The organism is Mesorhizobium vachelliae (assembly GCF_033977325.1).
Taxonomy (GTDB): domain Bacteria; phylum Pseudomonadota; class Alphaproteobacteria; order Rhizobiales; family Rhizobiaceae; genus Mesorhizobium; species Mesorhizobium vachelliae.
Genome location: NZ_JAVIIR010000003.1, coordinates 220,220 through 653,055 on the forward strand (window position 1 = coordinate 220,220; position 432,836 = coordinate 653,055).

A 432,836-nucleotide genomic window follows, 5' to 3' on the forward strand; every position below is an offset into this window, starting at 1 on the left:
AGCTGCCGGGCCGAATTGTAAAGCCAGTCGGCATCCGGGGTTTCCGGCAGGGCCGGATCGAGCCCGGCCTGCTGCCAGAGTTCGCTGTTGATGAAGGTTATCGGGGTCGACATCGCCCAGGGAAGGCCGATCAGGGCGCCATCGATGGTCACCAGCGGCAGGACCGAGGGATTGAAATTGGCCGCGATCGCATCCGCCTTGGCGGAATTGATCTCGCGCAGGTCGCGGGCGCCAAGCGTGCGCCTGGCGAAATAGCCGAACTTCCAGCCGGTGATCATCATAGCCGGCGGGCGGCCCGCCGCTATGCTGGCGACCGCCTTGGCGGTGGCGGCCTCATAGTCGCCGTCGAAGCGGTTGACGACCGTGACGCCCAGCTTCTTGTCGTTGAAGGCATCGACAACCTTCTGGAACGGCTTGTCGGCGCCCCATGTGCTCGAGATCTCGATCCTCGCATCGGCGGAAAACGCTGGCGCCACGCGCGCAAGACCGGCCCCTGCCAAGGCGGTCGCGCCTGCCATGAATTGACGTCGGCTTATCTGGTTCATATCAAATCGCCTTATTCATCCGAATGTTTCAATTTCATTCGGATGAATTCGTAACGCGACTTGATGACAGGCATGTGTAGGGGGAACCCGTCCGTGCCGATTCCGCCACGATCGTAAGCGCGGGGGATATCCCTTGTGTGACACGGGGTCGGATGCGCGCTGGCGTTGCCAAGACCCGCTGCGTCCAATAATTGTCATTCGAATGACATTGACTGAAGGCAGCGAATGAATGCGCCGCCGCTCAGGAAGGAACACGATGCAAAACAAGATGTTGCATGGCCAATGGCAGCATGTCGAAGAGGAACTGGCCGCCGAAATTGCCGCCGGTCGTTTCGGCGACGACATGCAACTGCCGAGAGAGGCAGAGCTGATGGAGCGTTTCGGGGTTGGCCGTCACAGCATCCGGCGGGCGATGGCGCAGCTTCAGAACCGCGGCCTGGTTCAGGTCGAGCAGGGAAAAGGTACTTTCGTGCGCGGCCCGCGGCTGGATTACCGCCTGTCGGAGCGGACGCGCTTTTCGCAGAATCTGCTCGAACAGGGCCGCGAGCCGCTGGGTCAGGCAATCAAGGAAGAAGAGATCGCGGCGCCCCGGCGGGTCAGCGAGGCGCTCAGGCTGCCGCCCGGCGAACCCGTCTATCACATCGTCCGGCTTGGTCTTGCCGACGGGGAGCCGATCGACTTTTCCAACGCCTACTATCCAGTGCGCCGCTTCCCCGGCTTCGACAAGGCCAGGCGCAACGGCCGCAATGTCAGCATCATCCTCGCCGAATACGGCGTCACCGACTACATCCGCTTGCGCACCGATATCATCGTACGGCTGCCGACCAGGGAAGAGGCGCGGCGGCTGGCGCAATCCGAGACGCAGCCCATCGTGCTGACGAAAAAAGTGGACGTGGACATGAAGGGCACGCCGATCGCCTATTCCGAAACGGCCTGGGCCAGCGAGCGCGTGCAATTCTCGATCGACAACACGAACCAGCTCCTGAATGTGCTGGCGCAGGCTGCGAACGCCAAGGACTGACCTTTGCGATAGCCTGAAAGCGCCGCCGGGCGCATGACTCCGGCCTCAAGCTGTGCTATGCGCCGCGCTTCCTTCTCCGGCAGATGCTGAAATCAGCCGCAAATCGCTTATATTGGCGCAACCATGACCATTTCGATCGACCTCAACGCCGAAGGCGCCCGTGACGCCTTGCGCCGCGCAACACCGACCGAGAAGCCGTCGCTGATCGGCCTGACTCGCGCCGAGCTCGGCGAAGCGCTTGTCGGCGCCGGCATCGTGCCGGAGCGCCAGGCCAAGATGCGCGCCCAGCAGCTCTGGCACTGGATGTATGTGCGCGGCGTCTCCGACTTCGCGCATATGTTCAACATTTCCAAGGACCTGCGCGCCGAGCTCGACAAGCACTTCACCGTCGCGCGCCCCGAGATCGTCGAGGAACAGATCTCGTCCGACGGCACGCGCAAATGGCTGTTTCGCTTCCCGCCGCGCGGCGCCGGTCGTCCCGTCGAGATCGAGACCGTCTACATCCCCGAGGAAGGCCGCGGCACGCTCTGCATCTCCTCGCAGGTCGGCTGCACACTGACCTGCTCCTTCTGCCACACCGGCACACAGAAGCTGGTGCGCAACCTGACGACGGAAGAGATCCTGGCGCAGCTCTTGACCGCGCGCGACCGGCTCGGAGACTTCCCCGACCGCGACACGCCGGACGGCGCCATCGTGCCGGCCGAGGGCAGAAAAGTTTCCAACATCGTCATGATGGGCATGGGCGAGCCGCTCTATAATTTCGAGGCGGTGAAGAAGGCATTGCTGATCGCGTCGGATGGCGACGGGCTTTCCCTGTCGAAGCGCCGCATCACGCTCTCCACCTCCGGCGTCGTGCCGGAGATCGCCCGCACCGGCGAGGAGATCGGCGTCATGCTGGCGATCTCGCTGCACGCCACCAATGACGATTTGCGCGACCTTTTGGTGCCGATCAACAAGAAGTTCCCGCTGAAGGACCTGATTGCCGCCTGCAAGGCCTATCCCGGCCTCTCCAACGCCAAGCGCATCACCTTCGAATATGTGATGCTGAAGGACGTCAACGATTCCCTCGACGACGCCAAGGCGCTGGTCAAGCTGCTCAAGGGCATTCCGGCCAAGATCAACCTGATCCCGTTCAACCCCTGGCCCGGCACCAACTACCAGTGCTCGGACTGGGAGACGATCGAGAAGTTTGCCGACTATATAAACAACGCCGGCTACGCCTCGCCGATCCGCACGCCCCGCGGCCGCGACATCCTCGCCGCCTGCGGCCAGCTGAAGTCGGAGTCCGAACGCATGCGCAAGGTCGACCGCCTGGCGTTGGAAGCCATGATGATCGCGGGGCACGGCGAGGCGTGAGGCGCCTCATCGCCTACCTCATCCGCTTTGCCGTCATCCTGATCGGCTATATCGTCGCCTCTCTGGCGGCGAGCGCCTTCCTCAACATCCTCGTCCTGGCGCATCTGGGCTACACGCCGGCCAACCCCGAGCCGACGGCCACTGCCTCGCTCTATTTCTCGGTGCCTTTCGTGGCGCTGTTCGTCGCCTATTTCGCCTTCATGCCGGCGGCTGTGGTGATCCTGATTGCCGAAGTGCTCACCCGCCGAGACTGGCTCTTTTATGCAATTGGCGGCGCCGTCATCGCCCTTGCCTTCCTCGGTTTCGTCCACCGCGTCGGCGATCCGAATTTCGATGTCACCGCGACCAACGCCAGATTGGCCGTGATCGGCTCCGGCATGGTCGGCGGCATCTTCTACTGGCTCTCCGCCGGCCGCTGGGCCGGAAGCTGGCGCCGCGAGGCGCTGGAGCCGTGAACGCTACTTCGCCTGTGCCGTCAGGATCCTGAGCGCGAAAGCCGAGAACACGCCGCCGAACAGATAGTCGACCACGCGCGTGATGCGCGGGCTGGCCTTCATCGCCGCCGAGAATTTCTCCGCGGCCAGCACCATCGGCGCCGTCACCGGGATCGACAGCGCGATGAACATCATGCCGAGGAAGAACAGTTTTCCGGACGCATGGGGATCGTGCGCGGAGACGAATTGCGGCAGGAAGGTCATGAAGAACAGGATGATCTTCGGGTTGAGCAGGTTGACGCCAAGCCCGGCCGCCCAGCTGCGGAACAACGAGACTTGCGGTCCCGTCCTCTTCTCCGGCGAGAAGGCCGACCCCTTGGCAATCGCCTGCCAGGCCAGGAACACCAGATAGCCCGCGCCGAAGATCTTCAAGGCGAAGAAGGCCATCGGCGAAGCGACGATCAGCGCCGAGATGCCGACCACCACCAGCGTGGTGTGGATCAGCGTGCCGCAGAGCGCGCCGGCCATCGAGGCGAAGCCGGTGGCGCGGCCCTGGCTCAGCGTGCGCGAGACGAACAGCGTCATATCCGGCCCAGGCGTGATCGCCAGGATGATTGTGGCGATGGCGAACTGGATGAGCGTCGAAGTGTCGGGGATGAAGGACATGGGTCGCCTCTGGGGTCGCCTCGGGTTGGATCGCACTGCCTATAGCGCGGCATTTTTTCCCTCGCCAGCTTCCGCCGGAGTAAACATCTGGCCCAGCCTATGCCATAGCCAGTCGTACCTTCGTCTCTTGCGCCGCCCGGAAGGGCCGTGATACCTCGCCCGCGAAGCTATTTTCGCGCGGAACCGCCCAAAATGTCCAAGATCAAGAACGTCAAGAAAGTCGTGCTCGCCTATTCCGGCGGCCTCGACACATCCATCATCCTGAAGTGGCTGCAGACCGAGCTCGGCGCCGAGGTCGTCACCTTCACCGCCGACCTCGGCCAGGGCGGCGAGCTGGAGCCGGCGCGCCGCAAGGCCGAGATGATGGGCATCAAGGATATCCGCATCGTCGACGTGCGCGAGGAATTCGTCGCCGACTTCGTCTTCCCGATGTTCCGCGCCAACGCCGTCTATGAAGGCACCTATCTGCTCGGCACCTCGATCGCCCGGCCGCTGATCTCCAAGCATCTGGTTGAGATCGCCAAGGAGACGGGCGCCGACGCCATCGCGCATGGCGCCACCGGCAAGGGCAACGACCAGGTTCGCTTCGAATTGTCCGCTTATGCGCTGAACCCGGACATCAAGGTCATCGCGCCCTGGCGCGACTGGTCGTTCAAGTCGCGCACCGACCTTCTCAACTTCGCCGAGCAGCACCAGATCCCGGTGCCGAAGGACAAGCGCGGCGACGCGCCTTTCTCGGTCGACGCCAACCTTTTGCACTCCTCTTCCGAGGGCAAGGTGCTGGAGGATCCGTGGAGCGAGCCGCCGGAATTCGTGCATCAGCGCACCGTCTCGCCGATGGACGCGCCCGATGTCGTCACCGAGATCGAGATCGAATTCCTCAAGGGCGACCCGGTCGCGCTCAACGGCAAGAAGCTGTCGCCGGCCACCATGCTGGCGGCGCTCAACGACCTTGGCCGCGACAACGGCATCGGCCGCCTCGACCTCGTCGAGAACCGTTTTGTCGGCATGAAGTCGCGCGGCGTCTACGAGACCCCCGGCGGCACCATCCTGCTCGCCGCCCACCGCGCGATCGAATCGATCACGCTCGACCGGGGCGCGGCGCACCTCAAGGACGAGTTCATGCCGCGCTATGCCGAGCTCATCTATAACGGCTTCTGGTTTGCGCCCGAGCGCGTCATGCTGCAGGCGATGATCGACAAGAGCCAGGAAGACGTCGAAGGCACGGTGCGGCTGAAGCTCTACAAGGGCAATGTCATCGTCACCGGCCGCAAGTCGAAGAAGACGCTTTATTCCGATGCGCTCGTCACCTTCGAGGACGACCGCGGCGCCTACGACCAGAAGGACGCCGAAGGCTTTATCCGGCTCAATGGATTGAGGCTGAGGACGCTCGCGGCGAGAAACCGCCGCTGAAGCTGCCGATCTCCCCCCTCGCGGGGGAGATGTCGCCGAAGGCGACAGAGAGGGTTGCCGCGCGTGGAGCGCCGGCGTCGTCTCTCAGGCTGCGAAGGCGTTGGCATTCTAAGCGAGGCGACCCCTTCTGGCCTGCCGGCCATCTCCCCCTCAAGGTGGGAGATTCGCGCTTCTTCGCCTTCGCCAACTTCCTGCGCGGCAAACGAAAAACCCGGCCTTTCAGCCGGGTTTGGTCTAATGAAGTCAGCGATTTTTTGATCAGTCCGCGTCGATCGCCTCGGCGATGCGGGCGATGGCCTGCTGGTAGACGCTGGCCGAATTCCAGCCCGCGATCGCGCCCATATTGGCCTCATAGCTCGCGCCGGCTTGCCAGCCATGCCCCTTGAGGAAGTTGGCGGTCGAGGCCAGCGCCGTGTTGCGGTCGCGCAGGTTTCCGCTGCCGACGCCGTATTTCAGCACGTTTCCGGGCAGGAACTGGGTGTGGCCGATCTCGCCATGCATGGCGCCGACGGAGGAGGCGCTCAGCGCGCCGCGATCGACCAGCTTCAGCGCCGCGATGGCATGTGGGGTGAAGTAGTCGGGACGGCGGCAGTCATAGGCGAGCGTCAGGATGGCCGACACCGTGTTCTGGTTGCCCATCGAGGCGCCGAAGCCGGTCTCCATGCCCCAGATGGCGAGCAGCACGCCCGGCGGCACGCCATAGGTCCGCTCGATATTGGCGAACATCGCCGCGTTGGCCTTCTTCAGCGCGCGGCCCCGCGAGATGATGGTGGAAGCGCCGCGGCGCTTCATGAAGGCCTCCACGGAGCCGCTGAACGCCTTGTGGATGGCGCGGTCGGCGGCGATCGTCCTTGTCGCGTAGGTCGCCCCTGCCAGCGCCGAAAGGCCCTTTTGGCCGACGCCATTGGCTTTCGCCTCGGCGGCAAAGTCCTGCTTCCAGGCGTCGAAGCCGGCGCCATTCTTGCCGCAGCTGGGCGCGGCTTGCGCGCCTGTCGCCAGCCCTATCATCGTCGCCACCGCCGCGGCGGCCACGAAAATCCTTCTTTTGGCAAAAAATGCCATGTCGTTCTCCTGGTTGCCTTGAATCACGTCCCGGTTGTGAATTTGCCAGCGAAAGGCCGGGTTGTCACCGCCTCGCGGGGGACGTGGCACCTGACACTGGCGAAAGAAGGGCAATTTGCTGACGATCAGGCGGCAGGTGTGGCGGGCTTGCCGCATGGACGACGCCGATGTCGTGATCCTCGGCGCCGGTTCGGCGGGCTGTAGTGGCAAAGCGGCTCGCGCGGCCGGCTTTTGCCGATTGTTCTCGGTATTGCGGCGTCGCCTGGAAGGCAAGTCGTCATCCAGCTCGCGGCGCGAAATGCCGCTGGGAACCTGGAATAGCCAGGCTTGCTCACGCCCTTTTGACCGGGATGCCGAAAAACCGTGGAACAATTCGTGAGCGGCCGAAAGGCGCTTTAGCCGGAACGCATAAGCTTTGGTTACGTTTCCGAGCCCGAGGGAGCGTTTTGAAAACGGAGTGATACCATGAAACGCGTCTTGTTTCCGGCGCTTGCCGGCGCGCTGCTCGCCATGTCGGGCACGGCCCTGGCCGACACCGCCGTCTCGGCGGTGGCCGATCTCAATGTGCGCGCCGGCCCCGGCCCGCAATATCCCGTTATCGGCGTGCTGGCCGCCGGCCAGTCCGCCACGCTCACTGGTTGCATCGAGAACAGCAAATGGTGCACGATCGCCGAAGCCGGCGGCAATGGCTGGGTCTATTCCGACTATGTGACGGGCGATTTCGGCGGCAGCCGCGTCGTCGTGACCCGCCGCCCGGCCAACGCCGAGATCGCCGTTGTGGCGCCGCCGGCCGATGATGTCTACACAACCGACAGCTACACTGGCTCTATCGTCTCTAATGATGACGCCATCGAGTCGATCGGCAGACCGCCGGCCGAGGTCGGCACCTATGTCACAACGCACCGGGTCGACCCGGTCTATCTCGACGGCGAGGTGGTGACCGGGGCCACGCTGCCCGACACGGTCGAGCTGCGCGAGATCCCCGATTACCGGTATCGCTATGTCTATGTGAACAACCAGCCGGCGCTGGTCGATCCGGGCACGCGGCGCATCGTCTATGTGATGCGCTGATCGGGTTTGATCGCCATGAGAAGAGCGGCCGCCAGCGATGGCGGCCGTTTTTTATGTCTGCACGCGGCAACTCCGCGGGGACGGTAATTGCGTGGTAACTGGCGATCTCCTAGACCCATGTGGCGAAAGCCTTCGGCAGGGGAGCCGCGTGACAACTGAGAATGCCGCCTTCGAGCGCTATCGCCGCTCGCCGAACGAAAAGACCAATTTGCCGCGCCTGTTCTTCGGAACGGCGATCGTCGTCGCCTTCTGGATGGCGATGACGGCCCTGGTGCTCTTTGCCGGCACCTATGCCTACATCGTCTGGCGCCTTCCCGGTCCCTCGACCGGGCAATACATGCAGGATTTCCTGGCATCGCCTGTCGGCATCCTGAGCGCGCTGACCTCCTTTGCCGGCATCTGGATCGGGCTGTGGGTGGCGATGCGCTTCGTGCATGGCGAGCCGCTGTCGGCCCTCTTCGGCGTCACCCGCCGCATTGCGGGCGGCGATTTCCTCAAGGGCCTGGTCGCGGTGCTGATCACCTCGCTGTTTTCCGAGGTCCTGCTCTATTGGCTGCAGCCGGAGGTCGCGCGCGGACCGATCGCGTTGTCGTCCTGGCTGCTCTTCCTCATCCCGATCGTGCTGCTCGCCTTCCTGCAGACCTCGTCGGAGGAAATGCTGTTTCGCGGCTATCTGCTGCGCGGGCTTGCCTGTCGCTTCAGGAGCCCGCTGATTTGGGCATTGCTGCCGGGCCTGCTGTTCACCTCGCTGCACTGGAATTCGACCTCGACCTTGGCCATCAACGCCTGCGTCCTGGTCTCGATCGGCATCTTTGCCCTGTTGCTCACGCTCCTGGTTTATATCACCGGCAATCTCGGAACCGGTCTCGGCGCCCATCTCGGCAACAACCTGACCGGCTTCCTGCTGATCTCGCATCAGGAGGGCTATAATGGCTTCGCCCTGCTCAACGCCAAGCCGCTCGAAGGCCCCGGCTGGACGAACTGGGACGCCGTGCTGATCGCCGCCATCGGCATCGTCAGCACGCTTTTGACGATGCTTTTGCTTTTGCATCGGCGCTCGCCGCTGCGGGTCGGGACAAGCAGCCAAAGCGCGCTTTAAGCCGCCTCAAATCGCGGCGTTTTAGCTGGATTTGAGCATGTTTTTTGACGCATGTCGTTGCCGCAAAACCGCTGCGCACTTTTGCGTGACATGCATAAGCCTTGACTCCACGGCCGATTTCCTGTCTAGACCCCTCGAATTCCGCGACGAGTTTTCTTTCGCGAAAGCCGACCAGGACGCCGAAGCCTCTTTGAGGCAAGAGCTGTAAAGAGATCCTGGAGGCCAACACCCGGCAGCGCGATGCGCCCCCGGGTGCTTTTTGGCTTTGCGCTTTTGCTTGGCGACCCGGCGCGAACGCACTACCTCTCGGGCATCATCCGGTGCCAGGGAAAAGGAAAAAGAATGTTTGAATCACTGCAGGAACGCCTTGGTTCGATCCTGAACGGCCTGACCGGCCGCGGCGCGCTTTCCGAGGCCGATGTCTCGGCGGCTTTGCGCGAGGTGCGCCGCGCGCTGCTCGAAGCCGACGTCGCGCTGGAAGTGGTTCGCTCCTTCACCGACAAGGTGCGCGAGAAGGCGGTCGGCGCCGCGGTGCTGAAGTCGATCAAGCCCGGGCAGATGGTCGTCAAGATCGTCCATGACGAGCTGGTCGACATGCTGGGCGCCGAAGGTGTGGCCATCGACCTCAACGCGCCGGCGCCCGTCGTCGTCATGATGGTCGGCCTGCAGGGCTCGGGCAAGACGACAACCTCGGCCAAGATCGCCAAGCGGCTGACCGAGCGCCAGAACAAGAAGGTCCTGATGGCCTCGCTCGACACGCGGCGTCCCGCCGCGCAGGAGCAGCTGCGTCAGCTCGGCGAGCAGACCAAGGTCGCCACCCTGCCGATCATCGCCGGCCAGAGCCCGGTCGACATCGCCAAGCGCGCCGTGCAGGCGGCAAAACTCGGCGGCCATGACGTCGTCATCCTCGACACCGCAGGCCGCACCCATATCGACGAGCCGCTGATGGTCGAGATGGCCGACATCAAGAAGGTGTCGAGCCCACACGAGATCCTGCTGGTCGCCGACTCGCTGACCGGCCAGGACGCCGTCAACCTGGCGAAAAGCTTTGACGAGCGCGTCGGTATCACCGGCCTCGTGCTCACCCGCATGGACGGCGACGGCCGGGGCGGCGCCGCGCTTTCGATGCGCGCCGTCACCGGCAAGCCGATCAAGCTCATCGGCACCGGCGAGAAGATGGACGGGCTGGAGGAATTCCACCCCAAGCGCATCGCCGACCGCATCCTCGGCATGGGCGACATCGTCAGCCTCGTCGAGAAGGCCGCCGAGACCATCGATGCCGAGCAGGCGGCCGCGATGGCCAAGAAGATGCAGTCGGGCAAGTTCGATCTGAACGACCTTGCCCAGCAGCTTCAGCAGATGTCGAAGATGGGCGGCATGGGCGGCATCATGGGCATGATGCCCGGCATGGGCAAGATGAAGGACCAGCTGGCCGCCGCCGGCCTCGACGACAAGATGTTCGGCCGCCAGCTCGCCATCATCTCCTCGATGACCAAGGCCGAGCGCGCCAACCCCGATATCCTGAAGCACTCGCGCAAGAAGCGCATCGCCGCCGGCTCCGGCACCGACGCGGCCGAGATCAACAAGCTCCTCAAGATGCATCGCGGCATGGCCGACATGATGAAGGCGATGGGCGGCAAGGGCAAAGGCGGCGGCCTGATGCGCGGCATGATGGGCGGCCTTGCCTCCAAGATGGGCCTTGGCGGCATGATGCCGGGCGGCGGCATGCCCGACCTTTCCAAGATGGATCCCAAGCAGCTCGAAGCCCTCCAGAAGCAGGCGCAGGCCGCCGGTCTCGGCAAGGGCATGCCGGGCGGCTTGCCCGGTGGACTTCCCGGCGGCGGCGGACTGCCGGGCCTGCCCGGCGGCATGAAGCTTCCGGGCCTCCCGGGCCTGGGTGGCGGCGGGCTTCCTGGCCTCGGGAAGAAGAAGTGAGGGGGCGATGAACGAGGAGAAAGACATGGCCGATGCACGCGCCATCCTGGCTGGCTACCGCGCTTCGATCGACAACATCGACGCCGCCCTCATCCATATGCTGGCCGAACGCTTCCGCTGCACCAAGGCGGTCGGCGTGCTCAAGGCCGAGCATGGCCTGCCGCCCGCGGACCCGTCGCGCGAGCAGCAGCAGATCGCCCGCCTTCGCCAACTGGCGAAGGATGCGAACCTCGATCCGGATTTCGCGGAGAAGTTCTTGAACTTCGTCGTCCGCGAAGTGATCCGGCATCACGAACAGATCGCCGCCAACAACGGCGCTGCAAAAGCCGGCTGACCCGTGCATGTCGCCCAAAAGTGCTTCGCGGTTTTGGGATAACGACATGCACAAACAAGGACTCAGCCGCAACCACATCAAACGAAATCAGAGCTTTTAGGAGATAAAGAATGGCACTGAAGATCAGACTGGCCCGTGCGGGCTCGAAGAAGCGTCCTTACTACCACGTCGTCGTCGCCGACGCCCGTTCGCCGCGTGACGGCCGTTTCATCGAGGCGCTGGGTTCCTGGAACCCGCTGCTGCCGAAGGACGGCGAGCGCGTCAAGGTCGACGCCGATCGCGTCAAGCACTGGCTCTCGCACGGCGCCCAGCCGACCGACCGCGTGCTGCGCTTCCTCGACGAGGCCGGCCTTGCCAAGCGCGAAGCCCGCTCGAACCCGAACAAGGCCCTGCCCGGCAAGAAGGCGCAGGAGCGCTCGGCCCTGCTGAAGAAGGCGCAGGAAGACGCGGCCGCTGCTGCCGCCGCGGCGACCGCCGCTCCGGCTGAAGCCGCCAGCGCCGAGTAATCACGGCCTACTTTCGCTTACACAAACGGCGGGCAATGCCCGCCGTTTTTTTGGATCAGCCCGACGTCTCAGTAGCCGGACGGGCAGCGCGCCACATAGACACGTCCGTGACGATCGCGATAGCGGCACTGGCCGGCCTCGCTGGCATGACCGATCAAGGCGCCGGCCACCGCGCCCACGGCGCCACCGACAATCGCGCCCTGCGTCGGATTGCCGGCCACCGCGGCGCCGACCGCCGCGCCGCCCAGGCCGCCGATCGCAGCACCCTTTTCCGTTTGCGAGCAGGCGCCCAAGGCCATCGTCAGCACCAGGATGGTAATTGCTTTCTTCATTGCTGTTCCTCTCTCAAGCGCCGTCCTCGCCGCCAAGCTCTAAACTCACAAACGGCTAATTTGATCCCTGAAACAACGAAGATTGGCCGGCGACGAGCCGGCCAAAGACGTCGCAACCGCTGTCAAGCGATTGAAATAAATAGGCTTTCACCGCTCGGTAGTGCGTTTGAGATTGTCGAGCCCAGCCTCGAAATCCTTGCCGATCAGCGCATCGAAATTCATGAACAGGCCCATCAGCTTGGCGATGAAGGGCCTCGCGCCGCGCATTGCCCAGGTGACGGTCGTGCCCTCGCCGGATGGCGAAAGCGAGAAGTCGACCATGTTGTTGGCCCTGAACGGCTTTTCGAAATCGAGCTTCAGCGCGACCTGCGACCACGGCACCGAATTCGTGATCTCCATGCGGCCCTTGCCGGCCTTGGAATTGCCTTCCCAGGCATAGGCCGCGCCCTTGCTGCTTTCCGCACCCGACAGCATGCGCTTCATCCCGGGGTCGAGTTTTTCGAAGGGCGACCATTCGGGCCAGCGCCGGAAATCGTTGATCAGCGGGAAGACCGCCTCGGCCGGTGCCTTGATGCTGGCCGAGCGGCTGACGACGAAATCGTTCGGGCGGGTCGCGGCATAGACCAGCACTGCGGCGATGACGGCGACGAGGATGATGAGGATGGTGGCAATCATCTTTTCCTCCTCCTCTCAGCGGCTGAACGGGATCAGCGCGCGCACCCTTGCATCGCGCAGATAAAGCCCGCCCCACAGGATAACGCCGAGATAGACGCCGAACAGCGTGTGCGAGAACAGCGGATTGCCGATCCGCACATGCGTCGAAATCGCACCGCCCATATAGGCGGTGAGCAGGATGGCGCCGAGCACCGAGGTACGCGGGATGGCATAGAGCGCGGTCGAGATCAGCCCGATGACCCCGAGCAACCGCGCGACATTGGCATCGGCTGGCCAGCCGAGTTCGGTCATCGTCTGGGTGACGATATCCAGCGGCGGCAGCTTGATGACGCCGTCGAAGATCATGAACAGGACGACGACGGCACTGAGCGCGCGCCCGGTCCACAAAGCGCCTTTTGAAGCAGGCGCGGCTTCGGAAATGCTCATGGATGTTCCCTCCTGATGGTTTCGAATGCCGGCTGTCTGCCGGGTTCGATCCAAGGACGAGGGAACATGCCGCGATCCTACACGCCATCGTCATGCTCGGGCTTAACCCGAGTATCCATGCCGTGACGTCGAACGAAGAATGCAGCGTTCTAGAATGACGCTCCAGCCAGACGATCCTAATTTCTGGCCCGACTGCGTCCGTAACCAACGTCACGGCACAGGACCCGGGTCTCCGCGCGTCGCTTCGCTCCTGCTCCGCCTTGGGGTGAAAGCGCCTGCGGCTATGAAAAATAGAACTTGTCGGCTGCGATCATCTTCGGCGGGGTCTCGTCCAGCGCCTCGAACACGGAAATTTCGCAGACGCGGCAGAGGCCGTCCAGCGCCAGGTCGTTGGCCTCGATACCGAATGGATCCTCGAGCTCTTCCGACAGCGCGTCGAGGCCGAAGAACGTGTAGGCGATCAGTGCCGTAAACAGCGGCGTCGCCCAGCCCGTCGTCGAGATCAGGCCGATCGGCAGGAGCAGGCAGACGACATAGGCCGTGCGATGCACCAGAAGCGTATAGGCGAAGGGCAAGGGCGTGCCGGCGATCCGCTCGCAGCCGGCCTGGATGGCGGCGATCGCGGCCAGCCTTTCATCGAGGATGCGGAAACCGATCGGGTCGAGCGCGTCCGCCTCGCGCTGCGCATTGGCACGCCGGCCCATGCGGCGGACCATGTCGTCGGCCGGGTTGCTGCGGGCGGCGGCCTTGTCGACCTCGTCGCCGATGAAGGCGCGGGCGTCCTTTGTGCTGTCAATCCGGCGCAATTGCCCGCGCAAGAGATGGCAGAAGGCAAGCGCTTCCATCAGAAGCGCGCGCTGCTCGGCGCGGTCGCCGACCAGGCTCGTGACGGCGCGCGCCAGGTTGCAGATCTCGAAAACCAGCGCGCCCCAGAGCTTGCGCGCCTCCCACCAGCGGTCATAGGCAGCGTTGTTGCGGAACGACAGGTAGATCGACAGCGTCACGCCGACGAGCCCGAAAGGCGCGATGCTGAAGGCGCTGAGATCGAGATGAAAATGGCGCGTCAGGAGCAGGACAACCGCGGAATAGATCGCGAAGCCGAAAATCTGCGGCAGGATGCGCGGAACCACCGAGCCGCGCATGATGAAGAACAGTTGCAGGAATGTCGGGCGCGGGCGGACGATCATCGGGTGAACCTTTGCGAGTCGTTATATCTTTACGGCGATAACGAACTTGCGGCTCAGCCGCCAGCGACATCGCCATGTCGTCCGCGCGGCTGCAGGCCAGGCTGTTGACGTTTCGGGCGGGACTGCGGAGAACCTCGCCCGGAGTAATTCCAGGAAAGGCGGTTAGGTCCGGCGACTTCACCGTAGCCACCCGTCCGGAGTTGCGTCAGAACAGAAGAACTTCGCCACGCGCATCCCGGGGAAAGAAACCATGAGCGGCGAGACGGACCTGCAAAAGCTGCTGGCATCGATGACGCCGCGGCTTCACCCGGAAGTCTATGTGTTCGCGACCTTGCCGGCCGGCGCACCCTTGCCGGAGGGCCCGGAGCCGGTCATGCGCTTCATGGAGTGTGAGGGCACGACGCTGATCCTGGCCGAAAGCCAGGCGAAAGCGGCCGACCTCGCCGGCACGTTCCGCTGCCGGATGATCACGCTCGACATCCACTCCTCGCTCGAAGCCGTCGGCTTCCTCGCCGCCATCACGACGCGGCTGGCAGGAGCCGGCATGGGCGTCAATCCGGTCTCGGCCTTCTATCACGACCATCTGTTCGTGCCGGCGGAGCGGTCGGAGGAAGCGCTGGCCATCTTGCGGAAGCTTGCGGCGGACAGCGGCGGCTGAACTCAGCGCCTGAGCACAAAGAGGATATCCGGCAGGCCTTCTTCATTGGCCGAGCCGTCGCCGAAGGCTTCGGCGCGAAAACCATGGCGTTCGTAGAAGCGGCGCGCGCCGGTATTGGCCTTGAAGCAATGGAGTTTGACCACCGGCATCCCGGCGGTCGCCTCGGCAAGCAGCCGGCTGCCGATGCGCTGACCGGTCCAGCCCGGATCGAGATAGAGCTGCTCGACCCATTCGCCGTTGACGGCGATGAAGCCAACGATGCAGCCGTTGGTTTCGGCAACCGTCACCTGCTGGTTGGGCAGGACGATGTCGCGGATGAAGAACAAATCCTCCTCCGGCGTATGCAGCACCGGCATCCACGGAAAGGCATTGAGCGACGCGCGCATCATGGCCGCGATGGCGGCGGCGTCCGGCGCGATGGCCGGGCGCAGGGTGGTGTCCATTGGCTGAGTGCTAGTCATGCAGGTAAACGCCGACGCCTCACTCCGCTGGAACACCCCTCATCCGTCTCGGCGCTTGCGCGCCGATCCACCTTCTCCCACAAGGGGAGAAGGGGAAGTCGCGCCCGGCCGAAGGCCGAGCCCGCGACCGCGGGCCGCCGGCTTTCCGGCGCCCCCCGCGGAGGGCCAGCCGCGATAGCGGCGGTGCGGCCCGTGAGCGAAAAACAAACGGCTCGAAGGCCGAGCCCGCGACCGCGGGCCGCCGGCTTTCCGGCGCCCCCGCGGAGGGCCCGCCGCGGCAGCGGCGGAACAGCCCGCGAGCGGAAACAAACAGCCGTCAGGCCGCTTTCTTCTTCGGCTGGATGAGGCCGCGCTCGACCAGGAGCTCGGCGATCTGCACGGCATTCAGCGCCGCGCCCTTGCGCAGATTGTCGGAAACGACCCACATCGACAGGCCGTTGTCGACCGTCGAATCCTCGCGGATGCGCGAGATGAAGGTGGCGTCCTCGCCGGCCGATTCGAGCGGCGTGATGTAGCCGCCGTTTTCGCGCTTATCGAGCACCTGGCATCCGGGCGCCTCGCGCAGGATCTCGCGCGCCTCGTCCGCGGTGATCGGCTTCTCGAACTCGATGTTGACGGCTTCCGAATGGCCGATGAACACCGGCACGCGCACGCAGGTCGCCGTCAGCTTGATCTTGGGATCGAGCATCTTCTTGGTCTCGGCCACCATCTTCCACTCTTCCTTGGTGAAGCCGTCGTCGAGGAAGACGTCGATATGCGGGATGACGTTGAAGGCGATGCGCTTGGTGAACTTCTTGACGTCGACCTGGTCGGCGACGAACACCGCGCGGGTCTGCGTGAACAGCTCGTCCATGCCTTCCTTGCCGGCACCGGAGACCGACTGGTAGGTGGCGACGACGACACGCTTGATGGTGGCGGCGTCATGCAGCGGCTTCAGCGCGACGACCAGCTGCGCGGTCGAGCAGTTCGGGTTGGCGATGATGTTCTTGCGCGAGAACAGCGAGATCGCGTCCGGATTCACTTCCGGCACGATCAGCGGCACATCCGGGTCGTAGCGGAAGGCGGACGAATTATCGATGACGACGCAGCCTTGCTTGCCGATCTTGGGCGACCATTCCTTGGAGACGTTGCCGCCAGCCGACATGACGCAGAGGTCGGTGTCGGAAAAGTCGTAGGTGTCGAGCGCCTTGACCTTCAGCGTGCGGTCGCCGAAGGACACTTCGGTGCCCTGGCTGCGCCGCGACGCCAGCGCCACGACCTCGCTCACCGGGAAGCCGCGCTCGTCCAGAATGTTGAGCATTTCGCGGCCCACATTGCCCGTGGCGCCGACTACCGCAACCTTGAAACTCATCTGATATCTCCTGTCCCTCTCCGCTTGGTTGTTGGAGAAAACCCGCTGGCCTAGTGCGGGTTTCGTCCCCCGGGCCGGACCCGGGAGAGGGTGGTTAGGCCAAGGGAATCACACCGTTTTGGTGGTGGTTTTGGCCGTAGTTTTGCTGGAACGGACGGACGCGCCGAAGCGCCCGGCCCGATGTTGTCCATCGTGGCTGGGGGCATCGAATGCAAGAAGAGCCATCAAAAGGCCGCGCATCGAGGATGATCCCGTTCGACGCGGGCTTTTACGCGGTTTGGTAAAAGAGTCAATCGGCGCCGCTTTCCCTTCTCCCACAAGGGGAGAAGAGAGAGGCGGTGCCGCCTGCTCTGTACAATGGCGGTCGCAAGAAGTACGAACGGCCCAAATTGTCTGGCCGACACAATGCCGGCCCGTGCTCGACCACGAGCCCAGAACCCCGAATTCCGAAAGAAGAAAATGTCCAGTTTCGAAACGATCGTTCCTGCGCTGGCGCAGGCGCTGGAAAAGCGCGGTTATGCCACGCTGACGCCGGTGCAGAAGGCAGTGCTGGGGCCCGAGCTCGGCGAGGCCGACGCGCTGGTTTCGGCGCAGACCGGCTCCGGCAAGACCGTCGCCTTCGGCCTTGCCGTGGCGCCGACGCTTCTCGGCGGCGCTCAGCGTTTCGCCGCTGCCGGCGCGCCTCTCGGGCTGGTCGTGGCGCCGACGCGCGAGCTGGCGCTGCAGGTGCGGCGCGAGCTGGAATGGCTCTATGAGCTGACGGGCGCTGGGATCGCCTCCTGCGTCGGCGGCATGGATATGCGCACCGAGCGGCGCGCGCTGGAGCGCGGCGCACACATCGTCGTCGGCACGCCCGGCCGGTTGCGCGACCACATCACGCGCGGCGCGCTCGACATGTCGGCGCTGAAGGCGGTGGTGCTGGACGAGGCCGACGAGATGCTCGACCTCGGTTTTCGCGAGGACCTCGAATTCATCCTCGACGCAGCACCGGCCGAGCGCCGCACGCTGATGTTTTCGGCTACCGTGCCGCGCTCCATCGCCACGCTGGCGCAGGGTTATCAGCGCGACGCCGTGCGCATTACGGCCGGCGGCGAGGAGAAGCAGCATCTCGACATCGAGTATCGGGCGCTTTCGGTCGCGCCGGCCGATCGCGAGAACGCCATCATCAACGTGTTGCGCTATTACGAGGCGGCCAATGCGATGGTGTTCTGCAACACCCGCGCCGCCGTCAACCATCTCACTGCGCGCTTCAACAACCGCAATTTCTCTGTTGTGGCGCTCTCCGGCGAGCTGAGCCAGAACGAGCGCAGCCACGCCCTGCAGGCGATGCGCGACGGCCGCGCCAGGGTCTGCATTGCCACGGATGTCGCAGCGCGCGGCATCGACCTGCCCAATCTCGAACTGGTCATCCATGCCGACCTGCCGACCAATCCGGAGACGCTGCTGCATCGCAGCGGCCGCACCGGCCGCGCCGGGCGCAAGGGTGTCAGCGCGCTGATCGTGCCGGGCAATGCCCGACGGCGCACCGAGCGGCTGCTCGCCAATGCCGGCCTGGCCGCGACCTGGGCGAGCCCGCCTTCCGCCGACGAGGTGCTGAGGCGCGACGACGAACGCATCCTGGCCGATCCGTCCTTCGGCGAGCCGGTGAAGGACGAGGAGCGCGACTTCGCCGCGGCACTTCTCGAGCGGCATGGCGCCGAGCTGGTGGCCGCCGCCTTCGTGCGACTCTGCCGCGGCAGCCGTTCTGCGCCCGAGGACCTGATCGACGTCGCGCCGTTTGCGCTGTCAAAGGAAAAGTTCGCCCGCAGGGAGGAAGCCCCCAGCCGCCGCGACGATTTCGGCGACAGCGTCTGGTTCTCGCTCTCGGTCGGCCGCCGGCAGAATGCCGAGCCGCGCTGGCTGATCCCGATGCTGTGCCGCACCGCCGGCATGTCCAAGCGCGAGATCGGCGCCATCAAGATGCAGCCGGAAGAGACTTTCGTGCAGATCGCCGCCGACTGGGCCGATCGCTTCGTCGCCGCGACCGGCCCCGACCGCAAGCTGCAGGGCAGCATCGCGGTCAGGCGCATCGACGGCACGCCGGACCTGTCGCGCGCCGGCCACCAGCCGCCGAAGCCTGAGAAGAAGCCGCATCGCGGCAAGGGCATCCACGGCGCGCCGCAAAACAAATTCGAAAAGCGTGCGCCGTCACAAGGCGACCAGCGACCGGCGGGCGCGTTCGAGCAGAAGCCCTGGGCGAAGAAACCCGGCAAGCCGAAGTTCGAAACCACCGGCGCGCCGAAGCCCAAGAAAGCCAAGAAGCGAAAGAGCTAAACGGCGCGGCAGGTCACGATCTGGCGATCTTCCCAAGCGCCGCTTTCGGCAGCCGCAGGAAGACCTTCTGGCCATGGCGCTCGGCGCCGAGCCGGTCGTAGAAGCGCAGCGCGCCCTCGTTCCAGTCTTCGGTCGTGAAGTCGATACGGCCGATGCCCTTGGCGAGGCACTGGCCGGCGAGGAAGCAGATCAGCGCGCGGCCAACGCCGTTGCCGCGCGCGCTGTCGCGTACGAACAAATCCTTCAGGAACATCAATCGTTCGAGATCGACGCCCGGATGCGCGATCGCCACCGACGCCAGGCCGGCGACGGCGCCACCGGCGAAGGCCAAGGCGAAATGCGGATAGGCCGGGCTTTCCTCCTCGAGCCACTGCCGCGCCGTGGCCGCCGCCTGATCGTGATCGAGCGGCGCCTGCCGGTAATGCTTCGCCATCTCGCAAAGCACGATGGCGAGCGCTTCGGCATCGTCGACCGTCGCCCAGCGAACGTCGACGGCCATCGGATCACCCCAGGAATTTCGCGATGATGGCGTCGCCCATCTCGGTGGTGCCGACTTCCTTCATACCGGCCGAGAAAATGTCCTTGGTGCGCAGGCCGTCGTCGAGCACGGCGGCGATGGCCGCCTCGAGCTTGTCGGCCTCGGCCACCATGCCGAAGGAATAGCGCTGGCACATGGCGAAGGAGGCGATCATGGCGATCGGGTTGGCGATGCCCTTGCTGGCGATGTCGGGCGCCGAGCCATGCACCGGCTCGTAGAGCGCCTTGCGCTTCTTGGTCTTGGCATCCGGTGCGCCGAGCGAGGCCGACGGCAGCATGCCGAGCGAGCCGGTCAGCATCGCGGCCACATCGGAGAGCATGTCGCCGAACAGATTGTCGGTGACGATGACGTCGAACTGTTTTGGCCAGCGCACCAGCTGCATGCCGCCGGCATCGGCCAGCATGTGGTCGAGCTTGACGTCGGAATAGCGCGCCTTGTGCGTCTGGCTGACCACCTCGTTCCACAGCACGCCCGACTTCATGACATTGCGCTTTTCCATGGATGTCACATGGTTGCGACGGGTCCGCGCGAGCTCGAAGGCGACACCCGAGATACGCTCGATCTCGAACGTGTCGTAGACCTGGGTGTCGATGCCGCGCTTTTGGCCGTTGCCGAGATCGATGATCTGCTTCGGCTCGCCGAAATAGACGCCGCCGGTGAGCTCGCGCACGATCAATATGTCGAGGCCTTCGACCACCTCCTGCTTGAGCGAGGAAGAGGCGGCGAGAGCCGGATAGCAGATCGCCGGCCTGAGATTGGCGAACAGCTCCATGTCCTTGCGTAGGCGCAAGAGTCCGGCCTCGGGGCGCACCTCGTAGGGCACGGCATCCCATTTCGGCCCGCCGACGGCGCCGAACAGCACGGCATCCGCCGCCATCGCCTTCGCCATGTCGGCGTCGGAGATCGCCGCGCCATGCGCATCATAGGCGCAGCCGCCGACCAACCCCTCGTCGGTGACAAAGCCGCTGCCGAGCTTGTCGTTCATGGCCTTGATCAGCTTCTTCACCTCGGCCATGGCCTCGGGGCCGATGCCGTCGCCGGCGAGCAGGAAGAGATTTTTCGAAGCCATGGAGAACCGTCCCGGGAGAGAAATTGAACCGGCGCCTTGCTAAACGCCAAGCGATTGCGGCGCAAGGGGGCGAGGAAACCCGGGCTGGAACAGCACGCCTACCGATGCGTCAGAATATTCACCAGCCTGCCAAACGGGTCGCGCACATAGAAGCGCCGCACGCCCCAGGGCTCGTCGGCCGGGCCGTATTCGACGGCGAAGTCGGCGACCTTCATGGCGTCGAGCACTGCGTCCACATCGTCGACCTCGATGGACAGGTCCGGCACGGGCGTGCCCGACCCGCCCTCGGTCATGAAGCTCACCTGCACCTGCATCCGGTCCTCGGACCCGTAGGTGGCGATCCAGCCCATATCCATGAGCAGATCGAGGCCGAGCACGTCATGATAGAAGCGCTTCGCCCCCGCGACATCCTTTGTGGCGATATTGGTTACGATGCGCCGGACCGTCATCGCTCCGATCCCTATGCCGTGCGCCTCAGCGCCGTCACCTCGATCTCGATCTTCATCTCCGGCTTGTTGAGCTGGGACACGATCATCGTCGCCGCCGGGCGGATATCGCCGAATGCCTCGCCGAGGATCGGGAAGACCACGTCAACATAAGCCTGGTCGGTGATGTAGTAATGCGCCCGCACCACATCGGCCATGTCGAAGCCGCCATCGGCCAGCGCCTTGGCGATGGTGGCGAGGCAATTGCGCGTCTGCGCCTCGACCGTGTCGGGCATGGTCATGGTGGCATAGTCGTAGCCGGTCGTGCCCGAGACGAAGCACCAGTCGCCCTGCACCACCGCGCGAGAATAACCTGCGGTCTTCTCGAAGGGGGAGCCGGTGGAGATGAGCTTGCGCATGGGGTGCCCTCGCTTTGGGTTGGTCCGCTTGCATCTAGCAAAAGAGGCACGGCTGGTCGTGGGCCAAGCAATGCGGAGCATTGTCACGAAGGCGAGCGTCGGCCTCGGAGAGTAGCGGCAGCCGTCCCTCCATCGTCATTGTAGGGTCTGCGCGCGTCGCTTCGCTCCTTGCTTCGCCCTGGAATGACGAACTCAACGACCGCCCTTACCGCCGCCAAAAGCGAGGCTGCTCGCCCTCAGCCGTAATACCGGTTCATCTTCTTCGCCAACTCGATGTCCAGCGCCGTCACGCCGCCGGCGTCATGGGTGTTCAGCGTCACGTCGACGGTCTTGTAGACATTCGACCAATCCGGGTGATGGTCCATCTTCTCGGCCGCCAGCGCCACGCGGGTCATGAAGGCGAAGGCCTCGGAGAAGTTCTTGAAGACGAAGCTGCGTTTGATGGAAGCGCCGTCGGCGGCGAGCGACCAGCCGCCGAGCTCGGCCAAAGCGGCGGCGATCGCGTCCTTGCTGAGTTTCTCTCTGGTCATGTCGGTTTCCTGTGCTATCCGGAGGTACTCCAACCATAGCGCCGGATCGATGAGCGCAAAGCCCATAAATTCCGTACTGTTCGTCTGCCTCGGCAATATCTGCCGTTCGCCGCTGGCCGAGGGCGTGTTTCGCGTGGTGCTCGCCGGGCAAGGCAAGGACTTCCTGATCGATTCGGCCGGGATCGGCGGCTGGCACACCGGCCAAGAGCCGGACCGGCGCTCGATCGCGGTGGCCGCAAAGCACGGCGTCGACATTTCGGGACAGAGGGCGCGCAAGGTGCTGCCGGAGGATTTCTCGCGCTTCGACCTGATCCTCGGCATGGACCGGGCGAATGTGCGCGACCTCAAGGCGCTGGCGCCGGCAGCGGCGCGCGACCGGGTCCATCTCTATCTGGACTTCGCGACGGGGAAGGCCGTGGACGTGCCCGATCCTTATTATGACGGCGCCGAGGCCTTCGCCTCGGTCTACCGCATGATCCGCGAGGCGTCGGAGGCGCTGGCGAAGCGGCTCGATGCCAGCGTTTCGCCGACCAGCGGCCAGGCCTCCTCGACGATGTAGGGGCCGCCGCCGACCGAATCGCGCGACGACATCAGGACGAAGCGGCCGACGCGGAAAGGCAATGCCGCGAAATTGCCGCGCGCCGAAAGATATTGCGCGACATCGAGCGGGCTCGCATTGCGCAGGCGCGCCAGCGTCACATGCGGCGAGAATTTGCGCGGATCGGACGGCAGGCCGAGCCGCTGGCAGATGCGGTCGATCTCGCCCTGCAGCGCCGTCAGGTCCGGCGAGGCCGACACGCCTGCCCATACCGCATGCGGCTTCTTGCCGCCGAAGGCACCGACGCCGGAGAGCGTCAACTGGAAGGAGGGACGGTCCACCTTGTCGAGGGCGTTGGCGATCTCGTCGGCGACATGGCCCTCGACATCGCCGATGAAACGCAGCGTCAGGTGGTAGTTTTCGACATCGATCCAACGCGCCCCGGGCAGCCCGCCCCGGAGCAGGGACAAGGAGAGAGCGGCGTCACGCGGAATTTCGAGGGCGGTGAAAAGACGTGGCATGTGAAGCCTCCTGTCCTCGAATCGAAACTCTCGGTCCTAGCGAATCATCGATATCGGCGCGGGGCAAGCAGTTTATTGTCCACATTGTTTCCCCAGCGGAAAGCGTGGCATTCCGGACTCACGGCGGGCCGCCCCTCATGACGGTCCGCCCCCTCACGACGGTCCACCATTGTCGGCGATCGCCTTTTCGACCACGGGAAGGATGCGCTCCACCATGACATCGACCCCCTTGGGATTGGGATGCAGGCCGTCTTCCAGCTGGAGGTCGGGGTGGCCGGCGACGCCGTCGAGAAAGAACGGGTAGAGCGGGACGCCGTATTTTTCGGCAAGCCGCGGATAGATGGCGTCGAAAGCCTTCTGGTAGTCGGCGCCGAGATTGGGCGCGGCGCGCATGCCGGCCAGAAGCACCGGAATGTTGCGCTGCTTCAGCTTGCCGAGCATGGCGTCGAGGTTCTTCTCGGCGATCTCGGGCGAAAGGCCGCGCAGCATGTCGTTGGCGCCGAGCTCGAGGATCACCAGCCTTGTCCCGTCCGGCACCGACCAGTCGAGTCGCGCCAGCCCGCCGCTCGACGTGTCGCCCGACACGCCGGCATTGGCGACGGCGACATCGAGGCCTTTCGCTTTCAAGGCCGCCTGCAGCCTGTCGGTAAAACCCTGGCCCGGTCCCAGGCTATAGCCCGCCATCAGGCTGTCGCCGAAGCCGACGATGGTGAAGGTGGCGGCGCGTGCCGGCGAAATGGCGCCGCAAAGGGCGAGGAAAAGGATGAGGGCTGCGGCAAAACGGTGTTTGAATGCCATGCGGCGAGCCCCATATGACCGAAACAACCCAAGGAAGGAGACATGGGCCGTCTCCTTTTTCCACATATAGGGCACTTTCATTGTGACAGAAGCCGCGATCGCGCTGAGGGATGTATCGCTGACGCTCGGCGAGGGCGCATCCTCCGTCCATGTGCTGAAGGGCGTGAGCCTCGACGTGGCGGCCGGGCAAGCCACCGGCATTGTCGGCCCCTCGGGCTCCGGCAAGTCGACTTTGCTGATGGTTCTTGCCGGCCTGGAAAGTGTCGATTCGGGCACGGTCCGGATCGCCGGCGAGCTGATCAACGGCAAAAGCGAGGATCAGATCGCTTCGTTTCGGGGGCGAAACATCGGCATCGTGTTCCAGTCCTTCCATCTCATCCCCAACATGACGGCGCTGGAGAATGTCGCGGTGCCGCTCGAGCTTGCCGGCCATGCCGATCCGTTCGGGGTGGCCGCGCGGGAACTGGCGGCGGTCGGCTTGAGCGACCGCGTGACGCATTATCCGGGCGAGCTTTCCGGCGGCGAGCAGCAGCGCGTGGCGATCGCGCGGGCGCTGGCGCCGTCGCCGCGCATCCTCATCGCCGACGAGCCGACCGGCAATCTCGACCAGGCGACGGGAAAGCAGATCGCCGACCTTCTCTTCGCCAAGGCGGCGGAACGCGGCATGACACTGGTTCTGGTCACGCATGATCCGGCGCTGGCCGCGCGTTGCGCGCGCCAGGTCTCGATGCGCTCGGGGCGGATCGAGGACGCGCCCGTGCTTAAGGCGACGGCATAATCGCATGGCGGAGACCCCCTCATCCGGCCCTTCGGGCCACCTTCTCCCCGAGGGGAGAAGAGGCAGTCAGCGCCGGCACCAATCTCTTCTTCGGTCGGACGACGGGGCCTGGCTTCGCACATTGAAGCTCGCCATCCGCTTCTCCCTGCGCGAGATGCGCGGCGGCCTGTCCGGCTTCATGATCTTCCTTGCCTGCATCGCGCTCGGCGTCGCGGCGATCGGCGGCGTCAATTCGGTGGCGCAGGCGATCTCGGCCGGCGTCGCCGACCAAGGCCAGACGCTGCTTGGCGGCGACTTGCGCTTCCAGATCAACCAGCGCAGCGCATCCGATGCCGAGTTCGGCTTCATCCGGAGCCTCGGCACGGTTTCGCTCAACTCCGGCATGCGTTCGATGGCGCGGCTGGCGGACGGGTCCGACCAGGCGCTGGTCGAGGCCAAGGCCGTGGACGACGCCTATCCGCTCTACGGCGCGCTGGAAACCGATCCGGCGCTGCCGAAGGAGCAATTGTTCGGCGAAAGGTCCGGCGTGCTCGGCGCCGCCGCGCCCGACCTTCTGTTCGACCGGCTCAAACTTCACATCGGCGACAGGCTTAAGCTCGGCAGCGCGACGTTCGAACTGCGCGCCAGGCTGATCAGCGAGCCGGATGCGGTGTCGGACGGTTTCGGCTTCGCGCCGCGGCTGATGATCTCCAGCCAAGGCCTTGCCGCGTCCGGCCTGGTGCAGCCGGGCAGCCTGGTCGAGAACGCCTATAAGGTGCGGCTGCCTGACGGCACGTCCGAGGCACGCATCAAGGATATCCAGGCTCAAGCCGCGAAGGATTTCCCACAGGCCGGCTGGTCGATCCGCACGCGCAGCAACGCGGCCCCCGCGCTCTCCGCCAACATCGAGCGCTTCTCGCAGTTCCTGACCCTCGTTGGGCTGACGGCGCTGGTGGTCGGCGGCGGCGGCGTCGCGAATGCCGTGCGCGCCTATCTCGACGGCAAGCGCGGCGTCATCGCCACATTCAAGAGCCTCGGCGCCTCCGGCGGCTTCGTCTTCACCGTCTATCTGGTGCAGATCCTCTTGATAGCGGGGCTCGGCATCGTGCTCGGGCTCATCCTAGGCGCCGCGATGCCCTTTGTCGCCAGCGCGCTCCTGCAATCGGTCATCCCGGTGCCGGCGCAAGGCGGCTTCTATCCAGGCGCGCTCGCCATGGCCGCGCTCTTCGGCCTGCTGGTGACGCTGGCCTTCGCGCTCCTGCCGCTCGGCCGCGCCCGCGACGTGCCGGCAACCGCGCTGTTCCGCGAAATGGGTTTCGAGAGCCGCGGCCTGCCGCGTCTGCCCTATGCCGGCGCGGCGCTGGCGATTGTCGTTGCGCTCGCGGCGCTGGCAATCCTTTCGGCCAACGACCACCGCCTCGCCTCGATCTTCGTCGGCGCCACGGTCTTTGCCTTCCTGGTGCTGCGGCTGGTGGCGATGTTGGTGCAATGGGCGGCGAAAAGGAGCCCCCGCGTGCGTTTTGTGTCGCTGCGGCTGGCGCTCGGCAACATCCATCGTCCGGGCGCGCTGACGCCCTCCGTGGTGCTGTCGCTCGGGCTCGGGTTGACGCTGCTGGTGACGCTGGCGCTGATCGACGGGAATCTCAGGCGGCAGATCTCCGGTAGCCTGCCGGAGCGGGCGCCGAATTTCTTCTTCGTCGACATCCAGAGCAGCGACGTCGATGCCTTCGCGAGCCTCGTCGGCAAGGAGTCGCCGCGGGGAACGCTGGTCAAGGTGCCGATGCTGCGTGGGCGCATCATGGCGCTGAACGGCGTCGACGTCGACAAGGTCAAGATCCCGGCCGACGGCGCCTGGGTGCTGCGCGGCGACCGCGGCCTGACCTATGACGCCAGGCAGCCGGAAAACGCGACGCTGACCGAAGGCGCGTGGTGGCCGCAGGATTATTCCGGCGATCCGCTGGTGTCGTTCTCGGATGAGGAAGGCAAGGCGATCGGGCTGAAGCTCGGCGACACGGTGACCGTGAACGTGCTCGGCCGCAACGTGACCGCGAAGATCGCCAATTTTCGCCAGGTGCAATGGGAGACGATGGGCATCAACTTCGTCATGGATTTCTCGCCCAACACCTTTGCCGGAGCGCCGCATGGCTGGCTGGCGACATTGACCGACAAGAGCGCTACCACGGCCGATGACGCGAGGCTGCTCAACGCCGTCACCCGGGCCTTTCCGGCGGTGACGACGGTGCGGGTGAAAGACGCGCTCGACATCGTCAACCGGCTGGTGGCGCAATTGGGCACGGCGATCCGCGCCGCCGCGGGCGTTGCGCTGATCGCCTCGGTGCTGGTGCTCTCCGGCGCCCTGGCCGCCGGCAACCGGGCGCGCATCCACGACGCGGTCGTGCTGAAGACGCTCGGCGCGACAAGGCAAACGCTGATCACCGCCTTCTCGCTGGAATATGTGCTGATCGGGCTTGCGACCGCGCTGTTCGCGCTGGCCGCCGGCGGCATCGCCGCGTGGTTCGTGGTCGCGCATATCATGACGCTGCCGTCGCATTTCATGCCGGAGGTCGCGGTGGCGACGATCCTGGTTTCGCTGGCGGTCACCGTCGGCATCGGCCTTGCCGGCACCTGGCGGGTGCTCGGCCACAAGGCGGCGCCGGTGCTGCGCAACCTTTGACCGAGGGGCCGGCAGCCGCCCGCCCGGTTAAATCTTCGTAAGAATGGCGGCTGGAAGGGCCGAAAACCGGCCTTTTGCCTTCTCACAAAGCGTTACCGCGCGTTACCGTCTTGTTCTTGACGTCGAGAACGCTCATATTTTGCGTCAGGCATGCTGGAGCTCCGCCAGCGGCGCCTGGTCTGAAAAGGACCTGTCACCGGACGGGGCAGAAGCAACAGAGGATTTCCAATGGCTGATCCCATTCGCAACTACCAGACGTCCGCCGCCCCCGGCGCGCGCGTCGATATCGATCAGGGCCTGCGCGCCTATATGATCAAAGTCTACAACCTCATGGGGCTTGGCCTGCTCATTACCGGCCTTGCCGCCTGGGGCGCGTTCCATCTCGCCGTCACGGGCGACGGCCAGCTGACCGCCTTCGGCCAGCTGATCTATGCAAGCGCGTTCCGCTGGGTCGTCATCCTGGCGCCGCTCGCCGCCGTGATGTTCCTGTCGTTCCGCATCCAGTCGATGAGCGTGGCGGCGGCGCAGACAACGTTCTGGGTCTATGCCGGCCTTGTCGGCCTGTCGCTGTCGACGATCTTCCTCGTCTACACCGGCACCAGCATCACCCAGACCTTCTTCGCCACGGCCGCGGCCTTCGGCGGTCTGTCGCTCTACGGCTACACGACCAGGCGCGACCTGTCGGCGTTCGGCTCGTTCCTGATCATGGGCGTGATCGGCCTGCTGATCGCGATGCTGATCAACATCTTCCTGCAGTCGTCGGCGCTCGCCTTCGCCATCTCGGCGATCGGCGTGCTGGTCTTCGCGGGCCTCACCGCCTATGACACGCAGAAGATCAAGGAGATGTATTTCGAGGGTGATGTCGCCGACGTCGCCGGCCGCAAGGCGATCATGGGCGCGCTGCGCCTCTATCTCGACTTCATCAACCTGTTCATGTTCCTGCTGCAGTTCATGGGCGACCGCCGCTAAAGGTGCTGCCCGGTCTCAGTGGACCATAGACTTTGCGAAGGGCGGCCCAACGGCCGCCCTTTCTTTTTGCGCGACCCTTTGCTTCTATCGAGGCAGGAAAAAGAGCTGCACAAATTATGAGCAACATCGCAATCAGAACCGCCACTGCGGCCGACCTCGACCGAATCACGGAAATCTATGCCGATGCGGTCGCGCACGGCACGGCGAGCTACGAGCTGGAACCGCCCAGCCGCGCCGAAATGGGCAACCGATTCGACAGCTTAACGGCCGGCGGCTTTCCCTATCTCGTGGCGGAGAAGGGCGGCGTCGTGCTCGGCTATGCCTATGCCGGGCCGTTCCGGCCGCGGGCCGCCTACCGATTCGTCATCGAGGATTCGGTCTATGTCGCGCCGGAGGCGAAGGGCCAGGGCGTGGGCTCGCTGCTGATGCGGGCGCTGATCGAGATGGCGCGCAAGGCGGGCTTCCGCCAGATCATCGCGGTCATCGGCGACGGCCATGCCGACAGCGCTTCGGTGCGGCTGCACGAGAAGCTCGGCTTCCACCATTCCGGTCGCCTGGAAGGATCCGGCTACAAGCACGGGCGCTGGCTGGACACGGTGTTCATGCAGCTGCCGCTGAATGGCGGCGCGGCGCTGCCGCCGGATCCGGATTCGCTGCCGGAGCGGAGGTTCAGGCTCGGAGGGAGGTAGTAGAATGGGAATTGAAGAACTGATGAATTGAAGAACTGAAGAAAAGAGATTTTATATCAGGCGCTTAGCGCCTCTTTTCTTCAATTCCCCAGTTCCTCTTCAGGCCTCAACCACCTTCAGCTTCGCATCGAAGACCCCAAGCACGCGGCCGAGTTCCTGGCCGCGCTTGAGGATGCGGCCGCCGGCGGCGATCACGGCGAAAGCGCCCTGCCGGCGCGCCAGCTTCGGGTCCTTGACGATCTGGAACAGCGGCACTTCGCTGGCCCGGCGGAAGACGGAAAAGACAGCGCGATCAGTAAGATGGTCGATGGCGTAGTCGCGCCATTCATTGGCCGCCACCATGCGTCCGTAAAGCCTCAGGATCTGGTCGAGCTCGCGCCGGTCGAATCGCACCGGCTGGTCGAGGCGTGCGTTGCGCGCCTCGTGCAACGGGATCAATATTCCGGATGCTTCCCCATCCTCCATCCCGCTGCTGTGATCGGTCATGCCTCGATCCTTCGATTGAATCATGCGCCGGCCAAGGTTCGCGCTTTCACGGCCGAATTGCAAGGGGCGGCTAAGCATGCGCAGGGTCGCGCGGTTTCCCAAACGTCCAGTCACGTTTGCGAAACACATGTTGGAATTGGTGATATTCCGCCACATTGTTGCCACAAATAATCCGCGCTCATGCCCCAATGTCCGACGAGTTTACCGGCGTTGCCTGAGACGGTTCGGTCCGGCACCGGCTCGTAAACCCCAAGCCCCCCGCCCACGGGTCAGCGTCGGATCGAACCAACCTCGGTTTTTCCTTGGAAAAATCAGGTGCGACGATCCCAAAACCTGAATGACCGGCGTCAGAAGCAAGCTGACGCCGGTTTTTTATTGCTTGGAGGAACGCCCCCCTCTCCCCTTGCGGGACAAGGGAGAAGGGAAGGAAGCGGCTAAAGCCGTTCCGGCTTGTGGATGAAGGCGGCGCCGAGGATCGGGCCGGGCATGCCGTCCTTGCCGACCGACTGCAGCAGCACCGCGCAGCCGCCCTTCTTGGCGATCTCGGTCATCGGCAATTCGTAGCGCTGCGCCTTGCCGTGCCACATGCCGGCGGTCTGGATGTCGGAAACGGCGTTCCAGTAGGTCAGGCTGCGGCCGCTGTTCTCGCCCTGGCCGATCTTCACAATCTGCGGCGGCTCGAAATAGACGATCACCACATGGGCGTCGCTCGGGCCGTCGCCGGCATCGCCTGCGTCGATCACGACGCGGTCGCTGGTGCGGCTCACCTTGATGGCGACACGCATGCCCTCGCCGGTCCTGTCCATGCGCGCCAAGGCGCCGTCGACGTCCTTGCGGCTGGCGCCGTTGACGTGGCTGCGGCCGTTGATGACGGCTTGCGGCGTGTAGACCGAGCGGCTGCCGAAGGCACGCATATAGTCATACTGGCGCTCGGTGTTCTCCTTGGTGCTCAGCGTGTCCTGCCAGCCGAGATAGTCCCAATAATTGACGTGGTAGGCGAGCGCGATGATGTCGTCCTTGCTGGCGAGCTCGGCGAAGAACTCATCGGCCGGCGGACAAGAACTGCAGCCCTGGCTGGTGAATAGTTCGACCACGCCCAAAGGCTTATCGGTCTGGAGCTTGCCGGTCGCGGCCTTCTCGGGCTCGGCTGCCAGGGCCACGCCGCCCAACGCCGTAAGGGCCAGCGCCGCTGCCGCAAGCCGCAATCGTCCTCGAAATGCCATGACTGTTCCAATTCCCACCGGTGACGCCGGCCTTATTCTGATTGCCAAAATATGTGGCAGAAGCGCCAGTCAACGGGAAGTCACGTTGCGGTGAAATTTTTGCTGTTGCAGCCGCAGGTCAGGGCGCAATAGGAGGGCGGTTGCATTTCACGGCGCGGTTCGATTCGGGAGCAGCATCCTCACCATGTGGCAAACTCTCCTGACCCCTGTCGATCTCTATTGCGAACGGACGGGGCCTGGACTTTGGGCGGAGCCGGCTAATGCTTTGACCAACCTGGCTTTCATTGCAGCGGGACTGTGGGGTGTCCAGCAGGTGCGACGATACAAGACCGGCACCTTCGCCGAAGTGCTGGCCTGGTGGGTGGTGGCGATCGGCATCGGCTCGACACTGTTCCACACCTTTGCCAGCAAGGGCACGATCTGGGCCGACATCCTGCCGATCGCAGGCTTCACGCTGGCCTACACGCTGTTCAACCTGCGGCGTTTCCTCGGCATGGACTGGGGCAAGGCGATCCTCGTCTTCGTCGCCTTCTATGTGGTCGCCGGCCTGATCACTTACGCGGTGCCGGACTGGCTGCGCCAGGCGACGAACGGCACGACGAGCTATCTGCCGCCATTCCTGGCGCTCGCCTTTTTCGGGGCATGGGTGGCAGCAACCGGCAACCGGGCCGGCTGGTACAATCTGACGGGATCGGCGATCTTCGTCGTCTCGGTCATCTGCCGCATGATCGACCCGCTGGTCTGCCCCAGCTTCCCGCTCGGCACGCATTTCCTCTGGCACGTCTTCAACGGGCTGATGCTGGCCGTGCTGCTGGCGGCGACGGCGCAGTTCGGGAAGCCGAAGGTAGGCCGTAGGCAGTAGGCCGTAGGCAGTAGGCAGTAGGCAGTAAGCAGTAAGTGTCCTGTTTCCCTACTGCCTATTGCCTAAGCCCTACTGCCTGGCCGCTACGCGGCCAGGTCGCGCAGCACGTACTGCAGGATGCCGCCGTTCTTGAAGTAGTCGAGCTCATCCAGCGTATCGATGCGGCAGACGATCGGCACGTTCTTCACCGTGCCGTCGCCATAGGTGACCTTGGCGACCATCTTCTGGCGCGGCTTGATCGAACCCAGCCCGTCGATCTCGACCAGCTCGTCGCCCTTCAGGTTGAGCGAGGCCCATGAGGTCCCCTCCTCGAAGACGAAGGGGATGACGCCCATGCCGACCAGGTTGGAGCGGTGGATGCGCTCGAAGGACTGGGCGATGACCGCGCGCACGCCGAGCAGGTTGGTGCCCTTGGCCGCCCAGTCGCGCGAGGAGCCGTTGCCATATTCGACGCCGGCGAAGATGACCAGCGGCACGCCTTCCTTCTTGTACTCCATCGCCGCGTCGTAGATCGACATCTCCTCCTTCGAGGGATAGTGGATCGTGTAGCCGCCCTCGCGGCCGTTCTCGCCCAGCATGTGGTTGCGGATGCGGATGTTGGCGAAGGTGCCGCGCATCATCACCTCATGATTGCCGCGCCGGGTGCCGTACTGGTTGAAGTCGGCGACGCCGACGCCATGCTCGGTGAGGTACTTGCCGGCCGGCGAGGCGGCCTTGATCGAACCCGCCGGCGAGATGTGGTCGGTGGTGATCTTGTCGCCGAAGAGGCCAAGCACGCGCGCGCCCTTGATGTCGCCGATCTTGCCGAAGGCGCGACCCATGCCGGCGAAATAGGGCGGATTCTGCACATAGGTCGAGTGATCGTCCCAGGCATAGGTCTGGCCTTCCGGCGCCTTGACCTTCTGCCAATAGGCGTCGCCCTTGAAGACGTCGGCATATTTGCGGGCGAACAGCTCGCGGGTGACGTTCTTCTCGATGAACTCCTGGATCTCGGCCGAGGTCGGCCAGATATCCTTGAGATAGACCGGCTTGCCGTCGCTGCCCTCGCCGAGCGGCTCGGTGGTCAGGTCCTTGGTCACCGTGCCGGCCAGCGCATGCGCCACCACCAGCGGCGGCGAGGCGAGGTAGTTCGCCTGCACGTCCGGCGAGACGCGGCCTTCGAAGTTGCGGTTGCCGGAGAGCACCGCGGCGGCGATCAGGCCCTTGTCATTGATCGTCTTGGAGATCGGCGCCGGCAGCGGGCCGGAATTGCCGATGCAGGTGGTGCAGCCGAAGCCGACCAGGTTGAAGCCGATCTGGTCGAGCTCCTTCTGCAGGCCGGACTTTTCGAGATATTCGGCCACCACCTGGCTGCCGGGGGCGAGCGAGGTTTTCACCCACGGCTTCTGCTTCAGGCCGCGGCGGTTGGCATTGCGGGCAAGCAGGCCGGCGCCGATCAGCACGCTCGGGTTCGAGGTGTTGGTGCAGGACGTGATGGCGGCGATGACGACGTCGCCATGGCCGAGATCGTAGCCGGTGCCTTCGACGGCGTAGCGCTTCGAGATCTCGGCGGCCTTCTTGTATTCGGTCTCCATCGCCTTGGCGAAGCCGGCGGGGATGTCCTGCAGGGCGACGCGGCCCTCGGGGCGCTTCGGACCGGCCATCGACGGCACGACGTCGCCGAGGTCGAGCTCGAGCAGGTCGGTGAAGACCGGGTCGGCGGAGCCCGCGTCACGCCACAGGCCTTGCGCCTTCGAATAGGCTTCGACCAGCGCGATGCGGTTCTCGTCGCGGCCGGACATGGTGAGATAGCGGAGGGTCTCCGAGTCGACCGGGAAGAAGCCGCAGGTGGCGCCATATTCCGGCGCCATGTTGCCGATGGTGGCGCGGTCGGCCAGAGTCATGTTGGAGAGGCCGGGGCCGAAGAACTCGACGAACTTGCCGACGACGCCCTTCTTGCGCAGCATCTGGGTGACGGTGAGCACCAGGTCGGTGGCGGTGACGCCTTCCTTGAGCTTGCCGGTGAGGCGGAAGCCGATGACCTCGGGCAAAAGCATGGAGACAGGCTGGCCCAGCATCGCGGCCTCAGCCTCGATGCCACCGACGCCCCAGCCGAGCACGCCCAGCCCGTTGATCATGGTGGTGTGCGAATCGGTGCCGACGCAGGTGTCCGGATAGGCGACAGTCTCGCCATCCTCGCTGTTGGTCCACACGACCTGGCCGAGATATTCGAGATTGACCTGGTGGCAGATGCCGGTGCCGGGCGGCACGACGCGGAAGTTGCGGAAGGCCTGCTGGCCCCATTTCAGGAACTTGTAGCGCTCCTCGTTGCGCTCATATTCCAGCTCGACATTGCGGGCGAAGGCCAGCGGCGTGCCGAACTCGTCGACGATGACGGAGTGGTCGATGACGAGGTCGACGGGCACTAGCGGGTTGATCTTTTCCGGGTCGCCGCCGAGCGCCTTGATGCCGTCGCGCATGGCGGCAAGGTCGACCACCGCCGGAACGCCGGTAAAATCCTGCATCAGCACGCGGGCCGGACGATAGGCGATCTCGACGCCTGCGGTGCCCTTGTCGGACAGCCAGGCGGCAACCGCCTGGATCGATTCCTTGGTGACCGAACGGCCATCCTCGTTGCGCAGCAGGTTCTCCAGCAGCACCTTCATCGAATAGGGCAGCTTGGCGATACCGGTGAGGCCGTTCTTCTCGGCCTCAACGAGGTCGAAATAAACATAGTCCGCGCCACCCACGGTCAGGGTGCGGCGGCAATTGAAACTATCGAGGGATTTCGTCATGGCGATCCGTCCTTGTCTGTTCAGCCTGAAAGGGAACGGACGCCGTTGGCATGCAATCACGCGCAAAGGTGCGGGTACGGCCATTTCCGCTGTCCGCTCCCAAGCAACCCGAGCCGTTCAAGGCGGCGCGTGCGCTGGTTCGGCGCTAATTCTGATCCCGCGCCGACCGCTGGCACGGATGCACCGCATATAGAGAATTTCCTGGAATAGTTCTAGACAGTCGGCAGACGAATTTGCGTGAGCCGGAGACGGCCGCGAAACAGTGCTTTCGGGACGGGCAAAGAATGCGGCTGATCGCCGAAAATCTGGGCGGCGAACGCGGCGGCGAGACGGTTTTCTCCAATATCGGCTTCGCGCTGGACAAGGGCGAGGCGCTCATCGTCACCGGTCCGAACGGGTCGGGCAAATCGACGCTGCTGAGGGTAGTCGCCGGCCTGCTGCCGGCCGCCGGGGGCAAAGTGCTCGTCGAAGGCGGCGGCGAGGCTTTCCCGACGGTCGCCTCGGCCTCGCATTATCTCGGCCATCTCAACGCGATGAAGATGGCGCTCAGCGTCGAGGAGAATCTGGGCTTCTGGCGCGCTTTCCAGGGCGAGGCGGGACTGAGCGTGGAGGAGGCGCTGGAGATGGTGGCGCTCGGCGGTCTCGGGCATCTGCCCTTCGGCTATCTGTCAACCGGGCAGAGGCGGCGGGCCTCGATCGCGAAGCTTCTGGTCAGCCGCCGGCCGGTCTGGTTGCTGGACGAGCCGACGGCGGGGCTGGACAAGGCCTCGGAGGAGCGATTCGCGGGGTTGATGCGGGGGCATCTGCGGGATGGGGGGATCGTGGTGGCGGCGACGCATTTGCCGCTGGGGCTGGACAGGGCGCGCGAGCTGCAAATGGCGGTGAGTCTTTGATGTCGGTGCTCTACGGCGCCCCCCTCTGGCCTGCCGGCCATCTCCCCCACGGGGGGGGAGATCAGCTGTCGCCGGCGATTTCGCCAACCACCAACGTCGCAAGATTCGGCGAGGCGCTGAAACAGCCAATCTCCCCCCTTGTGGGGGAGATGTCCGGCAGGCCAGAGGGGGGCGCGAAGGATCACGCCCTTCTACAAGGGGGCACCTCATAATGGGGTCCCTCTTCCTCCGCGACATCCGCCTCTCCATCCGCGCAGGCGGCGGCGCCTTGATCGGCGTCATCTTCTTCCTCGCCGTCATCGTCACCATTCCCTTCGGCGTCGGCCCCGATCTCAACCTTCTGTCGCGCATCGGCCCGGCGATCCTGTGGATCGCCGCCCTGCTCGCCTGCCTGCTCGGGCTCGATCGCCTCTTTCAGGCCGACCGCGAGGACGGCTCGCTCGATCTGCTGGTCCTCAACAACGACCGCCACATGCTGGCGCTGACGGTGTTGACGAAATGCCTGGCGCACTGGACGGGCAGCGTGCTGCCGCTGGTGGTCGCGGCGCCGCTGCTCGGCCTGTTCATGAACATGGCGCCGCTCGGCATCGGCGCCACCGCGCTGACGCTTCTCGTCGGCACGCCGGCCATCACCTTCATCGGCGCCGCGGGCGCGGCGGTCGCGGTGGCGCTGCCGCGCGGCGGGCTGCTGATCTCGGTGCTGGTGCTGCCTTTGACCATTCCGGTGCTGATCTTCGGCGTCTCGGCAAGCTATGGCGCGGTGGCCGATCCGGCGCCGTTCCTGCAGCCCTTTCTCATTCTTGCCGCGCTGACGCTGTTTCTTGCGGTGCTCGGTCCCTTGGCGGCGGCGCTGGCGCTGCGGCATGGGACGGATTGAGGCGAGGAAAACGTTCTTTCACTGCGGCACCGCGACAAATTGCGAACCGGCCGGTGCGAGGTTATGGAAGGCTATGATCGGAACGGTTGACATGGCCAAGAGCGGGGAGCGGTTGCTATGAGCGCGCACGCCCTGTTCGTCACCGCCGCCTATGCCATCACGGCCGTCGTGCTTGTAGGGCTGGTCTGCTGGATCCTGCTCGACCAGCGGGCGCGCAAGCGCGAGCTGGCGGCGCTGGAAGCGGCCGGGGTGCGGCGGCGTTCCGACAAGGCCGTCAAGTCAAAGGCCGCCAAGTCATGAGCATGGAAAGCGAAGCTCCGGCGCCGCGCCGCCGCCTGTTCGTGCTTCTGCCGCTCTTGGTGTTCCTGGGGCTGGCGGGGCTGTTCCTGTCGCAGTTGCTGTCCGGCCGCGACGTTTCGGAGATTCCCTCGGCGCTGATCGGCCTGCCGGCACCGCAGACCAATCTGCCGCCGCTCGAAGGCACGAACCTGCCAGGGCTCGAGTCAAAAGACTTTGCCGGCAAGGTGACGCTGGTCAACGTGTTCGCGTCCTGGTGCGCGCCGTGCCGCGAAGAGCACCCGGTGCTGCTCGGCCTGTCGCAGGACAAGCGCTTTACGCTCGCCGCGCTGAACTACAAGGACCAGCCGGAAAACGCCCGCCGGTTCCTTGGCGATCTCGGCAACCCGTACCGGGCGATCGGCGTCGATCCGGCCGGGCGGGCGGCGATCGACTGGGGCGTTTATGGTGTGCCGGAGACCTTCGTCATCGGCAAGGACGGCAAGATCGCCTACAAGCATGTCGGGCCGCTGACGCCCGACTCGGTGAGGGCGCTGCTGCTGCCGCAGGTCGAGAAGGCCCTGGCGGCGCCGGGCTGACGCCCCCTCATCCGGCCGCTTCGCGGCCACCTTCTCCCCGAGGGGAGAAGAGATTGGCGCCAGCGCATACCTGCTCCTCTCCCCCTGGGGAGAGGTCGGATTGGCCCGAATTGCTCTTCGCAATTCGGTTGGCAATCCGGGTGAGGGGGAATTCCTCCCGACCCGGAATGACTCAGCCGTAGATCTGCTTGTGGACCTGGTAGAGCATCTCGGAACGGTCGGCGCGCAGATCGGCGAGATCGCGGCTGGACAGGTTCTCGATTTCGGCGACGAGGCGGTTGTAGTGGCGGCGCTTGGCCATGCTGGCGCGGGCGCGGGAGACAAGATTGTCAAACATGACAGGGTTCCTTTTCTGCCGCACTCACGCGGCCAGTGTTCCTCCCTGACGATTGCGAGGATGACATAGGAATGGTGCATTGCAAAAGAAAGATGTTGCAATGCACCATTGCAACCAGCGCATAGCCGGTTAATCGCGGGCTAACGCGCCATGTGTCCGGCGCTGCCCGCTTCACGCAGTTCTCATTCGTTTTGTCATACAAATCCTGGCCTACCGTCTTGCCAGAACGGTCGCGGGCTGGCTTGATCCGCCCGTCACGTGAAATGCCGGGAGGAAATTGATGGCGGCCGCAGACTATTACGAAGTTCTCGATCCGCGCTTCGCGCGGCTGTTCAACGGCAGCGCCCAGGTGGAAAAGCTTTACACCGGATGCCGGTGGGCGGAAGGGCCGGCCTGGTTCGCCGCCGGCCGCTACGTCGTCTGGTCGGACATCCCGAACAACCGCATGCTGCGCTATGACGAGACCGACGGCAGCGTCAGCGTGTTCCGCCAGCCGTCCGGCAATTCCAACGGCAACACGGTCGATCGGCAGGGCCGGCTGGTGACCTGCGAGCATTCCGGCCGCCGCGTCAGCCGCACCGAATTCGACGGCTCCATCACCACCATCGCCGACAAATGGAAAGGCAAGCGGCTGAACTCGCCCAACGACGTGGTGGTGCGCTCCGACGGCTCGATCTGGTTCACCGATCCGAGCTACGGCATCGACACCGACTATGAGGGCGACAAGGCCGAAAGCGAGATCGGCGCCTGCAACGTCTATCGCATCGATCCGGAGACGGGCGATGTCGAGGCCGTCATCACCGACATGGTGCGGCCGAACGGGCTCGCCTTCTCGCTAGATGAAAGCCTGCTCTATGTCGTCGACACCGGCCGCACGCATGGCGAGAAGAACCCGGCGCATATGCGCGTCTTCAATGTCGGCAAGCACGGCAAGAAGGTTTCGGGCGGCAAGGTGTTCGCCGACTGCACCGCCGGCCTGTTCGACGGATTCAGGCTCGATTCGGACGGTCGCATCTGGACCAGCGCCTTCGACGGCATCCACTGCTACGACCCGGACGGCACGCTGATCGGCAAGGTCAAGGTGCCCGAAGTGACCGCCAACTGCGTGTTCGGCGGCAACAAGCTCAACTGCCTCTACATCGCCGGCACCACCTCGCTCTACATGGTGCGGCTGATGGTGAACGGAGCCAAGACCTATTGAAGCTGCTGCAGGCGCTTCTCTGGCCCTTGCTGGCCTTTCTGCGCATCCCCGCAGCGCCCGCCGCGCTGCGGTTCCCGCAACCACCGCCATCCGCGTCGCCGGAACGGATTGCCAAGCCGTCGCTCGACGCCAACCGGCAGAATTCCAAGGGAGGGCATCATGCCATTCGTCAACATCCGCATCGTCAAGGAAGTGATCGCCGCCGATCCGGCCGGCAAGAAGGCTGACATCGCCAAGAAGGTGACCGCTGCCATCATGGAGGCCACCGGGCTAAGCAACAACGATGTCTGGGTGGTGTTCGAGGAGGTCAACGCCCGCGACTGGTATGTCGGCAAGACCGATGTCGAGACGCTGAGAAAGGGGTAGGTCTTTTCCTTCTCCCCTTGTGGGGTGAGCAGCCGGTTCGTCGAAGACGAATTCATCGTGCCGGTGGCACGATGAAAGGCCGGCGAACGCCGGGACGCTGCGGAGCAGCGGGGACCCGGCCGGGGTTGGATCGGCCACCACCCGGCCCTTCGCAGGCTCGGGGCGTTCGAAGCTCGAAAAGCCAAGCAATATTGGCTTTTCGTCCGCTAACGCGGACCGCTTCTCACCCCACAAGGGGAGAAGGGAAGGGCCGCTTATTGCCCGCGTATAAATCCTGCGAAACCCCGCACAGCCTCACGCATCGCCTGCCGGTTCACACCCTCCGCCAGGATCGCTTCCATCTCCGCCGGCTTCTTGCCCAGCAGTGCGATCTCCAGCACCCTCTCCTCGTACATCGCGAACGACATCGTCGGCATGATCTCGGCCAACGCCGCCCGCGCATAGAGCGAGCGCGGCGAGGCATGCACGAGCATCGCCGGCTTGCCAACGGCGGCGTCGCGCGACACCAGCCAGTCCAGCGCGTTCTTCATGCCGCCCGGCACGCCATGCGCATATTCCGGGCAGGAGACGATGACGCCGTCCGCGAGTGATCATCTCGATCAGCCGAGCAGCTTCGGGTGGCGTGCGCTCGCCCTCGTCGTCGGGGTTGAAGATCGGCAAGCGGCCAAGGCCGTCATAGAGCTGGACACGGCAATCGGCAGGCGCGTTGGCGGCCAGGGCGGCAAGCAGGGCCGAGTTGGTCGAGGCGGCGCGCAGGCTGCCCGAAATGGCGACGATGTCGATCAAGGGAGATCCGGACGAAGGGTTGAGTCGTCCAGGAAGCCTACCACATGGTCTGCCGGTAATCGTCGTCCAGCTCGCGGTCGATCTCGCCGGCGCTTTCGGCCAGCGCCAACTGGTCGCGGATGATCTGGCCGAGCGTCGGCAAGGTCGCGCGGTCGTACCAGGTCTCGGGCTTCCACAGATCGGAGCGCATGAAGGCCTTGGCGCAGTGCATATAGGCAGCCTTCACCGTCACAACGATCACGCTCTGCGGCTCCTTGCCGTCGACCGCCAGGCGCGCGCGCAAGGCGGGGTCGACGGTGATGCGGGCGTCGCCATTAACGCGCAGCGTCTCGTTCATGCCGGGAATGAGGAAGAGCAGGCCGACCGAGGGGTTGCGAATAATGTTTTCCAGCGTGTCCAGCCGGTTGTTGCCCGGACGGTCGGGGATGGCGATGGTGGCGTTGTCGAGGATGGCGGTGAAGCCGGGCTTGTCGCCCTTGGGCGTCACGTCGGCATTGCCGGCGCCGTCGGAGGAGCCGATCAGCACGAAGGGGCTCTTGCCGATGAAGGAACGGCAATGGCCGTCGAGGGCTTTGAGCTCCTTGCGGATCGAGCCGTCGGTCGGCCGGGGCGTCTTGTAGATCGTCCTCAGCTCGACATGCGTGGTGACGAATTCCATGCTCCCCCTCTTTGTTCTGACGCAATTCCGGACGGACGTTACGGCGAAGTCGCCGAACCCAACCGCTGGGCACTTTTCCTGGAATTGCGTTAATTCCCGGCCTTCTCTTCCTTGGCTTTTTCCTCCAGCGAGTGGCGCATGATCAGCGGCATCTGGCTGAAGGTGAACAGCAAGGTGATCGGGATGGTGCCCCAGACCTTGAAATAAAGCCAGGTCGCCTCGGAAAAGTTGCGCCAGACAACCTCGTTGAGCACGGCCAGGAACAGGAAGAACAGGCCCCAGCGGAAGGTCAGCTTGCGCCAGCCCTCGGCATCGAGCTGGAAGGCGGAATCGAAGACGTAGCCGAGCAGCGAGCGGCCGAACAGCAACCCGCCGAGCAGGGTTACGCCGAACAGCGAGTTTATGATCGTCGGCTTCATGAAGGCGAAGGTCTTGTCCTGCAGGTAAAGCGCCAGCGCGCCGAAGACGAAGACGACGATCGCCGAGACCAGCGGCATCAGCGGCAGGCTGCGCGTGAGCAGCCACGAGGCGCTCAGCGAAAGCGCGGTCGCCACCATGAAGAAGGCGGTGGCGATCAGGATCGGCTCGCCAAGATGGGTGAGGATCGGGAATTTTTCGCCCAGCCACTCGCCGCGGATCGTGGCGAAGAAGAACACCAGGCCCGGGCCAAGCTCGAGCAGGAACTTCAAGCCGGGATTCATCGGCTTGCGGCGTGGATCGGACGGATCGCGTTCGAGGATGTTCATAAAAGTCCTTCTTGCGCATGATCTGGCCGAAAAGCAGGCCATTTCAAGAGATCGCGCCTTGTTCAAGCCACGCCGGCGATTGCTCTCGCGAATTCGCTGGCGGAAAACGGTTCGAGGTCGTCGACCTGCTCGCCGACGCCGATGAAATAGACCGGCAGCCGGTGCTTGGCTGCGATCGCCACCAGAATACCGCCGCGCGCCGTGCCGTCCAGCTTGGTCATCACCAGCCCGTTGACGCCGGCGACGTTGCGGAAGATCTCGACCTGGTTCAGGGCGTTCTGCCCGGTGGTGGCGTCGACCGTCTGCAGCACCGTGTGCGGCGCTTCCGGATCGAGCTTGCCCAGCACGCGCACGATCTTTTCCAGTTCCGCCATCAGCTCGGTCTTGTTCTGCAGGCGGCCGGCGGTGTCGATGATCAGCACGTCGGAGCCAGCCTCCTTGGCCTTCTCGAAGGCGTCATAGGCAAGGCCCGCGGCATCGGCGCCGAGCTTGGTGGCGATGACAGGCGATTTCGTGCGCTCGCCCCAGATCTTGAGCTGCTCGATCGCGGCGGCGCGGAACGTGTCGCCGGCGGCCAGCATCACCTTCAGGCCGCCATCGGTGAGCTTGGCGGCCAATTTGCCGATGGTGGTGGTCTTGCCGGTGCCGTTGACACCGACGACCAGGATGACATGCGGCTTGTGGCTGAGGTCGAGCTCGAGCGGTTTTGCCACCGGCGTCAGCACCTTCTCCACCTCGGCGGCCATCACGGCGCGGACTTCAGAGTCGGAAACGTCGCGGCCATAGCGGCTGGAGGCGAGCGAATCGGTGACGCGCAGCGCCGTCTCCACGCCAAGATCGGCGCGGATCAGCACGTCCTCCAGGTCCTGCAGGGTATCCTCGTCCAGCTTTCGCTTGGTGAAGACGCCGGCAATGTTGCCGGTGAGCTCGCGCGAGGAGCGGGCGAGCCCTTCGCGCATGCGCTGGAACCAGGAGCGCCGCGGCGCCGGCTCCGGCGCCTTCACCGGCTCCGCCTTCTGCTCGACCTTTTTTGAGACCGTCACCTTGCCGGCGGAAGGGGCCGGCTTTGGCGGCGATGGCACAGCCTCCGGTTCCGGTGCGATCTCGGCAAGGATCGGCTGCGGCTCGACCGGCGCGGGCTGCCGAATAGGAGGCGCGATTTCCGCGTCCGCTTCGGCGGATGGTTCTACTGAGGGCGCCTCCGCTGGCGGTACCTCGACGGGCGCCGGCGGGACTTCGGCGGGCGGCGTCGGCACCTCGACCGGTGCCGGCTCAGGCTGCGGTTCAGGGCGCGAAGGCTCGATGTCCGGCTGAGCCGGCGCAGGCGCGGGCACCTCCTGAGGTGCGGGTTCGGGTGCCGGCGCGTGCAAAGGCTCGGGTTGCGCCGGGGGCACTTCCTCGGGGGCCGGCGGTTCAGGTGTCTGAGGCGCCGGTTGCGGTTCCTCTTCCGGCTTGGGGCCGGGCAGCGGTTCCGGCTCGGGCGGAACGGTCGGCTCCGGCGCCGGCGGGATGGCCGGGGCGGGCTCGGGTTTTGGCTCTTCCGGAGCGGGCTGAGGCGTAGGTTCTACCTCCCCCTCGATGGGGGAGGTCCCGAGCGCAGCTCGGGGGTGGGGGTGACTGGCTCTGGCCTCGGCGTCGGCTCTGTCACCCCGCCCCGCCACTTCGTGGCGACCCTCCCCATCGAGGGGAGGGTGGGGCGCCGGCTCCGGCTCGCGCGCCGAAACCTCCGGCGCCGCCTGCTCGGCCTCAGGCTTCAGCGCCTCCAGCGCGTCCCATTTGATCGGCGGCAGTGGGGCCGTCTCGTCGACCCGCTCCTCGACGACCTCTTTCTTGCCGAACGAAAATATCTTCTTGAAGAAACCAGCCATGCGTCTCGCAGTCTCAGGCGGCTTGCGCGGCAAGCGGAGCCGCAATCAGTCGGGCACCGTCATGGCCGGCGATCACGGCGTCGACGATCTCGCCGGGCGCGCCGGTATCGATCGCGGCCAGCGTGAACCCTTCGGTGCGGCCGAGTCCGTCGCGCTCGATCAGGATCGACTGCCGGGTTCCGGCAAGCGACGACAAATGACGGCGATAGGCGGCCTCGCCGGCGGCACGCAGCCTCGCGGCGCGCGCCTTCACCACCTCGCGGCGGACCTGCGGCATGCGTGCGGCGGGCGTGCCTTCGCGTGGCGAGAACGGGAAGACGTGGAGATGCGTCAGGCCGCATTCCTCGACAATTTTCTCCGAATTCTCGAACATCGCCTCGGTCTCGGTCGGGAAGCCGGCGATGATGTCGGCGCCGAAGACGATTGCAGGGCGCAGCTTGCGCACGTCCTCGCAGAAGCGGATCGACTGGTCGCGCAGATGGCGGCGCTTCATGCGCTTCAGGATCATGTCGTCGCCCGACTGCAGCGACAGATGCAGATGCGGCATAAGCCTGGGTTCGGTGGCGATCGCGTCGAGCAGGTCGTCGTCGGCCTCGATGGAATCGATGGAGGACAATCTCAGCCGCTTCACATCCGGTACCTGGCGCAGGATCGTCTTCACCAGTTTTCCAAGTTTTGGCGCGCCCGGCAGGTCGGCGCCGAAGCTGGTCATGTCGACGCCGGAAAGCACGATCTCGGCATAGCCGTTGCCGGCCAGACGCTTCACCTGCTCCACCACCGCGCCCATCGGCACCGAGCGCGAATTGCCGCGGCCATAGGGGATGATGCAGAAGGTGCAGCGATGGTCGCAACCGTTCTGCACCTGCACGAAAGCGCGCGCCCGGCCTTCGATGGCGTCGACCATGTGGCCTGCCGTCTCGCGCACCGAAAAGATGTCGTTGACGCGCGCCTTCTCGGTGTCGTTGACGCCGAAATCGGGCAGCGCGCGGTAGGAATTGGCCTTGAGCTTCTCCTCATTGCCGAGCACGAGGTCGACTTCGTCCATGGCGGCGAAATTCTGCGGCTCGGTCTGCGCCGCGCAGCCGGTGACGATGATGCGGGCTGAAGGGTTTTCGCGGCGCGCCTTGCGGATCGCCTGCTTGGCCTGGCGCACCGCTTCAGCGGTGACGGCGCAGGTGTTGAAGATGACGGCGCCACCCTTGAGCGCGCCGAGGCCGGCGCTCTCCGCCTCGCGGCGCATCACTTCCGATTCATAGGTGTTGAGGCGGCAGCCGAAGGTGACGACGTCGATGCCCTTGCCGGCGGGGGCTTGGGGCGCGCCTTTTTGAAGGGCGGACATCAGGCGGCGCTTTCGGTGTCGCGGGCCCAGGCGCCGGTCGAGGGATCGAAGCTGCCGGAAAATTCCCATTCGGCGGCACCGGTCAGGATGACGTGATCGTCGTCGCGCCATTCGACATGCAGCTCGCCGCCGCCGGGTGTCAGCAACGAGACGCTGCGGCCGGTGCGCTTGGTGCGGGCCGCCGCCACCACGGCGGCGCAAGCCGCCGAGCCGCAGGCCTTGGTGAGGCCGGCGCCGCGCTCCCAGGTGCGGATGATCATCGTTTCGGGCGAGGTCACCTGGGCGATGGTGATGTTGGCGCGTTCCGGGAAGATCGGATGGTTTTCGAGCAGCGGACCGAATCGGTCGAGCTCGTAGGACCAGACGTCGTTGTCGACCCAGAAGATCGCGTGCGGGTTGCCCATCGACACGGCCGAGGGCGAATGCAGCACCGGCGCGTCGATCGGGCCGATCTGCAGTTCGATCATGCGGGTGTCGCGAAACTCTTCCGCGAGCGGAATCTCCTGCCAGCCGAAGCGCGGCTTGCCCATGTCGACCGAGATCGAACCGTCGGCATGCTCCTCAGCATTCAGGATGCCGGCGCGGGTCTCGAAGGTGAAGCTCTTCTGCCCGGTCTCGGCTGCCAGGGCCTGGACGACGCAGCGCGTGCCGTTGCCGCAGGCCTGCGCGCTGGTGCCGTCGGAGTTCAGGATGTCGATATAATAGGCGGTGCCCGGCGTCTTCGCGTCGTGGATCGCCATGATCTGGTCGAACTTCGTCGCCGCGTCGCCGTTGAGGGCGATCGCCGCTTCCGCCGTCACCTTGTCGGCACGGCCGCGCATATCGGCAACGATGATCTCGTTGCCGATGCCGTTCATCTTGGCGAAGGGGGCGGTGCCTGCCATCTAACCGGTCATTCCAGTTCCATTTGGCCGCTATATGGCGGAAATGGCCCGGAATTACCAGTCCGGCCGCGTCTTATGTGACGGCGAATACCCCAAGCACGATCAGCAGGAAGATGATCAGCACGATGCCGATGAGGACGCGCGCGCCCATGGCGGCCGCACCCGCCAGCGCCGGCATGCCGAGCAGGCTCGCGGCAGCGGCGACAATCAAAAGGATGATGATCCACTTGATCATGGAAAAACCTCGCAAATCGACAGTGTTTGCAGTGACTTAGGAACGCGTCCGCAGCACTCTGGTTCCGTCGTTGCGAGGCCGATCCGAAACGTCCTATCCGGTGATCTCGAAATCGGTCGTGAAAGGCGCCGTCTTCTGCGAGTTCTCGTCATGCATGAGGAAATCCGCGCGGTACTTGCCGGGTGGCAATCCATCCACGGAGACGTTCAGCTTGAAGAACATCTCGCGGTTGTGCGAGCGCGAGGCGAGCTGGACGCGGCCGAGCTTCTCGAAACTGCCCAGCTTCTCGCCGGACTGGGTCAGCACGGTGAGGTCGACATAAAGCGCGATCTGGTTGTTGCCCAATCCGTCCGCGCCGTAGCCATACCCGACCGGTTCCATATAGAGCACGATCTCCTCGCCCGGTTTGTAGATGTGGTTCGGGCGCTCGCTGTAGATGCCGAATCCGCTGGCCGAACTGATCTGCTTCACGTTCAGAACGGCAAGCGGCATTGCTTTCCACAGCGCTTCCTCCGCCTCGCGGAATTTTGTCAGCGCGACTGTCGCATCGTTCGACTGGAGGGCTTTCTCCGCTTCGGCGGCCTTGTCGGCGATTTCGCCCGCGGATGCGGCCGTAGCCGTCGTCAAGGCGAACGCAGCCAAGGCTATCGCAAAAGGCTTCATCGTGCTTCTCCCGGATGTTTGCTTCGGTAAAGGCCCGCCCGCGAACCGACAGCCTATTGCTACACGATGATGTCGGGCACGTCCCATACCTCTCCCGGTCGCATGGCGCGGAAACGCTCCGGCGGCAGGTCTTGAGCCTGCAACGCCTCGGCCAGCTTTTGCGCCGGCTCCTCGACCGGCTCGTCGGTGAGGTGGAATGTGCCCCAGTGGCAGCCGGCGGCGAAAGCGGCGTTGCACAGCTTCATGCCCTGCACGGCTTCTTGCGGGTTCTGGTGCTGCGGCGCCATGAACCAGCGCGGCTCATAGGCGCCGATCGGCAGGATGGCGAGGCGGAAGCCGCCATGCTTTTCCGCCATCAGCCGGTAGTTGATGCCGTCATGGAAGCCGGTGTCGCCGGCGAAATAGATGTTGCCGCCCGCCGTCTCGATGACGAAGCCTGCCCATAGCGCCATGCGGCGGTCACGTCCGCCGCGCGCCGACCAGTGATGCGCCGGTTCGACATGGATGGCGGCCGCGCCGACGTCGACCCGGTCGCCCCAGTCATGCACGCCGAGCCGCATGTCGGGCACGGCGCGGCCGATGACGGCGTCGTTGCCAAGCGGCGTCATCACCAGCGGGTCATGTCTCTCCTTCAGCCGCCTCAGCGTGGCGAGATCAAGATGGTCATAGTGATTGTGGCTAACCAGCACCAGGTCGATCGGCGGCAGGTCGGCAAAGCCAATGCCCGGCGCATTGACCCGTCTCGGACCAGCGAAGGCGAAGGGTGAGGCGCGCTCCGACCAGACCGGGTCGGTCAGGATGTTCAGGCCCGCCGTCTGGATGAGCAGGCTCGCATGGCCGACCATGGTGAGCCGAAGCGCATTGCCATCCACCCGATCGTCCGGGTTCGCCGGTGGATGGGGGCTTGGAAAGGCGGCCGGCCATTTCGCCCGCTTGCCGCCGAATTGCCATTTGAGAAGATCGGTGAAGCGTCCGGGCGGCTTGCCGCCAGGGTTGAAGAACAAGGCGCCGTCGAAATGATCGCTGGACGGGCCGCTGTAATAGCGGTTGGCGGTTCTTTTTCTCGCGGCCATTCACTCTCCCGCCGGCTCGGTCCCGTCCTGAGATAAGGGTGCACGTGCCTGGCGCAAGCATTTTGCTGGCGAATGCCAATGCGTGAAACCCGGCTCGATTAGGATCGGGAGAAAGGGGTGACCGTCATGGCGATGAAGCGGACCAAGACACCATGGATGAAAGCCGAGGATTTCGGCCGCTCGCTGCCGCATGGGGTCGGCGTCAACTTATTGGTCACCGACATGGCGGCGATGGAGGCCTTCTGCCGCGACGTTCTCGGCGCCCGCATCATCTATGCCGACGAGGATTTCGCGGCAGTCGAGCTTTTGGGCTCGATCTTCATGCTGCATGCCGACCATTCCTATCTCGACAATCCGATGACCGGTGTCACCGCGGGCGCCGAGACACGCGGCGCTGGCATAGAGCTGCGCCTCTACGGCGCCGATCCCGATGCGGCCGAGAAAAAGGCGGCGGCACTCGGCCACATCGTGCTGGCGGGCTCGATAGACAAGCCGCATGGCCTGCGCGAATGCTACATCGTCGGCCCGGACGGCTATGTATTCGTGCCGAGCGCCAGGATTTAATGTCTTTATTTCAATAATTTATCAGGTTCATCGCCGGCGTCTTTGCGACCCCGGCCCCTCGCTGCGATAAATTTACAACAGCCGGCCCGAAAACCCTATTTTAACCATATCGGGTTGAAATTCTGCCACCTTCGCCGTCTTGGTGAAGCGAAGATTACGCGGATGGCTCCCCCCGGCCGGATCCGACGGAGGTTTTGATGAATTTTTCGATGACCCGCCCCTTTTCGCGGAGCGGCCTTGTGGCTGTATCGTTGGCCGCGTTGGTTGCGAGCGGCTGCTCGACTTCGCGCTTCTCGTCGATGGACGACCAGCAGCCGGCGCCGCTGACGCCGGCGCCGTCCGGCACGGTGACGCAGAATCAGTTGCCGCCGCCGGCTTCCCCCGGCACCACCGATCCGTCGCAATTCCCGACCGCGCCGAAGAACACCCAGGTCGCCTCGCTGCCGCCGGACGGCGCAGCGCCCGCCGGCGCCACCGATCTCACCGCGGCCAGCGTCGCCGGCGTGTGGAACGTCAATGTCTCCGGGCAGAGCTGCAAGGTGGCGACGCCGCAGACCAAGTTCGGCGCCGGTTACCGCGCCGGTCCGCTGCACTGCCCCGCGCCGATCGACGGCATCAAGTCATGGAACGTCGCCGGAAAGCAGCTGACGCTCTACGACGAAAATGGCGGCACGCTGGCCAGGCTCTATTCGTCCGGCGGCGAAAAGTTCGACGGCCAGACTTCCAACGGGCAGCCTATCTCGCTTACAAGGTAGGGTATGCTGATATTCAGGTGATGCCGGCCTGCGAACGGCGGCTTCCGGCCTTCGCCGGCCGAAGCACGGTGCTCAAGTACGCTCCGCTTCGGTCCTCGGAACCTACCCTTCTCGGCTCCTGAATCTCAGCACACCCTGGCCCTTCCTCGAGCGTGCGGCTCAAAAAGTAAATGACGTGATCCATGCACCTGCGCGACGGCCTCCAGACCCATGCGACCGTCAGGCAGCGCTACGACCATCTCGTCCAGAGCGGCGCGGTCGAGCGCGATCCGGCGCAGGAGCGCGTCGTCGCAGCGCTCGACCGGCTGATCGACGAGATCTCGGCCAAAAGGCTGGCGCACAAATCGAGCGCGTTGGGCTGGCTGTTCGCGGCCAGGCGGCAGCCGCGCGAGCCGGTTAAGGGCCTCTACATCCATGGCGCCGTCGGCCGCGGCAAGACCATGCTGATGGACATGTTCTTCGAGCTGTTGCCGGTCCGGCGCAAGCGCCGCGTGCATTTCAACGACTTCATGGCCGATGTGCAGGACCGCATCCAGAGGCACCGCGCCGCGCGCAAGAATGGCGACGTCAAGGAAGACGATCCGATCCCGCCGGTGGCGCGGGCGCTGGCCGATGAAGCCTGGGTGCTGTGCTTCGACGAGTTCTCCGTCACGGATATTGCCGACGCGATGATCCTGTCGCGGTTGTTCTCGGCGCTGTTTTCCAACGGCGTGGTGCTGGTCGCCACCTCCAACGTGGCGCCGGAGAACCTTTACCGCGACGGGTTGAACCGTCAGCTCTTCCTGCCGTTCATCTCGCTGCTCGAGCGCAATACCCATGTGATGACGCTCGACGCCGAAAAGGACTACCGGCAGGAAAAGCTCAACCGGCAGCCGGTCTATGTCACGCCGGACGATGCCGCGGCCGAGCGCGCGCTGGACGAGGCCTGGGAGGCGATGACGCATGGCCAATCGACCGGCGAGGTGACGCTGACGCTGAAAGGCCGCCAGCTCGTGGTGCCGCGCGCCGCGGGCGACGCCGCGCGCTTTTCCTTCGCCGATATCTGCGAAAAGCCGCTCGGCGCGCGCGACTATCTGGCGATCGCCGGCCGTTTCTCGACCGTCTTCATCGACCATGTGCCGGTGCTGGGCGAAGGCAAGCGCAACGAGGCCAAGCGCTTCATCCTTTTGATCGACACGCTCTACGACCACCACATGCGGCTGGTGATGAGCGCAGCGGCGCCTCCGCAAGGGCTCTACACGGCCAAACGCGGCACGGAAGTGTTCGAGTTCGAGCGGACCGCCTCGCGCCTGGTCGAGATGCAGAGCCGCGACTGGCTGGAAGGCTGGGCGCAGCGGCGCGAGGCCGAGGTGCCTGCCGCGGAGGCGAGGCAGGCTCAAGCCTGAATTTCGTTCAGCCGCGTTGCTTGGCGCCCCCCTCTGTCCAGCAGCCAGAGGGGACGCTGTCCCGCCGACGCTAAATCTGTAAGCGATACACATACATCACGAAATCCTCCGCCTTGCCGTGCGGCTCCTTCCGCGTTTCATAGAGCGCCCGCGCCGACTCGTTGTCGGGCTCCGTCCCTACCCAGGCCTCATCGCAACCGTGCTCGCGGCCGATCTCGAACATGGCGTCCAGCATTTTTCGGGCGATGCCCTGCCGCTGGAAGGGCGGCGTCACGCCGACCTCGTCGATATAAAGCTCGCTTACCTTGTCGGGATGGCGGTGGATCACCGCGGCGCACTGAGCGACCATGATTTCGTCAATTATCGCCACGATCATGAAATGACCGGGCGAGGCGAGATAGGCGGCGAGGCGGTCCGGCCGCACCGGCTCGTCGAACACGTCATCGGCCACCCGCATCACAAGGGCGTCATCGCCGGGATGAAGCCTTCTGATTTCGACGTTCATTGTGTAAATTCTCCTCAGTCGGCTCACAAACTTTGACGTTTACGTAATTCCCGATGCATCTAACCGATTGAAAATGTTGGGCCCAAAATAATCGTTTGAATTTCTTCCGTGCCGGCGTTATTCGGTGCGACCAAATCTCGCGGCTTCCCGCATCCTTTCGGCCTCCCGGCCCCGTCACGACCTCGTCACAGACAAAGGGAAAACATCCTCACATGGCACGCAACAAGATAGCGCTCATCGGCTCGGGCATGATCGGCGGCACGCTCGCCCATATGATCGGCCTCAAGGATCTCGGCGACGTGGTGCTGTTCGATATCGCCGAGGGCATTCCGCAAGGCAAGGGTCTCGACATCGCGCAGTCATCACCGGTCGACGGCTTCGATTCCCGGCTGACCGGCGTCAACGACTATGCCGGCATCGAGGGCGCGGATGTGTGCATCGTCACCGCCGGCGTGCCGCGCAAGCCGGGCATGAGCCGCGACGATCTTCTCGGCATCAACCTCAAGGTGATGGAACAGGTCGGCGCGGGCCTCAAGAAGTATGCGCCGAAGGCCTTCGTCATCTGCATCACCAACCCGCTCGACGCGATGGTGTGGGCGCTGCAGAAGTTTTCCGGCCTGCCGACCAGCCATGTCGTGGGCATGGCCGGCGTGCTCGACAGCGCCCGCTTCCGCTATTTCCTGGCCGAGGAGTTCAAGGTCTCGGTCGAGGACGTCACCGCTTTCGTGCTCGGCGGCCACGGTGACTCGATGGTGCCGATGATCCGCTACTCGACCGTATCCGGCATCCCGCTGCCCGACCTCGTCAAGATGGGCTGGACCTCGAAGGAAAAGCTCGACCAGATCGTGCAGCGCACCCGCGATGGCGGCGCCGAGATCGTCGGCCTGTTGAAGACCGGCTCGGCCTATTACGCGCCGGCGGCTTCCGCGATCGCGATGGCCGAGTCCTACCTCAAGGACAAGAAGCGCGTGCTTCCGTGTGCTGCGCATCTCTCGGGCCAGTATGGCGTGAAGAATACCTATGTCGGCGTTCCGGTGGTGATCGGCGCCGGCGGCGTCGAGCGCGTCATCGAGATCGAGCTTTCCAAGGCCGAGCAGAAGATGTTCGATTCCTCGGTCGCGGCGGTCCAGGGCCTCACCGAGGCCTGCACCAAGATCGCCCCGCATCTCGCTGGCAAGTAAAACGTCCTCCCCGGAGACCAAAGCGCATGAACATCCATGAGTATCAGGCCAAGGCGCTGCTGAAGACGTTCGGCGCGCCGGTCGCAAGCGGCGTTCCGGTGTTCAAGGCAAGCGAGGCGGAGGCCGCGGCAAAAGCACTGCCCGGCCCGCTCTATGTCGTGAAGAGCCAGATCCATGCCGGCGGCCGCGGCAAGGGCAAGTTCAAGGAGCTCGGCCCCGACGCCAAGGGCGGCGTGCGGCTGGCGAAGTCGGCGGCCGAAGTGGTCGCCAACGTCAACGAGATGCTCGGCCACACGCTGGTCACCAAGCAGACGGGGCCGGCCGGCAAGCAGGTCAACCGCCTCTATATCGAGGACGGCGCCGACATCGCTCGCGAGCTCTACCTGTCGATCCTGGTCGATCGTTCGGTCGGCCGCATCGCCTTCGTCGTCTCGACCGAGGGCGGCATGGACATCGAGACGGTCGCGCATGACACGCCGGAAAAGATCGTCACCGTCGCGATCGACCCGGAAAAGGGCGTAAGCGCCGATGACATCAAGAAGCTCAACGGCGCGCTGAAGCTCGACGGCGATGCGGCCAAGGACGGTGCTTCGCTGTTCCCGACGCTCTACAAGGCGTTCGTCGAGAAGGATATGAGCCTGCTCGAGGTCAATCCGCTGATCGTCATGAAGGACGGGCATCTGCGCGTGCTCGACGCAAAAGTGTCGTTCGACAACAACGCGCTGTTCCGCCATCCGGACGTGATGGAATTGCGCGACACCACCGAAGAGGACGAGAAGGAGATCGAGGCGTCGAAATACGACCTCGCCTATGTCGCGCTCGACGGCAATATCGGCTGCATGGTCAACGGCGCCGGCCTCGCCATGGCGACGATGGATATCATCAAGCTCTATGGTGCTGAGCCGGCTAACTTCCTCGACGTCGGCGGCGGCGCCTCCAAGGAAAAGGTCACGGCGGCGTTCAAGATCATCACCAAGGATCCGGCCGTCGAAGGCATCCTGATCAATATCTTCGGCGGCATCATGAAATGCGATGTCATCGCCGAGGGCGTGATCGCCGCGGTCAAGGAAGTTGGGCTCAAGGTGCCGCTGGTCGTGCGCCTGGAAGGCACGAATGCCGAGCTCGGCAAGAAGATCATCAACGACAGCGGCTTGAACGTCGTCTCGGCCGACGACCTCGACGACGCGGCCAAGAAGATCGTCAAGGCGGTGAAGGGTTGAGCGGATGCCTCCGCGCAAGATAAACCTGGTCGAGGCTGCGGATCAAAAGATCGCCAAGGTCTTCGATCCGCACATCGCCGGCGACGTCAATGATGCTCAAGCCAAGGTCGCCAAGTTCGGCGAGGTTTTCGACTGGCACGCGCATGACAATGAGGACGAGGCTTTCCTCGTGCTGCGCGGCAGGATCGCCATCGATTTCCGCGACGGGCCGGTCGAGCTCGGCGAGGGCGACTTCATCGTCGTGCCGCGCGGCGTCGAGCACCGGCCGCGCTCGCTGACCGCCGAGCCCGTCGTGCTGATGTTCGAGCCGGCGACGACGCTCAACACTGGCAATGCCAAGAGCGACCTCACCGTCACCGACCTAAAGCGGCTGTAACTTGCGGTGGCCACACAGTTACACATATACTGTGTGGCATTGCAGGAGAAAGAGACATGAAGAACATCACCCTGGCCGTCGAGGACGAGATTCTGGAACAGGTCAAGATGACAGCGGCCGAACAGCGAACGACCGTCAATGGCATGGTGCGGGAGTTTTTCGCGACAGTGGCCGCGAAGCGGCGCGCCAAGGACGAGGCACGGCTGGCGTTGCTGAAGCTTGCGCATGAGGCGGCAGGCGACATGGGCGACAAGAAGTGGAACCGGGAAGCTCTCTATGATCGCTGAGTGCTTCCTCGACACGAACGTTCTTGTCTACGCCGCCATCGGACACAAATCCGAGCGCGCGAAGTACGAGCGCGCCGTGGAGTTGATCGCCAAGGAAGACTACTCCACCTCCGCGCAGGTGCTGCAGGAGTTCTATGTGAACGTGACCAAACGAGCAGATGTCACCCTGGCGCCGGCAAAAGCGGCCGAGTGGGTCGCCGCTATCTCCATGAAACCTTGCCAGGATTTGGACAGCGCGGTCGTCATGCGCGGCATCGAGAATTCGCAGCGCTACCAGATTTCATACTGGGATGGCGCAATCATCGCCGCGGCCGAACGCCTTGGCGTCAAGACGCTTTACACCGAAGACCTCAATCACGGGCAGGCCTACGGCTCCGTGGTCGTCATCAACCCGTTCCGAACTCACTGAGCAGGTCGCTAAATAATGTCCATTCTCGTCGACAAGAACACCAAGGTGCTGGTTCAGGGTCTGACCGGCAAGACCGGCACGTTCCATACCGAGCAGGCGCTGGCCTATCACGGCACCAAGATGGTGGGCGGCATCCATCCCAAGAAGGGCGGCGAGACCTGGACCGGCTCGAAGGGTGAGACCTTGCCGATCTTCGCCACCGTGGCCGAGGGCAAGGCAAGGACCGGCGCCAACGCCTCGGTCATCTATGTGCCGCCGGCAGGCGCGGGCGAGGCCATCATCGAGGCGATCGAGGCCGAGATCCCGCTGATCGTCTGCATCACCGAAGGCATCCCGGTGATGGACATGGTCAAGGTCAAGGCGCGGCTCGACCGCTCAGCCTCGCGGTTGATCGGCCCGAACTGCCCGGGCGTGCTGACGCCCGACGAATGCAAGATCGGCATCATGCCCGGCAACATCTTCCGCAAGGGCTCTGTGGGCGTTGTTTCGCGCTCGGGAACACTTACCTATGAGGCAGTCTTCCAGACCACCAATGTCGGCCTCGGCCAGACCACGGCGGTTGGCATCGGCGGCGACCCGGTCAAGGGCACCGAATTCATCGATGTGCTGGAGATGTTCCTCGCCGACGACGAGACCAAGTCGATCATCATGATCGGCGAGATCGGAGGCTCGGCCGAGGAAGACGCCGCGCAGTTCCTCAAGGACGAAGCCAAGCGCGGCCGCAAGAAACCGATGGCGGGCTTCATCGCCGGGCGCACGGCGCCGGCCGGCCGCACCATGGGCCATGCGGGCGCGGTGATCTCGGGCGGCAAGGGCGGCGCGGAAGACAAGATCGCGGCGATGGAATCGGCCGGCATCAAGGTGTCGCCCTCGCCGGCGCGGCTCGGCACGACGCTGGTCGAGGCGATCAAGGGTTAAGGGAGTAGGGGAGTAAGGCAATAGGGGAGTAGGGAAAGTTTGGCGGCAAGAAAATGCCCTATTCCCCTACTCCCTTACTGCCCTACTCCCCTCCACACTAAGGAGACGGAGCCAGGCTCCGCAGACGAAAATGGCAAGACAAGATCAGGCCAACGACCAATTCTCGCTCACCTCGTTCCTCTATGGCGGCAATGCCGACTATATCGACGCGCTCTATGCCGCCTATGAGGACAATCCGGCTTCGGTCGATCCGGAGTGGCAGGATTTCTTCGCCGCGCTGAAGGACGACGCGGGCGATGTCCGCAAGAACGCCAAGGGCGCGTCCTGGGCGAAGCCTTCCTGGCCGCTCACGGCCAATGGCGAGCTGGTCTCGGCGCTCGACGGCAATTGGGGCCTGGTCGAAAAGGCGATCGAGAAGAAGGTCAAGGAGAAGGCGGTCGTCAACGGCGCCGTGCTTTCCGACGCCGACGTGCACCAGGCGACGCGCGATTCCGTGCGCGCCATCATGATGATCCGCGCCTACCGCATGCGCGGCCACCTGCACGCCAACCTCGATCCGCTCGGCATCGCCAAGCCGCTCGAGGACTATAACGAGCTGTCGCCGGAAAATTACGGCTTCACCGAAGCCGATTACGACCGGCCGATCTTCCTCGACAATGTGCTGGGCCTCGAGTTCGGCACCGTGCGGCAGATGCTGGACATCCTGACCCGCACCTATTGCTCGACGCTCGGCGTCGAGTTCATGCACATCTCCGACCCGGAAGAGAAGGCCTGGATCCAGGCGCGCATCGAAGGCGCCGACAAGGAGATCACTTTCACCGCCACCGGTAAGAAGGCGATCCTGTCGAAGCTGGTCGAGGCCGAGGGCTTCGAGCAGTATATCGACGTCAAGTACAAGGGCACCAAGCGCTTCGGCCTCGACGGCGGCGAGTCGCTGATCCCGGCGCTGGAGCAGATCGTCAAGCGCGGCGGCCAGCTCGGCCTTAAGGAAATCGTGCTCGGCATGGCGCATCGCGGCCGCCTCAACGTGCTTTCCCAGGTGATGGCCAAGCCGCACCGCGCCATCTTCCACGAATTCAAGGGCGGCTCGGCCGCCCCCGACGAGGTGGAAGGCTCGGGCGACGTCAAGTACCATCTCGGCGCCTCGTCGGACCGTGAGTTCGACGGCAACAAGGTGCATCTGTCGCTGACGGCTAACCCCTCGCATCTGGAAATCGTCGACCCGGTCGTGATGGGCAAGGCGCGGGCCAAGCAGGACCAGCTCGCCGGCCGCGAGCGCGGCGAGGTTGTGCCGCTGTCGGAGCGCGCCAAGGTGATGCCGCTGCTTTTGCATGGCGACGCCGCCTTTGCCGGCCAGGGCGTGATCGCGGAAATCCTCGGCCTGTCGGGCCTGCGCGGCCACCGCGTCGCCGGCACGCTGCACGTCATCATCAACAACCAGATCGGCTTCACCACCAATCCGCGCTTCTCGCGCTCCTCGCCCTATCCGTCGGATGTGGCCAAGATGATCGAGGCGCCGATCTTCCACGTCAATGGCGACGATCCGGAAGCGGTGGTGCATGCCGCCAAGGTGGCGACCGAGTTCCGCATGAAGTTCCACAAGCCGGTGGTGGTGGACATGTTCTGCTACCGCCGCTTCGGCCACAATGAGGGCGACGAACCGGCCTTCACCCAGCCGATCATGTACCGCAGTATCCGCACCCATAAGACGGTGGTGCAGGTCTATGCCGACCGGCTGATCGCCGAAGGCCATGTCACCCAGGCCGAGGTCGACAAGATGCGGGCCGACTGGCGCGCGCATCTCGAGGCCGAATTCGAGGTCGGCCAGTCCTACAAGCCGAACAAGGCCGACTGGCTGGACGGCGCGTGGTCGGGCCTGCGCACCGCCGACAATCAGGACGAACAGCGGCGCGGCAAGACCGCCGTGCCGGTGCGCACGCTGAAGGAGATCGGCAAGAAGCTGACCGAGGTGCCGAAGGATTTCGAGGCGCACAAGACGATCCTGCGCTTCCTCGAGAACCGCCGCCAGGCGATCGAATCGGGCGAAGGCATCGACTGGTCGACGGCCGAGGCTCTGGCCTTCGGCGCCATCCTGCTCGACGGCAATCCGATCCGGCTTTCCGGCCAGGATTCCGAACGCGGCACCTTCTCGCAGCGCCATTCGGTGCTTTACGACCAGCGCGACGAGACCCGCTACATTCCGCTCAACAACCTCTCGGCGGCGCAGGCCGGCTACGAGGTCATCAACTCGATGCTGTCGGAAGAGGCGGTGCTCGGCTTCGAATATGGCTACAGCCTGGCCGAGCCCAAGGCGCTGACGCTCTGGGAGGCGCAGTTCGGCGATTTCGCCAACGGCGCCCAGGTCGTGTTCGACCAGTTCATCTCGTCGGGAGAGCGCAAGTGGCTGCGCATGTCGGGTCTCGTCTGCCTGTTGCCGCATGGCTATGAGGGCCAGGGGCCGGAGCACTCGTCGGCGCGCCTGGAGCGCTTCCTGCAGCTCTGCGCGGAAGATAACATGCAGGTCGCCAACGTCACCACGCCGGCCAACTACTTCCATATCCTGCGCCGGCAGCTGAAGCGCGATTTCCGCAAGCCGCTGATCCTGATGACGCCGAAGTCGCTGCTGCGCCACAAGCGCGCGGTGTCGACGCTGCCGGAGATGTCGGGCGAAAGCTCGTTCCACCGCCTGTTGTGGGACGATGCGCAGCTGCTGCCCAACCAGCCGATCAAGCTGGTGAAGGACTCCAAGATCCGCCGCGTCGTGCTGTGCTCGGGCAAGGTCTATTACGACCTCTACGAGGAGCGCGAGAAGCGTGGCATCAACGACATCTACCTGCTGCGCGTCGAGCAGCTCTATCCGTTCCCGGCCAAGGCGCTGATCACCGAGCTGTCGCGCTTCCGCAACGCCGAGATGGTGTGGTGCCAGGAGGAGCCCAAGAACATGGGCGCCTGGTCGTTCATCGATCCCTATCTCGAATGGGTGCTGGCGCATATCGACGCCAAGCATCAGCGGGTGCGCTACACGGGACGGCCGGCCTCGGCCTCGCCGGCGACAGGGCTGATGTCGAAGCATCTCAGCCAGCTTGCCGCGCTGCTCGACGACGCGCTTGGTGAATAGGGCGCTGGGCAAGTAAGCAGACCGGACGAAACAGACCTCAAGAAGACAACGGACAGGCACATGGCTACCGAAATCCGCGTCCCCACTCTCGGCGAATCCGTCACCGAGGCGACCGTCGGCAAGTGGTTCAAGAAGGTCGGCGACGCGATCGCCGCCGACGAGCCTTTGGTCGAGCTCGAAACCGACAAGGTGACGGTGGAAGTGCCGGCCGCTGGCGCCGGGACGCTCTCCGAGATCACCGTCAAGGAAGGCGAGACGGTCAATGTCGGGGCGCTGCTCGGCTCGATTTCGGCGGGCGGCGCGGCCGCCGCTCCGGCCACCAAGCCGCAGGCGGTGGCGCAGGCCTCCAGCCCCAACGCCGCGTCCTCGGTCAAGCAGGCCGTGGCCGAGACCGCCAAGGTCGCCGGCGACGCCGGCCCGATCGAGCCGCGCACCATGCCGCCGGCGCCGGCGGCGGCAAAGCTGATCGCCGAGAACAATCTTTCGGTCGACCAATTGTCCGGCTCCGGCAAGCGCGGCCAGGTGCTGAAGGGCGATGTGCTCGACGCCATCGCCAGGGGCGCGCCGTCGCAGCCGGCCGAGACGCCGAAGGCGGCTCCGGCGCCGATTGTAGCCCGGGCGCCGTCCTCCACCGAGGATGCGCCGCGCGAGGAGCGCGTGCGCATGACCAAGCTGCGCCAGACCATCGCGCGGCGCTTGAAGGAAGCGCAGTCGACCGCCGCCATGCTCACCACCTTCAACGAGGTGGACATGAGCGCGGTGATGGCGCTGAGGGCCAAATACAAGGACGTGTTCGAGAAGAAGCACGGCGTGAAGCTCGGCTTCATGGGCTTCTTCACCAAGGCGGTGACGCATGCGCTGAAGGAGATCCCGGCGGTCAATGCCGAGATCGACGGCACCGACATCATCTACAAGAACTTCGCCCATGTCGGCGTCGCCGTCGGCACGGAAAAGGGCCTGGTGGTGCCGGTGGTGCGCGACGCCGATCAGATGTCCATCGCCGAGATCGAGAAGGAGATCGGCCGGCTGGGCCTCGCCGCGCGCGACGGCAAGCTCTCGGTGGCCGATATGCAAGGCGGCACGTTTACGATTTCCAACGGTGGCGTTTACGGGTCGCTGATGTCGACGCCGATCCTGAATGCGCCGCAGTCCGGCATTCTCGGCATGCACAAGATCCAGGACCGGCCCGTGGTGGTCGGCGGCCAGATCGTCATCCGCCCGATGATGTATCTGGCACTGAGCTACGACCACCGCATCGTCGACGGCAAGGAAGCGGTGACCTTCCTGGTGCGCGTCAAGGAAAGCCTGGAGGATCCCGAGCGGCTGGTGCTCGATCTGTGATCGGATCGGTCGTGCCGTGAGCGGCTGGCTGGAAAAGTTCTCCTTCGGGTTGGGCCGGGCGGCGCGCGGCTTGCGGCGGCGGATTTTCCGGCAAAGCATCGTTGTGCTCGGCCTCTCAGCCGCCGCCCCGTCACTCGCCATGGCCGCCGACTGGGACCCCGCGACGGCGAGCAGCAATTTCGACATCTTCGCGCTCGGCGATGCGCAACTGGCGGAGCGCAAGATCACCGTCACTCCGATCGGCGAGCTCGAATTGCCGACCGGTGAGATCATCGCCTGCGACCCTCTGATCACGACCGACGACTGGCCGGCGCTGGCCCGCAAGGTGAAGCCCGGGCGCTATCCGGTCACGCTGTTCGAGGCGCAGGGCCGTGTCGCCGCGGCCTTCCTCCGCTTCCGTTCCGGGGTGCCGGTGCGCTGGGAACTCGCCGTCCTGCCCGGGCAGGACGTCTCGACGCTGAATGGCGAACAGATCTTCGGCTATCCCGTCGATGCCGGCCTGGGCTCGTTCATGGACAAGGCCGCTATGGCCCTGATGACGGCGGCGCAGGACAAGCTCAAACCCGATCAGAACTATTATGACGACGTGCTGGCCGCCGAGTTCGCGCCCAACCAGGACCGGTTCGTCATGCATCATCCGGACGCCGCCAATCCGGTCAACATCGCGATGTTCTGGAGCGGCTGGGGCGACGGCTTCTACCCATCCTTCTGGGGCTTGGACGCGACCGGCGAGCCGGTGGTCCTGATGACCGATTTCGGCGTGCTCGAAAACGCCGACGGCCGCGAAGGCGACCAGGTAAAATGATGACGAATGCCGCCTCGCCCATGATCGGATTGATGGCCGGATCGCTGGCCCTGACGGCGGCGACTTCCGGTGCGCAGGCTGCCTGCCCGATCCAGCTCGCCGTCTACGGTGAGGCAAAGAGCGGCGCCGAGATCGACTTCACGCCGGCCGGCACATCGGCGACCATCACCAACTCCTTTCGCATGATCCTCGACAACAATGTCGTGCTCGACGGCATAGCGATGTGGACTGATGGCAGTGCCGCGCGGCCGCATGGCTCGCTGATGTACAAATGCCCGACCGGCGACGTCACCGGCGAGGAGCTTGCCGCCTGCACGGTCTGGGAGGGCGTCATCTACAGCGCCGACGAGAAGGGCGGCGTCGGCCTGCTGCCGGCCGAAGGCGCTGATGCGCCGAAAAGCCTGATCTTCCCCGATCTCGGGCCATCGCTCGAAATGTCGGCGGCTTATGGTCCCGCCGGCTTCTCCAAGGTGCCATGGGACATTTTCGTGCTGAAAGGCTGCCAGGAATGAGCGCGGACAACAAGACGCTGCTGGTCACAGGCGGCAGCCGCGGCATCGGCGCGGCCATCTGCCGGCAGGCGAGCCGGGCCGGCTACCGCGTGGCGGTCAATTACGTCTCCAACCAGGCTGCAGCGGACGCGCTGGTCGCCGAGCTCAAGGCCACCGGCGGCGATGCCTTCGCGATCAAGGGCGATGTCGGCAGCGAGGCCGACGTCATTGCGGTGTTCGAAGCCGTCGACCGGGCCTTCGGCCGGCTCGACGCCTTCGTCAACAATGCCGGCATCGTCGACGTCAAGGCGCGGGTCGACGAGATGAGCGTCGAGCGGGTCGAGCGCATGATGCGCATCAACGTCGTCGGCTCCTTCCTTTGCGCCCGCGAAGCGGTGAAGCGTATGTCGACCAGGCATGGCGGCAAAGGCGGCGCCATCGTCAATCTCTCCTCGGCTGCAGCTAGGCTGGGCTCGCCCGGCGAATATGTCGACTATGCCGCCTCCAAGGGCGCGATCGATACGTTGACGATCGGCCTGGCGCGCGAAGTCGTGCTGGAGGGCATCCGCGTCAACGCGGTCAGCCCCGGCATCACCGAGACCGAGATCCACGCCTCCGGCGGTCAGCCGGATCGGGTGGCGCGGATGCAGGACATGCTGCCGATGAAAAGGGCGGGCACGGCCGACGAGGTCGCAAGCGCGGTTCTCTATCTTCTGTCGGATGCGGCCTCCTATATAACGGGCGCGATCCTCAATGTGAGCGGCGGACGCTAGAGCAATTCCAGGAAAAGTGCCCAGCGGTTTTCCGTCCGGAATGCGTAGGAAGAAACAACCTGGAGCGGTTCGATCTCGAACCGCTCCGAAGCCGGATAAGAAGGACAGTCTCATGGCTTATGACGTCGTAATCATCGGATCGGGACCGGGCGGCTATGTCTGCGCCATCAAGGCGGCGCAGCTCGGCCTGAAGACGGCGGTGGTCGAGAAGAACGCCACTTTCGGCGGCACCTGCCTCAACATCGGCTGCATCCCGTCGAAGGCGCTGCTTTATGCCTCCGAGATGTTCGCCGAAGCCGGCCATGCCTTCGATACGCTTGGCGTCGAGATCCCGGCGCCGAAGCTCAATCTGAAGAAGATGATGGCGCATAAGGACACGACGGTCGCCTCCAACGTCAACGGCGTCGCCTTCCTGTTCAAGAAGAACAAGATCGATTCCTTCCGCGGCACCGGCAAGGTGGTCGGAGCCGGCAAGGTCTCGGTGACCGGCGAGGACAGCAAGGTCGAGGAGATCGAGACGAAGAACATCGTCATCGCCACCGGCTCGGATGTCGCCGGCATTCCGGGCGTCAAGGTCGATTTCGACGAGAAGGTGATCGTCTCGTCCACTGGGGCGCTGTCGCTGGCCAAGGTGCCCGCCACCCTCGTGGTGGTCGGCGGCGGCGTCATCGGGCTGGAGCTCGGCTCGGTATGGGCGCGGCTCGGCGCCAAGGTCACGGTCGTCGAGTTCCTCGACAACATCCTCGGCGGCATGGACGGCGAGGTGTCGAAGCAGTTCCAGCGGCTCCTGTCCAAGCAGGGTTTCGAGTTCAAGCTCGGCGCCAAGGTCACCGGCGTCGCCAAGGCCAAGAAGGGCGCTACCGTCACCTTCGAGCCGGTCAAGGGCGGCGCCGCCGAAACCATCGAGGCCGACGTGGTGCTGGTCGCCACCGGACGGCGCCCCTATGCCGACAGCCTGGGGCTGAAGGAAGCGGGCGTCGAGGTCGACGAGCGCGGCCGCGTCAAGACCGATGGGCATCTCAGGACCAATGTGCCCGGCATCTATGCCATTGGCGACGTTGTTGCCGGGCCGATGCTGGCGCACAAGGCCGAGGACGAGGGTGTCGCGGTGGCCGAGACGATTGCAGGCCAGGCCGGTCATGTGAACTACGACGTCATTCCGAGCGTCGTCTACACCAGCCCGGAGATCGCCTCGGTCGGCAAGACCGAGGAGGAGCTGAAGAAGGCCGGCATCGACTACAAGGTCGGAAAATTCCCGTTCAGCGCCAATGGCCGCGCGCGCGCCATGCTGCATACCGACGGCTTCGTGAAGATCCTGGCCGACAAGGAGAGCGACCGCGTGCTCGGCGTCCATATCGTCGGCTTTGGCGCCGGCGAGATGGTCCACGAGGCGGCGGTGCTGATGGAGTTCGGCGGATCGTCCGAAGACCTGGCGCGGACCTGCCACGCCCACCCGACGATGTCGGAAGCGGTGAAGGAAGCGGCGCTGGCCACGTTCTTCAAGCCTATTCATATCTAGAGCATCATCCCGAACCGAGGGGCGATACGCGTCAGCGTTCGGTATGGCTCGTCTCGCACGGTTCGCTTAGGAGATACCTCGTGTCCAAAGGCTCCGATCTGCTTGTTGCCGCCCTCGAGAATGAAGGCGTGGACCGTATCTTCGGCATACCGGGCGAGGAGAACCTCGACGTCGTCGAATCCATCCGCAAATCCTCGATAGAGCTTATCCTCACCCGCCATGAGCAAGCGGCCGCGTTCATGGCCGCCACCCACGGCCGGCTCACCGGCAGGCCCGGCGTCTGCATCACCACACTTGGTCCCGGCGCCTTGAACCTGACGACAGGCGCGGCCTATGCGCTGCTCGGGGCCATGCCCATGGTCATGATTACCGGGCAGAAGGGGGTCAGGTCGTCCAGGCAGGCCCGTTTCCAGATCGTCGACGTCGTGGCGGCGATGAAACCCCTGACCAAACTTTCGCGCCAGATCGTTTCGCCCAGGATGATTCCGGGCGTGGTGCGCGAGGCTTTCCGCGTGGCCGGCGAGGAGCGTCCGGGACCCGTGCATCTGGAGCTGCCCGAGGACATCGCTGCGGAAGAATGCGATGCGGTGGCGCCGATTCCGCCGCACCCGGTCGAGCTGCCGCTGGCGAGCCCGCTTGCGCTCGACCGCGCCGCGCAGATGATCATCGAAGCGCAGCGGCCGCTGGCGATGATGGGCGCCGCCGCCTCGCGGCCGCGATCGACCTCGGACCTCGCCCAGTTCGTTCTGCGGACCGGCATTCCCTATTTCACCACCCAGATGGGCAAGGGCACGGTACCGGGTGGAACCGAGCTCTATATGGGCACGGCCGCGTTGTCCGAGCGCGACTATGTGCATGAAGCGATCGAGCGGGCGGATCTCATCATCACAATCGGCCATGACACGGTCGAGAAGCCACCCTTCATCATGGGCGCCGACGGGCCGAAGGTCATTCATGTCGGCTACCAGCCGGCCACTGTCGAACAGGTCTATTTCCCGCAAACCGAGGTGATCGGCGATATCGGCGCGTCGCTCAGGCTGTTGGCCGACCGCCTGGAAGGCAACATTCCCAACGCACAGGCACTGCTGCCGCTGCGCGAGGGGATATTGAGCCGCATCGCGGCGCGCGACTCCGAGGACCGCTTCACCCCGCAGCGCCTGGTGCACGACGTGCGCGCTGTGATGCCGGCCGACGGCATCCTGGCGCTCGACAACGGCATGTACAAGATCTGGTTCGCGCGCAACTACCGCACGCGCGTCGCCAACACGCTGCTGCTCGACAATGCGCTGGCCACGATGGGCGCTGGCCTGCCGTCGGCGATGATGGCAGCGATGCTTTTTCCGGAACGCCGCGTCATGGCGGTTTGCGGCGATGGCGGCTTCATGATGAACAGCCAGGAGCTGGAAACTGCCGTCAGGCTGAAGCTCAACCTCGTGGTCCTGGTCATTGAGGACCATGCCTTCGGCATGATCCGCTGGAAGCAGGCGGTCGACGATTTTCCCGATTTCGGTATGACCTTCGGGAATCCCGATTTTGTCCGCTATGCCGAAGCCTACGGCGCCAAAGGCACCAGGGTAGGCGCGATCGCCGAGTTGAGACCTGCCCTCGAGCAGGCCTTTGCCGAGGGTGGCGTCAATCTCGTCGTCGTTCCGATCGACTATTCGGAGAATGAGCGGGTCCTGGTCGAAGAGCTGCGCCATCGGCTGCCCTGGCCGGTCAGTCCCGTGCCGAATGGCTAGAGCGTTTCACCGTTTCACGGAAACGGCGAACCGCTCTATCTCCTTGTTTTTCTGTAGCTGGGGACAGCGTCCCAAACAAAACGGCCCGCCTTTCGGCGGGCCGTTTGTCTTCAAACTGTAGCCCGATCACTGCGCCGGGGCAGGTGCCGGAGCTGGCGCAGGGGCCGGCGCGGGTGCTGGGGCCGGAGCTGGCGCGGGAGCCGGGGCAGGCGCCGGAGCGGGAGCGGGAGCTGGAGCAGGCGTTGCAGGCGCAGGGGCCGGCGTGCTGGCAGCCGGCGGCTCGGCTGGGGCATGCTCGGCACCTTTTCTGCCAAAGACATAATACGCAACAATGGCCAGGATAATGACAACAAGGGCGATCAGCCACCCGCTGCCGCCACCACCGCCACTCGAGGTGGGCGGCGTGCTCGAAGGGGTGAAGGGGTCGTTAGGGTTCGCCATGAAACGTGTCCTCCTTGGATGAAAGTCATCAAAATAACAGCCATCAACGCGCTGATCCCACTTTGGGTTTCACGCGGACGGACGGAAAGCGCTGAAAAACCGGCGTTTTCAGGTCCGCCAGCCGCCAGACGACTCAGTTGACGGCGGTAACAGTATACCCTGCCTTGCGAAAATCCTCGACCAGTCCTTCCGGACCGGGCAGATGCATGGCGCCGACGGCCATGAAGACGTTGCCTTTGGCCAAAATCGGCCCGGCATGCGCCGCCATCACCTTGTTGCGGCTGGTGATCATGGTCTGCTCGAAGGCGGCATAGCCAGCCTTGTCGTCCGCCGTATCCGGCAGCACGGCACGGAACAGCGGCCAGAACATGCCGACCTCGCCGCGCTGGTAGAGCACGATCATCGTCTCGTTGACGTCGTTCACCTTGTCGCCGAGCTTCATCGTCTCGACCAGGCTCTTCATGTGGAATTCGAGCGGCAGCGAGGCCATGGCGCGCAGCTGATCGACGGCGGTCTCGAGCCCTTCGACGTCCTTCCCCGAGGCCTTGGCCTCCGAAGCCAGCTTGACGTCCAGCACGGGCTCGCCGGCGCTCTGGCGCGCCACCTCGCAGGCCGGCAACGCCATCATCGCCGACAGGATCCACGGCTTCATCTTGGCGACCGTCGCCGGCGGGATGCCGCGCGCGTCGAGCCCCTTGTTCAGCGCCGCCGCATCCTCGGGCGACAAGAGCGACGACAGCGTGGTGTTGTCGGTGAACATCATCAGGCCGGGTTCGCTGGCCATGGCGGCCATCATCTTGGCCTTGTCCATCGCATCGGTGGTCTCGATGACGATGGTGCCGGCGCCGTCATAGGCCTTTTGCGCGGCAGCCGGCAGCGTGGTGACGCGCGTATCGGTCATATGCATGGTGCCGAACAGATAGGACGGCTTTTCGCCCGGCTTCTCCAGCTTCCACAGCAGGCTGTTGCCGTTGGGAACGGCCGCCGCTTCGGTCTCGACCTTCTTGAAGGCGGCGGGATCGTTCTTCTCCAGCGCCGTCAAAAGATCTGTGCCGACGCAATTGGGAGCTCCCGCATGGGCCCGGCCGGCAAGCAGCAGAACGACGAGGAAAGACAGGAAAAACAGCAGGTTGAGCGCTACGAGCAGCTTCAACGAGACAAGGGCCGCGCGGTCGGCGATGGCGATGACGCGTTTCATGAGGAAGCGTCTTAGCGCCGAAAAGCGGCAAAACGGTTAATCGGACCCTCGAAATTTTCGCGGTGACGCCTGTTCACGCCCTTGGATGCGCCTTCTCATAGATGTCGAGCAGCCTTGCCGTGTCGACGCCGGTATAGATCTGCGTGGTCGACAGGCTGGCGTGGCCGAGCAGTTCCTGGATGGTGCGCAGGTCGCCGCCGCGGCCAAGAAGGTGGGTGGCGAAGGAATGCCGCAGCGCATGCGGTGTCGCGGTGTCGGGCAGGTTCAGCGCCGAGCGGAGCTTCGCCATCTCGCGCTGGACGATGGCCGGGTTGAGCGGACCGCCACGCGCGCCGCGAAAGAGCAGGCCCTCGGGACCGATATGGAAGGGGCACAGCCGGCGGTATTCGGCGACCGCCCTGCGGGCCACCGGCAGCACCGGCACCAGCCGCGTCTTGCCGCCCTTGCCGGTGACGCGCAGCACGGTGTCGGCTTCCGTTGCGAGGTCGGCGCCGGTCAGGCCGAGCGCCTCGGAGATGCGCAGGCCGGAGCCATAGAGCAGCGTCAGCACGGCGGCATTGCGGGCGGCGATCCATGGCTCTTCCGCGAGTTGGCCTTCCACGGCCACGACCTGTTTCGCGTCGTTTGCCGTCAGCGGCTTGGGCAGCGATTTCGGCTGGCGTGGCGCGCGCAGTGCCGCCGCGCCCGCCGCGTTGACCATCCCGCGTTTTTCGAGAAAGCGCAGCAGCGAGCGAATGCCGGCAAGGCCGCGCCCCAGCGTGCGGGCGCCGGCGCCTTCATTGCGGCGCTTGGCGAGGAAACCGCGCAGATCGGCGGGCCGCAAATCGGCGATGTCCGAGATGCCGGGCGAGCCGCCGCAATGGCTGGTCAGGAAATGCAGGAACTGGCGCGTGTCGCGCTCATAGGCCTCGACGGTCTCCGGCGAGAGCCGGCGCTCGTGCGCCAGCGCCTTCAGCCAGGTCTCGCGCGCCGCCTGGAGGTCGGGTTTTGCCGGGATGAGAAATTCCTGCATGACGGCAGTTTCGGGCATGCGGGTTAGGAAGCGGTGAAGAGGCCGTCATTGAAATGGCCGCCGCGCAGGGTTAGAGCAGAGCAAAGGAAGCGCGCCGATGTCGAAGCTCGAAAACCCCGTTCAGATGGCTGTGATCGGTGCCGCGCACGGCATCAAGGGCGAATTGCGGGTGAAGACCTTCACCGGCGATCCGCTGGCGCTGGCCGATTACGGCCCACTTTTTGCGAAGGATGGCCGCGCCTTCCAGATCCTGGACATCAGGCCGGCGGGCACCGTCGTGGTGGTGCGCTTCAAGGGCGTCGGTGACCGCAATGCCGCCGAGGCTTTGGCCGGCACGGAGCTTTTCGTCGACCGCTCGGTGCTGCCCGATGACGGCGAGGAAGACGAATTCTATCACGCCGACCTCATCGGTCTGGACGTCAGGGACGATACCGGCATCATCGGCAAGGTCGTCGCCGTGCATAATTTCGGTGGCGGCGACATACTCGACGTCACCCTTGCCGGCCGCAAGGGCGTGCTGATCCCGTTCACGCAGGCCGCGGTGCCGCATGTCTCGATCGCCGACGGCTTTGTCGAGATCAACCCGCTCGCGGCCGGTCTTGTCGAGGATGAGGACGATGGCGCGGCGCCTGCCGGTTCCGGCTTCGATCCGAAGGGCAGGCCGCGCGGACCGAAGGACGCCGGGGGCAACCGTTGAGCTTTGCCGCTTCGGTGCTGACGCTCTATCCGGAGATGTTTCCGGGCGCGCTTGGCCTGTCGCTTGCCGGCCGCGCGCTGGAGGCCGGGACATGGTCGCTGGAGGCGATTCAGATCCGCGATTTCGCCGCCGACAGGCATCGCACCGTCGACGACACGCCGGCCGGCGGCGGCGCCGGCATGGTGATGCGCGCCGATGTGCTGGCCAAGGCCATCGACCACGCCTCGCCGCCGGGCGACAAGCGTCCAAGGCTGCTGATGAGCCCGCGCGGCAAACCGCTGACGCAGGCCCGCGTGCGGGAGCTCGCCGCCGGTTCCGGCGCGGTCATCCTGTGCGGCCGCTTCGAAGGCGTCGACCAGCGGGTGATCGAGGCGCGGGGGCTCGAGGAGGTCTCGATCGGCGATTTCATCCTGTCGGGCGGCGAGCCGGCCGCGCTCGTGCTGCTCGATGCCGTGGTGCGGCTGCTGCCGGGTGTCATGGGCAATGCGGTCTCGGGCGAGGAAGAGAGTTTCGAGAACGGCCTGCTCGAGCATCCGCATTATACGCGGCCGCAGGAGTTCGAGGGCCGGCCGATCCCGGAGGTGCTGATTTCCGGCAATCACAAGAAGATTGCCGAATGGCGGCACGCCGAGGCCGAGAAGCTCACACGGGAACGGCGGCCTGACTTGCTCGGCGGCACACCTCAGCCCTTGGTGAAGTAGTAAAAAGCCAGAAGCAGGCCGACGGCGACGACGAAGCCGCGCACGACGCCTTGCGGCACGCGCTTGGCGATCCAGACGCCGGCATAGCCGCCAAGCGCCACGCCCGGGATCATGACGATCGCCTGCGGCCAGGCGACAACGCCTCCGGAAACGAAAACCAGGATGGCGACGACCGCGATCACGATGGACAGCATGTTCTTCAACGCGTTCAGGCGGTGATAGTCGCCGGCTTGCGTCAGGCCGAGGGTGGCCAGCATCATCACGCCCATGCCGGCGCCGAAGAAGCCGCCATAGATCGAGGTCAGGAACTGGGCCAGTGAACCCGTCAGGGATCCGACCGAGGCCTGGTGCTCCGGTCCTGCCACTGGCTTCAGCCACGGCCCGGCGGCGAACAGGGCGGTGGCGGCGATGAGCAGCCACGGCACCAGCGCCCGGAAGGACGGGTTGGAGAGGGCGAGCAGGATGAGCGCGCCGGCCAGCGCGCCGAGCGCGGAAATCAGGCAAAGCAGCAGGGCGCCGCGCCAGAAATGCCGGATATCGGTCCAATAAGCGAGCGTCGAGGTGATATAGCCCGGCAGCTGCGTCGCCGAGGAGGTCGCATTGGCAACGATCGGCGGCAGGCCGACCAGCGTCATGGCGCCGAAGGTGAGGAAAGTGCCGCCGCCGGCGACCGCATTGGCGGCGCCTGAGGCAAAACCCGCGAAGAAGAGCAGGACGGCATCGAAGAACGTCATTTGGCGGGCCTGGAAGATGGACTTTCCCGGCTTAGAAAGCTTGCAAGGCTTGTGCAACCCGGCACGGCGACGACGCGATGGTGCCATGGGCGCAAAAATATGCCTCAAAGCCTTTTTTGATGCATGTCGTCGTCCCAGAACCGCGCACACTTCCGGGCGACATGCATTAGGGCGTGACAAAGCGCCGAAATAGCTGTATGTCGCCGCCCGAACCGGAAGAACGATCTTCTGGACCCGTCAACAAGTGCGGTGTAGCCGTCCCTGCCCGATGTTTCGACAAAGGGCATAGCCGAGCGGTCAATGGAACTGCAAGGCGAGCCGAGGACGCTCTGACTGTCGGAAGAACAAGAAGTGGATATTTGAGATGGATCTCATCCGTCAGCTCGAGGCCGAGCAGGCCGCCAAGATCGAAGCCAAGCGCAAGCTGCCCGAATTCCAGCCGGGCGACACCGTGCGCGTCCAGGTGCGCGTCACCGAAGGCAGCCGCACCCGTGTCCAGGCCTATGAGGGCGTCGTCATCGCCCGCGCCGGCTCCGGCTTCCAGGAGAATTTCACCGTCCGCAAGATTTCCTACGGCGAAGGCGTCGAGCGCGTTTTCCCGGTCTACTCGCCAATGGTCGAGGGCGTCGAGATCGTGCGCCGCGGCAAGGTGCGCCGCGCCAAGCTCTATTACCTGCGTGACCGTCGCGGCAAGTCGGCCCGCATTTCGGAAAACACCGGCGTGCGCGCCCGCAAGCTGAACGATGAAGAGCGCGATGCGCTGAACGCCGAGCGCGCCCGCATCGAGGCCGAGAAGGTCGCCGCCGCCCAAGCGCTCGCCGCCGAGACGGCCGCCAAGGAAGCCGCGGAGAAGAAGGCCGCCGCAGAGGCCGCTTCCGCCGAATAAGGCGCTTCCGCAGATTGTTTTGGGAAAGGCGGCTTCGGCCGCCTTTTTTCGTTTTGGCCGCCGCCTTCATCTCACCAAGCCGTGATCGCTCGCCGTAAGAAAACCGCTTCGGGATCGTTGACAGCCAATTATCTTGTACACTAAATAATCGTGTACAAACCAAATGGAGATCAAAAAAATGTCTGCACTCTACACCGCCCAGGCTCACGTCACCGGTGGCCGCAACGGTCACGGCGAGACCAGCGACGGCCTGCTCAAGGTCGACCTGGCGATGCCGAAGGAACTCGGCGGCAGGGGCGGCGCCACCAACCCCGAGCAGCTTTTCGCCGTCGGCTATGCGGCCTGCTTCGAGAGCGCGGTGCGTTTTGTCGCCGGCCAGCAGAAGCTGCCGCTTAAGGACGCTTCGATCACCTCCACGGTGAGCCTCTATCCGAACGACCAGGGTGGCTTCCGCCTCGGCGTTTCGCTTGCGGTGGAAATCAAAGGCCTTGATCAGGCGGGCGCCGAGGCGCTTGTATCGGAAGCGCACAAGATTTGCCCCTATTCCAACGCCATCCGGGGCAATATCGATGTGGCGCTCTCGGCAAAGGCTGCATGACGACGAAAACCGAAACCATGACCAGGCAGGCCCCGGCGCAGGACGCCGGGGCGATCGAGGTGCCGCGCCTCGACCAACAGCTCTGCTTCGCGCTCTATTCGGCAAGCGGGCTGATGACGAAGCTTTACCGGCCGCTGCTCGATCCGCTCGGGCTGACCTATCCGCAATATCTGGCGATGCTGGCGCTCTGGCAGCATTCGCCGAGCACGATCGGCGAGCTTGGCACAGCACTGGGTCTCGATTCGGCGACGCTGACGCCGCTGATCAAGCGGATGGAAGCGGGCGGCCTCGTGACGCGCCGGCGCGATGCCGCCGACGAACGCCGGGTGCTGGTCGAGCCGACAGCCAAGGGCGAGGCGCTGCGTGCCAAGATGAAGGACGTGCAGGAAGGGCTCAGCTGCGGCATGCCGCTGGAGCGGACCGAGCTCAAGGCCCTGCATGGCACGCTGACCCGCCTGGTCGCCGGATTGCGCGAGTCTACAGCCGACCAGGATTGATCGCGGCAACGATCATCCCTCGAAACTTCCCCCGAAGAGCACAGGATTGCGTATTGGCCGGCCCGAGGCGGCGCGGACCGGCTTGCAAGGCGCATGCGGCAAGCTAAAGTCGGCGCCGGATTTTCCTGGCCGCGCCCAAAAATCGTGCGCCGATCACCTTCGGAGATTTGTCATGACCAAGTCGAAACTGCTGCTGGCCGCCATGGTGGCCTGCCTTCTCGCGCCTGTCGCGGCGCTCGCCGACAATTTGCCCGATCTCGGCGGCAAGAAGGTCGTGGTGGTGACGGAAAACGCCTATCCGCCGCTGCAGTTCATCGACAAGAAGACCGGCAAGCAGATCGGCTGGGAATATGACGCGATGGACGAGATCGCCAAGCGGCTGAACTTCAAGGTCGAGTATCAGAACACCTCCTGGGACGCGATGATCCAGGCGGTCTCCGACAACCAGTACAACATTGGCATGACCGGCATCACCATCAAGGACGACCGCAAGGAGAAGGTCGACTTCTCCGATCCCTATATGCGTTCGGAGCAGTTCATGCTGGTGCGCGGCGACGAAAGCCGCTTCACCGACGCCAAGAGCTTCGGCGCCTTCAAGGACGGGCTGATCGGCGCCCAGCCCGGCACCACGCCCTTCTACACCGCCGTCTACAGCGTGCTCGACGGCAACGAGCAGAACCCGCGCATCAAACTGTTCGAGACCTTTGGCGCGACGGTGCAGGCGCTGAAAACGGGCGATGTCGACGTCGTGCTCACCGACGGCACCGCCGGCCAGGGCTATGTCGATGCTTCCGCAGGCAAGCTGAAGCTGATCGGCGGTCCGCTCGGCACCGAGGACTTTGGCTTCATCTTCCCGAAGGGCTCGGACCTGGTGAAGCCGGTCAACGCCGCCATCGCCTCGCTGAAGGCCGACGGGACTTTCGACAAGCTCAACAAGAAGTGGTTCCTTGATTACAAGATGGGGCAGTAGGGCCCTATTTTGGTGCGTGCGATGCGCAACGGTTACGGGCGGAGGGCCGCGAAAGCTTCATTCCTTCGCGCCCCCCTCTGTCCTGCCGGACATCTCCCCTACGAGGGGGGAGATTGGCAGCTTCGGCGCTTCGCCCATCCTCGCAGCGACGGTGATTGGCGAGGGCCGGCGCGATGTTCGATCTCCCTCCTTGTGGGGGAGATGCCTGGCAAGGCAGAGGGGGGCGCAAAGGAACGCTGCCTCCGTAACTATCTTGCCGGCGCCGCCGCCTGATGCCCGCCACTCCCTCCATCCCCAAACCCGAATTCCCCTGGTGGCTGGCCGCTGCCCTCGTGCTGGCGTTGGCCGCCGCCCTCGCCATTGCGTCCAGCGACCTCTATGCGGAAGTCTTCGCCACCGTCGCCAAGGGCATCGGCATCACCATCTTCGTCACCGCGGTCGCCTTCGCCTTGGCCTCCGCGCTCGGGCTCGGCATCGCGCTGATGGCGCTGTCGGGATCGCAATGGCTGCGGCAGATCGCGCGCTTCTATGTCGAGATCATCCGCGGCGTGCCGATCCTGGTGCTGTTGTTCTGGATCGCCTTTGCCGGCGCGCCGGCCGTCGTCGCCGCCTGGAATGCGCTGACCGCGCCGCTGCAGAGCGCCGGCCTGATGGGCGAGTTGCTGGTGCGCGACGTCTCGCTCTTGTGGCGCGCCATCATGGCGCTGACCATCGGCTACTCGGCCTTCATCTCGGAAGTGTTCCGCGCCGGCATCCAGTCGGTGGAGAGGGGCCAGATCGAGGCCGCCAAGGCGCTCGGGCTCACCCGAGGACAGCGCTTCCGGCTGATCGTGTTCCCGCAGGCGATCCGCATGATCCTGCCGCCGCTCGGCAACGATTTCGTCGCCATGGTCAAGGATTCCTCGCTGGTCTCCGTTCTAGGCGTCGCCGACATCACCCAGATCGGCAAGGTCTATGCCGCAGGCTCCTTCCGCTTCTTCGAGACCTATTCGATCGTCGCCTATATCTATCTCATCCTGACCGTCGGCCTGTCGCTGGCGCTGCGGGCGCTGGAACAGCGGCTGCGCCGGCAGCATCAGGAATAGCCGGCGGCAAAAGTCCGCGACCTTCTTTGTTTTTGACGCAACTCCGGACGGAAAACCGGTTCCCACTTTTCCTGGAATTGCTCTACCTTGGTCATGTGCATCCGGGGGAGGAGACGCGCCATGAATTTCGATAAGGCCAATGCGGCGCTGGATTCCGTCTATTCGGCCGACTCGCCGGAAGGGCTCGCCAAGGCCTATGCCGAATGGGCCGCGACCTATGACAGCGAGACCGCCTCGCTCGGCTATCTCCTGCCTTTCCTGATCACGGCCTGGGTGGCGCGGCACGTGCCGGCGGGCGAAGGTCCGCTGCTCGATGCCGGCTGCGGCACGGGCCTGTCGGGGCCGTCCCTGAAGGCTCTGGGCTATGGCGACATCGCCGGGCTCGATCTTTCCGACGACATGCTGAAGATCGCCGGCAGCCGCCAGGCCGACAACAAGCCGGCCTATAGCGAGCTGAAGAAGGCGATGCTCGGCGGTCCCTTGCCGTGGCCCGACCGGCATTTCCGCGCCTTCTTCTCGACCGGCGTCTTCACCATCGGCCACGCGCCGGCGTCGGGGCTGCACGAGCTGGTGCGCATCACCAAGGCCGGCGGCCACGCCATCTTCACCGTGCGCGACCAGGTTTTCGAGAGCGGCGGTTTTCAAGCGGTGTTCGACGAACTGACGCAGGCAGGGCGATGGTGCCTGGTCGAGCAGAGCCCATGGTTCCGCTGCTACGCGATCGGCGATCCGGAGGCGCTGGTGAAGACGTTCGTGTTCGAGGTGGTTTGAGCGCGACTCCCCTTCCCCCCTTGTGGGGGAAGGTGGCCGCGGAGCGGCCGGATGAGGGGTGCTCCAGGGAACGCTAACGTCTCACTCCGCTGGAACACCCTCATAGGTCTCGGCGCTACCGCGCCGATCCACCTTCTCCCGCAAGGGGAGAAGGAAGAGTCGCGCTAATTGCCGAAAAGCCAAAACATTGCTATCTACGCCGCCATGGAAAAGCTTTTCAGCGATCCGGCCTACAAGGGTTTCGTGCTGCAGGACAGAAAGCGCCTGCCGTCGCGATTTGCCGCGCGGGTTTGTGGCGCGCTCACCAGCCGACTTAGCCAGGCCGACTGATCGAAGTCGCTTGCCGGCTAAGGCCGCGCCAGCTTTTCCCATTCTCATATCGACGGATTTACGCACATGAGCGCACCGCGCACCCTCTACGACAAGATCTTCGACGATCACACGGTCGATCGCCAGGAAGACGGCACCTGCCTGCTCTATATCGACCGCCACCTGGTGCATGAGGTCACCAGCCCGCAGGCCTTCGAGGGCCTGCGCATGTCAAACCGCAAGGTCCGGCATCCGGAAAAGACGCTGGCCGTGGTCGACCACAACGTGCCGACCTCGCCCGAGCGCAAGTTCGGCATCAAGAACGAGGAAAGCCGCATCCAGGTCGAGGCGCTGGCCAGGAACGCCAAGGATTTCGGCATCGAGTATTATTCCGAGAACGACGTCCGCCAGGGCATCGTCCACATCATCGGGCCGGAGCAGGGCTTCACGCTGCCGGGCATGACCATCGTGTGCGGCGACAGCCACACTTCCACGCATGGCGCCTTCGGCGCGCTGGCGCATGGCATCGGCACGTCCGAGGTCGAGCATGTGCTGGCGACGCAGACGCTGATCCAGCGCAAGGCCAAGAACATGCTGGTGCGCGTCGACGGCCAGTTGCCGGAAGGCGTCACCGCCAAGGACGTCATCCTCGCCATCATCGGCGAGATCGGCACCGCCGGCGGCACCGGCTATGTCATCGAATATGCCGGCGAAGCGATCCGCTCGCTGTCGATGGAAGGCCGCATGACGATCTGCAACATGTCGATCGAAGGCGGCGCCCGGGCGGGCCTGATCGCGCCGGACGAGACGACCTTCGCCTATGTCAAGGACAAGCCGCGGGCGCCGAAGGGCGCAGCCTGGGATGCAGCGCTCGCCTATTGGAAGACGCTGCATTCCGACGAGGGCGCGCATTTCGACAAGGTCGTCGTGCTCGACGCGCAAAAGCTGCCGCCGATCGTCTCCTGGGGGTCCTCGCCCGAGGACGTCGTCTCGGTGCAGGGCATCGTGCCCAATCCCGAAGAGATCGCGGATGAGAACAAGCGTACGTCGAAGATCCGCGCGCTCGACTATATGGGGCTGACGCCCGGAACCAGGATCACCGACATCGCGCTTGACCGCGTCTTCATCGGCTCTTGCACCAATGGCCGCATCGAGGACCTGCGCGCCGCCGCCAAGGTGGTCGAGGGCAAGAAGGTCAATCCGCGCGTCAACGCCATGATCGTGCCCGGCTCCGGCCTGGTCAAGGAACAGGCGGAGGCCGAAGGCCTGGACAAGATCTTCGTCGCCGCCGGCTTCGACTGGCGCGAACCGGGCTGCTCGATGTGCCTTGCCATGAATGACGACCGGCTGAAGCCGCATGAACGCTGCGCCTCGACCTCGAACCGCAATTTCGAGGGCCGGCAGGGTTTTAAAGGCCGCACCCACCTGGTGTCGCCGGCCATGGCGGCGGCGGCCGCGATCGCCGGTCATTTCGTCGACATCCGCGACTGGAAGTAACCGCTCGGCTGCAGCGCTCGACAAAGGCCCGGACACGACGTCCGGGCCTTTTGTTTTGCGATTTGTTCGCCGGCGCTTAACCGCTTGTTTGGGCTTAAGTCCTAGTATCTCCCCTTGGGTAAGTTGGGGAAAGTCGCAGTCCTTTGGACACCGGTCTGCTCATAGCGCTGCTCAATCCGACGATAGCGCTGGCGCTCGGCGCCGCGTTCCTCGTGCTGTGGTCCTATCAGCGCCATCGTCCTTACCTGGCCGCGCTTGGCGCGAGCTACTGCCTGTCGGCGCCGGGTTTCCTGCTGCAATATTTCACGCTTCCGATCGGCGTGGCGCTGACCAAGCTCGTTTCCAACATCTGCTTCACGATCGCGGCCTGCTGCCTCTCCAGCGCGATCATCGCGCGCTACGGGCGGCGCGTGCCCTATGTCGGCATCGGCATCGTGACCGGCGGCGGGCTCGCCGCCTTCATCTGGTTCATGTTCGTCCAGCCGGACCTCACCTGGCGTGTGCTCGTCATGAATTTCGGCTTCGGCGCGCTCAGCCTGCTGGTCGCCGCGGAGCTGAGAACGGTGCGCCATAACGGTCCGGTCGAAAAGATCCTGTTCGCGCTGTCGCTGCTATCGGGGCTGAACTTCATCGTCCGCACGCTGATCGTCGTCATCGCGCATGGGCCGTTCCCCGGCTATGACGGCTTCTACGGCTCGTCCTACTGGACGACGGCGCTGCTTTCACACGCGCTTTTGTCGTTGCTGATCGCGCTTAGCCTGTTCACGGCCGCGGCGCTCGATGTGATGAGGGCGCTGAAGGCCGAGACCCATACCGACCCGCTCTCCGGCATCCTCAACCGCCGCGGCTTCGAGGAGCGGGCGACCCTCTTGCTCGATCAATGCAGCAAGGCTGGATTTCCCGTCGCCCTGGTGCTGGCCGATCTCGATCACTTCAAGGCGCTGAACGACCAGCATGGGCATGAGGCCGGCGACCGGGTGATCGCCGACTTCGCCGCCAAACTGCGCTCTGCTACCGGCGCGCGCGGGGCGGCCGGCCGCATCGGCGGCGAGGAGTTCGCCGTGCTTCTGCCGCTCAGCGACCTCGCCTCGGCAAGGCTCTTCGCCGAAGCGATCCGCGCCTTCTATTCGGCCGGCGCGGTCGACGGCCTGCCGCCCGGCATCAGGGTCACCGCCAGCTTCGGCGTCGCCGCCCGCTCCGGCAGGGAAGGGCTGATGCCATTGATGCGGCGTGCCGACGAGGCGCTCTACAAGGCCAAGAAGAACGGCCGCGACAGCGTGCGGCTTTCTTATGAGAGGCCAGAAACGACTTTCATGGCCGAACCGCTCGCCGTCGGCTGAGGCAAGTCCACAATCCCGAATCCCGGATGGAAGACTACGGCAGGTCGCCGGGCCTAAAGCGCGTCGCGATCTTTCAGATTCGCTCCCTGCGCTTTAGGTTTTTGATTTTACGCATGTCTTAATCCCGAAACCGGTTCCCACTTTCGGGAGACATGCTTTAGCCGCCGCGTGCTTTTCGCGGGGTTGCTTCAAGCAACTCATGCGCGCATTAACGTGTTCTTCGCCCGTCGATGGTTTTCTGTCCGGAACGTCCGACGAAGGAAGACATGGGCAGCGCCGACTTCATATTGATGATCAACCTGCTCGTCGCCGGGCTGCTGGCGGCGGCATTCCTGGCGATTGCCGTCCATGATACCGGGCGGGTGTCGGCGCGCTGGCTTGCCTTCAGCTACCTGCTCGGCATGGCCTATTTCGCCATCGAATTCAGCATTCCTGCTTTTACGGACGCAAGGTTGCCGGTCGTTGCCGCCTTTGCCGTGTTCCTCGGCGCAACCGTCGCCTTCAATGGCGGGCTTGCCCACAAATATGGCGTGAGGCCGCCCTGGGTGCCGATGCTGTGCTTCCTCGTCGTCGCCTCGGTCGCCGTCTACCTGGTGCAGGACCTTCCGCGCCATTCGCTGACGCGCATGATGGCCTACCAACTCCCTTACTCCATCATGCAGTTCGCCGCGCTCGGCATCGTGCTGTCCTCCCGGCAAAGGCTCGCGCGGCTCGACCATATGCTTGCGCTGGTGCTCGGCGCCAGCGCCGTGCAGTTCGCCTCCAAGCCGTTCATCGCCGGCGCGCTGGGCGGCTGGGGCGCCAACCCGCAGGCCTATGTGCAGACGGCTTACGCGCTGGTTTCGCAATCGCTCGGCACTGTGTTCGGGCTGGCGCTGGCGCTGCTTGCGCTTGCCGTCCTGGTGCGCGACGCGCTCAAGGAGGCGACCTCGAAATCGGAAACCGACGCTTTGTCGCGGCTGTTCAACCGCCGCGGTTTCGAACGCCATGCGGACCTTGCGATGCGGGGTGCCGTTCGGCGCGGCGTGCCGGTGGCGCTGGTGATCGCCGATCTCGATTATTTCAAGCGCATCAACGACAGCTACGGCCATGCCTGCGGCGACCGCGTGATCGAGAGCTTCGCCGGCTTCCTGCGCGAAGCCGCCGCCGAACATCATGTCGCCGGCCGCATCGGCGGCGAGGAATTCGCCATCATTCTGCCGGGCACCAATCTTGCCGCGGCGCGATTGTTCGCAGAGGGCGCACGCAACGCCTTTGGCGCCTTGCCGATCGATGGCCTGCCGGCCGAGCACCGCTGCAGCGCGAGCTTCGGCGTGGCCGAGCTGGTCGCCGACGAGAGTTTTGCGGACCTTTTGCGACGCGCCGACGCCGCGCTCTACGAAGCCAAGAATGCCGGCCGCGACTGCGTGCGCGTGTCAGGCGCGCTGCGGCGGCGCCAGATGCCGACTGTCTTCAACGGCAAGGGCTGAGATTGGGCATCTCGCCGTCGGAAAGCCCGTACATATAGGAGCGGCCCTTGACCAGCACAGGCGGCTGGTAGCAGCCGGGCGCGCCGGCCTCGTCCGCATCGTCATAGACGACATCCGGCTGGCCGGCGCTAGAGTATTCGGAAAGGTTTTTCGCGAGCTTGCCCTGGCCGACGATGATGCGCTTGTAGCCGGCGGCGCTGTCGATGACGAGATTGCCGAAGGAATCGGCATAGACGCGGTCATGGTGGCGCAAGCCGGCTTCGGCCGGCGCGACGGTCGCTGTCACCAGCCCCGCCAGCGCCGCGGCGGCAACGCTTGCCCGCACTGAATTCGAACGCATGTCGCTCTCCCTTGATGGCGCGACGCCTCGCGCCTGGATTCCGGTTCGAATCGGAAATTAACTCTTTCTTAACCTTTGTTAAGAGGCGGGAGGCTTTCGGCGCCGGTTCTTAAGGAACATGGTTAATTTTCGGGCGTCGGGTTTCCGGGCGTCGTCGTCGTCTGGAGCCGGGCTGACTCGGCGTCAACTTGATCTTGGGGCGCGGCGTAGCTACAGCGGTCCACCGTTTCACGGAAAGGCAACCGCCTATCTCTTTGTTTCGACGCAATTCCGGACGGAAGGCCACGGTGCAACCGCCGAACCCAACCGTTCTCTTTTTTCCGGGAATTGCTGTAGGGTGCCGCGCACGAAAGGGCAGCGCATGAGCTTTGGCCACACGGTTCGGGTGTCGATCACCATCCCGCTGCTTCTCGCGGCCACGGCCTGCGTGCCGCAGGACGGCGCGCCCAAGGTGGCGAATGCCGCGCCGCCCGCCGCCTCGCCTGCTCCGGCCCCGCAGTCCGCCGCCCCCGTGGCGCCGCCGGCAGCCGCAGCGGCCCCGGCACCTGCAGCGGCCAAGACGCCCGCGACCAAGATCGTCACCGACCTTACCGTGCCGCGATCCGGCATCGGCACGGCCACCTATAGATGCGGCAATGGCGGCACGATCACCATCCAGAATCTCGGTCCGTCGCTGCGCGTGGTCCGCCCGGACGGCACGGCCGAGGAATTCGCGGCCTCGCCCGCTAACCAGAGCAGCCGCTACCAGGAAGCGGCGACGCATGACGCAATCGTGATCGACGGACGCGAGGCGCTGGTGATGAAGAGGGGATCTACCCCGCAGACTTGCAGAAGGTAGCGGGTGCGCTGCCATTCAGGTGAGGCCGGCCTGCAAACGGCAGCCTCCTGCGCTTCCGGTGCTCACGTACTTCAAGTACGTTCCGCTCCGGCCTTCGCCGGCCGAAGCCTCATAAGTGTCTCCGCCTATGAAGGCTACGGCCGGCGTAAGCCGGTTCTCGGAAGCCGTCGTTTTCGACTCGGCCTGACCTGAATCCCAGCACACCCGGCGCTTGCCTGCATGGACGTGCATGCCGCACTGCAGCGAACGCTGCGCCGGCTTCGAAACAGCCGCTAATCGATTGAAGCGCGCGGCCATCAATTTGTCAGATTAAATGATGTTTCCAAAACGATTTTCCGGCTTTGACGCGGTGCAAAAAGAGCATTAGAAACCGGCTGTCCGAAGTCATAAATGAAAGCGGCAAAAGCCGCGTCCATAGCGGCTCCGGTATGCCGAACTGGGGGAGCCATGAGCAAATCACCAGCCACCCGCGCAGTTGCCAGACGTGAACGACCGCTTTCGCCGCATCTGACAGTCTACCGGCCGCCGATCACGATGACGATGTCGATCATCCATCGCATCACCGGCGGCGCGCTTTATTTCGGAACGCTGCTGGTGGCGGCGTGGCTGATCGCCGCCGCGAGCTCGCAGGCCGCGTTCGACTGGGTCAACTGGGCCTTCGGCTCCTGGCTCGGCCGGCTGGTCCTGTTCGGCTACACCTGGGCGCTGATGCACCACATGCTGGGCGGGCTTCGCCACCTTATCTGGGACACCGGCGCGGGACTGGAAAAACACATCGCGTCGAGGATCGCCTGGGCGACGCTCGCCGGCTCGATCGTGCTCACGCTTCTGATCTGGATCGCGGGCTATGCGGCGCGGGGGGCTTTCTGATGAGCGCGAACAACACCGACATGCGCACGCCGCTCGGCAAGGTGCGCGGCCTGGGCTCGGCCCGCGAGGGCACGCAGCATTTCTGGCGCCAGCGGCTGACGGCGATCGCCAACATCCCGCTGCTGTTGTTCTTCGTCGGCTTCCTGATCGCGGTCAACGGCCACGGCTATACGCAAGTGCGGGCGTCGCTCGCCAATCCCTTCGTGGCGCTGGTGCTGGCGCTGGTGCTCATCTCCGGCCTCTACCATATGCGGCTCGGCATGCAGGTCATCATCGAGGACTATGTGCATGGCGAAGGCATGAAGCTGGCGCTGATCGCCCTCAACACCTTCTTCGCAGTCGCAGTCGGCGTCGCTTCGCTGTTTGCCCTGCTCAAACTCGCATTCGGAGGCTGACGTCTTGGCCAACGCAAATACAGCCGGCACGGCTTCCGCCTACACTTTTGTCGATCACAAATTCGACGTCGTGATCGTCGGCGCCGGCGGCGCCGGCCTGCGCGCCACGCTCGGCATGGCCGAGCAGGGGCTGCGCACCGCCTGCATCACCAAGGTGTTCCCGACCCGCTCGCACACGGTCGCCGCGCAGGGCGGCATCGCCGCCTCGCTCGCCAATATGGGCCCCGACAACTGGCAGTGGCATCTGTTCGACACCGTCAAGGGCTCGGACTGGCTGGGCGACATCGACGCACAGGAATATATGGTCCGCGAGGCGCCCGCCGCCGTCTACGAGCTCGAGCATTACGGCGTGCCGTTCTCGCGCACGGAAGAGGGCAAGATCTACCAGCGGCCCTTCGGCGGCATGATGATGAATTTCGGCGAAGGCCCGCCGGTGCAGCGCACCTGCGCGGCCGCCGACCGCACCGGCCATGCCATGCTGCACACGCTCTACGGCCAGTCGCTGAGGAACAACGCGCAGTTCTTCATCGAATATTTCGCGCTCGACCTGATCACGGAGCCGGACGGCACCTGCACCGGGGTGGTGGCCTGGAATCTCGATGACGGCACCATCCACCGTTTCTCGGCTAAGATGGTGGTGCTGGCGACCGGCGGCTACGGCCGCGCCTATTTCTCCGCCACCTCGGCGCATACCTGCACCGGCGACGGCGGCGGCATGGCAGCTAGAGCCGGACTTGCGCTGCAGGACATGGAGTTCGTGCAGTTCCACCCAACCGGCATCTACGGCGCCGGCTGCCTGATCACCGAAGGCGCGCGCGGCGAGGGCGGCTATCTCGTCAATTCAGAGGGCGAGCGTTTCATGGAGCGCTATGCGCCGTCGGCCAAGGACCTTGCCTCGCGCGACGTGGTCTCGCGCTGCATGACGATGGAGATCCGCGAAGGCCGCGGCGTCGGGCCGAAGAAGGATCACATCTTCCTGCATCTCGACCATCTCGACCCGGCCGTCCTGCACGAAAGGCTGCCGGGTATTTCGGAATCGGCGAAGATTTTCGCCAGCGTCGACCTCACCAAGGAGCCGATCCCGGTGCTGCCGACGGTGCACTACAATATGGGCGGCGTGCCGACCAATTATTGGGGCGAAGTGCTCAACCCGACGCCTGAGAACCCGGATCGCGTATTGCCCGGGCTGATGGCGGTGGGAGAGGCCGGCTGCGCGTCCGTGCACGGTGCCAACCGACTGGGCTCCAACTCGCTGATCGACCTCGTCGTCTTTGGCCGCGCCGCGGCGTTGCGCGCCGGCCAGGTCATCGATCGCAAGTCGGCGATCCCGTCGCCCAACGCGGCCTCGGTCGAGAAGATCATGGACCGCTTCGACCGCCTGCGCCACGCCAACGGCTCGACGCCGACGGCCGATGTGCGCGAAAAGATGCAGAAAGCGATGCAGGAGGATGCGGCGGTGTTCCGCACCCAGGAATCGCTGGACAATGGCTGCAAGCGCGTTTCCGAGGTCTGGGGCGAGCTCAAGGATCTCAAGGTGTTCGACCGCTCGATGATCTGGAACTCCGATCTCGTCGAGACGCTGGAGCTGGAAAACCTGATGGCCAACGCCATCACCACGGTCCATGGCGCCGCCGCCCGCAAGGAGAGCCGCGGCGCGCATGCGCGGGAAGATTTCTCGGCGCGCGACGACGCCAACTGGCGCAAGCACACGCTGGCCCGCGTCAGCGAGGACGGCAAGGTGACGCTCACCTACCGCCCGGTGCACACCGAAACGCTGCTGGCGGAAAAGGACGGCGGTATCAACCCGGCCAAGATCGCGCCGAAGGCGAGGGTTTACTGACCATGGCATTGGCGGCCGCGGGATATTCCGGCACGCCCCTTCCGGCCAAGCTCGGCCTGAAGGACGGCATGGTCGCCGCCTTCATCGCGCTGCCGCCGGAGCTCGATGATCTGGCCGGCGCGGTGTCCTTCGCCAAGGTCGAGCGGCTCGCCGAATGGTCGGCAATCTCGGGCAGCCGCAAATACGATGCCGTGCACGCCTTCACCCGGCAGCGCGCCGAGATCGAGGACGGCCTGGCCGGCATCGAGACCGCGATCAAGCGCGATGGCATGGTCTGGGTCTCCTGGCCGAAAAAGGCGTCGAAAGTGCCGACCGACGTCACCGAGGACGTCATCCGGTCGGAGGCGCTGAAGCGCGACCTGGTCGACGTCAAGGTCGCCGCCGTCAACGAAATCTGGTCCGGGCTGAAGCTCGTCATCCGAAAGGACCGCAGGTAATGGTCGAACTCACCCTTCCCAAGAATTCCAAGGTCCAGCAGGGCAAGACCTGGCCGAAGCCGGAAGGCGCGACCAATCTGCGCGAATACCGCATCTACCGCTGGTCGCCGGACGACGATGCGAACCCGCGCATGGACACCTATTTCGTCGACATGGACGATTGCGGGCCGATGGTTCTCGACGCGCTTTTGTGGATCAAGAACAAGATCGATCCGACGCTGACGCTGCGCCGCTCCTGCCGCGAAGGCATCTGCGGTTCCTGCGCCATGAACATCGACGGTTCCAACACGCTGGCCTGCACCAAGGGCGCCGACGACATTTCCGGCGCGGTGAAGATCTATCCGCTGCCGCATATGCCGGTGATCAAGGACCTGGTGCCGGACCTCACCAATTTCTATGCCCAGCACGCCTCGATCGAACCTTGGCTGAAGACGGTCTCGCCGACGCCGGCCAAGGAATGGCTGCAGAGCCATGAGGACCGCGAGAAGCTCGACGGGCTTTATGAATGCATCCTGTGCGCCTGCTGCTCGACGTCCTGCCCAAGCTACTGGTGGAACGGCGACCGCTATCTTGGCCCGGCCACCCTGCTGCAGGCCTATCGCTGGCTGATCGACAGCCGAGACGAGGCGACGGGCGAGCGGCTCGACAATCTCGAAGACCCGTTCCGGCTCTATCGCTGCCACACCATCATGAACTGCGCGCAGACCTGCCCGAAGGGGTTGAACCCCGCCAAGGCGATTGCGGAAATCAAGAAGATGATGGTGGAGCGGCGCGTTTAAGTCTTCGGCTGTTCGCTCCCGATAACTTCGAACGCAGCGCTCCGTCACACCCCCCTCTGGCCTGCCGGACATCTCCCCCGCAAGGGGGGAGATTGGCTGTCATCACGGGTTTCGCTAATCTCCGATATTGCAAGACACGCGGCGTCGACGAAGCTGCTGATCTCCCCTTGCGGGGGAGATGGCCGGCAGGCCAGAGGGGGGTGCTGTCCCTCCAGCCTCAGAAAGGATAGCAACCCCATGACCGATCTCCCCATCCTCTCTCCCGTCGAAGCGCGCGTGCTGGGCTCGCTGATCGAGAAGAAGGAACTGACGCCGGACGTCTATCCCCTGACGCTCAACGGCGCACACCAGGCCGCCAACCAGAAGACGGCGCGCGAGCCGGTGATGGCGCTGGAGCTGACCGAGGTCCGGCGGGCGCTGAGCTCGCTCGAGCAGAAGGGGCTGGTGCGCCAGGCCTTCGCCTCGCGGGTCGAGCGCTACGAGCACCAGATGGCGCAGCGTTTTTCGCTGACCACGCCGCAGATCGCGGTGATCGGGCTCCTGCTGCTGCGCGGCGCGCAGACCGCGCATGAATTGCTGGCGCGGTCGGAGCGCATGGCGCGCTTTGCCTCGATCGAGGAGCTGCGCGACAATCTCGATCTTATGATCGGCCGCCGCCCGCCGCTGATCCAGCTGCTCGAACGCGCGCCCGGGCAGCGCGAGGAGCGCTATGTGCATCTCTTGAGCGGGCCGGTAGAAGCGACCGCGGTCGCGGCGCCCTGGCAGCCGCCGGCGTCATCGTCGGATTCCGATCTCGAAGCGCGGGTCAAGGCGCTGGAGGAAGAGGTCGCGGCGTTGCGCGCGAAGATCGAGGCCTTGGGCGGCGGACAATAATCCGCGACATCACTTCTTGTTGTAGGTGCCGCTGGCCTCGCCCGTAGGATCGACCAGTTGCAACGCCCCGTCGTCCAGCTGCCAGCTGAACGAGACCGGCTTCAGGTCTTCGGCAGCAAGTTTCCAGTTTCCGGTGAGATCCGGCCGGCAGCCGTTGAACGATTTATAGGTTCCCGATTTCGGCGTGAACACCAATGTGGAACCGTCCGTTCTTGCGGTGCCGGTCGTGAGCCTCAGCGACTGAACCTGACCGCAGCCTGCGACCAGCGAGGATTGAAACAGGCTGTATTCGGCACGTCCGCCGGCGCGGAAGGTGAAGGTGATGCTGCCGCCGCTGCCTGGCGCGCAATCGCCGAGCGGATCGCAATATTGGCCGGTTGCGGCCGCAAAGCTCCAGCGGCCGACAAGTGCCGTCGGCATCGAGCCACGGTGCGAGCGGGTCGTCGGCCCGGTTCCCTGGCCGGAGCCGTCGGCGATTGCCAAGGCCAGCGATCCCGAGAGCGCGACCAGGCCAACAAGCCCCGCCCGCCCCAAACGCGAAAAGCCGGTCAACATCCTTTGCTCGCCACAAGCTGCTTCAGATAGGTCAGCCGGGTGGAAATGACCTGGTTGGCGATGGCCATCTTGCCCGCAGGCGCCATGCCGCCATACTTCTTTGCCGCCGGGCGCGCGCCTTGAGCCGCCGCATAGTTCGCCGTCAATTGCCGCAATTCCGCGCAGGACATGGCGGCATATTTCGCCTGTTCCTGCGGGGTGATCACGCCAGCCTGCGACACGGCCGCGGAATCGGCCGCCGCCATGGTGCCAAGGCCGATCGCCGCCGAAAGCGGGTTCAACCCGCCGCCACCAGCCATGGCGCTGACCGCGCCCATCGCAAGGCCAGCTCCCTGAGGACTTGTGCAGCCGGCAAGCACGAAAAGACCGACAAGCGACGATAGCGGCAAGGCAGCTCTCGGGGTCATGGCCGGCGCTCCCCGATGCGAGGCGGCAGTTTCAGGTCGCGATGGTCGGCTGCGCCTTTGCCAAAGGCAAGAGACAGAAGATAGACGCGAGGATTGAAGCCGGCCGACGACAATTGGGACAGCGTCTTGAACAGTTGCAGGTGATACATCGAACCCCCTTCGATTGTTTCCGGATGCGCCGCCAGCTTTGCCGAAGCGCGCCGCAAACTAAGCGAGGCCGGCGAGGGGCAGCTTGGACGAGGCGGCCCTTAAAGCGGCCAAAACGGCCCTGTATTGACGTTTCGGGAGCCTCGGCGCATATCAGCGCGCCACTGGAGCGGTTAGCCCACAGCGGGAACCGGGCTTCAAAATTGGCGATGGTCTTGCGAACCATCCGTCGGAGGCAGGGGGTGCCGATGACTGCGGCAAGGGGGCCGTCGGCTTCGTTCAGACTGGTCACGGACATGGTCCCGGAACGGGATCGTGTCGAGGTCATGCGCGAAGTCTATGGCCGCACGGTGCTGAAGGTCGATCTCGATCCGCTCGACGCGACGCATGTCGACATGCAGGTGCGCGCGCTGCCGGGGCTGGGCATCGCAACGGGCACCTCCTCGGCATTCCGGGTGCATCACTCGACGACGCTGATCGACAGCGACGACCTTGTCCTGCTCGCGGCGCTGGACGGCGCAAGCGTGATGAAGCATCGCGGCCGCGAGGAGCCGGTCGGCGGCGGCCACGCGCTGATGATGAGTGGTGAAGAGGTGGGGCTCAACGTCATCCAGCCTGGCGGCATCCGCTTCGTAAATATGAGCTTTTCCCTCAAACAGCTTTCGCCGCTGATCGGCGATCCCGCGACCGCGCTGATGCGGCCGCTACCGACCGACACCGGAGCGATGCGGCTGCTGATCGACTATGTCCATTCGGTCCAGGATGCGGGCGACGGGCTCAGCGCGGAAGAGCTGCATGTGGCGGCAACGCATATCTTCGATCTGGCGGCGCTTGCCATCGGCGGGACGAGGGACGCGATGGAAATGGCGCGCGGGCGCGGCGTGCGGGTGGCGCGGCTTCGCGCCATCAAGGCCGACATCATCGCCAGGGGCGGCGACCTCTCGGCCGAGGACGTCGCCAGGCGCCACCGGCTTTCCGCGCGCTATGTGCGCAAGCTGTTCGAAAGCGAGGGCACATCGTTGTCCGAGTTCGCGCTGCGCCAGCGCCTGCTGCGCGCGCACCGCATGCTTTGCGATCCGCGTCACGCCGGACGCAGCATCACGGCAATCGCTTTCGAGGCCGGCTTCAACGACCTTCCTATTTCAACCGGGCATTCCGGCGCCGCTATGATGCGACGCCGTCGGATATCCGAGCGGCCGCCCTTAAGGATTGACGACCGGGGCCGTCTCACCCAAGCTTCGCATCCAGCGACACCTTGATGGCGCCAAGCGCCTTCGAGACCGGGCACTCCGCCTTGGCCTTCTCGGCCAGTTCCTTGAATTTCGCCGCGTCGATGCCCGGCACCTTGCCGACCAGAGTGATGGCGCTGCCGGTGATGCCGGTGCCGGGCACCAGCGTCACCACCGCCTTGGCGTCGAGCTCGGCCGCCGGCGTGCCGTTTTCCGCGAGGAAGTGCGAAAGCTGCATGGCGTAGCAGCCGGCATGCGCCGCGGCGATCAGCTCTTCCGGATTGGTGCCGGATTTGCCGCTCTCGTCCTCGAAACGCGCCTTGAACGAATAGGGCGTGCCCTTCAAGGTCCCGCTTTGGGTGTCCAGCGTGCCCTTGCCCTCTTTCAGATTGCCTTTCCAGACGGCGTTTGCGGTGCGGTCCATGGAGTCCTCCTGCCTTGTCGGGGTTCTCGCCAGCGGCGCCAGCGTTCATCTGAACTATAGCGCGGGCGCGGCGGAAGACCATCCGGCTTTAAAGCGCGTCGCGCTGAGCCGGATTCAGGCGACGCGCTTTAAGTCTTTGTTTTGATGCATGTCGTTGTCCCAGAACCGCTGCACTTCTGGGCGACATGCATTAGGCGTCAAAAATCTCAAAGAAAGTTGCGTGCGAAAATGTCGACTTCGACCGGGCCGGAGCGTCCTGCGGGGGCCACGAGGTTCGTGGCCGAACGGAGGCTCGCATGGACGATCTGTTTTTCTCACTCTGGCGACGTTCCGGAGGCAAGCCGCAACGCAAGGAGGACTTCTGGCTGGATCCGCCGCCATCCGGCTTCGGCCGGCTTTTGGCGTCGGTTGCCGTCATCGGGGTTGCCGCGTGCCTTCTCGACCATGCAGCGGCAGTCAAAGGCGCGGCTGACACTGTACGGACCGCATCCTATGGTTCATCGCAATAAGGGAGCTGGACATGAAATATGTGCTTTTGGTCTACGGCCAGGAAAAAGACCTCTTCGCGCTTAGTCCGCATGAATCGGCCAAGCTCGATGCCGATTCGCTGGCCCATGACAGGGAACTGGAAAGGCAGGGCAAGCTGATCGTCGCGCAGGCGCTGCAGCCGGTGAAGATGTCGAAGTCGCTCAGGCGGCGCAAAGGCAAGCGGCTGGTGACCGACGGCCCCTTCGCCGAAACCAAGGAGCAATTGCTGGGCTTCCTCATGGTCGAGGCGGCGGATCTCGACGAGGCGCTGGCGATCGCCGACCGCGTTCCGCTGGCCGAGCTCGGCACCGTCGAGGTCAGGGCTATCTACAACATACCGGGATCATGACGGCGTCTCGGGTCTGCGCTCCGCTTCGCGTCGCTCCGCCCGTGGATGGCGACATGATGGGCGCTGCGGCTCTCTCTCCAGGGCGTGCGTTCAGATCGCCTCGCCCTTCAGCAGCCTTGGCGTGTCGCCGGACAGGCCCGAGGCCTGCCGGATGAAGAAATCCTTGAGCTTCGGCATGCGCTCGACGAGGCCGAGGCCGAGGTCGCGCACGGCGCGCAGCGGGCCGATGTCGTTGGAGAACAGGCGGTTCAGCACATCGGTGGTGACGCCCATCTGCAGCGTGTCGAAGCGGCGCCATTGCTGGTAACGCTCGAGCACGTCCAGCGCGCCGATATCCTGGCCGAGGCGGTCGGCCTCGACCACCACTTCGGCGAGCGCCGCCACGTCCTTGAAGCCGAGATTGAGGCCCTGGCCGGCGATCGGATGGATGCCGTGCGCGGCGTCGCCAGCGAGCGCGATGCGCGGCGCGATGAAAGCGCGGGCGAGCGTCAGGCCGAGCGGCCAGGCGCGCGGCTTGTCGGCAACGCTTATTTCACCGAGCTTCAGGCCGAAGCGCTGCTCCAGGTCGTGCTCGAAGACGAATTCGTCGCCCTCGACCAGCGCCTTGGCGTCCTCCGTGCGCTCAACCCAGACGATCGACGAGCGGTTGGTGCCATCCTTGTCCGGCTTCAGCGGCAGCGTGGCGAAGGGGCCTGCGGGGAGGAAATGCTCCTCGGCGCGGCCGTTATGCGGGCGCTCATGCGCCACCGTGCAGACGATGCCGGACTGGCCGTATTCCCATTTGACCGTCTTGATGCCGGCCATGTCGCGCAGCTTCGAATTGACGCCGTCGGCGGCAACGAGCAGCCGCGCCTTCAGCGTGGCGCCGTCCGCCAGATGCACGGTGATGCCGGCGCCGTTCGCATCGAAGGCGCTGACCGCCATGCCTTCGATGATGTCGATGCCGAGCTTTTCGGCGCGCTGGCGCAGCGCGCCGTTGAGATCCCGGTTGGCGACCATGTGGGCGAAAGGCTCGCCGGGCGCCACCTCGCCGTCGAAGGTCAGGAACACCGGACGCACCGGGTCGGCGGTGCGCGAGTCGGTGATGATCATCTCGGTGATCGCCTGCGCCTGCGGCGCGATCTCTTCCCAGACGCCGAGCTGTTCCAGCATGCGGCTCGCGGCCGCCGCGATGGCGGAGGCGCGGCCGTCTTTCTGCCAGACGCCGGCGGGGGCGGCATCGACGATGGCGATGGCGAGGCCCGGCCGCGCCTGCTTCAGCGACACGGCCGCCGTGAGGCCGACATAGCCGGCGCCGGCGATGAGCACGTCGAGCGGCGCATCGCGGCTCCCGTTCGCTTCCGCTCCATTCGGCTTGCGGTCGACCATGGCATCATCCTTTCGCGGCTTCGGCCGGCTGCCGTATGCGGCCTTGACTGCCTGCGCGTCCTGTCCGAAACCGGCCATGGCACATCCTTGAAGGATTTCAGACATGACCGCGGCGATGGACGAGCTTCTCGACATTCTCGACCTCGAGCAGCTCGAACACAATCTGTATCGTGGTCGCAGCCCCAAGGTCGACTGGCAGCGCGTCTTCGGCGGCCAGACCATCGCCCAGGCGCTGGTCGCCGCGCAGCGCACCGTGGAGCCGGAGCGCCACGTGCATTCGCTGCACGGCTATTTCATGCGGCCGGGCGACACCAAGCTGCCGATCGTCTACGAGGTCGACCGCATCCGCGACGGCGGTTCCTTCACCACGCGCCGGGTCGTGGCGATCCAGCACGGACAGGCGATCTTCTCGCTGGAGGCTTCCTTCCAGCAGGACGAGGTCGGGCTCGAGCACCAGCTGCCGATGCCGCGCGACGTGCCGGCGCCCGACACGCTGCTCACCCAGCGCGAGCTGCTCGGCAAGTTCGGCGAGGCGGTGCCGGAAGGCATCAGGCGCTACTGGGAGCGCGACCGGCCGATCGAGATGAAGCCGGTGATGCTGAAGCACTATACCAGCCGCGAGAAGCTGGAGCCGCAGCAGAACATCTGGATCCGCACCACAGGCCCGGTGCCGGAAAACCGCGCGACGCAGGCGGCCGTGCTTGCCTATCTCTCGGACATGACGCTGCTCGACACCTCGACCTTCGCGCATGGGCGCGCCATCTTCGACCGCGACATCCAGGCCGCCAGCCTCGACCACGCCATGTGGTTCCACCGCAGCCATTCGCTCGACGACTGGATCCTCTACAATCAGGACAGCCCGTCGACGCAAGGCTCGCGCGGCTTCACCCGCGGCTCGCTGTTCGCGCGCGACGGAACGCTGATCGCCTCGGTTGCCCAGGAAGGGCTCATCCGGCTGAAACGCTGACGGGGTATCGCTTCTTCCGAAGCGCGGCCACGAGCCGGCTGTCATGCAAAAGAAATCGACGCGGCGCGATTTTCCGCAAAATCCTTGCGGCAAACCCATGCTGCTACCTTGGGCAACGCTGGTAGCTTGCAAAATAGGCAATTTCCGATATTTGCCTATCTTTTAGTCAGGTGATGCGTCGCGCCTTTGACGAAGCCTCTGTCCCGGGCACTTCATTCCCTTTGTTTACAACAGGTTAATGCCCTGCCTCGGCAACTGGCACGGAGCTTGAATCCTGTCGAGCACTCTCCGGCTCCTCGGGATCGGTGAAGGTGTGCAAACGCGGGGGACCGCAACAGCAAAGGGTGAAACCTTATGAAAATCGTGATGGCAATCATCAAGCCGTTCAAGCTCGACGAGGTGCGCGAAGCGCTCACCGCCGTCGGCATCCAGGGCCTGACCGTCACCGAAGTCAAAGGCTACGGGCGTCAGAAGGGGCACACGGAAATCTATCGCGGCGCGGAATACGCGGTCAGCTTCCTGCCCAAGATCAAGATCGAAGTCGCGGTCGGGACCGACATGGTCGACAAGGCCGTCGAGGCCATCACCTCGGCCGCCAAGACCGGCCAGATCGGCGACGGCAAGATCTTCGTCTTCGGCATCGACCAGGCCGTACGCATCCGCACCGGCGAAACAGACACCGACGCGCTCTGAGCGACGACCAGCTATTCCAACGGAGAGTTCAATGAATATTCCTTCCACCTTCAAGACGACGGGACGCGCCGCCGCGCTCGCCGCGTTCGCGCTCACGGCCTTGAGCACGGTCGCCGCGCTCGCGCAGACGGCCGCGCCGGCCGCCACGACCACCGCTCCGGCGCCCGCGCCGACCCCGGTGCTGGACAGCGGCAACACCGCCTGGATGCTGACCTCGACGGCGCTGGTGCTGATGATGACCATCCCGGGCCTGGCGCTGTTCTACGGCGGCATGGTGCGCAAGAAGAACGTGCTCGCCACCATCATGCAGAGCTTCGCCATCACCTGCCTGGTGACGGTGCTGTGGTTCATGTTCGGCTATTCGCTCGCCTTCTCAGACGGCGGCAGCATGAATGCCTATCTCGGCGGCTTCTCGAAGTTCTTCCACCACGGCATCACTGTCTCCACGCTGTGGGCGCCGGGTGTTTCGAACATTCCCGAGTTCGTTTTCTCGATGTTCCAGATGACCTTCGCAATCATCACCCCGGCGCTGATCGCCGGCGCCTTCGCCGAGCGCATGAAATTCTCGGCGCTGCTGATCTTCATGGGGCTGTGGCTGGTCTTCGTCTACGCGCCGATCGCGCACTGGGTGTGGGGCGGCGGCTTCCTCGGCTCGGCCGGCGTGCTCGACTTCGCCGGCGGCACGGTCGTCCATATCAATGCCGGTGTCGCGGGCCTGGTCTGCGCGCTGGTTCTCGGCAAGCGCGAGGGCTACGGCACCACCAACATGGCGCCGCATAACCTCGTCTATTCCGTCATCGGCGCCTCGCTGCTGTGGGTCGGCTGGTTCGGTTTCAACGCCGGTTCGGAACTCGGCGCCGACGGCCTCGCCGGTGCCGCCATGATGAACACGCAGGTCGCCACCGCCGCGGCGGCGCTGGCCTGGATGTTCGCCGAATGGATCGTCGCCAAGAAGCCTTCGGTTCTCGGCATCATCTCGGGCGCCGTCGCCGGCCTCGTCGCGGTGACACCGGCCTCCGGCTTCGTCAACCCGACCGGCGCCTTCATCGTCGGCATCCTTGCCGGCGTGATCTGCTACCTCTCGGCGGTCAAGCTCAAGCATGCGCTCGGCTATGACGACTCGCTCGATGCCTTCGGCGTGCACGGCGTCGGCGGTGTGGTCGGAGCGTTGCTCACTGGAGCGCTCGCCGATCCGGCGATCAACGCCGCCGGCAAGGGCGGTTCGGTCGCCATCCAGGCTTACGGCATCGTCTTCACCATCCTGTGGACGGCGATCGCCACCTTCGTGATCCTGTTCATCGTCAAGGCGCTGGTCGGCCTGCGTCCGTCGAAGCAGGAAGAGGTCGAGGGGCTCGACGTCACCCAGCACGGCGAGGTGGTGCCGTAAGGCCCGTTTCGCTCCTTGCTTTGGCGCAATTCCGGACGGGAAACCGTTCGGAGTTGCCCCGAGGGCCGGCGGATCCTCCTCCCGCCGGCCCGGAATTCCTCCCAAGATCCCGTCGTGATGCTCTCGAAAGGGGCTCACGCCTTGAGGCCCGGAAGAACCTTCCGGGCCTCCTTTTTTTTTGTCGGGCGGCTATCCAGGCCATTTCGATCACGTTCACTTGATCGCATCGAAGTGAAACATCGGCCTTTCAGGTTCCGTACTGGGAAAGCGAGCGTCATCAGGGCGCCCGCCAAACAAAAGGGAAGGAACCACCTGATGAACATCAAGAATATCTTCCTGGGAGCAATGGCTCTCTCGATGATCAGCGGCGTTGCACTTGCCGGTGCTCTCGATGAGCCAACCAACATGGCCCCGTTCTTCACCGATTCCAGCATGAAGACCATGAAGCCGGAGGCCGACTTCAAGGCGGCCTGGGCTGCGACGGCGAAGGACAAGCAGGACTCAATGATGAAGGAGTGCCAGGACGCGGCGATGAGCAAGCCTCACGCCGAATTCTGCGCCAATCTGATGATGTTTGCCGGTCACAAGTGATCGCGAAGGTCGGATCCGGACGGATCCGATCGTTTCGCCATTTCAGGCAAGGTGGCGGGCCGCAACGCCTGCCATCTTTGCTGAGGCTGAGCCCGGGTAAAGACCCATGGTTAATGCGGCCTTAACCTTCCCCCCGATAGTCTGGTGTTCGAATCTGCCGGAATGCGCCATGCGCCCGGCCAGGCAACGATCACGGGGAAGAGCATGCGTTCAGGCGCCTCAGCACCGCTCGCGCTGACCGACACGGGGCACGGCATCCAGGCATTCGCGCGGCGTCAGGTCGGGCGGCTGGTCGGCGCCGGGCTGTTCCTGTTCACCGCCTTCGGCATCGCGGCCCTGGCCACATGGAACGTCGCCGACCCCAGCTTCTCGCATGCCACCAGCAACGTCGTCACCAACGCCATGGGCTATGCCGGCGCGGTGTTTTCGGACCTCGCCATGCAGTTCTTCGGCCTCGCCGCCGTCGCGGGGCTGGTGCCGGCGGTGATCTGGGGCTTCCTCCTTTTTTCCGCGCGCGGCGTCGACAAATTGCCGAAGCGCGGCTTCGCCTGGTTCGGCTTCGCGCTTTTGGCCGCGGCCATCGCCGGCTGCGTGACGCCGCCCAACACCTGGCCGCTGCCGACCGGGCTTGGCGGCGTGTTCGGCGACATGGTGCTGAAGATTCCGGGCATCGCGGTCGGCGGTTACCCGAAAGGCCTTTTCGCGACGGTCATAGCGGTCATCCTCGCCGCGCCGACCTTGTGGCTGTTCGCCTATGGCTCGGCACTGATCGCACGCAAGAACGGCTTTGCCGTCATGGAGCGCACTGCTGCGCCCGATCCGCGCGAGCAGGACGAGATGCTGTTCGACGAGGATGAGGACGAGGGCGACGAGGGCATACTCGCGCTCGGCGCCGTCACCCATTGGTGGCTGTCGTTCCGCGCCTTCCTGCACCGCCGCGCAGAGCGACGCAGGCGGGAGCGCGACGAGTTCGAGCCGGCGATGGAGCCCAAGGCCAGCGCCTGGCGGCGTGCTGCCGAGCGCGTCGAATCGGCCGAGTTCGCCGAAAGCCGGATGAGCCCGGGCGGTCGCGCCCGCGTCGAGCCGGAATTCTTCGCCGCCATGGTCAATGACCGCAGCGCTTCGGTCGATCCGGCCGACCAGGACATCTTCGACGACGAACAGGACGAAGACGTCGACCTTGACGATTTCGACGACGAGGCGCCTGTCCAGCGGCGCGGTGCTGGCGCCAAGGTGCAGAATTTCCGCTCCGATGCCGCGACCCGCGTCGCCGCGCCGGCGGCGCGTCCGGTGCCGGGCTCGCGTGTCCAGCGCGAGGCGCAGACGTCACTGATCGGATCGGACACGTTCGAGATGCCGTCGCTGCATTTCCTCTCCGAGCCGAAGAACATCGCAAAGGATGCGAGCCTTTCGAAGGACGCGCTGGAGCAGAATGCGCGGCTCCTCGAAGGCGTACTGGAGGATTTCGGCGTCAAGGGCGAGATCATCCATGTCCGCCCCGGTCCGGTCGTCACACTCTATGAATTGGAGCCGGCGCCCGGCATCAAATCCTCGCGCGTCATCGGCCTTTCCGACGATATCGCCCGCTCGATGAGCGCCATCGCCTGTCGCGTCGCCGTCGTGCCCGGCCGCAACGCCATCGGCATCGAACTGCCCAACGCCAAGCGCGAGACGGTCTATCTACGCGAGATCATGGCCAGCCGCGATTTCGAGACGACCAAGATGAAGCTGGCGCTTGCCCTTGGCAAAAGCATCAACGGCGAAGCCGTCATCGTCGACATCGCCAAGATGCCGCACGTGCTGGTCGCCGGCACCACCGGCTCGGGCAAGTCGGTCGCCATCAACACCATGATCCTGTCGCTGCTCTACCGGATGACGCCGCAGGAATGCCGGCTGATCATGATCGATCCGAAAATGCTCGAGCTTTCGGTCTATGACGGCATCCCGCATCTGCTGACGCCGGTGGTCACCGATCCGAAGAAGGCTGTCGTCGCGCTGAAATGGACCGTGCGCGAGATGGAGGACCGCTACCGCAAGATGTCCAAGGTCGGCGTGCGCAACATCGACGGCTTCAACGCGCGTGTCCAACAGGCCGAGAAGAAAGGTGAGAAGATCTCGCGCACGGTCCAGACGGGCTTCGACCGCCAGACCGGCGAGGCGATCTACGAGACCGAGGACCTCGATCTTGAGCCGATGCCCTATATCGTGGTCATCATCGACGAGATGGCCGACCTGATGATGGTGGCCGGCAAGGACATCGAAGGCGCGGTGCAGCGCCTGGCGCAGATGGCGCGCGCCGCCGGCATCCATGTCATCATGGCCACGCAGCGCCCGTCGGTCGACGTCATCACCGGCACCATCAAGGCCAATTTCCCGACCCGCATCTCCTTCCAGGTGACGTCCAAGATCGACAGCCGCACCATCCTCGGCGAGCAGGGCGCCGAACAGCTGCTCGGCATGGGCGACATGCTCTACATGGCCGGCGGTGGCCGCATCCAGCGCGTGCACGGCCCGTTCGTGTCGGACGACGAGGTCGAGAAGGTCGTCGGGCATCTGAAGCTGCAGGGGGTGCCGGAATATCTCGACGCCATCACCGAGGACGACGAGGAAGATGACGAGGACGGTCCGTCGGGCAAAGGTGGTTCCGGCGGCGGTGGCGGCGGCAATTTCGAGGATTCCGATGATCCCTACGACCAGGCGGTGGCGGTGGTGCTGCGCGACGGCAAGGCCTCGACCAGCTACATCCAGCGCCGGCTCGGCATCGGCTACAACCGCGCCGCCTCGATCATCGAGAAGATGGAGAAGGAAGGCATTGTCGGCCCGGCCAACCATGCCGGCAAACGTGAGATTCTGGTGCCGACCGAAGAGGACAAGTTTTAGGATCTGTGAGATTCAGGTGAGGCCCGCCTGACCTGAATCTCGACAAACCCTTGGCTCGGCGAGACGCCGACCCGGTCAGCAGGCAACCGGAAATCGTCTGGCGCGTTTCGTGCGACGGACTGTCATCCGCGCCTTTGCGACGGCTGTCGCGCGTCGCCAAACTTAGGCCCTAGTGGGAGTCCAGAAACTGCCACCACACGAATCACAGGAAGTGACCGGCATGAAGACCCAGACAGAATTCGCCATCACCCGCCGCCAGATCCTCGGTCTCGGCCTGATGCTTGGCGGAGCCGCCGCTCTCAACCTCGTGCCGGGCTATCAGCTCGTGGCCGCGGCGCAGGCCGCGGTGCCGCCGGCGGCGCAGAAGATCGCCGATCATTTCTCCTCGGTGAAGTCGATGAGCGGCGAGTTTGTCCAGTTCGGGCCGAAAGGCGAGCAGACCGGCGGCAAGTTCTTCCTCGAGCGTCCGGGCAAGATCCGCTTCAACTATGACGGCTCCTCGAATTTCCGCGTCATCTCCGACGGCAAGTCGGTGGTGATCCTGAACAAGAAGCTCAATACATCCGACCTCTACCCCCTGTCGAAGACGCCGCTGAAGCTGCTGCTGGACGACCGGATCGACCTGTCCGGCGGGCGCGTCAAGGCCGTCAAGGAAGAGGACGACCTCACCACCATCAAGCTTTCCGACAAGTCGGTCTTCGGCAATGCGATGATCACCATGATGTTCGACCCGAAGACCTACGAGCTGCGCCAGTGGACGATCACGGATGCGCAGGGCAAGGATACGACGGTGATGATCTTCAACGTCAAGGAAGGCGGCAGTTTCCCGGCCGATACGTTCGCGATCGACTACACGGCGAACAGGGAGCTGAACACGAAGACGCGGTCTGGCGGGTAAGCCGGCGCCGAAGCGCCGAAGGCTATTTGCCGAGCTTGTCTTTACAGCGCGCGGCTGGCACTAGATCGGTGATCTCTTGCCGGACCGCGCCTGAATGCCTTTCACCATCGCCACCTGGAACATCAACTCCGTGCGCCTGCGCATGCCGATCGTCGAGCGGCTCCTGAAGGAGCACGCGCCCGATGTGCTCTGCCTGCAGGAGACCAAGGTTCCCGACGAGCTGTTCCCGGAAAAAGCCTTCCGGAAGGCTGGCTACGAGCACATCCTGTTCCACGGCCAGAAGGGCTATCACGGCGTCGCCACGGTCGCCCGCCGGCCGATCGAGCTGGTCGAGAAGCGGCGTTTCTGCGAGATCGACGACAGCCGGCATCTGTCGGTCAGGGTGCAGGCAGGCGGCAAGTCGGTGCTGGTGCATAATTTCTACGTGCCGGCCGGTGGCGACGAGCCGGATCCGGAGATCAACCGCAAATTCCGGCACAAGCTCGATTTCGTCCATGAGATGAACGGCGTGCCGGCGAACGGGGACGAGCTATCCGCGTCGATACTGGTCGGCGACCTGAACATCGCGCCGCAGGAGCACGATGTCTGGTCGCACAAGCAATTGCTCAACGTCGTCAGCCACACGCCGGTCGAGACGACAAATTTCGAGGCGATGCGCAAGGCCGGCGGCTGGGTCGACCTGATGCGGCTCAACGTGCCCGCCGAGCAGAAGCTCTACACTTGGTGGAGCTACCGCGCGAAGGACTGGGAGGCGTCGAACCGCGGCCGCCGCCTCGACCATGTCTGGTCCTCCGCCAACCTTGTGCCGGCTTTCGCGGGGTATGAGATCCTGCAGGCGGCGCGCGGCTGGGAGAAGCCGTCCGACCATGTGCCGGTGATAGCGCGGTTCGATTTGGATTAGGTGCGGTGGCGCCTGCCTTTCGAAGGCGCTCCCTGGCCGACGCCCAACCGCTACCCCGTAAATCGCGGCGCCAGTTTCTCAATACGGGCGATCATCTGCTGGAATTCCTCCAGGATGCGCTCATGCAACAGCACCGCGATCTCGGGATATTCTTCCAGGATTCGGTGGAACATCTTGCGGCTCAATCGGATCACTTCCGAGTCGACCGCGGCGGAGGCGCTGGTCAGCCGGTTGGTGTCGGCGATCAGCGCCAGTTCGCTCAGCATGGTGCCCGGGCCTGCCGTACCGATCGGGACGCGTTCACCGCCCAGCTCCCGATAGAGCGTGATCAAGCCGCTGACCACGATGTAGGCAGAGTCGGCGACGTCATCCTCGCGGTAGAGCTTATGGTCGGCCTGGAGCACGGTGGTCTCGGCGCCGAAGGCGAGCAGGCGCAACTGTTCCTGCGTGAAGCCCTGGAAAAGCTTCACGCCGGACAGGATGAGGATGTCATCATCCAGCGCCATCCTAGCTGTGTCCCCGAGCGGTCAGTCCAGTCCCTCCTTTGGAGCGGCGCGTCCTAAAGGGACCCGCAAGAGACGCTCCAACACTAGCAGCCTGCACACCGTGCGAGGCATCCAACGAGCCGATCCGTCACCCTCCAGCACCGGGATCGTACCCGAAGCGGTCCCGCCCCGACCGCTCATTTTGTATGTTTGACGCAATTCCGGACGGAAGGCTACGGCGAAGCCGCCAAGCCTAACCGCTTCGCACTTTTCCTGGAATTGCTCCAGATCATGAAATGCTTAAGGAACCAGTTTGTAGCCGCCGCTTTCTGTCACAAGAATTTCGGCATTGGAAGGATCGCGCTCGATCTTCTGGCGCAACCGGTAGACATGGGTCTCCAGCGTGTGCGTGGTGACGCCGGAATTGTAGCCCCAGACCTCCTCCAACAGCACGTCGCGCGTCACCACCTTCTGGTCGGCGCGATAGAGGTATTTGATGATCGAGGCTTCCTTCTCGGTCAGCCGCACCTTGGCGCCGCGCGGATCGATCAGCAGCTTCTGGCTCGGCTTGAACGTATAGGGGCCGACGGAAAAGGTCGCGTCCTCACTCTGCTCATGCTGGCGAAGCTGGGCGCGGATGCGCGCGAGCAGCACGGCGAAGCGGAAAGGCTTGGTCACATAATCGTTGGCGCCGGCCTCCAGGCCCAGGATCGTGTCGGAATCGGTGTCGTGGCCGGTCAGCATGATGATCGGCGCCTTGTAGCCGCCCTTGCGCAGGATCTTCACCGCCTCGCGGCCATCCATGTCCGGCAGGCCGACATCCATGATGAGCAGGTCGATGACGCCGCCGCGCGCCGCGGCAACGCCTTTTGCGGCGGTCGATTCCTGCTGGACGTCGAATTCTTCGTAAAGCGCCAGCTGCTCGACAAGGGTGGCGCGCAGGTCGTCGTCGTCATCAACGATCAGGATGGTGCGTGATGTCATGGATATCAATCCGTTGTTTTAAAAAGAATATTCAGTTGACCTCCCCCCATTTATGCGGAAGCTCACCGGCGCAACAGCCGATCACAGTGATTTGTTCCGTGACACAATCATACAAGAAAAAACGCGCGCGCAATGCGGCGGGCGCATTTTTGCCGAAAGCCTTGAGGGTTTTGGTCGTGCGCGCACGCCCAGGCAACCCCGCGCAAGGCTTCCTGCAAGCCGGCAAAACGGTGTTTCCCTGCGCGCTGGGACGCGGCGGCATTACCGCCGACAAGCATGAGGGCGACGGCGCGACGCCATTGGCGTCGATGCGCATCCTGTCGGGCTATTTCCGGGGCGATCATTTTCCGGGTGGACGCCGGACGAGGCTGCCGATGGCGCCCATCGGCCCGGGTCTCGGCTGGTGCGAGGTGCCGGACGACCGCAACTACAACCGTCCGGTGAAGATCCCCTATGGCGCCAGCCATGAGCGGATGAAGCGCGACGACCGGCTCTACGATGTCTGCCTGGTGCTCGACTGGAACATCGCGCCGCGCCGGCGCGGGCGCGGCAGCGCGATCTTCTTCCACCTGGCGCGGCCGGGCTTCACACCGACGCAAGGGTGCGTGGCGGTGACGGCGCGGACCATGGCGAGGCTGCTTCCTCTGCTGTCGGACAGGACGGTGGTGCGGGTAGTGAGGTAGGGGAATAGGGGAATAGGGGAATAGGGTTGTCAGCTCGGCTGGCGAAAAAAGGTCGCCAATTTTCCCTACTCCCCTACTCCCTATCTGCGCTGCCAACCCGTGCCGAGCAGACCGATCTCGCGGAGCTCCCTGTCCATCGTCTTCGAGATGTCCCGGCGCCCGGCGCCGATGTCGCGCAGCTGGCTGTCGGAGAGGTCTTCGACCGACTCGTGCGGCAGCCGGGCGGCAATTTGGGCCTGGCGCAGCCAATCGCGCGCCGAACGCAGCCAAAGGGTGAAGCCGGAAGGGGATTCCAGGGTGGTGCAGGACTTCAGGGCGATGTCAGACATGGCTCTATCCGTGTTCTCCGGATATCAAATCCGGTTTTATAGTGTTTCGATGAAGCCATCTTGCCGGATTGAAAAACAAACGGGAAACGAGTAGTTCTTTTCTGATCGTCAAGTTTTATTTGGAGATCGCATGTCCAAGCTGCTGCCGGGAACACGGGCGCTGAGGACGTTCGAGGCGGCGGCCAGGCATCTCAACTTCACCCGCGCCGCCGACGAGCTCGGCCTGACGCCGGCGGCGGTCAGCCACCAGATCAAGGAAATAGAGGATCAGCTCGACCTGGTGCTGTTCACGCGCACCAGCCGCACCATTAGGCTGACGGAAGCGGGCAATGTGCTGCTGGAGGCCTCGGTCGATGCGCTTGACCTGCTGAACCGCGCCGTCAGCCGCGCCCGCAAGCTGACCCGTGGCACGGCGCTTTTGAAGGTGACGCTCGACGCGCAGTTCGCGACGAAATGGCTGATGCGCCGCGTCGACGATTTCCGCCAGCAGAAGCCGGGGATCGAGCTGCGCTTCGACATCACCTACGATGTCAGGGATTTCGAGCGCGACGATGTCGATGTCGGCATCCGCTTCGGCACCGGCAGATATCCGGGGATCATCGCGCACCGGCTGTTCGAGAACATCATCATCCCGGTCTGCAGCCCGGCATTGCTTGCCTCGGGTCCACCGCTGAGGGAGCCGCGCGATCTCTTCAACCATACGCTTGCGCATATCGAATGGTCGCGGCAGGGTGTGACGTGGCCAAACTGGCGCATGTGGATGCAGGCCGCCGGCGTCGACGATTTCGACGACAGCCGCACGTTGGTGTTCAGGTCCTCGACCGACGCCACGCAGGCGGCGCTCGACGGCAACGCGGTGGCGCTGGCCGATTTCGCCATGGTCGCCAGCGATCTCTCGCAAGGGCGCCTGGTCCGGCCCTTCGAGCTCGGCATCAAGGTCGCGGCCGACTTTGCCTATTTCCTGGTCTATCCGCAGGAGGCGAAGGACGACGCGCGGGTCATCGCCTTCCGCGAATGGCTGCTGGACGAGGTGGCGAAAACGCCGACCTGAATCAGCCCGCTGGCGCCGCGGGCGCGCCGAACCAGCCGATGATGGCGCCGATGATCAGCATCACGCCCAGCCAGTGGCCGGCATCGATCAGCGTCAGGGCCCAGCCGAAGCCTTCATAGCGGTGGTTGACGGCAAGCGTGGTGGCGATGAAGCCCAGCCAGAGCACGAAGCCGAACAGCAATCCCGCGATCGGGTTCGGCTCGCCGCCGGTTATGGCACCCACCACCAGCGTCAGGACGAGCGCCATGATCAGCTCGGCGATGAAGCTGACGACGAACGGAACGGCCGAGCGCTTCATGGTGGCCGGGTCGAGCTTGGCCGCCTTCAGCCACGGCTTGCTCAGGCTCATGTACCAGGCGGCGCCGAACAACCATGCGACGACGGCGGCGACAACCACCGCCAGCCAATTGACGACCGAAAAATCCATGCTTTCCCCCTCCGGATCGGAATGCGATGGAACGCTTGTTCGTCCGTCGCGTCAAGCAAGGCGCCAGACGGTCGTGCGCTTGACCTCGGCATCCTCCAGCACGCGCGTCACCGGAACCTGGTAGACGGCAAGCGATTCCAGCCCGGTCCTGGGAAGATAGGCGCGGCCGGGATCGCCGACGAGGATCTCGGCGCCGCGCGCCTTCAGAGACCTGAACCAGGGCAGCAGCCTGTCGGCGAAGGCCTTGTCGTAGAAGACGTCGCCGGCAAGCACGACGTCCCAGCCGTCGTCGGAGCCGACACAATCCGTGCCGAGGAATTGCGCGTCCACGGTGTTGGCTTCGAGGTTGATGGCGATCGCCGTCTCGCAGAACGGGTCGATATCGGCCGCGATCACCTGCTTCGCGCCGGCCTTTATCGCCGCGATTGCGACAAGACCGGAACCGGAGGCGAAGTCGAGCACCCGCTTGCCGCGCACGGTGCCTGGATTGTCGAGCACATAGCGGGCGAGGCCCTGGCCGCCGGCCCAGGCAAAGGCCCAGAAAGGCGGCGGCAGGCCGATCTCGGCCAGCTCCTCCTCGGTGCGCAGCCACAGGTCATGCGCCTCGTCGGCGAGGTGCAGCAGCACTTCCGGCACATGCGGCGGCGCCATCAGCGCCGTGTTGTCGAGGATGAAGGTCTTCGCGGTTTTCGGCGTAAGTCGTTTCACGGCGCCGGGTTGAGCTCGGCCATGCGGCAGACCTCTTTCCATTCGGCCGGCGTCACCGGCTGCACGGAAAGCCGGCCAAGCCGGACCAGCGCCATCTCGGCGAGCTTGGGGTTGGCCTTGACCTGTTCCAGCGTCACCGGCTTCGGCACGTCCTTATAGGCGCGGATGTCGACGCATTCCCAACGCGGATCGTCGGTCGTGGTGTCGGGATGCGCCAGCGCGCAGACCTCGGCGATGCCGACGATGTTGAGCCCCTCATTGGAATGATAGAAGAAGCCGAGATCGCCGATCTGCATGGCCTTCATGTTGTTGCGGGCGGCGTAGTTGCGCACGCCGTCCCATTGCGTGCCGGCCTTGCCCTTGGCCTTCAGCGCCTCGAAGGAAAAGACCGAAGGTTCGGACTTGAACAGCCAGTGGTTCATATCGTTTGTCCCATCGCTTTGTCGCACCGCCACGCATGGCGTTCCAGTCTATGCTTACTCTCTCGCCGTCGCCGCGGCGAGAGCAGCGAACGATCATGCGCCGGCGGGCTTCTGGAAGACCCAGTTCCACGGACGGATCTGGACGCTTTCGAACAGGCCGGCCTTGGCGTAGGGGTCGGCGGCGGCCAGCGCTTGCGCACCAGCCATGTCCGGCGCCTCGATCATCACCAGGCTGCCGTCCGGCTTGCCGTCGGCGTCGAGGAAGGGACCAGCAAAGGCAAGCCGGCCTTCAGCGATTAGGCCTTCCAGGAAGGCCGCATGCGCCGGTCGCGTGTCGACGCGCAGCTGCAGGCTGCCGGGCTTGTCCTTGCAAATCAACGCAAACAGCATTTTTCAACTCCGATGGTTCAGATGTCGGTTTCGGTCTTGAGCGGGCGTGTCATCAGGGCGGTCACGGCCTGGCCGATGGTGATCTTGCAGTCGAGGATGGCGGCGACGGCCGAGATGATCGGCGCCTCGATGCCGCGCTCGGCGGCGATGCGGGCGGCGATGCCGGCCGTCGGCACGCCCTCGGCCAGAGGCAGGCCGGCAAGCGGCTTGCCCTGGCCGAGCGCCAGGCCGTAGGCGAAATTGCGCGACTGCGCCGAGGAGCAGGTGAGCAAGAGGTCGCCGAGGCCGGAAAGCCCCATCAGCGTCTCGGGTTTCGCGCCGAAGGCGGCGCCGATGCGGCGCAACTCGACGAAGCCGCGCGTCACCATGGCGGCCTGGGCGCTGGCGCCGAGGCCTGCGCCGGTGACGGCGCCGGCGGCGATGGCGAAGACGTTCTTCAGCGCGCCGCCGATCTCGACGCCGATCAGGTCGTCGCTGGAATAGCAGCGCAGGTTCTCCGCCGAGAAGCGCGCGGCAAGCTCAGCCGCCAGATCGCCATCGCGGGCGGCGACCACGACGGCGGTCGGCAGGCCGCGCGCGACATCGCTGGCGAAGCTCGGGCCGGACAGCGCCGCGACCGGACTGCCCGGCAGGCTCTCCTCGACGATCGCCGACAGCAGCGCGCCGGTGTCGCGCTCGATGCCCTTGGCGCAGAGCACCAGCGGTGCGCCTGCGGGAACGTGGTTGCGCGCAGCGGCAAGGACCGCGCGCAGCGACTGCGCCGGCGTCACGGCAAGCACGCAGTCGGCGCCGTCGAGCGCCGCGGCCATATCGCTGGTGGCCGCGATGCCGGGCGCAATCCTGATGCCGGGTAGGTAGCGCGGGTTCTCGCCGCGGGCGATGGCGGCCACGGTATCGGTGTCGCGCGCATAGAGCCGGACATCATGGCCGGCGCGCAGCATGGTCAGCGCCAGCGCCGTGCCCCAGGCGCCGCCGCCCAGCACCGCGACGCGCCAGCCCGACTTCTTGCCGCTCGCGCTCATGCCTTGGCACCGCGCCGGCCAGATCCGACCAAAGGCGCTGAAACGCTGTCGAGCGGCCAGCGCGAGCGCGGCACGAAGTCGGCGGTGTTTTCGTCGGCGATCCCGGCGCGCAGCCGCTCGATGCCGGCCCAGGCGATCATCGCCGCGTTGTCGGTGCAGAGTTTCTGCGGCGGCGCGACGAAGGCGAAGCCGGCTTCAGAACAAAGCGCTTCGAGCGTTGCCTTGATCGTGCGATTGGCGGCGACGCCGCCGGCGACGACCAGCGCCGGCTTCGCCTGGTTGGGGAATTCCTGGCGGAAGCGGGCAAGGGCGCGGCCGACACGATCGCCAAGCGCGTCGGCCACCGCCGCCTGGAAAGAGGCGCAGATGTCGGCGACGTCCTGGTCGCTCAGCGGCGCGATCGCGGTTGCCGCCTGGCGCACCGCCGTCTTCAGGCCGGAGAAGGAGAAGTCGGGTTGCGCGGAGCCTTTCATCGGGCGCGGGAAGGCAAAGCGGCCCGCATTGCCGCCGGCTGCCGCCTTCTCGACATTCGGGCCGCCGGGATAGGGCAGGCCGAGCATCTTGGCCGTCTTGTCGAAGGCTTCGCCCAGCGCATCGTCGATGGTCGTCGCCCAGCGCTGATAGTCGCCGACGCCGCGCACCGCGACGATCTGCGTATGGCCGCCGGAAACGAGCAGCAGAAGGTAGGGGAAGTCGAGCCCGTCGGTCAGCCGCGCCGTCAGCGCGTGTCCTTCGAGGTGGTTGATGGCGATCAGCGGCTTGTTGGCGGCCGCGGCAATCGCCTTGGCGGTCATCAGGCCGACGATCAGCCCACCGACCAGGCCGGGCCCCGCTGTCGCGGCGATCGCGTCGACCTCGTCGAGCGAGACAGACGAGTCGGCAAGCGCTGCCTCGACGATGCCGTCCAGTGCTTCGACATGGGCGCGCGCGGCAATCTCCGGCACGACACCACCGAAGGCCGCGTGCTCCTCGATCTGGCTCAGCACCACGTTGGAAAGTATCTTGGGGGACAGGATTTCGGGTGCGGAGGCGCCATCCAGCGCCACCACGCTGGCCGCCGTTTCGTCGCAACTCGTCTCAATGCCCAGAACGCGGATCAATTGGTCGCTGTCCATAAAGATTGTGTCACCGGAGGTCAGTCGATATTCAGGTGATGCCGGCCTGCAAGCGGCGGCTTTCTGCGCTTCCGGTGCTCACGTACCTTAAGTACGCTCCGCTCCGGTTCTCGGAAGCCACCACTTTCGGCTCGGCCGACCTGAATCTCGACAGACCTCGGCCAATGACGGGGGTTATCACGGACCGCGCGCCATGCAAACTTTGAAAATCGGAACACGCGGGAGCCCGCTGGCGCTGGCCCAGGCGCATGAGACGCGGGCGCGGCTGATGCAGGCGCATGGGCTGCCCGAGCAGGCATTCGAAGTGATCGCTATCTCGACCAGCGGCGACCGCATCCAGGACCGGCCGCTCTCGGAAGCCGGCGGCAAGGGCCTGTTCACCAAGGAAATCGAGGAAGCGCTGCTCGACGGCCGGATCGACATCGCCGTGCATTCCTCGAAGGACATGCCGACGGTGCTGCCCGACGGATTGGAGCTCACGACTTTCCTGCCGCGCGAGGACGCGCGCGACGCCTTCATCAGCAAGAGGGTGAAGCGGATCGCCGACCTGCCGCATGGCGCCACGGTCGGGTCGTCGTCGCTGCGGCGCCAGGCGCTGCTGCGCCGCATGCGGCCGGATTTCAAGGTGGTGATCTTCCGCGGCAATGTGCAGACCCGGCTGCGCAAGCTCGACGAAGGCGTCGCCGAGGGCACCATCCTCGCCTATGCCGGGCTGAAGCGGCTCGGGCTCGAGCATGTCGTCACCGACCTGATGCCGCTGGCGGATTTTCCGCCGGCGCCGGGACAAGGCGCGATCGGCATCGAAACGCGCGTCGGCGACCGCGATGTCGAGAGAATGCTGGCGGCGATCCATCACGTGCCGACCGGCCAGGCGCTCACCTGCGAGCGTGCCTTCCTGGCCGCGCTCGACGGCTCCTGCCGCACGCCGATCGCCGGCCATGCGACGGTGTTGGGCGAGAAACTGTCTTTCGACGGGCTGATCATTTCGCCCGACGGCACGGAATCGCATGAGGTCCGGCTGGAAGGCGAGGCCGCGGATGCAGCGGAGATCGGCTTGGATGCCGCGCGGACGGTGCGCGCCCGGGCTGGTGCTAAATTCTTCGACGGCTGGGCCTGACATGGTCCGCGTCCTGGTGACGAGGCCGGAGCCCGGCGCGTCGCGCACGGCACGACGCCTCGAAACCCTGGGATTCCAGCCTGTCCTGCTGCCGTTGACCGAGACGAGCGCATTGCCGGTCGAGGCGACCATCGGCGGCGATGCCGTCGCGGTCGCCGTCACCAGCGCCAATGCGGTGCGGCATGCGCCGCAAGCGCTGGTCGCGGCGCTTGCTGGCCTGCCTTGCCATGCGGTCGGGAAAAGGACAGCGGAAGCTTGCCGCGCGGCGGGATTCCTCTCGGTCACGGAGGGGCCCGGCGACGCCGAGGCGCTGGCCGACGCCATCGCAGGCGGCCTTGCCGGCAAGGCAATCGTCTATCTCTGCGGCCGTGTCCGCTTCCCGGTGTTCGAGCAGCGGCTGGCGGCGGCGGGCGTGCAAGTCCAGGCGATCGAGACCTACGACACGGCCGGAATCGACTATGACGATGCCGATGTGGTCGCCCGGCTGTCGGGCCGATCGGTCGAGGCAGCGCTGCTCTATTCGGCCAAGGCCAGCGCGGCGCTGGTCGGCCTGATGGCGCGGCCGACCTTGCGTCATCTTTTCGGAAAAACGCAATTCCTGGCGCTCTCGGTCCGTGTCGCCGAGCCGGTGGAAAGGGTTGCCGGCAACAGGGTCCGCATCGCATCCAAACCCGAGGAAGACGCATTGCTGGCGCTTTTGTCGCTGCCCGGCTGAGCCGCGTCATCACACCGCCCCTTTTCACCGCTTGGTGATGTGCTAGAGCATCCTGACGCTCTGGACCCTTTGATCAATCCTCAAGCCATTTTGCGGAGCCCAAGCATGGTCAAGACGCCGAAGATGCGACATTCGAAGACCCGGCGCGAGCCGGTGACCATCGAACTTGAGCCCGGCGCCGTCTCGCGAATCACCGACGAGGATGCCGCAAAGGCCGAGACCGCGCAGACTGACGAGGCGAAGGCGGAAGAGGCTACCGCCGGCTCGCAGCCGGAAGCGCCGGAAGAGCCGATCCATGCCGAGCAGGCCGATATCGAGCCCTGGGAGCATAGCGACGCCCAGGCGGCGGTCGACAAGCCCGAGACCGGCAAGGACGAGCCGGAAAAGCCTTATCCCGACGGTTCGGATGCACCGAAGAGCCAGCCCAAGGGGTTCGGGTACAATTTCGAGGACGCGTCCGCGCCTGGCGCCAGCGCCTCGGGAGCCAAATCAAGCGAGACACGAAGTGAGACCCAGGGCGAGGATCGCGTGCCGCAGCCATCGCGCAGGACCGGCGTCAACACACTTGCCGCGGGCGTCATCGGCGGCGTGATAGCGCTTGCCGGCGCCGGCCTGCTGCAGGCGGTCGGCATGCTCGGCGCGCCGGGAGCGGGCGGTGGGTCGCTGGACGGCGTCAATGGCGAGATCGCTTCGCTGAAAAGCGAAATCGCTGCGCTGAAGGAAAGCGGCGACACCGGAGCCGCCGCCAAGGTCGACGGCCTTTCGTCGGCGCTCGGGCAGGTCAAGACCGATGTCGCGGCGCTGAAATCCTCGGCTGGACAGGGCAGCGACGGCGCCGCCCTCAAGGCGCTTGGCGACAAGGTCGGCCAGATCGAGACGACCGTTGCCGAGTTGCAGAAGAACAGCAAGGTCGCACCTGTCGATCTTGGTCCGCTCAACGAAAAGATCGCCGGGCTCGCCGCGCTGGTGAAATCGACCGGCGACGCGGCCAAGGCCGATGACAGCCGGGTCGCGGCGCTGGAACAGTCGGTGTCGCAGCTTTCCGGCAAGGTCGAGGCGCAGGCTTCGCAGCCCAAGATCGCGCTGGCGATCGCGGCCTCGGCGCTGAAGTCGGCGCTCGATCGCGGCGCGCCGTTCGCGACCGAGCTCGACACCTTCGCGGCGATCGCGCCGAATGCGCCGGAGCTCGCGGCGCTGCGCTCCTATGCCGAAAAGGGCGTGCCGACCCGCGCCACCATCGCTTCGGAGGCCGATGCCGCCGCCAATGCCATGGTCGAGGCGGCAAAGCCGGCCGACCAGAATGCCGGCTTCTTCCAGAGCCTGGTGTCGAGCGCGGAATCGCTGGTCAAGGTGCGGCCGGTCGGTGCCATCGAAGGCAAGGGCGCGCCGGAAACCGTCGCCCGCATGGAAGTGGCGCTCAACCAGGGCGACTACGCCAAGGCGCTCAGCGAATATGACACGCTGCCCGACGCCGCGAAGGCGGCCGGCGCCGATTTTGCCGGCAAACTGAAGGCGCGGCTGGAGGTCGAAAAGCAGCTCGAAGCGCTGATTGCCGGCGCGACGAAGGCGTGAGGACGACAAGATGATCCGCCTCCTCACTTTCCTCGCCGTCGTCTTCGCGCTGGGGCTCGGCTTTGCCTGGCTGGCCGACCGGCCGGGCGAGATGATCGTCACCTTCAACGGCTACCAATACCAGGTCACGCTGATGGTGGCGGCGGTGGCGATCGTCGCCGTGGTCGCCGCGGTGATGATCGCCTGGTGGCTGGTCAAGTCGCTGTGGAACAGCCCCTACACGATCTCGCGCTATTTCCGGGTGCGCCGCCGCGACCGCGGCTACCAGGCGCTGTCGACCGGCATGATCGCCGCCGGCGCTGGCGACGGCGCGCTGGCGCGCAAGAAGACCAAGGAAGCGGCGAAGCTGATCAATTCCAACCAGGAGCCGCTGATCAACCTGCTCGACGCGCAGGCCTCGCTGCTCGAAGGCGACCATGAGGGCGCGCGGGAGAAATTCGAGCGCATGCTCGACGATCCCGAGATGCGGCTGCTCGGCTTGCGCGGGCTTTATCTCGAAGCCGAGCGCCTCGGCGACCGCAATGCCGCGCGCCACTATGCCGGCCGCGCGGCGGCGGTGGCGCCGCAGCTTGCCTGGGCGGCGGAATCGACGCTGGAGGAGCTGACCGAACGCGGCGACTGGGACGGCGCGCTGAAGCTGGTCGAGGCGCAGAAGTCGACCAGGCAGATCGAGCGCGACGCCGCCAACCGCCGCCGCGCCGTGCTGCTCACCGCCAAGGCGCAGGCGCTGGTCGACAGCGATCCGAACGCGGCCCGCACCGCGGCGCTCGAAGCCAACAAGCTGGCGCCCGACTTCGCGCCGGCAGCGGTGATCGCCGCCGACCTGGTTATCCGGCAAAACGATGTGCGCAAGGGTTCGAAGATCCTGGAGGCCGCCTGGAAGGCCGAGCCGCATCCGGATATCGCCGAGCTCTACACCCATGCCAGGCCGGGCGACGCCGTGCTCGACCGCCTCAACCGGGCGAAGAAGCTGCAGGAATTGAAGAAGAACCACGCCGAGTCGTCGATGGCCGTGGCGCGCGCGGCGCTCGACGCGCAGGATTTCGCCACCGCGCGGCGCGAGGCGGAGGCCGCGATCCGCATGGATCGCCGCGAGGGCGCCTATCTGCTGCTCGCCGATATCGAGGAGGCCGAGACCGGCGACCAGGGCAAGGTGCGGCAGCTTTTGTCGAAGGCGGTGCGCGCGCCGCGCGATCCGGCCTGGGTGGCGGACGGCGTCATCTCTGAGCGCTGGGCGCCGGTGTCGCCGGTCACCGGCAAGCTCGACGCCTTCACCTGGCGCGCGCCGATGGAGCGGCTCGGCCAGCTGATCGACAGCGACGCGGATGTCGTGGTGCCAGCGATCACTGCCGCGCCTGCCGCCGCACCCGCTGAAAAAGCGATCGATATCGTTGCCGATGCGCCCGTCGAAAAGCCGGCAGCGGCGAACGGCGGCGAGAAGGACGGGGCCGTTGCGGAAGCCGTCCGCGAGGCCGAAACCAGCGGACGGGGCTCGGAGCTGCCGCCTCTGCCGGACGATCCCGGCGTCGCGCCGGAAGAAGATGTGGATAAATCGCCCCGCCGCTTTCGTTTGTTTTGAGGCCCGACTTGGCGGACAAGAAAGATTTGGTGGGCAGGGAAAAAACATCGATGTTCGAGCGCGTATTGTCCTTCCTGAGGGATCTGCCGGCCGGCGGCGAGGCCAAGCCGAGCGCCGACGATCCGCGCGTCGCGGCCTCGGCACTGCTCTATCACGTGATGAACGCCGACGGCGTGCGCCAGGATGTCGAATGGGAGCGATTCAAGCAGATCCTGGCCGAGACCTATTCGGTGAGCGGCGAGGAGCTCGATGCGCTGGCGGCGGCCGGCGAGCGCGCCGACAATGAGGCGATCGACCTTTACGCCTTCACCAGCGTGCTCAAGCGCGATCTCGACGCCGAGGCGCGCAAGGCCTTCATCGGCCTGATGTGGGAAATCGTCTATGCCGATGGCGAGCTGCACGAGCTTGAGGACAACACCGTCTGGCGGGTCGCCGAGTTGATCGGTGTCGAGCGTCGCGACCGCATCGAGGCGCGCCGCAAGGCGGCGGCCGAGGCGCCCGGCGCGCGGGGCAACTCGAGCGACGAATAACAGGACCCTTCGCCTTCCATGCCACCCAGACCGAGGCCGAGACCAAAAATCCTGATAGTGCTGCATCAGGAGACGTCGAGCCCCGGCCGCGTCGGCCATATGCTGCTGGAAGAAGGTTTCGATCTCGACATCCGCCGGCCGCCATTGGGTGACGAATTGCCCTGCACGCTGGACGGTCATGCCGGCGCGGTGGTGTTCGGCGGGCCGATGAGCGCCAATGACGAGGACGAGTTCGTCCGCCGCGAGACCGACTGGCTGGAAATCCCGCTCAAGGAAAACCGGCCGTTCCTCGGCATCTGCCTCGGCGCGCAGATGCTCGCCAACCATCTCGGCGGCAAGGTCGAAGGCCATGGCGAAGGACTGGTCGAGATCGGCTGGTATCCACTGAAGGCGACCGAGGCCGGCAAGAAACTGCTGCACTGGCCGGAGATGGTCTACCAGTTTCACCGAGAGGGCTTTTCGCTGCCAAAGGAAGCGACGCTTTTGGCAACCGCGGAAACCTATCCCAACCAGGCGTTCCGTTACGGCGAGAATGCCTGGGGCATCCAGTTCCATGGCGAGCTGACAAGGGTGATGATGCAGCGCTGGGTGGTGCGCGGCGCGCATCGCTTCGAATTGCCCGGCGCGCAGCCCGGCCGCGACCATCTCGGCGGCCGGTTGATCTGGGACATGCACCTCAAGCGCTGGCTGAGCGAGTTTTTAGGGCTGATCTTCGGCAGACCGGCGGTGGGATAAGGCAAACCGTATTGCTTCGAACGGCTGTGCTCGACCCAAAAATTACCTAAAGCGCGTCGCGCTGAACCGGATTCAGGCAACGCGCTTCAAGTCTATGTTTTGATGCATGTCGTCGTCCCAGAACCGCTGCACACTTCTGGGCGACATGCATCAGGCCTTCAAGGATCTTGCTCGCTGGTAAGCTCCTGTATTTTCTCGAGGAGGTTTTTGACGAGTAGCTGGTAGACGCGTGTCAGTTCGTCCGGCGACAATTCAACTCGGATGTCGTACTTGCCGGAATAGGTCACCTGCAGATCGACTGTTCCGAGCAGCGTCGTTGCGCCATCGCGAATGTCGGTCGCTACGATCATGTTCGCCAATGGCTGATCCAGCAGAATGACGCCTGGTTCTCCGGGATGATTGTGCGTCGTCGTACGTATTTTCACAACGTAACCCTCCTGTCAGGTGAGAGCCCGCCTCTCCACATGGGCATCGGGCCCTGTCCAAAATAGAAGCCATCCCCTCGAAACGCGAGGAACAAGAAATGGATGGTATCGGCGCGGCCACGAATCTGTGTTATGCGCCGCCCCGATCAATCGAAGGACGACAGCTGTGAGCGAACTGACCCTGGCCGAGGCGACCGAAAATATCTATGCCTCACTCCGAGCCGACAATGCCGACCTCGATGCGCATATCGCGGCGCTCAAGGCGGTGCTGGCACGCGAGGGGAAGAAACAGGCGGTGTTCGACCCGACCAAGTTGGCGCAGGGCAACCGCTCCGGCCGCAAGCTGATGCAGGCCTATTTTCGGCAGCGCGGCGTCAGCGTGAGCTTTTCGGAGTAGAAGCTACTCCCGACATTTTCTCATTGGTCGAGGGCGACGCCTGACGGGCCGAACGTCGGATCCCGCGGCTTAGATCCGGCGCCCAATCAGTTGCGGCTGTTGAGATGCCTTACCTGCCGCAGCGGGGGGAACAGATAGGCCCACAGGCCGGCAACCGCGATGGCGCCGATGCCGCCGATCACCACGGCGGGAACGGTGCCGATCAGCGCCGCCATGGTGCCGGCGCGGAACTCGCCGACCTCGTTGGAGGCGCCCACGAAGACCTGGTTGACGGCGTTGACGCGGCCGCGCACCTCGTCGGGCGTCCAGAGCTGGATCAGCGTCTCGCGGATATAGACGCTGAACATGTCGGTGGCGCCGAGCAGGGCGAGTGCCACAATCGACAGCCAGGTGATGGTCGAGAGGCCGAACAGCACGGTGAAGGCGCCGAACAGGGCGACGAAGCCCAGCATGATCTTGCCGGCGTGGTCGCGGATCGGATGGCCGGCGAGCCAGACGGCGACGCAGATGGCGCCGATGCCGGGCGCCGAGCGCAGCAGGCCGAGCCCCCAGGGCCCGAGATCCAGGATGTCGCGCGCATAGACCGGCAGCAGCGCCGAGGCGCCTGACAGCAGCACGGCGAAGAGATCGAGCGAGATCGCGCCGAGTACGATCTTCTCGCCCCAGATATAGCCGAAGCCGGCGAACAGCGTCTGCATCGTCGGCTTGTCGGTGGCCGTCTGCTGGGCGGGCTTGGGAATGGTGAAGATGAGCACGGCGGCGGCGAGCATGAGGATGGCAGCAGTGGCGTAGGCGACTTCCGCCGAGACGCCGTAGAGCAGGCCGCCGGCGACCGGGCCGACGATGGTCGCCGTCTGCCAGGCCGACGAGTTCCAGGCGATCGCGTTGGCGAAATCCTCCTGCGGCACCAGATTGGCGAACAGGGAGGACGAGGCCGGGCCGTAGAAGGCGCGGGCAATGCCGAACATCACCAGCACGATGAAGATCGGCAGCGGGCTGGTCAGGCCGCGCAGGGCCAGAAGCAGCAGGGCCAACGCGCAGCCGGCCTCGACCAGCGTCGCCAGCGTCATGATCAGGCGGCGGCCGAAGCGGTCGGCGACCACGCCGGTGACCAGCACCAGAAGCAGCGAGGGCAGGAACTGGACGATGCCGACAATGCCGAGGTCGAACGGATCGCGGGTCAAATCATAGACCTGCCAGCCGACGGCGACCGACACGATCATGGTGGCGAAAGTCGTGAGGAAGCGCGCCGTCCAGTAGCTGAGGAACGGGCGGTGCCGGAACGCGGCGTAGCGCTGGTCTGGTGACGTTGCTTCGACGGTCATGATTCGAGGGCCCCGTTGCGACGATGGCCGGCGGGGCACTTCCACGGGTGGGCGCTGGTCCGGCCGCAACCCTTTAGCCCAGTTCGTTTCGCCATGCGCGCAAAAAATCCGCGCTGGATCGAAGAAAATCGAAATTTTCTACCGGGATACGGCTCAGCCCCTCAGAGCGGCCGAGATGGCCGCTAGCCCGCCTCGCAGCTCCGCTTCGCTTGGCCAACCGAAGCCGAGGCGGAAGAAGCGTTTCGGCATCTCGAACCAGTGACCGGGACCGATATAGGTGCCGTGCTCCTCCAGCAGCCTGGTGTAGAACTTGTCCAGGTCGAAGCCGGCATCGACGTTGAGCCGCGGGAAGCCGACGACGCCGCCTTGCGGCCGCACCCAGTCGACCAGCTCCTCGCCGTCGATCCAGGCTTGCACAATGTCGCGGCGCCTGGCCATGTCGGGGAGCAGCGATGCGAGAAAGCCGTCACCGCGTTCGAGCGTGGTGCGGGCGATCGCTTCGTCGATGACGCTGCCGCAAATGCCGATCTGCTCCTTGGCGGCGAGGAAGGTTTCCTGCAGCTCCGGATCGCGGGTTATCAGCCAGCCGACGCGGATGCCCGGTATGCCGAAAGCTTTCGATAGCGAGCAGACGCTGATCGCGCTTGGGCTAAGCGAGGCCGCTGCCGGCAGGCGTTCGACATAGGAGAGGTCGCGATAGGTCTCGTCGACCAGCAGCCGGCACTTGTGGCTTTCGGCAAGCGCGATCAGCGTGTCGAGGTCGGCGCGCGTCATCATCGTGCCGGTCGGGTTGTGCGGGCAGGTGACGCTGATCAGTTTCGTGTTCGGCCGCAGCTCCGCCTTCACGCGCTCGATATCGACGGCAAAGCCCTGGTCGAAATCGAGGTCGACATAGGAGATGGCGCAGCCGATCGCCTTGGGCGTCTCGATGTTGGTGGCGTAGTTCGGCCGCACGACCACGAGATGGTCGCTGGCTGACAGCAGCGACGTGGCGATGATGAACAGCGCGCCGGCCGCCCCCGCGGTCACCAGCACATCATCAGGGGAAACGCCCTTGTCCTGTCCGGCGATCAGCGCCCGCAAGTCCTTGTCGCCGCGATGCTCGCCATAGAACAAGGTGAGGTCCGGCAGCGCGAGGCCAATGTCGGAGAGCTTCTGGTCGGCGATCGAGCTTTCGGAAAGGTTGTAGCGGATGCGGTCGTAGCCGTATTCCTCCGGCGCTTCCTTCTCGATCACCATCCTGGCGTAGTTCATGGCCGGCTCCCCCGATAGATCATCTCGCCGTTTCGTGGAAACTGCGAGATGATTTATCCAAGCCATAAAAGCAGGAAGCCTGCCAAGGCGGATTCCTCGGCAGGCTTGCCTAAACCATTGGTGCAGACGCGTTATTTCAGGCGAGCGATTTCAGGCGGGCGCCTTGGCCTTCCTGCCCTTGGCGGGCTTCGCCGGCTCCGGTTCCGCCTTGCGGCCGAGGCCGATCGACTTGGCGAGCTGCGAGCGCGAGGCCGCATAGTTGGGAGCGACCATCGGGTAGTCCACCGGCAAGCCCCATTTGGTGCGATAGGCTTCGGGCGTCAGGCCGAAATGCACGCCGATATGGCGCTTCAGCGATTTGAACTTCTTCCCGTCCTCGAGGCAGATGATGTAGTCCGGCGTCACCGAGCGCCTGGGATTGACGGCGGGGACCGGCGGGGGCGCGGCGGGTTCCGCCGGCTGGCTGATCCCGCCGATCGATGAGGCGACGCTGGCGATCAGTCCGCCCAGGTCCGCAGCGGGCAGGCGGTTTTTCGCCACATAGGCCGATACGATGTGAGCTGTGAGCTCGAGCAGGTCGACTTCCTTGGCTGTGCTGGTGTCCTCGTCCACGTAGTCCCTCCATTTGTGCCGCAAGGCCGCGAACGGGTTTTCGCGGTGTGCAATATCAAAGCGCTGCGAGCGTTATTGGCGAATTCTGAAAAGCCGCAGGGGTCCGCAGGCCGGCGAATTCCTAGTCGGCAAATCTGCGCGACGCAACGTTTGTCGCGTCAATACACGCTGTTTTGAACAATTATACTGAAATGTAACAATATCAGACGATCAGCGCCTTGTCGCGCCATAGACGAAACCCGCCCTCGAAAGCGCGAGTGTTGTCGCCACGCCGGGATTTTTCAGGCAATGCATCGAGCTTGTCGACATTGCCGCCGCCGATCACGACATAATCCGGCTGCAAGGCGGCGCGAAGCCTGTCGACGACGTCGAAAACGTATCTGCGCCACTTCTTCTTGCCGCGTTTCATCAGGCCACGCTCGCCGACATAATCCTCGAAGCTCGCGCCCTTCTTATAGGGCAGATGGGCAAGCTCCATCGGCTGGCCGACATTCTTGATGATCATGGCGGCTCCAAGGCCAGTGCCGAGGCCGAGGAACAGCATGCGGCCGCCGTCATAGCTGCCGATCGCCTGCATCAGCGCGTCGTTGACGAGCTTCACCGGCTTGCCGAAGGCGGCGGTGAAATCATAGCCGTTCCAGCCCTTGCCGAGATTGAAGGGATCGAGCGAGGGCTTGTTGTCGCGCACGGGGCCGGGATAGCCCATCGAGATGACGTCGTAGTCCAGGCCTTCGGCCAGTTTCTTGACCGAAGTGACGACCTGGTCCGGGGTCAGGCCCGGCCCCGAGGGGGTGCGGCGCATCTCGCCGCCGGCGCTGGTGAGGATCTTCACATGCGAGCCGCCGACATCGATGGCGAGAACGATCGGATCGCTGCCCGCCGGCGCCTTCTTTGCTGTTTTCGCCATCTTGTCCTCCCGAAGCTACTTCGTCGGATTGATCCAGCCGTCGGGCGGGCCGAAGCCGTGCATGGCATCGGCCGGTCCCCAGGTCCTGGGCGCATAGATCGCCGGCGCCGTGGTGTCGCCGAGCACCGGTCCGACGATGCGCCAAGCAAGCTCGGCCGCGTCCTGGCGCGTGAAGAGCTGGCCGTTGCCGTTCATGGCATCGCCGATCAGCCGTTCATAGGGCGGCATGTCGCCCTTGGTGTCGTCGAGCGCGGTCAGTTCGACCTGCTCGCCGATCATGTCGTCACCGGAGACCTTGCGCTGGGCGCCGATCGAGATCGCGACCTGCGGGTCGATGCGGAAGCGCACATAATTGGCATCTCCCGGCTTGATCGGGTCGAAGACGTCGAGCGGCGGCCGCTTCAGCCGCACGATCACCTCGGTCGCGTGCACCGGCATGTTCTTGCCGGCGCGGATGAAGAAAGGCACGTCCTGCCAGCGCCAGGTGTCGACGAAGAAGCGCACTGCGGCGAAAGTCTCGACCGGCGAGTTCGGCCGCACACCCGGCTCGGCCAGATAGCCGTCGAACTGGCCACGCACGACATCGTCCTTGGTCAGTGTGCGGATGGCGCGCAGCACCTGCACCTTTTCGTCGATCAGGTCGTCGGCCGACCGGCCGACCGGCGGCTCCATGGCCAGGAGCAGCAGGATGTTGAGCAGGTGGTTCTCGATGACGTCGCGGATGCAGCCGACATCGTCATAGAATTTGCCGCGCCCTTCGACGCCGAAATCCTCGGCCATGGTGATCTGGACGCTTTCGACGAAGTTGCGATTCCAGATCGGCTCGAGGAAGGAGTTGGCGAAGCGGAAATAGAGCAGGTTCTGGATCGCTTCCTTGCCGAGATAATGGTCGATGCGGAAGATCGACTGCTCGTCGAACACCAGATGCAGCACCCGGTTCAGCCAGCGCGCCGACTGCAGATCGTGGCCGAACGGCTTTTCCACCATCAGCCGCGCGCCGCGCGCCGTGCCGGATTGCTCAAGGCCTTGCACCACCGTCTCGAACATGGTCGGCGGAACGGCCATGTAATGCAGCGGCCGCTGCGCGGAACCCAGCGTCGTCCTCAATTTCTCGAAGGTCGCGCTGTCGCGGTAGTCGCCGCTGACATAGCGCAGCAGCGACGCGAGCTTGGAAAAGACCTTGTCGTCGATGCTGCCAAGTGCTGTGACAATGCCGTCGCGGGCGCGGTCCACCAGCTTGGGGAGCTCCCAGGGTTCGAAGGCGACGCCGATCACCGGCTCGGTCAGCGTGCCCTTGGCGACCATCTGGTAGAGCGCCGGGAAAATCTTCTTATGCGCGAGATCGCCGGTCGCTCCGAAAAGCACCAGCGTGTCGGACCTCTCCTGGCTCATGCAGTCTCTCCCCTCACGCGCTGGTCTTGGGCTTTTCGACATGGCCGCCGAAGGCATAGCGCATGGCGGACAGGAGCTTGTCGGCGAATTGCGATTCGCCCTGCGAGGAGAAGCGGTCGAACAGCGCCGAGGACAGCACCGGCGCAGGAACGCCTGTGTCGATAGCCGCCTTCAGCGTCCAGCGGCCCTCGCCGGAATCGGAGACGCGGCCGCCGTACTGGGCAAGCGCCGGATCGCTCTTCAAGGCGCCGGCGGTGAGATCGAGCAGCCAGGAGCCGATGACGCTGCCATGCCGCCAGACCTCGGCGACCTGCGGCAGGTCGATGTCGAACTGGTAGTATTGCGGGCTCTCGAGCGGGCTGGTCTCGGCGTCGGCGGTGCGCTGCCTTTTGCCGGCATTGGCCGACTTCAGGATGTTCATGCCCTCGGCATAGGCGGCCATGACACCGTATTCGATGCCGTTATGCACCATCTTGACGAAGTGGCCGGCGCCGCTCGGACCGCAATGCAGGTAGCCGAAAGCCGCCGTGCCGTCATCCTTTGATGGATTGGCGCCGGCATCCGCGCCCGGCGCCAGCGTGGCGAAGACCGAATCCAGATGCTTCACCGCTTCGTCGGGGCCGCCGATCATCAGGCAGTAGCCGCGCTCCAGGCCCCAGACGCCGCCGCTGGTGCCGACATCGACGAAGTTGATGCCCTTCACCGCAAGCTTGGCCGCCTGGTCGACGGCGTCATGATAATAGGAATTGCCGCCGTCGATGATGATGTCGCCCGGCTCCATAAGTGCCGCGACCTGGTCGACGATCTTGCCGGTGATCGCGGCCGGCAGCATCAGCCAGGCGCAGCGCGGCTTGGCGAGCTTGCCGACGAACTCCTCCAGCGAGGCGGCACCGACGGCGCCGTCCTTGACCATGCTGGCGACGCTTGCCGAATTGATGTCGTAGACGACGCATTCATGGCCGTCGCGCAACAGGCGCCGCACCATGTTGGCGCCCATCCTGCCCAGTCCCATCATTCCGATCTGCATGGTTTCATCCCGATTGCTTGAGGAAAGAAGAAATCTACTGGCCCTGCTGCGTCGATTTATGACGCGTCGATGCCGACGCTGAAGTCGACATTCTCCCAACGCATCGCCTCGGGCCAGAAAAAAGTGAAAACGATCGCGGTTCCCGGCTTCAGGCGGTTAACGGGCAAATCCACCAGATGGATGCCGAATGCATTCTCTGCCGTCCTGCTGTCCTGCACGGTCAGCCATTTGTCACTGCTCCAATGAACGACGCCCGGCGCCGACAATTCGACGCGCAGCGCCTTGCCGGCAGGGATGGAGCGGATCTTGTTGTTGAAACGCCAGATCCGCAGCGACGATACCGTCCTGCCCTTGATGTAGCGTTCGACGCCCTGCGGCGGCAGGTCGAAGACGGCGCCATCGCGCAGCGAGCGCAACAGCTTGATGTGCTCGGCATGCGCCCAGACCAGCGGCATGGCGCTGCCGGAAGGGGCGCCAAGCCGCAATTCGCGGTCCGGCATGTCTGGGCGATCCCAGACCTGCTCCGGCAAGAGGCCGCCCACGCCGGCCGAGCGTTCGAAGGTGTCAAGCAGTTGCGCTGCTTTGTCCTTGCGGCCGGCGGCCAGCTCGTAATGGGCGCGCTCGCCGGCAAGCAGCGGCCACGCTCGTCCCTTGCCGGTGCCGTCGAAAGGCGCACCATCCTCGTGCTCGCCATAGCCGTCGCCGCTATAGCGGTACCAGAGCCGCCCTTGCGGCAGGTCGCAGCGCAGCTCGGCGTCGATCGCCTTGACGGTGTTGAGGATGCGCGAGTCGTCCGCCGCCCTGAGCCCGAAACGCACCAGCGCCAAGGCGTCCGGGCTGATGATCGCTTCGGCCGGCTTGTCGGTATCGCCCGGCGGCCGGTTCTTGATCGGCACGAAACCGTCCTTGGGCGAGGCGGCGCCGCCATCGTCGGGCGGTGCGATACGGATATAATAGCCTTCGATGCCTGCCCTGGCGCTTGCCTCAGTGCCAGTGACATAGGTCCAGCGCTCGACCTGGTCGTTCCAGCAATCGGCCGTTTCGCGAATATATTTTGCCGGCTCATTTTTTCCGCAGGCATCCAGCATATCGGCGGCGGCGAGCAATCCCGCTATCTCCACGGCCAGCGTGAACGGGCTGTAGCCGGCATCTTCTTCCCAGCGATCCTCGCCAGTGACCGGGCCGTTGCGCGCGACATAGGCGGCCGCGTTCTCGATCATGGCCAGGAAGTCGGCAAGCCTCGACTTCGGCAAATGGCCGGCGCGGCGCAAGGCGTCGGCGAGCAGCAGCGGAAAGGCGCATTCGTCCATCTGGATACCGGGCCAATAGGCAGTGCCGTCGGACCAGCAATTTTGCGGCCAGTGGCCGTCCGGCTGCTGGATCGAACGCAGATAGGTGAGGATCTGCAGCGCCTGCCTGCCGTCGCCGGCGGCCAGGAAGCCGCCCGCCGTCTCGACCAGGTCGCGCGGCCAGACGAGATGATAGCCGCCGAGATCGTCGTCGCCCTTGTTGAAGCCCCAGGGGATCGACAGGCTGGCGACGGCGGCGCCCGGTCTCGCGATCGACAGATGCGTTGCCAGCACCGCCGAGCTGGCGCGGTAGGTGTTCAAACCCGAGGCGCCGCGGCGGTCGAGTTTTTCCAGCCCTGCCTGGAATTTCCGCCAGTTCTCGACATAGGTCTTGGCCGCCGGCTCGAAACCCTGTTCCAGGCTTGCAAGAGCGAACTCGGCGGCTTCCTCGGGCGAAGCGCCGAAGCTGAGCGCAAGCAACGCAACCGTCTTGCCGGCCGAAAAGCCGATCTCGCCGGTGAGCGCGACATTGCCGTTCTCGGCTGTATGGCAGGAAGGCTCGAGCGCGCCGTTATCGTGCAGCTGCTGCCAGCCGTCTGAGACGCCGACATAGCCGGCCGAGCAGGCACCCCAGGGCAAGGAGGAGGCAAGCGCCAGCGACACGCCGCGTCCGGTGGCGAAAAGGATGCGCTGTCCCTTGTGCTCGCCGATCCAGGCTGTGTTGCCCATGCCGGCGTTGACGAGATGCGGTGCCAGCAGCGCGTAGACGCGATAGCCGGTAGCCTGGCCCTTGATCGCGGTGAAGCTGGTTTCCTGCAGCAGCACAGGTCGTTTCGAATCCGTAACGATGCGCTTCTCGAGGCGGTAAGCGCCGTCGGAAGCAGTGTTGGTCAGCCGGTAACCGGGGACACCGTCCTCGAAAGGTTCGACGGTATGGGCCGCATCACGCTTCTCTTCGGAAAAATAACCGCCGGGGCCGGTGACGATCAGCCCCAGGTCGCGCGTGCAGGCGCTGTCGAGGCGCGGATAGTAGATTTCGTTCAGGATGCCGTGGCTGGTGGTGAACCAGAGCGGGCTTTTTGCCGAAAGGGCGGTGCCTACGCCGCTCTTGGCGCTTGATGTCCAGCGCGCCGGAATCCCGGGCGCGCCTTTAGCAACGGTCGGCGTCACTGCCATGCATTGGCCTCCTGCCACGTTCCTAGACCAGGAATCGCCGCCTTTTCAATCGTGGCACCGCAAGTTGATCGGCCAGCGCCAATGCTTTGCAGTTGACAGCTTGCCGTTCCTCTGAATTTGTCTGACAATAGATAAAAAACAGGGAATTCGCGTTACGACCATCCGTCAAGACCAGCAAACTCGGGAGGAACCGACATGAAGAAACTGCTCGTATTGGGTGCATTCGCGGCTATGCTCGCCTCGGGCACCGCGCTTGCCGACACCAGCGGCAAGAAGATCGCCTTTTCCAACAATTATGCCGGCAATTCGTGGCGCCAGGCGATGCTCGACAGCTACGGCATCGTCACCAAGAAAGCGGTCGACGACAAGATCGTCGGCGCGGCGGATGTCTTCACCACCGCCGACAAGGAAGTGCCAACCCAGGCCGCGCAGGTGCAGAACCTGATCCTGCAGGGCTATGACGCCATCGTCATCAACGCCGCCTCGCCCGATGCGCTGAACGGCGCCATCAAGCAGGCCTGCGACGCCGGCATCACCGTCGTCTCCTTCGACGGCACCGTGACCGAGCCTTGCGCCTACCGCGTCGTCGTCGACTTCAAGGACATGGGCAAGCAGGAAGTCGAGCAGATGGCCAAATTCCAGCCCAAGGGCGGCAATCTGCTGGAAATCCGCGGTCTCGCTGGCACATCGATCGACGATGCCATCCATGCCGGCATCCTCGAGGGTGTCGCCGCGCATCCCGAGTTCAAGATCGTCGGCTCGGTGACCGGCGACTGGGACCAGACCACGGCGCAGAAGGCGGTGGCGACCATCCTGCCGTCGCTGCCTGACGTCGTCGGTATCGTCGACCAGGGCGGCGACGGCTATGGCGCCGCGCAAGCCTTCGCCGCCGCCGGCAAGCCGCGTCCGACCATTATCATGGGCAACCGCCAGGACGAGCTGAAGTGGTGGAAGGAGCAGAAGGAGAAGGACGGCTACAAGACCTGGTCGGCCTCGATCGCGCCCGGCGTGTCGACGCTCGCCTTCTGGGTGGCGCAGCAGGTGCTCGATGGCCGCAAGGACATCCCACACGACCTTCTGGTGCCCTATCTGGCCTTCACCCAGGATGATTTTGAGGCCGCGCTGCCGAAGATCAAAGAAGGTGGTGTGGCCACCCACGAATACACGCAGGAAGACGCCATCGCGGCCATCAAGGCCAACATCAAGCAATAGCTGTGGGCGCGTTGCCGCCCGCATCGCCAACCGGGTAGAGTTGAGGATGCTCCAGGCTATTGCGGATATCGTCAGACTGGACGGCGCCGAAAAACATTTCGGCGCCGTTCGGGCGCTTAACGGCGTCGACTTCCATGTCGGCGCCGGCGAATGCGTCGGGCTGGTCGGGCATAATGGCGCCGGCAAGTCGACGCTCATGCATATGGTGGCCGGCACGCTGCGGCCGGATGGCGGGCAAATCGCCGTGCGCGGCAATCAGGAGGCGAGCTATTCGGTGGCGCGGGCGCTTGAGCTCGGCATACGCTGCGTGTTCCAGGAACTGTCGCTCTGCCCCAATCTCAGCGTCGCCGAGAACACGCGCATCAACCATCCCTCGCTCGCCGGCTTCGGCTGGCGGCGCAGAGCCGCCGATCTCATCTGCGCCAAGCTCGACGAGATCTTCCCGGACCACGGCATTTCGGCGGACGACATTGCCGGCGATCTCTCGATCGGCAGGCGGCAGATGGTCGAGGTGGCGCGCGCCTTCACGCTGACCCGCGAGCCGCTGCATCTGGTCATCCTCGACGAGCCGACCTCCTCGCTCGATGCGCATACGGCGGGCCAACTGCTGTCCTTCGTGCGTCGCTTCGTCGAGCAAGGCGGCAGCTGCATCCTGATCTCGCATGTGCTGGGCGAGGTGCTGCAGAACGCCGACCGTATCGTGGTGATGCGCGACGGCAAGGTGGTCGCGGCTGATGCCGCCAGCGCTTTTGATCGCGACAAGCTCGTCGCCGCCATGGGCGGCGCCGAGGGGCATCAGAAGGCCGCTGCCGAAGCCCGGAAGACCGAGGCAGGCGCGCTGCGGGTCAGGGCGCGTCCGGCGCGGCAACAGGACGACAAGGAGCTCGTCGCCCGTGCCGGCGAGATCATCGGGCTCGCAGGCCTTGCAGGCCATGGCCAGACCGACCTGCTCCTGGCGATCTTCTCGGCCGCCTCTCGCGCCAAAGCCGGCATCGAGGTCACCGCGCCCGTGGCGCTGGTCGCTGGCGACCGCCAGTCGGACGGCATCTTTTCGCAATGGTCGATCGCCCAGAACATCGGCATCCGCTCGCTGGCCAGGCTGCGCAACGGGTTGCTGATCTCGCCCCAGCGCGAGGCCGAGCTCGCCGAATTCTGGAAGCAGAAGATCGGCATCCGCACGCCGGACATGAACAACAACATCTATTCGCTGTCGGGCGGCAACCAGCAGAAGGCTTTGTTTGCCCGCGCGCTCGGCTCCGACGCGGAGATCGTGCTGATGGACGACCCGATGCGCGGCGTCGACATCGGCACCAAACTCGAAGTCTACGACCTCCTGCGCGAGGAGGCCGCCAAGGGCCGAACCTTCCTCTGGTACACCACCGAAACCGAAGAGCTCGACAATTGCGACCATGTCTACGTCTTCAAGAACGGCCGCATCGTCGCCAATCTCGGGCGCGACGAGCTGACGGAGGAAAAGATCATCCAGTCCTCGTTCGGCGATGCGGCCTGAGATGACCGCGATCGTTCCCGGCACGCTCCCGAAATCCTCGCCGCGCGGCAGCGCAGCCAGGGCGCGCCTGCTGCGCGGCCTTCTTCCCGCTTTGTCGCTGGCGCTGGTGCTGATCGCGATTGCCTGGCTCAACCCGCGCGCCATCAGCTATTTCGGCTTCAATTTGATGCTGAACCTGGCGATCCCGATCGCGCTGGCGACGATCGCGCAGATGTTCGTCATCGCCGGCAATGAGCTCGATCTGTCGATAGGGACATTCGTCGGCTTCGTCGGCTGCGTCACCGCGACCTGGCTCAGGGACGCTCCGCTGCTGGGCGTCGTCGTGCTGCTGGGCTCGATCGGCGTCTATGCACTGCTCGGCGCGCTGATCCACCTGCGCAACCTGCCCTCGATCGTCGTTACGCTCGGCATGAGCTTCGTCTGGCAGGGGCTTGCCATCCTCGTCCTGCCCAAGCCCGGCGGCAAGGCGCCGGACTGGCTGCTTGCGATCATGTCCTTCAAGCCGCCCTACATCCCGTTCCCGATCCTTGCCGCGCTGCTGATCGCCGCGGTCGTGCATTTCGGCCTGATGCGCACCTCCTATGGCGTCATCCTGCGCGGTTCGGGCGGCAACGCCGCGGCGCTGCGGCGCGCTGGCTGGTCGCTGCTTCGCACCAAGATCGTGCTGTTCGCGCTGACCGGCCTGTTCGGCGTGCTTTCCGGCATGGCGCTGATTGGCATCACCACCTCGGCCGACGCCAATATCGGCAACGGCTACACACTGCTTTCGATCGCCGGCGTCATTCTCGGCGGCGGCGAGTTCGTAGGCGGGCGCGTGTCGCCGATCGGCGCGGTCATCGGCGCGCTGACGCTGGCTTTGGCGGCCTCGCCGCTGCTCACCTTCATGCACATCCCGCCCGACTGGCAGGTAGCCGCCAATGGCGCGATCCTGATCATCGTGCTGGCGGCGCGGGTGCTGATCAGCCGCAGGGAGAGGTGAGCGATGACCTCGGTGCGGACGCTGCTCGAAAAACCCTGGATCTGGTCCTTCGCCGGCGCGCTCGTCGTTTGGGTGGCGACGATCGCCTTCACGGGCGGCTATGGCGCCGGCGGCATGGTCACGGCGGCGCTGTCGCTTGCCGTCTTCACCGTCATCGTCGGCGTCGGCCAGATGTTCGTCATCACGCTGGGACCGGGCAATGTCGACCTGTCGCTGCCGGCCAATATCGGGCTGGCAAGCGCGGTCGCGATGAAGGTGATGGGCGGCAGCGATTCCATGATCGTCGTCGGGCTGCTTGCCGCGCTCGCCTGCGGCGCCGCGATCGGTGCCATCAACTATCTCCTGATCTGGGCGCTGCGCATCCCGCCGATCATCGCCACGCTGTCGGCGAGTTTCATCATCCAGTCGGTCGACATCAGCTATGGCCGCGGCCTGCAGATCAAGCCGCCGCCGGGCTTCGCCGACTTCACCAACTGGCAGGTGCTGGGCATTCCGGTGCTGGCTATGCTGACGGTGGTCTTCACCGTTGGCGCAGCGCTTGCGCTCCAGCGCATGATCTACGGCCGCTCGGTGCTGGCCATCGGCCAGAACATCCGCGCCGCCTGGCTCGCAGGCGTCCATGTCGGCCGCATCCGCTTCCTCACCTATACGCTGTGCGGGGCGCTTGGCGGCATCGACGGCGCGCTGCTTGCCGGCTATTTCCGCGGCGCCAATGTCGATATCGGCAACGAATATCTGCTCGCCTCGATCGCGGTCGTGGTCATCGGCGGCACGTCGGTCGCCGGCGGCAAGGCCAATGTGCCCGGCGTCTGGGGCGCCGGCCTGTTCCTGGTGCTCCTGCTCACCATGCTCAACACATTCGGCGTCAGCGCCGGCGTGCGGCTGGTGCTGACCGGGCTGATCATCGTCGGCGTCATCACGGCGGCCGGCGGCGAGAAGGCCGTTCGCTAAAGCTAACGGTCTTCCGTCAGGGAATGCGTTAAAGCCTTACTTAGCCGCCTTGGCCCGCGCGATCGCGTCGACGATCATCTTCTTGGCGTATTTGGAATCGTGCCAGCCCTCGATCTTGACCCATTTGCCGGGCTCGAGGTCCTTGTAGTGCTCGAAGAAGTGCTGGACCTGTTGGCGCGTGATCTCAGGCAAATGCGTGTATTCGGTCACGTTCTCGTAGCGCAGCGTCAGCTTGGGCGAGGGAACGGCGATCACCTTCTCGTCCTGGCCGGCATTGTCTTCCATGATCAGGACGCCGATCGGCCGCACGTTGATGACGCAGCCGGGCACCAGCGCGCGCGTGTTGCAGACCAGGACGTCGATCGGATCGCCGTCGCCTGACAGCGTGTGCGGCACGAAGCCGTAATTGCCGGGATAACGCATGGAGGTGTGCAGGAAGCGGTCGACGAACAGCGTGCCGGCCTCCTTGTCCATCTCGTATTTGATCGGCTCGCCGCCGATCGGCACCTCGATGATGACGTTGACGTCGTCAGGCGGGTTCTTTCCGGTTGGTACGGCTTCGATACGCATGGCTAAAATCCCTCTCTCGATTGCAAGACCGATAGCGGGCGAAGCGTCATGGTGCAATGCGTCGAATGGCACTGAACGCTAATGGAAGCGCACAGTTTGTGATGGATTGTAACCTGGCGCAGGCGCCCGGCGATTCGGTCATTCCCAGACGAAGGCGACCTTCTTCAGCGCCTTCTGCTCGAAGACCTCGACGCCTTCGGCTACGTCGCGGCCGCCATTGCCGGCATAGAAGGCCAGGGCGTTGTGGTTGTCTTCCAGCGCCCATACAACCAAGCCGCGCAGGCCGTGGTCGGCAAGGCGGGCCTTGGCCGCCTTGAACAGCCGGCTGCCGAGCCCGATGCCCTGATATTCCGGGCGCAGATAGAGCTCGTAGATCTCGCCCTGCTGGCGGAGCTCGCGGGCGCGGTTCTTGCCGATCGTGGCATAGCCGGCGACCGTTCCGCCGATCTCGACCACCAGCACGGTGGCGGCGCGGCGAATCGCGTTGGCCCACCAGTCGACGCCGCGGCGGTTGATCATCGAGGTCAGGGTGCGGTGCGGGATGATGCCGGAATAGGCACCGCGCCAGGCCTGCTGGTGCACCTCGGCGATGGCGCTCGCGTCGCGCGGTTCGGCTTTCCTGATGTCGATCGTCAGCGTGTTCATGATTTGTTAACCATAGACCCGCTTCGCACGATTGCAAAGAGTCCGCTCTGTCGCGCCCGCGCTTTCGCACAGGCGAACCTGCCCGCATCGGAAGCATGGAAAACTGCTCGACAGGCCCCCAGCGTCGCGGATTTATGGACAGGTTCGGTCAGATTTCGACGAGGTGGTCGTCGAGCTCGTTGGTGTCCCCTTCGGTGACCGGGAAATGCTCGGCGAGCACCGCGCCGACCGATTCGATCGCCGTGACGAAACCATGCGCCAGCCGGTCGTCGCCGGCATGCTTCGTCAGGTCGCGCACCACGCCGTCCCAGACATGCTGGCCGACCTTGGCATCGATACCGGAGTCGGCGACGACCTCGGCATAGCGCTCGGCGATGGAGACGAAGATGAGCACGCCGGTGCGCGCCTGGGTGCGGTGGACGTTGCGGGCCAGGAACTGCTTCACCGCATTGGCGTGCGCGGCCTGATAGCGCAGCCTTCTCGGCACGAAATGGATGCGTAAGGCGGGCAGGAACCAGAGCAGTGCGAGCACCGAGGCCAACGCCAGCACTTGCGCCAGCACGAAATGCGGCAGCCGGATGGACAGCCACCAGGCCTCCAGCCCGTAGGCGACGGCGAGGCTGGCGATGGATAGGCCGATCGTCATCGTGAAAGCGGCCGGAAAGAAATAGCCGTCGCTCGAATGGGCGACGACGCAGTAGATCTCGCCGTCGGTCTTCAACTCGGCCGTCCGGATCGCATCGGCGATACGGTCATGGTCCTCGGTGCTGATCGATCGCGTTGCCATGGTGCCTCACCAGCTTCCCGAAGAGCCGCCACCGCCGGACGAGCCGCCGCCGCCGGAAAATCCGCCACCTCCCGACGACCAGCCACCGCCGCCCGACGACCAGCCGCCGCCCCCGGAAGACCAGCCGCCCGAGGAGGAGCGCCTGCTCTGGTCGAAGGTCATGCCGAGCCAGCGATAGCGGCCGGGGCCGATCTTCTGGCCGAAGATTGGCGGCAGCACGGTCAGCGCGATGCTGCCGAACATGATCAGCAGCCAGATGCCGATGAAGACGGCGAAGAACAGGTCGTCGGAGTTGAGCGGTGCCTGCTCGTTGCGCTTGCCGCGCGCCTCCAATTCCTCGGGATTGCCCTCCAGCACCATGATCATGTCGTCGACGGCCTTGCTGATGCCGCCGGAGAAATCGCCGGCGCGGAAGGCCGGCACCATGTCGTTCTCGATGATCAGCTTGGTGTGCAGGTCGGTCAGCGTGCCTTCCAGCCCGTAGCCGACCTCGATGCGCATCTTGCGGTCGTTGGGCGCCACCAGCAGCAGCACGCCATTGTTTTCCTTGGCCTGGCCGAGCTTCCAGAAGCGGAACAGCCGGTTGGCGTAAGGCTCGATCTCCTCGCCGCCGAGGCTGGGGATGGTGGCGACGACGATCTGGTCCGAGCCCTTGGTCTCGAAGTCGGCGAGCTTCTGGGTCAGCGCCGCGCGCGTGCCGGCATCGATGATGCCGGCATTGTCGACGACACGGCCGGTGAGGGCGGGAAGGTCGGCGGCGAGGGCGAAGACGGGGAAGAGGAGGGCGGCAAGAAGGCCAAGCAATGAGAGGTAAACGCGAGGCACCCCCCTCTGGCCTGCCCGTCCTTCGCTTCGGCTGCGCCGCAGCTTCGGAGGGTAAACCGGACATCTCCCCCTCAAGGGGGGAGATTGGACATCACCTTGGCCTTCGCCAATCTCCATCGCTGCAAGGGGAGCGCCGCGGACGGCACAGCCAATCTCCCCCCTAGAAGGGGGGATGTCCGGCAGGACAGAGGGGGGCGCGAAGGAACGCAAAGTTGGTAAGCTCGTAAAACTAATTTGCCGCTCAACCGCCCTGCTTGGTCGTGCTGGTGCCGAAATCGACCTTTGGCACCTGCATCTTGTCTTCGTCGACGGTGAAGTTGGCGAAGGGCTGGTTGCCGCGGAACCAGAAGGTCGCCCACAGCACGGACGGGAAGGTCTTCAGCGTCAGATTGTAGTCCCTGACCGCCTGGATGTAGTCGCGCCGGGCAACGGCGATGCGGTTCTCGGTGCCTTCGAGCTGCGCCTGCAGCGCGAGGAAGTTCTGGTTGGCCTTGAGGTCGGGATAGGCTTCCGACACCGCGATCAGCCGCGACAGCGCGCTGGTCAGCCCGGCCTGGGCATCCTGGAACTTCTTCAGCGCTTCGGGGTCCTTCAGCGTGTCCGGCGTCACCGTGATCTGCGTCGCCTTGGCGCGCGCCTCGACCACGGCATCGAGCGTGTCCTTCTCATGCGAGGCGTAGCCCTTGACCGTCTCGACCAGGTTCGGGATCAGGTCGGAGCGGCGCTGATACTGGTTGAGCACCTCGCTCCAGGCCGCATGGGCGTTCTCCTCGGCCGTCGGGATGGTGTTGTAGCCGCAGCCGGCAAGCAGCGGCAGCACAAAAGCCATCATCAGCAAGGCGGGCAGGCTGCGGAAGGGGGAGGGTAGTGAGAGGCGCTCGGTGATCATGATTGGTCCCTCGACAGAAGTTGCATGCGAAGCATTACCACAATCCACGCGTAAGAAAATGTCCGGCGGATGACACCGAACCGGCTCAGCCGCGAACCACTGTGAATACTTGCGCGAACAGCAATCTGTCCTTTTGTTTGACGCAATTCCGGTCGGAGGACTACGGCGAAGTCGCCGAACCTAACCCCTTCGCACTTTTCCTGGAATTGCTCTAAGGTCCGGGCAGGAAAGGGCAATTGCCATGGCCAAGCGCCAGGACGACGAGACCGAATCGCGCCGCATCCTCGAACGCGTGGCGCGCGAGACTGCGCCGGGCGGAGTGTCGTTCATAACCCGCACGGCGAAGGACGCGCGCGACCATATAACCGCCGCCGACGCCGACCGCGCCGATCCTATCGAATATTGGGGAACCCGCATTGGCCGAACGCTCGGCTTCGTCATTGCCATTGGGCTATTGGTCTGGCTGGTGTATGCCGCCACGCGTGGTGGCTAGGATGGGGCGGCTAGGAACAGATTTCCATGAGTGCAGAAAAAACCGACGCGCCGCGCGCGGTCATCGTCATCTCCAGCCATGTCGCCCGCGGCTCGGTCGGCAACCGAGCGGCGGTGTTTGCGCTGGAGACGCTTGGCTTCCCGGTCTGGGCGGTGCCCACCGTCATCCTGCCCTGGCATCCGGGGCACAGCCGGGCAACGCGCATCGTGCCGCCGCTCGACCAGTTCAAGGCGCTGATGGCCGATCTCGAGCGCGCGCCGTGGCTCGGCGAGGTCAGGGCCGTGCTTTCGGGCTATCTCGGCGAGGCGGGCCAGGCGGAGGCGGTTGCCTCGCTGGTCGCCGCCGTCAAGGAAAAGACGCCGAACGCGCTTTACGTCTGCGATCCGGTGATGGGCGATTCCGGCGGGCTCTACGTGCCCGAGTCGACCGCTATAGCCATGCGCGACAAATTGATGCCGATCGCGGATATCGCCACTCCCAACCGCTATGAGCTGGAATGGATGGCGGGGGCTCCGCTACCCGACATCAAGGCAGTGACGGCGGCCGCGCTTCATGCCGGGCCTTCGACCATGCTGGTGACCTCGGCGCCGGCGATGATGACCGGCGGCACCGGCAATTTCCTGCTCGACGGCAGCCAGGCGCTGCTGGCTGAGCACCGCGTGATCGAGAGGCCGCCGAACGGGCTGGGCGACCTGACGGCCGCGGTCTATCTGGCACGCGTTCTCTCCGGTCAGGCGCCGGTCAAGGCGCTGCAATCGACCACCGCCGCCGTCTACGAGATCCTCGCCCGCACAGCCAAGCGCGGCGGCGACGAGCTGCAGCTCGAAACCGACGCGCAGAGCCTTTCGCACCCGATGGCGATGGTGCAGCTGCGCCATCTGCTCCATCCGGGGCGGGACAAGCGGGCGTGAAGCCAGCCGGCCATTCGCTGGCCGGCGTCGACGGCTGCAAGGCCGGCTGGATCGCCGTCCACCGCGAAGCGGACGCCGCGCCATCGGTCTCGGTCTTTCCGAGCTTCCAGGCGCTGCTCGACGCGCTGCCCGATGCCACCATCGCCGTCGACATGCCGATCGGCCTGCCGGATCTTTCGCGCAAGGGGGGCCGCGGGCCGGAAGCGCTGGTGCGGCCGCTGCTTAAGGCGCGGCAATCGAGCGTGTTCGCCATCCCGTCGCGGGCGGCGCTTTACGCCGACACCAGCGACTTCACCACGATCGAGGCCTGGTATGCGGCGCACCGGCGTGCAAGCGCCGTGGCGATGGAGACCTCCGACCCGCCGCGCGGCGTTTCCATCCAGGCTTTCGGCATTTTCTCGAAGATCCGCGAGATCGACGCTTTGCTGATCGCAAAGCCGGATTTGCGCGGCCGGGTCTTCGAATCGCACCCGGAAGTGGCGTTCTGCCGGTTGAACGATGGCATGGCGATGGCCCTGCCGAAGAAGATCAAGGGCGCGGTCAATCCGGCCGGCATGGAGGAGCGCAAGGCGTTGCTTTGCCGGCATGGCTACGAAAAAGCCTTCCTCGATCAGGCGCCGCCACGGGGCGCGGCGAGCGACGACTTCCTCGACGCGGCGGCGATGATGCTGATTGCCGGGCGTATCGCCGGCGGTGAGGCGCGGCCTTCGCCCGATCCGCCGCTGGTCGACCGTTTCGGCATCCCGGTCGCCATCTGGGCCTGACGCGAATCATCGGTTTTGGCGCCTTACGCATGGCTTTGTCGCCAGCGCCGACAATTCTGCATTGCTCACTCTGGGCTTTTGCCGCTACAGGCATTCCGTTCGCACGACCTTGCCGCCTCAAACCCGGAAAGGCTTCAGCCGCCCATGCCGCATTTGCCCGAGCATCTGATCACCGGCTACCGCAACTTCATGAATGGCCGCTATCCCGCAGAGAGCGGGCGTTACCGCTCGCTGGCGCGCGAGGGCCAGGCGCCGGAGACGATGATCGTCGCCTGCTGCGATTCGCGCTCCGCCCCGGAAGCGATCTTCGACGCCGGGCCAGGCGAGCTCTTCGTGCTGCGCAATGTCGGCAATCTGGTGCCGCCCTACGAGCCGGACGGCGAGTACCACTCGACCTCGGCCGCGCTCGAATTCGCCGTGCAGAGCCTGAAAGTCAAGAACATCGTGGTGATGGGTCACGGCCGCTGCGGCGGTATCCGCGCCGCGCTCGACACCAATTCGGCGCCGCTGTCGCCTGGCGACTTCATCGGCAAATGGATGAGCCTGATCGCGCCGGCCGCCGAGACGGTGGCCGCCAGCACGATGATGACGGCAACCGAGCGCCAGACCGCGCTGGAGCGTATTTCGATCCGCTATTCCATCGCCAATCTCAAGACCTTTCCCTGTGTCTCGATCCTCGAGGGCAAGGGCAAGCTCACGCTCTATGGCGCGTGGTTCGACATCTCGACCGGGGAGCTGTGGGTGATGAACAAGGAAACCGGCGATTTCGAGCGGCCCGAGCTGTAAGGGCGGGGTGATGCAGCAGAGCTGGCGGAGCTTCTTTCTCGCGGCGGGGCTGCTGTTGTCCACGCTCGCCCGCGCCAGCGCCGATGACGGCGCCATCATCGACCGCTGGTATTCGGCGCTGCTGGTCGCCGACCGCACCGAATTGTCCGACCTGCTTTCCGACGACGTGCGCATGAAGCTCGACGATATCGGGGTGGTCCAGACCAAGCAGGATTTCATCGCCTCGATCGACGAATGGCAGGGCGCGGTCGCGGGCGCGGCGATCCGCCATCGCATCGAAAAAAGCGAGAAGGGCGAGACCACGGTGCTCGCCTGCTACGATTTCCCCAGCAACGATACGCTGATGCGCGAGACCTTCACCGTAGCCGGCGGCCGCATCACCGCCAGCACCCAGACGGCGGTGGCGCAGGACTGCAGCGCCTACTAATCATCCCAGAGCGACCCGAGTTGCGCGATGGCTGGCATCGCCCTACATCCGGGACAACCTGCCCTCTCTCAAATCATCCCTGTTGGATCCGCCCATGTCAAAAACCGTCGACCTCGCCGCCCATCCGCTGACCGTCTGGCAAGGGCCGCTCGGCCTGCCGGATTTCTCGCGCATCGGCGACAATGATTTCGGGCCGGTCTTTGACGCAGCGCTTGCGGCGCATCAGGCCGAGATCGACACGATCGCCGGCAACAGCGAGACGCCGACTGTCGAGAACACGCTGGCGGCGCTCGAACTGGCGGGCGATGCCCTCGACCGTGTCTCGTCGATCTTCTGGTGCCGCGCCGGCGCCCACACCAATGACACGATCCAGGCGATGGAGCGCGAGGTTTCGCCGAAGATGTCGCGGCATTTCTCGGCGATCTCGATGAACGAGAAACTGTTTGCTCGCATCGACGACCTCTATCAGCGCCGCGACAGCTTGAAGCTCGATCCTGAGACGCTGCGCGTCTTGGAAAAGACCTGGAAGGGTTTTGTCCGGTCGGGCGCCAAGCTTGATGCCGAGGGCAAGAAGCGGCTCGCCGCGATCAACGAGGAGCTCTCCTCGCTCGGCACCAAGTTCGGCCAGAATGTGCTAGCCGACGAGCGCGACTGGGCATTGTTTCTCGACGAAGCCGATCTTGCCGGCCTGCCCGATTTCCTGAAGAGCGCCATGGCGGAAGCGGCCGAGATGCGCGGTCAGAAGGGCCGCTATGCAGTGACGCTGTCGCGCTCAATCTACGAGCCGTTCTCAACCTTCTCCGAGCGCCGCGACTTGCGCGAAGTCGCGTTCAAAGCCTTCACCATGCGCGGCCAAAACGGCGGCGCCTCCGACAACACCGATGTGGTGCGCGACATGCTGAAGCTGCGCGCCGAGAAGGCGAAGCTGCTTCGCTACGATTCTTTCGCGGCGCTGAAGCTGGACGACACGATGGCGAAGACGCCGAAGGCCGTGCACGACCTGCTCGACCCCGTGTGGGAAAAGGCGCTGGAAAAAGCGGCCGCCGACCAGAAGGAACTGGAGCGGCTTGCGGCGGAAGCCGGCAGCAACGAGAAATTCGCGGCTTGGGACTGGCGCTTCTACCAGGAGAAGCTGCGCGCCGAGAAATTCGCTTTCGACGAGGCGGAGCTGAAGCCGTACCTGCAGCTCGAGCGCGTCATCGAGGCCTGCTTCGACGTCGCCACGAAACTGTTCGGCATCAGTTTCGAGGAGAAGAAGGGCATCACGGTTTGGCATCCGGATGCCCGCGCGTTCGTTGTGAAGAATGCCGACGGCAGCGAGCGCGGCCTGTTCCTGGCCGATTATTTCGCGCGGCCCTCAAAACGCTCCGGCGCCTGGATGAGCGCGCTGCAGTCCGGCTACAAGCTCGGCCAAGGCGCCAGGCCGGTCATCTATAACATCATGAACTTCGCCAAGCCGCCGGCCGGCGAGGCAGCGCTTCTGTCGGTCGACGAGGCAAAGACGCTGTTCCACGAGTTCGGCCATGCGCTGCACGGCATGCTGACCGACGTGACCTGGCCGTCGGTTTCCGGGACTTCGGTCAGCCGCGACTTCGTCGAATTGCCCTCGCAGCTCTACGAGCACTGGCTGACGGTGCCGGCGGTGCTGGAAAAGCATGCGCTGCACGTCAAGACGGGCAAGCCGATGCCTAAGGCGCTGCTCGACAAGATGCTCGCCGCCCGCACCTTCGGCGCCGGCTTCGCGACGGTCGAGTTCACCGCCTCGGCGCTGATCGACATGGCCTATCATGCCCGACCGGACGCGCCCGCCGAGCCGCTTCGCTACGAGGCCGAGACGTTGGAAAAGCTCGCTATGCCCGACACGATCGCAATGCGCCACCGCACCCCGCATTTCGGCCATGTCTTCGCCGGCGACGGATATTCAGCCGGCTATTATTCCTACATGTGGTCGGAAGTGCTGGACGCGGATGCGTTCTCCGCCTTCGAGGAGACCGGCGATGCCTTCAATCCCGAGCTCGCCGAGCGGCTGAAGAAGAACATCTACGCCGCGGGTGGGTCGAAGGATCCGGAAGAGCTATATACGGCGTTCCGCGGCAAGATGCCTTCGCCGGAGGCGATGATGGTGAAGCGCGGGCTGGTGTGATTGGCTGATCTCCCCCCTTGTGGGGGAGATGGCCGGCAGGCCAGAGGGGGGCGCTGTCCCGCCGACGTCTCAGTCCGTCTTAGTCGCTCCGACACTTTCGGTTGGCGGTTACCCAAGCTAAGCGAGGTCGCGATCCTTCGCGCCCCCCTCTGCCCTGCCGGGCATCTCCCCCACATGGGGGGAGATTGGCAGTTTCCACGGATCCTTTACCCTCGGCCAAATAGCCCGGTTCAGCTTCCTGTAATCCGTCACCGCCGGGTTGCTGGGATAAGAGCTCGGCGCCGTCACATAGATGATCTCGGCGGCGATCGGCGCGAAGCCGGCGTAGAAATGGTTGGTCGACTTGACCAGCAGCACGTCCTTGCCCATCGGATCGATGCCGATGTTAGAAAAAATGTCCGGTTCGAAGGTCTGGGTGCGGTTGGTGTTGAGGATGACGTCGACCTCGGTGCCTTCGATGCGCACCACCGCCGACGGCCCCAGTGTCACCCGGCTCGGCCCGAAGCTTTGCCAACCCTCGTTGGTCGTCTTCAGCACCGTGGCGCGGGCATCGATCGGCTCGCCGGCCTGAGGTCCGGCCTTGCCGCCGAAGCGCAGGTCGATGACGGCGCCTTCGCCGGCCGCGTGGCAGAAGGTGACCGCGATCGGGTCCCAGATCGTCGCCACGCCGATCTTGCTCACGCCGCGCTTGAGCAGCTCGCGCAGCACGATCGTGCCGTCGCCGGGCACGCCGCCGCCCGGATTGTCCCAGATGTCGGCGATCACCGCCGGTTTGTCCTTGCGCTCCGCGCGCACGGCCAGCGCCCGCTCGATGCCGGCCGAGGCGGAGAGCATCGTCATCGCCGTCTTTTCGCGCATGCCGTAGAGCTCGCAGCCCAGCGTCTCGGCGAGTTTATCGCCTCTCGCCTTGTCGTTGTCGGTGACGACCAGGATGCGGGTGCCCATTTCGGGCACGTCGGCGGCCATGAAGCCGTGGATAACCGAGACCGACAGCACGCCGTCCTTGCCATGCAGCGCCTTGATCCTGTCGACGAAGGAGCGCATCGGCTCGCGGCTGGTGGGCAGCACCTGGATCATGCGGCAGTCGAAGGTCGATATCACCGGCTTGACCTCGCCGCGCGCCGCGGCAAGGCCGAGCTCGACGACATGCTCGCCGCGCTCGTAGAAATCGGTGTGCGGGAATTCGAGGAAATAGGCCATGACATCGCAGGCCGCCACGCGCTTCGGCGTCAGATGGCTGTGCGGATCGAATTCCGAGGCGATCACCACTTTCGGGCCGACGATGGCGCGCACGCGCTCCAGGAGATCGCCTTCGCAATCGTCATAGCCCTGCGCCACCATCGCGCCATGCAGGCCGAGAATGACGGCGTCGACCGGCAGGGCGGCCTTGAGCTGATCGAGGATCTCGTCGCGCAGCGCCTCATAGGTCTGCCGCTGCACCAGGCCGCCGGGCTCCGCCCAGGTGGCCGTGCCTTCGATGACGGTCAGCCCCTCCTTGGCCGCGCGCTTGCGCAGGGCGACGATCGGCGAGGAGCAGAGCGTCGGCGTCTCCGGATGTTTTCCCGGGCCGGCGTAAAACGCCATCTCGAACGAGGCCCGGTCGGTCGGCACCGGCGAGAAGGTGTTGGTTTCCGTCGCCAGCGAGGCGGTGAAGACGCGCATGAACGCTCCTTGGACTTCTGTTTTTCGCAATTCCGGACGGAAAACCGCTGCACACTTTTCCTGGAATTGCTGGAATTGCTATTTGACGGCCCCGAGCGCCAATCCGCGGACGAGGTAGCGCTGCAGCCAGATGAAGAGGATCGCCACCGGCAGTGTCGCCAGCAGCGTGGCCGCCATGACATGGTGCCATTCGATCGTATAGCGGCCGGCGACCAGCGAGAAAACCTGGATCGGCAGCGTGTAGCTTTCCTGGCTGCGCAGCATGGTGAGCGCCACGACGAACTCGTTCCAGGCGTTGATGAAGGTGAAGATCGCCGTCACCGCGATCGCCGGCAGGCAGAGCGGCAGGAACACCTTGCGCAGCGTCAGCCAGCGGCCAGCCCCTTCCATCCAGGCCGCCTCCTCGAGGTCGCGCGGGATGGTGTCGAAATAGCTCTGCAGCATCCAGACGGTGAAGGCGACGTTGAAGGCCATGTAGATAAAGCCGAGCGCCGTGGTGCTCTCGACCAGGCCCCAAGCGGCCATCAGACGGAACAGGCCGAGCACCAGCACGATCGGCGAAATCATCTGCGAGATCAGAAGGAACTGGCGGAACGCGCCGTAGCCGGCAAAGCGGAAGCGCGACATCGCATAGGCTGCCGGCACCGAGATGAGGATGGCGCCGATCGTCGCCAGCGCCGAGACATAGAGCGAGTTGAGCAGCGCCTGGCCGAAGCCGGTTGCCACCCACATGTCGGAAAAATTCGACCAGTGGAATTCGCTTGGCCACCAGGTGGGCGAGAGCACTTCGGGCCGTGGCTTGACCGCCGTCAGGAACATCACCGCGAAGGGGAAGATCGTCACCACGATCAGCGGCGCCAGCAGCAGCCAGGCGATGATGGTGCGTTTCATCTTAGGGGTCATGCCCGCTGCTCCCGCATGGCGAGACGCACATAGATCATGGTGAAGACGAGCAGGATAGCGAACATCACCAGAGACACGGCGGAAGCCTCGCCCAGCTTGCCGATGCGGAAGGCGAGCTTGTAGAGATGGGTGACCAATATGTCGGTCGAGTTCGCCGGCCCGCCTTGCGTCATCACCCAGATGATCGGGAAGGAGTTGAAGACATAGATGGTGTTGAGCACGATCGCGATGTTGATGAAGGGTTTCAGGAGCGGAAAGGTGATCTCACGGAACTGCTGGAAAGGCGTTGCGCCTTCAAGGGCCGCTGCCTCATAGAGATCGTCGGGAATCGAGGAGAGGCCGCCGAGGAAGATCGTGGTGGTGAAGGGCACCGTCACCAAAATGCCGATCAGCACCTGCATCGGGAAGGCCGTCTCGGCGCTCGCCAGCCACTGGATGTTCTGGCTGATCAGGCCGAGCTTCATCAGCGCCGAATTCAGCATGCCGCTTTCGCCGTTGAGGGCCCAGCGCCAGACCACCGCGGTCATGGTCAGCGACACCGCCCAGGGCAGCATGATGATGACGCGGGCGAGCCCACGGCCATAAAAATCCATGTTGAGGATCATCGCCACCGGGATCGACAGCAGCAGCGCGCCGCCGACCACCAGAACGGTCCACAGCCCGGTGCGCCAGAGCGCCGCGACGAAGTCGGGGTCGGCGGCAAGCGCCGAGAAATTGGCCAAGCCGCTGAATTCGCGAAGCTGGCCGAAGCGATTCACGTCATGCGTCGATATCTGGACAAGGTCCCAGACCGGCCAGAAGATCACCACCGCCGCGAGGAGCAGGCTGGGCAGCGTCAGCAGGTAGGGCAGGATCCGGCTTTGCATCGGCTGGATGGCACCGTGTTGCAGTGAATATGACTTGCCGGGAAAGTGTGGCGCGCTCCGACGGGGTGGAGCGCGCCACGGGCGCAGGGAGATACGCCCTTATTTCTTCTTGAGCACCGCGTTTGCCTTATCGGCCGCGTCCTTCAAGGCATCTTCCGGCTTGGCGCTGCCGAGATAGATCTTCTGCATGGCGTCGGAGGTGATCTGGGCGATCTCTTCCCAGCCCGGGATGACCGGCGCGAAGCGGGCGTCGGGCAACAGCGCGGTGAAGGCGGCGAGATCGGCATTGTGGACATAATAATCCATCTTCGCCTCCTCCTTGTTCACCGGCAGGAAGCCTTCGCCCTGGGTGAACTTGGCGCGCTGCTCCTTGGTGAACAGGAAGTCGAGCAGCTTCCAGGCCTCGTCCTTGTTCTTGGAGTTCTTGAACATGATGATCGAATCGGTGACGCCATAGGTGCCGCGCGCACCGGTCGGGCCGGCGGGGATGGCAGCGACGCCGTATTTCAGGTTCGGCGCCTCTTCCTTGATCTGGTTGGACAGGAAGGGTGCGGTGATCATCATGCCGACCTTGCCCTGCTTGAACAGGTTCTGCACGTCCTCGCGGTTGTTCGAGGTGACGCCGGGTTCGGTCAGACCCTCGTCGATCATCGACTTATAGAGCTTGGCGGCTTCGAGCGCGCCGGGCGTGCTCAGGCCGGACGTGCCGTCCTTGTTGAGGATCTCGGTGCCCTGCGACCACATCGCATAATAGTAATAGACGTCGGTCTCGATCTCCTTGCCCTGCAAGCCGAAGCCGAAGGCGCCGATCGCCTTGATCTTGCGGGCGTCTTCCTGCAGCTCGGTCCAGGTGGCCGGCGGCTTGGCGATGCCGGCCTTCTCGAACAGCTCCTTGTTGTAATACATGGCGCGTGCGGAAGCCGCGATCGGCAGGCCGTAGGTCTTGCCGTCCATGATCGAGGGCTGCAGGAAGGTGTCGATGAAGCGGTCCTTGAATTCAGGCTTGATGTAGCTGTCGAGCGGCTCGGCGACATCCTGCTGCACGAAATCGATCAGCCAGCGCGTGCCGATGATCGAGAGATCGGCGTTGGTGCCGGCGGTGATGTCGGTGGTGAGCTTCTGCAAGAGCACATCCCACGGCACCACTTCATACTTGATGGTGATGCCGGGATTGGCGGCCTCGAATTCCTTCTTCACCTCTTCGAAATAGGGGCCGGTCTTGGCGCTGTATTCGGCGACGGTGACGCGCACCTCGCCGGCATCGGCGGGTGCTGCAAAAGCCAGCATGCTCATTCCGGCCAACAGGCCGACAGTCCATTTCGCAAGGCTCATCTGATTTCCTCCCATGATGCGCATTCGCGCCTGGCCTTATTGGCGCAGGATTTATGTTACTTTCCTACATTATCGATGGTTTTGCCCAATGCAAGCAGTTTATCATGTTGCTAAATTACATTTTGTTGGATAGCGTTCCATGCTGTCTGACATGGCGGGAGGAGCGCGTATCGTGGTGTCAAAGGCCGAGTTCGAAGGCAAAACCGTAGTCGTCACGGGCGCCGGCGGCGGCCTCGGCTCGGCGATCGTTGAGCTCTTGGCCGGCCGCGGCGCGCGCATCGTCGGCTGCGACCAGTCGGCGGAAGCGCTGGCCAGCCCGCATATCGCCTCCCGCCACGCCTTCAACCTGCTCGACCGCGCCTCGATCGAAGCGGCGATCCCCGCTTTGCTCGACAAGGACGGCGTCCCCGACATCCTGATCAACAATGCCGGCTGGACGCGCGCCGAAACGTTGAAGGCGCTCACGGCGGAGAAGATCGAAGAGGAGCTCGACCTCAATTTGACCGGCGTGATGACTTTCGCGGATCCGCTGATCAAGGCGATGGCCAAGCGCGGTTCGGGCAGCGTTGTCTTCATCTCCTCGGTCAATGCGATTTCGCATTTCGGCAACCCGGCCTATGCCGCAGCCAAGGCCGGCATCAACGCCTATGCCAAATCCATCGCCGTCGAGCTCGGCCGCAGCGGGTTGCGCGCCAACGTCGTCTGCCCAGGCTCGATCCGCACCGCCGCCTGGGACCATCGCCTGGCCAAGGATCCCGAGATCCTCGGCCGGCTGAAGCGGCTCTATCCGCTCGGCCGCATCGTCAACGCTTCCGAAGTGGCGGAAGCCGTGGCCTTCCTTGCCTCCGAGCGCGCTTCCGGCGTAACAGGTGCCGTGGTGCCCGTGGATGCCGGCCTGACAGCCGGCTACCTGCCTTTCATCGACGATATATTGGGAGCGTGACCATGACCGACGTCCAGTTCCGCAACCTGTCGAAATCCTTCGGCCAGCACAAAATCCTCGAGGACATCAATCTCGACATCAAAAGCGGCGAATTCGTCGTGCTGGTCGGCCCGTCCGGCTGCGGCAAGTCCACCCTTTTGCGCATGCTGGCCGGGCTCGAAACGATCACCTCCGGCGACCTCGTCATCGGCGGCACGCGTGCCAACGACCTGCCGCCGCAGAAGCGCAACATCGCCATGGTGTTCCAGTCCTATGCGCTCTTCCCACATCTGAAGGCCTCGGAAAATATCGGCTTCGGCCCGAAGATCCGCGGCGAGAACCGCGCCGCGATCGACGACAAGGTCAAGAAGGCGTCGGGCGTGCTCAACCTCTTCTCCTATCTCGACCGCTATCCAAGGCAGTTGTCCGGCGGCCAGCGCCAGCGCGTCGCCATGGGTCGCGCCATCGTGCGCGAGCCTTCGGTGTTCCTGTTCGACGAGCCGCTCTCCAATCTTGACGCGCAACTGCGCGTGCAGATGCGCACCGAGATCAAGGCGCTGCACCAGCGGTTGAAATCGACCATCGTCTACGTCACCCACGACCAGATCGAGGCGATGACCATGGCCGACCGCATCGTGGTGATGGATCGCGGCCGCATCCAGCAGGTCGGCCAGCCGCTGGAGCTCTATGACCGGCCGGCCAACAAGTTCGTCGCCGGCTTCATCGGCTCGCCGTCGATGAGCTTTGTCTCCGGCGCGCTGAAGACGGCCGGGGCCAATTCGTGGTTCGAGACGAAAGGCGGCGGCCGGCTGGCGCTGTCGGGCAAGACTGCTTCCGGCGGCGAGACCGTCGAAGTCGGCATCAGGCCCGAGCATTTCGTGGTCGGCGCCGGCGACGATGCCATCGCCATCAAGGTCGATGTCGTCGAGCCGACCGGTTCGGAAACGCATGTCTACGGCTTGGTTGGCGACGACACGGTGCGCGCGGTGTTCCGCGACCGGCTGCAGGTGAAGCCGGGCGACCGGCTGCCGGTGAGCGTCGACCCGCGCAACATCCACCTGTTCGACAAGGCGACGGGCCTGCCGCTGTGAGATGACGAGATGAGGAGCCCGGCCGACATCATCACCCGCCTGCAACTGATGTCGCAGGACGGCACCAAGTCGGACCGCCGGCTGGCGGGCTTGGTGCTTTCGGATCTCGATTTCGCCTCCAAGGCCGCGATCTCGGAGATCGCCGCGCGCGTCGGCGTCAGTGAGCCTACCGTCACCCGCTTCTGCCGCAATCTCGGTTGCGAGGGGTTGCGCGATTTCAAGTTCTATTTGGCGCAGGCGATCGCCATAGGCGGCCAGTATCTGTCGCCCGAGCCGCTTAGCCGCGACGCGCGCGAGCAGCGCATCGCCTCGGCGATAACCGAGGCGGCGATCGCCGCCATCCAGCGCGCCAGCGAAAACCTCGACATGACGACGCTGATGGATGTCGCCGCGCGCATCGCCGCCTCGGGCAACGTGCTCTGCCTCGGCTCCGGCGGCATCTCCTCGATGATGGCGACCGAGATGCAGAACCGGCTGTTCCGGCTCGGCCTCTCAGCGCTCGCCCAGACCGACGGGCAGCTGCAGCGCATGTATGCCGCCGTCGCCACGCCGGAGACGACGCTGCTTGCCTTCTCCGTCTCTGGCTATGCCCGCTCGGTGATCGAAGCCGTCGAGGTCGCCCAGCAATATGGCGCCGCCACCGTCGCCATCACCGCGCCGGACTCGGCCTTGGCCAAGGTCGCCGACACGGTCATCCTTCTCCAGCCCGTCGAGGACGGCAACATCTACAAGCCGACCTCGTCGCGCTACGCGCTTCTGGCCATCGTCGACATGATCGCCACCACGGTGGCGGAATCGCGCGGGCCGAAAGTCCTGGAGAATTTGCGCCGCATCAAGCAGAGCGTGAACACGCTGAAGGTGGACGATCCAAAGCTGCCGCTGGGCGATTGAAGCGGTTGTAGCGGCTTGCGCCGTCAAAGCTGGCGATCCTTCGCGCCCCCCTCTGGCCTGCCGGCCATCTCCCCCACGAGGGGGGAGATCAGATGTCACTCCGGCTTTCGCCAATCTCCAACATTGCAGAATGAACGGGGGCGCCGAAACTGCCAATCTCCCCCCTTGTGGGGGAGATGTCCGGCAGGACAGAGGGGGGCGCTGTCCCGCCTGCGTCTCAATTTTTTGGGTTCCTGGAAAGAGCCTCGACGCTCTTCGCCAGCTCCGCCGCATCGCCCGCGATCCGCAGCGTCTTCAGCCGCGAGGTGCCGCCGGCAACCACCGAAACGGCCGATACCGGAACGCCCAGCGCCTTCGCCATCATCCGTTCCAGCGCCTGATTGGCGGCGCCGTGCTCCGGCACGGCGCGTACGCGCGCCTTGAGGTGACTGCGGCCGTCGGCGGCGGTATCGAGGCCGTCGATCCGGTCGAGCGCCGCTTTCGGCGTCAGCCGCACGAAAAGGTCGATGCCGTTCTCGCGCGGCCGAAACGGCGTGCTCATCAGCCGCCGGTCACAACCCAGGACCAAACGGTGGTGACCAGGAACTGCCGGATGAAGAAAAGGATCAGCAGCAGGATGATCGGCGAAATGTCGATGCCGCCGAGATCGGGCATGAAGCGGCGGATCGGGCGCAGCGCCGGCTCGGTCAGCCGATAGAGCATGTTGCCGACGCTGCCGACGAACTGGTTGCGCGAGTTGACGACATTGAAGGCGTAGAGCCAGGAAAAGATCGCCGAGGCGATGATGATCCACCAGTAGATATCAAGCGCCATGACGATGGTCTGAATAAGGGCGATCATGCCGGTCTCCAAATTGTCGCCGACATGTAGCCATTGCCAGGCGCGCGGGCAAGGCCCGCGGGCTCGGCGAGCCGGCACAAGGCCCGCCTGCCTCGGCGTGGCGTCAGGCCATCGTTTCGCCTTGACATCAAACGGCCGCGACCGATACAAGCCCATCCGCTGGAACGGGGCTGTAGCTCAGCTGGGAGAGCGCATCGTTCGCAATGATGAGGTCAGGGGTTCGATCCCCCTCAGCTCCACCAGCCAGCACACACACGTCATTTCAGCATAAGAGTGCAGATTTATAGCCTACCCAGCTACGGTTCGACCCTTGCCGGCAGCTATCCGGTAAGTTAGGCGACTTTCGCCACCTTGGACGCGCCGCGGCGTGACACGAGGTTTTCGACTTCGATCAGATGTTCCGTACCCCAGGCGCAGAGCGGCTTCAAAGCTCCGGCGAGGGTCTGACCGAACGCAGTGAGGGAATACTCGACTTTCGGCGGAATTTCCTTGAAGTCGAGCCGATCGACGATCCCATCCGCTTCCAGTTCCTTGAGTTGCTGGATAAGCATTTTGTCACTGACGTTTCCGATGGCGCGCCTCAGGTCGCCATAGCGTCGGGCTTCGTGGGAAAGATGGAACAGGATCAAAGGTTTCCACTTGCCGCCGATGACAGCCAGCGCAGCGTCCAGCCCACAGATAAAGTCAGGTGCGGCCATTTCGCATGCTCCAATCTAGTACTTACCAAAAGGTGCATACTAGAAGAAAAGAAGGCAAGCGTCTATTTCGAAAGAGTGATCATTCTCTAGGAGATCGAAATGGGCAGACTTGAAGGCAAAATCGCCGTCATAACCGGAGGCAACAGCGGCATCGGTCTGGCGACCGCCAAACGGTTTGTGGCGGAAGGCGCCGAGGTTTTCATCACCGGCCGTCGCCAGGAGGAGTTGGACAGGGCGGTAGAAGCGATCGGCTCCGGGGTGACGGCGGTACAGGGCGACATTTCGCGTATGGACGACCTCGATCGGCTGTTTGCGAAGGTGCGCGCGAAGAGTGGACGGATAGACGTTCTGTTCGCCAATGCTGGACTCGGCCAGTTTGCCCCGCTGGGCGCTATCGACGAGGCGTCGTTCGATTTGACGTTCGACGTCAACGTCAAGGGAACACTGTTCACGGTGCAAAAGGCGCTGCCGCTTATGCGGGCCAGCGGATCCATCATCCTCACAGGGTCGACCACGGGCTCGATGGGAACGCCTGCGTTCAGCGTCTACAGCGCGACCAAGGCCGCAATCCGCAATTTTGCCCGAAGCTGGGCACTGGACCTGAAGGGGACCGGCATCCGCGTCAACGTGCTCTCTCCCGGCTCCACCGAGACGCCCGGCGTCAAGGGCTTGGCGACGCCGGGAGAGGAAGACGCGTTGCTGGCGGGCTTCGCCGCTCAGACGCCGCTCGGGCGTGTTGCACAGCCCGAGGAGACGGCGGCTGTGGCGCTCTTCCTTGCCTCGGATGAAAGCAGCTTCATGACAGGTAGCGAGGTCTTCGTTGACGGCGGAGCCGCGCAAGTCTGACGGCAGATCGAATCCCCGCCCCGAGCGACGTTCCAGTAATCTGGGGCTCGCTCTGCTCCAGCTTATGGCGGACTGGGTAGGATTCGAACGCTACGTCGTAACAATCAGCTGGCACTCGAACGTGTCATGGACAATTCCGCTTTTAGAGGTTAGCCGGCACAAGCCTGTGCTTCTCATCGCTTCGCTCAGCATTTTGTGACCGCCGGATTTCGGTCCGCGTGCTTGGAACCAATGGCGGGGCAAGACGGTTCAGCTATAGTTTTGCAGCTGATATGCCCCGGCCGGCTGGGTAAGCCGCGATGCTCGAGGAGGTTCCCGTCATGCAGATCTCGTCCAGGTTCCGTTCAGTCGCGGTCGCGGCAATCGCCGCGGCGGGCGTGAGCATCGCCAGCGCCGCGCATGCCGACAGCGGCACGATCCGCTTTTCCGTCTACAAGGCGGCCTTCTTCATCGGCGGCTCCGGCGGCGACGGCACGCTGACCTTCCATGGCAAACGCTATCCGATCTCCGTCGGCGGCATCTCGGGCGGCCTCGCCTTCGGGGCGTCCAAGACCTATTTCCAGGGCAGGGTGCGCCACATCCGCCGCGCCAGCGATGTGACGGGCGTCTATGGAGCTGCCGGCGGCGGCGGCGCGCTGGGCAGAGGCGCCCAGGTGATCGTCATGACCAATGACAAGGGCGCCCAGCTCGAGCTCACCGGCAGGCAGGTCGGCCTGCAGGTCAATGCCGATCTCAGCGGCATGAGCATCGCGCTGAAGCGCTAGGGCCGGAACCGCGTCCGCTATTCCTGGACGGTCAGGCGTTGCCCGGGCGCGCAGTGTCAGCGACAAGATCGCGCCGGGCAGGGCAAAGCGCGTCGCGCTGAACCGGATTCAGGCAACGCGCTTTAAGTCTTTGCTTTGATGCATGTCGTCGTCCCAGAACCGCTGCGCACTTCTGGGCGACATGCATTAGGCGGGGAACCTCATCGACCTCTCGGCCGACCCCGCCGGACCGATGGCGGGGTGTTCCCGGTGAATGAATAGCGGGCGTGTACGCACCCTGCTTGCTAACGAAGGGCGGCTCGCCTCAATCGTCCTGATTATCCCAATTATCCCAATTGTCTTCGTCCGGCGGCCGATAGTCGGGAACAACCCGGATAATCGGCCGTGGACGCTCATAGCGCCAGTAATACTCGTCCGGCGGCTGCGGCTCATAGGTGCGGTAGGCGGGGCGGTAGTAATGGTGGCGCTTCCAGTGCTTGTGCTTCTTATGCGGCCGCACGCAGTAACCGTCGTCGGTCAGGTAGGCGCATGTCACGCGCGCCTGTTGCACAAGGCTGCCTCCATCCGGGATATCCATCATCGGCGCCGCATGGACAGCGGCCATCGGCGCCAGCATGGCGCCAGCAAGGGCAAGAACGGATAATTTCATCGACCTCTCCTTCGTCTCCGGCTCAAAGGCCGGAAAACCTCCGGATTGGGGACGATTTGGGGCAGCCGGCGATCACTTTGATTTTCCGCCGCACATATGAGCGTTAGATCATGCGTTCCCGCGGCCCGGCTTGAATCCTGCTTTCGGGTTGGTTGCGCGGGGCATCCGGTGCCTTCACACCGCGAGCAAACCGGGCGAATCAGTTGGCCAACTGATCGAGAAGCGTGTCTATTTCGCCTTTCTTCGGCGTTTCGGGTGAGGCAGGAGCGGTTTGCGGGTCGGCGGGAGCGGGCTCGGCCGCCGGCACAGCGGTATCGGCTTCGGCCTCGCCATCCGCGTTCGAACTCGGCGGCGGCGCCGCATTCTCCGCATTGCCGGCCTCTGGCGCCACGGCTGGCTCGGGAGCAGTGGGCGGGGTTTTGGGGCGAGGCGCGGCGTTGCGCAGAAGATCGCCGATCAGATCCGCCGCTCCCTTGCCTGAGCCGTCGCCGTTCGAGTTCGTTTGGCCTGGGATCAGCTTGTCTAGGTTCAGTTTTCCAGTTGGCAGCCCAAGGCGGCTCAACATGTCCAGCGCGCCCTGCGGGTCTTTGGCCAAGGCGCTCAGATCCGGATAGGCCCGGGGCGCGAACAGCGGGCCTTGAACCACGATCGGCACCCCGATGCCCTTCACGGCGACGTCGCCTCCCTGCCCGGCAAGCGAAGCAACGACGCGGGGGTTGAGACGGATGTCGAGCGTCTGGTCGGCGAAGTCTATCTTGCCCGAGCCGTCCATTCGCACCAGCGGACCCAGCAGGCTGATGTCCGTGGTTTGGGCGACGCCCTCCGCGATTGCGAATGAGGCTCCGAGTTCGGTGAATGTCGTCTTCTTGGTCTGATCCTGCTTGAAGCCGCTGGCGAGCAACCCGACCAGGTTGTTGTAGACCTCCGCAATGTCGATGCCGCGGAAGGCGCCGTTGCTGAATTTTGCCGCTGCCTTGCCGCCGAGGGAACGGGCAAGCGATTTCGTGGTCTTTCCCGACCCTGAGACCGCGACCGTCGCATTGAGCGTTCCTTCGATGCGGTCGAAATCCGCCGCATCATGAAGCAAGGGAGCCGCGGCCGCGCCGGCGATCGCCGTGTTCAGGTTCAGGGAAGCGGCGTCGCGGGAGCCGTCAGCTGTCATTTCCGCGGCAATCGTGCCGCCGTAGAAGGGGCTTTGCGGCACGCTCAGGTGAGCCTTCCCATCAGCCACCGTAAGGGTGGTCGCCACCGGCCCGGCGAAGACCTTTCCATAGCCGAGCTTGTCGGCCTGGATATCCACCTTGGCATCAATTCCCTTGAGGAAGGAGAGATCGATTGGCGCGTCGGCGGCGCCGTTCGCTTTCTGCTTTCCTTCCGCCGTAGCCTCGCCGCCGCCGGCGAACGCCGCGAAGTCCAGTTTCGCGAATTTGAGCGACGTGCGGATGTTGAGCGGCTCGCCAAGTTTCATCGAGCCCTGGCCCGACGCCTTGACGCCGTTCAAGCCAATAGCGGCCTTCTGGAAGGAAAGCTGTCCTGACCCGGCGTCCACGTCACCTTTGAAAGCAAAGTCCTGCAGACCGCGGGAAGCACCCTGCCCCAGCCATTGCATGAGCTTGTCGACCGAGGCCGACGTGACTGAAGCCTGACCCTTGAACGTGCCGCCGCCTCCAACAACGCCGCTTATGCTGCCTTCCAGGTATTTGGAGGAAACCGAAAGGATGATCGGCCCGGATGCATCGGCAACGGAACCACTGGCCATAAAGGATGCAGGCGCGACCTGGGACTTGAACGTCACGGCCTGTCCCCGCCAGGCGAGCTTGCCCGTCAAATCGACCGGCTTGCCGACATCGTGAACTTTCGCGTCAAGATTGAGCCCGGTGATGTTGTCGGCCGTTGGGGCATCGGCAAGTGCTGAAAGTGGGAGCTTGCCCTCCCGAATCCCGACCGTTCCCTGCAGATTGACGCTGCTGCGTATGCGCTCGGCGGTAAGTCCGCGAAAAGCGAACCCCATATCGGCGGTCAGCTTGCCAGACAACGGCACGGATTGTCCGGCCAGCTTCGCTATCGAGTCGATGTCCAGCCCTGAACTCGCAACATTGCCCCGTATGGTCGGAGGTGTTTCACCGACATCCGTCGAGACTTTCGCGGTGAGATTTCCCGCATCGAGGCCGAAGTGCTCCAACTTTGCTTCGAGATGTCCATCACGCAACGTCGCGGCGAGCTGGACATCGGCAGCCCGTATCTTGCCGCCGACCAATTCATCGATCGCGACGCTGATGTCGGCGTCGAAGGCAGACAGCATCGCGAGGTCGGGCTCGCCGGAACCGGCCGAAGCCTTGGCTCCGCTGGAACCGCCCTTTCCAAGATCACTCAAGGCGTCGATATCGACGTGCTTTGCCGCCAGGTCGGCGAAGAAGTGATGCCGAGCCCCCGGCTGAAAGAGCGCGTCCATCTGGAAACTCTGGTCGCCGACATCGAACTTTCCGCCCTTGATCTGATAGCTGCCATTGCCGTTGAGCTGGATCTCGCCGCTCGCCTGCAAGGAAGAGAATTTGGGAACCGGCGCCGGGTCGAGCCGCGCCTCGATGGCGATCTGGGCCGGCAGCCGTTTCAGGATCGGCCGCAACGCGGAAAGGCTTCCGCTCATTTCGATGCGACGGCCGCCGCTGGTGCCGGCCAATGAAAACGAGACCTCCCGGTCGAGGTCCGGAACCCTCAGATCGGCGTCGATTGCCGTCACCCTGGCGGCATTGCCGGGCGAAGCACCTGAGGTAAGGGTGCCATTCGTTATCGTCAGTTGGTTGATCGCCAGCCGCTCGAGCGTATCGACAATCGCCGCGAACGGATCGGCCTCAACATCCTTCGGTTCTGCAGGCGACGACGCGTTTGCCGAAGCCTTGAGCGCGATAGTCGGAGCCGCCAGAGCGACGGACTGTATCTCAAGCTTTTTCGACCATAGCGACGACAGCGTTATCGACGTCGAGAACCGCGGGGCGGATATCGCGATGTCGCCCGTGCCGGTCGAGAGCGAGATATCGTTCGCGACCACCGCCAGCCTGGGCAGCAGCGACAGCCTGACAGGTCCGTCCAGCCGAATTGTCATTCCGGTTGCGGATGACATTTGCCGGCTCAATTCGGCACGAACCCAGTCGGTTGAAACAAGAGCGGGCAAAAGGAAGAGCAGCCCGACGACAAGAACAACAGCTACGGTGAGTGCAGCGACGATTTTTCTCACATCGACCAGCCAAAATGATCGGAAGAATCAATATCGTTAAGCATACATGCTTCTGGCGCCCGACTGAATCCTGCCCAACCAGGGGCTTTGCGCCGAACGAATTTCCCGACAGCTCCACGGGTTCGCCGACGTTTCGCCGCAAGCCCTTACGGCCAGCCCATTTGCATGCAAATGTTTCCAGACCCGCATGTCTTGGAAACGATCAGCCGGTTTCCGAGCCATTGCCGCGAAACGGACCGGGCGCATTCATTCCGCGTCCGACGGCGCTGACGTCGTCTCACCGGAACAGGGGAATGCGAAATGTCCATGCTTGGAAATCTCGGCCGCTCCATCATGCGCCAGCATAACGACGCCAAAACCAGAAGCCTTATGAACAGCCTGTTGCCCGAGCTGCAGAGGGACATCGGCTGGGAGGCCGCGCCGGGCACGCGCGAAAAGGCGCGGCTCGCGCAGGTCGTCTTCGCCGGCACGCGCTGAGCGGAATAGCGCCCTTCGTTGCAGCAAGGGCTTTTCCTGACCCGGACCCGCCACGCCATACGACAGCGACATGTCAGCCATCCCGATGGAGGAAATGCCAATGTCAGTGCTTGGAATCCTGCTCCATTTCACCCGCGCGGTCGTCCTCGCGCACTACAACGCCAAGGTCAGAAACCTGATGGAGGCGATGCCGCCCGAAGCCCGGAAGGGCGCAAGGCGGCAAGAGCCGGCAAGTGCCCTTGAAGAGGAGTGCTCCGACCGGCCCGTCCATCACGGAGGGCGCTGACGCGGCGCGCCGCGGCCAGACCGTGGTCTGGATTGCACCTCGCCCATGCGGGGCGCTCTTCACACCACCCGGAAGTAACTCGTCATGCCTGTCTTCTGGTGCTCGATGATGTGGCAATGCAGCAGCCAGTCGCCGGGATTGTCGGCGACGAAGCCAAGCTGGACCTTCTCATTGGGCAGGATCAGATAGGTGTCGGAGACCAGCGGCTGGACCGCCCTGGTCGATGACGACAGCACCTTGAAGCTCATGCCGTGCAAATGGATCGGGTGCGCGTGCGGCGTGAGGTTCTCCATGTCGATGATGTAGCTCTGGCCGAGCTTCAGTTCGGCGAGCGGCGCCGTCGGGTCCGGCGTGTCGCCCGGCCACGGCACCTTGTTGATCGCCCAGAAACTGTAGCCGAGCGAGCCGCAAATGCTGTCGGCCGCGACGTTTTCCGCCGTGGCGCTCAGCGCCAGCGGAATGCGCTTGGCGCCATCGACATCGAGTTCTGCCACCGGATTGGCTTCGAGCGGGCCGACGTCGCGCAATTCGTGCTTGAGCGATTTACCGACTGAGCGCAGCGTCGCCAGTATCTTGGGCTTAGTGCCCCTGACGTCGCGCAAGCTGACGATCGCGCCTTCCTCGTCGGGCATGCGGATGGCGAGCTCCAGCCGCTGGCCAGGTCCCAATTGCAAGGCATCCGGCGTGAAACGCTGCGGCACCGGGTTGCCGTCGAGCGCGATGACCGTCGCCTCGGCGCCGTCGACGCGGAAGGCATAGATGCGGGTGACGTCGGTGATGGCGGCGCGCAGCCGCACCAGCCCGCCGGCCGGCGCGTCGAATTGCGGCTGGTCGAGCCAATTGGCGGTGCGCACCGTGCCGAAGGTGCCTGCCTTGGCCGCGTCGCGCGGCCGGAACGGATCGATGAACTGGCCGTCGTCGCCGAGCCGCCAGTCGCGCAGGTTGACGACCATCTCGACATCGAAGACCGGATCGTTCGGGTTCTCGACCACGATCACGCCGGTCAGGCCGTGGCCCATCTGGATCAGCGTGTTGCAATGCGGGTGGTACCAGAAGGTGCCGGCGTCGGGCGGCGTGAAGGCATAGTCGAAATGGTCGCCCTGATAGACATAGGGCTGCACCATGAACGGCACGCCGTCCATCTTGTTGGGAACGCGGACGCCATGCCAGTGGATCGTCGTCGGATCGTCGATGCCGTTGATCAGCCGCGCCGCGAACGGCTCGCCCTTCCTCATCCTGACGACCGGCGGCATGCCCGTTTCGCCATAGGTCAGCACGTTCTTCGTCGGCGCGCCCTGCATCAGCTGCGCCTCGATGCTCGCGGTCTTCAGGATCAGCGATTCGGGCTTCGGCGCCGCCCAGCCGGCAAACTTGCCGGCGGCGGAGAGGCCGATGCCGGCCGCGCCGGCCGCTGCGGCGCCTTGCAGGAGTTTGCGGCGTGTGAGGGCCGGCATTGGAATCCCGAATAGATGAGTAGCTGCGTCAGGCTTTATCATCATTCGGGCAGTTTCCGAAACGGACAGATCGCCGCTCCGAGAACCGATCAAATTCCAAGCTGAAGGTTGGCGAATAGCGCGGGCCGTATCAATCCGCGACCGCGGCAAGATGTCCGCCGCCAAAATCCTTGAGCAGCAGTTTCGGCACGCTTTCGCCGATCCGCCGCGTCGCGCTCGGGATTTCGCGGTCGAGACGGGCAAAGCGTGTCCGGCGCCGTGCTGGATCGGGAACCGGCACCGCCTCGATGAGCCGCCGCGTGTAGGGATGGCGGGGGTTAGAGAAGACCTGGTCGCGGCTGCCGATTTCGACGATCTGGCCGAGATACATGACGGCGACGCGGTCGGAGATGTTCTCGACCACGGCCATATCATGCGAGATGAAGAGATAGGCGACGCCGAATTCGCGCTGCAGCTCCTTCAAAAGATCGAGCACGCGCGCCTGCACCGAGACATCGAGCGCCGACACGCTCTCGTCGGCGATGATCAGCTTCGGCCGCAGCGCCAGCGCGCGGGCGATGCAGATGCGCTGGCGCTGGCCGCCCGAGAATTCATGCGGATAGAGCTCCATCTGGTCTGACGACAGGCCGACCCGCTCGAACAAGGCGGCCACGCGCTCGCGGCGCTCCTGCTTCGAGCCGATGCCATGGATGAGCAACGGCTCGGCCACCAGATCGCCGACGCGCATGCGCGGGTCGAGCGAGGCGTAAGGATCCTGGAACACCATCTGCACGTCGCGCCGCACGGCCTTGCGCGCATCGCCGGCAAGCCCGGAGAGCTCGCGGCCGCCGATCGTGACGCCGCCGGTATAGGGCACCAGGCCGGCAAGCGCCTTGGCGGTGGTGGATTTGCCGCAGCCGGATTCGCCGACCAGAGCCAGCGTCTCGTTCGGCGCGATCGAGAAGGAGACGCCCTCGACGGCGTGCACCCGCCGGGTGACGCGGCCGAAGAAGCCGCCATGCAGGTCGAAGCGGACATGAAGGTCGTTCACCACCGCCACCTTGTCCCGCCCGGCCACGCCGGCGGCCTCGGCCGTGTCGCGCCGTCCGGCGCCCGAGCCGATGCGCGGAACCGCGGCGAGGAGCTCTTGCGTGTAGGCTGCCCGCGGCCTGGCGAAGATATCGGCGGTGGTGCCTTCCTCGACCATGCGGCCATTGCGCATGACGATGACGCGATCGGCCATTTCGGCTACGACACCCATGTCGTGGGTGATCAGGATGACGCTGGTGCCATGCTGGCGCTGCAGGTCGCGCAGCAGCTCCAGCACTTCGCCCTGGACCGTCACGTCGAGCGCCGTCGTCGGTTCGTCGGCGATCAGCACGTCGGGCTCGAGCGCCAGCGCCATGGCGATCATCACCCGCTGGCGCATGCCGCCCGACAATTCGTGCGGAAACTGCTTTAGCCGGCTTTCGGCTTCCGAAATCCGAACCGCCTTCAGCGCTTCGACGGCGCGCCGCTGCGCCTCGGCGTGGGAGAGACCGGTATGCGCCTCGATCGATTCGGTAAGCTGCCGGCCGATCGACAGCACCGGATTGAGCGAGGTCATCGGCTCCTGGAAGATCATGGCGATGCGATCGCCGCGAATGTCGCGCATGCGCCGTTCGTCGAGAGCCGTCAGCTCGACGGCGCCGCGATCCTTGTCGTGGAGCCGGATCGTCCCGGAAACGATGCGGCCGGCCGGTTGCGGCAGGAGCCGCATGATCGCCAGCGCCGTCATCGATTTGCCGGAGCCGGACTCGCCGGCGATGCACAGCGTCTCGCCGCGTTTGAGCGACAGCGACAGGCCGGACACCACCTCGCGCTCGCCATCCTCGCCGCGCACGCCAACGCAGAGGCCGGTGATTTCGAGCACCGGCCCCACGGCCGCCTTGCCGGCGGCGTCGGCGTGTTTGTCGACCATGCCTGCGCTCATTCGAAGACGCAGCGCGGGAAGTAGAACGACACCACCCAGTTCGGCATGTCGACGATCTCGCTGATCCTGAGATCGCCGCAGACCGAGACCAGCATGTAAGCGTCGACCGGGTCGAGCTTGTAGCGCCCGGCGAGCAGGTCGACCATCTGGCTGACGGCCTCCTTGGCCCCGGCCATCAGGTCTGGCCCTATGCCGGTCGTCACCTCATAGCCCTTGGCGTCGAGGTGGCGGGTCACCGGGCCTGGCGTGGTGAAGCGCGGCATCTTCAGCCGCGCGTCCTTCACAAGGTCGAGTTTCAACACGACGTCCATCGGGCTTTCGATCGCCGTGCCGCACACCTCGCCGTCGCCCTGCGCGGCGTGCGTGTCGCCGACCGAGAACAGCGCTCCCGGCACTTCAACCGGCAGATAGAGCGTGGTGCCGGCGGCAAGGTCGCGAATGTCGAGATTGCCGCCAACGCGCCGCGGCGGCACCACCGAATGGTGGCCGTTTTCGCCCGGAGCGTTGCCGATCGTGCCGGCGAACGGTTTTAACGGAACGCGTCCGTTCTTCCCAAACAACGCGGGTTCGAGCGAGGCGGCGTCGTACTTCCAGATGTTGAGCGCCGGTTCCTGGAAGTCGTCGGCGAGCAGGCCGAATCCAGGGATATTCGCCGTCCAGCCGAAGCCGGACGGTTTGAACATCTCGATGGTCACCTTCAACGCATCGCCGGGCTCGGCGCCGTCGACGAAGATCGGCCCGGTCACCGGGTTGATCTGGTCGAAGTCGAGCTTGGCGATGTCGGCGACCGTGCTGTCCGCCTTGAGCTGCCCGCCGGACGAGTCCAGGCACTGGAACTCGATCGTCGAGCCGGGCGCCACCCGCTCGGCCGGGGCGAAGGAATTGTCCCAGCCGAAATGGTGATGGCGCCCGTGGATGGTGTAGTCGCAGTTACTGCACATCTTTCACATACACATTGTCGTAGTTGATCGGGATATGGACCGGGTCGACATAGAGATTGTCGGCGCCGCCCATGCGGGCCGACTTCAGCGTGAAGCGCTGCTCGTTGAAGACCGGCGCCCAGGGCGCGTCCTCCATGATCTTGTCGTAGATCGCGCTCCACATCTTCTCGCGCTCCTCGGACTTGGCCGGATCGACGACGGAGTCCGCGTCGGCCGCCTTGGCGTCGAGGTCCTTGTTGCAATACCACGACCAGTTCCAGCCGCCCGGCACCGCGCCGGCGCAGCCGAGGATCGGGCCGTAGAAGTTGGAGGGATCCGGGAAGTCGGCGATCCAGGCCATGCCGCCCGACCAGATCATCGGCGCGCCCGCCTTGTCGCCGCCGGCGGCAATGACGTTGGCCTGGGCGAGCGACTGAATGCTGGCCTTGATGCCGATGGCCGCCAGGTCCTGCTGGATCGCCTGGGCGATGCGCGGATTGGGGTCGGTGTTCATGGCGAAGAGCTGCGTCTCGAAGCCGTCGGGATGACCGGCCTCGGCAAGCAGGGCCTTGGCCTTGGCGACGTCATAGGCGTAGCCCTTGAACGCCTTGTCGTAGCCGGGCATCGACGGCGGCAGTGGCTGGTTTGCCGGCACCGCGCGGTTGTTGATCATCTGGACGATGCGCTCCTTGTTGATCGCCATGTTGACGGCCTGGCGCACCTTGACGTTGTCGAAGGGCGCCATGGTGGTGTTCATGGTGATGTAGCCGGTGTGCAGCTGCCCGCCCACCACGACGCGCGCCTTCTGTTCCGGGTCGTTCATCACCTCCTGGAACTTGGCTGGCGGAATGCCGTCGCCGGGCACGTCGATCTCGCCCTTCTGCAGGCGCAGCAGCGCCACGATCGGCTCCTGGCCGATCTCGAAGGTGATCTTGTCGAGATGCGGCAGCCCCTTGTGCCAGTAGTCGGGATTGCGCTCGAAGACGATGCGTTGGCCGAGCGTCCATTCGGCGAGCTTGAAGGCGCCGGTGCCGACCGGGTGCTTGCCGAAGTCGGCGCCGTATTTCTCGACCTCCTCCTTCGGCACGACATGCGAGAAGTTGATCGCCATGACATGCAGGAAAGTGGCGTCCGGCCGCACGAGCTCGAACTTGATCGTATAGGGGTCGACCACGGTGACGCCGGAGAGGCTGTCGGCCTTGCCAGCTGCGACCTCGTCATAGCCCTTGATGGAACCGAAGAAGCCGGCGCCCGGGCTCTGTGTCTTCGGATTGGTGACGCGGTCGAGCGAATATTTGACGTCGTCGGCGGTCATCTCGCGGCCGTTGTGGAACTTGACGCCATGGCGCAGCTTGAAGGTGAAGGTCTTGCCGTCCGGCGAGATCTCGTAGCTCTCGGCGAGGTCGGGCTTGAGCTTGGTGGTGCCGGGCTCATAGTCCATCAAGCCGTCGAACAGGCTCTTGATCATCGACCAGTTCTGCCAATCGTAGCCGATCGCCGGATCGAGCGTGGCGACGTCGTCCTTGTAGGTGATGGTGATGGCGCCGCCCTGCTTGATGTTCGGATCGACGGCGTCGTCGGCGCGCGCGCTGGCCATGCCGAGCATCAGCGCAAGCGCCGACACCGCCACGGTGGATGCAAGAAAACGTCTCATGTCAGTGTTCCCTTTCTCTGGTTGTTGTCGTTTCATCTCAGCTTGATGCGGGGGTCGATGAAGGGCGCGATGATGTCGGCCAGCAGGTTGCCGAGCACGATGGCGAAGGCCGAGACCAGGGTGACGCCCATGATGATGGGGATGTCGACACGCTGGATGGCCTGCCAGGCGAGCTGGCCGATGCCGGGCCAGCCGAACACGCTTTCGACGACCACGATGCCGCCCATGAAGACGCCGATGTCGATGCCGATCATGGCCACGATCGGCAGGATGGCGTTGGGCAGGGCATGACGAAACAGGATGGCGCCGCGCGCCAGGCCCTTGGCGCGGGCGGTGCGCATATAGTCCTGGCGCAGCACGTCGATCATCGACGAGCGCATCATGCGCGCGTACCAGCCAGCGCCGAGTATGCCCATGGTCAGCGAAGGCAGCACGAGGTGGCGCCAGCTGCCGTAGCCGCCGATCGGGAACCAGCCGAGCCTGACGGCAAAGACGTAGAGCAGGAGCAGGCCGACGACGAATTGCGGCGCCGAGACGCCGACGAAGGAGGCGACCATCAAGGTCTGGTCGGTGGCGGTGCCGCGCCTGACGGCGGCGATCAGCCCCATGGTGAGGCCGATCGCCAGCTCGCACAGGATGGCGCCGACCATCAGAAGCAGGCTCGCTGGCAGCCGCGAGACGATGAGCTCGGTGACTTCGGAGCGCTGGATGTAGGAGCGGCCGAGATCGCCGCCGACGAGCCTCGTGAGATAATGCCAGTACTGGACGACGAACGGCTGGTCGAGGCCAAGCTGCCGACGGATGTTCTCCACCGTTTCGGGCGTGGCGCTGCGGCCGGCGATTTGGCGCACCGGGTCGGCCGGCAAAAGATAGAGCAGCGCGAAGGTGATCAGCGAGACGCCGAGCAGGATGAGCAGCGACTGGATCAGCCGGCGGCCGAGATAGGCGATCATGAGCGGCCCCCCATTATTCCCGCCCTCTTTGCGTGGGGTCGAGGATGTCGCGCAACGCGTCGCCGATCAGGTTGAAGGCCAGAGCCAGCGCCAGGATCGCGGCGCCGGGGAAGAACACCAGCCAGGGCGCGGCCTGGAAATAGGTCTGGTTCTCGAAGATGATGTTGCCCCAGGAGGCGGTCGGCGGCTGCACGCCGATGCCGAGATAGCTGAGCGTCGCTTCGAGCAGCACCGTGGTCGAGATGCCGAGCGTGCCCCAGACGATGATGGTCGGCAGGAGATGCGGCAGGATGTGGCGCAACAGGATGCGCGGCGCGCTCGCCCCGATCGTGCGCTCGGCATCGATGAACTCGCGCTCGGAGAGCGAGGAGGTTTCGGTGTAGATGACGCGCGCGGTCTGCACCCAGTTGACCAGGGCGATCACCATGGCGACGATCCAGAGGCTGGGCTCGAACACCGCAGCCAGGCAGATGGCCAGAAGCAGCGCGGGGAAGGCCATCATCAGGTCGGTGAAGCGCATCAGCGCGCTGCCGATCCAGCCGCGAAAATAGCCCGCCGTGACGCCGACCAGCGTGCCGATCAGGAGCGCCACGCCATTGGCGACGATGCCGATGATCAGCGAGGTGCGGGCGCCGAACAGGATGCGGGTCAACAGATCGCGGCCGAGCAGGTCGGTGCCCAGCCAGAACTTGGCGTTGGGCGGCAAAGGCGACCCTTCGAGCGTCAGGCCGTCGAACATCTGCTCGTTGGGATCGTAGCCGGTCAGCCATGGCGCGAGGATGGCGCCGGCGACGACGATGGCGACGATGGTGAGTCCGAGCAGCGCCAGCGGCCGCTTGAGCAGCCGGCGCCAGACGCCGGCACGCGGCTTTGCCGGCATCCGGCCGGCCGCCGGAAGGTCAGGCGCGATGGGATTGGTCATCGCCGTCCTCTGCTTGCGTCATCGCCACGATGCGCCGCGCCGCTTCCTCGACGCTGATCTGCCAGCTCATCGCCAGCGATCTCAACTGCGCATAGGCGCGGTCGTCGTCGCTGCCTTTCGACAGGGCCGCGACCGCGCGCACGATGGTCTGGCGCTCGCCGACCCGCTGGCGCAGCGACGCGATCTCGCCGGCAAGCCGTTTCCTGGCCTCGAAGCTTTGCCGGGCGATGAGCAGCGCGCTGTAGACGCCGGCTGTGCCCACCGGTTTCAGCAATTGCGCATCGGCGTTGTGTGACAGCGCCCATTCGATGCGGCCCGGCGCTTCCGAGCCGATCAGCGCCACCAGCGGCATAGGCGCCTCACCCCTCTTCCACGGGAACTGCTCGTCGAAGCCGAGGTCGGCGTCGAAGAAGACGAAATCCGCCGCCAGCGCCTCCGTCGGCAGATGCGGCCAGCACTCGGCCGCCTCGAGGCCGATCGCCGACAATTGCCGGGTGATCGCCTGCACCGTCGTATGCGGACGGTGCAGCACGAAGGCTTTGGCGCCGCCGAGATTGGGGATGCGCGCGGCGCGGCTCACGATACCACCCGAAGCCGCGGGCGGCCGAAGACCTTGGCCGGATCGTAGCGCGAGAGATAGGGGTCGGGCGCCACCTCTTCCTCGCGGCTCACCACCTCGAAGAAGCCATCGGCAATGCGCCCGATGAGCACCGGCAGGGTCGCATGTTGGGTGTTTGGGTCTATGGCGATCGGCCCGAGGCGTGTGGAGAAGCGGCGTTCGGCGAAGGCTTTCGAGAATTCCGCCGGGCCGGCGTCCGGATCGCTGGCAAGCACATCCGCCATCACTTGCACCGAGGCATAGGCGGAGGCCTCGAAGGACGAGGCGAAGGCGGCTGGACGCGGCGCGAAATAGGGGCCGGCCGACAGATGACCCTTGCCCGTCTCGCCGATCGCCGGCAGCTCGCCTTCGGTGAGGTTGCAGGAGATCACCGGGCAGGCGTCAGGCTTGAAGGCTGCATCCTCGCGCCCCAGGTCGCGATACGCCGCGAGGAAGGCGTAGGACGAGGTGCCGATCAGGTTGTTGAGGATGAAATTCGGTCGTGTGACGCGGATTTCATCAATCAGCCGCGAGACGTCGGTCTCGCCGATGCGCAGATAGCGTTCGCCCAGCACCTTGCCGCCGGCGTCGGCGATCAGGTCGCGGGCGACGCGGTTCATCTCCCAGCCCCATATGTAGTTCGAGCCGAGCAGGAAGCCGTTGGCGCCGAAACGCGGCGCGACATGGGCCATCAACGGCACCAGATGCTGATTCGGGCAGGCATGCATGTAGACGACATGCTCGTTGGCCTCGAACCCTTCATACGGGCAGGCATACCAGAGCATGCCACCCGCCTTCTCCAGCACGGGAATCGTCTCCTTGCGGCTCCAGGAGGTGATGCAGCCGATGACATGACGGGCGCTGCTGGTGCGGAAGATATCCTCGCAGAGCGTCGCGTAGCGGTCGGCATTGCTTTGCGGATCGCGTTCGACCGGAACGAGCTCGATGCCCTGCGCACGGTCGGCGTTGATGTCGGCGATCGCCCGCATGGCTCCCAGCCGGCAGGCGTCGGAGACGAGCTGATAGCTGCCTGACCGGGAATAGAGGATGCCGATCTCGATACGTCGCTTCAAGCAAGGCCCCAAAAATGAAAAAGCCTCGCAGCCAGCGCCGGATGGGCGAGGGCATACGAGGCATTCTTGCCGCCCGGCGATCAAAGCCGGTATTTTCGCGCGCTAACCTATTCGCTGCGGCCGATCAGTCAAGCCGGAAAGTGATGGCGCTGGCGTCCGCCCCTCGACGGCATCGGGGAGTCGCTCCCGACACTCGCATGAATTTCCGCTGAATGGAGCTTTCAGCCTCCGTTCCGGACGAACTCCCTACAAAGGAGGCGTTCAACCGCGGTCCCCCGCCGCATCGAAGGAGAAGTCCCATGACCCGCATCTCAATCATTGCCGCAGCTTTTGCCACCGTCGTCGGCTTCACCGCCGTCGCGCCCGCCATGGCCAATGACGTCAACATCGAACAATATGGCTGGCGCAATTCCGCCGGCGGCGGCCAGCACGGCTACCGCAACCGCATACATTTCTACCAGGATGGCCGTTTCAACACCGCGATCGGCCAGCAGTATGGCCATCGCAACCTGTCGGTGATCGGGCAGCAGGGCGTCAACAACTACGGCGCGACCTACCAGTATGGCAACCGGAACGCCGCGGGCATCGCGCAGTTCGGTTCGAACCACACCGCGATCCTGACGCAGGACGGCAATGGCAATATCGCCGCCGGCGTTCAGGTCGGCCACGGATGCAATGCCGACGTCAGCCAAGGCGGCAGCGGCAATGTCGCCGCCTTCGTGCAGGACTGCCCGTGAACTGTGGGACGGCCGGCGTTGCCGGCCGTCGTCCTGAATGGCGAAGAGGTGATTCCATGGCTAAATTCAACAAACGTACAGCGGCATCGGCCGCGCTTCTGGCTGTGATCGCCGCCGGCGCGGCCGGCGCCACCGTCGGCAAGGACGGCTCGGGTTCCGGGCCGCTGCACTGCGAAATCCGGGGCACGGTCCAAGGCGATGCCATCCTGCTGGAGCCCATGGTGTATGCCGACACGAGCATCGGCGGCAGCTACACGGTCAGCGTCTCCGGTGGTGGCACGTCCGGCTCCGCCAACATCCGGCAGGGCGGCGCCTTCGAGGCCGGTCCGGGCAAGCCAGCAGCGCTCGGTCGGATGAGCGTGGGGGCGAATGGCGCTGCCTACGACGTCAGGCTGAAGGTGAGCGCCGGCGGGGCGAGCGCCAGCTGCGCCAAACAGGTGTCAGGCGCGACCTGATCGGCGGCTCTCCCGGCTGATCGAAAGGAGGGCTCCGGGCAACCGGAGCCCTCCGTTTTCCATCAGCCCGGGCTCTTGAACGGCTGCTGAACGACCCCTTCCGTCAAGGTTCAGCCTGGCTGTGCGATTGTTCGTCATCAACCGGTCGAACCCGCAAGGAGACGTGACATGAACCGCCAGATTGCAAAACTCATCGGCGCTACCGCCCTCGCCGTGGCAGTCGGTTTTCCGCTTTTTTCGGGCCCGGCCCAGGCGGGCGGATCGATCGGATTCTACTTCTCACCCCGGACGGCCCAGGATGCCGAGGCATTGGATCTCGGTCTGCGCGCCTATTCGTTCTACAACGGGCTGCGCAGTGGCGCCTCCGTTCGGCAATTCGGCCGGAACAATTATGCCGGCATAGGCCAGAGTGGCGGCGGCAACCTGGGCATCATCCACCAGGAAGGCAGCGGGCACTCCGCCACCTTGCGGCAACGCGGCAATGACAATTCCTATGGTATCTTCGAGTTTGGCAGAAACACCGACACCAGCGTGGTGCAGGCCGGCGACGGCCAGAGCGGAGCCGCCCTGCTGTTCGGCTGGTAGGCGGGAATTCACCCGGCCGCGGATACGTGGACGGCCACGCATCCGCCCGCCGATGATCCTGGTTATTGCGGCTGCTTTTCGTTCTCGGCCGCCCGGAAACCTTCGGCCGTCGCATCCGTCTCACAAATGTAGGCGCCGGACTTGGTCGTTCCGTAATTGCGGTTGCCGGCGAAGTGGAAGATCTTCGACTTCAGGTTCACCCACACCACGGTGCTGCTCGGGCAGCGGGCTTTTGCCTGGGCTTCGGTCGCGAACTGGTTGGCGCCGGTCGGGACCGTGGTGGCTGAAGGCGCCGGCACCGTCTTGGCCTGTACATTCTTGGACGGCGTCGTGGTGACGGTTGGCGCCGGCTTCGCGGGCTGCGGCGCTGCCGTCGTGCTCTGCGCGCCAGGTATCGTTTCCGTGCCGGCGCGGCAGGAAGCGACGAAGTCCTTCTTGGTCTGGCCCGATCCCTTGATTGCGGCCTTGTTGGCCGAATACTCGGTGTCGCACTCCTTTGCCGTCTTCACGCCGCCGGCGCCCGCCGGGGCTGCCGCGGTCGGCGCGACCGTGGCCGGCGCGGCAGCAGCCGCGCCACCCGGGATGACTTCGCTGCCAGATCGGCAGGAAGCGACGAAATCCTTCTTGGTTTGGCCCGATCCCTTGATCGCGTCCTTGTTGGCCGCGTACTCGGCGTCGCACTCCTTTGCCGTCTTCACATTGCCGGCGGCCGTGCTTTTGGCTGGTGTGACGGCGGCTGGCGCTGCAGCCGCGCCGGCCGGTACGACTTCGCTGCCAGCGCGACAGGAAGCGACGAAATCCTTCTTGGTCTGGCCCGATCCCTTGATCGCGTCCTTGTTGGCCGCGTATTCGGCATCGCACTCCTTGACGGTCTTGGTGGCCGCCATGACGGCATTCGGTGAAAAGGCAAGAATGACGGCTATAGCGGCGATCGAAAGCGGCACTCGCATCGCGGACTCTCCCTGGTCGCGGTTGACGGCGCGGGCGGATCGGGATCGCCGTCGATGAACCCGTTCCAGCCCTCGCGGAGCGCTGGATGCGGCGAAGCTAGTGAGACGAGTTGTCCGGTTCCTTACGAATCTCTTACGGTTTCGTAAGGTGGAGGCGTATTCGGGCGGGCGCGCGCAACAGCGGCACGGGCAATAGCAGGGGCGCCCGACGCGAGACGTCCCGCATCGCCATCGCCGACCCGCCGTCGGGCCAAATCTAATCGCGCAGGCTGAAGACGAAGGGTGCGGTGCGGGTGACGCGCGCGCCGAGCTCCGCCGGCGGCGCCGGCACCGAGGCGCCCTGCAAGGTCCCGAGGGCCGCGCGGTCGAGATCGCCGTCGCCCGAGGATCGCGCCAGCCGGGCCGAGACAACCTTGCCGGAGGTATCGACCGTGAAGGTCACGCTCGGCGTGCCCTCGGCCCGCCTGGAGCGCGCCGCGCTCGGATAGCGGGTGTGCCGCCTGATCCATGCCGCCAGGCTGGAATTCCAGCGTGACGAGCTGACGCTCGAGCGCGACGCCGCGTTCGAGGACTGCGGCGCTGCCGCCTTCGCCGCCGCCTTGGCGTCGATGCTGGCGGTGGTCGTCGCCTTGGGCGGGAGCGCCTTTTCCTTTTTCACCCGTTCCTTCGGCTTTTCGATCGGCTTCTTCTCGGCCTTCTTCCTGGGCTCGACCGGCTTCCGCGCCTCGCCTTCCACCGGCTTCGGCTGCGGCAGCGGAATGACGACGTCCGGCGCGATCGCCTTGACAGGGTCCGGCACGACCTCGTCCAGCGGCGGCTGCTCGCTCGGCGCGGCAACGGCCTGTTCCGGCGGCGCGGCCTGCTCGGCCTGCTGCGTATCGTCGGTGTCGAGCGGCTGTTCGGGGACCGGCTCTGCCTGCTCCACCGCAGGCGCCGGATCGGTCACCGGTTTTACCTCGACGGGCTTTTCCGTCTCCTCCGGCGCATCGGGCGGCTCCGGTGTCACCGTGTCCAGCATCGCCGTCTCTTCCGGCACGGCGGGCGCGATCACCAGCGGTGCCATCTCGACCGCCAGTGCCGGCGGCGAACCGCCATCCGGCATATCGGCGAAACTCAGGTTCTGCACCGCATAGGCGACTGCCACATGCGCGGCCAGGATGATCGCGGCGGCGCTCGTCCACAGGCCGGCCTCGCGCGCGCCGAAGCGCGGCTGGGAGAGGGTGGCGACCGTCATGGCGCCTGGCTTTCGCCCGGTGCCGGGGAGGGGAGCGCGCCGGTCGCAGGCGCTCCGGGCGTGGATTGCCCGCTGGCGCCGCCCGCGGTTTCGAGGCCGACCAGCGCGACCTTGAGATAGCCGGCGCCGCGCAAGAGGTTCATGACCTCCATCAGATCGCCATAACCGACTTTTCTGTCGGCGCGCAGGAAGATGCGCGTCTGCTTGTCCCCCTTGGCGCGGCTGTCGAGCACCCCGGCAAAGGCCGGGCGGGGCACGCTGTCATTGCCGATCGCCAGCGTGAGATCGCTTTTCAAGGTCAGGAACAGCGGTGTCTCGGGCCGGGGCGCCGGCGTCGCCGTCGATCCCGGCAGGTCGACATTGACGTCGACGGTCGCCAGGGGCGCCGCGACCATGAAGATGATCAGGAGCACCAGGATGACGTCGATGAACGGCGTGACGTTGATGTCGTGGCTTTCCTCGAGATCGTCGCCGGAGGTCTCGCGAATGCGCGCCGCCATCGCCGCTACTCCGCCGCCATGGCCGTTGCCGACGGCACCGCGCGGAAATCGAGGTCGCGGCTGACCAGCCGCTCGACGCCGGCGGAAGCGTCGGCAAGGATCTGCCTGTAGCCGGCTATCGAGCGCGCGAAGACGTTGTAGATGACGACCGCCGGAATGGCCGCGACAAGGCCCATCGCGGTCGCAAGCAGCGCCTCGGCGATGCCGGGCGCCACGACGGCGAGGTTGGTGGTCTGCGCCTGCGAGATGCCGATGAAGGCGTTCATGATGCCCCATACGGTGCCGAACAGGCCGACGAAGGGCGCCGTCGAGCCGATGGTGGCGAGCAGGCCGGTGCCGCGCGACATGCGCCGGGACGCCGACGCCTCGATGCGCGAAAGCCGGGAGGCGACGCGCTCTTTCAGACCGTCGCCGGAGGCATGGTCCAGCGCGCCGGCCGAAAGCGCCCTCTCTTCTTCCGCTGCCCGCACCAGCAGCGCGCCCGGGCCGCCGCTGTGGCCGAGCTCGCGGCCGGCCTGCATCAGTGTCGCGGCGTTGCCGATCGCATCGGCGGCGCGGCGGGCCCTCAGCTTGCCGCCAAGGACCTCCAGCGACTTGGCGAGCCAGATCGTCCAGGTGACGAGGGAAGCGAAGGCCAGCCCGACCATCACCGCCTTCACGACGATGTCGGCATTCATGAACATGCCCCAGGGCGACAGGTCATGCGGCAGCGTCAGCTTCTCGCCTGTGGCGCCGTTCGCAGCCGGCTGGAGAGCCGAATCCGCCGGCGCGGCGGCCGGTGCCTGCACCGCCGGCATTTGTGAGGCCGGAGCGGCTGGCGCTTGCACTGCCGGAGCCTGCGTCGCGGGCTGTTCTTGTGCCTCGGCGATGCCGGCCGAAAGAATGAGGGACGCGGCCAGCGCCGCGAAAAGAACAGTTCGGGACAAGGCTCGTCCTCGCTTCATCATCGCAATGTGGCGGCCGCCCGGCAAACAGGCGCAGGGCGAGCCATGCCGGATGACTATGAAACATGAATTTGGGAGTCAACTATAAAGATGACTAGAATGCTCAACAAATCACGGCGCGCCGAGGCCCAGCTGGGCACGTTACAGGCCTGGACCGCAGGGCGGTTGCCGGGCACGATGCGCATGGAGCAACAAGAGCAGGCCGATGATCAAGGCAATACCCTTCGACTTTCCCTATGACGGCAGGCTGGCGCCTCGGCATACGGCGCTGCTGGTGATCGACCTGCAGGAGGATTTCCTGTCGCCGACCGGCTACTTCGCCAGGAAGGGCTATGATCCGTCGCCGCTGAGAGCCATCCTGCCGGCTGTCAACCGGCTGATTGGCGCGGCCCGCGCGGCAGGCCTCACCATCATCCACACAAGGCAAGGCTACCGCGCCGACATGGCCGACATGACGCCTTACGAAAAATGGCGCCGTAAGCGGGCCGGTCTCGACGGCACCGATGTCCTTTTGCGCTCCGGCCCGGGCTTCCAGATCTCCGCCGATATCGACGTGGCGCCGCAGGACATCATCATCGACAAGACCTGCAACAGCGCCTTCACCCATACGGATCTGGAGCTCGTTCTGCGCGCGCGGGACATAACGCACCTCATGTTCACCGGCTGCACGACGGATGTGTGCGTGCACACCACATTGCGCGAGGCGTGCGACCGCAATTTCCAGTGCCTGACGATTTCGGACGCCTGCGCCAGCGGCGACCGGTATGCGCATGAAGCAGCGCTGCATATGGTGACGGTCGAGGACGGCGTCTTCGGCGCGCTGGCGGATTCGGAGGCCGTCATTGCCGCGTTGCGGCAGCTCGCGGGCGCGGCGTGTTGAAGTTTTTTTGGGGTCCCTTCGAAATTTTTTCGCCCCACCGTTCCGTTTCCGGCTTCCGCTTCGTCTTGAGGGTCGTAACAGGTGCGAGAGCCGCGACGGCCTCCGCCATCAGGACAAACGGAGCCAAGCCATGTCGACCACAGTGACCCTGATCAACGTCTTCACCGCCAAGCCGGGCAAGCAGCAGGAACTCGCCAACACCCTCGCCGAGGGAACGAGGAACTTCTTCAGCAAGCAGCCGGGCTCGCTGTCGTCGTCCGTCATCGTCGGCGGTGACGGCAACAAGGTCGCCAACATCTCGCAATGGCGTTCGGCGGAGGACATCGCTGCCTTCCGCGGGGATCCTCGTTTCGGCGAGTACATGAAGAGCATCGTCGAGCTGGCCGCCGGCGAGAGCATGATGGGCCACACCACCTATTCCCACACGGGCGGGATCGAAGATTAGGAGGTTGCGTGACCGGTTCGCAGGATCAGGCCGTTGCGGCGATCGAGACCAGGCTTCGCGCCTTCGAGCGCGAGGCCGCCGGCCTGAGGGCCAAGCTGCACCGCTACGCTTCGCGCATGGTCGGATCGGTCATCGATGGCGAAGACATCGTCCAGGAGGCCTTGGCCAAAGGCTTCGTGGCGATCAGGAATGGCGACATGCCCGACAAGACCGAACCCTGGCTGTTTCGCATAGCGCACAACGCGGCCCTCGATTTCCTGCGCAAGCGAACCCGCTCGCGAGGGCGCGAAAGCGAGGTCGAGCTCGACACGATCGCCGCCGAGAATTCGGTGGTGGATGCGCGCATCGCCGCCGAGGCGAGCCTGGCCGAGCTGATGCGGCTGCCGCCGGCGCAACGGTGCACGGTCGTGCTGAAGGATGTGCTCGGACACAGCCTGGAGGAGATCGGCGAGATACTCGAAACCTCCGACACGGCGATCAAGGGCGCGCTGCAGCGCGGCCGAGAGAGCCTGCGCAAGCTGGCGGCCGCGCCGCGTGCGGCGTCGCCTCGCCCGGCGCTCGACCGGCAGGACATGCGGCGTCTCGGCGACTATGTGGCCGCTTTCAACGCCCGGGATTTCGATACTTTGCGCGGCCTATTGGCCGAGGACGTCAAGCTGGAGCTGGTCAACCGCTTGCGCGCCGACGGCAAGGAGTATGTCGGCAATTATTTCGGCCGCTATGCCGACGAAACGCATTGGCACTTCACGGCTGGCCTCGTCGAAGGCCGGCCCGCCATCCTGGTCACCAGTCCGGAGCGTCCGGACGGGCCGCCACGCTATTTCATCCTCATCGATTGGGAGAAGGATGGCCGGATCGCCGGCATCCGGGACTTCCTGTTCGCGGATTATGTGATGGACGGCCTGGATTATTCATCCAGGCCGTAAGGAAAGCTGGCGTGAACCTAAGATCCGGATGGCGTTTCGTTGAACCGCCATCCTGATCCGCTCTTTGTTGAAGCATGATCTTTCCGAAAACCGGTTCCCACTTTTCGGGATCATGCGCTAGCGAAGATGGATATCAGGGAAGGCCTGGGACGCAAGCATTCCCGGCTGCGGAACCTCGGCCTCACGCCGCGCCAGCGAATTCGCGACCAGCGTGATCGTCTCGCGCCCGATACGGGCGATCTCGCCTGAGCGGTCGACGCCGCCGATCATGAACTCCTCGATGCCCAGCGCCGCGTAGGGCAGCAGCGCCAGGGCAATCCGCGCCGGCGGCCCGGCGATCTCGACCGCCTTGTGATCCGGCGTGCCCGACCAGCCGTCCCGGTGGATGCGTACCGGCAGCGCGAAACGCAGCCTTCCGCCGCGGCCGTGCTCGGCAGCGGCGCTGCGCGCGCGCTCCATCAATTGCCTGACCTCGTCCGGCGAACCGGCGGCCAACTCGAAGACATCGGCATGCTTGCCGGCGACCTTCAGCGCGGTGCCGGACTGGCCGCCGAGCCGGATGACGAGATCGGCGCCATGCGGGCCCTTGCGCGGCACGAAGCCGCCCCTGACGCTGTAGAAGGCGCCTTCGTGGTCGAAGGGCCTGTCGTTCGACCACAGGCGTTTCAACAGCACCAGATATTCGTCGATGCGCTGCCACACCACGCCGTGGCCGACCGGCCGCGCCTCGGCATCGCTGTCTTCCAGCGGCTCGCTCAGCATGCGCAGCGACAGGCGGCCGCCGCCTCGACGGTCGAGCTCGGCGAGCTGCCGTGCCGCCACCGTCGGCTCGATCACGCCGGCCCAGTGCGTCAGCACGACTTCGAGCGAAGCGGTGCGGTTGAGTGTCTGCGCGGCGATGTCCATGTTGGTGAGCAGTCCGGCCGGATCGTCCACCACCAGCTTGCGGAAACCAGCGTCCTCGATCAGCGACAATCTGGTCGCGGTTTCGGCGAAATCGTAGAAGAAGCTGCCATTGGCAGGCTTGCCTGGAACATGCGTGAACTCGATCGGCATTGCCATCTCCTCCATCACGTTGGCTTGCCCCGCTCCAAAGCCTTCGAACCAAATCCGAAACTCAAGGCGCGCAACGACGCCCTGGCGCCCGGCCAGTTTTCCACTCCGATTACTCAACTCAGATTGTTTTGACGGCGGGTCTCGGCCCGCCTTGAATTCAGGGGATCAGCCCCAGAACCACCGCGCCGGTGAACACGAAAGCAAGCGCGAAGACGAGATAGGCGAAGGTACCGCCATAGGCGGGCCTCCAGCTCTGGTCGGCAGTCAGCCTCTGCCCCTTGCGGGCGGTCTGAGCGTTCTGGATATAGGACATATCGGCCTCCGTCGCGGCCATTAATCTATAAAGTTAGTAGACTTTGTCGATTGCTATTTTTCGAGCATTTTTGGGAGAATGTTCTCAGAGAGAGAACAATTCAGGTAATTCTTTCTCACCCGACGCGGATTATCCGGGCAGCAGCGAGGCAGGACGGCCCGCCAAATGCCTGGAACCACGGGCTTTTCAGCCGCAGACGGCCTCGTCGAAGCGCTTGGCTATCCCCCGTTCGACGGGATAGCATCAAAAAATATCTCGTAGGATCCAGGGAGAAGCAGAATGGGTGGAAGGCTGGCGGGCAAGGTCGCTATCGTTTCTGGTGGCGCGACGGGCATGGGCGGGGCGGCTTCGGAGCTGTTTGCCGCCGAAGGCGCCAAGGTGGCGATCATCGACCGCAATGGCGAGGCGGCCGGCAAGACCGCCGCGGCGATCCGGGCGCGGGGCCATGTCGCCGAGCATTTCGTGGCCGACGTTTCGGACGAGGCGCAGGTCGAGGCGGCCGTGAAGGCGGCGACGGCGAAGCTCGGTCCGGTAACCGTGCTGTTCAACCATGCCGGCACGATCGTCATCAAACCGTTCCTGGAGACGACGCTGCAGGAGTGGGACTGGCTGCATGCCGTCAATGTGCGCTCGATGTTCCTGATGACGCGCGCGGTGCTGCCCGGCATGATCGCCGCGGGCGGCGGCTCGATCGTGTGCACCTCGTCGATCTCGGCGGTCGCGGCCACGCCGAACGAAGTGCTCTACGACACCACCAAGGGCGCCTGCCACATGTTCGCGCGGGCCATCGCGGTCGAATTCCGCGACCGCAACATCCGCTGCAATGCCGTCTGCCCCGGCTTCATCCGCACGCCGCACGGGCTGCGCGAGGTGGCCGACCTCGGCAAGCTCGGCGTCGACGTCTCCGACGCGGCGATGGCCGCGCAGCAGGGCCGCATCGGCGAGCCGGAGGAAGTGGCGAAGGCAGCGCTGTTCCTGGCCAGCGACGAATCGAGCTTCGTCAACGGCGCGCATCTGTTCGTGGATAACGCGTTCACGGCGATCTGACGGCCTGGCGCCCTTCCTCTCCCCCGTCGATCGGGGGAGAGGTGTCGAGCGCAGCTCGACGGAGTGGGGGGTCGAACCTTGGCGCGGCGCAGGAAGACTCTTGCGCCTTGGCTTCTTTCAATATTCGTCGGCGACGGTTGCCAGGTGGTTCCCCCACTCCGTCGCTGCTTCGCAGCGCCACCTCTCCCCCCTCCGGAGGGAGAGGAAAGGGCACTACCGCTCTTCCCGTCGAAACGGCTTCAGCAGCGCGGACGGCGCCACCGCGTTGCGCGACATGAAGGCCATCGCGACGATGGTGAAGATGAAGGGCAGCATCAGGAAGGCTTCGTAAGGGATGTGGCCGAGGCCGCTGGCCTGCATCCTGAGCTGCAGCGCGTCGACGAAGGCGAAGAGCAGCGCGGCGCCTGCCGAACGCCACGGATCCCAGCGGCCGAACACGACCAGCGCGATCGCCACCCAGCCGCGCCCGGAGACGACGCCGAAGGTGAAGGCGTTGAACTGCGCCATGGTCAGGAAGGCGCCGGCAAGTCCCATCAGCGCGCCGCCGAGGATCACCGCCTGGAAGCGCGTCGCGATCACGCTGACGCCGGCCGAATCCGCCGCCCGCGGATTCTCGCCGACCATGCGGACCGACAGCCCCCATGGCGTGCGGTAGAGCACGAAGGCTGCGAGCGGGATGGCGATGATGGCGAGGTAAACCAGCGTGAACTGGTTTAACACCGCCGGACCGAGCATCGGTATGTCCGAGAGCAGCGGGATCGGCACGGGCTTGAAGCCGTCGATGCTGGGCGGCACCGATTGCTGGCCGAAGATCAGCCGGTAGAGGAAATAAGCGAGCCCCGAGCAGAACAAAGTCACGCCGATGCCGCAGACATGCTGGCTGAGGCCCAGCGCCACCGTGAACAGCGCATGCAGCGCGCCCATGAGAGCGCCGACCAGCACAGCCACCAGCACGCCGAGCCACAGGCTGCCGCTCAGGCTGGCGGCGGTGAAGCCGGCCATCGCCGACAACAACATGATGCCTTCGATGCCGAGATTGAGCACGCTGGCGCGCTCGGAAAACATCTCGCCGAGCGTGGCGAAAGCGAGAGGCGTGGCTATGCGGATGATGGCGGCGAGGAAGCCGACCTGGAAGATCTGCTCGAACACCGCGCTCATGACGAAGCTCCCACGCGGCGGATGCGGTAGGCGGTGAAGAGCAGCGCCACCAGCATGGCTAGCAGCGCCGTGCCCTGGATGACGTCGCTGAGGAAAGCCGGCACGCCGGTCGCCCGCGACATTGCCTCCGCGCCGGTCATGACGGCTGCGAGGAAGATCGCCGCCGGAACCACGCCGAGCGGATTGAGCCTGGCAAGCATAGCGACGACGATGCCCGAATAGCCATAGCCCGGCGAGATGTCGCTCATCACCTGGAAGTGCACGCCGCCGACCTCGCCGACACCGGCAAGCCCGGCCAGCGCACCAGAGAGTAGCGCCGTCGACAGCAGCACGCGCTGCACATTGATGCCGCCGTAGCGCGCCGCTTCAGGGTTCTCGCCGGTGACGCGGATGCGAAAGCCAAGCGTGGTGCGCGTGATCAGGAACCAGCAAAGCGGTGCTGCGATCAACGCCACGATGACGCCGAGATGCAACCTTGTGCCTTCGATCAGCACCGGGAAATTGGCCGAATCCTCGATCGGCGGCGAGATCGGATAGCCGCTGAAACTGTCCTTCCATGGCCCCTCGATCAGCGCCATCAGCGCGTAATAGATGACCGAGTTGAGCAGCAGCGAGCTCACTACGTCGTCGACCTTGAACCTGACCCGCAATGTCGCCGGCACCAGTGCCACGAGCGCGCCGGCAGCGGCCCCTGCAAGCGCCATCAAGAGCATGGCGAGATAGCTGGGCATCGGGATCGCGCCGACGAAGCAGCTCGCCACCGCGCCGGCCAGCAACTGGCCCTCGGCGCCGATGTTCCAGAATTTGGCGCGGAAGGCGATCGCCACCGCAAGGCCGGTGAAGATCATGGGGGCGGCGCGCACCAGCGTCTCGGTGATGGCGTAGCTGTCGCCGAGCGAGGCCGACAGCATCACGCCATAGGCTTCGACGACGCCAGCGCCGGCGACCGCGATCAGCCCACTGCAGAGCACCAGCGTCACGGCGATCGCGATGAGCGGAAGGGCCAGGTTGAACCAGGCGGGCGTCGACGTGCGGGCTTCGAGGCGAAACATCAGGCAGCCTCCTCGGTGTGGCTGGCGCCGGTCATCATCAGGCCAAGCCTTGCGACGGTGGCATCCGCGCTGGGAAGCGTGCCGGCGATGCGGCCCTCATACATCACGGCGATGCGGTCCGAGAGCATCAGCAATTCCTCGAGGTCCTCGCCGATGACGATGATGCCGCAACCCTTGGCGCGCATGGCCAGGAATTTTTCGTGGATGAAGCGCGCGGCGCCGATGTCGAGGCCGCGCGTCGGCTGCGAGACGATCAGCACCTTCGGATCGAAGGCGAGCTCGCGCGCCAGAAGCGCCTTCTGCAGATTCCCACCGGACAACGCGCCAGCGCGCACCATCGGCCCAGGGCAGCGGATATCATAGGCCTTGATCTGCGCTTCAGCGAAGGCACGGATCGCGGCGGGGTTGAGCAGGCCCTTGCGGCTGAAGGCGTCGGTGCCGATGCGCGGCAGCACCATGGAGTCGGCTAAAGGCAGGTTGGTGACCAGGCCGGTGGTCATCCGGTCCTCCGGAATGCGACCGAGGCCGAGCGCCTGCAATTCGCGCGGGGAGAATTGCGCAACCGTTTTGCCGGCTATCGTCATCGTGCCGGCCTTGGGCGGCAGCATGCCGGAAACGACGTCGGCAAGCGCGCGCTGGCCGTTGCCGGAGACGCCGGCGATGCCCAGAATCTCTCCCGTGCGGACAAAAAGCGAGATGTCGCGGAGCGGCGTGCCGGCATGGCCGGCTGTGGAGATGCCGTCGAGCGTCAGCACGGAAGCGCCGGGCGTCGAGGCTTCCTTGGTGGGCGGGACGATCTCGTGGCCGCACATAAGCTTCGCCATTTCTGCCGATGTGGTGCCCGCCGGATGGTCGACGCGGCCGGCGACCTTGCCGTGGCGCAACACGACGCAGCGATGGGTGAGGGCCCTGACTTCGTTGAGCTTGTGCGAGATGAAGATGATGCCGAGTCCCTGGGCGGACATCGAACGCAGCGCGGCGAACAGGCCATCGACCTCCGAAGGCGCCAGCACCGCCGTCGGCTCGTCGAGGATCAGAAGCCTGGCGCCGCGAAACAGCGCCTTGATGATTTCCAGCCGCTGCTGCTCGCCGACTGACAGCGCCGACACCGGCAGGTTCGGATCGAGGCTCAGCCCATACTGGCGGCTGATCTCGGCGAGCCGCGCAAGCCCGCCGGCGCGGTCGATCCGGCCCGACTTGCCGGGGATGCCGATCAGAAGGTTTTCCAGCACCGTGAGGCGCGGCGCGAGGTGGAAATGCTGGTGCACCATGCCGATGCCGGCGGCCAAGGCGTCGGCCGAATTGTGGATGGCGACGGGCTGTCCTTCGACCAGGATCTCACCGTCATCCGGCGCATAGGCGCCGAACAGCACGTTCATCAGCGTCGTCTTGCCGGCGCCGTTCTCGCCGAGCAGGCCGAGGATCTCGCCCGGTGCCACGCTGAGATCGACGGCCTCGTTCGCCTTGACGGCGCCGAAGCTCTTGGTGATGCCGCGCATTTCGATGAGTGGGGCGGACAAGGGTGCTCCTGCACTGGTACACACCTCCCCCTTGAGGGGAGGTCGCCGAGCGAAGCGAGGCGGGAGGGGTCGCCTCAATCGCCTCGACGTTGATAAAGAGGATGGAGCGCGTCGCGGGCGACCCCTCCCGGCCCTGCGGGCCACCCTCCCCTCAAGGGGGAGGGGTACGCCGGCTCAATCCGAAGCCGGCGTGTTCTCGTCGACGTCGACGCGGAAATTGCCTTCGAGGATCTCGGCCTTCTTCTTCTCAACCAGATCCTTCACTTCGGCAGGCAGCGTCTTGTCGAACTTGTGGTAGGGCGCGAGATAGGAGCCGCCCTTGGCCATGCGCGAGAAGTCGCCATAGTCCTGCGCGGTGAAGACGCCGGCCTTGACCAGCTTGATCGCCTGCTCGACCGTCGGGTACATGTCCCAGACCGGGCCGGTGATGACGGTATCGGGGCCCAGGCTCGACTGGTCGGACATGTTGGAGATGGCGAGGATCTTCTTGTCCACCGCCGCCTCGATGACGCCGAAGCGCTCGGCATAGATGACGTCGACCCCGGCGTCGATCTGGGCGACCGCCGCTTCCTTGGCCTTGGGCGGATCGAAGAAGGAACCGATGAAGGAAACCTTCTTCTTGACGTTCGGATTGACCTCCTTGGCGCCGGCAAAGAAGGCGTTGACCAGCCGGTTCACTTCCGGAATGCCCATGGCGGCGACGGCGCCCACCGTGCCCGACTTCGACATCTTGCCGGCGATGATGCCGCAGAGATAGGCGGGTTCGTGGATCCAGTTGTCGAAGACGCCGAAATTGGGCTCAGCAGGGCCGGCGCCGGAGCCGAACAGGAAGGCGGTCTTCGGGAATTGCTTGGCCGTGCGGCGCGATTCGCGCTCGGCGGCGAAGGCGTCGCCCAGCACCAATTCATAGCCGCCCTGCGCATATTCGCGCATCACGCGGCTGAAGTCGGCGGTCTGCACCTTCTCCGACCATTTGTAGTCGATGCCAAGTTCCTTCTGTGCCTTCAGCAAGGCGACATGGACCTGGTTGTCCCATGGCTCCTCGATCGGCGTGGCGAAGATCGCCGCCACCTTCAGCTTCTTGTCCTTGGCGAAGGCCGTACTGGGCAGCGCCGCCGCCGCAAGGCCGAGCGCGCCCAGTTCCAGCACATTGCGCCGCGACAGGCCCATGCGTTGCGTTTTGCTGCGTTCGTTTTCCATTGAAGTGCCCCTCTGTTCGACAGCCGTGTCGAGCCGGCCGTTCCAAAAATGTCAGACGCGCTGGACTATGGAACGGCGCCTGAGATTTGTCCACATGGTCAAATTTGGTGACGGCGATAGCCGTGATGTCCGGGAGCTGCGACGGCGCAGAACGATCGACGGGCTGTGCCATCGCTTGTTCTGGACTGTTGCATTCTTCGTTTGATGTAACGGCCTGGATTCCAGGGTCTACGCTTCGCCCGGATCAGCGCTGGCCCGCAGCCTCGGCCGCCAGGCTCTCCGGCAACTCGGCTTCGGCGCCGCGGCCGCCGCGCCAGGAGGCGAAGGCGGCGACCAGGTAGAGGATCGCCGAGAAGGTGAAGGCAAAGACCAGCCCGTGCTTGAACGGGCCCGACATCAGCTCGGGGAAGAACTGATTGCCGGTCAGCGTCGCGGCATTGGCCGCCGGCAAAGCATGCAGCACGTCGGCCGGAATCAGCTCGCCCATCGGGTTGTAGCCGAGGAAGGCGGCGAACAGGCTTGCGACCGGCGGCATGTTGGCGACCTGATGCGCGATCGCCTCCGGCACATGCTGCGCCAGGAGGCCGGCCTCCATGGTCGCCGGCAGGCTGGCGGCAAGGCCGGCCAGCATCAGGCTGAAGAACAGGCCGATCGACAGCACCTGCCCGGCATTGGTGGTTGTGGCGCGCATGCCGGACGCCTGGCCGCGCTCGCGCGCCGGCACGGAATTCATGATCTGCGTCGAGTTCGGCGCGACGAACAGGCCGGAGCCGAGGCCGTTGAGGAAGAGCAGGCCGGCAAAGGCGGTGTAGGAAAAATCGGCAGGCAGCAGCATCAGCGCGACGAAGCTGGCCGCGCCCGCCACCATGCCGCCGACGGCGAAAGGCACGCCGCCGATCCGGTCCGAGAAATAGCCCGAGATCGGCCCGGCGATCAGGAAGCCGATGGTGAGCGGCAGCATGAAGATCGCCGACCAGAGCGGGGTCTGCTCGAAGGAATAGCCGTGCAACGGCAGCCAGATGCCCTGCAGCCAGACGATCAGCATGAATTGCAGCCCGCCGCGTGCGATGCCCGAGGCGAGATTGGCGATGTTGCCATAGGCAAAACCCGGGATGCGGAACAGCGAGAGGTCGAGCATCGGCTTCGCGACGCGGCTTTCGATAACGACGAAAGCGATGAGCGAGACGATGCCGATGGCAAAGAACGCCAGCACTTTCGGGCTGGTCCAGGCCATCACCTGGTCGCCATAGGGCTGCAGGCCGTAGGTGATGGCGGTCAGGATAAGCACGAGGCCGAGGCCGAAGCTGATGTTGCCGAGCCAATCGATCGTGTGGCTGGAGCGGTTCGGCGCGTCATGCAGCTTCAGATACGCCCAGACGGTGCCGACGAGCCCGAACGGCACGTTGATCCAGAACACCAGCCGCCAGTCGGTGTCGGCGAGCAACCCGCCGATCAACAGGCCGACGAACTGGCCGCCAATCGCCGCCACGACATTGATGCCGAGCGCGAAGCCGCGCTCGTTCTCGGGAAAGGCGTCGGTAAGCAGCGCGGTGGAATTGGCCATGATCAGCGCGCCGCCGATGCCTTGGATGACGCGCACGCCGATAAGATACATGGCGGCGAAATCGCCTTGCCCAGGGAGAAGGCTGAGCGCGATGGAGGCCGCCGTGAAGATGGCGAAGCCGAGATTGTACATCTTCGCCCGGCCGAACTGGTCGCCCAGCCGGCCGAAGGCGACGACCAGTACGGCGGTGGCGATCATATAGCCGATGATCGCCCAGAGCAGGTAGTTGATGTTGCCGGGGTCGAGCGCCTTGAGGCCGATGCCGCGAAACACCGCCGGCAGGCTGATCAAGAGGATCGAGCTGTTGATGGCGGCGGCCAGCATGCCGAGCGTGGTGTTGCTCAGAACCATCCATTTGTGGCTCTGTGGGCGGTCCTGTCTGGTCATGGCGTTCAAATCCGGCGCTGCTGGCGCGTCGAGGGCCGGCAGGCTATATATGAGGGTAGTCTCAGGTTTGGAATATGAGGATGGCCTCGGAAAAATCAAGCGCAACCGTGCCGCAGCCGCGTGCCCCGCAGCAAAAAAGAGGCCGTGACCGCGTCGCCGCGTTGATGGCGGCGGCGGCGGAGCTGTTCGTCGAGAAGGGCTTCGACGCCACGACCATGACGGAGATCGCCGCCAAGGCGGGCGCGGCCATCGGCACGCTCTATCTGTTCTTCCCGACCAAGCAGGCGGTGGCGCAGGCGATCCTCGCGCAGAACGCGGAGGCGCTTTCGGCCGAGCTCGACGACCTGCGCGACCGGACGCAAGGAATGAGCGCGGCGGAAATCGCCGACTGGTTGTTCGCGCGGCTCGGCGCTTTCATGGCCGGACATCCAGCCTATTCGGCGCTGCTCGATCTGCCGGGCGACGATGGCTGGCGGCGCGCCATGCGCGGCCGCAGGCGCAGCCAAATCGCGACGTTGTTCGCCGCGGCCGATCCGCCGCTGCCCGCAGGACAGGCCGAAAGACTGGCCGTGATCGTGCCGCAGCTGATGCGCATTCCGCTGACCTTGATCGGCGAGAAGCGCTTGCGCGACGGCGTGCTGGAGGAATTGCGGCTGATGCTTAGCCGGCATCTGGAGGCCGGCGAGGGCTGACGAAGCCTAGGATCCGGTTAGTTGTCGACGCGGCCGAAAGCCGGCACGTCGCCGATCACTTCGCGCTTGTCCTTGCCGCAGGCGAAGGTCTTCGCCTTCTCGTCGGCAAGCTTGCGCGCCAGATCGTTGGCCTGCGCGTTGCCGGTGGCCAGGACCAGGCCGATCGTGCAGCCTTGATGCTCTTCCGGCTGCGCCACCTTGGCGACGACGAGCACCTCGATCGACTTCTTCTCGTCCTCGGGATTGCTGACGGAGCGGCGATGGATCGTGGCGAAGGGGACGGCGACGTCGCCATTGGTCTCGATCCGCCATTCGACCTTCGGGCCGGAGCCGTTGAAGGCGGTGAAGCTCTCCCAGACCGCCGTCATGTCGTCGGACGGAAAGCCGTAATAGACGGATTCGCGCGCATCGTCGTAACTGACGAGCACCGGGTAGCCGCGATAGCCCGAGCAGACCAGGCTCGCCCAGTCGCCGTCGCCTTCCGCGGCCTGCGCATAGGTCACGCAGTCCTTTTTCCAGTCGAGATCGGTATAGGCACTGGAGATGTCGCCGGCCTGGGCCGCCTGGCAGAAACCGGCGAGGGCAAGCGGGATCAGAAGAGCACGCATTTAATGGCAACTCCGTTCGAGTTGCCGGAAGCGTAACGCCGTCCGCTATTTCTTCAAGCTGGCTTCGATCAAGAGGTCGGCGTTGCGGGCAACCGCCGCCGCCGGTCCGCCCAGGCCGAAAAGCTGGCCGCTGATATAGGCGCCCTCGATGAGCAGCAGCAGGCCGTCGCCCAGCGTGTCGGAATCGGCGGCGCCCATCGCTGCGGCCATGGCGCGCAGGCGCCGGCGCAATTCGATCTTGTTGTTCTCGCTCACTACCCGCGCGGGATGCCCGCGCTCGGGATATTCCACCGCAGCGTTGGTCATGCCGCAGCCGCGATAATCCGGTTTCTGGGTGCGTTTGCCGACCCGTGTGAGGAAAGCGATGATCTGCGTGCGCGGATCGCCCGGATGCGTGGCGACGGCCTCGTCGAAGCGCTCCCAGAATTCGAGGTCGTATTTGCGCAGATAGGAGGCGGCGAGCTCGTCCTTGGACGGGAAGCTGCGGTAGAGGCTCGGCTTGGTGACGCCGGCGCGCTTGACGATCTCGTCGACGCCGATCGCCCGGATGCCTTCGCGATAAAAAAGGTCGCGCGCCACGTCTAGGATCTTGTCCGCCGCCTTCGGGGCGGGGGCCGCGCTCAAGGACGCTTCAATTTTATTGTCCGATGGCATGCAAACAACTCGCTTGACAATGTTACTGACCGGTACGTATGTACGGTGCCATCGCATTGCAACGTACCGGTCAGTAACATGATAGCTCAGTCTCGTCCGTTTGGCCAGCGCTACGCTTTCGTCGTCGTTGCCGTCATTTTCTTCTGCCTCTTGATCGCGGCCGGGCTTCGGTCCGCGCCGTCGGTGATGATGGTGCCGCTGGAGAAAAGCTTTGGCTGGCACCGTGACGTGACCTCCTGGGCCGCCAGCGTCGGCATCCTGCTCTACGGGCTCACCGGTCCTTTCGCCGCCGCGCTGATGGAACGCATCGGCCTGCGCCGCACGCTGCTTGGCGCGCTGGCGGTGATGTCGGGCTCGACCGCGCTCAGCCTGTTGATGACCGAGCCCTGGCATCTGTTCATCACCTGGGGCGTGTTTTCGGGCATCGGTTCGGGCGCGGTGGCGAGCGTGCTCGGCGCCACCATCGTCAACCGCTGGTTCAAGACCAATCGCGGCCTGATGATGGGCCTGATGTCGGCCTCCAGCGCCACAGGTATGCTGGTGTTCCTGCCGGTGATCGCCTCGCTGGCGCAGAGCGGCGGCTGGAAGCCGGTGGCGATCGCCGTGGCAATCGCGACGGCGGCCCTGATCCCGCTTGTTCTGCTGCTGGTGCCGGAACGTCCCGCCTCCATCGGCCAGGTTCGCTATGGCGCCGATACCGACGACGTCCCGCCGGTGTCGCCCGCATCGCAGGGCAATTTCCTGGCGCATACGCTGAACACGCTGCGCCGCGCGGCCGGCACCAGGGTGTTCTGGTATCTGTTCGCCACCTTCTTCGTCTGCGGCTTCACCACCAACGGCCTCGTCGGCACGCATCTCATCGCCTTCTGTGGCGACATGGGCATCGGCGAGGTGCAGGCAGCCGGACTGCTGTCCATGATGGGCATTTTCGACCTGATCGGCACCACGCTCTCCGGCTGGCTCACCGACCGTTTCGACCCGCGCAAGCTGCTCGGCGTCTATTACGCCGTGCGCGGCCTGTCGCTGATCTACCTGCCTTATTCCGGCTTCTCGGCGACCAGCCTGGTCATCTTCGCCGTGCTCTACGGCCTCGACTGGATCGCCACCGTGCCGCCGACGCTCAGGCTCGCGAATGAGGCCTTCGGCGACCGCAGCGGACCGATCGTTTTCGGCTGGATCGTCGCCGGCCACCAGGTGGGCGCCGCGGCGGCCGCCGCCTTCGGCGGCACGATGCGGGAGCTGCAGGGCAATTATGAGCTGGCCTTCCTGATTGCCGGCATGACGGGCATCGCGGCGGCTTGTATCTCGCTCTTGATCAACACCGACAGGCCGGCTTTCGAGCCGGAGCCGCAGATGGTCTGAGCTGCCAATCTCCCCCCTTGTGAGGGAGATGCCCGGCAGGGCAGAGGGGGGCGCTGTCCCGCCGGGCTGTCCAGTTGAAATCAAGTTCCAATCAAGCCCTTGGGGTATAGGCTCAGCGGGCAAACGCTGAGAAGTTGGCGATCCTTCGCGCCCCCCTCTGGCCTGCCGGCCATCTCCCCCACAAGGGGGGAGATCAGCAGTTCCGGCGGCTCGCCCAATCTGTAGGTTGTCAGAAAAACTTCATGGTTCCGATATGCGCCTGAAACATTGAGGCGAGAGCTTGGCGGTCCCGTTCAAAGCCATCCGGAGACAGCCATGAACAAGCTCTCACTGACCCGTCGCGCTTTCGTCACTTCGGCCAGCGCCTTCGGCCTTGTCGGCGCCTCCGGATTGGCATTGCCCTATTATTCCCGCGCCAGCCAGCGCCCGGCCTTCACGCATGGCGTCCAGTCCGGCGACGTCGACGCAACGTCGGGCATGGTCTGGACCCGCACCGATCGCCCGGCGCGCGTGATCTATGAAGTGTCGACCACCGAAAGCTTCGCCAACGCGACGCGGCTGGCTGCGCTCGATACCTCGCCGGCCAGCGACTACACGGTGAAGCGGCTGCTCACGGACCTCGCCTCGGACCAGGACATCTTCTACCGCATGGTCGCCGCCGATCTCTCCGACATCAATGTCGTTTCCGAGCCGATCGTCGGCCGCTTCCGCACCGCGCCGTCGTCTAAGCGCGACGTGCGCTTCGCCTGGTCGGGCGACACCGCCGGCCAGGGCTGGGGCATCGACGAGACCGGCATGAAGACCTATTCGACCATCGCCAGGCACACGCCGGATTTCTTCCTGCATTCCGGCGACACGATCTATGCCGATGGCGCCTTGAAGGAAGAGGTCGACCTGCCCGGCGGCGGCAAGTGGAAGAACGTCGTCATGCTCGACGGCAAGCGCAAGGTTGCCGAGACGCTGGACGAGTATCGCGACCAGTGGAAGTACAACATGATGGACAAGCACGTGCTTGGCCTCTCCGCCATCTGCCCGACCTTCTACCAGTGGGACGACCATGAGGTGCTGAACAACTGGTCGGACTCGAAGGACCTGACCGCCGACGACCGCTATAAGGAGAAGTCGATCCATGTGCTGGCGGCCAGGGCCGCTCGCGCCTTCCACGAGATGACCACCATCCGCTACGAGCCGTCGGAGCCGGGCCGCGTCTACCGCAAGATCTCGCACGGGCCGCTGCTCGACGTGTTCTTCCTCGACATGCGCTCCTATCGCGGCCCCAACGGCCCCAATCTGGATGAAACGCTGACCCCGAAGTCGCGCATGATCGGCGAAGAACAATCCAGGTGGCTGAAGCGCGAACTGGCGAATTCCAGGGCGACCTGGAAGATCATCGCCGCCGACATGCCTCTCAGTCTCGTCGTCTGGGACGACGCGGCAAAGAAGGTCGGTTTCGAGGCCGTCAGCAACAACGACAATGGCGTGCCGAAGGGCCGCGAGCTCGAATTCGCCGATGTGCTGCGCTTCATCAAGAATGCCGGCATCACCAACACGGTTTGGCTGACCGCCGACGTGCACTACACCGCGGCGCATTACTACAACCCCGACAAGGCGCAGTTCCAGGATTTCAATCCGTTCTGGGAATTCGTCTCCGGCCCGATCCATGCCGGCACATTCGGCCCCAACGACCTCGATATGACCTTCGGGCCGGAGCTGAAATTCATCAAGGCCCCGACCGCTGAGCAGGGCCAGAATCTGCCGCCGTCGGCAGGCCTGCAGTTCTTCGGGCTGGTCGACATATCGGGTACAACCGAACAGCTCACCGTGCGGCTGATGGATCGCGACGACAACGAGCTTTACAAGGTGACATTGGACCCGGTGCGATCTGCTTAGGCTGCTTGTTACAAAAAGCCACGCCGGCGGGACAGCGCCCCCCTCTGGCCTGCCGGCCATCTCCCCCACGAGGGGGGAGATCAGCAGTTCCGGCGCCCCGCAGACTCTGCAACGCGGGCGATTGGCGAGAGCGTTGGCGACATCTGATCTCCCCCCTTGTGGGGGAGATGCCCGGCAGGGCAGAGGGGGGCGCGAAGGATCGCTACATTTGCCGCGTTATGCGCGGTTCGCCGTCAGTCCGGATAGCAAGCCCGCGGAACATTCGGCCATACCGCCGTGTCGCAGTTGGCGTCCTTCTGGCGCTGCTTGAAGGCGGCGCTGACCGGGCCGGTGACGATCGGGTCGACGCCGTCCGGGGCGTCAGCGAACATCTGCTGCGCGGTCCTGGGGTCGGGCGGCTGGATGGAACCGCTCTCTCTCAGAGCCGTCGCCGACTGCGCCACTCCGGCGGCAAGCAGCACGCCAAGCGCTGCCCATGCGAAAACCGGACGCAATCTGGACATATGATCGGTCATGAACATGAAATTGCCCGGCCCCTCAAAGGTTCCGCCTTGGTTAACGGAATCATTTCACACCAAGACGTTTAAGAATCAGTGACCATGTATTTGGGGCCGGGCCTCCCCTTTCGCAATTGCGAAAAACCTTGTATGAGCCGCCCAACCGAAAAAGGCGGCGCTTTTGGGCCTGCTGCCTGCAACGCTCCCGAGACCAGACAATGAACCTCCGCAATATCGCGATCATCGCGCATGTCGACCATGGCAAAACCACGCTTGTCGACCAGCTCCTGAAACAGTCCGGCGCCTTCCGCGACAATCAGCGCGTCGCCGAGCGCGCCATGGACTCCAACGACCTCGAAAAGGAACGCGGCATCACCATCCTCGCCAAGGCGACCTCGGTCGACTGGCATGGCACCCGCATCAACATCGTCGACACGCCCGGGCACGCCGATTTCGGCGGCGAGGTCGAGCGCATCCTGTCGATGGTGGATTCGGCGATCGTGCTCGTCGACGCCGCCGAAGGCCCGATGCCGCAGACCAAGTTCGTCGTCGGCAAGGCGCTCAAGGTTGGCTTGCGTCCAATCGTCGTCATCAACAAGATCGACCGTCCGGATGCCCGCCATATCGAAGTGGTCAACGAGGTGTTCGACCTCTTCGCCGCGCTCGACGCCACCGACGAGCAGCTCGATTTCCCGATCCTCTATGGTTCGGGTCGCGACGGCTGGGTTTCGGAAAACCCCGAGGGTCCGAAGGACCAGGGTCTCGCCCCGCTGTTCGACCTGGTCGTCAAGCATGTGCCGGCGCCGACGGTCCATCCCGGCCCGTTCCGCATGATCGGCACCATCCTCGAGGCCAATCCGTTCCTCGGCCGCATCATCACCGGCCGCATCGAAAGCGGCACGCTGAAGGCCAACCAGGCGGTCAAGGTGCTGCATCATGACGGCACCCAGATCGAGACCGGCCGCGTCTCCAAGATCCTCGCCTTCCGCGGCCTCGAGCGCCAGCCGATCGAGGAAGCGCAGGCGGGCGACATCGTCGCCATCGCCGGCCTGTCGAAGGGCACCGTCGCCGACACGTTCTGCGACCCGGCGGTAAGCGAGCCGCTGCATGCGCAGCCGATCGATCCGCCGACGGTCACCATGTCCTTCCTGGTCAATGACAGCCCGCTAGCCGGCACCGAGGGCGACAAGGTGACCAGCCGCGTCATCCGCGACCGCCTGCTGCGCGAGGCCGAGGGCAATGTCGCGCTCAAGATCGAGGAATCGGCCGAAAAGGACTCCTTCTTCGTCTCCGGCCGCGGCGAATTGCAGCTGGCGGTGCTGATCGAGACGATGCGCCGCGAGGGCTTCGAGCTCGCCGTGTCGCGTCCGCGCGTCGTCATGCAGAAGGGCGATGACGGCCAGCTGCTGGAGCCGGTCGAGGAAGTCGTCATCGACGTCGACGAGGAGCATGCCGGCGTGGTCGTGCAGAAGATGTCGGAGCGCAAGGCCGAGATGGTCGAGCTGCGCCCCTCCGGCGGCAACCGCCAGCGCCTCGTCTTCCACGCGCCGACGCGCGGCCTGATCGGCTACCAGTCGGAGCTGTTGACCGATACGCGCGGCACGGCCGTGATGAACCGGCTGTTCTTCGCCTATGAACCCTACAAGGGCGAATTGCCCGGCCGCACCAATGGCGTCTTGATCTCCAACGAGCAGGGCGAGTCCGTCGCCTACGCCATGTGGAACCTGGAAGACCGCGGCCCGATGATCATCGATCCGGGCGTCAAGGTCTATCAGGGCATGATCATCGGCATCCATTCCCGCGACAACGACCTCGAGGTGAACGTGCTCAAGGGCAAGAAGCTCACCAATATCCGCGCCGCCGGCAAGGACGAGGCGGTGAAGCTGACCCCGCCGATCCGCATGACGCTGGAGCGCGCGCTCGCCTGGATCCAGGACGACGAGCTGGTCGAGGTGACGCCGAAGACCATCCGGCTCCGCAAGCTCTATCTCGATCCGAACGAGCGCAAGCGCTTCGAGAAGGCCGCCAAGGTGATGGGCGCGGCGTAAGTTTCCCGCCAAGGGTTTAAAAGAGGGAGCGGATGCTCCCTCTTTTCGTTTCAGCGGCACGCTGCCGACAGGACAGCGCGGCAATCCGCTTCTCCAGCCAGATCGAGGCGCACCGTCAGGCCATCGCGTACAGGCTTGCGCAAGGCCCTGACGCCATCCGGTTCGATGGTCAGCCGCCTTCGGTCGTCCAGGACCTGAAGCCTCGATCGCGAAAGGCCAAGCTCGCCGGCAAGCAGGCGGTCGAGCCGCAAAGGCGTCGTGCCCTCGAGCCGAAGCTCAAGCGCGACCGCGGCCGGGCTTTCCGGCTCGCCGTCCAGGAGCTCCTTTCGGACCGTGGCATCGGAAAATTCTTCGATCCGCCCGGCCCTGTCGCGTAGTGCGGCGGCATCGAACGCAAGGCGGCGGGCGAGGGCCGGATCGTTGCTTTCGAGCGCTGTAAGCAACGCCGGCTCGATGTCGCGGCGGGCTCGCCGTTCCAGGATGGCGAAATTCCAGGAATTGTCGCAGTCGACGCACCGATAGATCAGCCAGACGTCGATGCGCTTGCCGTTGGCGTTGACGCGGAATTTTTCGCTGCATTGATACGATCTGACGCTGCCGCAGCGGTTGCAGTTGATTAGAGGTCGCGGCGCGGTTGCGGGCGCGATCGTCCAGCGGACGCGCAAGGTTCGAGCATGCCGGTAGGCCCTTCCCGTCGGGAAGTCCGTCAGGCCGGCAATGTCCGAGTTGCCCATAAGGGCGCGGCGTGGCGAAGACTGCGTTGGTGGTGTCAGGCGGTCGGCGCGGAACTGCGCACGACAGCGGCTCAGCAATGCCAAACCGGTCTCGAACCGCCGCCTGAAGAACACATGAATAAATGCAGGGCCGCTAAAGCTGCGCCTGCGGTGCATTCGGAGGAGTTGGCGAGACCGGCTGTTACTGAGGCAAAGTGATGCTCGAAATGGATAAAGGTCCGGTCTTCTAGCCGCGTGGCGTCCAGCTGGCAAGCCGTCCGACTTTCGTCATCCCGATGGTTGCGCTAGTCTCTCGGGCTTGAATTCTTCACCACAAGAGGTCTGCCATGCATCTCGCCTCGCTGCTCATCTTCGCCGCCGCCCTGTTCGTTGCCGCCGGCTCGCCCGGCCCGTCGATCGCAGCACTCGTGGCGCGGGTGATCTCGAAGGGGTTCCGCGATGTCTTCCCATTCCTGCTCGCCATGTGGATCGGCGAAGCCATCTGGCTGTCGCTGGCGGTGTTTGGGCTCGCCGTCGTGGCGCAGACCTTCCACTACGCTTTCGTCGTCGTGAAATGGGTGGGCGTCGCCTACCTTGCGTATCTGGCCTTCAAGATGTGGACGGCGCCGGTCGAGGCCAAGGAAGGCGAGATGCCGCGCGAGGATTCAGCCCTGAAACTGTTCTTTGCCGGCATGGCGGTGACGCTCGGCAACCCGAAGATCATGATGTTCTATCTGGCGCTGCTGCCGACCATCATCGATCTTGCCTCGGTCAGCGTTATCGGCTGGGTCGAGTTGACGCTGACCATGGCTTTGGTGCTCGTCGTCATCGACCTCGGCTGGGTGCTCGCCGCTTCGCAGGCGCGCCGGCTCCTGAAGAGCAAGCGCGCCATGAAGATCGCCAACCGCGTCAGCGCCACGACGATGGCGGGCGCGGCCGCGGCAATCGCGGCGCGTTCTTGAGCGCTACATCATCTCGATGATCGGCGCGATCTCGACGCTGCAGTTCGGCATTGCAAGCATCGGGCAACCCTTGGCCTTCTCGGCTGCATCGTCGATATCCCTGGCCTCGATGATCGAATAGCCGCCGGTCGGATTGCTGCCGCCATTGTTCTCGATTTTCCCGCCGGACAGCACGGTCTTGGACATGCCGACCGGATTGCCACCGTCGACTACCGACTTGCCAAGCTTACCAAACCAGCCGTTCCAGGCGTCGGTCACCGCTTTGCGTTCGGTCTCGGTCGCGGGCATCTTGCCGGAGCCATGATAGACATAGAGAAATTTTGTCATGTTCTCCTCCGTTGTCAGCGGCGTCGAACCGGCACGCGGCTACGCCGCAATCGTTGATGTGCAGCCATGCTGCAATCCGATATGCAGCTACGCTGCAATCGTTGATACGCGGCTGGGCCGCAATCCTGGATATGCAGCTACGCTGCAATCCTAATCATCGGACCAAACCGGCGAACATGCAATCGATGTTAAGTTGAGTCTGATGTAACGAGCTTCACCTTGCCATGGCGTGGTATTCGGGGTTCGGCCGCATGTCGACCGCGGCGGCGACGCGATTGGACATGTTGAAGAAGGCGGCGGTCGAGGCGATGTCCCAGATGTCGCGGTCGGAAAAACCGGCCTGGCGCAAGGCGGTGCGGTCGGCCTCGACGATCCTGGCCGGCTCTTCCGTCAGCTTGACGGCGAATTCCAGCATCGCTGTCTGCTTCGGCGAGAGCTCGGCGGCGCGGAAATTCATCACCATCATCTCGCCCAGCGCCGGCTCGCCCGACAGCTGGCGCACCGCCGCGCCATGCGCGGTCAGGCAATAGAAGCAGTGATTGACCGAGGAGACGACCACGGCGATCATCTCGCGCTCCAGCTTCGACAGGCTGGACTCGCCCAGCATCAGGTCGTTGTACATGTCGGTGAAGGCGCGCAGCTTCTTCTCGTCGAAGGCGTAGGCGAGAAGCACGTTGGGCACGAGGCCGAGCTTCTCGCGGCATTTGTCGAAATAGGCCTTCGTCGCCTCGCCTAGCTCCGCCTGGACAAGGTCAAGCGCGGTAATCCTGTCATTCATGGGTCGTTCTCCCTGTAAGGCGCGGCGTCGGTTCGAATTTTTTAATGCGTCGTCAAACCTTTGTCGCGAAGCAGCGGTCATCTGCTACGATAGTCGCAAAAGCATAGGACGGGAGGGACCAAGCGTCATGGCCAGCATTAAATCCAAGCCGAAGAAGAAAGCCGCCGCCGCGAAAGCGGAGGAAAAATCCGCGAGGCTTGTCGACTATCTGCTGGCCCGGGCGCCCGCCGAGGACATCGCGGCTTATGACGCGGCCGACCTCGAGCGCGCCGGCGAGCTCGCCGCCCAGGCGGTCGCCAGCCATAGGAAAGGCGAAAGCGTCGTCGCCGTCGAGGCGGATTCCGGCGTTGCTTGCGGCGGCCGGCCGGTCACGGTCATCACCGTCGTCAACGACAACATGCCGTTCCTGTTCGATTCCATCCTCGGCGAAATCACCGAGGTCAGCGGCGAGCCGACCTTGGTCACCCATCCAATCGTAACCGTCCGCCACGGCAAGAACGGCGTCGTCGAGGTTCTCGGCGATGGCGGCAAGGAGGATGACGAGCGAGACCGGCTAAGCGTCGTCCATGTCCATGTCCCGCGGCTGACCGCCGACCAGGCGGCAAGCCTCACCTTGCGGCTGCGCAAGATGCTTTCGCAGGTCCGCGCCGCCGTCGTCGACTGGAAGCGCATGCTCGCCCGTCTCGACCAGGCGATTTCCGAATTCCGCTATTCGGCCGTGCCGCTCGACAAGAAGAGCGTCGCCGAGGCGATCGCCTTCCTCGAATGGCTGCGCGACGACAATTTCACCTTCCTCGGCATGCGCGAGTTCAAATATGTCGGCGGCGAGGAAAGCGGCAATCTGGAGCGTGCCGAGAAGCCCGGCATGGGCATCCTGTCGGATCCCGACGTGCTGGTGCTGAGGCGCGGCACGGAAGCAGTGACGACGACGCCGGAGATCCGTGCCTTCCTGCACGGGCCGGAGCCGCTGATCGTCACCAAGGCCAACGCCAAGTCGTCGGTGCATCGGCGCATCTATCTCGATTACATCGGCGTCAAGACCTACACGTCGAAAGGCGCGCTGGCGGGCGAGCTGCGCATCGTCGGCCTGTTCACCTCGACCGCCTACACGCGCTCGGTGATGAAGATCCCGTATCTGCGCTCGAAGGCGGAGACCATCATCGCCAAGTCGGGCTTCAACCCGAACGACCATTCGGGCAAGGCCCTGATCAACGTGCTGGAGAGCTATCCGCGCGATGAGCTATTCCAGGTTCCGGTGCCGATCCTGAGGAAGCACGCCGCGGCGATCCTGGGGCTCATCGAGCGGCCGCGCGTCAGGGCTCTGGTGCGCGCCGACCAATTCGACCGCTTCGTCTCGATCCTGGTCTTCGTGCCGCGCGATCGCTACGACAGCGTCGTGCGCGAGAAGGTCGGCACCTATCTCAAGACTGTGTTCGAGGGCCGGCTGTCGGCCTATTACCCGGCCTTCCCGGAAGGCGGGCTTGCGCGCGTGCATTTCATCATCGGCCGTTCCGGCGGCAAGACGCCGAAGGTCGAGCAGTCGACGATCGAGGCGGCGATCCGCGACATCGTGCGCACCTGGGAGGACGCGCTCTCCGAAGCCGCGGAAGCGGCCGGCAGCGATCCGGCGCTGAAGGCGATCGCGGCGCGTTTCCCCGAAAGCTATCGGGACTCCTTCTCGGCCGCAGTGGCGCTGGCCGATGCCGGGCGCATCGCGAAGATCGGCGCCGACAATCCGATCGCCATCGACTATTACCGCCATGCCGACCAGAAGCCGGAACAAGCGGCGTTGAAGATCTACCATTTCGGCAGCCCGGTGGCGCTGTCGCGGCGCGTGCCGGTGCTGGAAAATATCGGCTTCCGCGTCATCAGCGAGCGCACCTTCGAGGTCGGTGGCGACGCGGCCGGCACCGTCTTCATCCACGACATGGAGCTGGAGAACAGCTACGGCGCGCGAATAGATCTTGCCGACGGCGGCGCGCTGTTCGAGGACGCGTTCCTCTCGGTCTGGCGCGGCGATGTCGACAATGACGGCTATAACGGCCTGGCGCAGACCGCCGGCCTGTGGTCGGGCGAGATCACCATCCTGCGCGCCTATGGCCGTTACCTGCAGCAGGCCGGCATCCCGCAGAGCCAGGATTTCATTGCCGCGGCGCTCAACCGTTATCCCGAGATCGCGCGCGGCCTGCATGAATTGTTCGTCGCCCGGCTCGGGCCGACGGCGGACGGCGACGGCGTGATCGTCGCCAAGCATCTCAAGGCCAAGATCAAGGATGCGCTGGAGGAGGTGCCCAACATCGATGACGACACCATCATCCGCCGCTACCTCAACCTCATCGAAGCCTCGCTGCGCACCAATCATTTCGTAGCCGATACGAAAGCGAAGGGGCAATCGCTGGCGATCAAGCTCGATTCGCAGGCGGTCGAAGGCCTGCCGGCGCCCAGGCCATGGCGCGAGATCTTCGTCTACGGCTCCGAGGTCGAGGGCGTGCATCTGCGCTTCGGCCCCGTGGCGCGCGGCGGCCTGCGCTGGTCGGACCGCGCCCAGGACTACCGCACCGAGGTGCTGGGGCTGGTCAAGGCACAGCAGGTCAAGAACGCGGTCATCGTGCCGGTCGGCGCCAAGGGCGGCTTCTATCCGAAGAAGCTGCCGATGAGCGCGGGGCGCGACGCCATCTTCGAGGCCGGCACTTCGGCCTACAAGAACTTCGTCTCCAGCCTTTTGTCGATCACCGACAATATCGGCGTCGACGGCGTCATCCCGCCGGCCGGCGTGGTGCGTCGCGATCCCGACGATCCCTATTTCGTCGTGGCCGCCGACAAGGGCACGGCGACCTTCTCCGACACCGCCAACGCCATTTCCGAGAAGCACCACTTCTGGCTGGACGACGCCTTTGCCAGCGGCGGCTCGGCCGGCTACGACCACAAGAAGATGGGCATCACCGCAAAAGGCGCCTGGGAAGCGGTGAAGCGGCATTTCCGCGAGATCAATCGCGACATCCAGACCTCGCCCTTCACCGTTGTCGGCGTCGGCGACATGTCGGGCGACGTGTTCGGCAACGGCATGCTCTTGTCGCCGCAGACCAGGCTGATCGCCGCCTTCGACCATCGCGACATCTTCATCGATCCGGATCCGGACATGGCCGCCTCGATGGCCGAGCGGGTGCGCATGTTCGCGCTGCCGCGCTCGTCCTGGCAGGACTACGACAAGTCGAAACTGTCGGAAGGCGGCGTCATCGTCTCGCGCAACCAGAAATCGATCACGTTGCCGCAGGCGGCCGCCGCCGCGATCGGCTTGTCCAAGACCACGGCGACGCCGGTCGAGATCATGAACGCCATCCTCAAGGCTCCGGTCGATCTTCTGTGGTTCGGTGGCATCGGCACCTATGTGCGGGCTTCCGGTGAAAGCAATCAGGATGTCGGCGACCGTGCCAACGACGCCGTCCGCGTCACGGCGCTCGATGTCCGGGCGAAAGTCATCGGCGAGGGCGCCAATCTCGGCGTCACGCAGCGGGCGCGCATCGAGTTCGGGATGAATGGCGGCCGCTGCAATTCGGACGCCATCGACAATTCGGGCGGCGTCAACTGCTCCGACGTCGAGGTCAACATCAAGATCGCGCTGGCGTCGGCCATGCGCAAGGGCTCGCTGGCGCGGCCGGCGCGCAACAAGCTGCTTGCCGAGATGACCGACGAGGTGAGCGCGCTGGTGCTCTCCAACAACTACCAGCAGACGCTGGCGCTGTCGCTCGCGCGCAAGCGAGGGCTCGCCGACATCGCGCACCAGGCGCGCTTCATGACGGCGCTGGAGGCGCGCGGCCTGCTCGATCGCGCGGTCGAGACGCTGCCTTCGCCGGCCGCCCTTGCCGAACGCGAGGCGCGCGGCGAGCCGCTGACGAGAGCCGAGCTCGGCGTGCTGCTGGCCTATGCCAAGATCGTGCTGTTCTCCGACATCGTCGCCAGCGACGTGCCGGACGATCCGCATTTCGACCGCGACCTGATGGGCTATTTCCCGGGGCGCATGGCCAAGAAGTTCGCCGGCGAGATCCGCGACCACAGGCTGCGGCGCGAGATCATCGCGCGGGTCGTCGCCAACGATCTCGTCAACCGCGGAGGCCCGTCCTTCGTCAACCGGCTCCAGGAAGCCACCGGCCGTACCGCGGCCCATGTCGTGCGCACCTTCGCCGTGGTCCGCGACGGCTTCGCTCTGCCGGCGCTCTATGAGGAGATCGACGCGCTCGACAATCAGATCGACGGCCAGATCCAGCTCGATCTCTACCAGGCGGTCAGCCGGCTCATCTTCGCGACCAGCGGCTGGTACCTGAAGAACGATGCGGGCTCGGCGCCGCTCGGCCAGCGCATCGCCGAATTGCAGGAAGCCCGCAAGGCGTTGGAGCCGAAGCTTACCTCGCTGCTGCCAGCCTTCTCGCGCGAGCGTATCGAAGAGCGGCGGCATGGCCTGTTCAAGGGCGGCGCGCCGGAAAGGCTCGCCGGGCAGCTCGCTCTGGCCGAGGTGGCCGAACTGATCCCGGACGTCGCGCTCACCGCGCGCACCGCCAATGCCGACATCGTCAGCGCGGCCAAGGCCTTCTTCGCCGTCAGCGACGCCTTCCGCATCCCGCGCGTCGAGGAAGCTGCGCGCTCGATCATGCCGCCGGACTATTACGACCAGCTGGCGCTGTCGCGCGCGACCGACACGATCGGCGTGGCGCGCCGCGGCATCGCGGTGGCGGCGCTTACCGGTTACAGCACGGCCGCGGATCCGGTCGCGGCGTGGCTGGAGGCCGGCGGCGAGCGCGTCGCCCGCATCCGCGAGAGGCTGCAGGCGCTGACCGAAGGCGGCGACATCACCGTTTCGCGGCTGTCGGTGGCGTCGGGCCTGATGAGCGACCTGACGGGGATGTGAATAAAGCCTGGTTCCTCGCCCCTGCCAAAGGCGGGGGAGAGGTGGCCGCGAAGCGGCCGAAGAGGGGGCTTCGTAGGGCGGAGCCCTTCTTTGCAGGATCAACCTGCCATAGGCAGACGCATTCCCCTCTCCGTCTCGGCTTCGCCGAGACACCTCTCCCCACTGCGTGGGGCGAGGAACCGGGCTTGTTCATTTGCATCGCTGCCTGAAAACATGCAGACATGACGCCGGCGCGAGCGATGCCAGGGGAGAAAGCATGGCGGCAGTAGAGACAGTGCAGCGGGCATCTGGGCGCGGCATCTGGGGCTGGATGTTCTTCGACTGGGCGGCGCAGCCTTTCTTCACCGTTGTCACCACCTTCATCTTCGGGCCATATTTCGTCTCGCGCATGGCTAGCGACCCGACCGCCGGACAAGCGGCGTGGGGCTATGGGATTGCCGCGGCGGGCCTGGTCATCGCGGTGCTGTCGCCGGTGCTCGGCTCGATCGCCGACCAGACCGGGCCGCGCAAGCCGTGGATCGCGTTCTTCGCGACGATCAAGATCGTCAGCCTCAGCCTGCTGTGGTTCGCGGCACCGGGCTCGAACCTGTTCCTGGTCGTGCTTTTGTTCTCGCTGGCCTCGGTGGCGGCCGAATTCTCCACCGTGTTCAACGATTCCATGATGCCAAGGCTGGTGCCGAAGGAAGAGATCGGCAAGATCTCAAACATGGCCTGGGGGCTCGGCTATCTCGGCGGCATGATCGCGTTGATCTTCGTCGTGCTCTTCCTGGCCGGCAATCTCGAAACTGGCAAGACGCTCATCGGCCTCGATCCATTGTTCGGCCTCGATCCAAAGCTCGGCGAGGACGCGCGCTTCACCGGGCCGATGTCGGCCGGCTGGTATTTCCTGTTCATCCTGCCGATGTTCTTCTTCACGCCCGACGCCACCAAGGGAATCCCGATCGGCCCGGCGGTGCGCGAGGGCCTGTCCGAGTTGAAGTCGACGCTTGCCGAGGTGCGCCAGCGCCGCGGCATCCTGCGCTTCCTGCTCGCCCGCATGATCTACCAGGACGGCGTCAATGCGCTGCTGGCGCTCGGCGGCACTTTCGCGGCGGGTATGTTCCACTGGTCGATCACCGAGATCGGCCTGTTCGGCATCATCCTCAACATCGTCGCCATCTTCGGCTGCTGGATCGCGGCACGGCTGGATACGGCCTTGGGCTCCAAGGCGGTGGTGCTGATCGCGCTGGTCATGCTGTCTGTCGCCACCATCGGCGTCGTCTCGACCGGGCCGGGTTTCACGCTGCTCGGCCTGATTCCGCTGTCGATAGCCGATTCCGGCGGCCTGTTCGGCACAGCAGCCGAAAAGGCGTACATCCTCTACGGCCTGCTGATCGGGCTCGCCTTCGGCCCGGTGCAGGCCTCGTCGCGATCCTACATGGCGCGCAGCGTCACCGCCGCCGAGTCCGGCCGCTATTTCGGCATCTACGCGCTGGCGGGCCGGGCGACCAGCTTCCTGGCGCCATTCATGGTGGCGACCATCACCACCATGAGCGATTCACCACGGCTCGGCATGGCGGCGATCATCCTGTTCCTCGGCTTCGGCATGGCGATTTTGGTGGAGACGCCCTACCCGGCGGACAAGCGGTAGCGCTTTCTCCTTCTCCCACAAGGGGAGAAGGGGAAGACGGCGCTCAATGCCGGAAATGCCTTACGCCCGTAAACACCATGGCGATGCCGTGCTTATCGGCGGCGGCGATCACGTCGTCGTCGCGCATCGAGCCGCCGGGTTGGATGACGGCGGTGGCGCCGGCTTCGATCGCCGACAGCAGTCCGTCGGCGAAGGGGAAGAAGGCGTCGGACGCGACGACCGAACCCTTGGTCAGCGGTTCGGCGAGGCCCGCCGCCTCTGCTGCATCCAGCGCCTTGCGGGCGGCGATGCGCGAGGAATCGACGCGGCTCATCTGGCCGGCGCCGATGCCGACCGTCGCCCCGTCTTTCGCATAGACGATGGCGTTGGACTTCACGTGCTTGGCGACGCGGAAGGCGAATTTGAGGTCGGCCAGTTCGGCCGGCGTCGGCGCGCGCTTGGTCACCACTTTCAGCTCGAGATCGTCGACCACGGCGTTGTCGCGGCTTTGCACAAGCAACCCGCCGGCGACGGATTTGACCGTCGTGCCGGCGGCTCGCGGGTCCGGCAGGCCGCCGGTGACCAGCAGGCGCAAATTCTTCTTCGCCGCGACGATCGCGGCGGCTTCGTCGGTCGCCTCGGGCGCGATGAGGACCTCGGTGAAGGTCTTGACGATCTCCTCCGCCGCCTCGGCGTCGAGGACGCGGTTCATGGCGACGATGCCGCCAAAGGCCGAGACCGGGTCGCAGGCCAGCGCCTTGGCATAGGCCGCCTTCAGCGTTTCACCTTCGGCAACGCCGCAAGGGTTGGCGTGCTTGATGATGGCGATCGCCGCCGAGCGGGCGGGGTCGAACTCGCCGACCAGCTCAAAGGCGGCGTCGGTGTCGTTGATGTTGTTGTAGGAGAGCTGCTTGCCCTGCAATTGCCTTGCCGTCGCCACGCCCGGCCGCTTGTCGCCCGAAAGGTAGAAGCCCGCGCCCTGATGCGGGTTCTCGCCATAGCGCATCACCTGGTCGAGCCGGCCGCCGAAGGCGCGCCATGTCGGGTGCTCGATCTCCAGCGCCTCGGCGAACCAGCCGGAGATCGCCGCATCATAGGTGGCGGTGCGGGCAAAGGCCTTGGCCGCCAGCATCTTGCGGAAGTCGAGCGACAGCGAGCCCAGATTCATCTCCAGCGCGTTGATGAGCGAAGCATAGTCGGCCGGATCGGTGACGATGGCGACATAGGCGTGGTTCTTGGCCGAGGCGCGGATCATCGCCGGCCCGCCGATGTCGATGTTCTCGACGATCGAGGCATAGCCGGCGCCGGAGCGGCGGACCTCCTCGAACGGATAGAGATTGCAGACGACGAGATCGATCGGCTCGATGTGATGGTCGTGCATGGCCTTCACGTGCTCGGCATCGTCGCGGATACCGAGCAGCGCGCCATGCACCGACGGATGCAAGGTCTTCACCCGCCCGTCCATGATCTCGGGAAAGCCGGTGAGGTCGGAAACGTCGCGCACCGCCAGGCCCGCGCCGGCGATGGCCTTGGCCGTGCCGCCCGTCGAGACCAGCTCGACGCCGGCAGCGGCGAGCGCTTTGGCGAAATCGACCAGGCCGGTCTTGTCGAAGACGGAAAGCAGCGCGCGGCGCACCGGAACGAGGTCGGGCGCCGGAATGTTCTTTGTGGGCACGGCCATGGCGGGCGGCCTTTCAGGGCTGTTGGAAGGGGACGTTGGCCGGCCCTATCATATGAGCCCCGGAAATCAAGTGAGTCCAGGATCAGGCGCGCAGCTGCGTTTGCCGGACCGGCTCAGTTGTTCTCGGGATAGCCGGCGATATCGGTGCGGGTCAGCTGCCAGTGGACCTCGGCAATCTCCGAGGCCTTGAAGGCGAGCACGATCTGGCGGGTGCGGCGCGGGCCGCTCAGGCCGGCGAAATAGATCGATTCCTCGACCTCCGGCACCACTTCGGCGCAAGTGAAAACCCAGGTGTCGCCTTGCGCGGCTGCCAGGGCCAGGCGATCGTAGCCGTCCTGCAGCAGGTTGATGTCGGGGTGGATGTGGAAGCGCACCGTGACGAAGTCGCGGCCGTTGTTGCGGATTGCTCCGCCGCCCGGGCGCAGGAAACGGTCGCGGCCGGCAAGCACGTTGCCGTTCGTGCCGAGCTTCAGCTCGCGCTCATGCAGGAAGCCGAATTGCTGGACATAGCCGTCGTGGCGGGCGACGAAACCATGCATGCCCTTCTGATCGAGGCGCTTGCAGGGCACATGCTGCGGGCCGCCGATCAGCGGCGAGCCCAAAAGGTCGCTGACACGCAACGAGTGGCTGAAGCGCGCCGAGGAGGTGTCGTTGATGGTGACGGTGGAATGCGCGGCGGTAGCGCGGGCCAGCGGCCGGAATTCCGGGGCGCCGTAAGTGTCGATGCCGGCATTGACGATGAAGTGCTGGCGCCCGGAGGAAAGCTCGAAGGCGAGGCAGCCGGCATGTGCTGCGTTGGAGACGTCGACCGGCGGTGGCAGGCCAGTGTCGGCGATCACCGTCACGCCGCCCATCGACAGTCGCTCGTAGCCGGAATGCGGCGCGTGCAGCAGCGGCGCCCCCACCGTGTCGTCATGGCGCATGATCGTGGCGATGCGGTCATGGATGGTGGCGCCCATGCCGTTGAAGCGGGCGAGGCTGCCGTCCTGGTGGCGGAAGAAGCGCAGCGCTGGCAGCATGCGGTCGATGGCGCCGATCAGGGCCGCCGGCGGCGCCTCGGCCTGGTTGGCATAGGTCTGGCGCAGTGGCAGAAGGTCGGCCAGCAGCTCCAGCACCGCCATCGGGTTGCGCGAGATGTGGCCGCCGTCGGGCAGGATCTGGCGGTCGAGCTCCTCGGCCAGATTGCGCGTCGCGGCGCGCAGCGCCGAGGCTGGCGCCGGCAAGGACAAGGCGGCGAAGGCAAGGGCGATGCGGGCGCGCAGCCTGCCCTCGCCATCCGGCATCCCGCGCGCCATCGAGCGCAGGTAACGGATCTGCACGGCGAGCGATTTGAGGAAGGCGCGATAGAAGGGGAATTCGGCGCCTTGCAGCACCACCGAGGAATGCTGCAGCCAGGCGATCACCCGCTTGGCGGTCGTTCCCGGCTCCCAGGCGATGCCAGAAATCTGGTTGCCGTGCATGGCGATCCAGTCGGTCACGAGCGCCCTGGCATTGGCGGCGGCGAGCTCGGTGCCGGTGGCGCGCATATGACGCAGCCAGCGGAAGCCATGCAGCGACTTCGCCCAGCCGCGATTGGGCACGTCGAGCTGGAAGGGCGACCTGCCACCGGTCTCAACCAGATGGCCGGACAGCGGATAGCGGCCGTAATAGATCTCCAGCGCGATCTGCGGATCGGCGAGCCGCAGGTCGGGCGGGGCGATCAGGACACGTTCGGGCGTGCGGCCGGAATAGCGCCAGCGATAGACCGGACCGGCGCGCAAACGCCGGCGCGTCTTGCGCCAGAACTCCTTCGCGACAAGCGTCCATAGACGTGTCGTGCTGCCGGCAACAAGTGCCAATAGCCCTCCTGATGTCCCCATTACCCAAGCACAAGCTTATGCGATTCAAGAATTTATGCGAAGGCGGATTTCGCCGAAGTGAACCGCTTCACGCCGCTTTGCCCGTGCCGTCCCTAAAAAAGTCAGCAAGTTTTATGAAATAACGCCTCAATCCGCCCGCTTCATCCGCGCTGCAAAGAAGCCGTCCAGGCCTGAAATCCCCGGCGATCCCAGGGCCAGATCGGCTGGCGTGGTGCGCAATGTCCCCTGCGGGGTCAGGAACGGATCGATGCCAGCGAACTCGCCGGGCCGGATCGGATCGGCGACCACACTGGGCGTTTCGGTAAGGAAGGCCCGGTAAAGCTCTTCGCCTTCCAGCGGATCGAGCGAGCAGTTGGAAAAGACGATGCGGCCGCCGGGCCTGACGAGGCTGACGGCATGGGCAAGCAGCCGGCGCTGCAGGTCGGCGAGCTTTTCGACATCGGCCATGGTCTTGGTCCATGGCACATCAGGGTGGCGGCGCACCGTGCCGGTGGAGGAGCAGGGCGCGTCGAGCAGCACGGCGTCGAACAATTGCGCCGGCCGGTAATCCAGAAGGTCGGTCTGGACGAGTTCGGCGGCCAGGCCAAGGCGATCGAGATTCTGCTTCAGCCGCGTCAGCCGGTTCTTGGAGGTATCGACCGCGGTCACCTCGGCGCCGGCCAGGATGAGCTGCGCTGTCTTGCCGCCGGGCGCGGCGCACAGGTCGGCGACGCGGTGTCCACGGATATCGCCGAACAGGCGCGCGGGCAGGCTGGCGGCCGTATCCTGCACCCACCAGGCGCCGTCGGCGAAACCGGGCAGGTCGGTGACGTTGGCGGCCAGCTTCTCGACGCGTACCGTGCCGGTCGGCAGCACGATGCCGCCGAGGCGCTCGGCCCAGAGCGCCGGATCGGCCTTGACCGTGAAATCGACCGGCGCCTCGTGGCGATGCGCGGCGAGGATGGCGTGCGCTCTATCCGCTCCATAGGCGGCGGTCAGCCGCTCCGAAAACCATTGCGGCGCCTCGCTGGTGGCGGCCAGCGTCGGGGCGAGCTCGGCCTCCTTGGCACGCGCCAGCGAACGCAACACGCCGTTGACGAGGCCGGAGAAACGCTGTGTTCGCGGGTCGGACTTGGCGTGGGTGACGGCAAGGTCGACGGCGGCGCTGTCGGGAACGTCGAGGAACAGGATCTGCGCGGCGGCGACGTTGAGGATATGCGAGAGCGCCGTGGCGTTGGCCGGCAACGGCTTTTCCAGCCGCTTTGACAGCAGTCCAGCAATGGTCATGCGATGGCGCAGCGCAGTGACCAGGATGGCGCGCACCAGCGCGCGGTCGCGGCCGTCCAGCGCCTTGTATTGCGGGTGGCCGTGCTCGTTGTCGGTCAACCCGTCCAGCGGCGTACGTGCGTCGATGACGGCGGCCAGCAGGCGCGCCGCCGCCTTGCGCGCGGCAAGGCCGGCTACCTCAAAAGCCTGGCTTTTTACGGGCTTCATTTCGTGGGTATTTGCTTGGCTAGTTCGAACACGGCGTTGACGAAAGCATCCTTGCTCCCTCGGGGAGAGGTCAACTCGATGTACTCTTTCTCCACGGTGCTTAGATAGTCCATGATTTGCGATGGTGAGGCGTCATCGCTCACGAGCCGGATAACATGGAGCAGATACGCATCATATTCGTCCTCTGGAAGCGGCCGGGATCGTGGTTCACTCGATGTCGCCAGGTTCGCCATCGGTATGCCGATAGGGTTCCAATAGATGGCGCAAAGATCACGCATTTGCGCCAGCGAGATATTGCCTCTTCTCCTCACGACCAGGGACCCTTGCGCCCGGCATTGCGCGGTCCGGTCGGGTTACGGCCCCAGGGATTGGCTTTCGGCGGCGCCGGCTCGGCGGGCGGGGCGGGCTTAGCCGCCTTGCCCCACGGACCGGCTGACGTCTCATCGGCGGCGGTCGGCGCCGGTGCCTCGCGCCGTGCGGCAGGCGATGCGCCGCCCATGGCGCGCGCCATCTCCTGCAGCGCCGCAATGCGGTTCTCGGTGTTCGGATGGGTCGAGAACAGATTGTCCATGCGCTCGCCATGCAGCGGGTTGATGATGAAAAGATGCGCCATCGCCGGGTTGCGCTCGGCATCCTCATTGGGGATCTGTTCGGCACCGCGCGCGATCTTGCCCAGCGCCGAGGCCAGCCACAGCGGATTGCCGCAGATCTCGGCGCCGCGCCGGTCGGCCTCGTATTCGCGCGTGCGGCTCACCGCCATCTGCACGATCATGGCGGCGAAGGGCGCGACCAGCATGGCCACCAGCACGCCGACAAAGCCGAACGGATTGTTGTTCTCCCGGCTGCCGCCGAGGAAGAAGGCGAAATTGCCGAGCATCGAGATGGCGCCGGCAAGCGTCGCCACGATCGTCATGGTCAGCGTGTCACGATGCTGCACATGGGCAAGCTCATGCGCCATCACCGCCGCGACCTCTTCGTGAGAGAGCCGCTCGAGCAGGCCGGTGGACGCGGCCACCGCGGCGTTCTCGGGATTGCGGCCGGTGGCGAAGGCGTTGGGCTGCGGGTTGTCGATCAGATAGGTCTTCGGCATCGGCAGGCCGGCCTGCTTGGCCAGCGCCTGGACGATCGCGTAATATTCGGGCGCGTTCTTCGCGTCGACCTCGACGGCGCGGTTCATCGACAGCACCATCTTGTCGGCGTTCCAATAGCTGAACAGATTGGTGCCGGCGGCGATCAAAAGCGCGATGACCATGCCGCCCGAGCCGCCGATCAGATAGCCGACGCCCATGAACAGCGCCGTCATCGCGGCAAGAAGCATTGCGGTGCGAAGCGTGTTCATCGTTTCATCCGTCTGGGCTGGTGGCCAGAGCATCGGACCGAAAAGTGGAATCCGGTTTTCGGGATATTCCGATGCTCATTAATAGGGGTCGATCCTTCTGTCATCATGGCTATATGATGGGAGACGCCGGTCTTCGTTTCAATCGGCGGGAGTATCGCATGACCGAAGAACCAAGCAAAACCGAAGCGGTTGCAACGACCGAAGAGCCGCAAAAAAAGCTGACGCCCGCGGCGCAGCGAGCATTGGCCGAAGCCGAAGCGCGTCGCCGGAACTACCGAACGGCGGAGGCGCAACTGCCGAAGGAAATTGGCGGTCGCGGTGGCAAGGAACCCGGCCGCTATGGCGACTGGGAGGTCAAGGGTCTCACCAGCGACTTCTAAGCAACGGCACGCTCCGGCGCGAGCGCGATCCAGCCACTGTCGTCCAGCGCAATGCCGATTTCGTCATAGGAACTGATTGCCGGATGCGGCGTGGCGAGCGGGTGGACGTGGGTGGCGCTGATCACCATCACCGACGCGCCGGACGCCTCGCCCGCCGCGATGCCTGCTGGCGCATCCTCGAAGACCAGGCAATCGCCAGCCTCGACGCCTAGACGCCGTGCCGCCAGAAGGAAGCAGTCCGGCGCCGGCTTGCCATGGGTGACATCTTCGGCCGTGACCATCATGGCGGGAACCGGGATGCCGGCCGCCTTGATGCGCAGCAGCGCCAGCTCGCGGGGCGCCGAGGTGACGATCGCCCAGCGCTCCGGCGGCAGCGATTCGAGGAATGCGACGGCGCCGGGGATCGGGACGATGCCTTCGAGATCGTCGGCTTCGGCCTTGAGCAGCAAATCCGCCTCCGCCAGCGGATCGACGCCCGGAAGCTTGAGCGCGGCGATCGTCTCTCGCGCGCGCCTGCCATGGATCGTCGGCAGGAAAGCCGCCACATCGAGGCCATGCCGGTTTGCCCATGCCGTCCACACTCGTTCCGCCGCGGCGATCGAGTTGAGCACCGTGCCGTCCATGTCGAATAGGAAGGCGGCGAATTTTGAGCCTGCAAACATCGGATGTCCTGGAGAATCGTTTTCGGGGAGAGGCGAAACGCAAAGCCCAGTTTAGACCGGGCAGCATCGCCTGAGAAGGCGAGACGCCGCCAGGTAGGGTCTCAGTTTGAAATTTCGGACCGGTCGGCCTATCAAAATGCATGAAGTCATATTTCTTGGTTGGGACAAAAGGGAAGGTCCAAACCGAAGCGGAGTTGGACCGACAACTCCCCGGCCGACGGCATCCTTGGCTGCTACCTACATTAGGCGGAAGCGACGCCATCGCCTACGTCAGCTTGGAAGCCAACGGGGATGTCCAAGTCGATGTTAGCGGCCGGCACCATTCGAAAGATCAGGTCGTATTGCGCCTGCTGCGATTGCTGCGAGATAAGGTTGGCGGCACTATCGAAGACGACGGCTAGATGTTGCGTCTCTTTTGTAGAGGCCGCGCTTGCCTGGCTTAAGCGCAACAGCGTCCTGAAGTCGCACCAGATCGTGCAGATCGCGACCAACCTGAGACACTACCCGCCGCCATTTCGACTCGGACGCTGGAACAAGCTCCGGTTCGCGGCGTTGAACGGGCAGTCTTCCAAAGTCACGGTGGGGGAAATGCGATGCTGATCCGGCTCGGCTATGAAATCGCCATCGAATGCGCGGCGGTGACGCCGATCATCTCGCTTCTCGACATCCATCCCGACCGCCACGCGAGCATCAAGCGGCAGACGCGGGTTCTCACCTCGCCCTCGGTACCGACCCGGACCTATCGCGACCGCCACGGCAATATCTGCCGTCGCTTCACGGCGCCGGAAGGCAACTTCCGCATCCTCTACGACGCGGCGGTCGAGGACAGCGGCGAGACCGACGAGGTCAACACGCTGGCGCGGGAAACGCCGGTGGCGGACCTGCCCGACGACGTGCTGGTCTATCTGCTCGGCAGCCGCTACTGCGAGACCGACCACCTCAGCAACATCGCCTGGCGGCTTTTCGGCCATTTGCCGCCGGGCTGGGCGCGTGTCCAGGCGATCGTCGATTACGTCAACAGCCGGCTTTCCTTCGGCTACGGCTATGCGCGCGCCACCCGCACGGCCGCCCAGGCGCATGAGGAGCGCGTCGGAGTGTGCCGCGATTTCGCGCATCTGGCGATCACGCTTTGCCGCTGCATGAATATTCCGGCGCGCTACGTGAACGGCTATCTCGGCGATATCGGCGTGCCGGCCGACCCGGCGCCGATGGACTTCTCGGCCTGGATGGAAGTCTTCCTCGACGGCAAGTGGTACACGTTCGATCCGCGCCACAACCGGCCCCGCATCGGCCGGGTCGTCATCGCGCGCGGCCGCGACGCTACCGACGTGCCGCTGCTGCACAGCTTCGGCCCGCACCGGCTCGCCCTGTTCAAGGTCTGGACCTACGAGCAGGAAGGCAACCGCTTCAATCCTCCGCATCATGGCGTCGACCGGACGGTCAGCGCGCAGATGCTGGCATAGGTCTGTTGACATTCAGGTGAGCCCGGCCTGCGAATGGCGGGTGCTCACGTACTTTAAGTACGCTCCGCTCCGGCCTTCGCCGGCCGAAGCCCTCACAAGCGTATCCGCTCTATGAAGGCTACGGCCGGCGTCGGCCGGTTCTCGGAAGCCGCCCTTCTCGACCCGGCCTGACCTGAATCTCAACAGACCCCTGCGCTGCGCCTGTTTCACGGCAGCCGCTGACCCGCTTCGGCACAGCTCGATTGTGCCGAAGAGAGAACGGCCGCGACAGGCTTCGAGATCATGGTAAGCGCTTCATGAAGGTCATTTCTCCAAGGCATTTTCATTTACTTTCCGTTCACCTTCAAATTTGCGAAAGGATAGCAAAAACAATGAATTAACTGCCGGTTAAGCGTCTTTCGACGGCGGACGGCCGGGTCTGGCCAGAATCCTGCAACGCCTTTGCCGAGCGGCACGGAGCCGCAGACGGTGGAGGCGGAAGGGATGCGGCAGGTCAGAGGTGTCGTTCGTGGGGTGGACGGCTTTACCCGCAATCGCGAAGGCAATTTCGCGGTTCTGTTCGGAGCTGCCGCATCGGTCCTCGCGCTGGGGGTGGGATTCGCGGTCAACATCTCGCAACTCTACAATGCGAGGTCGAGCCTGCAGGGCGTCGTCGACGCCGCTGTGACCTCGACGGCCCGCGATCTCACCCTCGGCGTCATCAAGGAGGCGGATGCCAACAAAATGGTGCAGGCGTTTCTCGACGCCAACAGCGCGGCCGGCATCCTGCAGGCCGACGAGATCGTTCTGGACAAGCTGATCGTCGACAGGACGGCCAACACCGTAAGGGCCGATGTGCACACCGATGTCAGCCTATATTTTCCGCTGTTCAGCATCGGCGACATGCAACGCGTGACGTCCTCGACCACTGCGCTCTATTCGGACAAGCAAATCGAGGTCGCGATGATGCTCGACATAACGGGGTCGATGGCGAAAAAAGGCAAGGTCGACAAGATCGGTGACCTGAAAGCGGCGGCGAAAAACGCCGTCCAGACGATGCTTCAGAACCAGGACCCAAAGAACCCTCGCGTCCGCGTCGCGCTTGTGCCCTATGCGTCTGCCGTGAACGCTGGCAAGCTTGCGGAAAATGTCTATGTCGAGAACCAAGGAGGCTCGGATCTGCCTCCCGTTGCCGGCAGCACGCTTCTGGTCGCCAAGACGAACAGCAAATTGCTGCCGTCGTTCAGTGACTATGTCTCCATTGTCGGCGCGGCGACGCCCCGCCCCGATAATTGTGCCACAGAGCGTAAGGACAAAAACGGCAATCCGGATTTCAGCGCCGACGGCCCCGAGACGCTTCGCACGGACAAGAATGGCAAGAAATATTATGCGCTGGTCAACCGGGACGATCATCTGGGCGGCTCAGGGATGAACAAATGCCCCACCGCTGCGGTGATCCCGCTTACCGCCGATTCCAGCGCATTGCTCGATTCGATCGACGACTTCCAGGCGGATGGCTACACGGCCGGCGCGATCGCCGTCCAGTGGACCTATTACATGCTGTCGCCGCAGTGGCGCACGGTGATCAAGAATGCCGGCCTAGGCAGCGGCCCCTCGGACAGCAATGCGAACAAGATTGCCAAGGTCGCTATCCTGATGACCGACGGCCAGTTCAATACCGCTTTCGCTAGCGCGGGTGGCAACTACAATAGCCAGGGCAATCTCGCGCGCGGCAACGCTCAAACTCTGTGCGGCAACATGAAAGATGACGGCATCGAGGTTTTCACCATCGGCTTCGATCTGAACGACAAGGACATGTCGGCAACCGAGCGGGACCAGGCGAAGGCGGTGCTGAGGAATTGTTCGTCGAAGGATACCTCCTCCGCCAACAAGCATTATTTCGAAGCGTCCACCGGAGCGGAGTTGGATGCTGCCTTCCAGGAAATCATCCGCAACACCGAAAAAGTCGCGCTGACGCAGTGAACCACAAAGGAAAAGGCCGCCGCTTCTTGACGAAGCCGGCGGCCTTCCGTGTTTCCGTCCATGACGCGGCTCCTGGCAGCAGCCCCTCCGGGCTACCTGCCGCGCGTCTCGCGCCTTAACGGGAAGACTGCTTCCCGGAAGTGCAATCCGCAGAGCTCACGTTATGGAAAACGAAATCACTCGACATCGGATCACCTCCTTTCGGTTCGTTGAACACACCCAGATGATGGGGTGTGTCGCGACGAAAGACAAGATGACGCGACGGAACGGCTATGCCTCGAGCCGGGAAACCCGCTCTTGCGGTGCTTTTGCGCAACAGTTCAGGATTGCGGTCCACAGGCCGGTGGACGACAGTGGCTTTGGGAACGGGGGCGGGATGCGACATATCGGGAGGTGGAAATGGACGCCGCCGACAGAGCCGCGCGGATCGTGCGCAAGGTCGTCGAAACGCTGAAGCCGGGTTTTGCGGTCAGGCTGTGGACCGGCGAGCGGATCGGACCCGCCAGCGGCCCGGTGCTTGCCATCAACGATCAGGATATCGTCTGGCAATTGGTTCGCCGGCCGACCTTCTCGACGCTGGTGGAGATGTGGATTTCCAAGACCGTCGATATCGAAGAAGGCACGCTGTTCGATTTCTATGCCCTGCCTTCGCAAGGCAAGCTCAAGACGCAGATCAAATCCCTGCCCAAGCTGGCGATTCTGCGTGACCTGCCGGCAGTACTGTTTTCGCGCAAGCAGATGACGGCGCGCAGCGATCTTTCCGGCCGCAAGCCTTTCGTCAGCGGATCGAACAAGGAGGCGATCCAGCATCATTACGACATCTCGAATGATTTCTACCGGCTCTTCCTCGACGAGCGGATGGTCTATAGCTGCGGCTATTTCCAGGATTTCGCCAACTCCATCGACCAGGCGCAGGCCGACAAGCTCGACCATATCTGCCGCAAGCTCAGGCTGAAGCCCGGCGAAAGACTGCTCGACATCGGCTGCGGTTGGGGCGCGATGCTTATCCATGCGGCGAAGAACTACGGTGTTTTCGGCCACGGCGTCTCGCTGTCGCAAGCCCAGACCGACCTCGCCCGCGAGCGCATCCGTGCCGAGGGGCTGGAGGATCGCATCACCATCGAGATAAAATCCTATGCCGAACTCTCAGGCACTTTCGACAAGATCTCGTCGATCGGCATGTTCGAGCATATGGGCCTTGCCAACCACGCAGCCTATTTCTCGGCCGTCCACCGTTTGCTGAAGCCTGGCGGGATCTATCTGCACCACGCCATCACCAGGCGCAGCAAGGGCGACATCAGGAAGACGTTGCGCAAGGGGCCGGAATACAAGGCGCTGATCAAATACATCTTCCCCGGCGGCGAGCTCGACACGATCGGCATGACGCTCGGGAATCTCGAGGCGCACGGCTTCCTCGTGTACGACGTGGAGAACCTGCGCGAGCATTATGCGCGAACCTGCCGCCTGTGGGCGGAGCGCCTCAATGCGCGCTTCGACGAGGCGGTCGCCGAGGTGGGCGAGCCCAAGGCGCGGCTGTGGCTGCTCTATCTGACGGGCTGCTCGATCACTTTCGAGCGTGCCTCGGCGCAGATCTTCCAGACCGTCGCCACCAGGCGCGCCCGCGGCCCGAGCGGACTGCCGCCAACGCGGGCTGATCTGTATCGGTAGGTCTGGCCCGCCTCAGTTTGTCAAGCGCATCGGCGCGCCGACTTCGATCCGCGCGGGCCGGTCGACGGTGCAGTAGACGCCGAGATTGTGGGCGTTGTGGCGCACCAGGTTGCGCAGGATGCCGGGATCGGTGTCGAAGCCGTCCTGGGCGATGATGGTGAAGCCGCAGCGGCGGCAGGGTTCGGAGACGGTGAGCAGCAATTCGCCGATCGCGAGCTTCCTGCCGATCCACTCCGTTTCGGGAAAGGCGCCTTCGACCGGCGCCATGTCGACGACGATGTTGGGCCGGAAACGGCGCGGATCGGGCACGCCTTCGGGGTGCAGCGCCTTCAGCCGGGACAGCGAGGCGGTGGTGAGCAGATGGATCGGCGCCTTGGCATAGCGGGCCTCGGTCAGCGGGCCGGCATAGCCGGGCGCCGCATTCTCCGCGCCGAACGGCCGGATCGAGGCGTCGAAGCCGAGAAAGGCGGAGACTGCGCGGTCGCTTTCAGGATCGGGCGCCGGCAGCCAGCCGCCGCCGGGCACGGCGACTTCCAGCCGCCATTCCTTGCTCAGAGGGGCTTCGGTCAACCGGGTGCGGATCAGCGGCACCTTGTGCCATCTGGCCTCGCGGTCGGGCCTGGCGATCTCGCCGTCGGACGCATCGACCAGTCCGAACAAACGGTCGCCGTCGACGGTCTTCAGTCCGACGGAGACGGCATCAAGCGGCTCGCCGGCGAGCGAGCTCGCCGGATAGCGCCAGAGCTGGCTGACGGTGCCAAGGATCGGCTCGCCGGCCATCAGCCCTTCTTGTTCTGCCGGTTGGCGACGAGATCGTCGACCACGGCCGGATCGGCGAGCGTCGAGGTGTCGCCGAGCGCGCCGTAATCGTCCTCGGCGATCTTGCGCAGGATGCGCCGCATGATCTTGCCCGAACGGGTCTTCGGCAGGCCGGGCGCGAACTGGATCTTGTCGGGCGTGGCGATGGCGCCGATCTCCTTGCGGACATGCAACACCAGCTCCTTGCGCAGATCCTCGCTCGATTGGGTGCCTGCCATCAGCGTGACATAGCAATAGATGCCCTGGCCCTTGATGTCGTGCGGGTAGCCGACGACGGCGGCCTCCGAGACCTGGTCATGGCTGACCAGCGCCGATTCGACCTCGGCCGTGCCCATCCGGTGGCCGGAAACATTGATGACGTCGTCGACGCGGCCGGTGATCCAGTAATAGCCGTCGGCGTCGCGGCGGCAGCCGTCGCCGGTGAAGTACTTGCCCTTGTAGGTCGAGAAATAGGTCTGCACGAAACGGTCGTGGTCGCCATAGACCGTGCGCATCTGGCCCGGCCAGGAATCGGTGATGCAGAGATTGCCGTCGGTGGCGCCTTCCAGCACCTTGCCGTCGCCGTCGACAAGCTGCGGCTTGACGCCGAAGAAGGGCCGAGTGGCGGAGCCGGCCTTGAGGTCGGTGGCGCCCGGCAGGGGCGTGATCATGATGCCGCCGGTCTCGGTCTGCCACCAGGTGTCGACAATCGGCACCTTGGCGTTGCCGACGACGTTGTAATACCACTCCCAGGCCTCCGGGTTGATCGGCTCGCCGACCGTGCCCAGCACGCGCAGCGACTTGCGCGAGGTCTTCTTCACATGGGCGTCGCCGGCGCCCATCAGCGCGCGCAGCGCCGTCGGCGCGGTGTAGAAGATGTTGACCTGGTGCTTGTCGATCACTTCCCAGAAGCGCGACTGCGAGGGATAGTTCGGCACGCCTTCGAACATCAGCGTCGTGGCGCCGTTGGCCAGGGGCCCGTAGACGATGTAGCTGTGGCCGGTGACCCAGCCGACATCGGCCGTGCACCAGTAGATGTCGCCGTCATGGTAGTCGAAGACATATTGGTGCGTCATCGAGACATAGACGAGATAGCCGGCGGTGGTGTGCAGCACGCCCTTCGGCTTGCCGGTCGAACCCGAGGTGTAGAGGATGAACAGCGGGTCTTCCGCCTTCATCTTCTCCGGCTTGCAGTCGGCCTTAACGGTCGCCGCCTCGTCATGGTACCAGACGTCGCGCCCCGGCACCCAGCCGGTCTTGCCGCCGGTGCGGCGCACCACCACGACGTTCTCGACCTTGGTGCCGGCCCTGGCGGCGATGTCGATCGCCTTGTCGGTATTGTCCTTGAGCGGGATCGGCTTGCCGCCGCGCAGGCCTTCGTCGGCGGTTATCACGATGGTCGACTTGCAGTCATCGATGCGGCCAGCGAGAGCGTCCGGCGAGAAGCCGCCGAAGACGACCGAATGGATGGCGCCGATACGCGTGCAGGCAAGCATCGCATAGGCCGTTTCCGGGATCATCGGCATGTAGATGGTGACGCGGTCGCCCTTCTTGACGCCATGCTTCTTCAACACATTGGCGAAGCGGCAGACATGCGCATAAAGCTCGTTATAGGTGATCTTCCTGTCGTCGTAAGGATTGTCGCCTTCCCAGATGATGGCGGTCTGGTCGCCGCGCTTCTTCAGGTGCCGGTCAATGCAATTGTAGGAAACGTTGGTCTGGCCGTCCTCGAACCACTTGATCGAGACCTTGCCGTCGAAGGAGGTGTTCTTGACCTTGGTGAATGGCTTGAACCAGTCGATCCGCTTACCATGCTTGCCCCAGAACTTGTCCGGGTTCTTCACGCTGTCGGCGTACCATTTGAGATAGGTGTCGTTGTCGATCAGCGCGTTCTTCTTCCACGCGGGCTGGACGCGGTGGACATGGGCATCGGACATTTTTCAGCTTTCCTCCAGGACCGTTCCGCCGGCTTGAAGCGCCGACGGCATCGCGGCGAAGCGGCCGCGAATTCGCGGGCATTATTAACAGTTCCGCCGTAACGGCAATATTAGACGTTGGATTCGCGCGGCGGGATGACGCAGGGTCAAGTGCAAAGCGCTGTCAGCACTCGTGCTCCAAGGCTGCTAACCGACTGTTTTTTCGATGGAAAACTCTGGCCTGGTATGCGAAAATAAATAGACAGTTAAGCAACCAGGCGCAGAATCCAGCGTTGGGAGGAAAGGCGATCGACCCTATGGGGGCTGCGATGCATGACCATTCCGAAATGGACCTGATGCTCAGGGGCTATGGGCTGACCACGGCCAAGATTCTCTACCACTTCCCGGACCATCCGCATTTGCTGCAGAGCTATATCTGGCAGGACTACGACATCGCGCCGAAGTTCCCGGTGCTGATCCGCTTCATCGAGTTCTGGAAGACCAAGCTCGACGGGCCGCTGCATTCGGTGACCTACACGCATCAGAAGCTGATCGCGCCGAATGAGTGGCGGAAGGTCGATGGGGAGTTTCTGGTGCATTGAGACGTTGCGCATAGTCTCCCCCCTCGAGGGGGAGATGTCGCCGAAGGCGACAGAGGGGGTCGTCTCACATAGAGCGCGACGCCCTCCACGACGGGAGACGACGCTGGCGCTCCACGTGCGGCGACCCCCTCTGTCCTGCCGGACATCTCCCCCGCAAGGGGGGAGATTGGCAGTTCCAAACGCCGGCTTGTCACACCGCCGGCGGGTTCAGCCGGGCGAAACCTTCCTGGCGCCGATAGGGGAAATACGGATAAGGCGCCGTCACCAAGCTTGCTTCATCGAGCGCCTTGATCTGCTCGGGTGTCAGCGTCCAGCCGACGGCCCCTAAGTTCTGCCGCAGCTGCTCCTCGTTGCGGGCGCCGATGATCACCGATGAGACCGTCGGCCGCCGCAAGAGCCAGTTGATGGCGACCTGCGGCACGGTCTTGCCGGTCTCGGCGGCTACCGCTTCCAGCGCATCGACCACGCGGTAAAGGAGCTCGTCCTCGACCGGCGGGCCGAAATCGGCGGTGCCGTGCAGCCGGCTCTTTTCCGGCAAGGGATGGCCGCGGCGGATCTTGCCGGTGAGGCGCCCCCAGCCGAGCGGGCTCCACACCAGCGCGCCGACGCCCTGGTCGAGGCCGAGCGGCATCAGCTCCCATTCATAGTCGCGGCCGACCAGCGAATAATAGACCTGGTGGGCGACATAGCGCGGATAGCCGTGCTTTTCCGCCAGGCCGAGCGACTTCATCACCTGCCAGCCGGAGAAATTGGAGACGCCGACATAGCGTAGCTTGCCGGAGCGCACGAGGTCATCCAGCGCCGACAGCACCTCCTCGACCGGCGTCGAGGCGTCGAAGGCATGAAGCTGCAGCAGGTCGATATAGTGGGTGCCGAGGCGCTTCAGCGCCGCGTCGACGGAGCGGATCAGGCGCGAGCGCGACGAGCCCCAGTCGGCCGGGCCGTCGCCCATCGGCAGCGACGTCTTGGTCGAGATCAGCACCGCGTCGCGGCGCCCCTTGATCGCCTCGCCAAGCACCTCCTCCGAGGCGCCGTTGGAATAGACATCGGCCGTGTCGAAGAGGTTGACGCCTGCCTCCAGGCAGATGTCGACCAGCCGGCGCGCTTCCTTCGCGTCGCTGTTGCCCCAGTGGCCGAACAGCGGGCCGGAGCCACCAAAAGTTCCGGCGCCGAAGGAAAGGGCCGGCACTTTCAGGCCGGAGGCGCCAAGAGGTCGATAGTCCATCTTTTTTCTCCTGATTGGATGTCGAGGGGATCAGCGCTCAGCACTGCGCGGTGACCGGCTTGCCGATCGCCCGGCCGCGTTCGAGGCGCAGCGCCAGGAGCACGACGCCGAGCGCGGCAAGCGGCACCAGGCCGGCGACGAGGGGGACGGTGCCGAGGCCGGGGCCGTGGTCGATGACGAAGCCGCCGAGCCAGGCGCCGATGGCGTTGCCGAGATTGAAGGCGGCGATGTTGAAGGAGGAGGCCAGGCCCTGGCCGGCGCCCTTAGCCTTCTCCAGCACCCACATCTGCAGCGGCGCGACGGTGGCGAAGGCAGCGGCACCCAGCAGACCGACAGCGACGATCGCCGCGACCGGCTGATGGATCGCCGCGGTCATGACGAACAGCACCGCCGAGAGCGCGACCAGGGTGCCGACGACGGTCGGCATCAGATGCCGGTCGGCGAGGCGTCCGCCAAGCAGATTGCCGGCGACCAGCCCACCGCCGAAGACGAGCAGGATCGGCGACACCGATGCCTCGGAAAAGCCGGTGACGCGGGTGAGGATCGGCGCCAGATAGGTGAAGGCGGCGAAAACGCCGACCCAGCTCAGCACCGTGGTCAACAGGCCGAGCAGCACCGGCCGGCGGCCGAGCACGGCGAGCGTGCCTTCGGAGCTCTCGTCCGCGGCGGTCGGCTCGTCGCGCGGCACCAGCAACGCGATCACGGCGAAGGCGATGACGCCGACCAGCGTGACGGCGAGGAAACTGGAGCGCCAGCCATAGGCCTGGCCGAGCCAGGTGCCGAAGGGCACGCCGAGGATGTTGGCGACGGTGAGGCCGGTGAACATCAGCGCGATGGCCGAGGCCTTCCGGTTGGGCGCGACAAGGCTGGTGGCGACGACCGAGCCGACGCCGAAGAAAGAGGCGTGGGCGAAGGCGGTCAGCACGCGGGCCGCCATCAGCGTCCAGTAGTCGGGCGCCAGCGCACAGGCGAGGTTGCCGACGGTGAAGACCACCATCAGCGTAAGCAGCAAGGTCTTCTTCGCCAGGCGGCCGGTCAGGGCGCCAAGCAGCGGCGCTCCGACGACGACGCCCAGCGCATAGCCGGAAATGAGCAGGCCCGCCGCCGAGATCGAGACGCCGAGATCGGCGCTGACATCGAGCAGCAGGCCCATGATGACGAATTCGGTGACGCCGATGCCGAAGGCGCCGGCGGTGAGGGCGTAGAGAGCGAGAGGCATGACTGCGGTCCGGTTGATCAGGAAAGGAACGCCCAATCCCGCGCCCCGGACCGGAAGATCGTGATCCGCCAAGCTGTGAACCAGACTTGCATCAGGCATATTTTCTGTGAAATAGATTCACGAATGGCAAGGCCTGAAATCAACCGCTCCGGCGAGATCGAAGTGTTCATCCGCGTCGTCGAGGTGGGCAGTTTTTCCGCTGCGGCACGGGCGTTGCGCATGACGCCATCGGCGGTGAGCAAGCTGATTGCGCGGCTGGAGGCGCGGCTTGGCGCGCGGCTCATCAGTCGCTCGACACGCCGGCTGCAGCTGACGCCGGAAGGGGCCGCCTTCCACGACAGCGGCCTGCGCATCCTCGCCGATCTCGACGCGGCCGAACGGGAAGCTGCGGCGGGAGCAGCGCCGCGCGGCAGGCTCAGGGTCAACTCCTACGTGCCGTTCGGCCAGCATCGGCTGATGCCGCTTCTGCCGCGCTTCCTCGAACGCTATCCGGAGATCTCGGTCGAGGCGGTGCTGACCGACAGCGTCATCGACCTGATGGAGGAGCGCGCCGATGTCGCGATCCGCGCCGGGCCGCTGCGCGAGTCCCGGCTGGTGGCGCGCAAGCTCGGCCAGAGCCGGATGGTGGTCGTAGCGGCGCCCGCCTATCTCGAAGCGTGCGGCACGCCGCGGACGCCGGCCGAATTGACCAGCCATAATCTGCTCGCTTTCGGCTTCGTGCGGCATATAGACGGCCTGCCGTTCGTCGATGCGGAAGGCGCGCCGGTCATGGTTCCGATCGCCGGCAATTCGACGGTGAGCGACGGCGAAGCGATGCGGCTGACGACATTGGCCGGGGCAGGCATCGCGCGACTGGCGCGCTGGCATGTCGAGCCCGACATCGCCGCCGGGCGGCTCGTGCCGTTGCTGGAGGCGTTCAATCCGGGCGACGAGGAGCCGACGCATGCCGTCTATGTCGGCCAGGGCAAGCATCTGCCGGCCCGGGTGCGTGCCTTCCTCGACTTTCTCGCGGAGACCGTCCGTCTCTGAATGAGGAAAGAGCCGCGCGTCCAAGGACACGCGGCTCCGACCTGCCTGCTCGAACGGAATTACGCCTTCGGCACGAATGGCGCGGGGCGCCGGCCGGCGCTCTGCCGCTCCAGCATCCAGCCGGGATATTCGACGGGCAGCGCGCTGACCTCGTCGAGCCTGGCGAGGTCATCGGCGTCGAGCTTCAGGCTGGTCGCGGCGAGGTTCTGCTCGAGCTGGTCCATGCGGCTGGCGCCGATGATGACACTCATCACGAAGGGCTTGGCCAGCACATAGCCCAGCGCCACGGTGGCGACGCTGACATCGTGCTTCTTGGCGACCTCGCGCATGACGGCAACTGCCGCCCAGGCGCGGTCCTCGTTGACCGGCGGGAAATTGAAGGAGGCGCGGCGGCCCTCGCCATTGCCTGGCGCGCCGGGGCCGTATTTGCCGGAGAGCAGTCCGCCGGCCATCGGCGACCAGACCATCAGGCCGAGCTTTTCCTCGTTGATCAGCGGCACGATCTCGCGCTCGAGATCGCGGCCGGCGATCGAATAGTAGGATTGGATCGTCTCGAAACGGGCAAGACCCTTGCGCTCGGCAATGCCCAGCGCCTTGGCGATGCGCCAGGCCTGCCAGTTGGAGACGCCGACATAGCGCACCTTGCCGCTGGCGACGAGGTCGTCGAGCGCGCGCAGCGTCTCGTCGATCGGCGTCACCGTGTCGGTGCCGTGCAACTGGTAGAGGTCGATATGGTCGAGCTGCAGCCGCTCCAGGCTGCCGTCGACCGAATCCATGATGTGGCCGCGCGATGAGCCGCGCTCGTTCGGCCCATTGCCCATGGCGCCATGTACCTTGGTGGCGATGATGACGTCCGAACGCTTGATGCCGAGGTCCTTGAGCGACTGGCCCAGCAGCTGCTCGGACTGGCCGACCGAATAGACATCGGCCGTATCGAAGAAATTGACGCCGGCGGCAATCGAGCGGCCGACGATCTCGTTGACGCCCTTCTGGTCGAGGCTGGCGATCAGCCCCCATTGGGCGTTCTGGCCGGCGGCGCCGAAGGTCATGGTGCCGAGGCAAAGTTCTGAGACGAACAGGCCGGTGTTGCCGAGTTGGTTATAGCGCATGGGATTCCCCGAGAAATTTGCAAGACAGCCTGGAAATAGGAACGGTCCGTTTCGTTTCAAGCGCTGGCGTAGCGATATCATTCGGCTGGCCGGCTCGGTAACGAGATCGTGACGATTGCCGGGGCGCTCAGCTTTCGACCAAAGCGAGGATCGCGAAAGCAGTCATGCCGAATGCGACGGCGGCAAGGGGCAGCAGAATCTCGATCGTTGCGGTGCTCGCCTTCACGGGATGGTCGCCAGTGTCGAACTCGCCGGCCATCCAGTCGGCGAGCGTCGTGGGCCTGCCGGGAGCGCTGATCCGGTGATGACGCCAGACACGACCGGCGATCGCCGGCAGCACGACTGACATGACGATGAATCCGGTCACGACGAACAGCAAATAGTCGGCAGCGCCGCTGCCCGCGAAGCCGATCCAGGCCGAAAGCGCATAACAGGCCGCGAGCCCCACCATGGCGAAATACACCCATCGATGCAGCCTGCGGGAGAGTTGCCGGTTTTGTGTGGTTTGCTGGCTGTGGCGTGCGACGGTCATAGAGACCTCCTTTGCCTTGAAAGGAGCGACTTGCTTCCAGTGCATCGAGCTAGCGTTGTGATGCCCCGCGACAATGCGGTGGTATGACGCGCCGGCCTCAGGGAAAGCCCTTCCTTGAGGCGCCCTTTGCTACCGGCTGCCGAAAATCGCCGAGCCCACCCGGACACTGGTCGCGCCAAAGGCGATCGCGGTCTCATAGTCGCCGGACATGCCCATCGAGAGCTTCGCGACGCCGGCCTCGCGGGCGAGCTTTTCGAGCAGGGCGAAATGCGGACCGGGGTTCTCATCGGCCGGCGGGATGCACATCAGGCCTTCGACGGCGAGACCATGCGCCTCGCGGCAGCGCTTGACGAAGGCGACCGCCTCGCGCGGCTCGATGCCGGCTTTCTGCGGCTCGGAGCCGGTGTTGACCTGGACATAGAGTTTTGGCGTCCGGCCCTGCCTGGCCATCTCCTTGGCGAGCTCGGCGGCGATCTTCTCGCGGTCGACCGTCTCGATGACGTCGAAAAGCGCCACCGCTTCCTTCGCCTTGTTGGACTGCAGCGGGCCGATCAGGTGCAGCTCCAGGTCGGCAAATGCCTCCTTCAGTGCCGGCCATTTGCCCTGGGCTTCCTGCACGCGGTTCTCGCCGAACACAAGCTGGCCCGCCTCGATGACGGGGCGGATGTCCTCGGCCGCGAAGGTCTTCGACACCGCCACCAGTGTGACCGCGCCGGGTTCGCGCTTCGCCTCGCGTTCGGCGCTCGCGATCTTCGCCTTGACCGCGTGAAGCTGTTCTACGGCGCTCGTCATGCCACTATCCTGCCCATAGTTTTCATGGCCTCGCCGGCTCGCCACAGTTGACGGGTCCGGCAATCCATGGTGAACACCGCGACGACATTCCCCGGCCGCCGACCATGTCCGGCGCCCTGTGCCTGCTTTTAAGTGAAAAACATCCGATGGCAACCGAACGTTACAATCCGCGCACCTCAGAGCCCAAATGGCAGAAGGCCTGGGCTGAAAAGAAGCTGTTCGAGGCTCGCAACGACGACCCGAAGCCGAAATACTACGTGCTCGAGATGTTCCCCTATCCGTCGGGCAAGATCCATATCGGCCACACCCGCAACTACACGATGGGCGACGTGGTGGCGCGCTACAAGCGCGCCAAGGGTTTCAACGTGCTGCACCCGATGGGCTGGGACGCTTTCGGCATGCCGGCCGAAAACGCCGCCATGCAGAACAAGGTCCACCCCAAGGACTGGACCTACGAAAACATCGCGGTGATGCGCGAGCAGCTCAAGATGATGGGCCTGTCGCTCGACTGGGCGCGCGAGTTTGCCACCTGCGACGTCGACTACTACCACCGCCAGCAGATGCTGTTCCTCGATTTCGTCGAGAAGGGGCTGGTGACGCGCAAGTCCTCCAAGGTCAATTGGGACCCGGAGGACATGACGGTGCTTGCCAACGAGCAGGTCATCGACGGCCGCGGCTGGCGCTCGGGCGCGCTGGTCGAGCAGCGCGAGCTGACGCAGTGGTTCTTCAAGATCACCGACTTCGCGCAGGACCTGCTGGACTCGCTCAACCTGCTCGAGGAGTGGCCGGAGAAGGTCAAGCTGATGCAGCACAATTGGATCGGCCGCTCGGAAGGGCTGCTGATCCGCTGGCCGCTGGCAAAGCCGGTTGGCGACCGCCAAGAGCTGGAAGTCTACACGACCCGGCCCGACACCATCTTCGGCGCCTCCTTCATGGCGGTCGCCGCCGACCATCCGCTGGCCCGCAAGGCGGCCGAGAGCAATGTCGAGCTGGCGAAGTTCATCGAGGAAGTGCGCCACATGGGCACCTCGGTGGCGGCGCTCGAGACGGCCGAGAAGAAGGGCTTCGACACAGGCATCCGCGTCGTCCATCCGTTCGACGAGACCTGGACGCTGCCGGTCTATGTCGCCAATTTCGTGCTGATGGAATACGGCACCGGCGCCATTTTCGGCTGCCCGTCGGGTGACCAGCGCGACCTCGACTTCGCCAACAAATACGGCCTGCCGGTGATCCCGGTGGTGATGCCGGAAGACGCCGACGCGAAAACCTTCCAGATCATCGAGGAGGCCTATGTCGACGACGGCGTGATGATCAATTCGCGCTTCCTCGACGGCATGAAGCCCGAGAAGGCCTTCAACGAAGTCGCGAAGTTGCTGGAGGAAAAGACGATCGGCGGCCGGCCGATGGCGGAGCGTAAGGTGAATTTCCGCCTGCGCGACTGGGGCATCTCGCGCCAGCGCTACTGGGGCTGCCCGATCCCGATGATCCATTGCGAGGCCTGCGGCGTCGTGCCGGTGCCGAAGGCCGACCTGCCGGTGAAGCTGCCCGATGACATCGAGTTCGACCGCCCGGGCAACCCGCTCGACCGTCATCCGACCTGGCGGCATGTGAAATGCCCGCAATGCGGCCGCGACGCGCGGCGCGAGACCGACACGATGGACACGTTCGTCGATTCGTCCTGGTATTTCGCGCGCTTCACCGCGCCCTGGGCGAACGAGCCGACCGAGCCGAAGGCGGCCGATGAATGGCTGGCGGTCGACCAGTATATCGGCGGCATCGAGCACGCGATCCTGCATCTGCTCTATTCGCGCTTCTTCACCCGCGCCATGCGCGAGACCGGCCACCTGAACCTCGCCGAGCCGTTCAAGGGCCTGTTCACGCAAGGCATGGTGGTGCACGAGACCTACCGCGTCGGCGGCCCGTCCAACAACGGACGCTGGCTGTCGCCGAGCGAGGTCAGGCTCGAGGACGCCGGCGGCAAGCGCCGCGCCGTCGAGATCGCCTCCGGGGAGGAGGCGACGATCGGCGCGCTGGAGAAGATGTCGAAGTCGAAGAAGAACACGGTGAGCCCGGAAGAGATCACTGACGGCTACGGCGCCGACACGGCGCGCTGGTTCATGCTGTCGGACTCGCCGCCCGAGCGCGACGTCGAATGGACCGACGACGGCGCCGCCGGCGCGCACCGCTTCGTGCAGCGCGTCTGGCGCCTGGTGCAGATCGCGGCCGATGAGCTGCCCGGCGTGAAGCCGGCGGCGGCGAAGGATGGCGAGGCGGGCGTGGTGTCGAAAGCCGCGCACAAGATCCTGAAGGCGGTCGGCGAGGACATCGAGAAGCTCGGCTTCAACCGCGCTATCGCCCGTATCTACGAGCTCGCCAATGCGCTGGCGACGCCGCTCAGCGACGTTGCCGAAGGCAAGGCCGATGCCGCGCTGAAGGGCGCCTGCCGCGAGGCGGTGGAGATCCTGGTGCACATCATCGCGCCGGTCATGCCGCATCTGGCGGAGGAATGCTGGCAGGCGCTGGGCGGCACGGAGATGGTCGCCGAGCGGCCCTGGCCGGTCTACGATCCGGCGCTTGTGGTCGACAACGAGATCGTGCTGCCGGTGCAGGTCAACGGCAAGAAGCGCGGGGATTTGACAATTGCCCGCGACGCGGATCAAGGTGCCGTCGAAAAAGCGGTGCTGGCCCTCGACTTCGTGCAAAAAGCACTGGAAGGTAAGGCTCCGCGCAAGGTGATCATCGTCCCGCAGAGGATCGTCAATGTCGTTGCCTGATCCGGTGAAGTCACAAGCGGTCCGCCTGCGCGGCCGCCTGGCGGTCTGCGGCATGGCCGTCGCGCTGGCGCTGGTCTCGGCCTGCACGGTGCGGCCGCTCTATTCCAACCAGCCGCTGTCGCCCGGATCGACGCTCAGCGCATCCGCCGAGCTCGGCTCGATCTCGATCAAGCCGGTCAACACGCGCTACGCGCAGCAGGTGCGCAACAACCTGATCTTCGCCTTCGGCCAAGGCTCGGGCGAACCCGCCTCGCCGGCCTATACGCTTGATCTCGGTGTCAGCGAGCTCGTCGAATCGGCGGCCATCGTTCAGGTGCAGACGCAGGAAGACGAGCCGACGGCAGGCACGGTCACGCTGACCGCCAACTACGTGCTCAGGGATACCGCGACCAACACGGTGATTGCCGTCGGCAAGCGCTCGATCCCGTCGTCCTTCGACCGGCCGCGCCAGGAATTCGCAGCCTACCGCGCACAGATCGATGCCGAGAACCGCGCCGCGCGGGAGCTTGCCGACCTGCTGAGGCTTTCGATCGCCCAGGATCTGGTGAAGCACGGCAAGAAGGCCTGACCTGAATCTCGACACCTTCGCACCGTTTGAAACTAAAAAAGGCCGGTCGCCCGGCCTTTTTTAGTTTCTGACGGAGGACCCGCCTCAGCCGATCTTCTGGCCGGTCTTGGCCCAGTCGGCGAGGAAGGCGGCGAGGCCCTTGTCGGTCAGGGGGTGGTTGACCAGCGCCTTCAGCGTCGCCGGCGGCGCGGTGACGATATCGGCGCCGATCAGCGCGGCCTGCTTGACATGGTTCACCGTGCGCACCGAGGCGGTCAGGATCTCGGTCTTGAAATCGTAATTGTCGTAGATGGTGCGGATTTCCGAGATCAGCTCCATGCCGTCCGAGCCGGTGTCGTCGATGCGGCCGACGAAGGGCGAGATGAAAGAGGCGCCGGCCTTGGCGGCCAGCAGCGCCTGGTTGGCCGAGAAGCAGAGCGTCACGTTGACCATGCGGTTCATCTCGGTGCGGATGGTCTTGCAGGCCTTGAGGCCGTCCAGCGTCAGCGGAACCTTGATGGCCACATTCGGCGCGATCTTGGCCAGCACCTTGGCCTCGGCAATCATGTCCTTGTACTCGGTCGCGACGACCTCGGCCGAGACCGGGCCTTCGACGATGTCGCAGATCTGCTTGGTGACTTCGGAAATCTTGCCGCCCGATTTCAGGATCAGAGACGGGTTGGTGGTGACGCCGTCGAGAAGCCCCAGATCGTGCAGCTCCTTAATTTCCTTGATGTCAGCGGTGTCGACAAAAAACTTCATGGCTGTCTCCTTGGGGATCGCCTGGCAGGCGCCAGGCATGTGCGAGGGTCCCCTTTGATCTAGACCAAAGTCAGGGCAAGGTCACGCCTGATGATCGAAGATTCGCCCTTTGTCGCAGCCGCGCCCGTGCTAGTGCCGATGCCCGCCGAACGGCCCTACACCTACGCCGTGCCGCCCGGCATGCGCGTGGTGCCGGGCTCGATCGTGCGCGTGCCGCTCGGGCCTCGGCAGGTGGCCGGCATCGTCTGGGACGGCGCGGTCGAAACCGTCGATGCGAGGAAATTGCGCCCGATCGAGGAGGTGTTTGACTGCCCGCCGATCGACAAGGCGATGCGCCGCTTCGTCGACTGGATCGCGCAATACACGCTCTCTGCCCCCGGCATGGTGGCCCGCATGCTGCTCAGAGCCCCCGAAGCCTTCGACCCGGAGCCCTGGATCGAGGGACTGCAGCGCACCCTCGCCGAGCCCGACCGGCTGACCGACGCGCGGAGGCGCGTGCTCGAAACCGCGGAGGGTGGCCTCGCCTGGACGCGTTCGGGGCTCGCGCATGCGGCGGGCGTGTCCTCGACCGTCATCGACGGCTTGCGGGCACAGGGCGTGTTCGAGACGGTGATGATCCCCCCGCGTCCCGTGGTGGCGGCGCCCGACCCCGCTCACGCGGTGCCGGAGCTGATGCCTGACCAGAAAGCGGCGGCGCAGATGCTGCGCGCCGCGGTCGCCGCCGATGCCTTCAACGTCACGCTGCTCGACGGCGTCACCGGCTCCGGCAAGACGGAAGTCTATTTCGAGGCGGTGGCGGCGGCACTCGACAAGGGCAGGCAGGTGCTGATCCTTCTGCCGGAAATCGCGCTGACCCATGCCTTCCTCGAACGTTTCCAGGACCGGTTCGGCGCCAAGCCGGCGGAGTGGCATTCCGACCTGCCGCCCCGGATGCGCGAACGGGTCTGGCGACAGGTGGCCGAAGGCGGCGTGCGCGTCGTCGCCGGCGCGCGCTCGGCGCTGTTCCTGCCGTTCAAGGAACTCGGCCTGATCGTCGTCGACGAGGAGCATGACCCCGCCTACAAGCAGGAGGACCGCGTCTTCTACAATGCGCGCGACATGGCGGTGGTGCGGAGCCATATCGGCGGCTTCCCGGTCGTGCTCGCCTCGGCGACGCCGTCGGTGGAAAGCAGGGTCAATGCCAGCCAGGGCCGCTACCAGCGCGCGGTGCTGTCTTCGCGCTTTGCCGATGCAGCGCTCCCCGACCTGAAGTCGATCGATATGCGGCGCGCGCCGCCCGCGCGGGGCGGCTTCCTGTCGCCGGTCCTGCTTGAACAGATGCAGCGCACGCTGGAGAGACAAGAGCAGTCGCTGCTGTTCCTAAACCGGCGCGGCTATGCGCCGCTGACGCTTTGCCGCGTCTGCGGCCACCGCTTCGGCTGTCCGGTCTGCTCGGCCTGGCTGGTCGAGCACCGGTTTCGCGGCCAGCTCGTCTGCCATCATTGCGGCCACAATGAGCGGCGGCCCGAGGCCTGCCCGGAATGCGGCACGCTCGATCACCTCGTGGCCTGCGGCCCAGGCGTCGAGCGAATCGCCGAGGAAGTGGTGGCGCATTTCCCCGATGCCCGCACCATCGTGCTGTCGTCCGACCTTCTGGGCGGTGTGCGCCGGCTACGGCTCGAGCTCGAGGCCGTCGCCAATGGCGAGGCCGACATAGTCATCGGCACACAGCTCGTCGCCAAGGGGCACAATTTTCCCGGCATGACGCTGGTCGGCGTGGTCGACGCGGATCTGGGATTGGCCAATGGCGATCCGCGCGCCGCCGAACGCACCTTCCAGCTGCTCAGCCAGGTGACCGGGCGCGCCGGCCGCACCGGCAAGAAGAGCCTTGGCCTCTTGCAGACCTACCAGCCGGACCATCCGGTGATGCGGGCGATCGTTTCCGGCGATTCGGAAGCCTTTTACGAGCGCGAGATCGCCGAGCGCGAACGCGCGGCGCTGCCGCCCTTCGGCCGGCTCGCCGGCATCATCATCAGCGCCGCGACACGGGGCGAGGCAGAGGGCCATGCGCGGGGATTGAGACGGGCGGCGGCGCAAGCTTCCGATCTCTTCGTGCTCGGACCGGCCGAGGCGCCGCTGTCGCTGATCGGCGGCCGTCACCGCTTCCGCCTGCTGATCCAGGGCGAGCGGCGCGCCGACATGCAGGGCTTTATCCGGGCCATGCTGGCGAACGGGCCGAAGCTGCGCGGCTCGGTCAGGGTGCAGGTCGACATCGACCCGCAGAGCTTCCTATAAGCGAGAGTGACAGTCCCAACGGAGTGCCCGCTTATGAAAACCCTTGGCCTTATCGGCGGCATGAGCTGGGAATCGACGGCGATCTATTACCGCCTGCTCAACGAGATCGTGCGCGAGCGGCTGGGCGGGCTGCATTCGGCCAAGCTCTTCCTGTGGTCCTTCGATTTCGCCGAGATCGCCGAACGGCAGCATGCAGGCGACTGGGAAGGCGCCGGCTGCCTTCTCGTGGAAGCCGCGCGCAGGCTGGAGACCGGCGGCGCCGAGGGCCTGGTGATCTGCACCAACACCATGCACAAATTGGCCGACGCGGTGCAGGCGGCCATCTCGATCCCGCTCATCCACATTGCCGACGCAACTGGGCGCGCCGTTGTCGCCGCGGGCGTGAAGCGGCCGGCGCTGCTCGCGACGCGCTTCACCATGGAGCAGGATTTCTACAAGGGCCGGCTTGCCGACAAATACGGTATCGAGCCAGTGGTGCCGAACCAGGCCGGCCGCGACATGGTGCATAGGGTCATCTATGACGAGCTCTGCCAGGGCATCGTCAAAGGCGAATCGAAATCCGCCTATCTCGACGAGGTCGGCCGGATGCGGCGCGACGAGCGGGCGGACGGCGTCATCATGGGCTGCACCGAGATCACCATGCTGATCGGCCAAAGCGATTTCGACGTTCCGGTCTTCGACACGACGCGCATCCATGCCGAGGCCGCGGTCGATTTCGCGCTCGCCTGATGTGCGATTCCTAATGTGCCCGCCATCCTCTGGCGCGCTTTCATTCCCTCGCTAGAATGCCTGTGTTTCAGAACAAGAAATAAGAAGGGGGATTTTATGGACTTCGCATTTCCGTGGCCCGCGAGCCAGGGTGAGTGGCTGGCTTGGTCGAGCGCCGTCGTGACCCTGGCCCTCGGCCTGTTCCTGTTCTTTGCGCCAGGGCTTGCGTTTCGCGTCCTGCGTCTGCAGCCAAGGCCGGAGAAAGCGGCGGCGATCGCCGAGGGACGCGGCCGCATGTCGGGCTTCTATCTCGGCGTCAGCCTGTGCTGCATTCTGCTCGCGCAGCCGCTGCTTTATATGGCGCTGGGCTTCTCCTGGCTGTTCACCGCCTTTGGCCGGCTCTTGTCGATGATGTCGGACGGCGCCAACACCCCTTTCAACTGGGTTTCGATCGTGGTTGAATTGGCGCTGGCGGCGCTGCCGCTGGCCTTTGCCTTCGGCTTCGTGCCGTGAATTCGGCGCTTGGGCTTGGCCTTCGCTGCGTGATGCGACAAAAGTGCCTGAAAACCATGCCGGACGATGCATTGCGGTCTTAAAAAGCCTGTGCTAGACGGCAATCGACTTTCGACCGGGGATAGCGGAAGCCGCGCCTCCGTGCTTGGAAAAATGCAGTAAGGTCAAAGATTTAGCCAGAGTTTTCGCTCGCGCCAACAATCTGCGGCCTGTCAGACAAGAGAAAAGACGGTCCGTGGCCCAATCGTCATCGCCAATCTCAGCTGTCGCAGAGCGTTATGCCGGCTCGCTGTTCGAGCTCGCGCTGCAGGAAAATTCCGTCGCCAAGGTCGAAGCCGACCTCGCCGGCTTCGAGGCGCTGCTCAACGGCAGTGACGATCTCTCGCGGCTTATCAACAGCCCGGTGTTTTCAAGCGAGGACCAGGCCAAGGCCATCGCCGCCATCGTCGACAAGGCAGGCATTACCGGTCTCGTCGGCAACTTCCTGCGCGTCGTCGCCAAGAACCGCCGCCTGTTCGCGGTGCCCGGCATGATCAAGGCGTTCCGCCAGATCGCCGCCGAGCATCGCGGCGAGGCATCCGCCGAGGTCACTTCTGCGCATGCGCTGACGGCCGCGCAGCAGACCGAGCTCAAGGCGACGCTGAAGAGCATCGCCGGCAAGGACGTGGCCATCGCCATGACGGTCGATCCGTCGCTGCTCGGCGGCCTGATCGTCAAGATGGGCTCGCGCCAGATCGATACGTCGCTCAAAACCAAACTCAATTCGCTCAAGCTTGCACTGAAAGAGGTCGGCTGATGGACATCCGCGCCGCGGAAATTTCCGCAATTCTGAAAGACCAGATCAAGAATTTCGGCAAGGAGGCCGAGGTCTCCGAAGTCGGCCAGGTTCTGTCCGTGGGTGACGGCATCGCCCGCGTCTACGGCCTCGACAATGTCCAGGCCGGCGAGATGGTCGAATTCCCGGGCGGCATCCGCGGCATGGCGCTGAACCTCGAAGCCGACAATGTCGGCGTCGTCATCTTCGGCAACGACCGCGACATCAAGGAAGGCGACACCGTCAAGCGCACCGGCGCCATCGTCGACGTTCCGGTCGGCCCGGGCCTGCTTGGCCGCGTCGTGGACGCGCTCGGCAACCCGATCGACGGCAAGGGCCCGATCAAGGCCACCGAACGTCGCCGCGTCGACGTCAAGGCGCCCGGCATCATTCCGCGCAAGTCGGTGCATGAGCCGATGTCGACCGGCCTCAAGGCCATCGACGCGCTGATCCCGGTCGGCCGCGGCCAGCGCGAGCTGGTCATCGGCGACCGCCAGACCGGCAAGACCGCCATCATCCTCGACACGATGCTGAACCAGAAGTCGGTGCACGACAACGGCCCGGAGAAGGAGAAGCTCTACTGCGTCTACGTCGCCGTCGGCCAAAAGCGCTCGACCGTCGCCCAGTTCGTCAAGGTGCTGGAAGAGCGCGGCGCGCTCGATTACTCCATCATCATCGCCGCCACCGCGTCCGACCCGGCGCCGATGCAGTTCCTGGCGCCGTTCGCCGGCTGCACCATGGGCGAGTATTTCCGCGACAACGGCATGCATGCCCTCATCAGCTATGACGATTTGTCGAAGCAGGCCGTCGCCTATCGCCAGATGTCGCTCTTGCTGCGCCGCCCGCCGGGCCGCGAAGCCTATCCGGGCGACGTCTTTTACCTGCATTCGCGCCTGCTCGAGCGCGCCGCGAAGCTCAACGACGACAACGGCAACGGTTCGCTGACCGCGCTGCCGATCATCGAGACGCAGGCCAACGACGTGTCGGCCTACATCCCGACCAATGTGATCTCGATCACCGACGGCCAGATCTTCCTCGAGACCAACCTGTTCTTCCAGGGCATCCGCCCGGCGGTGAACGTCGGTCTGTCGGTGTCGCGCGTCGGCTCGTCGGCGCAGGTCAAGGCGATGAAGCAGGTCGCCGGCTCGATCAAGGGCGAGCTCGCGCAGTACCGCGAAATGGCGGCCTTCGCGCAGTTCGGCTCGGATCTCGACGCCGCCACGCAGCGTCTCTTGAACCGCGGTTCGCGCCTGACGGAGCTGCTCAAGCAGCCGCAGTTCTCGCCGCTCAAGACCGAAGAGCAGGTCGCGGTGATCTTCGCTGGCGTCAACGGCTATCTCGACAAGCTGCCGCTCAACCAGGTCGGCAAGTTCGAGCATGGCCTGCTCAGCCACATGCGCTCGGCTGGCAAGGACGTGCTCGACGGCATCCGCAAGGAGAAGGCGCTGTCGGACGATCTGCGCGCCAAGCTCAAGGCCGAGATCGACGCTTTCGCCAAGACCTTCGCTTGAACGAAGCTGGACGGGATCAGGTTTGAAGCATGGCTTCGTTAAAAGACCTTCGTAACCGTATCGCCTCGGTCAAGGCGACGCAGAAGATCACCAAGGCGATGCAGATGGTCGCCGCGGCGAAGCTGCGTCGCGCGCAGGAAGCGGCGGAAGCAGCCAGACCTTATTCCGAGCGCATGGGCGCGGTTCTGGCCAACATCACCCAGGCGATCGGCGGCGGCGGCGATGCCCCGGCGCTGATGACGGGCACCGGCCGGGACGACGTGCATCTGCTCATCGTCTGCACCGCCGAGCGCGGCCTGTGCGGCGGCTTCAACTCGCAGATCGCGCGTCTTGCCCGTGACCACATCCGTCGGCTGCTGGCCGACGGCAAGCAGGTGAAGATCATCTGCGTCGGCAAGAAGGGCTACGATATCCTGCGCCGCGACTATGCTTCGCTGATCCTCGAGCGCATCGACCTGCGCGAGGTCAAGACGCTGGGCTTCGTCAATGCCGATGCGATCGCGCGCAAGGTCATCCACCTCTTCAACGAGGGCGGCTTCGACATCTGCACGCTGTTCTATTCGCAGTTCAAGTCGGTGATCAGCCAGATCCCGACGGCGCAGCAGATCATCCCGGCGGCCCAGGCTTCGGCTGCGGCCGAAGGTGGCAACAGCGGCGGCGCCGTCTACGAATATGAGCCGGAGCCGGGCGAGATCCTCTCAGACCTCATCCCGCGCAACATCGCCGTGCAGATCTTCCGGGCGCTTTTGGAGAACGCTGCCGGCGAGATGGGCGCCAAGATGAGCGCGATGGACAATGCGACGCGCAATGCCGGCGACATGATCAACAGGCTGTCGATCACCTACAACCGCCAGCGGCAGGCGCAGATCACCAAGGAACTGATCGAAATCATTTCGGGCGCCGAGGCGCTCTAGGCACGCGCAAGCGGGGTCCGAGACCTCGCGGCGGCGTGAACAACGGATAGACGAAAAGGGCAAAGACGATGGCGAAAGCAGCTACCCCGAAGACCGCGGCCAAGGAGGCATCGGCCCCGAAGGCGGCAAAGGCCCCGGCAGCAGCCGCGAAGGCCGCCGCTCCGGCGAAGAAGGCGGCCGCTCCGGCCAAGGCCGCGGCTTCCGCGGCCAGCGTTGCGGCCAAGCGCGTCGGCGCCGCCGGCAAGGTCCGCCAGGTCATCGGCGCCGTCGTGGACGTGCAGTTCGAAGATCACCTGCCGGCCATTCTGAACGCGCTGGAAACCGACAATGTCGGCAACCGCCTGGTGCTCGAGGTCGCCCAGCATCTCGGCGAGAACACCGTGCGCTGCATCGCCATGGACTCGACCGAAGGCCTGGTCCGCGGCCAGGACGTCTATGACACCGGCGCTCCGATCTCGGTTCCGGTGGGTCCCGGCATGCTCGGCCGCATCATCAACGTCATCGGCGAGCCGGTCGACGAGGCTGGTCCGGTCGACGCCGTCGAGCTGCGCGCCATCCACCAGCCGGCTCCGGCCTATGTCGACCAGTCGACGGAAGCGCAGATCCTGGTCACCGGCATCAAGGTTCTCGACCTGCTCGCGCCTTACGCCCGCGGCGGCAAGATCGGCCTGTTCGGCGGCGCCGGCGTCGGCAAGACCGTGCTGATCCAGGAGCTGATCAACAACGTCGCCAAGGCGCACGGCGGCTTCTCGGTGTTCGCCGGCGTCGGCGAGCGCACCCGCGAGGGCAACGACCTCTATCACGAGTTCATCGAATCGGGCGTCAACAAGAAGGGCGGCGGCCAGGGCTCGAAGGCAGCGCTCGTCTACGGCCAGATGAACGAACCGCCGGGCGCGCGCGCCCGCGTCGGCCTGACCGGACTGACGGTCGCCGAATATTTCCGCGACCAGGGCCAGGACGTGCTGTTCTTCGTCGACAACATCTTCCGCTTCACCCAGGCGGGCTCGGAAGTGTCGGCGCTGCTTGGCCGTATTCCCTCGGCCGTGGGCTACCAGCCGACGCTGGCCACCGACATGGGCGCGCTGCAGGAGCGCATCACGACGACGACCAAGGGCTCGATCACTTCGGTGCAGGCCATTTACGTTCCGGCCGACGACTTGACCGACCCGGCGCCGGCGACCTCCTTCGCCCACTTGGACGCCACGACCGTGCTCAACCGCGCGATCTCGGAAAAGGGCATCTACCCGGCCGTCGATCCGCTGGATTCCACCTCGCGCATGCTCGACCCTATGGTCGTCGGCGAGGAGCACTACCAGGTCGCCCGCCAGGTGCAGTCGATCCTTCAGCGCTACAAGTCGCTGCAGGACATCATCGCCATCCTGGGCATGGACGAGCTGTCGGAAGAGGACAAGCAGACGGTTGCCCGCGCCCGCAAGATCGAGCGCTTCCTGTCGCAGCCGTTCTTCGTCGCCGAAGTGTTCACCGGATCGCCGGGCAAGCTCGTCGACCTCGCCGACACCATCAAGGGCTTCAAGGGCCTCTGCGCCGGCGACTACGACCACCTGCCGGAAGCCGCCTTCTACATGGTCGGCGGCATCGACGAGGCGGTCGAGAAGGCACAGCGCCTGGCAGCCGAAGCGGCCTAATGACAATTAGCGGACCCGAATTTGCTTCTGGTGATCGGGTCCGTCTTCTTCGGCTCAGTGATGAGTTCCTTTCGGGTCTGCCAGAGGAAGATGTCGCAGAGCTAAACGCTCTCACCGGTCGAGAGTGGACCGTGGAAGAGTGGCACGAAGAACTCGGTCAGCTGGAGATCACCAGCTCTCTGGGTCCATCGGCAACCATACATTTCGTGTGGGTGCCGCCCGAATGGGTTGAGCGGATACGATAATGGCTGAAGCTTTCAAGTTCGAACTGGTCTCGCCGGAGCGGCTGCTCGTTTCCGAGCAGGTCGAGTCGGTCGTCATTCCGGGCGCCGAAGGCGAGATGACGGTGATGGCGCAGCATGCGCCGGTCATGACGACGATCAAGCCTGGCGTCGTCACGGTGAAGGCCGCATCCGGCAAGGAAGACCGCTATGTCGTGTTCGGCGGCTTCGCCGACATCCTGCCGTCCGGCTGCACGCTGCTTGCCGAATCGGCCGTTCATGTGAACGACATCGACCGCGCCGACCTTGCCCGTCGCATCCAAGACGCCAAGGAAGACGCCGCCGACGCCAAGGACGACATGGCGCGCAGCCACGCCGAGCAGTTCCTCGCCCAGCTCACCACGCTGGAAGGCGCGCTGTTGCCGGCCTGACAAAGTCGCTTCTGACCTTCAATTGAAGAGCGGGGCTTGCCCCGCTTTTTTGTTTGCCCCCATTTTGCGTTTGCGAGACAGTCCGCGCTGCTTGTGAGAAGGCCGCCGGATGTCCAACGAACAAGGCTCGCGATCGAGATGGTCGACAGCGCTCGTGTCGCTGTTCGGTGGGCCTTTCGGCGGTTTCCTGTGGATCGGTGCCGGCCGTGCCGCGATCGTCTGGCTGATCGTCGCCAGCCTGGCCTCGATTGCGGTCTGCTATGTCGGGCTGCCGGTTTTCCCAAGCACCAATCTGGCCTGGCTTGTCGATTTCGCCGGGCCCGGCTTGGCGATCCTGTCGGCGGCGATCGTCGTTCCGTTCGCGCGGCGTTTCAGGCCCGACAAGTGGTACGCGCACGGGTTCTGGGTGCTGATCCTGGTCGCTCTCACCTCCTATGGCGCGGCGCTCGCGATCCGCACATTGCTGTTCCAGCCCTTCTCGATGCCCTCCGCCAGCATGGAGCCGACGCTTCAGCTGGGCGATTATTTCTTCGCTTCCAAATACGCCTATGGCTATGGCCGCTACAGTGTCCCCTTCGGACTGCTGCCGGTCGGCGGCCGGGTCCTCGGCAGCCCGCCGAGACGGGGCGATGTGGTGGTGTTCAGGCCGCGCAGCGATCCGGAAACGGACTATGTCAAGCGCATCGTCGGCATGCCGGGAGACCGCATCCAGATGATCGACGGGCGGCTCTACATCAACCGTGCCGCCGTCAAGCTCGAAGATCTCGGCGATTATTCGACCGAAGACATACGCTCGGCACGGCTGCAGCGCGAAACGCTTCCGGAAGGCGTCTCCTATCTGGTGATCGACTATGATGTGAGCTCGGTCGGCGACGACATGCCGGAAATCGTGGTCCCGGCGGGAGAATATTTCATGCTCGGCGACAACCGCGACAATTCCGCCGACAGCCGCTTCACCATGGGCACGGTGCCTTATGCAAACCTGGTCGGCAAGGCGGTTCGCCTGTTCTGGAATTCGAACGGGTCCGACTATGCCGCGCGGCAGGTCGTGAACGGATCGGCGGGCGAGTAGCTACTCGGCGAGCCTGGGCGGTTCATTGCCAATGCCGAGCGCGGCGAACGCCAGCTTCGGACCGCCCTGCTTGAAATGGACCAGATGCGTGGCGACAAGCTCGATCAATTTCTGTCGCTCCGCATGGCCGTTGGCAAAGCCGGCGAGATCGAACACGGCGGCCGTTATCTCCGCTGTCGGCAGGTTGCGGCCGAACACGTCGGCAAGGGCGGCGTCGAGCGGATCGGTGAAATGGCCCTCGGGCAAAGTACCGCCGCGCGCGGCGCAGGCGGCGATCCAGGCGGCGACAGCCAGCGACAGATGTTCCGGCAGCAGACCAGCCTCCAGCCGGGCAAGGGCGGAAACGACGATGCGCTGCGGCAGCTTCTGGCTGCCGTCATTGGCGATCTGCGCGGTGCGGTGGGCGAGCGCCGTGTTGGAAAAGCGTTGGGCGAGCTCGGCCGTGTAGGGGATCGGGTCGAGCCCGGCATCCTGCGGCAGCGTTGGAATGGCCTCAGCCCAGAGCCGGTCCACGAATTGCCGGATCGACGGATCGGCAAAGGCGCGGTCGACGGTGGCGTGGCCGCTGAGCAGGCCGAGATAGGCGATGCCGGAATGCGCGCCGTTGAGCAGCCTCAGCTTCATATCCTCGAACGGGCCGACATCCTCGACCATGGTGACGCCGAATTGCTCCCAAGCCGGCCGCCCGGCGGGAAAGCGATCCTCGATCACCCATTGCCGGAACGGCTCGGTCATCACCGGCCAGGCGTCCTCGAGGCCGAGCTGTTGCGCAACGCGCGCCCGGTCCGCGTCCGTCGTCGCCGGCACGATGCGGTCGACCATGGACGACGGGAAGGCGACCTCGTCGGCGACATGGCGCGCGAGGTCGGCATTGCGCAGCTTCGCGAACTCGATCAACAGCCGGTGCAGCGTGGCGCCGTTGGCCGGCAGGTTGTCGCAGCAGAGCACGGTGAAAGGCGGCGTGCCGGCGGCGCGCCTGCGTGCGAGCGCCTCGGCGAGAAACCCATGCGCCGTCTTCGGCGATCCGGGGTTGGCGAGGTCGTGGACAATGTCGGGGTGAGTGCTGTCGAGCCTGCCGTCGGCCGCCCTGAGATAGGCTTTTTCGGTGATGGTCAGCGTGACGATGCGGATGCGCGGGTCGGCGAGCGCGGCGAGCACTGCGCCAGGGTTCTCCGGAGCGACGAGCAAGGACTGGATCGAGCCGATCACCTGCAGCTGTTCGCCGGCGCTGTCCCGGATCGCCAGCGTGTAGAGCCCGTCCTGCGGCTTGAGCGCATCGCGCGTGTCCGGGCTGCGCAGCGAGACCCCGACGATGCCCCAATCGCTTTCGCCGCCCTCCAGGCAGGCATCGACATAGGCGGCCTGGTGGGCACGGTGAAAGGCGCCGACACCAAGATGGACGATGCCGGGCGCGACGGCGCGGCGGGGATAGCGCGGGATGGCGGCCGGCACATTCGCAATCGTCATGTTCGACAGGCGCTTCTTCATCGGTTGTGAAGTCTCCAATCGCTTGCGGCCAGGCCGCCCGTGACGACGGCAAGATGGGTGGCGGCGTAGCACCCGCCGCCGGCGCCGACAATGGCCGGCGCACGCGTAAGGGGCGCGGCTCTCCATGTGTTGACAGCATTTCTCCCGGACCCTACCGGTGGATCGCCGGAGGAGGGATCGACATGGCCGCATTGACCGATCCGGATCTGCTGTTCGCCGCCGAGGGGCGCGCGCTTTCGCTCGCACGCGCGCTTTATGCCTCGGTTCGGGACCTGCCCATCGTCAGCCCGCACGGTCATACCGACCCGCGCTGGTATGCGCTCAACGAGCCGTTTCCGGACCCCGCGCAGCTGCTCATCGTGCCGGACCATTACATTTTCCGCATGCTGTTCAGCCAGGGCGTGCGGCTAGAGGAACTTGGCGTGGCGACGCTCGACGGCTCGCCCGTCGAGACCGACGGCCGCGCGATCTGGCGGCGCTTCGCCGAGCACTATTACCTCTTCCGCGGCACGCCGACGCGGCTCTGGTTCGACCACGTGCTTGAGCATCTGTTCGGCATCGACGAACCGCTGACCGCGGCCGCCGCCGATCGTCACTACGACACCATCGCCACGCTGCTCCAGCGCGACGACTATCGCCCGCGCGCGCTGTTCGAGCGGTTCAACATCGAGGTGATCGCTACGACCGAGGGCGCGCTCGACGACCTCAGATGGCACCGCATGATCCGCGACAGCGGCTGGGGCGGCCGTGTCGTCACCGCCTACCGGCCGGACGCCGTGGTCGATCCCGATTTCGAAGGGTTCTCGGCCAATCTGGACCGGCTCGGCGAGATCACCGGATGCGACACCGGCACATGGGCCGGCTATATCGAGGCGCACCGGAAGCGGCGCGCCTATTTCAAGGAATTCGGCGCGACCTCGTCCGATCACGGCCATCCGACCGCCGAGACCGCCAATCTCTCCGATGCGGCGGCGCAGGAGCTGTTCAACCGCATCCGCCGCGGCTCGGAGGACGGCCGCGAGCGAAAACTGTTCCGCGCCCAGATGCTGACCGAAATGGCCAAGATGAGCCGTGACGACGGCCTGGTGATGCAGATCCATCCCGGATCATGGCGCAATCATTCGCCTTCCGTTTTCCAGAGATTCGGCCGCGACAAGGGCTTCGATATCCCGATCCGCACCGATTATGTGACGGCGCTGAAGCCGCTGCTCGACTGCGTCGGGCTGGAGCGCGACCTCACTGTCATCCTGTTCACGCTGGACGAGACGAGCTACGCGCGCGAGCTGGCGCCGCTCGCCGGCGTTTATCCGGCGCTGAAGCTCGGACCGGCCTGGTGGTTCCACGACAGCCCGGAAGGCATGCGCCGCTTCCGCGAGATGACCACGGAGACGGCCGGTTTCTACAACACCGTCGGCTTCAACGACGACACGCGCGCCTTCCCGTCGATCCCGGCGCGCCATGACGTCGCGCGCCGCGTCGACTGCGCCTTCCTGGCGCGTCTGGTCGCCGAGCATCGGTTGCGCGAGGACGAGGCGCATGAGCTGGCCGGGGAGTTGGCCTATACACTTGCCAAGAAGGCGTATCGCCTGTGAGCACGCGCCGCCGCGGAACGACCGACCCTTCGATTGGTGGCAAGCAAAAGGCATGACGGGCTTGAGCGATCTTTCCGCCCTGGCGCGGTGACCGTTTCCTGCCAATTTCGAACGGAAGCTGAGCGATGACCGATATCTTTTCCCATGCGGGCGAAAAAGCCTGGGCGCCGACGCCGGACGGCAACAAGCGGCGCGTGCTGGTGCACACCGATGAGCTGATGATGGTCGAGTTCGCCTTCGACAAGGGCGGCGTCGGAGCGCTGCATTCGCATCCGCATGTCCAGGCAAGCTATGTCGCCGAAGGACGCTTCGAGGTCACCATCGACGGCCGATCGGAGATCCTCGGGAAAGGTAGCAGCTTCATCGTGCCATCCAATCGGGTGCATGGCGTCAAGGCGCTGGAGGCCGGGCGGCTGGTCGACAGCTTTGCGCCTTATCGGGCCGATTTCCTGGGCTGAGTGCCAAAAAGAAAGCCCGCGCCGTCGGGCGCGGGCTTGTTGCCTGGGCGCTCATGGCGCCGCCGCGGTACTCAAACATCGCCGCAGGAGTGCAACGGTGCCGCAGCAGGGTAAAGATAGGTTTAACAACCCTCAGAGCCTCCAACCCTTGAAACCCGTCCGCATATCGGCCAATCAGCCGATGGCGATCACGGCAACGTGATCCAGCGCGATGATAGCTAGCGCTGCTGCAGCGCCAGGCGTAGGCCGAGCGCGCAATAGATGCCGCCGACAACCTTGCCTTGCCATTTCAGCACTGCCGGATTGCGGCGCAGGAAGGAACCCAGGCCGCCCGCGCTGACGGCGAAGACGACGGTGCTGAAGAGCCCGAGCAGGACGAATATGATGCCGAGCAGCATCAGCTGCAGCATCACGAAACCGCCTTGCGGGTGCACGAATTGAGGCAGGAACGCCAGGAAAAACAAAGCGGTCTTCGGATTGAGCACCTCGGTCAGGATCGCCTGCCGGAAGGCTTTGCCCGCGGAGATGGGCAGCATCCTGCCCGCCAGGTCGGCCGGCGCCTTTTCGAGAATGGCGCGGATGCCGAGGTAAACCAGATAGGCCGCGCCGATATATTTGACGATGCTGAACAGCATCGCCGAAGCGGCGATGATGGCCGAGATGCCGATGATGGCCATGATCGTGTGGATCACATCGCCCGCGGCGACGCCGGCGCCGGTGGCGATGCCGACCTTCGTGCCCGAGCTCGTCGCCCGCGCGACGGTGAGCAGGGTCGCCGGTCCCGGAATGAAGACGAAGCCGAACACGACCGCGACGTAAGTGATGAGCGTGGCGGAATCGATCATGCGAAGGTTCCTTTTGCGTCGACCGCCGCTGGCAGCAGGCGGCCTGGCGTTATAGCACCGCAGAATACGCCGTCGGAACTCTCCGGCCGATAAGCCAGCGATGGCTTTTCGATGACGGCATCGGCGCGAGGCGGTAGTTTCCCGCAAAGCGCGGTTGTGGCCTGGTGAGGGCTGCGCTACTCCAAGGCATCACGCGGTGAATCACTTGGCTGGTCTTCATATAATCCCGAAAACGACCCTCTGTCCGGTGTCCGCCTGATGCCGGCACAGGCAGCGGGCATCCGGGCCGAGGATCACAAGCGGCGCGTCCTGAAGGACGTGTTCGGCTTCGACGATTTTCGCCCCGGACAGGCGACGGTGATCGAGGCATTGCTCTCCGGGCGGCATGTGCTGGCGGTGATGCCGACAGGCGCCGGCAAATCGCTCTGCTACCAGGTTCCGGCGCTGGTCAAGGGCGGGCTCACCATCGTGGTCTCGCCGCTGGTCGCGCTGATGCAGGACCAGGTCGCCGCCTTGCGCCTTGCCGGCGTGGCCGCCGACACGATCAATTCCTCGCTCGACCGCGACGCCAATGTGGCGGCCTGGCGCCGTGCGGCGTCCGGACAGACGCGGCTGCTCTATATGGCGCCGGAGCGGCTGATGACGGAGCGGATGCTCGACGCGCTGTCCCGGCTCGATGTCGGCCTGATCGCCATCGACGAGGCGCATTGCATCTCGCAATGGGGCCCGGCCTTCCGGCGCGAGTATGAGGACTTGTCGCAACTGCGCGCTGTGTTTCCGCAAGTGCCGATCATCGCACTGACGGCGACGGCGGATGAGGCCACGCGCGCGGATATCGAAGCGCGGCTGTTTGCCGGTCGCGCCGAAACATTGGTGCTGGGCTTCGACCGGCCCAACATCAAGCTGGCGATAGAGCCCAAGCAGGACAGCAAGCGCCAGCTGCTGCGCTTCATCGAGCGCCACCAGGGCAAGAGCGGCATCATCTATTGCCTGTCGCGCCGCAAGACGGAGGAGATGGCGGCTTTCCTGGAGAAGAACGGCGTGCGCGCGCTCGCCTATCATGCCGGCATGAGCAAGGAGGCGCGGGAGGCGAACCAGAACGCCTTCATGAGCCTGTCGGGTGTCGTCATGGTGGCGACCATCGCCTTCGGCATGGGCATCGACAAGCCCGACGTCGCCTATGTCTTCCACACCGACCTGCCCGGCAGCCTGGAGGCGTATTACCAGGAGATCGGCCGCGCCGGGCGCGACGGACGGGCGGCGGAAGCGCATATGCTCTACGGCGCTGGCGACATCCGCACGCGCCGGATGTTCATCGACGAGGAGGATACCTCGCCCGAGCACAAGAGACGGGCGCATCGCCGGCTCGACACGCTGATCGGCTATTGCGAAACGGCGCAGTGCCGGCGCCAGGTCCTGCTCGGCTATTTCGGCGAGGAGGCGCAAGCCTGCGGCAATTGCGACAACTGTCTCAATCAGGCGCCGCGCGCCGATGGCAGCGCCGAGGCGCGCATCATCCTTGCCTCCGTGGCGCAGAGCGGCGAGCGCTTCGGCGCCGCCCATGTCATCGACATCCTGCTCGGCCACGAGACCGAGAAGGTGCTGGCGAGAGGCCATCAGCAACTCGCCAGCTTCAGGACCGGCATCATGCACAGGAAGCCGGTCTGGCTGTCGCTCATCCGGCAACTTGTCGCCGGCGGCTTCCTGGTGCCGGATCCCGACGGCCATGGCGGCCTCGTCATCTCGGAAAGCGGCCGCGCGCTCGGCCGCGGCGAGGTTGCTTTCGAGTATCGGGTCGAGGGCCGGGACCGTCTCGCGCGCGGCAGGAAGCGGGCCGCGCAAGGCTCCGCCATGGATGGCGAGGGCGTCGACGCATCGCTTCTGGCGACGCTCAAGACGCTGCGGCTGCGGCTCGCCAAGGAACGCCAGGTTCCGGCCTATGTGGTGTTTTCCGACCGCACCCTGATCGACATGGCCGAGCGCCGTCCGCGCGACCTCGACGATTTCGCCGAAGTGAACGGCGTGGGCGCCGCCAAGCTCAAGGAGTTCGGCGAGATTTTTCTGGATGCGATCGCGGCGCACCAGGCAGGCGGGTCGGGCTGAGGGAGGCGCCTCTTGCGGCGCGCCATTATTCCAGGTCTGCCAGGCAGCATTTCTTGAATTTCTTGCCGCTGCCACACGGACATGGATCGTTGCGACCGACATGCCGCAAGGGATTTATCGCCGGTTCCTCCGGGCTCGTCCATGGCAACGATGAGGACGACTGCCAGTCTTCCTCGTCATTGCTATCGTCGATTTCCCAATGGCGGAACCAATCCAGCGTTTCAATCACATCGTCGATGTAGCCGAGATCATTGCTCTTGAATCGCTCGATATCGTCCGGCGCCTCTTCGGCTGCTCGAAGGTCCTCCTCGAAATCGCGTCGCTCCAGCACGCCATCTGGAACTCGCCCCTCATTCCATGCGCTATCGACAAGCGGCGCGAGATCGCGCCATCCCAGCATGGCGATCGCCTCGATCCAGCCGACCCAGACATGCTCCTCGTTCTCGGCCATTTTCTCGGCATGGAACCGTTCGAGAAAGAGCCGCATCTGGTCGCGTTCGATGCGCCCGTCCCAGGTGAGAAAGGCAGCGGCGCTCATCAGCACGTCGCGTGTGAATTCATCGACCTTGCGGTCGCCGATGGTGTTGAAAAGAGCTTGGGCATCGCCGTCGAACATGCCCGCGAAGATGCGGGGCAGCGTTTCCGTGATGGCGTCGCCAAGCAGGTCATCGACCTCACGGCCCGGGCGACAGAGCAAACGCAGCAAGGATTGACAGGCCTCGGTGTCGCGCGCGCCGCCAAGAATATGCAAGCCCCGGAAAAGAAGCCTCTCGTCGTCCAACGACAGAACCTCCCCATCGGCGGCCCTTGCGAGAACCGCCCGCAACGCAGGGGCGGCCTCCTCGATCCTGATGGTGCAAACGCCGATTGCGAGATCCGGCATCCGCCGCTCGGTGGCTAGGGCATGCAGGTAGCGGTCTATCGGATAGAGCGTGAAGTCTTCGCTGTCGGTGCTGAGGAGTTTTTCCAGCTCTTCTTTTTTCATCACTCGCCTCGATGGAGCGCCGCTCCGGCGGCGTGCTATCAGTCGTTTAGCCGTGCCTTGTGTCAATGCTGAAGAGCGACAATGAGCGAATACCAATATTACGAATTCCAGGCGATCGATCGTCCTCTGAGCAACGCGGATCGTCAGGTGCTTCGCGGTCTGTCATCGCGGGCCCGGATCACCGCCACCAGCTTCACAAATTCCTACGAGTGGGGAGACTTCAAGGGCGATCCGGACGAGCTTATGGCGCGCTGGTTCGATCTTCATCTCTATTTCGCCAACTGGGGCACGCGCCGCCTGATGATCAAGCTGCCAGCCCGGCTGGTCGATCGGGATCGGATAGACACCTTCCTCGCCGCGACCGACGACGTCATGCTCGAAGACGCCGGCGACAACGTTATCATAAGCATCTCGCGCGACGAGCTGGAGCTCGAATATCTGGACGATGAAGACTCGAGCTGGCTCGCGGCCCTGGCGCCGTTGCGGGCCGAGTTGCTCGCAGGCGATCTTCGGCTTTTCTATCTCACCTGGCTGATGGCTGTCGAAGCCGACGCGGTTGAACCCGGTGAACCGGAGCCGATGCCGGGTATCGGGCCGTTGACCGAGGCGCTCGAAACGTTTGCCGAGTTCTTCGGCATCGATCATGATATCGTCAAGGCGGCGGCCGAGCGAAGCGCGGCAACGGCACCCGATGGCCCGGCGCCGGAAATGGCCCGGCAGGTAATCGAGGCGATGAGCAACGCTGAGAAAACCGGCCTGCTCATGCGGGTTTTCAACGGTGAGTCCAATATGTCCGCCGAGTTGCGGGCCACTGTCCGGGCGCGTCTTGAACCCGAAACGGCCATCTCGCCTGGCTCTTCGCGCACAGCGGCGGATCTGCAGGCGCGGGCCGAAGAAATTCGCCTTGCCCGCAAGCGCGCCGAGGCCGAGCTGGCGGAAGCGCAGCGGCGATTGCAAGCGGAAGCGGCTGCGAAGGCCCGCGACGTTAGGCTCGAGGCCCTTCGTCAGCGGGGTGAAAACGTCTGGGGAGAGGTCGAGATCGAGATCGGGCGGCGCAACCCCGCCGGTTACGACAAGGCGGCGGCGCTTCTTTCCGATCTGTCGGTGCTTGCAGAAAGAGAGGGCAGCACCGAGGAATTCCGTCTCCGGCTTCAGTCGATCCGTGAGCGCCATGCCGGGAAGGGGCGTTTCCTCGAACGTCTGACATTGCTGGGGTAGATGGCGCCCGCCTGAGAGAGGCGAACCGTCAGCGGGGGTATGCCTTCACGATCGGATCACACGACGCTCAGCTCTCGCCGAGCTTGCTGGCGAGTTCCGCCTGGATCTGGCGCAGCACGGCGGAGGCGGTCTCGAGCTCTTCGTCGCCGATCAGCGAAACCAGCTCGTGCCTGAGCTCGGCGAGCACCGCGTTGATGGTCTTCATTCGCGCCTCGCCGTCCTTGGTCAACGACAGGATCTTGGCCCGGCGATCGCTTTGATCCTCCCGCCTGGCGACAAGGCCCTCCGCCACCAGGAGATCGATCAGACGGACCAGCGAAGGACCTTCGAGGCCGGCCTGCTCGGCAACGGCGCCCTGGCGGGCTTCGCCGCCCAATTGCCACAGCGCCAAGAGAGGCATGGCCATGGCGTGGGACAGCCCGCAGCGATCCAGCCGCTCATTGGCGGTGCGGCGCCAGAGGCGCGCCACATTGGTTATGATCTGGCCGATCGTTTCGCGGCTTCTGGACCGTTCATTTTCCATTGCTAATTGTTCGCATACAATCTATTAGGATGCAATCTATATCGGCGAGATGGCGCGATCGGCTCGGTTGTACCCGGACAGATCCGTTCTCACCAAGCCTCCATCCTCAATCCAGGGGCCGGCCTTGGCCGGTTCCCTCGAAGGTGTCTCGATGTCCGTTGCTCTCGACGCGGTGCCAGCAGTCTCTCCCGCCAATCCCCGTTCCCGGGTGATCCTGGCCAGCCTCATCGGCACCACGATCGAGTTCTACGATTTCTATGTGTATGCCACGGCGGCGGTGCTGGTGTTCCCGCATCTGTTCTTCCCCGCCGGCAACGACACGACGGCGCTGCTCGCCTCCTTCGCGGTGTTCGGCGCCGCCATGATCGCGCGACCGCTGGGCGCGATCTTCTTCGGCCATCTCGGCGACCGGCGCGGCCGCAAGATCACACTGGTCGGCGCGCTGCTCACCATGGGGGTGGCGACATTCCTGATCGGCCTGCTCCCCACCTATGCGAGCGCCGGATGGCTGGCGCCGGCCCTGCTGGTGGTGCTGCGCCTCGCCCAGGGCTTTGCGCTGGGCGGAGAGTGGAGCGGCGCGGCGCTGGTCGCGACCGAGAATGCGCCGAAGGGCAAGCGCGCCGTCTACGGCACCTTCCCGCAGCTTGGCGCGCCGATCGGCTTCATCATCGCCAACGGCCTGTTCCTGATCATCGCCGCCATGCTACCCTCGGACGACCCCTCGCGGCCGTCCCTGGCCTTCCTGTCCTGGGGCTGGCGCATCCCGTTCCTGTTCTCGCTGATCATGGTGGCCATCGGGCTCTGGGTGCGGCTGAACCTCGTCGAGAGCGCCGCCTTCGACAACACCGTCCGCGCCGGCAAGGTCAGGAAGGTGCCGCTGGCCTCGGTCGTCAGCACGCATTGGAAAGAGCTCGTCCTCGGCACGTTCTACATGCTCGCCACCTACGTGCTCTTCTACCTGATGACGACGTTTTCGCTGAGCTACGGCCGCGCCGCGCCCTCGGCCGCCGTGCCTGGCCTCGGCTACGACTACACGACCTTCGTGCTGATGATGATCATCGGCGTGGTCTTCTTCGGCGTCTTCACCATGGTCTCGGGTCCCTGGGCCGACCGCTGGGGCCGGCGCCGCACGCTGATATGGATCACCGTCGCCATCGCGCTCTTCGGGCTCTCCTGGGTGCCGATGCTGCACGCCGGCACCACCGGCGTCATGGCATGGCTCATCCTCGGCTTCAGCCTGATGGGCATGACCTTCGGCCCGATGGGCGCGCTGCTGCCGGAGCTTTTTCCGGCCAATGTGCGCTACACCGGCTCAGGCATCTCCTACAACGTATCGTCCATCCTCGGCGCCGCCGTGGCGCCCTTCATCGCCGTGGCGCTCTGGAGCATGGGCGGCGGACCTTTCTGGGTCGGCGTCTATCTTTCGGCGATGGCGGTGCTGACGCTGATCGCCCTGCTGATCGGGCGCGAGACCAAGGATGTCGACATCAACCGCTAGCCAGGACGTACCGCGGCGCCTGCCGGTGGGAGGCGGGTGCCAAGAGCCAAACGCATGACGCTTCCCTCCTGGCAGGACTGGCTGTTTTCGATCAAGGCGTTCCTCGCCTCGATGCTGGCGCTCTACATAGCGCTGTCCTTCGACCTGCCGCGCCCCTACTGGGCCATGGCCGCCGTCTATGTCGTGGCCAATCCGCTTGCCGGCGCTACCTCGTCCAAGGGGCTCTACCGGGCGCTCGGCACGCTGATCGGTGCCGCCGGGTCCGTCTTCCTTTTGCCGACCTTCGTCAATTCGCCGCTCCTGATGAGCATCGTCGTCGCGCTGTGGACCGGGGTGCTGCTCTATATCTCGATGCTCGACCGCACGCCGCGCAGCTATGTCTTCATGCTCGCCGGCTATTCGCTGCCGCTGATCGCGCTGCCTGCCGTCGATGCGCCGCAGACGATCTTCGACATCGCCTCGGCCCGCAGCCAGGAGATCATCCTCGGTATCGTCTGCGCCAGCGTGGTGGCGCAGCTGGTGTTCCCGATAGGGCTGTCATCGCTGATGTCGTCGCGCATCTCCAACTGGCTCGGCGACGCTGCCCAGTGGGCCGGCGAGATCCTGCGCGGCGAAGGCATGGCGCGGCCGGCGCCTCCAGTGCGGCAGAAACTGGCGTCCGACATTTCCGGCTTCGATATCCTCATCAGCCAGCTCGGATATGATCACCAAACGCACGGGCTTACGCGACAGGCGCGGCAATTGCGCGGACGCCTCATGCTGCTGCTTCCCCTGCTTTCCTCGCTCGATGACCGGCTCCATGAACTGAGATCGCAGGACCGGGTGCTGCGCGACGACCTCATCGCCCTGCTCGACGATGTCGGGGCCTGGCTCCAGGCCGTCGCCGATCCGGAACGCGCCGTCGCGCTGCGCTCCCGCATCGCCGACCTGCGACCGCCTGCCTACGCCGTCGACTGGCGCAGCCTGATCCTCGACAGCGCGCTCGCCCGACTGCGCGAGATCGTCGATGCCTGGCACGACTGCCTGATCCTGAAGAAGCAGATCGCGACCGGCGAATCCAATGGCGAAAGGCTCGCCTTCCGCCGGCGTCGCACCTTCTCGCGCGTCCGCCATCACGATTATGGAATGCTGTCATTCTATGTCGCTTCGGTGATCGTCGCCGTGCTGATCGCCAGCGCCCTGTGGATCTATTCGGGCTGGGCCGAAGGCTCTGGATTCGTGCTCATGGTGGCGGTCGCCTGCTCGTTCTTCGCGGCGACCGACCGGCCCGCGCCGCTGCTCCTGTCGATGTTCACTTGGTGCACGGTGAGCCTTGTGGTCACCGCGGCCTACCAGTTCGCCATCCTGCCGTCGATCCAGAGCTTCCCCTTGCTGGTTCTGGCGCTGGCGCCGCCGTTCCTGGTGCTCGGCACGCTCATTCCGAGGCCCCAGCTCAACATGCTGGCCATGCTGCTCACGGTGAACACGGCATCGTTCATTGCGCTGAGCGACCGGTTTTCCGCCGATTTCACCTCCTTCGCGGGCGGCGGGCTCGCCGCGCTCGCCGGCGTCGGTTTCGCGCTCGTGTGGACGCTGGTGGTCCGGCCGTTCGGCGGCGAGATCGCTGCCCGGCGCCTGGTGCATGCCGGCTGGTCCGACCTTGCCCAACTCGCCGCCGGCGAGCGCGCCGAGGACCAGCGCCGGCTCGCGGGGCGCATGCTCGATCGCCTCGGGCAGCTCGTTCCGCGGCTGGCGTCCATGGAAAACAAGGAGCTGTCGGCGATCGACGGCTACGCGGAAATCAGGCTGGGCCTCAACATCGTGGAGCTGCAGCGGCTGCGCGGCCGCCTCACCTGGGACGAAAGGACAGCGGTCGGCGACGTTCTTTCTGCCATTGCCCAGCTGTTCAAGGAGCGTATTCGCGCCGGCGCGCCCGTTCCGGCGTCGCCACGCTTGCGCGAGCGCATCGATGCCGCGCTTGCCGTCGTCGCGGGCCGCCAGGCCGCGCCGGCGCGGCGATCCGCCGACGCGCTGGTGGGGCTGCGGCGCGCGCTGTTTCGCAACGCCGCGCCGCCCGTTCATTCGACAATGCCGGAGCCGATGCTCCTGGTCGCGGAGTAGACAGATGCACAACGACATCAGCATTGGCGGCGTCTATCTGCCGGGACTGCTGGTCACGATGCTGGCGGCCTTCGTCGTGGCGCGGGTCGTCTGGCAGATGCTGTCGTGGACCGGCCTCTATTCGCTCGTCTGGCACCGGGCGCTTTTCAACCTCGCGCTGTACATCCTCATTCTCGGGGCAATGTACTCGCTCTCGGATCGGCTGTTCTCATGAAATATCGTCTTCTTCGACTGACCGGCAGGGTCCTCGTCACGGCCGCCGTCGTCGCCGTCGCCTGCGTCGCCGCCTGGAAGCTTTGGGACGACAACATGAACGCGCCATGGACGCGGGACGCGCATGTGCGCGCCGATATTGTCGGCGTCACGCCCGACGTTTCAGGCCTCGTGGCCGAGGTGCTGGTCAAGGACAACCAGACGGTCAGGAAGGGCGATGTGCTGTTCCAGGTCGATCGCCAGCGCTTCGCCGTCGCGCTGGCGCAGGCTCAGGCGGTGGTCGAGGGCCGGCAGGCGACGCTCGACCAGGCGAGGAGAAACCTGGAGCGTCTGAAGCGCCTGACGGCCTCGGCGGTCAGCGTCCAGCAGATCGAGGAGGCGCAGTCGAACGTGGCCGAGGCGGAGTCGGAAAGCCTGCAGGCAAGTGCCGCGCGCGACTTGGCGCAACTGAACCTCGACCGCGCGGAGGTCAGGGCGCCGGTCAACGGCATCATCACCAATCTCAGCCTTCGCCCCGGTGACTATGTCACGACAGGCGCGGCCACGATGGCGCTGGTCGACACCGACACGGTCCGCATCGACGGCTATTTCGAGGAGACGAAGCTGCCGCGCATCGAGGTCGGCGCCAGAGCGTCGATCAGGCCGATGGGATGGAAATCGTCGCTTTCGGGCCATGTCGCAAGCATCGCCGCCGGCATCGAGGACCGCGAGCGCGCCTCCGGGACGCTGCTGGCGGACATCAACCCGACCTTCACCTGGGTGCGGCTGGCGCAGCGCGTTCCCGTGCACATCGTCCTCGACGGCGACGCCGCCACGAAGGCAAGGCTGGTTGTGGGAACCTCCGCGACGGTCACCATCCGCGCGGCCGCCGAGTGAAGGCGAGAAGCCAAATCATCGAACGGATTGAGGGACAACGAGTCGGCTAGCGCCAGAGGCATACCCGGACGTCCTTCCCGACATAGCAAGCGCCTTCACGGCGAAGTTCTCCCCAATCTGCTCCCTCGCCATGCGTGCCGTGAATATCCGCATTCGCATAGCCTGCCCAAACATCGCCGTCCTTGTACACGACCGCCCAGTAATCCTTGGACATCTCACCGGCACCGCTATTCGTGTCGGGATAGTCGATGCCTGCAAAAACCTGGTTGGGGCCCTGGATGTTGAAATCGCCGCCCTTCTCGATCTGGTAGGAGCATTTTCCGGAGATGCGGGTCTCACCGTGAACGACCAGCAGGCAACGGCCCCATTTGTAGCCGCTCGGCAGACGATGCTGCGCCGCATGCGCAGGGGAAAAGGAAAACGCAATTGCAAGGGCGACCGCGATCGTTGGCCCGGCCGACAGGCAATCGAAAAACCGGCCGAACCCTGTTGCATTCCACCCAGAGCGCATGTCGGACGGCCCTCCGCAGATTGATCCCCTGAGATCATATGACTATCGACCTTGGTCGGATTTTTGTCACGCGACTGTGCGCTGCTTCACGGCCGGAGTATGGATCGACCGAGACGCGTAGTCTGGACTGAGGCATTTTAAGTGGGGGGGTACCGGCCCTCCTTCGCTAAAGCTTCGGAGGGCATCCTGCTTCGCGCGAAAGATTAGGCTGGTCCTGCGAAGCTCGGAGAGCGAAGCAGAATGGCGGAGAGGGAGGGATTCGAACCCCCGATACCCTTGCGAGTATGCCGCATTTCGAGTGCGGTGCATTCGACCACTCTGCCACCTCTCCGCGAGGTCATGGTCGGCCGTTGCCGGCGCGGCGCACTAGATAACGGCTGACCGCTCCGGTTACAAGGGCTTATTCGAGCGATTTCCGGCTTCCGCGAAAAGCGACGGCAAAGGGGCCGACCGATATTTGCCGGCAACGCCGCCCGGCGCATCGCGATGGGCGACCCGCTTGCCTTGACTCCGGCGCAACCTTCGGTTAGGGACAGCCCGCATTCGGCGTGGAGGCTCTTCCGCGCCGCTTGTTTTTTGAACCCGCAGACTGACAAAAAGACGGCCGAACCGCCTCTGGCGGCTCATCAAGGCCGACCGAACAGCGAAAGGCTAAAAAAATGTTCGCAGTCATCAAAACGGGCGGCAAGCAGTATCGCGTCGCCGCCAACGATCTCCTGAAGATCGAGAAGCTCGAAGCCAAGGTCGGCGATATCGTCGAGATCGGCAATGTGCTCGCGCATGGCGAGGGCGAGAATGTCACCTTCGGCGCGCCGTTCGTCGATGGCGCCATGGTCACGGCGGAAGTCGTCGAGCAAGGCAAGAACCGCACCGTCATCGCTTTCAAGAAGCGCCGCCGCCAGAATTCGCGCCGCAAGATCGGCCACCGCCAGCTTCTGACCACCGTCCGGATCGCCGAGATCCTGCTCGGTGGCGCCAAGCCGTCGAAGAAGGCCGCCGCGAAGCCGGAAGCCAAGGCAGAGGCCAAGGCTGAAGTCGCCGCCGAGGCGAAGGCCGAGGCCGCGCCGAAGGAGCCCAAGGCCAAGAAGGAAGCTGCCCCGAAGGCGGAAGCCGCTTCGGGCGAAGAGGCCAAGGCCGCGCCGCTGTTCAAGGCGCCGAAGGGCGAGCCGGACGACCTGACCGTGATCAAGGGCATCGGCCCGGTCGCGGCGAAGGACCTCGCCGAGCAGGGCATCGTCACCTTCGCGCAGCTTGCCAAGCTCACCGACAAGGATGTCGCCAAGATCGACGAGCACATGCCGTTCAGCGCCGACCAGATCAAGGATTGGCGCGAGCAGGCCAAGGAACTGGCGAAGAAGTAATTTTTCCGGCGACGATCGTCGCCGGTACGGGACTTGAAACGGAACGCGAACGCGTTCATAAGACCATTCAAGCGCCTCAGGGCGCATCGGAGTTAGTCAAATGGCACACAAGAAAGCTGGCGGTTCGTCGCGCAACGGGCGCGATTCGCACTCCAAGCGTCTGGGCGTGAAGAAGTTCGGCGGCGAAGCCGTCATCGCCGGCAACATCATCATCCGCCAGCGCGGCACGCAATGGCATCCGGGCACCAATGTTGGCATGGGCACGGACCACACCCTTTTTGCGCTCGAAGCCGGCGCAGTCACCTTCAACAAGAAAGCCAACGGCCGAACCTACGTATCGGTGAACCCGATTACCAAAGCAGCGGAGTAGCCGGTTCCGCACCATAACACCGGCGCCCATCTCGGGAACCGGTGTCTGGCCAGGCCAGGAAAAGGATCAGGAGAGATGGGCTTGCCCTCTCTCCTTTTTCATTTCTTGCCCTGGAGGACTAAAATGGTTGCCGAAGCGGAAGATACCGAAGACGAAAGTTACGCGATCGATTGCCCGGTGCTGGCCACCGAGCGCTTGGTCATGCGCGCCCCGCGCGAGAGCGATCTCGAGCAACTCGTCACGCTTGCCGACAACCGACATGTCGCCGAAATGCTGGCCCGCATGCCGCATCCCTATGGCGAAGCCGAAGGCCGCACCTTCCTTGCCATGGCGGCGTCGCGGCGCGCCGGCATCGTCTATGCCCTGACGCTCAAGGACACCGGCACCTTCGTCGGCTGCGCCGGCTTGAACACCACCGATCGCGGCCTGGAGCTGGGCTATTGGATCGGCGAGCCCTATTGGAAGCGCGGCTATGCCACCGAGGCCGCGCATGCGCTCGTCGACCTCGCCTTCCAGCGGACCTCGATCCAGGTGCTGCATGCCTCGACCAGGGTGATCAATCCGGCCTCTCGGCGGGTCATCCACAAATGCGGCTTCCAGTATGCCGGCCAGGGCATGCTGAACTCGATCGTCGCGGGCCAGGTGCCGGTCGAGCGTTATCGGCTGGATCGCAAGACGTGGACCAGTCTCAGGAACTGGGTGCACTTTTGATAGGTGCTTTGGAAGGTTGAGCGGCGCGCCCTCACCCGTATTGCCAACCGAATTGCGAAGGGCAATTCGGGGCAATCCGACCTCTCCCCAAGGGGAGAGGAGCAGGTGAGCGCCGGCGTCAACCTCTTCTCCCCTCGGGGAGAAGGTGGCCGCGCAGCGGCCGGATGAGGGGGAGTCAGGAGTTCAACCGAGTTCCGCCCAGAGCGGCAGGTGGTCGGAGCCGACGGCCTCACGGTCGGACCACAGGCGCTGCAGCGATTTGGCCAGCGAGGCGCTGGTGAAGATGTAGTCGATGCATTTGTGGCGGCTTTCGTCGCCGGGGCGGTCGGGGTCGACCCAGGTGATGAGGTCGGCGACGGCAAGGCGCTGGGCGACGTCGACGGCGAGATCGGCGGTCAGCGGCATGCCAAACTCATGGTCCGGGCGGCCGGCGAGCTCGACATATTCGGGGGAGCCCGGCAGCATGTTGAAGTCGCCCATGACGATGAAGGCTTCCGGATAGGGCAGGTCCGGCAGGCCGATCTCGGGAATGCCCGACAGGCCGCCGCCTTCCAGCGCGTAGTTGAGCAGACGCTGGCGCAGGAAGCGGATCTGGCTCTGGCGCTCGACGGGGCTGCGGTGGTCGAGATGGGTGGAATAGAAGCGGATGAAGCCGAGCGGCGTTTCGATCAGCGCTTCGAGCGCGCCGCGCTGGAAGTTCATGGCCTCCAGGCTGCGGCTGCGCGGCAGAAGGAGATTGCGCGACAGATGAATGGGCGTCTTCGACAGCACCATGTTGCCGAGCTGGAAGGAGGTCGAGATGGCGCGGCCATTCTCCAGGCGCGAGCCGATATTGACCTCGAAATTGCTGCCATAGGCGGCAAAATAATCGGGCAGCGCCTCGCTGATCTCGGCCACCATGTCGCGGTCGCCGTTGCGCGGGTTGTTGCGGGTCACCTCCTGCAGCGCGATCACATCGGCGCCGCGCACGGCGTCGGCGATACGGCCAAGATCGTACTTGCCGTCGAGGCCGATGCCGTACTGGATGTTGTAGGTGACGAGTTTCATTCGAGCGTTTCCCCAACCCTGGCTCGTGAAGAGTGCTACTGCGTCCTTTGCCAAAGCGCATCCGGCGCTTTAGTCGCAAAACAGCCTCGCCCTAGGCCACGCCTTGGTTTAAGGCATGTTGATATTCAGGTGAGGCCGGCCTGCAAATGCCGGCTTCCTGCGCTTCCGGTGCTCACGTACTTAAGTACGCTCCGCTCCGGTTCTCGGATCCCGCCATTTTCGGCTCGGCCTGACCTGAATCTCAGCATGCCTTAGAGCAATCGATCAAGCCCATCAGCAGAAACTTGAAACTCCAATGAAATTCCTCGACCAAGCCAGGGTTTACATACGTTCCGGCGACGGCGGCGCCGGATCGATGTCGTTCCGTCGCGAGAAATTCATCGAGTTCGGCGGCCCGGATGGCGGCGATGGCGGCCGCGGCGGCGATGTCTGGGTGGAAGCGGTCGACGGGCTGAACACGCTGATCGACTATCGCTACCAGCAGCATTTCAAGGCCAAGACCGGCATGCACGGCATGGGCCGCAACATGACCGGCGCCAAGGGCGCCGACGTGACGCTGAAAGTGCCTGCCGGCACGCAGGTCTTTGCCGAAGACAATGAGACGCTGATCTGTGACCTGACCGTGGTCGGCCAGCGCTTCCTGCTCGCCAAGGGCGGCAATGGCGGTTTCGGCAACCAGCATTTCAAGACCTCGACCAACCAGGCGCCGCGGCGCGCCAATCCGGGACAGCCGGGCGAGGAGCTCAGCATCTGGCTCCGGCTCAAGCTGATCGCCGATGCCGGCCTGGTCGGCATGCCCAATGCCGGCAAGTCGACCTTCCTTGCCGCCGTCACCGCCGCCAAGCCGAAGATCGCCGACTATCCCTTCACCACGCTCTATCCCGGCCTCGGCGTCGCCCGCATCGACGGTCGCGAATTCGTGCTGGCCGACATTCCCGGCCTGATCGAGGGCGCGCATGAAGGCGTGGGCATCGGCGATCGCTTCCTCGGCCATGTCGAGCGCACGCGCGTGTTGCTCCATCTGGTCTCGGCGCAAGAGGAAAGCCCGGGCAAGGCTTACAAGACGGTGCGCGCCGAGCTCGAAGCCTACCGCCATGGTCTCGCGGAGAAAGCCGAGATCGTCGCGCTCAGCCAGGTCGATATCCTCGGCCCGGACGCCCGCAAGAAGAAGGTGGCTTCGCTGAAGCGCGCCGCCGGCCGCGCGCCGATGCTTGTCTCGGCCGTCACCGGCGAAGGCGTCGAGGCGGTGCTGCGCGCGCTGATGGCGGTGGTCGCCGAATCGCGCGACGCCGTTCCGGCTCCCGTCGACACGCGCTGGCGGTAAGACCCATGAAATCGCTGAAATCATACCGGCGCATCACTGTGAAGATCGGTTCGGCGCTGCTCGTCGACCGCTCGAGCGGCCTGAAGCGCGACTGGCTGACCTCTTTGGCCAACGACATCGCGGTGCTTGCCGATGCCGGCGCGGAGGTGCTCGTCGTCTCGTCGGGCGCCATTGCGCTCGGGCGCACCATTCTCGGCCTCGGCAAGCGCGCGCTGAAGCTCGAGGAGAGCCAGGCGGCGGCCGCCGTCGGCCAGATCGCGCTTGCAGGCGCCTGGTCGGACGCGCTCGGCAAGGACGGGCTGAAATCGGGCCAGATCCTGCTTACTCTCGGCGACACGGAGGAGCGCCGCCGCTACCTCAATGCGCGCGCGACGATATCCACCCTGCTCAAGATGAAGGCGGTGCCGGTCATCAACGAGAACGACACGGTGGCGACCTCGGAAATCCGCTATGGCGACAACGACCGGCTGGCGGCCCGCGTTGCAACCATGATGGGCGCGGACCTGCTGGTGCTGCTTTCCGATATCGATGGGCTCTACACAGCGCCTCCGGCCAAGGATCCGGGAGCAAAATTCATCCCCGTCGTCGACCGCATCACGCCCGATATCGAGGCGATGGCGGGCGCGGCCGCGTCCGAGCTGTCGCGCGGCGGCATGCGCACAAAGCTCGACGCCGGCAAGATCGCGAATGCCGCCGGCACCGCCATGATCATCACATCGGGCACCAGGCTTTCGCCGCTGATGGCGATCGAGCGCGGCGAGCGCGCGACCTTCTTCAAGCCGAGCGCTAATCCGGTGAAGGGTTACAAGACCTGGATCGCTGGCCAGCTCGAGCCGGCCGGCCGGCTCACCGTCGATGCCGGCGCCATCGGCGCGCTCAAATCCGGCAAGTCGCTGCTGCCGGCCGGGGTAAAACTGGTCAGCGGCAACTTCTCGCGCGGCGACACGGTGGCGATCCTGTCGCCCGAGGGCCGCGAGATCGCGCGCGGGCTGGTTGCCTATGATGCCGCCGATGCCGTAAGGATCGCGGGTCTGAAGACGGCCGAGATTGAAAACGTGCTCGGCTACGAGGCGCGTTCGGCGATGATCCATCGCGACGACCTTGTGGTAAGCCTTGCCGGCGACCAAGTGGAGGGATGATCCATGCTGAAGCTGCATGAAAAATCCGGCGAAGACACCGTGGCGCTGATGGCCGATATCGGCCGCCGCGCCCGTGCGGCAGCGCGACCGTTGGCCGTCGCTTCCACCAAAGCCAAGAACGATGCGCTTGTCGCCATGGCGGACGCCATCCTGCGCAACGAGCAGGCAATCCTCGACGCCAACGCCATCGACATGTCGAATGGCGAGGAGGCCGGTTTGTCGGGCTCCTTCATAGACCGGTTGAAGCTTACACCATCGCGCATCAAGGCGATGGCCGACGGCATTCGCGAGATCGCCGCGCTCAAGGACCCGGTCGGCGACGTCATCGCCGAATGGGATCGGCCGAACGGGCTGCATATCGAGCGGGTGCGAACGCCGCTCGGCGTCATCGGCGTCATCTATGAAAGCCGCCCCAATGTGACGGCGGATGCCGGCGCGCTTTGCCTCAAGGCCGGCAATCCGGTGATCCTGCGGGGCGGGTCCGACTCGCTCAATTCGTCGGCCGCCATCCACGCCTGCATGGTCGAGGGTCTGAAGGCCGCCGGACTGCCTGAGGATGCCATCCAGCTGGTGCCGACGACCGACCGCGCCGCGGTCGGCGAGATGCTGAAAGGCCTTGGCGGCAACCTCGACGTCATCATCCCGCGCGGCGGCAAGAGCCTGGTCGGGCGCGTGCAGACCGAGGCGCGGGTGCCGGTCTTCGCGCATCTCGAAGGCATCTGCCATCTCTATATCGACCGCTCGGCCGATCTCGACATGGCGGTGAGGATCGCGGTCAATGCCAAGATGCGGCGCACCGGGGTCTGCGGCGCGGCCGAGACGCTGCTGGTCGACCGCGCGGTGGCCGCCTCACATCTGGTGCCGATCTTGGAAGCACTACGCGCCGCCGGCTGCGAGATCCATGCCGATGCCGAGGTGATGAAAGCCTTCGCCGATGCCAGCCCGGCGACCGATGCCGACTGGGTGACGGAATATCTCGACGCCATCATCGCGGTGAAGCTGGTCGACGATATCGCGGGTGCGATCGAGCATATCGAGACCTTCTCGTCGCACCACACCGAGGCAATCATCGCCGAGGACGCGGCTGCGGTCGAAAAATTCTTCAACGAGATCGACTCGGCGATCCTTCTGCACAACGCCTCGACGCAGTTCGCCGATGGCGGCGAGTTCGGCATGGGCGCCGAGATCGGCATCGCTACCGGCAAGATGCATGCGCGCGGGCCGGTCGGGGTCGAGCAGCTCACTTCGTTCAAATACCGCGTGCGCGGATCGGGGCAGGTGAGGCCTTGATGTCGCTTGCCTTAAGAGACTGAAGCTTGCGCCCAGGCTCCCCCCTCTGGCCTGCCGGCCATCTCCCCCTCAAGAGGGGAGATTGGCAGCTTTGGCGTCGCCGCTCGGCTTGCGACGCCGGCGATTGGCGAAAGCATGGGCGACAACTGATCTCCCCCCTTGAGGGAGAGATGCCCGGCAGGGCAGAGGGGGGCGCCTAGCACCATGCTTTCCCAACCTGAACAGCCTGTCCCGGCCCGCTACTTTCGCATGCCGCACGCCGCCAGGGGCCTGACCGTCGGCCTGTTCGGTGGTTCGTTCAACCCGCCGCATGCCGGTCATGCGCTGGTTGCCGAGATCGCGCTGAGACGGCTGGCGCTCGACCAGCTGTGGTGGATGGTGACGCCCGGCAATCCGCTGAAAAGCGCGCGGGAACAGGCGCCGCTCGCCGAGCGCATCGAGCTTTCGGAAAAGATCGCGAGGAATCCCAGGATCAAGGTCACCGCCTTCGAGGCGGCGCAGCATGTGCGCTACACCGCCGACACGCTGGCGCTGGTCAAGGCGCGCAATCCGGGCGTCGATTTCGTCTGGATCATGGGCGCGGACAGCTTGCGCGACTTCCACCGCTGGCAGCGCTGGCGCGAGATCGTGCTCACCTTCCCGATCGCGGTCATCGACCGTCCGGGCGCCACGCTCTCCTTCCTGTCGTCCGTGGTCGCCAAGACCTTCGACTATGCCCGCATCGACGAAGGGGACGCACCGCTGCTTGCCCGCATGCAGGCGCCGGCCTGGACCTTTATCCACGGCCCGCGCTCGTCGTTGTCCTCGACAGCGATCCGCAAGGCGGCGAAGGGGTAGAGCTTCTTCCTTCTCCCACAAGGGGGAAGGGAAGTCCGGCCATGTCGCTTTTACGGCTGCTTTTCGCCCTCCGGTAAGCCAAGCTGGAGCCAGCATGCTGGAGAAAACCCTTACCGCGACTGATCCTGGCCGCGCTGCGCAATCGGCGCCGCTGATCGCCATTGCCAGCGTCATCGTGTCGATGGCGCTGATCGCGATCGGCAATGGGCTGATGTTCGCCTATATCCCGGTGCGTCTCGGCGCCGACGGGTTCGATCCGACCTGGGCCGGGCTGATCGTCACCGGGCTGTCGGCCGGCGGGCTTGCCGGCTGCATCCTGACCGGGCCGCTGGTCAAACGCGTCGGGCATGCCCGCGCCTTCATGGTGCTCTCGGCGCTGATCGCGCTGTCCAACGCCGCGATCGGCGCCGGGCCGATCCCGCTTTTGTGGATCGCCGCGCGGGCGCTTTACGGCTTCGCGATCTGCGGGCTGTTCATCGTCGCGCAGAGTTGGCTGAACGACGCCTTGCCGAATTCGATCCGCGGCCGGGTGATGGCGGTGTTCTACGTCGCCTATATAGCCGGGCTGGGCGTCGGCTATGCCACGCTCGCCGCGGTCGACATCCATACGGCCGCCGCCTCGCTGATCGGCATCACCTTCACGGCGCTTTCCATCCTGCCGGTCGGCATGACCAGGCTTGCCCAGCCGCCGGCGCCGCAGGCCGCATCGGTGGCGCTGCGCCGCGCCTGGCGCATCTCGCCGGTCGGCGTCGCCGGCATGCTCGCCGTCGGCGGCCTGTCGATGATCGTATCCGGCTTCGCGCCGATCCACGCCACCGCCAAGGGCTACAGCCAGGCCGATGTGGCGCTGCTTTTATCGGCGATGCCGGTCGGCACGCTCATCCTGCAGATCCCGCTCGGCTGGATTTCGGACCGCACCGACCGGCGCTATGTGCTGGCGGGCGCGGCGGCGCTCGCGACCGTCGCCAGCGTTTTAGCCATCGCCTTCGACGGCGGCGCGCTGATGGTGCTGGTGGTGATCTATCTCGTCTGGGACGGCGCGTCGGAATCGATCTACGCGCTCTCCAGCGCGCATGCAGCCGACCGCGCCGCCAAGGACGAGCTTCTGGCGCTGTCCAGCTCGATGCTGTTTGCCTGGTCGCTGGCCGGCTTCATCGTGCCGGGCCTCGTCACGGCGCTTTCCGCCGTCTTCGGCACCGCGACCTTCATCTATGTCGGCATCGTCATCGCATCGGCCTTCTGCCTTTTCGTGCTGTGGCGCGTGATGGCGGGCCGGCCGACACCCGCGCCCACAAGCGGCAGTTTCGCGCCGATGTCGGCGCAGACACCCTTGCCGGTGGAGCTTGCCTTCGCGCCGGACGAGGCGGCAACGAAGCACTGAGCGGGGAAGCGCTGGTCGGGCTACTGCTTGCGTGCCTCCGGCGCCGGCACTTCCGGCGGCGGCAGCGGGATCGAGATGCCTTCGCTGTCGAAAGCCTGCTTGGCGCGCTTGGTCATGTCGATCTGGGTCGAGAAATAGTCGGCGGCCGACGTCCAGTAGCGCAAGGTGAGCGAAACGGTGGCGTCGCCGAGACTGGCCACGAAGGCGATCGGTGCTGGTTCGCGGCGGATGCGATTTTCGGCGCCGGCGATGGCAAGCAGCGTCTTTTGCGCGCGGTCGATATCGTTCCAAGAGCCGATGCTCAAGCTCACGTCGGTGCGGCGCACGCCGTTGCGGGTGAAATTGCGCACCGGCTGGTTCCACAATGTCGAATTGGGTGCCAGCACATAGACGCCGTCGGCGGAGCGCAGCTTGGTGGCGAAGAGGCCGATCTCCTCGATGGTGCCGGCAATCGAGCCGACCTCGACATATTCGCCGATGCGGAAGGGCCTGAGCGCGAGCAGCATGATGCCGGCAGCGATGTTCTGCAGCGTGCCCTGCAGCGCTAGACCGATGGCCAGGCCGACAGCGCCTATCGCCGCGATGATGGAGGCCGTCTGCACCCCGAACTGGCCAAGCACCATGATGACGACCAGGATCAAGATGGCGTAACGCACGATCTTGGCGAAGAAATTGCGCAAGGTCGCGTCGAAGCCGTGGATATGACTGAGGCCGGCACTGATCGAGCGTTCGGCCAGGCCGGCGACGAAGTAGCCGACAATCAGGATGATGACGGCGCCGATGGCCGAGAAGGAATAGGAAACGATCAAGGTGCTGAGCTGGGCGAGCCCGGCCTGGATGGTGATGAGGGCGCTTTGCGGGTCGGTGGGCATGACGGGGATCCCTTTGGTCGGTGCGCCGATAACCCATGCGCCCGGGATCGGTTCCCGCCTTTTGCAGTCCGGCGGAAGGCCTCCGGACCATCGCGCGACGATCACGCTTCGGGGCCGTCGTCTTGAAACTGCAATGGAACTCTGCCTATCTAAGTGGTGTCACCTGATTTGCATGGGTGATTTGGTTGTTCTTGTTGGGAAAGGAAACACACTGAGAACAGCACTGCGGAAGAAGGCTGACATCATGCCTTCGCCGGCCGGGATCAGCGTAAACGACGCCGTGTCCCCCGCCATCGCCACAGTCCTTGCCAGTCTGGAAGACTCCAAGGCCGAAAACATCGTCTCAATCGACATCCAGGGAAAATCGAGCCTCGGTGACTATATGGTCATCGCCTCGGGTCGATCGCACCGTCATGTCTCGGCTGTCGCCGATCATCTCCTCAAGGCGCTCAAGGATGCCGGCCTCGGCACCGCGCGCGTCGAAGGGCTGGCCAGCGCCGACTGGGTCCTGATCGATTCGGGCGACATCATCGTCCATGTCTTCCGCCCCGAAGTCCGCGAATTCTACAATCTCGAAAAGATGTGGCTGGCGCCGGACCTCGAGGAAGAGACCTTGCACTGAGCCTTGATCCGCCTGCCGTGAGCCGTCACGGTATGCGTTGAAGCAAGCTCGCCGGGGCGAGGATGAAGATCACAGTCCATGCCGTGGGCCGGATGAAGACCGGCCCCGAGAGAGAACTCGCCGACCGCTATTTCGAGCGCTTTGGCAAGAGTGGGCCTGCGGTCGGGCTGGAATTTGCCGGCATTGTCGAGGTTCCCGAGGGCCGCGGACAGAGCGCCGATGAGCGCCGCCACGAGGAAGCCCAGAAGCTGCAGGCCCAGTTGCAGGCCGGTACCGTTCTCATCCTGCTCGACGAACGCGGCAAGTCGCTTTCGTCGGAAGACCTGGCCGCCCGCGTCGGCCAGTTGCGCGACGGCGGCCGCAAGGCGCTGGTCGTCGCCATCGGCGGCGCCGACGGTCATGACAAATCCTTGCGCGAGCAGGCCGACCTGGTGCTGTCGTTCGGCGCGCTGACCTGGCCGCACCAGCTGGTGCGCGTGATGCTGGGCGAGCAGCTTTATCGGATCGCGACCATCCTGGCGGGGCACCCCTACCATCGTTCGTGAATGGCCCGGCGACCAAGAAGCTGGGGATTGCCTGCCCACGCCAGGATTTCTGCCTCAATCGCACGGCAACGGGGTATTTCTGTTTTACGCAATTCCGGACGGAAAACCGTTACGCACTTTTGCTGGAATTGCTCTGAGCGGCGCTTCCAACATGGTTGATGGTTCGTTAACGAAGCGGCGGATAGGTTAGAGGCCTGATGTTTGAAGGCTGGTACCCGATTACGCGCGCCTGGCGCAGCCGCTGCGGTTTGACCCTTGTCGCCGCCGTGGTCGCGCTCGGGCCGGTCCGGGCGGCGGAGAACGCGCTCGACGCCGCACCCGACCCGGATCAGAGCCGGGCCGAATACGAGCAGGTCTCAAAGGAGATCACGCTCTCGTCGGAGCGGCTGGCCAAGCTTGCCGCCGATATCGCCTCGGTGCGCAAGGACTATGCCTCGATCACCGCGGCGCTCATCCAGTCGGCGATGACGGAGCAGAAGCTCGGCCAGGACATCGAGGACATCGGCGCCAAGCTCGAAGGGTTGAAGGCCGAGCAAAATAAGCTGCGCGCCTCGCTGATGGCGCGGCGCGATGTGCTGGCCGAGGTGCTTGGAGCGCTGCAGCGCATGGGGCTCAATCCGCCGCCGGCGATCCTGGTCAAGCCCGAGGACGCGCTGTCGTCGGTGCGCAGCGCCATCCTACTCGGCGCGGTCGTGCCGGAACTGCGCCAGCAGACCGACCGGCTGATGGCCGATCTCAAGGAGCAGACAAAGGTGACGGCCTCGATCGAGGCCGAACGCGCGAGACTCACCAGTGCCGTCACCGACCAGACGGCGGAGAAGAAGCGGCTCACCATGCTGCTCGAGGCCAAGAAAAAGCTGCAGGCCGACACCCAGGCGGCGATCGCGGCCGAGCAGCAGCATTCGCAGCAACTGGCGGCGAAGGCGAGCAGCCTCAAGGATCTGATCGCCTCGCTGGAGGCCGACAAGGCGCGCAAGGCGCAGGACCAGGTCAAGGCGGGCGAGCGCAAATCGACCGACGCCGACACGACGGCCTCGACCACCGATCTCGCCGCGCTGCCGGTGCCGGAGGCCAACCGCCTCACGGGATCGGCGCCGTTCTCGGCCTTGCAAGGCCAGATCGCGCTGCCGGTGATCGGTAAGATAAAGTTGCGTTTCGGCGCCGATGACGGCAATGGCGCACCGATGCAGGGCGACATGGTTGCGACACAATCGGGGGCCATCGTCACCGCGCCGGCGGATGGAAACGTGCTTTATGCGGGGCCGTTTCGCTCCTATGGTCAACTCTTGATCCTCAATGCGGGCGACGGGTATCATGTCGTCCTGGCGGGGATGAGCAGAATCAGCGTCGCGACCGGACAGTCGGTGCTCGCAGGAGAGCCGATCGGCGCGATGGGAGAGGCCCGGGTGGCAAGCACCTCGGCCTCGCGAAATGGAAATGCGACGCCGGAACTCTATGTCGAGTTCCGCAAGGATGGAAAACCCGTCGATCCGGCCCCATGGTGGGCGGACCGATTCTCTGGAAGGACGTGAAATGATGCGGAAACTGTCGCTTCTGTTTGCTGGCGCGCTGATGGGCGCATCGGCAATGAGCCTGGTCTACGGCGCACCGGGTTCGGCGGCGAACGCTGCGGGCTCTGAAACCTACAAGCAGCTGGCGATCTTCGGCGACATCTTCGAGCGCGTGCGCGCGAACTACGTGACGCCGCCGGACGACAAGTCGCTCGTCGAGAACGCCATCAACGGCATGCTCGCCTCGCTCGACCCGCATTCCTCCTACATGAATGCCGAGCAGGCGCAGGACATGCGCGTGCAGACCAAGGGCGAGTTCGGCGGCCTCGGCATCGAGGTCACCATGGAGAACGACCTCGTCAAGGTGATCACGCCGATCGACGACACGCCGGCCGCCAAGGCAGGCGTGCTTGCCGGCGACTACATCGCCAAGATCGACGGCGAGGAGGTTCGCGGCCTCACCCTCAACGACGCGGTCGAGAAGATGCGCGGGCCGGTCAACACGCCGATCAAGCTCACCATCCTGCGCCAGGGCGCCGACAAGCCGATCGAGCTGACGGTGGTGCGCGACATCATCAAGGTCAAGGCGGTGAAGTACCGGGTCGAGAACGACATCGGCTACATGAAGATCACCTCCTTCACCGAGAAGACCTATGACGATCTCGAGAACGCCATCGAGAACATCAAGAAGCAGGTGCCGAACGACAAGCTGAAGGGCTATGTGCTCGATCTGCGCCTCAATCCGGGCGGCCTGCTCGACCAGGCGGTCAGCGTGTCGGATGCCTTCCTCAAGCGCGGCGAGATCGTCTCGACGCGCGGCCGCGATCCGAAGGACGTCACCCGCTTCGACGCCAAGCCGAAGCAGGTCGACGACATCAACGGCAAGCCGATGATCGTGCTGGTCAATGGCGGTTCGGCGAGCGCCTCGGAAATCGTCGCGGGCGCGCTGCAGGACCTGCGCCGTGTCACGGTGGTGGGCACGCAGTCCTTCGGCAAGGGCTCGGTGCAGACCATCATCCCGCTTGGCGAGAATGGCGCGCTCAGGCTGACGACGGCGCTCTATTACACGCCGTCGGGCAAGTCGATCCAGGGCAAGGGCATCACGCCCGACATCAAGGTCGACCAGCCGCTGCCGCCGGATTTGCAGGGCCGCGACCTGACCCGGGGCGAATCCGATCTCAAGGGCCACATCAAGGGCGCCGACGAGAGTTCCACCGGTTCGGGCTCGGCCGCCTATGTGCCGCCGGATCCGAAGGACGACCTGCAGCTGATCTATGCCGAGAAGCTGCTGCGCGGCGAAAAGACCGATCCGGCCTTCCCGCCGAACCCGGACAAGGCCGTGCTGAACCAGTAATGCAGTCCGGCTCTGGCCGGCTGAGCGAAGCAATGCAATGCTGCCGGAGCCGTGAGGTTCCGGCAGTTTGATTCGGGGGCCGCGGTTGGGCGCCACGGGTGTGGGGTATCGCGCCAGCGATTGCGAAGTTCACGCGAGATGTCACGAAAAACGTGACTCTGGCGTGCTTCCGGGGAAAGCACGACTTGGCTGAGATCGGCAAGGATATCGAACGCCCGCTCGGACAGACGCTCCGGCCCCAGCGCAAGGCTTCGCGCGGTATCGCCGGCGGAACGCTTGCCGCGATCGTCGTCGTTATCGCCGTGATCGGTGTTTCCGGCGCGATTGCGCTGCGTGAGAAACCGTTCCGCAAGCCGGAACAGATTGCCGTTTCGACACCGAAGGTGGCCGCACCTGCTCCGGCGGTGCCTGCGCCTGCGCCCGCGCCGGCTCCGATCGCCGCGGCGACGCCACAGGCCAGCACGCCGATGAAGGGCGGCGGGCCGCAGATCATCCACGTCCAGACCGAGGAGGGCGATGGCCCGCCAAAGGCGGCGATCGTCATCCGCGATCCCTCGACGCTGGGCCAAAATCTGAAGGTCGCCCATATCCCGGACAGGGCGCTGATCGAGGCCAGCGACACCGGTCCGCTGCCGATCCGTTCCGCCGACGGCAGGCGGCCCTTCGACGTCTATGCGCGGCCGTGGTCGGGCGCGCGCGGGGCGCGGGTGGCGATCGTCATTGGTGGGCTCGCCGTGTCGCAGACCGGCACGCAGGCGGCGATCGCCAAGCTGCCGGCCGAAGTGACGCTGGCCTTCGCGCCGCAGGGCAACAGCATCGGCCGCTGGATGCAGGCGGCAAGGCAGAGCGGGCATGAGATCGTCATGCAGGTGCCGCTCGAACCGTTCGACTATCCAAACGTCAATCCCGGCCGCAACACGCTGACGGTCTCGGCCAGCCAGGGCGAGAACCTGAAGAGCCTGCGCTGGGCGCTGTCGCGCATGACAAACTACACCGGGGTCATGAACTATATGGGCGCCCGCTTTTCGGCCGATGCAAACGCGATGGAGCCGTTCATGGCAGAGCTCGGCAAGCGGGGGCTCGCCTATATCGACGACGGGTCTTCCGCGCGCAGTGTCGCGCCCGAGCTTGCCTTGAAGGACGGCGTGCCTTTCGTCGCCGGCGACATGGCGATCGATGCCGTGCAGGATCGCGGCGAAATCCTCAAGAAGCTGGACAGCCTGGAAGCGACGGCGCGGGCCAAGGGCAGCGCGGTCGGCATCGGTTCGGCTTTCGACGTCACCGTCGACACGGTGACGTCCTGGATCGCCGAGGCGAAAAAACGCGGCATCGAGGTCGTGCCGATCTCGGCGGTGGCGATCGATCCGCAAAAAGGCTAACGCTACCCCGCCTCGCCGCAATCAATCCCCAAAAACGGCTGGAAATCCTCATGGCCAAGAAGATCGATCCCGAAACGCTGCCCTATCGTCCCTGTGTCGGGCTGATGATCCTCAACAGGGCAGGCCTCGTCTGGGTCGGGCACCGTATCGCCGAGCCGGACAGCGAGTTCGCCGGCACGACGCAGCTTTGGCAGATGCCGCAGGGCGGCATCGACAAGGGCGAGGAGCCGATCGAGGCCGCCGGGCGCGAGCTCTACGAGGAAACCGGCATGCGCAGCGTGTCGCTGCTTGCCGAGGCGCCGCGCTGGATCAACTACGACCTGCCGCCGCATCTGGTCGGCGTCGCCTTCAAGGGCCGCTATCGCGGCCAGACGCAGAAATGGTTCGCCTACCGCTTCGAGGGCGATGAAAGCGAGATCGCGATCAACCCGCCGCCCGGCGGCCACACGGCCGAATTCGATGAATGGGCGTGGCGGCCGATGCGGGAGCTGCCCGAACTGATCGTGCCGTTCAAGCGCAAGGTCTACGAGCAGGTGGTGGCGGCGTTCGAGTATCTGGCCTATTAGCCTCCCGGTTGTCGCGGCGGCTCCATGGCCGTATTGATGGCCCATGCAACGAGCAGGGGTCGCCATGAACGACGACACCGGACGCGGGTTTCCGGCGCATGACGCAAACAGCGGTTCGACGGTCAGCGAGGCTGCCGCCGGCGCGATCCTGACGATCGATCTCGGCGCCATTCGCGAAAACTACCGCCGGCTGAAGGCGCGGCTGAACGGCGCCCGCTGCGCCGGCGTGCTCAAGGCCGACGGCTACGGGCTTGGCGCCGCCCAAGTGGCCCCGGCGCTGGCGAAAGAGGGCTGCGACATCTTCTTCGCCGCGCTGCTCGGCGAGGGCATCGCGCTGCGCAAGGCAATCGGCCCGGGGCCGGACATCTTCGTGCTGAACGGGCTGCCTCCGGGTTCTGAACCGGAAGCCCTCGCGGCCGGGCTTTACCCGGTCATCAACAGCCCCGTTCAGCTGAAGGCCTGGCGCGAGACCGCGCGGGGCGCAGGCCGGAACCTGCCGGCCGCCATCCAGGTCGACAGCGGCATGGCCAGGCTCGGCATGGCGCCGGAGGAAGTCGAGGCGATCGCGGGGGAGGCGGGTGCCTTCGACGGCATCGACATCCGCTTCGTGATGAGCCATCTCGCCCGCGCCGACGAGCCGCAACAGGCGGCGAACGAGAAGCAGCGGCTCGAATTCGAGCGGCTGCGCAAGATGTTGCCCGCGGCGCCCGCCTCCTTGGCCAACTCGTCCGGCATCTTTCTCGGACCGGCCTATCACTACGACCTCGCCCGGCCGGGGGCCGCGCTCTACGGCGTCAACCCGACGCCCGACGCGCCCAACCCGATGCTGCCGGTGATAAAGCTGCAGGCCAAAGTGACGCAGACGCGGCAGGTCGGCGTCGGCACCGGCATCGGCTATGGCCATACCCATCAGGCGGACGGGCCACTCAGGCTGGCAACCATTTCGCTGGGCTATGGCGATGGCTGGCACCGGCGTGCCGCTTCGGCCGCCTGGTTCGAGGGCGTGCGGCTGCCCTTCGTCGGGCGCGTGTCGATGGACTCCATCATTCTCGACATCTCGGCGCTTCCCGCCGGCCGGCTCAGCGAGGGCAATCTCGTCGAGCTCATCGGCCCGTCGCAAAGTGTCGACGACGCGGCCGGCCACGCCGGCACCATCGGCTATGAGATATTGACCAGCCTGGGTGCGCGCTTTCACCGCCGCTACATCGGCGGTTGAAACAGGCGCCTTGCTTGACAAGCCGGGGCTTCTCGGCAAGGTTCGGGGCATGAGCAACCTCGCTTACACCAAAACCTGCTTCAGGGTTTGCCCCATCGCGGGAGCGTAGCCCCGGCGTGGCCGCCAATGCCGGCGGCCGCGTGAACCGGGGCGTTTAATTCCAGACATTTTCACCGAGCCCGCGGCCCTTGTGGCCGGGCTTTGTTAGCCGCCTCCAACGTGGCGGCTTGTGCGCATTCGGGCAACCGATGCGCCAGCTCATGAGGTATGCCATGCCTATAGCAACGCAATCGCGTTCCCGAAACACCATCCTTGTCAGCACGGCGGACCACGACCGGCTGAGCGGCCTCGCCAGGGCCTTTCTCGACCGCGTCCCGGATATGGCCGAGGGTCTGCTTGCCGAGATGGATCGCGCCAGGATCGCCACCGACGCGGCAATGCCCGCCGACGTGGTGCGGATGGGCTCGACGGTGACGCTTCAGGACCCGGAGGGGAGCACTCAGACGGTGACGCTGGTCTATCCGTCGGAGGCCGACATCGCCGAAAGACGCATATCGGTGCTGACGCCGCTTGGAACCGCGCTGATCGGCTCGCGGGCCGGACGCACGGTCTCGTGGCGAAGCCGCGACAGCCGGGTTCTCTCGGCAACGATCGACGCCGTCGAACAAACGCGGAGGGCGCCATGACCAGGACCGTCTATCGCCTGACGGCCAAGGACTTCGCGGTGATCGAGGTAATGCTGATGCGCCGTCGCGCGTTTGCCGATCCGATCGCACCGATGCTCGAGCGCAAGCTCGCCGAAAGCCGCGTCATTGCGGCAGGGGCCGTGGAGCCCGACCTTGCCACGCTCAACAGCCGGGTTACTTTCCGCGCCGGCGGCGGTTCGTCGCAGACGCGCACGCTGGTGCAGGCCGAAGCATCCGCTCCTGTCGGCTCCAGCCTGCCGGTCGCCACGTGGCGCGGCCTCTGCCTGCTTGGCATGAAAGCGGGCCAATCGGCGCTAGCCGAACGGCCCGACGGCCCTGCCGAGGAGGTCTTTCTCGAGGACGTGGCCTATCAGCCGGAGGCCGCGCGGCGAGCGGCGCAGGAGCGTGCCGCCGAGCGATCTCGCCACGTCCTCAAGCTGGTCCACAGCGCGCCCGCCGCTGACTGGCCCCTTGGCGGGCGCGGCAAAATCCGGCAGACAGAGGGGGACGATCCGGGCCCTTCGGCGGCATGATCGGCCTTTGAGGGAGCATAGAATGAAAGTCATCGTGCTGGGCGGCGGCGTGATCGGGGTCACCACCGCCTACTTCCTCACCGAGGCCGGTCATGAAGTGACCGTCTATGATCGCCAGCCGGGGCCGGCGCTCGAAACCAGCTTCGCCAATGCCGGCGAGGTGTCGCCGGGCTATGCCTCGCCCTGGGCCGGGCCAGGCATCCCGGTCAAGGCCATCAAATGGCTGTTGATGAAACATGGCCCGCTGGTGGTGCGGCCGGCTTTCGACCCGAATATGTGGACCTGGCTTCTCAAGATGCTGCGCAACTGCACGGCCGAGCGCTACGCGCTCAACAAGTCGCGCATGGTGCCGCTTGCCGAATACAGCCGCGACACGCTGAAGGCGCTGCGCGAGGCGACCGGCATCACCTATGACGAACGGAGCAAAGGCACGCTGCAGCTCTTCCGCAAGCAGAAGCAGCTCGACGGCACCGGCGGCGACGTCGAGGTGCTGAAGAAATACGGGGTGCCTTACGAGATCCTCGACCGCGACGGCTGTGTCGCCGCCGAGCCGGCGCTTGCTGCGGTGCGCGACAAATTCGTCGGCGGCCTGAGGCTTCCGGGCGACGAGACCGGCGACTGCAAGATGTTCACCGACAAGCTTGCCGAACTGTGCGTGGCGCGCGGCGTGACCTTCGAATACGGCTCGACCATCCGGCGCATCGCCAGGAACCGCAACCGCCTCACCAATGTGCTCACCGACCAAGGGTGGAGATCCGCGGATGCCTTCGTGATGGCGATGGGCAGCTACTCGGCGCAATTCATGCGCTCGCTGGGGCGGCCGATTCCGGTCTATCCGGTGAAGGGCTATTCGATCACCGTGCCAATCACCAATGCCGAGGCAGCACCCGTGTCGACCGTCATGGACGAGACCTACAAGGTGGCGATCACCAGGCTCGGCGACCGGATCCGCGTCGGCGGCACGGCGGAGATTTCGGGCTATGACCTTCGCCTGCATGAATCGCGCCGCCGCACGCTCGAACATTCGGTCGGCGACCTCTTCCCCGGCGGCGGCGACCTCAAGGCGGCAAGCTTCTGGTGCGGCTTGCGGCCGATGACGCCGGACGGACCGCCCCTGGTCGGACTGAGCGAGGTCGCCAACCTCTACCTCAACACCGGCCATGGCACGCTCGGCTGGACCATGGCCTGCGGCTCGGCCAAGGTGCTGGCCGACATCATGTCGAACCGGGTGCCGGAGATCAACGCGCGCGATCTGAGTCCTGAGCGGTATCTGAAACCTGTCTAAGGTGCGCCGATATTCAGGTGATGCCGGCCTGCAAATGGCGGGTTCCTGCGCTTCCGGTGCTCACGTACGAAAAGTACGCTCTGCTCCGGCCTTCGCCGGCCGAAGCCCTCATAAATGTCTTCGCTCTGTGAAGGCTACGGCCGGCGTAGCCCGGTTCTCGGAACCCACCATTTTCGGCTCGGCCTGACCTGAATCTCGACACATCTCAATTCATGTCGAGCGGTGGCGTTCAGAACGCCTCCCTGACCCAGATGTCGCTGAACAGCCACCGGTAGGCCCAGCCGATCGTGACATTGGTGGCGACCGGGCGCGAATGGGCGAGGTAATCGTCATAGACCGGCTTCATGCGGCGGTAGAAGGCCGGATCGAGCACGACCATGCCGTTCTCCGAGTCATGGAAGAAGCTGCGGTTGTTGAGGTTGACCGAGGAGATAGCGACCAGGCGCTCGTCGATCATCATGATCTTGGAATGCAAGACGACATCCGGCGCCTTGAACTCGCGGATGTTGATGCGGTCGCCATATTTCTCGACGAACAGCTTGTTGAGCGCGGTGAGGAAGCGGCCGCCGATATCGCCCTTGAGGTCGATGCGGCCGACGACATCGATCTTCACGCCCCTGGCCAGCGCCCGGTCGAAAGCCCGGGCGATATCGGGCGTCAGGTTGAGATAGGGATTGACGATCTCGATGCGGTGCTCGGCGGTGTCGATCAGTTCGACGAAATAAGCCTCCAGCGCATGCCCGTCCTCGTACGGCATGGAAATGAAATGCCGCGCCACGCCCTGCGGGGCCGCGCCGGAACGAACCGGAATGGAAAACGGCCGCGACAAATTGGTGTCGGCGTCGCGCAGCCAGATGGTCGACAGATGCGCGGCCAGCGTCTCGACGGTCGCCTGGTCGGCGATCTCGATGTCGAAGTCGCTCCAGTTGGAATAGTAGTTCAGCGAGAAGCCGTCGGTCTTGCCGTATTGCTCCAGGTCCGGATAGCGGGTCAGGTCGACCGGTCTGTGGAACAGAAAACCGTCATGGATGTTGCGGCCGCCGATGATGGCGCGCGAGCGTCCGGGCTGCTCGGCCAGCGTCGCCAGCATCTTGATATGGTGAACCTTGTGCAGTTGTGAGATCTGCTCATCTAACGGCGCGCCATGGTCCGCCTGCCAGCGATATTCCTGCAACTGGACGTTGGGGAACTCCGCCGCCAGCCGGTGCAGCAGGGCGTCGTCCTTCTCCCGCTCCAGCACATCGGTCACCAGGATGCGCACCTTGGTGCCAAGTGCCGCGTGATGGCGGATCAGCCGCTCCATGATGCGGCCGGAGAAGTCCGCCTTGAACTCCAGCGACGACAGATAGATCAGCCTGAGCTTCGGGGCGCTGGAGAAATCGAGCGGCAGCTCGGGGTCGGCCTTGTCGAAGGCGCTGTCCGGCAGCGTCTTGCCGAGCAGGGCTTCCACCTTGGCGTTGAAGCCGTCGCGCGATTTGCGCAGCAGGGTCGGTGACCCGAGCGGCAGCGCGCAGGTCTGTGACAGCCAGCGGCCGGCATAGAAGGTGCGGTCGAGCTCCTCCATTCCCGCCGGATCGGGCACCGGGCAGCGGTCGTAGCGGCTGTCGAGCCTCGCGATCCACGGATCCGCGCTCTCCTCCCGCAGCAGGGTCAGCGGCGCGCCGGCCGGCGTCAGCGCCGAGGTGACACGAAGATCGCAGCGGCGGAGCGTCTCGTCGGGGAACAGGCTGACCGAGGTTTCTCCGGCCGACAGGCGCAAATGGAATGGCGAGGCCTTGGCGACCGTGGTGGATCTGCCCGAGGCGCGGATCGCGAGCGGGCCGTCGCAGGTGCCGCCGATGTCGACAGGCTGCTGGCCTGCCTGGCGCAGCACGATCTCGACCGAGCGCGCCTCGAGGCCGGAAAAGCTGAAGGTCTTGGGCGTCAAGGGCCGCGCGGCGGCATCGAGATAGAGCGTCTGCCGAGACATGCGCCAACGGCCGGTGAACCGGCCTTCGCCCGGCTTGCCTTGTGTCGGCACGAGCTCAGGCTCGTCAAGCGGTTTGGCCAACCGTTGCAGCGCCTGGTAGTCGGCGTGGAAGCCGCCGTTCTGGACATCGCGCCAGTCGCGGCCGAAGCGGCCGGTGCCGTTGGCGCGGTCGAGCGCATCGATGCGGCTCTGCGCGAGCAGCGCCTGGAACTGTTTCTCGTAGGCGCTGTTGCCGTCGCTTGCGAAATAGTGCCCGGCTATCTCGGCGCCGCTGCTGTCCGCCGAGACCGGCAGGCGGCCGCAGGCGCCGTCGCCGGGAAAGAAGGCGCAGGCCGAATGCCCGGGCATGCCGGCGCAACCGGCAAGCGCCGTCAGCGCCAGCCCGAACAAGGCCCTGGTGACGGCAGGCCAGACGCTCATCCGGTCGCCCCGTTCATGGCCTTGAGCTGGGCCGGGTCGCGCGGCGGCAGGAAGCCTTGCGGGAAGATCCTGCAGAGGGGAAAGGCGAAGGTGGCGATCAGGAACTCGGCCTCGCTGCGCATTTTGCGCGGCGCCGTCTTGTCGTCGCGGATCTTCCTCGCGGAAGCGACAAGCGCGCCGTCGCAATCGCAGTGATCGTGCCGGGCAATGTAGCAGGCGTCGTGGACCTGGCAGGCCGCGTCGAGGCGGTCGACCGGCCTTGCCGACAGATCGCCGGTGCGTGTGCCCGGGCCGCAATAATTGCCGATGACGAAAGGCGAGGGGCGCGACATGGCATAGCGGATCGGCTTCGGCAGCTCCGCTTCCGGAACCTTCGCCCAGGGATTGGCGCAGTCCGCCAGAAAAAGCAGCGGTAGAATGGCAAGAACGGCTCGCATTTCTCCGCCGCGTTCCGAAAGATTGTCCCCTCGCATCCTGTCATGGCATGGCAGGCGCGCTGCCGCCACACTGGCCGAATTTATGGCGGAGGCAAGGCGGCAATGACCAACTGCCCGTGATAAGATCGGCTGCAGCGAGGGGATTTTGGGATGCGTCTGTTTCTTCTGGCGACCGCCTATCTGGCCTGCGCCTCGGCGGCACTTGCCGCGGACAAGACCGTTCACGACAAGGAGCACGGCTTTTCGCTGACCTATCCCGAGGAATGGACGAGCGAAACCGCCTTTGACAATACCATTCGGCTCAAGCTCAAATCCGGCGAACGAGGACTCACCTGCCGCGTGTCGGAAAATGCCTACGATCCGACCGCTCCTGACAATCCGCCAGACGTCAGAGCATTCATGGAGGAAGATTGGCAGGTGAGCAACTGGCAGACCATGGTCGGTGTCGCCTATCAGTCGGCCGCCTTCCGTCAGGACAGGTTGGCGCATTTCCTGGACGGCTATCCGGTGCGCATAGCCGACATGGATTTCCACTATGCCGACGAAAATGTCAGCTTCTATGGCCATTCCCGCATCGCGCTGACGCTGCGCAAATCGCATTACGGCTTCGTCGATTGCGGGGTCGCGGGCGACAACTCCGAAGAGGTGGAGCGGAAATGGGCGCCGCTTGCGGATGAGGCCGGGAAAGTGGTGAGCTCTTTCGTGCTCGACGCGGATTAGAGCAATTCCAGGAAAAGTGTGAGCGGTTTTCCGTCCGGAATTGCGTCAAAACAAGGAGATAGAGCGGTTGGCCGTTTCCGTGAAACGGTAAAACGCTCTAAACAAAAAGGCCGCGCTCGCGTTCCACCGCCTTGGTGATGAAGTTGGCGACGAGCTGGACGCGGCGCATCGGCCTGACCGATTCATGATAGACCAGCCAGTAGGCGCGGCGGATGGGGGCGACGATGTCGACCGGCACCAGCTCCGGCATCGAACGGGCGACGAAAGTGTGCAGGATGCCGATGCCGGCGCCGGAGCGCACCGCCTCGGCCTGGCCGAGCGCCGAGGAGATGGCGAAGCTGGTGCGCCACTCGGGGCTGAACTCGGCGGCATAGTCGAGCGAGGGGCTGACGATTAGGTCCGGCACATAGCCGATCAGCGTGTGCCGGCCGAGCTCGGTCGGCGCTTTCGGCAGGCCGTTGGCTTCGGCATATGCGCGGGAGGCGAAGAGCCCCAGCGTATAGTCGACCAGCTTGCCCGCCACCAGCCGCCCTTCGGTCGGCCGCTCGACGGTGATTGCGATATCGGCCTCGCGGCGCGACAGGGAGAAGGAGCGCGGCACCGGTACCAACTGGATGGTGAGCTCACGGTGCAGCGCGGTCAGTTCGCCCAGCCGCTTTGCCAGGAAGGCAACGCCAAAGCCGTCCGGCGCGCCGATGCGCACGGTGCCCGAAACATCGTCGCCCTCGCCGGCAACGGTCGAGCGCGCGGCGATCATGTCGCCTTCCATGCGCTCGGCTATGTCGAGGAAGCGCTCGCCGGCCGGCGTCAGCTCGCTGCCGGTGGTCAGGCGACGGAAGAGCTTCGTCCTGAGCGCCTCCTCAAGCGCGGCGATGCGGCGCGAGACGGTGGCGTGGTTGAGCTCCAGGCGCTTGGCCGCGCCGAGGATCTGGCCGGCGCGCGCCACGGCGAGGAAGATGCGGACGTCATCCCAGTTCATGGGAGGTGTCCGTTCTGTGATTATCCAGGTCGCGTTCCTTCGCGCCCCCCTCTGTCCTGCCGGACATCTCCCCCTCTAGGGGGGAGATCAGATGTCGCGTCGGTTTTTGCCAATCGCCGATGCGGAAGAAGGCGCTGCCGGCGAAGCTGCTAATCTCCCTCCTAGAGGGGGAGATGGCCGGCAGGCCAGAGGGGGGCGTGACAAAACTCAACCTGAGAAATCCTCGCGGGAGGTATTGCGACAATTAATGCACACTTCACCACCGCTGTCTATTTTCCGCACAACGGTTGCGATCTTCCTCGCGTTGCCATCGCCGCCGCAAAGGCGGACAATGCGCCATCACCAAACAAGGGAGAGAAACCATGATCGAATACGGTCATTTCATCGGCGGCAAGCGTGTCGCCGGCACCAGCGGGCGCAAGCAGGATGTGATGCAGCCGATGGACGGCTCCGTGCGCGGCACGGTGGCGCTCGCCTCGCAGGCGGAGCTGCGCGCCGCGGTCGAGAATGCCAAGGCGGCGCAGCCGAAATGGGCCGCCACCAACCCGCAGCGCCGCGTGCGCGTGCTGATGAAATTCCTCGAGCTGGTCGCCCGCGACTATGACGAGCTGGCCGACATCCTGGCGCGCGAGCATGGCAAGACGATCGCCGATGCGCGCGGCGACATCCAGCGCGGCCTCGAAGTGGTCGAAGTCTGCATCGGCGCCCCGCATATGATGAAGGGCGAGTTCACCGACGGCGCCGGCCCCGGCATCGACGTCTATTCGATGCGCCAGCCGCTCGGCGTCGTCGCCGGCATCACCCCGTTCAACTTCCCGGCGATGATCCCGCTGTGGAAGATCGCGCCGGCCATCGCCTGCGGCAACGCCTTCATCCTGAAGCCGTCCGAGCGCGATCCGGGCGTGCCGATCCGCATCGCGGAACTCTTCATCGAGGCCGGCCTTCCCGCCGGTATCCTCAACGTCGTCAACGGCGACAAGGAAGTGGTCGACGCCATCCTCGACGATCCGGACATCAAGGCGATCGGCTTCGTCGGCTCGACGCCGATCGCGCACTACATCTATTCGCGCGGCACGGCTTCCGGCAAGCGCGTGCAGTGCTTCGGCGGCGCCAAGAACCACATGATCATCATGCCCGACGCCGACATGGACCAGACGGTCGACGCGCTCATCGGCGCCGGCTACGGCTCGGCCGGCGAACGCTGCATGGCGATCTCGGTGGCGGTCCCGGTCGGCAACGACACAGCCAACCGGCTGATGGAAAAGCTGGTGCCGCGCGTCGAAAGCCTGAAGGTCGGCCCCTCGACCGACTCCTCCGCCGATTTCGGCCCGTTGGTGACCGCCCAGGCGCTGGAGCGCGTGAAGGGCTATGTCGATATCGGCGTCAAGGAAGGCGCCAAGCTCGTCGTCGACGGCCGCGGCTTCAAGATGCAGGGCTATGAGAACGGCTACTATATGGGCGGCTGCCTGTTCGACAACGTCACCGCCGACATGCGCATCTACAAGGAAGAGATCTTCGGGCCGGTGCTCTCGGTGGTGCGCGCGCCGCGCTACGAGGACGCCATCAAGCTCGCCAACGACCATGAGATGGGCAATGGCGTCGCCATCTTCACCCGCGACGGCGACGCCGCGCGGGACTTCGCATCCAGGGTCCAGGTCGGCATGGTCGGCGTCAACGTGCCGATCCCGGTTCCGATCGCCTATTATACCTTCGGCGGCTGGAAGGCGTCGTCCTTCGGCGACCTCAACCAGCACGGCCCGGACGCCTTCCGCTTCTACACCAAGACCAAGACGGTCACCTCGCGTTGGCCGTCCGGCATCAAGGACGGCGCCGAGTTCGTCATCCCGACGATGAACTGACCGGCGATTTTTCTAAAACCAACATTGAGGAAGCGCGGCGCAAACCGCGCTTTCTTTTTTATAGGCACTGCGGAAGTGGCATGAGGTCATCTGCGGCGCGGCGTGGTGCTCGGCCTCGTCGTTCTGCAACTCCAGGCATTATGACTCGGTTAGCACACGCTATGAGAGCATCCGCGCTTTCTAATAATTCCAGCGCCGTGTGATGGAACCAACAGACCGTCATCAGCCTTAGGCTTTATTCCTGCCATGCGTGCAGGCAATCGAACTGCGCCGGTTCAAGCCGGGGTTCTCGTCTGGCGCGAGGAGGTGTCAGATGACACGATTTCTTATGGCGACGATGTTGACGGCGGTGGCGATGACCGTTGGAGCCGCGCCGGCGAGCGCTGCGGCGCAATGCGCGGCGCGCGCAGATATCATCAAGGCCCTCGGCGACAAGTTCCACGAAACCGAGGCCGGGCGCGGCCTGATCAACCCGAACGTCGTGCTCGAGATCTTCGTCTCGGATCAGGGCAGCTGGACCGTGCTTGCTTCCGATACCAAGGGGCAAAGCTGTGTGCTTTCCGTCGGCGAGGGTTGGGACAGCCGGTCGATCACCGCGGCGATGCCGGGCGCCTGAACAAAGTGGATTGCTAAGAAGCCTGGCGGCAATGAAGCCCTTCACACCGTCGGGATGGTGCCGCCATCGATGACATACTCGGCGCCGTGGATCGCCGATGCGCGATCCGAAACGAGGAAGGCGACCAGTTCGGCGATCTCCTGCGGCCATGCCGGACGGCCGATCGGGATACCGCCAAGGGCATTCATGATGCCCTGCCGCGCCGTTTCCTCGTCCGAGCCAGCATGAGCGGCAAGCCGCCTGACCATCGCTTCCGACGCGGTGGTGTGGATCCAGCCAGGCGCTACGCTGTTGACGCGTATGCCCTTGGGGCCGAGTTCCTTGGACAGTGCTTTGCTGTATGCGGAAAGCGCGGCCTTGGCGGCTGCATAGGCTGTGGTGGATTCATGCAGTGGCAGGTGGCGCTGAATCGACGAGATATGGACGATCGCGCCTGAACCTTGCTCCACCATCCGAGGTATAAGCAAACGGTCCAACCTCACCGCAGCCAACAGGTTGAGGTTGAGCTCATCCTGCCAGATCTGGTCGGAAAGCGCGGCAAATCCGCCGCCCGGGCTCTTCGATCCGCCGACGCTGTGAACGATGATGTCGATGCCGCCAAACCGGTCGATCGTGGCCGCGGCAACTTCGGCTGCGCCTTCCAGGGTGCAGACGTCGGCCTCAACGAACAGTGCCGATGGCGAAGTCGCGCCTGCCGATCGGGCGGTCGTGGCGACCGTCGCGCCTGCTGCGGCAAGCCTGTGGACGATAGCTTCACCCGCGCCCCTAGTGCCTCCGGTGACCAGCACGCGCTTGCCCGTGAGCTCGTTGCCGTCGATCGCGAATTTCTGCTGGATGGTCATGCGCCGATTTCCAGCTTCTCGATCCGGTCACCCGCCAGCGTGAAACTGTAAAGAAGCGTCGCCGGGCTGCTGGGAAAATTGCCAGAGACGATGCCGGCGACCCGCCATGAGTCGCCATTGAGCGCGGCGTCGGCGACCTCGACCGTCACCCGGTATTTGCGCGTGGTCGTCTCCATCCAGGTTCGGATGGCGGCCGATCCGCGATGTGTCTCGCCTTCGTCCCGGACCTTGGCGTCCGGCGAGAAAACGGCAAGCATGGCGTCGATGTCGTGACGGTTCTTGGCGGCAAAATAGGTGGTCAGTGGCCGGGGGAGGGCTGCTGTCATGGCTTGTCTCCGTGTGGGTTCCGGCGCTCGTCGAGGCGTCGGCGCTTGTTCTGCCTCTAGATTGCGTTATGCTGCGGAAATGACAAGAACCGACGAAAAAGTAAGGTACTTACCCGAAAGTAAGTCTGAGGCTTTGACGCCTTCGTCTGCGGCGATCGGCGTTGAGAACGTGCTGCGTATCCTCGAGGGCCGGTGGAAACTGGTTATCCTGTTCCATCTGTTCGGCGGCAAGGTGCTGCGCTTTTCCGACCTCGAACGGGCTATACCGACGATTTCGCAGAAAATGCTGATCCAACAGCTTCGGCAGATGGAGGCCGACGGAATTGTCCGCCGTATCGTTCACCATCAAGTACCCCCAAAGGTCGAGTATTGCCTGACCGATTGGGGCCAAGCCCTGTGCCCGGCTCTCGATGCCTTGTTGAAATGGGCGGCGCAAAAGCAATCCAGCGCGGGCTGACGTCGAGCCCGGATAGGGCGTGGCGACCGTCTCCGGAATGCGCTTTCCGCGGCTCCGCTTGTTTACGGAGCGGAGCTTCACCATATCGAATCCAGGGAGTCATAATCTCCCGACGACAGACCGGAAAACCAGAAGGAGTGACGTGATGAAGACGTCTGATCCGGCCTGGAGCCTTCCGGCACGTTGAGGCGGCCGAATGTGCCTCCCTTGCCGGAATGCGAAGGCGAAGGAGGTGCCCCATGGCACGCGATTTTTCGTTTCGGTGGGTCAAGCTTGCGGCCGTCGGCGCCATGATGGCGCTGCCGGCTATTCCGGCGCGGGCGCAAATCATCTGCGGCGGCCATGACGTTCTGGTCGCGCGGCTGGCGGCGGCATTCGAGGAGAAGCGGCTGGGCTATGGCGTGGCCGGACAGTCCGCCATCTTCGAAGTGTTCGTCTCGGCAAGCGGAACCTGGACCATCCTGATGACCGACGTCAAAGGCCAGAGCTGCATCCTGGCCGCCGGCGAGGGATGGGAAGACACGCTGGCCACTCCGGTCGGGCAGCCGGGCGGCTGAGAACGCTGCTCAGCGCGTGGCGGCGACCTCGGCATGGCCGCGCAGCAGCGCCATCAGTTTCTTGGCGTCCTTGGCGGCGGCTTCCTCGTCGCCGTCGAGGATGGAGCGGATCAGCGCAACGTGGTGCTCGGCCGATTCGGCCAGACCGGTATCGGCCTTGTAGCGATACCAGAAGCGGCGGCTGTGCGTCTGCAAGGGGGCGGCGACTCGCGCTGCGAAGGGGTTGTCCGCAGCGATGGCCAGCGCCTCGTCGAGCGCCTTGTCGGCCTGGATGAAGGCCAACACGTTGCCCGAGATCACCGCCTTCTGCATCGCCAGGGCAGCCTCATGGAACAGGTCGGCGGCCTCGCGGGTGACGAAGCGGGCGGCCGAGCGGGCGAGCACGACCTCGATACCGCGCCGCGCATCCAGCACCCGCAGCCAGTCGCCGGCGTGGAGCGGCGCGACCGCGATGCCGGCGCGGGGCCTGATGTCGAGAAGCCCTTCCCAGGCCAGCCGCTGGATCGCCTCGCGCACCGGCGTGCGTCCGAGACCCAGCCGCTCGATCAGCGCGCCTTCGGTGACGAAGCTCGACGGCGCCAGCTCGAGCGTGACGATCATGTGCTCCAGCGCGCGATAAGCCTTGGTCGCCGCCGGCTCGAAGGTCGCGTTCGTGTCAGCGGATATCAGTGGGGAGATCAAAGGCAGGCTCCTGATATATTTTTCATATATCATAACGGATTCAGCATTGACGAGCCAGCTCTTAATAGATATACGACTGATATATCAACGGAGAGACAGCCATGTGGACCGGAGTTTTCCCCGCCGTCACGACCAAATTCACCGCCGACGATCGCCTCGACCATGCCGAGATGGAGCGCTGCTATTCCGTGCAGATGGAGGCCGGCTGCGACGGCATCATCGTCTGCGGTTCGCTCGGCGAGGGGCCGATGCTGTCGCCTGACGAGAAGATCGAGGTGCTGAAGACGGCGCAGAAAGTCGCCGGCAAGAAGCCGGTGCTTTTGACCGTCAACGAGCCCGGCACGCGCGAGGCGGCTGTCATCGCCAGGCGCGCCGCCAAGGAAGGCGCCGATGGCCTGATGGTGGTGCCGAGCCCGATCTACCACACCAATCCCGAAGAGACGGTCGCCGCCCTGCGCGCCGTCGCGGAAGCCGGCGACCTGCCGGTGATGATCTATTCCAACCGGCTCGCCTATCGCGTCGACGTCACCGTCGAGCTGATGGAGGAGCTGGCTTCGGACAAGCGCTTCGTCGCCATCAAGGAATCCTCCGACGACATCCGCCGCTCGACCGAGATCATCAATAGGTTCGGCGACCGCTACGATCTCTTCACCGGCGTCGACAATCTCGCCTTCGAGGCGCTGTCGGTCGGCGCGATCGGCTGGGTGGCCGGCCTCGTCACCGCTTTCCCGCGCGAGACCGTCGCGATCTACCAGTTGATGCGGCAAGGTCGCCGCGAGGAGGCGCTGGCCATCTATCGCTGGTTCCGGCCCTTGCTCGACCTCGACGTGTCCACCTATCTGGTCCAAAACATCAAGCTTGCCGAAGTGCTGGCGATCGGTACCAATGACCGCGTGCGCATGCCGCGCCAGCCGCTGTCGGGCGAACGCCGCAAGGCGGTGGAGAAGATCGTGCGGGATGCGCTGGCGGTGCGGCCGAAGCTGCCGTCGCTGCAGACGTCTCCCCGATCGACGGACAAGTTGGTGGCGGCCGAATAAGAGGTAGCATTCGCGTGCAGGGAAATTCCGAGGAGGGGGGCGGCCCGTCATCCGCCCTTCGGGCGCCTTCTCTCCGTTCACAGGGAGAAGCGGAAGACATCGCCATCATCGGCGGCGGCATCATCGGCATCTGTGCCGCGACCCTGCTCTCCGAGGCGGGGCGCAGCGTCACCGTCTTCGACCGTACCGGCATTTGCGAGGAGACGAGCTCCGGCAATGCCGCCGCCTTCGCCTTCTCCGACGTGCTGCCGCTGGCGCATAAGGGGATGATCCGGCAATTGCCGAAATGGCTCGCCGACCCGCTCGGGCCGTTGGCCATTCCGCCGGCCTATCTACCCAAGCTCCTGCCCTGGCTGATCCGCTTCTGGCGCGCGGGCGCGGCGAAGCACTATGAGACGAGCCTGGCCACGCAGGCCGGCATGATGAAGCTCGCCGAAGCCGAATGGATGGGCCTGCTCGACCGCTCCGGCACGCGGCCGATGCTGCGCGAGGACGGCTCGCTGGAATTCTATGAGAGCGAGGCGGAGTTCCGCGCCTCGCTGCCCGGCTGGGCCGAGCGCGAGCGTTTCGGCATCGGCTTCCGCCATGTCGAAGGCGAAGAGATGGCCGCGCTCCAGCCGGGCCTGGCGCCACGCTTCGTCAAGGGCACCTTCGTGCCGGGCTGGAAGACGGTCGCCGATCCCAAGTTGCTCGGCAAGGCGGTCTGGGCCCATGCGGAGAAGCTCGGCGCCCGTTTCGAACATGCGCGAATAGAACGCGTGGAGGCTGACGCAAACGGCGCGACGATCGTTCTGGCCGACGGCACCAGGCGCAGGGCAAAGAAGCTCCTGATCGCCGCCGGCGCCTGGTCGCACCTCCTAGCAAAAAATCTTGGTGACCGCATCCCGCTCGAAACCGAGCGCGGCTACAACACGACGCTGCCGGCGTCGGCTTTCGACGTGAAGCGGCAGCTGATCTTTTCCGGGCATGGCTTCGTCATCACGCCGCTGCAGACGGGACTGCGCGTAGGCGGCGCCGTCGAACTCGGCGGCATCGAGCGGCCGCCCAACTTCGCCCGCTCGAAGGCGATGCTGGAGAAGGCGAAGCGTTTCCTGCCCGGGCTCGACCCGTCGGGCGGCCGCGAATGGATGGGTTATCGTCCGTCGCTGCCGGATTCATTGCCGGTGATCGGCGCGGCGCGCGTGCCGAATGTCTATTATGCCTTCGGCCACGGCCATCTCGGCCTGACCCAGTCGGCGGCGACCGGCCGCTTGGTCCGCGATCTCGTTCTCGGGCAGACTCCGCCGCTTGACCTCACGCCCTTCCATCCGCAACGGTTCTGAAATAGAGAGTATCATGGCCAAGAAATCCTTCTTCTGCATCGACGGCCACACCTGCGGCAATCCGGTGCGCCTTGTCGCCGGCGGCGGACCGCTGCTCGAGGGCTCGACGATGATGGAGCGGCGGGCGCATTTCCTCGCCGAATATGACTGGATCCGCACAGGGCTTATGTTCGAGCCGCGCGGCCATGACGTGATGTCGGGCTCGATCCTCTATCCGCCGACGCGCGACGACTGCGATATCGCGATCCTGTTCATCGAGACCTCGGGCTGCCTGCCGATGTGCGGCCACGGCACGATCGGAACCGTGACGATGGCGATCGAGCACGGACTGGTGAAGCCGAAGACGCCGGGCGTGCTGAGGCTGGACACGCCGGCCGGCCTTGTCATCGCCGAATACAAGCAGGTCGGCGAATATGTCGAGGAGGTGCGCATCACCAACGTACCTTCCTTCCTCTACGCCGAAGGCCTGACCGTCGAGTGTCCGGTGCTCGGCGAGATCAGCGTCGACGTCGCCTATGGCGGCAATTTCTACGCCATCGTGGAGCCGCAGAAGAATTACCGGGATATGGCAGACTATTCCGCGGGCGATCTCATCGCCTGGAGCCCGGTGGTGCGGCAGCGCCTCAACGAGAAATACTCCTTCGTGCATCCGGAGAATCCCGGCATCAACCGGCTGTCGCACATGCTGTGGACCGGCAAGCCGAAACATGCCGAGGCCGATGCCCGCAATGCCGTCTTCTACGGCGACAAGGCGATCGACCGCTCCCCTTGCGGCACCGGCACCTCGGCGCGCATGGCGCAGCTCCATGCCAAGGGCAAGCTCAAGCCCGGCGACAATTTTGTCCATGAATCGATCATCGGCTCGCTGTTCAAGGGCAGGGTCGAAAAGGAGGTCAGCGTCGCGGGCAAGCCGGCGATCATCCCTTCGATCGGCGGCTGGGCACGGATGACGGGGCTCAACACCATCTTCATCGACGACCGCGATCCGTTCGCGCACGGCTTCATCGTGACGTGAGCGTCAGCCGGCTTGCGGTCAGGTCTCGGGCCGACAGCGCAGGCTACATGGTGCCGGTGGGCGTCTTCATCCGCCGCTCAAAGGGATTGAAAAACACAGTCTCAACGGACAAGCAGGTTCTGCTTGCCGAGACTTTGCTTCAAGGCTTTTCTATTTTGAGGAGGCGCGTTCCATCCAAGGCACCCCGCCGTCACACGGCTGTCACACGGGCGGAATCCTGACCTTACGGAATGTGCGGTGGCGCGAAACCGAGTGCTTCGGTTCATGCAAGGATTCTTCTCATCAACTTATTTTGACGCTGATTTCTTCGACAGGAGGCTCATCATAGGGTTGAATCGTCAAAGACATTGCGTTGTGCCAATGATAGGGTCCGCGATAGTCCAGGGGTCGGGCGCGAAAAAACGGGCAATCGGACGGCGTGCTTCCAAACCACGCGGAGCGATTGAAAAATCACGTTGCAATCCGGGCTCGAAACTTTACGACTAGGGGAAATACGAAAAGGGATGCGTCCTGAAAGGCGACATCCCAGGGGAGCCGCATAAATATGCAATATTTCGTCCAGCAGCTTATCAACGGGCTGACGCTGGGATCGATCTATGGGCTGATCGCGATCGGCTATACGATGGTCTACGGCATCATCGGCATGATCAATTTCGCCCATGGCGACATCTTCATGATCGGGGCCTTCACAGCGCTCATCGTCTTCCTGATCCTTGGCGCGATGTTCTACTCGGTGCCGGTTGTGGTGGCGCTTCTGATCATGATGATCGTGGCGATGCTTCTCACCAGCCTCTACAACTGGACCATCGAGAAGGTGGCCTACCGTCCGCTGCGCGGCTCGTTCCGCCTGGCGCCGCTGATCACCGCCATCGGCATGTCGATCGCGTTGTCCAACTTCGTGCAGGTCACGCAAGGCCCGCGCAACAAGCCGATCCCGCCGCTGGTCAGCCAGGTCTACACGATCGACGGCATCAGCATCTCGCTGAAGCAGATCATCATCGTGATCGTCACCGTCGCGCTGCTGGCGATCTTCTGGTACCTCGTCAACCGAACGGCGCTCGGGCGGGCGCAGCGCGCCTGCGAGCAGGACCGCAAGATGGCGGCGCTGCTCGGCATCGACGTCGACCGCACCATCTCCATCACCTTCATCATGGGCGCGGCCCTTGCCGCCGTCGCCGGCACGCTGTTCCTGATGTATTACGGCGTCGTGGTGTTCTCGGACGGCTTCGTGCCCGGCGTGAAAGCCTTCACGGCGGCGGTGCTCGGCGGCATCGGCTCGCTGCCCGGCGCCGTGCTCGGCGGATTGCTGATCGGCTTCATCGAGAGCATGTGGTCGGCCTATTTCTCGATCGACTACAAGGACGTCGCCGCCTTCTCGATCCTGGCGATCGTGCTGATCTTCCTGCCCTCCGGCATCCTGGGCCGGCCTGAAGTCGAAAAGGTCTGATCCTCATGGCCGCTACCGTGTCTTCGGAGCGCGACGCCGTCGCTACTCCCATCCAGCGCGCTTTTCGCGAAGCGCTCTATGCAGGCGCCATCTCGCTCGGCCTGTTCGTGCTGTTCATCGGTCTCAGGACCGACCAGAACATCAGCAACGAACTGATCCTGGTTCAGCGCTGGGGCCTGCTTGCCGTCGTGGTGGGCATCGTCGCTGTCGGCCGTTTCCTCTATGTCGCCTATGCGGTTCCGGCGATGGAACGGTCGAAGGCCGAAAAGGCCGCGGCGCCTGCGGTGGCGGCCGAGCCGGGCTTCGTGCGGCAGAACTTCAACAAGATCGGCGCCACGGTTCTGATCCTCTACCCGATCGCGATGGTACTCCTGTTCGGGTTCCAGGGCTCGCTGAAGTGGGTCGACAATTTCGGCATCCAGATCCTGATCTATGTCATGCTGGCCTGGGGACTCAACATCGTTGTCGGGCTCGCCGGCCTGCTTGATCTCGGCTACGTCGCCTTCTACGCGGTGGGCGCCTATGCCTATGCGCTGCTCGGCACGCATTTCGGCCTGTCCTTTTGGATATTGCTGCCTGCTGCCGGCTGCATGGCCGCCTTCTGGGGCGTCATGCTCGGCTTCCCGGTGCTGAGATTGCGTGGCGACTATCTGGCGATCGTCACTCTTGCCTTCGGCGAGATCATCCGTCTCGTGCTGATCAACTGGCGCGACGTGACCAACGGCTCGGCCGGCATTTCCGGCATCCCGAAGGTCTCCTTCTTCGGCCTGATGTCGTTCAACATCTCTGACCCGAACTACATCTCCAAGGTGCTGCACATCGCCCAGTCGGGCGCCTACTACAAGATCTTCCTCTACTATCTGATCCTGGGGCTCTGCTTCCTCACCGCCTTCGTCACCATCAGGCTTCGCCGCCTGCCGGTAGGCCGGGCCTGGGAAGCGCTGCGCGAGGACGAGATCGCCTGCCGCTCGCTCGGCATCAACACCACCACCACCAAACTGACGGCCTTTGCCACCGGCGCCATGTTCGGCGGCTTTGCCGGGGCGTTCTTCGCCGCCCGGCAAGGTTTCGTCAGCCCCGAATCCTTCGTCTTCCTGGAATCGGCGATCATCCTCGCCATCGTGGTGCTGGGCGGCATGGGCTCGCTCGGCGGCATCGCGGTTGCGGCGATGGTGATGATTGGCGGCACCGAGATCCTGCGCGAGCTAGACTTCCTCAAGACGGGCGTGCACTGGGGCAACGTAACGATCGTTCCGGGCTTCGGTCCCGACTTCACGCCGGAACTCTACCGCATGCTGCTGTTCGGCATGGCCATGGTCATCGTCATGCTGTGGAAGCCGCGCGGCTTCGTCGGCAGCCGCGAGCCTACAGCCTTCCTAAAGGAGCGAAGAGCGGTCTCAGCCTCCTTCACCAAGGAGGGCCACGGCTGATGAACGCGACTCCTTCCTCGAACGACTTCATCCTGCAGGTCGAGCATCTGTCGATGAAGTTCGGCGGCCTGGTCGCCATCGGCGACTTGTCCTTCCAGGCCAAGCGCGGCGAGATCACCGCGCTGATCGGGCCGAACGGCGCCGGCAAGACGACGGTGTTCAACTGCATCACCGGCTTCTACAAGCCGACCGAAGGCATGATCACGCTCAGCAAGCGCGATGGCTCGACCTATTTGCTCGAACGCCTGCCCAACCATGAGATCCCGGCGCGCGCCAACGTGGCGCGCACCTTCCAGAACATCCGCCTGTTCTCGGGCATGACATTGCTGGAAAACCTTTTGGTCGCTCAGCACAACAAGCTGATGAAGGCTTCGGGCTACACCTTCCTCGGCCTGTTCGGGTTCCCGAGCTATCGCCAGGCTTCGGCCGAATCGATCGAGCTCGCCAGGCACTGGCTGGAGAAGGCCGACCTCGTCGACCGGGCCGACGATCCGGCCGGCGACCTGCCCTATGGCGCGCAGCGGCGCCTGGAGATCGCGCGCGCCATGTGCACGGGACCGGAGCTTCTGTGCCTGGACGAGCCGGCCGCCGGCCTCAACCCGAAGGAATCGGCCGCGCTCAACGAGCTGCTGATGGACATCAAGAACAACACCGGCACGTCGATCCTGCTCATCGAGCACGACATGTCGGTGGTGATGCAGATTTCCGACCATGTCGTGGTGCTCGAATATGGCCGCAAGATTTCCGACGGCAATCCGGAATCGGTCAGGACGGATCCGCGCGTCATCGCCGCCTATCTCGGCGTCGACGACGAGGACGTGCAAGAAGTGCTCACCGAAGTCGGCGACGAGGATGTCATCGAGCAGCTCGATACGGGCCCCGACTCCGCGCATGGACCGGGAAATTCCGCTTCCATGATGGCGGGTCCGGTCTCCGACAGCGTCGAACACGCCGACGAGGGCGAGCGCGTCACCGTGTCGAAAGGCGCCTCGAAGGCCGCACAGGTCGACGCGCGCTCCGCGTCGATCGCCAGCAAGCCGGTCACGCCGCCGGCCGCGGCAAAGCCGGCGGCGAGGAAACCGGCAGCAAAAGCGCCAGCGACAAAGGCAAAGGCTGCGAGCGCGAAGGCCGGCGGCATCTCCAACCGCCTCGACGCGCCACGCGAGGGCAAGGCCGACAACCTGACCCGCATCAAGGGCATCGGCATGGTCAACGAGAAGAAGCTGAACGAGCACGGCATCTTCCATTTCGACCAGATCGCCGCCTGGAAGAAGGCCGATATCGAAGCTGTCGAAGCCTATCTCGCCTTCGACGGACGGATTGCGCGCGAGGACTGGATCGGCCAGGCAAAATTGCTTGCCGGGGGCCGAGACACCGAATTCTCGCGCCGTGTCGATGCGGGAAAGGTCGAGACGAGCCATCCCTCACAGGAGACCGCGGCCAAACCCGCGGCGGGCAAGCGTGGAGGGCGTAAATAATGGCCGGCACAACGCTGCTCGACATCAAGGGCGTCGAGACATACTACGGCAACATCCGGGCGCTGAACGGCGTCAATGTGCAGGTCAACCAGGGTGAGATCGTGGCGCTTATCGGCGCCAACGGCGCCGGCAAGTCGACCCTGATGATGACCATCTTCGGCGCTCCGCGCGCCCGCACCGGCACCATCACCTTCGCCGGCACTGACATCACCCAGTTGCCGACGCATGAGATCGCCCGCTTGCGCATCGCCCAGTCGCCGGAAGGACGCCGCATCTTCCCGCGCATGACGGTGATGGAAAACCTGCAGATGGGCGCCAGCCTCGACAACCTCAAACATTATGACGAGGACGTCGAGAAGGTGTTCACGCTGTTCCCGCGGCTGAAAGAGCGCATCGCCCAGCGCGGCGGCACGCTGTCGGGCGGCGAGCAGCAGATGCTGTCGATCGGGCGCGCGCTGATGGCGCGGCCGAAGCTCTTGCTGCTCGACGAGCCGTCGCTGGGCTTGGCGCCGCTGATCGTCAAGCAGATCTTCGACGCCATCCGCGAGCTCAACAGGACGCAGGGGCTGACCGTATTCCTGGTCGAGCAGAACGCCTTCGGCGCGCTCAAGCTCGCGACGCGCGGCTATGTCATGGTCAACGGCAATGTGACGATGAGCGGCACCGGCAAGGAGCTGCTCGCCAATCCGGAAGTGCGCGCCGCCTATCTCGAAGGCGGACACCACTGAGATCGGGGGAGATCAATCATGGGTATTCTCTACGAAGAGGCCTCGGTCTGGCAGTTCCTGTTCGTCACCTGCCTGCTCGGCGGCTGGGCGGCGTGGATGACAGGCAAGGCGGCGGCGCAGACCTGGAGCAGCCACTTGCAGCTGTTCTTCTACATGCTCGGCCTCGGCATCGGCATCAGGTTCATCCATCACGCCTTGTTCGACGGCACGATGTTCTCGCTGCATTACTATATCGTCGATACCATCGTGCTGATGATATTGGGCTTCCTCGGCTATCAATACACGCGTACCAACCAGATGGTCACACAGTATAACTGGCTCTATGAAAGAGCTTCCTTACTAAGCTGGAAACCGAAGGGTTGACTTTCCACCATTACGCCGTCTCAGACATGAATCGGCGTGACAAGTGCCTGAAAATCGGCATTCTATGCTTTCTGCGATAAGGGTGGGCATCGCATGAAAGTATCATCCACGCCCACTCCGTAAATGGGAGCGTTTCAATGAAAAAATCACTCTTGTCCGCCGTTGCGCTGACCGCGTTCGTCGCGCTCAGCAGCAGCGCGTGGGCCGCTGACATCCTGATCGGCGTCGCCGGTCCGATCACCGGCCCGAACGCCGCGTTCGGCGCACAGCTGCAGAAGGGCGCGGAGCAGGCGATCGCCGACATCAACGCGGCGGGCGGTGTCAATGGGCAGATGCTCAAGCTCGAGATCGGCGACGACGTCTCCGATCCCAAGCAGGGCATCTCGGTCGCCAACAAGTTCGTCGCCGACGGCGTCAAGTATGTCGACGGCCACTTCAACTCGGGCGTGTCGATCCCGGCCTCGGAAGTCTATCAGGAAAACGGCATTCTCGAGATCACGCCTGCCGCGACCAACCCGAAGTTCACCGAGCGCGGCATGTGGAACACCTTCCGCACTTGCGGTCGTGACGACCAGCAGGGCAAGGTGGCCGGCGATTACATCGCCAAGAACTTCAAGGACGCCAAGATCGCCATCGTCCACGACAAGACGCCTTACGGCCAGGGCCTCGCCGACGAGACCAAGAAGAATCTCAATGCCGACGGCATCAAGGAAGTGATGTATGAAGGCGTCAATGTCGGCGACAAGGATTTCTCGGCCCTCATCGCCAAGATGAAGGAAAACGGCGTCACGCTCATCTACTGGGGCGGCCTGCACACCGAAGCCGGCCTGATCATCCGTCAGTCGGCTGACCAGGGCCTGAAGGCTCCGCTGTTCTCGGGCGACGGCATCGTCTCCAACGAACTGGCCTCGATCGCCGGCGACGCCGTTGCCGGCACGCTCAACACCTTCGCTCCGGATCCGCGCAAGAATCCGGCCGCCAAGGAAGTGGTCGAGAAGTTCCGTGCCGCCGGCTTCGAGCCGGAAGCCTACACGCTGTACTCCTATGCCGCCGTGCAGATCATCGCCCAGGCCATCGCCAAGACCGGTTCGGCCGACGACGCGCAGAAGGTTGCCGAAACGATCCGGGCCAACACCTGGAAGACGGCTATCGGCGACATCGGTTACGACGCCAAGGGCGACATCACCCGCCCGGACTATGTCATCTACGAATGGAAGAAGGGCGACGACGGCAAGTACGCCTACTTCGAGAAATAAGCCGGCCAAATCAAACCGACTTCTCAGAGATGCCCGGCGCTTGCGCCGGGCATTTTCGTTTGCGGGCGGCGTCGACCGGAAAGCTCTACGCCGCGCGCTCGGGAATGCCCGTCGCCCGCCGCTTACAGTGTTCGAAGAACAGCAATGACGTTTGGCGCAAACAAGCGACTTAAATCGTTTTAGCTGTCGCGCAATTTGTTTGCACTGCAGCATTTTCACGCTAATCATTGCGCCGGTTCATCTTCCCTTCCGCTGCTGGAGCCCAGTCCTTGGCCATCACGAAGATCCTCGTCGCCAACCGGTCCGAAATCGCCATCCGCGTGTTCCGCGCGGCCAACGAGCTCGGTCTCAAAACCGTGGCGATCTGGGCGGAGGAGGACAAATATTCGCTGCATCGCTTCAAGGCCGACGAAAGCTATCAGGTCGGGCGCGGGCCGCATCTTGCCAAGGACATGGGGCCGATCGAGAGCTATCTGTCGATCGAGGAGGTGATCCGGGTCGCCAGGCTGTCCGGCGCCGACGCCATCCATCCCGGCTACGGCCTTCTTTCGGAAAGCCCTGAATTCGCCGAGGCCTGTGCGGCGGCCGGCATCACCTTCATCGGCCCGAAGCCGGAAACGATGCGCAGGCTGGGCAACAAGGTCGCCGCGCGCAACCTGGCGATCGAGGTCGGCGTGCCGGTCGTGCCGGCGACCGATCCGCTGCCCGACGACATGGATGAGGTGAAGAAGCTCGCCGCGCAAATCGGCTATCCGGTGATGCTCAAGGCCTCGTGGGGCGGCGGCGGCCGCGGCATGCGCGCCATCCGCGCCGAGGCCGACCTTGCGCGCGAGGTGATGGAGGGCAAGCGCGAGGCCAAGGCCGCCTTCGGCAAGGACGAGGTCTATCTCGAAAAGCTGATCGAGCGCGCCCGCCATGTCGAGGTGCAGGTGCTGGGCGACACCCACGGCAATGCGGTGCACCTGTTCGAACGCGACTGCTCGATCCAGCGCCGCAACCAGAAGGTCGTGGAGCGCGCGCCGGCGCCTTATCTCAGCGAGGAGCTGCGCCAGGAGCTTTGCGGCTATGCGCTGAAGATCGCGCATGAGACCAGCTATATCGGCGCCGGCACGGTCGAGTTCCTGCAGGACGCCGACACCGGCAAATTCTACTTCATCGAGGTCAATCCACGCATCCAGGTCGAGCACACCGTCACCGAGCAGGTGACCGGCATCGACATCGTCAAGGCGCAGATCCACATCCTCGACGGCTTCGCCATCGGCACCAGGCAATCGGGCGTGCCGGCGCAGAAGGACATCAGGCTGAACGGCCACGCGCTGCAGTGCCGCATCACCACCGAGGATCCGGAGCACAATTTCATCCCGGACTATGGCCGCATCACCGCCTATCGCGAGGCGGCCGGCTTCGGCATCCGGCTGGACGGCGGCACCGCCTATTCGGGCGCGGTCATCACCCGCTTCTACGATCCGCTGCTGGAGAAGGTGACGGCCTGGGCGCCGACGCCCGGCGAGGCGATCTCGCGCATGAACCGGGCGCTGCGCGAGTTCCGCATCCGCGGCGTGGCCACCAACCTCACCTTCCTCGAAGCGATCATCAACCACCCGCGCTTCGCCGACAATTCCTACACGACCAAATTCATCGACACGACGCCGGAATTGTTCGAGCAGGTGAAGCGGCAGGACCGCGCCACCAAGCTGCTTACCTATCTCGCCGATGTCAGCGTCAACGGCCATCCGGAGACGCGCGGCCGGCCGACGCCGAAGGCGAATGCGGCAGCACCGGTGGTGCCCTATCTCAATGGCCGCGTCCCAGACGGCAGCAAGCAGAGACTCGATGCGCTCGGTCCCGAGAAGTTCGCGGCCTGGATGCGCGGAGAGCGCCAGGTGCTGGTCACCGACACGACGATGCGCGACGGCCACCAATCGCTGCTCGCCACGCGCATGCGCACCTATGATATCGCCGGCATCGCCGGCACCTATGCGCGGGCGCTGCCGCAGCTCTTGTCGCTCGAATGCTGGGGCGGCGCGACGTTCGACGTGGCCATGCGCTTCCTCACCGAGGACCCTTGGGAGCGGCTGAGCAAGGTGCGGGAGGCGGCACCCAACCTTCTGCTCCAGATGCTTTTGCGCGGCGCCAACGGCGTCGGCTACACCAACTACCCCGACAATGTCGTGCAGCATTTCGTCAAACAGGCGGCCGCCGGCGGCGTCGACCTGTTCCGCGTCTTCGACTGCTTGAACTGGGTCGAGAACATGCGCGTCGCCATGGACGCGGTCGGCGCCGAGGGCAAGCTGGTCGAAGCGGCGATGTGCTATACAGGCGACATCCTCGATCCGGCGCGCGCCAAATACGACCTCAAATATTATGTCGGGCTGGCCAAGGAACTGGAGGCCGCGGGCGCGCATATCATCGCGGTCAAGGACATGGCGGGCCTGCTGAAGCCTTCCGCCGCGCGCGTGCTGTTCAAGGCGCTGCGCGAAGAAACCGACCTGCCGATCCATTTCCACACGCATGACACGTCGGGCCTCTCGGCGGCGACGGTGCTGGCGGCGGTGGAGAGCGGCGCCGACGCCATCGATGCGGCGATGGATTCCTTCTCCGGCAACACCTCGCAGCCCTGCCTGGGTTCGATCGTCGAGGCGCTGAAAGGCACCGAGCGCGATCCCGGCCTCGATCCGCAATGGATCCGCCACATCTCCTTCTACTGGGAAGCGGTGCGCAACCAGTATGCCGCGTTCGAAAGCGACCTCAAGGGACCGGCCTCGGAAGTCTATCTGCACGAGATGCCGGGCGGCCAGTTCACCAACCTCAAGGAGCAGGCTCGCTCGCTTGGGCTGGAGACGCGCTGGCACGAGGTGGCGCAGGCCTATCACGACGTCAATCTGATGTTTGGCGACATCGTCAAGGTGACGCCGTCGTCCAAGGTGGTCGGCGACATGGCGCTGATGATGGTCAGCCAGGACCTCACCGTCGCCGACGTCGAGAACCCGGCCAAGGACATCGCCTTCCCGGATTCGGTCGTGTCGATGCTGCGCGGCGATCTCGGCCAGTCGCCCGGCGGCTGGCCGGCGGCGCTGCAGAAGAAGGCGCTGAAGGGCGAGAAGCCGATCACGGTCAGGCCCGGCTCGCTGCTTAAACCCGCGGATCTCAAGGCCAGCCGCAAGGACATCGAGGGCAAGCTCGAGCGCAAGCTTTCGGAATATGAATTCGCCTCATGGCTGATGTATCCCAAGGTGTTCACCGATTTCGCCGCCGCGCAGGAGACCTACGGGCCGGTGAGCGTGCTGCCGACGCCGACCTATTTCTACGGCATGAAGTCGGAAGACGAGATCTTCCTCGACATCGAGAAGGGCAAGACGCTGGTGGTCCGCTGCCAGGCGTTCGGCGATGTCGACGACAAGGGCATGGTCACCGTGTTCTTCGAGCTCAACGGCCAGCCGCGTCGCATCAAGGTGCCGGACCGGGCGCATGGCGCTTCCGCCGCCAAGGCGCGCCGCAAGGCCGAACCCGGCAATGAGGGGCATGTCGGCGCGCCGATGCCGGGTGTCGTCTCGGCGCTCGCGGTGGCGGCCGGACAGGCGGTCAAGGCGGGCGACGTGCTCTTGTCGATCGAGGCCATGAAGATGGAAACCGCGCTGCATGCCGAGCGCGACGGCGAGATCGCCGAGGTGCTGGTCAAGGCTGGAGACCAGATCGACGCGAAGGATCTGTTGATTTCGTTTAAGTGACGGTCGGAGCGCGATGCTTGAAGGGCGGCTGGCAGCAGCCGTCCACAGCCGCTCGACAAGTGTCTTGACCCGCCGCGCCCGCTCGGGCAGGGAACCCGCTCCAATTCGCCATGGCGGGAATCGCCTTGGCTTAAAAAAGACGCGGAGAGAGAAATGGCCGACGAAATCACCGAGACCAGCCAGACTGTAGCCGCCGGCCAGCTGCGCACCATCATCGAGCGCATCGAGCGACTCGAGGAAGAGAAGAAGACGATCTCCGACGACATCAAGGATGTCTATGCCGAGGCCAAGGGCACCGGCTTCGACACCAAGGCGATCCGCACCATCGTGCGGCTGCGCAAGAAGGACCAGGCGGAGCGCCAGGAGGAGGAGTCCATCCTCGACCTCTACAAGGCCGCTCTCGGCATGGTGTGACCGCCACAACCGGCATCGGCTGCGGCCGATCTTTTGCGACCCAATTCCAACCCCGCAAAAGAGAGCCTGGCGCGCCGTCGCCGTCCGATGCCAAGTTGTGTGATGCCGCGTGCAGCTGAAGCTTTGCGTCAGGTCGCCCCTGACCTCCCGCTCAGCCTATTTCGGGCAACAGGGAGGGTGGGCGTGAATTCGACGTAGTTTGCGCTAGTGCAAAGAACCATCGTCTGTGCCCCGCAGCACATTGATGAACAAGCCCGTCACCACCATGCGCGCGGCCGGACGAGGCCGCATCTACAATTCGATCACAGAGACGATCGGAAGGCGAGGCTATCAGATCGTTCGTACGAAGCGGCCCGCTGAAATGGTGCGTCTGAGCCTGAACAAGACGGCAGCCGACTTTTGACGCAGGGCTATCGACGTGGTGCCTCCCGCGTCTACGGCGATACTTTCAAGCCAGTCTGGATCTGACGCGCTCGGCGCTCAGAAGCGGGAAGGGTGCCGGATGCCGTAGGGCGGCGACATGCGCCGACAAAAACAGAAGCCACGCCGCTGACCAAGCGATGCCTGCCATGGTCATTAGCGCATGGTGAGGCGTGGTCATCTCAGCCAGACAGCGCGCGCCCGTTGCAGCAAGGATCAGCCACAGCGCGATCCAGTGGCGCGTCAGCGGCACCAGGCCGATGCCCTCGATGCGACGCATCGAAACCCTTGCCGCCACCGCCGCTACCATCGAGCCCATTGTACCCATTGCCAGCAGATGCACCTGGGCCAATGGCGGCAGCATCCCCAGCCGCGCGGCCACAATGCCGAGGAGTCCGGCCGCGAGGGCCGCATAACCCAGGCACAGCATCTGGTTTGCCGGCCACGCTCCAAGCCCGCCCCAGGCTCTGTGGAGCACCCACAGCGCGGCGACCGCCAGTGCCGATGTCCCAATCGCTCCGCTTGATGCGGCTCCAACGCCCATCATGACGAGGCCAGGCCACATGGACGCTGCATGCCGTTGGGGCAAGCCGCGGCGCCGACGCTCTTCGATCAGGAATGCGGGTATCATCCGGCCGCCCACCGCCAGGATCAGCGCGCCCATCGCCAGGGGAAGTGCCGCAGCCGGTATCTGCTGCCAGATCAATGCCCCTTCCGCTATCACCAGGCCGAGCGGCACGAGAGCCAGCGGCACCTTGTCCCAGCGCCTTGCCTGCAGAACGGGCAGCAGAGTCGCGAGCGCGACGACCAGCGAGGGCAGACACACCAGCCAGGTCGATTGCGGCTCGGCCAGTGCCAGTAGCCGCGCGCCCAAGGCCAGGGCGGCCAGCCCCAGCGTCGGCAGGGGAGCCTCCTGCCTGGTCCACGCTCGCTGGGCAGTCAGAAGATAGCCCGAGACCGCCATGCCGCCAAAACCGAATATCCCCAGCCTGACATGCGCTTGCCAGGGGTCCACCAGCGGCAACAGCCAAAGCCATGGCAGAACGGCCGCGACAATGGAGGCGAGGGCGAAGAATACGCCGGCCGCATGAAAGATGAGCGGACCACGCCTCATGCCACCCGCTCTCTGTCGCCGGCATCATCCCCCAAGTCGGTCCTCTCACTTTCCCAAGCCCTCTGTTCTCGAGCGCAGGCCGATGCCTTGCACCCAGCAGGAGAGCGACCGACATCCGTGATGCCCGCTGCTGCTGAAAGAGATGGTGCCACTGCAACAGCGGACTGGGCATTCGATTGATGGCATATCGCGGCCGCACCGCTCCGGTATTAGCCTTAGCCTAGCTCGGACCGTCGAAGCTTGCGTCGGCGCAAAGATCTCGCGATGAGTGGGAGCTCGTCAATCTTTCTAGCCTACGAGCGAAGGCGCGATGGATGATGCCTCCGGAGCGCTCGAACTTTGCTTGCCCTGAAGCAGGCCGAACCAGGACACGAAACTCGTAGACCCCATTGGCATCCGAACCCTCGAAAGACGAAAGTCCGCTGTCGCGCCAGGGAACCCAAGCAGATGTTCTGTACTGGATCGGCGAGGTCGTCCAGTTTGCGGACATCTCCGATATAGTCGAAGTGTGCGATGGCGCTTTGTCAGGCTTCCGATGGCGGCTATGACCACCGTGCATGCGGGGGCGGCTACAGCGTTATTGAGTTACGCGCCGCCCCCACACGCCTATGTCGGTGTCGCCTGGAGGAGAAGTGCCCGGATGGAATCCGTTATGGCGCGTGGCTTTGAAGGGATGGAGCGTATGGGAGTTGGACGACAGATTCACGTAGGGGCGAAAAGGCCTCGGCACCAAGGCGATCCACACCATCGTGCGGCTGCGCAAGAAGGACCAGGCCGAGCGCCAGGAAGAGCAGTCCATCCTCGACCTCTACAAGGCCGCTCTCGGCATGGTCCGAGCCTCATGGCCGGAGGCCGGCCATGAACGAATTCGACTTCGGCGGCCGTCGCGCCTCGGAGTTCCGCCATCGCGGCTTCTGGGCGCTGTTCGCCGAGCGGCACCCGGAAGAAAAGGCCAGGCTGGCGCGGCGCGGGCCTTGGTTCTGGCAGCGCGGCCTACCGGATTTCGCCCTGGTGCTTTCCATGTATGTCGCGCCGGCGCAGAACCATGTCGGCGTCTTCTTCGGGCGCAATGAGAAGTTCGGCGCCACGGAGTCCTGGTCGCGGCTGAAACCCTTTCAGCCGGCGATCGAAGCGAGGCTGAAGCTCAAGCCCGACCAGAGCGCGCAAGACCTTGGCATCAATTCGCTATGGCACGTTAACTGCTACGCCGAGGACAACTGGCCGGCCATGGCCGACTGGCTGGTGACGGAGTGCTCGCGCTTCGAGCAAGCGGTAACCGAGGTCCTGGCGCAAGGGTAGGCAACCCGTGATTGGGAACTTCTTCTGCATGCGCTGGCGGGGCGAGGTTCCGCTCGATCGGCTGTTCTGGTGTGACATGCTGCTGGTGGGGACGATCTTGAGCATCGCCTCTTCGGCGGCGGCACTGATCCTGCTTGGATTGAAGCTGCCGCTCTGGCTGGTGCTGGCGGTGCATTTCCTCCCCGTTCCCTACAACATCTTCCTCACCATCGTCGTCTGGCGGGCGGCGGAGAAGAGCGGCGGCTTGAAGGCGCAGCTGATGATGCTGGGCTCGGCGCTCTGGCTGATCGCGACGGTCGTGGCTTGAAAGCTTTCTCTATTGAGCAATTCCTAAAGCGCGTCGCGATCTTTCAGATTCGCTCCATGCACTTTAGGTTTTTGATTTTGCGCATGTCTTCATCCCGAAACCGGTTCCCACTTTCGGGAGACATGCTTTAACGGAAAACCGCGTCACACTTTTCCTGGAATTGCTCCACGCGAAAAAAGGGCGGCCGAAGCCGCCCTTTGCAAAGTCATTTCCGAGGCATCAGGCCGCCGGCTCGAAGCGCAGCGCTACGCCATTGATGCAATAGCGCAGGCCGGTCGGCGGCGGGCCGTCCTCGAAGACATGGCCGAGATGGCTGCCGCAGCGCGCGCAATGGCATTCGGTGCGGACCATGCCGTAGCTGCGATCGACGGTGGTCTCGATCGAGCCCGGCACCGGATCGTTGAAGCTCGGCCAGCCGGTGCCGCTCTCGAATTTCAGCTTGGATTCGAACAGCGGCTGGTCGCAGCCGACGCAATAGAAGGTGCCTGCGCGCTTCTCATAGAGCAGCGCGCAGCTGCCGGGGCGCTCGGTGCCGTGGTTGCGCATGACGGCATATTGCTCGGGCGTCAGCTTGGCGCGCCACTCGGCATCGGTGCGGGTGACGGGATAGGCGTGGGTGTCCATGAAATCTCCTCGGCCTTGGCGGCTCGTTGTGCTTGCAACGGGTATTCGCGGAAACTTAGGCGTTTGTTACAAGCGCTGCCAGCGAAAGCGTTCAGTGCTTGCGCGACAGTTGCCTGGTTGCGGACTCCAGCCCGGCCAATGTCAGCGGGAACATGCGGCCACCGAAGATCTCGCCGATCATGGCGATCGAATGCGTGTAGCGCCAGTTCTTCTCGGCTTCCGGGTTCAGCCAGATCGCATTCGGCCATTGCTGCAACAGGCGCGCCAGCCACACACCGCCGGCTTCCGGATTCCAATGCTCGACCGAGCCGCCCGGATGTGCGATCTCATAAGGGCTCATCGAGGCGTCGCCGACGACGATGACCTTGTAGTCCGGCCCATATTTGTGGATCAGGTCGAAGGTCGGGATCGTCTCCGCCAAGCGCCGGCGATTGTCCTTCCAGACGCGCTCGTAGAGACAGTTGTGGAAGTAGAAATATTCGAGCTGGCGGAATTCGGCGCGCGCGGCCGAGAACAGCTCCTCGACGGCGCGGATGTGGTCGTCCATCGAGCCGCCGACATCGAAGAACATCAAAAGCTTCACGGCGTTGCGCCGTTCAGGCCTTGTCTTGACGTCGAGATAGCCGTGCTCGGCGGTGGCGTGAATGGTGCCGGGCAGGTCGAATTCCTCCTCGGCGCCCTCGCGCACCCAGCGGCGCAGCCGCTTCAGCGCCACCTTGATGTTGCGGGTGCCGAGCTCGACCGTGTCGTCGAAGTTCTTGAACTCGCGCTTGTCCCAGACCTTCACCGCGCGGCGATGCCGGCTTTCGTGCTGGCCGATGCGCACGCCTTCGGGGTTGTAACCATAGGCGCCGAAGGGCGAGGTGCCGCCGGTACCGATCCATTTCGAGCCGCCCTGGTGGCGGCCGTTCTGCTCCTCGAGCCGCTGCTTCAGCGTCTCCATCAGCTTGTCGAAGCCGCCAAGCGCTTCGACCAGCTTCTTTTCTTCCTCGGTCAGGTGCTTTTTCGCCAAACGGCGCAGCCATTCCTCCGGGATGTTGGCTACATCGACGGCATCCGGGCCGCCGAGTGCCTCGACGCCCTTGAAGACATGCGCGAAGACCTGATCGAAGCGGTCGATATGGCGCTCGTCCTTCACCAGGGCCGAGCGGGCGAGGTAATAGAAAGCCTCGACGTCATAGTCGACGAGCCTAGCCTCCAGCCCTTCCAGCAGCGACAGATATTCCCTCAGCGAAACGGGAACCCGCGCGGCCTTCAGTTCCACGAAGAAGGAGATGAACATCGCCGGACTGCTATCTATGCCCCTCGATCTTTTCACGCGCGGCACTTGCGATGAAGGCCGAGCGTGTCAGGCCTCGGCGGTTGGCTTCGGCATCGATCGCCGCAAGCAGACCCGCGTCCAACGACAGATTTGCCCGGACCGGCCGACCAGAGTCGATAAGCAGCGGGATCATGACGGCAGATTCGCCTGCGGCGCTATCAATCTCACCTGATCTTAACAGATCCGCCACCGTTCGCGCTTCGGGTAGTGAGACATGCTTTGCCAATCGAGCTTCAGCCCATTCGCGCACGGCCGATGTTGCATCGGCGATCGCGTCCTCGGGGCTGGCGCCGCCGCCATGGCAACCTAGGAGGTCCGGCACCCGGACTCCCCAGACATCGTCCGCGCCGTCCAGAATTCCGACATAGTGCGTCATGTGATCAGACCTCAAATCCATCCGGCGAGCTTGGCGATCGAGCGTGCAACACCCGGAGACTGCTCGCGATGCCTTGGCACGATAATCGTCACATCCGGCTTTTCCGGATGCTCGTATTTATCGTGCTTGCCGCCGCCGATGTTCGCCCAGCCGTTGCGCAATAGCCTCGCTATGATCTTGCGCGTATTGGTTTCGATGAGCGGCATAGCTATGGCTTAATGCGCAATATATTGCGCAAGGGCAATGATTTCAACCTGCGCCACTCTCATAGCAGATCGTATTCGATGAAGCCTGTGCGGCGCGCCACATGGTCGTAGAGCCGGCGCGCGGTGGCGTTGGTCTCGTGCGTCATCCAGTAGACGTTCGTCACGCCGATCTTGCCGGCCTCGTCCTGCACGGCTTTGATCAGCGCAGCGCCCACGCCCTTGCCGCGCACATCGGGGTCGGCGAACAGATCCTGCAGGTAGCAGTTGTTTTTCTCGGACCAGCCGGAGCGGTGATAGAGATAGTGGGTGAGGCCGACGGCCTCGCCGTCGAGCGTGGCAATGAAACCCTTCGGCTCGAACTCGCCGTCCGTGAACAGCCGCTTCCAGGTGATCGCGTAGACCTCTTCCGGCAGCTTCGTCTCGTAGAAGGTCAGGTAGTCGGTCCAAAGCCGGCGCCAGTCGGCATGGTCTGACTGCGCGAGCGGGCGGATGGTGATCTCGGACATTTTTTCCTCCAATATTTTGGACCCGAAGCTGCGGCAGCGGCCGCCCGCGGGCAACGGTCCACGGACGGGAAAAGCGCTATTGCTGCCGGGCTAAAGCGCGACGCGCTAGGTCGTTGTTTTATGCATGTCGTCGTCCCAGAGCCGCTCCACACTTCTGGGCGACATGCATTATTGCTGCCGTCTGGCCATGAAGGCCAGGCGCTCGAACAGATGCACGTCCTGCTCGTTCTTCAGCAGCGCGCCGTGCAGTTTCGGCAGCATGTTCTTCGGATCGGCGCGCAGGTCTTCGGGCGCGATGTCGTCGGCGACAAGCAGGCGGATCCAGTCGAGCGCTTCGGAGGTCGAGGGCTTCTTCTTCAGGCCCGGCACATCGCGGATCTCGTAGAACTGGGTCAGCGCCGCCCGCACCAAATTCTGCTTGATGCCGGGATAATGCACCTCGACGATGCGGTGCAGCGTGTCCATGTCGGGGAAGCGGATATAGTGGAAGAAGCAGCGGCGCAGGAAGGCGTCCGGCAACTCCTTCTCGTTGTTGGAGGTGATGATGACGATCGGGCGGAACTCGGCGCGGATCGTCTCGCCGGTCTCGTAGACGAAGAACTCCATCCGGTCGAGCTCCCGCAGGAGGTCGTTGGGGAACTCGATGTCGGCCTTGTCGATCTCGTCGATCAACAGCACGACCTTCTTTTGCGCCGCGAAGGCGTCCCACAGCTTGCCGCGCTTGATGTAGTTGGCGATGTCGTTGAAGCGCTCGTCGCCGAGCTGGCTGTCGCGCAGCCGCGAGACGGCGTCATATTCGTAGAGGCCCTGCTGCGCCTTGGTGGTCGACTTGACGTTCCATTCGATGAACTCCAGCCCGAGCGCCGAAGCCACCTGATGGGCGAGCTCGGTCTTGCCGGTGCCAGGCTCCCCCTTGACCAGCAGGGGCCGCTCCAGCGCAATCGCGGCGTTGACCGCGACCATCAGATCCTTGTCGGCGACATAAGCCGCTGTGCCTTCGAAACGCATTTTTTCTCCTGTCCGTGCGGCCGGACCGTAAGGAGGCTGGACGGGCCGCGCAAGGGCGGTTGCCGAAGAGCTTCTTGTCGGGATGGCCCGCAAGACGAATTACGCGCAAATGGTCGTCCGTTTCTCTGGCGCATGGCTAACCATCGGCCTATATTTGCTCCCGGCGGTCTGCGCTTCCCGGCAGGAGAAACTTATCCCCGGGGCCTTATCGATCCTTAGGGAGCTGTCCCTGGGAAGACCCGTGGGTTTTCTCACACGGCGCCCACCTACTTTGTAGGCACCCGGGATCGACCTCTCCACCGGTTGTGTGGATCGCCGCTCTCCCGACTTCGGGAGACTTGCGGTAGAAAACGTCGCTCCTGCAACTTCGCCCAGATCTGGCCATCTCTACCGTCGTCGCATGTCACCTTCAAAAGACCTGAAAAAACAGCTTCGCAAGGAAGCGCTGGCGCGCCGCGATGCGCTCGACGAATTCTGGCGCGTGGAAATCGCGCTCGAAATGGCCGAGACGGCAAAGGAAAAGATCGACTTCGAGCCCGGTCGGGTCGTCTCCGGCTTCTGGCCGATGCGCTCGGAGGTCGATGTGCGGCCGCTGATGTTCGCGCTGCGCGAGAAGGGCGCCAGGCTCTGCCTGCCGGCGATCCTCGACAAGACGACGATCGTCTTCCGCGAGCTGGTGCGCGGCGCGCCCATGGTCGAGATGGGCTTCGGCACCGTCGGGCCGCATGAAGAGGCGGAAGTGCTCGACCCGACGCTGATGCTGGTGCCGCTTGCCGCCTTCGACGCCCGCGGCCACCGCATCGGCTACGGCGCCGGCTATTACGACCGCGCCATCGCCAGGCTCGCCGACAAGGGCATCGAGCCCAGGCTGATCGGCATCGCCTTCGATTGCCAGGAAGTGCCGCTGGTGCCCAATGAAGACCACGACATCATCATTTCGGAAATACTGACCGAGAGCGGGTTGCGCCGGTTCACGCCCCAATTGTAGATAGTTTCTTTGGGCGCATGGTCTTTCGCGGAAGTCATGCAGCTTTGGCAGGCTTCAGCTCGGGATCGCATGAGACTCCTCTTCCTCGGCGACATGGTTGGCAAGACGGGACGCACGGCGGTCTGGGAACAGCTGCCGGGGCTGATTTCCGACTTCAAGCTCGATTTCGTCATCGTCAATGGCGAGAACGCCGCTGGCGGCTTCGGCATCACCGAGGAGATCTTCCGCGAGACGCTCGCGGCGGGCGCCGATGTCGTCACCACCGGCAACCATGTCTGGGACCAGCGCGACGCGCTGATCTTCGCGCCGCGCGAGGAGCGCTTCCTGCGGCCTTCGAATTTTCCCAAGGGCACGCCGGGGCGCGGCTCGGGCGTCTATATCGCCCGCAATGGCGCGCGCGTGCTGGTCGCCAACATCATGGGCCGCGTCTTCATGCATCCCGAGCTCGACGATCCGTTCCAGGCCGGCGAGCGCGAGCTCGCCGCCTGTCCGCTCGGTGAGCAGGCCGACGCCGCGATCGTCGATTTCCACGCCGAGGCAACCTCCGAGAAGATGTGCTTCGCGCATTTCGTCGACGGCCGCGCCAGCCTCGTGGTCGGCACGCATACGCATCAGCCGACCGCCGACCATCAAATCCTCAATGGCGGCACCGCCTATATTTCGGATGCCGGCATGTGCGGCGATTACGATTCCTCGCTCGGCATGGACAAGGAGGAGCCGCTCAATCGCTTCCTGTCGAAAGTGCCGAAAGGCCGTTTCGAGGCCGCGAGCGGGCCGGCGACGCTCTGCGGCGTCGGCGTCGATATTTCCGACCGCACCGGGCTTGCCGAGAAAATAGCGCCGTTTCGTCGCGGGCCGCGGCTGGAAGAAACGGCGCCGTCTTTCTGGTCGTGACATTGATATGAGTGTGCAAAGTACCTAATTGCCGGCGACACTGCTCTAGATCGTAGAGGGGACGACCTCCATGCAGCTTGTCGAATTCCTGGCGCCGCACTTTCACTTTGTTTCCGATCCGACCGCATGGGTCGCGCTTTTGACCTTAGTGGTGCTCGAGATCGTGCTCGGCATCGACAATCTGATCTTCATCTCGATCCTGACCAACAAATTGCCGGAAGCGCAGCGCGCCCGCGCGCGCCGGCTGGGCATCTCGGCCGCGCTGGTGATGCGCCTCATCCTGCTCGCCACCATCTCGGTCATCGTGCAATTGACGACGCCGATGTTCACAGCCTTCGGCCACGGCTTTTCCTGGCGCGACCTGATCCTGATCGCCGGCGGCCTGTTCCTTGTCTGGAAGGCGACCAAGGAAATCCATCACACGGTCGACCCGCAGGACCATCAGGACACGATGGTCGGCGGCACGCTGCAGATGAGCCTTGCCGGAGCGATCTTCCAGATTCTCCTGCTCGACCTCGTCTTCTCGATCGATTCCATCATCACCGCCGTCGGCATGACCGACGAGATCGCCATCATGTATATCGCGGTGATCGTGGCGGTGAGCGCGATGATGCTGGCAGCCGGGCCGCTGGCTAATTTCATTGCCAGGAACCCCTCCATCGTCATGCTGGCGCTGGGCTTCCTGTTGATGATCGGCATGACGCTGATCGCCGACGGCATGGGTTACCATGTGCCCAAGGGCTACATCTACGCGGCCATGGGCTTTTCGGCGCTGGTCGAGAGCCTCAACATGCTGGCAAGACATCGCAAGAAGCAGGGGTCGGGCGGCGGGCATTGATGCCGGACACCTTCGTCATGCTAGGGTCTGCGCGTGTCGCTTCGCTCCTTGCTCCGCCCTAGCATGACGAATTCATTTTACGCCCTTCGGGTGACGGTCGCCGATCAGGCCGAGCGTCAGGCCTTGCTCCAGCCAGGCCTTGGCGCCGGCCAGCACCAGCGAGAAGCCGCCGGTCGAGCCGATCGCCTGGTTGACCTGCTCGTCGGCGGAGCCGGCAAAGCCGAAATTGCGGACTTCGAGGAAAGTGCTGTCGCCGGGCATTTCGGTGAATGACCAGACGACAGTGGTCGGCGGATCGCTCCACTCCATGACGATCTTTTTGCCGGGAACGATCTCGCTCACCTCTACACTGGTCGAGACGCCATACATCCGCCACTCCCACCTGACCGGCTTGCCTTCATCCAGCCTGCCGCTGGAATGCGTGAACCAGAATTTCGTGGTGACCGCCGGATCGACGATCGCTTCGAACACCTCGGCGACCGGCCGACGGATCAGCATGGCGGTTTCGGCGGTTGGAGCTTCCTTGAGTTCCATGGTTTTCCTCCTCAATTGCCGACTTGCCGTAGGACATTTGCGGTTTCGGGATTCCGGCGAAAGCGCCTCACCCTTCGCTGGAATTGCCCTGTTCAGGGCAGGTTGATCTGCCAGGATACGCTGAAGCGGTCGTTGAGCCAGGCGAAACGCCGGCTGAAGCCGTAATTGCCGGTCGGCATCAGGAAGCCGCCGTCCTTGGAGAGAACGGAGACGATACGCTCCAGTTCCTCTTCGGACGAACAGTCGACAAAGAAGGAGAAGGACGGCGTGAAGGTGAAGGCGTGGTGGACCGGGCTGTTGTAGATCCTGACCTCGACGCCGCCGATCAAAGCGCGCGCCAGCTTGAGCGTTCCTTCCTTACCGTCCTCACCCGCGCCGTAGCGCGTGACGTCCAGGACGCGGCTCTCCGGAACGGTCTCGCAATACAGGGCCATGGCCTCCTCGGCCTTTCCCTCGAACATCAGGAATGGCGTTGCTTTCGTCATCGGGCGGCCTCCTCTTGCCGGATATCGAGACTTGAATGTCGGGCTCAGATGTTGGTCTCGTTGGCCGGCTCGCCGCGCAGCTCGCTTCGGTAGTAGCCGTCGCGCAGATTGATGCCGAATTCGAGATAGGCCTTCATGCAGGCGAGCATCTGCGACCAGCCTTCGCAATTGAGGTAGGACTTCTTCAGCCCGACCCCGCCTTCGCGCCAGCCTTCCTCGGCGATGGTGACGAAGGTGCCGCCGTCCTCCAAGGGCTCGAAATTCATCTCGATGCGGGTCTTGTAGGCCGGCTTGCCTTTGGCGTCGGTGGCGTCCCAGCGCAGCACGATGCGCTTGTCCTTCGTCACTTCGTCGACCTCGACCGGCACCATCTTCCACCAGGTGACGGTGGTGCCGGCGACAAGCGGGGCCGAAGCGCCGCCGATGGTGGTGAAATAACCGCTGAGCTTCGTCGGGTTGACGACGGCGTCGAAGACCTCGGCGACCGGTTTGCCGATGCGTCCGGAAATCCTGAAACCAAGGGACATATCCACAACTCCTTCCTTGCTGCGCGAAACGATATGTTATAGAAACGTAACATGTCAAGTCAAACTGCGGACGACCATGTTTTCAAGGCCTTGGCGCATTCGCGCCGGCGCGAATTGCTGGATCGCCTGAAGGATCAGCCGCTGACCACCGGCGCGCTATGCGAGGCTTTCCCGGACATGGACCGCTGCACGGTGATGATGCATCTGAAAGTGCTGGAGGAGGCCGACCTGGTCGTGGCGAGGCGTGAGGGCCGCGAGCGCTGGAACCATCTCAATGCGTTGCCAATCAAGCAGATCCATGATCGCTGGATCAGCCAATATGCGGGCCACGCCATCAGCATTCTCGATCGGCTGAAGTCCGATCTGGAGGGTTAAGCGGCCTCTTCGGCGCCGGAGTGACGGCGCGTCTGGACGAATTGAGCCGATTTATCTATAAGCCGGCCATTCCGACAAAGAGCGCCGCGTGCCTTCGCAGGCATGCCCGGGACGTTCTGAAAGATTGAATTCGAGCATTTGCCGAAGACGCGGTGATGACACCTCGCTTCGAGATGCTCTAGCCGAACACGACAGGGGTGCCATGGCTGGCCATTCGCAGTTTAAGAACATCATGCACCGCAAGGGCCGTCAGGACGCGGTGCGGTCGAAAATGTTTTCCAAGCTGGCGCGCGAAATCACCGTCGCCGCCAAGACCGGCACGCCGGATCCGGCGATGAATCCCAGGCTGCGCCTTGCGGTGCAGAACGCCAAGGCCGTGTCGATGCCGAAGGACAATATCCAGCGCGCCATCAACAAGGCCTCCGCCGGCGACGGCGAGAACTACGAAGCGGTGCGCTATGAAGGTTACGGCCCCGGCGGCGTCGCGCTGATCGTCGAGGCGCTGACCGACAACCGCAACCGCTCCGCCTCCAATGTGCGTGCCGCCTTCACCAAGGCCGGCGGGGCCCTCGGCGAAACCGGCTCGGTGTCGTTCATGTGGAACCGCGTCGGCGAGATCTACTACCCGGCTTCCGCCGGCGACGCCGACAAGGTCATGGAAGCCGCGATCGAGGCCGGCGCTGATGACGTCGAGTCCGATGAGGAAGGCCACACGATCTATTGCAGTTTCGAAAATCTGGGCGAAGTGTCGAAGTCGCTGGAAGCCTCGCTCGGCGAGGCGGAATCGGTCAAGCCGATCTGGCAGCCGCAGAACAACGTCCCGGTCGACGAAGAACGCGCGCAGTCGCTGATGAAGCTGGTCGCGACCCTTGAGGACGATGACGACGTGCAGAGCGTCTACGCCAATTTCGAGGTCGACGACGAGACGATGGCCAAGCTCAGCGCGGCCTGACCGGCCACGCGACACGATATGAGCGAAGCTCAATCTTCCATGAGCGAGAAGCCTGCCATCCGCATCACCTATTGCACGCAATGCCAGTGGCTGTTGCGTGCCGGCTGGATGGCGCAGGAACTGCTCTCGACCTTCGGCACCGATCTCGGCGAGGTGGCGCTGGTGCCGGGAACCGGCGGCATCTTCACCATTGCCTGCAACGATCAACTCATCTGGGACCGCAAGCGCGACGGCGGGTTTCCGGATGCGGCGAAGCTGAAGCAGCTGGTCCGCGACGTCATCGACCCGGACCGGGATCTGGGGCACGCCGACCGCAAGGATCATAAAAAAGACGCCTGAGGCGGGTCTTTTTGCATTGCGGCTGCATCTCCTCAAATCAACGCCATGATGAAGCAGGCCATCGCCACGATGGCGGTGATGGTGCGGACGTGGTTCCACATCACCCATTGGCTCAGGTGGTTCGCCCACACGGCGGCGCCGTTGGCGCTCTCCGGATCGACGGCGGCCAAAGCATCGTTGAGCGGCACGTTGAAGACCATGGTCACGATCGGATTGCCGACGAAATAGATCACGGCGCCGGCAAGCAGCCAGTACGAGCCCGACTGGCTCCAGCCGAGGAAAGCGGCGGCAATCAATACCAGGCAGATCAGGCCGGTGCCGAACAGCGCGGTCATGAAGGTCGGCGTGATCACCGTGACGTTGATCGAGTTCATCGCCGCGATGCCGCTCGGGACAGGCAGCCGGGCAAGTGCTGCCATGACGAAATTGGAAAAAGCGAAGAACACGCCGCCGACGACGCCCGAGCCGATCGCGGCGATGAAGGTGAGGGTGGGAAGTAGTTTGATCATCTCGGTTGCTCCAGGTGTCGGGTTCCGCTTCAAAACATGAGTGAGTCTCACATTTGCAAAACGTGATAAACCCTCGTATTTTGCGAGTCAAGCCAGTTTCGAAAACGGCCCGGAGAGAGCCATGGATGGAAAAGTCGCCGCGAAGCCGGACCAGGCGGCCATCGCCTCGCCTCGCCGGTCGCCGAGCCAGCAGCGCAGCCGCGAGCGGGTCGAGCGGATGCTCGCGGCCGCCTCGGCGCTGATTGCCGAGCAGGGCAGCGATGCCATGCGCATGGGCGAGGTGGCGGAAAGGGCAGGGGTTTCGATCGGCTCGCTCTACCAGTTCTTTCCGGACAAGCAGGCGATCGTGTGGGCGCTTGCCGAGCGCTACACGGCCGAAAGCCAGGCCTGCATCTCTGCGGCGCTGGAGGATGTCGGCGATGTCGAGGGTTTCAAGAGCGCGTTTTCAGAGCTGGTGGACATCTATTACCAACTGTTCCTGGCCGAGCCGGTGATACGCGATGTCTGGTCGGGAACGCAGGCCGACAAGGCGCTGCGCGCGCTCGAGCTGGCGGACAGCCGCGCCAATGCCGAATTTTTGGTGGCGGTGCTGAAGCGGCTCAGGCCCGACACCGATCCGGTCGAACTGGAGACGACGGCATTCCTGGTGTGGCAGATGGGCGAGGCGGCCGTGCGGCTGGCAATCTCGGTCGATCGCGAAGAGGGTGACAGGTTGGTCGCGGCTTACAAGCGCATGGGGCTGAGGGAGTTGGTGGGCGAGTAGCCGGCTACCGGCCGAAATACTGCGTAAGCATCTCCTCGCGCTCGTCGTCGGTACACATCGTCATTCGGGCTAGGCTGACCTGACCGTGATGAAAGGCGACTATCGCCAACGCAAATATCACCGTCGCCTCGTCTGTGGTATTTGCCAAGTCTCGCAAAGCCAGGTGGAAAAGCGTCTGCCAAGCCGAGCGGTAGTGTGGTTCGACCCAATCTGGGATCGGCGGGTTCCGTTCGTTAGTCCGTCGAGCCTCTTCGATTACAGCGGCAAGGCCATAGGTCGCCCAGTTGGCGGGAACGTGCTCAGCTGAGATGCGAACGATCTCAGGAATCGCGGCGTAAGAGGCGTCTCCGACATCGCCTTGATGATGCAATTCCTCCCACAGTTGATCCCAGAGCGATTTGTCGTCGTAACGAAGCGCCAATGCGCGCAAGGCAGGTCTCGGATCGTAAACGACTTTGTATCCACCTCGCAGATCAGACCATCGTTCGTCCTTGAGATCCATCACGGGTGTGCCCTCACTTTGGTCCGCTCAGCCTCCTATCGACAGGGCGTCAAGGCAACAAAAAACCCGCCTGGAGGCGGGTTTTTCAAATCCTGCAGGCGTATCCGGCTTAGAGGCCGAAACCTTCGAAGCGCTTCTTGAACTTTGACAGGCGGCCGCCGCGGTCGAGCAGGGTCTGCTGGCCGCCGGTCCAGGCCGGGTGCGTGGTCGGGTCGATGTCGAGGTTCATCGTGTCGCCTTCCTTGCCCCAGGTCGAACGGGTCAGGTATTCGGTGCCGTCGGTCATGACGACCTTGATGGTGTGGTAGTCGGGATGGATATCGGCCTTCATTGTCTTATTTCCTGGCTGCCGGCGCTGGTGGCGGGCCAAAGGCCTGCGTCGATGCGCCCCTTTTTAAAACTCGAAGCCGCAGCTAATGAAAAGCCACGGCTTCTAAAACGGTCGGCGAGCCTATACATCAGCCGGAATTGAATCACAAGGCCGCGGCGGGCGCATATTGAAGCGCGGCCCCGCCAAGCGGCCAGAGGAAACGCTCATGGCGGAAATCGGTGGCAGCGCAAGCGAGCGTAGACGCTCGGTCCGGCCGCTCCGCAACCTTTTTCCCTACATCACCCGCTACCGGAAGCTCGCCATCGGCGCCATCATCTCGCTGATCGTGGCGGCGGTGACCACGCTTGCCCTGCCGATGGCCGTGCGGCGCATGATCGACCATGGATTCCAGGCCTCGGGCTCCATTTTCATCGCCGAATATTTCGCCGCGCTCGTGGTGATGGCGGCGCTGCTGGCGGCCGCCTCGGCCAGCCGCTACTATTTCGTCATCACGCTCGGCGAGCGGGTCGTCGCCGACATTCGCCGCGACGTCTTTTCCCATGTCACGACATTATCGCCGGCGTTTTTCGATCGTGCGCATTCGGGCGAGATCGTGTCGCGGCTCGCTGCCGACACCACGCAGGTGAAGTCGGCGGTCGGCGCCACCGCCTCGGTTGCGCTGCGCAACCTCATCCTCGGCCTCGGCGCTGTGGCGATGATGGTCGTCACCAGCCCGAAGCTCTCGGGCCTCGTGCTGGTGGCCATCCCGGTGATCGTGCTGCCGCTGGTCGCCTTCGGCCGCTCGGTGCGCCGCAAGTCCCGGCAAGCGCAGGATACGCTTGCCGAGGCCACCGCCTATGCCAGCGAGCAGATTGGCGCGGTGCGCACGCTGCAGGCCTTCACCAACGAGAAGCTGGTCACCGGCCGCTTTGCCGCAGCGGTCGACGCCGCCTTCGAGGCGGCGCGGGCCTCGGTGTTCGCGCGCTCGTTCCTGACCTTCTTTGCCATCTTCATGATCTTCTCCTCGGTGGTTGCGGTGCTGTGGTTCGGCTCGCGCGACGTGCTTGCCGGCACGCTGTCGCCAGGCACGCTCAGCCAGTTCCTGCTCTATTCGGTGTTTGCCGCTGGCGCGCTCGGCGCGCTGTCGGAGGTGTGGAGCGAGCTGTCGCAGGCGGCGGGCGCCGCCGAGCGGCTGACAGAGATCCTGGCTGAGACGCCGGCGATCCAGCGGCCCGTCGATCCCGTAGCGTTGCCGGCCACCGCCAAGGGCGCGATCAGCTTCGACGATGTCTCCTTCTCCTATCCGGCGCGGCCGGACCGCGCCGCGGTGCATGGCCTGAGCTTTCAGGTGAAGCCGGGCGAGACGGTGGCGATCGTCGGGCCTTCCGGCGCCGGCAAGAGCACCGTCTTCTCGCTGATCCTGCGCTTCTACGATCCCGAGAGCGGCCGCGTCGTCATCGACGGCGTCGACGTGCGCGGGGCCGATCCGGCAGCGGTTCGCCAGCGCATCGCCATCGTGCCGCAGGACGTCACCATCTTCGCGGCAAGTGCTGCCGACAATATCGGCTTCGGCCGGCAGGGCGCCAGCCTAGCCGAGATCGAGGCCGCGGCCAAGGCGGCGCTTGCCGACGAATTCATCGCCAGGCTCGACAAGGGCTATGACAGCCAGGTCGGCGAGCGCGGCGTGACGCTGTCCGGCGGCCAGCGCCAGCGCATCGCGATCGCGCGGGCCATCCTGCGCGACGCGCCGATCCTTCTGCTCGACGAAGCGACCTCGGCGCTCGACGCCGAGAGCGAGACGCTGGTGCAAAGGGCGCTGGAGCGGCTCATGCGCGGCCGCACCACCATCGTCATCGCGCACCGGCTGGCGACTGTGCTCAAGGCCGACCGCATCCTCGTCATGGAAGGCGGGCGCATCGTCGAGGAAGGCACGCATCAGAGCCTAGTCGCGAAGGGCGGCACCTACGCGCGGCTCGCCAAGCTGCAGTTCGAGACTGGAGCCAGCGCCTTCAGGGGCGCGGCGGAGTAAAAGAGAGATCAGCCGGGTTGCCAATCCGCCAGCAGCACAACACTGCCAAACTGCCCAGCCTTGGTAATGTGGCGCTGGTCGGCCGTGACAAAAATGCCGCCACGTTCAAGCGCCATAGCGTGATAGATACTGTCGAATAAAGTGGGATAGCCATTTCCGGATGTGGCTGATGTTGCGATCTTCTCGGCCGTTGCCAAATCTCGCGTGGTGGGCTCTTCGATCGCCAGCCCTAGTTCGCGAAATTGATCGAAAAGCTGGCCTACCGTAGTGAGCGGCAATTCGACATGTAAAGCGGCTGAAAGAGCTTCGTACAGAACTATCGATGGAGCGAGAAAGCCTTGTCCCTGCTCCAGCATGTGATCGACCAAGTTGCGCGCAGCCTCGCTATCTTCCTCTTGCTTGAAAAGCTTCACGAAAATCGACGCATCAACGACGATCATTCTTGCCCTCAAGCACGTCGAGCGGCCGACCATCCCATTTCATACGTTGGGCGTGTAGAAAATCAGCGATGCTTTCGCCTTTGACATTGGAATTGCGCGGCAATTCGTCCAGCATTCGTTTGAGACGGTTCACGGTAACTTCACGCAACGCTTGATCGATTGCCTTTTCCACGAAGCGCGACCTTTCGCTTTTCGGCACTTCGTCCTCAAGCCGGCTCTTTATGTCCGCGGCGATAGAAAAGGTGGCACGTTCTTTCGAAACTGGAACTCCCATAGCGTGCTCCTTTCTCATACGAAAATGTATGCTTTTGGAGTATGAAAATCAAATGCCCTGTCGGCGTTATCTGTAGCGCTTGCGCAGATGGTCGGTGAAATAGGAAGCGTTGAGCTTCTCGCCGGAGGCGCGCTCGAGCAGCTCCGGGGTCGACCAGCGCGAGCCCTGCGACCAGATTCTTTGGCGTCGCCACTCGTTGATGGCGCTGAAATCACCCTTGGCGAGGTCCGCGTCGGCGGATGAGTGCTCCTTCGTCAAGGCCGCCCATTGCTGCGCCGCCATCATGGCGCCCAGCGTGTAAGAGGGGAAATAGCCGAAGGCGGCGCTCGGCCAATGTACATCCTGCATCGGCCCGTCGGCCGGGTTGTCGATGGTCGAGAGGCCGAGATAGTCGCGCATCTTGGCATCCCAGGCCTCGGGCAGGTCGGCGACCTCCAGCCGGCCGGCGACGAGCTCCTGCTCGATCTCGTAGCGCAGGATGACATGCAGCGGATAGGTGACCTCGTCGGCGTCGACGCGGATCAAGCCGCGCTCGACATGGTGGACATGCGGCAGGATGTCGTCGAGCGACCAGGCTTCGCCGAGATGTTTTTCGACCACCGGCAGCGCCCAGCGCCAGAAGGCCGGGTTGCGGCCGATCTGCTTTTCGACGAACAGGCTCTGGCTCTCATGCACGGCCATGCCGCGCGCCTTGCCAAGCGGCCAATGCGACCAGGCTTTCGGCAGGTTCTGCTCGTAGAGCGCGTGGCCGGTCTCGTGCAGCACGCCCATCAGCGCCGACAGGAAGTCGGAGGTCTTGTAGCGGGTGGTGATGCGCACGTCGGTCGGCACGCCGCCGCAGAAGGGATGGTGCGACACCGACAGCGAGCCATGGGTGAGGTCGAAGCCGACGGCCGCCATCATGGCGAGGCCGAGCTCGCGCTGGCGGTCGACGGCATAGCTGCCCGACAGCGGCTTCAGCGGATGCTTCGCCAGCCGCGCATCCTGCACGGCCAGCGCATGCGGCAGGAAGTCCTTGAGGAAGGCCTTCAGCTCGGCAAACACCGGCGTGATCTCGGCGGCGCGGTTGCCGGGATCATACTGCTCCATCAGCGCGTCATAGGGGGCAAGGCCGAGCGCGTCGGCGCGCAGAGCCGCTTCCTCGCGCACCAGGGCCACGATGCCTTCCAGCGCCGGCAGGAAGCCCGCCCAATCGTTCTTGGCGCGCAGGTCGCGCCAGAGCTGCTCGGAGCGCATGCGCGCCACCGTCTGGCGCTCGACGAATTCGGCCGGCAGGCAGGTCAGGTTGGTGTATTGGCGACGCAGTTCCCTGACCGCCGCCTGCTGCTCGTCGTTCAGCGGCTCGGCTTCTGCGGCGGCGATCCAGTCGCCGATCTCGGGCGCGGTCGCCTGGCGATGCAGCATGCCGGCAAGCGAGGACATCGCTTCGGCGCGCTTTTCGCCGCCGCCCACCGCCATATGCGTCGCCTCGTCGGCGCCGAGGATGGCCAAAGCGTGTTCCAGCGCTTCGAGCTTGTGGCCGAGTTCGTCGAGTTTTTGGAAGGACATGGTGGATTCCAGCTTCAATTTGGCTGGCGCGAAAAGATACCAAGGCATCGAGCTTGGCAACCCTGACCAGCCGCCAAAGGATAAGCCGTCAGGGGATCAGCCGTCTTGCCTTGTGAGGCGACTGCGTGATCAATGTCGGGAACAAACTGCCGGAGGGGACGATGATCGGCAATATCCTGGTCGGACTGGTGGCGCTGATCCATTGCTATATCGTCTATCTGGAGATGGTGTTGTGGGACACGCCGCGGCCGCAAGGCGTTCAAGCTGACGCCGGAATTCGCCAGCGCCTCGAAGGTGCTTGCCGCCAATCAGGGGCTCTATAACGGCTTCCTCGCCGCGGGGCTGATCTGGGGTCTCTATCTCGGCGCCGCCGGGTTCCAGGTCAAGATGTTCTTCCTGCTCTGCGTCGTGATAGCCGGCCTCTACGGCGCGGCGACCGTCGGCCGCAAGATCCTCATCATCCAAACGGTGCCGGCGGTGCTTGCCATCGTCGCGCTTTGGCTCGGCCTGTAGTCGAAACAGCACGCAATCGAAAAAGGACGCCCTCGGGGCCAGGTCCCGCGGGCGCCAGTTGGTCCCTTCCTCTTTACCCGGAGCAAATCCTCTAGCCGTTCGGGTAATTGCCACCGTCCGAGCCGTCACCCAGCATGAAGCCGCTGCCGGTGTCGTTCATCAGCCTCTGGTCGACATTGTCGAGCCTCCGCAGCAGCTCATGGTATTGCGCGGAGGGGATCCTGCCGTGATCCGAAGCCGCGACATGCTCGGCGGCCTGGCTGATGCGCGCGGCGCGCATATGCAGTTGCTGCGCTTCGGCAGCTGAAATGTTGTTTGCCTGCCGGGCGTCGGTGATGCCCTGATCCACGCCCTGGACCTGATCGATCAGGCCGGTCACGCGCGGTCCGATGAAATCGGCTGGAGGGGTCGCGTCGAGAAGCCCCTTGTGGTGCCCGGCCGCATACGCGCCGGCAAGCGAGGCCGCGATCAGCGCAGCAGCCAGGGTTACTGTCTTGAGAGATGTTGAAGCGCGCATGGCGGCGCATCCTCCTACAGGGAAGGAAGCGGCCCTGCCGCATTGCCTTCCGACCTTTCCGGGCCGTCCGGTTCCGTCGCGTCGCGATGGGAGGCACCGCCGGCGGTCCCCGGCCCTGCGCGGCAAATTAGGTGCGCCGATTTGCGATGTGTAATTAAAAAAAGATAATGTTTTCAAGCCTTGTCGCCGGAACTTGCCGCGCTAAGTATTCAGCCGACAAACAACTTCCCGTGACTTGGCGTGATCCCAAAGCACGCCGCGATCTTTCAGATAAGCTCCGTGCGCTTCAGGGCTTTGATTTCACGCATGTCTTTGCCCCGAGACCGGCTCCCACTTTCGCGAGACATGCGTTAAATCACCGTTCGGTGAGCTTCAGCTCAATGCGGCGGTTCTTGCTGCGCGCCTCGTCGGTGTCGGCAGGATCGAGCGGCTGGAACTCGCCGAAGCCGGCGGCCACCAACCGGTTGGCCGGCACGCCGTTCTCGATCAGGTACTTCACCACCGAGGTGGCGCGCGCGGTCGACAGTTCCCAGTTGTCGCGATAGCGGCCGGTGCCGGACAGCGGCTGGTTGTCGGTGTGGCCGTCGACGCGCAGCACCCAGCTGATCTCTGGCGGGATTTCCTTCTGCAATTCGATGATGGCGTCGGCGAGCTTCTTCATCTCGACCTTGCCGGCATCGTTGATCACGTCGGAGCCGGTGGGAAACAGCACTTCCGACTGGAAGACGAAGCGGTCGCCGACGATGCGGATGTTCTCGCGGTCGGCGAGGATCTCGCGCAGCCGGCCGAAGAAGTCGGAACGGTAGCGATTGAGCTCCTGGACGCGCTGCGCAAGCGCGACATTCAGGCGGCGGCCGAGATCGGCGATCTTGGTGTTGGAGTCGCGGTCGCGCTGCTCGGAGACGTTGAGCGCGTCTTCCAGCGCGCCGATCTGCTTGCGCAGCGCCGCGATCTGCTGGTTGAGGATCTCGACCTGGCTCAGCGCCTGCTGGCTGATCTGGCGCTGGTTGCTGAGCTCGCCGGAAAGCTGGTCCGCCCGCTTGTTGGCCGCGTCGCCGGCGCCCGCGCCCTGCGAGAGCAACTGTTCCAGGCGGCTCTTCTCGGCTTGCGCCGCCGAGAGCGAAGCTTGCAGGTTGGCGAGAGTATCTTCCTTATCCTGGCTGTTCGAGCGCTCCAGCGCGAGCAACTGGGTCAGCTCGTTGATCTGCGAGTTGAGGCGGTTCAGCACCGTGTCCTTGCCGGAGATCTCGCGGCTGAGCAGGAACTGCGCCAGCACGAACACCGTGAGCAGGAACATGATGGCCAAAAGCAGCGTCGACAGCGCGTCGACGAAGCCCGGCCAGTAATCGATGCGGCGGTCGGCGCGCCGTCTTGCCAGCGCCACGTCAGTGGACCCCTTGTTTCTTCAGCGCGTCGGCGATCTTTTCCAGCGTGTTGCGCATGGCCTTCTGCTCGTCGGACTGGGCCTCGACCCAGTCGCGCATGATCTGCTGCTCGGAGCGCATGTTCTTCACCAGCCCCGAAATGCCGTCGGCAAGATTGGCCATGGCGGTGGCGACGCGTGGATTGGAGCCGCCGCCATTCTCCTGCAGGCTGCGCAGCCGCTCCGACAAGAGCCGGATGTCCTCGGAGGATTCGGCGGCTTTCGAGGTGTCGGACACGACGATGTCCGACGACAGATCGGTGACCGAGGACAGCCAGTTCTCGAGCTCGGTATAGAAGCGGGTCTGGGCGCGCCCGGCCTGCAGGTCGAGGAAGCCGAGCACAAGCGAGCCGGAAAGGCCGAACAGCGAGGACGAAAACGCGGTGCCCATGCCGGCGAGCGGCGCCGACAGGCCCTGCTTCAACGCATCGAGCACGGCCGCAGCATCGCCGGTGCCCGGGTCCAGCGCCTCGATCGTCTCGCGGATCGAGGCGATGGTGTTGAGCAGGCCCCAGAAGGTGCCGAGCAGGCCGAGGAATACCAGCAGGCCGACCAGATAGCGCGAGGTGTCGCGGCTTTCGTCGAGGCGGGTGGCGATGGAATCGAGCATCGTGCGCATCGACGAGGTCGAAAAGGCGATCGTCGACGAGCGGCCGATCATCGCCTTCATCGGCGCCAAAAGCACCGGCTCGGTGGTCTCGGAGCCGGCGCGGAAGGAATTGACCCAGCGCACCTCGCGGAACAGCCGCCCGACCTGGACGAAGGCAAGCAGGATGCCGACCGCCAGCACGCCGACGATCAATCCGTTGAGGCCCGGATTGCTGGAGAAGGCGGTCGATATCTGGCGGGTGAGGATGGCGGCGATGAAAGCGACGATGATCAGGAAGATCACCATGGTGAGCAGGAAGACCTGCGGGCTCGACAGCTTGTGCGGATCATAGACCAGGACGTCCGATCGCCTGCCGAAGGATCTGAGAAAAGCCATCCGTGCCCCGTTTCCGATGCCACCGCCGCAGAATTGCCGCGACTCTAAACGGAATTGTGACCAAATTGAATGGCGCTTGGCAATATGGCCGGCGTCCGTTGTTTTGACGCAATTCCGGACGGAAAGCTACGGCGCAAGCGCCGAGCCCAACCGCTCCCACCTTTCCTGGCATTGCTCTCAGGCTTCAGAACCGGTTGACGACGAGGCAGTCGACCATGGCGGCAAGGTGCAGGCCGGCACCGGTGACGACGAAGCCGTGCCAGACGGCATTGTGGAAGCGCAGGGCCTTCCAGGCGAAGAAGATGACGCCGGAAGAATAGACGATGCCGCCGGCCACAAGCAGCACGACCGAGGCCGTCGGCAGCGTCTGGACCAGCGGTCCGGCGAGCACCACGCCACTCCAGCCGATGGCGAGGTAGAAGAGGATGGCCAGCCGGTCGTAGCGGCCGGGCAGGAACATCTTGATGGCGATGCCGGCCGCTGCCGCGCTCCACACGACGACGATCATGGATAGCGCCAGCGGCGAGTTGTTGAGCTGGGCGAGGAAGGGCGTGTAGGTGGCGGCGATCAGGAGGTAGATCGCGGCATGATCGAAGCGGCGCAGGATCCATTTCGCCGGCCACGAGACAGGCCATAGGTTATAGGCCAGCGAAACCGAGAGCACGGTCAGCAGCGAGACGACATAGAACACCGCGGCGACATATTCGCCAGGGCCCGAATGGAAGGCGGCCAAAGCCAGGAAAGCCGAGCCGGCGGCGATCGCCAGCACGATGCCGACTGCGTGGACGACGCCGTCGGCGATCATTTCGGCGCGCGAATAGTGCCAGCGTCCCACGAAGGGGATTTCAACCTGAGTGTTTGGCCGCGCGTCGCTCATCAAATGGTCCTGCACCCTAATCTGGGCGGTCCCGGACCAGTATTTCAACATTCGTTTGCAGTTTTGCGACTACGGCACCGCGCGTCCTTTCGACGCGCAAAGGACGCCGCGCACTTTGATTTACGCATGTTCCTTTCCGAAAAAACCGATTTTCGGGGTCATGCGCGAGGGGCTTCAGCGCGACGCCAGAGGCTTCTTCACGGTTTTCAGCAGCGCTCGCTGGATGAGCTCGTTGCCGGCGACGACCTCGCCGCTGTCCAGCATGCCCTGTCCGCCATCCATGTCGGAGACGAAGCCGCCGGCTTCGCGCACCAGAAGGATGCCGGCGGCGATGTCCCAGGACGACAGGCGGGTTTCCCAGAAGCCGTCCATGCGGCCGGCCGCGACATAGGCGAGATCCAGCGCGGCGGAGCCCAGGCGGCGAACACCGGAGACTTCGGCCATGACGTTGCGCAGCTCGATCAGGAAATTGCCATGCTGGCCGCGGCCGAGATGCGGCACGCCGCAGCCGATCACCGCGTCGGTCAGCTTGGAGCGCCCGGCAACGCGCAGCCGGCGGTCGTTCAAGAAGGCGCCGCCGCCGCGTTCGGCCGTGTAGAGCTCGTCCATCGCCGGATTGTAGACGACGCTGGCGACGATCTGGCCCTGGCGCTCAAGCGCGATCGACACCGAAAAGATCGGGATGCCGTGCAGGAAGTTGGTGGTGCCGTCGAGCGGGTCGACGAGCCAGCGATGCTGGGCGTCCTCGCCTTCGACGGCGCCGCGCTCCTCCATCAGGAAGGCGTAGCCCGGCCGCGCCTTGGAAAGCTCGGTAAAGACGATCTCTTCGGCCTTGCGGTCGGCCTGGCTGACATAGTCGCCTGGCCCCTTCATCGAGACCTGCAGGTTCTGCACCTCGCCGAAGTCGCGCGACAGCGAGCGGCCGGCCTTCATCGCGGCCTGGACCATGACGTTGAGGAGAGCGGAACGCGCCATTTTTTCTTCCTGCTTTTGGGCCGTTTAGTCTGCGCGGCGCATGTAGGTGATTTCGTTGGTGTCGACGATGATGCGCTCGCCGGCCGAGATGAAGGGCGGCACCAGCACGCGGATGCCGTTCTCCAGCACTGCAGGCTTGTAGGAGGAGGCGGCCGTCTGGCCCCGCACCACCGGGTCGGCTTCGGTGACGGTCAGCGTCACCTGGTCGGGCAGCGAGATGCCGATCGGCCGCTCCTCGTAGAGCTGAACCGTCACCATCATGCCATCCTGCAGGAAGGCGGCGCGCTCGCCGACGAAATCCTTGGCCAATTCGAGCTGCTCGTAGCTTTCGGTATCCATGAAGACCAGCGCGTCGCCCTGCTCGTAGAGGAACGAGAAATCCTTGAGGTCGAGCCTGATCTGCTCGACCGTCTCGGCCGAGCGGAAGCGCTCGTTGAGCTTGGTGCCGTTGATCAGGTTCTTCAATTCGACCTGGTTGTAGGCGCCGCCCTTGCCCGGCTTGACGGTGTTGGTCTTGACCGCCACCCACAGGCCGCCATCGTGCTCGATGACATAGCCGGGACGGATTTCGTTGCCACTGATCTTGGCCATGATGAACTGATCCGAGTGAGATTTTTCACGCGCGGGTCGCGCTTTGGCGCCTCCAAGACCACAAATCGCGCATAGTGGCAAGGGAGGGACCCAAGCGAGCCGCGCATATGCCGGCCGTGGCACTGCGCGTCAGGGCAGGCGGTTTGCCTTCTGCAGCGCCTGCTTGGTCTGGCCGTCGTCGAGGCCCTGCAGGAAATCGTCCATCCGCGGGTCGATCAGCCCGGCGCGGCGGGCGACGATGTACCAGGCGCCGGCAAGGATCAGGTCCGGGTCGGTGCCGATGCCGCCCATATAGAGCTTGGCGAGGCGGTTCTGGGCGGCGACATTGCCGCCTTGCGCCGCCCGCTTCATCCAGGCAAAGCCTGATTTCAGGTCGCGCGCGCCGCCGCGTCCCTCGATCATCCAAGTGGCGAGATCGATCTGCGCGGTGTCGTAGTTCTGCCTTGCGGCTTGCGCCAGCAGCATGCGCGCCTGGGCGTCGTCATGCGGCTTGCCGCCGGCGCCGTTGGCATAGAGCTGCGCCATCGCATATTGCGCGTCGGCAAGGCCGGTGGCGGCCGCGCGCTCGTAGTAGACGGCGGCCTTTGCAAGGCCGCCATCGCCGGGGTCCTGCTGGACGAGCAGCTGGGCGAAGTTGAACTGCGCGAGCCGGTTGCCGGCCTCGGCCGAGGCCTGCATCAGCGCGAAGGCGCCCTTCTCGTCCTTCTTCACATAACGGCCGTCGAGCAGCATCAGCGCATATTGGAACTGCGCCTCCGGCACGCCCTGTTCGGCGGCCAGCGCATACCATTTGCCAGCCTCGGCCGGATTGACCGGCACACCCAGCCCGCGAGACAGGATCTCGGCCACGAGCGTCTCGGCGGCCGGATCGCCGTTCTTGGCGCGGTCCAAGGCCAGGTTGTAGGCGGTCTTGTAAAGGCCGCGCTGGAAGGCGCCATAGGCGGCGTCCGGCTGCTTGGCGCCGAAGCGGTCGGGATTGACGGTATCGGCCGATGGCGGCGTCATCGTGGCCGGCTGCGGCAAGGTGTTCTGGATCGGCTTGTCGATATGACCGCCGCCGAACCTGCTCGGATCTGGCGCGCCGGCGTCCGGCGCGGCTGTGTCCAGTTTGCCCGTATCCGGCGTGCCTGCATCCGGCTTGGCTGCGTCGGGTGCGCTCTTGTCCGGCGCACTCGTCTCCGGCCGCGGCTGCGGCAGCGGGACGGTCTCGGCCGCCATCGCGGCCTGCGTAAACAAGCCGGCCAGGACCACCAGGCAAGGGCCACGCAGGCGCATGTCAGTCCTCGAAACGCGGCGCGGTTTCATCGAGCAGCGCGTTGGCGGCGGCGATCGCCGCGCGGGGGTCGCGCCCGTCGGCAAAGACGGCGCTGGACAGCGCCACGAACTCGGCGCCGGTCGCGGCCACCGTCTCGACGGAAGCAAGCTCGGAGCCGCCCATGACGATGCAGGGGATCGAGATCATCTCAGCCCACCATTCGCCGAGAGCGAGATTGCGGTGATGCGGCTCCGGCTTGTTGTCATAGCCGAAACGGCCGAAGAACATGTAGTCGGGCCGCTCCTCGCCGAGCTCCAGCGCCTCGTCGCGGGTCTTGGCGCCGCTGGCGCCGACCATCATCTTGCCGGCCAGGCGCTCGATCGTCTCGGCGAGCTCCTTGGATTTTGCCTCGACATGGATGCCGTCGGCCTGGACGCGCCCGGCGATGCGGCTGTCGCCGGCGATGATGACGGCGATGCCGGCCCCTTGAGCGGCCGGCACGATCTTCTCGGCGAAGGCCTGGAAGGAAGCATCGTCCATGCCGTTGTCGGGCAGGATCAGCGAGGCGATGTCGCCACCCTCGAATGCCGCGCAGATCTGCTCCGCCGGCAGGAGCGGCGGCGCGATCAGCACGATGCGGCAGCGGTTGGGCGGGTTTGCGTCGTTCATTGGCCTTCGATCCCGGTTTCGCCTATGCCGGGCGAAGATGGTTGCATTGCGGCATAGAGCAAAGGGAGCGGCTTGAACAGCCGGCTATGCGGCGGAGGGGGATCGGTCCGCCCGGGCATCGTCACGCCGGGTCTTCATTATGAGGTCGAACACGCGCTGCGGCTGCTCTATACCGAGAAACTGCGGGACCGGATCGAGAGCCGGAAACCATCCGTTCATCCGTGAGAACGGATATGCCGACGTGGCGGCTCCGAAGCGCAAAGTCCCCCTCGTCGCGGTTTCGCCGGTCAACTGAACATCGGGAACGCGTTCGAGGTCGATCGATGTGAAGTTGGCGGATGGGGCGCGGCGCAGGATCAGGATGCGCCTGTTCGTCACCGCATAATATATCCGCTGCCTCAACCAGGCGTCGAATATAAACCTGCCGAAAACCATGAAGAGGCCGACGCAGACGAACATCGCTCCCCAGGCATCGAAGAACAATGGCGCGCCCTGCCTTGTCGCCGAATAGGTCCAGAAAATCGCAAAGCCGCACCAGAGCAGGCTGAATGGTATCAGGAAGACGTCACGACTTGAGAAGAGCAGTCCCTGTGCGGGCGTTCCACTCCACAAGATGCGCTCACGCGGCAGCAGCCGACCTTGAAAGAGTTGATTGTCCACTTGCCACCCGCCACTTTCCGCCGGCTCATTCATTGCATAAGTACGGTTCCGGCACCAATGCAAATGTCGGTATTTTGGACTTGCGGACGGCTTGCAACGAGTGCACGGACACGGCAGGAACAGGCACATGGCGCAAAACATCTACGACCGTCCCGAATTCTTCGAGGGCTATAGCCGCCTCGGCCGCTCTGTCGAAGGCCTTGACGGAGCGCCCGAATGGCCGGCGCTGCGCGCCATGCTGCCCGACGCCGAAGGCTCGAGCATCGTCGATCTCGGCTGCGGCTTCGGCTGGTTCTGTCGCTGGGCGCGCGCGCATGGCGCCAAGGATGTCCTCGGCCTCGACCTGTCGGAAAAGATGCTTGCGCAGGCCCGCGCCGCCGGCGCCGACGACGCCATCACCTATCGGCGCGCCGACCTCGATGAGCTCAGCCTGCCGAAGGCACGTTTCAACCTCGTCTACAGCTCGCTTGCCTTGCATTATGTCGGCGATGCCGCGCGCCTGTTCGCGACCGTGCACCAGGCCCTGGTTCCCGGCGGAGCCTTCGTTTTCTCGACGGAACATCCGGTCTATATGGCGCCGACCAACCCGGGCTGGTCGGTCGACGCCGCTGGCAGGAAGACGTGGCCGGTCGACCGGTATCTGGTCGAGGGACCGCGCACCACCGACTGGTTCACCAAGGGCGTGGTCAAACACCACCGCACCATCGGCACCACGCTGAATTTGCTGATCCAGGCCGGCTTCGCCATTGGGCATGTCGAGGAATTCCGCCCGACGGACGCGCAGATCGCCGCCCGGCCGGAACTGGCCGAAGAGCTCGAGCGGCCGATGTTCCTGCTGGTTCGGGCGGGGCGGCCGATGAACTCATATTGAAGCTGACGCCTCGCGCGTCCACAATCGCTAGCGCCGAATGTCGGGATCAGGCGCCAGTTCGGCGCATTTCCTGGCGTTTCCGCAGGCCCCGGGCGCTAAGCTCTCCTTGCTGCCTCAAGGAGGTTTCGCATGCGTGGTCGTTGCTTATGCGGCGCTATCGCGTTTGAAGTCGATGGCCGGGCACAGGCCTGTGTGGTCTGTCATTGTGAAAGTTGTCGGCGGCAATGTTCCGCGCCGATGACCACCTATATCGGCGTCCTGGACGGTCAATGGCGATGGCTGGGCAAGCCACCGAAGGTGTTCAACTCTTCTCCCGGTGTGGAAAGAACATTTTGCGACCATTGTGGTTCGCCGCTTTCCTTCCGCTCGAAGAACATGTCCGGCGTCATGCATTTTTTTGCCGCGGCGATGGCCAAGCCGGAAGAATTTGCGCCGACGCTGCATGTCGCTTTCGAGGAGAAGCTCCCTTGGTTGGAACTCGCCGACGGCCTGCCGACACGTTTTGGGCCTGACTATACGAAAGGTTAGAGAGGGCCGCGATTCCGTGAGGCGCTGGCCGTTCTAGAGCTCCAGCTTGTAGCCGATGTGACTGGCCTTGAAGCCGAGGCGCTCATAGAAGCGGTGCGCATCGGTCCGGCTCTTGTTGGTCGTCAGTTGGACGACCCGGCAGCCGCGCTCGCGGCATTTGTCGATCGCCCATTCGAACAGGCGCTGTCCCAAGCCTTCGCCGCGCCGCCAAGCTGCGACGCGCACCGCCTCGATCAGGCCGCGCCGGCCGCCGCGCAGCGACAGCCCGGCGATAAAGGTGATCTGCAGCGTGCCGATGACATCGTCGCCATCGGTCATCACCGCGAGAAACTGGTTCGGATCGCCGTCTATCGCCGCGAACGCGTCCAGGTAGGCTTGCGACAGCGGCAGGCCGGCGTCTTCACGGGCCTGGCCGAGCGGATCGTCGGCAAGCATCGCGACGATCGCCGCAATGTCCGTTTCGCGAGCCCAGCGAATATCGATAGCGCTCATGTCGACCTCGAAGGCAGTGAGCCGACCGACGATCCTTTGCAGCGCGGCCGGCTGCCTGTGCCGGGCCGGCATAGCGGATGCCGGCATTAATGACTATCCCGATGGCGCTGTTCTGCGCTATGGCTGGTTTCCCCGCCTTCTCCAACCTTCCCTTGCCGATGTCAGGCCTGCTCAGTGATCCGTGGTTCTACGCCGCCGCCATTCCGGCGGTCATCCTTGTCGGCCTGTCGAAAGGCGGTTTCGGCGGCGCGGTCGGCTTCGTCGGCGTGCCGCTGATGGCGCTGACCATGCCGCCGGTACAGGCGGCAGCCATCCTGCTGCCGATCCTGTGCCTGATGGACATCGTCTCGGTATGGACCTGGTGGGGCGTCTATGACCGCAAGATGCTGGTCGACATGATGCCGGGCGCCGTCGTCGGCATCGGGCTCGGCTGGCTGACGGCGGCCTTGGTCACCGAGGAGATGGTGCGGCTGATCGTCGGCGCCGTCGCGCTGGTGTTCGTGCTGCGCTGGATCTACCTGCAGTTCCGCCATGGCGCCGACCATGCGGCGGAGCCGAACCGCGTTGCCGCCGCCTTCTGGGGCACGGTCGCCGGCTTCACCAGCTTCGTCGCCCATGTCGGCGGACCGCCCTTCCAGGTCTATGCGCTGCCGATCCGGCTCGATCCGAAGGTGCTGTCGGGAACCGCGGCGATCTTCTTTGCCGCCACCAACGCGCTGAAGCTCATCCCCTATTTCGCGCTCGGCCAGTTCGACACCACCAACCTGACGGCCTCGGCGGTGCTGATGCCGCTGGCGCCGCTGTCGACCATCGCCGGCGCCTGGCTGGTGCGCCGCATGCGGCCGGAAGTCTTCTACCCGTTCACCTACGCCACCGTCGCGGTGGTCGCCGTCAAGCTTCTATGGGACGGTCTTCTGTAGAAGCGAAGCGGCCATCCGGCCGCCTCGCTCCAGACAATCGCGACTTCAGTGCGTTTCACCGCTTCACGGAAACGGCGAAACGCTCTGTCTCTTTTATTAACTAACGCAATTCCGGGCGGAAAACCCGCTCACACTTTTCCCGGAATTGCTTTAGGCGGCGCTCGGCACCATCTGGCGACTGCCGCCGAAGGCCAGCGCGGCGCCCAGCGCAACCACCATCGCCATGCCGGCGAGAATGCCGATGTCGTGCAAAGTGGGTTTCAGCACCATGTCGGCGATGATCACCAGCATCACCGCGTAGTCGAGGCGCGCCCAGCTCATCATGCGCTGGCCGATGGCGAGGACGGCGGGCGTCACGCCGTCCTTGGCGACCATCGCGCCCATGCGCTCGCCGGTCGGCTTGAAGATCAGCATGCCGATCGAGAAGGTCGTTGCGTAGCCGACGAGGCCGATGACGATCCACAGCTCGGTAAAGCCGACCCAGAAGCCGCACATGATGAGACCGAAGACCAGCGTCAGCATCGACATCGGCGCGAAGAACTTACCGCCGAGCTGTCCGCTGGCGCGCATTGCCTGCAGCTTGTCCTCGATGTTGCCGGCGCGCTCGGCCAGCACGCCGAGCAGGAACAGCACGAAGCCGCCGCCGACCCACAACACGGCCGAAACGACGTGAAGGAATTTGACGATAGAATACCAATCCATGGTTTGCTCCCGGATATCCTGTGTGATTTCAAGGGGCGCGGATCTGCGCGCCGCTTCAGAGGAGCGGCCTTTTGCGCGGCGCGTGTTTCGGAACGATGCCGCGGCAGCAGCCAACATGTTTCGGCTGCCGCGATCGGCGTTCGAAAGTTTGGTTTTCAGACGACCCCGGGCAGCGAAGCCGCTGTCCTGTTCCGGCACAGGAAAGCGCGTTCGCTTAAAAAATCACCGTCGCGTTAAGGGTTCATTAAGCTTTACGGGCGTTTACTATGCGCATCCAGTTCTGCTGGATTCTTACCGAGTGGTTGGAGCCACTTTGTTTGACGCCTCCCTGTTAAACTCCTGAGAGCCGCCTTATCCGCGGCTCTTTTTTTGTCCGCACGCGGCTGGCTGGCGCGATCCGCTTGCGGATGGCCGGAACGAGGCCGGCGTTAACCGTTTGTTAAACATGCGCTTGCCTTCATGGGCATCGAAGCGCATTTTCAAGCCTCAGTCATTTAGGGTGCGGGCCGCGTCGGCAAGGATTGGCGAATCGGCTTGTGGCAGTGCAGGGGCGTATCGATGAACGAGCCTTCGAAGGGCAGCGCGAAAACCATCAAACTGGCGGAGCGCCGGGTTTTCTCCCAATCCTTCAAGCCGCTCTACCAGGAAGGCATGGGGCTGGTCGAGCAGGCCGCCGAATATCTCGATGGCAAGGGCAGGCTCGAAGCCAAGAAATTGTCGCGCACGGCGGCGACGCTCTATGCGGCCGAATCGATGCGGCTGACCACGCGGCTCATGCAGGTCGCCTCCTGGCTCCTGCTGCAGCGGGCGGCCAATTCCGGCGAGATGACGCGCGACCAGGTGGCTTCGGAGAAATCCAAGGTGCGGCTCGACACCGCGTCCGCGCATGACGAGGCGCTTGGCTGGAGCGAACTGCCCAAGGATTTTCTGGACCTGGTGTCGCGCTCGCTGCGCCTGCAGGCGCTGGTGCGGCGCATGGACGAGGAAATCTACGGCGGCGTGATCAACGACACGCACGCTCCCAGCCGACGCGCCAATCCGGTTTCCGACCAGATCAGCCTTTTGAACACGGCGTTCGCGCGCGGCTGAAGCCGCGTTTGCAATGATAGCGTCGCGCAGGAGCGGTATCCCTCAACCGAGCCGCGACTCGGTGAGCCGTTCTGGCTGCAAACCGAACGCCCGCGACGCTGACCGCTCTTCGATATTGCGGCACCGTCATCGCATTTGAAGGCCATGCCGCCTTCGCGCGAAAGATCAGCCTTGCCTTGGAGCGACGGAACCCTAGTTGGAGCCGTTCGCCGCAGCCGGGTCGACCCGAGCCGGTCTTGCAAGAAAACCACCGTCATCGTGACCAAAGCAGATTGCGAGGCTTGATCCCGTGCATTCGCCATTGGACCGCATTCCGGTATCGATCATCATCCCCAATTACAACTACGAACAGTTCCTGGGACGCGCCATCGACAGCGCGCTGGAGCAGGACCATCGAAATGTCGAGGTCGTGGTCGTCGACGACGCATCGACGGATGCGTCGGTGGCCGTCATCGAATCCTACGGTGACAAGATCCGCCCGTGCCTCAGGCGCAGGAATGGCGGGCATGGCGCTGCGTTCAATACCGGGTTCGAGGCGAGCACCGGGGAGATCATTCTTTTCCTCGACGCCGACGATTATCTCTATCCGAACGCCGTCTCCGAGATCCTGGACGAGTGGGGCGCGGATGTCGCCCAGGCGCAGTTCAGACTGCATCTCGTCGATGAGGACCAGCAGATCAAGGATGTCTTTCCGCCTCCGGAACAGCCGTTCGATTCAGGCGACGTCGTCCCGGAATTGTTGCGCAAGGGGCGGTACCGCACGACGGTGACAAGCGGGCTGGCGTTCGATCGCGCGGCGCTGGAAACGATAATGCCCATGCCGGAAAGCGATTTCCGGCAAGGCGCCGATGGCTATCTCGCGACACTCGCGCCGCTGCACGGAGAGGTGAAATCCATCGATACCTGCCTTGGCGCCTATCGCATCCACGGTTCCAACCATTCGGTCTTTGCCGAAAAGCTTGCCGAGCGAGCGCGTTGGCGCGTGGAGCATGATTTCCGGCGCCTCGAGGCCTTGTCCGGCCGGGCGGCCGAGATCGGCTTGACCGTACCGCCGGATGCCGGCCTTCGCGATCCGGTTCATCTGGAAGAGCGGCTGGCTTCGCTCTGCGTCGACGAGCCCCAGCATCCGGTTGAAACCGACTCCCGGCTGGGATTGGCAAGAGCGGGCGCCGCCGCCAGCCTGGAAATGAACGCATCCTGGCGGCGGCGGGCTGCGCTGGCGACCTGGTTCCTTAGCATCGGACTCCTGCCGCGGCGCATGGGCAATGCGGTCCTGGCATGGAAGCTGGTCGCATCGTCCAGGCCGGCATTTCTCGCGCGGCTGTCGAAAACCATCCGTCGCGCGACGAACTAGGTCCGAGAATTCAGGCGTGCCAGCCCGTGAACGCCAGCTCGATGGGATTTCCGGATGCGATCTTAGGATCTTGATCGTTTCCGGTTTGTTCACATTTCGCTGGCATCGCTTGCCGCCAAGGCTAAACTTGGCGCATGGGGGAAGCGATTCGCATCATCGGCATCGATCCGGGCCTGAGGCGCACCGGCTGGGGTATTGTCGACAGCGTGGGCAATTCGCTCCGCTTCGTCGCGTCCGGAACGGTGCGCTCGGACGACAAGGCGCCGCTGGCGACAAGACTCTGCCAGCTGCATGACGGCTTGGCCGAGGTGCTGCACCAGGCCATGCCGCATGAGGCGGCGGTCGAGCAGACTTTCGTCAACAAGGATGCGACGGCGACGCTGAAGCTCGGCCAGGCGCGCGGCATCGCCATGCTGGTGCCGGCGCGCGCCGGGCTGGTGGTCGCCGAATATGCACCCAACGCCGTCAAGAAGGCGGTGATCGGCGTCGGCCACGGCGAGAAGAAGCAGATCCACATGATGGTGAAGGTGCTGATGCCCAAGGCCGTCTTCGACACCGACGACGCCGCCGACGCTCTGGCCATCGCCATCTGCCATGCGCATCACCGACCCAGCGCGGCCTACCGCATGGCTGCGCTGGCTGGATAGCGTTGTTCTTGACTTGTTCCGCTTGTTGGAATATTCCTTACTTGTAAGAAAGGGTATTTCAATGCGTGTGACCAGCAAGGGCCAGGTGACCATTCCTCGCGATCTGCGCGAGACATTCGGCATTGTCGCCAACAGCGAAGTTATTTTCGGCATTGAGGGCGGAAAGATCACGATCACGCCCCGGCACGACAAGGGACGACAGGCAGATCGCGAACGGCTTGCCCGTTTTCTCGCAGCGCTCGATCGGCTGGAGGGTAGCGGCGATCAGACGATGAATGCCGATGACGTCATGGCACTGACGAGGGATCGCTGATCTTGGCGACGCTTGTCGATACCAATGTGCTTATCGACGTCGCGGTTCGCGATCCTGTCTGGCTGAAATGGTCGCGGCCGAAGATAGAGGCTGCCCGCAAGCGAGGCAGCCTCGTCATCAATCAGATCATCTATGCGGAGTTTTCGATACGCTACGAGACGATCGAAGATGTCGACGATGTGCTGTCCGAAGATGAATACCGACGCGAGGGGTTGCCGTTCGAAGCTGCCTTCGCAGCGTCGCGGGCTTTTTTGCTTTATCGTCGCCAAGGGGGCACGCGCGAGAAGGTCATGCCCGATTTTTTGATCGGTGCTCATGCCGTCATCAGAGGCTATCCCATCCTTACGCGCGATCCGACAGGTTTCAGAAAATACTTTCCCGATGTCGAGCTAATCGCGCCCGACACCCACCCATAAGAGAGCTTATCCATGATCGGCAAGCTGAAAGGCACGCTGGACGAGATCGAAGAGGACAGCTGCCTCATCGATGTGCATGGCGTCGGCTATGTCGCCCATTGCTCGGCGCGCACGCTTGCCGCGCTGCCGTCACCCGGCGAGGCGGCGGTGCTGTTCATCGAGACCTATGTGCGCGAGGACATGATCCGGCTCTACGGCTTCCAGAGCGCGCTGGAGCGCGAGTGGTTCCGGCTTCTGATGAACAATGTGCAGGGCGTCGGCGCCAAGGTGGCGCTGGCGGTGCTGTCGACGCTGGCGCCGGCAGACCTCGCCAATGCGATCGCGCTGCGCGACATCGCCATGGTTTCCCGCGCGCCTGGCGTCGGCAAGAAAGTGGCCGAGCGCATCGTCACCGAATTGCGCAGCAAGGCGCCGGCCTATGCGGGCGCGGCCACCGGCACGATCGGCCTCAAGCAGGAACTCGGCGAAGGCGTCGCGGCTGCGCCGATCACGGATGCGGTCTCGGCGCTCGTCAATCTCGGCTATTCGCGCGACATCGCCGCGAACGCGGTTGCGGCGGCGCTGAAATCGGCCGGCGAGGGCGCCGACGCCTCCAAGCTGATCCGCTTCGGGTTGAAGGAACTGGCGCGGTGAGGCGACGCTTGTCCCGTCACCGGTCCTATGCAAGGAAGGCGGCATGACCCTTTCGCCCCGCCTCATTGCCCCCGACAAGCGCGGCGAGGATGCCGACCAGACCTTGCGGCCGCAATCGCTCGACGAGTTCGTCGGCCAGGCGGCGGTGCGGGCCAATCTCAAGGTCTTCGTCGATGCCGCCAAGAGCCGCGGCGAGGCGCTCGACCATGTGCTGTTCGTCGGGCCGCCGGGACTCGGCAAGACGACGCTGGCGCAGATCATGGCGCGCGAGCTCGGCGTCAATTTCCGCTCCACCTCCGGCCCGGTCATCGCCAAGGCAGGCGATCTCGCGGCGCTGCTCACCAATCTCGAGGAGCGCGACGTCCTCTTCATCGACGAGATCCATCGCCTCAATCCGGCGGTCGAGGAAATCCTCTATCCGGCGATGGAGGATTTTCAGCTCGATCTCATCATCGGCGAGGGGCCGGCGGCGCGCTCGGTGAAGATTGACCTTGCCCGCTTCACGCTGGTCGCCGCGACGACAAGGCTGGGACTGCTGACCAATCCGTTGCGCGATCGCTTCGGCATTCCGGTCCGGCTCAACTTCTACACGGTCGATGAACTTGAGCTGATCGTGCGCCGCGGCGCCCGGATTCTCTCGATGCCGCTCGGCGACGACGGCGCGGTGGAGATCGCCCGCCGCGCCCGCGGCACGCCGCGCATCGCCGGCAGGCTGTTGCGCCGGGTGCGCGACTTCGCCAGCGTCGCCGGTGCCGCGCATGTCGACAGGAAGATCGCCGACGAGGCGCTGACCAGGCTGGAGGTCGACGCGCTCGGCCTCGACGCGCTCGACCGCCGCTACCTGTCGATGATCGCGCGCAATTTCGGCGGCGGTCCGGTCGGCATCGAGACGATCGCGGCCGGGCTTTCCGAGCCGCGTGACGCGATCGAGGACATCATCGAGCCCTATCTCATCCAGCAAGGCTTCATCCAGCGCACGCCGCGCGGCCGCGTGCTGACCGCCAATGCCTGGCGCCATCTTGGCCTCGACCCGCCCAAGGATATCGCCCAGCAGCAGATCAGCCTGTTCCAGGAAGAGTAACGCAGATTTGTTCGCCTTCTTGCCGCGCGCAGGCCGATCTGCGCGGAATCTGCGCGTCTCGGCCTAGCTCAGGGCGCAATTGCCGCCTTTAAGGCAGCGTATCTGATGCAAATCCCAAGGGCTTGGGGCGATCCATGATCACCAGACGCGCTTTCCTGCGCCTTATCGGCGGCTCGGTCTTCGCCATGGTGTCGCTCGGCGCCTATGCGGTCGGTATCGAGCCGATGCTGCTCACCCATGTGAAGCGCTACACGCTGACGCCGCCGCACTGGCCGGCCGGGCTCAAGCTGCGCGTCGTCGCGCTTGCCGACATCCATTCCTGCCGGCCCTGGATGACGCCGGAACGCATCGCAGCGCTTGCCGAACAGGCCAATGCGCTGCAGCCGGACCTTATCGTCCTGCTTGGCGATTACACTGCTGGAACCAGGATCGTGACAGGCTCGGTTCGCGTGGCTGAATGGGCCGAGGCTTTCTCCGGGCTCAAGGCGCCGCTCGGTGTGTTCTCGATCCTCGGCAATCACGACTGGTGGACCGATTTCTTCGCGCAGCGCGCGGAGGCCGGCCCGACCCAGTCGCGCAAGGCGCTCGAGCATGTCGGTATCCCGGTGCTGGAAAACGACGTCGTGCGGCTGGAAAAGGACGGGCATGGTTTCTGGATCGCCGGGCTTGCCGACCAGCTCGCGCTGCTGCCGAACAGGGCCAAGGGACGGGACAGTTTCCAGGGCTTCGACGATCTCCCCGGCACTCTGGCCAAGGTGCAGGGCAGCGAGCCGGTCATCCTGCTTGCACATGAGCCCGACATTTTCACGAAGGTGCCGGAGCGTGTGTCGCTGACGCTGTCCGGACACACGCATGGCGGACAGGTGCGGCTGTTCGGATATTCACCAGTGGTGCCTTCGGACTATGGCAACCGCTTCGCCTACGGCCATGTCGTGGAGAACGACCGCAACCTGATCGTATCAGGCGGGCTTGGCTTCAGCATTCTGCCGGTACGCCTCGGGGTGCGGCCGGAGATCCTGCAGATCGATCTCGGCTAAGGCGTGTCGATATTCGGGTGAGACCTTGGTTCGCTGCCTTCTTACCGAAGCGACCTGATCATATCCATCACGTCCGGCTCCGCCTTCTCGCCGTCGAACGCATCGACGATGCCGAAGGCGCCGCCGTAGCTCCACACCGACCATGAAAAGCCATGCGCCTCGGCGCGGGCGATCATGTCGCGCATATAGGCGGCGCGGTAGGCGGCCGGCATGACGAAGCCGTTGCCATATTCCTTGCGGATCATGCCGAATTCGCCGAGCGTGATATCCTGCGGATTGACGCCGTTGGCCTTCGCCCAGGCGTCGACCGTCGCGAAGGGGGCATCCATCACGCCAAGCAGCTTTTCGGGGCCGTCCATCGTCGCCACCTGCTCGTCGAGATAGCTGAGCAGGCCGCTCCGCCGCGCCCAGGGCGCCTCGGCCTTGATCCGGTCGCGGATTGTGTCCAGCGTCATGTCCAGCTGCGCCTTCGGAACGGCCGTCAGCGGATAGGGCAGGCCGGTGACATAGGGGATGAAGTCGCCGGCCCAGCTTGCGCCCTGATGCGTCAACAGGAACGGATCGTAGGCATGGAAGGTCCAGATGATGTTGTCATCGGCGATCGTCCCGGGATCGATCCTGGCCAGCGATTCCGCATTCGAATAGCAGCCGCCGGTCAGGACCAGAGTCAGCCTGGTGGCGGCGGCGCGAGCGGCGGCGAACAAGCGCTTCTGGAGATCCGGCCAAAGGTTGGTGCCGCTCGCGTCGCAATCGACCAGCGGCTCGTTCATCAGTTCCAGCGCGACAAGCTTCGGATCCTCCTTGGCCAATGTCCGCGCCATGTTGCGCACCAGATCGGCATAGGCGTCGAAAACGGCCGGGTCGTGCATGACCTCGCTCATGCCGATCTTGCGATTGCTGCCTGCGGGGATCAGATGCAGGTCGACGATCACCTTGAGGCCGGCGCGGTTGATCAGCCGCGCCGAGTCCAGCACGCTGGCATAGAGGTCGTCGCGAAGCGCCGCGGTCCGGTCCGAAAGAAAGGGCGAGGGATCGACCGGCATGCGCAGGAAATCGAGACCGGCATCCTTGAGCGCCTTGAGGTCGTCCTCCCTGAGGAATTTGCGCCACTCGGGATAAGGCAGGATCGCCTGGCGGTCGCCCCATTTGTCCTCGGCCGGCCAGGTCACCCACTGGTCGAGATTGAGGCCGCGTTTCATCGAGAACGTCGCCGCTCCGGCGGGCGACGCCAAAGCGGCAAACGCAAGCAGCGCCGCCAGCAAGGTCTTGATCATCGTGCCCAACAATGCCATCCCGTTCCCGCGCGAGAACACCTGCCTCTTCAGGCCAGAAAAGGAAAGCGCGATGGACGATCATGGTGAATCGGCGGCGCTCAGCGCCGGGCTTTCCGGATCGCTGACGGAATTCGGCCATCGGCTGATGGCCAGGGTCTACTATGCCGACACCGATTTCTCCGGCGTCGTCTATCATGCGCGCTATCTCGAATTCCTCGAACGCGGTCGCTCCGATTATCTGCGGCTGACCGGCGTCCACCACACCGAGCTGCTGGACGGCAAGCATGGCGAGCGCATCGTCTGGGTGGTCCGGCGCATGGAGATCGACTTCCGCTCGCCGGCGCGCATGGACGATATCCTGACCATCGACACCCGCACCGACGACATCTCCGGCGCCCGTATCTTCATGGGCCAGCAATTGAAGCGCGGCCGCGATGTGCTGGTCGAAGCGAAAGTCGAAGCGGCGATCGTCGGCGAAAACGGCCGCCCGAAGCGCTTTCCGAAAGAGTGGATTGCGGCCTTCATGCCCAAGGGGCGTATTCAGGCGAGGCCGGCCTGACCTGAATCTCAGCCTTCCCTTGCGTCGCGCCTCGCTCGCTGGCCCAAGCCATGCGCGGCAATGCGCCGCGCCTTACGTCCTAACCCATCCTTAACCATAACGGTTCATGAAGGAATTGGTGAAGATTGGCGCAATTCCTGCGCCTTCCTTTCACCAACATTTGCCTCGAAAAGGCCGCGAAACGGTGCATTCGGGGCTTATCCCGCAAGCTTCAAGCTTCGCGCGATCGGACCAAAGGGATGCCATGGGCCAGCCGCCAGCGATGCCCGGAAAATCTTAAGGACTTAAGCCATGGAAAACATCGCACTCGCCGATCCGGCAGCGCATCTATCGATCTGGGCGCTGTTCATGCAGGCCGGCTGGGTGGTCAAGCTGGTGATGATCGGCCTGCTCTGCGCCTCGATCTGGACCTGGGCCATCATCATCGACAAGCTTGTCGCCTATAGCCGGATGAAGTTGGCGCTGAACCGCTTCGAACAGGTCTTCTGGTCCGGGCAATCGCTTGAAGACCTCTACCGCACGCTCTCCGACCGCAAGACCACCGGCATGGGCGCGATCTTCGTCGCCGCCATGCGCGAATGGAAGAAGAGCTTCGAAAAGGGCGCGAAGTCGCCGCTGGCGCTGCAGACGCGCATCGACAAGGCCATGGACCTGGCATTGACGCGCGAGATGGAAAGGCTGGAGGGACGCCTCGGCTTCCTCGCCACCACCGGCTCGGCCGCGCCCTTCATCGGGCTGTTCGGCACCGTCATCGGCATCATGACGTCGTTCCAGGCGATCGCAGCCTCGAAAAACACCAGCCTGTCGGTGGTGGCGCCCGGTATCGCGGAAGCGCTGCTCGCGACCGCGATCGGCCTGCTCGCGGCCATTCCGGCGGTCATCGCCTACAACAAGCTGTCATCCGATGCGAACAAACTCGGCGTGCGCATGGAAGGGTTCTCGGACGAGTTCTCCGCCATACTCTCGCGCCAAATCGATGAAAAAGTAGCGCAGAAGGCCTGAGGAACGATCATGGGGATGTCTGCTGCTGGCGCAGGTGGCTCGGGGCGAGGCGGGCGCGGTCATAGGCGCCGTGGCCGTCACCACGCCTTGATGTCCGAAATCAACGTCACGCCGATGGTCGACGTGATGCTGGTGCTGCTGATCATCTTCATGGTCGCGGCGCCGCTCTTGACCGTCGGCGTGCCTATCGACCTGCCTGACACGCAGGCCAAGGCGATGAATGTCGACACGCAGCCGATCACCGTGTCGATCGACGCCACGGGCAAGATTTTCCTGCAGGAAACCGAGATTCCGATCGAGGAATTGGTGGCCAAGCTGCAGGCGATTTCGAAGACCGGCTATGACGAGCGCATCTTCATCCGCGGCGACAAGTCGACGGATTACGGCACGGCGATGAAGGTCATGGCCCGCATTTCGGCGGCCGGCTACAAGAATATCGGCCTGGTCTCGCTGCAGGAACAGGATCAGTAGGCGCGCCAAATGCGGACCGGTCTCACCTCTTCGGTGATCTTGCATGCGGTGGCGCTGGCCTTCGGGCTGTTCACGCTGTCGTCGCCGCCCGCAATGCCTGCTTCCGACGTTGAGTCGGTGGCGGTCGACATCGTGCCGATGGAGGCGATCGCCCAGACGCTGCAGGGCGACAAGAAGTCGGTGATGCATGACAAGCCGGCGCCTGTTCCGACGAAGCGTCCCGATGTCGTGCCCAACGCCCAGAAGGTCGGGGAGAACACCGTCGACACCGACAAGCCGGTGACGGACGAAGCCAAGCCGAAGCCGGTGGAGAAGACGGCGGCGCCGCCGCCAGCACCGACGCCGACCGAGAAGCCTGCGGTCGAGGACGTGCCGAAGCCGCAGGAGAAGCCGAAGCCGACGCCTGCGACGGAAGTCGCGCCGACGCCGACGCCGAAGGAAGAGGTCAAGCCCGAGCCGGTCAAGCAGACGGAGCCCAAGCCGACGCCTGCCAAGGAGCCGACGCCCGCGCCGCAGCCCGACAAGACCGCGGCCATCCAGAAGGAAGCGGTCAAGCCCGACGCGGTGGCCGAGGCGATCTCACAGGATCAGCCGACGGAGGAAGCAAAGCTTCCGGATTCGGCACCGGCGCCGGAAGCGCGGCCGAAGCCGCAGCCGGCCCAGGCCGAGAGTGCCAAGGCGCCGGATCGCAAGGACGCCGAAAAGCCGGTGAAGGAAGCGTCTTCCAAGAAGAAATCGGACGAGAAGCAGTTCAACGCCGACGAGATAACGGCCCTGCTCGATAAGCAGAAACCGTCCGGCGGCGGCGCCAAGCGCTCGAGCCAGCAGGCTTCGCTCGGCGGCGAAAAGGATCAGGGCCAGAAGCTCTCCAAGTCGGAGCAAGGGGCGTTGGAGGACCAGCTCGGCGGTTGCTGGACCCTTCCCGTCGGCCTCGAAGGCTCCGAGAACTTCACCGTGGTCATCCGTTTCAACCTGGATGCCTCCGGCAAGCTGGAAGGTCGCCCGACCGTCGAGAAGTCCAGCGGCAACCCCCAGTTCGACGCCAGCGCGGTTCGCGCCGTGCAGAAATGCGACGTCGCCGGGCTGCAGGTTCCCGCCGGAAAGCAAGACATCTGGTCCGACATTCGCGTCAACTTCGATCCGAGAGCGATGCTTGGCCTGTAGCCTGAGCGTCCAAAAAATCAGCAAGAGAAGCGAGAAGACATGAAATCCATCCTCAAGCCGCTCCTGATGGTCGCCGCGATGGCGATGGGCATAAGTTCCGTCGCCACCTTGCCTGCCCAGGCAACTCTCGAGCTGAACGTCAACAAAGGCAATGTTGAGCCGATGCCGATCGCCATCCCCGACTTCCAGGGAGGGCTTGGTCCGCAGATATCGGAGATCGTCACAGCCGACCTGAAACGGTCGGGGCTGTTCGCGCCGATCGACAAGGCCGCCTTTGTCGAGAAGATCGCAAATCCGGATGCCACGCCCCGTTTCGACGACTGGAAGGTCATCAACGCGCAGGCGCTGGTGACCGGCAGCGTGAGCAAGGAGGCGGACGGCCGCATCCGCGCCCAGTACCGGCTGTGGGATATTTTCGGCAACCAGCAGCTGGCCGGCGAGCAGTTTTTCGCCAACGACGCCAATCAACGCCGCGTCGCGCACATCATCGCCGATGCGATCTATGAGAAGATCACTGGCGAAAAAGGCTATTTCGATACCCGCGTCGTCTTCGTCGACGAATCCGGCGCGAAAAATGCACGCAAGAAGCGCCTCGCCATCATGGACCAGGACGGCGCCAATGTGCGCTATCTGTCGGATGGCCGCTCGATCGTGCTGACACCGCGCTTCTCGCCGAACCGGCAAGAGATCACCTACATGTCCTATGAGAGCGGACAGCCGAAGGTCTATCTGCTGCAGATCGAAACCGGACAGCGCGAGCTGGTCGGCAATTTCCCGGGCATGACGTTCGCGCCGCGCTTTTCGCCCGACGGCCAGAAGGTGATCATGAGCCTGCTGCGCGACGACGGCAACTCCAACATCTTCGCAATGGATTTGAGGAGCCGCTCGACGACGCGGCTGACCGACTCGACCGCCATCGACACCTCGCCCTCCTATTCGCCGGACGGCTCGCAGATCGTCTTCACCTCCGACCGCGGCGGCGGCAGCGGCCGCTCGCAGATCTATGTCATGGGCGCGGACGGCTCCAACCCGCACCGCATTTCCTTCGGCGACGGCGTCTATTCGACGCCGGTGTGGTCGCCGCGCGGCGACCTCATCGCCTTCACCAAGCAGAGCGGCGGCGAGTTCCAGATCGGCGTCATGAAGACCGACGGCTCGGGCGAGCGCATCCTCTCCTCCGGCTTCCAGCAGGAGGGCCCGACCTGGGCGCCGAACGGCCGCGTCCTGATGTTCTTCCGCGACTCCGCCGGCGGCCCGAAGCTGGTCTCGGTCGATCTCACTGGCCGCAACGAGCAGCAGATCCCGACCTCGAACTACGCTTCGGATCCGGCCTGGTCGCCGCTTTTGGAGTAGTTGTCGCATTTGTCGAAAACCCAACGAAGGAGAGGCCTTTGAAGCCTCTTTTTCACAGGCCGGTCGCGTTTTGGCCGCATTTCCGCCTAGGGTCCGCACGCAATGTCGCCCCTTGGTAAAGCGTGGGGTCAAGCAGTCGAGGACGGCGGCTCGAAACCAAAAATTAACCGTGTTTCTTGAATGCCGGTTAACCCAAACGTGGTTACTGGGTGATCAACGAAATCACTCATATGCGAAGGAGAGGCGGCATGGGCCGTATCGCAGCACTTACCCGAAACCCGGCCATGATCGCGCTGGTGGCGGCTCTCGCCATCACCGGTTGCGCCTCGAAGAAGACCCCGAACAGCGCGGCCGATCTCGGCCTCAACGGTGCCGGCGCAGCCACCCCCGGTTCGGCGCAGGATTTCACCGTCAACATCGGCGACCGCATCTTCTTCGACACCGATTCCTCCTCGATCCGCGCCGATGCGCAGACCACGCTCGCCCGCCAGGCGCAGTGGCTCAACCAGTATCGTCAGTACGCGATCGTCATCGAAGGCCATGCCGACGAGCGCGGCACGCGTGAATACAATCTGGCGCTTGGCGCCCGCCGCGCCGCCGCCACCCGCGACTTTCTGGTTTCCAAGGGCGTCTCCGCCAGCCGCCTCAAGACCATCTCTTACGGCAAGGAGCGTCCGGTCGCGGTCTGCGACGACATCTCCTGCTGGTCGCAGAACCGCCGCGCCGTCACCACGCTTTCCGGCGCCGGCTCCTAAAGATCCAGGCGCTGCGTCGTCGCGTCGGCGCGGGCGACAAAAATACAACATCCCGAAAACGAAAGGCGGCCTCAGGGCCGCCTTTTTCATTTGCAACATCCGGAAACAAAATTTGGCCGAAGTCTCGCGTCCTGCTATGAGCGCGAGGGCGCTTCCTCCCTTTGTTTGATTTGGAAAGGCGCATCAGGCCAACACCCACCGCGAGAGACAGAATGCACTTCAGAACGGTCCTGAGCGGCACGCTTGCGCTGCTGCTCGTATCAAGCCTTCCAAGCCTTGCCGCGCCGGCCGATAGCGCCGGGCGGGCTTCCGACAGCGGATTCACCTTCCATCTGCCGACACTCGGCATCTTCGGCGACAAGAAGAAGCCGGAGCAGGCGCAGATCGCGCAGGACAACAGCGGTGGCGTGACGGGTCTGGAAGACCAGCTGCGCCAGCTGAACGGCAAGATCGAGGAGATGAATTTCCAGATCCTGCAGATGCAGGAACAGATCCGCAAGCAGCAGGAAGACAACGAATTCCGCTTCCAGCAGCTCGAGGGCGGTGCGCAAGGCGGCGCCAAGCCGACCGGGCAGAAGAAATCCGAAGCCGCGCCCCGGGATGGAAATAGCAACGGCGGCAACACCAATATCGGCGACGCCGGCACCGGGGACACCGGCACCGGCGACGCAGGAACCGACAACAGCGTCGCCCAGGCTCCGGCGACGCAGGCGCCGGCCGCCACCGGCGGGCAAAACGGCGGCGGCAAGACTGTCGGCGACGTGATCGTGGAATCGCAGACCGGCGATCCCGGCAAGCTGATCACCGGCGCGCCGCCGAAGAATTTCGGCACCATCACCGTCGACAAGAACGGCAATGTGGTCAATGCCGAGACCGGTTCGCAGGCGAGCGCGCCGGCCCAAGCTCCCGCAGCTACCGCAAGCGCTCCTTCCGCCGAAACGCCGGCCAAGAAGAACAAAGCTGGCGGCACGCAAGTCGCGGCCCTGCCGTCGACCAACGATCCCGACGAGCTTTATCGCAATTCCTACCAGTTCATCCTGTCGGGCGATTACCCGACCGCCGAGCAGGGTTTTCGCGACCATATCTCGCGCTTCCCCAAGGACGCCAAAGCGGCGGACGCGCATTACTGGCTGGGCGAGTCGCTGCTCGGGCAGCAGAAATACCGTGACGCGGCGGAGGTCTTCCTCGCCGCCAGCAAGGACTATCCGAAGGCCAAGAAAGCGCCCGACATGCTGCTCAAGCTCGGCGTTTCGCTGGTGGGCCTGAAGCAGAACGACGTGGCCTGCGCCACTTTCAACGAGATCGGCAAGCGCTATCCCGATGTTTCCGGCGCGCTCAAGGAACGCATCAAGCAGGAAAAGGCCCTGGCGGCGTGCTGACGCCCGATACCAAAGCCGACTTTTTCGACCGCCTTTTCTCCGACCTAGACTTTTCGAGCGGCGCCGTTGCAGCCGTATCCGGCGGCAGCGACTCGACCGCCCTTCTTCTCCTCCTCAAGGATCACCTCGACCGGACCGCATCGGGCGCCAAGCTGCTCGCGGTGACGATCGATCACGGCTTGAGGCCGGATTCGGCCGACGAGGCGCGCCTCGTCCAACGCTTTTGCGCCGAGCGCGGCATCGCGCACCGCATTTTCTCCTGGCGCGGCGACAAGCCTGCGAGCGGCCTGCCAGCCGCCGCGCGCGAGGCGCGCTATGGGCTGCTTGCCGAAGCGGCCGGCGCCGAAGGCATCAAGCTGATCCTGACCGGCCACACCGCCGACGACCAGGCCGAGACGGTGCTGATGCGGCAGGCGCGCGGCGATGACGGCCGCGGCCTCGCCGGCATGGCGCCCGCCACGCTGCACGACTGGCGGACATGGATCGTCCGGCCGCTGCTCGGCACAAGGCGCGCTGCGCTGCGCGAGATGCTGCAGGCTCGCGACATCGGCTGGATCGAGGACCCGACCAATATCGATATCCGCTTCGAGCGGCCGCGCATGCGGGCGAAGCTTACGCAGGGCGAAGGCGAACGGCGCATCGCCGAAGCGTTGGCACGGTCGCAGCAGGCGGCTTTCGCGCGCCAGGACATCGGTCGCCGCGCCGCCATGCTTATCGACGCCTTTGCCGATAGACCAGGTCCGGGCCTCATCCGCCTCGATCACGATTTCGCCGCGCATGAGGATGGCGAGGCGGCCATCTATGCGCTGCGCATCCTTTTGGCCGCCGTCGGCGGCGTGTCGTTCCTCGCCGACGAGGTGCGCTGTGCTGCGCTGGTCTCCCGCCTGCGATCCACCCCGCTTTGCGCCACATTGTCGCGGACGGTGGTCGACGCGCGCCGAACCGGCATTTTCCTCCGGCGCGAAAACCGCAACCTGCCCGCCCCCGCGCCGCCGGTGGACAAGCTGCTCTGGGACAACCGCCGCCGCATCACTTTGAAAGACGGAACGGGCGACTTGGTGATCGCGCCGCTGGGGGCCGCCGCGCCCAGGCAAGCGTCCTTGAGCGTGGATATTCCACAAAGCCTCTCACGCGCGGCGCTGGCCGCGGAGCCTTCTTTGTGGTCCGGCGGCGTATGCCTTGATTTTGCGGGCGACCATGCCGGACCGCAGGCGGTCTCGGCCGTTCCTGTGGTGGCCCCTTTCGCGCGCTTCCTGCCGTCCTTCGATCTCGCGCCTGCCGCCGCCGTCGCGGCCCTTGTCGGCGCGCCGCCATTGCCGGCACCGCCATTCCACGGCCATGATGGCGGCCTAGGGTGGGCGAAAGCTTAACCGATACGTGCTGTTCTGCTTGGCAAGGGGAGGCGCTCTCCCTATGTTAGGCCAAGCTTCTCCATCATCGCGGGTCCGTACGCGGATCCCAACGGGACAATAGATGAATCCGAATTATCGCAACCTCGCGCTCTGGGCGATCATAGCGGTCCTGCTCATCGCCCTGTTCAATCTGTTCCAGACGCCCCAGACGCGCGGTGCCACGACGGATATCGCCTATTCGCAGTTCCTGCAGGATGTCGCCTCCGGCCGGGTCAAGAGCGTGACCATTGCCGGCGCCCGCATCTTCGGCAATTACACGGATAACGCCAACGGCTTCCAGACCTATTCGCCAGGCGATCCGTCGCTGGTTTCCAGGCTGCAGGACAAGAACGTCACCATCACGGCAAAGCCTGAGACCGACAGCTCCAATTCGCTGTTCGGCTACCTGATCTCATGGCTGCCGATGATCCTGATCCTGGGCGTGTGGATATTCTTTATGCGCCAGATGCAATCCGGTTCCGGAAGAGCGATGGGCTTCGGCAAGTCGAAGGCCAAGCTTCTGACCGAGGCGCATGGCCGCGTCACCTTCCAGGACGTCGCCGGCGTCGACGAGGCCAAGGAAGACCTCGAAGAGATCGTCGAGTTCCTGCGCGATCCGCAGAAGTTCCAGCGCCTCGGCGGCAAGATCCCGCGCGGCGTGCTCCTGGTCGGCCCGCCCGGCACCGGCAAGACGCTGCTCGCCCGCTCGGTCGCCGGCGAAGCCAACGTGCCGTTCTTCACGATTTCCGGCTCGGACTTCGTCGAGATGTTCGTCGGCGTCGGCGCGAGCCGCGTGCGCGACATGTTCGACCAGGCCAAGAAGAACGCGCCCTGCATCATCTTCATCGACGAGATCGACGCGGTCGGCCGCCATCGCGGCGCCGGCCTCGGCGGCGGCAATGACGAGCGCGAGCAGACGCTGAACCAGCTGCTGGTCGAGATGGACGGCTTCGAGTCCAACGAGTCGATCATCCTGATCGCCGCCACCAACCGGCCCGACGTGCTCGACCCGGCGCTGCTGAGGCCCGGCCGTTTCGACCGCCAGGTCGTGGTGCCGAACCCCGACATCGTCGGCCGCGAGAAGATCCTCAAGGTGCATGTGCGCAACGTGCCGCTGGCCCCCAATGTCGACCTCAAGGTCATCGCGCGCGGCACGCCGGGCTTCTCCGGCGCCGACCTGATGAACCTCGTCAACGAATCCGCGCTGATGGCGGCGCGCCGCAACAAGCGGCTCGTCACCATGGCCGAGTTCGAGGACGCCAAGGACAAGATCATGATGGGCGCCGAGCGCCGCTCGTCGGCGATGACGCAGGCCGAGAAGGAGCTGACCGCCTATCACGAGGCCGGCCACGCCATCCTGGCGCTCAACGTGCCGACGGCCGATCCGCTGCACAAGGCGACCATCATCCCGCGCGGCCGCGCGCTCGGCATGGTCATGCAACTGCCCGAAGGCGACCGCTACTCGATGAGCTACAAATACATGATCTCCAGGCTGGCGATCATGATGGGCGGCCGCGTCGCCGAGGAGTTCAAGTTCGGCAAGGAGAACATCACGTCGGGCGCCTCCTCCGACATCGAGCAGGCGACCAAGCTGGCACGCGCCATGGTCACACGCTGGGGCTTCTCCGACAAGCTCGGCCATGTCGCCTATGGCGACAACCAGGAAGAGGTCTTCCTCGGCCATTCGGTGGCGCGCCAGCAGAACATCTCGGAAGAGACGGCGCAGATCATCGACGCCGAGGTGCGGCGGCTGATCGACGACGCCTATTCGACCGCGAAGACCGTGCTGACCAAGAAGAAGAAGGACTGGATCGCGCTTGCCGAAGGGCTGCTCGAATACGAGACGCTGTCGGGCGACGAGATCAAGCAGCTGATCGCCGGCCACAAGCCCGCCCGAGACCTCGGCGACGACACCCCGCCAAGCCGCGGCTCGGCCGTGCCGAAGGCCGGCACCGGCGGCCGCCGCAAGAAGGGACCCGAACCCGAAGGCGGCATGGAGCCGCAGCCGCAGGGCTGAGGTTCGGCAATCGCCACAAACAAACGCCGCGGATCAAACCGCGGCGTTTTGCTTTGGGGCGCCAGAGGTTTAGCCGGCGCCCGCTGGTGATTGGCGAAAGTCGGCGACAGCCATTCTCCCCCTTGTGGACCCCTTGTGGGGGAGATGCCCGGCAGGGCAGAGGGGCTGTCTCGCCGGCGTATCAAAGCTTGGGTTCCTCGCCCCCGCCAAAGGCGGGGGAGAGGTGGCCGCGAAGCGGACGGAGAGGGGGCCTTCGTAGGGCGCTCCCCTCTCCGTCTCGGCTTCGCCGAGCCACCTCTTCCCACTTCGTGGGCAAGGGACCTTTGTCCTGTGAGCGCCGCGATCCTTCGCGCCCCCCTCTGTCCTGCCGGACATCTCCCCCACAAGGGGGGAGATTGGCAGTGTCGCCGACGGCGTTTCCCTGAAGAGCGGATGTGACCTGCGAATCCGCCCAAACAAAAAAGCCCGCGCATCTCGCGATGCGCGGGCTTTTTTCTGGAAATAGAAGCTAAGCGATCAGCTCTTCAGCTTGGCATTGCAGAGGCTGTAGAAGCCGCCGCCCTTCTGGATCCACTTGAGACCGTTCAGCGTGTTGGCGTCCTTGTTGGCATAGTACTGCTCGAGGCAGGTATGCATGCGGCCCTTGGCCGGGGTCTCGTTGGCGAATTTCGGGGAAATCGCCGTCGGGAAGCTCACGCCCTTCGGCGCGGCGACCGACGGCTTCGCCGGCTCGCTGGTGTAGGTGGCTTCCGTCGGAGCCGGCACGGTGTCGTCATCGCCGGCGCTGGCGCCGCACTCGGCCTTGCGGAAGTCGTTCCACTTCATGCCGTTGAGCTTGTTGGCGGTCTTCGCAGCCTGGTACTTGGTGCTGCATTCGGCCATGCTCAGGCCCTTGCCGCCAGCGGCGGCCGCGGTCGAGGTCTTGGCCGTCGTGGCGGGTTTGGTGTCGGTGGCCGGGGCGGCGGCAGCCGCGGCGGTTGCGCCGGGACCGCACTCGGCCTTGCGGAAGTCGTTCCACTTCATGCCGTTGAGCGTGCCGGCGGATTTTGCAGCCTGGTACTTGGCGCTGCACTCCTTGGAGCTCAAGCCCTTGGCGGCGTCGTCGGCAGCGGCGGCCGTCTTTGCCTTCTTGGTCGTCTTGGTGTCGGCGGCCTTCGTATCGGTCGCCGCCTTGGTGTCGGTCGCGGCGGAAGCATCGCTGCCGCACTGCGCCTTGCGGAACTGGTTCCAGGTCTGGCCGGCGAGCGTTCCGGCATCCTTGGCCGCATTATACTTGGTGCTGCACTCGGCCATGGTCAGCGCGTTGGCCGGCGCCGCCATGAACAAGGTTGCGACGGCGAGACCCGTCAAAGCTGCAAGTCTATGAATAAGCATGGCGTTTTCTCCCTTGCTGCCGCCATTAAGTGTCCCTATGCCAAATCAATAGCTCTCAATGTGCGGTTGCGCCAGATGCTTCCGGCACGAAGCCCGTCACAAAGTGTGTTGTTCCTGATAAGGTGATGAATCGCCCGGCACAGCCGTTACGCCAAGGTTCTCCATGCGAACGCATGACGAAAAGTTGCCCCCGGCAGACATACTACCCCCACAGCGAGAAGATGTGTCGGGCTCTCGGGTCACGTGCACCGCCCACGACAATGTTTTTCTAAGGATTGGTAATATATAATCACGAAATTTGATGATCGGATGCGGCCCAATTGTGGCAATAGGGGCGGCTGAAAAACCGACGGGGACAGCAAGGCACATGGCAGGTCAGTATTTCGGCACAGACGGTATCCGCGGACGCGCCAACAAATTTCCGATGACTGCCGAGGTCGCCATGCGGGTCGGCATGGCCGCCGGGCTCTCGTTCCAGCGCGGCAATCACCGGCACCGCGTCGTGCTCGGCAAGGATACACGGCTTTCCGGCTACATGATCGAGAACGCCATGGTCGCGGGCCTGTGCGCCGCCGGCATGGACGTGTTCCTGCTTGGCCCGATCCCGACGCCTGCCGTCGCCATGCTGGTGCGCTCGCTGCGCGCCGACATCGGCGTGATGATCTCGGCCTCGCACAATCCCTATTACGACAACGGCATCAAGCTGTTCGGTCCCGACGGCTACAAGCTTTCCGACGAGATCGAGGAGCGCATCGAGGGCATGCTCGACAAGGATATCGAGCTGGCGCTCGCCGATTCCGACGGGCTCGGCCGGGCCAAGCGCGTCGATGGGGTGCATGACCGCTATATCGAATTCGCCAAGCGCACGCTGCCGCGCTCGATGTCGCTTTCGGGCCTGAGGATCGTCGTCGACTGCGCGAACGGCGCCTCCTACAAGGTGGCGCCCGAGGCGCTTTGGGAACTCGGCGCCGAGGTGGTGGCGATCAATGTCGAGCCGAACGGCTTCAACATCAACAAGGAATGCGGCTCGACCCATCCGGCCGGCCTGCAGAAGAAGGTGCACGAGGTGCGCGCCGACATCGGCATCGCGCTCGACGGCGACGCCGATCGCGTCGTCATCGTCGACGAGAATGGAGCGATCGTCGACGGCGACCAGATCATGGCGCTGATTGCCGAATCCTGGCACCAGAGCGGACGACTGGCCGGCGGCGGCGTCGTCTCCACCGTGATGTCCAATCTCGGCCTTGAGCGCTTCCTCGGCGACATGAAGCTGCAGCTCCATCGCACCAAGGTCGGCGACCGCTACGTGGTCGAGCATATGCGCGCGCATGGCTTGAATGTCGGCGGCGAGCAGTCGGGCCACATCGTGCTTTCCGATTTCTCGACCACCGGCGACGGCCTGGTCTCCGCCTTGCAGGTGCTGGCCTGCATCAAGCGGCAGAACCGCCCGGTCAGCGAATTGTCGAAGAAGTTCGAGCCTGTGCCGCAGCTCCTGAAGAACGTCCGCATCTCCGGCGGCAAGCCGCTGGAGGAAGCATCCGTCAAGGCGGCGATCGAGGAAGGACGCCGCCGGCTCGGCACGTCCGGCCGCCTCGTCATCCGGCCCTCGGGCACCGAGCCCCTCATCCGCGTCATGGCCGAGGGCGACGATCCGCAACTGGTCGAGGCGGTCGTCAACGACATCGTCGGCATCCTTTCGGAAACCCGCAGCGCCGCCTGAAGCCGGCCGTCAGGCGTGAGTTCTCCTTTTGCGAAAGTCCGCCATCGTGGCGGGCTTCGCTTTCTTGTGCCGCTCGGACAACGGCGTTCCCTCTAAAATTGTATAGATTCGTGGTTAATCGGTACGGTTAAACGGCTTTTAACCTTTGCAATTCATTATCCACACCCGAGGCAACCTTCTTCGGGCGTCGTCGTCCCGAGGCTTCCTAGGGGTGACAGCATGTTCAATATAAAGAGAATGGCAGTGCTTGCCGCGCTGTTCGCGGGGCTGGCCGGCCCGGCGCTGGCGGCCGATCTTCCGCAGCCGATCGAAGAGGCTCCGCCGCCGGTCGTCGAAGCGCAGCCCGTCGATGTCGGCGGCTGGTACATCCGTGGCGATCTCGACTATCACAAGTCGACCGTGCGCGGCATCGACTACATGACTTACGCTGTCGATCCCTGTAACTGTTCGGTCACGCCCGGCAGCAAAAGCTTCGATTTCGGCAAGCTGAAGGGCGGCTTCTCGCTCGGCGGCGGCGTCGGCTACAAGATCAACGATTACTTCCGCACGGACTTGACCGCGGATTACTGGTTCAAGTCGAACTTCAACGGCCAGACATCGGATCTCGTCTCGACCTCGACCGAAGTATCGAAGATGAGCGCCCTCCTGCTCCTGGCCAATGCCTATGTCGATATCGGCACCTGGCATGGCATCACGCCCTATGTCGGCGCCGGCATCGGCGGCGCGCACGTCAAGTGGGACACAGTTCACGATCCGAACACCACCGAGACCAATCCGGGCTCCTCCAACTGGCGCTTCGCCTACGCGCTCATGGCCGGTGCTTCCTACTGCCTGACGGACAGGGTAATCCTCGACGCCGGCTACCGCTTCACCCATATCCAGGGCGGCCGCATGTTCGAGTGGGATGCAAGCAGCGCCGGGCCGGGCTTCGATCGCGGCATCAATACCCACGAGGTGCGTGGCGGCCTGCGCTACCAGTTCGGTGGCAATAATGGCTGTGCCGCACCGGTGGTCGCCTATCAGCCGGAGCCGGAACCGATCTACACCAAGTAATCGCTTCCTAAATCCTCGAATTCAAAGCCGCCTGGCGCCAGCCGGGCGGCTTTTCGTTTATGCAATGCCGGTAAATATCGATCGAAATCAATTTGGTAACCGGCTGTTATCCTTAACCGGCACTTAACCACTATGGTTAACAATAGCATCTTGAAACGGCGCCCGCGTTCGTGATTGGCGCCAATTTCAGGAGCCGGGGACCATGATATCCAGATCGCGTATCGCGTCAGCGCTTGCCGCAATCATCCTGCTGCCGATGACGCCGGCGCTGGCGGCGGACTACGACCCGCCGATCTATGCCGACCAGGCGCCGGACTACCAGCCGGTCGAGGTCGGCTCGGGCTGGTATCTGCGCGGTGATGTCGCTTATCTGCCTCAAAAGAGCTTCAAAAATGGGGATTTCACCTTCCCCTCAGCGATCGCCAGCGAAAGCTTCAGCGAGAGTGAGGACGCCTATTTCGCGAGCATCGGCTTCGGCTACCATTTCAACGATTACCTCCGTGCCGATCTCAACCTCGGCTACCTGCCCGGCAACAAGACCAGCTTCAGCTATGACGACACCGCCACCGTGGTGGCGCCGGCAACGGCGACCGTGGGGGCTGGAAGTCTCAAGAACTACGCCATCTCGGGCATATTGAACGGCTATGTCGACCTTGGCACATATGTCGGCGTCACGCCCTATGTCGGCGCAGGTATCGGCATCGTTCAAAGCAAATACAGTCTTTCGGCGGACTATTTCACCGACAACGGCGATGCCAGCGACGACTTCTCTGTACGCAGCAGCAAAACAAAATATTCCTTGGCATATACGTTGAACGCGGGCCTTGCCTACCAGGTCTCGAAGAATGTTCTGATCGATCTTGGCTACCAGTATTTCTCCGCGCCCGATGCCGAATATGTTACGGCCGCAAGCCTGAATTCCTTCCCTGTCCACAAAGGCATCAGCAACCACCAGATCAAGCTCGGCTTGCGCTACGACCTCTGGTAGGCGAAGCAGGCCGGCAGGTGTCGAACGGCGGATCCAAGGGGTCCGCCGTTTCATTTCGGATCCAGGCGCTGAGTAAGGGAATATCCTGACAGCGACAAAAACTTTACTCTTGACGCCGAAGCCTTGAGCGCATATCGCCGTCCGTGGGCCACCCCTCCCCAACGAGGGGCCACTATCTGGAAGGATAGACCACGATGACGACACCTACCAAGCCCGGACTCCGTCCGGCAAATCCCAATTTTTCTTCAGGTCCCTGCGCAAAACGTCCCGGCTGGTCGGTCGAGGCGCTCAAAGCCGCCGCGCTCGGGCGCTCGCACCGCGCCAAGATCGGCAAGGCGAAGCTCGAGCAGGCGATCGAGCTGACGCGCGAAATCCTCAAGGTTCCCGCCGGCTACCGCATCGGCATCGTGCCGGCGTCGGACACCGGCGCGGTCGAGATGGCGCTGTGGTCGCTGCTCGGCGAGCGCGGCGTCGACATGGTCGCCTGGGAGAGTTTCGGTTCCGGCTGGGTGACCGATGTGGTCAAGCAGCTCAAGCTCGCCGATGTGCGCAAGTTCGAGGCCGGCTACGGCAAGCTGCCCGACCTGGCGCAGGTCGATTTCGACCGCGACGTGGTCTTCACCTGGAACGGCACGACTTCGGGCGTGCGCGTGCCGAACGGCGATTTCATTCCCGCGAACCGCAAGGGTCTGACCATCTGCGACGCCACCTCGGCGGCGTTCGCGCAAAGGCTCGATTTCGAAAAGCTCGATGTCGTGACCTTCTCCTGGCAGAAGGTGCTGGGCGGCGAAGGCGCGCATGGCATGCTGATCCTGTCGCCTCGCGCCGTCGAGCGGCTGGAGACCTACAAGCCGGCCAGGCCGCTGCCGAAAATCTTCCGTCTCACCTCGGGCGGCAAGCTGATCGAAGGCATCTTCAAGGGCGAGACCATCAATACGCCGTCGATGCTGTGCGTGGAGGATTATCTCGATGCTCTTCAGTGGGCTAAGTCGATCGGCGGCCTGGAAGCGCTGATCGCCCGAGCCGACGCCAATGCCGCCGTGCTCGATCGGTTTGTCGAGAAGTCGCCGTGGCTCGGCCATCTCGCCGTCGATCCGGCGACGCGCTCGAACACGTCCGTGTGCCTCTCCTTAACAGACGCGCAAGTGGCGGCGCTCGACGCCGACGGCCAGGCGGCTTTCGCCAAGGGGATCGTATCTTCGCTCGACAAGGAAGGCGCCGCCTACGACATCGGCTCCTATCGCGATGCCCCGCCCGGCCTGCGCATCTGGTGCGGCGCAACCGTCGAGACTTCCGATCTCGAAGCGCTGCTGCCTTGGCTCGACTGGGCCTTCGCCACGCAGAAGGCGTCGCTGAAAGCAGCGGCCTGAGTTTCATGGCGGCCCGTGGGCCGCCATTTCCCGACACATCCATTTCCACGTCAAGGAGGCCGCAATGGCGCCCCGCGTTCTCGTTTCGGATAAACTTTCAACCACCGCCGTGCAGATCTTCAAGGATCGCGGCATCGAGGTCGACTATCTGCCCGATCTCGGCAAGGACAAGGAAAAGCTGCTCGAGGTGATCGGCCAGTATGACGGTCTCGCCATCCGCTCGGCGACCAAGGTCACCGAGAAGCTGATCAATGCCGCCACCAGGCTCAAGGTCGTCGGCCGCGCCGGCATCGGCGTCGACAATGTCGACATCCCGGCGGCCAGCCGCAGGGGCATCATCGTGATGAACACGCCCTTCGGCAATTCCATCACCACGGCCGAGCATGCCGTCGCCATGATCTTCGCCCTGGCGCGGCAGATTCCGGAGGCCAATGCCTCGACGCATGCCGGAAAATGGGAAAAGAACCGCTTCATGGGCATCGAGATCACCAGCAAGACGCTGGGCGTGATCGGCTGCGGCAATATCGGCTCGATCGTCGCCACGCGCGGCGTCGGGCTGAAGATGCATGTGATCGCCTTCGACCCGTTCCTGTCGGACAGCCGCGCCGAGGAACTCGGCGTCCAGAAGGTCGAGCTCGACGAGCTCTTCGCCCGCGCCGATTTCATCACCTTGCACACGCCGCTGACCGACAAGACGCGCAACATCATCGACGCGGCTGCGATCGCCAAGATGAAGGACGGCGTGCGCATCATCAATTGCGCGCGCGGCGGGCTGGTCGTCGAGGCCGACCTGGTCGCGGCGCTGAAGACCGGCAAGGTGGCCGGCGCCGGCATCGACGTGTTCGAGGTCGAGCCGGCGGAGAACAACCCGCTGTTCGGCATGGAAAATGTCGTGGCGACCCCGCATCTCGGCGCCTCGACCACCGAGGCGCAGGAGAATGTCGCGCTGCAGGTGGCCGAGCAGATGAGCGACTACCTCATCAAGGGCGCGGTCTCTAACGCCATCAACATGCCTTCGATCACCGCCGAGGAAGCGCCGCGGCTAAAACCCTTCGTCAAGCTTGCCGAAGTGCTCGGCGCCTTTGTCGGCCAGGTCACCGAGGACCCGATCAAGGAGGTCGAGATCCTGTTCGACGGCTCGACCGCGACGATGAACACGCGCGCGCTGGTGAGTGCTGCCCTTGCCGGTCTGATCCGGCCCCAGGTCTCCGACGTCAACATGGTGTCGGCGCCGATCATGGTGAAGGAGCGCGGCATCATCGTCGCCGAGGTCAAGCGCGACAAGTCGGGCGTGTTCGACGGCTATATCAAGCTCACCGTCACCACCGAGCACATGACGCGCTCGATCGCCGGCACCTGCTTCTCCGACGGCAAGCCGCGCTTCATCCAGATCAAGGGCATCAATCTCGACGCCGAGGTTGGCCAGCATATGCTCTACACGACCAATGCCGACGCGCCCGGCATCATCGGCCTGCTCGGCACCGTTTGCGGCGAGAACGGCGTCAACATCGCCAACTTCCAGCTCGGCCGCAACCGGCCGGGCGGCGACGCGATCGCGCTGCTCTATCTCGATGCGCCCTTCCCGGAAAAAGTGCTGGAGCAGGTGCGCGGGCACAAGTCGATCGACTCGGCGAAGCGGCTGCGTTTCGACGTCGGCGGCGAATAGTCCAATCTCCATCGTCCGACATGAAAACGCCCCGCCGGCAGCAGCCGGCGGGGCGTTTCGATAAGTTCAGGCCTCGTCCGGCCTCAGTTGCCCAACCTCACTTGCCCAATCTCACTTGCAAGGGAAGCCGGGCGCGATCTTGCACTGAGGCTTGTGCGGCTTGGGCGGGCGCGGCCGCTGCGGCTTGTGCGGCCAATGCGGCTTGTGCGGCCGGTAATGCGGCGGGCGAACGACGATGCGCGGCTGCACGATCACAGGCCGCAAGACATGGGAACGTTCGAGGTAATTCGCGCTCGCCCAACCTTGGATACCGGCCGCGCGAATCGAGCACCAGCTGCCCTCGCATTGGTACAGCGTAACCCTCTGGCCGGCGAGCAAGGTTGCAATCTTCGCATAGCGCGCACCGGGGCCGCTGCGGACATTGAGTGACGTCGTGGTGTGGGCGACGGCGGCCGCCGAAGCCGATACGGAAAAGGCGGTGAGGCCGACAAGGGCGGCGATCAGCGCCAAGAACATCCGGAAATTCATGGTTCCCTCTCTGGTCGACGAAAACAACCCGATTGCGTCATTTGTCGGTTGAAAGTTGAGAGAGTCAATGGCGCTGCAATCTCTGGTATATCGAAAATATCAATATCCTTAATGGGATAGAAGTTGCTAAATAACTGCTTAGCGGACGCGCGAAAAATATCATCCCGTCTGCAGCGCCGCCCGGCTGCCGCTGTATTCGGCAAGCGCAATGCCGCCGAGGACAAGCGCCAGTGCGAAAGCCTGATAGGGCTGAAACTGCTCGCCGACGATCAGCACCGAAAGCAGCGTGCCGAAGATCGGCACCAGGTTGATGAAAAGGCCGGCGCGGTTGGCGCCGATCAACTCGTTGCCCTTGATGTAAAGAACCTGCGAGACGACCGAAGCGCCGAGCGCGGTGTAGAGCGTGAGCGCCCATCCATGCGCGTCCGGCACGATGACGTGGCCGGCCACGACTTCCCAGATGAAGAACGGCACGGATGTCAGCAACGCGGCGATCGACAACGCCAGCATGAAACTTTGCCAGCGGATTGCCGGCTTGAGGCGCAGCCCCACCGAATAGAGGCTGTAGCAAAGCACCGCGACAAGCATGATGGCGTCGCCGAAATTGAGGTCGAGCTTCAGCAATTGGCCGAGGTCGCCGTGGCTGGCGGTCAGCGCCACACCGACGATGGTCAGCACGACGCCGACGATCTGCAGAGGCTGCACGCGCAGCCTGAACAGCACGAAGTTGGCAAGGATGATGACGATCGGGATGGCTGCCTGCTCGATCGAGACGTTGATGGCGGTGGTGTAGTTGAGCGCGGTGTAGAAGATGACGTTGAAGATGGTGAAGCCGCAAGCGCCGAGGCCGGCAAGCAGCTTCCAATGGCTGCGCACTTCGGGCCAATCCTCGCGCAGCGTCCGCCAGCCGACGGGCAGCAGGATCAGCACCGCCATCACCCAGCGCAGGAACACCAGCGTCATCGGCGAGACATGGCCGACGGCAAGCTTGCCCGCAACCGAGTTGCCGCCCCACAAGAGCATGGTCGACAGAAGGAACAGATAGGCGGCTCGGTGCATGGACGATCCGGCCCCACAGGGTGTTCGAGGATTCAGGCCGGCCTAGAGCATGATGCCGAAAAGTGTGAAGCGGTCTTCGGACGACATCATGCTCTATCTCTTTGATTTAGAGCCGGATTCAGATTTCAGGTCGAACAGACCTGAAATCATCCGGCTCTAGAGTGGCGGCGGCGGCAAGTAAATGATGCGAAAGCCGGAATTTGTTGTGCCTGGACCGGGTTGACGTTCGCCGGCGGCGTCGTTTTGATCCGACACTTGGCCGGAGCATGGTCTGTTCCGAAAAGCCGGCACGCGCTCTTGCATTCGCCGACCCTCGGTTCGGGGATCATGCTCCAAGGATGGTTTCGACGGCAAAGAAAGGGTCGCGCCGGCCGGCGCTTGACGCTATAGAGGCCTGTCGTTTCAGGCCGCCCGCGCGGCATTTCAAGGGAAAAGAACATGGCCAATGTGGTGGTCGTCGGCTCGCAGTGGGGCGACGAAGGCAAGGGCAAGATCGTCGACTGGCTGTCGGAACGGGCCGATGTGGTCGTGCGCTTCCAGGGCGGCCACAATGCCGGGCATACGCTGGTCGTCGACGGCAAGGTCTACAAGCTGTCGCTGCTGCCCTCGGGCGTGGTGCGGGAGGGCAAGCTTTCGATCATCGGCAATGGCGTGGTGTTCGATCCGCATGCCTTCGTTGCCGAAGCCAAGAAGCTCAAGGAGCAGGGCGTGGTGGTCACGCCGGAGCGCCTGAAAATAGCCGAAAACACCGCGCTTATTCTGTCGCTGCACCGGGAGCTGGACGGATTCCGCGAAGACGCCGCCTCGAATTCCGGAACCAAGATTGGCACGACCCGCCGCGGCATCGGCCCCGCCTACGAGGACAAGGTGGGCCGGCGCGCGGTGCGGGTGATGGATTTGGCGGATTTGGAAACCCTTCCCTTGAAGGTCGACAGGCTGCTGACGCACCACAACGCGCTGCGCCGCGGTCTCGGCCATCCGGAAGCGACGCATGAGGCGATCATGCAGGAGCTGACTTCGGTGGCCGCCGAGATACTGCCTTATATGGACCGCGTGTGGAAAGTGCTCGACGACAAGCGGCGCGCCGGCGAGCGCATCCTGTTCGAGGGCGCGCAGGGCACGCTGCTCGACATCGACCACGGCACCTATCCCTTCGTCACCTCGTCCAATACGGTCGCGGGTCAAGCCGCTGCCGGTTCCGGCGTCGGCCCCGGCGTCATCGGCTACGTGCTCGGCATCACCAAGGCCTACACAACACGCGTCGGCGAAGGACCGTTCCCGACCGAGCAGAAGAACGAGATCGGCGAGTTCCTCGGCACGCGGGGCCACGAGTTCGGCGTCGTCACCGGACGCAAGCGCCGCTGCGGCTGGTTCGACGCCGTGCTGGTGCGCCAGGCCGTCGCCGTCAACGGCATCAAGGGTATCGCGCTCACCAAGCTCGACGTGCTCGACGGGCTGGACGAGATCAAGGTCTGCACCGGCTACAAGCTCGACGGCGAGACGATCGATTACCTGCCGGCCAGCCAGGGCGCGCAAGCGCGGGTCGAGCCCATCTACGAGACGCTCGAAGGCTGGAAGGGAACCACGGCCGGCGCCAGAAGCTGGAACGATTTGCCGGCGCAAGCCGTCAAATATGTCCGCCATATCGAGGAGCTGATCGGCGCTCCGGTGGCGCTGCTTTCCACCAGCCCCGAACGGGACGACACAATACTTGTGACCGACCCGTTTCAAGACTAGTTTCACAGCCCTTCCCGGCGCTATGGCTGATTTGCGGCCGGCGGGAAAAGAATGCAGGTCACCTGACGCATGGCAGATTTCGTTAGTGTTCTGAAAAAGCAGCTCGACAAGAAGGCGGATCCTTCGTTCGAGGTGCGCAAGCAGATATACGACGGTGCCCGCGCGGTGCTGGCGAAGAAGCTCGCCGAGTATTCCCCGCCGCTCGCGCCCGACGTCGTCAGCAAGCAGAAGCGCTCGCTGGAAGACGCCATCTCCAGCGTCGAGCGCGACTATGTCAAACGCCCTCCGGCCGAGGATCCGCTGGCGGAGCTGGAGCATATTTTCTCTTCCATCGACCGAAACAAAAACCAGCCGAACCACTCCCGCCAGCCGGCGGCGCCCGCGCCTGTGACTGCCAAGCCAGACCCGTTCAAATCCGAACCGTTCAAGCCGGCGGTCCCGCCCGCCAGGACGGAACCGAGCTGGCAAAGCGCGCCGAAGGCGGAGCCCGCGCCGCAAAACGCTGCGAAGGCCGAGCCGGCCTGGCAGAACACGGCAAGGACGGAGCCGGCCTGGCAGGCCGCGCCAAAGGAAGAGCCAGCCTGGCAGAAGGCGGCGCCGCCGATGCCGTCGCCGCGCGAGGACGATGTTGGCCTGGCAGGCATGGACGCGGCCGATGCCGATGATGGCAGCGACGTCTTTGCCAATGACGAGCAGCCGGCGGCGGATACCTTTCAGCGACTGCGGCCACAGCCGCGGGAGCGCAAGCGTGGCTATGGCGGCTTGATCGCCGCTCTCATCGCGCTCCTGGTGCTGGCGGGCGGCGGCTATGGCATATGGCTGAACAAGAATGCGTTCGGCTCGCTCTTCGGCCTTGGCGGCGGCGGGAGCAAGACGGTCTCGACGGAGCCGCTGGTCAAGCCGGCCCCGGCCAAGCCGGTGCCCGAGACGGCCGCGGCGCCGGCCCCCGCCGGCGCCAGCGAGCCAGCCGAGGCGAACAAGTTCACGCAACGGCTGACGCCCGAGGGCAAGGAGACCGATCCCGGTCCCGCCGGCGGACAGGCGACGATCGGAGAGGGCGAATCCGTTGCGGCGCTGACGTCGCGGCCACCGGCCGCGCCGGCAACGGCACCAGCGGCGACCCCGCCTGCTCCGGCCACGCAAACGCCTGGGGCGCCTGCCGCAACGCCGGCGGCGCCGGCGACCAACGCGGCCAATCCGACACCGCCGGCGGCAGGAACCACACCGCCCGCGGCTGGCGCTATGCCGCCCGCGGCTGGCGCCACGCCACCCGCGGCTGCAGCAGCGCCGCCGGCCGCAGCCACGACGCCGCCCGCGCCGGCGACAGCCGAGGCGACCGTCCCGGTCGGGCAGAAGGCGATCTTCTACGAGGAGCGCACCAGCACCCAGCAGGGCACGGCCGAGCCCGGCAGCATCGTCTGGTCGCTGGTGCAGGAATCGCCCGGCGGCGACCTGCCGCCGGAGCCGGCGATCCGCGCCGAGGCGACGATCCCCGGCAAGAATATCCAGCTGCGCTTGACGATCCGGCGCAACACCGACCAGACCCTGCCGGCCAGCCACATCATCGAGATGATCTTCCTGACGCCGGAAGGGTTTGACGGCGGCGGCGTCGACAACATCCTGCGCATCGCCATGAAGAGCTCCGAGCAGGATGCCGGCAGCCCGCTGATCGGCATTCCGGCCAAGATCGCCGACGGCTTCTTCCTCGTCGCGCTCAACGACACCAAGGCCGACGAGGACGCCAATCTGACGCTGCTGAGGGGCCAGGACTGGATCGACGTGCCGGTGGTCTACAAGACCGGACGCCGCGCGCTGCTCACCATGGAAAAGGGCATCCCGGGCGAGAAAGTGTTCGACGAGGCGCTGAAGGCCTGGGCGGCGAAGACGTCGGGGTGAGGTCCGGAATTGCGTAAAAAAAGATAGGACGGGCCTTAAAAACCTTGAAACAGCATATCGAGCGCCGCGATGATATCGTCGTGGTGGCTCGTAAGATTGGTTCGATTTTCGCCGAGTTCGGCCGCCGCGACCGTAGCGATCAGGTGGGTGGCCATCACCATCTTCCGGCCGTTGATCTCGAAGACCGGATGCAGCTTGCGCATTGGCGAGGGTGCTGAGGTCAGCGGCAGAAGCGGAACAACCACGCGAGTCTTGAAGTGGTCTAACAAGTCGGATTGAACGTCGAGCAGATATCCGCCTTCGATGCCGCTGGCGAAGACGTCATAACGCGCCATTAGAATTGCCGATGTTCAGTGAGCGGGATGCCGTGCTTGTCGACATAGTCGTTCCAGGCGTCCATCGTCGCGCGGTTTTCAAGCTTCCACAGCCGCGTCTTCTCGGCGGCGACCGCTTCCGCTATCCCCGCTTCCGCCGCGCGCGATACGTTCACGTTGAGCCCCTTGGCTTCCGCCATGAGCTGAGAATCGATCGACAGATTAGCCGGCTGGCGATTTGCGTTTGTCGCTATCTTGCGCATGATAGTCACCTCGACATGCGCATAGTTTATGCGCATCGGCTCTCCGGCGCAATGAGGGTGCTACCCCTCCATCTCTTCCCGCAGCATCTCCAGCTCCAGCCACTCTTCCTCGAGTGCTGCAAGCGTGGTGCGCTCCTTGTCGAGCGCGGCGATGGTCTTCTGGAATGAGGCCGGGTCGCGTTCGTAGAAGGACGGGTCGGCGATGTTGTTCTCCAGCCGCGAGATCGAGGCCGTCACTGCCTCGATCTTCTTGGGCAGGGAATCCAGCGCGAATTTCTGCTTGAAGGAGAGCTTTTTCGCTGGGCCCTTCGACGCGGCCTGTTCGGCCTTCGGCGAAGCCTCGGTTGCTTCAGCCTTCGACCTTGCCTTGCGGTCTTCCAGTTTCGAGCCGCCGCGCTGCGCCAGCATGTCGGAATAGCCGCCGGCATATTCGATCCAGCGGCCGTTGCCGTCCGGCGCGATCACGCTGGTGACGGTGCGGTCGAGGAAGTCGCGGTCGTGGCTGACCAGGATCACCGTTCCGGCAAAGCCGGCGACCAGTTCCTGCAGCAGCTCCAGCGTCTCCATGTCGAGATCGTTGGTCGGCTCGTCGAGCACCAGCAAGTTCGCCGGCCGAGCCAGCACGCGGGCCAGCAGCAGCCGCGCGCGCTCGCCGCCGGAAAGCTCGCGCACCGGCGTACGCGCCTGCTCCGGCTTGAACAGAAAATCCTTCATGTAGGAGACGACATGGCGCTGCTCGCCATTGACGAGCAGGTTCTCGCCGCGCCCGTCGGTCAGGTAGTGCGCCAGCGTCTCGGCCGGGTCGACGGCTTCGCGCTTCTGGTCGAGCGTCGCGATCTCCAGATTGACGCCGAGCCGCACGGAGCCGGCGTCCGGCGCCAGCTCGCCGGTCAGCATCTTCAGCAATGTCGTCTTGCCGGCGCCGTTCGGCCCGACCAGGCCGACGCGGTCGCCGCGCTGGATGCGGGTCGAAAAACCCTTGACCACGGTGAGGTCGCCGAAGCTCTTGGCGATGCCCTTGGCCTCGATCACCAGCTTGCCGGATTCGGCGGCGTCGCTCGCCATCATGGTGGCCGTGCCCTCGGCGCCGCGATGGCTGCGGAAGCGCTGGCGCATGGCCTGCAATTCGCCGAGGCGGCGCATGTTGCGCTTGCGCCTGGCGGTCACGCCGTAACGCAGCCAGTGCTCCTCGCGCACGATCTGGCGGCCGAGCTTGTGCTGCTCGCGCTCTTCCTCCTCCAGCACCTGGTCGCGCCATTCCTCGAAATGCGCGAAGCCCTTGTCCAACCGTCGCGTCTGGCCGCGGTCGAGCCAGACGGTGGCGCGTGAGACGCGCTCGAGAAAGCGGCGGTCGTGCGAGATCAGGATCACGGCGGAAGAGGCGCGGACAAGCTCCTCTTCCAGCCATTCGATCACGGAAAGATCGAGATGGTTGGTCGGCTCGTCGAGCAAAAGGATGTCGGGCTCCGGCGCCATGACGCGCGCCAGGGCGGCGCGGCGCGCCTCGCCGCCGGAGAGATCGTTCGGCCGCTCCTCGCCGGTGAGGCCGAGATGCTCCATCAGATAGGTGGCGCGGTGCGGATCGTCGGCAGGGCCAAGGCCGGCCTCGACATAGGCGCGCACGCTGGCGAAGCCATCCATGTCCGGCATCTGCGGCAGGTAGCGGACCGTGGCCGAGGGCTGGCGGAAGACCTCGCCGTCCTGCGGCTCGATCATGCCGGCGGCGATCTTGAGCAACGTCGACTTGCCCGAACCGTTGCGGCCGACCAGCGCGATCTTCTCGCCGGCGGATGCGCTGAGCGCCGCGCCATCGAGCAGCGGGGTGCCGCCGAAGGTCAGCTTAATGCCGTCGAGGTTGAGGAGTGGCGGCGCCATGTCTGGAATGTCAGCTTTCGGGAAGAGGATAGGGGTGGGCCAGAAGCAGCGCCCGGCCGCGTTCCAGCGCGATGCCAAGCTGCCCCTTGACCTCGTTTGATATAGTGAGCGAAGAGCCGAACGCCACCTCGACGCGGTCGAGCGGCCATTTGGCGCCGGTGACCGTCAGGCCGGTGAGCTCGGAGAAGCCGAGCACCGAAAACAGGGTGCCGTCCGCATAGTCGAAGGCGGCGCTGCCCGGCAAAACGGGAACACCTTCCTGCGCGCCGCTTGTCAGCAGCACGGTGGTGCCTGCCTCGGCCAGCCGCACGGCCAGCGCCAGATGCAGGAAGGCGTGGTCGGCGCGCTTGCCACCGAAGGCGCCCGCCAGCACGAGGCTGGTGGCGCCGCGCCGGAGCGCCTCGGCGATGGCGAGCTCGCCATCTGTCATGTCCTTCTCGGCCGGAAAGACCTTGCGCGGCACCTCGGCCAGATCCTTTGGCAGGTTCGCCGGCACCGAGTCGAAGTCGCCGACCCACAGCTTGGGCACGAGGCCGAGCATGCGGGCATGGCCGATGCCGGCGTCGGCGGCGATGACGCGCGAGCCAGCGATCTGGCGTTCGAGCCGGGGCGTGCGAATGAGTTCGCCGCCGAGCAGGATGGTGAATGTGCCCATGGCCGTCGCCTTACCAGCCCGCCGGGTGAAACGGAAGCCGGGTGGCGCGGCCTTCGCATCCGAGGTCGGCGCCCGAGCGTTAGATGCCCGGCAAACTTCCGCTTGCGCGCCGCTTCGGCCGGGCCTATCTGTCGAAACGCTCTAACGGGGTGCCGGACGTGATCCGGCTGAGAGGCAGTCAAGCCAACCCGCTGAACCTGATCCGGTTTGTACCGGCGGAGGGATTAGACGTTTCGGACCTTCCGGCGCCTCAATTCCTTGTCACTCGAACGAAGGAGGCGCCGATGCGCGCGATATTGTCCAAGCTTATTCTCGCAACCGGCCTGGTTTCGCTTCTGGCGGGCGTCGCGCCTGCCGAGGCAAAGGACAAGCTCACCGTCTATACCTATGAAAGCTTCACCGCTGATTGGGGCCCCGGCCCGGCGGTGAAGAAGGAATTCGAGGCCGAATGCGGCTGCGATCTCGAATTCGTCTCGGTGGCCGACGGCGTCGCCTTGCTCAACCGCGTGAAGCTCGAAGGCGCGGGCACCAAGGCCGATATCGTGCTCGGCCTCGACACCAATCTTACCTCCGACGCCAAGGCGAGCGGCCTGTTCGCGCCGCATGGCGAAGTCTCCGGCATCAATGTGCCCGGCGGCTGGAAGGACGACACGTTCGTGCCTTTCGACTATGGCTATTTCGCCGTCGTCTATGACACGCAGAAGCTTAAAGTCCCGCCGAAGAGCCTGAAGGAACTGGTCGAGGGAACCGGCGCCGACAAGATCGTGATCCAGGATCCGCGCACCTCGACGCCCGGCCTCGGCCTGCTGCTCTGGGTGAAGTCGGTCTATGGCGACAAGGCGCCGGAGGCCTGGGCCAAGCTCAAGACCAAGGTGCTGACCGTGACGCCGGGCTGGAGCGAGGCCTATGGGCTCTTCACCAAGGGCGAGGCGCCGATGGTGCTCTCCTACACCACCTCGCCGGCCTACCACATGGTGGCCGAGAACACGGAACGCTATCAGGCGGCCTCTTTCGAGGAGGGCGAATACCTGCAGATCGAGGTGGCCGGCATCACCAAGACCGGCGCGAAGAACCCGCTGGCGCAAAAGTTCATCGCCTTCATGACCGGGTCGAAATTCCAGGACGTCATTCCGGAGACCAACTGGATGTTCCCGGCCGGCAAGACCGACAAGCCGCTCAACCCGGCTTTCGACAAATTGGTCAGGCCGACCAAGACCTTGCTGTTCAGCCCCGAGGAAGTCGCCGCCAACCGCAAGGCGTGGGTGGATGAGTGGCTGGCGGTGATGAGCAAGTAGGATTTGCCAATTATCGCAAAATGATCGCTCTACGGCGCCCCCCTCTGTCCTGCCGGACATCTCCCCCACAAGGGGGGAGATTGGCTGTCGTCGACGATTTCGCCAATCGCCGACGTTGCAGGACGGTGCCGAGCGTTGACACTGCTGATCTCCCCCCTTGTGGGGGAGATGTCCGGCAGGACAGAGGGGGGCGCGAAGGAACGCGGCGCTCGCTAATTCAAGCCGACGTGGTGCAGCGTGCAGTCCGCGCCGCGCTCTGACTCCCGCGTCACCGCCGGCATCATCGCCCTCGCGGCAGTCGCCGTGCTCGTCGGCGGCGCCTTCGTCGGGCTCATCCTCGAAAGCGCGCGCGATCCATCCGGTGCACTCGCCGCCTTCGACAGCTACCTCCTGCGCGTCGCCCGCTTCACGCTCTGGCAGGCGCTGCTGTCGACATTGCTATCGGTCGCGCCGGCGCTCATGGTGGCGCGCGCGCTGTCCCGGCACCCGAACTTTCCCGGGCGTCGCCTGATCTTGCAGCTGTTCACCGTGCCGCTAGCGTTGCCGGCGATCGTCGCCGCGCTCGGCATCCTGGCGCTCTATGGCCGCGCCGGATATTTTGCCGGCGTCTTTGCCGGGCTTGGCGGCGGAGAGTGGCCCGGAATCTACGGCCTCTCTGGCATCCTGGTCGCGCATGTCTTCTTCAACCTGCCTTTGGCGACGCGCCTGTTCCTCGAGGCGTTGGGCACCATTCCCGCCGACCAGTGGCGGCTGGCGAGCCAGCTCGGCATGTGCGCCCGGCCGGCCTTCCGGCTGATCGAATGGCCGGCGTTGCGCGCAGCCTTGCCGGGCGTCGCCGGGCTGGTCTTCATGCTCTGCATCACATCCTTCACCATCGTGCTGACGCTGGGCGGCGGTCCGGCCGCGACGACGCTGGAGGTCGCCATCTACCAGGCGCTGCGCTTCGATTTCGATCCCGCGCGCGCCGTGGTGCTGACGCTGCTGCAGATCGCGCTGACCTTCATCGTGGTCGTCGCGCTCATGCGGCTCGGCGCCAACACGGTCGGCGATGCCAATCTGCCGGTGGCGCCGCGCCGCTACCTTTCGGTGGGCCGGCTCGAAAGCGTGCTGAACACCTGCCTCATCGCGCTTGCCCTGCTGTTCGTCGCCGGGCCGATGCTGGCGACCGTGTTCTCAGGCCTGGAGGCCGATCTCGGCCGGCTTGCGGGTGAAGAGGCGGTGCGCCGCGCGACGCTCACCAGCGCGGGCCTCGCCTTGCTTGCGGCGCTGCTCAGCGTGACCCTGTCGCTGGCATTGATCGCGTCGCGGCGCGCGCTGGCCCTGCGGCGCCGCTTGGGGAACGCCATGTCGCTGCTCGAACATGCCGCCGACACCGGCGCCGGCTTCGTGCTCGTCGTGCCGCCGATCGTGCTTGGCGCCGGCTGGTTCCTGGCGCTCCGTAACGTCACCGATGTCTTCGCCGTCGCGCCGGTCATGGTCGTCGCCGTCAATGCGGTGATGGCGATGCCCTTCGCCGTCCGCACCATTCGCCCGGCCTATGACGCGGCGAGCGAGCGTCATGAGCGGCTTTGCCTGGCGCTCGGCATATCCGGCTGGAGCCGGCTCAGCCTGATCGACTGGCCGTCGCTGAGGCGCCCCCTGGCCACCGGCTTTGCCTTCGCCATGGCGCTGTCGCTCGGCGATCTCGGTGCGATCGCGCTGTTCGGCAGCGATTCCGTGCAGACCTTGCCCTATCTGCTGTTGGCGCGCATGGGCAGCTACCGAACAGCCGACGCCGCGGGACTTGCCTTGCTGCTCGGCCTTGTCTGCCTGATGCTGGTGGTCGCCGCCGATTGGCTGGGGCGGGAAGGAAAGTCATGACGACGACCATCGACGGCGCCGCCGCGCAAAAGGGCCTCACCGTCGCGCTGGATGGCGTCTCGTTCAGCTATGGCGAGTCTTCCTTCCGCTTCGATGCCGAATTCACGGCTGGAAGGATCACCGCCATCATGGGGCCGAGCGGTTCCGGCAAGTCGACGCTGCTCAATCTGATAGCCGGCTTCGAAACGCCCGATGCGGGCAAGGTGCTGATCGGCGGCATTGATATCGGCGACACGCCGCCTTCGGCGCGACCGGTGTCGATGGTGTTCCAGGAAAACAATTTGTTCGCGCATCTTTCCGTCGAAGCCAATGTCGGGCTCGGCCGCTCGCCGTCGCTGAAACTCGGCGACGCCGACCGCATCGCCGTCGCCGAGGCGCTGGCGCGTGTCGGCCTGGCGGGTAAGGAAAAGCGGCTGCCGCGCGAGCTGTCCGGCGGCGAGCGGCAGCGGGTGGCGCTGGCGAGGGTGCTGCTGCGCGACCGGCCGGTCCTGCTGCTCGATGAGCCTTTCGCATCGCTCGGCCCGGCACTGCGCGACGATATGCTCGATCTTGTCGCCGGCATCCATGCCGAGCGCGAGATGACGGTGCTGTTCGTCACGCATCAGCCGGAAGATGCGCGCCGCATCGGCCAGGACGTGGCCTTCCTCGACGAGGGCACGATCGCGGCGACCGGGCCGGCCGACGAATTCTTCGATCGGTCTGGACCGGATGCGTTCAGGCGCTATATCGGCGATCGAGGCGGCACCGTTGCCGGATCACAACATATTGCCCGGAAGCGGACATAATTTACGGCCAAACCGGCAACGGGTGATCCGGCGTTTGCTTGCCTTGTCCGGGGGAGTGTGGCTAGGTCCGGCCATGCTGGTCCGGCCGAGCCGTGATTTGCCGAAAGATTTCGAAAGGAAGCCGATCTGTCGACCGGCGCTGAGAAAGTGTGGATGAGGCCACTGGCACGATTTTTCGCGCTGGCGGGCGTTGCCGTGGCGCTGGCCAGCTGCCAGATGTTGACGCCGCCGGACGTGCAGGAAAGCGGCTTCCAGCCTTCCGACAAGCCGATCACCGTCGACAATGTCGTTGCCAACGCCAAGCTCGCCGAAATGGCGAAGGCGCAGCATCCGCGGATTCTCGCCACCTATGGCGGCGAATATTCCGATCCGAAGCTTGAGCGCATGGTGGCCAAGGTCGTCGGCAATCTGACGGTCGTGTCGGCCAACCCGACCCAGACCTACCGCATCACCATCCTCAACTCGCCCAATGTCAACGCCTTCGCGCTGCCGGGCGGCTACCTCTATGTGACGCGCGGGCTGCTGGCGCTCGCCAACGATTCCTCCGAGCTTGCCGCGGTGATCGCGCATGAGATGGGCCACGTCACCGCCAATCATGGTCTGCAGCGGCAGCAGCTCGAGGCCGAGGAAGGCCTGGCGACCAAGGTGGTTTCCGACGTGCTCGGCGACAGTCCGACCGCCAAGGCGGCGCTGATCCGCGGCAAGCTCAGGCTCGCGCAATTCTCGCGCAACCAGGAACTCCAGGCCGACGCCATCGGCATCAAGTCGATCGGAGAGGCGGGCTACGATCCTTATGCCGCCGGCCGCTTCCTGCAGTCGATGTCGGCCTATACGGATTTCCGCTCGGTCAGCGGCGCTACCGATGCCAGCCTCGATTTCCTGGCGACGCATCCCAACACGCCGCAGCGCATCGAGCTGGCGCAGCGCCTTGCGCGCAATTTCGGCCCGCCCGGGGTTGGCACGCGCGACCGCGACGCGTTCCTTGCCGGCATAGACGGCCTGCTTTACGGCGACACGCCGGAAGAAGGTTATGTGCGCGGCCAGACCTTCATGCACCCCAATCTCGGTGTCTCCTTCACCGTGCCGGACGGCTTCGTCATCGACAATTCGGCGGCCGCGGTGACCGCGACCGGGCCGGGCGACATCGCCATCCGCTTCGACGGCGTGGCGATCGACAAGTCGGTCTCGCTCACCGATTACATCCGCAGCGGCTGGGTGGCGGGGCTCGAAGACGCCAGCGTGCGCCAGGGGACGGTCAACGGCAACGAGGCGGCGATGGCGCATGCCAGCGCGCAAGGCTGGCAGTTCGACATCGCGGTCATCCGCGCTGGCGGCCAGGTCTACAGGCTGCTGACGGCCGCGCCCTCGGCCAGCACCGCTCTGGACCCCGTCGCGCGCTCGGTCAGCGGCTCCTTCCGGGTGCTGAGCCCGGCCGAGAAGGCGGCGCTGAAGCCGCTGCATATCCGGGTCGTCACCGTCCAGGCTGGCCAGACCATGGGCTCGCTCGCAGCCCAGATGGTCGGCGTCGACCGCAAGCTCGACCTGTTCCGCGTGCTCAACGCCATGTCGCCTGGCGCCAGCGTATCGGCCGGCGACAAGGTCAAGATCGTCACCGACAAGTAGGAAAGACCGTCAGGTTCCCACTTCGGGAGACATGCCTTAGTCGCTATTGCCTTTGCCGCCGCCGCCGTTGCCCGGATGATCGGAGCTATTGCTGCCGGTCCATGGCGCCCTGCCGCTGTCGGTCGGCACTGGATCGGCCGGCTGTGGGACAGGCGCTTTAGGTGGTGTCTTCGGCTTCGGCGCCGGCACGCGGACCTCCTTTATCTTTGTGATGACCTTCGGGGCCTTGCACGCCAAGACCACAGGAGTGCTACGCGCGGGGCGCGAGGGAAGGCCCAGGATGCCCATTGAATACACGTCCTGCCGCTCCATGCCGGCCTTGAGGAAAGCCAGCGCGCGGTCCGGGTCGGTGGGCACGCCATTGCGGCCTTCCTTGAAAATCATCGCAAGGTTCTTCATGGCATCGACATGCCCCATCGCCGCTGCCTGGAGCAGCAGGTCCAACCCCTTGCCGGTATCACGCTGGACGCCGAGACCGTCGAACAAAGCGCGGCCCCAGACGGCCATGGCGTAGGGGTCTCCCTTGTCGGACGCTTTCGAATAGAGGTCGTTCGCCTTCGACAAGTCGACAGAGGCGATGGAGCCGAGCGTGAACAAAGCGCGGATATGTCCCTTGTCCGCGGCCTCTTGGATCGCCTGCCTGGCTTCGTCGACCCTGCCCGACGTCAGCAGCGCCCGCCCCAGCTCGTAACGGAAGCGCGCAATATCGGGATAGGACTTCACCGCCGTCTCGCAAGCTTCCACCGCTCCGCTGCCGATCTCGTTCGGCAACCGGCCCGGGACGACGCCCTGCAGGTCAAGTGGCTCGCCGGCTGCCTGGTCGCAGGGATCGACATTCGGCGACAGTCTCACCGTCGCCTGCCTCGCGGCATTGCCCGCGCGGATCTCGAAGCCGATGTCGGCGGGAGCGGCAGAGCCGACCTGCGGCTCGTAGCGCAATTTGTCGACCTCGGCGGCCGTCAGGGTCGATTGCGGCGAAAGCCCGCGATCGGGCAGGGACAGCGTTCCGGTCGCCGGGTAGCTCGCAAGCTTGAGGCTGATCGCGGCACCCTTGGCCGGGAAATCCAGCTTCAGCGGAACCGGGCCGACACCGACCGGGACGCGGATGTCGCGATTGCCCATCGCTTCGGCGGCGGCCGCGACCTCAATTCCGCGCTCCGCCGTCTGCTGATCCTGCTCAGCGTCGGGTGCCGCCGCCGCGGGTTGCTCCGTCCCGCGCATCAGCACGACGTCATCGAGCAGCGAGGAATTCTCCCACGGAACCTGCTTGCCGTTGGTGGCCTTGACCACATCGCGACGCACGGCCGCCATGACCGAGCGTATCTCCTGGTTCGGCGTCAGCGCGCGGCGGGAGAAGGCCGATGAAAACGGGCTGAGATCGCCGGATCCGTCATAGGCGACGGCGCCGGGCTCGGTGGCAAAAGCGATCAGCGTGTTCTGCGAGCCTGTCACCTGCGCAAGTCCGGTGCCATCGGCGACGATCAACTGGTCGCGCAGCCAATAGTCCTTGCGCGGGAAAGGATCGTTGCGGCAGGCATCGAGGATGATCATCTGGATCTTCGATCTCGAGCGCAGCTGCCGCAATATGTCGTCGACCTTGATGGCCTGGACTTCCATGTCGGCCGCATCTTTGAGCGACGCGTCGACCGGGATCAGGAAATTCTCGCCGCCGATCTGGAAGCCGTGGCCGGAATAATAGACGACCGCCAGGTCGGCGCCGTCGGCGGCCGCGAGATAGTTGCGGAACTTCTCTTCGAACTGAAGCCTGGTGAGGTCCTTGGCGGCGAAGACCTCGAAACCGGCCAGCCGGAATGTCTTCGATACATCCTCGGCGTCCTTGTCGGGATTCTTCAGGGCCGGGATTTCGCGGTATTGCGAATTGCCGATCACGAGGGCCACCCTTCGATCGGCATGCGCCTCGAACGTCGTGAGACCCACGAGGATCATGGCAGCAAGGAGCGCGCAGCATCGCAGCATGGCGAATCCTCCATATGTTGTGATCTGGAGGCTTCAGAGAGGCCAATGCGACGCAATGGTCTGTTAAAGACCTCACAATCCAGAATACGGATGAAGGAAAACTGCCCCGATGGCGATATTTTCTTATTTACTCAATTGCTTATTGAATTCGAGCGCTGATCGGCTTCAGGCGGCTTCCGCCAAAAATTCCGGGTTCTGTTTCACCAGGGCCAGCTTCAGCTTTTCCATGGCGCGGGCCTCGATCTGGCGGACGCGCTCCTTGGAGATGCCGAGCTGCTCGCCAAGCGATTCCAGCGTGGCGCCGTCATCGCTCAGCCTGCGCTCCTCGATGATGCGAAGCTCGCGGGCGTTGAGCGCGCCGAGCGCGCTCTTCAGCCAGACGGCCCGGCGCTGGACATCGATCCTCTCGCCGACGATCTCGTCGGGAAGCGGGTCTTCGGAGACCAGGAAATCCATCCGCTCGGCGGCGCCGTTCTCGTCGGCCAAGGGCGCGTTGAGCGAGCTGTCGGGCGAGGACAGGCGCGAATCCATCATCGCCACGTCGGCTTCCGGCACGCCGAGCGCGGCCGAAACCTCGCGGTAGAGCGAGGCGTTGGAGAGCGGCTCGGCGCCGTTGGCCAGCCTTGCGCGCAAGCGTCGCAGATTGAAGAACAGCGCTTTCTGCGCCGAACTGGTGCCGCCGCGCACGATCGACCAGTTGCGCAGGATATAGTCCTGCATCGAGGCGCGGATCCACCAGGTGGCATAGGTCGAGAAGCGCACTTCGCGCGCGGGCTCGAAGCGGGCCGCCGCCTCAAGCAGGCCGACATGGCCTTCCTGGATCAAATCGCCGAGCGGCAGGCCGTAATGGCGGAATTTCGAGGCCATGGAGATGACCAGGCGCATATGGGCGACGGTGATCCTGTTCAGCGCGTGCTGGTCGTTCTCTTCCTTCCAGCGGAGCGCAAGCACATGCTCCTCGTCGCGCTCGAGATAGGGAGCCCTCATTGCCGCCCGGACCAGTGTCCGTCCTGCCGCGTCCTCGATCATACCGGCTCCTGTTGGCGGCGATTGCACTAACAACGGTTGAAAAGACGCCGCCGCGCCCTACAACAGCCATGCAACGTATCAGGCGCATGGATGGTTCCGCCGCCCGAAGGGGGCAGATGTTGCCAGCGGGAACATTTTGTTATCTGCCGGGAAAAGCCGTTTGGCGGATTTCTGGCCGATTTTGAGAACCAGATTTCTGGCAGAGCCGATATTTGAAATCTGGTTCCTTATTTTGCAGCCTTCTATCTGTCAGTTTCCGGCTCTCACAATCGCGCCGGGGCACCGGTCAAAACGGGATCACAGAAAAATGAAATGGCTCAAACCGCTCCTTATTGCCGGAACGTTGCAGGTTCTGGCGATCACCGCCGGCCATGCCGGCGCCAATCTCGACCAGATCAAGCAGGCCGGCGTGCTCAAGGTCGGCACTGAAGGCACCTACGCGCCCTTCACCTATCACGACGAGTCCAATGCGCTGGTCGGCTTCGATGTCGAGATCGCCAAGGCCATCGGCGACAAGCTCGGCGTCAAGGTCGAGTTCCTCGAAGGTAAGTGGGACGGGCTGATCGCCGGCCTCGACGCCAACCGCTACGATGCCGTCATCAACGAGGTCGGCATCACCGACGCCCGCAAGGCCAAGTATGATTTCTCCGATCCCTACATCGCCTCGAAGGCGGTGCTGATCGTGCGCGGCGACAACACCGACATCAAGACCTTCGCCGATCTCAAGGGCAAGAAGTCGGCGCAGTCGCTGACCTCCAATTTCGGCAAGCTCGCCGAGAAGAACGGCGCCGAGCTCGTCGGCACCGACGGCTTCGACCAGTCGATTCAGCTTCTGCTCACAGGTCGCGCCGACGCCACCATCAACGACAGCCTGTCCTTCCTCGATTTCAAGAAGCACAAGCCCGACGCCAATGTGAAGATCGCCGCGCAGGAAGAGAATGCCGACTATTCCGGCGTCATTGTGCGCAAGGGCGATCCGGAGCTGGTCGCGGCCATCAACAAGGCACTGGCCGACATCAAGGCCGACGGCACCTATAAGAAGATCGCCGACAAGTATTTCGGTCAGGACGTTTCGAAGTAAGGCAATCGTCCTTTGTTCGGATAATGGCGGGCCGTCAAAGACGGCCCGCCATTTTTTACACGACATTCATCGGGGCCGTCTTTGACGGCTCGCCGGTTTTTGCGTGATAGTCAGGCCATACGGGGGAACGCGCCGCCGTATCTGGAAGGGAGAAGCGCCCCGTGCCGCACTGGCTGCAATTGATGCTGGAATCATTGCCGACGCTGCTATGGGCGGCGCTGATCTTCACCGTGCCGCTGACGCTCCTGTCCTTCGCGCTGGGGCTGATCGCCGGACTGGTGACGGCACTGATCCGGCTGTTCGGCCCGAAGCCGCTGGTCGCGCTGGTGCGCTTCTATGTCTGGATTTTTCGCGGCACACCGCTTCTGGTGCAGCTCTTCCTTATCTTCTACGGCCTGCCGTCGGCCGGCATCCTGCTCAATGCCTTTCCCGCCGCGCTCATCGGCTTCACGCTCAACATCGGCGCCTACACCTCCGAGATCATCCGCGCCGTGATCGGCTCGGTGCCGAAGGGCCAATGGGAGGCGTCCTATTCGATCGGCATGACCTGGAGCCAGGCGATGCGGCGCACCATCCTGCCGCAAGCCGGCCGGGTCGCGGTGCCGCCGCTTTCCAACACCTTCATCTCGCTGGTCAAGGATACCTCGCTCGCGGCGGCGATCACGGTGCCCGAGATGTTCCAGGCCGCGCAGCGCATCGTCGCCACCACCTACGAGCCGCTGATCCTCTATGTCGAGGCGGCGGCGCTCTATCTCGCGTTGAGCTCGGTGCTGTCGGCGCTGCAGGCGCGGCTGGAGGTGCGGCTCAACCGCTATGGCGGGTTCCTGGAGGCCAACGCATGATCGGCCTCACCGACATCGAAAAGCGCTTCGGCGACAATCTGGTTCTGAAAGGCGTCACCGTCAGCCTCGACGAGGGCAGCGTGACGGCGCTTGTCGGTCCTTCGGGCGGCGGCAAAAGCACGCTCCTGCGCTGCATCAACCTCCTGGAGATCCCGACGTCCGGTTCCTTGCGCATCGGTGACGAGACCCTTGCCTTCCATCCTGGCATCAAGGTGCCGGCCAAGGACGTCCAGCGCATCCGCCTGCAGACCGGCATGGTGTTCCAGAATTTCCAGCTCTTTCCGCATCGAACGGCGATCGAGAATGTCATGGAAGGGCTGGTGACGGTGCTGAAATGGCCTGAGCCGAGGGCGCGCGAGCGGGCGCTGGCGCTGCTCGAGAAGGTCGGCATGGCGCACAAGGCCGACGCCTGGCCGGCGACGCTGTCAGGTGGCCAGCAGCAGCGCGTGGCGATCGCCCGGGCGCTGGCGCCGTCGCCGCGCGTGCTGCTCTGCGACGAGCCGACCTCGGCGCTCGATCCGGAACTGGCACAGGAAGTGGTCGACGTGCTTGGGCAATTGGCCCGAGAGGGCACAACAATGGTGATGGCCACGCATGATCTCAGGCTCGCCTCCAAGATCGCGCAGGAGGTCGTCTTCCTCGATGCCGGCTCGATCGTCGAGAAGGGCCCGGCCGCGGTCGTGTTCGACAATCCGGAGCGCGAGCGGACCAAGCGCTTCATCGCTTCGCTCAGGCAGGAAGAGGCGCAGAAGGAAGCTGGCGGCTGAACTCCGGGGAGGAAAGAGGCTCCAGAAACAAAAACCCGGCGCGAGGCCGGGTTTTTCATATTCGATGAGCGGAAAGCTCAGGCAGCTTCTTCCTGCTCGGCTTCCTCGTTGTCGGCCTTGGCGCCGCGCTTCGGACCCTTGTTGAGGTTGACCTCGATGAGGCGCACCGCCTCGGTCTCCGACATGCGGTTCACCGCGGCGATCTCGCGGGCCATGCGGTCGAGCGCGGCTTCATAGAGCTGACGCTCGGAATAGGACTGCTCCGGCTGGTTGTCGGCGCGGTAGAGGTCGCGCACCACTTCCGAGATCGAGATCAGGTCGCCGGAATTGATCTTGGCGTCATACTCCTGGGCGCGGCGCGACCACATGGTGCGCTTGATGCGGGCGCGGCCCTGCACGACCTTCAGCGCGCGGTCGACATAGTCCTCTTCCGACAGCTTGCGCATGCCGATCGAGGTCGCCTTGGCGACCGGCACCTTCAGCCGCATCTTGTCCTTCTGGAAATCGATGACGAACAGTTCCAGCTTGTGGCCTGCCACTTCCTGTTCGTCGATCGCCACGATCTGGCCGACGCCATGCGCCGGGTAGACGATGAACTCGCCGGTCTTGAAACCGTGACGCGCTGCGCTGGACTTCTTCTGCGGGGTGATCGTTGCCATTACGCCCTGAACTCCTTAGTTGTAGCGCCGGCATGGCGGCGCCGGCTAAAACCCACGCGATCGGCGACAGCCGACCGTTAGCCGCGCAACGGGATGAGCCCACCGGAAAAGCAGGGACCGGCATATCGCACGAATGCGACCGCCTGCCCCAGATCGCTCTGGTCCGGATCTAAAAGCTCACCTTTCAGTGATTTGGGGCGTTAGCGCCATAAATCGACGTCGTGTCACCGGCATGTTTCGCTTATGTAACACAAAAAGTCGGAAGAATCAAGGTTTTGCTGCGTTCGCTAACGCCAAACAGGGTCGCTGCCTGTCAAGACAGCAATTGTATCGGCCACGTTACGTCGCGTCAGGCCGGGGTTGCCGGCCGCTATATCAATCGCCCTCGCCGGGCTCCGCCGAGAAATATTTCTCGAACTTTCCGGTCTCGCCGTCAAAGGTCTTGGCGTCCGCCGGCGGCTCTTTCTTGGCGGTGATGTTGGGCCATTTCTCGGCATATTCGGAATTGATCTGCAACCATTTGTCGAGGCCGCCCTCGGTGTCCGGCTTGATCGCGTCGGCCGGGCATTCGGGCTCGCACACGCCGCAGTCGATGCACTCGTCGGGGTGGATGACGAGCATGTTCTCGCCCTCGTAGAAACAGTCGACCGGACAGACCTCGATGCAGTCCATATATTTGCATTTGATGCAATTATCGGTCACGACATAGGTCATTGCAGGCTCCGGACGTCCCATTTTGTTGGGCTTTTTGGCTGAGGTAACGCCTTTGCCCGCCGCATGCAAGGGCAGGGATTGCTGGCGGAGCCAGGGGTCCGGAATAGAGTTCCAATCGGAAAGGCAGATCGAGGTCACCCAGCCTGACCGCCGCGCATGTTTCCTGGAATTGCTCCGGCCCCGCCCCTGGGCCGCTTATGTCTCAATCATCGCCGAGCAGACGGTCGGTCTGCCGCCGCTCGCGTTTGGTCGGGCGGCCGCTGCCGGCCTCGCGTAAGGCTGGAATAGCATCGGGAATCGCCCCGCCTTTGGGCGTCGGCGCCGGCGACATGTCCTCGTAGAGCAGCCGCGCTTCGTCGGCCGGGCCGCGTCGCGTGCCACAATTCACGACCTTCCAGACCAGGATGCGGCCCTCGAGCGTGATGGTGAGCACGTCGCCGGGCTTGACCAGATCGGAGGCCTGCGCTGCTTTGTCGCGATTGATGCGCACGCGCCCGGCGACGACGATTTTCGCCGCCAGGGACCGCGATTTCACCGCGCGCGAGAAGAACAGCCATTTGTCGATGCGCTGGCGGCCTTCTCCAACCATCGGGCTAACTTTGCTGGAGCATGATCTGATCCGAAAACCGGTTCCCACTTTTCGCTGACGCGGTCCTTCGGTTCGGGATCATGCTGTCTCTTCGTTGGAGCATGATCTTATTCGAAAACCGGTTCCCACTTTTCGGGATCATGCTTGAGCCTATTTCTTCAGCTGGTCACGCAAGGCGGCGAGCTTGGCGAAAGGCGAATCCGGGTCGAAGCGCTGCGGGCGTTCCTCGCGCGGCTTGCCCTGGAAGGCCGGCTTGCCACCAGAAGCGTTGCCCTTGCCCTCCTGCCTGTTGCCCTTCCAGTCGGGACGGCCCTCGCGGCGGCCCCCGCCCCCTTCGTGACGATCCGGGCGCTCGCCTTGCGGCCTGCCTTCGCGCCGATCGCCTGTCTCAGGCCTCGGCTTGAACTTCGATCGGTCGAAGCGCGGCTTGCCGGCGCCGTCGCGGCGACCTTCGTGCGCCGGCTTGTCGCCAGGCTGGCCGCCTCCGGCGCCGGCCTCGCGTGTGGGCTGGCCGCCGCGCGGACGATTGTCGCGGCGGTGACGCGGACGCTGATGGTCGAAACGCGCCTGGCGCCACAGAAGGACAGGCTTCGGCTCTTCAGCCTCGTCGGGAGTTTCGCCGGCCTTACCCTCCCCCTCATGGGGAGATTCGGCGCGCAGCGCCGGGGCGGGGGGAGCGCCAGCGGTATCGGTGTTATCTGCATCGTCGGCGCTGTCACCCCCACCCGCGTCGCTTCGCGCCGCGACCTCCCCCATCGAGGGGGAGGTAAGGGCGTCGGCGCCTTCGGCCGACTCAAGCACTGCAGCAACGGGGGCCTCCACACCGGGAGCCTCTTCCGCGGCCTCGGCCGCAACTTCTGCCGGCTCTTCAACGGCAGGTTCCGCTGCTGCTTCCGAGCTGGCTTCGGCCGGAACTTCCGCGACGGGTTCCGCTGCCGCTCCCGCGACGGCTTCAGCCGGAGCTTCGACGGCTGCCGGCTCCGAGCCCTCGGCCGTTGCCTCTGCGACTGTGCCGGTTGCCGCAGCTTGCGCTTCCGCCGCCCGCGCGGCGCGGGCCGTCTCTTCCACGGCAAGCTTGGCCGCGGCCGCATCGCGCGCGGCGGCGTCGAGCGCGTCGAGCTTCGCTTTCACCTCGGCGGCCGGCTTTGCCTCGGAGCGATAGCCGAGGCCCTTGAGGATCTCTTCCATGTCGTCGGTCGTGGCGCCGAGGATCGACATCATCGGCGGCGTCACCATGAAGGCATGGCCGTCATAGGCGCCGTCCGGGCGCTGGCCGAGGCCGGGCTTCCAGTTGGTCGCCGGACGGATGAGGTCGGCCAGCCGCTCGAGGATATCGACGCGCACGGCGCGGCGGCCGAGATTGCGGTAGCCGGCGAGCTTGTAGAAGGTCTTGTCGAAGGCCGGGTCGATGACCACCGAGGTGCGGCCGGACGCCAGCGCATGCACCACGTCGCCGAAGCCGGGCTTGTCCTTACCGTCGTTCTTCAGCGCCCAAAGCAAGGTCACCAGGCCGGCCGGCGCCGGCTTGATCAGCGCCGGCACGAAGACGTGGTAGGCGCCGAAGCGCACGCCGAGGCGGCGGAGCGCTGCGCGCCCCTCCTGATCGAGCGACTTCATCTCCTCCGCGATGTCGCGGCGGTTGATCAGGCCAAAATGCTCGACCAGCTGGAAGGCGATGCCGCGCGCGATGCCGGTGATCTGGTCGGCATTCTTCAAATCGACCAGCGGCTTCAAAAGCGACTCGATCTGGAAATTGACGAAACGCTCGGCGCGCGCCGCGACTTTGTCGCGGGCAGGGCCGGTCAGCTGCTCGTCGGCAAGCAGCACCAGGCGCGGCTTCAACGCCTCGTCGCCGGCGACCAGCGTGCCGATCGGCGCGCCGATCCAGCGCAGCACGCCGTCCGAGCCGAGCGCCAGGTCGCCATTGGCGCAGGCGGCAAAGCGTTCGGCGCGCGCGTCGAACTCGGCCGCGAGCGCCTTCTGGGCGGCGGTGCGCACCGCCTTGGCGTCCTCGCCGCCGGCGCTCTGGTCGGCGGTGAAGCGGAACCCCTGCAACTCGCCGACATGATGACCTTCGACGAGGACGGTTCCAGTAGGGCTGATTTCGGCTTCAGGCATGGTATTTTCTCTAAGGCGCCGCATGAGGACGGAAGTCCTGCGGTCTACGAAGCGTTTCGTCAACCGCTCATGCAGCGCATCCGACAATCTGTCTTCGATTTCGCGCGTCTTTTCCTGCCAGTGTAGCTGATCGGCCAGCCAGCCGGGGCGGTTGGAGACGAAAGTCCAGGTGCGGATCTGCGCGATCCGGTGCGAGAGCGTGTCGATATCGCCTTCCGTCGTGTCGGCGCGCCGCACCTGCTCGGCCATGTAATTCTCATCGACATGGCCGTGGCGCGCAAGGTCCATATAGATCGAGGCGATGAGGTCGGCATGCTGCGCTGGCGCGATCTTGCGGTAGTCGGGCAGCGCGCAGGCTTCCCAAAGCAGCGCCACGCGTTCCTTGCCGGTGGCCAAAGCGCGGATATCGCCGTCGCGCGACAGGTGGTCGAGCGCCTGCGCGTCCACCGCCGGCAGCGCGCGTGTCAGCCCTTCGACCGGCGCATTGGTCTCGATCGAGCGCTTCAGCGCGTCGAGGCTGGAAAAGTCGAAATCGGCGGTGCGCCACTGCAGCACCTTCACCGGGTCGAAATCATGCGCCTCGATCTTCTTGACCAGATCCTCGTCGAACGGATCGACCTGGCCGGTGACGCCGAACGTGCCGTCGCGCAGATGCCTGCCGGCGCGGCCGGCGATCTGGCCGAGCTCGGCGGCTGTCAGGTTGCGATATTGATAGCCGTCGAACTTGCGGTTCTGGGCGAAGGCAACGTGCTCGAGGTCGAGGTTCAGGCCCATGCCGATGGCGTCGGTGGCGACGAGATAGTCGACATCGCCGGACTGGAATATCTCCACCTGGGCGTTGCGGGTGCGCGGCGAGAGCGCGCCGAGCACGACGGCAGCACCGCCCTGCTGCCGGCGGATCAGCTCGGCGATGGCATAGACCTCGTCGGCCGAGAAAGCGACGATCGCCGTGCGCCGCGGCAGCCGGGTGAGCTTCTTCGAGCCGGCATAGGCAAGATGCGACAGCCGCGGCCGCGTCACCACCGATACGCCCTTCAGCAGCTTCTGCAGTATGCCGTGCATGGTGGCGGCGCCCAGCAGAAGCGTCTCCTGGCGGCCGCGCAGATGCAGGATGCGGTCGGTGAAGATATGGCCGCGCTCGAGATCCCCGGCGAGCTGCACCTCGTCGATGGCGACGAAGGCGGCGTCGGTCTCGCGCGGCATCGCCTCGACGGTGCAGACCGAATATTTCGCGCCGGCAGGCACGATCTTCTCCTCGCCGGTGATCAGCGCCACCTTGCGGGCGCCGACCTTCTCGCAGACGCGGGCATAGACCTCGCGTGCAAGGAGCCTCAGCGGCAGGCCGATGATGCCTGTCTCATGCGCGACCATGCGCTCGATGGCGAGATGGGTCTTGCCGGTGTTGGTGGGGCCCAGCACGGCCGTCACGTCGCGGCCCGAAAGGATCAATGGCTGGGAGTGTTTCGGCTGGATGTTCATCGGCTCGGAAATAAGTCTTTCTGCCGCTTTTGGTCGGAAGCGCGGCGCCGCCGCCGCGTGTGACAGCCGACACATAGGGATTTAGGACGCCAAGCGAAAGCGGAATGTTCTTCTCGGGCGGGCGGGAATGGACGCGCCGACCTAAACCGGCTGTCGTTAAGAGCTGGAACGAGTCTGGAACGAATCAGCGACGAATCGCTGACTCGTTCTGATTCAGGTTTTGTTCACGGCTATATGTGGATTTTTTGACGCCGAGTCTCACCACATGCTGAATCGCGAAACTGGCCCGATTCCTGCGTGGCCTCCGCCGGACCCTGGCCATCGTTAACCTTTGCCGGTGAACGGTCGCGGTCGACCTGACCCTTGTCTTCAAGGTTATGAAATTGTTGATTTTTCTTAATCGCTTTTAACGAATTCGGTGATGTTTGCGTCGTCCGCCGTTAATTTTTCGGCCAAAGCCAGAACGAATCGGCGACGAATCAGCGATCTGGTTATTTTCCCGGTTTGTTCACCCCTAGATATGGTGTTATCCACAGCTCGCCCACCGAAAATTCACAGCTTGTGAACGGGTTGCCCACAGGGCCCGGCCGCGGCCGTTAACCTTTGCGTGCCGAATTGAGGCAAGGTGTCGCGCCGAGCTTGCCGGCGCGCAAAAAAGGCGGCTCCGTTGCCGGAGCTGCCTTGGCGGTGGTGCGTATCAGGTGATGTACTGGCCGCCATTGGCGGTGATGGTCGAGCCGGTGATGAAGCCCGCCTCGTCCGACGCCAGGAAGACGACGCAGCGCCCGATCTCCTCCGGCTCGCCGAGGCGGCCGACCGGGATCTGAGCGATGATCGACTCCCGCACTTTTTCCGGCACGGCCATGACCATGTCGGTTGCGATGTAGCCGGGGCAGATGACGTTGACAGTGATGCCCGCGCGAGCCCCCTCTTGGGCCAGCGCCTTGGTGAAGCCGATGTCGCCGGCTTTCGAAGCCGAATAATTGGCCTGGCCCATCTGGCCTTTCTGGCCATTGATCGAGGAAATGGTGATGACGCGGCCGAACTTGCGGTCGCGCATGCCGCTCCACAGGGGATGCGTCATGTTGAAGACGCCGGAGAGGTTGGTGTCGATCACTTCCTTCCACTGCGCGGGCGTCATCTTGTGGAACATGGCGTCGCGGGTGATGCCCGCATTGTTGACCAGCACGGCGACCGGACCGAGATCGGCCTCGACTTGGGCGATGCCGGCGGCGCAGGCGTCGTAGTCGGCGACCGACCATTTGTAGACGGGGATGCCGGTCTCGGCCTTGAATTTCTGGGCCGCCTCGTCGTTGCCGGCATAGTTCGCCGCGACCGAATAGCCGGCCTTCTTCAAGGCCACCGATATCGCCGCGCCTATGCCGCGCGACCCGCCCGTGACGATTGCTACCTTCGACATTTTTTGTTCCTCCCTTTTTTGATCGGAGGAGCGAACAGGGAGTAGCGAATAGCGAGTAGGGACCTGATATCCCGCGGCGCGACGCTTTTTTTCTTCCCTATTCGCTACTCCCCATTTGCTGAGCTCACAGCGCTTCCACGCACATCGCGACGCCCATGCCGCCGCCGATGCAAAGCGTGGCGAGGCCCTTCCTGGCGCCGCGGCGGCGCATCTCGTAGACCAGCGTGTTGAAGACGCGGGCGCCCGACGCGCCGATCGGATGACCGATGGCGATGGCGCCGCCATTGACGTTGACGATCGAGGGATCCCAGCCCATGCCCTGATTGACGGCGCAGGCCTGCGCGGCGAAGGCCTCGTTGGCCTCGACGAGGTCAAGGTCCTTCACCGACCAGCCGGCCTTTTCCAGCGCCCGCTTCGAAGCGGGGATCGGACCCGTGCCCATGATCGACGGATCGACGCCGGCGGTCGCCCAGGAGGCGATGCGGACCAGCGGGGTGATGCCGCGGCGGGCGGCCTCGGCCTCGGTCATCAGCAGCGCGCCGGCGGCGCCGTCATTGATGCCGGACGCGTTGGCGGCGGTGACCGTGCCGTCCTTGTCGAAAGCGGGCTTCAGCTTGGTCATGGCGTCGAGCGTCGCGCCGTGACGGATATACTCGTCCTGGTCGACGATTGTGTCGCCCTTCTTGCCCTTGATGGTGAAGGCGACGATCTCGTCCTTGAACCTGCCGGCCTTCTGCGCGGCCTCGGCCTTGTTCTGCGAGGCCAGCGCGAACTCGTCCTGGGCTTCGCGGGTGATCTGGAACTGGCGTGCGACGTTCTCGGCGGTGTTGCCCATGTGGTAGCCGTTGAAGGCATCCCACAGGCCATCCTTGATCATGGTGTCGATCATCTTGTAGTCGCCCATCTTGACGCCGGCCCGCAGATGCTCGGCATGCGGCGACAGCGACATCGATTCCTGGCCGCCGGCGATGATCACCTTGGCGTCGCCGGTGGCGATCTGCTGCATGCCGAGCGCGATGGCGCGCAGGCCCGATCCGCAAACCTGGTTGAGGCCCCAGGCAGTGGTCTCCTTCGGCAGGCCGGCATTGATCGAGGCCTGGCGCGCCGGGTTCTGCCCTTGAGCGGCGGTCAACACCTGGCCGAGGATGACCTCGTCGACTTCCGCCGCCTCGACGCCGGAACGCGCGAGCAATTCCCTGATGACGACGGCGCCGAGCTCATGCGCGGGCGTTGCGGCGAAGCTGCCGTTGAAGGAGCCGACCGCGGTGCGGGCGGCGCTGGCGACGACGATGGGATTGGAAGCGGACATTTTCTTCTCCAGGCTTCGAGGTGTCGTATTTTCGAGATTGCTTTAGGACTTTCTTGCCCGTTCCAAACCCTGAGTCAAACCGGAAATGGGCATGGCCGTCATGCGCGGCAAGCAGGGCGCGCGCCAGTCGCGGTAACGTGACGTCGGCCATGCAGCGGATTTTGCAATGGCTGTGCAGCATTAAATGATGCCGCAGTGCACAAACCGCTTGGAATTGTGACGCTTTTGCGCGTATCCTCGTTAAAGGGCGCAATCGTTACCGGCCGCTTACTCCTGAAGGTGCCGGTGTCCTGGGGAGGATACGGATGGCCGCAAAAGACGACCCGATCGTCATCAAGAAGTATGCCAATCGCCGGCTCTACAATACCGGCACCAGCACCTATGTGACGCTCGAGGACTTGGCCGAGATGGTCAAGAAGGGCGAGGAGTTCACGGTCCAGGACGCAAAGACCGGTGACGACATCACCCATCCGGTGCTGACGCAGATCATCTTCGAGCTGGAGAACAAGGATGGGCAGAACATGCTGCCGATCCCGTTCCTGCGCCAGCTCATCTCCTTCTACGGCGATCAGATGCAGATGATCGTGCCGAGCTTCCTCGAACAGTCGATGATCGCCTTCTCCAAGGAGCAGGAGCGGTTCCGCGAGCAGCTCAAAGGCGCCTTCGGCAAGACGCCGATAGACATGATGAAGACGCCGATGAAGGCGCTCGAGGAACAGACGCGCCGCAATGTCGAGATGTTCCAGAACGCCATGCGCATGTTCACGCCGTTCCCGTCCGCCGGCGGCAATTCCGCAACCCCTGCCGAGCCGCCGAAGAAGGAAGAAAAGGGCGACGATCTGCAGGAATTGAAGGCGCAGATTGCGGCCATGCAGCGCAAGCTGGACACGATGTCCTAGGTTGTGTCGATATTCAGGTGAGGCCGGCCTTCAAATAGTGGCTTTCTGCGCTTCCGGTGCTCACGTACTTTAAGTACGCTCCGCTTCGGTTCTCGAAAGGCACCATTTTCGACTCGGCCTGACCTGAATCTCGACACAACCTGGAGCGCTTCACCCTAACGGCGAGGTGCTTATTGTTGCCGTCAGTTTCCCTTCATCCAGCAGGCCCATCATAGCGGGCGCGGGGCCTGATCAGCCTGTTGCTGATCGCCTGCTCGATGGCATGCGCCGTCCAGCCGACGCTGCGGCCGAGCGCGAACAGGCGGAACGGCGCGTCGGACGGCAGGCGCAGGCTGCGCGTCATCGCGGCCAAGGCAAAATCGATGTTCGGATGCAGGCCGGTCGCGGCAAGGACCGCCTTGCGCAGTCGCGACAGCCCGTCGTCGATCTTCAGGCCGGAGAACAAGCCCTCGGCGCGCGGATCGCCTTCCGGATAGAGCGGATGGCCGAAGCCCGGCAGCGGCCGGTCATGGGCGAGCCAGCGGGCGATCGCCTCGTCCGGACCCAGCCGCTCCGCGTCCTCGACCAGCGCGATCGCTGCGGCCCCCGCGCCGCCATGGCGCGGGCCGGTGAGCGTTGCGAGGCCGGCGAGCAGGCAGGCGGCGATCGGCGCGCCGGTGGAGGCCGCGACGCGGGCGGCGAAGGTCGAGGCATTGAGCTCGTGATCGGCAATCAGCACCAGCGCCTTGCGGATAAGATCGGCGCTGGCGGCCTCCACGGACCAGCCCTGCGCCAGCCGCGTATGCACCGGTTCCGAGCCCGGCGCCGCGCCGAGCGCGGTTGCCAGCGCGCTGGTCGCGGCGGCGCCGTCCTGCTGCAGCATGGCCGGCCTGCGTCCGAGCGACGACCAGCCTCCGGCCGCGAGCGCCGAGAGCCTGGCGAAGGCGGTTGGCGTGCCGCTTTGCCGGGCGGCCGACGGCGTCAACGAGGCGAACGACACCGGACGGTCGGAGGCCCACAGCAGTCCGGCGGTCTCCTCGAGCGTCGCCGTCACCGAAAATTCCACCGCGTCCCTGCCGCGATAGACGAGGCGGCCATGCAGCACCGTCGAAATTGACGTGGCGATGGCCGGCTCGCCCCAGGCGATGGCGCTTTCGGCGATTGCCTGGGGGCTTCTTCCGCGGTCGCGGCGCGTGGCGAGCGCGGCGATGTCGTCGGCGCGATACTGGCTGCGGCGCGGATCGGCGTCGTCCGGCTTCATGCCGATGCGGCCGCGGCTGACATAGGCATAAAGCGTCTGCGGCCGCACGTTCAGCTGCTCCAGCGCTTCATCCCGCGTCAGCCACTCCGTCATTTGCCGCCTTACATTGATTGTCTTGATCAAGATTGATGCATTGATTGACGAGCATTAATTGCAATGCGCAAAAGGTCAAGGAGATGATCATGGCGAATGGGCTTGATGATGTTGTGGCGGCCGACACGGTGCTTTCCGATGTCGACGGTGTGGGCGGGCACCTCACCATCCGCGGCCATTCGCTGATGGAGCTCGCCGGCCGCTGGCGCTACGCGCAAGTGGTCCGGTTGCTGTTCGACGGTTTCTTTGACGATCTTCCCGGCGATGCAGAACTGGAGAAGGCGATCGGCAAGGCGCGGGTCGAAGTATTTGAGCTTGTGCAGCCGCTGCTCGCCCAGCTTGCGCCGCTCGACATCTACAGCGGCATGCGGGCCGGCATGGCCATCCTGCCGGACGGCGACGGGCTTGCCGACGCGTTGCGGCTCATCGCGGCGCCCGCGGTGCTGACGCCGGCGCTGCTGCGCCTGGGCCGGGGCGAGGCGCCGATCGCTCCGGACGAAAAGGCCGATCATGCCGGCGATATGCTGCGGATGCTCGCCGGCACCGCTTCACCTGAACTTGCCAAGGCGCTGGACAGCTATCTGGTGACGGTCTGCGACCACGGTCTCAACGCCTCGACCTTCGCGACCCGCGTGGTGGCCTCGACCCAGGCCGGGCTGACCTCGGCGATCCTGGCCGGACTGGGGGCGCTGAAAGGACCGCTGCATGGCGGTGCGCCGGGACCGGTGATCGAGATGCTGGACGCCATCGAGGCGAGCGGCGATCCTGCGGCCTGGCTGCGTAACGAGATCGCGCATGGCCGGCGCATCATGGGCTTCGGCCATCGCATCTACCGCGTGCGCGATCCGCGCGCCGACGCGCTGAAGGCGGTCGTGCGGCAACTCGGCTCCCGTAACGAGACCGGTAGCCGACTGGCCTTCGCCGAGACGGTGGAACAGGCGGCGCTTGAGGTGCTTCGCGTCGCCAAGCCGCAGCGCTTGATCCAGACCAATGTCGAGTTCTACACCGCGCTTCTTTTGGAAGCGGTCGGCTTTCCGACGGAGGCCTTCTCCAACGTCTTTGCCGCCGGCCGCGTTGCCGGCTGGATCGCGCACGCCCGCGAGCAGCAGGCGACTGGACGGCTGATCCGGCCGCAGTCGCGCTATGTCGGGCCTATGCCGGATCTGGTTGCTTGAGAAGCAGTTCCTCGCCCCCGCAACGCGGGGGAGAGGTGGCCCGGCGAAGCCGGGACGGAGAGGGGGACGCCGGCCGTGAGGTGCGTCCCTTCCCGGCGAAGCAACGAATCCTCGATCCTGTGGGGTTCCCAGACAGCAAACTTCCGGCGGCCGCGAAGACCCCTCTCCGTCCCGGCTGCGCCGGGCCACCTCTCCCCACTTTCGTGGGGCGAGGAAAGAGCCCGCCACGATCAAAATTTCATCCGATCACGCTTGTGTGTTCGTGTTCTTGCCTTGGTCCGCCCTTATATGTTGCACTGCAACATAGACTGACCGCGCCGGCTCCGCCCAAATGACGTGGCGGCAGACCGGCGCATCGAGACAAGGAACGCCATGGCGAAGAACGGCAAGGCGGAGGAAAAGAAGAAGATCAACGTCGCGCTCCAGGGCGGCGGCTCGCATGGCGCTTTTTCCTGGGGCGTGCTCGACCGGCTGCTGGAGGATGGGCGGCTGGAGATCGCGGCGGTGTCCGGCACCAGCGCCGGCGCCATGAACGCGGTCGCGCTGGCCGACGGCTTTGTCCGGGGCGGCGTGGAAGGCGCGCGAAAGAAGCTCGACGATTTCTGGCGGGCGGTGGCCGCGAAGGGCCGCTTCAGCCCGGTGCAGCGCATGCCCTGGGACGTGGTCTGGGGCAACTGGTCGATCGAGAACACGCCCGGCTATGTCTTCTTCGACACGATGTCGCGGGTGTTCTCCCCCTATGTCGCCAACCCGCTCGGCCTCAACCCGCTGCGCGACGTGGTGGCGAAGGAGATCGACTTCGACAATGTACGCGCCTGCAAGTCGATGGAGCTGTTCATCTCGGCGACCAATGTCGAGACCGGACAGTTGCGCGTCTTCTCCGACGGCGAGATCGACCTCGACACTGTGATGGCTTCCGCCTGCCTGCCGCAATTGTTCCGCGCCGTCGAGATCAAGGGCGTGCCCTATTGGGATGGCGGCTATGGCGGCAACCCTGCGCTCTATCCGTTCTTCAAGACGGCGGCGACCGAGGACGTGCTCCTGGTGCAGATCAACCCGGTCGTGCGCGAAGGCACGCCGAAAAGCGCCAACGAGATCCAGAACCGCATCGACGAGATCACCTTCAACGCTGGGCTGCTGCGCGAATTCCGCTCGATCGCCTTCGTCAAGGAGCTGATCGCGGCCGGGCGCCTGCCGCATGGCGAATATCGCGACATCCGCATGCACCGCATCGATGCCGACGAGGCCTTCAAGGACCTGTCCGCCTCGTCCAAGGTCAATGCCGAATGGGCTTTCATCGCCTATCTGCGCGACCTCGGCCGCAGCGCCGCCAGCGACTGGCTGGAAGAAAACTACGACGCTGTCGGCCAGCGGCCGACACTCGATCTCTCAGGCGAGCTCGACGATGGTTTCAAACCGCTGCGCGGTCCGGCGCCGGGGAGGCGCGTCAAGGAATTCCTCGCCGCGCGCATCAAGCCGGAATCCGCGCGGCGCCGCGCCTGATCGGGATTGGTTGAATGGCGGCCGGTCCGTTCCTTGCGAACGGAGAGAGAGACCGCGTTCCCGCCGCGCTATTTCAGCGGCAGAAAGAGCTCGACCACGATCTCGGGCACCGACAGTTCCGGGAGGAAGGACAGCCGCCGCTGGCAATAGATTGGAAAGTCGCGCGCTTCCTCGCCGCTGGCCGGAAGCCATTCCCGATAAAGGTAGAGCGCGGCCGGCTCCAGATTGTTGGTGTTGCCGGGATAGCGCAGCACGGCGCAGCGCCCGCCGGGGATCACGCCGGCCTTCATCTGCTCGTCGTCCGCCGCGATCGGCTGGTCGGTGCCGACGCAGATGTCCATGCTGTAGTCGGCCGCGACAGCGGGGCATCTCTCGGAACGGAAGACGTTGAAGGTCGGGCTGGTTTCGGGCGACAGGCCGGCTGCCTTGCGCCAGGCGATGAAGCGCTGGATGGTGTCGCCGAGCGTTGCCCGATCCCCGCGATGCTCCATGATCGCCACCGGGGTGGGCGGCACGTCGCGGATCGTCACGTCTTCCGGTGTAAAGATGATCTGCATGAGTTTTCTCCTGGCGTTGTCGAGCGGCCCGAAGGCCATCAGCCACGACCCCCAGTCGGGAGATCTCCGGAACGTGGAAGGCGATTGCCCGCACCGTTGACGAAAGGCGCGGGCGAAGGCATCCGGTGCGTCGTAGCCGGCATCCATCGCTATATCCGTGACGCTTTCGGCGTCCGCGTGGCCCAGCCTGAATGAAGCGCGCTTCATGCGGGCGAGCTGGATATAGCGGTGCACGGACAGCCCGAAGGTCGCCGTAAACTGCCGGTGGAAATGATATTTCGAATAGGCCGCGACGCCGCTCAGCGCGTCCAGGTCCAGATCGTCGTCCAGATGCCGGTCTATGTGATCTAGCACCCGCCGCATCCGGGCATGGTGGTTTTGAACCGCCGCCTTCATCGTTTTATTCTCCGTGGCAGCACCAGCTAAGCCGCGCGGACATGAGGCGCTCGACCGATCTTGCTGTTTTTGCAGGAGCCGCGCCATCGCCGATGCCCAATCGATACATGAACGGCGAAAAGGGCCGTTTGCGGACCGCCAAAGGCATGGCTGGGTGTGCTTGGCTCGGGGCAATCGCTGGAGCATTCCCCAACGGAACCTGGGGCAATGCTGGATTCGGTTTTCGGGGCGATGTAACTTACCTGAACGTAAAGGAGAGGTCGCGATGCTGCAGACCAGACAGAACGCTCTTGGGGTCAGGTTTGAAGCGCAATGCAGGGCCTTCGAGAAGGAGCCGTTCCCGACGCTGGACGTGCGCAAGGACCGGCTGAAGCGCCTGCTCGCGCTCACCGAAAAGCACGACGCCGAGATATGTGCCGCGATCGACAGCGATTTCTCCGCCCGCTCGGCTGAGGAAACGCGGCTTGCCGAGCTGTTCGTGGTGCGCGCCGGCATCAGGCATGCCCTGTCGCATCTCGGCGCCTGGATGCGCGAGCGCGGCGTCGCGACCAGCCTGCCATTCCTGCCGGGACGCAACCGCCTCCTGCCGCAGCCGCTCGGCGTCGTCGGCATCGTCTCGCCCTGGAACTATCCTTTCCAGCTCGCCGTCGCGCCGGCGACCGCGGCACTCGCTGCCGGCAATCGCGTCATGATCAAGCCGTCGGAACTGACGCCGACATTCTCGGACCTGCTCGCCAGCCTAGTCGAAAAATATTTCGACGCCGACGAGGTCAGCGTAATGGTTGGCGACGCCGAGGTCGGCAAGGCCTTCGTGTCGCTGCCGTTCGACCATCTCCTGTTCACCGGCTCGACCGTCGTCGGTCGTCAGGTGGCGCTGGCCGCCGCCGCCAATCTGACGCCGGTGACGCTCGAGCTCGGCGGCAAGTCGCCGGCGATCTTCGATCCCTCCTGCGATCTCGACGCGGCCGTCGCCAGCGTCGCCTATGGCAAATTGCTCAACGCCGGCCAGACCTGCATCGCGCCCGATTACCTCATGGTCCCGCAAGGGCAGGGTGCGGAGATCGCGGCCAAGTTCGTCGCGGCGATCGCCAAGCTCTATCCGCGCCTCGGCGACAATCGCGACTATACGGCGATCGTCAGCGAGCGGCATCACCGGCGGCTTGGCGACATGGTCGCCGAGGCGCGCGACAGCGGCGCCGACATCATCGAGGTCAACCCGGCGAACGAGACGCTCGGCGTCACCGACCGCAAGATGGCGCCCGTGCTGGTGCGCAATGCCGGCGAAAATCTGCGGCTGATGCGCGAGGAGATCTTCGGGCCGGTGCTGCCGATCGTCGAATATGGCACGGTCGACGAGGCCATCGAGCATGTGAACCGGAGCGAGCGTCCGCTGGCGCTCTATTGGTTCGGCAGCGACAGCGCCAACCGCCAAAGGGTGATGCGCGAGACGGTGGCCGGCGGCGTCACGGTCAACGATTGCATGTTGCATCTGGTGCAGGAGCGGCAGCCCTTCGGCGGCGTCGGCGAGAGCGGCACCGGCGCCTATCACGGCGAATGGGGGTTCCGCACCTTCAGCAAGGAAAAGCCGATCTTCATCCAGTCGAAGCTCAGCGCCGGCAGCCTGCTGCGCCCGCCTTATGGCAGGACATTCGAGCGGATCTTCCGGCTGCTCAATCTCATCACTTGACAGCTTCAACCGGAGCATAGCGGGGGGTGACCGCGCTCCAACCAAGCGATTGTCGCCGGCTATGGAAGGTTTTTCGCATCATGCTGACGGCTGCTGCCAGTAACCTCGGGGAAACCTGTCGGCGCCCGCAAAAGCGCCAGCCGGCTGGCAGAAAAGCGGGCCTTTGTCGAGGCACAGCGTTCCAAGCTGCAATGTTCCCGTAACTTTTCCGACTATATTGCGCCGCAACTTTCAGCTAGAAGCGCGCGTCCGCCGATCACGGCAAATTGAACTAAGCCCCGCGCACACCCATATCGGCCGCGCGCCCGAGTCGGAAGCGCCGACCTCGCCAGGTCCTGCAACGGAAAAATGACGATGCCGAAAATCAGGTTTCACAAGCTTGCAGCCATTGCCGTGCTCATCGGATTCGCGGCCTGGATGGGGACGGGCGAGTTCTCGTCCGTCGGCAGCGCCGCGGACAAGTCGGTTACCACCGACAAAAAGACTGACGCCGGCAAGCCGGAGGCCGCCAAGCCGAACAAGGCCGAGGCCGAGCCGAAGGCCGCGCCTCGCACCGTCGCGGTGGTCACCCCACCGCGCAAGACCTTCGCGCGCGCCATCCGCATCTCCGGCCTGACCGAGGCCGACAAGCGCGCCGTGCTGGCGACGCGTGTCGCCGGCGTCATCGAAAAGCTGCCGGTCAAGCAGGGCGATCACGTGAAGACCGGTGACCTGGTGCTGATGCTCGCGGCCGAGGAGAAGATCTCCAATGTCGACAACGCCAAGCAGCTGCTGGTGCAGCGCAAGGCGGAGCTCGACGCTGCCGAGCGGCTGGCCAAGACAGGCAATCTGCCGAAGCTGCAGCTCGACACCGCCCGCTCCAACCTGACGCTCGCGCAATCGCAGCTCGACACCGCCCAGGCCGAACTCGACCGCAACGAGGTCAAGGCGCCCTTCGACGGCGTCATCGACCGCATTCCGGTGGAGCTCGGCAGCTCGGTGATGCAGGGCGGCGAGGTGGCGACGATCCTGAAGCTCGACCCGGTGATCGCGCGCGGCGAGATCAGCGAGCGCGACCTGCGCTACGTCAAGATCGGAGACGAGGCCGATGTGCGCCTGGTCAACGACCAGAAGGTCACCGGCACGGTGCGCTATATCAGCCGCGATGCCTCGGCGCAGACCCGCACCTTCCGCGTCGAGGTGGCGATCCCCAATGCCGACGGGTCCATCCCCGCCGGCATGACGGCCGAGATCACGCTCAGCGCCGAGCCGACCAACGCGGTCATGCTGCCGCGTTCGGTGGTGACGCTGGGCGACAAGGGCGACCTCGGCATCCGCGCCGTCGGCAAGGACGACAAGGTGGCCTTCTTCCCGATCGACCTCGTCGACGACACGCCGCACGGCCTGGTGCTGGGCGGCATTCCGCAAGATGCGCGCATCATCGTCGCCGGCCAGGAGCTGGTGAAGGAAGGCGACCAGGTGAAGCCCGTCGAGGCCGACCAGGCGACCATCAACAAGCTGATCGGCGAAGCCACCGCCGGCACGCAGTAAAGCACGACGCGTCGGTCGCCGGGCCAGCCCGGCGATGGCGGTCCGCAGCCTCCGAAAAAATAACAGGCCGAAGTCATGGATATCGTCAGACTCGCCATCAACAACGCCCGCCTCACGATATCGGCGCTGCTGTTCCTGCTCGTCGCGGGCTGGGTCGCCTATCAGTCGACGCCGAAGGAAGCGGAGCCCGACGTTCCGATTCCGATGATGTATGTCAGCCTGATCTATCAGGGCATCTCGCCGGAGGATTCCGAGCGCCTGCTGCTGAGGCCGATGGAAAGCAAGCTCAAGAGCCTCAAAGGGCTCAAGGAGATGCGCTCGGCCGCCTTCCAGGGCGGCGGCTACGTGCTGGTCGAGTTCCAGCCGCAGACGGATCTCGCAACGGCGCTGCAGGATACGCGCAGCAAGGTGCAGGACGCCAAGGCCGACCTGCCGCAGGCGGCCGAGGAGCCGACGGTCAACGAGGTCAACGTCTCGGAATTCCCGGTGCTCGTCGTCACGCTTTCCGGCGATGTGCCGGAACGCGTGTTGACGTCCGCCGCGCGCGAGCTGCGCGACCGCATCGAGGAAGTGCCCGGCGTGCTCGAAGGCTCGCTGCAGGGCGCGCGCGACGATCTGGTCGAAGTGGTCATCGATCCGGTGAAGCTTTCCTCCTACGGGCTGCAGCTCGACCAGGTGATCCAGGGTGTCGGCGCCTCCAACAGCCTGGTCGCGGCAGGCAATCTGGAGGGCGCGGAAGGCAAATACGCGGTCAAGGTGCCGTCGCTGATCGTGACGCCGGAGGATGTCGCCAACCTGCCGGTGGTTGCCACGCCGAACGCCGTGGTGCAGGCCAAGGACGTCGCCACCATCCGCTCGACCTTCAAGGACGCCGAGACGGTCACCCGCCTCGACGGCAAGCCGGCCATCGCCATCGAAGTGAAGAAGCGCATCGGTGCCAATCTGATCGATACGCTGACCCATGTCAGACAGGTGTCCGACACCTTTATCAAGACGATGCCCGAGGGGATGCACGTCACTTACACGCAGGACAAGTCCGTCTTCGTCAACCAACTGCTCGGCGACCTGCAGAATCATGTGATGATCGCGGTCATCCTCGTGTTCATCGTCATCCTCTACGCGCTGTCGGGGCGAGCCTCGCTGCTCATCGGCCTTGCCATCCCGTCGTCCTTCCTGATGGGCATCCTGCTGCTCGCCATGATGGGCTACACGATCAACATGATCGTGCTGTTCAGCCTTATCCTGGCGGTCGGCATGCTGGTGGACGATGCCATCATCGTCACCGAATTCGCCGAACGGCGCATGAGCGAGGGCATGCCGAAGGCGGACGCCTTCGCGCTGGCCGCCAAGCGCATGGCCGGCCCGGTCATCGCGGCGACGATGACGCGCATCGCCGCCTTCTCGCCGCTGCTTTTCTGGCCCGGCATCATCGGCGACTTCATGAAGTACATGCCGATCACGCTGATCGTGACGCTGTCGGCCTCGATGCTCTACGCGCTGGTCTTCGCGCCGACGCTCGGCGCCATATTCGCCAAGGCGCCGGAGCATCATGAGGAGGGCAATCGCGACGGCTGGTACATGGCCGTGGTCAAGCAGGCGGTGCGCTTCCCGATCACCGTCATCCTGCTCACCGTCGGCCTTTTGGTCGGCGTCGGCTTCGCCTATTCGAAATATGGCGCCGGCGTCGAGTTCTTCCCCAGCGTCGAGCCGGACTACGGCCTGCTCTATGTGCATGCCCGCGGCAATCTTTCGCTGGCGGAAATGGACGCGGCGACGAAGACGGCGGAAAACCGGCTGCTCGGTTGGCCCGGCGTGAAATCGGTCTATACGCGCGTCGGCAAGACGCAGGGCGGCGGCCAGGACATTCCCGAGGACGTGGTCGGCGTCATCCAGTACGAGTTCGTCGACTGGCGCCAGCGCAAGTCCGCCAACCAGATCCTTGACGACCTGCGCGGCGTCATGGCCGGCATTCCCGGCGTCGATGTCGAGGTGCGCGTGCCGGAAGCCGGCCCGCCGACCGGAAAGCCCATCCAGATCCGACTGTCGGCCGCCGATCCGGCCGGGCTCGACGACAAGGCGCGCGCGGTTGCGGCACGCATCGCCAAGATACCCAATGTCATCGACATCTCGGACGGCCTGCCGCCGCCCGGCGTCGACTGGGCAATCGAGGTCGACCGCGCCAAGGCGGCGCAATACGGCATTAGCCCGACTTCGGTCGGCACGGTGGTGCAATTGGTGACCAACGGTCTCAAGCTGTCGGAATATCGGCCGGCCGGCGCCGACAAGGCGGTCGACATACGGCTGCGCCTGCCGGAAGACCGGCGCACGCTGTCGACGCTCGACGAGCTTCGGGTACAGACTTCGCAAGGGTCGGTGCCGATCTCCAACTTCGTTGTGCGCAAGCCGGAGCCGACCGTCGGCATCCTGAACCGTATCGACGGCGCGCGCACCGTGGTTGTGCAGGCCAATGTCAGCGCCGGCGCGCAGGTCGCGGCGGTGCAGGAGCAGGTCACCAAGGCCGTCGCCGACATGGGTCTCGGCAGCGGCATCCGCTGGAAGCTTGCCGGCTCCAACGAGGACAGCGCGGAAGCCAGCGCCTTCCTCGGCAAGGCCTTCGGCGCCGCGATCTTCCTGATCTTCCTGGTGCTGCTTGCGCAGTTCAACAAGTTCACCAGCGTGTGGCTTGTCTTGTCCTGCGTGGTCATGGCGACGATCGGCGTTTTCCTCGGATTGCTGCTGACGGGCGAGGCCTTCGGCATCGTCATGTCGGGCATCGGCGTCATCGCGCTGGCCGGCGTGGTGGTGAACAACAACATCGTGCTGATCGACACCTATGACCGTCTGCGCGAGGAAGGCTGGGACAAGATGGACGCCGTGCTGCAGACCTGCCGCGAGCGCGCCCGTCCGGTGGTGCTGACGGCGGTGTCGGCCATCCTCGGCGTGCTGCCGATCGCCTTCGGCCTCGGTCTCGAAATCTTCCATCACGAGACGACGATCAACGCGCCGTCGACGCAATGGTGGATCTCGCTGTCCTCGGCGATCGTCTTCGGCCTGTCCTTCGCCACACTGCTGACGCTGGTGGTGACGCCGTCGATGCTGATGGTGTTCACCCGCGCCAAGGTGAAGCCCGGCCAGCGGCGCAACTGGCTCGGCCGCCTGTTCCGGCGCGGCAAGGGCAAGGTCACGACCGACGAGCCGGTCACGGAAGCCGGCGTTGAGCCGGCGGAGGCCTTCCCGAAAGCCGCGGAATAGAGCGGTTTCACAACTCCAAGGACAAAAGCCGCCCGGGAACAACCGGGCGGCTTTTTGCATTGTCCCTCAGTTCTACCAGAGCGTTTCACCGTTTCACGGAAACGGCGAACCGCTCCACCCATTTTTACGCAATTCCGGACGGAAAACCGCTCACACTTTTCCTGGAATTGCTCTAGCCGGCGAGGGCTTCTCATGACCATTACGACACTTCTCGTAATCATACTGGTTCTGATCCTGATCGGCGCGGTGCCGGCATGGCCGCATTCGCGCTCCTGGGGTTACGGGCCATCCGGTATCGTCGGTGTCATCCTGATTGTGCTGCTGATCCTGCTCCTGATGGGCCGGATCTGATCTTCAACGCGTTTCGGCGGGCCCGAAGGCCCGGCCGTTTTCTTATGCATCTGTCGATCAAGCAGCCAGATGCGACGACTCCACTGCGATACCAATATCCTGCAGCGCCTCCCTGACCGCCTGGTCGAGGGGTGTGTGCGGGACTTCGCCGATGACCTCAACCAGCCGCGCCGACACCAGCCGGTGCGCCTCGAAGCGCAGATAAGACATCGTGACGATCTCGCGCCACATGGCCACGAACGGGCTGCCGGCTTTCAGCACCCACCAGGGCATGAAGGAGAGCTTCAGCTTGCGGCCCAGCGCCCTCTCGGCCGCGGCCTTCATGTCGAGGTCGGTGATGGCATGTCCAGGGAAGTTGATGGCCTCGAAGAAGCCCGTTTTGTTGAGGTTCTTCGCCAAGCCGACGAAGGCGACGGCGAAGTCCGGCAGATAGGCCCATTCATGGGTCAGGTCGGCCGGGCCGGGCGCGGTGTAGACGCCCTTTTCCATCTTGGCGGCGACGACGAGATCGAACCAGGAGCCGCTGCCGGTGCCGCCGAAGAAATCGCCCGCCCTGAGCACGATGGTGCGCACCCGACCGGCTTCGGCCTCGCCGCGGAACAGCGCTTCCATGGCGCAGCGGATGCGGCCCTTCTCGGTGGTCGGATGGAACGGCGTCTCCTCGGTGATCACCTGCGGCATCGGCGAGCCGTAATTGTAGACGGTGCCCGGGAAGAGATGCAGCGCGCCGTTCTCGCGGCAGGCGGCCATGACGTTCTCGGCCATCGGCATGCACTTGCCCCAGTCGGTGTAGAGCGGGTTCAGTCCGTTGAAGATGATGTCGACGCCTTGCGTTGCGCGGATCAGGGATTGGCGGTCGAGCGCGTCGCCGGCAACGGCCGTTGCGCCCTTCAGTTCCGCCGGCACCTTGCCGGTGCGGGTGACGGCGCGGACGTCGAAGCCGGCGTCGATGAACGCCTTGCCAACCACGCGGCCGAGCCGGCCATTGGCACCGAGGATTGCGATCTTGGTCATGTGTTCTCTCCGTTGTTTGCGTTTGTCCGGCTAATCTGGTGCCTTCATGATCGAATTGAAATTGACCTTCTTCGGCGTTCTGTTATTCAAAAATGAATGAAAGAATTCGACTGGAACCTGATCAAGAGTTTTGTCGCGGTCGCCGAGACCGGCAGTCTCTCGGCGGCGGCGCGCAGGCTGGCGGCCAGCCAGCCGACGCTGGGCCGCCATATCGGCGAGCTGGAGCAGGCGCTTGGCGTGACGCTGTTCCGGCGCGGGCGGCGTGGCTACGAGCTGACGGAAGCCGGCAGCACGCTCTATGAGCGCGGGCGGGCGGTCAGCGAGCAGGCCAATGCGTTCTCGCTGCTGGCGCTGGGTTCGGTCGAAGCGATCGAGGGCACGGTGCGCATCGCGGCTAGCGAGGTCGTCGCTGCCTTCGTGCTGCCGGACATGATGGCGCGTCTCGGCGAGGAGGAGCCGGGCATCGAGGTGGAGATCGTCGCCTCGAACCAGGTCGAGAACCTTCTGCGCCGCGATGCCGACATCGCCATCCGCATGGTCAGGCCGGCGCAGAACGAGCTGGTGGCGCGCAAGGTCACCGACATACCGCTCCGCCTATGTGCGGCAAGCGCCTATCTCGACCGGCGCGGCCACCCCGAAACACCCGCCGACCTCGCCGGGCACGCCCTGGTCGGCTTCGACCGCAGCGACGAGATCATTCGCGGCTTCACCGCGTTCGGCATTCCGGTCGGCCGCAGCCATTTCCGCTTCCGGACCGACAACCAGATCGTGCTGTGGGAAGCGGTGCGGACCGGCAACGGCATCGGCATCGGCCAGGAGCCGCTGGTCACGCGTGACCCGGCCCTGGAGAAGCTGCTGCCGGACGTGCCTTTGCCGGTCCTGCCGGTGTGGCTCGCCATGCATCGCGACGTGCGCACCAGCATGCGCATCCGTCGCGTGGCGGATTTCCTGCATGAGGAGCTGAAGCGCTATTCGGCCGGCAGTGGCTCGGGAGCGAATTCGGCCCGGTGAGCGAGGCCCGCCATCAAGAGCACGACGACCAGCAGCCCGGACAGCGCGACGAAGATCGGACCGAAGCTCGAATGCTCGGCGACGAAGCCGATCGCCGACGGGGCCACCAATATGCCGGAATAGCCCATGGTGGTGACGACGCTCATGCCGGTGCCCGACGACATGCCTTCCTGGTTGCCGCCCGCCGAAAAGATGATCGGCACCATGTTGGCGATGCCGAAACCGCAAAAGGCAAAGGCGGCGATGGCAAGGTAAGGCGAGGGCGAGAGGCCGGCGACCAGCATGCCAGCGGCGGCGACCAGGGCCGAGCCGCGCAGCGTCGCCACCGCGCCAAAGCGGTTGCGCACGCCGTCGCCCAGGAAACGCATCAGCGCCATGACGCCGGAGAAGGCGGCATAGGCGAGGCCGGCAACCGCAAGGTCGGCGCCCAGCTCCTGATGCAGGAAGAGCGCTGCCCAGTCGAGCACCGCGCCTTCCGAGATCATGGTGAGCAGCGCCATCAGCCCGACCAGGTAGACGGCCGTGTGCCGGGGCAGCGTGAATTTCTGGTGCTCGACCGCCTGCGGCCGGTCTTCGGCGATGAGATGGCGAATGGCAAAGGCGATCACGGCAAAGGCGATCGCCGTCACCGCGACGGCATGGGGAAGATAGCCGTAGTTCTGGATCGAATAGCCCCCGAGCGCGCCGCCGGCGAAGCCGCCGAGGCTCCAGAAGCCGTGCGAGGACGACATGATCGCCCGCGAAAGCCTTCTTTCAACGACGACGGCATTCGAGTTCATCGCCACATCCATGCCGCCGATCGAGCCGCCGAAGATGAGCATGGCAATCGCAGCCAGGGGGACGTTGGGCGCGAGCGCCACGATCAGCAGACCGAAGCTGCCGCAGACGCCGAACCAGCGCGTCACGGTGCGTGAGCCGTGCCTGGAAATGAGGTGGCCGCACCAGGTCATGGAAATCACGGCGCCGACGCCGAACAGCAGGATGAGCAGGCCGAGCGTGAACCGGGTGATGTCGAGCCGGGTGAGAAACACCGGGATCTGCGGCGCCCAGCTGCCGGTCAAGAAACCATTGGCGAGGAAGATGCCGGCGACGGCCCAGCGGCCGCGCGTCGCGGCCTGCATCGTGGTTTGCAAGGTCATTCTTCGAACCCGGTGCGCCGGTGGATTTCGAGCGGCAAATTAGATCGATTCAATCGGCAGTCAAGCGTCTGACCGCCAGAGCTTGTGGGCCAAGTCGAAGCGAAACGACAAAACCGTTCGGTAGCGATCCTTCGCGCCCCCCTCTGTCCTGCCGGACATCTCCCCCACAAGGGGGGAGATTGGCGGTTTCGGCGCGCCGTTCATCCTGCAGCGTTGGAGATTGGCGAAAGTCGACGCTACATCCGATCTCCCCCCAAGTGGGGGAGATGGCCGGCAGGCCAGAGGGGGGCGCTGTCCCGCCGACGTTTAATCCGGTGCCGTGCCGCTAGCTCAGTGATCCTTCGGCCTTCTCGCCTCGAACTTCGCCTTCTTGGCTTCCGACGCCTCGGTCTGGTTGAGCGCCTGCCATTCGGCGTAGGGCATGCCGTAGATGATCTCGCGCGATTCGTCCTTCGAGAGCGCGACACCTTCGGCGTCGGCGGCCTCGCGATACCAGTTGGACAGGCAGTTGCGGCAGAAGCCGGCGAGGTTCATCAGGTCGATGTTCTGGACATCGCCACGTTCGCGCAGATGCGCTACCAGCCGGCGGAAGGCCGCTGCCTCGAAGTCGCGTTTCTGGTCGTCGCTGAGTTCGGTCATTTCGGGAACTCCTGGACTGTCGGCTTCTCACACCGGCCCGGTGCGCGAGCCGAACATCTTCACCTGATGTATATCGGGACGCCGATCGATGGCGTCAACGATGGGCGCCAGGCGCTCGGCCCAGGCGAGAGCGCCGGCGCGGTCGGCGATCAGGTCCTGGCGGATCTCGATCAACGCGTGGGCGTAGCCGTTGACGATGGCGTGGCGGAACATGGTGTCACCGCGCAGCGCGCCGTCATAGGGTTCGTTGTCGCCGACGACGAGGGACTTGTCCTTAGCGAGCATGTCGATCAGCGGCCGCGCCACGCGGTCGTCGCGGTCCCACAGGACGCCGACATGCCAGGGGCGGACAAAACCCTGCATCACCGGCGTGAAGGAATGGACGGAGAATATGAACGGCGCCTTGCCCGAGGCGTGCGCCACGGACGCGATCATCGCGCCGACGGCGTCGTGGTAGGGCCGGTAGAAACGGTCGAGCCGCCGCTCGCGTTCCTCCTGGGCAATCGGATAATTTCCCGGCACCACGGTCCCGTCATAGAGCTGACGGATCATGGTGGGGTCGTCCTCGCCCCGGTTGGGGTCGATCAAAAGCCGCGAAAAACCGGCAAGCACGGCCGGCGCGTCGAGCGCAGCCGCAAGCTCGCGCGTCACCGTCTCGACGCCGATGTCATAGGCGATGTGACGATCGAATTCGGATGCCGGCAAACCGAGGCTGCCATACTCGTCGGGGAGATCGCGGCGGGCGTGATCGGCGAGAAGCACGACGCCTTTCTTGCGGTCGCCCTCGACAATGTCGAATGGCGTGAAAACTGTGGATCGGGTCATCGGCTGAAAAGGGGATGGCGGCTGCGATGTGGTATCGTCATTCCACGAAGAGGACGCCGGCGCAATGCCGTTGTTTGGCCAAGGTTTCCGCAAAAAATCCCCGACGCGGGGAGAATTTGCGCGACGGGCCCTTCTAAATCGATTGGAATTGAACAAAACGGCGCGTTGACATGCGACCGGAGTTTGCTGAAAAGGGGCTTCGAGAGATGCAAATGTGGTTCGCAAGGGGATCTGCGATGGGTTTTGCCGGCCGGTTGCGCAAGCGCCTGGCCGTGCCGTTGCTGATCGTCGGCGCGGGATTTTTCGCGATAGCCGCGACCTCGCCGGCCCGGGCCGACTTCCGCGTTTGCAACGCAACGCAAAATCTGGTGGGCGTCGGCATCGGCTATCGCGCCAAGGCCGGCTGGATCACCGAGGGCTGGTGGCACATCGAAGGATCGACCTGCAAGACGCTCATCGAGGGTCCGCTGTCATCAAGGTTTTACTATCTTTATGCAGAAGACGCCGAACGCGGCGGGCGCTGGGACGGCCCGATCAACATGTGCGTCGCCGAAAAAGAGTTCAAGATCGCCGGCGTGAATGATTGCGTCGCCCGGGGCTTCCAGCGCGCCGGATTCCAAGAATATGACACGGGCGAGCAGGCCAGCTGGATGGTCCAGCTGACCGACGAGCCCGCAACGGGAGGTGCGCCAGCAGCGGCGGCCCCCGCTCCGGGAACAAACAGTCAATGAGACGTAACCGCAAGGTCAAGATCCTCGCCACCATCGGTCCGGCCTCCTCCTCCGAGGAGATGCTAAAGAAGCTCTTTGAAGCCGGCGCCGATGTCTTCCGCATCAATATGAGCCATACCGACCACGAGCTGATGCGCACGCTGGTCGGGCGCATCCGTGCGGTCGAGGCCGCCGTCGGCAGGCCGATCGGCATCCTCGCCGACCTGCAGGGGCCGAAGCTCAGGGTCGGCAAATTCGCCAACGTCAAGGAGGCGCTGACTCCAGGGCAGACATTCACGCTCGACAACAATCCGGAGCCCGGCAATTCCAGTCGTGTCTTCCTGCCGCATCCCGAAATCCTGAGCTCGGTCGAGGCCGGTCACCGACTTTTGATCGACGACGGCAAGCTGGAGCTGAAGGCGGTGAAGGCCGACGGCAAGTCGATCACCTGCACGGTCGTTGCCGGCAGCGGAATCTCCGACAAGAAGGGCGTCAGCCTGCCCGACACCGACCTGCCGGTCGGCGCGCTGACCGAGAAGGATCGCGCCGATCTCGACGCGGTGCTCGCCGCCGGTGTCGACTGGGTGGCGCTGTCCTTCGTGCAGCGGCCGGAAGACCTGGCCGAGGCCCGCAAGATCGCGCGCGGCCGCGCGCTGATCATGGCCAAGATCGAGAAGCCGCAGGCGGTCGCCCGGCTCCCCGAGATCATCGAGCTTTCCGACGCGCTGATGGTCGCCCGCGGCGATCTCGGCGTCGAGATGCCGATCGAAGCCGTGCCCGGCATCCAGAAGCAGATCACGCGCGCGGCGCGCCGCGCCGGCAAGCCGGTGGTGATCGCCACGCAGATGCTGGAATCGATGATCACCGCCCCGGTGCCGACCCGCGCCGAGGTCTCCGACGTGTCGATCGCCGTCTTCGAAGGCGCGGACGCGATCATGCTTTCGGCCGAATCCGCGGCCGGCGCCTATCCGGTCGAGGCGGTCGGCATGATGAACCGCATCGCAGCCAAGGTAGAAGCCGACCCGACCTATGCCGGTATCATCAACGCGCAGCGCTCCGAGCCCGAGGCAACCGGCGCCGACGCCATTTCGCTCGCCGCCCGCGAGATCGCCGAGACGCTGAAGCTGTCGGCGATCATCTCCTACACCGCGTCGGGCACCACCGGCCTGCGCGCCGCGCGCGAGCGCCCGCAGGTGCCGATCGTGGCGCTGTCGCCGATCCTTAACACGGCACGCCGCCTGTCGCTTCTGTGGGGCACGCATTGCGTCGTCTCGGAGGATGCGACCGACCTCGACGACATGGTCGATCGCGCCTGCCGCATCGCGCTGGAAGAAGGCTTCGGCAAGCCGGGCGACCGGGTGATCATCACCGCCGGCGTGCCGCTCAGGACGCCCGGCTCGACCAATATGCTGCGGATTGCGTATGTCGGGTCGGATACGCATTAGAAGATCATTGCGGCCCGGCCTTTGCCAGCTTCGTAAGCGGCTTCAAACGCATCGCGACCTTGGATGCCCTCGCTGCGGCTTCGGCGTGGTCTATGCGTTGAAGATACCGGACGGCGCGAGGAACCGGGTCATGCAGATACTGATCCGGGCCGCGCATCTTTCGCCGGTTGAGTTCGGTGGTGTCGAGCAAATCGAAATCGACCCTTTCCAGCGTGCAGTGCCAGCCGGCGCTGTGTGAGGCCCATACCCGTCTGTGGTGTTCCAGAAGCCGCTCGCGGCTTGAATAGCCGTGATAGTCGAAGGCGATCACGCCATTCGTCACGTAAAGGTGGTTTCCCGAAAAACCTTCGCCCGGAATGATCCGCTCGCCGTAAAATCCGTCCATAGGAGGGTGTCTGAGGAACGTGCCCGTCAGAATGGGACATGCGCCGTAACCAAAGAAGACGCGGTCCGGCAGCGCCCAGAACCTTTCCGGGTTTTTCTTGATGCCGTGCTTCAGGACATACATCAGCCTGGCGCCAGTTCAGCGTCTGGCACTTTGATATCCGGGCATTTGCCGTCGTTATAGACGTCGCCGGTGATCCGGCCTTCCACGGTCCTGGCCGTCGCTTGCAGATCGACATCTTGGCCTGCGACCTTCTCGATCGCGCCGATGACGAGGTCTGGCGCGATCCAGTCTGGCTTGTGGCCGAGATTGTGGACCCAGATCAGCTCGGCGCCGGGAATGTCTCGCCGCAAGCCGATTGAATGCATCGTCGCATAGACCACCTTGTCGCGATCGCCCGAGATGACGATCGTGGGCGCCTCGATTTCGCGGTAAGCGGGCGAGGCGGCGCGGACATAGTCGTAGAGCTGGGCGACATCGCGGGCGTTGGCGCGAAAGTCGGATGGCCGCAGCACCAGCGGGATCGAGGCCTTGTCGACATAGCGGTCCGGCACTTTGTTTGGCGAGAAGACGCAAGCGGTGGCGTCGCCGATCCGCAGCATACCCGCCGGATAGGCGAGCGTTTCGGAAAACAGCCAGCCGATCACGGGAATGGCTGTCAGCTTGTAATACCAGGCAGTGGCGCCGCCCGGCCATGGATGCGTGGCGGGCGCAAGGAAGACGAGGCCGCGGGTCTTCTCGGGATGCTGGCGGGCGAAGGCCGTGGTGATCGCGCCGCCGAAGGAATGGGAAACGATGACGGCTTTTTCGATCCCCAGCCGATCCATCAGCGCGGCAATCGTTTCGGCCTGCGCCGCCAAAGTTTCATTGCCGCCGCGCTCGGACCAGCCGAAGCCGGGCCGGTCGAGGAACAGCATCTCGGCGCGGCCTTCGAGCAGGGGGTTCAGCGGCAGCATCTGGTCTTTCAGATTGGCGCTGGCGCCGTGGATAAAGACAACCGGAGGCAGGTCGGCGCCGGCCGGCGCCGGAATATGGACATAGTGGATGCGCGCGCCATTGATCTCGGCGAAGGCGCCGTCCGGCGGGTTGCGGCGCTCGACCAGCCAGGCACCGGCGCGGGTGATGCCGGCGAGGGCGAATAGGAGCGCGACGAGGAAGAGGAGGGCGGCGCAGGTGAGGTTCATGCCGGAGTAGGGGAGTAGGGGAGTAGGGGAGTAGGGGAGTAGGGGAGTAGGGGAGTAGGGGAGTAGGGGAGTAGGGGAGTAGGGGAGGCATTTCCGAGCGCCGTTTTACAAAAACATACTCCCTTACTCCCCTATTCCCTTACTCCCTTAAATCAAATCCCCTCGCCGGCCAGCTCTTCCGAGAGCGTCGAAACCTGGTTCTGGGCGCTGCGCATCATCGGGTAGATCGCCAGCACCTTCTGCCAGGCTTCCAGCGCCGACTGCTTGTGGCCAGTCTCGGCCATGATCTGGGCGAGACCGGAAAGCGCGCCGAAATGGCGGGGCTCGAGCGCCAAGGTGCGGTCGATGTCGGCCATCGACTTCCCGTAATTCTTCATCAGGAAATGCACGGTGGCGCGGCGGTTCCAGCCCTCGGCGTAGTCCGGCTTCAAGGTCACGACCTGGTCGAGGAAATCGAGGGCGACGTCGAATTTCTGGTCTTCCGTCGCCTTTTGCGCCCACTGCATCATCAGGTCGATCGAGGCGCTGCCCGACTGGTTCCACTCGTTCCAGATGCGGCCGGCGATGCGCTCGGCCGCCTTCTCGTTGCGCTCGCGCTTCAGCTCGGTGAAGAGCTGGTCGAGGCGGCCCTGCTTGGTCGGAGCGGCCGGCGGCGGCGTGGCGGCGGGTGGCGACGCGGCATCTGGAGGCAGCGCGCCCGGCACTTCTTCCGCTCCTGCAGTAGTGCCGGAAAGCAAAAAGGCCGTGAAAAATGCAAAAAGAATCCGCATCGCCAGAATCTAGTCCCGGACGGCGGATCGTCAAAGTGATTTTAGCGTGAGAGGGCCGGCGAACCGGCACTCGACATCAATGCGGCATAGTCTCATTGTGCATGTCGTTGTCCCAAAACCGCTTGGCACTTTTGGGCGACATGCACTACGCCGCGCAGCAAGCTCAGCCCTGGCGCGCCTTGTAGCGCGGAGCGGTCTTGTTGATGATGTAGATGCGTCCCTTGCGGCGAACCAGCCGGTTGTCGCGGTGACGCGCCTTGAGCGCCTTGAGCGAATTCTTGATCTTCATGGTCTTGCCTGTTCGGTCAGGGCCCGTCCCGGGCCGAATTTTAAAGGCGCGCCCGGAAAAAGCGCGCCTTTGAACTTGCCGTGGCTCATAAACGAGGAGTGTTGTCCGTGTCAACCACGTGACGATGCCCGAATGCCGCAAGGAACGCGGCATATCAAATATTCACCATCCGCGCGGCGCGCCATTGCGCGACTCAAGGGCGGCTGGAATGGTGCAATCTGGGCGAAACGACCGGAGATTCCACATGCGCCGCGTGCTTCCGCTTGCCTGTCTGGCCATGCTTGCAACCGCCCCGGCCGTCCGGGCACAGGAATGCGACCGCAACGACGACAGCCAGTCGATGCTGAACATCTGCGCCGACGCCGACTTCCAGGCGGCCGACGCCAAGCTCAATGCCGCCTATAAGAATATCGTCGGCAGCAACGATCAGGCCTCGAACAAGCTCCTGCAGACGGCACAGCGCGCCTGGATCGCCTTCCGCGACGCCGAATGCGCCTATTCGACCGCCGACAGCGAGGGCGGCTCCATCCATCCGATGGAGGTCTCGGAGTGCCTGACGAAGCTCACCAATGAGCGCCTAAAGCAGCTCACCGCCGGCGCCAACTGCAAGCTCAGCGATCCGAGCTGCGCCGGCTCGGACGCGGGCGGCGACGACCAGGACATGCAGTAGGGCGTTATCGCGGCCTGATGAGGCGCGTGAAATGGCCCATCTTGCGGCCGGGACGCGACTCGGCCTTGCCGTAGAGATGCAGCATCAGGTCGGGCTCGCTGAGCAGCGCCGGCACCTTCAGCATGTCGTCGCCGATCAGGTTTTCCATCACGCAATCAAAATGGCGGGCAGGCGAGCCCAGCGGCAGGCCGGCGACGGCGCGGATATGCTGCTCGAACTGCGAGATGACGCAGGCGGCCTCTGTCCAGTGGCCGGAATTGTGCACGCGCGGGGCCAGCTCATTGGCCAGAAGCGAGCCGTCGGCAAGCACGAAGAACTCGACGCCGATGACGCCGACATAGTCGAGCGCGGAGAGGATTTTCGCGGCCGCGTTCTTGGCAGCGGCCGCCGTTTCCGGGCGGATGGCGGCCGGCAACGTCGACGTTCGCAATATGCCTTCGCGGTGAATATTTTGCGCCGGATCGTATGCCGCGACCGAGCCGTCCAGCCCGCGCGCGGCGATCACCGAAATCTCGCGCTCGAAAGCGACCAGCGATTCCAGGATCAGCGGGACATTGCCCATCGCCTCGCAGACGCCGGCAAAGCCGGCCGTTTCCATGTTGCGGAAGACGCGCTGGCCCTTGCCGTCATAGCCCATGCGGCAGGTCTTCAGCACGCCGCTGCCGTCGAACTTCCTCAACGCCTCGGTCAGCTGGTCGTCATTGTCGACCGGACAGAATTCCGCGGTGGGAATGCCTATGCCGTTCAAGAAGCTCTTCTCGGTGAGGCGATCCTGCGCGACTTCGAGCGCGCGGGCCGGCGGATAGACCGCGACCTTGGCGGCGAGCGTTTCGGCGGCCGCGACCGGGACATTCTCGAATTCGTAGGTGACGACGGCGCTGGCGGCGGCCAGATCGGCAAGCGCTGCGGGATCGTCATAGGCGGCGACGATCTGGCGGTTCACGACCTGCGCGGCCGGGCAGTCGGCCTGCGGCTCCAGCACGACGATGCGGTAACCGAGCCGCGCCGCGGCCATAGCCAGCATGCGGCCGAGCTGGCCGCCGCCGATGATGCCGATGGTCGATCCGGGCGCCAGGCTCACGGCGCGTCCGTCGGCTCGGCGGCAACCTTGGCGGTCTGCGCCGCGCGCCAGGCGTCGAGCCGGGCGGCGAGCTTGTCGTCGTTGAGCGCCAGGACGGCGGCGGCGAGAAGCGCTGCGTTGGCGGCGCCCGCCTTGCCGATCGCCAGCGTGCCGACCGGGATGCCGGCCGGCATCTGCACGATGGAAAGCAGCGAGTCCTGGCCCGACAGCGCCTTGGATTCGACAGGAACGCCGAAGACGGGCAGCGGCGTCATCGCCGCCGTCATGCCAGGCAGGTGCGCCGCGCCGCCGGCGCCGGCGATGATCACCTTGTAGCCGGCGCCCTTGGCGCCCTTGGCGAACTCATAGAGGCGGTCGGGGGTGCGGTGGGCGGAGACTATCAGCCTCTTGTGCGGGATGCCCAGCGCCTCAAGCGTTTCCGCCGCCTGGCGCATCGTCGCCCAGTCGGACTGGCTGCCCATGATGATGGCGACGTCGGCACGCTGATCGGTCAAGGCTTCGCTCCCGGCGGCAAAGGCGCGCCTTAGCGGAATTCGCCGATAGCCGCAAGGATTGTCGCTGCCAGCTAGTCCGGCCAGCGCAACGCACCAGCCGATTCCTTGCGGGCGACCCTCATCGCATAGGCGGGGCGGTCCTTCGCCGTCAGCACGGCGCGCAGTTGCTCGGCGACGATCTCCGCCTCGCCGGGGTGCAGGTTGCACGGATCGAGGAAGAAATGGCCGCGCTCGACCTCGTGGTTGCGCACGATGACGGGCGGCGTGCCGGCGGCAAGCGCGGAGGCCAGACCGGCGGCGGTAAAGCGGCTTTCCGGCCGCACGAAGACCTGCAGGCGATCAAGCGGATTGTTGGTCGGATCGGGGATGATCTCGGCACCGATGCCGGGAATACCCTGCAGGGCGTCCTTCCACAATTTGAGCGCGGCTTCCTCGCGCCAGCGGATGCCGGCATGGTCGCGCTTCTCCCAGGCGTCGAGCGCCGCCATGGTGCCGGCGATGCTTTCCTTGCCGACCTTCATGGCCCGCGCGACGCCGCGGTTCTGCAGATAGGCGGCGCGCACCAAATCCTTGCGGCCGGTGACGATGCCGCTGGTCGGGCCGCTCAGGAATTTGTGGCCGCTATAGACGACGATGTCGGCGCCGCGCGCCAGGAAGCTGCGCAGATCGTATTCCGAGGCCGCGTCGACGATCACCGGCACGCCCTTGGCGTGGCAGATCTCGCAGAATTCCTCCAGCGAAAGCATCCCGTACTGCACCGTGTGGTGCGCGACGACGTAGAGCGCTGCCGCCGTGCGCTCGTTGATGGCTTCGCGCACATGGTAATCCTGGGTGACGCTGACGGTGCCCGCTGGGATCACCTTTGCGCCGGCGACGCGGATCGACTGGTCGATCGGCGCGCCGTAATTGACGATATGGCCGAGCTGGATGACGACTTCAGACTTCAGCCCCTCCGTGTCGTCCGGCAGGCGCTCGATCGCCAAAAGGTTGGTGCCGGTCATCGCGCCGGCGATCGCCATGGTGATGCCTGAGGCGCAGCAGGCGGTGATGAAGCCGGCCTCGCCGCCGGTGAGCCGCGCGACGACCGCGCTCGCGGCGCGCTGCAGATCGTCCATCTCGACCCATTGCGAGGCGATCTCGGCCATGGCGCTGATGGCTTCCGGGACGATGATCGAGGCGCCAAGCGCCGTCATCGTGCCGGAGACGTTGATGATGGGCCTCAAGCCCAGCCGCTCGCGGATCGTGGTGTTGGAGCCGGCGTCGGAATAGGTCTTCATTTGAATGGACTCCGTTAAGTCAGGCCGCGATCTCGACGACCGCTTCGATTTCGACAGTGATGTTTCGTGGCAAAGAGCCGACGCCGATCGCCGAGCGGGCATGGCCGCCGGTCTTGTCGAAGACATCGGCGAAGAGATCGGAACAGCCATTGACCACTTTGGGGTGGTCGCTGAAGGTCGGCGTGGCATTGACGAAGCCGAGCAGCTTGACGACGCGCACGATGCGGCCGAGATCGCCGGCTGCGGCATGCATGACGGCAAGCAGGTTAAGGCCGGTGAGGCGGGCATGCTCATAGGCCTGCTCGACGGTGACGTCGTCGCCGACCTTGCCGGTGCACAGCGTGCCGTCGGCGCGCAACGGCCCCTGTCCAGAGAGGAAGATCAACCGGCCGCTCTCGGCGTGGGTGACGAAATTGGCGATGGGCGTCGGCGGCTCGGGCAGCGTCAAGCCGAGTTCGGCGAGCCGGATGTAAGGCGACATGGAAGGCGTACTCCTTGAATGGCCAACAGCCATCCGCGTTCAGAAATGCGAGGCGCGGAAGCGCGCCAGAAATGTGCGAAGGCGCTCGTTGCTGGTCTCCGCGGCAAGGACCTCCTTCGGCGGCCCGACCGCCGAAACGCCGCCATCGGCCATGAAGACGATGCGGCTGGAGGCATCGCGGGCGAAGGCCATCTCATGGGTCACCATCACCATCGTCATGCCGTCTTCCGCCAGGCTGCGCACCACCGCCAGCACCTCGCCGACGAGCTCCGGGTCGAGCGCCGAGGTGATCTCGTCGAGCAGCAGGATCTTGGGCTCCATGGCGACGGCGCGGGCAATGCCGACGCGCTGCTGCTGGCCGCCGGAGAGTTCCGCCGGCAGGCTGTCGGCCTTGTGGCCGAGGCCGACGCGACCGAGCCAATGCTCGGCGATCGAGCGCGCTTCCGCCTTGCTCTTGCCGCGAACCTTGGTGAGGCCGAGCATGATGTTGCCGGCGGCGCTCAGATGCGGAAACAGGTTGAAGCTCTGGAACACCATGCCGGTCTCGGCGCGCATGGCGGCCAAATCGCGTTCGCTGCGCCGCTGGCGCGTGCCGCCGTCTCTAAAACCGACCTCCTTGCCGTCGATGCGGATCGAGCCGCTGTCGTAGCTTTCGAGGAAATTGACGCAGCGAAGCAGCGTGGTCTTGCCGCTGCCCGAAGGGCCGATGATGGTGACGACCTCGCCCTTGGCTACCTGCAGGCTGACCGAGCGCAGCACGCTGACCGAGCCGAAGGATTTCGAGACCTCGGCAATGTCGAGAAGTGCTGGGCTGTCGTTCGAACTGGTGGCCATCGTGTCAGTCCCGGATAAAGGCGAAGCGCCGTTCGAGCCGCCGGCTGGCGTAGGAGAGCGCGTAGTTGACGGCGAAGTAGATGAGAGCGCCGAGGATATAGAGCGGCATCGCCTCATAAGTGCGGCCTATGACCTGGTTGATCGCCTGCATCAGGTCGGTGATGCCGAGCAGCGAGACCAGCGCGCTGCCCTTCACCGCGTCGGTGACGCCGTTGATCCAGGGCGGCAGGAAACGGCGGAAGGCCTGCGGGAAGACGACATAGGCGAGCCGCTGGCGGAAGGTGAGGCCGATCGCCATCGCCGCTTCCGACTGGCCCTTTGGAATGGAGGCGACGGCGCCGCGCAGATATTCGACGACCTGGGCGGTCTTGAACAAGGTCAGCGCCAGCACCGCAGCCCAGAAGGACTGCAGGTGCACGCCGACGGCTGGCAGGCCGTAATAGACGAAGAAGATCAGCACCAGGATCGGGATGCCGCGGATGGTGTCCGAGAAGATGCGCACCGCCCAGCGCAGCGGCGCGGGTCCATAGACCAAGCCGACCCCGAGGATGACGCCGGCGATCAGCGACAGCACCACGACCAGCAATGACACCCAAAGCGTCAGCGCGAAGCCTTGGGCGAGGAATGGCAGGGCGTAGGCGATCTGGCTAAGCATGTCAGCGCGCCACACTGAACCGGCGTTCGACCAACCGTAGCGCGAACAGCAGCGCATAGCCGGTCAACAGATACATCGCTGTGGTCACCAGGTAGACCTCGACGATGCGGAAGGTGTTGAAGTTGATCCACTGCGCGCCATAGGTGAGCTCCGGCACCGAGATGACGGAGGCGACCGAAGTATCCTTGAACAGCGAGATGAAGGTGTTGGACAGCGCCGGCAGCGTGATGCGCATCATCGTCGGCAGGCGGACATGGATCAGCCTTTGCCACGGCGTCAGGCCGATCGCCTTGCCGGCGTCGAGCTGGCCGCGCGGCACGGCTTCCAAGCCGGAGCGGAACACTTCCACCAGATAGGCGCCGCTATAGACCGACAGCGTCAGGACAAACGAGGTGGGCGCGCTGTAAGCGATGTCGACGACGGTCGGCAGGCCGTAGAAGACCAGATAGACCAGCAGGATCAGCGGCACGTTGCGGATGAATTCGACATAGGCCGCGATGATGGCGCGCACGACGCGGCCGGCCGAAACGTACCAGACGGCAAGCACCAGCCCGATGACGATGCCGATGGCGATCGAGATGACGGCAAGCTCGAGGCTGAGCAGCAGGCCGCCCCACAGCTTGTCGAAATGCCGCCAGATCAGGTTGAAATTGAGCGTATAGCCCATGCGTCCGTCTCAATCGCTGCGGTGCGACGGATAGGTTCCGCCGCCCTCGCGCCGGTGTCGAGGAAAACAGGCGGAAGGAGCCGCTCCTTCCGCCGGCTCGTCGTATGGCCGGTCAGATGACCGGGAAGCCCGGATGCCGCGGCGGCGGCTCCTGGCCGAAATATTCCTTGAAGGCGGCGTCGTAGAGCGCCGTCTCATGGCCGAACATGGCGATGGTGAAGGTCTGGTTGACGAAGGTCAGCCAGTCGAGGTCGCCCTGCCTGACCGCCGCGCCGTAAAGCATCGAGTACCAGCTCTTGCCGGCGTCGAAATATTTGTCCGGGTTGCGCGAGGCGAGCCAGCGCACTGTGGAGAGGTCGACCGCGGCGGCGTCGACGCGCTTCGATTCCAGCGCCTGCAGGACGTTGGCCTGGGTATCGATCTGCATCACCTGCGCCTGCGGCAAGGCGAAATGCACCGAGCTTTCGGCGTCGACATTCTGCAGGATCGAGATGCGCGTGTTGGCGCCATTCGCCAGGAGCTTGTCGAAGGTCTTGTTCTCGGAACCGGGCAGCGTCAACAGCGCGACGCCTTCGACATAGTAGGGCCGCGAGAAGTGGATCAGCTGCGAGCGCTGCGCGGTCATGGTCATGAACTGGATGGTGATGTCGACCTTGTTGGTCGTCACGTTGGGAATGCGCTGCGCCGGATCCTGGGTGACGAATTCGACCTTGGTCGCGTCGTCGAAGAGGCCCTTGGCGAGGATGCGGCCCATGGTGATGTCCATGCCGACGAGTTCGCCGGCATCGTTCTCGAAATGCCACGGCGCATTGGTGCTGCCGGTGCCGACGATGAGCTTGCCGCGATCGAGCGCGGTGCGCAGCACGCTGTCGGACGCGGCTTGCGCCGCCGCCTTCTCGGCGCTGATGGCGGTGAGCGCCCCGGCGGTGGCCAGTCCCGCCATTCCCAGTTTCAGAAAATCACGTCTGCCGGATGTGTCGTTCACGGCGACCTCCTTTGATGTTGTGTTCCCCAATGCGGCTGAGACACGTATCGCAATCAGCGATTGTCTCTTACAAGAGACGCATGTATCCTGTACAAGACAGATACTAGCACCAGGAATCGACAATGCAAGATAGTGAAACGGTGAGCGGGTGGCCGAGCGAGGGCGCGGGTGAAGAGCGGCCGGCGGGCTCGCGCGAGAAGGGCCTCAACAGGGTCTTGAACATGCTGGAATTCCTGCATGCCAATCAGCGGGCGATCGGCATCGGCGAACTGGCCAAGGGGCTGAACGCGCCGCGCTCGACGACCTACACGCTGGTGCGCGAACTGGTCGAGGCCGGGCTCCTGGAGATGGCCGGCGACGGCAACCGCGTCTATTTCGGCAAGAAGCTCTATCTCTATGGAATGGCCTATATGCGCGGCAACGACCTGCTCAGGCGCGGCCGCCAGGAGGTCGACACGTTGTCGCGCGAGACGGGCGAAACCTCGGAGCTCTGCATGCTGCAGAGCGGCCGCTACACGATCGTCCATTCGAGCCCCGGCACCAGGCCGTTCCGCATCAGCTCTGCCACCGGCCTGCAGATCCCGCTGCCATGGACGGCCTCCGGCCGGCTGCTGCTTGCCGGCCTCGACCGCAGCCGGATCGAGGCGATGGTCACGCAAGACGATCTCGTGCTGCCGGATGGTCGCAAGCTGGAACTCGACGATTTCATCGACGATATCGGAAAGGCCCGCGTCACCGGCTATTGCGTCACGTCGGGCCTGGTCGACGCCTACACCAAATGTCTTGCGGCGCCCGTGTTCTCGGCTCCCGGCAAGGTCGAGGCGACGATGTGCCTGGTGGTGCCGATCGATACCTCCGAGGAGCGGACGGGCGAGCTTCTTGCCGTGCTGCGCGAGCGCGCGGCGCGGCTTTCGATCTCGTGACGGAGCAGTCTCGTGACGGAGCGGGGGCGGTAGCGCGATCCGCTCAGGCGATGATGTCGGGAATGATGCGGTCTTCCAGCGCCGACAGCCGGTCTTTCAGCATCAGCTTCTTCTTCTTCATGCGCTGGATCTGAAGCGGGTCGCAGCCTGTGGCGATCATCGCGTTGATGGCGGCGTCGAAATCGGCGTGTTCCTGTTTGAGCCGGGAATATTCGAGGCGTATTTCAGCCTGTTCCTGTTCGGACATTATCTACCGTCTGCGTATGCATCGCCCAATCGGGCTGTCTGGGCGGGGCCGGTCGTCTGTTTCTTTGCGACCGGCGCGCAGCCCTTATCACATTTCACTTTGTCGTGGAATGCTACCACGTGGCATTCGACATCGAGATCGGTTGGTGGCAAACTGTCATTGTGCCGTCACAGTCGCAACCTGCGGTGGAGGCGCCCGCGACGGCTGCAATCGAGGAAACCATGAAAGGGAGAACCAATCATGTCTCTTGCATCCCATCTTGATGAGTTGCAGCGGAAACACGGTGATATCGAGCGCGAGCTCACCGATGCGATGAACCATCCTTCGGTAGACGACCTCGAAATCGTGAATCTCAAGCGACGCAAGCTGGCAATCAAGGACGAGATTGAAAAGCTGAAGGCGAGCCCCACGACACACTGAAGCTCTTCCAGGCACCATAACCGCCCCCGCCGCGGTGCAGCCTCCCGGTGGCAAGGAATGCCGCCGGCTTGGTACTTTACACTGAATCTCTTGACCGTTTGGGCGCGCATCCTCAGGCCGATGCTCCTTCGACCCGCGTGGCGGCTGATCGGATGGCTGCGGAATTGAGGGCCTTGCCGGCCGGTTGCCATTGACAAGCCATCTTTGCTCCGCCACCTCATGCCCGGAACTTTCAGATGAAGGCGGCCGGCATGACCGGATATTTTTCCTCTCCCTTCCCGCGCCGGACATCGGTTGGCGTGACGGTCGGCGGCGTGACGGTCGGCGGCGGCACCCCGGTCGTCGTGCAGTCGATGACCAACACCGACACGGCCGATGTCGACCAGACCGTCGCCCAGGTCGCGGCGCTGCACCGCGCCGGCTCGGAAATCGTGCGCATCACGGTCGACCGCGACGAGAGCGCGGCGGCGGTCCCGCGCATCCATGAGCGGCTGCTCAGGCTCGGCGTCGACGTGCCGCTGGTCGGCGACTTCCATTATATCGGCCACAAGCTGCTCGCCGATCATCCGGCCTGCGCCGAGGCGCTGGCCAAATACCGCATCAATCCCGGCAATGTCGGCTTCAAGGACAAGAAGGACCGCCAGTTCGCGGCGATCGTCGAGATGGCGATCAAACACGACAAGCCGGTGCGCATCGGCGTCAACTGGGGCTCGCTCGACCAGGAGCTTTTGACCCGGCTGATGGACGACAACCAGGCGAAGCGCTCGCCGCTCACCGCGCAGGAAGTGACGCGCGAGGCGATCGTCCAGTCGGCGATCCTGTCGGCGGAGATGGCGGAAGAGATCGGGCTTGGCCGCGACAAGATCATCCTGTCGGCCAAGGTCAGCGGCGTGCAGGACCTGATCGCCGCCTACACCGAGCTTGCCACCCGCTCCGACCACGCGCTGCATCTGGGTCTCACCGAGGCCGGCATGGGCACCAAGGGCATCGTCGCCTCGTCCGCCGCCATGGGCATCCTCCTGCAGCAGGGCATCGGCGACACGATCCGCATCTCGCTGACGCCGGAGCCGAATGGCGACCGCACCCGCGAGGTGCAGGTGTCGCAGGAACTCTTGCAGACCATGGGCTTCCGGCAGTTCGTGCCGATCGTCGCGGCCTGCCCCGGCTGCGGCCGCACGACGTCCACCGTGTTCCAGGAGCTCGCCCAGAGCATCCAGGCCGATATCCGCAAGAACATGCCGGTGTGGCGCGAGAAATATCCCGGTGTCGAGAACCTCAAGGTCGCGGTGATGGGCTGCATCGTCAACGGCCCCGGCGAATCCAAGCATGCCGATATCGGCATATCGCTGCCCGGCACCGGGGAGACTCCGACGGCGCCGGTCTTCATCGACGGCAAGAAGGCGGCGACGCTGCGCGGCCCCTCGATCGCGCAGGATTTCGAGAAGATGGTCGGCGACTATATCGAGCAGCGCTACGGACACGGCAAGGCAGCGGCCGAGTAGGCCGATGCACCGTTTCCTTACGGTGACCCTGGCCTTGTTCTGCTGCTTGAGTTGGGTGGCGGCCGCGTCGGCGGATCCGCCGCAGTCGAAATCGGCAGCCAAACGGCTGATCGACCGCGTCTGCGATCTGATCGAGACCGAGGCCGGCAAGAACGGCTTGCCCAAGGATTTCTTCGCCCGGCTGATCTGGAAGGAAAGCCGCTTCGATCCGAGTGCGGTGAGCCCGGTCGGCGCGGAAGGCATCGCGCAATTCATGCCCGGCACCGCCAAGATGCGCGGCCTGGCCAATTCCTTCGACATCGAGCAGGCGATCCCGGCTTCAGCGAAATATCTCGCCGAGATGAAGGCAGGCTACGGCAATCTCGGCCTTGCGGCGGCGGCCTATAATGCCGGCGAGAACCGTGTATCGCGCTGGCTCGCCTCCGGCGGCTTCCTGCCGATGGAGACGGAAAGCTACGTCTTCGACATCATGGGCGAGCCCGTCGACAAATTTTCCGACAAATCATATGCCGGCACCGTCGAGCCGCTCGACCCCAAGATGAGCTTCGCGGTGGCCTGCCGCCGGCTGCCGGTGATCATGTCGCGGACCGTCGCGATGGCCTCGATCAACGTCAAGCCGTGGGGCGTGCAGGTGGCGGGCAATTTCCGCCGTTCGGCGGCGATCGGCCAATGGCTGAGGGTCAAAAGCCGGTTCCCGGCCTTGCTCGCCAGCCATGACCCGGTGGTGAGCCGGGTGCGCACGCCGATCGGCCGCCGCGGCATCTACGCGGTCAGGATCGGTGCGGACTCGCGCGGCGAGGCCAACACCATCTGCAACAAGCTGCAAAGCGTCGGTGGGGCGTGCGTGGTGTTGCGCAATCGGTAGTGACAAGCTGGAACGTGAGGGGACGTCGGCGGGACAGCGCCCCCCTCTGTCCTGCCGGACATCTCCCCCACAAGGGGGAAGATTGGCCGTCACCTTTGCTTTCGCCAATCTTCGACGAACCGGGTGAGGCGCCGAAACCGCTGATCTCCCCCCTAGTGGGGGAGATGCCCGGCAGGGCAGAGGGGAGCGCGAAGGAACTCGGCGGCGGCCGATGGCTGCCACCCGCTGCCCAGCCTCAAGCCGTCTTCGCCGCCACTGTCTCGCTGAGCCAGGTGCCGATCTTGGCGCCGAGGCGGTCAGGCGAGACTGGCTTCGGCAGATAGTCATCCATGCCGGCCTCGATGCATTTTTCGCGGTCGCCCTTCAGCGCATGCGCGGTGACGCCGATGATCGGTGTGTGATCGCCATTTTGCGTTTCGATGGCACGGATGGCGCGGGTCGCCTCATAGCCGTTCATTTCCGGCATGGAGACGTCCATCAGCACCAGGCGGGGGCGCAGCGAGCGATACATCTCGACCGCGGTGCGGCCATTGCCGGCGATGCGGTAGCTGAGGCCGAAACCGTTGAGGATCTGGCCGAAGACCATCTGGTTCACGTCATTGTCCTCGGCGATCAGGATGTCGATCGGGCCGCTCGGCGCCGCGGTCGATTCAGGCGCCGCCGGCACGGGCACCGCCGGACCGCGGATGACGGTGAAGGCCGGCGGTGCTGCCTGCGCCACGACCGGCTCGCGCACGAAATGCGCCTTTGCGCCCTGTGTGCGCGCCTTTTGGATGGCGGAGATCACGGTGCCCAGCAGCACCGCCGAACGCGCCGGCTTGGTGAGATGCGCGACGATGCCGAAATCGATCACCATGCGGCCGAAATCGACCTGGTCGACCGAGGTGAGCAGCACGACCGGAATGGAGGAAAGCCGGCTGTCGGCGGCAATCGCCCTCGCGACATCGGCGCCGTTCATGCCGGGCATCTGGTAATCGAGGATGATGCAGTCGACCGAGGCGCCGAGTTGGCAGGCGCGGTCGAGGAAGGCGAGGCCGACGGCGCCGCTTTCTGCCGCCGCGCAGTCGAAGCTCCAGCTCCTGAGCTGCTCGAGCAGGATTTCGCGGTTGACCGGATTGTCGTCGATGACCAGCACCCGGGCGCCGGTGACATCCATCGGCACCAGTTCGTCGCGCGACTGCCGGTCATGCGCCGGCAACGGCACGGCGAACCAGAACACGGAGCCGCGGCCGATCTCGCTTTCGACGCCGATCTTGCCGCCCATCAGATCGACGAGACGAGCGGATATTGCGAGGCCAAGCCCGGTGCCCTCATGGCGGCGGGTCGAGGAGCCGTCGACCTGGGCGAATTTCTCGAACACGTTTTGCAGTTTTTCGGCCGGGATGCCGATGCCGGTGTCCTCGACGCGGACCTTGAGCTGGACCACGCCGTCGACGACATCGCCGCCGACATCGACCAGCACATGGCCCTTCTCGGTGAACTTCACGGCGTTGCCGAGCAGGTTGGTGACGATCTGGCGGAAGCGCCCGGCATCGCCGACGACGAAGGCCGGCAGGCGCGGATCGACGCGCACGATGAGCTCGAGGTTCTTTTCGGCAACGCGCGCCGACACGAGCGTCGCCACGTCCTCGACCGCTTCCGCCAGACGGAAGGGGGCTGGGTCGAGCGTCAGCTGGCCGGCATTGATCTTCGAGAAATCGAGGATATCGTTGATGATGGTGAGCAGCGCATTGCCGGATTTGACGATGACGTCGGTAAAGGTCTTCTGGCGCGGCGTCAGCTCCGTCTTGGCAAGCAGCTCGGCCATGCCGAGCACGCCGTTCATCGGCGTGCGGATCTCATGGCTCATATTGGCGAGGAATTCGGACTTGGCGCGATCGGCGGCTTCGGCCTTGAACAAGGATGCGGCAGTCTCGGCGAAGGCGCGCCGGATCGCGTTTTCCATCGGCCGGAAGATCAGAACCGCGGCGATGGCGAGCACGGCGAACAAAAGGCCGCTCGCCCACAGGAGCAGCCGGTCGCTGGAAGCATCGGCGAGGTGACGCTCCTCGTCGAGCGCGGTGCGTACCTTCACCAGCATGGGCTGGGCGAAAAGGTCGTTCTGGTTGCGGATCTCGCGGTAGCTCCACTCGTCGACCTTCTGGGCGACGGCCATCAGGTTGAAGTTGCGCACCATGTCGCGCGCCGACCAGAACAGGTCGCCATTGACCGAAGCGGTGTCCAGCGCGTTGAGGGTGCCCTTCGACAAGCTGGGCCGGATCGCGGCAAGCTCGGCGTTCAGGATGCCGATCTCGGCCATCAGGCGCTCGGAATGGCCGCGCGCGGCGGTCGTCAAGGCATCGCGCGTCTCGCTGCGCCAGGCGGTGCCGGTGGTCTCGGCGAAATTGGTGGCGTTGCGCAGGTCGCGGGCGAAGATGACGAAATTGCCGCTGAGGGCATCGACCTCGTGGCGATACGAATTCACGCGGTTGAGCGCGAACATGACGGCGGCCGAGGCCAGCGCGAAGACAAGCAGTCCCGAAATGTAGCGGATCCGGATCGACCGGAGGAAGGAAGAATATTCCGGCATGCGCAACCCCAACACATACGCACAATTTTAATGGCCGGGATTACGCTTGATTTACATTAAGATTTCGTTGGTGGCGGGGCGGCTGCTTTTGTCGATGAATAACAGCTTTGACCAGAAGGCGACTCCTGTTTCGATAAATAGACGATCGTGCCAGGCTGACCGCCCTTCAGGTTGGAAATCAAGGAACCGCCTCCATGCTCCAATATGCCTGCCTTCTCGCAATTGCGACCATGATGGCGACCCACCCGGCGATGGCGCAGAGCGATGCCGAAATGAAAGCGTGCATCGATCGGTCCAACGGCGTTTCCTCGGCAATGCTGGATTGCGGGAAAGTCGAGATCGATAAATTCGACGCCAGGCTGAATACGGCTTATAACACCCTGATGCATCGCGAACGCGGTTCCGAGCGTGTCCGGCTGCAGCGCGAGCAGCGCGCCTGGCTAAAACATCACCTGCAGGAAACGAAACGTCTTGCGGCCGATCCCAACAACGGATCGGCGGCCTTCCTCGACTCGCAAGGGTTTGAACTGGACGATTTGAGCGCACGCACGGTCGAACTCGAAAAGCGCGTCCAGAAAAGCCCGTAGCCGTTCAACCGGGATCATCGTTTCAAGGCATCCGCGCAAGCGAACACCGCCAGCCTCCCGCGGTCGGCGGGCGGGGTGCCGGCTCAGGTTGACAGCGAATAGCCCAGGTCGCGCAGAGGCAATCGGCGGACGCGCTCGCCGGTCGCGGCGAAGATCGCGTTGCCCAGCGCGGGCGCCAGCGCCGGAAAGGCAGGTTCGCCCATGCCGGTCGGCGGATTGTCCGACTGGATGAAATAGGCGTCGATCGTCATCGGCGCGAATGGCATGCGCAGGATCGGGTAGTCGTTGTAGTTCTGCTCCCTGATGCGCCCGTTCTCGATGTTGACCTTGAGACCCATCGCTGTCGACAGGGCGTCGGTGGATGCGCCTTGCGCCTGGGCTTCGGAACCTGCCATGTCGATGATCGGACCGACATCGAGCACCACCACGATGCGGGCGATCCTGATCCGCTTGTCGGCATCGACGCCGAGCTCGACGGCCTGCGCGACATGGCCGGCATGCGAATAGCACCAGGCAAGCCCGAGGCCGCTGCCCTTTGGCAGCGTCTTTCCCCAGCCCGCCTTTTCGGCGCACATCCTGATGACGTCGGTCGCTCGCCTGGGGCTGAAATTGACGCTTGGCTCCTTGGGAGCGAGTTCGGGCACGTCGCGGTTCACCGCATCGAGCAGGAACTCGACATGGTCGCGTCCCGAAGCGAGCGACAATTCGTGCATGAAGCTCTGGGCGGCGAAAACCTGGGCGTTGTCGCCCGGCGCGCGCCATGCGCCGGTCGGGATCTTCAGCGGGAACATCGTCTTTGCGCGGCGCAAGTTAGGCGCCTTGATGGAATATCTGAGGTTGTCGGTGAGGTTGGCGCCCGAGGCCTCTTTCTTGCCGTCGGCGGTGAAGGTGATGAAATGCTCGCGCCAAGCGTCGAGCCTGCCGCCCTTGTCGATCGCGCCCTTGAACTGGTGGTAGCCAGCGGGCCGGTAGAAGTCGTGGCTGAAATCGTCCTCCCGACTCCATTGCAGCTTGACTGGCGCGTTGACCTTCAGCGCGATGGCCGCCGCCTCGCAGGCATAGTCATTGACCAGCCGCCGCCCAAAGCCGCCGCCGACGCGGGTCTGATGCATCACGACTTTCTCGGGGGGAATGCCGGCAACCTTGCCGATCAGCGGCAGGCCGCGGTCGGGCTGCTGGGTCGGCACCCACAGTTCCATGATGCCGTCATGCCAATGCGCGGTGGTGTTCATCGGCTCCAGCGGCGCATGCGCGGCGAAGGGATATTCGTAGTAGGCCTCGACGGTCTTGGCGGCATCGGCGAAGGATCTGTCGACGTCGCCGACATTGTTGTCCGGGTTCTGCGGGAAGCTTTCCGCGACCTTCTTCGCTTCCGCCGAAAAGCGCGAGGAGGAGTCCGTCGAGGCTTCGCTGAGGTCCCAGTCCACCTCGAGCTTGTCCTTGGCCTGGAAGGCGCTCCAGGTGTCCTTTGCGATGATCGCCACGCCGGGCATCACTTCGACCGCAAGGCCGGTGCCCTCAACGGCGAAGGCGTCGAGCACGCCGGGCTCGGCCTTGATCTCGCTGGCGTTGAAGGATCGGACCTTGCCACCGATCGCCGGGCATTTGGTGTAGGTGGCATAGACCATGCCGCGGAGTTGGACATCGATGCCGAACAGCGGCTTGCCGGTAACCACCTTGGGGTCGTCGACGCCGCGAAAGCGCTTGCCCATCAGCCGGTACTCGGCGCGGCTCTTGAGCTTCAGGCCCTTTGGATCGGGCACCGGCATTTTCGCCGCCGCTTCCGCCAACGAGCCATAGGTCGCAGACCGGCCGCTGGCGGCGTGCGTCAGCATCGAAGCCTGCGCCGTGATCTGCGACGGGTCGACCGACCATGCCTGCGCCGCGGCGGCGATCAGCATCGCCTTGGCGCCGGCGCCGGCCTGGCGCAACTGGTTCCAGGCGCGCGGGATGGAGGTCGAGCCGCCCGCGCCCTGGCTGCCATAAACCTTCGGATTGATGTCGGCCTGCTCCATCACGACATGGTTCCAGTCGGCATCGAGCTCGTCGGCAATGATGACGCCGAACGAGGTCTTGATGCCCTGGCCGATCTCCGGGCATTTCGAGTAGATGGTGATCGTGTTGTCGGGCGCGATGCGGATGAAGGCGTTCAGGGCCCGGTCCTTGGCGCTTGCCGCGTCGCCGTTCACCGGCTCGGCCGCGAACGCCGCGTCGCCGATATGGAAGCCCAGCACCAGCCCCGCGACGCTCGCCCCGGTCAACTTGAAGAAGGTGCGCCGCCCCATCTTCGTCGCCGCATTGGCCGCGCCGGCCGAATGCACCTCGTCGAGCAGAGCCGAGAGATAAGCGTCGGAGCGGGCGAAACTGGTCTGGGTGTCAGCCATTGGGAGCCTCTTTGGATTGTTGCGCCGCCTGCTCTCTGAGCGCGGCCACGTCCTTGGCCGTCAGATGCGCGCCCTTGGCGCCAAAGCGGGCGGTGACGTAGTTGGCGACGGCGGCGATATCGTCGTCGGAATAACCCTCGCCGAAGCCCGGCATGAAGATCCTGCCGTCTGCGGTCTTGCGGCTGACGCCGTTGATCACCGTCTGCGCCACATTGGTGGCGCTGGGATCGTTCACCGCGCGCACGCCGGTCAACGTGGCAAAGCCGGTGACCGGGCTGACGCCGGTCCAGTCATGGCACGAGGCGCAGGCGCCGGCAAAAATCTTCTCGCCGCGCATGTTGGCCTCTGTCGTCGCGCCTTGCTTGTAGGAAGCCGGTGCTGCCGTGGTGACGGTGCGCGGCAGGTCGCTGGCATGGGCCGGAATGCTGCGCAGATAGGCGACCAAAGCGTGCGTATCGTCCGGCAGCAGATAGCTCAAGCTGTCGTCGGCGGCCTCGCCCATCGGTCCGGCGGCGCCGCCATGGCCATTGGCATGGCCGGTGGAGAGATAGGCATAGAGGTCGTCGTCGCTCCAGTCGCCGATGCCGGAAACCTTGTCGCCGGTGATGTTGTAGGCGCGCCAGCCGGCGGTCAGCGCGCCGGCGAACTTGCCGTGATTGTCGAGCCCATAGGCGAGGTTGCGCGGCGTATGGCACTCGCCGCAATGGCCCATCGCCTCGGCAAGATAGGCGCCCCGGTTCCATTGCGGGCTTTGGCCGGTGTTGGGGCGGAAGCGCTGGTCGGGATTGAACGCCACGTTCCACAGCGCGATCAGCCCGCGCTGGCTAAACGGCCAAGACAACTGGTTCTGCTTGGCGGGCGCCTTCACCGGCGCCAGCGTGAAGAGATACGCTTTGATCGCCAGCGCGTCGGCGTCGGTCATCAGGCTGTAGGAGGCGTAGGGCATGGCGGGATAGAGCTTTTGGCCGTCGGCGCGAATGCCCCGGTGCACCGCCGCCAGGAACTGGGCATCGCTGTAGCTGCCGATGCCGGTCGCCTGGTCCGGCGTGATGTTGGTGGAATAGATCGTGCCGAACGGCATGTTGAAGGCGAAGCCGCCGGCAAAGGGCGCGCCACCCGGCGCGGTGTGGCAGGCTTGGCAGTCGGCGGCGTGGGCAAGATATTCGCCGCGCTTCACCAGATCGGCGCTGGCAAGTGCCGCCGGTACGCCGCTGACGGCGGCCTCATGATAATCCGCCAGCGCCACAGTCGGGCCGCCGGCGAATGCCATCGGATTGCGGCCGAGGACAAGCCAGCCCGCGAAACCGAGCGCGACGACGACAATAACCGCGACGAGAATGCCAATGGCCCTTTTCATGGTCAGGCCGATTTGGCGGCGGCGTTCTTTATGGCGCGGCGGATGCGGATATAGGTCCCGCAGCGGCACAGATTCCCCGCCATCGCCGCATCGATATCGGCATCGTCGGGCTGCGGATTGGTGTCCAACAGCGCCGTGGCCGACATGATCTGGCCGGCCTGGCAATAACCGCATTGCGGCACCGCGGCCTCCATCCAGGCCTGCTGGACCTTGGCGCCGTTGGGTGTCGCGCCGATCCCCTCGATGGTGACGACGGCGCGGGTGCCGACGTCGCCGACGGTCAACTGGCAGGACCGAACCGGCTTGCCGCCCACATGCACCGTGCAGACACCGCATTGGGCGACGCCGCAGCCATATTTGGTGCCGACCAGATTGAGATGGTCGCGCAGCACCCACAGAAGCGGCATGTCTTCCGGCACGTCGACGTCGCGCGACTGTCCATTGATTGTAAGGGTGAGCACCTCTTCCTCCCCGATCGGAATGAAGTCCACGCAACGGCGGAACGTATTCGCCAAAGGGTAGGGGACCGGAGCTCCGCAGGTAGGTTCCGTGGGATCACGTTTTAGGCATCGCGTCGAGAGACGTTGAAACCCTGCGGCAGGCGTTCGACGCGATATCCCAGCGGCTTGCTCGTTGCCGCAAGCGTGGCTTCGCCGCGGATGCTACGAGGTGGCGACGAGAGAGCGGTATCGGGCAGCCATCACCGCAATGATCGCCAGGTGGAGCAGGATCGCGAGCGCTGCGCCGATCAATTGCGGGACAAGACCTGCCGTCAGGCCAATCATCCAGATCGTAACGACGCTCAGCGGCAAGAACAAAATGACGCTGGTGACAAGGCCGGGATTGTATTTGCCGAGCCGTGCCGATGTGACGAGATGCGCGAGCGCGTTCACGATCATGACATAGGGGGCAACCAGGCCCCAAGCCGGTCCCCATAGGAATGCGGCATAAAGAGCAAGCAGGTTGACGCCCCAGACAAACGGCAGGTTGATGACCAGAACCGAAGCGACGGTAAGCGCGTCACGGCCGCTGAAAACATGCTCGTTCGCGAATTTGCGGAATCGGTCGCCGGTGTGTTCTTCGACCTGATGGACCATGTAGAACGGGCTATGCAGGAAGATCAGGAACACCGGCAGCGGAAGCGATACTACCGGCGCGGCCGCCATAAGCGATGCTGCCATGAACCCCGCACCAATGACCCAGTAATCGGCCAGCCAGGCTTGCAGCTTAAGCATCGGTTCCCCGGCATCCTCCGGCATTTGTCAGTCGGCGATCTTGCACGAATGGATGCCCATCACCAGAACTATTCGAGCGCGTGGAGGAGTTGCTCACGCGCCCAGCCGGCCATGCAAGTGCGGCAAGCGTCGCCTTGTGTGTCCGTCGCATCGCCGCCATCAGCTGCCGCAGGACGACCGATCAAATCGGGCGTGCCGTCCGGCAAACGGGCCGCCCGTTCAAATCAGGCATCGTTGGCCCGGTAGGCATCGGGAAGAATGAAGATCTCGTCGGCGCGGCCGTAGCCTCCGTCGGGAACTTCCTCGATCAGCACCATGGTGTAGGGACGCACGCCTTCGCCGAAATAGTCGACAAACATCTGCGTGGTCTTGTGGACGAGGTCTTCCTTCTGCGCTTTTGTGAGGGCGGCCTCAGGCATCTTGAAGTTGGCAAAGGGCATTTCCAGGTTCCTTCCGGGTTGGATTTTTCACGACTCTGGATGGGGACCGCCTGCGCGGTGTCATCGGCCGGGACCGATCTCCGTTCGTTGTCCTGGAGCGGATATAGACCGCCGCGGATGCGGGATAATCACCCAGCCATCGACAGCAGTATTCGGATGGAGCGAACAATCGGAGCCGTGTCGGCCTCTGACCGCAGAACCGGCAGCTCGCTTTCCTGGAGCGGGTATCGCAGATTTTCGCCGAGGTTGTGGGGATCAGTGCCGGGCCGGCAATTTGGCCGCCCGCCTGCGCCACCGTTCAGCTGCTGCGCGTCGCCACGAAGGTCGCCGCTTGCCTGAGCAGCTCAGCCGCTTCGCCGTAGGGCTCGAGCAGCGCATGCGCCTGGTCGATCAGGCCGTGGAGCTGGCCGCGGGCCCAGTCGGGGCCGTGCAGCGAGGCAAGCGTCGCCTTGCCGGCGGCGGCGTCCTTGTTCGTCGCCTTGCCCATCTGCTTGGCGTCGGCGGTGAGGTCGAGAAGATCGTCGGCGAGCTGGAAGGCAAGGCCGATCGCCGAGCCGAACTCTGCCAGCCTCTCGCGGTCGGCGGGCGGCGCGCCGGCGAGGATCGCGCCGGCCTCGCAGGCGAAGCGGATGAGAGCGCCGGTCTTCATCGCCTGCAAGGTGATGATGCCGGCCTCGTCCGGCCGTTCGCGCTCGGCCTCGAGGTCGAGCATCTGGCCGCCGACCATGCCGCCGGCGCCGGCCGCGCGGGCAAGCGCGAGAACCAGGGTGGCGCGGCGCTCCGCCGGCAGCAACGTCGCCTCGTCGGCGATGATGTCGAAGGCCAAGGTCAGCAGCGCGTCGCCGGCGAGGATCGCGGTCGCCTCGTCGAAGGCCTTGTGCACCGTCGGCTGGCCGCGCCGCAGATCGTCGTCGTCCATCGCCGGCAGGTCGTCATGGATGAGCGAATAGCAATGCACGCATTCCAGCGCCGCCGCGACGCGCAGCGCCGCGTCATTCTCGGCCGAAAACAGCGCGGCGCTTTCCAGAACCAGGAAAGGGCGCAGCCGCTTGCCGCCGTTGAGCACGCCGTGGCGCATCGCCGCCATCAGGCGCCCCGGCCGCGCGATCTCACCGGTGAGCGGACGCGCGTCGAGGATCCGCCGCAGCTCGGCCTCGACGGCGGCGGCACGCGTGAAAAGCGCGGTTTCGAAGGCGATCTGGTCGTCTTTGCTCATGGCCGGGACCGGTAGCCGACACTCAGACATTGCGCAAGCAGGCGCGCGCCTTTATGCCGATGGGGGCGAGGCACGGGTGGGACGGCTTGACGGAACCGATCGTCGAATATGAAAGCGAAGGGCTGGACATGGCGCGACGTCGGCGCCCGAACCGCGCCGGTGTGAAGCGCATCGCCCGGCGCTGCCTGGTCGTGGCGCTTGTGCTGGCGGCTATCCCGGTCGTGCTCACCTTTCTTTACCTGCCGTCCTTCGTGCATCCGATCTCGACGCTGATGCTGAAGGACCTCGTGACGTTTTCCGGCTACGACCGGCGCTGGGTGTCGATCGACGACGTGGCGCCGGTGCTGGCGCATTCGGTGATCATGTCGGAGGACGGGCAGTTCTGCTTCCACCGCGGCGTCGATCTCGGCGAATTGCGCGGCGTGGTCGACGATGCGCTGGCCGGCGAGGCGACGCGCGGCGCCTCCACCATCACCATGCAGACGGTGAAGAACCTCTTTCTGTGGTCGCGGCCGCTGGGCAGCGTGCGAAAGGTGGTCGAGCTGCCTTTAGCCATCTATTTCGATGCGGTGATGTCGAAGCGGCGGATCATGGAGATCTATCTCAACATCGCCGAATGGGGGCCGGGCATCTACGGCATCGAGGCCGCCGCCCAGCACCATTTCGGCGTCTCGGCCAAGCAATTGTCGCGAAGGCAGGCCGCGCTGCTGGCCGTCAGCCTGCCCAACCCGATCGCGCGCAATCCGGCCAAGCCGGGGCCGGGCCTGAGGCGTCTCGCGAGCTTGATCGAGCGGCGCGCCAGCCGGTCCGGCGCCTATGTGGGATGTTTGGATTAGGACGAAGCGTCGCCGGCTCAAAAAAATTCACAGCCAGCGCTGGCCAAAACGGCGCAAGGCGTGTATAGGCACCCGACTTTCTCAGATTATGGCCTCGATGCGGCCCTTTCGCGAGGGTTGCCGGGGCATTTTGACCATGTAGTGGAGCATATCCATGGCCGTTCCAAAAAGAAAAACCTCTCCGTCGAAGCGCGGCATGCGCCGCTCGGCCGACGCCCTCAAGGCCCCGACCTATGTCGAGGACAAGAACTCCGGCGAAATGCGCCGCCCTCACCATATCGACCTGAAGACCGGCATGTATCGTGGCCGCCAGGTTCTGGAGCCGAAGGAAAGCTGAGAAGCTTCCAAGGTTTCCGACGTTTTCAAAAGACCGGCCTTTGGCCGGTCTTTTTGTTTTTGCGCCTTCGTTGGCGCGGCAGCCGACCGAAATCGGCACGACCTGACTTTCGCGCTCGCGCGGCCTTAAGCCGTCCTCTCTAAGCGCTTCAAACCCACCGCCTACGTCGATGCCATCCGGTATCGCGTTTGCTTCTGTTTGCAGATCGCTTGCAAATGACGAATTCTTATGCAAATTTGAATTTTATAGTCGGAAATCGACATGAACGAGGGGATTTATGTGGGATTTCGTCAGCACCAATGACCTGGACGAGACCGAGCAGGCGGTTCTTTCGCAACTGAAGGTCGACGGGCGGATGTCGAGCGTCGACATCGCCAAACGCATCGGCGTGACCGAGGCGACGGTGCGGCGCAAGATGGCGCGCGTCCTCGAAGATCCCGACATCTCAATCCAGGCGGTGGTGCGGCCGCTGCGCAGCGATCTTGGCATCGCGGCGATCGTCGGGCTCGACGTCGACCGCGAGCACATCATCAGCGTCGCGCGAAAACTCTCCGAATATTCCTTCGTCGACTCGGTCTACGCCATGACCGGACCCTTCGACATCATCATCCAACTGACCCTGCCGTCGACGACGGCCCTGCATGATTTCCTGGTCAGCGAACTCGCCAATGTTCCCGGGATCAAGGATTCCGAGAGCTACATGATCGGCCGCGTGTTCAAGCACTCCGGCCGGGCCTACCAGCGCAGTAAAACCGAAGAAAAAAGAGGGTAACGAAATGGTTGGGTTGTTTTCCACCGCGCGCCGCTCGGCACTTCGCCTGCTGGCCGCAGCACCTTTTCTCATTCTATCCGCCGTCTCGCATGCCGATGGCCTGGTCGATCAGATCAAGCAGCGCGGCACGATCGTCGTCGGCACCGAGGCGGCCTTCGAGCCGTTCGAGTTCGTCCGCGACGGCCAGATCGTCGGCTACAACAAGGACATCCTCGACTATGTGGTCGCTAAGCTCGGCGTGAAGCTCGACCAGCTCAATCTGCCGTTCCAGGGCCTGCTGCCCGGCCTGCTCGCCAAGAAGTTCGACCTGATGGCGACCTCCACCGGCATCAATGCCGAGCGCGCGGCGAAATATGCCTATACGCGGCCGACCGGTTCGTTCGACAACGTCATCGTCGTGCGCGCCAACGAGGACCGCATCAAGAAGCCTGAGGACATCGACGGCATGGTGGTGGCAACGCAGCTTGCTTCCTCGGTGCAGCCGGTGATCGAGGCCTATGACAAGGAGCTCAAGGCCAAGGGCGGCGGCATAGGCGAGATCAAGCTGTTCACCTCCTTCCCGGAAACGCATGTGGCGCTCGCTTCCGGCCAGGTCGATGCCATCGTCATCGCCTCGCCCTCGGCGGCGGTGCTGATGAAGAACGTGCCCGACACCTACAAGGTCGTCGGCTCGATCGGCGAGTTCCAGTATCTCGCCTGGGTGGTGCGGCCGAAAGACAAGGACCTGCGCGACCTCATCAATGCCAGCATCGGCGAGCTGAAGGACAGCGGCAAGCTCAAGGAGCTGCAGATGAAATGGTTCGGCTTCGAGATGCAGACGCCTGACCAGGGTTACCTGCCTCCGGGTGCCCTCTAAACCGCTTTGCACGGGCGGAGACCGGCCTTTCGCGGGAGGTCGCTCTCCCCGCGCGCCATCACTTGTCGAGCTGAGCCATGGTCGACTTCTCCAGAACCATCGCCTTCCTGCCGCAGTTCCTGGCCGGCGCCGGCGTCACGCTCGCCGTTTCGGCGCTCGGCTTCGCGCTCGGCACCGCCATCGGCTTCGGCCTGCTCGCCTGCCGTCGGTCGCGCTGGCGGGCCGTCCGTTTCATCGGCGCGCTCTACACCAGCTTCATCCGCGGCACGCCTTTGATCGTGCAGATATTCGTCGTCTACTACGTGCTGCCGGGACTGGTGGGCATCGACCTGCCGCCGCTGCTTGCCGGCGTGCTGGCGCTCTCCTTCAACAGCGCGGCCTTCGTCGCCGAGATCCTCAGGGCCGGGCTGACGCGCATTCCGACCGGCCAGTATGAGGCGGCCAAGGCGCTCGGGCTGAAGCCGGCGGTGACCTGGCTGAAGATCATCCTGCCGCAGCTTTTCCGCATCATCATCCCGCCGATGGTCAACGAGTTCACCATGCTGGTGAAGGCCTCGTCGATCCTGTCGGTGATCACCGTCGTCGAGCTGACGCGCACGGCGCAGAACATCATGAACGTCACCTATCGGCCGGTCGAGGCGTTCATGGTGGCGGCGGCACTCTATTTCATCGTGCTGTTCGCCTGCAGCCTCGTGGTGCGGCGCCTGGAGCGCCAGGCGGAGAGGGCGCGGGCATGAGCTTCGACTTCGCTGTCATCACCGACAATTGGCCGGCGCTGGCCAAGGGTCTCGGCAACACGCTCGTCATCTGCGCCGTCACGCTGCCGGCAGGCTTCGCGCTCGGCCTGGTCCTGGCGCTGGTGCGGCTCAGGGCAGGGCGGGTGCCGGCATCGATCGTTGCCGGCTATGTCGAGCTTTTCCGCAACATCCCGTTCCTGATCCAGGTGTTCCTGCTGTTCTACGTGCTGCCGATGGCGGGTGTGCGGCTGTCGACCATCGCCGTGTCGGTCATTGCGCTGTCGGCCTATGCCAGCGCCTATTTTTCGGAAATCGTGCGCGGCGCGATCCAGTCCATCCCAAGCGGACAGACCGAGGCCGGCTATGCGTTGGGACTGCGCTATCCGCTGATCCTGCGCAAGGTGCTGTTGCCGCAGGTGGCGGGCTACATCCTGCCGGCTGCGGCCAACCTCACTATCACGCTCATCAAGGAATCGGCGATCCTGTCGGCGATCACCGTGCCCGAGCTCACCTATATGGCGCAGGACATCATCGGCCGCACCTTCGCGCCGGTCGAGATCTTCACCGCGATCGCGCTGCTCTATTGGGCCCTCACCGTGCTGGTGGCCGCCGCGGCGCGTGAGTTGGAACGCCGCCTGACACCGCATCTCGCCGTCTCGCGCGGCTGAATTCGCAAAGCTTTCAACACAGAAGGAGACCACATGTCCAAGCTCACCACCGCGCCGCGCGATGTCTTCCAGACATTCATGAACTTTCCGCTGGTCGAGGACCTCGACACGCTGAAGGCTGATGTCGCCATCATCGGCATGCCTTACGGCGATCCCTACACGATCGACGAGCTGATCAACGACCAGACCAACGCGCCGACCGCGGTGCGGCGCGCCTCAAAGCGGATCAGCCAGGCGCTCGACCGCTATGATTTCGACATCGGCGGGCCGGTCTTCGCCGGGCAGGACATCAAGGTGGTCGATGTCGGCGACGTGCCCGGCAATGCCGCGGATCATGTCGGACATTACAAGCTCGCGGAACAGGCCATTCGCAAGATCCGCGCCGCCGGCGCCATGCCGATCACCATCGGCGGCGACCACGGTATTCCGATCCCGATTTTTCGCGCGCTGGACGGCGAGGGGCCGATCACGCTGGTGCAGCTCGACGCCCATCTCGACTGGCGCGACAACGTCAACGGCGTCAAGGAAGGCTATTCGAGCACCATCCGCCGCGCGTCGGAGATGAAGCATATCGACAAGATCTTCCAGGTCGGCGTCCGCGGCCAGGGCAGCGCGCGCACCGAGGAGGTCGAGGCGGCACGCGCCTATGGCGCCAACATCATCACCACCAATGAGTGGCAGGATATCGGCACCGCGGCCCTTCTCAAGCGTATCCCGGATGGCGGCCGCTACTACCTCACCATCGATGCCGACGGGCTCGACCCGTCGGTGATGCCTGCGGTCGAAGGTCCGCAGCCTGGCGGCATCACCTACCGGCAGACGATCGAGCTGATCCAGGGTCTGGTCGGCAAGGGCAAGCTAGTCGGCATGGACATCGTCGAGATCGCGCCGGCGCGCGATGTCAACGAGATCACGTCGATGACGGCCGGCCATATCATCCTGAACGTCATCGGCGCGGCCGTGCGCGCGGGCTATTTCAAGCGCTGACGGTGATATGAGGGGCGCGATGTCAGCCGGGCAACCGGCTGACATCGTTATTTCATTAGGTCTTACAGCGTGTTCGCCAGCGCCGGCGAAAAGCCTTGACGGCGCGCCTGCCGCGGATTTTACAAAAAGGGTGCCCCATTGGAGTCGCCCAGATGTTCGGTGCTGTTCCGATGCTGATCGTGCCCTTCGTCCTCTACAATCTCGGCCTGCTGGGATTGTTCGGCGGCGGCGACGATCCGTGGACGACGGAGATGTTCACCTTCCGCATGATGTCGGGCGGCGTGTTCTCGATGACGCTCGGCGACCTGATGGTGCTGATCGGGCTGATCTTCCTGTTCATCGAGATCTCGAAATCGGTGCGCGCGTCCAACGCCTCGATCATAGATCACCTGTTGTCGACGCTGGTCTTCATCGCCTTCCTGGTCGAATTCCTGCTGGTGAAGGGCGCGGCGCATTCCGTCTTCTTCACGCTGATGATCATCGCGCTGTTCGACGTGCTGGCCGGCTTCTCGGTGTCGATGCGGTCGGCCAGCCGGGATATCAACCTAAACTGAGGGATGTGCCGATATTCAGGTGATGCCGGCCTGCAATGCCGGTTTCCTGCGCTTCCGGTGCTCACGTACTTCAGTACGCTCCGCTCCGGCCTTCGCCGGCCGAAGCCCTCATAAATGTCTTCGCTCTGTGAAGGCTACGGCCGGCGTAGGCCGGTTCTCGGAATCCGCCATTTTCGACTCGGCCTGACCTGAATCTCGACACATCCACGGCACTTTAGCCCGGGCGGGCTCACGCCGTTGCAGCCTCAGCCTTTCGCGCGACGACTGCCTCATAGGCAGCGCGCAGCTGCTGGCGCACGGTCGGCGCGCCTGGGGGCGTCTTCGAAGGCGCGCCGAGATGCTCGTGGCGCAGTTCGTCCATGAACTGCTCCCATAGCGGCGGGCCGCCCTTTTCGAGCAGCTCGGCGCGGATCGACAATTCTTCCGTGACCGGCAGCCAGACGCGTCCCCAGGCGCCGAGCTGCGCCATGATCGGCACCAGCGTGATCGCCATCTCGGTCAGGCTGTAGATCGCCTTCTGCTTGTGGCTGGGGTCGTCGGCCTTGGTCAGAAGCCCGAGTTCCATCAGCCGCTTCAGCCGGTCGGCCAGGATGTTGGACGCGATGCCTTCCAGCGAGCCGTTGAGCAACTCGCGGAAATGGCGCCTATCGCCGAAAATCATGTCGCGCAGAATGATCAGGCTCCAGCGGTCGCCGAAGACCTCCAGCGACAGATTGATCGGGCAGCCGGACCGGCGGTCGATGCTCATGGCACTCTCTCCAGAAAAACCAGTTGCATTATGATATCGGTTTTATTATCGTGCAACTGATTGCAAAACGCAATCGGATTGGAGGAGCAGATGGCAGCGCAGCGCCCCGATATCGTTTCGGAAAACTTCGGCAGTCCGGAAGATCCGGCGATCCTTCTGATCATGGGCGCCATGGCCTCGATGCTATGGTGGCCTGAAGCCTTCTGCCGGCGGCTTGCCGGGCGCGGCCGCTTCGTCATCCGCTACGACAATCGCGACACCGGCCTGTCGACCAAATACAAGCCGGGCGCGCGGCCTTATACGTTCGAGGACATGGTGGACGATGCCATGCGCGTGCTCGACGACCATGGCGTCGCCAAGGCGCATGTCGCCGGCATGTCGATGGGCGGCATGCTCGCGCAGAACGTGGCGCTGAAATATCCTGAACGCGTCACCGCGCTCACCGTAATCAGCAGTTCGCCGCTTGGCGTCGACACGTCCGGCCTGCCCGGAACGACCGAAGCCTATAAGGAACATTCCGCCCAAGGCGCCAATGTCGACTGGTCGAACCGGGAGCAGGTGCTCGACTTCATGGTCAAGGACGTCCGCGCAATCTCCAGCGCGCTCCATCCGTTCGACGAGGAACGGACGCGCAAGATGATCGAGGAGGATTACGATCGGTCTGGCGGGCTGGCCAGCGCGACCAACCACTTCCTGCTCAAGGGCGGCCCGCAGCGCACGATACGGGATCTGCGCGTGCCGCTGCTCGTCATCCACGGCACCGCCGATCCGCTTTTCCCGATCGAACATGGCGAGGCGCTCGCCAAGGCTGTTCCCGGCGCAAGGCTGGTCAAGGTCGAAGGCGGCGGCCACGAACTGCACCGCAACGACTGGCCGCAAATCGTCGAGGCCATCGTCGCGCACGGCTAGCCCACAGGAGGCTGTCTTGACTCAAGCCGTCCGTGGCAATAGTGAAGTACTTACTTAAGTATTGAAAGAGAGCGAGAATGTCCCTGACGCTGCATTTCCACCCGCTGGCCTCGTTCTGCTGGAAGCCGCTGATCGCGCTCTACGAGAACGGCACGCCGTTCGAGCCGGTCATCGTCGACCTCGGCGACGAGGCATCGCGCGCGGCCTTCCTCAAGGTATCGCCGACCGGCAAGATGCCGGCGCTGCGTGACGATGCACGGGATCGCACGGTGCTGGAATCCACCATCGTCGTCGAATATCTCGCCGCGCATTGTCCGGGGCCGGTCGAGCTCGTTCCCGCCGATGTCGATCTCGCCCTCGAGGTCCGCCAGGCCGACCGCTTCTACGATTTCTATGTGCAGCATCCGATGCAGAAGATCGTCGGCGACAGGTTGCGGCCAAAGGATCAGACCGATCCGTTCGGCGTCGAGGAGGCCCGCGCGCAGCTGCGCAATTCCTACGCCATCGTCGAAGAGGAGATGCAGGGCAAGACCTGGGCGGTGGGCGAGACCTTCACCATGGCCGACTGCGCCGCCTCGCCGGCGCTGTTCTATGCCAACAAGGTCGAGCCGTTCGACGACAAGTTTCCTGCGGTCAAACGCTATCACGACCGGCTGCTCGCGCGCCCGTCCTTTGCCCGCGTCATCGAAGAAGCGGGACCTTACTTCAAGCTCTTTCCGTACAACAACGGCTAGAGCGCGATGCTGCACGATCCGGCCCAGCTGGACCTCATGTTCCAGGCGCTCGCCGATCCGGCCCGGCGCAGCATGGTGGAAAGGCTGTCGCGCGGGCCGGCATCCGTCAGCCAACTGGCCGAGCCGCTGGCGATGTCATTGTCGGCCGTCGTCCAGCATCTCAACGTGCTCGAGGCGAGCGGCCTGGTCAGGACCGAAAAGCTTGGCCGGGTGCGGACCTGCCAGATCGAGCCGCAGGCGCTTCGGGCCGCCGAGCACTGGATCAACGAGCGGCGGCTCGCCTGGGAGCGCCGGCTCGACCGGCTCGGCGATTTCCTCACTGAAACCAAGGATGAAAGCTGAAGGCCCAAGTCATGAGCGAACGATCCGTCGTCCATTCCACCTTCGTCATCGAGCGTACCTATCCGGCGGCGCCGGAGAAGGTCTATTTCGCGCTGAGCAATAAAGAAGCCAAGAAACGCTGGTTCGCCGATCCGGGCAATCCGAAACCCGAAGGCTATCAGCTGGATTTCCGCGTCGGTGGCCGAGAGGTGAATACCGGCGGCCCGAAGGACGGACCGCTGCACACCTACACCGCCACCTACCTCGACATCGTGCCCAATGAGCGCATCGTCTACAGCTACGACATGCTGTTCGGCGATGTCCGCATCTCGGTGTCACTGGCTACGATGGAATTGCGGCCTGAAGGCGCCGGCACGAGGCTGGTCCTGACCGAGCAGGGCGCTTTCCTTGACGGCCACGACACGTCATCCACGCGCGAGCATGGAACCAACATCCTGCTAGACATGCTGGGCAGAGCGCTGGCGGCGTCAAGCTGACGTCTCTCGCGACTGCCGGCTGCCTGGCAATCGGCAGTCGCGAGAGCTATTCTCCCGGCGCGGTTTCCCAGAACTGGTCAAGCCAGATGTTGAGCCTGAGGAAGCCGGCGCTGCTAACAGTATAGACACGTTTTGTGCCTTCGGCCTTGGCGTTGACCAGGCCGGCGTCGAGCAGGACCTTCAAATGCTGGGAAACCGCCGGGCGTGAGACGGGCAGCCCGGCCGCCAATTCGTTCACCGTCTTCGGGCCGCGGCGGAGTTCTTCCAAAAGATAGCGCCGATTGGGATCGGCTATCGCCACGAAGGCGTCAGAAAACATCATGCCTTTATTTGTGAGGCAAAGTCTTACGAATCTCAACTACTGGTTTCAACTTTTCTGCGCGGATCGAGCCGCGTTGCCTCGGGCGTGACCGCGCGGTCAGCGGGCTGCGTCTTGAAGGCATCGCGGTTTTCGATCGGCACCGGCGCGCGGGCGCGAATACGCAGCAGCGTGTAGCCGGCGAGGCTGAGATGGGCGAGCGCAGTGGCCAGGAAAAGCCCCTCCGGACGGACCGAACCCATCAGGGCCGCGGCCAAAAGCGGGCCGATCATTGTGCCGAAGCCGTAGAGCAGGAGCAGGCCGCCGGAAACCTTGACAAAGTCCTCGGCGCGGGCGTGGTCGTTGGCATGAGCGACGGCAATCGAATAGAGCGTGTAGGCGAAGGCGCCGTAGGCGGCGGTCATGACGATGACGAAGACACCCGAACGCGGCGCGAACAGGAAGATCAGCGCCGCGACCAGCGCCGCGCCGAAGGCAGCACCCGCCAGCACGAAGCGGCGGTCGGTCGTGTCCGACAGGCGCCCGGCCGGAAGCTGCATGGCGGCGCCGGCGATGACCACGAGGCTCATCATCAGCGCGATCTCGGCGGTCGATATGCCGATACGTGCGCCATAGACGGCGCCGAGCGTGCCCCAGGCGCCGTTGGCGATGCCGATCAGCAGGCAGGCCACCGCCGACACGGGCGAATTGGCATAGAGGCCTTTGACGTCGAGCTTGACGTCCTGGAGGGGCTTGGGATGCGACTGCGTCGACACCGCCGTGGGAATGAGTGACAGGCAAAACAGGATGCCGGTGATCATGAACAGCGAGGCCGAGCGCACATCGCCGCCGGCCACGATCATCTGGCCGCCCATGATCGAGGCATAGGTGACCATCATGTAGAGACCGAAGACGGTGCCGCGGTTCTCGTTGGTGGCCTTCTCGTTCAGCCAGCTCTCGATCACCATGAAGGCGCCGGCCATTGTGAAGCCGGTGAAGGCGCGCAAAAGGATCCAGACATATTCGTCGATGATGAGGCCGGTGAGCAGCGCGATGATGGCTCCGGACGCGGCGAAGGCACCGAAAGCCCTGACATGGCCGGCACGGCGAACAAGCCGCGGCGCGAAGAAACAGCCGGTGACGAAGCCGCCTGCCCAGGCCGTGCCCATCAGGCCGAGCGCTGCGGTCGAAAAGCCTTCCACCTGGCCGCGCAGCGGCAGGAGCAGCCCGTGCAGGCCGGACGCGGCAAGCAGGAACGCCGTGCCGCGAAGCAGCGAGAGGATCGGTCTGTAGGTTGCAAACATCGCTTGATCCGGCTGGAATTTCGGGCGCAGGTCTGTTTCAGCGTCTGGCAGTCGCAATCAGGCTTTTCCGGGGCGGACTGGCAGGCCGGCGGACCTATCCTCTGCGAAACAGTGCCTCGGCCGCGGATTTGGTGGTGCCCTTGGCCGCCCGCTCGGCCTCCAGCCTGGCGATCTCGTCGCGCAGCAGCGCGATACGCTCCGACAATTCATCGACGGACAGGAGCGAGAGGTCCTGGCCGATCTCGTGCGGGCGCGGCTTCTTCCTGGGTTCGTCGTCGAAGATCGCCATCCGTCGCTCCTCCCTTACTTGGCCATTTGCCTGATTTGGCAATCAGCATACATAGGGCAGGGGCGCCGATGCAAACCACTGCGACAAGACAGGAACCGAGGAGACGGGACAGCCATGGCGAACAATCACAAGATTCCGGAGAAGATGACGGCCATCGCGATCTCGCAACCCGGTGGGCCAAGGGTGCTCAAGCCGGAAACGCGCGACGTGCCGGTACCTGGTCCGGGCGAGGTGGTGATCCGCGTGCATGCGGCCGGCGTCAACCGGCCGGATGTCCAGCAGCGCAAGGGCGCCTATCCGCCGCCGCCCGGTGCCTCGGACCTGCCCGGCCTCGAGGTTGCGGGCGAAATCGCGGTGCTCGGCGACGAGATTTCGCGCTGGCGCATCGGCGACCGGGTCTGCGCGCTGACGCCGGGCGGCGGCTATGCCGAGTATGTCAAGGTCCATGCCGGCAGCGTGCTGCCGATCCCGGCCGGCTTCACCTATTCGGAAGCGGCCGCGGTGCCGGAGAATTACTTCACCGTCTGGCATAATGTGTTCGAGCGCGGCGGCCTGAAGAAGGGTGAGACGCTGCTTGTCCATGGCGGCTCGTCGGGCATCGGCACCACCGCGATCCAGCTGGCCTCGGCTTTCGGCGCCAGTGTGATCACCACCGCCGGCAGCAAGGAGAAATGCGACGCCTGCTTGAGGCTCGGCGCCGACCGGGCGATCAACTATCGCGAGCAGGATTTCGTCGCCGAGGTCAAGGATGCGACCGGCGGCAAGGGCGTCGACGTCATCCTCGACATGGTCGGCGGCGACTATGTCGCGCGCAACTACGAAGCCGCGGCCGTCGAGGGGCGCATCGTCCAGATCGCCGTGCAGTCCGGCGCTGTCGCAAGCACCAATTTCGCAACGCTCATGGTCAAGCGCCTGACCCACACCGGCTCGACGCTTCGGCCGCGCACCGTCGAGTTCAAGGCGGCGATCGCCGCCGCGCTGGAGGCCCAGGTGTGGCCGATGCTCGGCACGCGCAAGGTGGCCCCCGTCATGGACATGATCTTTCCGCTGTCCGAAGCCTGGCGGGCGCATGAGCGGATGGAAGAGGGCGAGCATATAGGCAAGATCGTCCTCGACGTCGGCTAGGATGTGCGCACATTCAGGTGAGGCCGGCCTGCAAATGGCAGCTTCCTGCGCTTCCGGTGCTCACGTACTTAAGTACGTTCCGCTCCGGCCTTCGCCGGCCGAAGCCCTCATAAGTGCCTCCGCTCTATGACGGCTATGGCCGGCGAAGGCCGGTTCTCGGAACCTGCCATTTTCGGCTCGGCCTGACCTGAATCTCCGCACATCCTCCGGCGCCTCACGTCCCCGGTTCCAAGCTGAACGAAACCTTAATGGTGCAATGCACAAAACGCATTGCGGCCATGCAAAAGCGTCCGTTCATTTCTTGGGCAGTCATGCCTATTTACACGGCATCAAACGATTTCATCAAACGACTGGAGAAATTCAAATGAACCCGATCCGTGCTTTCCGTAAGTGGCGCATGTACAACGAGACCGTGCGCGAATTGAACAAGCTCAATGCCCGTCAGCTGAGCGACCTCGGCATTAACCGCGCCGACATCGAGCGCATTGCTCGCCAGGCTGTGTAATCAAACCCAGCCCGACCGCAAGGCCGGGTTGAGACTTGAAAGCCTGAGCCGTCGAGACGCTTGCTTCGTTTCCGGTTCCAAGCCCGCTGGACCTCGTCCAGCGGGTTTTGTCATTTTAGGGCTGTGAATCGGGCCCTTCCCAAAAACATTGCGAAAATTGGAGGGAGCGTTTATACAGGCCGCGAATTTCCCATTTTGGTGGCTCTAAAACCACCGCCCGCGCGGGAACGCGGGCGAACGAGAAGGATTTTTGATATGGCCAATACGCTGCTGATGCCCAAGGCGACCGCCGTCTGGCTGGTCGACAACACCGCGCTCTCCTTCGAGCAGATCGCGCAGTTCTGCGGGCTGCATCCGCTCGAGGTCAAGGCGATCGCCGACGGCGAGTCGGCGCAGGGCATCAAGGGCATGGACCCGATCATCACCGGGCAGCTGACGCGCGACGAGATCGCGCGCGGCGAGAAGGACGTCAATTACCGGCTGAAGCTCTCGGAGCCGAAGGTTCGGGTGCCGGAATCGAAGCGCAAGGGTCCGCGCTACACGCCGCTGTCGAAGCGCCAGGACCGGCCGAACGCCATCCTGTGGCTGGTGCGCAACCATCCCGAGCTCAAGGACGCGCAGATCTCGCGTCTTGTCGGCACCACCAAGTCGACGATCGAGCAGATCCGCGAGCGCAAGCACTGGAACTCTGCCAATCTGCAGCCGATGGACCCGGTGACGCTCGGCCTTACCTCGCAGATCGACCTCGACCTCGAGGTCAACCGCGCCTCGCGCGGCCGCGAGCAGCCGCAGCCCGTCGGCGATACGCTGCTGCCGGCGGCTCTCACGGAACGGCTGGTGCCGGCGCCGGAGAAGCCGAAGGACGAGGATCAGGAACTCGACGCCAACGCCGTCTTCGCCAAGCTTTCGGCGCTCAAGTCGAAGGACAAGGACGAAGACGACGACCAGGGGTAAACCTCCCGGCGTCCAATAAAAAAAGCCCGCTCGAAGCGGGCTTTTTTTATTGGACAAATGGCTTGGGAGGAAGTCACGTCCGCGCGGCGCGGTCGGGCGCCATGCCGTAATCCTCGCTGCGCTCAACGGCGCGGTAGAAATCGGCGAGCTGCTTGCCGCGCTCCGGCTTGAAGATGCGGCCGGCAATCACGACCGAGGCGATGCGGTCGATGCGGAAGGCACGGAAATCGTCGCGCATCTCGCACCAGGCGACCAAGGTCCAGACCTTGCCCCAGAACCACAGGCCGAGCGGCCTGATGTCGCGCGCGGTGCCGCGGCCGGCCTCGTCGGAATAGTCGATGGTCAGCACCTGGCGTTTCTCGACGGCGCGCTCGATCAGGTCGATGGCCTCCCGCGCGGCGTCGCTCACCACCCACATCGGCGTGTGGATCTCGGTGCGGGCGATGCGGTCCTTCTCGGTATCGGGCAGCACCGCGCCGATCTTGACCAGCGCCTCGTCGGCGGCCCGCGCCATCGCCGCGCCGCCGAAGGCGCGCACCATGCGGGCGCCGGCCACCAGCGCCACGATCTCGTCACGCGTGAACATCAGCGGCGGAAGGTCGAAACCCTCCCTCATCATGTAGCCGACGCCGGCCTCCCCGTCGATCGGCACGCCAGTCGACTGCAGGTCGGCTATGTCGCGGTAAATGGTGCGCTCGGAAACCTCGAGCCACGTGCCGAGCTTCTGCGCGGTGACCAGCCGGCCACCCCGCAAATGCTGCACGATCTGGAAAAGCCTGTCGGCGCGGCGCATCGATTTCTCCCCAGGGGTTTATGGCTTCAGCCCTTCGCGCTTGCGCTGCGCGGCGACGAATTTCGTCCCGAAGGACAGTCTGCCCGTGGTCGGCGTCTCAGCGCCCAGCACACGCCAGAACGGCGCGACGTCGCTCAGCGTCATGCCGCGCTCGAGCTCCTCATGAGCGGCTTCGGCAACGGTGCGCAGATGATAGCCGATCGTCACCGGGCATGTCACTTCGGCGCCGTGCTCGATGGCCAGAGCGGTGCGCAACGCGCGCACATCCATCTCCACCCCTTCGGGGATCGAGCGGATGAAGTCGTCGACCTGGCGCGCGGTCGGCACCAGCATCGGCTGACCCTTGACGACATCGCCGACCGTGCGCGGCGACGGCTTGATGCCGTTGATGCCCGGCGTGTTCAGCCTGTCATTCCAGCTTTTCACCATGCGCGGATTACTCCGGATCGTCGGATCAAGTTCGTCACTGTCAGGATCGAAGCCGATCCAATTACCGCAGGCCTCCTGACAACATCCTGTCAGGAGGCTGCGGCGAAACCACCACCAAACAAGGCTTCTTTCCCTGAGCTCGACATCACTGGCCGCATTACATCTGGGCGCGACGGCGCCACAATCCAAGTCGCGGCGGCAAAATTTCAGTTTTCGCGCACGCGTCCGGCGTAAAGGTCCGGCCAGCCGATGTCCTTGCGGATGTCCGCCGGCAAATTGTTCAGGAAGCGCTGGGTTCGGATTTCGTTGCGCACGGTGCGAATCCTGCCGACATAGTGCTGCACGCTACGCAGAATGGTAAAACCGTTCATCGACCTCACTCCTCTCTTTTGATGAGAAGAGTATCTCACACCCCTCCTGACAGCAGTCTGTCAGGAGGTTGGCAGGGTGCGGAAGAAGGCGGTGCCGCGCCCCCCGCGGGTCGTGTCCCGCTGAGTGGTGTAGCTCGGCGGTGACGAAGCCGCTCGCGAGCGCGCTCCTCAACAGCGCCGAAGCGAGCGAGCGGCGATAGCAGCGGTCATCGATGTTCC

441 protein-coding genes, 2 tRNA genes, 1 other RNA gene, 2 pseudogenes and 1 riboswitch (1 of these 447 cut by a window edge) are annotated in these 432,836 nt (G+C 64.7%); of the genes and pseudogenes, 248 read left to right on the forward strand and 198 right to left on the reverse strand.

The window, feature by feature from the left end; genetic code table 11:
- On the reverse strand, positions 1-545 hold the 5' portion of the coding sequence (locus RFM41_RS07910) for an extracellular solute-binding protein (RefSeq protein ID WP_320247722.1). 706 nt of this gene lie to the left of the window's left edge; only the first 545 of its 1,251 coding nucleotides appear in the window; the start codon lies at positions 543-545; its stop codon lies off the left edge, out of view.
- A gap of 256 nt (positions 546-801) precedes the next feature.
- On the opposite strand from RFM41_RS07910, the gene phnF reads away from it, so the two are divergent.
- From phnF to RFM41_RS07925, 3 genes are all read left to right on the forward strand, one after another.
- Entirely contained in the window at positions 802-1,566 is a 765-nt protein-coding gene (gene phnF / locus RFM41_RS07915; RefSeq protein ID WP_320247720.1) for a phosphonate metabolism transcriptional regulator PhnF, read from the forward strand.
- A 123-nt stretch (positions 1,567-1,689) separates the two neighbouring features.
- On the forward strand, positions 1,690-2,922 hold the full coding sequence (gene rlmN, locus RFM41_RS07920) for a dual-specificity RNA methyltransferase RlmN (protein WP_320247718.1): 1,233 nt from the start codon (positions 1,690-1,692) through the stop codon (positions 2,920-2,922).
- A complete protein-coding gene (locus tag RFM41_RS07925; RefSeq protein WP_320247717.1) occupies positions 2,919-3,377 on the forward strand; it encodes a hypothetical protein in 459 nt (152 codons plus the stop codon). The genes rlmN and RFM41_RS07925 overlap by 4 nt, the downstream gene beginning before the upstream one ends.
- Positions 3,378-3,380: 3 nt before the next feature.
- Here the strand turns inward: RFM41_RS07925 and RFM41_RS07930 are convergent, their stop codons facing one another.
- Positions 3,381-4,022 carry a LysE family translocator gene (locus RFM41_RS07930; RefSeq protein ID WP_320247716.1) on the reverse strand — a complete coding sequence of 214 codons (642 nt, stop codon included), beginning with the start codon at positions 4,020-4,022 and terminating at the stop codon, positions 3,381-3,383.
- 192 nt (positions 4,023-4,214) lie between these two features.
- Between RFM41_RS07930 and RFM41_RS07935 the strand changes: the two genes are divergently transcribed.
- On the forward strand, positions 4,215-5,435 hold the full coding sequence (locus RFM41_RS07935; RefSeq protein ID WP_320247715.1) for an argininosuccinate synthase: 1,221 nt from the start codon (positions 4,215-4,217) through the stop codon (positions 5,433-5,435).
- 258 nt (positions 5,436-5,693) lie between these two features.
- Here the strand turns inward: RFM41_RS07935 and RFM41_RS07940 are convergent, their stop codons facing one another.
- Entirely contained in the window at positions 5,694-6,497 is an 804-nt protein-coding gene (locus tag RFM41_RS07940; RefSeq protein WP_320247714.1) for a lytic murein transglycosylase, read from the reverse strand.
- Between the two features lie 154 nt (positions 6,498-6,651).
- Here RFM41_RS07940 and RFM41_RS07945 point away from each other — a divergent pair, with 154 nt between their 5' ends.
- From RFM41_RS07945 to rpsP, 6 genes are all read left to right on the forward strand, one after another.
- Entirely contained in the window at positions 6,652-6,876 is a 225-nt protein-coding gene (locus RFM41_RS07945; protein ID WP_320247712.1) for a hypothetical protein, read from the forward strand.
- 86 nt (positions 6,877-6,962) lie between these two features.
- Entirely contained in the window at positions 6,963-7,568 is a 606-nt protein-coding gene (locus RFM41_RS07950; protein ID WP_320247710.1) for a DUF1236 domain-containing protein, read from the forward strand.
- Positions 7,569-7,716: 148 nt separating this feature from the next.
- A complete protein-coding gene (locus tag RFM41_RS07955; RefSeq protein ID WP_320247708.1) occupies positions 7,717-8,667 on the forward strand; it encodes a CPBP family intramembrane glutamic endopeptidase in 951 nt (316 codons plus the stop codon).
- A gap of 342 nt (positions 8,668-9,009) precedes the next feature.
- On the forward strand, positions 9,010-10,602 hold the full coding sequence (gene ffh / locus RFM41_RS07960; protein WP_320247706.1) for a signal recognition particle protein: 1,593 nt from the start codon (positions 9,010-9,012) through the stop codon (positions 10,600-10,602).
- A gap of 7 nt (positions 10,603-10,609) precedes the next feature.
- On the forward strand, positions 10,610-10,936 hold the full coding sequence (locus RFM41_RS07965) for a chorismate mutase (protein WP_320247704.1): 327 nt from the start codon (positions 10,610-10,612) through the stop codon (positions 10,934-10,936).
- A gap of 110 nt (positions 10,937-11,046) precedes the next feature.
- The gene (gene rpsP, locus RFM41_RS07970; protein WP_320247703.1) at positions 11,047-11,442 is read left to right on the forward strand and encodes a 30S ribosomal protein S16; all 396 of its coding nucleotides are present in this window, start codon (positions 11,047-11,049) and stop codon (positions 11,440-11,442) included.
- A gap of 68 nt (positions 11,443-11,510) precedes the next feature.
- Here rpsP and RFM41_RS07975 read toward each other — a convergent pair whose 3' ends face one another.
- The 4 genes from RFM41_RS07975 to RFM41_RS07990 form a co-directional block, all read right to left on the reverse strand.
- Entirely contained in the window at positions 11,511-11,774 is a 264-nt protein-coding gene (locus RFM41_RS07975) for a YMGG-like glycine zipper-containing protein (protein WP_320247702.1), read from the reverse strand.
- Between the two features lie 147 nt (positions 11,775-11,921).
- Complete coding sequence (locus tag RFM41_RS07980) at positions 11,922-12,449, reverse strand: SRPBCC family protein (protein ID WP_320247701.1); 528 nt, start codon at positions 12,447-12,449, stop codon at positions 11,922-11,924.
- 15 nt (positions 12,450-12,464) lie between these two features.
- The gene (locus tag RFM41_RS07985; protein WP_320247700.1) at positions 12,465-12,875 is read right to left on the reverse strand and encodes a DoxX family protein; all 411 of its coding nucleotides are present in this window, start codon (positions 12,873-12,875) and stop codon (positions 12,465-12,467) included.
- A 281-nt stretch (positions 12,876-13,156) separates the two neighbouring features.
- Positions 13,157-14,062 (reverse strand): bestrophin family protein, encoded by a 906-nt coding sequence (locus RFM41_RS07990; protein WP_320247699.1) that lies wholly within the window; start codon positions 14,060-14,062, stop codon positions 13,157-13,159.
- Positions 14,063-14,312: 250 nt separating this feature from the next.
- Here RFM41_RS07990 and RFM41_RS07995 point away from each other — a divergent pair, with 250 nt between their 5' ends.
- Complete coding sequence (locus RFM41_RS07995; protein WP_320247698.1) at positions 14,313-14,720, forward strand: ACT domain-containing protein; 408 nt, start codon at positions 14,313-14,315, stop codon at positions 14,718-14,720.
- A 2-nt stretch (positions 14,721-14,722) separates the two neighbouring features.
- Here RFM41_RS07995 and RFM41_RS08000 read toward each other — a convergent pair whose 3' ends face one another.
- Entirely contained in the window at positions 14,723-15,163 is a 441-nt protein-coding gene (locus RFM41_RS08000; protein WP_320247697.1) for a GNAT family N-acetyltransferase, read from the reverse strand.
- Between the two features lie 334 nt (positions 15,164-15,497).
- A complete protein-coding gene (locus tag RFM41_RS08005; RefSeq protein WP_320247696.1) occupies positions 15,498-16,532 on the reverse strand; it encodes an aspartate-semialdehyde dehydrogenase in 1,035 nt (344 codons plus the stop codon).
- Positions 16,533-16,991: 459 nt separating this feature from the next.
- Here RFM41_RS08005 and RFM41_RS08010 point away from each other — a divergent pair, with 459 nt between their 5' ends.
- Complete coding sequence (locus RFM41_RS08010) at positions 16,992-18,845, forward strand: DEAD/DEAH box helicase (protein WP_320247695.1); 1,854 nt, start codon at positions 16,992-16,994, stop codon at positions 18,843-18,845.
- 13 nt (positions 18,846-18,858) lie between these two features.
- On the opposite strand, the gene RFM41_RS08015 is transcribed toward RFM41_RS08010, so the two are convergent.
- The 5 genes from RFM41_RS08015 to RFM41_RS08035 form a co-directional block, all read right to left on the reverse strand.
- The gene (locus RFM41_RS08015; RefSeq protein WP_320247694.1) at positions 18,859-19,344 is read right to left on the reverse strand and encodes a GNAT family N-acetyltransferase; all 486 of its coding nucleotides are present in this window, start codon (positions 19,342-19,344) and stop codon (positions 18,859-18,861) included.
- A 4-nt stretch (positions 19,345-19,348) separates the two neighbouring features.
- Positions 19,349-20,452 (reverse strand): 3-isopropylmalate dehydrogenase, encoded by a 1,104-nt coding sequence (leuB, locus tag RFM41_RS08020; RefSeq protein WP_320247692.1) that lies wholly within the window; start codon positions 20,450-20,452, stop codon positions 19,349-19,351.
- A 98-nt stretch (positions 20,453-20,550) separates the two neighbouring features.
- Positions 20,551-20,901, reverse strand: a complete 351-nt coding sequence (locus tag RFM41_RS08025) for a VOC family protein (protein WP_320247690.1) — start codon at positions 20,899-20,901, stop codon at positions 20,551-20,553.
- Positions 20,902-20,912: 11 nt separating this feature from the next.
- Complete coding sequence (locus tag RFM41_RS08030; RefSeq protein ID WP_320247689.1) at positions 20,913-21,296, reverse strand: RidA family protein; 384 nt, start codon at positions 21,294-21,296, stop codon at positions 20,913-20,915.
- A gap of 236 nt (positions 21,297-21,532) precedes the next feature.
- Positions 21,533-21,826, reverse strand: coding sequence for a 4a-hydroxytetrahydrobiopterin dehydratase (locus RFM41_RS08035; protein WP_320247687.1), 294 nt, complete (start codon positions 21,824-21,826; stop codon positions 21,533-21,535).
- 49 nt (positions 21,827-21,875) lie between these two features.
- Between RFM41_RS08035 and RFM41_RS08040 the strand changes: the two genes are divergently transcribed.
- Entirely contained in the window at positions 21,876-22,385 is a 510-nt protein-coding gene (locus RFM41_RS08040; RefSeq protein ID WP_320247685.1) for a low molecular weight protein-tyrosine-phosphatase, read from the forward strand.
- Here RFM41_RS08040 and thpR read toward each other — a convergent pair.
- Both thpR and RFM41_RS08050 read right to left on the reverse strand, forming a co-directional pair.
- Positions 22,292-22,885 carry an RNA 2',3'-cyclic phosphodiesterase gene (thpR, locus tag RFM41_RS08045; protein WP_320247684.1) on the reverse strand — a complete coding sequence of 198 codons (594 nt, stop codon included), beginning with the start codon at positions 22,883-22,885 and terminating at the stop codon, positions 22,292-22,294. The genes RFM41_RS08040 and thpR overlap by 94 nt on opposite strands.
- A 153-nt stretch (positions 22,886-23,038) precedes the next feature.
- On the reverse strand, positions 23,039-23,683 hold the full coding sequence (locus RFM41_RS08050) for an arylesterase (protein WP_320247682.1): 645 nt from the start codon (positions 23,681-23,683) through the stop codon (positions 23,039-23,041).
- Positions 23,684-23,765: 82 nt separating this feature from the next.
- On the opposite strand from RFM41_RS08050, the gene RFM41_RS08055 reads away from it, so the two are divergent.
- The 4 genes from RFM41_RS08055 (at position 23,766) to RFM41_RS08070 (ending at position 28,772) form a co-directional block, all read left to right on the forward strand.
- Positions 23,766-24,461 carry an ABC transporter ATP-binding protein gene (locus RFM41_RS08055; RefSeq protein WP_320247681.1) on the forward strand — a complete coding sequence of 232 codons (696 nt, stop codon included), beginning with the start codon at positions 23,766-23,768 and terminating at the stop codon, positions 24,459-24,461.
- 154 nt (positions 24,462-24,615) lie between these two features.
- Entirely contained in the window at positions 24,616-27,114 is a 2,499-nt protein-coding gene (locus RFM41_RS08060) for an ABC transporter permease (RefSeq protein ID WP_320248082.1), read from the forward strand.
- A 228-nt stretch (positions 27,115-27,342) separates the two neighbouring features.
- Complete coding sequence (locus tag RFM41_RS08065) at positions 27,343-28,083, forward strand: Bax inhibitor-1/YccA family protein (RefSeq protein ID WP_320247680.1); 741 nt, start codon at positions 27,343-27,345, stop codon at positions 28,081-28,083.
- 116 nt (positions 28,084-28,199) lie between these two features.
- Positions 28,200-28,772, forward strand: coding sequence for a GNAT family N-acetyltransferase (locus RFM41_RS08070; protein ID WP_320247679.1), 573 nt, complete (start codon positions 28,200-28,202; stop codon positions 28,770-28,772).
- A gap of 99 nt (positions 28,773-28,871) precedes the next feature.
- On the opposite strand, the gene RFM41_RS08075 is transcribed toward RFM41_RS08070, so the two are convergent.
- Together RFM41_RS08075 and RFM41_RS08080 are read right to left on the reverse strand one after the other, a co-directional pair.
- Positions 28,872-29,258: a DUF2794 domain-containing protein gene (locus tag RFM41_RS08075; RefSeq protein ID WP_320247677.1), complete on the reverse strand. Its 387-nt coding sequence runs from the start codon at positions 29,256-29,258 to the stop codon at positions 28,872-28,874.
- 434 nt (positions 29,259-29,692) lie between these two features.
- Entirely contained in the window at positions 29,693-30,481 is a 789-nt protein-coding gene (locus RFM41_RS08080) for a DUF1223 domain-containing protein (RefSeq protein WP_320247676.1), read from the reverse strand.
- A 184-nt stretch (positions 30,482-30,665) separates the two neighbouring features.
- Between RFM41_RS08080 and RFM41_RS08085 the strand changes: the two genes are divergently transcribed.
- Complete coding sequence (locus RFM41_RS08085) at positions 30,666-31,343, forward strand: ceramidase domain-containing protein (protein WP_320247675.1); 678 nt, start codon at positions 30,666-30,668, stop codon at positions 31,341-31,343.
- 83 nt (positions 31,344-31,426) lie between these two features.
- Here RFM41_RS08085 and acnA read toward each other — a convergent pair whose 3' ends face one another.
- Complete coding sequence (gene acnA / locus RFM41_RS08090) at positions 31,427-34,117, reverse strand: aconitate hydratase AcnA (RefSeq protein WP_320247673.1); 2,691 nt, start codon at positions 34,115-34,117, stop codon at positions 31,427-31,429.
- Between the two features lie 284 nt (positions 34,118-34,401).
- On the opposite strand from acnA, the gene ccmA reads away from it, so the two are divergent.
- The 4 genes from ccmA to RFM41_RS08110 all read left to right on the forward strand — a co-directional run bounded on the left by ccmA (position 34,402) and on the right by RFM41_RS08110 (position 36,762).
- Positions 34,402-35,010, forward strand: a complete 609-nt coding sequence (gene ccmA / locus RFM41_RS08095) for a heme ABC exporter ATP-binding protein CcmA (protein WP_320247672.1) — start codon at positions 34,402-34,404, stop codon at positions 35,008-35,010.
- 211 nt (positions 35,011-35,221) lie between these two features.
- On the forward strand, positions 35,222-35,887 hold the full coding sequence (gene ccmB, locus RFM41_RS08100; protein WP_320247671.1) for a heme exporter protein CcmB: 666 nt from the start codon (positions 35,222-35,224) through the stop codon (positions 35,885-35,887).
- Positions 35,888-36,004: 117 nt separating this feature from the next.
- Positions 36,005-36,187 (forward strand): heme exporter protein CcmD, encoded by a 183-nt coding sequence (ccmD, locus tag RFM41_RS08105; RefSeq protein WP_320247669.1) that lies wholly within the window; start codon positions 36,005-36,007, stop codon positions 36,185-36,187.
- Positions 36,184-36,762 (forward strand): DsbE family thiol:disulfide interchange protein, encoded by a 579-nt coding sequence (locus tag RFM41_RS08110; RefSeq protein WP_320247667.1) that lies wholly within the window; start codon positions 36,184-36,186, stop codon positions 36,760-36,762. The genes ccmD and RFM41_RS08110 overlap by 4 nt, the downstream gene beginning before the upstream one ends.
- Positions 36,763-36,934: 172 nt before the next feature.
- Here RFM41_RS08110 and RFM41_RS08115 read toward each other — a convergent pair whose 3' ends face one another.
- The gene (locus RFM41_RS08115) at positions 36,935-37,099 is read right to left on the reverse strand and encodes a hypothetical protein (protein WP_181177681.1); all 165 of its coding nucleotides are present in this window, start codon (positions 37,097-37,099) and stop codon (positions 36,935-36,937) included.
- A 280-nt stretch (positions 37,100-37,379) separates the two neighbouring features.
- On the opposite strand from RFM41_RS08115, the gene RFM41_RS08120 reads away from it, so the two are divergent.
- Together RFM41_RS08120 and RFM41_RS08125 are read left to right on the forward strand one after the other, a co-directional pair.
- Positions 37,380-38,300 (forward strand): SMP-30/gluconolactonase/LRE family protein, encoded by a 921-nt coding sequence (locus RFM41_RS08120; RefSeq protein ID WP_320247665.1) that lies wholly within the window; start codon positions 37,380-37,382, stop codon positions 38,298-38,300.
- Between the two features lie 159 nt (positions 38,301-38,459).
- Positions 38,460-38,666: a tautomerase family protein gene (locus tag RFM41_RS08125; RefSeq protein ID WP_320247664.1), complete on the forward strand. Its 207-nt coding sequence runs from the start codon at positions 38,460-38,462 to the stop codon at positions 38,664-38,666.
- A 254-nt stretch (positions 38,667-38,920) separates the two neighbouring features.
- Here the strand turns inward: RFM41_RS08125 and RFM41_RS08130 are convergent, their stop codons facing one another.
- The 10 genes and pseudogenes from RFM41_RS08130 to RFM41_RS08175 all read right to left on the reverse strand — a co-directional run bounded on the left by RFM41_RS08130 (position 38,921) and on the right by RFM41_RS08175 (position 46,918).
- Positions 38,921-39,196, reverse strand: a complete 276-nt coding sequence (locus tag RFM41_RS08130) for a hypothetical protein (protein ID WP_320247663.1) — start codon at positions 39,194-39,196, stop codon at positions 38,921-38,923.
- A gap of 115 nt (positions 39,197-39,311) precedes the next feature.
- A pseudogene (locus tag RFM41_RS08135) lies at positions 39,312-39,452 on the reverse strand (NAD(P)H-dependent oxidoreductase); the annotation flags it as partial.
- A gap of 37 nt (positions 39,453-39,489) precedes the next feature.
- The gene (locus tag RFM41_RS08140; RefSeq protein ID WP_320247661.1) at positions 39,490-40,110 is read right to left on the reverse strand and encodes a pyridoxamine 5'-phosphate oxidase family protein; all 621 of its coding nucleotides are present in this window, start codon (positions 40,108-40,110) and stop codon (positions 39,490-39,492) included.
- 89 nt (positions 40,111-40,199) lie between these two features.
- Positions 40,200-40,856 (reverse strand): septation protein A, encoded by a 657-nt coding sequence (locus RFM41_RS08145; RefSeq protein ID WP_320247660.1) that lies wholly within the window; start codon positions 40,854-40,856, stop codon positions 40,200-40,202.
- Positions 40,857-40,918: 62 nt separating this feature from the next.
- Positions 40,919-42,724 carry a signal recognition particle-docking protein FtsY gene (gene ftsY / locus RFM41_RS08150; protein ID WP_320247659.1) on the reverse strand — a complete coding sequence of 602 codons (1,806 nt, stop codon included), beginning with the start codon at positions 42,722-42,724 and terminating at the stop codon, positions 40,919-40,921.
- A 13-nt stretch (positions 42,725-42,737) separates the two neighbouring features.
- A complete protein-coding gene (mtaB, locus tag RFM41_RS08155) occupies positions 42,738-44,063 on the reverse strand; it encodes a tRNA (N(6)-L-threonylcarbamoyladenosine(37)-C(2))-methylthiotransferase MtaB (RefSeq protein WP_320247657.1) in 1,326 nt (441 codons plus the stop codon).
- Positions 44,063-44,947, reverse strand: a complete 885-nt coding sequence (dapF, locus tag RFM41_RS08160) for a diaminopimelate epimerase (RefSeq protein ID WP_320247655.1) — start codon at positions 44,945-44,947, stop codon at positions 44,063-44,065. Before dapF ends, mtaB begins: the two co-directional genes overlap by 1 nt.
- A gap of 73 nt (positions 44,948-45,020) precedes the next feature.
- Positions 45,021-45,182: a DUF1328 domain-containing protein gene (locus RFM41_RS08165; protein ID WP_320247653.1), complete on the reverse strand. Its 162-nt coding sequence runs from the start codon at positions 45,180-45,182 to the stop codon at positions 45,021-45,023.
- A 93-nt stretch (positions 45,183-45,275) separates the two neighbouring features.
- Complete coding sequence (locus RFM41_RS08170; protein ID WP_320247651.1) at positions 45,276-45,845, reverse strand: hypothetical protein; 570 nt, start codon at positions 45,843-45,845, stop codon at positions 45,276-45,278.
- 59 nt (positions 45,846-45,904) lie between these two features.
- Entirely contained in the window at positions 45,905-46,918 is a 1,014-nt protein-coding gene (locus RFM41_RS08175) for an MBL fold metallo-hydrolase (protein WP_320247649.1), read from the reverse strand.
- A gap of 126 nt (positions 46,919-47,044) precedes the next feature.
- On the opposite strand from RFM41_RS08175, the gene RFM41_RS08180 reads away from it, so the two are divergent.
- The 3 genes from RFM41_RS08180 (at position 47,045) to zapE (ending at position 49,622) form a co-directional block, all read left to right on the forward strand.
- Positions 47,045-47,482 carry a VOC family protein gene (locus RFM41_RS08180; protein ID WP_320248081.1) on the forward strand — a complete coding sequence of 146 codons (438 nt, stop codon included), beginning with the start codon at positions 47,045-47,047 and terminating at the stop codon, positions 47,480-47,482.
- 209 nt (positions 47,483-47,691) lie between these two features.
- Positions 47,692-48,237, forward strand: a complete 546-nt coding sequence (locus RFM41_RS08185) for a protease inhibitor Inh/omp19 family protein (protein WP_320248080.1) — start codon at positions 47,692-47,694, stop codon at positions 48,235-48,237.
- 182 nt (positions 48,238-48,419) lie between these two features.
- Complete coding sequence (gene zapE / locus RFM41_RS08190; RefSeq protein WP_320247648.1) at positions 48,420-49,622, forward strand: cell division protein ZapE; 1,203 nt, start codon at positions 48,420-48,422, stop codon at positions 49,620-49,622.
- 70 nt (positions 49,623-49,692) lie between these two features.
- Here the strand turns inward: zapE and RFM41_RS08195 are convergent, their stop codons facing one another.
- A complete protein-coding gene (locus tag RFM41_RS08195; protein ID WP_320247647.1) occupies positions 49,693-50,127 on the reverse strand; it encodes a GNAT family N-acetyltransferase in 435 nt (144 codons plus the stop codon).
- A gap of 212 nt (positions 50,128-50,339) precedes the next feature.
- Here RFM41_RS08195 and mdh point away from each other — a divergent pair, with 212 nt between their 5' ends.
- The 13 genes from mdh (at position 50,340) to RFM41_RS08260 (ending at position 64,304) form a co-directional block, all read left to right on the forward strand.
- Positions 50,340-51,308 carry a malate dehydrogenase gene (mdh, locus tag RFM41_RS08200; RefSeq protein WP_320247645.1) on the forward strand — a complete coding sequence of 323 codons (969 nt, stop codon included), beginning with the start codon at positions 50,340-50,342 and terminating at the stop codon, positions 51,306-51,308.
- Between the two features lie 26 nt (positions 51,309-51,334).
- On the forward strand, positions 51,335-52,528 hold the full coding sequence (gene sucC / locus RFM41_RS08205) for an ADP-forming succinate--CoA ligase subunit beta (protein WP_320247643.1): 1,194 nt from the start codon (positions 51,335-51,337) through the stop codon (positions 52,526-52,528).
- 4 nt (positions 52,529-52,532) lie between these two features.
- Entirely contained in the window at positions 52,533-52,904 is a 372-nt protein-coding gene (locus RFM41_RS08210) for a cupin domain-containing protein (RefSeq protein ID WP_320247641.1), read from the forward strand.
- 56 nt (positions 52,905-52,960) lie between these two features.
- Positions 52,961-53,191: a hypothetical protein gene (locus tag RFM41_RS08215; RefSeq protein ID WP_320247639.1), complete on the forward strand. Its 231-nt coding sequence runs from the start codon at positions 52,961-52,963 to the stop codon at positions 53,189-53,191.
- Positions 53,181-53,600 carry a PIN domain-containing protein gene (locus RFM41_RS08220; protein ID WP_320247638.1) on the forward strand — a complete coding sequence of 140 codons (420 nt, stop codon included), beginning with the start codon at positions 53,181-53,183 and terminating at the stop codon, positions 53,598-53,600. Before RFM41_RS08215 ends, RFM41_RS08220 begins: the two co-directional genes overlap by 11 nt.
- Positions 53,601-53,615: 15 nt before the next feature.
- Positions 53,616-54,518, forward strand: coding sequence for a succinate--CoA ligase subunit alpha (gene sucD, locus RFM41_RS08225; protein WP_320247637.1), 903 nt, complete (start codon positions 53,616-53,618; stop codon positions 54,516-54,518).
- Between the two features lie 130 nt (positions 54,519-54,648).
- A complete protein-coding gene (locus tag RFM41_RS08230) occupies positions 54,649-57,636 on the forward strand; it encodes a 2-oxoglutarate dehydrogenase E1 component (RefSeq protein WP_320247636.1) in 2,988 nt (995 codons plus the stop codon).
- A 60-nt stretch (positions 57,637-57,696) separates the two neighbouring features.
- Complete coding sequence (gene odhB, locus RFM41_RS08235) at positions 57,697-58,977, forward strand: 2-oxoglutarate dehydrogenase complex dihydrolipoyllysine-residue succinyltransferase (RefSeq protein WP_320247634.1); 1,281 nt, start codon at positions 57,697-57,699, stop codon at positions 58,975-58,977.
- Between the two features lie 70 nt (positions 58,978-59,047).
- Positions 59,048-59,782 carry a DUF4241 domain-containing protein gene (locus RFM41_RS08240; RefSeq protein ID WP_320248079.1) on the forward strand — a complete coding sequence of 245 codons (735 nt, stop codon included), beginning with the start codon at positions 59,048-59,050 and terminating at the stop codon, positions 59,780-59,782.
- On the forward strand, positions 59,782-60,294 hold the full coding sequence (locus RFM41_RS08245; RefSeq protein ID WP_320248078.1) for a hypothetical protein: 513 nt from the start codon (positions 59,782-59,784) through the stop codon (positions 60,292-60,294). The genes RFM41_RS08240 and RFM41_RS08245 overlap by 1 nt, the downstream gene beginning before the upstream one ends.
- Entirely contained in the window at positions 60,291-61,046 is a 756-nt protein-coding gene (locus RFM41_RS08250) for an SDR family oxidoreductase (RefSeq protein ID WP_320247632.1), read from the forward strand. The genes RFM41_RS08245 and RFM41_RS08250 overlap by 4 nt, the downstream gene beginning before the upstream one ends.
- A gap of 112 nt (positions 61,047-61,158) precedes the next feature.
- Positions 61,159-62,565: a dihydrolipoyl dehydrogenase gene (gene lpdA / locus RFM41_RS08255; RefSeq protein ID WP_320247630.1), complete on the forward strand. Its 1,407-nt coding sequence runs from the start codon at positions 61,159-61,161 to the stop codon at positions 62,563-62,565.
- 80 nt (positions 62,566-62,645) lie between these two features.
- The gene (locus RFM41_RS08260) at positions 62,646-64,304 is read left to right on the forward strand and encodes an acetolactate synthase large subunit (protein WP_320247628.1); all 1,659 of its coding nucleotides are present in this window, start codon (positions 62,646-62,648) and stop codon (positions 64,302-64,304) included.
- 574 nt (positions 64,305-64,878) lie between these two features.
- Here the strand turns inward: RFM41_RS08260 and RFM41_RS08265 are convergent.
- Positions 64,879-65,943, reverse strand: a complete 1,065-nt coding sequence (locus RFM41_RS08265; protein ID WP_320247626.1) for a TraB/GumN family protein — start codon at positions 65,941-65,943, stop codon at positions 64,879-64,881.
- Between the two features lie 73 nt (positions 65,944-66,016).
- Positions 66,017-66,955 carry a tyrosine recombinase XerC gene (locus tag RFM41_RS08270; protein ID WP_320247624.1) on the reverse strand — a complete coding sequence of 313 codons (939 nt, stop codon included), beginning with the start codon at positions 66,953-66,955 and terminating at the stop codon, positions 66,017-66,019.
- A gap of 97 nt (positions 66,956-67,052) precedes the next feature.
- Here RFM41_RS08270 and rimM point away from each other — a divergent pair, with 97 nt between their 5' ends.
- Both rimM and trmD read left to right on the forward strand, forming a co-directional pair.
- Positions 67,053-67,652 (forward strand): ribosome maturation factor RimM, encoded by a 600-nt coding sequence (gene rimM / locus RFM41_RS08275; RefSeq protein ID WP_320247622.1) that lies wholly within the window; start codon positions 67,053-67,055, stop codon positions 67,650-67,652.
- Positions 67,649-68,353 (forward strand): tRNA (guanosine(37)-N1)-methyltransferase TrmD, encoded by a 705-nt coding sequence (gene trmD, locus RFM41_RS08280; protein WP_320247620.1) that lies wholly within the window; start codon positions 67,649-67,651, stop codon positions 68,351-68,353. Before rimM ends, trmD begins: the two co-directional genes overlap by 4 nt.
- Here the strand turns inward: trmD and RFM41_RS08285 are convergent.
- The gene (locus RFM41_RS08285) at positions 68,335-69,087 is read right to left on the reverse strand and encodes a sulfite exporter TauE/SafE family protein (RefSeq protein WP_320247618.1); all 753 of its coding nucleotides are present in this window, start codon (positions 69,085-69,087) and stop codon (positions 68,335-68,337) included. The two genes, trmD and RFM41_RS08285, sit on opposite strands and share 19 nt — an antisense overlap.
- A 364-nt stretch (positions 69,088-69,451) precedes the next feature.
- On the opposite strand from RFM41_RS08285, the gene rplS reads away from it, so the two are divergent.
- The 10 genes from rplS to RFM41_RS08335 all read left to right on the forward strand — a co-directional run bounded on the left by rplS (position 69,452) and on the right by RFM41_RS08335 (position 78,509).
- A complete protein-coding gene (gene rplS / locus RFM41_RS08290; RefSeq protein ID WP_040987802.1) occupies positions 69,452-69,973 on the forward strand; it encodes a 50S ribosomal protein L19 in 522 nt (173 codons plus the stop codon).
- 178 nt (positions 69,974-70,151) lie between these two features.
- Positions 70,152-70,571, forward strand: a complete 420-nt coding sequence (locus RFM41_RS08295; protein ID WP_320247614.1) for an organic hydroperoxide resistance protein — start codon at positions 70,152-70,154, stop codon at positions 70,569-70,571.
- The gene (locus RFM41_RS08300) at positions 70,568-71,068 is read left to right on the forward strand and encodes a MarR family winged helix-turn-helix transcriptional regulator (RefSeq protein WP_320247612.1); all 501 of its coding nucleotides are present in this window, start codon (positions 70,568-70,570) and stop codon (positions 71,066-71,068) included. Before RFM41_RS08295 ends, RFM41_RS08300 begins: the two co-directional genes overlap by 4 nt.
- A 172-nt stretch (positions 71,069-71,240) precedes the next feature.
- A complete protein-coding gene (locus RFM41_RS08305) occupies positions 71,241-72,038 on the forward strand; it encodes a transporter substrate-binding domain-containing protein (RefSeq protein ID WP_320247610.1) in 798 nt (265 codons plus the stop codon).
- Between the two features lie 272 nt (positions 72,039-72,310).
- Positions 72,311-73,123 carry an amino acid ABC transporter permease gene (locus RFM41_RS08310; RefSeq protein ID WP_320247608.1) on the forward strand — a complete coding sequence of 271 codons (813 nt, stop codon included), beginning with the start codon at positions 72,311-72,313 and terminating at the stop codon, positions 73,121-73,123.
- Between the two features lie 120 nt (positions 73,124-73,243).
- Positions 73,244-73,894 carry a class I SAM-dependent DNA methyltransferase gene (locus RFM41_RS08315; RefSeq protein WP_320247606.1) on the forward strand — a complete coding sequence of 217 codons (651 nt, stop codon included), beginning with the start codon at positions 73,244-73,246 and terminating at the stop codon, positions 73,892-73,894.
- Between the two features lie 168 nt (positions 73,895-74,062).
- Entirely contained in the window at positions 74,063-74,224 is a 162-nt protein-coding gene (locus RFM41_RS08320; protein ID WP_320248088.1) for a hypothetical protein, read from the forward strand.
- Positions 74,225-74,290: 66 nt separating this feature from the next.
- On the forward strand, positions 74,291-75,700 hold the full coding sequence (gene leuC / locus RFM41_RS08325; protein ID WP_320247604.1) for a 3-isopropylmalate dehydratase large subunit: 1,410 nt from the start codon (positions 74,291-74,293) through the stop codon (positions 75,698-75,700).
- Positions 75,701-75,843: 143 nt separating this feature from the next.
- Complete coding sequence (locus tag RFM41_RS08330; protein WP_320247602.1) at positions 75,844-77,040, forward strand: GGDEF domain-containing protein; 1,197 nt, start codon at positions 75,844-75,846, stop codon at positions 77,038-77,040.
- Positions 77,041-77,306: 266 nt separating this feature from the next.
- Positions 77,307-78,509: a GGDEF domain-containing protein gene (locus RFM41_RS08335; RefSeq protein WP_320247600.1), complete on the forward strand. Its 1,203-nt coding sequence runs from the start codon at positions 77,307-77,309 to the stop codon at positions 78,507-78,509.
- Here the strand turns inward: RFM41_RS08335 and RFM41_RS08340 are convergent.
- Positions 78,493-78,849 carry a hypothetical protein gene (locus tag RFM41_RS08340; RefSeq protein ID WP_320247598.1) on the reverse strand — a complete coding sequence of 119 codons (357 nt, stop codon included), beginning with the start codon at positions 78,847-78,849 and terminating at the stop codon, positions 78,493-78,495. The two genes, RFM41_RS08335 and RFM41_RS08340, sit on opposite strands and share 17 nt — an antisense overlap.
- A 361-nt stretch (positions 78,850-79,210) precedes the next feature.
- Between RFM41_RS08340 and RFM41_RS08345 the strand changes: the two genes are divergently transcribed.
- The 7 genes from RFM41_RS08345 to RFM41_RS08375 all read left to right on the forward strand — a co-directional run bounded on the left by RFM41_RS08345 (position 79,211) and on the right by RFM41_RS08375 (position 84,881).
- Entirely contained in the window at positions 79,211-79,687 is a 477-nt protein-coding gene (locus tag RFM41_RS08345) for a hypothetical protein (RefSeq protein WP_320247596.1), read from the forward strand.
- A gap of 447 nt (positions 79,688-80,134) precedes the next feature.
- On the forward strand, positions 80,135-80,557 hold the full coding sequence (gene sdhC, locus RFM41_RS08350) for a succinate dehydrogenase, cytochrome b556 subunit (RefSeq protein ID WP_320247594.1): 423 nt from the start codon (positions 80,135-80,137) through the stop codon (positions 80,555-80,557).
- Positions 80,557-80,952, forward strand: coding sequence for a succinate dehydrogenase, hydrophobic membrane anchor protein (gene sdhD, locus RFM41_RS08355; RefSeq protein ID WP_320247592.1), 396 nt, complete (start codon positions 80,557-80,559; stop codon positions 80,950-80,952). Before sdhC ends, sdhD begins: the two co-directional genes overlap by 1 nt.
- A gap of 4 nt (positions 80,953-80,956) precedes the next feature.
- Entirely contained in the window at positions 80,957-82,792 is a 1,836-nt protein-coding gene (gene sdhA, locus RFM41_RS08360) for a succinate dehydrogenase flavoprotein subunit (protein ID WP_320247590.1), read from the forward strand.
- Positions 82,793-82,794: 2 nt separating this feature from the next.
- Positions 82,795-83,229, forward strand: a complete 435-nt coding sequence (locus tag RFM41_RS08365) for a DUF3052 family protein (RefSeq protein WP_320247588.1) — start codon at positions 82,795-82,797, stop codon at positions 83,227-83,229.
- Entirely contained in the window at positions 83,229-84,008 is a 780-nt protein-coding gene (locus RFM41_RS08370) for a succinate dehydrogenase iron-sulfur subunit (RefSeq protein ID WP_320247586.1), read from the forward strand. The genes RFM41_RS08365 and RFM41_RS08370 overlap by 1 nt, the downstream gene beginning before the upstream one ends.
- 237 nt (positions 84,009-84,245) lie before the next feature.
- Positions 84,246-84,881: a YceH family protein gene (locus tag RFM41_RS08375; protein ID WP_320247584.1), complete on the forward strand. Its 636-nt coding sequence runs from the start codon at positions 84,246-84,248 to the stop codon at positions 84,879-84,881.
- Between the two features lie 9 nt (positions 84,882-84,890).
- Here the strand turns inward: RFM41_RS08375 and RFM41_RS08380 are convergent, their stop codons facing one another.
- A complete protein-coding gene (locus tag RFM41_RS08380; RefSeq protein WP_320247582.1) occupies positions 84,891-85,364 on the reverse strand; it encodes a hypothetical protein in 474 nt (157 codons plus the stop codon).
- A 65-nt stretch (positions 85,365-85,429) separates the two neighbouring features.
- Positions 85,430-85,843, reverse strand: a complete 414-nt coding sequence (locus RFM41_RS08385; RefSeq protein ID WP_320247580.1) for a hypothetical protein — start codon at positions 85,841-85,843, stop codon at positions 85,430-85,432.
- Between the two features lie 395 nt (positions 85,844-86,238).
- Here RFM41_RS08385 and RFM41_RS08390 point away from each other — a divergent pair, with 395 nt between their 5' ends.
- Entirely contained in the window at positions 86,239-87,249 is a 1,011-nt protein-coding gene (locus RFM41_RS08390) for a helix-turn-helix transcriptional regulator (protein ID WP_320247578.1), read from the forward strand.
- On the opposite strand, the gene RFM41_RS08395 is transcribed toward RFM41_RS08390, so the two are convergent.
- Complete coding sequence (locus RFM41_RS08395) at positions 87,218-87,643, reverse strand: OsmC family protein (protein WP_140785513.1); 426 nt, start codon at positions 87,641-87,643, stop codon at positions 87,218-87,220. The two genes, RFM41_RS08390 and RFM41_RS08395, sit on opposite strands and share 32 nt — an antisense overlap.
- A 296-nt stretch (positions 87,644-87,939) precedes the next feature.
- Between RFM41_RS08395 and RFM41_RS08400 the strand changes: the two genes are divergently transcribed.
- Positions 87,940-88,152 (forward strand): hypothetical protein, encoded by a 213-nt coding sequence (locus tag RFM41_RS08400; protein WP_320247576.1) that lies wholly within the window; start codon positions 87,940-87,942, stop codon positions 88,150-88,152.
- An 11-nt stretch (positions 88,153-88,163) separates the two neighbouring features.
- Positions 88,164-88,520, forward strand: coding sequence for a YciI family protein (locus RFM41_RS08405; protein ID WP_320247574.1), 357 nt, complete (start codon positions 88,164-88,166; stop codon positions 88,518-88,520).
- 90 nt (positions 88,521-88,610) lie between these two features.
- Here the strand turns inward: RFM41_RS08405 and RFM41_RS08410 are convergent, their stop codons facing one another.
- Positions 88,611-89,888 carry a ubiquinone biosynthesis hydroxylase gene (locus RFM41_RS08410; protein WP_320248077.1) on the reverse strand — a complete coding sequence of 426 codons (1,278 nt, stop codon included), beginning with the start codon at positions 89,886-89,888 and terminating at the stop codon, positions 88,611-88,613.
- A 103-nt stretch (positions 89,889-89,991) separates the two neighbouring features.
- On the opposite strand from RFM41_RS08410, the gene tesB reads away from it, so the two are divergent.
- The 7 genes from tesB to xth all read left to right on the forward strand — a co-directional run bounded on the left by tesB (position 89,992) and on the right by xth (position 98,205).
- A complete protein-coding gene (gene tesB, locus RFM41_RS08415; protein WP_140646056.1) occupies positions 89,992-90,855 on the forward strand; it encodes an acyl-CoA thioesterase II in 864 nt (287 codons plus the stop codon).
- Between the two features lie 354 nt (positions 90,856-91,209).
- Positions 91,210-91,548 carry a P-II family nitrogen regulator gene (locus tag RFM41_RS08420; protein ID WP_320247571.1) on the forward strand — a complete coding sequence of 113 codons (339 nt, stop codon included), beginning with the start codon at positions 91,210-91,212 and terminating at the stop codon, positions 91,546-91,548.
- A 31-nt stretch (positions 91,549-91,579) separates the two neighbouring features.
- Positions 91,580-92,935 carry an ammonium transporter gene (locus RFM41_RS08425; RefSeq protein WP_430691516.1) on the forward strand — a complete coding sequence of 452 codons (1,356 nt, stop codon included), beginning with the start codon at positions 91,580-91,582 and terminating at the stop codon, positions 92,933-92,935.
- 315 nt (positions 92,936-93,250) lie between these two features.
- Positions 93,251-93,526 (forward strand): hypothetical protein, encoded by a 276-nt coding sequence (locus tag RFM41_RS08430; RefSeq protein ID WP_320247569.1) that lies wholly within the window; start codon positions 93,251-93,253, stop codon positions 93,524-93,526.
- Positions 93,527-93,730: 204 nt separating this feature from the next.
- A complete protein-coding gene (locus RFM41_RS08435) occupies positions 93,731-96,406 on the forward strand; it encodes a DNA translocase FtsK (protein ID WP_320247566.1) in 2,676 nt (891 codons plus the stop codon).
- Positions 96,407-96,626: 220 nt separating this feature from the next.
- The gene (locus tag RFM41_RS08440; RefSeq protein WP_430691515.1) at positions 96,627-97,304 is read left to right on the forward strand and encodes an outer membrane lipoprotein carrier protein LolA; all 678 of its coding nucleotides are present in this window, start codon (positions 96,627-96,629) and stop codon (positions 97,302-97,304) included.
- Positions 97,305-97,398: 94 nt separating this feature from the next.
- Entirely contained in the window at positions 97,399-98,205 is an 807-nt protein-coding gene (gene xth, locus RFM41_RS08445) for an exodeoxyribonuclease III (protein WP_320247564.1), read from the forward strand.
- A gap of 50 nt (positions 98,206-98,255) precedes the next feature.
- Here the strand turns inward: xth and RFM41_RS08450 are convergent, their stop codons facing one another.
- A complete protein-coding gene (locus RFM41_RS08450) occupies positions 98,256-98,711 on the reverse strand; it encodes a Crp/Fnr family transcriptional regulator (RefSeq protein ID WP_320247562.1) in 456 nt (151 codons plus the stop codon).
- A gap of 279 nt (positions 98,712-98,990) precedes the next feature.
- Positions 98,991-99,674, reverse strand: a complete 684-nt coding sequence (locus tag RFM41_RS08455) for a response regulator transcription factor (protein WP_320247560.1) — start codon at positions 99,672-99,674, stop codon at positions 98,991-98,993.
- 176 nt (positions 99,675-99,850) lie between these two features.
- On the opposite strand from RFM41_RS08455, the gene RFM41_RS08460 reads away from it, so the two are divergent.
- The gene (locus RFM41_RS08460; protein ID WP_320247558.1) at positions 99,851-100,357 is read left to right on the forward strand and encodes a L,D-transpeptidase family protein; all 507 of its coding nucleotides are present in this window, start codon (positions 99,851-99,853) and stop codon (positions 100,355-100,357) included.
- An 80-nt stretch (positions 100,358-100,437) separates the two neighbouring features.
- Here the strand turns inward: RFM41_RS08460 and RFM41_RS08465 are convergent, their stop codons facing one another.
- Complete coding sequence (locus RFM41_RS08465; RefSeq protein WP_320247556.1) at positions 100,438-100,686, reverse strand: hypothetical protein; 249 nt, start codon at positions 100,684-100,686, stop codon at positions 100,438-100,440.
- 130 nt (positions 100,687-100,816) lie between these two features.
- On the opposite strand from RFM41_RS08465, the gene gcvA reads away from it, so the two are divergent.
- Positions 100,817-101,737 carry a transcriptional regulator GcvA gene (gcvA, locus tag RFM41_RS08470; protein WP_320247554.1) on the forward strand — a complete coding sequence of 307 codons (921 nt, stop codon included), beginning with the start codon at positions 100,817-100,819 and terminating at the stop codon, positions 101,735-101,737.
- 1 nt (position 101,738) lies between these two features.
- On the opposite strand, the gene RFM41_RS08475 is transcribed toward gcvA, so the two are convergent.
- The 6 genes from RFM41_RS08475 to tsaD form a co-directional block, all read right to left on the reverse strand.
- Positions 101,739-102,164, reverse strand: coding sequence for a DUF1761 domain-containing protein (locus RFM41_RS08475; RefSeq protein ID WP_320247552.1), 426 nt, complete (start codon positions 102,162-102,164; stop codon positions 101,739-101,741).
- 51 nt (positions 102,165-102,215) lie between these two features.
- Positions 102,216-102,914 carry a class I SAM-dependent methyltransferase gene (locus RFM41_RS08480; protein WP_320247550.1) on the reverse strand — a complete coding sequence of 233 codons (699 nt, stop codon included), beginning with the start codon at positions 102,912-102,914 and terminating at the stop codon, positions 102,216-102,218.
- Positions 102,869-103,294, reverse strand: a complete 426-nt coding sequence (locus RFM41_RS08485) for an EVE domain-containing protein (RefSeq protein WP_320247548.1) — start codon at positions 103,292-103,294, stop codon at positions 102,869-102,871. The genes RFM41_RS08480 and RFM41_RS08485 overlap by 46 nt, the downstream gene beginning before the upstream one ends.
- A gap of 93 nt (positions 103,295-103,387) precedes the next feature.
- The gene (locus RFM41_RS08490) at positions 103,388-103,684 is read right to left on the reverse strand and encodes a YciI-like protein (protein WP_320247545.1); all 297 of its coding nucleotides are present in this window, start codon (positions 103,682-103,684) and stop codon (positions 103,388-103,390) included.
- Between the two features lie 17 nt (positions 103,685-103,701).
- Positions 103,702-104,706 carry an NAD(P)H-dependent glycerol-3-phosphate dehydrogenase gene (locus RFM41_RS08495; protein ID WP_320247543.1) on the reverse strand — a complete coding sequence of 335 codons (1,005 nt, stop codon included), beginning with the start codon at positions 104,704-104,706 and terminating at the stop codon, positions 103,702-103,704.
- Complete coding sequence (tsaD, locus tag RFM41_RS08500; RefSeq protein WP_320248074.1) at positions 104,703-105,803, reverse strand: tRNA (adenosine(37)-N6)-threonylcarbamoyltransferase complex transferase subunit TsaD; 1,101 nt, start codon at positions 105,801-105,803, stop codon at positions 104,703-104,705. Before tsaD ends, RFM41_RS08495 begins: the two co-directional genes overlap by 4 nt.
- A gap of 211 nt (positions 105,804-106,014) precedes the next feature.
- On the opposite strand from tsaD, the gene hemC reads away from it, so the two are divergent.
- From hemC to RFM41_RS08530, 6 genes are all read left to right on the forward strand, one after another.
- Positions 106,015-106,938, forward strand: coding sequence for a hydroxymethylbilane synthase (gene hemC, locus RFM41_RS08505; RefSeq protein WP_320247541.1), 924 nt, complete (start codon positions 106,015-106,017; stop codon positions 106,936-106,938).
- Between the two features lies 1 nt (position 106,939).
- Positions 106,940-107,653, forward strand: a complete 714-nt coding sequence (locus RFM41_RS08510; protein ID WP_320247539.1) for a uroporphyrinogen-III synthase — start codon at positions 106,940-106,942, stop codon at positions 107,651-107,653.
- Between the two features lie 105 nt (positions 107,654-107,758).
- Positions 107,759-109,225 carry a phage tail protein gene (locus RFM41_RS08515; protein ID WP_320247537.1) on the forward strand — a complete coding sequence of 489 codons (1,467 nt, stop codon included), beginning with the start codon at positions 107,759-107,761 and terminating at the stop codon, positions 109,223-109,225.
- A 10-nt stretch (positions 109,226-109,235) separates the two neighbouring features.
- Positions 109,236-110,804, forward strand: coding sequence for a heme biosynthesis protein HemY (locus tag RFM41_RS08520; RefSeq protein WP_320247535.1), 1,569 nt, complete (start codon positions 109,236-109,238; stop codon positions 110,802-110,804).
- Positions 110,805-110,854: 50 nt separating this feature from the next.
- Complete coding sequence (locus RFM41_RS08525; RefSeq protein ID WP_320247533.1) at positions 110,855-111,334, forward strand: tellurite resistance TerB family protein; 480 nt, start codon at positions 110,855-110,857, stop codon at positions 111,332-111,334.
- An 18-nt stretch (positions 111,335-111,352) separates the two neighbouring features.
- Positions 111,353-112,069: a glutamine amidotransferase gene (locus RFM41_RS08530; protein ID WP_320247531.1), complete on the forward strand. Its 717-nt coding sequence runs from the start codon at positions 111,353-111,355 to the stop codon at positions 112,067-112,069.
- Between the two features lie 158 nt (positions 112,070-112,227).
- On the opposite strand, the gene RFM41_RS08535 is transcribed toward RFM41_RS08530, so the two are convergent.
- Positions 112,228-112,494 carry a hypothetical protein gene (locus RFM41_RS08535; RefSeq protein ID WP_320247529.1) on the reverse strand — a complete coding sequence of 89 codons (267 nt, stop codon included), beginning with the start codon at positions 112,492-112,494 and terminating at the stop codon, positions 112,228-112,230.
- 166 nt (positions 112,495-112,660) lie between these two features.
- On the opposite strand from RFM41_RS08535, the gene RFM41_RS08540 reads away from it, so the two are divergent.
- Entirely contained in the window at positions 112,661-112,891 is a 231-nt protein-coding gene (locus RFM41_RS08540) for a hypothetical protein (RefSeq protein WP_320247527.1), read from the forward strand.
- Positions 112,892-112,977: 86 nt separating this feature from the next.
- On the opposite strand, the gene RFM41_RS08545 is transcribed toward RFM41_RS08540, so the two are convergent.
- The 7 genes from RFM41_RS08545 to RFM41_RS08575 all read right to left on the reverse strand — a co-directional run bounded on the left by RFM41_RS08545 (position 112,978) and on the right by RFM41_RS08575 (position 121,873).
- Positions 112,978-114,219: an MFS transporter gene (locus RFM41_RS08545; RefSeq protein ID WP_320248073.1), complete on the reverse strand. Its 1,242-nt coding sequence runs from the start codon at positions 114,217-114,219 to the stop codon at positions 112,978-112,980.
- 150 nt (positions 114,220-114,369) lie between these two features.
- Positions 114,370-115,470, reverse strand: coding sequence for an aminotransferase class I/II-fold pyridoxal phosphate-dependent enzyme (locus tag RFM41_RS08550; RefSeq protein ID WP_320247525.1), 1,101 nt, complete (start codon positions 115,468-115,470; stop codon positions 114,370-114,372).
- 150 nt (positions 115,471-115,620) lie between these two features.
- A complete protein-coding gene (locus RFM41_RS08555; protein ID WP_320247523.1) occupies positions 115,621-116,082 on the reverse strand; it encodes a Ros/MucR family transcriptional regulator in 462 nt (153 codons plus the stop codon).
- A gap of 202 nt (positions 116,083-116,284) precedes the next feature.
- On the reverse strand, positions 116,285-116,989 hold the full coding sequence (locus RFM41_RS08560; RefSeq protein ID WP_320247521.1) for an ROK family protein: 705 nt from the start codon (positions 116,987-116,989) through the stop codon (positions 116,285-116,287).
- Between the two features lie 15 nt (positions 116,990-117,004).
- A complete protein-coding gene (gene zwf, locus RFM41_RS08565) occupies positions 117,005-118,381 on the reverse strand; it encodes a glucose-6-phosphate dehydrogenase (RefSeq protein ID WP_320247520.1) in 1,377 nt (458 codons plus the stop codon).
- 13 nt (positions 118,382-118,394) lie between these two features.
- Positions 118,395-119,408, reverse strand: a complete 1,014-nt coding sequence (gene gnd / locus RFM41_RS08570) for a phosphogluconate dehydrogenase (NAD(+)-dependent, decarboxylating) (RefSeq protein ID WP_320247519.1) — start codon at positions 119,406-119,408, stop codon at positions 118,395-118,397.
- A gap of 56 nt (positions 119,409-119,464) precedes the next feature.
- Entirely contained in the window at positions 119,465-121,873 is a 2,409-nt protein-coding gene (locus RFM41_RS08575) for a glucan 1,4-alpha-glucosidase (protein WP_320247517.1), read from the reverse strand.
- Between the two features lie 195 nt (positions 121,874-122,068).
- On the opposite strand from RFM41_RS08575, the gene RFM41_RS08580 reads away from it, so the two are divergent.
- Genes RFM41_RS08580 through RFM41_RS08595 form a run of 4 tightly spaced genes read left to right on the forward strand, consistent with a single transcriptional unit; the run spans position 122,069 to position 126,525 of the window.
- Positions 122,069-123,085: an ABC transporter substrate-binding protein gene (locus RFM41_RS08580; protein WP_320247515.1), complete on the forward strand. Its 1,017-nt coding sequence runs from the start codon at positions 122,069-122,071 to the stop codon at positions 123,083-123,085.
- Positions 123,086-123,131: 46 nt separating this feature from the next.
- Complete coding sequence (locus tag RFM41_RS08585; protein WP_320247513.1) at positions 123,132-124,595, forward strand: sugar ABC transporter ATP-binding protein; 1,464 nt, start codon at positions 123,132-123,134, stop codon at positions 124,593-124,595.
- A gap of 1 nt (position 124,596) precedes the next feature.
- On the forward strand, positions 124,597-125,574 hold the full coding sequence (locus RFM41_RS08590; RefSeq protein ID WP_320247511.1) for an ABC transporter permease: 978 nt from the start codon (positions 124,597-124,599) through the stop codon (positions 125,572-125,574).
- A gap of 3 nt (positions 125,575-125,577) precedes the next feature.
- Positions 125,578-126,525: an ABC transporter permease gene (locus RFM41_RS08595; RefSeq protein ID WP_320247509.1), complete on the forward strand. Its 948-nt coding sequence runs from the start codon at positions 125,578-125,580 to the stop codon at positions 126,523-126,525.
- A 36-nt stretch (positions 126,526-126,561) separates the two neighbouring features.
- Here the strand turns inward: RFM41_RS08595 and ppa are convergent, their stop codons facing one another.
- The 5 genes from ppa to RFM41_RS08620 form a co-directional block, all read right to left on the reverse strand.
- Complete coding sequence (gene ppa / locus RFM41_RS08600) at positions 126,562-127,095, reverse strand: inorganic diphosphatase (protein WP_112128634.1); 534 nt, start codon at positions 127,093-127,095, stop codon at positions 126,562-126,564.
- A gap of 138 nt (positions 127,096-127,233) precedes the next feature.
- Positions 127,234-127,740, reverse strand: coding sequence for a GNAT family N-acetyltransferase (locus RFM41_RS08605; RefSeq protein WP_320247506.1), 507 nt, complete (start codon positions 127,738-127,740; stop codon positions 127,234-127,236).
- 148 nt (positions 127,741-127,888) lie between these two features.
- Positions 127,889-128,527: a TPM domain-containing protein gene (locus RFM41_RS08610; protein WP_320247504.1), complete on the reverse strand. Its 639-nt coding sequence runs from the start codon at positions 128,525-128,527 to the stop codon at positions 127,889-127,891.
- 6 nt (positions 128,528-128,533) lie between these two features.
- Positions 128,534-129,427, reverse strand: coding sequence for a TPM domain-containing protein (locus tag RFM41_RS08615; RefSeq protein ID WP_430691514.1), 894 nt, complete (start codon positions 129,425-129,427; stop codon positions 128,534-128,536).
- Between the two features lie 166 nt (positions 129,428-129,593).
- Entirely contained in the window at positions 129,594-130,241 is a 648-nt protein-coding gene (locus RFM41_RS08620) for a LemA family protein (protein ID WP_320247502.1), read from the reverse strand.
- 241 nt (positions 130,242-130,482) lie between these two features.
- Between RFM41_RS08620 and RFM41_RS08625 the strand changes: the two genes are divergently transcribed.
- The 6 genes from RFM41_RS08625 to RFM41_RS08650 all read left to right on the forward strand — a co-directional run bounded on the left by RFM41_RS08625 (position 130,483) and on the right by RFM41_RS08650 (position 135,765).
- Positions 130,483-130,734 (forward strand): hypothetical protein, encoded by a 252-nt coding sequence (locus RFM41_RS08625; protein WP_320247500.1) that lies wholly within the window; start codon positions 130,483-130,485, stop codon positions 130,732-130,734.
- A 26-nt stretch (positions 130,735-130,760) separates the two neighbouring features.
- Positions 130,761-131,645 carry a pyridoxal kinase PdxY gene (gene pdxY / locus RFM41_RS08630; protein ID WP_320247498.1) on the forward strand — a complete coding sequence of 295 codons (885 nt, stop codon included), beginning with the start codon at positions 130,761-130,763 and terminating at the stop codon, positions 131,643-131,645.
- Complete coding sequence (locus RFM41_RS08635) at positions 131,642-132,409, forward strand: DUF429 domain-containing protein (protein WP_320247496.1); 768 nt, start codon at positions 131,642-131,644, stop codon at positions 132,407-132,409. The genes pdxY and RFM41_RS08635 overlap by 4 nt, the downstream gene beginning before the upstream one ends.
- A gap of 144 nt (positions 132,410-132,553) precedes the next feature.
- Entirely contained in the window at positions 132,554-133,195 is a 642-nt protein-coding gene (locus RFM41_RS08640; RefSeq protein WP_320247494.1) for a carbonic anhydrase, read from the forward strand.
- A 10-nt stretch (positions 133,196-133,205) separates the two neighbouring features.
- Positions 133,206-133,622, forward strand: coding sequence for a nuclear transport factor 2 family protein (locus RFM41_RS08645; RefSeq protein ID WP_320247492.1), 417 nt, complete (start codon positions 133,206-133,208; stop codon positions 133,620-133,622).
- Positions 133,623-133,716: 94 nt separating this feature from the next.
- A complete protein-coding gene (locus tag RFM41_RS08650) occupies positions 133,717-135,765 on the forward strand; it encodes a M3 family metallopeptidase (RefSeq protein WP_320247490.1) in 2,049 nt (682 codons plus the stop codon).
- Positions 135,766-135,882: 117 nt separating this feature from the next.
- Here the strand turns inward: RFM41_RS08650 and RFM41_RS08655 are convergent, their stop codons facing one another.
- From RFM41_RS08655 to RFM41_RS08670, 4 genes are all read right to left on the reverse strand, one after another.
- The gene (locus RFM41_RS08655) at positions 135,883-137,427 is read right to left on the reverse strand and encodes a M81 family metallopeptidase (RefSeq protein ID WP_320247488.1); all 1,545 of its coding nucleotides are present in this window, start codon (positions 137,425-137,427) and stop codon (positions 135,883-135,885) included.
- Between the two features lie 78 nt (positions 137,428-137,505).
- Complete coding sequence (locus tag RFM41_RS08660) at positions 137,506-138,330, reverse strand: carbohydrate ABC transporter permease (RefSeq protein ID WP_320247486.1); 825 nt, start codon at positions 138,328-138,330, stop codon at positions 137,506-137,508.
- On the reverse strand, positions 138,327-139,196 hold the full coding sequence (locus RFM41_RS08665) for a carbohydrate ABC transporter permease (protein ID WP_320247484.1): 870 nt from the start codon (positions 139,194-139,196) through the stop codon (positions 138,327-138,329). Before RFM41_RS08665 ends, RFM41_RS08660 begins: the two co-directional genes overlap by 4 nt.
- A 99-nt stretch (positions 139,197-139,295) precedes the next feature.
- Positions 139,296-140,528 carry an ABC transporter substrate-binding protein gene (locus tag RFM41_RS08670; protein ID WP_320247482.1) on the reverse strand — a complete coding sequence of 411 codons (1,233 nt, stop codon included), beginning with the start codon at positions 140,526-140,528 and terminating at the stop codon, positions 139,296-139,298.
- 172 nt (positions 140,529-140,700) lie between these two features.
- On the opposite strand from RFM41_RS08670, the gene RFM41_RS08675 reads away from it, so the two are divergent.
- From RFM41_RS08675 to RFM41_RS08685, 3 genes are read left to right on the forward strand one after another with little or no spacing between them, the layout of a single operon-like run.
- Positions 140,701-141,471: an SDR family NAD(P)-dependent oxidoreductase gene (locus tag RFM41_RS08675; protein ID WP_430691518.1), complete on the forward strand. Its 771-nt coding sequence runs from the start codon at positions 140,701-140,703 to the stop codon at positions 141,469-141,471.
- A gap of 2 nt (positions 141,472-141,473) precedes the next feature.
- Entirely contained in the window at positions 141,474-142,541 is a 1,068-nt protein-coding gene (locus RFM41_RS08680; RefSeq protein ID WP_320247478.1) for an ABC transporter ATP-binding protein, read from the forward strand.
- A 9-nt stretch (positions 142,542-142,550) separates the two neighbouring features.
- On the forward strand, positions 142,551-143,432 hold the full coding sequence (locus RFM41_RS08685; RefSeq protein WP_320247476.1) for a MurR/RpiR family transcriptional regulator: 882 nt from the start codon (positions 142,551-142,553) through the stop codon (positions 143,430-143,432).
- Positions 143,433-143,649: 217 nt separating this feature from the next.
- Here RFM41_RS08685 and RFM41_RS08690 read toward each other — a convergent pair whose 3' ends face one another.
- Positions 143,650-143,973: a DUF167 family protein gene (locus RFM41_RS08690; protein ID WP_320247474.1), complete on the reverse strand. Its 324-nt coding sequence runs from the start codon at positions 143,971-143,973 to the stop codon at positions 143,650-143,652.
- Complete coding sequence (locus RFM41_RS08695; RefSeq protein ID WP_112129074.1) at positions 143,973-144,272, reverse strand: YggT family protein; 300 nt, start codon at positions 144,270-144,272, stop codon at positions 143,973-143,975. Before RFM41_RS08695 ends, RFM41_RS08690 begins: the two co-directional genes overlap by 1 nt.
- Before the next feature lie 166 nt (positions 144,273-144,438).
- Between RFM41_RS08695 and RFM41_RS08700 the strand changes: the two genes are divergently transcribed.
- Positions 144,439-144,514, forward strand: a tRNA-Ala gene (locus tag RFM41_RS08700).
- A 90-nt stretch (positions 144,515-144,604) separates the two neighbouring features.
- On the opposite strand, the gene RFM41_RS08705 is transcribed toward RFM41_RS08700, so the two are convergent.
- Positions 144,605-144,970, reverse strand: coding sequence for a winged helix-turn-helix transcriptional regulator (locus RFM41_RS08705; protein WP_320247471.1), 366 nt, complete (start codon positions 144,968-144,970; stop codon positions 144,605-144,607).
- 99 nt (positions 144,971-145,069) lie between these two features.
- Here RFM41_RS08705 and RFM41_RS08710 point away from each other — a divergent pair, with 99 nt between their 5' ends.
- Together RFM41_RS08710 and RFM41_RS08715 are read left to right on the forward strand one after the other, a co-directional pair.
- On the forward strand, positions 145,070-145,816 hold the full coding sequence (locus tag RFM41_RS08710; RefSeq protein WP_320247469.1) for an SDR family NAD(P)-dependent oxidoreductase: 747 nt from the start codon (positions 145,070-145,072) through the stop codon (positions 145,814-145,816).
- 320 nt (positions 145,817-146,136) lie between these two features.
- Positions 146,137-146,580 carry a lipid-binding SYLF domain-containing protein gene (locus RFM41_RS08715; protein WP_320247467.1) on the forward strand — a complete coding sequence of 148 codons (444 nt, stop codon included), beginning with the start codon at positions 146,137-146,139 and terminating at the stop codon, positions 146,578-146,580.
- Between the two features lie 304 nt (positions 146,581-146,884).
- Here RFM41_RS08715 and RFM41_RS08720 read toward each other — a convergent pair whose 3' ends face one another.
- Both RFM41_RS08720 and RFM41_RS08725 read right to left on the reverse strand, forming a co-directional pair.
- On the reverse strand, positions 146,885-147,229 hold the full coding sequence (locus tag RFM41_RS08720) for a hypothetical protein (protein ID WP_320247465.1): 345 nt from the start codon (positions 147,227-147,229) through the stop codon (positions 146,885-146,887).
- A gap of 199 nt (positions 147,230-147,428) precedes the next feature.
- Positions 147,429-150,464 carry an AsmA family protein gene (locus RFM41_RS08725; RefSeq protein WP_320247463.1) on the reverse strand — a complete coding sequence of 1,012 codons (3,036 nt, stop codon included), beginning with the start codon at positions 150,462-150,464 and terminating at the stop codon, positions 147,429-147,431.
- A gap of 300 nt (positions 150,465-150,764) precedes the next feature.
- On the opposite strand from RFM41_RS08725, the gene RFM41_RS08730 reads away from it, so the two are divergent.
- Together RFM41_RS08730 and RFM41_RS08735 are read left to right on the forward strand one after the other, a co-directional pair.
- Entirely contained in the window at positions 150,765-150,941 is a 177-nt protein-coding gene (locus RFM41_RS08730) for a hypothetical protein (protein ID WP_320247461.1), read from the forward strand.
- 100 nt (positions 150,942-151,041) lie between these two features.
- A complete protein-coding gene (locus tag RFM41_RS08735; RefSeq protein ID WP_320247459.1) occupies positions 151,042-151,227 on the forward strand; it encodes a hypothetical protein in 186 nt (61 codons plus the stop codon).
- A gap of 59 nt (positions 151,228-151,286) precedes the next feature.
- On the opposite strand, the gene RFM41_RS08740 is transcribed toward RFM41_RS08735, so the two are convergent.
- From RFM41_RS08740 to RFM41_RS08775, 8 genes are all read right to left on the reverse strand, one after another.
- Complete coding sequence (locus RFM41_RS08740; RefSeq protein ID WP_320247457.1) at positions 151,287-152,681, reverse strand: multicopper oxidase family protein; 1,395 nt, start codon at positions 152,679-152,681, stop codon at positions 151,287-151,289.
- Between the two features lie 130 nt (positions 152,682-152,811).
- Positions 152,812-154,620 (reverse strand): ABC transporter ATP-binding protein, encoded by a 1,809-nt coding sequence (locus tag RFM41_RS08745; protein WP_320247455.1) that lies wholly within the window; start codon positions 154,618-154,620, stop codon positions 152,812-152,814.
- Positions 154,621-154,628: 8 nt separating this feature from the next.
- Entirely contained in the window at positions 154,629-155,573 is a 945-nt protein-coding gene (locus tag RFM41_RS08750; RefSeq protein ID WP_320247453.1) for an acetamidase/formamidase family protein, read from the reverse strand.
- A complete protein-coding gene (locus tag RFM41_RS08755; RefSeq protein ID WP_320247451.1) occupies positions 155,563-157,206 on the reverse strand; it encodes an ABC transporter substrate-binding protein in 1,644 nt (547 codons plus the stop codon). Before RFM41_RS08755 ends, RFM41_RS08750 begins: the two co-directional genes overlap by 11 nt.
- A gap of 32 nt (positions 157,207-157,238) precedes the next feature.
- Entirely contained in the window at positions 157,239-158,159 is a 921-nt protein-coding gene (locus RFM41_RS08760) for an ABC transporter permease (RefSeq protein WP_320247449.1), read from the reverse strand.
- A gap of 13 nt (positions 158,160-158,172) precedes the next feature.
- Entirely contained in the window at positions 158,173-159,039 is an 867-nt protein-coding gene (locus RFM41_RS08765) for an ABC transporter permease (RefSeq protein WP_320248071.1), read from the reverse strand.
- 19 nt (positions 159,040-159,058) lie between these two features.
- On the reverse strand, positions 159,059-159,661 hold the full coding sequence (locus tag RFM41_RS08770) for an ANTAR domain-containing response regulator (protein ID WP_320247447.1): 603 nt from the start codon (positions 159,659-159,661) through the stop codon (positions 159,059-159,061).
- Positions 159,658-160,752 carry a transporter substrate-binding protein gene (locus tag RFM41_RS08775; protein ID WP_320247445.1) on the reverse strand — a complete coding sequence of 365 codons (1,095 nt, stop codon included), beginning with the start codon at positions 160,750-160,752 and terminating at the stop codon, positions 159,658-159,660. The genes RFM41_RS08770 and RFM41_RS08775 overlap by 4 nt, the downstream gene beginning before the upstream one ends.
- 299 nt (positions 160,753-161,051) lie before the next feature.
- Between RFM41_RS08775 and RFM41_RS08780 the strand changes: the two genes are divergently transcribed.
- From RFM41_RS08780 to RFM41_RS08790, 3 genes are all read left to right on the forward strand, one after another.
- Entirely contained in the window at positions 161,052-161,489 is a 438-nt protein-coding gene (locus RFM41_RS08780; protein ID WP_320247443.1) for a curlin, read from the forward strand.
- 56 nt (positions 161,490-161,545) lie between these two features.
- Positions 161,546-161,944 (forward strand): curli-like amyloid fiber formation chaperone CsgH, encoded by a 399-nt coding sequence (csgH, locus tag RFM41_RS08785; protein ID WP_320247441.1) that lies wholly within the window; start codon positions 161,546-161,548, stop codon positions 161,942-161,944.
- 168 nt (positions 161,945-162,112) lie between these two features.
- Entirely contained in the window at positions 162,113-162,529 is a 417-nt protein-coding gene (locus RFM41_RS08790) for a curlin repeat-containing protein (protein ID WP_320247439.1), read from the forward strand.
- Between the two features lie 62 nt (positions 162,530-162,591).
- On the opposite strand, the gene RFM41_RS08795 is transcribed toward RFM41_RS08790, so the two are convergent.
- The 4 genes from RFM41_RS08795 to exbB all read right to left on the reverse strand — a co-directional run bounded on the left by RFM41_RS08795 (position 162,592) and on the right by exbB (position 166,139).
- Entirely contained in the window at positions 162,592-163,479 is an 888-nt protein-coding gene (locus RFM41_RS08795; RefSeq protein ID WP_320247437.1) for a hypothetical protein, read from the reverse strand.
- Between the two features lie 256 nt (positions 163,480-163,735).
- Positions 163,736-164,713: a TonB family protein gene (locus tag RFM41_RS08800; RefSeq protein ID WP_320247435.1), complete on the reverse strand. Its 978-nt coding sequence runs from the start codon at positions 164,711-164,713 to the stop codon at positions 163,736-163,738.
- Positions 164,710-165,213, reverse strand: a complete 504-nt coding sequence (gene exbD, locus RFM41_RS08805; RefSeq protein ID WP_320247433.1) for a TonB system transport protein ExbD — start codon at positions 165,211-165,213, stop codon at positions 164,710-164,712. The genes RFM41_RS08800 and exbD overlap by 4 nt, the downstream gene beginning before the upstream one ends.
- A gap of 5 nt (positions 165,214-165,218) precedes the next feature.
- Positions 165,219-166,139 carry a tonB-system energizer ExbB gene (exbB, locus tag RFM41_RS08810; protein WP_320247431.1) on the reverse strand — a complete coding sequence of 307 codons (921 nt, stop codon included), beginning with the start codon at positions 166,137-166,139 and terminating at the stop codon, positions 165,219-165,221.
- Positions 166,140-166,362: 223 nt separating this feature from the next.
- Between exbB and RFM41_RS08815 the strand changes: the two genes are divergently transcribed.
- The 3 genes from RFM41_RS08815 (at position 166,363) to RFM41_RS08825 (ending at position 168,408) form a co-directional block, all read left to right on the forward strand.
- Positions 166,363-167,037 (forward strand): cysteine hydrolase family protein, encoded by a 675-nt coding sequence (locus tag RFM41_RS08815; protein ID WP_320247429.1) that lies wholly within the window; start codon positions 166,363-166,365, stop codon positions 167,035-167,037.
- Between the two features lie 130 nt (positions 167,038-167,167).
- Entirely contained in the window at positions 167,168-167,482 is a 315-nt protein-coding gene (locus RFM41_RS08820; protein WP_320247427.1) for an antibiotic biosynthesis monooxygenase family protein, read from the forward strand.
- 8 nt (positions 167,483-167,490) lie between these two features.
- Positions 167,491-168,408: a sigma-70 family RNA polymerase sigma factor gene (locus tag RFM41_RS08825; protein WP_320247425.1), complete on the forward strand. Its 918-nt coding sequence runs from the start codon at positions 167,491-167,493 to the stop codon at positions 168,406-168,408.
- A 117-nt stretch (positions 168,409-168,525) separates the two neighbouring features.
- Here the strand turns inward: RFM41_RS08825 and RFM41_RS08830 are convergent, their stop codons facing one another.
- Together RFM41_RS08830 and RFM41_RS08835 are read right to left on the reverse strand one after the other, a co-directional pair.
- Positions 168,526-169,464 carry an LLM class flavin-dependent oxidoreductase gene (locus RFM41_RS08830; RefSeq protein WP_320247423.1) on the reverse strand — a complete coding sequence of 313 codons (939 nt, stop codon included), beginning with the start codon at positions 169,462-169,464 and terminating at the stop codon, positions 168,526-168,528.
- 157 nt (positions 169,465-169,621) lie between these two features.
- Positions 169,622-169,777 (reverse strand): hypothetical protein, encoded by a 156-nt coding sequence (locus RFM41_RS08835; RefSeq protein WP_095816548.1) that lies wholly within the window; start codon positions 169,775-169,777, stop codon positions 169,622-169,624.
- Positions 169,778-170,056: 279 nt separating this feature from the next.
- On the opposite strand from RFM41_RS08835, the gene RFM41_RS08840 reads away from it, so the two are divergent.
- Positions 170,057-170,824 (forward strand): SDR family NAD(P)-dependent oxidoreductase, encoded by a 768-nt coding sequence (locus RFM41_RS08840; RefSeq protein WP_320247414.1) that lies wholly within the window; start codon positions 170,057-170,059, stop codon positions 170,822-170,824.
- Positions 170,825-171,037: 213 nt separating this feature from the next.
- Here the strand turns inward: RFM41_RS08840 and RFM41_RS08845 are convergent, their stop codons facing one another.
- The 5 genes from RFM41_RS08845 to RFM41_RS08865 all read right to left on the reverse strand — a co-directional run bounded on the left by RFM41_RS08845 (position 171,038) and on the right by RFM41_RS08865 (position 177,705).
- Positions 171,038-171,982 carry an ABC transporter permease gene (locus RFM41_RS08845; protein WP_320247411.1) on the reverse strand — a complete coding sequence of 315 codons (945 nt, stop codon included), beginning with the start codon at positions 171,980-171,982 and terminating at the stop codon, positions 171,038-171,040.
- Positions 171,979-173,034, reverse strand: coding sequence for an ABC transporter permease (locus tag RFM41_RS08850; protein ID WP_320247409.1), 1,056 nt, complete (start codon positions 173,032-173,034; stop codon positions 171,979-171,981). Before RFM41_RS08850 ends, RFM41_RS08845 begins: the two co-directional genes overlap by 4 nt.
- Entirely contained in the window at positions 173,034-174,554 is a 1,521-nt protein-coding gene (locus tag RFM41_RS08855; RefSeq protein WP_320247407.1) for an ABC transporter ATP-binding protein, read from the reverse strand. Before RFM41_RS08855 ends, RFM41_RS08850 begins: the two co-directional genes overlap by 1 nt.
- A gap of 174 nt (positions 174,555-174,728) precedes the next feature.
- Positions 174,729-175,754, reverse strand: coding sequence for a BMP family protein (locus RFM41_RS08860; protein WP_320247405.1), 1,026 nt, complete (start codon positions 175,752-175,754; stop codon positions 174,729-174,731).
- Positions 175,755-175,998: 244 nt separating this feature from the next.
- Complete coding sequence (locus tag RFM41_RS08865; protein ID WP_320247403.1) at positions 175,999-177,705, reverse strand: MFS transporter; 1,707 nt, start codon at positions 177,703-177,705, stop codon at positions 175,999-176,001.
- Between the two features lie 80 nt (positions 177,706-177,785).
- On the opposite strand from RFM41_RS08865, the gene RFM41_RS08870 reads away from it, so the two are divergent.
- Positions 177,786-178,397, forward strand: coding sequence for a TetR/AcrR family transcriptional regulator (locus RFM41_RS08870; protein WP_320247401.1), 612 nt, complete (start codon positions 177,786-177,788; stop codon positions 178,395-178,397).
- Positions 178,398-178,414: 17 nt separating this feature from the next.
- On the opposite strand, the gene RFM41_RS08875 is transcribed toward RFM41_RS08870, so the two are convergent.
- Positions 178,415-179,005 (reverse strand): hypothetical protein, encoded by a 591-nt coding sequence (locus RFM41_RS08875; protein ID WP_320247399.1) that lies wholly within the window; start codon positions 179,003-179,005, stop codon positions 178,415-178,417.
- 45 nt (positions 179,006-179,050) lie between these two features.
- Positions 179,051-179,659 carry a TetR/AcrR family transcriptional regulator gene (locus RFM41_RS08880; RefSeq protein WP_320247397.1) on the reverse strand — a complete coding sequence of 203 codons (609 nt, stop codon included), beginning with the start codon at positions 179,657-179,659 and terminating at the stop codon, positions 179,051-179,053.
- Positions 179,660-179,737: 78 nt separating this feature from the next.
- On the opposite strand from RFM41_RS08880, the gene RFM41_RS08885 reads away from it, so the two are divergent.
- Both RFM41_RS08885 and RFM41_RS08890 read left to right on the forward strand, forming a co-directional pair.
- A complete protein-coding gene (locus RFM41_RS08885) occupies positions 179,738-181,021 on the forward strand; it encodes an MFS transporter (protein WP_320247396.1) in 1,284 nt (427 codons plus the stop codon).
- A gap of 315 nt (positions 181,022-181,336) precedes the next feature.
- Positions 181,337-182,911, forward strand: a complete 1,575-nt coding sequence (locus RFM41_RS08890) for an alkaline phosphatase D family protein (protein ID WP_320247395.1) — start codon at positions 181,337-181,339, stop codon at positions 182,909-182,911.
- Positions 182,912-183,144: 233 nt separating this feature from the next.
- Here RFM41_RS08890 and RFM41_RS08895 read toward each other — a convergent pair whose 3' ends face one another.
- Entirely contained in the window at positions 183,145-183,432 is a 288-nt protein-coding gene (locus RFM41_RS08895; RefSeq protein WP_320319259.1) for a hypothetical protein, read from the reverse strand.
- Between the two features lie 194 nt (positions 183,433-183,626).
- Here RFM41_RS08895 and typA point away from each other — a divergent pair, with 194 nt between their 5' ends.
- The gene (typA, locus tag RFM41_RS08900) at positions 183,627-185,456 is read left to right on the forward strand and encodes a translational GTPase TypA (RefSeq protein ID WP_320247391.1); all 1,830 of its coding nucleotides are present in this window, start codon (positions 183,627-183,629) and stop codon (positions 185,454-185,456) included.
- Positions 185,457-185,506: 50 nt separating this feature from the next.
- Here typA and RFM41_RS08905 read toward each other — a convergent pair whose 3' ends face one another.
- Positions 185,507-186,274 carry a DUF1062 domain-containing protein gene (locus tag RFM41_RS08905; protein ID WP_320247389.1) on the reverse strand — a complete coding sequence of 256 codons (768 nt, stop codon included), beginning with the start codon at positions 186,272-186,274 and terminating at the stop codon, positions 185,507-185,509.
- A 242-nt stretch (positions 186,275-186,516) separates the two neighbouring features.
- Here RFM41_RS08905 and RFM41_RS08910 point away from each other — a divergent pair, with 242 nt between their 5' ends.
- Positions 186,517-187,131, forward strand: coding sequence for a LysE family translocator (locus tag RFM41_RS08910; protein WP_320247387.1), 615 nt, complete (start codon positions 186,517-186,519; stop codon positions 187,129-187,131).
- Between the two features lie 3 nt (positions 187,132-187,134).
- Here RFM41_RS08910 and RFM41_RS08915 read toward each other — a convergent pair whose 3' ends face one another.
- Both RFM41_RS08915 and RFM41_RS08920 read right to left on the reverse strand, forming a co-directional pair.
- Positions 187,135-187,458, reverse strand: coding sequence for a YciI family protein (locus RFM41_RS08915; protein ID WP_320247385.1), 324 nt, complete (start codon positions 187,456-187,458; stop codon positions 187,135-187,137).
- A 214-nt stretch (positions 187,459-187,672) separates the two neighbouring features.
- Positions 187,673-188,236: a peroxidase-related enzyme gene (locus RFM41_RS08920; RefSeq protein WP_320247382.1), complete on the reverse strand. Its 564-nt coding sequence runs from the start codon at positions 188,234-188,236 to the stop codon at positions 187,673-187,675.
- Positions 188,237-188,363: 127 nt separating this feature from the next.
- Between RFM41_RS08920 and RFM41_RS08925 the strand changes: the two genes are divergently transcribed.
- Together RFM41_RS08925 and RFM41_RS08930 are read left to right on the forward strand one after the other, a co-directional pair.
- Positions 188,364-193,139, forward strand: coding sequence for an NAD-glutamate dehydrogenase (locus RFM41_RS08925; protein ID WP_320247379.1), 4,776 nt, complete (start codon positions 188,364-188,366; stop codon positions 193,137-193,139).
- Between the two features lie 256 nt (positions 193,140-193,395).
- Positions 193,396-194,769 (forward strand): MFS transporter, encoded by a 1,374-nt coding sequence (locus RFM41_RS08930; RefSeq protein ID WP_320247376.1) that lies wholly within the window; start codon positions 193,396-193,398, stop codon positions 194,767-194,769.
- 43 nt (positions 194,770-194,812) lie between these two features.
- Here the strand turns inward: RFM41_RS08930 and purH are convergent, their stop codons facing one another.
- From purH to htpX, 4 genes are all read right to left on the reverse strand, one after another.
- Positions 194,813-196,429: a bifunctional phosphoribosylaminoimidazolecarboxamide formyltransferase/IMP cyclohydrolase gene (gene purH / locus RFM41_RS08935; protein ID WP_320247373.1), complete on the reverse strand. Its 1,617-nt coding sequence runs from the start codon at positions 196,427-196,429 to the stop codon at positions 194,813-194,815.
- 113 nt (positions 196,430-196,542) lie between these two features.
- Positions 196,543-198,288 carry a heparinase II/III family protein gene (locus RFM41_RS08940; RefSeq protein ID WP_430691513.1) on the reverse strand — a complete coding sequence of 582 codons (1,746 nt, stop codon included), beginning with the start codon at positions 198,286-198,288 and terminating at the stop codon, positions 196,543-196,545.
- Positions 198,289-198,414: 126 nt separating this feature from the next.
- A complete protein-coding gene (locus RFM41_RS08945; RefSeq protein ID WP_320247368.1) occupies positions 198,415-199,761 on the reverse strand; it encodes an RsmB/NOP family class I SAM-dependent RNA methyltransferase in 1,347 nt (448 codons plus the stop codon).
- 307 nt (positions 199,762-200,068) lie between these two features.
- The gene (gene htpX, locus RFM41_RS08950) at positions 200,069-201,100 is read right to left on the reverse strand and encodes a zinc metalloprotease HtpX (protein ID WP_320247366.1); all 1,032 of its coding nucleotides are present in this window, start codon (positions 201,098-201,100) and stop codon (positions 200,069-200,071) included.
- Between the two features lie 158 nt (positions 201,101-201,258).
- On the opposite strand from htpX, the gene RFM41_RS08955 reads away from it, so the two are divergent.
- Positions 201,259-201,480 (forward strand): DUF1674 domain-containing protein, encoded by a 222-nt coding sequence (locus tag RFM41_RS08955; RefSeq protein ID WP_320248070.1) that lies wholly within the window; start codon positions 201,259-201,261, stop codon positions 201,478-201,480.
- Here RFM41_RS08955 and RFM41_RS08960 read toward each other — a convergent pair.
- Positions 201,477-202,142: an HAD-IA family hydrolase gene (locus tag RFM41_RS08960; protein ID WP_320247365.1), complete on the reverse strand. Its 666-nt coding sequence runs from the start codon at positions 202,140-202,142 to the stop codon at positions 201,477-201,479. The two genes, RFM41_RS08955 and RFM41_RS08960, sit on opposite strands and share 4 nt — an antisense overlap.
- A 593-nt stretch (positions 202,143-202,735) precedes the next feature.
- Between RFM41_RS08960 and RFM41_RS08965 the strand changes: the two genes are divergently transcribed.
- From RFM41_RS08965 to RFM41_RS08975, 3 genes are all read left to right on the forward strand, one after another.
- On the forward strand, positions 202,736-203,605 hold the full coding sequence (locus RFM41_RS08965; RefSeq protein WP_320247362.1) for a transglutaminase-like domain-containing protein: 870 nt from the start codon (positions 202,736-202,738) through the stop codon (positions 203,603-203,605).
- A 483-nt stretch (positions 203,606-204,088) separates the two neighbouring features.
- Positions 204,089-205,567, forward strand: a complete 1,479-nt coding sequence (locus tag RFM41_RS08970) for a TadE/TadG family type IV pilus assembly protein (RefSeq protein ID WP_320247360.1) — start codon at positions 204,089-204,091, stop codon at positions 205,565-205,567.
- 399 nt (positions 205,568-205,966) lie between these two features.
- Positions 205,967-207,235: a class I SAM-dependent methyltransferase gene (locus tag RFM41_RS08975; protein ID WP_320247359.1), complete on the forward strand. Its 1,269-nt coding sequence runs from the start codon at positions 205,967-205,969 to the stop codon at positions 207,233-207,235.
- 12 nt (positions 207,236-207,247) lie between these two features.
- Here the strand turns inward: RFM41_RS08975 and RFM41_RS08980 are convergent, their stop codons facing one another.
- Both RFM41_RS08980 and acs read right to left on the reverse strand, forming a co-directional pair.
- A complete protein-coding gene (locus tag RFM41_RS08980; RefSeq protein ID WP_320247358.1) occupies positions 207,248-208,015 on the reverse strand; it encodes an MOSC domain-containing protein in 768 nt (255 codons plus the stop codon).
- On the reverse strand, positions 208,015-209,970 hold the full coding sequence (gene acs / locus RFM41_RS08985; protein WP_320247356.1) for an acetate--CoA ligase: 1,956 nt from the start codon (positions 209,968-209,970) through the stop codon (positions 208,015-208,017). The genes RFM41_RS08980 and acs overlap by 1 nt, the downstream gene beginning before the upstream one ends.
- 308 nt (positions 209,971-210,278) lie before the next feature.
- On the opposite strand from acs, the gene RFM41_RS08990 reads away from it, so the two are divergent.
- Positions 210,279-210,551: an usg protein gene (locus tag RFM41_RS08990; RefSeq protein WP_320247354.1), complete on the forward strand. Its 273-nt coding sequence runs from the start codon at positions 210,279-210,281 to the stop codon at positions 210,549-210,551.
- Positions 210,552-210,741: 190 nt separating this feature from the next.
- Here RFM41_RS08990 and RFM41_RS08995 read toward each other — a convergent pair whose 3' ends face one another.
- Positions 210,742-211,776 carry an aldo/keto reductase gene (locus RFM41_RS08995; RefSeq protein WP_320247351.1) on the reverse strand — a complete coding sequence of 345 codons (1,035 nt, stop codon included), beginning with the start codon at positions 211,774-211,776 and terminating at the stop codon, positions 210,742-210,744.
- 37 nt (positions 211,777-211,813) lie between these two features.
- Positions 211,814-212,995, reverse strand: a complete 1,182-nt coding sequence (locus tag RFM41_RS09000; RefSeq protein ID WP_320247348.1) for an MFS transporter — start codon at positions 212,993-212,995, stop codon at positions 211,814-211,816.
- A 123-nt stretch (positions 212,996-213,118) separates the two neighbouring features.
- Between RFM41_RS09000 and RFM41_RS09005 the strand changes: the two genes are divergently transcribed.
- Positions 213,119-214,024 carry a LysR family transcriptional regulator gene (locus RFM41_RS09005; RefSeq protein ID WP_320247346.1) on the forward strand — a complete coding sequence of 302 codons (906 nt, stop codon included), beginning with the start codon at positions 213,119-213,121 and terminating at the stop codon, positions 214,022-214,024.
- 59 nt (positions 214,025-214,083) lie between these two features.
- Here RFM41_RS09005 and RFM41_RS09010 read toward each other — a convergent pair whose 3' ends face one another.
- From RFM41_RS09010 to RFM41_RS09020, 3 genes are all read right to left on the reverse strand, one after another.
- A complete protein-coding gene (locus tag RFM41_RS09010) occupies positions 214,084-215,133 on the reverse strand; it encodes an aldo/keto reductase (RefSeq protein ID WP_320247344.1) in 1,050 nt (349 codons plus the stop codon).
- A 127-nt stretch (positions 215,134-215,260) separates the two neighbouring features.
- On the reverse strand, positions 215,261-215,665 hold the full coding sequence (locus tag RFM41_RS09015; protein WP_320247342.1) for a hypothetical protein: 405 nt from the start codon (positions 215,663-215,665) through the stop codon (positions 215,261-215,263).
- Positions 215,666-215,794: 129 nt separating this feature from the next.
- The gene (locus RFM41_RS09020) at positions 215,795-216,457 is read right to left on the reverse strand and encodes a YggS family pyridoxal phosphate-dependent enzyme (protein WP_320247341.1); all 663 of its coding nucleotides are present in this window, start codon (positions 216,455-216,457) and stop codon (positions 215,795-215,797) included.
- 146 nt (positions 216,458-216,603) lie between these two features.
- Between RFM41_RS09020 and leuS the strand changes: the two genes are divergently transcribed.
- Both leuS and lptE read left to right on the forward strand, forming a co-directional pair.
- Positions 216,604-219,231, forward strand: a complete 2,628-nt coding sequence (gene leuS, locus RFM41_RS09025) for a leucine--tRNA ligase (RefSeq protein ID WP_320247339.1) — start codon at positions 216,604-216,606, stop codon at positions 219,229-219,231.
- Positions 219,218-219,799, forward strand: a complete 582-nt coding sequence (gene lptE / locus RFM41_RS09030) for an LPS assembly lipoprotein LptE (protein ID WP_320247336.1) — start codon at positions 219,218-219,220, stop codon at positions 219,797-219,799. The genes leuS and lptE overlap by 14 nt, the downstream gene beginning before the upstream one ends.
- 84 nt (positions 219,800-219,883) lie before the next feature.
- On the opposite strand, the gene fsa is transcribed toward lptE, so the two are convergent.
- A complete protein-coding gene (gene fsa, locus RFM41_RS09035; protein ID WP_320247334.1) occupies positions 219,884-220,540 on the reverse strand; it encodes a fructose-6-phosphate aldolase in 657 nt (218 codons plus the stop codon).
- 90 nt (positions 220,541-220,630) lie between these two features.
- Between fsa and RFM41_RS09040 the strand changes: the two genes are divergently transcribed.
- From RFM41_RS09040 to lepB, 9 genes are all read left to right on the forward strand, one after another.
- Complete coding sequence (locus RFM41_RS09040) at positions 220,631-222,814, forward strand: primosomal protein N' (RefSeq protein ID WP_320247332.1); 2,184 nt, start codon at positions 220,631-220,633, stop codon at positions 222,812-222,814.
- Positions 222,815-222,847: 33 nt separating this feature from the next.
- On the forward strand, positions 222,848-223,543 hold the full coding sequence (locus RFM41_RS09045; RefSeq protein ID WP_320247330.1) for an aspartate/glutamate racemase family protein: 696 nt from the start codon (positions 222,848-222,850) through the stop codon (positions 223,541-223,543).
- A 96-nt stretch (positions 223,544-223,639) separates the two neighbouring features.
- Positions 223,640-224,035, forward strand: a complete 396-nt coding sequence (locus tag RFM41_RS09050; RefSeq protein WP_320247328.1) for an AGROH133_08824 family phage infection protein — start codon at positions 223,640-223,642, stop codon at positions 224,033-224,035.
- 235 nt (positions 224,036-224,270) lie between these two features.
- The gene (locus RFM41_RS09055) at positions 224,271-224,831 is read left to right on the forward strand and encodes a F0F1 ATP synthase subunit delta (RefSeq protein ID WP_320247325.1); all 561 of its coding nucleotides are present in this window, start codon (positions 224,271-224,273) and stop codon (positions 224,829-224,831) included.
- A complete protein-coding gene (gene atpA, locus RFM41_RS09060) occupies positions 224,831-226,360 on the forward strand; it encodes a F0F1 ATP synthase subunit alpha (protein ID WP_320247323.1) in 1,530 nt (509 codons plus the stop codon). Before RFM41_RS09055 ends, atpA begins: the two co-directional genes overlap by 1 nt.
- A gap of 29 nt (positions 226,361-226,389) precedes the next feature.
- Positions 226,390-227,274: a F0F1 ATP synthase subunit gamma gene (locus tag RFM41_RS09065; protein WP_320247321.1), complete on the forward strand. Its 885-nt coding sequence runs from the start codon at positions 226,390-226,392 to the stop codon at positions 227,272-227,274.
- A 68-nt stretch (positions 227,275-227,342) separates the two neighbouring features.
- Positions 227,343-228,920: a F0F1 ATP synthase subunit beta gene (gene atpD / locus RFM41_RS09070; RefSeq protein WP_320247320.1), complete on the forward strand. Its 1,578-nt coding sequence runs from the start codon at positions 227,343-227,345 to the stop codon at positions 228,918-228,920.
- Between the two features lie 244 nt (positions 228,921-229,164).
- Entirely contained in the window at positions 229,165-229,572 is a 408-nt protein-coding gene (locus RFM41_RS09075; protein ID WP_320247319.1) for a F0F1 ATP synthase subunit epsilon, read from the forward strand.
- A 109-nt stretch (positions 229,573-229,681) separates the two neighbouring features.
- Entirely contained in the window at positions 229,682-230,644 is a 963-nt protein-coding gene (gene lepB / locus RFM41_RS09080) for a signal peptidase I (protein ID WP_320247317.1), read from the forward strand.
- On the opposite strand, the gene RFM41_RS09085 is transcribed toward lepB, so the two are convergent.
- Positions 230,645-232,132 (reverse strand): mannitol dehydrogenase family protein, encoded by a 1,488-nt coding sequence (locus RFM41_RS09085; RefSeq protein WP_320247316.1) that lies wholly within the window; start codon positions 232,130-232,132, stop codon positions 230,645-230,647.
- 182 nt (positions 232,133-232,314) lie between these two features.
- Here RFM41_RS09085 and uxaC point away from each other — a divergent pair, with 182 nt between their 5' ends.
- Together uxaC and RFM41_RS09095 are read left to right on the forward strand one after the other, a co-directional pair.
- Positions 232,315-233,724: a glucuronate isomerase gene (gene uxaC / locus RFM41_RS09090; RefSeq protein WP_320247313.1), complete on the forward strand. Its 1,410-nt coding sequence runs from the start codon at positions 232,315-232,317 to the stop codon at positions 233,722-233,724.
- A 125-nt stretch (positions 233,725-233,849) separates the two neighbouring features.
- Positions 233,850-234,182: a cupin domain-containing protein gene (locus RFM41_RS09095; protein ID WP_320247310.1), complete on the forward strand. Its 333-nt coding sequence runs from the start codon at positions 233,850-233,852 to the stop codon at positions 234,180-234,182.
- Between the two features lie 218 nt (positions 234,183-234,400).
- Here the strand turns inward: RFM41_RS09095 and RFM41_RS09100 are convergent, their stop codons facing one another.
- A complete protein-coding gene (locus RFM41_RS09100) occupies positions 234,401-235,027 on the reverse strand; it encodes a LysE family translocator (protein WP_320247308.1) in 627 nt (208 codons plus the stop codon).
- 258 nt (positions 235,028-235,285) lie between these two features.
- Between RFM41_RS09100 and recQ the strand changes: the two genes are divergently transcribed.
- The gene (gene recQ / locus RFM41_RS09105) at positions 235,286-237,130 is read left to right on the forward strand and encodes a DNA helicase RecQ (RefSeq protein ID WP_320247306.1); all 1,845 of its coding nucleotides are present in this window, start codon (positions 235,286-235,288) and stop codon (positions 237,128-237,130) included.
- A 25-nt stretch (positions 237,131-237,155) separates the two neighbouring features.
- Here recQ and RFM41_RS09110 read toward each other — a convergent pair whose 3' ends face one another.
- Entirely contained in the window at positions 237,156-238,115 is a 960-nt protein-coding gene (locus RFM41_RS09110) for a DUF1186 domain-containing protein (protein ID WP_320247303.1), read from the reverse strand.
- 81 nt (positions 238,116-238,196) lie between these two features.
- Between RFM41_RS09110 and RFM41_RS09115 the strand changes: the two genes are divergently transcribed.
- The gene (locus RFM41_RS09115; RefSeq protein ID WP_320247300.1) at positions 238,197-239,333 is read left to right on the forward strand and encodes a hypothetical protein; all 1,137 of its coding nucleotides are present in this window, start codon (positions 238,197-238,199) and stop codon (positions 239,331-239,333) included.
- Between the two features lie 67 nt (positions 239,334-239,400).
- On the opposite strand, the gene RFM41_RS09120 is transcribed toward RFM41_RS09115, so the two are convergent.
- Positions 239,401-239,856, reverse strand: coding sequence for a MarR family winged helix-turn-helix transcriptional regulator (locus RFM41_RS09120; RefSeq protein ID WP_320247297.1), 456 nt, complete (start codon positions 239,854-239,856; stop codon positions 239,401-239,403).
- A gap of 151 nt (positions 239,857-240,007) precedes the next feature.
- Between RFM41_RS09120 and RFM41_RS09125 the strand changes: the two genes are divergently transcribed.
- The 4 genes from RFM41_RS09125 to RFM41_RS09140 are packed head-to-tail and all read left to right on the forward strand — an operon-like array spanning position 240,008 to position 244,543.
- Complete coding sequence (locus RFM41_RS09125; RefSeq protein WP_320247294.1) at positions 240,008-241,354, forward strand: MFS transporter; 1,347 nt, start codon at positions 240,008-240,010, stop codon at positions 241,352-241,354.
- 54 nt (positions 241,355-241,408) lie between these two features.
- Positions 241,409-243,454: an FUSC family protein gene (locus RFM41_RS09130; protein WP_320247292.1), complete on the forward strand. Its 2,046-nt coding sequence runs from the start codon at positions 241,409-241,411 to the stop codon at positions 243,452-243,454.
- A gap of 4 nt (positions 243,455-243,458) precedes the next feature.
- Positions 243,459-243,668 carry a DUF1656 domain-containing protein gene (locus RFM41_RS09135; protein WP_320247290.1) on the forward strand — a complete coding sequence of 70 codons (210 nt, stop codon included), beginning with the start codon at positions 243,459-243,461 and terminating at the stop codon, positions 243,666-243,668.
- Positions 243,665-244,543 (forward strand): efflux RND transporter periplasmic adaptor subunit, encoded by an 879-nt coding sequence (locus tag RFM41_RS09140; protein WP_320247289.1) that lies wholly within the window; start codon positions 243,665-243,667, stop codon positions 244,541-244,543. Before RFM41_RS09135 ends, RFM41_RS09140 begins: the two co-directional genes overlap by 4 nt.
- A 46-nt stretch (positions 244,544-244,589) precedes the next feature.
- On the opposite strand, the gene RFM41_RS09145 is transcribed toward RFM41_RS09140, so the two are convergent.
- Positions 244,590-245,054, reverse strand: coding sequence for a hypothetical protein (locus RFM41_RS09145; protein ID WP_320247286.1), 465 nt, complete (start codon positions 245,052-245,054; stop codon positions 244,590-244,592).
- A gap of 241 nt (positions 245,055-245,295) precedes the next feature.
- Positions 245,296-245,385 (reverse strand) — tRNA-Ser (locus tag RFM41_RS09150).
- A gap of 328 nt (positions 245,386-245,713) precedes the next feature.
- On the opposite strand from RFM41_RS09150, the gene RFM41_RS09155 reads away from it, so the two are divergent.
- The 3 genes from RFM41_RS09155 to RFM41_RS09165 all read left to right on the forward strand — a co-directional run bounded on the left by RFM41_RS09155 (position 245,714) and on the right by RFM41_RS09165 (position 247,496).
- Positions 245,714-246,415 (forward strand): 50S ribosomal protein L21, encoded by a 702-nt coding sequence (locus RFM41_RS09155; protein WP_320247284.1) that lies wholly within the window; start codon positions 245,714-245,716, stop codon positions 246,413-246,415.
- 100 nt (positions 246,416-246,515) lie between these two features.
- Entirely contained in the window at positions 246,516-246,785 is a 270-nt protein-coding gene (rpmA, locus tag RFM41_RS09160) for a 50S ribosomal protein L27 (protein ID WP_095767205.1), read from the forward strand.
- Between the two features lie 123 nt (positions 246,786-246,908).
- Positions 246,909-247,496: a GNAT family N-acetyltransferase gene (locus RFM41_RS09165; RefSeq protein WP_320247279.1), complete on the forward strand. Its 588-nt coding sequence runs from the start codon at positions 246,909-246,911 to the stop codon at positions 247,494-247,496.
- Between the two features lie 183 nt (positions 247,497-247,679).
- Here RFM41_RS09165 and RFM41_RS09170 read toward each other — a convergent pair whose 3' ends face one another.
- Positions 247,680-248,543, reverse strand: a complete 864-nt coding sequence (locus tag RFM41_RS09170; RefSeq protein WP_320247278.1) for an endonuclease/exonuclease/phosphatase family protein — start codon at positions 248,541-248,543, stop codon at positions 247,680-247,682.
- A 295-nt stretch (positions 248,544-248,838) separates the two neighbouring features.
- Between RFM41_RS09170 and obgE the strand changes: the two genes are divergently transcribed.
- From obgE to RFM41_RS09195, 5 genes are all read left to right on the forward strand, one after another.
- On the forward strand, positions 248,839-249,867 hold the full coding sequence (gene obgE / locus RFM41_RS09175) for a GTPase ObgE (protein WP_320247276.1): 1,029 nt from the start codon (positions 248,839-248,841) through the stop codon (positions 249,865-249,867).
- Positions 249,868-249,872: 5 nt separating this feature from the next.
- Positions 249,873-251,006 (forward strand): glutamate 5-kinase, encoded by a 1,134-nt coding sequence (gene proB / locus RFM41_RS09180; protein ID WP_320247274.1) that lies wholly within the window; start codon positions 249,873-249,875, stop codon positions 251,004-251,006.
- A gap of 3 nt (positions 251,007-251,009) precedes the next feature.
- Complete coding sequence (locus tag RFM41_RS09185) at positions 251,010-252,296, forward strand: glutamate-5-semialdehyde dehydrogenase (protein WP_320247271.1); 1,287 nt, start codon at positions 251,010-251,012, stop codon at positions 252,294-252,296.
- A gap of 249 nt (positions 252,297-252,545) precedes the next feature.
- Positions 252,546-253,133, forward strand: a complete 588-nt coding sequence (locus RFM41_RS09190; protein ID WP_320248069.1) for a nicotinate-nucleotide adenylyltransferase — start codon at positions 252,546-252,548, stop codon at positions 253,131-253,133.
- Positions 253,134-253,227: 94 nt separating this feature from the next.
- Positions 253,228-254,514: an MFS transporter gene (locus RFM41_RS09195; protein WP_320247268.1), complete on the forward strand. Its 1,287-nt coding sequence runs from the start codon at positions 253,228-253,230 to the stop codon at positions 254,512-254,514.
- Between the two features lie 20 nt (positions 254,515-254,534).
- Here RFM41_RS09195 and RFM41_RS09200 read toward each other — a convergent pair whose 3' ends face one another.
- Positions 254,535-255,386 (reverse strand): mechanosensitive ion channel family protein, encoded by an 852-nt coding sequence (locus RFM41_RS09200; protein ID WP_320247266.1) that lies wholly within the window; start codon positions 255,384-255,386, stop codon positions 254,535-254,537.
- Positions 255,387-255,630: 244 nt separating this feature from the next.
- Between RFM41_RS09200 and rsfS the strand changes: the two genes are divergently transcribed.
- The 10 genes from rsfS (at position 255,631) to RFM41_RS09250 (ending at position 265,083) form a co-directional block, all read left to right on the forward strand.
- Positions 255,631-256,008 (forward strand): ribosome silencing factor, encoded by a 378-nt coding sequence (gene rsfS / locus RFM41_RS09205; protein WP_320247264.1) that lies wholly within the window; start codon positions 255,631-255,633, stop codon positions 256,006-256,008.
- Positions 256,009-256,070: 62 nt separating this feature from the next.
- Entirely contained in the window at positions 256,071-256,553 is a 483-nt protein-coding gene (gene rlmH, locus RFM41_RS09210; RefSeq protein WP_320247263.1) for a 23S rRNA (pseudouridine(1915)-N(3))-methyltransferase RlmH, read from the forward strand.
- A gap of 197 nt (positions 256,554-256,750) precedes the next feature.
- Positions 256,751-258,085, forward strand: coding sequence for a murein hydrolase activator EnvC family protein (locus tag RFM41_RS09215; RefSeq protein ID WP_320247262.1), 1,335 nt, complete (start codon positions 256,751-256,753; stop codon positions 258,083-258,085).
- 1 nt (position 258,086) lies between these two features.
- On the forward strand, positions 258,087-259,418 hold the full coding sequence (locus tag RFM41_RS09220; RefSeq protein WP_320247260.1) for a S41 family peptidase: 1,332 nt from the start codon (positions 258,087-258,089) through the stop codon (positions 259,416-259,418).
- Between the two features lie 185 nt (positions 259,419-259,603).
- A complete protein-coding gene (locus RFM41_RS09225; RefSeq protein WP_320247259.1) occupies positions 259,604-260,797 on the forward strand; it encodes a divergent polysaccharide deacetylase family protein in 1,194 nt (397 codons plus the stop codon).
- Positions 260,798-260,847: 50 nt separating this feature from the next.
- A complete protein-coding gene (locus tag RFM41_RS09230) occupies positions 260,848-261,363 on the forward strand; it encodes an RNA pyrophosphohydrolase (protein ID WP_430691512.1) in 516 nt (171 codons plus the stop codon).
- A 64-nt stretch (positions 261,364-261,427) separates the two neighbouring features.
- A complete protein-coding gene (gene alr, locus RFM41_RS09235; RefSeq protein ID WP_320247258.1) occupies positions 261,428-262,579 on the forward strand; it encodes an alanine racemase in 1,152 nt (383 codons plus the stop codon).
- A 272-nt stretch (positions 262,580-262,851) separates the two neighbouring features.
- Complete coding sequence (gene rnk, locus RFM41_RS09240; RefSeq protein ID WP_320247256.1) at positions 262,852-263,265, forward strand: nucleoside diphosphate kinase regulator; 414 nt, start codon at positions 262,852-262,854, stop codon at positions 263,263-263,265.
- Entirely contained in the window at positions 263,262-263,798 is a 537-nt protein-coding gene (locus RFM41_RS09245; protein ID WP_320247255.1) for a GreA/GreB family elongation factor, read from the forward strand. The genes rnk and RFM41_RS09245 overlap by 4 nt, the downstream gene beginning before the upstream one ends.
- Entirely contained in the window at positions 263,737-265,083 is a 1,347-nt protein-coding gene (locus RFM41_RS09250) for a D-amino acid dehydrogenase (protein ID WP_347344037.1), read from the forward strand. Before RFM41_RS09245 ends, RFM41_RS09250 begins: the two co-directional genes overlap by 62 nt.
- A 229-nt stretch (positions 265,084-265,312) precedes the next feature.
- On the opposite strand, the gene RFM41_RS09255 is transcribed toward RFM41_RS09250, so the two are convergent.
- Positions 265,313-267,472, reverse strand: coding sequence for a phospholipase D-like domain-containing protein (locus RFM41_RS09255; RefSeq protein WP_320247250.1), 2,160 nt, complete (start codon positions 267,470-267,472; stop codon positions 265,313-265,315).
- Positions 267,469-267,909, reverse strand: a complete 441-nt coding sequence (locus RFM41_RS09260) for a phospholipase A2 family protein (protein ID WP_320247248.1) — start codon at positions 267,907-267,909, stop codon at positions 267,469-267,471. The genes RFM41_RS09255 and RFM41_RS09260 overlap by 4 nt, the downstream gene beginning before the upstream one ends.
- A 150-nt stretch (positions 267,910-268,059) precedes the next feature.
- Between RFM41_RS09260 and RFM41_RS09265 the strand changes: the two genes are divergently transcribed.
- Positions 268,060-268,629, forward strand: a complete 570-nt coding sequence (locus RFM41_RS09265; RefSeq protein WP_320247247.1) for a hypothetical protein — start codon at positions 268,060-268,062, stop codon at positions 268,627-268,629.
- A 97-nt stretch (positions 268,630-268,726) separates the two neighbouring features.
- On the opposite strand, the gene RFM41_RS09270 is transcribed toward RFM41_RS09265, so the two are convergent.
- A complete protein-coding gene (locus tag RFM41_RS09270) occupies positions 268,727-269,608 on the reverse strand; it encodes a LysR family transcriptional regulator (RefSeq protein ID WP_320247245.1) in 882 nt (293 codons plus the stop codon).
- 362 nt (positions 269,609-269,970) lie between these two features.
- On the opposite strand from RFM41_RS09270, the gene RFM41_RS09275 reads away from it, so the two are divergent.
- Positions 269,971-271,467, forward strand: coding sequence for a CoA-acylating methylmalonate-semialdehyde dehydrogenase (locus RFM41_RS09275; RefSeq protein ID WP_095767225.1), 1,497 nt, complete (start codon positions 269,971-269,973; stop codon positions 271,465-271,467).
- Between the two features lie 313 nt (positions 271,468-271,780).
- Complete coding sequence (locus tag RFM41_RS09280; RefSeq protein WP_320247242.1) at positions 271,781-272,083, forward strand: hypothetical protein; 303 nt, start codon at positions 271,781-271,783, stop codon at positions 272,081-272,083.
- A 41-nt stretch (positions 272,084-272,124) separates the two neighbouring features.
- Here RFM41_RS09280 and RFM41_RS09285 read toward each other — a convergent pair whose 3' ends face one another.
- A complete protein-coding gene (locus tag RFM41_RS09285; RefSeq protein ID WP_320247239.1) occupies positions 272,125-272,925 on the reverse strand; it encodes an SDR family oxidoreductase in 801 nt (266 codons plus the stop codon).
- Positions 272,922-273,251, reverse strand: a complete 330-nt coding sequence (locus RFM41_RS09290) for a nuclear transport factor 2 family protein (protein ID WP_320247236.1) — start codon at positions 273,249-273,251, stop codon at positions 272,922-272,924. Before RFM41_RS09290 ends, RFM41_RS09285 begins: the two co-directional genes overlap by 4 nt.
- A 79-nt stretch (positions 273,252-273,330) precedes the next feature.
- Between RFM41_RS09290 and RFM41_RS09295 the strand changes: the two genes are divergently transcribed.
- Together RFM41_RS09295 and RFM41_RS09300 are read left to right on the forward strand one after the other, a co-directional pair.
- Positions 273,331-273,708 carry a winged helix-turn-helix transcriptional regulator gene (locus tag RFM41_RS09295; protein WP_320247234.1) on the forward strand — a complete coding sequence of 126 codons (378 nt, stop codon included), beginning with the start codon at positions 273,331-273,333 and terminating at the stop codon, positions 273,706-273,708.
- A 239-nt stretch (positions 273,709-273,947) separates the two neighbouring features.
- The gene (locus tag RFM41_RS09300) at positions 273,948-274,265 is read left to right on the forward strand and encodes a hypothetical protein (protein ID WP_320247232.1); all 318 of its coding nucleotides are present in this window, start codon (positions 273,948-273,950) and stop codon (positions 274,263-274,265) included.
- A 9-nt stretch (positions 274,266-274,274) separates the two neighbouring features.
- On the opposite strand, the gene RFM41_RS09305 is transcribed toward RFM41_RS09300, so the two are convergent.
- Positions 274,275-274,979: a GntR family transcriptional regulator gene (locus tag RFM41_RS09305; RefSeq protein ID WP_320247230.1), complete on the reverse strand. Its 705-nt coding sequence runs from the start codon at positions 274,977-274,979 to the stop codon at positions 274,275-274,277.
- Between the two features lie 68 nt (positions 274,980-275,047).
- On the opposite strand from RFM41_RS09305, the gene RFM41_RS09310 reads away from it, so the two are divergent.
- The 12 genes from RFM41_RS09310 (at position 275,048) to RFM41_RS09365 (ending at position 289,567) form a co-directional block, all read left to right on the forward strand.
- Complete coding sequence (locus RFM41_RS09310) at positions 275,048-275,983, forward strand: dihydrodipicolinate synthase family protein (protein WP_320247229.1); 936 nt, start codon at positions 275,048-275,050, stop codon at positions 275,981-275,983.
- A gap of 14 nt (positions 275,984-275,997) precedes the next feature.
- On the forward strand, positions 275,998-277,305 hold the full coding sequence (locus RFM41_RS09315; RefSeq protein WP_320247228.1) for an NAD(P)/FAD-dependent oxidoreductase: 1,308 nt from the start codon (positions 275,998-276,000) through the stop codon (positions 277,303-277,305).
- Between the two features lie 13 nt (positions 277,306-277,318).
- Positions 277,319-278,320 (forward strand): 4-hydroxyproline epimerase, encoded by a 1,002-nt coding sequence (locus tag RFM41_RS09320; RefSeq protein WP_320247227.1) that lies wholly within the window; start codon positions 277,319-277,321, stop codon positions 278,318-278,320.
- A 544-nt stretch (positions 278,321-278,864) separates the two neighbouring features.
- Complete coding sequence (locus RFM41_RS09325; RefSeq protein WP_320247226.1) at positions 278,865-279,767, forward strand: branched-chain amino acid ABC transporter permease; 903 nt, start codon at positions 278,865-278,867, stop codon at positions 279,765-279,767.
- A gap of 5 nt (positions 279,768-279,772) precedes the next feature.
- Positions 279,773-281,197, forward strand: coding sequence for a high-affinity branched-chain amino acid ABC transporter permease LivM (livM, locus tag RFM41_RS09330; RefSeq protein WP_320247224.1), 1,425 nt, complete (start codon positions 279,773-279,775; stop codon positions 281,195-281,197).
- A complete protein-coding gene (locus RFM41_RS09335) occupies positions 281,197-282,675 on the forward strand; it encodes an ATP-binding cassette domain-containing protein (protein ID WP_320247223.1) in 1,479 nt (492 codons plus the stop codon). The genes livM and RFM41_RS09335 overlap by 1 nt, the downstream gene beginning before the upstream one ends.
- Positions 282,675-283,403: an ABC transporter ATP-binding protein gene (locus tag RFM41_RS09340; RefSeq protein ID WP_320247221.1), complete on the forward strand. Its 729-nt coding sequence runs from the start codon at positions 282,675-282,677 to the stop codon at positions 283,401-283,403. The genes RFM41_RS09335 and RFM41_RS09340 overlap by 1 nt, the downstream gene beginning before the upstream one ends.
- Positions 283,404-283,418: 15 nt before the next feature.
- Positions 283,419-283,766 (forward strand): DUF6867 family protein, encoded by a 348-nt coding sequence (locus tag RFM41_RS09345; protein ID WP_320248067.1) that lies wholly within the window; start codon positions 283,419-283,421, stop codon positions 283,764-283,766.
- A 137-nt stretch (positions 283,767-283,903) separates the two neighbouring features.
- Positions 283,904-285,022 (forward strand): branched-chain amino acid ABC transporter substrate-binding protein, encoded by a 1,119-nt coding sequence (locus RFM41_RS09350; protein ID WP_320247220.1) that lies wholly within the window; start codon positions 283,904-283,906, stop codon positions 285,020-285,022.
- Between the two features lie 269 nt (positions 285,023-285,291).
- Entirely contained in the window at positions 285,292-288,750 is a 3,459-nt protein-coding gene (gene pyc / locus RFM41_RS09355) for a pyruvate carboxylase (protein ID WP_320247219.1), read from the forward strand.
- A 153-nt stretch (positions 288,751-288,903) separates the two neighbouring features.
- Positions 288,904-289,164, forward strand: coding sequence for a DUF2312 domain-containing protein (locus tag RFM41_RS09360; protein ID WP_040991643.1), 261 nt, complete (start codon positions 288,904-288,906; stop codon positions 289,162-289,164).
- A gap of 244 nt (positions 289,165-289,408) precedes the next feature.
- Positions 289,409-289,567 carry a hypothetical protein gene (locus RFM41_RS09365; RefSeq protein ID WP_320247211.1) on the forward strand — a complete coding sequence of 53 codons (159 nt, stop codon included), beginning with the start codon at positions 289,409-289,411 and terminating at the stop codon, positions 289,565-289,567.
- A gap of 45 nt (positions 289,568-289,612) precedes the next feature.
- Here the strand turns inward: RFM41_RS09365 and RFM41_RS09370 are convergent, their stop codons facing one another.
- Entirely contained in the window at positions 289,613-290,698 is a 1,086-nt protein-coding gene (locus tag RFM41_RS09370) for an NnrS family protein (protein WP_320247210.1), read from the reverse strand.
- 719 nt (positions 290,699-291,417) lie between these two features.
- Between RFM41_RS09370 and RFM41_RS09375 the strand changes: the two are divergent.
- From RFM41_RS09375 to RFM41_RS09385, 3 genes and pseudogenes are all read left to right on the forward strand, one after another.
- Positions 291,418-291,531: pseudogene (locus tag RFM41_RS09375) on the forward strand (GapR family DNA-binding domain-containing protein); the annotation flags it as partial.
- Between the two features lie 25 nt (positions 291,532-291,556).
- Positions 291,557-291,997: a hypothetical protein gene (locus RFM41_RS09380; RefSeq protein ID WP_320247208.1), complete on the forward strand. Its 441-nt coding sequence runs from the start codon at positions 291,557-291,559 to the stop codon at positions 291,995-291,997.
- Positions 291,998-292,025: 28 nt separating this feature from the next.
- The gene (locus RFM41_RS09385) at positions 292,026-292,304 is read left to right on the forward strand and encodes a hypothetical protein (protein WP_320247206.1); all 279 of its coding nucleotides are present in this window, start codon (positions 292,026-292,028) and stop codon (positions 292,302-292,304) included.
- Between the two features lie 219 nt (positions 292,305-292,523).
- Here the strand turns inward: RFM41_RS09385 and msrB are convergent, their stop codons facing one another.
- The 6 genes from msrB to RFM41_RS09415 form a co-directional block, all read right to left on the reverse strand.
- Positions 292,524-292,928, reverse strand: a complete 405-nt coding sequence (gene msrB / locus RFM41_RS09390) for a peptide-methionine (R)-S-oxide reductase MsrB (RefSeq protein ID WP_320247205.1) — start codon at positions 292,926-292,928, stop codon at positions 292,524-292,526.
- A 91-nt stretch (positions 292,929-293,019) separates the two neighbouring features.
- Positions 293,020-294,210, reverse strand: a complete 1,191-nt coding sequence (locus RFM41_RS09395) for a vWA domain-containing protein (protein ID WP_320247204.1) — start codon at positions 294,208-294,210, stop codon at positions 293,020-293,022.
- A 10-nt stretch (positions 294,211-294,220) separates the two neighbouring features.
- Positions 294,221-294,625 carry a type II toxin-antitoxin system HicB family antitoxin gene (locus RFM41_RS09400; RefSeq protein ID WP_320247203.1) on the reverse strand — a complete coding sequence of 135 codons (405 nt, stop codon included), beginning with the start codon at positions 294,623-294,625 and terminating at the stop codon, positions 294,221-294,223.
- Between the two features lie 11 nt (positions 294,626-294,636).
- Entirely contained in the window at positions 294,637-294,831 is a 195-nt protein-coding gene (locus RFM41_RS09405; RefSeq protein WP_320247201.1) for a type II toxin-antitoxin system HicA family toxin, read from the reverse strand.
- A gap of 59 nt (positions 294,832-294,890) precedes the next feature.
- Positions 294,891-295,337, reverse strand: coding sequence for a GNAT family N-acetyltransferase (locus tag RFM41_RS09410; protein WP_320247199.1), 447 nt, complete (start codon positions 295,335-295,337; stop codon positions 294,891-294,893).
- 168 nt (positions 295,338-295,505) lie between these two features.
- The gene (locus tag RFM41_RS09415; protein ID WP_320247198.1) at positions 295,506-296,345 is read right to left on the reverse strand and encodes an AAA family ATPase; all 840 of its coding nucleotides are present in this window, start codon (positions 296,343-296,345) and stop codon (positions 295,506-295,508) included.
- A gap of 162 nt (positions 296,346-296,507) precedes the next feature.
- Between RFM41_RS09415 and ssrS the strand changes: the two genes are divergently transcribed.
- The 4 genes from ssrS to RFM41_RS09435 all read left to right on the forward strand — a co-directional run bounded on the left by ssrS (position 296,508) and on the right by RFM41_RS09435 (position 299,065).
- Positions 296,508-296,663: non-coding RNA, 6S RNA (ssrS, locus tag RFM41_RS09420), on the forward strand.
- An 82-nt stretch (positions 296,664-296,745) separates the two neighbouring features.
- Positions 296,746-297,333 (forward strand): 5-formyltetrahydrofolate cyclo-ligase, encoded by a 588-nt coding sequence (locus RFM41_RS09425; protein WP_320247196.1) that lies wholly within the window; start codon positions 296,746-296,748, stop codon positions 297,331-297,333.
- 69 nt (positions 297,334-297,402) lie between these two features.
- Positions 297,403-298,227 carry a TIGR00282 family metallophosphoesterase gene (locus tag RFM41_RS09430; RefSeq protein ID WP_040991654.1) on the forward strand — a complete coding sequence of 275 codons (825 nt, stop codon included), beginning with the start codon at positions 297,403-297,405 and terminating at the stop codon, positions 298,225-298,227.
- 70 nt (positions 298,228-298,297) lie between these two features.
- The gene (locus RFM41_RS09435) at positions 298,298-299,065 is read left to right on the forward strand and encodes a TerC family protein (RefSeq protein ID WP_320247194.1); all 768 of its coding nucleotides are present in this window, start codon (positions 298,298-298,300) and stop codon (positions 299,063-299,065) included.
- A gap of 72 nt (positions 299,066-299,137) precedes the next feature.
- On the opposite strand, the gene RFM41_RS09440 is transcribed toward RFM41_RS09435, so the two are convergent.
- The 3 genes from RFM41_RS09440 to RFM41_RS09450 all read right to left on the reverse strand — a co-directional run bounded on the left by RFM41_RS09440 (position 299,138) and on the right by RFM41_RS09450 (position 300,611).
- Positions 299,138-299,599: an SRPBCC family protein gene (locus RFM41_RS09440; RefSeq protein ID WP_320247193.1), complete on the reverse strand. Its 462-nt coding sequence runs from the start codon at positions 299,597-299,599 to the stop codon at positions 299,138-299,140.
- 92 nt (positions 299,600-299,691) lie between these two features.
- On the reverse strand, positions 299,692-300,084 hold the full coding sequence (locus RFM41_RS09445; protein ID WP_320247191.1) for a VOC family protein: 393 nt from the start codon (positions 300,082-300,084) through the stop codon (positions 299,692-299,694).
- A 44-nt stretch (positions 300,085-300,128) separates the two neighbouring features.
- Positions 300,129-300,611 carry an SRPBCC domain-containing protein gene (locus RFM41_RS09450; protein WP_320247189.1) on the reverse strand — a complete coding sequence of 161 codons (483 nt, stop codon included), beginning with the start codon at positions 300,609-300,611 and terminating at the stop codon, positions 300,129-300,131.
- A gap of 51 nt (positions 300,612-300,662) precedes the next feature.
- Between RFM41_RS09450 and RFM41_RS09455 the strand changes: the two genes are divergently transcribed.
- From RFM41_RS09455 to RFM41_RS09465, 3 genes are all read left to right on the forward strand, one after another.
- Positions 300,663-300,986, forward strand: a complete 324-nt coding sequence (locus RFM41_RS09455) for an ArsR/SmtB family transcription factor (protein ID WP_320247187.1) — start codon at positions 300,663-300,665, stop codon at positions 300,984-300,986.
- A 202-nt stretch (positions 300,987-301,188) separates the two neighbouring features.
- Positions 301,189-301,938, forward strand: a complete 750-nt coding sequence (locus RFM41_RS09460) for a YebC/PmpR family DNA-binding transcriptional regulator (RefSeq protein WP_320247185.1) — start codon at positions 301,189-301,191, stop codon at positions 301,936-301,938.
- Positions 301,939-301,977: 39 nt separating this feature from the next.
- Entirely contained in the window at positions 301,978-302,277 is a 300-nt protein-coding gene (locus tag RFM41_RS09465; protein WP_320247182.1) for an Rdx family protein, read from the forward strand.
- A gap of 32 nt (positions 302,278-302,309) precedes the next feature.
- On the opposite strand, the gene RFM41_RS09470 is transcribed toward RFM41_RS09465, so the two are convergent.
- On the reverse strand, positions 302,310-302,786 hold the full coding sequence (locus RFM41_RS09470) for an anthrone oxygenase family protein (RefSeq protein ID WP_320247180.1): 477 nt from the start codon (positions 302,784-302,786) through the stop codon (positions 302,310-302,312).
- 121 nt (positions 302,787-302,907) lie between these two features.
- Here RFM41_RS09470 and RFM41_RS09475 point away from each other — a divergent pair, with 121 nt between their 5' ends.
- Positions 302,908-303,549: a TetR/AcrR family transcriptional regulator gene (locus tag RFM41_RS09475; protein WP_320247178.1), complete on the forward strand. Its 642-nt coding sequence runs from the start codon at positions 302,908-302,910 to the stop codon at positions 303,547-303,549.
- A gap of 4 nt (positions 303,550-303,553) precedes the next feature.
- On the opposite strand, the gene RFM41_RS09480 is transcribed toward RFM41_RS09475, so the two are convergent.
- Positions 303,554-304,051, reverse strand: a complete 498-nt coding sequence (locus RFM41_RS09480) for a hypothetical protein (protein WP_320247176.1) — start codon at positions 304,049-304,051, stop codon at positions 303,554-303,556.
- Between the two features lie 109 nt (positions 304,052-304,160).
- The gene (rpmE, locus tag RFM41_RS09485; RefSeq protein ID WP_040974396.1) at positions 304,161-304,382 is read right to left on the reverse strand and encodes a 50S ribosomal protein L31; all 222 of its coding nucleotides are present in this window, start codon (positions 304,380-304,382) and stop codon (positions 304,161-304,163) included.
- 205 nt (positions 304,383-304,587) lie between these two features.
- On the opposite strand from rpmE, the gene RFM41_RS09490 reads away from it, so the two are divergent.
- Positions 304,588-306,390 (forward strand): ABC transporter transmembrane domain-containing protein, encoded by a 1,803-nt coding sequence (locus tag RFM41_RS09490; protein WP_320247174.1) that lies wholly within the window; start codon positions 304,588-304,590, stop codon positions 306,388-306,390.
- An 8-nt stretch (positions 306,391-306,398) separates the two neighbouring features.
- Here the strand turns inward: RFM41_RS09490 and RFM41_RS09495 are convergent, their stop codons facing one another.
- The 3 genes from RFM41_RS09495 to RFM41_RS09505 form a co-directional block, all read right to left on the reverse strand.
- A complete protein-coding gene (locus RFM41_RS09495) occupies positions 306,399-306,830 on the reverse strand; it encodes a type II toxin-antitoxin system VapC family toxin (protein WP_320247173.1) in 432 nt (143 codons plus the stop codon).
- Entirely contained in the window at positions 306,817-307,104 is a 288-nt protein-coding gene (locus RFM41_RS09500; protein WP_320247172.1) for a hypothetical protein, read from the reverse strand. Before RFM41_RS09500 ends, RFM41_RS09495 begins: the two co-directional genes overlap by 14 nt.
- Before the next feature lie 66 nt (positions 307,105-307,170).
- Positions 307,171-308,652 (reverse strand): carboxypeptidase M32, encoded by a 1,482-nt coding sequence (locus RFM41_RS09505; protein ID WP_320247169.1) that lies wholly within the window; start codon positions 308,650-308,652, stop codon positions 307,171-307,173.
- Between the two features lie 216 nt (positions 308,653-308,868).
- Here RFM41_RS09505 and RFM41_RS09510 point away from each other — a divergent pair, with 216 nt between their 5' ends.
- Positions 308,869-309,165 (forward strand): DUF1304 domain-containing protein, encoded by a 297-nt coding sequence (locus tag RFM41_RS09510; protein WP_320319260.1) that lies wholly within the window; start codon positions 308,869-308,871, stop codon positions 309,163-309,165.
- Positions 309,166-309,256: 91 nt separating this feature from the next.
- Here the strand turns inward: RFM41_RS09510 and RFM41_RS09515 are convergent, their stop codons facing one another.
- The 9 genes from RFM41_RS09515 to RFM41_RS09555 all read right to left on the reverse strand — a co-directional run bounded on the left by RFM41_RS09515 (position 309,257) and on the right by RFM41_RS09555 (position 317,117).
- Positions 309,257-309,682, reverse strand: a complete 426-nt coding sequence (locus tag RFM41_RS09515; protein ID WP_320247166.1) for a hypothetical protein — start codon at positions 309,680-309,682, stop codon at positions 309,257-309,259.
- A gap of 355 nt (positions 309,683-310,037) precedes the next feature.
- A complete protein-coding gene (locus RFM41_RS09520; RefSeq protein WP_320247163.1) occupies positions 310,038-311,066 on the reverse strand; it encodes a peptidoglycan -binding protein in 1,029 nt (342 codons plus the stop codon).
- A 1-nt stretch (position 311,067) separates the two neighbouring features.
- Entirely contained in the window at positions 311,068-312,090 is a 1,023-nt protein-coding gene (locus RFM41_RS09525) for a MotA/TolQ/ExbB proton channel family protein (RefSeq protein ID WP_320247161.1), read from the reverse strand.
- A gap of 184 nt (positions 312,091-312,274) precedes the next feature.
- Complete coding sequence (gene trhA / locus RFM41_RS09530) at positions 312,275-312,967, reverse strand: PAQR family membrane homeostasis protein TrhA (RefSeq protein WP_320247160.1); 693 nt, start codon at positions 312,965-312,967, stop codon at positions 312,275-312,277.
- Between the two features lie 174 nt (positions 312,968-313,141).
- Positions 313,142-313,942, reverse strand: a complete 801-nt coding sequence (locus RFM41_RS09535; RefSeq protein WP_320247159.1) for an inositol monophosphatase family protein — start codon at positions 313,940-313,942, stop codon at positions 313,142-313,144.
- Positions 313,943-313,966: 24 nt separating this feature from the next.
- A complete protein-coding gene (gene efp / locus RFM41_RS09540; RefSeq protein ID WP_042645720.1) occupies positions 313,967-314,533 on the reverse strand; it encodes an elongation factor P in 567 nt (188 codons plus the stop codon).
- Between the two features lie 129 nt (positions 314,534-314,662).
- Positions 314,663-315,808 (reverse strand): tetratricopeptide repeat protein, encoded by a 1,146-nt coding sequence (locus RFM41_RS09545; protein ID WP_320247155.1) that lies wholly within the window; start codon positions 315,806-315,808, stop codon positions 314,663-314,665.
- A gap of 1 nt (position 315,809) precedes the next feature.
- A complete protein-coding gene (locus RFM41_RS09550; protein ID WP_320247153.1) occupies positions 315,810-316,457 on the reverse strand; it encodes a thiamine phosphate synthase in 648 nt (215 codons plus the stop codon).
- Between the two features lie 84 nt (positions 316,458-316,541).
- Positions 316,542-317,117, reverse strand: coding sequence for a PH domain-containing protein (locus RFM41_RS09555; RefSeq protein WP_320247151.1), 576 nt, complete (start codon positions 317,115-317,117; stop codon positions 316,542-316,544).
- A 127-nt stretch (positions 317,118-317,244) separates the two neighbouring features.
- On the opposite strand from RFM41_RS09555, the gene RFM41_RS09560 reads away from it, so the two are divergent.
- Both RFM41_RS09560 and RFM41_RS09565 read left to right on the forward strand, forming a co-directional pair.
- A complete protein-coding gene (locus RFM41_RS09560) occupies positions 317,245-317,988 on the forward strand; it encodes a class I SAM-dependent methyltransferase (RefSeq protein ID WP_320247150.1) in 744 nt (247 codons plus the stop codon).
- Between the two features lie 129 nt (positions 317,989-318,117).
- Positions 318,118-318,516 (forward strand): GFA family protein, encoded by a 399-nt coding sequence (locus RFM41_RS09565; RefSeq protein WP_320247148.1) that lies wholly within the window; start codon positions 318,118-318,120, stop codon positions 318,514-318,516.
- Between the two features lie 33 nt (positions 318,517-318,549).
- On the opposite strand, the gene RFM41_RS09570 is transcribed toward RFM41_RS09565, so the two are convergent.
- Entirely contained in the window at positions 318,550-319,008 is a 459-nt protein-coding gene (locus tag RFM41_RS09570) for a GNAT family N-acetyltransferase (RefSeq protein ID WP_320248066.1), read from the reverse strand.
- Positions 319,009-319,166: 158 nt separating this feature from the next.
- Here RFM41_RS09570 and RFM41_RS09575 point away from each other — a divergent pair, with 158 nt between their 5' ends.
- A complete protein-coding gene (locus RFM41_RS09575; protein WP_320248065.1) occupies positions 319,167-319,928 on the forward strand; it encodes a sulfite exporter TauE/SafE family protein in 762 nt (253 codons plus the stop codon).
- Between the two features lie 150 nt (positions 319,929-320,078).
- On the opposite strand, the gene RFM41_RS09580 is transcribed toward RFM41_RS09575, so the two are convergent.
- Positions 320,079-320,630: a DUF2269 family protein gene (locus tag RFM41_RS09580; RefSeq protein WP_320247146.1), complete on the reverse strand. Its 552-nt coding sequence runs from the start codon at positions 320,628-320,630 to the stop codon at positions 320,079-320,081.
- A gap of 558 nt (positions 320,631-321,188) precedes the next feature.
- On the opposite strand from RFM41_RS09580, the gene rcdA reads away from it, so the two are divergent.
- The 8 genes from rcdA (at position 321,189) to RFM41_RS09620 (ending at position 327,200) form a co-directional block, all read left to right on the forward strand.
- Positions 321,189-321,719, forward strand: coding sequence for a protease adaptor protein RcdA (rcdA, locus tag RFM41_RS09585; RefSeq protein WP_320247144.1), 531 nt, complete (start codon positions 321,189-321,191; stop codon positions 321,717-321,719).
- Positions 321,720-322,008: 289 nt separating this feature from the next.
- A complete protein-coding gene (locus RFM41_RS09590) occupies positions 322,009-323,073 on the forward strand; it encodes a glycosyltransferase family 2 protein (protein ID WP_320247142.1) in 1,065 nt (354 codons plus the stop codon).
- 134 nt (positions 323,074-323,207) lie between these two features.
- A complete protein-coding gene (gene ruvC, locus RFM41_RS09595; protein WP_320247140.1) occupies positions 323,208-323,720 on the forward strand; it encodes a crossover junction endodeoxyribonuclease RuvC in 513 nt (170 codons plus the stop codon).
- Positions 323,668-324,033 carry an AbrB/MazE/SpoVT family DNA-binding domain-containing protein gene (locus RFM41_RS09600; RefSeq protein WP_320247137.1) on the forward strand — a complete coding sequence of 122 codons (366 nt, stop codon included), beginning with the start codon at positions 323,668-323,670 and terminating at the stop codon, positions 324,031-324,033. Before ruvC ends, RFM41_RS09600 begins: the two co-directional genes overlap by 53 nt.
- A 2-nt stretch (positions 324,034-324,035) precedes the next feature.
- Positions 324,036-324,449 carry a type II toxin-antitoxin system VapC family toxin gene (locus RFM41_RS09605; RefSeq protein ID WP_320247136.1) on the forward strand — a complete coding sequence of 138 codons (414 nt, stop codon included), beginning with the start codon at positions 324,036-324,038 and terminating at the stop codon, positions 324,447-324,449.
- Positions 324,450-324,461: 12 nt separating this feature from the next.
- Positions 324,462-325,082 (forward strand): Holliday junction branch migration protein RuvA, encoded by a 621-nt coding sequence (ruvA, locus tag RFM41_RS09610; protein ID WP_320247135.1) that lies wholly within the window; start codon positions 324,462-324,464, stop codon positions 325,080-325,082.
- Between the two features lie 43 nt (positions 325,083-325,125).
- Entirely contained in the window at positions 325,126-326,163 is a 1,038-nt protein-coding gene (gene ruvB / locus RFM41_RS09615; protein WP_320247133.1) for a Holliday junction branch migration DNA helicase RuvB, read from the forward strand.
- 134 nt (positions 326,164-326,297) lie between these two features.
- Positions 326,298-327,200: a metallophosphoesterase gene (locus RFM41_RS09620; RefSeq protein WP_320247131.1), complete on the forward strand. Its 903-nt coding sequence runs from the start codon at positions 326,298-326,300 to the stop codon at positions 327,198-327,200.
- 41 nt (positions 327,201-327,241) lie between these two features.
- Here RFM41_RS09620 and RFM41_RS09625 read toward each other — a convergent pair whose 3' ends face one another.
- Entirely contained in the window at positions 327,242-328,492 is a 1,251-nt protein-coding gene (locus RFM41_RS09625; protein WP_320247129.1) for a glycoside hydrolase family 5 protein, read from the reverse strand.
- 52 nt (positions 328,493-328,544) lie between these two features.
- Here RFM41_RS09625 and ybgC point away from each other — a divergent pair, with 52 nt between their 5' ends.
- From ybgC to ftsH, 9 genes are all read left to right on the forward strand, one after another.
- Entirely contained in the window at positions 328,545-329,033 is a 489-nt protein-coding gene (ybgC, locus tag RFM41_RS09630; RefSeq protein WP_320247127.1) for a tol-pal system-associated acyl-CoA thioesterase, read from the forward strand.
- Between the two features lie 291 nt (positions 329,034-329,324).
- On the forward strand, positions 329,325-330,035 hold the full coding sequence (tolQ, locus tag RFM41_RS09635) for a protein TolQ (protein WP_320247125.1): 711 nt from the start codon (positions 329,325-329,327) through the stop codon (positions 330,033-330,035).
- A gap of 9 nt (positions 330,036-330,044) precedes the next feature.
- Positions 330,045-330,506: a protein TolR gene (gene tolR, locus RFM41_RS09640; protein ID WP_320247124.1), complete on the forward strand. Its 462-nt coding sequence runs from the start codon at positions 330,045-330,047 to the stop codon at positions 330,504-330,506.
- Positions 330,507-330,515: 9 nt separating this feature from the next.
- Positions 330,516-331,670: a cell envelope integrity protein TolA gene (gene tolA / locus RFM41_RS09645; protein WP_320247123.1), complete on the forward strand. Its 1,155-nt coding sequence runs from the start codon at positions 330,516-330,518 to the stop codon at positions 331,668-331,670.
- A 39-nt stretch (positions 331,671-331,709) separates the two neighbouring features.
- The gene (tolB, locus tag RFM41_RS09650) at positions 331,710-333,023 is read left to right on the forward strand and encodes a Tol-Pal system beta propeller repeat protein TolB (RefSeq protein ID WP_320247122.1); all 1,314 of its coding nucleotides are present in this window, start codon (positions 331,710-331,712) and stop codon (positions 333,021-333,023) included.
- A 248-nt stretch (positions 333,024-333,271) separates the two neighbouring features.
- Entirely contained in the window at positions 333,272-333,778 is a 507-nt protein-coding gene (gene pal, locus RFM41_RS09655; protein ID WP_042645746.1) for a peptidoglycan-associated lipoprotein Pal, read from the forward strand.
- 212 nt (positions 333,779-333,990) lie between these two features.
- Positions 333,991-335,157 carry a tol-pal system protein YbgF gene (gene ybgF, locus RFM41_RS09660; RefSeq protein ID WP_320247117.1) on the forward strand — a complete coding sequence of 389 codons (1,167 nt, stop codon included), beginning with the start codon at positions 333,991-333,993 and terminating at the stop codon, positions 335,155-335,157.
- Positions 335,151-336,527 carry a tRNA lysidine(34) synthetase TilS gene (gene tilS, locus RFM41_RS09665; RefSeq protein WP_320247115.1) on the forward strand — a complete coding sequence of 459 codons (1,377 nt, stop codon included), beginning with the start codon at positions 335,151-335,153 and terminating at the stop codon, positions 336,525-336,527. Before ybgF ends, tilS begins: the two co-directional genes overlap by 7 nt.
- Positions 336,528-336,630: 103 nt before the next feature.
- The gene (gene ftsH / locus RFM41_RS09670; RefSeq protein ID WP_320247113.1) at positions 336,631-338,565 is read left to right on the forward strand and encodes an ATP-dependent zinc metalloprotease FtsH; all 1,935 of its coding nucleotides are present in this window, start codon (positions 336,631-336,633) and stop codon (positions 338,563-338,565) included.
- 516 nt (positions 338,566-339,081) lie between these two features.
- Here ftsH and RFM41_RS09675 read toward each other — a convergent pair.
- Positions 339,082-339,939: a hypothetical protein gene (locus RFM41_RS09675; protein ID WP_320247112.1), complete on the reverse strand. Its 858-nt coding sequence runs from the start codon at positions 339,937-339,939 to the stop codon at positions 339,082-339,084.
- 367 nt (positions 339,940-340,306) lie between these two features.
- Between RFM41_RS09675 and glmM the strand changes: the two genes are divergently transcribed.
- The 5 genes from glmM (at position 340,307) to serA (ending at position 346,736) form a co-directional block, all read left to right on the forward strand.
- Complete coding sequence (glmM, locus tag RFM41_RS09680) at positions 340,307-341,659, forward strand: phosphoglucosamine mutase (RefSeq protein ID WP_320247110.1); 1,353 nt, start codon at positions 340,307-340,309, stop codon at positions 341,657-341,659.
- Positions 341,660-341,878: 219 nt separating this feature from the next.
- Entirely contained in the window at positions 341,879-342,712 is an 834-nt protein-coding gene (locus RFM41_RS09685) for an outer membrane protein (RefSeq protein WP_320247108.1), read from the forward strand.
- A gap of 202 nt (positions 342,713-342,914) precedes the next feature.
- The gene (locus RFM41_RS09690) at positions 342,915-343,700 is read left to right on the forward strand and encodes an outer membrane protein (RefSeq protein WP_320247106.1); all 786 of its coding nucleotides are present in this window, start codon (positions 342,915-342,917) and stop codon (positions 343,698-343,700) included.
- 194 nt (positions 343,701-343,894) lie between these two features.
- Positions 343,895-345,070, forward strand: a complete 1,176-nt coding sequence (locus RFM41_RS09695; protein WP_320247104.1) for a phosphoserine transaminase — start codon at positions 343,895-343,897, stop codon at positions 345,068-345,070.
- Positions 345,071-345,134: 64 nt separating this feature from the next.
- Positions 345,135-346,736 carry a phosphoglycerate dehydrogenase gene (gene serA / locus RFM41_RS09700; RefSeq protein WP_320247102.1) on the forward strand — a complete coding sequence of 534 codons (1,602 nt, stop codon included), beginning with the start codon at positions 345,135-345,137 and terminating at the stop codon, positions 346,734-346,736.
- Between the two features lie 111 nt (positions 346,737-346,847).
- Here the strand turns inward: serA and RFM41_RS09705 are convergent, their stop codons facing one another.
- Together RFM41_RS09705 and RFM41_RS09710 are read right to left on the reverse strand one after the other, a co-directional pair.
- On the reverse strand, positions 346,848-347,264 hold the full coding sequence (locus RFM41_RS09705; RefSeq protein WP_320247100.1) for an SH3 domain-containing protein: 417 nt from the start codon (positions 347,262-347,264) through the stop codon (positions 346,848-346,850).
- A gap of 159 nt (positions 347,265-347,423) precedes the next feature.
- A complete protein-coding gene (locus tag RFM41_RS09710) occupies positions 347,424-348,323 on the reverse strand; it encodes a DMT family transporter (RefSeq protein WP_320247098.1) in 900 nt (299 codons plus the stop codon).
- 438 nt (positions 348,324-348,761) lie between these two features.
- On the opposite strand from RFM41_RS09710, the gene RFM41_RS09715 reads away from it, so the two are divergent.
- Together RFM41_RS09715 and RFM41_RS09720 are read left to right on the forward strand one after the other, a co-directional pair.
- A complete protein-coding gene (locus RFM41_RS09715) occupies positions 348,762-350,060 on the forward strand; it encodes an adenylosuccinate synthase (protein WP_320247097.1) in 1,299 nt (432 codons plus the stop codon).
- Between the two features lie 69 nt (positions 350,061-350,129).
- Positions 350,130-351,956, forward strand: a complete 1,827-nt coding sequence (locus tag RFM41_RS09720) for a hypothetical protein (protein WP_320247095.1) — start codon at positions 350,130-350,132, stop codon at positions 351,954-351,956.
- A gap of 35 nt (positions 351,957-351,991) precedes the next feature.
- Here RFM41_RS09720 and RFM41_RS09725 read toward each other — a convergent pair whose 3' ends face one another.
- Genes RFM41_RS09725 through RFM41_RS09740 form a run of 4 tightly spaced genes read right to left on the reverse strand, consistent with a single transcriptional unit; the run spans position 351,992 to position 355,063 of the window.
- Positions 351,992-352,291, reverse strand: a complete 300-nt coding sequence (locus tag RFM41_RS09725) for a CcdB family protein (RefSeq protein WP_320247094.1) — start codon at positions 352,289-352,291, stop codon at positions 351,992-351,994.
- Positions 352,291-352,533 (reverse strand): type II toxin-antitoxin system CcdA family antitoxin, encoded by a 243-nt coding sequence (locus tag RFM41_RS09730; protein WP_320248064.1) that lies wholly within the window; start codon positions 352,531-352,533, stop codon positions 352,291-352,293. The genes RFM41_RS09725 and RFM41_RS09730 overlap by 1 nt, the downstream gene beginning before the upstream one ends.
- 60 nt (positions 352,534-352,593) lie before the next feature.
- Complete coding sequence (locus RFM41_RS09735; RefSeq protein ID WP_320247092.1) at positions 352,594-354,408, reverse strand: ABC-F family ATP-binding cassette domain-containing protein; 1,815 nt, start codon at positions 354,406-354,408, stop codon at positions 352,594-352,596.
- A gap of 10 nt (positions 354,409-354,418) precedes the next feature.
- On the reverse strand, positions 354,419-355,063 hold the full coding sequence (locus RFM41_RS09740; protein ID WP_320247090.1) for a thiamine diphosphokinase: 645 nt from the start codon (positions 355,061-355,063) through the stop codon (positions 354,419-354,421).
- A gap of 135 nt (positions 355,064-355,198) precedes the next feature.
- Positions 355,199-355,304, forward strand: a riboswitch (TPP riboswitch).
- A 43-nt stretch (positions 355,305-355,347) separates the two neighbouring features.
- Between RFM41_RS09740 and thiB the strand changes: the two genes are divergently transcribed.
- From thiB to RFM41_RS09760, 4 genes are all read left to right on the forward strand, one after another.
- Positions 355,348-356,358, forward strand: coding sequence for a thiamine ABC transporter substrate binding subunit (thiB, locus tag RFM41_RS09745; protein ID WP_320247089.1), 1,011 nt, complete (start codon positions 355,348-355,350; stop codon positions 356,356-356,358).
- A gap of 237 nt (positions 356,359-356,595) precedes the next feature.
- Positions 356,596-358,218 (forward strand): thiamine/thiamine pyrophosphate ABC transporter permease, encoded by a 1,623-nt coding sequence (thiP, locus tag RFM41_RS09750; protein WP_320247088.1) that lies wholly within the window; start codon positions 356,596-356,598, stop codon positions 358,216-358,218.
- Entirely contained in the window at positions 358,215-359,003 is a 789-nt protein-coding gene (gene thiQ, locus RFM41_RS09755) for a thiamine ABC transporter ATP-binding protein (RefSeq protein ID WP_320247087.1), read from the forward strand. Before thiP ends, thiQ begins: the two co-directional genes overlap by 4 nt.
- Before the next feature lie 153 nt (positions 359,004-359,156).
- Entirely contained in the window at positions 359,157-360,626 is a 1,470-nt protein-coding gene (locus RFM41_RS09760) for a M48 family metalloprotease (protein ID WP_320247085.1), read from the forward strand.
- Between the two features lie 36 nt (positions 360,627-360,662).
- On the opposite strand, the gene RFM41_RS09765 is transcribed toward RFM41_RS09760, so the two are convergent.
- Both RFM41_RS09765 and RFM41_RS09770 read right to left on the reverse strand, forming a co-directional pair.
- Positions 360,663-362,603 (reverse strand): caspase family protein, encoded by a 1,941-nt coding sequence (locus RFM41_RS09765; protein ID WP_320247084.1) that lies wholly within the window; start codon positions 362,601-362,603, stop codon positions 360,663-360,665.
- 165 nt (positions 362,604-362,768) lie between these two features.
- Positions 362,769-363,632, reverse strand: a complete 864-nt coding sequence (locus RFM41_RS09770) for an RNA polymerase factor sigma-32 (RefSeq protein WP_320247083.1) — start codon at positions 363,630-363,632, stop codon at positions 362,769-362,771.
- A 307-nt stretch (positions 363,633-363,939) separates the two neighbouring features.
- Between RFM41_RS09770 and RFM41_RS09775 the strand changes: the two genes are divergently transcribed.
- From RFM41_RS09775 to RFM41_RS09785, 3 genes are all read left to right on the forward strand, one after another.
- Entirely contained in the window at positions 363,940-364,713 is a 774-nt protein-coding gene (locus RFM41_RS09775; protein WP_320247082.1) for an amino acid ABC transporter substrate-binding protein, read from the forward strand.
- A gap of 161 nt (positions 364,714-364,874) precedes the next feature.
- Positions 364,875-365,555, forward strand: a complete 681-nt coding sequence (locus RFM41_RS09780; RefSeq protein ID WP_320247081.1) for an amino acid ABC transporter permease — start codon at positions 364,875-364,877, stop codon at positions 365,553-365,555.
- Positions 365,552-366,322, forward strand: coding sequence for an amino acid ABC transporter ATP-binding protein (locus RFM41_RS09785; RefSeq protein WP_320247080.1), 771 nt, complete (start codon positions 365,552-365,554; stop codon positions 366,320-366,322). Before RFM41_RS09780 ends, RFM41_RS09785 begins: the two co-directional genes overlap by 4 nt.
- 77 nt (positions 366,323-366,399) lie before the next feature.
- On the opposite strand, the gene RFM41_RS09790 is transcribed toward RFM41_RS09785, so the two are convergent.
- From RFM41_RS09790 to RFM41_RS09815, 6 genes are all read right to left on the reverse strand, one after another.
- A complete protein-coding gene (locus tag RFM41_RS09790) occupies positions 366,400-366,981 on the reverse strand; it encodes a CarD family transcriptional regulator (RefSeq protein WP_320247079.1) in 582 nt (193 codons plus the stop codon).
- A gap of 375 nt (positions 366,982-367,356) precedes the next feature.
- A complete protein-coding gene (fdxA, locus tag RFM41_RS09795) occupies positions 367,357-367,695 on the reverse strand; it encodes a ferredoxin FdxA (protein WP_095767304.1) in 339 nt (112 codons plus the stop codon).
- A 202-nt stretch (positions 367,696-367,897) separates the two neighbouring features.
- Positions 367,898-368,284, reverse strand: a complete 387-nt coding sequence (locus RFM41_RS09800; RefSeq protein WP_320247076.1) for an RNA-binding S4 domain-containing protein — start codon at positions 368,282-368,284, stop codon at positions 367,898-367,900.
- Positions 368,285-368,434: 150 nt separating this feature from the next.
- Positions 368,435-371,881: a helicase-related protein gene (locus tag RFM41_RS09805; protein ID WP_320247075.1), complete on the reverse strand. Its 3,447-nt coding sequence runs from the start codon at positions 371,879-371,881 to the stop codon at positions 368,435-368,437.
- A 697-nt stretch (positions 371,882-372,578) separates the two neighbouring features.
- Entirely contained in the window at positions 372,579-373,301 is a 723-nt protein-coding gene (locus RFM41_RS09810) for a beta-ketoacyl-ACP reductase (protein WP_320247073.1), read from the reverse strand.
- Between the two features lie 124 nt (positions 373,302-373,425).
- Entirely contained in the window at positions 373,426-374,610 is a 1,185-nt protein-coding gene (locus RFM41_RS09815; RefSeq protein WP_320247071.1) for an acetyl-CoA C-acetyltransferase, read from the reverse strand.
- A 305-nt stretch (positions 374,611-374,915) separates the two neighbouring features.
- Between RFM41_RS09815 and phaR the strand changes: the two genes are divergently transcribed.
- Positions 374,916-375,509 (forward strand): polyhydroxyalkanoate synthesis repressor PhaR, encoded by a 594-nt coding sequence (phaR, locus tag RFM41_RS09820; RefSeq protein WP_320247070.1) that lies wholly within the window; start codon positions 374,916-374,918, stop codon positions 375,507-375,509.
- A gap of 193 nt (positions 375,510-375,702) precedes the next feature.
- Here the strand turns inward: phaR and RFM41_RS09825 are convergent, their stop codons facing one another.
- On the reverse strand, positions 375,703-376,842 hold the full coding sequence (locus RFM41_RS09825) for a citrate synthase (RefSeq protein WP_320247069.1): 1,140 nt from the start codon (positions 376,840-376,842) through the stop codon (positions 375,703-375,705).
- A gap of 89 nt (positions 376,843-376,931) precedes the next feature.
- On the opposite strand from RFM41_RS09825, the gene RFM41_RS09830 reads away from it, so the two are divergent.
- Both RFM41_RS09830 and RFM41_RS09835 read left to right on the forward strand, forming a co-directional pair.
- Positions 376,932-378,017 (forward strand): citrate synthase/methylcitrate synthase, encoded by a 1,086-nt coding sequence (locus tag RFM41_RS09830; protein ID WP_320247068.1) that lies wholly within the window; start codon positions 376,932-376,934, stop codon positions 378,015-378,017.
- A 372-nt stretch (positions 378,018-378,389) separates the two neighbouring features.
- Positions 378,390-379,520, forward strand: a complete 1,131-nt coding sequence (locus tag RFM41_RS09835; RefSeq protein WP_320247067.1) for a patatin-like phospholipase family protein — start codon at positions 378,390-378,392, stop codon at positions 379,518-379,520.
- Between the two features lie 68 nt (positions 379,521-379,588).
- Here the strand turns inward: RFM41_RS09835 and RFM41_RS09840 are convergent, their stop codons facing one another.
- On the reverse strand, positions 379,589-380,473 hold the full coding sequence (locus tag RFM41_RS09840; protein WP_320248063.1) for an AraC family transcriptional regulator: 885 nt from the start codon (positions 380,471-380,473) through the stop codon (positions 379,589-379,591).
- A gap of 265 nt (positions 380,474-380,738) precedes the next feature.
- Here RFM41_RS09840 and RFM41_RS09845 point away from each other — a divergent pair, with 265 nt between their 5' ends.
- The 4 genes from RFM41_RS09845 (at position 380,739) to RFM41_RS09860 (ending at position 387,293) form a co-directional block, all read left to right on the forward strand.
- Positions 380,739-382,160: a coniferyl aldehyde dehydrogenase gene (locus tag RFM41_RS09845; protein WP_320247066.1), complete on the forward strand. Its 1,422-nt coding sequence runs from the start codon at positions 380,739-380,741 to the stop codon at positions 382,158-382,160.
- 354 nt (positions 382,161-382,514) lie between these two features.
- A complete protein-coding gene (locus RFM41_RS09850; protein ID WP_320247065.1) occupies positions 382,515-383,690 on the forward strand; it encodes an efflux RND transporter periplasmic adaptor subunit in 1,176 nt (391 codons plus the stop codon).
- 75 nt (positions 383,691-383,765) lie between these two features.
- On the forward strand, positions 383,766-386,942 hold the full coding sequence (locus tag RFM41_RS09855; protein WP_320247063.1) for an efflux RND transporter permease subunit: 3,177 nt from the start codon (positions 383,766-383,768) through the stop codon (positions 386,940-386,942).
- A gap of 192 nt (positions 386,943-387,134) precedes the next feature.
- Entirely contained in the window at positions 387,135-387,293 is a 159-nt protein-coding gene (locus tag RFM41_RS09860) for a DUF3309 family protein (protein ID WP_320247061.1), read from the forward strand.
- 57 nt (positions 387,294-387,350) lie between these two features.
- Here RFM41_RS09860 and RFM41_RS09865 read toward each other — a convergent pair whose 3' ends face one another.
- Positions 387,351-388,307: an SDR family oxidoreductase gene (locus RFM41_RS09865; protein ID WP_320247059.1), complete on the reverse strand. Its 957-nt coding sequence runs from the start codon at positions 388,305-388,307 to the stop codon at positions 387,351-387,353.
- Positions 388,308-388,403: 96 nt separating this feature from the next.
- On the opposite strand from RFM41_RS09865, the gene RFM41_RS09870 reads away from it, so the two are divergent.
- Entirely contained in the window at positions 388,404-389,318 is a 915-nt protein-coding gene (locus RFM41_RS09870) for a LysR family transcriptional regulator (RefSeq protein ID WP_320247058.1), read from the forward strand.
- Here the strand turns inward: RFM41_RS09870 and RFM41_RS09875 are convergent.
- From RFM41_RS09875 to RFM41_RS09885, 3 genes are all read right to left on the reverse strand, one after another.
- Entirely contained in the window at positions 389,276-390,457 is a 1,182-nt protein-coding gene (locus tag RFM41_RS09875; RefSeq protein WP_320247056.1) for an MFS transporter, read from the reverse strand. The two genes, RFM41_RS09870 and RFM41_RS09875, sit on opposite strands and share 43 nt — an antisense overlap.
- Positions 390,458-390,787: 330 nt before the next feature.
- A complete protein-coding gene (locus tag RFM41_RS09880; protein ID WP_320247054.1) occupies positions 390,788-391,096 on the reverse strand; it encodes a DUF1244 domain-containing protein in 309 nt (102 codons plus the stop codon).
- Positions 391,097-391,123: 27 nt separating this feature from the next.
- On the reverse strand, positions 391,124-391,921 hold the full coding sequence (locus RFM41_RS09885) for an N-formylglutamate amidohydrolase (protein ID WP_320247052.1): 798 nt from the start codon (positions 391,919-391,921) through the stop codon (positions 391,124-391,126).
- A 236-nt stretch (positions 391,922-392,157) separates the two neighbouring features.
- On the opposite strand from RFM41_RS09885, the gene RFM41_RS09890 reads away from it, so the two are divergent.
- Positions 392,158-392,652, forward strand: coding sequence for a DUF1036 domain-containing protein (locus tag RFM41_RS09890; RefSeq protein ID WP_430691511.1), 495 nt, complete (start codon positions 392,158-392,160; stop codon positions 392,650-392,652).
- Positions 392,649-394,076, forward strand: coding sequence for a pyruvate kinase (gene pyk / locus RFM41_RS09895; RefSeq protein WP_320247048.1), 1,428 nt, complete (start codon positions 392,649-392,651; stop codon positions 394,074-394,076). Before RFM41_RS09890 ends, pyk begins: the two co-directional genes overlap by 4 nt.
- 4 nt (positions 394,077-394,080) lie before the next feature.
- On the opposite strand, the gene RFM41_RS09900 is transcribed toward pyk, so the two are convergent.
- The 4 genes from RFM41_RS09900 to ykgO all read right to left on the reverse strand — a co-directional run bounded on the left by RFM41_RS09900 (position 394,081) and on the right by ykgO (position 396,704).
- The gene (locus RFM41_RS09900; RefSeq protein ID WP_320247046.1) at positions 394,081-394,584 is read right to left on the reverse strand and encodes a hypothetical protein; all 504 of its coding nucleotides are present in this window, start codon (positions 394,582-394,584) and stop codon (positions 394,081-394,083) included.
- Positions 394,584-395,645: an alpha/beta fold hydrolase gene (locus tag RFM41_RS09905; protein ID WP_320247045.1), complete on the reverse strand. Its 1,062-nt coding sequence runs from the start codon at positions 395,643-395,645 to the stop codon at positions 394,584-394,586. The genes RFM41_RS09900 and RFM41_RS09905 overlap by 1 nt, the downstream gene beginning before the upstream one ends.
- 152 nt (positions 395,646-395,797) lie before the next feature.
- Positions 395,798-396,415 carry a tetratricopeptide repeat protein gene (locus tag RFM41_RS09910; protein ID WP_320247044.1) on the reverse strand — a complete coding sequence of 206 codons (618 nt, stop codon included), beginning with the start codon at positions 396,413-396,415 and terminating at the stop codon, positions 395,798-395,800.
- 163 nt (positions 396,416-396,578) lie between these two features.
- Entirely contained in the window at positions 396,579-396,704 is a 126-nt protein-coding gene (gene ykgO / locus RFM41_RS09915; protein WP_040974291.1) for a type B 50S ribosomal protein L36, read from the reverse strand.
- A 244-nt stretch (positions 396,705-396,948) separates the two neighbouring features.
- On the opposite strand from ykgO, the gene RFM41_RS09920 reads away from it, so the two are divergent.
- A complete protein-coding gene (locus RFM41_RS09920) occupies positions 396,949-397,374 on the forward strand; it encodes a lysozyme inhibitor LprI family protein (protein WP_320247042.1) in 426 nt (141 codons plus the stop codon).
- 4 nt (positions 397,375-397,378) lie between these two features.
- Here RFM41_RS09920 and RFM41_RS09925 read toward each other — a convergent pair whose 3' ends face one another.
- The 8 genes from RFM41_RS09925 to RFM41_RS09960 form a co-directional block, all read right to left on the reverse strand.
- Complete coding sequence (locus RFM41_RS09925; protein WP_320247040.1) at positions 397,379-398,455, reverse strand: 5-(carboxyamino)imidazole ribonucleotide synthase; 1,077 nt, start codon at positions 398,453-398,455, stop codon at positions 397,379-397,381.
- Positions 398,452-398,949 (reverse strand): 5-(carboxyamino)imidazole ribonucleotide mutase, encoded by a 498-nt coding sequence (gene purE, locus RFM41_RS09930; protein ID WP_320247038.1) that lies wholly within the window; start codon positions 398,947-398,949, stop codon positions 398,452-398,454. The genes RFM41_RS09925 and purE overlap by 4 nt, the downstream gene beginning before the upstream one ends.
- A gap of 71 nt (positions 398,950-399,020) precedes the next feature.
- A complete protein-coding gene (locus RFM41_RS09935; RefSeq protein ID WP_320247037.1) occupies positions 399,021-400,226 on the reverse strand; it encodes an aminotransferase class V-fold PLP-dependent enzyme in 1,206 nt (401 codons plus the stop codon).
- Between the two features lie 19 nt (positions 400,227-400,245).
- A complete protein-coding gene (locus RFM41_RS09940; protein ID WP_320247035.1) occupies positions 400,246-400,707 on the reverse strand; it encodes a RidA family protein in 462 nt (153 codons plus the stop codon).
- Between the two features lie 39 nt (positions 400,708-400,746).
- Positions 400,747-401,541, reverse strand: a complete 795-nt coding sequence (locus RFM41_RS09945) for an amino acid ABC transporter ATP-binding protein (RefSeq protein WP_320247034.1) — start codon at positions 401,539-401,541, stop codon at positions 400,747-400,749.
- A gap of 4 nt (positions 401,542-401,545) precedes the next feature.
- Complete coding sequence (locus RFM41_RS09950) at positions 401,546-402,196, reverse strand: amino acid ABC transporter permease (protein ID WP_320247033.1); 651 nt, start codon at positions 402,194-402,196, stop codon at positions 401,546-401,548.
- A 1-nt stretch (position 402,197) separates the two neighbouring features.
- Positions 402,198-402,863 (reverse strand): amino acid ABC transporter permease, encoded by a 666-nt coding sequence (locus tag RFM41_RS09955; RefSeq protein WP_320247032.1) that lies wholly within the window; start codon positions 402,861-402,863, stop codon positions 402,198-402,200.
- Positions 402,864-402,975: 112 nt separating this feature from the next.
- Positions 402,976-403,848 carry a transporter substrate-binding protein gene (locus RFM41_RS09960; protein WP_430691510.1) on the reverse strand — a complete coding sequence of 291 codons (873 nt, stop codon included), beginning with the start codon at positions 403,846-403,848 and terminating at the stop codon, positions 402,976-402,978.
- A gap of 122 nt (positions 403,849-403,970) precedes the next feature.
- Here RFM41_RS09960 and RFM41_RS09965 point away from each other — a divergent pair, with 122 nt between their 5' ends.
- The gene (locus RFM41_RS09965; RefSeq protein ID WP_320247030.1) at positions 403,971-404,771 is read left to right on the forward strand and encodes an IclR family transcriptional regulator; all 801 of its coding nucleotides are present in this window, start codon (positions 403,971-403,973) and stop codon (positions 404,769-404,771) included.
- 43 nt (positions 404,772-404,814) lie between these two features.
- Here the strand turns inward: RFM41_RS09965 and RFM41_RS09970 are convergent, their stop codons facing one another.
- Positions 404,815-405,018 (reverse strand): YdcH family protein, encoded by a 204-nt coding sequence (locus RFM41_RS09970; RefSeq protein WP_040985243.1) that lies wholly within the window; start codon positions 405,016-405,018, stop codon positions 404,815-404,817.
- A 240-nt stretch (positions 405,019-405,258) separates the two neighbouring features.
- On the opposite strand from RFM41_RS09970, the gene RFM41_RS09975 reads away from it, so the two are divergent.
- The 3 genes from RFM41_RS09975 to RFM41_RS09985 all read left to right on the forward strand — a co-directional run bounded on the left by RFM41_RS09975 (position 405,259) and on the right by RFM41_RS09985 (position 407,805).
- Complete coding sequence (locus tag RFM41_RS09975) at positions 405,259-405,438, forward strand: YdcH family protein (protein WP_042641511.1); 180 nt, start codon at positions 405,259-405,261, stop codon at positions 405,436-405,438.
- Positions 405,439-405,689: 251 nt separating this feature from the next.
- A complete protein-coding gene (ispG, locus tag RFM41_RS09980; protein WP_320247024.1) occupies positions 405,690-406,940 on the forward strand; it encodes a flavodoxin-dependent (E)-4-hydroxy-3-methylbut-2-enyl-diphosphate synthase in 1,251 nt (416 codons plus the stop codon).
- A gap of 4 nt (positions 406,941-406,944) precedes the next feature.
- Positions 406,945-407,805, forward strand: coding sequence for a transglycosylase SLT domain-containing protein (locus RFM41_RS09985; protein ID WP_320247022.1), 861 nt, complete (start codon positions 406,945-406,947; stop codon positions 407,803-407,805).
- A 235-nt stretch (positions 407,806-408,040) separates the two neighbouring features.
- Here RFM41_RS09985 and RFM41_RS09990 read toward each other — a convergent pair whose 3' ends face one another.
- On the reverse strand, positions 408,041-410,374 hold the full coding sequence (locus tag RFM41_RS09990; protein WP_320247020.1) for a response regulator: 2,334 nt from the start codon (positions 410,372-410,374) through the stop codon (positions 408,041-408,043).
- A gap of 194 nt (positions 410,375-410,568) precedes the next feature.
- Here RFM41_RS09990 and RFM41_RS09995 point away from each other — a divergent pair, with 194 nt between their 5' ends.
- A complete protein-coding gene (locus RFM41_RS09995; RefSeq protein WP_320247018.1) occupies positions 410,569-410,961 on the forward strand; it encodes a lysozyme inhibitor LprI family protein in 393 nt (130 codons plus the stop codon).
- Between the two features lie 83 nt (positions 410,962-411,044).
- On the opposite strand, the gene RFM41_RS10000 is transcribed toward RFM41_RS09995, so the two are convergent.
- The 6 genes from RFM41_RS10000 to RFM41_RS10025 all read right to left on the reverse strand — a co-directional run bounded on the left by RFM41_RS10000 (position 411,045) and on the right by RFM41_RS10025 (position 417,593).
- Positions 411,045-413,345, reverse strand: a complete 2,301-nt coding sequence (locus tag RFM41_RS10000; protein ID WP_320247016.1) for a xanthine dehydrogenase family protein molybdopterin-binding subunit — start codon at positions 413,343-413,345, stop codon at positions 411,045-411,047.
- A complete protein-coding gene (locus tag RFM41_RS10005; RefSeq protein ID WP_320247014.1) occupies positions 413,338-414,702 on the reverse strand; it encodes a c-type cytochrome in 1,365 nt (454 codons plus the stop codon). Before RFM41_RS10005 ends, RFM41_RS10000 begins: the two co-directional genes overlap by 8 nt.
- A 2-nt stretch (positions 414,703-414,704) precedes the next feature.
- Entirely contained in the window at positions 414,705-415,163 is a 459-nt protein-coding gene (locus tag RFM41_RS10010; protein WP_320247012.1) for a (2Fe-2S)-binding protein, read from the reverse strand.
- A 201-nt stretch (positions 415,164-415,364) separates the two neighbouring features.
- Complete coding sequence (locus RFM41_RS10015) at positions 415,365-415,961, reverse strand: HXXEE domain-containing protein (RefSeq protein ID WP_320247011.1); 597 nt, start codon at positions 415,959-415,961, stop codon at positions 415,365-415,367.
- Between the two features lie 200 nt (positions 415,962-416,161).
- The gene (locus RFM41_RS10020) at positions 416,162-416,377 is read right to left on the reverse strand and encodes a tautomerase family protein (protein ID WP_320247009.1); all 216 of its coding nucleotides are present in this window, start codon (positions 416,375-416,377) and stop codon (positions 416,162-416,164) included.
- A gap of 298 nt (positions 416,378-416,675) precedes the next feature.
- A complete protein-coding gene (locus RFM41_RS10025) occupies positions 416,676-417,593 on the reverse strand; it encodes a polyprenyl synthetase family protein (RefSeq protein WP_320247007.1) in 918 nt (305 codons plus the stop codon).
- 128 nt (positions 417,594-417,721) lie between these two features.
- Here RFM41_RS10025 and RFM41_RS10030 point away from each other — a divergent pair, with 128 nt between their 5' ends.
- The 8 genes from RFM41_RS10030 (at position 417,722) to RFM41_RS10065 (ending at position 423,340) form a co-directional block, all read left to right on the forward strand.
- Positions 417,722-418,429 (forward strand): transglycosylase domain-containing protein, encoded by a 708-nt coding sequence (locus RFM41_RS10030; RefSeq protein ID WP_320248061.1) that lies wholly within the window; start codon positions 417,722-417,724, stop codon positions 418,427-418,429.
- A 154-nt stretch (positions 418,430-418,583) separates the two neighbouring features.
- Positions 418,584-418,766, forward strand: a complete 183-nt coding sequence (gene rpmF / locus RFM41_RS10035) for a 50S ribosomal protein L32 (protein WP_006203806.1) — start codon at positions 418,584-418,586, stop codon at positions 418,764-418,766.
- Between the two features lie 277 nt (positions 418,767-419,043).
- Positions 419,044-419,538 (forward strand): Lrp/AsnC family transcriptional regulator, encoded by a 495-nt coding sequence (locus RFM41_RS10040; RefSeq protein ID WP_041000132.1) that lies wholly within the window; start codon positions 419,044-419,046, stop codon positions 419,536-419,538.
- Between the two features lie 4 nt (positions 419,539-419,542).
- A complete protein-coding gene (locus RFM41_RS10045) occupies positions 419,543-420,394 on the forward strand; it encodes a transporter substrate-binding domain-containing protein (RefSeq protein ID WP_320247004.1) in 852 nt (283 codons plus the stop codon).
- A gap of 77 nt (positions 420,395-420,471) precedes the next feature.
- Positions 420,472-421,131 carry an amino acid ABC transporter permease gene (locus RFM41_RS10050; RefSeq protein ID WP_320247003.1) on the forward strand — a complete coding sequence of 220 codons (660 nt, stop codon included), beginning with the start codon at positions 420,472-420,474 and terminating at the stop codon, positions 421,129-421,131.
- Positions 421,128-421,799, forward strand: a complete 672-nt coding sequence (locus RFM41_RS10055) for an amino acid ABC transporter permease (RefSeq protein ID WP_320247001.1) — start codon at positions 421,128-421,130, stop codon at positions 421,797-421,799. The genes RFM41_RS10050 and RFM41_RS10055 overlap by 4 nt, the downstream gene beginning before the upstream one ends.
- A gap of 33 nt (positions 421,800-421,832) precedes the next feature.
- The gene (locus tag RFM41_RS10060; RefSeq protein WP_320246999.1) at positions 421,833-422,786 is read left to right on the forward strand and encodes an agmatinase; all 954 of its coding nucleotides are present in this window, start codon (positions 421,833-421,835) and stop codon (positions 422,784-422,786) included.
- A gap of 152 nt (positions 422,787-422,938) precedes the next feature.
- On the forward strand, positions 422,939-423,340 hold the full coding sequence (locus tag RFM41_RS10065; RefSeq protein ID WP_320246997.1) for a hypothetical protein: 402 nt from the start codon (positions 422,939-422,941) through the stop codon (positions 423,338-423,340).
- A gap of 229 nt (positions 423,341-423,569) precedes the next feature.
- Here the strand turns inward: RFM41_RS10065 and RFM41_RS10070 are convergent, their stop codons facing one another.
- A complete protein-coding gene (locus RFM41_RS10070; protein ID WP_320246995.1) occupies positions 423,570-424,088 on the reverse strand; it encodes a winged helix-turn-helix transcriptional regulator in 519 nt (172 codons plus the stop codon).
- A gap of 90 nt (positions 424,089-424,178) precedes the next feature.
- Here RFM41_RS10070 and RFM41_RS10075 point away from each other — a divergent pair, with 90 nt between their 5' ends.
- From RFM41_RS10075 to RFM41_RS10090, 4 genes are all read left to right on the forward strand, one after another.
- Entirely contained in the window at positions 424,179-424,997 is an 819-nt protein-coding gene (locus RFM41_RS10075) for an alpha/beta fold hydrolase (protein WP_320246993.1), read from the forward strand.
- A 77-nt stretch (positions 424,998-425,074) separates the two neighbouring features.
- A complete protein-coding gene (locus tag RFM41_RS10080; RefSeq protein ID WP_320246991.1) occupies positions 425,075-425,731 on the forward strand; it encodes a glutathione S-transferase family protein in 657 nt (218 codons plus the stop codon).
- A gap of 6 nt (positions 425,732-425,737) precedes the next feature.
- Positions 425,738-426,073, forward strand: coding sequence for an ArsR/SmtB family transcription factor (locus RFM41_RS10085; RefSeq protein WP_320246989.1), 336 nt, complete (start codon positions 425,738-425,740; stop codon positions 426,071-426,073).
- Between the two features lie 11 nt (positions 426,074-426,084).
- Positions 426,085-426,549 (forward strand): SRPBCC family protein, encoded by a 465-nt coding sequence (locus RFM41_RS10090; protein ID WP_320246987.1) that lies wholly within the window; start codon positions 426,085-426,087, stop codon positions 426,547-426,549.
- A gap of 46 nt (positions 426,550-426,595) precedes the next feature.
- Here the strand turns inward: RFM41_RS10090 and RFM41_RS10095 are convergent, their stop codons facing one another.
- From RFM41_RS10095 to RFM41_RS10105, 3 genes are all read right to left on the reverse strand, one after another.
- Complete coding sequence (locus RFM41_RS10095) at positions 426,596-426,871, reverse strand: ArsR/SmtB family transcription factor (protein WP_320246985.1); 276 nt, start codon at positions 426,869-426,871, stop codon at positions 426,596-426,598.
- 32 nt (positions 426,872-426,903) lie between these two features.
- Positions 426,904-428,151: an MFS transporter gene (locus RFM41_RS10100; RefSeq protein WP_320246983.1), complete on the reverse strand. Its 1,248-nt coding sequence runs from the start codon at positions 428,149-428,151 to the stop codon at positions 426,904-426,906.
- A 94-nt stretch (positions 428,152-428,245) separates the two neighbouring features.
- Positions 428,246-428,440, reverse strand: a complete 195-nt coding sequence (locus RFM41_RS10105; RefSeq protein ID WP_320246981.1) for a DUF1192 domain-containing protein — start codon at positions 428,438-428,440, stop codon at positions 428,246-428,248.
- Between the two features lie 114 nt (positions 428,441-428,554).
- On the opposite strand from RFM41_RS10105, the gene RFM41_RS10110 reads away from it, so the two are divergent.
- The 3 genes from RFM41_RS10110 to RFM41_RS10120 all read left to right on the forward strand — a co-directional run bounded on the left by RFM41_RS10110 (position 428,555) and on the right by RFM41_RS10120 (position 431,024).
- Positions 428,555-429,565 (forward strand): NAD(P)H-quinone oxidoreductase, encoded by a 1,011-nt coding sequence (locus RFM41_RS10110; protein WP_320246979.1) that lies wholly within the window; start codon positions 428,555-428,557, stop codon positions 429,563-429,565.
- 364 nt (positions 429,566-429,929) lie between these two features.
- Positions 429,930-430,070 (forward strand): DUF1127 domain-containing protein, encoded by a 141-nt coding sequence (locus RFM41_RS10115; protein WP_071074868.1) that lies wholly within the window; start codon positions 429,930-429,932, stop codon positions 430,068-430,070.
- A 255-nt stretch (positions 430,071-430,325) separates the two neighbouring features.
- The gene (locus tag RFM41_RS10120) at positions 430,326-431,024 is read left to right on the forward strand and encodes a DUF1013 domain-containing protein (RefSeq protein ID WP_320246977.1); all 699 of its coding nucleotides are present in this window, start codon (positions 430,326-430,328) and stop codon (positions 431,022-431,024) included.
- A gap of 73 nt (positions 431,025-431,097) precedes the next feature.
- Here RFM41_RS10120 and RFM41_RS10125 read toward each other — a convergent pair whose 3' ends face one another.
- The 3 genes from RFM41_RS10125 to RFM41_RS10135 form a co-directional block, all read right to left on the reverse strand.
- Complete coding sequence (locus tag RFM41_RS10125; protein ID WP_027166621.1) at positions 431,098-431,817, reverse strand: helix-turn-helix transcriptional regulator; 720 nt, start codon at positions 431,815-431,817, stop codon at positions 431,098-431,100.
- 18 nt (positions 431,818-431,835) lie between these two features.
- A complete protein-coding gene (locus RFM41_RS10130) occupies positions 431,836-432,246 on the reverse strand; it encodes a hypothetical protein (RefSeq protein ID WP_320246976.1) in 411 nt (136 codons plus the stop codon).
- Between the two features lie 206 nt (positions 432,247-432,452).
- The gene (locus RFM41_RS10135; RefSeq protein WP_320246974.1) at positions 432,453-432,617 is read right to left on the reverse strand and encodes a hypothetical protein; all 165 of its coding nucleotides are present in this window, start codon (positions 432,615-432,617) and stop codon (positions 432,453-432,455) included.
- Positions 432,618-432,836: the final 219 nt, after the last annotated feature.

What these genes read in the sequence shown, in the direction of transcription:
- acnA (WP_320247673.1), bottom strand. Translation starts at nt 34,117, where the DNA reads ATGACGAAATCCCTCGATAGTTTCAATTGCCGCCGCACCCTGACCGTG.
- tolQ (WP_320247125.1), top strand. Translation starts at nt 329,325, where the DNA reads ATGGAAAACATCGCACTCGCCGATCCGGCAGCGCATCTATCGATCTGG.
- RFM41_RS08085 (WP_320247675.1), top strand. Translation starts at nt 30,666, where the DNA reads ATGTGGCAAACTCTCCTGACCCCTGTCGATCTCTATTGCGAACGGACG.
- sucC (WP_320247643.1), top strand. Translation starts at nt 51,335, where the DNA reads ATGAACATCCATGAGTATCAGGCCAAGGCGCTGCTGAAGACGTTCGGC.
- RFM41_RS08310 (WP_320247608.1), top strand. Translation starts at nt 72,311, where the DNA reads ATGCCCGCCACTCCCTCCATCCCCAAACCCGAATTCCCCTGGTGGCTG.
- msrB (WP_320247205.1), bottom strand. Translation starts at nt 292,928, where the DNA reads ATGGACACCCACGCCTATCCCGTCACCCGCACCGATGCCGAGTGGCGC.
- RFM41_RS09010 (WP_320247344.1), bottom strand. Translation starts at nt 215,133, where the DNA reads ATGCGCTATAACCAACTCGGCAACACCGGCCTGTTCGTCTCAGAACTT.
- RFM41_RS08605 (WP_320247506.1), bottom strand. Translation starts at nt 127,740, where the DNA reads ATGAACACGCTGACGATCGACATCAGGAAAGCCGAACCGCGCGACGCG.
- RFM41_RS09255 (WP_320247250.1), bottom strand. Translation starts at nt 267,472, where the DNA reads ATGAGCGTCTGGCCTGCCGTCACCAGGGCCTTGTTCGGGCTGGCGCTG.
- RFM41_RS09835 (WP_320247067.1), top strand. Translation starts at nt 378,390, where the DNA reads ATGGCGAAGAACGGCAAGGCGGAGGAAAAGAAGAAGATCAACGTCGCG.
- xth (WP_320247564.1), top strand. Translation starts at nt 97,399, where the DNA reads ATGCCTTTCACCATCGCCACCTGGAACATCAACTCCGTGCGCCTGCGC.
- RFM41_RS09910 (WP_320247044.1), bottom strand. Translation starts at nt 396,415, where the DNA reads ATGCGGATTCTTTTTGCATTTTTCACGGCCTTTTTGCTTTCCGGCACT.
- RFM41_RS08665 (WP_320247484.1), bottom strand. Translation starts at nt 139,196, where the DNA reads ATGCAAAGCCGGATCCTGCCCTACCTGCTGACGCTGCCCAGCCTGCTC.
- RFM41_RS09155 (WP_320247284.1), top strand. Translation starts at nt 245,714, where the DNA reads ATGTTCGCAGTCATCAAAACGGGCGGCAAGCAGTATCGCGTCGCCGCC.
- RFM41_RS09475 (WP_320247178.1), top strand. Translation starts at nt 302,908, where the DNA reads ATGGATGGAAAAGTCGCCGCGAAGCCGGACCAGGCGGCCATCGCCTCG.
- RFM41_RS09125 (WP_320247294.1), top strand. Translation starts at nt 240,008, where the DNA reads ATGTCCGTTGCTCTCGACGCGGTGCCAGCAGTCTCTCCCGCCAATCCC.
- rplS (WP_040987802.1), top strand. Translation starts at nt 69,452, where the DNA reads ATGGATCTCATCCGTCAGCTCGAGGCCGAGCAGGCCGCCAAGATCGAA.
- tolB (WP_320247122.1), top strand. Translation starts at nt 331,710, where the DNA reads ATGAAATCCATCCTCAAGCCGCTCCTGATGGTCGCCGCGATGGCGATG.
- RFM41_RS08210 (WP_320247641.1), top strand. Translation starts at nt 52,533, where the DNA reads ATGCCTCCGCGCAAGATAAACCTGGTCGAGGCTGCGGATCAAAAGATC.
- ppa (WP_112128634.1), bottom strand. Translation starts at nt 127,095, where the DNA reads ATGCGTATCGAAGCCGTACCAACCGGAAAGAACCCGCCTGACGACGTC.
- RFM41_RS09145 (WP_320247286.1), bottom strand. Translation starts at nt 245,054, where the DNA reads ATGCGCTCTGGGTGGAATGCAACAGGGTTCGGCCGGTTTTTCGATTGC.
- RFM41_RS09515 (WP_320247166.1), bottom strand. Translation starts at nt 309,682, where the DNA reads ATGCGCGCTTCAACATCTCTCAAGACAGTAACCCTGGCTGCTGCGCTG.
- RFM41_RS09850 (WP_320247065.1), top strand. Translation starts at nt 382,515, where the DNA reads ATGCCGAAAATCAGGTTTCACAAGCTTGCAGCCATTGCCGTGCTCATC.
- RFM41_RS09830 (WP_320247068.1), top strand. Translation starts at nt 376,932, where the DNA reads ATGGCGAATGGGCTTGATGATGTTGTGGCGGCCGACACGGTGCTTTCC.
- RFM41_RS09075 (WP_320247319.1), top strand. Translation starts at nt 229,165, where the DNA reads ATGGCTGAAGCTTTCAAGTTCGAACTGGTCTCGCCGGAGCGGCTGCTC.
- RFM41_RS08780 (WP_320247443.1), top strand. Translation starts at nt 161,052, where the DNA reads ATGACCCGCATCTCAATCATTGCCGCAGCTTTTGCCACCGTCGTCGGC.
- ybgF (WP_320247117.1), top strand. Translation starts at nt 333,991, where the DNA reads ATGCACTTCAGAACGGTCCTGAGCGGCACGCTTGCGCTGCTGCTCGTA.
- RFM41_RS08495 (WP_320247543.1), bottom strand. Translation starts at nt 104,706, where the DNA reads ATGAGCGCGAGCGGCAAGAAGTCGGGCTGGCGCGTCGCGGTGCTGGGC.
- RFM41_RS08940 (WP_430691513.1), bottom strand. Translation starts at nt 198,288, where the DNA reads ATGGGGACATCAGGAGGGCTATTGGCACTTGTTGCCGGCAGCACGACA.
- trhA (WP_320247160.1), bottom strand. Translation starts at nt 312,967, where the DNA reads ATGAGCGACGCGCGGCCAAACACTCAGGTTGAAATCCCCTTCGTGGGA.
- RFM41_RS09775 (WP_320247082.1), top strand. Translation starts at nt 363,940, where the DNA reads ATGAAATGGCTCAAACCGCTCCTTATTGCCGGAACGTTGCAGGTTCTG.
- RFM41_RS09525 (WP_320247161.1), bottom strand. Translation starts at nt 312,090, where the DNA reads ATGGCTTTTCTCAGATCCTTCGGCAGGCGATCGGACGTCCTGGTCTAT.
- RFM41_RS08590 (WP_320247511.1), top strand. Translation starts at nt 124,597, where the DNA reads ATGACCGCGATCGTTCCCGGCACGCTCCCGAAATCCTCGCCGCGCGGC.
- RFM41_RS09725 (WP_320247094.1), bottom strand. Translation starts at nt 352,291, where the DNA reads ATGGCGCGTTATGACGTCTTCGCCAGCGGCATCGAAGGCGGATATCTG.
- RFM41_RS09470 (WP_320247180.1), bottom strand. Translation starts at nt 302,786, where the DNA reads ATGATCAAACTACTTCCCACCCTCACCTTCATCGCCGCGATCGGCTCG.
- RFM41_RS08610 (WP_320247504.1), bottom strand. Translation starts at nt 128,527, where the DNA reads ATGGCAACGCGATCGATCAGCACCGAGGACCATGACCGTATCGCCGAT.
- rsfS (WP_320247264.1), top strand. Translation starts at nt 255,631, where the DNA reads ATGCCTTCGCCGGCCGGGATCAGCGTAAACGACGCCGTGTCCCCCGCC.
- RFM41_RS08685 (WP_320247476.1), top strand. Translation starts at nt 142,551, where the DNA reads ATGAGGAGCCCGGCCGACATCATCACCCGCCTGCAACTGATGTCGCAG.
- RFM41_RS08025 (WP_320247690.1), bottom strand. Translation starts at nt 20,901, where the DNA reads ATGACGGTCCGGCGCATCGTAACCAATATCGCCACAAAGGATGTCGCG.
- serA (WP_320247102.1), top strand. Translation starts at nt 345,135, where the DNA reads ATGGCGCCCCGCGTTCTCGTTTCGGATAAACTTTCAACCACCGCCGTG.
- RFM41_RS08130 (WP_320247663.1), bottom strand. Translation starts at nt 39,196, where the DNA reads ATGAAGAACGCGCTGGACTGGCTGGTGTCGCGCGACGCCGCCGTTGGC.
- RFM41_RS08165 (WP_320247653.1), bottom strand. Translation starts at nt 45,182, where the DNA reads ATGATCAAGTGGATCATCATCCTTTTGATTGTCGCCGCTGCCGCGAGC.
- RFM41_RS09385 (WP_320247206.1), top strand. Translation starts at nt 292,026, where the DNA reads ATGCGCTGGCGGGGCGAGGTTCCGCTCGATCGGCTGTTCTGGTGTGAC.
- RFM41_RS08955 (WP_320248070.1), top strand. Translation starts at nt 201,259, where the DNA reads ATGACCGAAGAACCAAGCAAAACCGAAGCGGTTGCAACGACCGAAGAG.
- RFM41_RS08080 (WP_320247676.1), bottom strand. Translation starts at nt 30,481, where the DNA reads ATGGCATTTCGAGGACGATTGCGGCTTGCGGCAGCGGCGCTGGCCCTT.
- RFM41_RS09190 (WP_320248069.1), top strand. Translation starts at nt 252,546, where the DNA reads ATGCCGCACGCCGCCAGGGGCCTGACCGTCGGCCTGTTCGGTGGTTCG.
- RFM41_RS09955 (WP_320247032.1), bottom strand. Translation starts at nt 402,863, where the DNA reads ATGGGCTATACGCTCAATTTCAACCTGATCTGGCGGCATTTCGACAAG.
- RFM41_RS08730 (WP_320247461.1), top strand. Translation starts at nt 150,765, where the DNA reads ATGTCCATGCTTGGAAATCTCGGCCGCTCCATCATGCGCCAGCATAAC.
- RFM41_RS10130 (WP_320246976.1), bottom strand. Translation starts at nt 432,246, where the DNA reads ATGGTGAAAAGCTGGAATGACAGGCTGAACACGCCGGGCATCAACGGC.
- RFM41_RS08170 (WP_320247651.1), bottom strand. Translation starts at nt 45,845, where the DNA reads ATGAAGCCTTTTGCGATAGCCTTGGCTGCGTTCGCCTTGACGACGGCT.
- ccmB (WP_320247671.1), top strand. Translation starts at nt 35,222, where the DNA reads ATGGGGTCCCTCTTCCTCCGCGACATCCGCCTCTCCATCCGCGCAGGC.
- leuC (WP_320247604.1), top strand. Translation starts at nt 74,291, where the DNA reads ATGAGCGCACCGCGCACCCTCTACGACAAGATCTTCGACGATCACACG.
- phaR (WP_320247070.1), top strand. Translation starts at nt 374,916, where the DNA reads ATGGCCGCAAAAGACGACCCGATCGTCATCAAGAAGTATGCCAATCGC.
- RFM41_RS09425 (WP_320247196.1), top strand. Translation starts at nt 296,746, where the DNA reads ATGTCACCTTCAAAAGACCTGAAAAAACAGCTTCGCAAGGAAGCGCTG.
- RFM41_RS09230 (WP_430691512.1), top strand. Translation starts at nt 260,848, where the DNA reads ATGGCCAAGAAGATCGATCCCGAAACGCTGCCCTATCGTCCCTGTGTC.
- RFM41_RS08670 (WP_320247482.1), bottom strand. Translation starts at nt 140,528, where the DNA reads ATGAGCCTTGCGAAATGGACTGTCGGCCTGTTGGCCGGAATGAGCATG.
- RFM41_RS08300 (WP_320247612.1), top strand. Translation starts at nt 70,568, where the DNA reads ATGACGACGAAAACCGAAACCATGACCAGGCAGGCCCCGGCGCAGGAC.
- RFM41_RS09300 (WP_320247232.1), top strand. Translation starts at nt 273,948, where the DNA reads ATGGCACGCGATTTTTCGTTTCGGTGGGTCAAGCTTGCGGCCGTCGGC.
- RFM41_RS08790 (WP_320247439.1), top strand. Translation starts at nt 162,113, where the DNA reads ATGAACCGCCAGATTGCAAAACTCATCGGCGCTACCGCCCTCGCCGTG.
- RFM41_RS09900 (WP_320247046.1), bottom strand. Translation starts at nt 394,584, where the DNA reads ATGTATGTCCTGAAGCACGGCATCAAGAAAAACCCGGAAAGGTTCTGG.
- RFM41_RS09710 (WP_320247098.1), bottom strand. Translation starts at nt 348,323, where the DNA reads ATGCACCGAGCCGCCTATCTGTTCCTTCTGTCGACCATGCTCTTGTGG.
- RFM41_RS09050 (WP_320247328.1), top strand. Translation starts at nt 223,640, where the DNA reads ATGGACTTCGCATTTCCGTGGCCCGCGAGCCAGGGTGAGTGGCTGGCT.
- RFM41_RS09990 (WP_320247020.1), bottom strand. Translation starts at nt 410,374, where the DNA reads ATGCCGGAATATTCTTCCTTCCTCCGGTCGATCCGGATCCGCTACATT.
- RFM41_RS09440 (WP_320247193.1), bottom strand. Translation starts at nt 299,599, where the DNA reads ATGGAACTCAAGGAAGCTCCAACCGCCGAAACCGCCATGCTGATCCGT.
- thpR (WP_320247684.1), bottom strand. Translation starts at nt 22,885, where the DNA reads ATGCCACGTCTTTTCACCGCCCTCGAAATTCCGCGTGACGCCGCTCTC.
- RFM41_RS08640 (WP_320247494.1), top strand. Translation starts at nt 132,554, where the DNA reads ATGCCGCATTTGCCCGAGCATCTGATCACCGGCTACCGCAACTTCATG.
- RFM41_RS08830 (WP_320247423.1), bottom strand. Translation starts at nt 169,464, where the DNA reads ATGCCGATCGAGTTCACGCATGTTCCAGGCAAGCCTGCCAATGGCAGC.
- RFM41_RS09095 (WP_320247310.1), top strand. Translation starts at nt 233,850, where the DNA reads ATGACCGATATCTTTTCCCATGCGGGCGAAAAAGCCTGGGCGCCGACG.
- RFM41_RS09200 (WP_320247266.1), bottom strand. Translation starts at nt 255,386, where the DNA reads ATGCCCACCGACCCGCAAAGCGCCCTCATCACCATCCAGGCCGGGCTC.
- RFM41_RS09765 (WP_320247084.1), bottom strand. Translation starts at nt 362,603, where the DNA reads ATGCTGCGATGCTGCGCGCTCCTTGCTGCCATGATCCTCGTGGGTCTC.
- RFM41_RS08690 (WP_320247474.1), bottom strand. Translation starts at nt 143,973, where the DNA reads ATGAGCACGCCGTTTCGGCCGCGCGAGAACGGCATCGACCTTTTCGTG.
- RFM41_RS09735 (WP_320247092.1), bottom strand. Translation starts at nt 354,408, where the DNA reads ATGGCGCCGCCACTCCTCAACCTCGACGGCATTAAGCTGACCTTCGGC.
- RFM41_RS09170 (WP_320247278.1), bottom strand. Translation starts at nt 248,543, where the DNA reads ATGAAACTCGTCACCTACAACATCCAGTACGGCATCGGCCTCGACGGC.
- ruvB (WP_320247133.1), top strand. Translation starts at nt 325,126, where the DNA reads ATGACCCTTTCGCCCCGCCTCATTGCCCCCGACAAGCGCGGCGAGGAT.
- RFM41_RS08990 (WP_320247354.1), top strand. Translation starts at nt 210,279, where the DNA reads ATGCATGACCATTCCGAAATGGACCTGATGCTCAGGGGCTATGGGCTG.
- RFM41_RS08440 (WP_430691515.1), top strand. Translation starts at nt 96,627, where the DNA reads ATGAAGACCCAGACAGAATTCGCCATCACCCGCCGCCAGATCCTCGGT.
- zwf (WP_320247520.1), bottom strand. Translation starts at nt 118,381, where the DNA reads ATGAGCCAGGAGAGGTCCGACACGCTGGTGCTTTTCGGAGCGACCGGC.
- RFM41_RS09940 (WP_320247035.1), bottom strand. Translation starts at nt 400,707, where the DNA reads ATGTCGCCTTACATCCGGCTCGCCGAACTCGGCTTGACGCTGCCCGAG.
- csgH (WP_320247441.1), top strand. Translation starts at nt 161,546, where the DNA reads ATGGCTAAATTCAACAAACGTACAGCGGCATCGGCCGCGCTTCTGGCT.
- RFM41_RS08305 (WP_320247610.1), top strand. Translation starts at nt 71,241, where the DNA reads ATGACCAAGTCGAAACTGCTGCTGGCCGCCATGGTGGCCTGCCTTCTC.
- RFM41_RS09220 (WP_320247260.1), top strand. Translation starts at nt 258,087, where the DNA reads ATGATGCGGAAACTGTCGCTTCTGTTTGCTGGCGCGCTGATGGGCGCA.
- RFM41_RS08455 (WP_320247560.1), bottom strand. Translation starts at nt 99,674, where the DNA reads ATGACATCACGCACCATCCTGATCGTTGATGACGACGACGACCTGCGC.
- livM (WP_320247224.1), top strand. Translation starts at nt 279,773, where the DNA reads ATGGCCGCTACCGTGTCTTCGGAGCGCGACGCCGTCGCTACTCCCATC.
- RFM41_RS08550 (WP_320247525.1), bottom strand. Translation starts at nt 115,470, where the DNA reads ATGAACTACGCCAGGATGGTGATCGAGAAGGAAGCGCCGGAGGAATAC.
- RFM41_RS08250 (WP_320247632.1), top strand. Translation starts at nt 60,291, where the DNA reads ATGAGCGCGGACAACAAGACGCTGCTGGTCACAGGCGGCAGCCGCGGC.
- RFM41_RS08520 (WP_320247535.1), top strand. Translation starts at nt 109,236, where the DNA reads ATGATCCGCCTCCTCACTTTCCTCGCCGTCGTCTTCGCGCTGGGGCTC.
- RFM41_RS09730 (WP_320248064.1), bottom strand. Translation starts at nt 352,533, where the DNA reads ATGCGCAAGATAGCGACAAACGCAAATCGCCAGCCGGCTAATCTGTCG.
- RFM41_RS07935 (WP_320247715.1), top strand. Translation starts at nt 4,215, where the DNA reads ATGTCCAAGATCAAGAACGTCAAGAAAGTCGTGCTCGCCTATTCCGGC.
- RFM41_RS09870 (WP_320247058.1), top strand. Translation starts at nt 388,404, where the DNA reads ATGAAAGAATTCGACTGGAACCTGATCAAGAGTTTTGTCGCGGTCGCC.
- RFM41_RS08835 (WP_095816548.1), bottom strand. Translation starts at nt 169,777, where the DNA reads ATGTCCTATATCCAGAACGCTCAGACCGCCCGCAAGGGGCAGAGGCTG.
- RFM41_RS09965 (WP_320247030.1), top strand. Translation starts at nt 403,971, where the DNA reads ATGCAAGATAGTGAAACGGTGAGCGGGTGGCCGAGCGAGGGCGCGGGT.
- RFM41_RS08910 (WP_320247387.1), top strand. Translation starts at nt 186,517, where the DNA reads ATGCATCTCGCCTCGCTGCTCATCTTCGCCGCCGCCCTGTTCGTTGCC.
- RFM41_RS09320 (WP_320247227.1), top strand. Translation starts at nt 277,319, where the DNA reads ATGGCCAAGAAATCCTTCTTCTGCATCGACGGCCACACCTGCGGCAAT.
- RFM41_RS10120 (WP_320246977.1), top strand. Translation starts at nt 430,326, where the DNA reads ATGGCCAATACGCTGCTGATGCCCAAGGCGACCGCCGTCTGGCTGGTC.
- RFM41_RS08710 (WP_320247469.1), top strand. Translation starts at nt 145,070, where the DNA reads ATGGGCAGACTTGAAGGCAAAATCGCCGTCATAACCGGAGGCAACAGC.
- RFM41_RS09395 (WP_320247204.1), bottom strand. Translation starts at nt 294,210, where the DNA reads ATGTTCATCTCCTTCTTCGTGGAACTGAAGGCCGCGCGGGTTCCCGTT.
- obgE (WP_320247276.1), top strand. Translation starts at nt 248,839, where the DNA reads ATGAAATTCCTCGACCAAGCCAGGGTTTACATACGTTCCGGCGACGGC.
- RFM41_RS09290 (WP_320247236.1), bottom strand. Translation starts at nt 273,251, where the DNA reads ATGACAGCAGCCCTCCCCCGGCCACTGACCACCTATTTTGCCGCCAAG.
- RFM41_RS08340 (WP_320247598.1), bottom strand. Translation starts at nt 78,849, where the DNA reads ATGCGTTCGAATTCAGTGCGGGCAAGCGTTGCCGCCGCGGCGCTGGCG.
- atpD (WP_320247320.1), top strand. Translation starts at nt 227,343, where the DNA reads ATGGCGAAAGCAGCTACCCCGAAGACCGCGGCCAAGGAGGCATCGGCC.
- RFM41_RS10055 (WP_320247001.1), top strand. Translation starts at nt 421,128, where the DNA reads ATGAGCTTCGACTTCGCTGTCATCACCGACAATTGGCCGGCGCTGGCC.
- RFM41_RS08585 (WP_320247513.1), top strand. Translation starts at nt 123,132, where the DNA reads ATGCTCCAGGCTATTGCGGATATCGTCAGACTGGACGGCGCCGAAAAA.
- RFM41_RS08285 (WP_320247618.1), bottom strand. Translation starts at nt 69,087, where the DNA reads ATGACGTTCTTCGATGCCGTCCTGCTCTTCTTCGCGGGTTTTGCCTCA.
- RFM41_RS08865 (WP_320247403.1), bottom strand. Translation starts at nt 177,705, where the DNA reads ATGACCAGACAGGACCGCCCACAGAGCCACAAATGGATGGTTCTGAGC.
- RFM41_RS08870 (WP_320247401.1), top strand. Translation starts at nt 177,786, where the DNA reads ATGGCCTCGGAAAAATCAAGCGCAACCGTGCCGCAGCCGCGTGCCCCG.
- RFM41_RS08060 (WP_320248082.1), top strand. Translation starts at nt 24,616, where the DNA reads ATGCGCGGCGGCCTGTCCGGCTTCATGATCTTCCTTGCCTGCATCGCG.
- RFM41_RS09275 (WP_095767225.1), top strand. Translation starts at nt 269,971, where the DNA reads ATGATCGAATACGGTCATTTCATCGGCGGCAAGCGTGTCGCCGGCACC.
- RFM41_RS09435 (WP_320247194.1), top strand. Translation starts at nt 298,298, where the DNA reads ATGCAGCTTGTCGAATTCCTGGCGCCGCACTTTCACTTTGTTTCCGAT.
- RFM41_RS09620 (WP_320247131.1), top strand. Translation starts at nt 326,298, where the DNA reads ATGATCACCAGACGCGCTTTCCTGCGCCTTATCGGCGGCTCGGTCTTC.
- RFM41_RS09115 (WP_320247300.1), top strand. Translation starts at nt 238,197, where the DNA reads ATGAGCGAATACCAATATTACGAATTCCAGGCGATCGATCGTCCTCTG.
- RFM41_RS08945 (WP_320247368.1), bottom strand. Translation starts at nt 199,761, where the DNA reads ATGAAGCCCGTAAAAAGCCAGGCTTTTGAGGTAGCCGGCCTTGCCGCG.
- RFM41_RS09460 (WP_320247185.1), top strand. Translation starts at nt 301,189, where the DNA reads ATGGCTGGCCATTCGCAGTTTAAGAACATCATGCACCGCAAGGGCCGT.
- RFM41_RS08735 (WP_320247459.1), top strand. Translation starts at nt 151,042, where the DNA reads ATGTCAGTGCTTGGAATCCTGCTCCATTTCACCCGCGCGGTCGTCCTC.
- RFM41_RS08335 (WP_320247600.1), top strand. Translation starts at nt 77,307, where the DNA reads ATGGGCAGCGCCGACTTCATATTGATGATCAACCTGCTCGTCGCCGGG.
- rpmE (WP_040974396.1), bottom strand. Translation starts at nt 304,382, where the DNA reads ATGAAGGCCGATATCCATCCCGACTACCACACCATCAAGGTCGTCATG.
- RFM41_RS09805 (WP_320247075.1), bottom strand. Translation starts at nt 371,881, where the DNA reads ATGAACATCCAGCCGAAACACTCCCAGCCATTGATCCTTTCGGGCCGC.
- RFM41_RS09690 (WP_320247106.1), top strand. Translation starts at nt 342,915, where the DNA reads ATGATATCCAGATCGCGTATCGCGTCAGCGCTTGCCGCAATCATCCTG.
- thiB (WP_320247089.1), top strand. Translation starts at nt 355,348, where the DNA reads ATGCGCGCGATATTGTCCAAGCTTATTCTCGCAACCGGCCTGGTTTCG.
- RFM41_RS08485 (WP_320247548.1), bottom strand. Translation starts at nt 103,294, where the DNA reads ATGAACCACTGGCTGTTCAAGTCCGAACCTTCGGTCTTTTCCTTCGAG.
- RFM41_RS07990 (WP_320247699.1), bottom strand. Translation starts at nt 14,062, where the DNA reads ATGATCGTCCGCCCGCGCCCGACATTCCTGCAACTGTTCTTCATCATG.
- htpX (WP_320247366.1), bottom strand. Translation starts at nt 201,100, where the DNA reads ATGAACACGCTTCGCACCGCAATGCTTCTTGCCGCGATGACGGCGCTG.
- RFM41_RS08620 (WP_320247502.1), bottom strand. Translation starts at nt 130,241, where the DNA reads ATGATCACCGAGCGCCTCTCACTACCCTCCCCCTTCCGCAGCCTGCCC.
- RFM41_RS08960 (WP_320247365.1), bottom strand. Translation starts at nt 202,142, where the DNA reads ATGTTTGCAGGCTCAAAATTCGCCGCCTTCCTATTCGACATGGACGGC.
- RFM41_RS09855 (WP_320247063.1), top strand. Translation starts at nt 383,766, where the DNA reads ATGGATATCGTCAGACTCGCCATCAACAACGCCCGCCTCACGATATCG.
- RFM41_RS10000 (WP_320247016.1), bottom strand. Translation starts at nt 413,345, where the DNA reads ATGGCTGACACCCAGACCAGTTTCGCCCGCTCCGACGCTTATCTCTCG.
- RFM41_RS08660 (WP_320247486.1), bottom strand. Translation starts at nt 138,330, where the DNA reads ATGACCCCTAAGATGAAACGCACCATCATCGCCTGGCTGCTGCTGGCG.
- RFM41_RS08715 (WP_320247467.1), top strand. Translation starts at nt 146,137, where the DNA reads ATGCAGATCTCGTCCAGGTTCCGTTCAGTCGCGGTCGCGGCAATCGCC.
- RFM41_RS09815 (WP_320247071.1), bottom strand. Translation starts at nt 374,610, where the DNA reads ATGTCCGCTTCCAATCCCATCGTCGTCGCCAGCGCCGCCCGCACCGCG.
- recQ (WP_320247306.1), top strand. Translation starts at nt 235,286, where the DNA reads ATGCCGGCACAGGCAGCGGGCATCCGGGCCGAGGATCACAAGCGGCGC.
- RFM41_RS08760 (WP_320247449.1), bottom strand. Translation starts at nt 158,159, where the DNA reads ATGATCGCCTATCTCGGCCGCCGGCTGATCCAGTCGCTGCTCATCCTG.
- RFM41_RS09720 (WP_320247095.1), top strand. Translation starts at nt 350,130, where the DNA reads ATGGCAGATTTCGTTAGTGTTCTGAAAAAGCAGCTCGACAAGAAGGCG.
- RFM41_RS08645 (WP_320247492.1), top strand. Translation starts at nt 133,206, where the DNA reads ATGCAGCAGAGCTGGCGGAGCTTCTTTCTCGCGGCGGGGCTGCTGTTG.
- RFM41_RS10005 (WP_320247014.1), bottom strand. Translation starts at nt 414,702, where the DNA reads ATGAAAAGGGCCATTGGCATTCTCGTCGCGGTTATTGTCGTCGTCGCG.
- RFM41_RS09535 (WP_320247159.1), bottom strand. Translation starts at nt 313,942, where the DNA reads ATGGCGCGTTCCGCTCTCCTCAACGTCATGGTCCAGGCCGCGATGAAG.
- RFM41_RS09705 (WP_320247100.1), bottom strand. Translation starts at nt 347,264, where the DNA reads ATGAATTTCCGGATGTTCTTGGCGCTGATCGCCGCCCTTGTCGGCCTC.
- RFM41_RS10135 (WP_320246974.1), bottom strand. Translation starts at nt 432,617, where the DNA reads ATGAACGGTTTTACCATTCTGCGTAGCGTGCAGCACTATGTCGGCAGG.
- RFM41_RS08115 (WP_181177681.1), bottom strand. Translation starts at nt 37,099, where the DNA reads ATGTTTGACAATCTTGTCTCCCGCGCCCGCGCCAGCATGGCCAAGCGC.
- RFM41_RS10025 (WP_320247007.1), bottom strand. Translation starts at nt 417,593, where the DNA reads ATGAGCAAAGACGACCAGATCGCCTTCGAAACCGCGCTTTTCACGCGT.
- RFM41_RS09340 (WP_320247221.1), top strand. Translation starts at nt 282,675, where the DNA reads ATGGCCGGCACAACGCTGCTCGACATCAAGGGCGTCGAGACATACTAC.
- RFM41_RS08490 (WP_320247545.1), bottom strand. Translation starts at nt 103,684, where the DNA reads ATGCTGTTTGCGTTGATTTGCAAGGACAAGCCCGGCAGCCTGCAGCTG.
- rnk (WP_320247256.1), top strand. Translation starts at nt 262,852, where the DNA reads ATGCCTATAGCAACGCAATCGCGTTCCCGAAACACCATCCTTGTCAGC.
- typA (WP_320247391.1), top strand. Translation starts at nt 183,627, where the DNA reads ATGAACCTCCGCAATATCGCGATCATCGCGCATGTCGACCATGGCAAA.
- uxaC (WP_320247313.1), top strand. Translation starts at nt 232,315, where the DNA reads ATGGCCGCATTGACCGATCCGGATCTGCTGTTCGCCGCCGAGGGGCGC.
- RFM41_RS08595 (WP_320247509.1), top strand. Translation starts at nt 125,578, where the DNA reads ATGACCTCGGTGCGGACGCTGCTCGAAAAACCCTGGATCTGGTCCTTC.
- lepB (WP_320247317.1), top strand. Translation starts at nt 229,682, where the DNA reads ATGTCCAACGAACAAGGCTCGCGATCGAGATGGTCGACAGCGCTCGTG.
- RFM41_RS09945 (WP_320247034.1), bottom strand. Translation starts at nt 401,541, where the DNA reads ATGGCCACCAGTTCGAACGACAGCCCAGCACTTCTCGACATTGCCGAG.
- RFM41_RS08230 (WP_320247636.1), top strand. Translation starts at nt 54,649, where the DNA reads ATGGCAAGACAAGATCAGGCCAACGACCAATTCTCGCTCACCTCGTTC.
- RFM41_RS10125 (WP_027166621.1), bottom strand. Translation starts at nt 431,817, where the DNA reads ATGCGCCGCGCCGACAGGCTTTTCCAGATCGTGCAGCATTTGCGGGGT.
- RFM41_RS09675 (WP_320247112.1), bottom strand. Translation starts at nt 339,939, where the DNA reads ATGCTTATTCATAGACTTGCAGCTTTGACGGGTCTCGCCGTCGCAACC.
- RFM41_RS09800 (WP_320247076.1), bottom strand. Translation starts at nt 368,284, where the DNA reads ATGGTTGGAGAAGGCCGCCAGCGCATCGACAAATGGCTGTTCTTCTCG.
- RFM41_RS10105 (WP_320246981.1), bottom strand. Translation starts at nt 428,440, where the DNA reads ATGGCGATCTTCGACGACGAACCCAGGAAGAAGCCGCGCCCGCACGAG.
- RFM41_RS09430 (WP_040991654.1), top strand. Translation starts at nt 297,403, where the DNA reads ATGAGACTCCTCTTCCTCGGCGACATGGTTGGCAAGACGGGACGCACG.
- RFM41_RS08185 (WP_320248080.1), top strand. Translation starts at nt 47,692, where the DNA reads ATGACCCGCCCCTTTTCGCGGAGCGGCCTTGTGGCTGTATCGTTGGCC.
- RFM41_RS09465 (WP_320247182.1), top strand. Translation starts at nt 301,978, where the DNA reads ATGAGCGAGAAGCCTGCCATCCGCATCACCTATTGCACGCAATGCCAG.
- RFM41_RS10060 (WP_320246999.1), top strand. Translation starts at nt 421,833, where the DNA reads ATGTCCAAGCTCACCACCGCGCCGCGCGATGTCTTCCAGACATTCATG.
- RFM41_RS08890 (WP_320247395.1), top strand. Translation starts at nt 181,337, where the DNA reads ATGAACAAGCTCTCACTGACCCGTCGCGCTTTCGTCACTTCGGCCAGC.
- RFM41_RS10090 (WP_320246987.1), top strand. Translation starts at nt 426,085, where the DNA reads ATGAGCGAACGATCCGTCGTCCATTCCACCTTCGTCATCGAGCGTACC.
- RFM41_RS09360 (WP_040991643.1), top strand. Translation starts at nt 288,904, where the DNA reads ATGGCCGACGAAATCACCGAGACCAGCCAGACTGTAGCCGCCGGCCAG.
- RFM41_RS08435 (WP_320247566.1), top strand. Translation starts at nt 93,731, where the DNA reads ATGCGTTCAGGCGCCTCAGCACCGCTCGCGCTGACCGACACGGGGCAC.
- RFM41_RS09265 (WP_320247247.1), top strand. Translation starts at nt 268,060, where the DNA reads ATGCGTCTGTTTCTTCTGGCGACCGCCTATCTGGCCTGCGCCTCGGCG.
- RFM41_RS08430 (WP_320247569.1), top strand. Translation starts at nt 93,251, where the DNA reads ATGAACATCAAGAATATCTTCCTGGGAGCAATGGCTCTCTCGATGATC.
- RFM41_RS08265 (WP_320247626.1), bottom strand. Translation starts at nt 65,943, where the DNA reads ATGAAACGCGTCATCGCCATCGCCGACCGCGCGGCCCTTGTCTCGTTG.
- RFM41_RS10050 (WP_320247003.1), top strand. Translation starts at nt 420,472, where the DNA reads ATGGTCGACTTCTCCAGAACCATCGCCTTCCTGCCGCAGTTCCTGGCC.
- RFM41_RS09505 (WP_320247169.1), bottom strand. Translation starts at nt 308,652, where the DNA reads ATGTCCTTCCAAAAACTCGACGAACTCGGCCACAAGCTCGAAGCGCTG.
- thiQ (WP_320247087.1), top strand. Translation starts at nt 358,215, where the DNA reads ATGACGACGACCATCGACGGCGCCGCCGCGCAAAAGGGCCTCACCGTC.
- RFM41_RS09935 (WP_320247037.1), bottom strand. Translation starts at nt 400,226, where the DNA reads ATGAAGACCTATTCCGACGCCGGCTCCAACACCACGATCCGCGAGCGG.
- lptE (WP_320247336.1), top strand. Translation starts at nt 219,218, where the DNA reads ATGTCGTTGCCTGATCCGGTGAAGTCACAAGCGGTCCGCCTGCGCGGC.
- RFM41_RS08175 (WP_320247649.1), bottom strand. Translation starts at nt 46,918, where the DNA reads ATGGCCGCGAGAAAAAGAACCGCCAACCGCTATTACAGCGGCCCGTCC.
- RFM41_RS07950 (WP_320247710.1), top strand. Translation starts at nt 6,963, where the DNA reads ATGAAACGCGTCTTGTTTCCGGCGCTTGCCGGCGCGCTGCTCGCCATG.
- RFM41_RS09985 (WP_320247022.1), top strand. Translation starts at nt 406,945, where the DNA reads ATGCACCGTTTCCTTACGGTGACCCTGGCCTTGTTCTGCTGCTTGAGT.
- fsa (WP_320247334.1), bottom strand. Translation starts at nt 220,540, where the DNA reads ATGAAGTTTTTTGTCGACACCGCTGACATCAAGGAAATTAAGGAGCTG.
- RFM41_RS09565 (WP_320247148.1), top strand. Translation starts at nt 318,118, where the DNA reads ATGCGTGGTCGTTGCTTATGCGGCGCTATCGCGTTTGAAGTCGATGGC.
- RFM41_RS08015 (WP_320247694.1), bottom strand. Translation starts at nt 19,344, where the DNA reads ATGGCCGTCGACGTTCGCTGGGCGACGGTCGACGATGCCGAAGCGCTC.
- mtaB (WP_320247657.1), bottom strand. Translation starts at nt 44,063, where the DNA reads ATGTCCGCCCTTCAAAAAGGCGCGCCCCAAGCCCCCGCCGGCAAGGGC.
- RFM41_RS08040 (WP_320247685.1), top strand. Translation starts at nt 21,876, where the DNA reads ATGAGCGCAAAGCCCATAAATTCCGTACTGTTCGTCTGCCTCGGCAAT.
- RFM41_RS09760 (WP_320247085.1), top strand. Translation starts at nt 359,157, where the DNA reads ATGAGGCCACTGGCACGATTTTTCGCGCTGGCGGGCGTTGCCGTGGCG.
- RFM41_RS07980 (WP_320247701.1), bottom strand. Translation starts at nt 12,449, where the DNA reads ATGATTGCCACCATCCTCATCATCCTCGTCGCCGTCATCGCCGCAGTG.
- purH (WP_320247373.1), bottom strand. Translation starts at nt 196,429, where the DNA reads ATGGCCGTGCCCACAAAGAACATTCCGGCGCCCGACCTCGTTCCGGTG.
- sucD (WP_320247637.1), top strand. Translation starts at nt 53,616, where the DNA reads ATGTCCATTCTCGTCGACAAGAACACCAAGGTGCTGGTTCAGGGTCTG.
- RFM41_RS09110 (WP_320247303.1), bottom strand. Translation starts at nt 238,115, where the DNA reads ATGAAAAAAGAAGAGCTGGAAAAACTCCTCAGCACCGACAGCGAAGAC.
- RFM41_RS09490 (WP_320247174.1), top strand. Translation starts at nt 304,588, where the DNA reads ATGGCGGAAATCGGTGGCAGCGCAAGCGAGCGTAGACGCTCGGTCCGG.
- RFM41_RS09810 (WP_320247073.1), bottom strand. Translation starts at nt 373,301, where the DNA reads ATGTCGAAGGTAGCAATCGTCACGGGCGGGTCGCGCGGCATAGGCGCG.
- RFM41_RS09455 (WP_320247187.1), top strand. Translation starts at nt 300,663, where the DNA reads ATGTCAAGTCAAACTGCGGACGACCATGTTTTCAAGGCCTTGGCGCAT.
- RFM41_RS09285 (WP_320247239.1), bottom strand. Translation starts at nt 272,925, where the DNA reads ATGACCATCCAGCAGAAATTCGCGATCGACGGCAACGAGCTCACGGGC.
- RFM41_RS09875 (WP_320247056.1), bottom strand. Translation starts at nt 390,457, where the DNA reads ATGACCTTGCAAACCACGATGCAGGCCGCGACGCGCGGCCGCTGGGCC.
- RFM41_RS08295 (WP_320247614.1), top strand. Translation starts at nt 70,152, where the DNA reads ATGTCTGCACTCTACACCGCCCAGGCTCACGTCACCGGTGGCCGCAAC.
- RFM41_RS10020 (WP_320247009.1), bottom strand. Translation starts at nt 416,377, where the DNA reads ATGCCCTTTGCCAACTTCAAGATGCCTGAGGCCGCCCTCACAAAAGCG.
- sdhD (WP_320247592.1), top strand. Translation starts at nt 80,557, where the DNA reads ATGAGCGCGAACAACACCGACATGCGCACGCCGCTCGGCAAGGTGCGC.
- RFM41_RS09400 (WP_320247203.1), bottom strand. Translation starts at nt 294,625, where the DNA reads ATGACGCACTATGTCGGAATTCTGGACGGCGCGGACGATGTCTGGGGA.
- RFM41_RS08125 (WP_320247664.1), top strand. Translation starts at nt 38,460, where the DNA reads ATGCCATTCGTCAACATCCGCATCGTCAAGGAAGTGATCGCCGCCGAT.
- RFM41_RS10110 (WP_320246979.1), top strand. Translation starts at nt 428,555, where the DNA reads ATGGCGAACAATCACAAGATTCCGGAGAAGATGACGGCCATCGCGATC.
- RFM41_RS09410 (WP_320247199.1), bottom strand. Translation starts at nt 295,337, where the DNA reads ATGTCCGAGATCACCATCCGCCCGCTCGCGCAGTCAGACCATGCCGAC.
- RFM41_RS08920 (WP_320247382.1), bottom strand. Translation starts at nt 188,236, where the DNA reads ATGAATGACAGGATTACCGCGCTTGACCTTGTCCAGGCGGAGCTAGGC.
- RFM41_RS07985 (WP_320247700.1), bottom strand. Translation starts at nt 12,875, where the DNA reads ATGAGCATTTCCGAAGCCGCGCCTGCTTCAAAAGGCGCTTTGTGGACC.
- RFM41_RS09140 (WP_320247289.1), top strand. Translation starts at nt 243,665, where the DNA reads ATGAAATATCGTCTTCTTCGACTGACCGGCAGGGTCCTCGTCACGGCC.
- ruvA (WP_320247135.1), top strand. Translation starts at nt 324,462, where the DNA reads ATGATCGGCAAGCTGAAAGGCACGCTGGACGAGATCGAAGAGGACAGC.
- RFM41_RS09185 (WP_320247271.1), top strand. Translation starts at nt 251,010, where the DNA reads ATGCTGAAGCTGCATGAAAAATCCGGCGAAGACACCGTGGCGCTGATG.
- RFM41_RS09880 (WP_320247054.1), bottom strand. Translation starts at nt 391,096, where the DNA reads ATGACCGAACTCAGCGACGACCAGAAACGCGACTTCGAGGCAGCGGCC.
- RFM41_RS07945 (WP_320247712.1), top strand. Translation starts at nt 6,652, where the DNA reads ATGGACGACGCCGATGTCGTGATCCTCGGCGCCGGTTCGGCGGGCTGT.
- atpA (WP_320247323.1), top strand. Translation starts at nt 224,831, where the DNA reads ATGGACATCCGCGCCGCGGAAATTTCCGCAATTCTGAAAGACCAGATC.
- alr (WP_320247258.1), top strand. Translation starts at nt 261,428, where the DNA reads ATGAACGACGACACCGGACGCGGGTTTCCGGCGCATGACGCAAACAGC.
- odhB (WP_320247634.1), top strand. Translation starts at nt 57,697, where the DNA reads ATGGCTACCGAAATCCGCGTCCCCACTCTCGGCGAATCCGTCACCGAG.
- rlmH (WP_320247263.1), top strand. Translation starts at nt 256,071, where the DNA reads ATGAAGATCACAGTCCATGCCGTGGGCCGGATGAAGACCGGCCCCGAG.
- RFM41_RS09195 (WP_320247268.1), top strand. Translation starts at nt 253,228, where the DNA reads ATGCTGGAGAAAACCCTTACCGCGACTGATCCTGGCCGCGCTGCGCAA.
- ybgC (WP_320247127.1), top strand. Translation starts at nt 328,545, where the DNA reads ATGGACGATCATGGTGAATCGGCGGCGCTCAGCGCCGGGCTTTCCGGA.
- rpsP (WP_320247703.1), top strand. Translation starts at nt 11,047, where the DNA reads ATGGCACTGAAGATCAGACTGGCCCGTGCGGGCTCGAAGAAGCGTCCT.
- RFM41_RS08035 (WP_320247687.1), bottom strand. Translation starts at nt 21,826, where the DNA reads ATGACCAGAGAGAAACTCAGCAAGGACGCGATCGCCGCCGCTTTGGCC.
- RFM41_RS08765 (WP_320248071.1), bottom strand. Translation starts at nt 159,039, where the DNA reads ATGCCGGCAAAGCCGCGTGCCGGCGTCTGGCGCCGGCTGCTCAAGCGG.
- RFM41_RS09575 (WP_320248065.1), top strand. Translation starts at nt 319,167, where the DNA reads ATGTCAGGCCTGCTCAGTGATCCGTGGTTCTACGCCGCCGCCATTCCG.
- RFM41_RS09000 (WP_320247348.1), bottom strand. Translation starts at nt 212,995, where the DNA reads ATGCCTCTCGCTCTCTACGCCCTCACCGCCGGCGCCTTCGGCATCGGC.
- efp (WP_042645720.1), bottom strand. Translation starts at nt 314,533, where the DNA reads ATGGCCAAGATCAGTGGCAACGAAATCCGTCCCGGCTATGTCATCGAG.
- RFM41_RS07930 (WP_320247716.1), bottom strand. Translation starts at nt 4,022, where the DNA reads ATGTCCTTCATCCCCGACACTTCGACGCTCATCCAGTTCGCCATCGCC.
- hemC (WP_320247541.1), top strand. Translation starts at nt 106,015, where the DNA reads ATGCAAACTTTGAAAATCGGAACACGCGGGAGCCCGCTGGCGCTGGCC.
- exbD (WP_320247433.1), bottom strand. Translation starts at nt 165,213, where the DNA reads ATGGCGGCGCGCATTCGCGAGACCTCCGGCGACGATCTCGAGGAAAGC.
- RFM41_RS08345 (WP_320247596.1), top strand. Translation starts at nt 79,211, where the DNA reads ATGAGCTTTGGCCACACGGTTCGGGTGTCGATCACCATCCCGCTGCTT.
- ykgO (WP_040974291.1), bottom strand. Translation starts at nt 396,704, where the DNA reads ATGAAGATCAAGAATTCGCTCAAGGCGCTCAAGGCGCGTCACCGCGAC.
- RFM41_RS08580 (WP_320247515.1), top strand. Translation starts at nt 122,069, where the DNA reads ATGAAGAAACTGCTCGTATTGGGTGCATTCGCGGCTATGCTCGCCTCG.
- RFM41_RS08425 (WP_430691516.1), top strand. Translation starts at nt 91,580, where the DNA reads ATGAATATTCCTTCCACCTTCAAGACGACGGGACGCGCCGCCGCGCTC.
- RFM41_RS08510 (WP_320247539.1), top strand. Translation starts at nt 106,940, where the DNA reads ATGGTCCGCGTCCTGGTGACGAGGCCGGAGCCCGGCGCGTCGCGCACG.
- RFM41_RS09335 (WP_320247223.1), top strand. Translation starts at nt 281,197, where the DNA reads ATGAACGCGACTCCTTCCTCGAACGACTTCATCCTGCAGGTCGAGCAT.
- RFM41_RS08420 (WP_320247571.1), top strand. Translation starts at nt 91,210, where the DNA reads ATGAAAATCGTGATGGCAATCATCAAGCCGTTCAAGCTCGACGAGGTG.
- RFM41_RS08915 (WP_320247385.1), bottom strand. Translation starts at nt 187,458, where the DNA reads ATGACAAAATTTCTCTATGTCTATCATGGCTCCGGCAAGATGCCCGCG.
- RFM41_RS08650 (WP_320247490.1), top strand. Translation starts at nt 133,717, where the DNA reads ATGTCAAAAACCGTCGACCTCGCCGCCCATCCGCTGACCGTCTGGCAA.
- RFM41_RS08005 (WP_320247696.1), bottom strand. Translation starts at nt 16,532, where the DNA reads ATGAGTTTCAAGGTTGCGGTAGTCGGCGCCACGGGCAATGTGGGCCGC.
- RFM41_RS09450 (WP_320247189.1), bottom strand. Translation starts at nt 300,611, where the DNA reads ATGTCCCTTGGTTTCAGGATTTCCGGACGCATCGGCAAACCGGTCGCC.
- sdhC (WP_320247594.1), top strand. Translation starts at nt 80,135, where the DNA reads ATGAGCAAATCACCAGCCACCCGCGCAGTTGCCAGACGTGAACGACCG.
- RFM41_RS08465 (WP_320247556.1), bottom strand. Translation starts at nt 100,686, where the DNA reads ATGTCTGACATCGCCCTGAAGTCCTGCACCACCCTGGAATCCCCTTCC.
- RFM41_RS09065 (WP_320247321.1), top strand. Translation starts at nt 226,390, where the DNA reads ATGGCTTCGTTAAAAGACCTTCGTAACCGTATCGCCTCGGTCAAGGCG.
- fdxA (WP_095767304.1), bottom strand. Translation starts at nt 367,695, where the DNA reads ATGACCTATGTCGTGACCGATAATTGCATCAAATGCAAATATATGGAC.
- RFM41_RS09495 (WP_320247173.1), bottom strand. Translation starts at nt 306,830, where the DNA reads ATGATCGTCGTTGATGCGTCGATTTTCGTGAAGCTTTTCAAGCAAGAG.
- RFM41_RS08975 (WP_320247359.1), top strand. Translation starts at nt 205,967, where the DNA reads ATGGACGCCGCCGACAGAGCCGCGCGGATCGTGCGCAAGGTCGTCGAA.
- RFM41_RS08655 (WP_320247488.1), bottom strand. Translation starts at nt 137,427, where the DNA reads ATGCGCGTCTTCACCGCCTCGCTGGCGACGGAAACCAACACCTTCTCG.
- RFM41_RS08525 (WP_320247533.1), top strand. Translation starts at nt 110,855, where the DNA reads ATGTTCGAGCGCGTATTGTCCTTCCTGAGGGATCTGCCGGCCGGCGGC.
- RFM41_RS08120 (WP_320247665.1), top strand. Translation starts at nt 37,380, where the DNA reads ATGGCGGCCGCAGACTATTACGAAGTTCTCGATCCGCGCTTCGCGCGG.
- RFM41_RS09995 (WP_320247018.1), top strand. Translation starts at nt 410,569, where the DNA reads ATGCTCCAATATGCCTGCCTTCTCGCAATTGCGACCATGATGGCGACC.
- RFM41_RS08075 (WP_320247677.1), bottom strand. Translation starts at nt 29,258, where the DNA reads ATGACCGATCACAGCAGCGGGATGGAGGATGGGGAAGCATCCGGAATA.
- mdh (WP_320247645.1), top strand. Translation starts at nt 50,340, where the DNA reads ATGGCACGCAACAAGATAGCGCTCATCGGCTCGGGCATGATCGGCGGC.
- RFM41_RS08755 (WP_320247451.1), bottom strand. Translation starts at nt 157,206, where the DNA reads ATGAGACGTTTTCTTGCATCCACCGTGGCGGTGTCGGCGCTTGCGCTG.
- dapF (WP_320247655.1), bottom strand. Translation starts at nt 44,947, where the DNA reads ATGGCAGGCACCGCCCCCTTCGCCAAGATGAACGGCATCGGCAACGAG.
- RFM41_RS10065 (WP_320246997.1), top strand. Translation starts at nt 422,939, where the DNA reads ATGTTCGGTGCTGTTCCGATGCTGATCGTGCCCTTCGTCCTCTACAAT.
- RFM41_RS10085 (WP_320246989.1), top strand. Translation starts at nt 425,738, where the DNA reads ATGCTGCACGATCCGGCCCAGCTGGACCTCATGTTCCAGGCGCTCGCC.
- RFM41_RS09215 (WP_320247262.1), top strand. Translation starts at nt 256,751, where the DNA reads ATGTTTGAAGGCTGGTACCCGATTACGCGCGCCTGGCGCAGCCGCTGC.
- zapE (WP_320247648.1), top strand. Translation starts at nt 48,420, where the DNA reads ATGCACCTGCGCGACGGCCTCCAGACCCATGCGACCGTCAGGCAGCGC.
- RFM41_RS08365 (WP_320247588.1), top strand. Translation starts at nt 82,795, where the DNA reads ATGGCATTGGCGGCCGCGGGATATTCCGGCACGCCCCTTCCGGCCAAG.
- RFM41_RS10045 (WP_320247004.1), top strand. Translation starts at nt 419,543, where the DNA reads ATGGTTGGGTTGTTTTCCACCGCGCGCCGCTCGGCACTTCGCCTGCTG.
- RFM41_RS08400 (WP_320247576.1), top strand. Translation starts at nt 87,940, where the DNA reads ATGGACGATCTGTTTTTCTCACTCTGGCGACGTTCCGGAGGCAAGCCG.
- RFM41_RS09445 (WP_320247191.1), bottom strand. Translation starts at nt 300,084, where the DNA reads ATGACGAAAGCAACGCCATTCCTGATGTTCGAGGGAAAGGCCGAGGAG.
- RFM41_RS07975 (WP_320247702.1), bottom strand. Translation starts at nt 11,774, where the DNA reads ATGAAGAAAGCAATTACCATCCTGGTGCTGACGATGGCCTTGGGCGCC.
- RFM41_RS08800 (WP_320247435.1), bottom strand. Translation starts at nt 164,713, where the DNA reads ATGACGGTCGCCACCCTCTCCCAGCCGCGCTTCGGCGCGCGCGAGGCC.
- RFM41_RS09245 (WP_320247255.1), top strand. Translation starts at nt 263,262, where the DNA reads ATGACCAGGACCGTCTATCGCCTGACGGCCAAGGACTTCGCGGTGATC.
- RFM41_RS08850 (WP_320247409.1), bottom strand. Translation starts at nt 173,034, where the DNA reads ATGTTTCGCCTCGAAGCCCGCACGTCGACGCCCGCCTGGTTCAACCTG.
- RFM41_RS09695 (WP_320247104.1), top strand. Translation starts at nt 343,895, where the DNA reads ATGACGACACCTACCAAGCCCGGACTCCGTCCGGCAAATCCCAATTTT.
- RFM41_RS08995 (WP_320247351.1), bottom strand. Translation starts at nt 211,776, where the DNA reads ATGGACTATCGACCTCTTGGCGCCTCCGGCCTGAAAGTGCCGGCCCTT.
- RFM41_RS09785 (WP_320247080.1), top strand. Translation starts at nt 365,552, where the DNA reads ATGATCGGCCTCACCGACATCGAAAAGCGCTTCGGCGACAATCTGGTT.
- RFM41_RS08180 (WP_320248081.1), top strand. Translation starts at nt 47,045, where the DNA reads ATGGCGATGAAGCGGACCAAGACACCATGGATGAAAGCCGAGGATTTC.
- RFM41_RS09020 (WP_320247341.1), bottom strand. Translation starts at nt 216,457, where the DNA reads ATGACGAGCGCCGTAGAACAGCTTCACGCGGTCAAGGCGAAGATCGCG.
- gcvA (WP_320247554.1), top strand. Translation starts at nt 100,817, where the DNA reads ATGTCCAAGCTGCTGCCGGGAACACGGGCGCTGAGGACGTTCGAGGCG.
- rimM (WP_320247622.1), top strand. Translation starts at nt 67,053, where the DNA reads ATGTCGAAGCTCGAAAACCCCGTTCAGATGGCTGTGATCGGTGCCGCG.
- RFM41_RS08625 (WP_320247500.1), top strand. Translation starts at nt 130,483, where the DNA reads ATGGCCAAGCGCCAGGACGACGAGACCGAATCGCGCCGCATCCTCGAA.
- RFM41_RS08970 (WP_320247360.1), top strand. Translation starts at nt 204,089, where the DNA reads ATGCGGCAGGTCAGAGGTGTCGTTCGTGGGGTGGACGGCTTTACCCGC.
- acs (WP_320247356.1), bottom strand. Translation starts at nt 209,970, where the DNA reads ATGTCCGATGCCCATGTCCACCGCGTCCAGCCCGCGTGGAAGAAGAAC.
- RFM41_RS09370 (WP_320247210.1), bottom strand. Translation starts at nt 290,698, where the DNA reads ATGAGGCGTGGTCCGCTCATCTTTCATGCGGCCGGCGTATTCTTCGCC.
- rlmN (WP_320247718.1), top strand. Translation starts at nt 1,690, where the DNA reads ATGACCATTTCGATCGACCTCAACGCCGAAGGCGCCCGTGACGCCTTG.
- RFM41_RS09085 (WP_320247316.1), bottom strand. Translation starts at nt 232,132, where the DNA reads ATGAAGAAGCGCCTGTCGAACATGACGATTGCGAATGTGCCGGCCGCC.
- RFM41_RS08860 (WP_320247405.1), bottom strand. Translation starts at nt 175,754, where the DNA reads ATGGAAAACGAACGCAGCAAAACGCAACGCATGGGCCTGTCGCGGCGC.
- RFM41_RS08410 (WP_320248077.1), bottom strand. Translation starts at nt 89,888, where the DNA reads ATGGTCGACCGCAAGCCGAATGGAGCGGAAGCGAACGGGAGCCGCGAT.
- RFM41_RS08895 (WP_320319259.1), bottom strand. Translation starts at nt 183,432, where the DNA reads ATGTTCATGACCGATCATATGTCCAGATTGCGTCCGGTTTTCGCATGG.
- RFM41_RS09840 (WP_320248063.1), bottom strand. Translation starts at nt 380,473, where the DNA reads ATGAAGGCGGCGGTTCAAAACCACCATGCCCGGATGCGGCGGGTGCTA.
- RFM41_RS09580 (WP_320247146.1), bottom strand. Translation starts at nt 320,630, where the DNA reads ATGGATTGGTATTCTATCGTCAAATTCCTTCACGTCGTTTCGGCCGTG.
- RFM41_RS08840 (WP_320247414.1), top strand. Translation starts at nt 170,057, where the DNA reads ATGGGTGGAAGGCTGGCGGGCAAGGTCGCTATCGTTTCTGGTGGCGCG.
- RFM41_RS10015 (WP_320247011.1), bottom strand. Translation starts at nt 415,961, where the DNA reads ATGCCGGAGGATGCCGGGGAACCGATGCTTAAGCTGCAAGCCTGGCTG.
- RFM41_RS09975 (WP_042641511.1), top strand. Translation starts at nt 405,259, where the DNA reads ATGTCTCTTGCATCCCATCTTGATGAGTTGCAGCGGAAACACGGTGAT.
- tolR (WP_320247124.1), top strand. Translation starts at nt 330,045, where the DNA reads ATGGGGATGTCTGCTGCTGGCGCAGGTGGCTCGGGGCGAGGCGGGCGC.
- RFM41_RS09350 (WP_320247220.1), top strand. Translation starts at nt 283,904, where the DNA reads ATGAAAAAATCACTCTTGTCCGCCGTTGCGCTGACCGCGTTCGTCGCG.
- RFM41_RS09865 (WP_320247059.1), bottom strand. Translation starts at nt 388,307, where the DNA reads ATGACCAAGATCGCAATCCTCGGTGCCAATGGCCGGCTCGGCCGCGTG.
- RFM41_RS08930 (WP_320247376.1), top strand. Translation starts at nt 193,396, where the DNA reads ATGGCGGCAGTAGAGACAGTGCAGCGGGCATCTGGGCGCGGCATCTGG.
- RFM41_RS09135 (WP_320247290.1), top strand. Translation starts at nt 243,459, where the DNA reads ATGCACAACGACATCAGCATTGGCGGCGTCTATCTGCCGGGACTGCTG.
- RFM41_RS09165 (WP_320247279.1), top strand. Translation starts at nt 246,909, where the DNA reads ATGGTTGCCGAAGCGGAAGATACCGAAGACGAAAGTTACGCGATCGAT.
- RFM41_RS09685 (WP_320247108.1), top strand. Translation starts at nt 341,879, where the DNA reads ATGTTCAATATAAAGAGAATGGCAGTGCTTGCCGCGCTGTTCGCGGGG.
- RFM41_RS07940 (WP_320247714.1), bottom strand. Translation starts at nt 6,497, where the DNA reads ATGGCATTTTTTGCCAAAAGAAGGATTTTCGTGGCCGCCGCGGCGGTG.
- RFM41_RS08515 (WP_320247537.1), top strand. Translation starts at nt 107,759, where the DNA reads ATGGTCAAGACGCCGAAGATGCGACATTCGAAGACCCGGCGCGAGCCG.
- RFM41_RS08720 (WP_320247465.1), bottom strand. Translation starts at nt 147,229, where the DNA reads ATGAAATTATCCGTTCTTGCCCTTGCTGGCGCCATGCTGGCGCCGATG.
- RFM41_RS08475 (WP_320247552.1), bottom strand. Translation starts at nt 102,164, where the DNA reads ATGGATTTTTCGGTCGTCAATTGGCTGGCGGTGGTTGTCGCCGCCGTC.
- ruvC (WP_320247140.1), top strand. Translation starts at nt 323,208, where the DNA reads ATGGGGGAAGCGATTCGCATCATCGGCATCGATCCGGGCCTGAGGCGC.
- RFM41_RS09550 (WP_320247153.1), bottom strand. Translation starts at nt 316,457, where the DNA reads ATGAACGACGCAAACCCGCCCAACCGCTGCCGCATCGTGCTGATCGCG.
- RFM41_RS08980 (WP_320247358.1), bottom strand. Translation starts at nt 208,015, where the DNA reads ATGGCCGGCGAGCCGATCCTTGGCACCGTCAGCCAGCTCTGGCGCTAT.
- RFM41_RS08885 (WP_320247396.1), top strand. Translation starts at nt 179,738, where the DNA reads ATGATAGCTCAGTCTCGTCCGTTTGGCCAGCGCTACGCTTTCGTCGTC.
- RFM41_RS09415 (WP_320247198.1), bottom strand. Translation starts at nt 296,345, where the DNA reads ATGCGTTTCGAAGGCACAGCGGCTTATGTCGCCGACAAGGATCTGATG.
- RFM41_RS08395 (WP_140785513.1), bottom strand. Translation starts at nt 87,643, where the DNA reads ATGGACCGCACCGCAAACGCCGTCTGGAAAGGCAATCTGAAAGAGGGC.
- rpmA (WP_095767205.1), top strand. Translation starts at nt 246,516, where the DNA reads ATGGCACACAAGAAAGCTGGCGGTTCGTCGCGCAACGGGCGCGATTCG.
- RFM41_RS09270 (WP_320247245.1), bottom strand. Translation starts at nt 269,608, where the DNA reads ATGAACTGGGATGACGTCCGCATCTTCCTCGCCGTGGCGCGCGCCGGC.
- RFM41_RS09545 (WP_320247155.1), bottom strand. Translation starts at nt 315,808, where the DNA reads ATGCGCCTGCGTGGCCCTTGCCTGGTGGTCCTGGCCGGCTTGTTTACG.
- RFM41_RS09130 (WP_320247292.1), top strand. Translation starts at nt 241,409, where the DNA reads ATGACGCTTCCCTCCTGGCAGGACTGGCTGTTTTCGATCAAGGCGTTC.
- rpmF (WP_006203806.1), top strand. Translation starts at nt 418,584, where the DNA reads ATGGCCGTTCCAAAAAGAAAAACCTCTCCGTCGAAGCGCGGCATGCGC.
- RFM41_RS08705 (WP_320247471.1), bottom strand. Translation starts at nt 144,970, where the DNA reads ATGGCCGCACCTGACTTTATCTGTGGGCTGGACGCTGCGCTGGCTGTC.
- RFM41_RS09365 (WP_320247211.1), top strand. Translation starts at nt 289,409, where the DNA reads ATGAACAAGCCCGTCACCACCATGCGCGCGGCCGGACGAGGCCGCATC.
- RFM41_RS09325 (WP_320247226.1), top strand. Translation starts at nt 278,865, where the DNA reads ATGCAATATTTCGTCCAGCAGCTTATCAACGGGCTGACGCTGGGATCG.
- phnF (WP_320247720.1), top strand. Translation starts at nt 802, where the DNA reads ATGCAAAACAAGATGTTGCATGGCCAATGGCAGCATGTCGAAGAGGAA.
- RFM41_RS08050 (WP_320247682.1), bottom strand. Translation starts at nt 23,683, where the DNA reads ATGGCATTCAAACACCGTTTTGCCGCAGCCCTCATCCTTTTCCTCGCC.
- RFM41_RS08965 (WP_320247362.1), top strand. Translation starts at nt 202,736, where the DNA reads ATGCTGATCCGGCTCGGCTATGAAATCGCCATCGAATGCGCGGCGGTG.
- RFM41_RS08450 (WP_320247562.1), bottom strand. Translation starts at nt 98,711, where the DNA reads ATGGCGCTGGATGATGACATCCTCATCCTGTCCGGCGTGAAGCTTTTC.
- RFM41_RS08030 (WP_320247689.1), bottom strand. Translation starts at nt 21,296, where the DNA reads ATGCGCAAGCTCATCTCCACCGGCTCCCCCTTCGAGAAGACCGCAGGT.
- RFM41_RS09770 (WP_320247083.1), bottom strand. Translation starts at nt 363,632, where the DNA reads ATGATCGAGGACGCGGCAGGACGGACACTGGTCCGGGCGGCAATGAGG.
- RFM41_RS08215 (WP_320247639.1), top strand. Translation starts at nt 52,961, where the DNA reads ATGAAGAACATCACCCTGGCCGTCGAGGACGAGATTCTGGAACAGGTC.
- RFM41_RS09860 (WP_320247061.1), top strand. Translation starts at nt 387,135, where the DNA reads ATGACCATTACGACACTTCTCGTAATCATACTGGTTCTGATCCTGATC.
- RFM41_RS10095 (WP_320246985.1), bottom strand. Translation starts at nt 426,871, where the DNA reads ATGATGTTTTCTGACGCCTTCGTGGCGATAGCCGATCCCAATCGGCGC.
- RFM41_RS08880 (WP_320247397.1), bottom strand. Translation starts at nt 179,659, where the DNA reads ATGCCATCGGACAATAAAATTGAAGCGTCCTTGAGCGCGGCCCCCGCC.
- RFM41_RS08070 (WP_320247679.1), top strand. Translation starts at nt 28,200, where the DNA reads ATGAGCAACATCGCAATCAGAACCGCCACTGCGGCCGACCTCGACCGA.
- RFM41_RS08000 (WP_320247697.1), bottom strand. Translation starts at nt 15,163, where the DNA reads ATGGACACCACCCTGCGCCCGGCCATCGCGCCGGACGCCGCCGCCATC.
- RFM41_RS08875 (WP_320247399.1), bottom strand. Translation starts at nt 179,005, where the DNA reads ATGCGTGCTCTTCTGATCCCGCTTGCCCTCGCCGGTTTCTGCCAGGCG.
- ccmD (WP_320247669.1), top strand. Translation starts at nt 36,005, where the DNA reads ATGAGCGCGCACGCCCTGTTCGTCACCGCCGCCTATGCCATCACGGCC.
- proB (WP_320247274.1), top strand. Translation starts at nt 249,873, where the DNA reads ATGAAATCGCTGAAATCATACCGGCGCATCACTGTGAAGATCGGTTCG.
- RFM41_RS09295 (WP_320247234.1), top strand. Translation starts at nt 273,331, where the DNA reads ATGACAAGAACCGACGAAAAAGTAAGGTACTTACCCGAAAGTAAGTCT.
- RFM41_RS09570 (WP_320248066.1), bottom strand. Translation starts at nt 319,008, where the DNA reads ATGAGCGCTATCGATATTCGCTGGGCTCGCGAAACGGACATTGCGGCG.
- RFM41_RS09005 (WP_320247346.1), top strand. Translation starts at nt 213,119, where the DNA reads ATGGCAAGGCCTGAAATCAACCGCTCCGGCGAGATCGAAGTGTTCATC.
- lpdA (WP_320247630.1), top strand. Translation starts at nt 61,159, where the DNA reads ATGGCTTATGACGTCGTAATCATCGGATCGGGACCGGGCGGCTATGTC.
- RFM41_RS10115 (WP_071074868.1), top strand. Translation starts at nt 429,930, where the DNA reads ATGAACCCGATCCGTGCTTTCCGTAAGTGGCGCATGTACAACGAGACC.
- RFM41_RS10100 (WP_320246983.1), bottom strand. Translation starts at nt 428,151, where the DNA reads ATGTTTGCAACCTACAGACCGATCCTCTCGCTGCTTCGCGGCACGGCG.
- leuB (WP_320247692.1), bottom strand. Translation starts at nt 20,452, where the DNA reads ATGGCTTCGAAAAATCTCTTCCTGCTCGCCGGCGACGGCATCGGCCCC.
- pal (WP_042645746.1), top strand. Translation starts at nt 333,272, where the DNA reads ATGGGCCGTATCGCAGCACTTACCCGAAACCCGGCCATGATCGCGCTG.
- RFM41_RS09045 (WP_320247330.1), top strand. Translation starts at nt 222,848, where the DNA reads ATGAAAACCCTTGGCCTTATCGGCGGCATGAGCTGGGAATCGACGGCG.
- RFM41_RS08480 (WP_320247550.1), bottom strand. Translation starts at nt 102,914, where the DNA reads ATGGAAAGAGGTCTGCCGCATGGCCGAGCTCAACCCGGCGCCGTGAAA.
- RFM41_RS08065 (WP_320247680.1), top strand. Translation starts at nt 27,343, where the DNA reads ATGGCTGATCCCATTCGCAACTACCAGACGTCCGCCGCCCCCGGCGCG.
- pdxY (WP_320247498.1), top strand. Translation starts at nt 130,761, where the DNA reads ATGAGTGCAGAAAAAACCGACGCGCCGCGCGCGGTCATCGTCATCTCC.
- gnd (WP_320247519.1), bottom strand. Translation starts at nt 119,408, where the DNA reads ATGCAGATCGGAATGATGGGACTGGGCAGGATGGGCGCCAACATGGTG.
- RFM41_RS09480 (WP_320247176.1), bottom strand. Translation starts at nt 304,051, where the DNA reads ATGGATCTCAAGGACGAACGATGGTCTGATCTGCGAGGTGGATACAAA.
- RFM41_RS09600 (WP_320247137.1), top strand. Translation starts at nt 323,668, where the DNA reads ATGCGCATCACCGACCCAGCGCGGCCTACCGCATGGCTGCGCTGGCTG.
- RFM41_RS10040 (WP_041000132.1), top strand. Translation starts at nt 419,044, where the DNA reads ATGTGGGATTTCGTCAGCACCAATGACCTGGACGAGACCGAGCAGGCG.
- RFM41_RS09260 (WP_320247248.1), bottom strand. Translation starts at nt 267,909, where the DNA reads ATGCGAGCCGTTCTTGCCATTCTACCGCTGCTTTTTCTGGCGGACTGC.
- RFM41_RS08315 (WP_320247606.1), top strand. Translation starts at nt 73,244, where the DNA reads ATGAATTTCGATAAGGCCAATGCGGCGCTGGATTCCGTCTATTCGGCC.
- RFM41_RS08405 (WP_320247574.1), top strand. Translation starts at nt 88,164, where the DNA reads ATGAAATATGTGCTTTTGGTCTACGGCCAGGAAAAAGACCTCTTCGCG.
- RFM41_RS08195 (WP_320247647.1), bottom strand. Translation starts at nt 50,127, where the DNA reads ATGAACGTCGAAATCAGAAGGCTTCATCCCGGCGATGACGCCCTTGTG.
- RFM41_RS08750 (WP_320247453.1), bottom strand. Translation starts at nt 155,573, where the DNA reads ATGTGCAGTAACTGCGACTACACCATCCACGGGCGCCATCACCATTTC.
- RFM41_RS09740 (WP_320247090.1), bottom strand. Translation starts at nt 355,063, where the DNA reads ATGGGCACATTCACCATCCTGCTCGGCGGCGAACTCATTCGCACGCCC.
- RFM41_RS09715 (WP_320247097.1), top strand. Translation starts at nt 348,762, where the DNA reads ATGGCCAATGTGGTGGTCGTCGGCTCGCAGTGGGGCGACGAAGGCAAG.
- RFM41_RS10070 (WP_320246995.1), bottom strand. Translation starts at nt 424,088, where the DNA reads ATGAGCATCGACCGCCGGTCCGGCTGCCCGATCAATCTGTCGCTGGAG.
- RFM41_RS08220 (WP_320247638.1), top strand. Translation starts at nt 53,181, where the DNA reads ATGATCGCTGAGTGCTTCCTCGACACGAACGTTCTTGTCTACGCCGCC.
- RFM41_RS08740 (WP_320247457.1), bottom strand. Translation starts at nt 152,681, where the DNA reads ATGCCGGCCCTCACACGCCGCAAACTCCTGCAAGGCGCCGCAGCGGCC.
- RFM41_RS08815 (WP_320247429.1), top strand. Translation starts at nt 166,363, where the DNA reads ATGATCAAGGCAATACCCTTCGACTTTCCCTATGACGGCAGGCTGGCG.
- RFM41_RS08795 (WP_320247437.1), bottom strand. Translation starts at nt 163,479, where the DNA reads ATGCGAGTGCCGCTTTCGATCGCCGCTATAGCCGTCATTCTTGCCTTT.
- RFM41_RS08575 (WP_320247517.1), bottom strand. Translation starts at nt 121,873, where the DNA reads ATGGCAGTGACGCCGACCGTTGCTAAAGGCGCGCCCGGGATTCCGGCG.
- RFM41_RS07995 (WP_320247698.1), top strand. Translation starts at nt 14,313, where the DNA reads ATGAGCGGCGAGACGGACCTGCAAAAGCTGCTGGCATCGATGACGCCG.
- RFM41_RS10030 (WP_320248061.1), top strand. Translation starts at nt 417,722, where the DNA reads ATGGCGCGACGTCGGCGCCCGAACCGCGCCGGTGTGAAGCGCATCGCC.
- RFM41_RS09970 (WP_040985243.1), bottom strand. Translation starts at nt 405,018, where the DNA reads ATGTCCGAACAGGAACAGGCTGAAATACGCCTCGAATATTCCCGGCTC.
- ftsH (WP_320247113.1), top strand. Translation starts at nt 336,631, where the DNA reads ATGAATCCGAATTATCGCAACCTCGCGCTCTGGGCGATCATAGCGGTC.
- RFM41_RS09890 (WP_430691511.1), top strand. Translation starts at nt 392,158, where the DNA reads ATGGGTTTTGCCGGCCGGTTGCGCAAGCGCCTGGCCGTGCCGTTGCTG.
- RFM41_RS09310 (WP_320247229.1), top strand. Translation starts at nt 275,048, where the DNA reads ATGTGGACCGGAGTTTTCCCCGCCGTCACGACCAAATTCACCGCCGAC.
- RFM41_RS09950 (WP_320247033.1), bottom strand. Translation starts at nt 402,196, where the DNA reads ATGCTTAGCCAGATCGCCTACGCCCTGCCATTCCTCGCCCAAGGCTTC.
- RFM41_RS10075 (WP_320246993.1), top strand. Translation starts at nt 424,179, where the DNA reads ATGGCAGCGCAGCGCCCCGATATCGTTTCGGAAAACTTCGGCAGTCCG.
- RFM41_RS08140 (WP_320247661.1), bottom strand. Translation starts at nt 40,110, where the DNA reads ATGGAATTCGTCACCACGCATGTCGAGCTGAGGACGATCTACAAGACG.
- RFM41_RS09305 (WP_320247230.1), bottom strand. Translation starts at nt 274,979, where the DNA reads ATGATATATGAAAAATATATCAGGAGCCTGCCTTTGATCTCCCCACTG.
- RFM41_RS09625 (WP_320247129.1), bottom strand. Translation starts at nt 328,492, where the DNA reads ATGGCATTGTTGGGCACGATGATCAAGACCTTGCTGGCGGCGCTGCTT.
- RFM41_RS09280 (WP_320247242.1), top strand. Translation starts at nt 271,781, where the DNA reads ATGACACGATTTCTTATGGCGACGATGTTGACGGCGGTGGCGATGACC.
- RFM41_RS09380 (WP_320247208.1), top strand. Translation starts at nt 291,557, where the DNA reads ATGAACGAATTCGACTTCGGCGGCCGTCGCGCCTCGGAGTTCCGCCAT.
- ftsY (WP_320247659.1), bottom strand. Translation starts at nt 42,724, where the DNA reads ATGGCTGGTTTCTTCAAGAAGATATTTTCGTTCGGCAAGAAAGAGGTC.
- RFM41_RS08110 (WP_320247667.1), top strand. Translation starts at nt 36,184, where the DNA reads ATGAGCATGGAAAGCGAAGCTCCGGCGCCGCGCCGCCGCCTGTTCGTG.
- RFM41_RS09100 (WP_320247308.1), bottom strand. Translation starts at nt 235,027, where the DNA reads ATGATCGATTCCGCCACGCTCATCACTTACGTCGCGGTCGTGTTCGGC.
- RFM41_RS09500 (WP_320247172.1), bottom strand. Translation starts at nt 307,104, where the DNA reads ATGGGAGTTCCAGTTTCGAAAGAACGTGCCACCTTTTCTATCGCCGCG.
- RFM41_RS09015 (WP_320247342.1), bottom strand. Translation starts at nt 215,665, where the DNA reads ATGACCGTCGCACGCCACAGCCAGCAAACCACACAAAACCGGCAACTC.
- rcdA (WP_320247144.1), top strand. Translation starts at nt 321,189, where the DNA reads ATGAACGAGCCTTCGAAGGGCAGCGCGAAAACCATCAAACTGGCGGAG.
- RFM41_RS08680 (WP_320247478.1), top strand. Translation starts at nt 141,474, where the DNA reads ATGACCGACGTCCAGTTCCGCAACCTGTCGAAATCCTTCGGCCAGCAC.
- glmM (WP_320247110.1), top strand. Translation starts at nt 340,307, where the DNA reads ATGGCAGGTCAGTATTTCGGCACAGACGGTATCCGCGGACGCGCCAAC.
- RFM41_RS08370 (WP_320247586.1), top strand. Translation starts at nt 83,229, where the DNA reads ATGGTCGAACTCACCCTTCCCAAGAATTCCAAGGTCCAGCAGGGCAAG.
- RFM41_RS09905 (WP_320247045.1), bottom strand. Translation starts at nt 395,645, where the DNA reads ATGAACCTCACCTGCGCCGCCCTCCTCTTCCTCGTCGCGCTCCTATTC.
- RFM41_RS08530 (WP_320247531.1), top strand. Translation starts at nt 111,353, where the DNA reads ATGCCACCCAGACCGAGGCCGAGACCAAAAATCCTGATAGTGCTGCAT.
- RFM41_RS10080 (WP_320246991.1), top strand. Translation starts at nt 425,075, where the DNA reads ATGTCCCTGACGCTGCATTTCCACCCGCTGGCCTCGTTCTGCTGGAAG.
- RFM41_RS08375 (WP_320247584.1), top strand. Translation starts at nt 84,246, where the DNA reads ATGACCGATCTCCCCATCCTCTCTCCCGTCGAAGCGCGCGTGCTGGGC.
- RFM41_RS08010 (WP_320247695.1), top strand. Translation starts at nt 16,992, where the DNA reads ATGTCCAGTTTCGAAACGATCGTTCCTGCGCTGGCGCAGGCGCTGGAA.
- RFM41_RS09845 (WP_320247066.1), top strand. Translation starts at nt 380,739, where the DNA reads ATGCTGCAGACCAGACAGAACGCTCTTGGGGTCAGGTTTGAAGCGCAA.
- ffh (WP_320247706.1), top strand. Translation starts at nt 9,010, where the DNA reads ATGTTTGAATCACTGCAGGAACGCCTTGGTTCGATCCTGAACGGCCTG.
- RFM41_RS08560 (WP_320247521.1), bottom strand. Translation starts at nt 116,989, where the DNA reads ATGGCGAAAACAGCAAAGAAGGCGCCGGCGGGCAGCGATCCGATCGTT.
- RFM41_RS09560 (WP_320247150.1), top strand. Translation starts at nt 317,245, where the DNA reads ATGGCGCAAAACATCTACGACCGTCCCGAATTCTTCGAGGGCTATAGC.
- RFM41_RS08695 (WP_112129074.1), bottom strand. Translation starts at nt 144,272, where the DNA reads ATGATCGCCCTTATTCAGACCATCGTCATGGCGCTTGATATCTACTGG.
- tolA (WP_320247123.1), top strand. Translation starts at nt 330,516, where the DNA reads ATGCGGACCGGTCTCACCTCTTCGGTGATCTTGCATGCGGTGGCGCTG.
- RFM41_RS09825 (WP_320247069.1), bottom strand. Translation starts at nt 376,842, where the DNA reads ATGACGGAGTGGCTGACGCGGGATGAAGCGCTGGAGCAGCTGAACGTG.
- RFM41_RS08745 (WP_320247455.1), bottom strand. Translation starts at nt 154,620, where the DNA reads ATGGTCGACAAACACGCCGACGCCGCCGGCAAGGCGGCCGTGGGGCCG.
- RFM41_RS09405 (WP_320247201.1), bottom strand. Translation starts at nt 294,831, where the DNA reads ATGCCGCTCATCGAAACCAATACGCGCAAGATCATAGCGAGGCTATTG.
- RFM41_RS08270 (WP_320247624.1), bottom strand. Translation starts at nt 66,955, where the DNA reads ATGCAGGAATTTCTCATCCCGGCAAAACCCGACCTCCAGGCGGCGCGC.
- RFM41_RS08145 (WP_320247660.1), bottom strand. Translation starts at nt 40,856, where the DNA reads ATGAACATCCTCGAACGCGATCCGTCCGATCCACGCCGCAAGCCGATG.
- RFM41_RS08820 (WP_320247427.1), top strand. Translation starts at nt 167,168, where the DNA reads ATGTCGACCACAGTGACCCTGATCAACGTCTTCACCGCCAAGCCGGGC.
- RFM41_RS09120 (WP_320247297.1), bottom strand. Translation starts at nt 239,856, where the DNA reads ATGGAAAATGAACGGTCCAGAAGCCGCGAAACGATCGGCCAGATCATA.
- tesB (WP_140646056.1), top strand. Translation starts at nt 89,992, where the DNA reads ATGACCGCGGCGATGGACGAGCTTCTCGACATTCTCGACCTCGAGCAG.
- RFM41_RS08385 (WP_320247580.1), bottom strand. Translation starts at nt 85,843, where the DNA reads ATGACCCCGAGAGCTGCCTTGCCGCTATCGTCGCTTGTCGGTCTTTTC.
- RFM41_RS08845 (WP_320247411.1), bottom strand. Translation starts at nt 171,982, where the DNA reads ATGAGCGCGGTGTTCGAGCAGATCTTCCAGGTCGGCTTCCTCGCCGCC.
- ccmA (WP_320247672.1), top strand. Translation starts at nt 34,402, where the DNA reads ATGCGGCTGATCGCCGAAAATCTGGGCGGCGAACGCGGCGGCGAGACG.
- RFM41_RS09790 (WP_320247079.1), bottom strand. Translation starts at nt 366,981, where the DNA reads ATGGCAACGATCACCCCGCAGAAGAAGTCCAGCGCAGCGCGTCACGGT.
- pyk (WP_320247048.1), top strand. Translation starts at nt 392,649, where the DNA reads ATGAGACGTAACCGCAAGGTCAAGATCCTCGCCACCATCGGTCCGGCC.
- RFM41_RS09040 (WP_320247332.1), top strand. Translation starts at nt 220,631, where the DNA reads ATGATCGAAGATTCGCCCTTTGTCGCAGCCGCGCCCGTGCTAGTGCCG.
- ispG (WP_320247024.1), top strand. Translation starts at nt 405,690, where the DNA reads ATGACCGGATATTTTTCCTCTCCCTTCCCGCGCCGGACATCGGTTGGC.
- RFM41_RS08245 (WP_320248078.1), top strand. Translation starts at nt 59,782, where the DNA reads ATGACGAATGCCGCCTCGCCCATGATCGGATTGATGGCCGGATCGCTG.
- RFM41_RS08925 (WP_320247379.1), top strand. Translation starts at nt 188,364, where the DNA reads ATGGCCAGCATTAAATCCAAGCCGAAGAAGAAAGCCGCCGCCGCGAAA.
- leuS (WP_320247339.1), top strand. Translation starts at nt 216,604, where the DNA reads ATGGCAACCGAACGTTACAATCCGCGCACCTCAGAGCCCAAATGGCAG.
- RFM41_RS08390 (WP_320247578.1), top strand. Translation starts at nt 86,239, where the DNA reads ATGACTGCGGCAAGGGGGCCGTCGGCTTCGTTCAGACTGGTCACGGAC.
- RFM41_RS07965 (WP_320247704.1), top strand. Translation starts at nt 10,610, where the DNA reads ATGAACGAGGAGAAAGACATGGCCGATGCACGCGCCATCCTGGCTGGC.
- RFM41_RS09885 (WP_320247052.1), bottom strand. Translation starts at nt 391,921, where the DNA reads ATGACCCGATCCACAGTTTTCACGCCATTCGACATTGTCGAGGGCGAC.
- RFM41_RS09920 (WP_320247042.1), top strand. Translation starts at nt 396,949, where the DNA reads ATGCGCCGCGTGCTTCCGCTTGCCTGTCTGGCCATGCTTGCAACCGCC.